Here is a 461,373-nt window from a genome sequence, read left to right as displayed (position 1 = left end):
CATTCATTCTAAATCTCTCCTTCAACCGCACTGATTAATGCATGACGCAGGCAATCGTCCGTAACCTTATCATCCAAATAACAATTTCCTGGCGCTCTCATCAATACAAAGCGCAAACGCTTGTTTGATATTTTTTATCGTTAAACATTAAACGATGCAATGCTAATAAATCAATCTCTTTTGGAATTCTTCTTGGTAAATTTGCCTTGGCTAACAAAGCATCCAGCAAAACAACATGAGCATGCTGCAGATGGCCTAAGTGATGAGATAATAAGGCGGCGCAATATAAACCAATCGCCACCGCTTCACCGTGCCGCCAACGCTGGTAATGAGTATAGGCTTCCAAAGCATGTGCAAACGTATGGCCAAGATTTAATAAAGCTCGTTGTCCAGTTTCGTGTTCATCTTCCTCTACAATACGGGCTTTTATTTGACAACAGCCAGCAATGAGTTGCGACCATTGTTCTGTAGTCAGGGATTCAATTCCCGCTTCCAACAGCCGACATAACATTTGCAGAAATTCACCCCCTGCAATAAACCCGTATTTTATCACCTCGGCAAACCCTGAATACAGCTCGCGTTCAGGCAGAGTAAATAATGTATTTACATCCATAATAACCGCGTGAGGTTGATAAAAACTGCCAATTATATTTTTAGCAAGAGGATGATTGATTGCCGTTTTGCCTCCAACCGAAGCATCGACCTGCGCAAGCAACGTGGTGGGAAGTTGGATAAATCTGACACCACGCTGATAAGTGGCCGCGGCAAAACCGGTTATGTCTCCAATCACTCCTCCCCCCAACGCTATTAGCGTCGTATCACGATGATGACCGTAATGAATTAAAGCATCGTAAATACGGTTAAGACTTTGCTGATTTTTATAGACTTCACCGTCTTTAAGAAGAACAGTGTCACATTGCATGGTCGCAAAAGCTTGCTGTATTGGCTTGAGATAAAGTGGCGCAACCGTTTCATTACTGACAATCAACACTTGGCTGCCTTTCACATGCCGACGCAATAACTCCACATCGGACAAATAATGACAACCAATATAAATGGGGTATTCATGGCCTACAAGTTGAATCATCAACTGCCGATGAACATCAGATTTCGCCATAAATGTATTTAATAATATTATTTGCGACAGCCTTGACCGTTAATTTATCCGTTTCAAAGCTGATATCAGCCAATTCTTCATAGAAAGGCTCTCGTTCATCACGTAGCATTTCCAGACGGCTTTCCAGATCATCCGTCTGCAACAATGGTCTTTTCGTATCACGCTTGGTGCGCTCAAATTGCTGCTGCAACGATGTTTTAAGATAAATCACAGTTCCACGTGCAGCCAATGCGTTGCGATTTTCTGGGGTCATCACAACCCCTCCGCCCGTAGCCAAGACAATGTTTTTTTTTGTGTCAATTCTTCGACCACCTTTTGTTCGCGGCGGCGAAACCCTTCTTCTCCTTCCACATCGAATATCCAGGAAATATCCGCACCTGAACGCTCTTCAATGACTTCATCCGTATCATAGAACTCAAGCTTGAGCTCTTTTGCCAAAGTACGGCCTATTGTACTTTTTCCAGCCCCCATAGGCCCTATTAGAAATATATTACGTACTTTAACTATGCTCATTTTTAATTACATACCTCTTTTTATCTATCTACCCGTTGCCAATAAAATAATGGTTCTTATTTTATTGCTTTTCCCACCCGTGTGTCGACAAAAAACTCACATTTACACTTAACACTCGAAAGAAAAATCAAATTACTTAAAATACCTATTTATTGTTATTGATGATGAGTAGGGTCTGTTTACATTATAAATTATCACTGTTTAACTCAACGCTTCCATGGCCTTATTGGAACAATCGCTTTTGCTGGAAGCGGTGGCTCTACGACCTGCATGGGAGCAACCGGCTTGCCGAATTTGTCCAGCTCTACGCCACGGGCAAAACGCTGTTGTGGCCCTTCTATGGTTGTAATCGACAAATTGTTGGTTATTATCCTAGGAGTAATGAAAATGAGCAACTCCTCATTATTCGTTCTTGCCTGGCTGCGACTAAATAAATTTCCCACCACAGGCAATTCCCCTAAAAATGGAACGCGCGTAATGGAATTATTTGTGTCTTGTTTATAAATTCCTCCTAAAACAATGGTTTGACCATTATTAACCAGCACATTGGTTTCAATGGATTTGGTTAAAATAATAGGAACACCCTGAACTCGCCTGCCAGAATCTGAATCCTGATTAATTTGCAAATCCATTAACAGTTTGCCATCCGGTGTAATTTGCGGTGTTACTTTCAAACTCAGCACCGCCTTTTTAAAGGCTACTGCCGTTGCTCCGCTAGAAGTTGCTTCCTGATAGGGAATATCTTCACCGGACTCAATCACGGCAGCCTGTTGATTGGTTGTCATCAAACGTGGGCTAGCAATAATCTCGGCACGCCCCTCACTTTCCAAGGCGGATAATTCCAAATCCAGTAATACACCATTTCCCAATTTTGCCAACGCAATCCCAACTGAGGCTGGCGAAGCATCAATAGGCAACGCTCCAAGATCGACGTTTAAACGATCGGGAATAGGCACTTCCGCCGCTGGAGTTCCTCCAGCCAAGGCGTTGGCACCCTCCAGTGTACCACTTAAATGCGTTGGCCTTGAGACACCAAAGCGGACTCCAATGTCTTCAGCACAGTCTTTAGTGACATTCACAATACGTGCCTCAATCAAAACTTGTTTAACTGGCACGTCTAATTGTTTAACAAGCTCCCTTATTTCATCAATTTGTGCACCTGTATCCTGCAACCAAATGGTATTGGTCCTGGTATCCACACTTAAAGTACCACGATCGGATAATAAAGAATTATCTTTATCCTTAAGCATGGTTGCGATATCCGCTGCCTTAGCATAATTAATTTGCAGCAATTCCGAACGAATAGGTGCTAATTTTTTTGCAGCCTGCTGCGCCTGCAATTCTTCATTCTCCCGAGCAGCAAACACGTCTGCTTTATCAATTAAAATCACATTTCCTACTTGCCGCTTATCAAGACCTTGAGTGGTCAAAATAATATCCAGCGCCTGATCCCAAGGCACATCATTCAGCCGTAAGGTAATGTTGCCTTCCACCCGATTACTAACCACAATATTTATCCCGGTAAATTCAGCCAATAGCTGTAAAACCGCACGTATTTGAATATCTTGGAAATTTAAAGAAATTCGTTTACCGGTAAATACTTTTTTCTTTAATTTTGCTTCCTGTATTTCTTCAGCAGTAAGAGGAAATACATCCACAATAAATTGTTTATTAACCTGATAAGCAAAATGACCATAATCCCCTTTATTTAACAAGGTAATTATAGCATTTTTACCATCCTGTTCGGCAGTAATCATCTGGGCAGGACTGTGAAAATCAATCACATCAAAGCGCTTTTGCAGACGTTGTGGCAGCCGGGTACTGTTAAAGTCAACCATCACTTTTTTTCCAGATTGACTGACTTCAATGGGAATACCAGCATCGGACAAATTGACAATAAGCCGTCCTCCCTGATTTTCACTGCCGCGAAAATCAATATTAGTAATGCTGTAGCGTGCATTAACCGGCCGATTGGTTACAAATACTTCTTTAGGCTTTGAAATAAGTCCCTGGCTTTTTCCTCGCAGCATCAGTGTATAGACATTGCCGGCAACATGACCTGAATAAGAAATGGAATCCAATAAGTCCAAGATGACTCTAAGGCGATCGCCAACAGCAACAATCTTATATTGCTTCAAAGAACCTATTTCGATTGTTTGGGAGACTTGTGACGCATTGAGTTGATTTTTGCTGTTAATAAAATCAACAATCAACCGTGGTGGCTTCTGAGTAATGAAACTGGCAGGCATCTGGGCGAGTGGTTGCGCAAATTGAAAATCAAGACGGACCCGGTTATCCGGCATGGGAGTTACTTTCACCGCCGTCAGCGCATTATCTTGGGCATAGAGAGCGGTACAGCTTGTTAAAAGTAATAAAAATACAATAATAATTCTGCGCAAAACCGCCTCCTATTTGAACCGCGAAAAATCCAACGTTTCACTAATCTTGAATCATTCTCCTTTTATTAAGGAGAAACCCAAGCAAATCTATGCTATGCTTTTTTCAGTAAGAAGAGCAACCGAAATTAAAATAAGGACCTGTCTTTACAGTCGCTAGGCTAAGATGAAATTGCTGGTTTTAGAGGACCGTAGCGCAGCATACATAGAAGTATGTGAGCAACAGACCGCAGAAAATCGACGCATTTCAACCACCATAGTAGACTGTAAAGACAGGTTCTAACATTAAGGTGTATTCAGTTTTAATGTAATCATTTTTTTCTCCCATTTTTCCCCTACTTTAATCGTTTCTTCTATTTGAATAGCATCTTCAGAAATACGAATCACTTGTCCATAATTCTTACCCATATAATCACCTGGCTTTATCCGCGAAACCAAGCCTCCTGGTTGACTGATCAATCCCCAAACAATTGGCCCTTCTTTTAAAATTCCGACAAATTTTAGCGCATCCAAGGGAAACGCTTCTAACGGTTGTTTAGGGCGATGAATATTGGGCGCTAAGGTATCATTTTCTTGCTGTTCAGCCACAATTGGTTTAAATGGACTACGCCGCTTTTCTGCTTCAGGGTATGTGAATTTGGGCGGTACTTCAAACTCAGGAATGGGTTCAACAGGTTTTGCAGGCCTGGTTTTCACTGCATAGATATAACGTTGAAGTTCGTCTTCATCCGACCCACAAGCGCAAAGAGTCATCGATAGTAATCCTATCATTAAATTTTTGCTTAAAGATTTTCCCAAGGGTATGGCGAGTTTGCGCGAATATTCTAACCAATGAGCAAACATACCTAATATCCTTGTATTTTCATGAAACCTTTGCAGCCTAACTCGTATCATAATGTACGATACCGGTAAATTTTGGCAGTCATTTTCATGATTAATTGATCCCCTGTGCCACTTTTTTGCTTATCAGTAGCGGCACCTTCAATCATAAAATCGTGTAAAGTTACAATTCGGCTCATAGCGGCGACCCGACTTAAAAAAACAGCCAATTGATGATAATTCCCTACGACTGTGATTTTAATAGGCAACTCAATGTAAAAATCATGCTGCACTTCTGGCTGGGGAGCAAATAATTCAAACGTCAAACCACTTGCAATTCCAGTTTTAGAAATGTCTTCCAATAAACCAGGCATCTCGTTTTGGGTCGGTAACTGCTTGAGCATATTACCAAAACGTTCCTGCATGATTTGCATTTGATTACGATAAGCCTGCAGGTTAGAAGCTTGATGCTGTTTTAGTTCAAATTCCTGTTTCAAGGAGACTTCTTTCTCTTTTAATTGCTCATATTGTTCAAAATTACTCTTAATAATAAGCCAATACCCCATCCCAACGACTAGAATGGATAAAAAAGCAATGACTCCTATTTTGACGCTCTTTGGCCATTGCCCTACATTCTCCAACGTCAGTTCATTCAAACTGAAATTATTCATAATTTTGGGCCATCAAATTTTGGACTAAGAATAAAACTGAGTTTAAATTCATTTTCCACACGTGAGGAAGATTCCTTTGTTTTTTAATTTCCGTCAGGTCTGGCTCTTTAATCCATTTATTATGCTCAATCTGGCGCATCAGCTGAGAAATATTACTGTTCGACTCAGCATAACCTAATAGAATTATTTTATCTCCTTGTCGCTCAACAGACGTTAAAAAGACGCCATCAGGCATTATTTTTACTAATTCATCAAAGAGACGTACAGTAAGACTGCGCGTTGCTTGTAAATTCTGGATAATAACCATTCTGGCAATCAATGCCTGCCGCACGTTTTTAATTTCTTCAATTTCTTTAATCTGTTTCTCTAACGTCGTAATTTCATTTTGCAACTGTTGATTGCGAGAAGATTGGTTCTCAATCAACTGCTTTGCATACATATTAATTAAAAATACCACCACCACAGCACTGCCTAGTCCGAAAAAAAGATAAGTCGTAAATTGTTTTTTTCGCGTTCCCGTTTTAACTCACGCCATGGCAGTAAATTAATTTCTGTCATTCAGTCTGTCCTCAGCCTCGTTTCTGCTTTAGAGGTAATTTCGAATTCTACTAAAATGGCCAACAAAAATTGTGTTCTGCAATCTGTTCACATTTCTTACGCTTGTAACTCAATCTTTTACCGTGCATGAAAGGATTGCCTAGGCTCGTAATGCCAACCCACAAGCGACCAATAATCTTGAAGAATCTGACATCACCCGCTCCCGACTCACTCCGTTAGCAAAATCCATGTGTTTTAATGGGTTGGCAACACTCGCTGGAATATTGATATGCTCCTGTAATAATTGCGCAATATTTAATTGTTTTGCCACTCCACCAGCCAGTAAAATATGATCCACATAAGTATGGTCGCTGGCAGAAAAAAAGAATTGTAATCCGCGCTTTACTCGTAGTAGAACGAGCTCCCTAAATGGCTGTAAAACATCCTTTTCATAATCTTCTGGCAATGTTCCTTGCTGCAGAGCAACCGCTGCCTCTTCCGCTTTCATCCCATAGCGTTGCATGATGGATTCTAGTAACTGCCGACCACCAAACTCTTCTTCACGGGTAAAGATAATTTTTAATCCATGCAAGGCAAAAAAATGAGTATATACAGCCCCAATATCAATGATCGCAATGATTTTGTTTACGCCTTCTGCCGGCAAATCTGACATGAGCAGCTGGGCAGCGCGCTCAACAGCATAGGATTCTACATCCACCACTTTGGCTTCAAGCCCTGCTCGAGTGATTGCTTCTACACGATTACTTACATTTTCCGCCCTGGATGCTACAAGAAGGACATCCAACATAGCTGTATTTTTACTAGAAGACCCTAAAACATTAAAGTCAAGATTGATTTCGTCAATTGGATAGGGAATCAGCTTGTCTGCTTCCATGACTACAATTTCTTCCATTTCCTCATCTTTCAAACCATCGTTTATTTGAATGATTTTGCTAATAGTCGCCGAATCTGGAACAGCAAGTGCGGCTTGTTTACAAGTTAAGTGTTCGCTGGACAATATTTTCCTAATGCAGTCAGCCACCGCATCAACATCTTTAATTATATTGCCTTCCATTGCAGTTTCCGGCAACACGGCCCGACCATACCCTTCAACGCAATGTCGCTCGCCAGAGATAGAAATTTCGAGAATTTTTACAGAAGTTGCGCTAATGTCTACGCCAAGCATCTTACGCGGCCTGGATTTAAACCATTTAAGCACGTGCTTTTCTCCCTGTACTGCGATTCACTGAGCATAAAAGCCCTAGAAAATCCTACCGTTTTCCCAAACGACCAAACGTGAATGCCTATGTTATGGCTTTCTACAACTGAAGCCGGCTATTTTTTCCATACAGCTTATCTTATCTTAACTTGAAAAAAATTGAAATTTTTTAATAAGTTCACATCACGAAACAATATTGACTGGATACTGTTCAAACTATCCTTGCTATTACCATATTAATTAAAATATAGTGAGTAAATACGAAAATATTTTTTCTCGTATATCAGAATAAAAAGGAGTCCATATGTCCGCATTACCAAATCTATTAAAATCCCTGGTTACTGCCATCGTTCGTTATCATGCCAGAAAGACCGCCATCGCTCGCGAGATTCCAGAAGAAAGCCTGGTCGCTGATTTATTACAAGCATCTTGTGAAGATATTAATTCCAGGCTAGAAGCACTGATTGCCGAATCGACTGCATCAGATGCTACCCGCCGCCCATTACTCAATTATCTATTGCACGTCATTCAACTCATTAAACCGGTTGTGGACGGCAAGATTCCTTTTAAAGAAGAGCAAGCAGAGGCCTTTAAAAAACAATTAACGCAATTTTACATCGATGTGTTGCTTTTATTGAATACACGGCAAGGTTCTCAAGTGACGTTAAATTATAATTCAACGCCATCGCAACATTATGGATTGATCAAAGGTGTCTGGCCTATCACCAGCTGGAGCGTTGCAGGAAATGTGATCAATGAGCTGCTGCTGCCCACAGTCGATGTGTTGTATACCGACGATCAAGCGCTTGTGACTCTTAAAATAACTGCCTTTGTTCAGGCGGCCGAGATTGCCGCATTAAAACAAATCATTCACTCTCAAGAAACTGAACTGCAGCAGCGTCAAGAAGAAAACGCCAAACTGCTCGAAGAAAACGCGAGACTGCATAGTGAATTAGAAACTAAATCGGCACCGGAAACACCCACAACGGCTGCCTCCCCTGATCGAAGATCACCTTCCGAAGAGTTATCGTCTGACGAAGATGTGGAAAGAACCCAAGCAGCCGCCAGATTACCAAGAGTTGCCCACCTCCATCCACTTTTAAGTCGAAGAGGATATGGTGGGACTCTATTTGCACCATTAGGATTAGCCTCCCTGGCTTTTCCAGTACCAGGGATTATTAGAGCGTCTCAACGTCAAGGCGCAGATGAAAGAGAAGTCGATCGACGTTCCCAGCACACTTTATAATTAAGAACCTGAAGTGTTGCCAGGCTGAGGCTAAACGCCTTGATTTTGGAACACTGTAGCACAGCATGCATCGTAGTCTGTGAGCAGTGAAGCGCAGAAAATCGAGGCTTTAGCTCTCCATCGTTAGACTATGAACACAGGTTATAAAGATAATTGCGGACAAAATAGACAATACAGTTGACGCAAGTGGACATTTTTTGAATAATTCTTTATACGCCAGGAAATCAAGCGATGGCTGCGGGATAGCCATGGCGCACTTTTTCCTGGATAATGAACATTTTTAAAGTGATCACAATCTAAATGAAAAAACCGCGTATTTTTGGCGTAAAGGCCTTTGGGCGCTATTAAGCTTATCTTTTTTATTTCTAGTGTGCATAAGCTTGCTTTACCTTTACCTGGAAAGCCAGCTACCTAATGTAGACTCCTTAAAATCAGTGCAATTGCAAGTTCCTTTGCGAATTTATACTCAAGATGGTTTATTAATTCAGGAGTATGGAGAGAAAAAACGGATTCCTCTCAGTTATGACGAAATCCCCCAAACACTGGTTCATGCGGTACTTGCTACGGAAGATCAGCGCTTTTTTGACCATCCGGGTGTTGATATTTTTGGACTGGGACGTGCAGCCATACGCATGATTAAAACCGGAACCAAATCCCAGGGCGGAAGTACTATTACCATGCAGGTCGCCCGCAATTTTTTCTTAAATCGCAAAAAAACTTTCCTGCGAAAATTTAATGAAATTCTTCTTGCCATCAAAATTGACAAGGAATTAAGCAAGGAAAAAATTCTTGAACTGTACCTGAATAAAATTTACTTAGGCAATCGGGCTTATGGGGTTGGCGCTGCAGCCCAAGTGTACTATGGCAAGCCTTTAAAAGAGCTTAATCTTGCCCAATTAGCGATGATTGCCGGCTTGCCACAAGCTCCTTCTACCCAAAACCCCATCATTAATCCTCTGGCGGCAAAAAAACGTCGTGATCATGTCTTAGAACGATTGCTTGAAGAAAAATACATTACCGAAGAACAATACCACGATGCCATTAACCAGCCTATTACGGCCAGATACCATGGTTCTAAAGTGGAAGTCAATGCGCCTTATGTCGCCGAAATGATTCGCCAATCATTGTATGATCATTTTGGACCAGATGCTTATACAAAGGGTTATAAAGTCTATACGACGATTACAGGATCATTGCAAATCGTTGCAAATCAGGTTGTTGAAGAAAATTTGCTAGCCTATGATCGGCGACACGGTTACCGAGGACCTGTTGCCAATATTGGCGAGGTTGATCCATCCTCCATTGATCAACTGCATGCATTGCTTACTCAATATCCGGTCATCAATGATTTGGAACCCGCTGTTATTCTAACGGTTAGCGAACAAGAGGCAACGGCCACCTCCCGGCGCGGGCAATCTTTTACCATCCCTTGGCAAGGCCTTTCATGGGCAAGACCCGCTCTTAAAAAAGGATGGGTAGGAAAATCGCCGACTCAAGCAAAACAAGTGGTATCTGCAGGAGATATTGTTTACGTCCGTTATCATAACGACATGTGGCAATTAAGCCAGATTCCACAAGTTGAAAGTGCATTGGTTGCTTTAAACCCGCAAAACGGTGCTATCCAGGCTCTGGTGGGTGGATTTAATTTTGAAAGAAGTAAGTTTAATCGTGCCACTCAATCAGGCAGACAGCCAGGCTCCAGTTTCAAACCTTTTATTTACGCTGCAGCCCTGAATAAAGGGTATACGTTGGCAACATTAGTCAATGATGCACCTATTGTTATTGATGATCCCAGCCAAGCCAACTTATGGCGTCCTCATAATGATAACCGCAAATTTAATGGTCCAACACGTCTAAAAGAAGGGTTGGTTCGTTCTCGCAATATGGTATCCATTCGTATTTTAGATGACATTGGCATTGATTATGCAATTGATTTTATTACTCACTTTGGCTTTCATAGAGAAAATTTGCCGCATGCTTTATCTCTGGCTTTGGGCAGTTTGTCTGTAAGCCCAATGGATCTTACCGCTGCATACGCCATATTTGCCAATGGTGGCTTCAAGGTAGAGCCATTTCTCATTGACCATATCACAGATAATGAAGGTAAAATTCTGTTGCAGGCCAAGCCATTAATTGCCTGCACTGAGCCATGCGCCGATAAAAACATCGATCCGGATATAATGGCACCACGTGTTATACCAGAAGACATTGCCTTTTTAATGAATAGCGCCTTAAAAGGTGTCATTCAGCAAGGTACAGCGCGTGCTGCAACCATATTGAATCGCCAGGATTTGGCTGGTAAAACTGGAACAACGAACGATCAAGTCGATGCCTGGTTTGCGGGTTATTATCCCGAACTTGTGGTTACTACCTGGGTAGGATATGACACCCCACATTCCTTGCATGAATACGCCGCTGCCCTGGCTTTGCCTGTATGGATTGATTTTATGAAAGCAGCCCTAAAAATAAACCTGAACTCGAGCTAAAACAACCTGATAATGTGGTTGCCGTACGCATTAATCCCTCTACAGGATTGCTTGCCCAAGCCAATCAGGACAATGCCATTATTGAATATTTTCGCAAAGAAGACGTCCCCAGTGCAGAAGAGGATTCAACCAGTACTCTAAATGCACAAGGCGAAGAAAGCCAAGAAGAACATTTGTTTTAGCTGCCCTTCCTACCTGGTTACCGCCATGCGTTAACCAGGAACCAGGGTACGGATGATATATTCATGAATACTGCAACCCATTGTAAGCAGATTACAATGGGCGATATTATTGCGACGCTCTAACTGGCCAAGGCATCCGTTGCAGCCATATAGTCATATCCCAGTTCACGAGCAACCGCTTCATGGGTAACCATGCCTTTATGAACATTCAAACCATTAAGCAAATGGCCGTCACTCAGTAAAGCCAATTTTACCCCTTTAGTCACCAAACTTAAAACGAAAGGCAACGTGGCATTATTCAAGGCAAACGTTGAAGTTCTGGGTACAGCACCTGGCATATTGGCTACACAGTAGTGAACCACACCTTCTTCAACATAAGTGGGCTCGTGATGAGTGGTTGGACGGCTGGTTTCAAAACATCCACCTTGGTCGATGGCCACGTCCACCACCACAGAGCCAGGCCGCATGGATTGCAACATCTTACGGGTGACCAGTTTGGGAGCAGCAGCACCTGGTACCAGGACAGCACCAATCACCAAATCGGCTGAAGTAATGTATTGTTCTAGCGCTTCAGCAGTAGCATAAATTGTGTTTAATTTAGAACCAAACTGAAAATCAAGCTCACGCAAACGCTGTAATGATTTATCAATTACCGTGACATGTGCTTCCATTCCCATAGCCATCCGAACGGCATTTGTTCCAACTACCCCACCACCAATCACCACAACATTGGCCGGTGAAACACCCGGAACACCCCCTAATAATATACCGCTGCCGCCCTGAGCCATTTCCAGACAATGTGCTCCTGCCTGAATAGACATGCGCCCAGCCACTTGTGACATTGGTGTCAACAGCGGTAGGCCACCATCGTTTTGAGTCACGGTTTCATAAGCAATAGCAGTTACCCCTGATTCTTTTAATAAACGAGTTTGCTGGGGATCCGGAGCTAAATGCAAATAAGTAAATAATGTCTGACCTTCACGTAAACGTCGACATTCAACGGGTTGCGGTTCTTTTACTTTGACAATTAAATCTGCTTTGGCAAATAATTCATCCGCTGTATCAATAATTTCCGCACCAGCCATTCGGTATTGTTCATCGGTAATTCCAATGCCTACGCCGGCATTTTTTTCAACCAATACCTGGCCGCCAACCCGGATAACTTCGCGAACACTAGCAGGAACAAGTCCAACCCGGTTTTCTTGTGGTTTAATTTCTTTTGGCACGCCAACTAACATTGCATACTCCTATAAGTTACATAGATGATTAGGACCTAAATACATTTAGAATTGAACTCTTCCTTGGATGCTCTTTTTTAAAAAGGCATTCATATACATTATTTACTTAATGACACACCTCTTTCCTCAAAGGACAAGAAGGAATCCTTTATGAATATTCTATTTAGGGCCTTATATGGACTTTGACAATACGGTCGAGTTCATATAAGGCTCTAATCTTAAAAAATCCCTCTGTTTTAAAAAAAGAAAGTTAAAGACAATTTATCATTTCAATTGCTCAATCAACTGAGGCACCACTTCAAACAAATCTCCTACTAATCCATAATCCGCAATTTGGAAAATAGGAGCATCTTCATCTTTATTAATAGCAACGATGACTTTGGAGTCTTTCATTCCTGCCATGTGCTGAACCGCACCAGAAATACCAACAGCAATATAAAGCATGGGAGCCACCACTTTACCAGTTTGGCCAACTTGATAATCGTTGGAAACAAAACCTGCATCCACTGCCGCTCTGGAAGCACCTACTGCCGCGCCTAATACATCCGCTAATTCTTCAATTAATTTGAATTTTTCCGCACTTTGCAAACCTCGCCCGCCGGAAACAATTATTTTTGCACCGCTCAAATCTGGTCTAAAAGATTGACTTAACTCATGACGAACAAACATTGAGTTCATTGGTTGATACACTTTTTCAATACGTTCAATTCCGCAAGCTGCTTGTTCTTCCATCACCGCATCAAACGCCGTTGTCCGAATGGTTAGCACCTTTTTTTCATCCAGTACTTTGACCGTTTCTATAGCATTTCCCGCATAAATAGGGTGTTCAAACGTGTCAGGATGGACAATACGAGTCACATCTGAAATCTGAACAACATCCAATAACGCGGCAACACGCGGCAATATATTTTTCCCAAACGTTGTAGAGGCGGACAGCAAATAGGTGAACGATGAAGATAATTCAGCCATTAATGTTGCTATATTTTCTGCCAATGGATGCTCATAACACGCATTATCAACATGCCAAACTTCACTGACCCCTTTAAGTATTGCTGCTTGTTCCGCGACGGCTTGGCAATGATGGCCAATCACCAACAAAACAGGTTTTTCGGTGAATTGCAATGCTGCTGCTAACACATGTCGAATAGAGGAATGAATCGTTTTATTGTCATGTTCAACAAGAATTAAAGCACTCACAATTTCTCCTTAAAGCACTTTGGCTTCATGTTTTAACTTATCCACCAATTCCTTGACAGAATTCACTTTAATACCACTGCTTCTTGCTACTGGCGGCGTCACATTCAATACCTGAACATGCGTTTTTAACGCCACATTTAATGCATCAAGCTCAATGATTTCCAACGGTTTTCGTTTGGCTTTCATGATATTAGGCAAGCTTGCATAGCGCGGTTCATTCAATCTCAGATCCGTGCTAACCACCGCGGGAAGTTGCAATTGCAGAGTTTCCAAACCACCGTCAATTTCTCTGACCACTTCCACGTGACCTGCCTTGCAGGATAATTTTGAGGCATAAGTTGCTTGCGGCCATCCAAGTAATGCAGCAAGCATTTGCGGCGTCTGATTATTATCGCCATCAATGGATTGCTTGCCCATCAACACTAATTCGGGTTGCACATCCAGAACAATTTTTTGTAAGATTTTGGCAATATTCAAACTAATGAATGATTCATTAGTCCGCACCAGAAGAGCGCGATCGGCGCCCAAAGCCAAACCATGACGTAATGTTTCTTGACTGGCATCACTTCCAATCGTCACCAAAATCACTTCTGATGCCAGCTTTTGTTCTTGTAGCCGCAGCGCTTCTTCCACAGCAATCTCATCAAAAGGGTTCATGGCCATTTTGATGTTTTGGGTTTCAACACCACTATGATCAGGCTTAACCCGTATTTTAACGTATGGATCGATAACACGCTTCACTGCAACCAGAATTTTCATAGCTCCTCGCTGGAATAATCAAGTCAGACTGGATTTTGCCAGAGATACCCATAAAATGGAATTGTTCACTGGCTAAACATATTAAACCACTAAATAGCGCTCCTAACCGCTTTTTCACACTGAGTTTGCTGCAAATAATCACTAAATGCCTCGCCAACTTCAGTATGACGCATGCCAAATGCGACCGTGGCTTGCAAATAACCTAGCTTTGAACCACAATCATAGCGTTTGCCATGAAATTGATAAGCGTGCACTTTTTCCTGAATCAATAACCGTTGAATACCATCCGTCAGCTGAATTTCACCACGATGGTCAACGTTCGTCTGTTTAAGGCATGAGAATATGGTTGAAGTGAAAACATAACGGCCCACGGAAGCAAGATTTGAAGGAGCATGCTCTCGCGCAGGCTTTTCGACCATGGCCTGAATAACTGAGTAATTTTGAGATGAGTCAGCAACGCGAACCACACCATATTGATGAATGTCCTGCCAGGGAACTGGCTGTACAGCCAGAACAGAATCCCCATCTTGTCTGAAATTTTCAGTCATTGCAGTAAGACAAGGGGCTTGGGAATCATCAATCAAATCATCGGCCAATAAAACAGCAAAGGGCTCGTCCCCGATCACATGTTCGGCGCAAAGCACGGCATGGCCAAGCCCTAGCGGCTGGTGCTGTCTAACGTAGGTAAACTGTATGCCTGGAGGAGAAATGCTTTTTACCAGGGCCAGCAATTCATCTTTTCCCTGCTCTTGTAAACGCATCTCAAGCTCAAAATGATTATCAAAATGATCTTCAATGGCACGCTTGCTGGAGCTTGTGATAAAGATCATATGAGTGATGCCCGCTCTGACCGCTTCTTCAACAGCATATTGGATAAGCGGCTTATCAACAATAGGTAACATTTCCTTTGGATTTGCCTTGGTTGCAGGTAAAAATCGTGACCCTAACCCTGCAACAGGAAAAACAGCTTTTTTAACCTGCATCGTGAATACCCTTCCCCTCTTTGCCTGACATCATTAACGGTCTGCCAACTGAATAATAATAAGCCATCTTTGCTGCTTCTACTTGCGACAATTCAAAACAATTACGACCATCGATAATCGGTGCATCCTTTAATATTGCCGCAAGCTTTATTAATGGATATTCCCGGAATATTTGCCACTCAGTTGCAATGACTAATGCGTCCACCGTTTTTATTAGTGTTTCCTCTATTGAATCACACCATGTGATGGCTTGGTTATCCAGAAAAAATGGCCGTACCGACGGAATAGCCACTGGATCATACACTCTTAACCGGGCGCCAGCTTGTAATAACGCGTTCATAATAACCAAACTACTGGCTTCACGTATATCATCTGTTCCAGGTTTAAACGCTAATCCCCAAATGCTGATGGTACGACCTTGCAGCTCATGCTGGAAATGATGATTTAACTGCTCGATAACCCAGTGTTTTTGTTGTTGATTAATAGTATCAATCGCTGTAAATAAAGAATCATCTACGTTTAGAGACTTTGCGGTCTGCATCAAAGCACGAACATCTTTAGGAAAGCATGAGCCCCCATAGCCAATACCAGCTTGTAAAAAATAGGGCCCTATCCGATGATCCAGCCCTATGCCTTCTCGAATTTCATCAATATCAGCCCCTACTTTTTCGGCAATACGACTTACCTGATTAATAAAACTGATTCTGCATGCCAACATTGTATTGGCAGCATATTTGGTTAATTCTGCAGACTGACGAGACATGCAAACCAGTGGAATGCCTTGCTCAACCAATGGCTGATAAAGCTGTTTTAACAATAGTAAGGCCGACGCATTCCCTCCAATGACAATACGCTCGGCTTGTAAAAAGTCATGAACGGCAGTTCCCTCACGCAAAAACTCCGGATTAGATGCCACCGCAATAGAATAAGATTTTTGTGCCTTTGATAATTCGTCTCGCAGCCGAGCTTCAATCTTATCTCCCGTGCCGACCGGTACCGTTGATTTCGTGACTAACAGGGTGTCTTTATTCGTTTCACGCGCCAGCAAAGTAACCACCTCAAACACTTGTGACAAATCGGCACTACCATCCGGCAGACTAGGTGTACCGGTTGCAACAATATGAACATGGCCTTGCTGAACCGCATCCTTCAAATTTGAGGTAAATCGCAAACGACCTGCTTGCTGTTGCTCGCTCAACAATTCCGGCAATTGTATTTCATAAATAGGACAGTTACCTGCTTTCAGTTCTGCTATTCGGTACTCACTGATATCGGCACATATCACCTCATGTCCCAATTTGGCAAAACAAGCCGCTGAAACCAAGCCTACATAACCGGCACCATACACAGATATAATCATATTTTTCTCAATCTACAAATGCATGCATTATCGATAAAATTAGAATAAATGACAAATTTACCCTTAAAACCTATCTGCCTTCTTATTTATTGGGAGAAGTAGGACTGCCAATACGGCAAAATACCTCCAAATAGACCTACTGTGAACCATGGGAGGTATGCTAAGATCGATAATATACAACGATAAAATTTGAGTCCCAGATTTATGAACATCAGCCTCTTTGATTTATTTTCCATCGGGATTGGACCATCCAGCTCTCACACCGTAGGTCCGATGTTGGCCGCTAATGAATTTCTAAAACTGATAGCAGCAAACCATTTATTTAATAACACTGAACGCGTCAAAATAGAACTCTATGGTTCGCTTGCTTTGACAGGCAAAGGCCATGGCACCGATAAAGCCATTTTAAATGGACTGGAAGGCAAATCTCCGGACTCGGTTATCCCAGAGACGATGGTCCCGCGCATGCAGGAAATTCTCAAATCCAATCGTCTTTGCCTGAGGGGTGAAAAATTTCTCCCTTTTCATGAAACGGAAGATTTTATTTTTTATCAAAAAGAGCTTTTACCCAGACACAGCAATGGCATGAGATTTAGTGCTTACGATAAAGAAAATTCCTTACTTTTAAAGCAAGTGTATTACTCAATTGGCGGGGGCTTTATTGCCACAGAGGAAGCCTTCGAACAGCCCACACAGGAAGAGCATTCACTTCCTTACCCCTTTGACACTGCCAAACAATTACTGGAACACTGCAAAAAAAATCAGCTTACTATTGCTGAATTAATGATGGCTAATGAGCGTACCTGGCGAAAAGAGGAATCCATTTATAGCGGTATTCTTGATATTGCCAAAGTGATGGACGAATGCATTGAACATGGTTGCCATCATCAGGGTGTGTTACCGGGAGGATTACATTTAAAACGCAGAGCACCGGACTTATACAAAAAACTGAATGCCGAAAAAGGCGTACGCAGTGTGTACGAACAATCTGATATCATGAATCGCCTAAACCTTTACGCCATGGCCGTTAATGAAGAAAATGCAGCTGGCGGGCGAATTGTTACCGCACCAACCAATGGCGCTGCCGGCATTATCCCAGCCGTATTAAAGTATTGCCAGGAAGCCCATAGCAAGTTATCCAAGGAAGATACTTTTACTTATTTTCTTACCGCGGCGGCAATTGGTATCTTGTATAAAAAAGGAGCTTCTATTTCTGGTGCTGAAGTTGGCTGTCAGGGAGAGGTCGGTGTTGCTTCGTCCATGGCCGCGGCAGGACTTACTGCTGTGTTGGGAGGCAGTATTGAGCAAATTGAAAATGCAGCCGAAATTGCCATGGAGCACCATTTAGGTATGACTTGCGACCCGGTATTAGGACTGGTTCAAATCCCCTGTATTGAACGCAATGCCATGGGTGCTGTAAAAGCCGTGAATGCTTCTCGCATGGCATTAATTGGCGATGGTCAACATCAAATCTCGTTGGACAAAGTCATCAAAACCATGAAACAGACTGGCATGGACATGCAAAGTATTTATAAAGAAACATCGATGGGCGGATTAGCCGTTAATTTACCCGAGTGCTGATTTGGAAACGTATTTATCCACCTTGGCCGCTTTGTTATTTTTGTCCACAATAGGTTTTGCTGCTGACGATCCCTACCCTTATTTGGTGATGGATGGGAACCCGTCAGCGTCCCTGCCGAAACGGTTTCGCATGATAAAAGACATGCATGTCATTGGCAGCGGCCAATTTAGCCGCTCGCAATTGATGAATATTAAAAAACTGATCAATGCCCCCATCATCATCGTCGACTTGCGTCAAGAATCACATGGCTTCATGGATGACATACCCATCAGCTGGTATGGAATAAAAAACTGGGAAAATAAAGACAAATCAGCTTTTATGATTCAAGCACAACAATCCCGCCTTCTGGCTAATCTTACCCAATATTCCAACATCACACTCTATAAAATCTTGAGCAAAGATTCAGCGGGCTTCATTGAAAAAGCCCAACCTATCTCCTATAAGCCGGAAACAATTTATGACGAACAACAACTAGCCAAAGAATTGGGCCTGGGTTATAAGCGTTTTTATATCTCAGATCATTCCTCGCCAAGCGCCACTCAGATAAAAGCATTTAAACAATTTATTAAAACGGTTCCCGCAAATACCTGGATTTATTTTCACTGTCGTGGAGGCTCAGGACGCACAAGCACTTTCATGGTGTTGTATGATATTTTTAAGCATGGAAAAAATAGTCCACTTGCAGATATTTTACACAAGCACACACAATTAGGCGGCAAAGATTTGGCAAAGCTACCTGAAAAAAACAATTACAAATACTTTCTTGCCCTGCAACGGCTCAACCTGCTTAAAAAGCAATATCAACTTGTTCAAACAGCAAACTAAGACATGCAACCAGGATCATGCTCTTTTTTAAAAGAAAGGTCTGTACCCATCAATCAATGATTTATTCTATCGACTGGGATGTGATTCTTTTATGAAAAATAAAACAAGAATGAGACTGGCAAGATAACAACAAGGCATAACCATTAAAGATTTTTGATAACTGCTGACGGTATAAACTGGAATATCATGCACCAAGCGCCAGCCTTCACTGCGATGCAAAATCACACCCACTAAGGGTTGAAAAATAGCACCACCCACAAGCACTGACAAATTATTAAAACCACAAGCAGTCCCCACCAAATGCGCCGGATTATTATCTTTCACCACTGCAAAACTTACCGTTTGCCCCCCGGCACCTAAACCCAGCAAAAACAAACAACATACCCCCAACTCATCGACACATCAGCATATAAAATAAGCAATGTAGCCGACAATCCAAACACAGAGCTGATGCCTAATGCCAAACGTCGGCTGTTGAAACGATCGCTAATCCAACCCAGCAATGGGCTGCCTATTCCTATGCCTAGCCAAATCATACTGCACATGCCTGAAGCAGTCACCACACTGACCTGGTACTTTTCCTGCAGGAAAGGAACACCCCAAAGCGCTGCAAATACAGCAATTGGTGTCCAAATGGCGAAAGCGTAAGCACCCGTTAGCCAGGTATAAGAGCGTCGACAGACTTCCTTTAAACGCTTCCATTCATCGCGAAACCGTTGAGTGGGAAGAGATTGGGTAGATTGGTGAGGATAATCGCGAATAAAAGCCCAAAGCAACAACGCGAGAAAAAAACCAATGGCGGCCAGGATAAAACTTGCATTTCGCCAACCAACCTGTCCTATCAAGGCGGCCAGTGGCATTTCACCAAACATAGCACCAATAGAGCTCATCAACTGAGCAATGCCTGCCAATATGGCAAAATGTTGCGGAGGAAACCAACGTGACAATAAGACTAAGACTCCGATAAAAGAAAACGCTGAGCCAATGCCAATCAAAAAACGACCTATGGAAGCCGTAAAAACGCTATCCGTGGACGCGAAAAAAACGAGCCGAATGCACATAACATCAAGGCAACCGTCATTAATTTTCTTGGCCCATAACGATCAAATAACAATCCGGCAGGCAACTGCATCGGTGCGTAAGCATAAAAATAAAATGCAGATATAACCCCAAATCCCGCGGCACTGACACGAAATGTTTGCATCATGGAATCCGCCATGACACTGGGTGCTACTTGTAAGATAAACTCATACAGATAAAACGATGCTGCCAGAAAAAAATAACATAAGCCTTTAATACGCTATGTTGTGAAGATGGAAGATGGTATGTGCTCAAGTTAATATCATAATTTATGAAAATGAATCATTAAACCCAAGAGAAATTCATTTGTCAATGGCTTGCATGCAGGATCCTCTGTACATGACAAAAAAATCTGTCATGCCCGCACAGGCGGGCAACCATCTATCAAAATAATCCAACACCCAAATCAAGCCACTGGGGATTGTTTTGCTCGATAAGGTTTATTTTCCATTGTCGGTTCCATTTCTTGATGCGTTTTTCTCTAGTTATCGCTTCGTAGACATCAGAATGAATTTCATAATAAACCAAGTGATGAACATTGTACTTTTTGGTGAATCCTTCAGCCAAGCCTTCTTTATGTTGCCAAATTCGTTGCACAAGGTTACTTGTTATGCCGGTATATAGGGTTCCATATTTTTTACTGGCTAATATGTAAACATAATATTGTTTTTCTTCCATGTTTCATCCTAGTTGGTTGCTAAAAACCGATTTCCTGTCGTATCGTTGTTATTTTTCCATAAGCTAATCCGCTGCGATCAGCAAAAACATGATAAGCGATCAGGAGCAAACGGGCGATAGTATGGAGTTCAGAATTTTGAGAGCTTGTTGAAAGTGATTGGTTTTGAATGCCAACCGAACAATAGAATCGCACAAAAAATCCAGACCATATCGAAACAAACTAACAGCAGGTCTGCCGTGTTTTTTGATTTTTATTGGTTTTTTCTCATTCTGCCATTCGCCAGTACGATGAGCCCATGTAAATGCAATGGCCAGCAATGCAACCAATTTTTTAATTCGAGCTTTATCCGTGATATGCGTGTCCTCAAAGTTAAATCCACGCCCTTTAAAACAGCCGAAAAGGCATTCGATTTCCCAGCGAAGTCCGTATGTTGCAATGGCTGTTTCAGGTAATTCAGTTGTTGCAACAATCAGCAGCTCACCATCAACCAATCTTAAACCAGCCAGATAAACAAGATGTCCCCACACAAACCTTCTGCCTTTCAGACAGCGCTGTTCATTCGATTTTAATCCATAAAATAGCGCATCAATATCAACCTTGAGTCCCTTGGCATTGGTAGTAATTGTGTTATTTTTAATTCTGATGTGGAACGAAATTTTTTCCTTCAATAACCATCCAAACCAGTCTTTTCCGACAAACTCTCGATCAGCCAATACGCCTTTAATACAATCCTTCCCAAAATGGTCAATAAACATCTGTATTAACGCCATTCTTTCCTGAGTATCGGAATTACCTCGCTTAACCAGCAACATCCAGTAAATTGGGATGGCCGTTCCTTTGAAAACAATGCCAAGCATTAAAATATTGATGTCTGATTTCCCCCAACGCCCATTGGTTCGATCCATGCTTAAATACCATTGCCCACCAGCCACAAAAAACAATTTAAAAATAAATCCGGCTATTTGTTGGTAATCCAGAGGAAATTTGGAAAAAAATCGTTAAATCCTGCGATACCGTGAAGATTGAATCGCATCACCGAATACAACGCAAGCCAATTTGTTTAAATTAACTGCGCGCGTAGCAAGCAATGCAAGTAGCATATTTACAAAACATGTCATTCTCGCCTTGTTCCAGCCAAAATACACGTTTAAACTATCCTTCAACTCGTTGATACACTCCATATAACCTCCTTTTGGCGATCGAGATTATATGATTTTCATTGTATGTCAGCGAGTTATCTTAATTTACTTCCGTGCCAAACCAGAAATGGTGGCCCGCCTGCGCGGGCATGACAGATTTTTTTGTCATGTACAGAGTGCAGGATCACAGGGCAAAATCATACTTTGATTGTACTATATCTTATTTGTGTCTTTTCCGCGCAGGCGGAAATCTATTTTTTATGATGGGCCATGACTTTGTTTGAAAGATGGATTTCCGCCTGCGCGGAAATGACAAAATTTTAGTCACTTTATGAAGGCGTTTGTTGATCAAAATGGCATGATCTTACCCTGTGCGGGATTATGGCAAGACCACTATCATCCGTATGCTTTGGCTCGAGTGGAATAATACACTGCCCCTAATATGACGGGTTTCTTCGCACCCGTGATGCGGCTTAAGTCCAAAGGTGTCTGACTTAATGTTTTCTCTGCCAGCCAGGCAAACATCATGGCTTCAATGAAATCAGGATCAATGCCAAGCGATTGCGTGCTATTCACGGTCAAATCAGGCAATAATCGAGCCAATTCGGAACATAAGGCGGTATTATGAGCCCCGCCTCCACAAATCATCAACCGTTTAAGTGGTTGATGACTGTCCTTTATGGCCTGACTTATCGTCGTTGCAGTCAATGCCAGCAAGGTTGCTTGCACATCATGACTGGCACAATCGACATTAAGATAATTGCCTAACCATGAATATGAAAAATATTCCTTGCCAATGCTTTTGGGCGGCAAGCGTTTGAAATAAGGATCCGCCAACAAAGCAGACAGCAATGGCTCCAGAACTTGACCTGTTGCTCCCCAACGACCACCTTCATCGTAAGAACACCCAAGATGCTTCTGTGCCCACATGTCCAGCAGGCAATTTCCAGGCCCTGTATCATAACCGCTGCTGCTCATGGCATCCGTAAGCAATGTTACATTAGCAATACCGCCAATATTGACGACCGCAAAAGGATAATCCACCTGTTCAAATAAAACTTGATGATAAATTGGAGCAAATGGCGCGCCTAATCCTCCTACCACCAGATCACGCGTTCTGAAATCAGCCACCACCGTTATTCCGGTTAATTCAGCAATAGTATGTGCACAACCCAGCTGGAGAGTATAAGGAATGCTTGCCGTCGCATCATGCACCACCGTTTGACCGTGGCTGCCTATGGCGATGATCTCCTGGGATGACGTATTTGCAGTTTCCAACAACTGATGAACAGCAAAAGCAAATTCCCTGCCAATCAAATGGTTTAACTGGCACAGTGTTGCCATACCAGTCTTTTCTCCTGATAAAACAACCTGTAATAAGGTTCGAGCTTCATTCCCATAAGAACGGGTTATTCCGGCAAGAAGGGTGTTAGTCGTTACATCAACCAAGGCAGCATCAATACCATCCATGCTTGTTCCTGACATTAACCCAATGTATAACTTCATCGTGTGTTCCCGTTAAATCTGCAATATCATAAGCCCAAAACCAACCTGCCATTTATATCATGAGACAAGCAACCTTCAGCCTCTCCTTATTTTATAGTGTTTGGCAGCATACCAACGAGAAGAAAATAGATAAAGCTCGATCTTGAATTATACTGTAAGAAAGTCTACCAGATAAATCAAAACAACAAGCAAGATCATAGAAATGAGCGGCTATTCTAATCTTCCGTTCTAATCACTCGGAAACAGTGATAAAAATTTTCTGTGGTTTGTCGGGCTATGGTTTCATAGTCTGTGCCCCGCAATTCACTCAATGCTTGCGCCACATACTTGACTAACGCCGGATGATTTTGCTTGCCACGGAAAGGCACGGGAGCAAGGTATGGGGAATCCGTTTCAATTAACATACGGTTGGAAGGGACCTTTCTGGCAACATCCTGCAATTGGGTTGCATTTTTAAACGTCACTATGCCAGAAAATGAGATATAAAAGCCAAGATCGAGAGCACGACGAGCCACCTCCCAGGTTTCAGTAAAGCAATGCATAACTCCGCCAACCTCATCCGCATGCTCCTCGGCCAATAGCGACAAGGTATCATCAGACGCGTCGCGAGTATGAATAATCAAAGGCTTTTTAGATATCTTCGCGGCCCGTATATGTTCACGAAATCGCGCCTGCTGCTTCTGTTTGGTTTCTTTTTCAGTCGTCCGATAATAATCAAGACCGGTTTCACCAATGGCAATGCAGGATGGGTGGTTTGCCATGGTAAGCAATTGCTGTACTTCCGGTTCATTGTCGACGTCAGAATTAGGATGAATGCCTGCTGAAATCTTAATATGAGGGTACTGATCAGCCAGTTTATACAATAACGGTAAATCATTCGTTTCAACGCATACACAAAGTAAATTCTGTACGCCATTGTCTGTCGCTTGTCTAAGAACCTCATCCATTCCATGTTCAAAATCACTTAAATCAATACTATGAAGATGGCAATGGGAGTCGATTAATGGAGCGGGTTTTAAAGAATTCATATTTTCAATCAATGATAGGTCTATAGTGTATCCGTCATTTGCGTCGATTTTAACATACCCGCCAAACAGGTTTCTATTTTATTACTGAGAAGCCGACCATTTTCACTTGTGAATTGCACACCAATACCAATCGGTTTATTCCCTCCGGCACCTTTAGGAGTCAACCAAACAACCTTCCCTTCAATTAGACATTGTTCTTCTGCATTAGGCAATTGCACCGTTAAATTAACTCTGTCCCCCAGCTGAAAATCCTGAGTCGTACGGATAAATAAACCACCTCCTTGCACAAATGGCATGTATGCTTGATACAGTTCTTTTTCATCGGCATAAACACAACCCATTAATGGCAATTCATCATTCATCCAGTTTCCTCAAGTACCCTATTAATAAATCTTCTATGGCCAACGTTTGATTAATAGTTATATTATGGTTTATTTTTTCCATTAGCGCTTTTATTTTATCCATTTGTGCAAATAATTGCAGCGGATGAGTCAGCGTTGCAAGATAAGCCATTTTTTCCGGATATGAGCGAATTTGATTACCCGTAAGCTGTACTTGGATAAGCTCTGCATGAAGAAGATATAGAAACCATAATAAATCATCAAATGCATGCACCGACCAAAGAGCAGCAACAGCACATGGAGACGTTTTATTTTCAATTAAATCACAAAGCCCCGTGATGATGGCTTCAAGTTGTTTATACAATTGTGCACGTGTTGTTTCCTCAGAATACAGTTGACCTAATGCCAAATAGCCAGGGTCTTCTTTGGAAGCAAACAAATCATATTCAGAAATTAAGTATTTCTGGCAACGACTGAGTATGGTGGGCAGTATGTGGCCTGTTTGTTCAGCGATTAAAATAAAAATTGCATGCTGAGGCGGCTCTTCAAGCATTTTTAATAAAGCATTCGCGGCAGACACATTCATCTTTTCTGCCGGTTCTATCACAATAAAACTATAACTGCCACGTTGAGGCGTTTGGTAAACGATGGGCTGCAGTGCACGTATCTGCTCGATTTTTATCGATTTGTCTTGCGCTTCCAGATGGATACGATGCACGTCCGGATGATGCCCCTGAATGAGCAAAGAACAAACGCCACAATGGCCACAAGCATTGCCTTGTTGACACATAAGAATGGCTATCAGTCGATTAACAAATTGCGGAATTGCTGCATGTTGCGGACCGACAAAGAGCAGTGCTTGCGGAAACCGTTGCTTATTCAGTACCGGCTGAAACCGTTGCCATAATGGCGCATGTGCTGCTATTAAATTAATCGAGTATTGAGATTGCATGATGCACGATGTATTTTTCAAGAGCAGCGCGGATCGAAGCTTGCACAACCTTCAGTGGTTGACAAGCATCAATGATAACCACATTCTTCATTGTTTTCATTTGATTGTGATAACTAGTGTACACATCATTAAAGAATGAAAGCGCTTCCTGTTCAATTCTATCCGTTTTACCACGTTTATAAGCGCGTTGTAAGCCTTTTTGTGGCGTAACATCCAGAAAGATAATTAAATCCGGCTGAAAACCGCCAAGACAAAAAGAGGATAAATTGGTAATCATTTGGTGATCTAATTTGCGTCCACCACCTTGATAGGCAAAGGTCGATAATTCAAAACGATCGGCCAAAACCCAACACCCTCTGCCTAAAGCAGGTTTAATAACCTGCTCCAGCAGTTGTACTCTGGCGGCATAAAACAACAGTAACTCAGCACGCGAATCTAATGGTTCTTCTGGAACAATATCCTTAATCAAATGCCGTACTGCTTCCCCGACGCGTGTCCCTCCTGGTTCGCGGGTAAAAATCACTTCATCAATTTTATCAGTCAAAAAACGCTTAATCGTACTGATTGCCGTAGATTTTCCTGCCCCTTCCAGCCCTTCGACGACAATAAAATGTCCTCTCTGAGATTTCATGACCTTTTCCTTAAATATTGTCTAATCGCCTGTTTTTGTTGTTCATAGGTAGCAGAAAACTGATGGCTACCGTCCCCTTTGGCCACAAAATATAAATAAGCCGTCATAGTGGGATGAGCCGCTGCATCTAGTGCATCTTTACCAACCATAGCGATTGGCGTTGGCGGCAGTCCTCGATAACGGTAAGTATTATAAGGGGAATCAATCTGTAACGCTTCGCGCGTTAATTTTCCTTTGTATTGTGACCCTAAAGCATAAATCACGGTCGGGTCAACCTGTAATGGCATGTTTTTTCGTAAGCGATTAATAATAATACCTGCAATTAATCGTTTCTCACTAGGAATAGCGGCTTCTTTTTCAAGAATTGAAGCGGTAATTAATAACTCGTAAGAGGATTTATAAGGCAACCCAGGGCTACGCTGCTGCCAACTCTGCTCAAGTTGTTGTTGCAAATTAGCACGCGCCTGCATCAATACTTCACGACCGCTGCTTCCAGCATCATAATGATAAGTATCCGCAAGCAGCAATCCTTCTGCACTTGCAAAAGGACTTGCAATTCCCAACCAATCCTTGCTGGAATAGTTTAAATAAGAGGCGTGTTCAAGATTCATGGCCACCTGATTTTGAGTCGTGCCTTCAATAATACGAAAAGTCTCTTGCAATACATCACCAGCCACAACCCGGAATAAAAATTGCTGTGCGGATTCACCGCTCTGAATTTGATACACTCCCGCTTTAAGTTGCTTTGTCAACCCCTGCACTCGGATTAATAAGAGAAAAAGACGTTCAGATTTAATCAAATGCTGCTCTTTAAGTTTATGAGCAAAAGAGGCGGCAGATGTAGACTTATCCAAATACAGAATGATTGGCTCGTGCTGTTGTGAAAACATGGGACGATGGATTAAACCATATAAATTAATACCTAACAGGGCAAAACCAATTACAAATAAAGCAAGGCAACAAGCCAGAACATACTTTAACCCATAGCCTTTCATTCAATACCTCATCATTTACTTATCGTTTTACGAAACATGCCCAATCTCTGCATTAAAAATAAATGTTGATTTGGTCATTTAGTTCGTCTAAATTCCCATCAACATTTATTTTTACCTTGACTTTGGGATTTTTAGTAAGTCCCGTCCCGGCTTAATGTTGCTCGCTGATTTTGAACCGTTTTTGTTTGAATACGTTTCTCTTCATCGTTTGCCTGCGAATTTGAGGAAGACATTTTCTGCATAAAAATACGTTGAAACAATGGCAAGTTAAAATCCTTGCAATAATGCACTTTGATTCCTTCGGAACTAAGCTTGGAAACACCACTGTATTGAAATGGTTTGAATAACACGTTCATTCGAACGTCCTGATAACGACACACTTCCGGCATAACCAGCATCATAGCCGTCAGGGCATCACCCCAATAATTATTTTTGCTGCTTTGTAAAGCATATACGATTTTTCCAAATCGATTTAATTGATGCTGTTGATTTAAGGCGTCTATGTTCTCATACATACTGTTGTTATTATGTAATAAGCGAGCCGTCTTATGGGTATTTAAAACCACTGATAATGATTGTTTAAAAACCCGATACCCAGCCTCAGGAGCAATGAATAAATTCCAGGTTTGTGTTTCTGTTTTAGGATAATATTTTGCAATGGAAGTAGCTTCTTTAGTAAAATTGCCGCCAGAAAAATAAAAGCCTTTCACTTTGGTCAACCACAGCGACGTGTCTAAACGGATTGCTGCAGCAATATTAATCAAGGGTCCAATGGCCATCACGACCACAGGTTCCTCACTTTGTTGTAATACCTCATTAATTAATTTAGCTGCATCTGTTTTTATTAATACCGGTTTTGAATGATGAGCTCGTAATTTTTTAAAATAATTTGTTCCAGGATTACGCCAAGTCGATGGGAAATGGGTCTTATACATACCTAACTGATTATTGCATGCAATCGGTATGTCAGTACGATGCCAATACTGCAATGATTTCACTAAATTAGATATCCCATGAACACAATCGGATGCACCTGCCCCTTCAACTGTAATAGCGCGTATATCTAACTGAGGTTGGTTTATCAAATAAGCAATTGCTGCCCAATCATCCTTGTCCAAATCAGTATCAATGATAATGGGCTGTTTGGCCAACACGGGGGCAACCAGAAAACACAACAATCCTAAAATCAGGTTGTTCTGTCGATTCAAAATCTTCTTCATGGAGAACAGCAAGAACATACGGGAAAATCCGCATGAATTTGGCCAAGTGTTTTTACTGAACAAAAATAACAGCCCGGAAAATGCAAGGTAGCACCTTTTCCAGGTAATTTTGACAGATTGAGTTATATCTATTGTTCTTTTTTTGTCATCCTCACTCTGTTTTCTGTCATCTCCGCGAAGGCGGGGATCCATTCTGAACAAAGCAGAGAGCCAAATTAAACTTGGTTTCCCGCCTTCGCAGGAATGACAAATATCTGTCAACATTAAATGGAAACGGTAGTAGATAAAGGACGTCATCAATTTATTCAACCTTTATCATAACTTGTGCCCAGACCGTTATTGTTATTTTAAACGTTTGTCCGATGCAAAAAGCCAAATAATGGATCACAACTCCACTTTTTTAAATAACAAACTACCATTAGTACCACCAAATCCTAACGAATTACTCAAAGAGAAATTAATCGTTCTCTTTTGGGGTTGATGCGCGACATAATTTAAATCAAATCCTTCATCTGGATTGTCAAGATTAATCGTTGGAGGCGCAATCTGATCACGAATGGCCAACACACTAAATATTGCTTCGACTGCCCCAGCAGCTCCTAATAAATGCCCTGTCATCGATTTTGTCGAGCTGACCGCCAACTTATAAGCGTGGTCACCAAACACCCGTTTAATTGCTCGAGTTTCGTTAAGATCATTCAAAGACGTGGAAGTACCATGAGCATTGATATAATCCACGTGATTTGGAGAAATGCCTGCATCTTGAATGGTAATTTCCATAGAACGCGCTGCGCCGTCAGCGTCTTCATCTGGTGCAGTAATGTGATAAGCATCCGCAGACATGCCAAAACCAACCAATTCAGCATAAATTCTTGCACCACGAGCTTTAGCACGCTCATACTCTTCAAGCACTAAAATGCCTGCTCCTTCGCCCATAACAAAACCGTCTCGATCTTTATCCCAGGGACGTGATGCTTTTTCCGGCTCATCATTTCGCTTTGACAAGGAGCGTACGGCAGAAAACCCTGCAAGGCACAGCGGTGTCGTTGTCATTTCTGCGCCTCCACAAACCATCACATCAGCATCGCCATAAACGATCATTCTTGCAGCAAGGCCAATATTGTGCGTGCCTGTGGTGCAGGCGGTCACCACTGAAATATTCGGGCCCTTTAAGGCATGTTTAATTGAAATTTGACCTGCGACCATATTGATAATGCCGGCAGGAATAAAAAACGGGGATACTTTACGCGGCCCCCCATTAAGAAGTTTTTCCTGATTATTTGTAATCGTCTGGATACCGCCTATACCAGCGCCTACCGCAACACCAGCGCGATAAGAAAGTTTTGCATCAATGTGTAGTCCAGCATCAGCCAGTGCTTCGTCCGCTGCCACCATTCCATACTGAGTAAACAAATCCATTTTACGCGCTTCTTTAAGCGGTATATATTTTTCAACATCAAAACCTTTGACTTTAGCCCAGATTTTAGTTGGATAGTCACTGGTGTCAAAATCTTCTACCGGTCCCACACCGCTTTTACCTGCTAGAATATTCCGCCAAGACTCCTCTACATTTAGGCCAACGGGGGTTAGCATGCCCATACCAGTTACAACAACACGCCGCTTGTTCAATGGATAACTCCTCAATATCACAGGCTTCTACATTAAAAAATTATTTTGTATTCGACAAAAGCAGTAGCCTGGATAGTATAGACCCTATCCAGGATTTTAAGCCTATTAAGCCCTGGCTCCCGCGAAAGTTCGCCAGGATTTACACTAAGTATAAAAGAGCTGAATCTATGAAGTTGCCCTTTAATATTATGCTTCTTCTTTATTAAGATTAGCTTCTATATAATCAATTGCTTCCTGAATGGTGGTAATTTTTTCTGCTTTTTCATCAGGGATTTCAGTTTCAAACTCTTCTTCCAATGCCATCACCAATTCAACGGTATCAAGAGAATCTGCACCTAAATCGTCAACAAAGGAAGCATCATTTTTTAATTCATCTTCTTTAACGCCCAATTGCTCTACTACAATTTTGCGAACTCGTTCTTCTACTGTGCTCATAACTTGTTTTTCCTCTTTCCGTTATAAAAATGTATTCCTTCAAATTTCGCAAACAATGAAATTTGAAACGATAAAATTAATGTTGGGTAGTTTATTCTATTCTTCAGATAACGCAAGTTTCTTGACCAGCTTCTCTCTCAAATAAAAAATGTTCCTCCTTAGCTCATATACATGCCACCATTAACATGAATGGTCTCACCAGTAATATAATTACCATAATCGGACGCAAGAAATGCCACCACTTCGGCAATGTCTTCTACTTTACCTAATCGCCTTAAAGGAATACGTTTCAGCATTTCTTCTTTGACCATATCAGGCAACGCCGCGGTCATGTCTGTATCAATAAACCCTGGTGCAACCACATTGACGGTGATGCCACGACTACCGATTTCTTGAGCTAATGACTTGGAAAAACCAATAAGGCCAGCTTTTGCAGCCGTATAATTGGTTTGACCAGAATTGCCGCTCACGCCCACCACTGAACCAATGCTGATAATTCTTCCCCAACGAGCACGGAACATAGGCTTCAAGCAAGCTTTACTCAAGCGAAATACAGCATTCAGATTGGTTTCAATCACACGATACCATTCCTCATCTTCCATACGTAACAATAAATTATCGCAAGTAATTCCTGCATTATTAACCAGTATGTTAGGCAACTGATTTTGATCAGATAATTGCGTCATCATCTGTTCAATGTTGTCTTTGCTTGTGACGTCCAACACAACACCATGACCTGCCCGATGTTCTTGTTGCAACAAATCATTAATAGCAACCGCGCCTTGTTCTGTTGTTGCAGTTCCGATGACATAAGCACCTTTTTGTGCCAATGTTAACGCAACGGCTTTGCCTATGCCGCGACTCGCACCAGTGACCAGCGCAATTTTCCCCTGTAAGTTAGTCATGATAAAAAATCCTCTAATTGATAACATTAACTGCCTGATGCAGGCTGGATAAATCATTTACACTAACAATTTGCAAGGATTTATCAATACGCTTGACCAATCCGGTCAATACTTTGCCAGGACCACATTCAATAACCATCTCAATCCCATGTTGTTTTATCATTTGAATGGTTTCTACCCAACGAACAGGACGGTATAACTGTTCTTTTAACAAAGTTTTTATTTGTTCCGCCGATTGATAAATGCTGAGATCAACGTTGCTAATCACCGGGACGATTGGTGTATTAAATGGTGTTTGTGCCAGATGCTCAGAAAATAATTCAGCCGCCTTAGTTAATAATGGACAATGACAGGGAACGCTGACGGGAATTACCATCGCCAGACGAGCCCCCATGGCATTCGCAAGAGAAATAGCACGCTCAACCGCCGGTGCATGCCCTGCAATAACAACTTGTCCTATGGCATTATAATTGGCTGGAGTTACTTGCTGCTCTTCATGACTGGCTTCCTGACAAAGAGCGTCTACCTGCTCATCGCTCAGTCCAACAATGGCTGCCATCGCACCTTCGCCTAATGGCACACTTTCCTGCATCAACTGCCCACGTCTGGCTACCAGCCGTGCTGCATCTGTCAAAGAGAGCGCTTCGGCGCAGACCAGAGCAGCGTACTCACCCAAACTGTGCCCCGCCATCATAGCCGCTTTTATTTTTTTTCTTGTTGCAATACTCGATAAACAGCGACATCAGCAGTCAGCATCGCTACCTGCGTATGTTCTGTTTGATTGAGGCGAGCTTCTGGCCCATGCTGCACCAAGTGCCAAACATCATAGCCAAGGGACTCAGACACTTCAGTAAATAGTTCAAGAACAACAGGATAATGATTTGCCAAATCCTGCAACATACCAACGGATTGTGAACCTTGGCCAGGAAATACAAACGCACTTTTTACCATACAATAAGATCCTCTAATCAATAGATTTAGTAACGGATGACCATGGCACCCCAAGTCATACCGCCGCCAAATGATTCCAGTAACAATAAATCGCCACGTTTAATACGATGTTCTTTTACTGAAATATCTAATGCAAGAGGAATCGAGGCAGCTGACGTATTGCCCTGATGTTCAATCGTCACAATAACATGCGACATCGGAAGTGATAATTTTTTAGCAATTGCTTGAATAATACGGATGTTTGCCTGATGAGGAACCAACCAGTGAATGTCTGATTTTTGTAATCCACTAGCAGCCAATACTTCATCCACAATATCGCCCATAATATTAACTGCTATTTTAAACACTTCATTGCCACGCATACCAATTAATGGTCTTTTGCTACTTTCTGTATAGGCAGCATAAGTTAACAACTGACCTTCATCATAGGATGCATGGAGCACGCTGCCAAGGATTCCTGGCTGCTCGCCTGCACTTAATACGACAGCCCCAGCCCCATCACCAAATAAAACACAAGTCGCACGATCTTGCCAATCTACCGCACGCGACATACTTTCGCTGCCAACCAGCAAAATATGCTTGGCCGTGCCCGCCGTAATATATTGTCTGGCAATATCAAGGGCATAAACAAAACCACTGCATGCCGCACTAATATCAAAAGCAGGAATAGGGCGTTTAATCTGCAATGCTTGTTGAACATGGCAAGCTACACTTGGAAAAAAATGATCCGGTGTGCACGTTGCGACAATAATTAAATCAATATCATCTGCTCGGAGGCCTGAAGAATTTAAGGCATTTTTTGCGGCCTCACTCGCCATAAATGAAGTCGTTTCATGCGCAGAAGCAATGCGTCGACTACGAATGCCAGTGCGCGTTGTAATCCACTCATCCGTGGTATCCAACATTGTTTCCAACTCTTTGTTGGTAAGCTCTCGCTCAGGCAAATAACTTCCGGTTCCATTAATAACCGCATTCTTCATAACAACAAACCTTGATTAATGAAATTAGTGATTTGATCACGAACCAAATCAACTACATTATTTTTAACTTGCAGAACTGCTTCTTCAATAGCAAATTGAAAAGCCAACTCACTGGCACCACCATGACTTTTTACTACAATACCGTTCAATCCTATCAGACTTGCTCCATTATATCGGGATGGATCGATGCGTTTTTTCATGTGAGACAAGGCAGGATAAGCAATCAACCCAGCCATTTTTGCCAGCCAGTTACGAGTAAAAGACTCTTTTAATATAGATAGAATGAGCTTGGCTAATCCCTCGCTTGCTTTTAAGGTGGCATTGCCAACAAAGCCATCACAAACCACCAAATCCACTTCACCGGAATAAAATTGATCCCCCTCGACGTACCCCACGTAATTCATAACACTGCATTCAGAGAGCATATGCGCTGTGCGCTTCACCTGATCATTCCCCTTGATTTCCTCAACGCCAATATTGAGTAATCCAATTTTTGGCATGGGTTTATTATCCAATGCCTGAATAAGAGCAGAACCCATAATGGCAAATTGAAACAAGTGTTCAGCACAGGAATCAACATTCGCGCCTAAATCAATAACTCGTGTTTTGCCTTTCATTGTCGGCAACTCGGCAATGATGGCGGGCCTGTCAATGCCTGGTAAGGTTTTTAGGACAAAACGTGCCGTCGCCATCAAAGCACCGGTATTACCAGCACTGACACAAGCCTGCGCACGTTTTTCCTTGACTTGATTAATAGCCACCCTCATCGAAGAATCTTTTTTATTACGCAAGGCATGAGAAGGCAATTCGTCCATTGCAACGACTTCAGAAGCGTGAACGACGGTAAATTGGGGATTTGATAAAGCTCCATGCTGGTTTAGATGGCTGGTCACTTGTTGCTGGTCACCAACCAATAAGAGCTTTAAATCAGGATTATTACGCACAGCACGCACACAAGCCGGGATCACAATATTCAAACCATGATCCCCGCCCATCGCATCAATGGCAATGGTAATGGTATTCAAGGGCATTATTCTTCTTCGTAGACGTTATCTGTGTTATCTAAAACTTTGCGCCCACGGTAGTAACCATCTTCAGTCATGTGATGACGGCGATGAGTTTCACCTGTGGTTGGATCAACTGAAAGGGTTGGTTTGCTTAAAGCATCGTGTGAACGACGCATATCACGTCTTGAACGTGATTTTCTATTTTGTTGCACAGCCATTGTATTACTCCTAAACAATTTGTTTCATAGGGCCGGAATATTACCGATTTTTTATTTGCAATCCAAGTCTTGTTGCGAGAAATTAGATTATATCATGGATATATTGCTTGATGTCGCCATCACACTCCGCAGGATCGAAATGTTTCTCCGGCGCATGCAAGTGCAACTCATCTGTTAATAACTCAGTCAAATCAACCTGATAATTGTCCGAAACAACACATTCGTATTGGTCCATTAATCGTTCTGCAACCATCTCTTTTGAACAGACGGCCAATTGCGTCTCATGACGATAATCATAGAAAAATACTTGCAAACAGCGCTGGCAAACGATTTCAATTTTACCTTCAGTTTTCATCATCAATAAAATATAATCCTTGGCCGCCGCTTCCGCCCAATAATCACAAGACAACTGACAAGCCGCATGAATATGCTCGGGAAGCCGTTTCTGTATCGTCAAGATAACGTGCCGCCTTTCATTTTCCTTTGCCAATTTCGTTAAAGAAATTTTCATGATTAATAAAGATACAAAATTGTGTCGGCGGAAAGTATAGCGTAAAATATTCAATTTTTATACATATTGAACTTCATGATGAATGCTAAAGTCATTGTCGGCATGTCCGGAGGGGTAGATTCCTCAGTGGCTGCCTGGTTATTACTTGAACAAGGCTATCAAGTTGAAGGCCTGTTTATGAAAAACTGGGAGCAGGATGATAAAGACGGCTATTGTGCTGCGGCCAAAGACTTGGCGGATGCTCAAGCCGTCTGCAATCAATTGGGTATTCCACTGCATAGTGTCAATTTTTCTGAACAATACTTGCAACGAGTATTTGATCATTTTCTCACCGAATATGAACATGGCAGAACACCTAATCCTGATGTTTTATGTAATAAGGAAATTAAATTTAATGCCTTTTTAAATCATGCCCTCTCTTTGGGAGCTGATTTTATAGCCACAGGACATTACGCAAGAATACATCTTGAAGACGGCACAGCAAAACTATACAAAGCCAAAGATCGAGAGAAAGACCAAACGTATTTTCTCCATGCCATAGAACCTTCTGCCTTGAACAAAACACTGTTTCCTGTAGGAGAGTATCTTAAATCGCAAATTCGAGACTTTGCTCGCAAGCTTAACCTGGCGACCCATGCCAAAAAAGACTCCACCGGAATTTGCTTCATTGGCGAGAAGCGATTTAAATCATTTCTTAATGAATTCATATTGGCCAAACCGGGTGATATTAAAACTTCGTTGGGTGAAACCATAGGACGGCATGATGGTCTGATGTTTTATACGTTGGGTCAACGTCAAGGATTGGGAATCGGCGGAATGCGCCATGGCAGCGAAGATCCCTGGTATGTGGTCGATAAAGACTTGCCAACCAATACGTTGATTGTGGCCCAAGGCAGCCATCATCCCATGCTTTACGCACAAGGCCTTATCTCTGGGCCAATCCATTGGCTTGCCGAGCAACCGCTACCATGGACGTGCTATGCCAAAATACGTTATCGGCAAAACGAACAAGCCTGTGTTGTATCACCAGCCAATAACAATCAGCATTGTGTGATGTTTTCCAGTCCGCAACGCGCCGTCACTCCAGGACAATACATCGTTTTCTATGATAAAAATCAGTGCCTGGGTGGAGCCACCATTGAACAAATCATTCGTTAATCATATATAATTAGTAAGAAATCAGTTTTTGGAGCAATCATGGCAGCTATTAATGCGTCACCGTCAACCACCGGCATTCATTTTTCTATCAGCGCTGCTGATAAAGTGGCTTCATTAATTGCTGAAGAAGAAAATCCCAACCTAAATTTGCGGGTTTACATTACTGGTGGCGGATGCTCTGGTTTTCAATATGGTTTTACCTTTGATGAAGAAATCCAGGAAGATGATACCGTGATAGAACAAGCATGCTCAAACGGCCTAGGTTCTGTAAAATTATTAATTGATTCCATGAGTTATCAATATTTACAAAACGCAGAAATTGATTATACCCAAGGAATTCAGGGTGAGCAGTTTATTATTCGAAATCCCAATGCCAAAACCACTTGCGGTTGTGGTTCATCCTTTAGTATTGATGACGAAGATGAAGATTAAAAAGAGGTTATTTACACAACCTCTACCCTTTTCCATTTAATTTTGAGTCTGTCATTCCCGCGAAAGCGGGAAACCATGTTTAATGTGGCTCTGTGCTTTGTTTAGCATGGATCCCCGCCTGCGCGAGGAAGACAAAAAACAGATCAGGAATGACAGACAACCTGTCAAAATTAAATGGAAAAGATACTAGTAAGATTTTACGATGACTTTTGAACCAATATTCATGAAATTTTGATTCAACCAGCGAGCATCGTTTGGTTTGACCCGGATGCAACCATGACTTGCGTTATGATTCGGCACATCCGGAGAGCCATGGATGGCATAATATTTACTAAAAAACATACAATAGGGCATGGGAGCACCACCTTTACCCACTGGATAGCGAGTAGAACGACAACCAGCGCCTCGTTTGCTGATAATACGATAAGTGCCAGAAGGTGTTCGACAAGAACGTTTAATATCACGGCAATAATGACTACCGCCAGATCCTTTCCCTGTTCGGATCACTTTGCCATTTTTAACCGCACTCCAACGTAATGTTTTGGGATTATAGATAAACGTATTTGCTGCATACTGTTGAGTTGCCAGAGGTGAGTCTGATGCATTAGCCATTTCGGAAAAGGCTTTAGCAGAAAAAAGAAGAAGGCTTAAACCACCAATTGCCAAGAATGAATTGACGTATTTTACAAAGATACACGGAATAACATACTCACGCCGCTCATCCATGATGTGTCCTTTTTTTTATCATTATGGTTTAAATATAGTTTAATAATTAAACAGATCAAGTTATTATGAACGTTGGATTTCATCCAAATTTAAAAGGATCATTAATCTTCTCTTAACTCTGGTTTGCTATAGTTAGTTTAAGAAAGCAAAACAATGGAACGAATCATGGGGAAAGAAATACTGTTTCGTGAAGCTAATTTAGATACTTTTCCCGAGGTCATTGCACATTCAGCCGAACATACCCATGTCAGTGTTGGAGATTTACATGGGAATGCCCTGAAACTGATATATACCTTGATTGAAGAAGGTATTTTAGAAGTTACTCGCGAAGAATATGAGACATTACGGGATATCTATTATAAACCAACCGATTCTCTTACTGCCATCGACCTGGATGCGTTTCGAACAATCATCAACAGCGCCACAGTTAACAGTACCCGTTCCCTTACGCTCATTGGTGATGAATTAGCGGATCGAGGAAATAATGACTATTTTACCTTATTTGTCTTAAAAAAATTACATGACGTAAACCTTGATGTGGACATCATGGTGTCCAACCACAGCGCCGAATTTATCAGAGATTATGAAAATCCCCACTTTACCGGAGCACATCAATTATTCGGAAATCAAGGACAATCATTAACCAACATGCAACGCTTGATTGCTCGTGGTTTAGTCGATGAAGAAGACGTGCGTCGTATCGTTGATGACTGCTATAAACCCATGGTTAAAGCCATTGGATATACGGTATCCCCCGAAGGAGAACTGACCTTATTTTCTCATGCACCCATTGGACTTGAAACCATTGAAGCCTTGGCCGCAAAATTTAATATTCCTTATCATGAAGATAGTCCAAAAGCGTTAATCAAAACCATCGATGCCATCAATGACCACCTTCGTACCCTATTAGGTGAGAAATCATTGGCGCAGCTGATCGATGCAGAAGGGCACTCGGATCCTCGACATCCCATTCCACTAACCAGTCCCCTGATGCGGCTTGTATGGAACCGGGCACTTGGCGATGAATTACGAACCGAATCTCACGGTGGATTTAAAGTCCACTTCGTTCATGGCCATATTGGAGATGGAGCAATCCTGCAACATGGGGCCATCCCACTGCCTAGTCACCGAAATCTGGATGGCTGGTTTGGCAAAGGTCGGGAATTATCACAAACTGGATACTTGCGTGATGCCTACGGGTCTTTGGACGTTCGTCATTTTACCCAACAGTCTTCTGAGCTTACCGCCAAACAGCTTGCTGCAGGCCTGGCTGATACTCGCACAAAAGCATTACTTGAAGAAACAGGCGCGACACGTCTTCTATATCCAAAAATCCGTGAGACTCTACTAGACATTCAAGCTCAAATTGACAAACAAGAACAACCTGCCAATTACGAAGAATTTTATAAAAAAACAGAAGCATTACTTAATGAACTGGATGAAAAATCTGAAGCATATCATCGTGGAGAGATAACCGCCGAAATCTATGAAAAGGGCCTCCATGATCTTGATTCCCGCGTTTATAAACATCAGGAAAAGATAATGCAACATCTTGCTTTTGAGCATGCACTGGCTTTATTGGCAATAAAAAATGAGGAATTACAGGAAAAAGCAAACAATGATCCAAATTATAAGAACGCAGCTATTGCATCCAATGACTTATTGACTGTTTTAAGCCGAGAACATCAATCTTTTTTAAAAAACGCAATTACGCCTGAAACATTTAAAAAACGATGCGGTACAGCTATAGAGTCCGCCACAACAGAATTAGAAAAACACCGTGGTTTATGGTATAAAATGTCGCCAATTATTCGAGGACTGCTGGGCATTGTTGCACTTCTGGCCGCTGCAATTCCCGCTGTAGCTGTGGCTGTTTTTGCAAAGCATGGCTATTCAGGCACGTTCTTTTCTACCCCGGAAACGGATTCTAAGGAAAAAATAGACATACTTAAGCAAGCCTATGAAGAACTCATCAAACCCGAAGAAAGCACAGGAGAAGAAGAGCGTCGTCCCGAGTTGCCTTAAGGTAACCTAAAGAACCATAAAGTGTAGTACAAACCTATGATTGCAAAAGCACCTTCATGCTTTATTGCGGTGCTATCCCCCTTATGAATATCCAATGTTTTTTACGCATAATCTATCTTTGCGAGCGTTAGCGAAGCAACCCAGATCGATGCTTTTAGGCTACATCGATCTCGATTGCTTCACTTTGTTCGCAATGACGACTATTTAAGGGGACAGCCTATACTCCATTATCCCAATGATTAATTCCTGATTTTTTTATAATAAATTCAATGAATTCATTGTGTTTTATGATTTCTTCAGGCGTTGCCAATTGAACAGGAGAATGACTGGATAATAGTTCACGAGAAATACTGCTTTTTGTTTTTGTTTCTTCTTTTAAGTGTAGATCACCATCAAATAAACTGGCTTGCCCACCAGTCATCGCCAAATAAACCCAAGCCAATATTTCCGCATCCAGCAAAGCACCATGCAATTGACGATTTGAATTGTCTATTTCATAGCGTTTGCATAATGCATCAAGGCTATTGCGTTGCCCGGGATGCTTCTCCCGAGCCAACACCAAGGTATCCAGAATACGGCAATGATCTTCTATACTCTTTGGCCATTTAATCTGAAACAATTCAGCGTTTAAAAAACCAACATCAAATGGCGCATTATGAATGATAAGTTCACTTCCCTCAATGAACTGTATAAATTCAGAAACGATATCCTGAAATAATGGTTTATCTTGCAAAAACTCTGTACTGATGCCATGAACACGAAAAGCTCCTTCCTCAACCTCTCGCTGAGGATTTAAATACCTATGAAAATGATTACCGGTCAGTTTTCTATCCAATAATTCAACGCATCCAATTTCAATAATTCGATGACCCAGTTCGGGACCAATGCCCGTTGTTTCAGTATCCAATACGATTTGACGCATATTCTTACCTATATTACTTCTCTTTTTTTAAAGGGGCTCGACAGGATTGACAATATCTTTTCCATTTAATTTTGACAGGTTGTACAAGTGGTTCTGCTTTTTATTATCCTTGCTCTATTTTTTGTCATCCCGCTCTGTTTGCTGTCATCCCCGTAAAAGTGGGGATCCATTCTAAACTAAGCACAGAACCACATTAAACAAGGATTCCCGCCTTCGCGGGGATGACAAAAAACCGGTCAAAATTATTGAAAAAAGACTAGGTTAATTCATCCCTATGATAAAAAAATTAATACCCGAAGATTCATCGAGCTAGCCATCATCTACTTGCAGCAATTGTTTGATGGCTTGATTTGCCAAACTGTCTACTCGCTCATTCTCAGGATGACCTGCATGGCCTTTCACCCAATGCCAGTTGACTTGATGTACTTTAGCCAAGTCATCCAATTGCTGCCAAAGATCAGCATTTTTAACAGGTTCTCTTTTGGTATTGCGCCAGCCATTTTTTTTCCATTGCATCATCCAGGTTGTCATCCCTTGACGCAAATATTGCGAATCCGTATAAAGGTCCACTTGGCAAGGACGTTTCAGTGCTTCCAGTGCTTTTACAGCTGCAGTTAATTCCATACGATTGTTCGTCGTATGTGACTCTGCACCAGAGAGTGTTTTTTCCCGTCCCTGATGGCGTAGTAACACCCCCCAGCCACCAGGACCAGGATTACCTTTGCAAGCACCATCGGTAAAAATTTCAATGGACATATAAACCTGCTCTTATAAATTAATGCTAAACTCCCCAGCTAATAGGCGTTGTTTAATGATTGCAATATCCGGTGCAAAATAACGGTCAACTTCATAGGAAGCAACGGATTCACGCACTTTATGATAAATGGTCTGCAGCTTAGGCGATGTTTTTAATGGCGCATGAAATTCGAGCCCCTGACAAGCAGCCAATAACTCAATCGCTAGAATCGTTGCCGTATTATCAATCATAGGTTCTAATCGCCGGGCAGCACTGGTTGCCATGGAAACAATATCTTCTTGATTGGCTGAGGTAGGTAAACTATCCACAGAATGAGGATGAGCTAATGCTTTATTGTCGCTGGCACATGCTGCAGCCGTTACATGGGCTATCATAAATCCTGAATTTAATCCGCTTTCTTTGACCAGAAACGCCGGCAATCCACTGAAATTCTTATCAATTAACAAAGCAATCCGTCGCTCAGCATTTGCTCCCATTTCAGCAATCGCCAAAGCAAGATTATCCGCAGCCATCGCAAGAATCTCACCATGAAAATTACCGCCGGATAAGACATCGCCTTGTCCTGCAAATACCAACGGATTATCAGACACCGCATTGACTTCAACTTGCAGAGTTTCTCCGACAAATTGCATTTGGTGAAGAACCGCTCCCATAATTTGCGGTTGACAACGCAGTGAATAAGGATCTTGCACCCTTGTACACTGACGATGCGATTCACGAATACCACTGTCAGCCAGCAATGCACGGTACATGGCGGCCACATTCCGTTGTGCCTGATGACCACGAACAACATGAATGCGATCATCAAAAGGCACATCGCTACCGCTCGCTGCATCTACCGATAGACTTCCAGCCAAAACAGCCGCTTCAAACAACCATTCACTGCGCAAAAAGGCGTGTATGCAAAGCGCTGCAGACACTTGCAAACCATTTAATAATGCTAAACCTTCCTTAGGAGCCAAATCAAGCGGCGCAATTCCTGCAATAGCCAATCCTTCCTGAGCATTGATAATTTGGCCTTGATAACGCACCTCTCCTTCCCCCAGCAAAGGCAAGGCCAGATGCGCTAACGGCGCTAGATCGCCTGAAGCACCGACCGAACCTTTGCTAGGAATACAAGGATATACCTGAGCATTATAAAGCGCACACAAGGCATCAATAAGTTCCTTACGAACCCCGGAAAAACCTTGAGATAATCCATTGATTTTTAATAATAAAACTAGAGAAACCACATCGTCTGATAATAATTCGCCACTGCCGCAGGCATGTGACAAGACAATATTTCTTTGCAACGCTTGTAATTTATCAGTGGAAATAATTTCCTTGGCCAAGGAGCCAAACCCAGTATTGATGCCATACACCGTTTTCTTTTCAGAAATAATTTGTTGAATCATACGTTCGGAAGCCTGAATAGTTTCATAACATGATTCATCAAGAAAACACGGTTTTTTTTCCAACAGAGCTTGTTTTAATAATTGCAAATTCAATTGGCCTGGCAGGAGCGTAAATTTATCACTCATCGTACATCTCCTATTCCTTCCATAGGCAACCATAAGTGATTTTCTTCTGCACATGTTCTAGCAAGCTCATAACCCGCATCCGCATGACGCATGACTCCTGTTGCTGGATCATTATGCAACACACGAGCAAGACGAAGAGCAGCTTTCTCCGTACCATCAGCGACAATCACCACTCCAGCATGTTGGGAAAAACCCATGCCAACGCCACCGCCATGATGAATACTGACCCAGGTTGCACCACTGGCACAATTGAGCAAGGCATTTAAAAATGGCCAGTCTGACACCGTATCACTACCGTCAAGCATCCCTTCGGTTTCCCGATTTGGGCTCGCCACTGAACCAGAATCCAGATGATCGCGACCAATCACTATGGGTGCTTTTACTTCGCCTCTTTTGACCATGTCATTAAAGGCTAGGGCCAGGCGAGCACGATCTTTAAGTCCTACCCAGCAAATTCTTGCCGGCAATCCCTGAAAAGTAATTTTTTCTCTTGCCATATCCAGCCAGCGGTGCAAATGTTTATCTTCAGGAATAAGTTGTTTGACTCTTTCATCGGTTGCATAAATGTCCTCCGCTTCCCCCGATAGCGCCACCCAGCGAAACGGACCAATTCCTTCGCAAAAAAGTGGTCGAATGTAAGCTGGGACAAATCCGGGAAAAGCAAAGGCGTCGTCCACCCCTGCTTCAAAAGCCATTTGGCGAAGATTATTGCCATAATCAAACACAGGAATTCCTTGCTTGCGAAAAGCCAACATGGCTTCGACCTGTTTCGCCATAGACGCTTTAGCCGCATCAACAACCTCTTCCGGTGCTTCTTTTCTTAACTGCTCTGCTTTGGTTAAAGACCAACCACTTGGCAAATAACCATTCAAGGGATCATGAGCACTGGTTTGATCCGTCACCATATCTGGAAACACCTGGCGTCGAATCAATTCAGGATAAATATCTGCTGCATTTCCCAACAATCCTACGGATACAGGCTCTTTTTTCTGGCAAGATTCGTGCATCCACTGTAACGCCTCTTCCAGATTTTTGGTAGAACGATCGAGGTAACGTGTTTTGAGGCGTTTTTCAATACGACTGGGGTCACATTCAACGGCCAGTATGCTGGCACCCGCCATAACCGCAGCAAGCGGTTGTGCTCCACCCATCCCTCCTAAACCAGCCGTTAGAATCCAGCGTCCGGATAAATCGCCAGCGTAATGCTTTTTGCCTGCCGCAACAAAGGTTTCATAAGTTCCCTGAACAATGCCTTGCGAACCAATATAAATCCAGCTGCCTGCCGTCATTTGCCCATACATCATCAAGCCTTTTTTATCAAGCTCATTAAAATGCTTCCAATTGGCCCAGTGAGGAACAATATTTGAATTGGCAATTAAAACCCGTGGAGCATCTTCATGCGTGGTAAACACGCCAACGGGCTTGCCCGATTGAATTAAAAGCGTCTGATCATCATCTAATACCTTGAGAACATCACAAATTTTATTAAAGCAATCCCAGTTTCTTGCCGCACGACCTAATCCGCCATACACAATCAAAGAGTCCGGATCTTCAGCCACCTCCGAGTCGAGGTTATTGCAAATCATGCGCAAAGGGGCTTCCGTTAACCAACTTTTAGCTTCTTTGCTGGTTCCACGACGAGCTTGGATAGGATGATTTTTATGATGTTCCATAGTCTTTTCTCCAGAAAAACTTCTCTATAACCTGGCAGCTCTGTCACTTTTGAGCATGCCACGATAATCAGGGGCTTACCATGCCCTGAAAGCCATGCAGCTAACTGAACTGTCCCTGCTTGTCCAGCATAAGAGCTTGTTAACAAGCTCTAAAAAACGAATGACCATATAGTAGATAAAAAGCTTCTTGAAAGCGAGCCTGGCAGATGATGTGAAATTATTTTTCAGTATGGTAGAATTCCTGCATTTTCATCTTTTTTAAGAAGTAGCGTGCAAGCAAATCAACCAACACATCCCCCCTCACTAAAAATATTTTTTGCTACCGAAATGTGGGAGCGCTACGGTTTTTATGTGGTGCAAACATTGCTTGCGCTGTATTTGGTCATGCATTTTCAATGGAATGACCACCGAGTTTACCCTTTGGTTGGTGCCTTCACTGCCTTAACCTATCTTTCCCCAGTGATTGGTGGATGGATTGCTGACCAATTATTAGGGCAAAAACGCAGCATCCTTGCTGGCGCCGTCGTCTTGTTTTTTAGCTATCTTTCCTTAGGATTGATGCAAGCTGATACAGGACTTACCATATCACTGGCCGGAATCGCCGTAGGTACTGGCTTGCTTAAGCCGAATATTTCATCCTTATTAGGCAATGAATATCCCATTGGATCACCTAATCGGGAGCGCGGCTTCACCATCTTTTATATGGGCATCACCACTGGCATTATTCTAGGCACAACACTCCCCAGCTACCTTCAGTCCCTGTATGGCTGGTCTTTTTCTTTTTTGAGTGCCACCATCGGGATGATCATCGCCATTGCTGTTTTTTCATTTGGCATCCATCGTTATCGCATTGCCGATTATTTTCCCTACCAACATAACTTAAAAGATATATTTTTTGCGGTTCTGCTTATTTTTTTCATGTGGTTTGGCGCTTTTTACATTTTACAACAATCCACGCTCGCCGATGCATTATTTACCATTATTGGTTTATTTTCACTCATCTATTTACTGAATTCATTAATGCAAGAAAGTGGCATACAAGCACGTCAGACGCTGGTAATAGGCCTGTTGTGCTTGATTTCTATCATTTTTTGGTCTTTTTATTTTCAAATGTTCCTATCTTTGACGTTATTATTGAAGCGTGTGGTCCAGCCAACGCTGTGGGGTATTCCATTTCCCCCTCCCTATTACGTTGCCGTACAAAGTTTAGGCATGATTGTGTTTGGTCTTTTTCTTGGCCGCCATAAAAAGCAATTGAGTTTGACCCAACACGCCATTCGCACCGGCAACAAATTTTTGCTTTCAATCTTTTTTATGGTTTTTGCCTACCTGTTAATTGCTTTGGTTTGTCATTTTGAGGTAGGTATAGCACTGATTTCCCCCTGGTTTTTCATCCCGGCCTATCTGCTAATTTCATTGGCTGAATTATTATTATCACCCGTTGGTTTATCCGCCATCACGCTTTTATCCAGTCATAAAAAAGTGAGCACCATGATGGGAATTTTCTTTGTTTCTCTTGGCCTTGGAGGCTTTTTATCTGGAAAACTGGCAGGCATAACTGCTATTTCAAAAGAAAAACTGGACCATCTATCCATTATTGGATTAAAAGCCCATTATGCTGCAACGTTCGCTCGTTTGCTCTACATCTTACTGGCAGCGGCCGTGGTATGCATTATTCTAAACCGTATCATCAAATATCTCATGACCTCACAAAAATAGGTAGTCGCTCAATGGAATTGCTGTTATACTTCGCCCGGCCATGATTTAATGAATTGATACGATAGGCTATGCCAGATAAACACCCCTTATTAGAAACGCTCATTGCTTCTTTAGAAGATATTCAAGCCAGTGATATCGTCACGCTGGATGTGCGTAATCAAACCAGCGTCACAGATTATATGATCATCTGCAGCGGGCGTTCATCACGCCATGTAAAATCAATTGCCGAGCAGGTCATGGAAAAGATGAAAGCAGCAGGGCTCCCTGCTTTAAGTCATCATGGTCTGGAGCAAGGTGATTGGGCTTTGATTGATTTTGGCGATTTTGTTGTTCATGTCATGCAGCCGGAAAATCGCGCGTTTTACAATCTTGAAGGATTATGGCAACAAACGCCTTAACAGAATTCTTTCCACCCTGGTTGTACTAAACTGATGTGATGGCCAAAATTCAACAATCACTATTGTTTATGCTATGTGTTAATACCATTTATGTTAAAAATTACTTTAATTACACTTGGTAATAAAATGCCTTCCTGGGTTAATGAAGCGGTTGGTGACTATAAAAAACGATTGCAGGATGGCATTGCTCTAACATTGGTTGAAATTCCGCTGTTACGCCGAGGAAAATCAGCGGATTTAGCTCGTATTTTAGAAAAAGAAGCCACCCTGATGACAACCGCCATTCCGCAAGGAGCACGACTTATTGCTCTGGACATGACAGGGGAGTCATTCAGCAGCGAGCAATTAGCACATAAGATTGAACAATTACAGCACATCAACAGCCATTTATGCTTCCTGATTGGTGGGCCAGAAGGTCTTTGTCGTAAACTATTAGCCCGCTGTGATGAGCGCTGGTCGTTATCAACACTGACGTTGCCGCACCCCTTGGTACGCATCGTTTTTATTGAAGCGATTTACAGAGCTTGGTCTATTCTCCAAAATCATCCTTATCATAAATAATCAGTACTTATCTTCTAAGTCCTGACGCAGGCTGCGACGGCGGCGCTGTTTCTTCAGACTTATCTGGAGCTGGCAAAAATCCATGCTTGGTGGCAATCTTGGCTAATGAAGCCTCATCATCACGAGCACGAACCAAATCCCCTAATCGCCCCTCTTTGGTCGCTGCCAACTCTTGCTCAGACAATGCTTCACCACGGCTCAATCGCCCTGCGGCTGCTATTTTTACATCTTTACTTTTAGCTTTAATAGGAATCTGTTCCATACCGCATAAGGCTCGGAGACCATTAGCGATCCAATTCCAAAATGTCGTCCATCCTCCATAAAAATAATCGGTATTTACTTTTTGGCGCTCCGCAATATACCCTTGCAATGCCTGGTGGAATAACGCTTCTCCCCTAACCTGAGTGGCACTGTCCGGTGCCGGCGCCACCCGAGCTGTTCCATGCTTATACCTTGGCTCTGGCGTATGATGTAACTGTGCTAAAGCTGGATGGACGGCTGGTGGTGTTGAAGGTCGGCTACCCACCATGCGTTGATGGTAAGGTCGCATAGGCTCATCCAATGCATGCAATTCTCTGGTAACAACATCAATAACGGTTTGAAAATTTGAACTTCCAAATATCGTGTTTTTACCCAAAACCCCACGAACTTCATTAAGTTTGGCAATGATGTCTTCCACGGAAGCTTCAGGCATGTCTTTTAAACCAACAAATTGAGCATTGGGGCCACGCTCACGTTTTACGCTTTCCCCACATACTAAAATCTGCCCATCCTTTCTTTCCCAGCCATGGATAACTGCCAATAGTTTGGGAACTAATCTTGCTTTTTCTTCTTCGGAAAGTGCATTTCTTGCTGCAGGAGCAGCAATAATCGCTTGCAGTGTTTCTATGGCTTTTAATACGGCTCGATTAGGCCTTGGCCCAGGGCCATCGGTAGTAAACGTATGATGCGCTCGATTCAGCTCCTCTTTGTAATCATGAGAATTAAAAATGTCTGTTTTTACATAGAGAGCATCATTCTTTCTTGCTCTAAATAAACGAGTCGCCTCGCGCGTCTGATGACTTTCTACCGCAGCTTCAATACGGCTATCCACTTCATAACTATGTTCATTTCCATAAAAAAAGGCACGCACATCACCACGAGCCTCGGTGGACCAGGCGCCTGGTTTGGTCACTACTTCAACCCGCATGCCATGAAGTTCATCCGCATTCACCGGATTGGCCGCATGAATGCGAATACCTGCGGCAAACCCTGCGTCTCTTAATTCCCTTGCCAATTGCTGGGCAAGCGATGGCTGTCCAATGCCGGCTTCACAAGAAATGAGGTAAATATCTTGCAGGCTTGATTTATGATCGCCGTATTTGCGTGCCAACTCTTGCGCCAATTCACGGGGAGTCTTACCACCAATGGTGGCACGATCATCATCGGTATGAGCACATAATGTAATATCACGATCACGCAGTGTTCTGCCTCTAACCTCATCAAAGGATAAAGCCCGATCACCATATACTTCAGCCAATGCGTCTGCTGAATCTTTATCATTATCATCAAGATATAGAATAGTCATTACTGTCTCTTAAATAAAAATAAAATTTTATAGATTAATTATAGACAATACGCCTAAAACATTAAGATAATGCTAAATTTCTTGACCTTTAAACTTTCTTTACATACCTTTACACACCACTGCCATACTATGCTGTATCAAGATGCGTTTAAATGACTCTGTTAAAAATGATCGTCAGGAATTGCAGGTACACCACTTCCGCTTAAGCTTGCTGGTAGCACTGTTGGTCATATTATCTTTTATTTTGATTTTACGCTTAGCTTATTTGCAATTTTCTCAATTTAAACGCTACGCTACGTTATCCTTGAAAAATCAAATGAGCATCATTCCTATCGCTCCACCGAGAGGGATTATTCTTGATAAAAATGGAGTCATTCTTGCCGATAATATTCCTGTGTATGTGCTTGAAATTATCCCAGAGCGGGTAACTAATTTAACAGCAACCCTGGCGAAATTAAAACAATTAATTCCCTCTATTACCGATGAAGACATTGACAATTTTAATCATGCTCGCAGCCAAAACCGTTCCTACGTTCCAATTCCTTTAAAACTCAAATTAACGGAAGAAGAAGTCGCGATTTTTGCCAGTAATCAGTATTTGTTTCCAGGAATCAGCATTAAAGCAAGGCTGATGCGTTATTATCCTCTGGGAGCACCGGTCGCGCACTTGCTTGGCTATGTTGGGCGGATTAATGTCCAGGAATTGCAGCAAGTCGATAATACCAACTATCGTGCCACTAATTTTATCGGCAAATCAGGCATTGAACGTTATTATGAAAACACCCTACATGGTCGGGTAGGTTATCAACAGGTAGAAACGGACGTCAGTGGCAGAACATTGCGCGTTTTAAGTAAACAAGCCCCAGTATCCGGTGCAAAAATTTATCTTACCATTGATGCCCGTCTGCAAGAGGCTGTTTATAACGCGCTGGAAGGCAAACGCGGTGCAGCCGTGGTTATGAGTGTCAAAGATGGTGACATTTTAGCCATGGTAAGTACCCCTAGTTTTGATCCCAATTTATTTGTGAATGGCATCAGTAATAAAGATTATCAGCAATTGGCTAATACTCAAGATAAGCCCTTGTATAACCGCGCTGTCCGTGGCCTTTATCCGCCCGCATCAACCGTTAAGCCATTCGTTGCTTTGGCCGGACTTGAAAAAGGCACCATTACCCCCAGTACCAAAATCTACGATCCGGGCTGGTATGGCCTTCCCGGAGTCAGTCATAAATACCGTGACTGGAAGCGCCACGGGCATGGCATCATTAATCTTAAACGAGCCATTACTGTCTCTTGCGATACCTATTTTTATCAGCTGGGCAATAAGCTTGGCATTTCGGCCATTGAAGACTTTTTAATGCAATTTGGCTTCGGACAATTATCTCATGTGGATTTGTTTGAAGAAGCACCGGGCATTGTTCCTGGCCCAAGCTGGAAACGAAGAAGCCGCGGCGCATCCTGGTATCCTGGCGATACATTAATCACTTCCATAGGACAAGGCTTTATGTTAGCTTCCCCCTTGCAATTAGCTAATGCAACTGCCGCATTAAGCATGCATGGCCGGCGATTTCGTCCCCATCTGTTTGGCCGTTCGGTTGAAGACGATGGTAAAGTTCATCCATATAAACCCTTGGAAGAATATCCAATCCAATTAAAAGATAATGTTCACTGGACTATTATTACAGAAGCCATGCAGAATGTTATTAACAGCCCGGAAGGAACTGGGCATCGTTTTGGCCGTAATTCAGCTTATACGGTGGCAGGAAAAACCGGAACAGCTCAAGTATTCAGTGGCAATCAATATGAGAAAAAAAGCTATCAAGAGATTCCTGAAGCACTGCGTGATCATTCACTATTCATTGCTTTTGCTCCCGTGGAAAATCCCGAAATCGCTGTCTCTGTGCTGGTAGAAAATGATTTTATCGCGTCCATCGTTGCTCGCAAAATCATGGATGCTTACTTTGATTTAAACCAAAAGAATCCTGAAACATGAATATAAATCAAGCGCGCCCCGTTTACCGGTTTACACCAAAATCATTACATATTGATTATCCTCTAATCGGCTTATTGCTTGTGCTGATTGCCTTAGGACTTCTGATTTTATACAGCGCTTCCAACCAAAACACAGGGATGGTCTTGCGACAGCTCTTGCGTTTAAGCCTAGCATTTATGGTGATGATGGTATTTGCCTTTATTCCTCCTCATAAATATAAATTATGGACTCCCTGGATTTATAGCGTTGGTCTAACCTTGCTCATTGCCGTCATGGTGATAGGAAAAATTGGCAAAGGCGCCCAGCGCTGGCTTGATTTGGGGCTATTCCGCTTCCAACCTTCTGAAATCATGAAACTTGCTGTGCCCATGATGGCAGCCTGGTATTTTGACCGCAAATCCATCCCGATTGATTTAAAATCATTATTTGTTTCCGCCATCATCATTTTTTTACCCGCCGTCTTAATTGCCAAACAACCGGATTTGGGTACAGGTCTGATGGTCATAGCCGCCGGTCTTTCCGTAATGTTTATTGCCGGCATGCAAATGCGTGTCATTTTATTTCTGGCGTTGGCTTCTGGATTAACAGCCCCTTTACTGTGGCATGTTTTGCACGACTATCAGAAACAGCGAATCATTACATTTTTAAATCCAGAAAATGATCCATTGGATGCAGGTTATCATATTATTCAATCGAAAATTGCCATTGGTTCAGGTGGAGCTTTCGGCAAGGGCTGGTTAGCCGGCAGTCAGTCCCATCTCAATTTTTTACCAGAGCATGCAACGGATTTTATTTTTGCAGTCAGTGGAGAAGAATTTGGTTTTATTGGCAGTATTATTTTAATAATCCTGGTTGCGCTCATATCACTACGAGGTTTGCATATTGCAAGACATGCCCAGACCAGCTACACACGCTTGTTGGCCGCAAGCCTTGCCATGACTTTTTTTATTTCAGCGTTTGTGAATATGGGTATGGTGATGGGCATTTTACCCGTCGTAGGAATCCCTTTGCCTTTAATCAGCTATGGCGGTACCGCCATGGTTACTTTTCTTGCTGCTTTTGGCATCTTGATGTCCATCAGTTCACATCGAATCTTATTTGATAACCTCAAGGGATGATCACAAATGACTTCAGAAGAACAATGATTGGATGATAAGAGTCCAGGCAATCTTATTATTGATGACCCAAACCTCCTTCCTGCCCCTAACTATCCGATAAAACTGCAACTCGGCTAAAATTTTTCCTATGAATAGCGCAAGGCCCTAATCGCTCCAAGGCCTGTTGGTGGGCCGCAGTAGAGTAACCTTTATGAGCAGCAAAACCATATCCCGGATATTGACTATCCATTTGTTCCATTTCTTCATCACGATATACTTTAGCGATGATGGACGCGGCACTGATCTCCGCAACAAGCAAATCACCTTTCACAATGGCGTAACAAGGAATAGAAATCCGAGGTACATGCAAACCGTCTACTAATATCTTTTCAGGACGGATGGTCAATGCGTCAATCGCTCTTTCCATGGCCAATAAGGTAGCATGATGAATGTTTAATTGATTGATTTCATTAACTTCAGCTCGTCCATAGGCATAACAGGTTGCTTTTTCCTTAATTTCAATGGCTAATTTCTTTCTTCTAGAAGCCGTCAATAGTTTGGAATCTGTAACTCCGAAAATGGGAACATCTAAAATAACAGCAGCCGCAATAACAGGTCCTGCCAGCGGCCCCCGTCCAACTTCATCCACACCAGCAATATACATTTCATGCCCCAATCATCGAACGGAAAACAAGGGTACGATCATACGGATTATTGAGAAATTTGCCAGTCCTTATGTTGTTTGCAGATGATTCTCAATAGCAAATGCACCGTATCATTAAAAAATAGAATCACTCATGAAAGTCTATAATAAATAGTGTAGTGGCAGATAAGGAGATTGTAATGACAAACTGCAGATGGAGTCCGTTAGCATTAGGACTTTCCTTAGGGATAGTCTGGGGCATATCATTGTTTATTATGGGGTTAAGTGCTTATTTTTTTGCTTATGGTGAAATTTTTGTTACTTCTGTGGGAACGTTATACGTCGGTTATGATGCCACCATCTTAGGAAGCATTATCGGTGGAATTATAGGATTTATAGATGCTTTCATTGGCGGCGTTATTGTGGCTTGGTTATATAATTTCTTTTCCAACTGTTGTTGCAAACATAAGAAAAAATGATTAAGTCTTTTTTATACCGGCCCCAAAGAAGGCTCCGCCAAGAAAAAGCAGATAAACCACCCCGGTCAACGCACAATAAAAACCAAAAAGAATATTATTGTGCGTTGCGTATAAACTATTGCCAATTTCAATACCTACCGCCTGAATGCACATGGAAATCATCGTCATCACGGCCGAAGACGTACCTTTTGCAATCGGCGTAGAAAACAAAATCAGACGATCCAAAGGGGCATTCGTTATCCCTAATCCAAAAAAATACATAATCATTCCTGGCATCAACCAGAGGAAAGAATGACCGATTAACAAAGGAAGAATAACGACAGCCAACAAACTAAAAATAACTAGAATGGAGCCCATCCATAAGATTTTTTGAGAAGAATAATAGCGCGTTAATCGTTGTAAAACCCAATTACCCAATATTGCAGCTCCAAAGACAGGCAACTGCCACAAACCATATTGGATGACAGACAGTTTCGCATCTGCAATCAAAATAACCGGTGCTAGAGCAATCCAGATAATGCACGGTAATCCCAATAAACCTAATGCAATTGAACCCAATAAGGTCGTTCTATTTAAAATCAAATTTTTGTAATTGCCAGCAATAACCCGTGGAGATAATGAAATACGCTTGATTTCTTCACCATCTCGTTTGATTTGTCCAACAGGTTCAGGCATGAATCGCCAAAGCCCCCATAAAGCGAATAAAGAAAAGATACTAATGAGAACAAAAATCAAGCGCCAACTGAAATAATGAATAAAAAGCGCCCCCAACAAAGGACCCAATAAGGGCGCTAATATGGAAACATTAGCCATAATTGCAATTAATTTTATGGCATCCATCTCGGCAAACATTTCCTGTAACGTCGCATACCCAATGACGCCGATAAAACATAATCCCATCCCCTGGAAAAAGCGGGCAACTAAAAATTGATCCATGGATTGGGAGTTTGCAATAAAGGTGGTACAAAGAAAAAAAGCGAGGCACCAAAAATCATCACTGGCCGCCGGCCATACCGGTCGGAAATTGGGCCAAGAAATAATTGCAAGCTGGCACCACCAATCATATACGCCGTTAATGAAGTAGCAACGGCGGACTCTGGTCCATGAAACGTTGCTACCACATAAATCATGCCAGGCATGATCATGTCATTGGCGATGTAGGTTAAAAACTCATACAGCACCAAAAAACCTGCAAATACAAACGCATGGCGACGGGTGATATTAATTAGAGGTTGTATCATAAGCAACTCTTATGAATTGGACAAAAAGATAATTTTGAAAACAATTATCATATCCTGTTCATACAAAAGTCCCAATCATTATCATTGCAAAAGGTAATTAAAAAATACAAGATTCAATAGAATCCGTTCTTAATTGAATTTGATAAGCTGTGTCGGATCCTAAAAAATAATCACTAATTGCATAGTCTGCTACCGCTGCTAAACAGCCATTGATATAAATCAATGGAATAGAATCACGTTGCCAGGGAGGTATTCGCCATTGTTGCATCAGTTTTTTGAGTTGTTTTGTTTGTCCATGCCAAAACAATGTTTCACCCCCCTGACGAAAACCAACTTCGATAGCGCTTCCAGCCGGTACTTTCAATCCTTTAGCAACCGGCTCAGCATACAAATATCCCATGCCATCCAAAGATAATGGTTGAGGAAAGAAGGCCCAACGTTGTTTTCCACGAGATTGGGTTGCTTTTTGATGTTTGAGTAAATAAAGCGCTCGTTGATAACGCCTCACCTCCACATCGTCCCATTGCACATGGGGATTTGCATCTTGACTGGCGAAAATCAACTCATCGATCAACCGTCTTAAAATCGTTGTAGGTGGCAGGCGCACTTGATTTTTCTTCAACCAAACGCGCAACACATTCCCTACTCGGGCACGGTCTAATGACGCAAGAAAAGAAAGTGGTAAGGTATCATTTTGCTCTGTTAAACATTGGCAATCCATGACCGCCAATGTTTCCAAATTCATTTTGGCTTGTTGGCAATGACTGGCACTGCGCATTAACGTGGTCGCAACACTTGGCCATTTGGCACGCAATAAAGGCATCACGGTATGACGCAGGTAATTACGCGCAAAATGTGGGTTCTGATTGCTTTCATCTTCAATCCAGTCAAGCTCATAAGCACGGGCATAGTCTTCCAAAGTTTGGCGCGTAAAAGCCAAAAATGGTCTTGCCAACCATCCTTTGGCCAACCTATCTTCCTCAGCCATGGCCGCTAATCCATCGATGCCCGCTCCTCGCAATAACTGCAACAACATGGTTTCTGCCTGATCATCCGCATGATGTCCCAATAAAAGGCAATCGTTTTCAGACAGCAAGGAGGAAAACTGCTGATAACGGGCAATTCTTGCCTTTTCCTCAATATTTGAGAAATTGCCAAGTTTGACTTGACGGGTAGTAAGAGGAATTGAACGAGCATCACACCAACGCTGGCAATGAGCCTGCCAAGCATCGGCATGAATACTAAGGCCATGATGAATATGGATGGCATGTAATTTTTCCCGCAAACCAGCCTGCAGGGTAAGATGATGCAATAACACCGTCGAATCAAGTCCGCCACTGAAGCCTACAAACAATTGGCGGCAGGCCGATAAACGCTCAAGCCAATAACGACTTAATAAAGATTCAGTCACAAGCCCCCATTGCCATGAGTTTCTTATAACGTTGCGTCAATAATTCATCCACGGACAGTGCTTTGAGTGAGCTTAATTCGTCCACTAAAATGGAATTTAAACTCGTCATCATGCCTGCAACATCCCGATGCGCACCGCCCAGCGGCTCCTCGACAACACGATCAATTAATTTATTCTCAAAAATCTTAGTGGCGGTAATGCCCATGGCTTTTGCTGCCTCGCTGGCTTTGGACGGATCTTTCCACAGGATAGACGCGCATCCTTCCGGTGAAATAACTGAATAAATGGCATATTGTAACATGATGACGCGATCGCCAACGCCAATGGCCAAAGCACCACCTGACCCAGCTTCTCCAGTCACCACACAAATAATCTGAGTCTTAAGCTTGGACATTTCAAAAAGATTCCGGGCGATTGCTTCGGACTGATTGCGCTCTTCAGCCCCAATGCCCGGATAGGCTCCGGCCGTATCAATAAAGGTAAAAAGCGGTAACTCAAATTTTTCGGCCATTTTCATCAGGCGCAATGCTTTACGATACTCTTCCGGACGTGCCATACCAAAATTACGATACACTTTTTCTTTGGTGCGTTTTCCTTTTTGATGCCCCAGCACCACCACCGGCTCACCATGAAAACGCGCCAAACCACCAATGATAGCCGGTGCTGACGAATAATGGCGATCACCATGTAACTCTTGGAAGTCAGTAAACAAATATTCAATATAATCCGTCGTTTGTGGACGCAAGGGATGTCTTGCCATTTGCGCCACTTGCCAAGGCTCAAGATGAGCAAAAACATGGGCAGTTAATTCTTGGCATTTCGCTTCAAGACGAGAAATTTCTTCGCCCAGATTAACTTCGCTATCGCTTCCTACCATGCGCAGCGCTTCAATTTTCTGATTCAACTCTTCAATCGGTTGCTCAAAGTCCAAAAATTGTCGACTCATTCGTTACTCATTGGTGAATTTTTTGTTATGCGTTATTATCGCCACATCCATCAAAATTTAATGTAATTAGATTATAGGCGTATTTTATTGCATTGCCTTTGGAATAAATATGCGAAGTATAACCTCATCTGCAATCGGATGCCATATGCCTTCATTTAAAGCCCTTCCTCTGCAAGATTGCAGCTTACATGAGGAGCGCGTTGATATCTGGCAATTTTCCTTGCATATGGAATTTAATAACAGCAAATCCCTACTTAGTTCGGACGAGCAAAAACGGGCTGAACGTTATTATTTTGCCCGCCATCGCCGGCGGTTTACAATAGCTCGAACAATGCTTCGTTTGATTCTTGCCCGATATCTTAATCTTGCTCCTGAACAGCTTGAATTTACCTACAGTTCTCATGGTAAGCCCGCCTTACCTAACCATCACTTGCAATTTAATATGAGTCACTCCCAAGAAACTGCATTACTTGCGGTGGGTAAAAACCATTCCCTGGGAATTGATCTTGAATTTTTTTCCGCACGTCCTTACGAAGGCATCGCCGATCATCTTTTTTCAGTTCAGGAGAATCAAGCCTTGCATGCCCTGCCTCCTATGCTTAAACCGCTTGGATTCTTCCATATTTGGGCACAAAAAGAAGCCTTGATTAAAGCTTGTGGATTAGGATTAAGCTATCCAACGAAACAAATTTCCCTTCCCATTCTACCGACTGAGGCACAAGCTATTTATGACCCTCTCCATCGGCAACACTGGCGAGTTCTCTCTTTTATACCCAAAATCGCCAGCTGTGCTGCGCTTTGTTATAATCCCTGCATTCAGGAAATTCGCTATCTGACTCTCAATGAAGTCAGTGCCTTACAACCATGAAAAAATTTAGCCCCACTCAAATCAACCTTCTTAAGGAACTTGCGGATGGCTTGTGCCATAGCGGCAATCATTTGGGCCTCACTTTGGGAATATCACGCACGGCCGTATGGAAACAGATACGACAAATGACCGACTTGGGTGTACCTATTGCTACCGTCCCCCAACAAGGGTACCGTCTAATAACCCCAATAATACTTCTGGATGAAGCCTGTATTCGTCAAGCCTTAAGCAACCATGATTTCCATCTGCCCTTGAATTTCCATCTGTTTGCTTCCATCGACTCGACAAATCGATTTTTAAAAGAATTGCCGGAACACTCCACTCTGGGTATTTGCTGCGCAGAACAACAAACACAAGGACGCGGACGTTTTGGTAGGCATTGGCATTCGCCTTTTGGCGAAAATATTTATTTTTCTTCTCGCTGGCAATTTGATTGCGATCTATCGCAATTGTCCGGTATGAGTCTGGTTGTTAGCCTGGCTATATTGGCCTCTTTAAACGAACTGGGTATTGATGATAAGATCGGCGTTAAATGGCCAAACGACCTGTTATGGCAAGGAAAAAAACTGTGTGGCAGCCTTATTGAAATTAGTGCAGAAAGCAATGGCAAAACGGACGTGGTTATTGGCATTGGATTAAACGTTAATTCAATCACCGAGCATCAGCCTCCTTTAGAAAAACCCTGGTGCTCTTTGTACGACATCACCGGAAAACCCTGGGACCGCAACAGGCTAATCGCTCAACTTATCATTCAACTTCATGCATTTCTTCAACGCTTCCTTACTCATGGTTTTTCTTTTTTCAAGAGCAATGGCAACAGGCAGACTGCTTGAAAAATCAAATGATCCGTGTCAATTATCCGTTAGGTTTTTTATACGGCAAAGCAATCGGAGTCAACGACGTTGGTCAGCTTATTTTAGAAGATGAAACAGGAGAAATGCACTATTTATCATCGGGAGATACATCATTGCACGCGGGGGAGTAACGTCCCGAACATCTATATTGCCCGGGACGGGAAGACTGTGGATAGAATTCAGTATTAAACAACCTCTTCAGCATCACTGCCTTGTTTTTCCTGCTGGATTCGCAGATAAATCTCTTCACGATGTACAGAAACATCTTTAGGTGCATTAATACCCAGGCGTACCTGATTTCCTTTCACTCCCAAGACGGTAATATTTACATCATCTCCAATAATTAATGTTTCACCAATACGGCGAGTTAAAATCAACATAACTAAATCTCCCTAACAGTCATCACCTTTATCTTCCATAGAACGCTTCCATGGTACGCCAGGTGATATCAGTTTGAATAAAATAACAATTAATTTAACTGTACGATTGTTATTCTACCGAATGATTCTTAACACAATATTAAGAATTATGAAATTTGATCATTTTTTGGATAATAGTCGGATAAATCCCTTTTACCTGCTCCCAGGCGGGCAGCTAGTATAATTAGCGGAAAATAGGCAATGGATAATCCAAGAAAGCCACTAATGTATCCTTTTGCAACAACGATAGCCATTGGCAGAAGCCATAATGCGTTAAGCATCAATACCCCAAGCGTTACTGCTGTATGAGTATGATAACGACGAGCGGCTTGCTGATAGGCATGACTGCGATGTGCTTGATAAAGCTTATCACCTTGAATCATACGACGCAACAAAGTCAACGTGGCATCAACAATAAAAACCCCACACAAGATGAGCCAACACCAAAAAACAAGGCATCAACCGTTGCCGCTTCTATCGATAAAATCCCAAGCATCAATCCTAAAAATCCGCTGCCGGCATCGCCCATAAAAATTCGAGCCGATGGAAAATTCCAGGGCAAAAATCCAGCCACCGCAGCAGCAAGAACCATGGGCAATATAGCTTGACCAGGATAGCCGGCTAACAAATACAATAACGCACCACCAAGACATACAAACACCGCCTCCATACTGGCTAATCCATTGATGCCATCCATGAAATTATAAAGATTAACAAGCCATACAAGATAAATAACGGCTACAAAACTTAGGCAAAAGCCCGAAGACAATTTCCATGTTCCCAATACAATAGCAGGCATCCCGCCTAGCCAATACAATATAAAACAAGCGGCTACAAAATGGCCAACCAATCGCCAGCGTGCAGGAATATGACCATGATCATCGAGAAAACCTAATAAGGCAATCCACAGGCCTGACCCTAAAAAAGCAATCGTCTCCCGATAGGAAATCAATTCGATATAAGCCAGAATACAGACAACAATTAAAAATCCAATGATAAAAGCCATTCCTCCACCTCGAGGGACAGGAAGTGTATGAGAACTGCGTTGGTTTGGAATATCCAGAATATTCCTGGACAAGGCATACTGTCTTACTAATCCGGTCAACATGAAGGACAGCAAAAAACGGGAAAAATTAAATAAAACATCCAATTATCTTCTTTTCAGGGGGTTGCGTTAATAAAAAACCTGTCTGATGAACTCATTGTTCTTTAATTAAACTTTATCATTTTACCAGTTAATGGTATTTTAACACTAAAAATGGTGAATTATCATGCAGCAATTAACAAAACAAAACCTATGGAAATCATTGGAAGACCATGCCCAAACCTTACATGCTCAAACGCTAAATCGCAGCCATCAAAGAGCACCCTGCCCAACACGTCAATACACCGCCTGTAATATCCGCCTTGATTATTCCCATCAGCATGTGACCGATCATACCCTTGAATTACTGTTTTCTCTGGCCAAACGTTGTTCTTTGCAAGAAAAAATCCAGGGATTGCTAACAGGCGATAAAGTAAACTTAAGCGAGAACCGGCCAGCACTCCATACCGCATTACGCGCACCAGAACATACCGAGATTTGGGTGGATGGCCATAATATCATGGAAGACGTTATCGTAGCACGCCATAAAATGAAGGCTCTGGTTGAACAGATTCGAAACAAGCAATGGCTTGGTTTTTCCGGACAACCTATTCGGGATATTGTTAATATCGGTATGGGGGGCTCTGACCTGGGACCAAGATTTTGCATTAAGGCATTCGCGGACTATCGTTCGCCTGATTTTGGTTACCATTTTATCTCAGACGCGGATCCAAACAGCTTTAATAATGCTGTAGCAATGCTTAACCCAGAGACAACTCTATTTATTGTCTCATCAAAATCATTTACAACACAAGAAACATTATACAATGCCCGCAAAGCAATGGCCTGGATAGGACACCCAAAACATTATGATCGGCATTTTATCGCCGTAACAGCTCAGGTCGAAAAAGCATATCAGTTCGGTATCCCCACCGTATTGCCCATTTGGAATTGGGTTGGTGGTCGTTATTCTTTTTGTTCGGCAATTAACCTGATTGGCGCCATTGCCTTAGGCTATGAGTCATTTAACCAAATTCTTGCTGGCGCACACAGCATGGATCAGCATTTTCAGCACAGTCAATTTAGTGATAATCTGCCTATACTCTTAGGGCTATTAGGAGTTTGGAATAACAATTTTCTATCCTTTCATAATCTGCTGATTCTTACTTATGCCCAACAACTTGAGCAGCTTATGCCCTACATCCAGCAATTGGATATGGAAAGCAATGGTAAATCCATTGATAATCAAGGCAACCCAGTTCGTTGCGCAACGGGGCCATTGGTTTGGGGCGGACCCGGTAATCAGGCTCAACACAGTTATTATCAATTGTTATGTCAGGGAACCCATAAAGTGGCTGCTGATATAATCACTTTAAAAAGCTTTGAAGGCCAAATCATCAATGACATGGCTGCCGCTAAAATCGAAGTACTTGCCTACGGCGTGCATGATAAGGATCCCAATGCTTTTATTTCTGGCAATTTACCCCTAAATCATCTTTGTCTTGAAGATTGTTCACCGTTCACGATAGGAGCACTCATCGCGCTTTACGAGCATAAAATTTTTACTCAAAGCATTATTTGGGATATAAATGCCTTTGATCAGCCTGGTGTAGAAAGTGCAAAAAGAACCCGTTTGCTGCAGAAAACTGAACAATCCATGGTTTAAACCTGCATAATCTAGTAGATAGGAATTGTTAATTTGTCTCGCGCTGAACGTCTTTTTGATTTAATTCAATTATTACGCAGACACCGTTATCCTGTGAATGGCGCAACATTAGCTCATGAATTAGGGATTAGTCTGCGCACGCTCTATCGTGATATAGCCAGCTTACAAGCTCAAGGAGCACAAATAGAAGGTGAGCCAGGCATTGGCTATATTCTGCGCCCCGGTTTTATGCTGCCGCCTCTCATGTTTCTGGACGAGGAAATTGAAGCGCTTGTACTTGGTTCACGCTGGGTAGCTAAGAAAGCAGACCGTCAATTAAAAATTGCAGCGTCAAATGCGTTAGCCAAAATTGCAGCTGTTCTTCCACTGCATCTGCGCAATCAACTTGAAGCTTCCGGCCTTTTAATTGGTCCTGGACAAGTCATTGCCGCTGGTGATGATGAGCTTGCTCTGATTCGACAAGCCATTCGCAAAGAACATAAACTTGATATGACGTATACGGATCTGAATCATAACTCTTCACGGCGACTCATTTGGCCTTTGGCTCTGGGTTTTTTTGATCAAGTGCGTATTCTTATCGCCTGGTGTGAATTGCGACAAGATTTTCGCCATTTTCGCACCGATAGAATCACTCAACTCACATTAATAGAAACCCGTTATCCACATCATCGTCAAGAATTACTCAAAAAATGGCGTGCCATTCATTCCATCCCGGAGCAACTATAGCAGCCTAATGACCACTGACAGAAACTGTCAGTCTCATCTTTTAAGCTTTCTTTTATTCGCAGAAACCAAACCATTGAAACGACAGGCGGCAAGCAGCGTAGAAAGGAATAGCCTATCATTCAAATGATCTGATTTTTGCGAAACAACGGGTAGCATGCGTTTACCCTTGCTCTTAAAATGATTGGAGAAATACAATGATTTACCCTAATACCATTATTCTGTACGTGGATTCCCCTGCCATCAGCGCGGCATTCTATGCCGACTTATTAGGCCAGCAACCAAGCGAGTCATCGCCAACATTTGCTTTATTTGTCTTGGACAATCCTATGAAATTAGGGCTATGGGCTAAACACACCGTTGAGCCGATGGCTGATGTGACCGGTGGTGGTGGAGAGTTGGCCTTTTCCGTTGATAATGCCCGCGTAGTTGACGAACTTTATGCCCGCTGGAAGCATAAGAAATTAACCATAGCCCAATTACCAACTAAAATGGATTTTGGCTACACCTTTGTGGCGCTTGACCCAGATGGGCATCGACTTCGAGTGTACTCTCTACACCAATCATGATGCAAGATTGACTGACTATGGCATCTATGAAGCACAGCATTCATAACACGTATACTTGATGACTTAGGTGCCATATAACGAATTAAAGCGAAAGGAATGTGTCCCATGCCCAAAACACCAACAGTAACCTATATTAACCGCTTTACCGTCATGGGTTTAAGCGTAAGAACCATAAACCGTGACGAATTTAATCAAAAAACAGCCAAATTACCAACGCTTTGGGAAAATTTTTCCTCAAAAGGTATTGCTGATCAGGTGATTAACCGCGTGCCTCATTCACCGATTTTTGGGGTGTATTCTGACTACGAATCCGATGCAACTGGATATTATACCGTGACCGCCGGAGTCACCGTAGAGAAAGAAGAAGAAGAACGTATTGAATGGAATACCATTCATATTCCGTCAGGTCATTACCTTGTCTTTGAAAATAACAGCATGCTTCCTCAAGCTGTGGTTGAAACCTGGAAAAACGTTTGGCATTATTTTGAATCACAAAATACATATCAGCGAAATTTTAACGCTGATTTTGAAGTATACCGTGGTGCAGAGGATTTTGCGCTTTATATTGGGATTAAGACAGGGCAAAATGGTGTCATCCTCAGCGAAGGATCTAAGGATCTTCTGTAGATAATTCCTGAGGTAAGGAATTGCAGGGTTTGCTGATCATCAAATAAGTAAACTGATTTATTTTGATCAAAAGTTTGACTGTGAGCTTCAAAAGAGCACTCAAAAAGGCAATGAAATCATCCTTAATACAATAGGCGTTTGGTATGTCAGAACTTGGAGTCCGCCGGAAGCCTATAGTCAGCAATTGATTGCTGATCCAAGTTATACGTGGCGCCTGGTAAAGAAAACTGAACAAGCCCCTTTAATTATTGTTGCTCATATTTGTGAAACGTTTGCTTATCGTAAGGGATATTCTCCCCTGGAACAGGAAAAAGAGTTCCATTTAAAATTATCGTGTTTGTAAGTGGATTACCTTTTATTTCCTGTTCATTAAAGATGCAAAAACGCAACATTTTGCCATCATTATGGAATGCCCTAAAGAGCCGGTATTCTTTTTAATAAATTTGGGGGAGCTTTTTAGCATCGTAGGCAATACTCATCTTATTTCCTTCCTACCTAGCTTGGGTTTTATGCAACCTTAAACTTTAAAATTATAATTTTTTATTGAAAAACGATAATTTTTTATTATAATACGATTTTTTAATCGCTATTAGGAAATGATCATGCAAAAAATAAAATCCACCAGTCATCTGCTTTTCCTCTTTTTTCGCACCCTTTGCTGGGGCATTCCGCTCTTGATGACCTATTTTATTTTATTTAACCTGCAAGGCATGGTGAATTTGGGGATATGGATGCATCTTGCTTTACCTGACCCTATTCAAAACCTAGAACATTTTTCTTTGATGCATCGTTTGCTTATTTTGGCTATTGAAGCCATGCCAGTATCCATCACGGTTTTAATTTGTCATCAATTAGCAAACTTGTTTCATCTGTATGAGCAAGGGTATTTATTTGAAGAAAAAAATATTCGTCTGATTAAAAACATTAGTATTTACATGATCATAGGTGAATTAATTCAATTAATCTATCAACCGTTGATAACGCTAAGTTTGACTTTTAATAATCCAGTCGGTGAACGTCTGGTAAGTATTTCATTAGGATCAACGAATCTATCGACGCTTATTACCGCCTTTATTATTTTAGTCGCTTCATGGATTATCAAAGAAGCACAACAACTGCAATCCGATTCCCAATTAACAATCTAAGGAGATGAGTGATGCCCATTATTGTTAACTTGGATGTCATGATGGCAAAACGCAAATGCCGGCTAAAAGATTTGGCCGAAGCAATCGGCATTACCGAGGCTAATCTATCCATTTTAAAAAATGGTAAAGCAAAAGCGGTGCGTTTTGCGACCTTGGATGCGATATGCACCTATTTACAGTGTCAACCCGGCGATCTGCTCGAATATGAAAAATAACAGTTAATAAATGCAGCAAAATATAAGATCCTGTTTACGACGTGGATCTTATGGCTAATCCTAAGTATTTATTTTACTCAAAAAATCACATCCATATTCATCATCATGATTACAATTCCCTTCATTATTAGTATTTATAGTTTAATTACCCTAGGAAAAGCTTATTGATAAGTACTCTGGAATCAGGCAGCTCTTTCTTTTCACCACAATTCCAGAGCCCATGATCGTTAATGTAAAGTAACTGCAACCTCTTCCCTAAGAATACTATCCGTCATATGCAGCGTTACACCAACGCAATTTGGTTCATCCGGAAATTGATAATTCGCTGGTAAATTTGCCCCTCTTTGGAAGACCAATACTTGTTTTCGATGCCCTCCAGCTTCACTGATGGGGCTTTGTCCTCGTTTAAAGAAACGAATGACTGGTAATTCCGCTCCATGATCCAATTGCTGTAATTGATAACGAACGTCTTGATTCATCCGAGCCAATCGTTGCAATAAACCTTCAGCCAGCACATTCATCTGCTGCGATTCAGGTAAATCAAGCTCATCATTAAGCTCCAGCCAAATTTCTAATTTTTCTGCGCCATCACGATCGTGATACGTATAAAACGCCTTTTTCAGCACCATTTGTTCCAGCGTAACATCATCCGTAACAGCACGCTCCAGTTCGGTAAACGCAAGATTTGCACTATTAAAAACAACGGTAGAATCTCTTCCCCACACAAACATAAGCGGTAAATTGGTTTTAGGCTTATGAAAAATACCGTATTTAGCCAACAGTCCTTGCACATCACTGGACGCATACACGCGGCCCTTATCTCCTAAATTATATCGAATCCTTGGTGACAACCGATCATCGCGCGTGCACGTGAACAGCAAGTTATCTTCATCATCACATTCGATGTGATAATTCATAGGGTCATAATGAAACACCATCGGTAAGCCTTTATTCTCCCCATAAAGTTCTCTTGCCAAACCAGGGTTTTGTTCAATAGCCTTACGTACTGCAATTTCATACTCGGTTTCAACACCAAGGTTAATATCCAGATCGGAAGCACCATAAGAAGAATAAATCTGCGTAAAACCATGATGAATTAACTGATCACGCATCGCCTCAGAAATCGCTTGCCCTCCCACAACACCAACCACTGAAAAATCAATGAAAATCATAGCCTTGGCTCTGAATATACGTTGTAAGATCTTTCAGAAAAGGTGGGTAACCGGCGATAATGACTTGTTGTTTTTCTTGATTTAATTGGGTAACTATTGCACCGATTAAGCACCACACCCCAGAAGAAGCGCCTATACAATGATAAACATTTCAACTCATGAGCTACAGCGTTTTTCCAAAGCTTACCACTGGTGTCTCTACCGGTGTTTCCACATGTCCAACCGAGCGTTGATAAAATATTGAGCTGTGCATCAAAGTACCCTTTGCTGGTGCACTCTCCCGCCAGGCACCCAACCATGCGCCAGGGACCTCTCTCCTTAGCTCTCGGTCTCCAACTGATTCACTTTGAGCAAAACTGACCACAGGCGTAATATTTGCACGCAAATTAATATCGTTTTGTCGAGCATAATGAACCTGCATAGCGCCATACAGCAATATAAAAGGAATTGCAATTAACGTTAGCGACCATAATACCACCTTCCACGGATTATCCATGATCCAGTTAGATAACGTTGGTTTTACTAAAAATTGCGCATGACTATCGGTTTCACCTTGCTGTCTTAAATGAGCATAGACAGAAGCTTGTGCCCTTTCATAAGCCAACTCAAGAACCGCTTTTGCATAATATTCTGCGGCAGAAGATGAAACCTCCTTGTGACTATTGTGATAATGGTTTTTAACCATCTCGCGTAAGCTATGCATTGTAATAAGTTCATCATCCAGCCTAAATTCAATGGTATTGCTGAATTTATCGGTATCCATTTTGGGTCTTTTCTTAAACTCAAGCCTACTTAAAAGGTTTTGTTTTTCAGCGTCAATCATTTCATTCACGGCTTTAAAGGACTGCACCTGTCCTTGCTCCTGAAGTTCCAGATAAGCTTGAATTTTCAAAACTTGTATCCGAACATCCTCTTCATCTTTCAGATACTCATCGTACAGCTCGTCAATAAGTGAATAATAAAACCCAAAATGACCGGTTAATCGATCTGGAGCAATATTTAATTCAAGCCATTCAGAACGATTTTTAATCATATCAAGAAAGATTAAAATACCAAGTGGTGTCGGTTTGTTAAGTCTGAGCAATGAGCCGCCTGCACTTACAACTTTTGTTGTTGTCCCGTTTCCGTAAGCAAGCATAGCGCATAAAAGCGCCGTTGATTGACCAATATCATCGGTGTTTGGTGTACGACCATAACGATGGAAAAAATAAACATAATCATTATCCACCCAATCCCAGATTTCTTTCGACCATTGACAGCTCGTGTGAGTTCGGGATATGTCCACAAACCGTTTTAATACCTTCAGGAAATTTTCAGGGATGGTTGACATAACATTCCCATGATAAACATCATGACTGGTCGCTTCCAAATCATTTACCCCTTGATAATCATGAATATTTTCATAAGGGGTTGTGCCTGGATAATTCAAAGCAGCGTATCTTGCTCGGTGAGCCACACCATGTTCAATATCAGCGAGCATTTGCTGACCTAACCGTGGCATGGGTCTTACGTACTCTTTTAAACCAAACGTTGCCAACCCCAAAGCATCACGGGCACCTGCAGATAAATGGAAAAGCAGCCCTCCAGCATTTAAAATCCCATCCAGCTGGATCAGAGTATTACCTAACTGGCGATAGTCTCTATACTCTTTAAGTTTCCCTTTTTCAGTGACGTAAAAGTGTTGTTCAGACTTAGGCAATGCAGCAATCATTAAACGAAATTCTTCAAGTTGCTCAGATGACAAACCATTTAAATAAGAGCGTTGCCTAAGTCGAGGTAAAAGTAATTTTTTCGCGGCATCACTAAACGAACCGTCTGAATTTAAAATGTCAAAATCTGATAGTAAAGGATAATCTTTCAGCGTTTGATGACGTTCTAAAATAGTATAAATCTGCTGTTGACTGATTTTTCCAGAACCAAACAATGACAAAGCAAGCTGAGGCAATGTTGCGTCCTTGAATATAGCATATTCCCAGTTTCCTGTGTCGATGGCTGCCAAAAGCGCGTCCAGCTTACGCTTGTTGATTGATTTTTTAACCCCCTTATTTTTCTTGGGATGATAATTTAATAAATGGTGAACATCCCCACTGTGATTACCTTTAGGGTTCACTTGAATTAATGTGTCTTTGCTTCTCAACCTTTTCCAAAAAGCCTGTAATCGTTGTGCAGCTTCGGTGTACTCAGTTTCTCTTGCTGCAACATCATGTAAAAAATCGACGGATACGTCTTTCCTAGTATAGTGTGCTTGCCGTTCAGAGTTAATGCCAGGAGATAAGTCTTTATATTTTAGATTAAATTTACGCCATATAAGATGGGCATCATCTACTCTTTTTATATTCAACATAATCAAAAAACAACCTAAAAAGCCAATCTTTGTATTGTAACAAGGGATCATTAACAAAAAGTTAAGATGCTAGATTGCAATCACTGATGTTGAATTTGTTTTTTTGCATCGATGACAACCTATTTGATGTATGTAGGCTGTAACGTTTGCTTGTTAAATCAATTTTTTGAATGTTACGGATAGGTTAGTGTAAAAAATGGTTGTGGTGCTTTCATAGCCCGAGTCTGTTCCCAGAATTAGCCAAATCTCACCTTTATTATTTGTAGTAACCGTATAATTGGCAAGCTTGGCTTGCATTTCTTCATTAGGTAAATAAGGTAAAGTTTTTAATCTGTAAATGGAATCTTGGGTATCAACGCCAACGGTTCCAATCAAGATCATATCCTTGCCATCAATCTCTTGATTTACCTTGTCTAAATCGATTTGATAATAATTAAGGTTATCTACATATATATTATAATCAAAAAAGGCATTGAATGCTCAATAATTTATAATAAGACAGCCCTGACAGCACTTATCCTCATTCCTTTTGTCTGAAAGCTCCCTACAAGAATCAAGAACCTTCTTCAATATACTTTGGATAGCTCATTAAGTATCAAGGTAACGCTGGGTTATTCTGTGTTTTATTCTCCTCAATTATCTTTTTAAGAATTGCTTTTTTATTGGACCATTGTTGGATGAATGACTTATTGAATTGTGAACAATGTTCCGCAAGCCAGGGGCCAAATTGTACCAAGAGCAAAGGAATTCGAGGTTTGATGCACGTTTCAAACTCTTTTCGTGCTTCCTTTTTACATAGGTCATGATTTTCGAGGCAGTTTTTTATAATATCATCCGTTAACTGCTGCCAATGTTCTGGCGGAGCTACTCCTAGAAAGGATTCATCCATAATTTTTGGCAAGATATTTTGACTAATAGAAGCGATTTTTTTGGGATCAACTTTTTCTTCGCAAAATTCATGTTGTAAGAGTTCACTGATTTGCTTTCCAATCTGTTCTACTTCATTCATGTTAAAACATGGGGTCAAATTAGAATCAAATTGCAACACCGGATCCGCAATGAGTACATTGCTGCCTAAAAAAAGACTTAAACAAAGTAATATCCTTATCATTTTTTTCATCCTTCATATTTCATACCGTAAAAAAAATATAGTAAATGCTTGGATCAACAACGAACGCTAGGGCAAACCACGAGTATCGCCAAAATATTTTAAAATTAAATAGCCACTTGCAATCGCTTTCTGAGCGCTCAACAAAGATAAAACACATTAAAAAACCCGAATACATCTAACCAGATTGTTGGCGAACTTTTCGAAATCGTTCGACAAATAACCCTGAATACCACTATTAAAGTCCTGACCCCACGCGTAATCCTCATCAAACTCAGTAGAACTCCAATAGATGCTAACGTCAAAACCGCCATTATTAGAATTAGGATCTAATGCATAGCGATTAGTCCACAGCAAAGTCAACTGGGACTTTTTGGGTAAAAACCAACCTCCTCCACTATCTTTATTTTGACATTGGCTAATAGCGCCATACCAAGTATAGGTACCTGGCTCATCTGTTGTTGCTGCAACTAACCCAGACTGGCCGGTGCCATCAACAAAGAAAATTATTCCGCCATCTTGTTGTTCACCAACGCGACGAGCAATGTTGGTCACAACGTAAGGATCATTTACCGTACCTGCTCCAGTTACAGAAATATTATCGCCTGCCGTCGTAACGCCTCCGACACCATCAGCACCAGCTGGACCTTGAGGACCCGGTTCACCTTGAGGACCCTGTTCACCTTGAGGACCCTGTTCACCTTGAGGACCCTGTTCACCTTGAGGACCCTCTTCACCTTGAGGGCCCTGTTCACCTTGAGGGCCCTGTTCACCTTGAGGGCCCTGTTCACCTTGAGGGCCCTGTTCACCTTGAGGACCCTGTTCACCTTGAGGGCCCTGTTCACCTTGAGGGCCCTGTTCACCTTGAGGGCCCGGTTCACCTTGAGGGCCCTGTTCACCTTGAGGGCCCTGTTCACCTTGAGGGCCCTGTTCACCTTGAGGGCCCTGTTCACCTTGAGGGCCTTGTTCACCTTGAGGGCCCTGTTCACCTTGAGAACCCTGTTCACCTTGAGGACCTACGGGACCTTGTTTCCCAGCAGGAATAGCCATAATTTGTGATCGCAATATAGTAACTTGAGCGTCTACATATTCTCTTGTAGCCGGATTAGCAGCATAGGCTGTGCTTGTGCCTATTAAAACACAGACTAAAAATAGAGCATGAATGCATTGTTTAATCATAAGAAATTCATTTAGTTCATGTAATACAAAACCACTAAGTCATGTAGCAGCATATCATTTTGTATTAAATAGTAACATCGGCATTAAAATGAAAATCGGGATTATTATCTTAATATTTTTGGTGTGCTTAGACCATGATCTTTAAATTTGATATTTAATTAAAAATGAGCAGCGCTATAGAAATTAATACAATAATCACTATCACTGCAAATTTATGCGTTATAGTAGATGATCGTTTTTTCTGATGTTTATGGGAATTCATAAATTAGTCCGTCATTTAATTAAAGTGTATGCCATAGGATTATTGGAATCCACTTATGATTATATTGCACAAACAATATGAACAACTATAAATCACCTCTTTGCATATTTAAAAATAGTTAATCGTCAAGACTGTTTTTTTTAAATTTCTCTGGTAGGATTTAATGCCAAGCGATGTAAATACCTCTGCAGCAACTTGTGGATATCTTTTTTTCCGAATTTGCCAATCCTTCTCCAATAAAACATTTTAAAATTACCTATCCTCAATAGCTATACGGCTTATCATAAGATTTAATCTATTACTGATGTTTTTATTTATCCACAAATTCTGTGGATAAACCTGTGAGCAGACCATTAAAACCCTTGAAAAATAACTGTCTGCATCCCATGACTAGAGATTATTCATTTTGAGCACATCAGATAAACTGAAATACCACTAGATATTCCATGCTTAATCGAGGTGTTGATTTACCCATCGAACGATATCTTGTGTTCCCATCACTCCAGAGCTTCGGGCAATTTCTTTTCCATGTACGGTAAGCATCAGAGTAGGGATGCTTTGAATTCTATAACGGCTGGCTAAAACTTGCTGGATTTCCGTATTGATTTTGACTAATCGAATTTTAGGCTCAAGGAGACGGGCTGCGGATTCGAAATAAGGCGCCATTACTTTACAAGGACCACACCATTCAGCCCAAAAATCAACTAACAGGGGTATATCATTATTCTGGAGATGATGCTCAAAAAGAGCATGATCTAATGCCACCGGTTTCCCATCAAATAGCCATTTTTGGCATTTCCCACACTTTGGATGTTCAATCAAACGCATGGAGGGTAATCGGTTAGTGGTGTGGCAATGAGGACAAACAATATGGATTGGGTCATTCATAGTAGTAACCTCATTCATTATATCTACATAATCTTAAAGCAATACTATATTAATTTGCAGATATGAAAACATTCATGATATTTTTATTATTGCTACTTAATATAAACTACCCTTGGACGCTGCGATGTAACGGGCAGCCAATCATGATGGACCTCCTAAAATTGACTGCTAACCGTTGTCAATTCGTTTGTGATCTCTTCAACAGTGAGCAGCGCATTATCCACCTTTTTCTCGGTATCTGTCGCAAAAAAAGTATGCATTGATTTCCTGCTTTTTTGCACAAGGTAAGTGATTGGATAAAATACTACCAAACTTGCAAGAATAGTTAATAGTCTATCAATCGTTCCTAATATCCCTCGGTGGGTTGCGTATAATGTGTAATTTTCTTGCTTATTACGCTGGAGAGCCTCTTGTATTCCTCTGAAATTAATTCTACTTTTGTCAGGCGTTAAAATACTTTGCTGCAAATCAGTAAACAGCTCATTTAATTTCTCATAAATTTCTGTATTCGTTGATTTAAAGCGATAACGTTTTTCATTAAGTTCAGAAAGAGCACGATAAAGTTTGGAGAACTGAGTTACACAATGTTGTTTTTTAGCCAACTCAAATGCTTTAATCAAATCATCATGCGCAAATGCATCAAAATAATTAGCATCTGGTGTAGAACGAAGCGTATACAAATCATCAAAAAGAAGTACCTCTACAGGCCCTACATTATTTGTTTGTAAATAATCACGCAATCTTTTCTGATTTTCTTTATTATCAGTGGTTACTAATACAATTTCTTTGCCTAACTTAAGAGGCAGGCGACTTCTATACTCAGCATGAAATGCTTCTATGGTGTTTGCCTCTGTGACATATATTATTGGAAACGGCTTGGTGATTAATGCATCATTACCATCATAAGGTACAAATGCATCATCAGGAGCATCTAATAATGCCTTACACAATTGAATTCTATCTTTAAGCGCATTTATATAGGGCAATACTTCTCCATGAAACGCTTCAAAATCAGGTAGTACAGCCAATGTATCCTCATGATCCTGTGCACTACAAGATCGATAATATTCTTCAAGATAATGTGCAAACGAATAGCTTGAGTTATTAGTAAACAGATATCCGCCAATTTTTTCATAGCGAACTTTGTTAGTTGGTTCATGTTTTTCATGAATAAAAAAATGATAATCGCACTTAGCTATAAAATTATCTTCCCCCGAAGGATATCTTTTAACGGTTTCCTGAGTACCTTTCTGAATTTTAAGAAACACTAAAAGTTTACTTATATTTTCTGGAGATGGAGAATGATAAATTTCCTCCATATTAAACTGCGTATTTCTGAGCTTTTCCAAAAAATTCTGAAAAGAAAAAAAATGTTCTATATAATCACCAACCGCAAAATAACCATCAAGGTCATTTTCCTTTTTAAAACGTTCTATTTCTGAGACATCAATGAAAATATATTTTTGAATACATAAAATAAAATAATAAAATTGCACCGTAGCATCTAAACGTTCTTTTAAGACACTTATTTCCTCTAAAGACACAACATCCGATATTTTTACACCAAACTGTCGCAAACGAGCCACATATATCATCAGTAAATTCAAGTTGGTAAATGCTGATTTGTGAGCAAACTTCAAGAGGTCTTTGAAATTTTCTTTGCATGCATTGAGGGTCGTATTATTAGAATATTTGGTATAATTTTTGATGACTCTATTTAGATCATAGTGATCATGTTGCATACGACCAAAAGCAGGAGCCCCAGTGAGAGTATTATCATTGGAATCTTTTCCTATAATACCAAATCCGCCTTGGGCCAACTCTCCCACCATAGGAGCTATTTTAAAATTCTGAAGCATTGCCAGAATAGGCATAAGCTGAAAATCCGTATGTTTCATCATACTTAAGGTTTGCGAGGAAGTACCATGAATGAACGGATTAAAACGCAATGCATCGTAATAGCTTGGCATACCGAAGCCCATGTAAATTATTTATACAGCAAACACGTTGATTAAAATTAAATTATAAGCATACAATTAATTCAACATGTAAAACAATGAAACTATTTGATGAAGAGATTTACGCGGCCGCTACGACCTCAAAAAAGAGATAAAAAAACTAAGTGAAAGCCCGGACACACCTAACCTGGAAATTATTGAACTTATCACCTAGGCCCTGACTGCCATTCTCGAAGTTCTGAACCCACGCGCCAATTGCGTCGCTCTGGGTAGAACTCCAATAGTTGTTAATAGTAAAACCCCCATTAGCATCATTAGAGTCTATTAAATAACGGTTATTCCATAAAAAGGTCAATTGGGTTCTGGTAGGCAAGAACCAGCCACCACCCGCTTTATTCGTGCAGGCATCCATAGCGTCTTGCCACATCGCTGCAGCAGGCTCATCTGCAGTGGCCGTAATCAGTCCAGCCTGGCCTGTCGCATCAACAAGAAAGATTATCCCTCCATCTTGCTGTTCGCCGACTCGACGGGCGCTATTTGCCACGACATAAGGGTCATTCGCTATACCTGCTCCAGTCACAGAAATGTTATCACCTGCCGTCGTGACCCCTCCGACCACTGCGCCTTGTTTCCCAATAGCAGCAATTTGAGACTGTAATATAGCAAATTGCGCATCCACATATTCTTTTGTGGCCGGATTGACAGCATACCCTATGGTAGCGTGTGTGAACGCTAAACCTAGAGCAACAATGTATTGTTTCTTATTCATGAATCAATTCTCCATCGTGGATATTATACAGGTCAAACCAAGCAGCACACTATTTTGCACAAGAATATTGGATACTTATGCGGTAGCATGGTCGGCATTGTAACAAAAATCCTAATTACCGCCAGAAATTCCCTGGTATGATAAACTCAAGCTTACCCACCTCTTGATGGAGTAGCCAAAACCCGCCTGCACTTCGCTGGCAATTTGCGATTTATCATTAATGCTGTTGCAGTCATTGTGCATTCCTTTGATGGCTGAATATGAAATATTTGGATTGTTATTGACGGATAACAAAACAGAAGCGTTACCTAACGAAAAAACACATTCGCTCATTTCAATAGTAACCGAAATCGTTGCGCTGGCTATTGCTAACATCCGTTTGAAAGAATTGCTCTATTCCCAAGCAATTCGTGATCCTCTGACAGGGTTACTCAACCGTCGTTTTCTTGATGAATACGTAATCAAACAAATTGGTCAAGCTAAACGCAATAAAACCACCGTTTCCTTTATTATGATAGACGTAGACAACTTTAAACAAATTAACGATCGATTTGGGCATGAAAGTGGCGATTATGTATTATCATTATTAGGCAAGCTCCTGAATTCTTTAATCAGAGAAGAGGATTTGGTTTGTCGTTACGGTGGAGAAGAATTCTTATTAGTTTTACCTAATTGTGAATTAGATAATGCACAAAGGGTTGCTGAGACTGTTCGGCAAAAAATCAGCGAAATGCCTATTACCCTCAGGGGCAATGACCTCAATATTACCGTTTCTCTTGGCATTGCCCGATTTCCGCAAAATGGTAGCTCCATAAAAAGATTAATTGCCGCCTCCGACCAAGCGCTCTATGCCGCTAAAAAACAGGGGAAAAATCGCACTATGCTTTCTTACTTGCCATCATTCCCAAGGGTTTATGGTTGTGATATGAGAGGTGCCGTTCCTTTAATTAATGTTAATCATTGGAATGCAACCAACGCCAGAAAGACAGCCGCTCTCCTTTGGATAACAAGCTTCATTTACGTTAAATCCTTATTACAAACTCATTTTTGGTTGGAAATCTTCATAAGCATTCATCGCTTGCATAGCATCATGGCTTTTTTTATTATCGGCTGCCTGCTGTTTTTGAGTAAAAAACCGCCCTACCATACACGCACCGCCAATTGCGGTAACTCCAAACCCTACCCCAATCAAACACGCATTACTAACCCCAATGGCGGCAACCACAGCTGTGCCGATGACCGGAACAGCCAATCCCATCGTGCCAATGGATAAAGCGACGAGTCCTGCAAAGAGCAATATCATGGCTATGGCTTTCGTGGCAGGGTTTGTTATTATTTCCACCAAAAAACCAGGCTCAATGTACTCCCCCAACAAATCGGCACTTAACCTGTTTGTGATTGTTTGTTTAAATACTTGCTCGCGTTGCTCATCTGGATAACGGGAAGCCACAGCGGATGCAAATATGAAAGCCGTTCTTGCACAAGCATACACATGAAGCCAGGTGGAAGATGCTGCCAGGAGTGCTTGTTGGTGTTTTTTAGAGGTTTTGTCATCAAAAAACCGATGGTATAGTGAATGCGCGTTTTCACCAAAAGGAATCTCTTTCAAGGAATCAGAAATCTCCTGAAATGCAGCGGCTATCTCAACCTCTTCTTCCGTTTTAGATGCACTTTTAGAAGCAGGATAATAGGTCTTTCCCGCTTCCTGTTGTTTGATGGATAGTAGAGAAAGCTCCGCCGCATACTGTGCTAAGGTCAGCACATGCTCGACCGCTACAAATGCGCTGGCACTAGACGCTTCCGTACTAAACGTTGCTGCCGCCTCTGTTGCAGCCATCGCTGCAGCTTTGGCTGCAAATGGTTCGGGTTTACTGCGTTCATGATAACTTTTTTCTGCCAAGAGAATGATGGCACGCATAACATCATTATCAATCATAATAAAATTCCTTTTAAATGGACTGAACTATTCATCCTAAGTTCCCTCATCAGAGGTGAAGTTTACAAAGAAAATACCAAAATACCAATAGTATTCACTCATAAACATGATCAGTCCGATCGCAGCGTGCATTGCTTAAAAGACCTCTTGCTTAATGCGTATGCATTCGATATAATGCGCTAATGTTATATTACATTAATACACTATTATGAAATCACATCACACAACCAAACAAGAGTCATTGCAACATCTCCTGCATGCCATAAGCTTATTGAAATCAACCGAAGAAGCAGCTGCTTTCTTTACAGATTTATGCACACCTGCGGAATTGGAAGCGATGGCCGATCGCTGGCAAGTGGTTCCTTTGCTGCGCAAAGGTATGCCCTATCGCACCATTCATGATGAAACTGGTGTTAGTGTCACCACCATTACCCGCGTCGCACGTTGTTTATCACTAGGCAGCGGCGGCTATAACCTAATTTATGAACGCCAGGAAAACACGTGAACAAAAGACTTCGTTTGGTTCTTCAGAAAAAAGGCCGATTATCCCAAGAATCCATCAATTTATTACAACGCTGCGGTTTAACATTTCGTATCAAGGAAAATGCTCTAGTTACTCATGTCGAAAATTTCCCAATTGACTTATTGTTTGTTCGTGATGATGACATCCCCATCTTGATCTTTGACGGGCTATGCGATGGCGGCATTGTCGGTGAAAATGTACTGTTTGAAGCTGCCTTGCATTCCCCACATAAGCAATATCGCACGGTTTTACCCTTGGGTAATTGTTATTGCCGTTTATCCATTGCGGTTCCTGAATCCTTTGATTATCGTGGACCTGGAAGTCTCGAAGGAAAACGCATTGCCACCAGCTACCCTTATTTGCTGACCCAGTATTTAAATGAAAGAAAAATTCGTGTCGAAAGGCTAGTGCTATCAGGCTCTGTTGAAGTCGCACCACGAATGGGCATGGCAGATGCCATCTGCGATTTGGTATCGAGTGGTCAAACCCTGGAAGATAATAAACTCATCGAAGTGGAAACGGTTCTCAAAAGTCAGGCCACCTTTATTCAATCCATTCATACTATAACCACAGAGCAACAAGCCTTGTTTGATATGCTGGCACGCCGTATTAAGGCAGTTCAGCAAGCCTCTGAACGTAAATACATTGTTTTTCATGCACCTACCATGGCTCTTGAGAAAATTTGTAACCACTTGCCAGGAGCAGAATCACCAACGATCGTGCCACTGCCAGCCAATCCTAACAAAGTGGCTGTTCATGTTGTCTCCAGTGAAAGGATTTTCTGGAATACCTTGGAAACCATTCAATCATTGGGTGCCAGTTCCATTTTGGTTTTACCGATTGAAAAAATGCTGGAGTAATGATGTTAACCATTGAACATTGGCAAGACTTGTCTTTGGAAAGCAAACGCCAACGATTGACAAGACCACAACAACGTAATAGTCCTAAAAACAGTGTATGCGCCATTCTTACCGCCGTTAAAGAAGAAGGCGATCAAGCATTGCTGCGCTTTACCCGTGAATTTGACGGGGTAAGTTTATCGTCCTTAGCCGTTGCAAAAGAGCGCTTTACTGAGGCCAATATATCCTCCCGTGCGCTTACCGCCATAAAAACTGCCATACAAACCATTACTGCTTTTCATCAAGCAGCAATGCCGAAACCTGTGCAAGTGAACACAGCAAAAGGCGTTCATATCAAGCGTTTGTATCGTCCATTAAATAAAGTCGGCTTATACGTACCAGGAGGCAATCATACGCCATTGATTTCATCGCTGCTGATGCAAGCCATCCCAGCCTTAATTGCCGGATGTCCAGTACGAATATTATGCACGCCACCAAATAGCATGGGAGAACTCGATCCAAACTTACTCGTGGCAGCACGTTTATGTCAAATTGAGACTATTTATACCATAGGTGGCGCACAAGCCATTGCCGCCATGGCGTTTGGAACCAAGACGATTCCCAAAGTGGATAAGATTTTTGGCCCAGGCAATCGTTATGTAACAGAAGCAAAAACTCAAGTATCGATTGATCCCGCAGGCACTGCCATTGACATGCCGGCAGGCCCATCCGAAGTGATGATTATTGCCGATGATAACGCCAATCCAGCCTATGTAGCAGCGGATTTACTGGCACAGGCAGAGCATGGAACAGATTCACAAGTGTTATTAATCTGTGAAAGTCTATCCTTTGCTAAAGCAGTCAATATTGCTCTTAAACAACAATTGCAAACGCTATCAAGGCAAGCCATTATTCTGCAATCGTTAGCACAAAGCAGGATATTTACCTGTCGTGAACGTACTGAAACATGGGCGATCATTAATCAATACGCACCGGAACATTTAATCATTAATCGTACGGACGCTCCCGATTGGGTATCGGGAATAGAAAATGCAGGCACCATTTTTTTAGGTCCATGGGCTGCGGAAACCTTAGGCGACTATGCAACCGGGAGCAACCATGTCTTGCCAACCAATGGCTTTGCCCGCAGTCACAGTGGATTATCCACCACGGATTTTTTAAAAGCCATCAGTGTCCAGTCTATTACTGAGGAGGGTCTCGAACAAATCGGCGAAACGGCTTATACCTTGGCGATGCTTGAAGGTCTTGATGCCCACGCTCAAGCTGTGAAACGACGTTTAACTCCATTGGGAGAATTGCTGTGAGCGTCCTTAAATTAATGCGCCCCGATCTGGCCTTTATCCAAACGTATTCTATGAATCATGAATCTTTCAAGCATAAATTGGATGCAAATGAATTGCCCTGGTCGCCCATCATATCCACCGATATGGCATTAAACCATTATCCAACCCGTGCAGCACAACAGGAGTTACAAAAGCAATTGGCTCATTGTTATCAAGTGGATCCTGAAGAGCTCTTGTTAACCAGAGGCAGCGATGAAGGCATTGACTTATTGATGCGGCTTTTTTTACGAGCCGGTTTAGACAGCATTCTCCAATGCCCGCCAACCTTTTCCATGTATGCCTTTTATGCTGGCTTACAGCAAGCCGGTATCATTGATTGTCCCTTACAGGAAAATGACACGGGCTTTCAATTGTCGTGTGAGGCAATCCAGGAGTCATGGCGACCCGATTGTAAACTGATTATGCTTTGTCGCCCCAATAATCCTACAGGGAACCTCATTGAATTAGCCACCATAGCCAACTTATGTCGGCAATTTAATAATAAAGCCATGATTGTTGTCGATGAAGCTTATGTTGAATTTAGCGATGCACCAAGTGCAGCAACACTCATCTCTAGCATTGATAATCTCATCGTCCTCCGCACGCTTTCCAAAGCTTACGGTTTAGCTGGATTACGGCTTGGTGCCATTCTTGCACAACCTCAAGTTATTCAAGCCCTGCAAACAATTACGGCTCCTTTTACCTTATCCACCGCAGTCATTCATTTAAGCTTACAAGGGTTAAAAACAAAAGTTGGCTTATCCAGACCAAACAGCGCATGCTGTCTTTGCGCACCGAACTTATCGCGGGCTTACAATCATCGCCCTGGATAGACAAAATTTATCCAACTGCCGCTAATTTCGTCCTAATTAAAACCTCCCATGCCAAAACACTGGCCCAATGGTTTAAACAACAAAGCATTGCCATTCGCTTTTTTGGAGAGCATAGCCTCCTGCCGCATCACTTGCGGATTACAGTAGGAAATCAGCATCAAAACGCGCAATTATTGTCCGCCTTAAACTTATTTTCTGGAGAATAGTGATGCAAAACATTCTATTCATTGACCGCGATGGCACATTAATCGAAGAACCGCATGACCATCAAGTTGATCATTTGGCTAAAATCCGTCTTTGTTCTCATGTCATCCCGGCATTGCTTCGTTTGCTAGAGGCTGGATTTCAATTAGTCATGGTCAGCAATCAAGACGGTTTAGGAACCCCTCGCTTTCCACAAGCGGATTTTCAACGCTGTCATGATTATATCATGCACCTGTTTACCTCTCAGGGTATTATCTTTCGCGATGTATTTATTTGCCCGCACACCCTTTTGGATGGTTGCGCCTGCCGTAAGCCTAAAACCGGTTTACTGGATGATTTTTTGCAAAACAACACAATAAATCCAAATCGTTGCTGGGTCATTGGTGATCGCGAGACGGATAAACAATTAGCCGACAACTTGGGAGTTGCTTATCTCCCTATTACCAATCAACACAACTGGTTAAACGTGGTCGATACGATTTTAAACCAAAAACGCTGTGCTACCATCACCCGTAACACCAAGGAAACAAGCATTGCCTTAACCGTCGTCCTTGATTCTGATGAGCCATGCGCCATTAACACTCCCATTGGTTTTTTTAATCACATGCTGGAGCAAATCGCCAAGCATGGCGGTTTGCACTTACAAATAACAGCCAAAGGGGATATCCACGTGGACGAGCATCATTTAATTGAAGACACAGCACTTGCACTGGGCAATGCATTAAAGACTGCCCTGAACGATAAGTGGGGTATTCATCGTTATGGGTTTACTCTACCGATGGATGAAGCATTAGCGAGCGTCTCCATTGATCTTTGTGGCCGCAGTTTTTGTTCCTTTGAGGCACCATTTACTCGTGAATTTGTTGGCGGCATGGCAACAGAAATGGTTCCTCATTTTTTCAATTCTCTGGCAAGCAGCCTTGGGGCAACCATGCACGTCAGGGTGCATGGGCAAAATCATCATCACATGATTGAGGCTTGCTTCAAAGCTTTAGGCCGTGCCTTACAACAAGCCATGCAACAGGTAAGCAATAACTTGCCATCCACTAAGGGGATTTTATGATTGCTGTCATTGACATCGTTGGAAACAATTTAACCTCACTGCTGAATGCCATCAAGCGCTTGGGATTTAGCCCTGTATTGACGCATTGCGAAAACGAGATAAAACAGGCAAGTCACGTCATTCTCCCTGGTGTAGGAGCAGCTGCTCCTGCCATGCAATCGCTGCATGCCCATCATTTAGTACCGGTATTAACACAATTGACACAACCCTTGCTGGGAATATGTCTTGGCATGCAATTGTTATATGAACAAAGCGATGAAGGCCATGTAGATTGTTTGGGACTCATTCCAGGCCATATTCAACGTCTGTCTTACAAAGAGCATTATCCAGTTCCACATATGGGTTGGAATCATTTGCACTGGCATAACGACTCTTTCTTAAAGCAAGGAATCAGTGACCATGAACAAGTTTATTTTGTCCATAGTTATGCGGCATTGAGCAACAATCATGCCCTGGCTCGCTGCCAATATAGCCATGAATTTACAGCCATCGTGCAAAAAATAATGTCTTTGGCATGCAATTTCATCCGGAAAAATCAGCCAATACTGGCCTTAAATTATTAAATAATTTTTTAACACAATCATGGGAGAAAGCATGCTGATTATTCCAGCCATTGATTTGCAGCAAGGTCGATGTGTTCGTTTGCAACAAGGTCAATTTGATTGTGTTTCTTTTTACGAATCAACGCCTCAAACGCTTGCCATGAACTATGCAAACCAGGGTGCGACCCATTTGCATATTGTCGATCTGGATGGTGCTCGCTTGGGAGACATACAACAATTGACTCTGATAAAAACTATAAAAATGGATAACATTACCCTTCAAGTCGGTGGCGGCATTCGCAGTCTTGCCAGTGCAACTACTTGTCTTGCTGCAGGTATTACTAAACTCGTCATTGGCAGCATTGCCATTAGTGATCCGGAACTGACCATGCAAATGATCAAGTTGGCCGGCGCCGACAACATCGTGTTGGCATTCGACGTGCACATGAGCCACGGCACACCCACACCTGCAATTCATGGTTGGCAAACTGCAACCACCTATAATCTTTGGCACATCATGACCTTCTATGAAGCGTTAGGTATTAAACACGTACTATGCACCGACATTGCTTGTGACGGTATGATGAGAGGTCCTAATGTGCGTCTTTATGAGGAAGCCATTAGTCGTTTTCCCAATATTGCCTGGCAAGCCTCCGGTGGAATTCGCCATTTTGAAGACATACGCAAACTTGCAGCTGCCGGTATTGCAGCTGTCATTGTTGGGCGTGCCTTATACGAAAGTGATCTTAATTTATTCGCCTGCATTCAAGAGGTTGCATCATGTTAAGCAAACGCATCATCCCCTGTCTGGACGTTTACAACAACCAAGTCGTTAAAGGCATCCAATTCCGCCAGCATCGCCCTGTGGGTGAAGTCCTTCCTCTTGCTTCTTTTTATGCTGCCGAAGGAGCCGATGAATTGGTTTTTTATGACATTAGTGCAAGTCCTGAAAATCGTTCAGTATGTCCGCAATGGATTCATGAAGTTGCCAGTGTCCTTCCTATTCCATTTACAGTGGCAGGAGGTATTCGTACGCTTGAAAAAGCGCAGGCCATTTTAAATGCCGGCGCTGATAAAATCTCGCTCAATAGTCCTGCCCTGGAAAGACCAGAACTCATTAATCAATTCAGCGAAGCTTTTGGCAGTCAGTGCGTGGTTATTGGCATTGACAGTCAATGGATAGATGATGATTTTTATGTTTATCAATATACGGGCGATCCACTCAAATGCAAGCCTGCAAAACGTAAAACCACCGATTGGATCCTTGAAGTTCAAGCTCGCGGGGCCGGAGAGATCGTCCTGAATTGCATGCAATCCGATGGAGTTCGTCAAGGATATGATATTGCTCAATTACAAAAAATGCGTGCGCTGACCCATGCTCCCCTGATTGCCTCTGGAGGCGCAGGCATTGCCCACGATTTTGTCCATGTGTTTCAGGAGGCTTGCGTCGATGGTGCCTTGGCTGCCAGCGTTTTTCATCAGCGAATATTAAGTATTCAGGAGGTTAAACAAACACTCGCCGCCAACCAAATCGAGGTAAGATTATGAATTCGCTGAATGCAGAACAATTAGATTGGCAAAAAATGCATGGATTATTACCAGCCATCATTCAAGACGCACGCTCCGGCGAAGTATTGATGCTGGCTTATATGAACCAGGATGCGCTTGCGCAAACGTTAATAACCAAAGAATTAATTCTATACAGTCGTAGTAAACAACGTTTATGGCGCAAAGGAGAAACTTCGGGCAATACCATGACGGTCCAACAGATAGTGACCGACTGTGATGGCGACAGTCTTCTGATTCAAGTCTTAACTTCCGGTCCTGCCTGTCACTTAGGCTTTAAGACTTGCTTTCAACCGGCGGCTTCATCCACATTCAGTTTTTTAAATACCTTAAGCGATGTCATTGCTGAGCGGGCACAAACTCAACTACCAGGCAGCTATGTTTCTGCCTTATTAACCAGTGGGGTCAACCGCTGCGCTCAAAAAGTAGGTGAAGAAGCCGTAGAAACTGTGATTGCAGCGCTTGGTGATCATTCTGACGAATTAATCAATGAAGCGGCTGATCTGATATTCCACCTCCTTGTCCTGTTACACATTCGTCAAATTGATTTATACGAGGTTTTGGATTGTTTGCAAAAACGCCACGCCCTCTAAACTAAGTGAGATAAACCATGACCACTTCTTTTTTTAATCCACGCCGGGCTCTGATAAGTGTCTCTGACAAACGCGATCTTGTATTGCTTGCCACCAAACTGCATCAACAAAACATTGAACTTGTTGCTACCGGCAAGACTGCTAACTTACTCCAAGATCACGGATTTCCTATTACTAAAGTAGAACACTATACTGGTTTTCCCGAATTACTCGATGGGCGGGTAAAAACACTTCACCCAGCCATTCATGCCGGTTTACTAGCTAATGGTACAGACGATGAAAAAAGTTTACGACCTTTTGCCATTCGCCCTTTTGATTTGCTGATAGTCAACTTATACCCTTTTGAAGACATTATCAGCCGGGCGGAATGTACATTGCAAGACGCTCTGGATCATATCGATATTGGCGGACCCGCCATGATCCGTGCTGCGGCTAAAAATCATGCCAACATAGCCGTTGTTGTTACACCAGACGACTATCCAAAACTTATCCAATATGTAGAAGCAAAACAAATCCCTGAACATTGGACATTTACGTTGGCAAAAAAAGCATTTGCTCACACTGCAAGATATGATGCCATTATTACCAATTACCTAAACTGTTTTAATCGTGAAGAGCAAAAGTCTGCCATATTTCCGGACAATTTAATCTCTCAACATATCAAGCAAAACGATTTACGTTACGGTGAAAACCCACACCAACAAGCTGCCTTGTATGTTAATATCCCTCCCATAATAAATTCGCTCGCGCAAGCCTTGTGTCTGCAAGGCAAACCACTCTCTTACAATAACCTTCTTGATGCAGATGCCGCTTGGAATTGCCTGAAATCATTTTCTGATTATGAACAGGTGTGCGTTATTATGAAACATGGAAACCCCTGTGGCATTGCGGCACGCAAAACACAAGTGGAAGCTTATGAACGTGCCTATGAGAGCGATTCTGTTTCCAGTTATGGTGGCATTTTAGCGTTTAATCGATGTTTACAAGCAGACACGGTCAAAACCATGCTTGCCAGACAATTTATTGAAGTCATCATTGCACCTGACATCAGCAAAGAAGCACAAGTTATTTTAACTCAAAAGGAAAATATTCGCGTATTAATAACTGGAAATCCTAAACCATGGGTATCGCCCCAACTTGATGTAAGAAGTATTGATGGCGGTTTATTGATTCAAGAACGGGATGAATGGCCGATGCATGCCAAACGACTTAAAACCGTCACAACCGGAAAACCTAATCCACAACAACTGCAGGATTTATTATTTGCCTGGCGTGCAGTCAAGCACGTTAAGTCCAATGCCATTGTGTTTGCCAAAGAAGAAGCCACCATTGGTATTGGTGCCGGACAAACAAGCCGAATCATGAGTACCCGCATTGGTTTATGGCAGGCAGAATCCGCTGGTTTTTCAACTCATCAGGCCGTGATGGCATCTGATGCATTTATTCCCTTTGCCGACAGCATCAACATGGCCGCACAATATGGTATTACCGCGGTGATTCAACCTGGTGGCTCTATACGAGATGAAGAAATTATCGAAGCGGCCAACACACTGGGAATCGTCATGATATTCACTGGCTACCGCCATTTTAGGCATTAAACAACGATAATCTACAGGGTAAGATACCATTTTGATCAACAAACGCCTTTATAATTAGCTAAAATTTTGTCATTCCAGTGCAGGCGCTAATCTATTTTTTATGATGGTCATGACTTTATTTGCAAGATAGATTTCCGCCTGCGCGGAAACGACACAAATAAGATATAGTACAATCAAAGTATGATTTTGCCCTGAATCTAAATAATCTATTGCTGCCCATACATGGTTCATACTAGAATTCTTCGCTTTATTTTAAAAACGGATAAGCACTAAGAATCATGCCAACACCTGCAGAAATATATTGGCCAACCATAACATTCCTTTTGGTTAGAGCTTTAAAGCAACCCTATGCAAAAAATACAGATTTATCCTGGCCAGTCAAATCATCTTATTTTGAACTTGCCAAAGCTGCCGTGACCATCAACGCTGAAGAAGGTTCTGTATTTGCGATTGCATTTCATAGTTTTTTAACTGAACTTGAAAAGCAAAAGCTTAGTCGTTCGCAGTTGGATGCTGCCGTTCGGCGTTTTAATGAAATTCCAGATATTCAAAACATCCTCGACCAATTATCTGAGCGACTCAAAGTACTTGGACCTTCACCAGAATCGAACCAAATGCTCCTGCGTTTATCTCCCAGGACGTCTGAAGAAATCATTGCGATGCAGGAAAATATTAGTAATTGGGTAGCCCATGAATATTCCCCCGTTGATGAACGGGTAGCAGCATGCGATGCAAGACGCATCCGCCGCATGGACAGTCTTGCCCGTCTATTCGCACTGAATTCTTCTTTGTCGGCATGCACAGCAGTCACTCTGGATACTTCAGAAGTTCCTCGACTGGTGATTGGTGCTAATGTCGGCAAACAGGGTGACCAAGAAATCATCATGGCAGTTATTGCAAAAAAATTGCGAATAATTCAGCGTTTCATGCAAAAAAATGCGGAAAAATTAACCTTATCTTGTCCGTTGAGTGAACTTGAAGTCCATGCTAAAACACTCATCAAAGCATTATTCCCGGAACGAACGATCGGCGATGATCCTGACACACAGACTCAAGTACTGTTACAGGCTGCCATGAAAATCATTCACGCCGTCTGCATTGATGACACGACGTTTACGGCCGAAGAAAAACAGGCATTTGGCGTGGATGCACCAGCCGTTATTTTATTACCCACCATGCAGGGAGCCTTACTCAAAATGCAGGGACGACACATTACGGCAAAAGGATGGCTGGACAGTGAGTTTGATTTACCTCCTGTGCCTGTAACGACAAGCGTCAAGGATATTCATGCCGAGCAATTAATTGCACGATACCTGTTTGTTGAATGCGAACATCCTCATGATGAATCATTTATATTTGGCATTTCCAAGTTATGCTGCCGAACCTGCTTTGACCATTTAATCACTTATCCAGGCGTCTTGGTGCGCGGCCATCATGGCCAAAGTTATCAAGGTGTCATCAACTTGAGAAACGGTGAAATACCTACTGAGTCAAGTGCCAGACGAGCCACCACCCATGCCTGGCCGAGCCCAAAAGATACACCAGCCCGCGAACAACGGGAAGAAACTTCAGACCACCTATTTTCCATGCTGGCTGCCAGAAACAGTCTTTTTCCCAGCCCAAAACATTTAAGTCCTCCATCAGAAAGAAGGGTAGCAAGAACATTATTTAAAACACCACCACGTCCTCCAGCCCTCATGGTAAACCGTCCAATTCCTGGCTTATTTCCTCATGTTAACACGGATGGTTGTCAAACCATCGAGGAAGAAACAAGAGACAAAGAAAGTGCTCCCTCATCCGCACCAGTGATGTAATGAGGTAAGCAAGAGTTAGGGAAGGTCTTATTGATGACGCAGATATCTCCAGCTGATAACTCCTTCCGCAATCATTTGTTGTTGTGAGAGTTCACAGGATTGATGGCCTGAAGGCTCGGCAATACGCAACTGTAATGCATCATGGCGGCTGTTCATAACACTTAAAAGCCAATGATGGCTGCCAATCGTTTTACCATCAGCCAATATGCAAAGCTCAGAGTATTCACCTAAATCTTCTATTAGGTAATGATACTGTTTTTCCGCCAACATGACGGTGCAATGGGGCTTTGCCAATGCCTGTTCTATCTGACTCCAATCAGCATGTCTAGCTACACAATGGGGCTTGGCATGCCATTCTTTCCTGAATACCAGCTTATAAGCCGTTGCTTCCAACTGATAAAACTCCTGATGCTCAACCACGCGGTAAGCGCTTGCTTTAGAATATAAAAATACGCCTTGCATCAAAGATAAAACCAAGAATGCAAGCATACTAATCAAGATGATAGTCGTTAACAGCACCATACCACGATCACGACCGTACCAGCGTTGTAAATCCCATGTCTTTGCCATGCGTTGTCCTCAATACAACAGAAAGCATCTGATGTTTTCCTGCTTGCTTTAAATGAGCCTGCATGGCTTGCACATAAGAGGTCAGTTCATCGGCACGCTCAAATTGATAAAATAAAGCGTTTTGTTCCTGCTTATTATTGTGAATATAAAAGCGTTCATGCAACCATTCACCAATGAAGACTGGCTTCTGATAATTAAAAGCCAACGGCTGGGATAAGATAACGACTTGCCCGCTACCAGCGGGTTGAATAGCATGAACCTGTTGTACTTCCGCATGCACACAATCGGCAATTAACACCGTTTGATTGGGCTTAAACATTGGCTTGTGGGTCAAAAGCTCTATAGGGTTATTAATTTTTACGATCAAGTCAAAATATTCGCTCATGCGCTGAATATGGATATGAGCTTGCTTCTTCTGTTGAATTTCAATTCCCTGCAGATTTTTATGCTCACTACGCCTATCCATACTGATTAGCTGATTAATACTACGGCAAGGTGTAAATCCCGCACGCCTGATGCTATCACGCATTAAATCAACCACAGCCTGTAATTCAAGTCCTTGCCCTGCAGCATAATAAGCGTAACGATGCTGATTTTTTGCATGCAAATATTGATTGACGAGTGCAAGAATAATAAAGCTTGCAAGCAGTAAGCTGATTAATAACTCCGGTAACCCGAATCCTTGCTGCCTGTTTGTCATCCTGTTATCCATTCGCGCTGCAATCGACATCCATGTTTATGCTGTTGGTGTACTGCCAGACAATCCCAGGTAATGGACAGCCGAATGCTGTGAGCGCATGCTCTCTGTATGAATTTAAACCGTTTGTCGGTGGGCAAAATCTTTTCGCCAGCCATCATCTGTTCGGATGCGCTGTCGAGTTGCATCAAGGCTTGTGTCTGTAAATGGATTTGGTTAAACCGCTGATTGCTTATCCATTGCTGCTTTAATAACGCCAAAGAGGTAGTCGTCATTAATAAAAGCGAAACCAATACTTCGGTCATTGAAAACCCGCATTCCGTATTCATTATCCATATCCTGAGGTTGGCTAAAATAATGGTACGCTTTCTGCGCGGATAAAAGCAATCCTTGTAACTATAAAATATTTTCTTTTGTAAATACGTTCGGTAAGATGAATAACCCTTTTTATAAGAGAAGCGCCATCCTATGCCCTGCGACTATAACTTATTACCTCATCCGGGAATTCAAACCTTGGCTCCTTATGTACCGGGCAAATCAGCAGAAGAGTTGGCGCAAGAACAAGGCATCAAAGACATCATCAAATTAGCAAGCAATGAAAACCCGTTAGGATGTAGTCCCCGCATCATTGAGGCGCTGACGAATATGTCTGGAACAAAAATTGCGACTTATCCTGCAGCCACTAATCATCCATTACGACCTATGCTTGCAGAGAAATTGTCTATAGATTCTGAAATGATTACCTTAGGCAATGGCTCTGATGTCCTGTTCTCACTGATGATGACTTGTTTTGCTTTGCATCGCAATAAAGAAATACTGGTTCATGATCAATCCTTCATTGCTTACCGTGTTTTTGCAAAGACATTGGGTATCCCGATCATCAGCACTCCACTTAAGGCAAATTGGGAGGTGGATATCGATGCCATGATCCATGCATGCCATGAAAAAACAGCCTTAATTTTTATTCCAAATCCCAATAATCCAACCGGTTTATTGCTGGAACTGGCAGAAATCAGAAGGCTTTTAAATCATATTCCTGATTCGACCATACTCGTGCTGGATGAAGCATATCATGAATACGTCCATCATCCGGAGTATCAACATTCCATAAGATTGCTCTCTGAACATCCGAATCTCATCATTACCCGCACTTTTTCCAAAGCGTATGGGATGGCCGGTTTACGCTTAGGCTATGCCATAGCCAATAAAGAAATAACCGCTATTTTGCAGCGTGCAAATCCACCATTTACCGTCAACCAGGCCGCACTTGTGGCGGCAACCGCCGCTCTGGGCGATGATGAATTTATTAAAACAAGTGTGCGTATGAATCAAGACGGCTTAAAATACTTAAAACATGGATTAGACAACCTCGGCATTCGTTATTTACCTACAGCAGGAAACTTTATTACCATGGATTGCAAAACCGACGCAGACCCTCTGTATAAGGCATTGCAGCGTCACGGCATCATTGTCCGCCCTCTTCATCCATACGGCCTCAATCATTATTTACGGATAACGGTGGGCACCGAACAACAAAACCGTCGTTTTCTTAACACACTTGCAATATGCTTGGCAGAATAACAACCATGTAAAAAGGATAATAAAATGAGCAGTGATTTAACAAGTAAACATTGTGAAGCCTGTGAAGGCATTGGTGCAGCACTTACGCCTGAACAAATTCAGCAGTTGATGCCACAACTTGCCGATGCATGGCAAGTTTCTGACGATTATAAGGAAATTAGCCGTTCCTTCGCATTTAAGAATTTTTATGAAACCATGGCTTTTGTCAATGCTCTGGCATGGATAGCTAATCTTGAAAACCATCATCCGGATCTTAAGGTGGGATATAATTATTGCCATGTTCATTTCACAACGCATGCCTTAAAAGGTCTGTCTCTAAACGATTTCATTTGCGCCGCAAAAACTGACAAGTTACTGGAATCTTAAAGGCATACCACCGATTCCTCCTTTTTGCAAAAGGAGGAATCATTGCTTATGATAACGTTGTAAAAAAGAAATTTTACAGCCGTTTAAGGTCTTTCATCAATTTCCTTGCGTTGCATCGGCAGAAAATCTTTCCTGTCAAGCCCCATCACCACCGCCAGTGCTCCGGCTACGTAAATGGATGAATAAGTTCCCACAAGAATCCCAATGATTAAAGCCAGGGCAAACCCATGAATGGTTTCTCCACCGTACACAAATAATGCCACGACCACAAATAGCGTCAACACAGACGTCATGATGGTTCGGGATAACGTTTGATTAATAGAAATATTCATGATTTCTACAGGACTGGAGCGACGAATCTTGATGAAATTTTCTCGCACCCGGTCAAAGACCACGATGGTGTCATTCAATGAATAACCAATGACAGCCAATAATCCAGCCAATGCCTTCAAATCAAATTCAATACCAAACATGGCAAACACGCCAAGAATTAATATGGGATCATGAATAAGAGCCACGGCAGAACTAAAACCTAACCGATATTCAAAGCGCATGGCAATGTAAATCATAGTGGCTAACAGTGAAATAATAATGGCAAGTGCCCCTTTTGTGGCCAGTTCCTGCCCAACTTGCGGACCGACAAAATCAACGCGCTGTTTCACCGCACCGGGTAATTGTTCCATAATTCGTTCAACCAGCAGCGTTTGATCTAGATCAGAGCGCGGGGCAATGCTGATTAACACGTCTTTTGACGTACCATAACTGACCACTTGCGCTTCTTTAAACCCGATTTTATACAAGCTGTCACGAATGGCGGGCAAATCAGCGGGTTGAGAATACGAGACTTCAATTTGCGTACCACCAGTAAAATCCAGTCCCCATTTCAAACCATTTACCAATAACGCCACAATGGAAATAATGAAAATCAAAATGGATAGCAACGCTGTCCATTTGCGTGCTCCCATAAAATCAATGTTTGAATTTGGATTGAAAAATTCCATCTGGACCTCTCAACATAGCTCAGTTTAAATACCGATTGATAATTTCTTCACATTACGCCCACCATAAAACCAATTAACAATGGCTCTGGTAAACGTCACACCGGTTAACATGGAAGTCAGCAATCCCAACGATAAGGTAATAGCAAATCCACGTACAGGCCCTGTACCAATAGAAAACAATACAATACCAACAATAAGCGTCGTGACATTCGCATCGAGAATCGTGGCAAAAGCCCGATCATAACCAGCAAAAATGGCTGCTTGCGGTGATAACCCATTACGTAATTCCTCACGGATGCGCTCATATATAAGAACATTTGCATCCACCGCCATACCCACAGTCAATACAATTCCTGCAATACCTGGCAGGGTCAACGTGGCACCGATGATGGACAAAAGCGCGCATAACAAAACCAAGTTAAGCAATAGCGCAACATTAGCAACAAAGCCAAAAAAGCGGTAGTACACTACCATCGTCACCAAAATCAATGCCATGCCAACTTCAAGAGAGATCATGCCACGACGAATATTTTCTTTACCCAACGTTGGTCCAACCGTACGTTCTTCAATTGGGTAAATCGCTGCAGGCAATGCACCAGCACGCAGCAATAACGCTAAGTTACTGGCTTCTTTACTGTCTTGCAGACCCGTGATCTGGAAATTATTTCCTAAAGCATTTTGAATAACCGGAGCACTAATGACTCGTTCTTCACGATAAGTAACTCGTTTGGTGTCATCACCTGATTTTTCCAACCGGGTTTTACTTTCCACAAACACAATGGCCATGCGCTTACCAATGTTTTCACGGGTAATCTTGGTAAAAAATGATTCTCCCCCACCACCCAATTGCACTTGCACTGCGGGCGTTGCCGTCTGTTGGTCAAAGCTTGATACCGCACTGGTAATGGAATCCCCACTTAAAACCACTTGTCTTTTTAATAAAATAGGCTGGCCATCCATCATATACAACTTACTATTAATGGGAACGGCTCCTGTTTGTTTCGCAATTTGTGGATCATTTTCCTGATCAACCAGATGAAACTGTAATGTTGCCGTTCCACCCAGAATTTGCTTAGCACGCGCAGCGTCTTGAATTCCTGGCAAATCCACAGCCACCCGGGTTCCCCCCTGCTGCTGAACAACCGCCTCACCAACACCTAACTCATTTACACGATTGCGTAGGATGCTCATGGTTTGATCAATAGTATTCTGGCGAATAGAGTTCAGTTCAGCCGCTGACAATGCCGCAGTCAAATCAAAAGTAACCTTGGATTTCGTAAACGTCAGACCCGGGATTTTTTGTTTCAATTCTACCAAAGCATCTTCCATCGTTTGCGCAGAACGAAATCGAATGTTGACCCCTTTATCCATCACATAGCGAATGCCTGTGTAACGAATCCCTGCTTCACGCAAATCCTGGCTAATGCTTTTCATGATGCCTTCATAGCGACGGTTAACGACACTATCAATATCCACTTCCAACAGAAAATGCACCCCACCCCGTAAATCCAAACCTTGCTTCATGGGTTCTGCCCCAATAGCCATTAACCAGGCGGGTGTTGATGGTGCAAGGTTTAAAGCAACCGTATAATTTTTATCCAAACCATTCCGAATCACATCCCGTGCCAATAACTGTGTGTCGGTAGAAGCGAACCGCACATCCAAGCTATCGTTATCAATCATAACTGAAAGATAATCAAGCTTTGCTGCGTCTAATAAATCCTTTATGGTTTGCTCCAGCTGCTGCATATCAACAGGAGATTGTGAAGAAACCTGAACCACCGGATCTTCGCTGTATAAATTAGGAATAGCATAGATTAACCCAATGATTGTAATCACAATCAACATTAGGTTTTTCCAAAGTGGATATTTATTTTGCATTTACATTGTCTCTATGACGATCTTAAATGGATTTAAGAGTACCTTTGGGTAAAACGGCGCTGACAGCGTTTCGTTGTAAACTGATTTCAACCCCTTCAGCAATATTAACCTTGATGTATTGCTCATCGATGGCTGTGACTTTTGCAAGCAATCCACCGGAAGTAATAATTTCATCGCCTTTTTTTAGTTTATTAATCAGCTCTCGATGCTCTTTAGCGCGTTTGTTTTGAGGACGAATTAACATAAAATAAAATAATACGAAAATGGCAACAATCATAATCAAAGAAAAGGTGCCATCTGCTTGCGCTGGTTGTGCTGCGGGAGCGGCAGCCATTGCATTACTAATAAAAAAGCCCATCTTTTTCTCCTTAATTCAGTGTCATTCTTGATTCTTAAAAAGCATTTGCCAAAGACTTACCCAGAATTTGCGTGACATGATATCGGGATTTCAAGCCGACGTAAATCAAGTATGTTAATTTCGAGTGGGAGCATAATGCATTAACGCTGGCCTGCCAAGATCTCCTGACAATAGAAGATGTTATGTTGAATTAAAAAACGTTGGCAAAGCAGAGGCGTTTGCGCTAACAAATGATGAAGATAAGCACGGGTCAACTGTTGCTGACAAACTGGGCACTGGCATTTGTTGTCAATGACCTCAAAGCGAGTAGCCTCTGAGAGTTCTGTCAATGAAAAATCACCTTCATGAGAATAAACGCGTCCTTGTATGCCATCCATAGCAGGTTTATCTGATTCCAGATAGCAAGCTCCATCAGCGACGTATGCCTGCATCTGTGGCAAAGATAACTCCCCTGCTACATAATAAGGTCTTGACTTGCATTGTTTTCTTTGTTGTTGTCTTACGTCTACCTTATCGTCATCCAAATAAAAACCATAAGGTTTTACTACCTCCCGGTGAGAAAGGGTATTCATAGGTAGAAAGGGAAATATCGCGTCAGGTAATGATTGCCATGCGAATGGCTTTTTTTGCATAACGTCTTGCGACAGAATGACAAAATGTGGCTGCAGCTGAGCAATCAATGTCAAAACATCATCCATAGAATGGCGAATATAACTGCCGTCATAAGGCGAACGCAGTGTATACACGCCATGTTCATCTGCATTAAGAGATGAAGCATTCAGTACAATCTGACCTGACCAACCGATGTAACACCCCAAATTAGGCAATTGCTTTAAAACCTCATATCCTGGTTTCACCAATAATGAGGCCAGAGAACAAGACATGGTTGTCACACCAACGTCCTGCCAATTTTCTGCCGTTAACGTGCTTCCAGCCGTCGTGGTCAGAATCGGTACGAGTCCGGCAAAATGATTCTCTTGACTGATTTTACCCACAAACGCCTCCCGGCTCCTTTTTTCTATAAAAGTAAACTGGCATCGCCATAGCTGAAAAAACGATAACGATGCGCAATAGCAATCTGATACAGTTTCATTGCTTGCTCATAACCAATAAAAGCAGCAACTAACATTAATAATGTTGATTCAGGCAAATGAAAATTGGTAATCAACCCATCGCAAATCTGAAATTGGTATCCGGGATAAATAAAAATGTTCGTATCTCGACTACAAGGTTCAAGTTTACCTTGTTGTGCTGCACTTTCCAGACTACGAAGAGCCGTTGTTCCTACGGCAATCACCCGGTTTCCAGCAGCATGCGTCGCGTTTACTGCAGCACACAATGGTTCGCTGACTGTAAAAAATTCGCTATGCATTTTATGGTCTTTAATATCCTCACAGCGCAAAGGACGAAAGGTACCAGCCCCTACATGCAACGTCGAATAAGCAATGTTTATCCCTTTTTGTTGTATAGCGGCCAGCAATGATTCATCGAAATGCAAGCCCGCCGTGGGAGCAGCAACGGATCCTTTATATCGAGCATAAACCGTCTGATATCGGCTTGCATCCAATGACTCATCAGAACGCTGAATGTATGGCGGCAAAGGAATATGTCCGATTTCCTCAAGCATAACCGCCACATTGCCGCTGGCCTTGCACTGAAACAAATCATCATCGCGGCCTATAATTTCAATCGACCATCCTTGATCTAAAAAAATCCTGCTGCCAGGTTTGGGCGCCTTGCTGGCTTTGATATGGGCCCAAAAACAATCATCGTTAGTGAGACGCTCTATCAGGCATTCGACTTTTCCGCCACTGGATTTATGGCCGTATAATCTTGCCGGAATCACTTTGCTGTCATTCATCACTAACAAATCTCCCGGTTCAAGAAAATCAGCCAGCGATTTAAATTGATGATGTTCATGACATTCTGATTGACGTGAATAAGTCAACAGTCGTGAGTCGCTACGATTGCTCAGGGGATATTGAGCAATCAATTCCGGAGGCAATTCAAAATTAAAATCTTGTCTTTTCATTTTACAAAATACTTATTACTTATTACCCTAAGGTGGTCATTTTGTTACTCATGGTTCTAATTTTAACAAGAATGGAGAAAATATTCATGAATTGCTTACTAAAAACCTTCGCTGCTGCCGCTTTAAGTCTTACGACAATGGCTGTTTTTGCCGTTCCAAGCCAATTGAAAACCCATAATGATACCGATTTTCAATCCAATGCTTATGTGGGACCAAGCCTTGACATCGCCTCACCTCATCCCACCAAAGCACATAGTACCAATAGTGTTTTCTGGGGTGTTGTACAAGTGATATGCGGGAAAAGAACCGGAACATGCAACGCCTTAATCAAAATGAAAACAGATACGGCGAGCCCTGTCACCATAGGACAAGTCACGTTAAATCTTGATACAGGCGATATTACGCCAAAATCACTGACAGCCAATGGCTTTACCATCACGGTTATTGGACCTGGTGAAACCAGAATCACTCAAGATTGATGTTGCCGTACTCATAGCAATCCAATTAGACCTTATTATCGCTGCTTCTGTTTTCAGAAGCAGCGGGTTGCAATTATTTTGTAGGGATAGGGGCCTGCTCTTTATCAATGGTCCATACGGCTTGTATGCCTACTAAATCAGCATGCGGTTTGCCGCTTGCAGTCACGTTATAAGCAGACGTCGTACCAAGCGGCTCCGTCTTGTTAACGGTAGTATCACCACTAGCAAATAAATGCGTGTACCCAACATCAAACCCTAAAGCAGGACGCATCTGATAATGTGCACCAATGGATAAGGCCCAACGATCGGCATCCGGCAGACGCATATCACGCTCCGCATCCACCGTTGGTGTCTGATCATAACCACCACCCACCCGCAACATCCATTGTTCATTAACACGATAATTAGCGCCCACGGCAAAACGCCAGGCATCGCGATAATTTTGCGCGGATGTTGACGTAACAACAACCGGACCAACAAGCGGGGTAGCAGCGGCAACATTATTTAATTGAATGGTTTTAAAAACATTCCAGCCAGTGTAAACGATGGAACCTAATACTGCCAGGCGTTCATTGACATCTTGGTAAGCGCTTAGCGTTACAATCTCAGGAAATTGAATGTCATTACTGTATAAATTATCAGTGCGGAAAGTTGCTGCGGCATCCTGGAACAATGGAACATCAGCCAGAGGTCCTGTTAAGACACTATAACCATCAAAAGTATGATTCATGCGCGACTGATAATTAAGCCCAACCCGGGTATGCTGGTCATTAAACATGGCAAGGACACCAGCATGGAAACCCACCCCGAATGAATGGCCTTTATTATAACTTGATGAGTCCCACATCGTCGGTGGAGCACCAAAGACCTGTAATAAAGTCGGTGCGCCCAGCATGCGATTGAATTTTACTTGCGCCCATTGCAAATCAAGCCCCGCACCAATTGCGAGATTGTCCGTCAACTTGCCGGCCAGCTCTGGGGAAACCGTCACTGAAAGAAGTTCGGTAAACGTGGCTGCATAACGCACTTGGGAAGAATTTGAATACTCGGTAGACAATCCAAACGGTGAAACAATGCTTAATCCAAACGCTGCGCGGTCCGCTAACGGTAAGGCATAGTGAAATGCAGGAACAAACGCGTCTTTAGAAGCTTGTAAATTGCTAAATGGCTGCGTATAGCTAGGAAGACCTATGGTGGTAAATGTGCTGCTGCCAGACAATTTTGTGCTGGGAAAAACACCTACGCCACTCAACAGTGCCTGTTGCTTACCCAGAAAGACAAGACCAGCTGGATTATACCAACCCGTTGACGCGTCTGCGACTTCCGCGGCAATACCTGCCGCATAATTTCCAACCGCGGTGGTACTTCCTTCAGTATACAGGGAAAATGCCCCTGCATTGACGATGTTGTTTGCCAGCATGGCTCCAATTGCCACACTTATGGCCGTTCGTACTGGTGTTTGCATTCTTTTCACTCCATACTCCTTAGCTAATTCCAATCATTGCAGAAATTGATGATAAATGAATGCATTCCATTTTCAAACCATTAACAAGAAAATAAGTAACTTCCCGATATGGGGGTAAGAAAAGAGAGGGTACTTATATAACCGCTGGTCAAACCTTAGAATTCAAAACTTCGAAGATTACATGGGAGCATTATACTTGAACGTAGATGAAGGGATTTTAGATGTTTTCTAGTCAGTCCAGGTCGCTTCTAGCTTTTCAGGAGCGACCTAAATGAATGAATCACGCATCAAAATGTCTATTGTACGGTCACATATCGCCCATTTTGAATACGATAAGCTACACCGTTACGATATACGACCCCTTTTTGACGATAGATCATCACATCTTCATCAGAAGCCACCGTACCAGCTAAGCCACCAACACCAGCGCCTACTCCAGCTCCAATCGCGGCCCCAGCTGGGTTAAAACCGCTAGCAATAAAACCAATACCAGCTCCGGCCGCTGTTCCTGAAGCTGTACCAACTGCTTGGGTTCGTGTACCACATCCTGTAATTGTGACTGATAGAGAACCAACGACTAAAAGGGCTAAAATAATCTTATTCATAGTTTTTCCTCCTTGAAAAAATATTCAGGTTAATTGTAGCACATTATGAATAATAATAACTCAAAACTCTGGACTAAACCGAGAGCTTTTAGGAAATAGGCGGTTTAAATACCTATGCCTTATGTTCGTTTGGTTTTGCTTCCGGGATTGCCGTCGGATATCAAACGGCAATGCGTAATCAAAAATTAATTTTTTCTCTAACGCTCCCCACCTGCAGCACCTTGCGTCGTGCCTTCTTGTGTTTCAGCACCTTCTTTTGTTTCAGTGCTTTTTGTTGGCGCTGGAGTTGTAACTTGTGGAGTTTCCACTTGAATTTTTGTTTCAGAAGTTGTCGTAGATGGTATTACCGAAGCCGGTGGAAGGCGTGTTCCGCCAAATGTATAAAATAATACGAGCGCCGCTACCAACACAATAATGACGATCGCAACAATGGCAACGATGTTACTTGAGCTATTGTTTGCCATAATGAACTCCTTGTATTTGCAATAATCCTTTGTTTAAGTATAGCAATAACAATAATCTTGATTTTTTATTTGTTATTTTATCTTCCAGTATGACCAGGATATGATATTTAAGAGCTTGTAACTGTCCCTTCTCCATGCTAATGTGCCTTATTTTTGCACGGATTTATCATGCAACAAGTCGTCACTAAGTTTGGAGGCACCAGCGTCTCTTCTCGAGAAACTTGGGAACATATTGCGGCAATTACCCAAAAACATCTCGACAGCGGGGTCCAACCGGTTATTGTGTGTTCAGCATTATCGCAAGCATCCAATAAACTGGAAAAAATGATCGAAACCGCCTTGTTGAATGAACATCATCATATTGAAGCAAATGTTCGTGAGGAATATATTCAGCTTGCCAAGGCCCTGGAAGTTTCGCCTGAACTGCTCGGTAATGAACTGCAACAACTCAATCAATGGTTGACCGGGATTGCTTTGCTAAAAGAAGCGCCCGCAAAAACTCGAGCCCAGATATTAAGTTTGGGAGAATTAATGATGACTCGATTAGGCCATGCCTTTCTACAACAAAAAGGAATCCACTGCCTTTGGTTTGATGTTCGTGAAGCCTTAATAACCACCCCTGTACCAGGGGGCGATGCCATAAACTATCTTGCTGCCCGCTGCACCAGTGAATCCAATCACCAATTGCAAGAAAAGCTGGTTAAAAGTGGAGCGCAAGCCATCATTACTCAAGGATTCATTGCGGCTAATCCACGCGGTGAAACAGTTCTGCTGGGAAGAGGCGGCTCTGACACCTCTGGGGCTTTGCTTGCCGCCATTCTTCAGGCCAAGGTTTGTGAAATTTGGACGGATGTCCCTGGTATTTACACGGCAAATCCTCATCAATTACCGCATGCGCGTTTGTTAAAACAACTTAACTACGATGAAGCCCAGGAAATTGCTTCCATGGGAGCCAAAGTGTTGCATCCCAACTGCCTACCACCGGTACGACGCGCAGGTATTCCCATGGTGGTAAAATACACCCGTATGCCTGAGCATTCAGGCACCTGGATTTCTCAAGATAGCGACGAACACGCACCGCCTATTAAATCCATTCAAGTCAAACACAGCATTACCCTTATTTCTATTGATACATTAAACATGTGGCAGCAAGTTGGCTTTCTTGCTGACGTATTCACCACATTTAAACAACATGGTTTTTCTGTGGATTTACTGTCCTCCTCTGAGTTTAATGTCACTTTATCCTTGGATATCAGCGCAAAATTACGAGACCGCAGCGCTCTGGAAGCCTTAATTGCAGATTTAAATCGTTTTGGCCGTGCCAAAATCATTGAATCCTGTAGCGCAGTGAGTCTTGTTGGTCACCACATTCGCACGGTACTTCCTCAGTTAGGACCAACCTTGGAAGTGTTTGAAGCCCAGCAAATTTATCTCATGTCGCTTGCATCCAATGATCTTAATCTGACCTTTGTCGTTGACGAATCCCAAGCTGATAAACTGTGCCAAAAGCTCCATGCATTGCTCATTGAAAATAATCCGCAAAGTTTTTATTATTCCAAGAGCTGGCAAGAAGAATTCGGCACGCCAGAAAAACATCAAACACCCTGGTGGGAAAGTGCGCGTGACAAATTGCTTGACCTTGGCAGTCAACACTCTCCATGTTATGTCTACCATCTTGAAACGGTGGCAAAAAAAGCGGATGAATTATTACAACTGCAATCCATTGATACCCTGTTTTATGCCATTAAAGCCAACCCTCACCCCGCCCTGCTGACAACGCTTTTGCAAAAAGATATTGGTTTTGAATGCGTTTCTATCCATGAGTTACAGCATGTCTTATCGCTTTTTCCCAATATTGATAAAAATCGCTTATTGTTTACCCCCAATTTTTCGCCCAAAGAAGAATACGAATACGCCATAGCATGCGGCTGCTATGTGACAGTAGACAATTTGTATCCCTTACAACACTGGCCTGAACTCTTCCAAAATAAGTCTATTTTATTACGCATCGACCCCGGCTGTGGTGCAGGCCATCATAAATACGTCTGCACGGGCGGAAATGAATCAAAATTCGGCATTCCAAGAGATAATCTTAAGGAACTCGCTGAACTGGTTAATCAGCATCATATTCATGTTATTGGCCTGCACGCACACTCAGGCAGCGGCATTTTATCCTGCGAGGTATGGCAGCAAACGGCATTAATGCTGGCTGCTTCGGCCTCCCACTTCCCTACCGTGAAATTCATTAACTTAGGTGGGGGATTAGGGATTGTTGAAAAACCAGGGCAACAACCGCTTGATTTGAGCAGTCTGGATGCCACCCTGTCTGCCGTGAAATCTCGCTACCCCCATTTGTCATTCTGGCTCGAGCCTGGACGATTTTTTGTCGCCGAAAGTGGCGTCATTCTTGCAAAAGTAACGCAATGCAAAGACAAAGGCAAAGTTCGATTTATTGGCATAGAAACGGGGATGAATTCCTTGTTAAGACCAGCGCTATACGGTTCTTATCATGAGATTGTGAATTTAAGCCGCATGATGGACAATAAAACAAGTTTTGCCCATGTAGTAGGCCCCATCTGTGAATCAGGAGACACGCTTGGGCACGATCGGTTGCTGCCAGATACTAGAGAAAATGACTTAATGTTAATTGCCAATGCAGGAGCCTACGGTCATTGCATGAGTTCCTCTTATAATCTCAGGCCACCTGCAAATGAAATCGTTCTGGACGGACATGATGCAATCGAGCGACCATGAGCAACGGAGACAGGCCACTGATCCAACACGCTCTTTCATCGTTCAGGCACCAGCAGGGTCAGGAAAAACAGAACTTCTGACCCAACGGTATTTAAGATTACTAGCTACCATTGAAGCCCCTGAACAAATCATCGCACTCACGTTCACTCGTAAAGCCGCGAACGAAATGCGTGAGCGTATCCTGAAAGCGCTGCACAGAGCGGCTCAAAGTGAACCTTCATTATCCCCTCATCAACGCCAAACGTCTGTCTACGCGACAGAAGCCTTGGCTAGAGATCAACGATACAACTGGCAATTGCTGTCTCACCCTACTCGCTTACAGATTTTTACGATAGATTCACTATGTCAAAGAATCAGCCATGCTATTCCATTGCAAGAACAGCAAATTCCTTATGCCAAAATCAGTGATAACCCATCCAGACATTATAAGGCTGCGGCGCACGCCTGCCTCGAATACGCCATCCAGCATGAGCATTATCATCACCCCTTGCAAGTCTTGTTGCGTCACATGGACAATCGTCAAGATAACTTATTGCTTTTATTCAGCAAATTACTATCAACCAGAGATCAATGGTTAGAACCAATACATCAAGCCAAAACTCAAAATAAACAAGTTTTCGAGCAAGCATTATCCTGGATTGAACATCATGAAATCAGTCGATTTTGTCAGAGTATCCCACAAGACTGCTTGGAAGAATTAATCATGCTAGCTCGACAAATAGCATGTCTTGAGGCAAATCCGGAATCAGTCCGTTATCCTTTAAAAAATTGGAATCATATTAAAGAATTGGATCGTGTACTTATTAAGAGTTTGGCCGCCTTATTACTAACGAAAGACCATTCATTACGTAAATCGTTTGATCATCATGTTGGTTTAAAGCGAGGAGTTTGCAATGAGAAAGACTATAAACAGTTAAAAGAAGCCAGTAAACAACTTCTGTATAAACTGGACGCCTCTCCTGATTTCCTTGACCACTTGGTAAGAGTGAAAGATTTACCGTCCCCTCATTATGATCCACAGCAATGGGAAGTGCTGCAAGCTTTATTTACGCTGCTGCCTCTATTAGCAGCACACTTGCAGTTAACATTCAGTGAATGCAATGAGGTTGATTTTACCGCAATTTCCCAGCAAGCCATACAAGCCTTAGGCCATGATGAAGCCCCAACAGATTTGGCGCTTTATCTTGATCAGCAGATCCATCATTTACTGATTGATGAATTTCAAGATACGTCCATTCAACAATTTCAATTGTTGGAACGGCTCGTGCAAGGATGGCAAGAGGATGATGGCAAAACGTTGTTTGTTGTCGGTGATCCAATGCAATCAATATACCGCTTCCGTTCAGCGGAAGTTGGGCTATTTTTACGTGCTCGACAACAAGGCATTGGTCCAGTCCGCCTCATACCCCTGGAATTGACCTGCAATTTTCGCTCCACAGAGCTGATTGTCAACTGGATTAATCAGCAATTCAGTACCATCTTTCCTAACATCGATGACATTGAATCGGGGGCAATATCTTTTCACTGGTCGAAAAACATGCATAGTACCGGCAACGCCAGCATTATCAAACCATTCCAAGCCAATAGCACGCAGGAAGAAGCCCAAGCCATCGTTGAACTTGTCGCCCATGAACTACAAGCTCATCCCCAAGAGGATATTGCCATCCTGGTACGTTCACGTACCCAGTTGCGTGAAATCATCCGCTTATTGCGAAAACATCAGATTTCTTTCCAGGGAATGGACATTGATCTGTTAGCCAATTTACCGCATTTGCGAGATGTGTGGTCGTTAACGCAAGCCTTACTCATGCCCGCCAATCGACTCGCGTGGCTCTCCATGCTTCGCAGCCCATGGTGTGGCTTATCATTAGCCGATGTGCATTGCATTGCCAATTTTGCGCAAAAAAAATCCATTTATTTTGCCCTGTCTCAATTAGAACACATTCATGGACTCAGTGAAGAAGGACTCATTCGTGGCCAGTTTTTCTATGAAGTCATGCATGAAACTCTGAAAACTCGCCATCAACAATCACTTGCAGATTGGATAATGAATACATTAAGGGCACTACATCTTGAGCAAGTGCTAAGTACCCATGAACAAGATGATTTAGAACCATTTTGGCTTTTACTGGAACAGTTCGAAGAAGATGGCCAAATTACTGATATGGAACAGTTTGAAACGGAGTTAAACAAACTCTATTCTCAACGAGTTACCCCATCCCGGTTACATATTATGACCATTCATAAATCCAAAGGATTAGAATTTGATTGTGTCATTCTTCCTGGCTTAAGTGCTCGTTCGGCTATATCAGACAAACCATTGCTGCGTTGGCTTAAATTACCGACTCAGCAAGGTAGCCTATTACTCATTTCGCCAATGAAAGCAGCGCACGAGGAACATTGTTTACTGTATGATTATCTAACGAGACTGGAAGAAGATAAAAATCATTATGAGATGCAACGGCTTTTATACGTGGCCGTGACCCGAGCTAAAAAACGTCTTTACCTGTTTGATAAAAATGACAAAGGCAGTCAAGGTACATTGCGAAGTTTATTACAAAACCTGACGTTTCATCCCATCGAATCAACGTCCTATGAAATGAATCAAGGAAAGGACCAATCAATCGCTAAAACACCAGAACTTTATCATCTTCCTCTAACATTCTATCAACATTCTTCTTCATACCTTGCTCAATCCGCTAATCAGTTATCTTTTCCCCTCCACCACCACTCACGTCTGGTTGGAATTGTGACTCATGAATTACTCCAGTGGATTTGTGATCATCACCCCGCCACCATCGCTGACATTCCCTGGCACATGGTGAGTCATCAATTTAAAGTCTTAGGCTTAACGGGCCAGCCTCTTATGACAGCACAATCTCAAATACAAACGCAAATAAAGCAATTATTTTCAGATCCGGTCGGCCACTGGTTAATCAGCAAACATAAAGCAGAACATAATGAATTGGAATTATTACACCAACAATATTCAGACGTCACAACCAAAATTATAGACAGGACTTTCATCGAACACGGGATACGTTGGGTTATTGATTTTAAAACCGGGCAAGAAGAAGAATACACAGAACACCAACATCGCCAACAAGTTCAACATTACGCTCATCTCCTGGCTCATCTCTACCCCGAACCCATTCATTGCGGATTATATTATTTGGCAAATTCTCATTGGATTACATGGAACTATGAAGACGGTTTACTCTAAATCCTCGAAAAATCTGGCAGTACAAGGTATGATGCGCGCATGGCAATCACTGAAAAAAACCTATGACTCTGGAAAATACTGTTGTTAACCTGTTAAACCATACCACAGAATCTTTCTTAGAAATGAGACTGCAGGATCTCCCTATACAACCACGTATTTCCTTGGAAGACATGCAACTCAACCTGCAGTTGTGCACCGGTTTCCCCAGTGCTTTCTTACAAGAAACCCTTATTCCTTCTTTAATATCAACCCTTAAACAGGCATTCCCCGCCTATCAAATTCATATCATCCTCAAAGACGTTATCAAAGGCCATCGTACTCAACTGCCAGGCAAAGCACTGCGTGGCGTGAAAAATACCATTGCAATTGCCTCTGGAAAAGGTGGGGTGGGAAAATCTACCGTTGCTGTTAACTTGGCGGTCGCTCTTGCACGCGCTGGGGCTCGTGTTGGGCTTCTTGATGCCGATATTTATGGACCCAGCATCCCGCTCATGTTAGGTAAAGTCGCTCCGGTGGAAATCCGTGATGATCATTATCTGCCAGTTCGTGCTCATGGGGTACAAGCCATGTCCATCGGTTACCTCACTGAAGACGAACCAGCATTAATCTGGCGTGGTCCAATGCTTGCCAAATCACTGATCCAAATGCTGGACATCACCAGCTGGGATGAGCTGGATTATTTGTTTATTGACTTACCCCCAGGCACAGGTGATATCCAATTAAGCCTGGTGCAAAAAATCCCATTAACTGGCGCCGTGATTGTCACGACGCCACAAAGCGTCGCTACCCTTGATGCGCAAAAAGCATTAAAAATGTTTGCCAGAACCAACATTGATGTCTTGGGAATTATCGAAAATATGTCTTTACATCGTTGCAGTCACTGCGGTCATCAGGAAAGCATTTTTGGTCATGGCGGTGCTCAGCAACTCTGCGAAAACTACCATTGTAAATTGCTTGGTCAACTTCCTTTACACAGCCGAATTCGACAAGAGTGTGATCAAGGGATTCCTACTACGGCTAATACTCAAGATGAATTGGCAAGGCCATTTATTAAAGCAGCCTTACAAACAGCGATTGAAGTTGCCCGTAAACCATTAAATTACGCCGATAAATTCCCGCCGATTATTATTGAATAAGCCATATACTCAATATTTGTCATTGCGTTAACGAAGCAATCCAGATCGATGCTCTTAGGCCACATCGATCTGGATTTGCTTCACATTGTTCGCAAGGACGACCGTTTAATGAGACAGCCTCATTGATCTTTTAACCTGCCTGTAACGTTCCCTCTTTTTCATGTTAAACTTAAGCCATATTTTTTGATTGAGTGTTGCCAACATGACTGAACATTATACTGCCGAAGCCATTGAAGTATTAAGCGGTCTTGAGCCAGTACAACGCCGTCCCGGAATGTATACCGACACCACTCGTCCAAACCATCTGGCACAGGAAGTCATTGATAATAGCGTCGACGAAGTGCTTGCAGGATTTGCCAGCCATATCCTTGTTACCCTCCATGAAGATGGTTCCGTAGAAGTTGAAGACGATGGCCGCGGCATGCCAGTGGATATTCATCCCCAATTAGGGTTAAGCGGGGTTGAAGTTATCATGACCCGTCTGCATGCCGGAGGTAAATTTTCCAATAAAACATACCGTTTTTCTGGCGGCTTGCACGGTGTTGGCGTTTCCGTCGTCAATGCCTTGTCAGAGCGACTTGAAGTCAAAATTAAACGTAACGGCATTGTCTACAGCATGTCATTTATCAATGGAGAAAAAGAAACGGAATTGAATGAAATCGGCATTACCAAAAAGCGAGATACTGGAACCATCATTCGCTTTTGGCCAAATGCCAGTTATTTTGATACCACTCGCCTCTCCATCAAGCAATTGACCCATGCTCTGCGGGCTAAAGCAGTGCTTTGCCCTGGTTTATCCATGACTTTTATTAATAAAGCCACCGCCGAAAAAATGCATTGGTGTTATGAACAAGGACTAAGTGACTACCTTTGCCAATCACTGACTTCCGAATTCCTCCCACAAGAACCTTTCAGCGGGGATTACCATAGTGAAGAAGCCATCATAGATTGGGCGCTGGTTTGGTCGTCCTCCTCAGAAAACCGTGTTACTGAAAGTTATGTGAATCTAATTCCTACCATTCAAGGCGGCACGCATGTTAATGGATTGCGCTCAGGGCTTTTTGACGCTCTGGCTTCTTTTTGTGAATTACGTAATCTTTTGCCACGTGGTGTTAAATTGACTGCAGAAGATCTTTGGGAACCATGCCAATATGTACTATCGGTTAAAATGAATGATCCCCAATTTGCTGGCCAAACCAAGGAACGACTTAGTTCTCGTCAAACGGCAGGCTTGGTTAGCAACGTCATTAAAGACGCTTTCGCGCTCTGGTTGAATCAACATCGAACCGCCGGTGAAATGATTGCCACTCTTGCCATCGAACGCGCTCAAAAAAGACTGCGTCAGGCAAAACAGGTCGCCCGTAAACGCGTCCACCAGGGACCTGCCTTACCAGGAAAACTGGCGGATTGCCTACAGCAAGATTTAAATCAGGCCGAACTATTTTTAGTGGAAGGAGATTCAGCCGGAGGTTCAGCCAAACAGGCACGCAATAAAGAATTTCAAGCCATTTTACCCTTGCGAGGTAAAATTCTTAATGCGTGGGAAGTAGATTCCTCACAGATACTGGCGTCTCAGGAAATACATGATATTTCGGTCGCCATTGGCATTGATCCAGGCAGTGATGATCTTGAAGGGTTACGGTATGGCAAATTATGCATCCTTGCGGATGCTGATTCAGACGGCGCTCATATTGCCACCTTATTGTGCGCCCTTTTTCTTCGACATTTCAAACCGCTGGTTAAAGCCGGCCATGTGTTCGTTGCCATGCCGCCGCTTTACCGGATAGATGCCGGCAAAGCGGTGTACTATGCCTTGGATGATGAAGAAAAGGAAAATATCCTCACCGAGCTTTCCAAAAATCAAAAAGTCAAAATCAATGTACAGCGTTTCAAGGGATTAGGTGAAATGAATCCTATGCAATTACGTGAAACCACAATGGATCCGAATACCCGAAGATTAGTACAGCTGACTCTTGACGATGAGCCGACAACCATGGCGATGATGGATATGATGCTTGCCAAAAAACGAGCAAGCGATCGCAAGATATGGCTTGAAAGCAAAGGAAATCTGGCTGAAGTATCGTAATATTGAGGCTTTTAGCCCTACATGGCTAGATTCTGAAGACAGGTTCTAAGAAGACATAAAGCCTCGCACAGGCAAACTATCCAGTCTTACCTCATGGCCATCGCTTTCCGCAGCTTGCACAGCAGCGCTCCCCAGTATAGGCTGTAATTCTTGCCCATCCGTGAGACTTATTCGCCTGCTGGGGGAAGAAAATAAACCATCGCGACTGGCAAAACCAGACTTCATGATTCTTGTTTGAGAAAAAGTTGAGCTGAATACCTCCGAATGTATACTGGCTGTTTCAGTTGGAGACACTTCCATTTCAGGGAGTATTTCAGCCCGCAGCCTAGCTTTTTCTTCCTCCGCATATTCTAGAGCTTCAAACTCCTGAACTAAGTGTGCTTTCATTCTCTTATCATTATAAAAAGAACATAATTTTTTCAGGCCGTACACAACCGCAATGGCTGCTAGAATGCCGATGCTTACAAAAATACCACCCGGCACAAAACTCCACACGGTTATAATCCCGGCAAGAACGATAGAAGCCCCCAATGCAATGACTACATTATTTCTGCATCTTGCATATTCATTGGCAATCCGGGTTTTTTCCTGGCGAACCTCAAGGGAATCCTGCTCGGTAATAGGACCACTCTTGCGATTTTCATTCCAGATTAGCACCAAGTGAAATACTTCATTGAATACAGAAACCAGTGACGCGGCTACAAATAATGCAGCCGCTATCGGATTCATGGTGGTGGCTGCAGCAATTAACACGCCATAAGCAGCTAGATTTAATGCTGAAGAAGCAAGTAGAGAAAAATTTTCACGAAATCGATGTGACAATGAAACATTCGGTTCAGAAAAACTCTGATAAAAGCTGTATATTCCAATACCAACGGTATAAATTAAGCCAATCACCGGAAAAAACAAACTGGCTGCTAAAAGGCTTTGCAAGGCCGTTAATCCACCAGTAACCAGAAACGGCGGTAAAAATGAAAGGGCAAAAAGCAAAAGGGAACCGCCGATGAGAATTTTTCTCTTTTTATTTCTACCTTTTTCTGTAATTAATTTTATAAATTCATTAATCTCTTCATGTTCATGACGAGTTAATTCTTGCAACTCTTGCAAAAAATCATAAACAGTCAACGGTGCATTAAGGTATCGTCCCCATTTGGACGATGGAATGTCCAAAGCCATTAATAATTGTTGAACACACACTTGGATGTCTTTATTTTTATTAATAGCCGTCTTATGAAAGTCATCATTAAACACAACCATGTTCCTGTCATAAAAATTCATGCGATTATGAAGGAGAGACGTATCCTTTTTTGCAGACTTTCAATAAAACATTGCAAGGTATCGATAATGGATGACATAGTCGATTGCATACCCTAGCTTAAATAAGCCACATTATAAATGAAAAACATTAATGCAATATTAACATTTTATAAATTATTTGGTCAATTTGTTTATTATATAGACTTATGAGGGAGCAGCAATGGGGATTTACCATCTGAATTTTAATAATGGCACAATATTGGTGTAATCGTCAGTCCATAGCACGCTCTTAGTGTCTGCTACAAAACGCCAATTATCATGCAGCATGACTTGTTTGGCTAAAGCTTCATTTTGAGTAAGCAACACCCAGTCAGAAGACAATTGCCCTAATCGCCCCACTCCCGACTGATGTTTGTGAAGCACCACCATATCTATTTGGCGTCCGGCTGCCGTTAAAACAGGCAATACATCCAAATGACGATTGCTGATGTTAACCAGAATCACACCATTTTTCTTGATTTTCTTCTGATACAGGTTAAACGCTTCACTTGTCAATAAATGCGCTGGTATAGAATCTGAATTAAAGGCATCCATGACCAGCAAGTCATATGTTTCATCTTTTGCTTGCGCCACTGCTAAACGGCCGTCTGTCTGCATCAATGATATCTGAGGCAAACAATCGCGCAAATAAGTAAAAAAATGAGGGTTTTGGGCAATATTAATGACTTGTTCATCAATTTCAACCATGGTCACTTTATCTTGCTTACGAAATTGGCAAGCCATGATGCCCGTCCCTAAACCAATAATCATCGTATTCAATGACGAAGACGCAGCCTGCATCTGTTGGACTACAGGGAATATTGCACCATAGTATGCTCTTGTACCGGCATTTGACTGCTCATCGCGAAACTGAAAACCATGAATAGTGCTTTGGCTCATTAATACTGTAGCGCCAGCCTGCGAAAATACTTGTTTTATTCCATAAAAATTACGTTGTTGGCTAAGAATGGTAGAAGACTTAAACTGTGGAATAAAAATAAATGCAAATAAAATCAGCATGCTAATGAAAAGATCAAGTTTACTTTTATGCCAAAGCAAAAGAATAATTAATGCTAAAATTTCAAGGATATGATGTATTTTTATCCATCGAAATAACCCTGTTTCAGGCAGCCAATACTGAATCAGTAACATCAGAAAAACCATCGTGGCAATTGGCCAGCCACGTTTTTGCACGCTTATTGGAATGCACAGCAACGCCAATAGCATTACTAAGGGATATTCATACGCATCCGCAAATAATTTCGGCGCCAATAACCCATTGAACAAGCCAGCCAATACACCACCTAAAGCCAAACAAAAATAAAAGGTAGTCAATTGCAAGACAGGCGGCCGTACATGCGCCAACTGCCCATGACAAAACAACGCCAACATGAAAAAACCGAGCAAATGGGCAAGGATAAGCTGTTCTACAGAGATTTCTTGCACGCCTATAATAAAACCAAGAACAGGAAATACTAAAAAATATAAAATGTGCTTAGCGGTCCAATCGTAGGAAATCCATGGTTTTCTCGCGAATGTTACTACAAATGAGAGTAAATAAAGCGCCAGCGGCAATACCCAAAATAAAGGAGTAGCCGCCACGTCTTTGGTAATATAAAAAGTCACCCCTAACATTAAGCTGCATGGCACAAAACTTAAAAAACCCAGTGCGCCATTTGTTTCCAAACCAGTTTAGGCGGTGCTTCCGTAACCTGCGTCATAGACTGATAATTAGGGACTAATAATAGCCCTGCTACCAAACAAAGATAAACCAAATAAAAAATATTCCAGCCGTGGAATTGCTCGCTGACTTTTGAAAAACGTTCAATGAGCCATGGATAACTTAGCAATGCCAGTAAGCTTCCTGCATTACTGGCTGCATATAAATAATAAGGGTCCTTTCTCGTTTTATTGTTCGTCTGGCTAAATGCGTATTGCAATAACGGCGCTGATGCCCCTATCACCAAAAGAGGTAAACTAAGCTGTAACAGCAATGTTTTTAAAATAGTGATTTCCGGACTGCCTTCTGCAGAAGGGGATGAAAGATGTAATGGTAGAAAATAAAAACTTAATAAACAAACGGTTAAATGGATAAACCGCCATATTGTAGTGTTTTTTAACTGGCTTAAAAACCAAGCATAGGCATAGGCAAATAATAAGAGAGCCTGAAAAAAGAGCATGCATACGGTCCAGACAGCCGGCGTCCCACCATAATACGGTAGCAATACCTTGGCCACCATGGGTTGAATGACAAAGAGTAAACTGGCACTTAAAAACAAACTAAGAGGAAAAAGCAACTGTTGTACCCATGCGTAATTTTTACTCATTTATTGCCAATTTAATCTATTATTTATTAAACCAGAGGGGATTTCTTTCATAGGGAGAAAAGAAAAACAAATGACATACTATAAGAAATTTATTGCCGACATCAAGTCATTTGATACTTTATCTCCATATGCTGCTACCATCCACAATGCCTTGCTTATTCATGCTTATCATGAATTAGAACAGCGATATAAACATCTTACAACAAAACTTTCAAATTCGTCAGACGCGCACGATGGCGGTATACCGACAGATAAACAAATACTTTTAAACAAAACAAAACAAAATAAAATACTTGTGTCTCTATTAATGCATATGATTGACATTGAAGCCGAAGCCCATGCAAACAGCCTGGATTTAACTCAAAAATCCATACCTGACTACTCATTCATCTCTGAATTTGCCAGGCATTTTCAGAATGTCTCACAGCTTGTTGACGTACTGGCCGATGCCCCTGATTATCTTAAAGTATTAACAACAAATGTGTGTATCGCCATTCTGACTAAAGTCGATAAGCCCACACAAGAACAGCAATTAGCCGCACTGTCTGTTGACCACCTTGAAGACATGCTGGAACAAGCCATTATTACTTACGAATGCACCGAACATGAAGCAACGCAAAGCCAATGCCAACATTTGGTTCATATGGGTATGTTTGAACTGATTCGCAGAGAGCAGCAACGCATTTTTGCACAAGAAAATCTACAAGCTGAATGCCATTGTTATCAACATTTTCTGGATTTTATAAGGGAAAAGTTGCCAGAACTCCGTCAATCGAACATTTTAGAGCATTTAAACTTATACCAAAATACCGCAGGACAAACCATTCATGACTTGATCACAGATGTTGAGCGCAAATTATGCATTAATCTGCATGAAGTATTGACTGACTTGCAAATCCACATGTTTAAAACACCATTAACCCCGCTTGCTGAAATTAACCTAAATCAGGAAGCCGCCCAAATGATTTTAGCCCAATTTAAAGAACCGCTTGCAAAGGGAGCGAAACTGCTGGAACGGTCAAACGCACTGTCTCAACATGAGCTGGCACATAAGATTAGAAAATACGATCATCAAATAAACCTATTAAAACGACAATGGGCTATGATGGAGGCGATTTCTTCTGCAAATCAGCGGGAATTTGCTGACTTAGTTATGCGGTGGGAAACCTATTTCCACCGCTTGCAATCCATTTACATTAAAATAAAAAAAGCTGAACGACTGGACAAGTTAGCATCAGACTCCTGTCTTGCAGACACATCGAGAAATAAGTTATTGCATACTGCAAACCACGTGCTTGAGGAAACATTTGCCAATCCTCCCTCTGCAATGACAATCTATGCCTTACTCAATAATGACCAAGCTCGTCACTACCTCGAGCAGAAAAAAACAGTTCAGAATGCCAATAAAAAAGTCTTAGTCACCATTAATTTTCCTCAAAAAAATTAACTGAAAAAGAAATTGAAACGTTTATTACCGAAGCAGAGTTACATGTTAACTCACCTTCCGGTCAAAAATATTTCTTTAGTTATAAAGACAATATTCCCAAAGCCATGTTGATGGTAAGAGGCACCTTGCCTGAGGAGCTTGAAACGCCAAAACATTATCAACAACGCTTGGCTATTACGACGATGAATATGATTGATAATGTCTTAAGCAAAAGCACGATAGTCAACGTCAATACAACAAATCCATTCATTGCCAAAATTGCCGAACAATATATTAATCACTTAAAGCATATTGTAAAACTTGAAATGACTTACTTCGAAATCACGGGCTGTTCTTACAATATACAAAATGAAGCCATTGAACAGGCAGAAAAAATGTTTACCATGCTGGCTCCTCAACTTTCCAAGAAAAACATAAAATCAGCCTCATGGTATAAGGAAGCACAAAAACTACACCAATGATAAGCCAGCTCTGGTTGGCTATTATAAGGAGATAACATGACGTTTGGTTTTATTCGGGGATTATTCTTATTCTTCAGTCTCATGCCTTTAGTTTTCGCAAAAAACATTTCCGGCATTACCATCCCGCTGCATTATTATCCGCAATATGGCATTTATACCGCGACCGTTGAGGTTGGCAAAAAAACCAGCAAACAGTCGAAGCCATTGTGGACACAGGCAGCTCAAACGTGGTGTTTACGGCAGATGAATCCTATTGTCCCAGTTGCAAAAAAGCACTGACGAAGGGTGCAATTAATCCTGAAAAAATGGATATTTATAATACCAATAAAACCTTATTTTTAAATTACGGCTCAGCAAAAGATACCGCCACCATCTACATTGCGCCAATACAATACAGCGAGGATAAACAACTCGCTATGGAAATTTTTGTCCTTAAAGACAGCAATCAGCCATCCAGCATCATTGGGATGATTCACCATGATTTGCGGGAATCAATGATTAAATTTACTCCATTCCTTGTAAAACTAACGGATAATTTCAATAAATATTCGGAATTGACTTTTGTCTTGTGCGCTAATCAGGGTAAAAGTTATTATCATCTGGGGCCCATGAAATTGCCAACATCCTCTTTTCAAAGCCAACTTCTTCCCAGTAAATTTTATGAAATCAATACCGCTGGCTTTTTTACGCATGATAAGAAACCCATTGCAACACCTGATAACAAGCTTAGTGGAGCCATTCTGGATACCGGGACTGGTGGATTTATTTTGCTGACGCAAAATTTATATAAACCATTGTTTGACTATATTTATGCACACGCCGGAAATAAAAATAAAAAATTGAATGCAAAATTCTGGTCTAATAACTATTGCATTTTACAAAAAGATATTGATTTTAAATCATTTCCAACCGTAAAAATTGGTTTTCAATCAATTGACAAAAAAAGCATTTATTATTTGACGCTGCCACCGACAACCTACATTAATCAAGCCGGTTGTGATGAAGGTTACGTTCGCCTGGTTTTTATGGCAGGACTTGTGCCAAACCATCCTACCGCCAAACGGAATCATCATCGCTACAGCAGTGCCAACACCATCCCGCAAATGATCATTGGCACTTCCTTGCTAGATGACTATGCACTACGCATTGATTACAAAAACCCGCCAAACGTCACCTTTTATGATAATCATACGTTATGCATCAAATAAAATGCCGTTCATCGCTGGCGACCACCTTGCGTTTGCCCAGCGCCAGTATTGGTGGTATTGGCAGGTTGGGTGCCCTCTGTGACCGACGGTAATTGAACGTGCGTCTCCGGTTCAGGTTCCAGCGGCTGAACGGGAACAATGACTGGTCGTCGTCCACCAAACATGTGATGCAATATAATTGCAGCCAACAGAACAATCACAATGATTGCGACCACTTTAACAACGTTAGGCTTATTCGCCATACAATACCCCTTGTACGTTTATATCTCCGGTTCTACCTCGTTTTTTCCAAACATTTTTTCATACGAGGATCTTAAGCATTTATTCGCGAAGCACCCAACATCCAGCGGGCTTTTTCATGCTGTTCAATTCGATTTGCCAACAAATTAGCAGTCCCTTCGTCATTCATTTTTTGTGCCATAGCCATGGCAACGTTCAAATCTTTCACCAGCGTTCCATGATCATTGGCCAATTCAGTCACCATGTCATTCGAATTTACATCAGAATCACCATCTTTAATGGTTTTTAAATGTTCAAATTCCTTAAAAGTCGCTGGCGCTTTATGTCCTTTAATTAAAATTCGTTCTGCTACTTGATCCACGGCTTCCGCAAGTTCACGGTATTGTGCCTCAAATAACTCATGCAATGACTTAAATTGTGGCCCTTTCACATGCCAGTGGTAATTCTGGGTTTTTAAGTACAAAGCATACGTATCTGCCAAAAGAATAGATAATTTATTGACTAACTCACTCATTGTAAACTCCTTCTTATTCATGATGCGAGCCTAAGAATAGTTCAAAATGGAAATAATTGAAATGGTTGCATGCCAGTTAAAGCACACTTAAATTGTTATTTTTAAATCATCTCATTTTTTTGTTAAAATGACCTGGTTTTTGCAATAAGAGACCACAATGGATGAACGATTGTATACTTTGGAAATAGAGCATTTCCATGACCTGCAGGAAAAACATAAACAACAAGCCTTGGCTGCATTAGAGTCTGGCCAAGTGATTTTTTTCCTCTTTATTCTTTTATCCCAAATAAAACGAGCAATTCATCCTGTCTGAATCCATGCTTGATCACAAGCATAAAAACATCAGTTATGATTATATGCAACAACGTCTTGGTGGTCTTGCTAGCACCAATCCATCATCAGCATTGCTTATGCAGCAGTTTATGCATCGCTTTGCGGACTACGCCAGGCAACTCGTTGATGAACTATTACCGCAATACCATAAAGATCTTCGCTGGGGCAGGACAAGTTATCGACCGGCTGAAATAAATGGTCGTCACAGTTCAAAACGTAAAGATGATACTCGCCTTCATGTTGATTCTTTTCCATCAACACCAGTGAATGGTTTGCGAATCTTACGAGTATTTTGCAATATAAATCCTTACGGCGAACCTCGTGTTTGGCATTTGGGCGAAGCTTTTTCCCAAGTTCTTGCAAGGTTTTCACCTAAAATTCCTGCTTTTAATACCGCTCGTGCTAAATTGTTGAAACTCATTAAAGCAACCAAAACCTTACGTTCTCCTTATGACCATTACATGCTTCATCTTCATGACCGCATGAAACTGGATGATGCCTACCAGCAAACGGTTCATAAACATCGTGTGGATTTTCCTCCATACAGCACATGGCTTGTCTTTACTGACCAGGTTTCTCATGCCGCATTAAGTGGGCAATATCTTCTTGAACAAACATTTTATTTACCGGTGCAAGCCATGGCAAACCCCGCTTTATCCCCTCTACAGCAGTGGGAAAGAGAAAAGAATTTTATTGCCACTCTTGCCTAATAAAAACTTCCCGACAGCAAGTGCGCATGATTTATATTTCTGTCAAAAACAAAAAACCCGCCATAAAGCGGGTTTTTTGAAGGGTACGACGAATAGCAAGATTACATCATGCCGCCCATTCCACCCATACCGCCCATGCCGCCCATATCACCGGCACCAGCTTCTTCTTTCTTTGGCAGATCAGCAACCATGCACTCTGTGGTCAGCATTAGACTTGCTACAGAAGCTGCATTTTGCAACGCAGTACGAGTTACTTTGGTTGGGTCAAGAATACCAAGCTCAACCATATCACCGTATTCACCTGTTGCTGCATTAAAACCAAAGTTGCCTTTATTTTCAGCAATTTTGTTGACAATGACGGATGCTTCATAACCAGCATTGGTTACGATTTGACGTAATGGAGACTCGATAGCACGGCGAAGAATGTCAATACCCATGGTTTGATCATGGTTATCACCTTTCAGGCTATGCAACGCTTTTTGAGCACGAATCAGAGCTACACCACCACCAGCAACGATGCCTTCTTCAACAGCGGCACGTGTTGCATGCAGAGCATCTTCTACGCGAGCTTTTTTCTCTTTCATTTCAACTTCGGTCGCTGCACCGACTTTGATAACTGCAACACCACCAGCCAATTTAGCAACACGCTCTTGCAGTTTTTCGCGATCGTAATCAGAAGATGTTTCTTCCATTTGAGCACGGATTTGGCTAATGCGATCGTTAATGTCTTTCGCTTTGCCTTCACCATCAATAATGGTGGTGTTTTCTTTGGTCACTACAACACGTTTTGCTGAACCAAGATCTTCTAATGAAGCGCTTTCCAGACTCTTGCCAATTTCTTCAGAAATAACTTGACCATTGGTTAAAATAGCAATGTCTTGCAACATGGCTTTACGGCGATCGCCAAATCCTGGCGCTTTAACTGCGCAAACTTTAACAATACCACGCATGTTGTTAACAACCAACGTTGCCAATGCTTCACCCTCAACGTCTTCAGCAACGATCAACAATGGACGGCCAGATTTTGCAACGCCTTCCAATACAGACAGCATGTCACGAATATTGGTTATTTTCTTGTCAACTAACAGAATGAATGGGCTTTCAAGTTCTGTAGACATGTTTTGTTGATTGTTGACAAAGTACGGAGAAATGTAGCCACGATCAAATTGCATACCTTCAACAACAGCCAATTCATTTTCCAGACTATTGCCATCTTCAACGGTAATAACGCCTTCTTTACCTACTTTTTCCATAGCTTCAGCAATAATTGAACCAATCGCTTCATCAGAGTTGGCAGAAATAGTTCCTACTTGAGCGATTGCTTTGCTGTCTTTGCAAGGTTTAGACATAGAATGCAATTCTTTGGTAATTGCCAGAACAGCTTTATCAATACCGCGCTTCAGATCCATTGGGTTCATGCCAGCAGCAACGGCTTTATGGCCTTCAACCAGAATCGCGCGAGCTAATACGGTAGCAGTGGTTGTACCATCACCAGCAGCATCTGATGTCTTAGAAGCCACTTCACGTACCATTTGAGCGCCCATATTTTTAAAGCGATCTTCAAATTCAATTTCTTTTGCAACAGATACGCCATCTTTGGTTACTGTGGGAGCACCATAGGATTTTTCAAGAACCACATTACGACCACGTGGGCCCATGGTTACTTGTACTGCATTTGCCAATGCATTCACACCAGCGAGCATTTGTTGACGCGCTTCGTCACCAAAACGTAAATCTTTAGCCATTGTTATCTCCTTAGTCGATAAAATTACTTCTCAACAACACCCATGATGTCATCTTCACGCATCACAACGAGTTCTTGCCCATTAATCTTAACTTCCGTACCAGAATACTTGCCAAACAGTACAACATCACCTGTTTTGACAGCCAAGGCACGGACATCACCGTTTTCCAATACTTTGCCTGCACCAATTGCAATGACTTCGCCTTGCATTGGTTTTTCTTTAGCACTGTCAGGTATTACAATACCACCTGCTGTTTTATGTTCTTCTTCCAGACGGCGAACAACAACACGATCGTGTAAAGGACGAATCTTCATATTTGTTTTCTCCTGGTTTTGATTATTACCTTTTGATTTATTTTTCAGAGTAACGCTCTGATTTGTTAGCGCCAGGGGCATCCCAACGCTGATGATTGCCATATGGGGTCTATTTATTGACTTTCAAGGGGCGAATTAAAAAAAATTGATTTTTTTTATTTAAGATCCTAAACAGCAGTCTCTTTAAAAAATTTTGCTATAAATGCCCAACAGTTAAATCATATTGCCCATCATTTTAAATTGGCTCAAAGAGATAAGCATTTCGTCGAAATAAAACATTTGGTCAATTTTTGACTCAGACTCAAGATGCTTTACAATACTTAGTAGGACATCCCCTTAAATATGATAACAATGAAACAATATGCTTTATTTTTAATATTATTTTTCACAGCTGCCCTAGGCTTTGCCAGCCCGCCACCAGCTGAGGAAGTCTTTCAAATCAGCGCCAAACCATTGGATCCTAACACTTTGCTTCTTACATGGGATATTAGTCCAGGATTTTTTTTATATAAAGATCGCATCAAATTAATACCGCAATCCAATGCAAATTTTCATTTAGGTCCTATTCGTTTTCCTCAAACGTTAAAGAAAACCGACCGGCAAGGGCGTACCTATGAAGTATATCGCAATAAATTGATTTTGCCGGTTGCCATACTTAATGAACAAGCAGGTGAAGCATTACTTGATGTACAATATCAAGGCTGTGCTAATGATGGTTTCTGCTATCCGCCTCAATTAAAACAAATCAAATTAACGATTGATACAAATCTGGCATTAGTTCAGGTCACTGTAGAAGAAGTTGCCCCAACGGTTACAATCGATGATAAACCAGGCGATGATATTGAAAAAGTATTGTCTACAGACAATCTGGCATTGATTATTCTTGGCTTCTTGGGATTTGGCTTATTGCTTTCTTTTACTCCCTGTGTTCTTCCGATGGTTCCCGTGCTTTCCGGCATTATTGTTGGCCATGGCAAGAATCTGTCGACTCGTAAAGCCTTTTTCTTATCATTAAGTTATGTATTAAGCATGTCAATAACGTACGCAGTGGTTGGCGCCGTTATTGCCTTAATGGGAAGCAATCTGCAAATCATCATGCAATCTCCCTGGGCAATTGGCTTATTTAGTCTTATTTTTGTTCTATTAGCATTATCCATGTTTAATTTTTACGAGTTGCGATTGCCGCTCTCCTGGCAAAATAAATTAGCAAGCGTCACACGTAGTCATGAGGGCGGACATTACTTGGGCGCCGCTCTCATGGGAAGTTTATCCACATTAATTCTTTCACCCTGCGTCACCGCGCCCTTGATTGGTGCTTTAGGCTATATTGCCCAGGCAGGCAATATTATTTTTGGCAGTATTGCTTTATTTTCATTGGGATTTGGTATGGGAATCCCATTATTACTGCTTGGGGCATCCGCCGGTAAATTATTACCTAAAGCCGGCCATTGGATGAATACCGTTAAATCTTTTTTTGGAATATTACTTATTGCTATGGCCATTTACCTGCTGGATCGGATATTGCCAGCATCCTTGATTATGGCCTTGTGGGGAAGTTTATTGGTATTTTTAGGTATTTTTCTAGGGGCATTAACCCGCTCAGCCACTCCTATGGAAAAACTTTGTCAAAGCTTGGGAATCATTCTTCTTGTGTATGGTGTTTTGATTTTAATTGGCGCAAGTCAAGGCAATACCAACCCTTTGCAACCATTGGCATCCCGTACGGATCATCCAAATGATTTCCTCAATCAACCTTACAGTAAAACCATTAAAACCGTGAAACAAGTAAAAGCCGCCCTAGCTAACGCAAAAGGTAAGCCCGTGATTCTTGATTTTTATGCAGAGTGGTGTACTGCTTGTAAAATAATCGAGGCAACCACGTTACAAGACCCGCAAGTACAGGCAGCATTGAAAAATTTTGTTGTATTAAGAATAGATCTTACCGCCAACAATGCTGACAGCAAAGAATTACAACGTCTGTTCGATGTTGTTGCACCACCGACTTTTCTATTTTTCAATGCAAAAGGCAATGAATTAAATAAACTTCGCACAATTGGAGAAATATCTTCGGATCATTTTTATGAGACATTAACGAAGGCCATGTCTTTAGCAAGTTAAGGCTAAATATTGGACATTACTTTGTATAACCCGTTATAATTCGCACACTTTTTTTACATAAGCGTATGCAAATGAATCATAAAGTCGGTTTTGTTAGTCTGGGCTGTCCTAAAGCATTGGTGGATTCAGAGCGCATCATCACTCAATTGCGAGCACAGGGCTATGACCTGGTTTCCAGCTACCAAGACGCAGGGGTCGTTGTTATTAACACCTGTGGATTTATTGATGCAGCCATTCAAGAATCACTAGACACCATTCAAGAAGCAATGGCTGAAAATGGTCGGGTTATCGTCACCGGCTGCCTCGGGGCAAAAGCAGAAAAAATCCGTGAAGTCTGCCCAGATGTACTCCATATCAGTGGTGCTCATGCTTATGAAGAAGTGGTACGTGCTGTGCACCGTCATCTTCCACCACCGACTGATCCATTCACCCAGCTGATTCCACCACAAGGCATTAAACTAACTCCTCGTCATTATGCTTATTTAAAAATATCAGAAGGCTGCAATCAAAAATGCACGTTTTGCATTATCCCAACCATGCGCGGTAAACTGCAAAGCTACCCTTTAGCCAATGTGCTTTCAGAAGCAACGCGGTTAAAAGAAGCAGGCGTCAAAGAATTATTGGTCATTTCCCAAGACACCAGCGCCTACGGGGTTGATACTCATTATAAACCCATTGAATGGCAGGGAAAAACCATTAAAACCCGCTTCTATGATTTATGCGAGCAATTGGGAGAATTAGGCCTATGGGTAAGATTGCATTACGTTTACCCTTATCCTCATGTGGATGAAATTATTCCACTGATGAAACATGGTTTACTCTTGCCTTATCTGGATATTCCTTTACAACACGCCAGTGCACGAGTATTAAAAGCAATGAAACGACCGGCAAGCAGCGAAAATACCTTAATGCGCATTGCTCAGTGGCGTGATATTTGTCCTGACATTACCATTCGTTCAACCTTTATTGTTGGCTTTCCTGGCGAAACGGAAGATGAATTTGAAGAACTGCTTGAATTTTTACAGGCAGCTAAATTGGACCGCGTAGGCTGCTTTCAATATTCCCCTGTCGCTGGCGCGAAAGCAAATGATCTCGCTAATCCAGTAGCGGATGAAATTAAAGAAGAGCGTTATCATCGTTTTATGCAAGTCCAAGCCGCGATTAGCCGCAAAAAATTACAAGCCAAGGTTGGCTCAAAGCAAACCGTGCTCATTGACAGCTTGAATGAAAAACAAATCATAGCTCGCAGTGCGAGTGATGCCCCGGAAATCGATGGTGCAGTTTTCTTACCCTACCGAACAGAGGTTAAAGCAGGGACTTTCGCCAATGTAAAAATCACCGGTAGTGACGACTACGATTTGTACGCGGATTTTGTTGAATAAAGTTCCTGGCTGATAGCCAATACGTGAGCCTGATGCTCATCCATCATGATGGATTTTGACTGCAGTAAGTATTGATGCATGACTTGATGGTAATGTCGATAGGCTTGGCTTAATTGCTGAAATTGAATTTTGGTCAATACTTGTTGACTAAATAACCCATGCAATTGAGCGAGTGTATTAGTACTTCTTGCCAAACTTTTTGCCGGATTAGCAAGCACTAGAAACTGCGCTAAAAACTCCAAATCCATTAAACCGCCTGCCACATGTTTGACTGCATCACTCTCGGTATATTTATTAATCTTTGCACGCATGTTTTTTACTTCCTTTGCCAAAGAAACCCGATCTCTTGGCAAAAACAAAACGTCCGTTTTTAAATGATTAAACATCGTTGCTATTTTTTTGCTTGCAAATAAAGGACGGGCACGCAATAAAGCCTGATGCTCCCACACCCAAGCATGAGCACGCTGGTATTCAATAAATGCATCTATATGACTGACTAATAAACCAGCCGATCCTGAAGGCCGCAAGCGCGTGTCAACAGAATACAGTACACCTGCTTGAGAACGCATGGTCAACATGTGCAGGATTTTCTGTGTCAGGCGTGTAACCAGTCCTTCTTCCTCAGGCCGAGTTTCATGTAAAAAAACCAGATCAACATCGGAATCATAATTCATTTCACGCGCCCCTAATTTGCCATAAGCAATAATGGCGAAACGAGATTTAATGCGCATTATCTCAGGACTGCGTGCACTTAATTGCTGACAAGCTTTAATGACGACTTCTGTAATGATAACCTCGGCTACATCTGCCAGAAATCGACCGATACGTAATGCATCGCATTGGCCATACAATTCCGCCCGTGCTGCCAATAGCCAACAGGTAAGTTTAAATTGCCGAAACACATCATTTTGTGATTCTTCATCACTGCAATGAATTAAACGCCCCTGTAATAATTGATACAACTGAGGCCTAGACAGAGGCCGCCAAGTTTGCTCCTGATCAACCAACACTTCCAGCAAAAAAGGTTGATTGACTAAAAGAGACGTAATAAAAGGGCTATGAGCAAACCAATGCAGTAATTCTTCAAGTACGGTTGGATTTTCTGTCAATAAGGCCAAATATGCACTGCGTCCAACAATTTTTTCCAATAAATGCAAAACTTGGAGCAACACAGCATCCGTATTTTTTACTTGTCTTAACTTGTGCAGTAAAAGCACCATAAAGCGGTCAAGACGTAATCGGGCTGCTTGTGATAAGCGACGACAACGGGGGGCATGACGAAATGCATGCAACATCTGATAGCAGCGGTCAGCTTCCTGAAATCCAAGACTTGCCAATAAATTAACAGCCATGGTCGTTTCCACATGCCCTTGCCAAATACTGGCCAATTGGTTAGCCAACAACTTTTTTCATCTTCGTAAATATCTGCCTTACCGAGAACAGCATGAAACGCATGACTAATGATTCTGCGATATTTCTCTAAACGCTCTATTAATCCAGCCCAATCATCAAAACCCATTGCCAGCACAACTTGCGCACGGATTGGCTCATTGGCAGGCAACGTATGCGTTTGACGATCGTTATGGGCTTGCAAGACATTTTCCAGTTTACGTAAAAACAGGTAAGCTTGCTGCAAGGCAGATGTATGCGATAAAAGCCCTTGCTGTTTTAATGCAATCAATGCGGCTATTGCATTTTGCTGCCGTAACTGGGGCAATCGCCCCCCACGAATTAACTGAAAGCACTGAATAATAAATTCAATTTCACGAATGCCGCCTCGACCTCTTTTAATATCATCGAGCATGGGATCTAATTGGATTTCACGTTCAATCATTGCTTTCATGCTGCGTAACGATTCAATGACGCTAAAATCTACATATCGGCGATAAACAAAGGGGATAATTAACCGATTAAACCAATCTTGTTTTGTCTCTAGTGACGATTCGATGAGTCTGGCCTTAACCATAGCATAACGCTCCCAATCACGACCCTGCTCTTGATAATAAGTTTCCATGGCCGCCAAATTACTCACCAGTGGCCCACTATCACCATTAGGACGTAAACGTAAATCAACACGGAAAACAAAACCATCGACCGTCACTTGTTGCAATAATTGCATAAATTGCTGAATGACTTTGTTATAATATTCCTGATTACTGATTACCTTTTCACCATCTGTAAAACCTGCTTCTGAAAATGCAAAAATTAAATCAACATCAGAAGAATAATTAAGTTCTTTCCCGCCCAGTTTTCCCATGGCAATAACATAAAGTTGTGCAGCCTCACCCGAAGCATGACGAGGTATACCATGCTGTCTGGACAGTTGTTCTTTACAATAGGTCAATGCATGAAGGATGATGGCATCTGCGCAATCAGACCATGCTGTCATGGTTTCTTGAGTATCTGCAAGTTGCGCAAGTTCACGTAATAACAATCTTAACAGGTGGCGATGCCGAAAATGGCGCAATGATTGTGCAAAAGATGGAACGGGGACATCGATTGCAATTAAAGCGATTAATTTCTGATAATCTTCTCTGGTTAATAAGTCTTGACAATCATCTTCGGATAATAAAGCCTTTAAATGAAGCAACTGCCGGCAAGCATAATCGCTGGTACCTAACAATCGATGTACGTCTACCGATAGAGGATGAATCAATGATTCAAAATGTTTGGCAAATAAAGCATCTGCTTGATGTAAATCGTTGAGAGTCATTGGCATAATTGTTTAAAAATCAATAAAATTCATTTTTGCACCAGGGCAAAATCATACATAATTATACAATGGAATGCTTGTGTCATTCCCCTCTGTTTTCTTATCACCCCCACTCCCTTTTCTGTCAAAATTAAATAGAAAAAGGACTAGATAAAAATAATCTTTGCACTTATATATTACATGGTGCTATACAAATTATATGGGCAAAAAATTTTTACTGGATGTTCCTAGTAAATCAAGTTAAGTTAATAGCAATATTTAATTCATCTGTCATCTGGAAGAGTCATGAAAAGAATTTATTACGGCCTGATTATTCTTCTTATTATTTTATGCTCATCGGCGTTTGCCCAAAATCCGCCTTTACGTGTGGCCGTTACTAATTTTGCTCCTCCTTATGTCATGCAAGGAGGTCATAAGCAAATCTTTGGCTTTGATATTACTATGATGGAGGAAATATGTTCACGACTGCAACGAACTTGTCAATTTAACAGCATGATGTTTGAACAATTATTGCCAACCTTAGTTGCTGACAAGGCTGATGTAGCGATAGGAGCCATTACCATCACCCCAGAACGGGCCAAAATAGTCAACTTTTCTCTTCCCTATCTGCCAAGTCAAGCTAAGTTTCTGACCAACGAGGATTACTTTAATAAACCCTTTGATTTATCCGTCGTGGAAGGCAAACGCATTGCAGTGGAAACTGGGACAGTATTTCCTGCCGTCATTAAGCGCATGGGCATAAAAAACCCAAAAATCGTTGAATTTTCCCGTGAAGAAGATTTGATTGAAGCACTATCTTTGAAAAAAATTGATTTCGCACTGTTGGATACTCCTACAGCGACTTACTGGGAAATCCGTAGTGCAGGTCTGTTAAAAACCGTCGGAGAATCCAAAGAATACGGCTTTGGCTTAGGAATTGCTGTCAATCCTAATAATATGGCATTGGTCCAAGCCATCAATCAAGCGTTATTACAATATCAAAAGAGCCCCACATTTCATGCAAATTATACGACTTATTTTGGAAATCTATAAAACCAAAACATTCCTGTTCATTATTCCGGGATTGCTTTAATGAATGGTTTGTCCTTGGGTAATGCAACGACTGATGACTTGTCTTGTAATATAGTCACCACGATTTGCACCATACATTGAATTAAATTGTTGAGCGATTGCAAGAACCCAATTAGCGAGGCGAAAATTCATTCGCTTCTCATCCTGATTGACTACCAGTTCGAATAAACCCAAAGAATTACTGTCTTGTTCCTTCGCATATTCTTCCATAATCAGTTGCGCAATGTGCATATCTTTATCTTTTGTAGGCCAGTCTTTATCCACCTGTTTCCCCTTGATACAATGCTATATACACCATTAAATTGGTCTGAATTTATTAAATTCAAGTCTTTTTATTTACTTTTCATTATGCCATGGTATCACATTTTTTTCAATGTGATTTATATTTAATCAATTTGTTTAACAAATGCATTTGCGGCGTTGGCTTGTGTGACCCCTTGTGATTCGTACCATAATGTAATAAAAAGCACCATAATAATGGGCCCTACAAATAGTCCAAGAAGCCCTAATGTTTCCACTCCTCCCAAGATACCAAACAATACTGCTAGAAATGGAAGTTGAATTGCTCCACCAATTAACACCGGTTTGACAAAGTGATCGGCGACAAACATCACCAGAGTTCCCCAAACAATGACAATAATGGCCGCTATCATACTACCATTAGCAAACAAAATAAGCGCAACAACAGTAAATACAATAGGAACCACGAACGGAATCATAGCCGCAAAAGCTGTAATAAAACCGGTTAAAGTAGGCCCTGGAAAACCAACCAGTCCATAACAAATACCCATTAGAATTCCTACCCCAATCCCTACAACAATGGTTCCATTTACGGTGGCGCGCAACGCCAAAGGAAGTCTATCCATGTACCTAAACCACCGTTTCCCCAGACACAATTCACCAATATGATTAATTTGTTGAAATAACTTATGCCCGTCACGGTAAAAGAAAAACAGGCAAAGCAGCGTAAAACCTAATTGAAAACCACGATGCGCAATATTTACACCAACCTGTTTGATATAATAGCTGGCAGGCGTTAATGAGACATGCAAATTAGAAAGAAAATATTTAACATTTCCTGGACTACCAACATTTTCATTCCAATAAGTTACTAATTCATTGCCAACGATCGGGAAATCTTTAAGAAAAGCTGGCGCCTGGCCACCTTCACGATTGATTTTTTGAAGATAATTAAAAAACAGTTGTATTTCTTTCACAGCCAAAGTAATTAGCCAACTGACAGGAATAATTAATAATAAAGCAAGAATGCACGTAAACAAGAATGCAGCTATATTATGGCGCTCACCTAAAAGGCGACACCAACGTTGATAAACAGGATAAGTCGCAATAACAATGATGCCAGCCCATAATAAGGAAGGGATGAAACGATGAATAATCATTAAAGCCAAGGCTACGATGCTTATCGTTAACCCCATACTGATTAATTCTTTATGACTGTCGTTCACGCAAATCCCCAAGCAAGTAATTGCAAAATAACCCAAGCCGGAATGGCGGCCAATACATCATCAAGCATAATTCCCAAGCCGCCTTGAACGTGTTTATCAATCAATCGAATGGGTTGGGGTTTCCAGATATCAAATATACGAAACAGTAAGAAACCTATCACCATCCAGATGACTCCGGGAGGCGCAAGAAACATGGTGATCAAATAACCCACAACCTCATCCCATACAATTCCTGAATAATCATGCACTCCCAGATCATTAGACACTTTTTCAGAAACGTACACACCCAGCAGAAATGCGGTTATGACACATCCCAAATAAATGCTCCATGAACTGCCAGTCAACAATAAGTACACAGGAATTGCAGCCAAGGTTCCCCAGGTTCCCGGAGCAACCGGCGCAAGACCACTGCCAAACCCAAAAGCAATAAAATACACCGGATCCTGCCATACCCGATTTGAAAGTTTAATTGCATTCATTATCGCTCCCGAACGGCTGCTTAAAATACTAATATTGTAACATGACCAAGCATTTTTGTTTCTACAACCGCCGACAATAAATCAAACAGCCCTTAACTCTGCTAATCCGTAAATCAATTTAATTTTACTTGTATATCATTCGCTTTAAGGGCATCAATGATAACCATGGTAAGCTCGCTGGTAATCATATGTTTCTTATTGACGTCTTTAATCACACACCATATATCTAGAAAAGAATAAGCTACCCCATAAGAAAAGACCAATTCGTACAATACCGTCGGTTGGTTATTGGCATCTTGAACCACCTGTTTGCTTTTAGCTAAAACATCCAGAATGATTTGTCTCGCTTTTTGTATGTCATCACCATGTTCAATCATGATTTGAATGTTTGTTTTGACGTAGCGGTTGTTATGAAATGTATAATTGGTGACAGATTTGCCAATCAAATGCGAGTTTGGAATCATGGCGTCGGAATGCGCCAAGGTAACGATTTGCGTTGATAGCAATCGTATTTTTTTTACGTGCCCCTCCACATCACCAATAGCAATATGATCCCCTGGCTTTACCGGCTTATTAATAAGCAAAATAAGACCGCTCACGAAATCATTGGCAATATTTTGCAAGCCAAAACCAATACCAACAGAGAAAGCTCCTGCCACCAGCGCAAAGCTGGTGAAATTGACGCCGGCAATCATGAGACCTGTGAACAATGCAATTAAAAAAGCGATATACGTAATCAAGGTAGAGACGGTTATTTGCCTATCTTTTTCATCCTTAAATGCCTCAAAACCTGCGATACGGGTTGCTATTACCCGCCCTATCACCATGATGATGCAAAAAATAAAACACCCTCTTAATATTCTCACAGGGGTTATGGGAATCTCATAAAGCTTAAACCCTTTATATATTATGGAAAAATAAGCGTCTATGTAGTACTGAGGAGCACGCCAAATTAACAAGAGTCCGATCGTCGTTAAAAACAATACTCCTAAATTGAGGATTAAACGGATCACAAACAATTCAATGAGTGTTTCATGCTGAGAAATCCCCACCATGGCACGTAATTTGCTTGCTGTCTGATGATTTAGATCACTCAAGACAGCATAAAGATAGCCAAGCCAAACACTCACTCGCCAGAACAAAGCCAATAAACAAATGGTAGCAATGAGATTAGGAATAAAAAATAATGCAAAATCTTGATAGCCAAACCAGGCCATTAAAATAGGCACAAAAAAGACAATCACCAAAATCAATTTAATAAGGCGTGGCAGCAAAAAGGAAGCATGATGTTTAAAATAATCCAGCTGAAAAATAAGCCAACTGAGCCATAAGAAAGAACAACTAAGAATAGTGATATATAAAGTGGCGCACAGTTCCATCAGTTGTGTTGGGATAGACTGCCCATGCGATATAAAAATACCTAAGCTGCCTAATAAAATTAAATGAATGAGTATCTTAGAGCGCCGTAATAATATCGGCATCACATTTTTATTAAACCACAATTTATTTTTTAATAAAAAGTCAACGTATAACTTTATGAGGCAATGAACCAAAAGTAAAAAAATAGCACATCGCTTAAAAAGATATTTTTAAGAAAAGGTGATACAAAGGGCAACATTAAATGTAGATAGATGCTGCATAAACCCAGAGGAAAAAGAGCAGGCAAATAATTTTTTATACCCTTCAAAATGGGATAATCATGAGATTTTTTTTGTGCTCTGACACCAATGTGGTAGAAAATTATCCCGACCACAAAAGCTACAGACATTAAAATAAGTAATAATATCCGCTGGCTTTCATTTAATTGTCCAATCGCACTATAGGAATATAGCACTTTCAGATTAATAGAAAAATTCGAAAATGATTCAAGATGAACTTGCTGCCAAATCGGGGAGCTTCTTTGTAATAATAGATAATTATCGATTTTTTTCATTCTTGCCTCTGCCATCGTCTGCATTTCTTGCAAACGAAAACTGAGGAAGCTGCAGAAGGCCACACGTTTGGCGTTCATTTGTCTTTCATGAAGCAAGTATTGATAATGAGCATGTTCCTCTTGAAGCAAGGTTGGGGCTATCGTCGTATCTTTTAATAAGGCATCCAGCTTTTCCAATTGCCCTTTGCTGGTGAGGAGGCACGCGTTTGCTTGCTCCTGCAATTCATGAATGGTTGCAAGAGCAGTATATAGATCATTATATTCAATTCGAGTAGCTGACAATTGCTGATTGAGTGTATGCAACGTTTCCTTGGCGTGCTCTATATTGAAAGACCCACCTTGAGACTCGGCAATCGCTCCACTCGCAAAACACCATGTAAGTAACAACACAATGCTTACGCGCAAGACGTTCATTCACTCACCGTGGCAAAAAATTTCGTTTAATATCATTCCATGAAGCATTTTTAAGACCCAAATATGGATAAAATATAAATTTTCCCTTTTCTAAACAACCACGCTTACTTACCTTGCCAAACCAATGTCAAGCGCATTAGAAATGACTATAACCTTTAGGAGTTAATGAAATTATTTCACCATGTTTTAGCGTCGCTCGCAAACCAGGTTGGTTTTCCATCTCCCCAATAAAATAACAGTTTAAGCCAAGCTGCTTAAGATGTTCGAGCAGGGCTTTCTCATGGACAGGCGAAACTGTAAAACACAATTCATAGTCATCCCCTCCACTTAAGGCAAAATCAATAGCATGGTCTGCTTGATAGTTCTTCACAAGCGGATGAATCGGAATATTATCCAATATTAAACACGCCCCAGTGTTGCTGGCCTCACAAATATGATTTAAATCTGCGCTTAAACCGTCGGAAATATCAATAGCGGCTGTTGCATACGTTTGCAGACAAGCTTGCAAATCAATACGAGGTTTTGGATATAACAATTTTTTCATTAATTCCATCTTATCATGGTCAGCGATGTCAGTACGGTTCAGAAAAGAAACGGCTTGGGCTGCAGCCCCCAATTGCCCACTGACAAAAATTTTATCTCCTGGACTTGCCCCACCACGACGTACTTCCTTTCCCTTAGGCGCCACTCCATGAATCGTTATGGTCATGCTCAGTGGACCATGCGTTGTATCGCCGCCAACCAATGCGATATTAAAACATCGCAGAGCATCATGCAGTCCTAGGGAAAAACGCTGCAACCACAGTTCATTGCATTCTGGCAAAGTCAGCGCTAATGTCATCCAGGCAGGAGTTGCCGCCATGGCAGCCAAATCACTGACATTCACCATGACTGCCTTATAAGCAATGTCATAAGGATCCCATGAGGAAAGAAAATGAACGTCGGCCACCAAGGTATCGCAACTGACTAACAAATGATGCTCGGGCGGTACAACCAGACAGGCTGCATCGTCACCAATGCCTATAATGACATCATCGCGATCATGCGTGAGTGACTTGAAAAACTGCTGTATGAGTGAAAATTCATTCATTAGCGTTATGAATTTCAACGGCCCTTACCTGTCTGGCCAAATTATTCAATACACCATTTACATAACGGTACCCATCCTGCGATCCAAATGCTTTGGTCAAGGAAACCGCTTCGTCCAACACCACACGATAAGGAATTTCAGGACAATGCAGTAATTCAAAACCACTTAACCGCAACACCGTCAATTCAATGGGATTTAAACTTTGAATAGGTCTATCCAAAAATGGAATAAATGCATTTTCCAACTCGTGCCGATGAGTGATGACTCCTTGCAATAAACGATGAAAATAGTCTTGGTCTACTTTCGTCATATCATTGACAGCATGAAATTGGGCTTCAATTTCATAGGATTCATCATTTGTCATTAACCATTGATATAATGCTTGCAAAGCAAGTTTTCGTGCTCGTCTTTTGCCTTTAATCGCTTGATTATCCACGTTTACCTCATGAGGATGCATCATCTTTAATTTGATCAATCGTTTGCCTGAATTCACTGACATCCTTAAAGCGCTTATATACAGACGCAAATCGAACATAAGCAACATGATCCAGACGATATAACTGTTCCATTACCCATTCTCCGACTTGGCGAGACTCGATCTCACGCTCACCTCTGCGACGTATCTTTTGCAAAATAGCCGCAATTGCGTTTTCCAAATCATCAACACTAACTGGTCTTTTTTCTAAAGCACGCAACATTCCAGCGCGTAAATTTTCAACATTAAATGCTTCACGCCGGCCATCACGTTTAATCATAACCGGCATGATTAATTCCGCAGTTTCAAACGTAGTAAAACGTTCGTGACAAATCAGGCATTGCCGCCTTCTGCGCACTTGCGCACCTTCGGCGACAAGGCGAGAATCGACAACTTTAGTGTCTTCCGCATGACAAAATGGACAATACATATCTCAACCACGATAAACTGGAAATTCACTGCACAAATGCAATACTTGTTTTTTAACACTTACAATCACAGATTCATCATTCACATTCTGCAAAATATCCGCAATCCAGTCAGTTAACAGGCGAATTTCACGTTCTTTAAATCCTCGCGTCGTTACCGCTGGCGTACCTAAACGAAGACCACTGGTTACAAACGGTGAACGCGGGTCATTGGGCACAGAATTTTTATTCACAGTAATGTTTGCCCGCCCCAACGCAGCATCCGCTTCTTTTCCTGTTATATTTTTATCAATCAAATCCAATAGGATAAGATGATTTTCGGTGCCACCAGAAACGATCTTATGCCCACGCTCCATAAGGACAGAAGCCATAGTTTTCGCATTAGCCAGCACTTGTTGCTGATAAATTTTAAATTCTGGTTGTAAAGCTTCGGCCAAAGCAATGGCCTTGGCGGCAATGATATGCATCAATGGGCCACCCTGGACACCAGGAAAAACGGCTGAATTTAATTTTTTTTCAATGAGTTCGTTAGCTTTTGCCAGGATAAGTCCTCCACGAGGACCTCTTAAAGTCTTATGCGTCGTTGTAGTCACCACATCAGCATAAGGAATGGGCGATGGGTAAACACCAGCCGCAACCAACCCCGCAACATGAGCCATATCCACTAAAAGATAAGCACCAATCCTATCTGCAATAGCTCGAAAGCGCGCCCAATCTAAAATCTGGGAATAGGCAGAGAACCCGGCAATAATCATTTTAGGTTGATGTTCTATTGCCAATGCTTCCATAGCATCATAATCAATCTGCCCTGTGTGTACATCCAAACCATATTGCAAAGAACGGTAAATCTTGCCAGAAAAGTTAACTTGAGAACCATGAGTCAAATGCCCACCATGAGGCAAAGCCATTCCAAGAATCAAATCACCAGGCTCCAGCAGAGCCATCATCGCCGCAGCATTCGCTTGGGAACCAGAATGAGGCTGAACATTGGCAAAATCGGCAGAAAATAATTGTTTTGCACGCGCAATTGCCAATGCTTCCACGACATCCACATGCTCACAACCACCATAATAACGTTTCCCTGGATAACCTTCAGCATATTTGTTGGTAAGCACAGAGCCTTGAGCTTCCATTACCCTGGGACTTGCATAATTTTCTGACGCAATTAATTCAATATGCTCTTCCTGACGACGGCTCTCTGCTTCCATCGCTTGCCATAACTCATTATCAAATGTTGCAATGTTGCAATTTGCATTAAACATAGTCGAGCCTTTTACTTTATAATAAGATCGTTACGAACTCGCTTGACATCTTCTACACTCGTAGCAATGATGCCCGCTCGCTGTTTAATCTCTGTATTGTCAACAAAACCACTTAATTGAACCTCATCCTTATAAGTTTTTACCTTAACTGCAAATCCCTCTGAACCAAGATTATCAAGTAATTTTGCTTTAACTTTGCCGGTAATTACCGAACTGTCGAGATATTCTCCCGTACTTTCCTGTTGGGGAGTCGCCACGCAGGCGATGATAACTAAAGCAAGCGCTGTGATTGTTATCAATTTTAATACTCTCAAAATGATTGGCTCCCTTTTTATTAAACTTATCAAGACTAGCATATTGCAATGCATGCGTCATGTTAAAATGCTGTCAATGACGTGCGCTGGAAAAAATAGATAATCTGGATGAAAAACAAACTATTTTCAGAGGCATAAATCCATCAAACCCGTTTCTGTAAAAGCGGTAACGGGCTTGATGGATGAGAAAATGGCGTAGCATGGACTTATTTGGCTTTAACTTCCGCCTTTAATTGCTTACCCAAGTATGGGAATACTTCAATGATTGTTCTAATAGACGGGTAACCTGAATAGACTCGATAACCACTAAATGTATCAATCGTCAGGAACATGTCATAGTGACAATAACCGTAGTAAAAAAGGGAAATACGATGAGGAGCATCGTAAGGAGGTATATTGAATCGTAACCATTCCCCATCATCAAATTCACCATAGACCTGCACGGTATCATAGCTACGGTTTATAATTTCAATTTCACACGGACCTGGCCATGCAACGCTTTTTTGCGTACGTTTTACTTCGGTGCTGTGCGCTTTTGGATGCTCATGCTGATTATTTGCAAACGCAGAAGCAAATACCCCCATGAAGCAAAGAAACACGAACGACTTAAGTTTCATAAAATGATCCTTGGCATGAATTGGAAGCTGAATGGTAACAAAGTCATTAATTTAGTCAACAAGATTTTTATCTATCCTACGGGACCAGCCTCCAGACTATACCCGACCGTTATTTATGTTATACTGCTTGCCGTCTGTTTTAATATCTTTTGACCATTTTTAATTAAGAAATCAACCACTTTGAGTGGTTCTCGCTTGCGATGAATGCAGCTTTGTGTTGATAGGATAATCTTGAGAAATGAATAAGATGAAAAAACGCATGATCGTCATGATCATTGCCTTAAGCGTTGTCTTTGGCGGAATCATGAGCTTTAACCTGTTTAAAGCCTATATGATGAAGCGATTTTTTGCCCACTATGAACCTCCAGCTGTCACTGTTTCCTCGGTTACCGCAGTAGAACGCTCCTGGGAACCAGCTATTGCAGCCGTAGGAAATTTCGTTGCCATGAATGGGGTTGATGTGAATTCTGAAGCCTCGGGCAATGTTGTCGCCATTCATTTTGATTCAGGCCAGTTCGTCGCAAAAGACAAGCCCTTAATTGATATTGATGATACGGTCGATCAAGCGACCTTGAAGTTTAATCAATCTGAATTAACTCTTCAGCAAATTAACTTTAAACGGCAAGAAGATTTATTCAAGCGCGGTGCCACCCCAATTTCCAGCCTTGATGCGGCCAAAGCGAAATTGGTGCAAGCACAGGCCGACGTAGAAAAAACCGAAGCCATCATTCGTCAAAAACATATCGCCGCCCCTTTTTCCGGGCAATTAGGTATTCGACAAGTGAATCTTGGACAATACATAACACCTGGACAAACATCCATTGTAACGTTGCAATCCATGGATCCTCTCTTCCTGGAATTTTATCTCCCCGAAAATTTGTTAAAACGTCTCCATCTCAATCAAAAAATTACCTTATCTGTAGAACAAAGCCCAGGCTTATTATTTGAAGGCAAAATAACGGCCATTAACTCAAAGGTTGACATTAATACTCATAATATTCTGGTGCAAGCGACCGTCCCTAATTGTCCTGTTAAGGCACTGACCAATCCTCTGCATTCCTCGTTGATCACAGCAAAGAAACAAAAATACGATAATAAATTGCTCATTACTTGCGACAGCAACCTGAATATTAGTAATAAGGTGGTGGAATTTAATTTCATTCCAGGCATGTTTGCTGCCATTGAAGTCGAACAACCCAAAATACCCAACGTGGTTGTATTACCAACGACTGCCATTTCATACAGTCTTTATGGCAATTCCGTTTATGTCATCAAAAAAGATGAAGAAAGTACAAAAGACCAGGATGGCAAAGACATTTTGCGAGTAAAACGTGTTTTTGTAACCACAGGCGACCAACAAGGTAACTACACCGTTATTAAGAGCGGTGTCAAAGCCGGTGACATGGTGGTCAGTTCAGGCGAGCTAAAGCTACAAAATGACACCCGGGTTGTCATCAATAATGATGTGGTATTAAAAGACACCATGGATCTTAGTACCTTGAGTGAATAACGGCAATTACATAACGACCCGATTTATCAGGACGGCAAATGAAATTTACTGATTTATTTATCGAACGCCCTGTGCTTGCTACGGTGGTAAGCCTATTGATCCTCCTGTTTGGTATCAGTTCTATAACCCGGATGCAGGTACGACAATACCCTCGTATGGATAACACGGTGATCACCGTCACAACCGCCTATCCGGGGGCTGACGCCAATTTAATTGCCGGTTTTATTACCACCCCACTCGAATCCGCTGTTGCCAGCGCAGAAGGCATTGATTACATGACGTCTTCAAGTACTCAGGGCGTCAGTACGATTACTTTAAACATCAAACTAAATTTTGATCCACAAGTTGCATTTACCGATGTGATGAGTAAAGTGCAACAAACTTTAAATCAGTTGCCTCCTGAGTCACAACAACCCGTCATCATCAAAAGTTCTGATACCTCCACAGCACTGCTATACATCAGTCTTGACAGCATTGAAATGACCCCTCAACAAATCACAGACTATGCCATTCGTGTTGTCCAGCCACAATTGGAAACCATTGATGGCGTGGCAACGGCAGAAATTTTGGGAGGACAAACCTACTCGATGAGGGTATTCCTGGATCCTATCAAAATGGCTGCCTTAAACGTCGCCCCAGCGGATGTTTTTCGGATATTAGCCAATAATAATTTTTTAACTGCCGCCGGCAACACGAAAGGAGAATACGTAGCAATTAATATCAGAGCCAAAACAAACCTAAGCAATACAGAAGAGTTTAAGCAATTGATTGTTCGCAGCGACAAAAATTCAATCATTCGTCTGAAAGACATTGCTAAAGTTGAATTGGGTTCACAAAATTATGATTCCTCCGTTACCTTCGATGGCAAAAAAGCCGTGTTTATTGGCATTACTCCAACCCCTTCGGCAAACCCATTATCGGTTATTAAAGAGGTGCGCAAGCAATTTCCTGCCATTCAAAAACAATTTCCGCCTTCACTGACAGGAACCATTGTTTATGATGCCACTGAATTCATTAGAGAGTCCATTGATGAAGTTGTCACCACAATTGTTGAAGCAGCGCTCATTGTCATTGTTGTTATTTTCCTCTTCTTGGGTTCCTTGCGCTCCGTATTAATTCCCATCGTTACCATTCCACTATCATTAATTGGGGTGTGTACGTTAATGATGTTTTTAGGATATTCCATCAACCTGCTCACGCTGCTTGCGTTTGTTCTCGCAATTGGTCTTGTTGTTGATGATGCAATCGTCGTGGTAGAAAATATTCATCGTCATATTGAGGAGGGTAAAACGCCTTTTGAAGCCGCCCTCATCGGTGCTCGTGAAATTGCTACCCCGGTTATTGCCATGACCATAACTCTGGCTGCCGTGTATGCACCCATTGGTTTTATGCAAGGGCTTACCGGTGCATTATTTAAAGAGTTTGCATTTTCACTGGCCTGTGCCGTTATTATCTCGGGAATCATTGCGCTGACTTTATCACCAATGATGTGCTCCAAAATTCTTTCAGCCGAAATGAACAGTGGGCGGTTTGTTAAATTTCTTGATGATTTTTTTGGTCGCTTAAAAATTCGCTATCAAAAAGCCTTGCACGGTCTGCTTGACACTCGAGCCATTATTTTGTTGTTTGCCGCCGTTGTTTTGCTCATGCTGCCTTATTTGTACACAAAAACCGCACAAGAAACTGCCCCTGAAGAAGATCAAGGATTTTTCTTTGTTGTTGCTACCGCACCACAATACGCCACATTAAATTATGTGGAAGCTTTTACAAAGTCCTTTGAAAAAATTTATCAAAGCTTCCCGGAAACGGCGCATTATTTCAATATTAACTCAAACTCTCCCATGTCAGGCATGGTATTAAAACCATGGGGTCAACGTCAAAGCCAGTTTGTTATGAAAGCACCGTTACAAAATAAACTGGATGAGATAGCCGGTTTAAAAACATTTGCCGTGATTCCTCCTCCGTTGCCCGGTGGAGGTGGTGGTACTCCCATTCAGTTTGTCATTAAAACAACCAATGATTTTCAAAGTTTGTACGAAGTGTCAAACAAGCTTCTGGACAAAGCAAAAAACAGTGGCTTATTCATTTATCTTGATAATAGTCTAAGGTTTAATCAACCGGAAATTGAATTGGAAATCAATCGATCTAAAGCGGCCGATTTGGGCTTGGACATGCAAACTATTGGCAGTAGCCTGGCCAGCGCCTTATCCGGAGGATATGTTAACTTTTTTGATTTGCAAGGCCGTAGTTATCAAGTTATTCCACAACTGGATCGACGGTTTCGTTTAACCACCAAACAGTTGGGTAATATTTATGTTCGTACGGCAAGTGGGACTATGGTTCCACTGTCAACCGTCGCCAGCCCTGTCGCAAAAACGCAACCGAATGCCTTAACGCACTTCCAGCAGATGAACTCTGCAACCATACAAGGGGTGATGATGCCTGGCATTACCATGGGACAAGGTTTAAATTTCTTACAAGAAGAAGCTGCCAATCTGTTACCCAAAGGATTTGATTATGATTATGGTGGTCAATCTCGACAATTTATTCAGGAAGGTAATACATTGATTATCGCCTTTTTCATGGCAATTCTTGTTATTTTTCTTGTCCTTTCTGCCCAATATGAAAGTTTCCGTGATCCCTTGATTATTTTAATCAGTGTGCCCATGTCCATTTGTGGGGCTTTAATCCCCTTGAATTTAGGCGCCGCCAGCATCAATATCTATACTCAAGTTGGTTTGATTACCTTAATCGGTTTAATCAGTAAACATGGCATTTTAATTGTAGATTTTGCCAATCACCTACAACGGGAAAAAATCTAGACAAAAGAGCTGCCGTTGAAGAAGCTGCCGGGATTCGTCTGCGTCCTATCTTAATGACTACGGCCGCCATGGTATTTGGTGTCGTACCACTCCTCATCGCTTCTGGCGCAGGAGCAGTCAGTCGCTTCGATATTGGTTTGGTGATCTCAGCCGGATTATTAATGGGTACCTGTTTTACCCTCTTTGTTGTTCCCACCATGTACACTTACCTCGCTGCAGATCATCGCCATGATTTTGAACATCCAGAGGATAACCATACCTTGCACAAATCTCTTCCGACGTCCCCTTAAACAAATAATTTAGAACCTGAAACCAGGTTCTTATTCCACGCCTCCTTAAAAAGGAAGCGTGAATGACCGCATGCGGGTACGAAACATGAAGCGAATATGTTAAAATCCGCGCTTTTCAACCATACAGATTGAGCCCATGGATAAGACTTATTCTCCACACGCCATAGAGCAAGCATGTTACAAACGTTGGGAAAGCCACCATTATTTTGAACCCCGTGGTGAAGGCAAACATTTTTGCATCATGTTACCGCCCCCCAATGTGACTGGAAGTTTGCATATGGGGCATGGTTTTCAACATACGCTTATTGATACGCTGATACGCTATCAACGTATGCTGGGATCAAAAACTTTATGGCAACCGGGAACGGATCATGCTGGAATATCAACTCAGCTCATCGTTGAAGGTCAACTGGATAAAGAAGGCTTGTCACGCAAAGACATGTCACGAGAACAATTCCTTAAACGCGTTTGGCAATGGAAAGAAGAATCAGGCGACACCATTACTCGCCAGATGCGGCGAATTGGCTCTTCCGTAGACTGGACAAGAGAACGATTCACCATGGACGAGGGATTATCGGCCGCTGTCCAAAAAGTATTTGTGCAACTCTATGATGAAGGACTTATTTATCGCGGTACCCGTCTGGTTAACTGGGATCCCAAACTAGGTACTGCCATCTCGGATTTGGAAGTCATTTCAGAAGAAGAAGACGGTTTACTCTGGCATATACGTTATCCTTTAGCAGATTCAAGCGACTCTTTGGTCATTGCAACAACTCGTCCAGAAACACTCTTGGGAGATACGGCGGTTGCTGTTCATCCTAACGATCCGAGATACCAGCATCTCATTGGTAAATACGTTCAGCTGCCTTTATGCGATCGTGTCATACCGGTGATTGCCGATGAATACGTAGACCCGGAATTTGGTAGCGGCTGCGTTAAAATTACACCAGCGCATGATTTCAATGATCACGAAATAGGAAAACGCCACCAACTTCCAGTACTCAATATACTGACTAAAAAGGCAACCATTAACAAAAATGCTCCAATCAAATACCAGGGCATAGATCGCTTTGTTGCCCGCGAACAAATCATTCATGATCTTGAGCAATTGGGTTTGTTAGTCAAAACTGAACCTCATAAATTAAAAGTACCTCGCGGTGAAAAATCCAATGTCGTCATTGAGCCCTTATTAACTGATCAATGGTATGTCAAAACCAAGCCATTGGCACAACCAGCCATTGACGCGGTTAAAAAAGGCGATATCCGTTTCATTCCTGAAAATTGGACAAAAACCTACTTTCAATGGATGGAAAACATTGAGGATTGGTGCATTAGCCGACAATTATGGTGGGGGCACCGCATTCCAGCCTGGTATGACAATCAAGGACATGTCTATGTTGGATACAGTGAAAATGATGTGCGCTTCAAATACAACCTTGACCCAACGGTCTCTTTAAAACAAGATGAAGATGTATTAGACACTTGGTTTTCATCTTCTCTTTGGCCATTTTCAAGTTTAGGATGGCCAGAACGCACACCTGAATTTGAACAATTTTATCCAACGTCCGTTTTATTCACAGGGTTTGACATTATTTTCTTCTGGGTTGCCCGCATGATTATGATGGGACTTAAATTCACTGGAAAAATTCCTTTTAAAGATGTGATCATTACTGGCTTGGTATGCGACAGCGATGGCAAAAAAATGTCGAAATCCAAAGGAAATGTTCTTGATCCCATTGATATTATTGATGGGATTAATTTAAATGATTTAATTGCTAAAAGAACCGCTAATCTAATGCTCGGCTCCGTTCGAGATAAAATTGCAAAAGCCACAAGAAAGCAATTTCCTGATGGGATTGCCGCTTTTGGCACCGACGCCTTACGCTTTACCTTTTGCTCCTTGGCATCCACTGCACGCACTGTACGATTTGATATGAATCGTGTAGAAGGTTATCGCAATTTCTGTAACAAATTATGGAATGCTTCCCGTTATGTGCTATTAAATACCAGTGAGGAACAAGCCGATTTTGGTGATGGTGCGTTTCAATACAGCCCTGCTGATCAATGGATACTCTCGCGTTTACAACACGTAAAATCCCTCTGCCACCATCATTTTGAAACCTACCGTTTCGACTTACTTGCCAACACACTTTACGAATTTGTATGGCATGAATATTGTGACTGGTATCTGGAATTATCAAAACCAGTTCTCTATGATGATGAAGTACTTACTCCAATGAAACGCGGCACGCGCCGGACTTTAATTCATGTTCTAGATCAAATACTTAAGTTATTGCATCCAATGATGCCGTTCATCACTGAAGAAATCTGGCTACGCATTACCAAACTCACCAGCGAAAATGGTGAAACCATCATGTTAAGCCACTACCCGCAAGTGGAAGAAGAGTTAATCAACGAATCCATTGAAGAAGAAATTGAGTGGGTGAAAAAGATTATTCAATCCATTCGTACCATACGCAGCGAAATGGGTGTTAGTCCGGCTAAACTCATTCCTTTAAATCTTCGTCATGTTTCACTGGAAATACAAAAAAGAATCAAAAAATATTCAACTATTTTAATGTCACTGGCTAAATTGACAAAAATAAGCATCCTCAAACAGGATGAAAAAATTTCTGCTTCTGCATCAGCCGTTGTTGGCGATATGGAATTACTCATTCCAATGGTTGGGTTAATTGATAAGGAGGCAGAATTAAACCGGCTTGAAAAAGAAATCACTAAACTTGACAAGGATATTGCCCTCGCCGAAAGTAAACTCAACAATCCAAAATTTACCGACAAAGCACCGCCGGAAGTGATTACCAAGGAAAGGGAAAAACTAACTCAAGCTCAACTGACACGCGAAAAATTATTGCACCATCAGACAACCATAGAATCATTATAATAACCTCTGGTTACCGTATAAACGGTAACCAGACGACTCTTATATAACCCTTTTTTAACGACATACACGTCGCTCTATCCACGCTGCAAGTAGGATGGTGGAGGCCACTCCTAGCAAGACTCCATAAGTATCCCAAGCAGATCCAACCAGTCTTAAAGCATCTGGACTATGCAAAAGAGAAAACGGAATAGCCAGGAAAACATCCATCAAAGCCGAACCAGCCACCAATCCACAGGCAATCAAAGTGCCTATTTGCCGATGTTTATTTTCTTTTGTTTTTTCTATCTTTTTTTACGTAATCGCCAGTTGACATACATGGCAATCAATCCACCTATAAACAGAGGAAAAGAAGAAGAAATAGGAAGATACATACCAATAGCAACGCCTAAGACTGACAAGCGAATCCATCGATATAATTTAAAGAGCCGTTCAAGGACAATGAGCAACATGATGATTGCCGCACCAAGTAACATCATCATCCAAGGCAAGGTATTACGAAAAACGGCTTCAGTCACTGCCGAAAGCATGGCCGCGGTCGGTGCGGGCAGTGTTTGACTGATATCCATGCCTGGATGAGGCATAACGCCAGCAATACCGTACACATTAAACAACAATTGCATCACCGGCGGAATGATCAAAGAAGAAATAAAGACTCCCAAAAGCAACATTAATTGCTGCTTCCAAGGCGTTGCTCCAACCAATTGGCCAACTTTTAAATCCTGAGTATTATCATTAGCGATGGCGGCAATCCCAGTGACCACCGAACCAATAATAATAGTAATTGCCTCCGCCGCCATTAATTGTTTACTGCTCAGTGGAAAGGAAGCAACAAGTTTCAGTACACTTAAAAGCAACCACGCCGCAAACAAAATCCCGGCAATCACAATGGAACTACCTGGACTGGCCGTAACCCCAACCATACCGGAAAAATAAGCAGTAATCACTGAAAAAAGAAAGCCTATAATCAGTACATAAAGCACTATCGCAAACACTAGAGATGGAGAAAAATCTCCATCCAAACCAGCTTGTGCCATGGGGAAAACCATTTGAAAAAAAGAAATAATATGGCCGCAATAATCAGCACACCAATGAAAATGAATGGTAAGGGAATATCCCTATCCGTACGTGGTAATTGCAGGGTGAGATTATTCTTATCAAGAAAATATCGTAATGACTTTCTCATGCTATGAAATAGCGGTTTGATTAATTTGATAAATGTCCATATCCCAGCAAACAGCATGGCACCGATGCCTAGATAGCGCATTTCACTGTTCCATAAGGCTTGAGCCGCTTTCTCCACAGGATAATGCAGCAAAAATTCTGGATAAAATTGACTGACGATAGGCAGAGCAATGATCCAGGATATGATGGCGCCTAAAAATATACTCAAGGCCATATCATAGCCAACCAAATATCCAGCCCCTATCATCGTCGCCGAAAACCCGGCTCCCATACCAAAAATAGAACGCTTGACAACAAACCAGTAACTCCAGCTGTTTGCAAGAATCTTAAAACCAACTTGCAATAACTCAAGTCCACCGCCAATCAGTCCGCCCCAAACCAGATCTCGCAAACCAATTTTGTCAGCCGAGGTTTTTAATACTTCGGCGATGGCTTGTCCTTCTGGAAATCGTAATGCTTTTTCATTCACAAGAATTCGGCGCAACGGAATGGAAAACAACACACCAAGAACTCCGCCACTAGCGGCTATAAAAAAATTGGTCAGATAATCAAAATGCTGCCAATAACCAATAATAATTAAAGCGGGAATAGTATAGACAATCCCGCCCGCCACAGCCTCCCCGGCAGAGGCAGCCGTTTGCACCGCATTGTTTTCCAAGATGGTGGCATTTTTAAATAGACGTAAAATACCCATGGAAATAATGGCTGCGGGAATAGAAGCAGACGTTAAAATACCTAATTTTAATGCAAGATAAGCATTAGACATGGCAAGCAATAACGTTAATAATACAGCCAACACAATGCTTCGCAAGCTTAATTCTGCAATGTTTTCCTCAGCAGCAATGAACGGAAGAGAACGACTCATTAAGATCCCCAAACAGCTTGTGCAATTTCGCCGTTTAATACATCAATCAATGCACTACGAGGCAATTCAACGTATTGTGGGCCAACAAAATAAGGTGCAACTTGATAAACATTAAAAACGATAACCAAACCATTTTTAGAGAAATGCCAAGTATTAAAATTTTGTTTTTTAGGTTTTGTTCCTTCTTTTACCAGATCATACGTTGGCAATTTTTTCTTCATGAGAGCTTCTTGGCAAAGCTTCGCCAGGCGATTCAAATAATTGCTGTCGGGCATAAACAATTCCTCCAGCTTCACTTGTTTACCATGAATAAAATTAAAGGAAATCAACGCAGGCGAAGGATGAGCCGCGCCTCGATAGTATATAGAAGTATCAAACAGGACACTTAAGGCCTCGTGCTCCTGATAAGGTATTTTATAATCAATGTATAAACTGTTTTTACTGGTAACGCTGGCAGGAATATTATCTCCCTTGCTCACCATCTTAAGAAAATTATTTTTTTATGTTGAATAAATGACGTTATTACTTCATTGACTCGTTGTGCAGAAAATTCAGCAGGATAACTGATTTCAATAATGGATTCAGACGTCTCTTGCTGGATCTTTTCTGTCTGCGGGGATACAGCAAACGCCATTTGTGCAAATAAGCCTACTACCAGTCCAACCAGAAATTTCTGTTGCATGTTTAATACCTCATACTGACTTACAAAATTACTTTCATCCGTTTTAAGACTCTAAATAAAACCATTCCTTCACGAAGGATGCTGCCATTTACCCGCGATCATCCGTTCATGCGGACATGGATAACCAAACTGATAACACAATTGCTCGGATTCTTTAACTGACCAACGTACTAAATCGGCCTGTTTTCCAGCTTCTAACGCCCCCCTTTCCTCAGCAACTCCTAAGGCCCTCGCTGCCTGATAGGTCACAGCACTCCATACCTCCGGGATGGTTAATGAAAAAAATTGACAAGCCATATTCATCATCAGCAACAGAGACGTCGTCGGTGAAGAACCTGGATTACAATCCGTCGCAATGGCCATGCCTACCCCAGCCTGCCGTAATGATTCAATTGGAGGCTTGCGGGTTTCACGCAAAAAATAGTAAGCGCCTGGCAGCAAGACAGCTACCATATTGGCTTTTGCCATGGCTGCAATGCCCGCCTCCTCCAGATGCTCCAAATGGTCAGAAGACAGTGCGCCATAGCGCGCGGCAAGTGCTGTAGCACCCATGCTTGATAACTGTTCGGCATGACACTTGACACGTAATTCCAATTCTTGCGCTCGACGGAACAATTGTTCCGTTTGTGCTAATGAAAAAGCAATGGATTCGCAAAATACATCCACCGCATCAGCAAGTCCTGCTTCAACCACTGCCGGCAATACCTCTTGACACAAATAATCCACGTAATCCTGGCTTCTGCCATGATATTCTGGCGGTATGGCATGAGCCCCTAGAAACGTTGTTAAGACTCGCATCCCGGTTATTTTTTCCAGTTGTTTTGCAACCCGCAGCATTTTTAATTCACTCTCCAGATCAAGTCCATATCCAGATTTTATTTCTACGGTTGTTACTCCCTCAGCACCCAATGCCTGAATTCGTGGCAATGATTGCTGTAATAATACGTCCTCGGAAACTGCTCGTGTCTTTTTTACTGTGGATAAAATACCTCCACCACTTCGGGCAATTTCTGCATATGTTGCTCCCTCCAGCCGCTTTTTAAATTCATCAGCCCTGTGACCTGCATAAACGAGATGAGTATGACAATCAATGAGTCCTGGCGTAATGAGTTTTCCCTGGCAATGTTCTGTTTTGATCGCTTGTTTAAGATAGTGTGGTGGCAATTGACTTAATGAGCCAGTCCAAAGGATGCGGCCATTCGCTATGGCTATGGCTTGCTCTGTATGCTGCATGCCATGTCTATCCACAAGGGTTGCATCCTGTAATAATAAGTCACATCCAGCCATCACTCATTCCTCCCAAGTCGGTACTGTATGTGGAGGAATAAGCCAATCTGTATGATGCGCCGTATCATAAATATCCCACTCTTGGGAAACATAACGATTGTCATCCATATCCAATAATAACCAACATAAAAAGAGAGCCACTGTTTCTGGCACAAGCAATTGTCCCTGTCGCTTCAAGCGTTTAAAAAATTCCAGTTTTTCTTGTTCCATATGATTTGCATCGCGGATAACACCTTGCATGTCGGTATCAATAATTCCGGGCATAACACTGGCAAACGCTATATCGTCATATTCTAGCTGACTGCACCGAGTCAACATGGACAAAGCAGCTTTCGACACACAATAGGCACTCCAGCCAGCCACAGGAAAATAGGCAGCACCTGACCCAATATGTAATACACGACCGTTTATCAAGTTTTTCCATAACGATTGCGTTAAAAACAAAGGTGCCTCCACATTGGTAGCCATGACTTGTCGCCATACGGATTCTTCCATATTGGCAATTGGCACAATAGGTTCGATGACGCCAGCATTATGGATAAGGCCTTGGACTTTTGTTTTTATTTGTTCTGTGATGTATTGACGACCATGAGCGGTCGATACATCAGCACAAAAATAATGAATGTTTTCATCGAATGAAGCGGTTTCAATTAAAGGCTGTTCGCGACGGCCAATAACAAGCACAGACTTACCGCGCTTTACCAACGCTTGTGCGAGCGCCCGGCCAATCCCGCTTCCGCCTCCGGTGATGATGTACACTGCTGCCCCAGTATAAAAATTTAAAACAGCGCAGATAATAGCAGACATCGCTCTAATTGGCACGAATTCACTGACCACATTGCAATCCATTTTTGCGTCTTGCTTTACCATTGTCCTATTCTTAAAACCTATCTTCAGAGTTGTGGGGCTGAGGCTACAAGACATGGCTCTAAAGCATCGGTGTGCAGGAAATTGAGGCTTCTAGTTCTGCCTGGTGAGACTAGGAAGACTGGGTCTTAAACCACTTTATAATGCCTTACCTTTCATTCTATTTATGGCATAACGAAACGTGCCATAAATATTTATAAGGACATGATATTGTCTGAAGCCAAACGTTTCTAAAGTTGCGAATGCAAGCATCATTAAGATATCGCTTCTACGCCGATAGCGATTAAACGTAATAATACCAATAAACGTGTTGGCAACTGTAATGAAAGAAGAAAATCCCCAAGCAAGCACAATAAATAATAAAGCTGAAATCGTATTTAACACCCCATACCAATAAGATAAACCTACCGTGAAATAGGCCGTAAATTCCACATAGGGCCCTAAAATTTCTAAAAAAGAAACACTGGAAATCCAATTAACCCTTGTATTTTATAGTTGGAATTAAATAACATTATCATATGGCTGAACACAGAGCGCAGTAACCCGCGACGCCAATAATCCCGTTGTTTAGCAAAAGCACGAAATGTCGATGGCACATCGGTCCATACAGCCGCAACAGGATTAAAACTAATGGTATAGGGTTTCTTTTTTCTCTAAAGCGGCGATGAAGATTTAAAATGATTTCACAGTCTTGAGAATAATTATCTTTGTCAAATCCTCCTACACTGATCACTGCCTCACGATTATATAAAGTAGCGGTGCCTGAGTAGCACATCGTTCCTCCCAAAATATTCCATCCTGTTCGACTAAACAAATGAGAACGCAAATATTCAGCCGATTGAATGCCCGCCATGTAAGAACGAGGCAAGTTTGACTGCTCTATTTTACCGTCGTGAACCTTGCATCCATTTAAAATATAAACACTCCCCCCGACAGCAATTCCATTGCGTCTAATTAAAATTTCATACATCAAATTTGCAAGTGCGGTCGGAGCTATGACTGAATCGGCGTCCATTGAAAAAAAATAAGGAGTAAAACAAATATTCACACCAACATTTAGAGCATCCCCCCTGCCACCTCTTTCTTTATCAATCACCATTAAATTTAGGTAATCGTTTGATACAAAAGCCCGCTTGACCTTCTTCGTTTTTATTTTTTTATCAATAATTACCGGGACCTCTTGAAGCTTAAATTCCTCAATTAAAAATTCAAGGCTATTATCAGTAGAACCATCGTTAATCAATAAAACATAAAATTTTTTATAGTTTGAATTTAAAGCACTTAATAAAGCATCTTTAATAAGCCCTATTTCATTAAACATGGGGATAATAACAGTAACAGGAGGAAGATCTTCGTTTTCTACAATGTCTTCATAATTCGTGTAAGCCTTTAAATTAAAATAGCCGACAATCATTGGGAATGCGCCGAATAACAGCACGGTATAAATTAAAGCGGTGATAATAAAATAAATTAAAATAATAATATTAATCAGTGAGATAAAATTAAGCATTTTCCGCTCTTCTAATCTCTGCGATGTCAAGAAAATAACTTGCATAATCTGCAATTTGTTTCGGCGCATTCTTTTTTTTCGCCTTGAGCACCTGCAGACCTTCGTTTCCTGTTAACGTTAGCATCTTAGCAGCTGATGTTTTAACCCAAACATTTTTATCATTTAACTGATCAGCTAATAGTGGGATGATTTCCGGATCGTTTAAAACGGCCAATGATTGAACAGCAATATTCCTCACTCGCCATGAGTCGTTGTTAAGTAAAATTTTCAAAACATCCAGTACATCCTTATCATCACCCGTATAAGGTAAAACACGTATGGCCGCTAATTGCGTATTTTTCTCACCTTGTAAGCTGTCTTCTTTAGCAATCGAAAAAAACCTGGAATCACAGCCAGTATGATGCAGGATATCGTAAATAATTTTTTTTAAGAGTGTATTTTTAGTCTGTTCAAGTTGGTTTAAAAAAAAGGGCCACATCGCTTGATTGGCTTTAAAATTGCGAATATATAAAGTTCGGCTGGCATAATCTTCTACCAAAAGCCTTGTTAAAATGGCTTGATGTATTTTTTCATTATTAGTTTGATAACCAATATGAGCAGCATTGATACTGATAATCGAAACGCTATCCTGGATCAGTTGAGTTAGTATAGGATAATACGTTTCATCAAGATAGATACGAAAACAACTGAGTAATCGATAACGTTTGCTCCAATCGTTTGCCTTAATATGACGAATAAGTTTAGGCAAGATAATGGCCGCAATCAGTTTTTTTTCTTTTTTTCAGTTAAATTGCTACTTTTTAATTGAAGTAATAACTGTTCATAATTATCCAATTGAGAAAAACGTTCCACTCTGCCATCTTGTGCATACGCTTGGAGCATGATGGCATACTGTTGACTCTTTTTCTCAATAATTCTTTTCTTAAGAATATTATAGAATTTAATAAAATATACCAAGACGATAAATAATAATACCAAGCAAAACTCCACGCTGATAAAATAAATAACAATCAACTGATCGGTGCTATACATGGCCAAACCTATATTTTAGTCCGACATTAAGATAAAACAACCCGCGCTCACGATTATCGGGAAATTGCTGGTTTTCATAGCCACCACCCAGTTGAAATAGTAAAGACTTATTAATCACAAATTGGCTTTCTGCCATAATAATTTTTTCGCGCACCCGTAAAAAATTAACGGTAAAAAGATTAAACAAGTCTGGTGAAGATCCAATGTACCCGATTAGACCAACGTATTGATCAGGATTATCTGCATAAAAACGTACGTGCAAACGATACAATATTGAATCAGGGCCAGACTTGGTTTGATAGTATAATGGTCTGAAACTAAACAAAAAACGACTCGCATAGACATCTATACTTCCTGTGTATGTATTAAAATAAGTATTAGAAAGTTTTTGGTAATACCCGCCTCCAGATACTGTGACGTTATCCAACACATTCTGATAGAGCTCCCCATAAACAGTGTGATCGGGAAACAACTCGGGTTGATTTGCAGAGAAATAAGCCAATCTAAGCTGGGTGTTGCGACTTAGCTTAGGCATAAATACCAGACCTCCTTGGATGCCGTTGTGATTAAATCGATTGGCATAATTAAGCTCAATACCATAGTGGACATTTTCCGAATGACGGTAAAGTGATACGGATGAATAATTCCAATATTGGGCTGGCATGGTGACATCCATATTATTCGTGAACATACTAAAAACGTATTGAGATTGAGTCTCTTTAGTCAGAATTTGATCGTTAGCAATGGTCCGTTTAATCGATTTCTTTTTATGTCGTGCTTTTAAAGTAAGCTTTTTTTTCAAATCGATGGCCGGTTGATAATTTTGATGAGTATTCAAAATGTCATTCAATTCTTTTACCGCCTCTAACTCTTTCCCCTGCAGGGTCATGAGTTTTACTTTAGCCATTTGCAAAGAAACATCATCTGCGTGCCTCTCAAGACCTTCTTGAATGATTTCAAAGGCTTTAGAATACCGTTTTTGCGCCAACAAGGTGTTAATCAGCGCAAGCCTCACGTCCAAATAATCAGGATAAGAAGCCAGGGTTGCATTTAATATTTCATACGCTTTGTTATATTGCCTTGTTTGATAATAAGCCAAGCCCAAGAAAAGACGAACGTCAGAATTATCAGGGGATTGAAGTAATAAAACGCTTCCCTTAGAAATAACCACATGATAATCCATTTCTTTATATAACTTTTTAAGATGATCTAATTGAACGTTATGAATCAGTTTTTTTCTCAAGTCGATGGCCGGTTGATAATTTTGATGAGTATTCAAAATGTCATTCAATTCTTTTACCGCCTGCAACTCTTTCCCCTGCAGGGTCATGAGTTTTACTTTAGCCATTTGCAAAGAAACATCATCTGCGTGCCTCTCAAGACCTTCTTGAATGATTTCAAAGGCTTTAGAATACCGTTTTTGCGCCAACAAGGTGTTAATCAGCGCAAGCCTCACGTCCAAATAATCAGGATAAGAAGCCAGGGTTGTATTTAATATTTCATACGCTTTGTTATATTGCCTTGTTTGATAATAAGCCAAACCCAAGAAAAGACGAGCGTCAGGATTATCAGGAGTTTCAAGTAATAAAACATTTCCCACACGAATAACCGTTTGATAATTTTTCGCCTGATATAATTTTTTTAATTCGTTTGATTGATTATTCGTAGCAGAAAGTACAGAAGAGTAACCCAGAAGTGGAAATAAACAACAAATAACTATTAATCCATTTCTAGCATTCAGCATAACATCTATATCCGTATCCCTTTAAACGATAATCAAAAAAGCCAAAAACATTGTAACGACGAGAAGTTTGTTTTTCTTTCACGACAAAAAACTAAGCATTTTTATTTAAATAGTGATACAAATCTTGTATGGCATTGGAAATATCCCATTCACAAGAATAACCTATCAACTGTTCAATTTGCTTAAGATCGGGTTGACGATGAAGAATCTTCAAATAATTTTCACCATAAACCTCGTTAAAATCTTTAAAAACAAAAACAGAGTCCGATTGGGTGATACTTTTTACTAATTTCGCTAATTCTAAAATAGAGATCTCTTTTCTGTTCCCAACATTTACAATCCTTCCAATGCTATCAGGGTTTTCAATTAAGGCATACAATTGCCGGCATAAGTCTTTTACATCACAGAAACTTCTAGTTTGTAATCCATCCCCAAAAATTGTCAAAGGCTCGTTGTTCATAGCTTGCTTAACAAAAGTGGGGACAACCATACCATACCGTGCTCTTTGCCGAGGACCAATGGTATTAAAAATACGTAAAATAATAACGGGCACACCCTTTTGCTTATAATAAGCCATCGCATTAATTTCATTATACATTTTACTTATAGAATAACTGGCATGATTTTTTTTTGTTGATGCCACTCCCACAGGATCCGTTTCTTTCATTAAGTGTGAACTTGAACCATAAACCTCCGAAGATGAGGCAATAATTAATACGGGTTTTTCTTTAACGCAGCAATCACTGTTAATAATTTTTTTAATATTCCAACATTCACATCCAGCGTTTTTATTGGATTCTTAACGACATTAAATACCCCAACGACAGCAGCCATATCAAAAACCAAGTCCATTTCACTGATGAGTTCTTTTAAATGTTTAAACGTTAAAATATCAGCATAAATAAAGGTGAATCTTGGATTGTCTTTGTGGGCAATAACATTTTCAAGCTTACCAGCGGATAAATTATCAATGGCAGTGACATGCGCACCGGCAGCAAGGTAATGGTCCACCAAATGAGATCCAAGGAACCCTGCCCCGCCAGTGATTAAAATTTTTTTTATCATTTTATTTTATAAATTCCAGAAAATAATATTTTTAAAATCCGATTTATCCACTTCTTTAAATAGTGAAGGGATATCCATAAATAATCCTGGCTGTTTTAATTTAGATACGATGCTACTCAAACCATGGTTGAGATAAAAAGTATGCCCAACGCCTAAAAGAAGAACATCTAATTCTTGCAAATCTGCAAAATCAACAAGCTTCAAATGATATTTACTTAAAAGAAGACTCTTGTCCGCATGAGGGTCATGAATCACATAATTTATTTGATACTCATCCAGTTCGCTAATTAACTTTAGCATCAAACTGTTTCTTATATCAGGAATATCTTCTTTATAGGTAACTCCCAAAATACCTATTGTTATTAAGTTCAAATTACTCCTATTTTTTATTAACAATTTAATCATTTGCTCGATAATAAAATGAGTAATATCATCATTAATTCTTCTGGCGGTGAGGATCATGCTGGGCTCAACGCCATGCTGTTTCGCCTTAAAAGCAAGATATAAAGGATCAACAGCAATACAATGTCCACCAACAAGACCGGGTTTATAATCAGAAAAATTCCATTTGGTTTTTGCCGCATCAAGAACCTCTTGAACATTGATATCTAAAGCATGCATGATCCTTGCAAATTCGTTCATGAAAGCAATATTGACATCTCGTTGGGTGTTTTCTAGTACTTTCGCGGCCTCAGCGACTTTTATATTCATGACTGGATAAACAGAAGATACTTTTTGATAAACTTTGACTATTTCTCTTAAAGTATTTTGATTCTGAGCACTAACTATTTTTACTATGGTTGATAACGTATGGGCCGTATCATTTGGATTGATGCGTTCTGGTGAATAACCAACATTGAAATCCTCACCACAAGTCATCTGACTGATATCTTCCAGTAGTTTTATACAGATTTCCTCTGTGGTTCCTGGATAAACCGTTGACTCATAAACAATAATATCACCTTTTTTGATAATCCCCGCCAAAACTCTTGTCGCCTTTATCAAACACTCTAAATCAGGTAAGGAATGACAGACAGGAGTCGGTACAACTACAATATAAAAGTTAGCTTGTTTAAGGTCTTCCAGTTTATTTTTATATTCAATAACACTTCGTTGTAATTGCTCTTTTGTGAAGATTTTATTTTTATCATAATGATGAATAAGTTGTTCGATTCTTTCTGGAGAGTTATCGTAGCCAATCACCTTTACTGTTTTTGACAGGCCCATAGCCAGCTCTAATCCTACGTAGCCTAGACCTATAACTGCATAGATTCTTTCCATATGCCTATGATTTAATAGGTGCTTATTTTGTTAGTATACATCACCCCTTTTCCTTTTGCCTGCAAGGAAATTAAACTAAAAAATATACTAGGCAGGTCTTTACAAAACACCCTAGACGCAGCAATCATAGTGAATATAAATGACAGGATATTGCCGACGCACACCAACGCAGTGAGTCTCATCGCGCCGTGGGTAAAATCGTGGTGATCGTTGAGCCTTGAATATCCTACCCAAGATGTCTTTTAACATTGACCCCAATTTCTCCCTGTTTTTATAATTTCTGTCAGGGAATGCGTTTGTCCAAATTCATTGAAGGAGAATACGATGTTGCCTCATCTTCCTGATTATGTCCCCCCTAAACCGTCTCTTTGGCAAGGAAGAAAAGATAGTCTGGCTGGTGAACGTTATTTTCAGCAAGTGCAATGCATGAACCTGTTATCCGATTCCATAGAAGATGGCAAGCAATCGGTTATCTTGGGTTTTTGCAGTGATGAAGGCATTAAACGCAATTCAGGCCGCCCCGGTGCGGTAGAAGGACCAAATGCTATCCGAGTCCAATTGGGCAAACTCGCTTGTCATCAGCCGATGGGATTTCTCGATGTCGGTAATATCCTAGCTACGCCTGGCAATCTTGAATCAGCACAACATCAATTTTCAACCCTGATTGCTCATTGCCATCAGCATGGACATAAAACACTTGCCTTTGGTGGTGGCCATGAGATCGCCTGGCCGCATTTTCTTGGTCTAGCTTCTCATTATCCTAAGATCGGTATTATTAATTTCGATGCCCATTTCGATTTGCGGCCACCCCAAGAAGGACTGGGAACCTCAGGAACCCCTTTTTGGCAAATTCAAGAATATTGTCAGCAAAACAATCTTTCTTTTGAGTATTGTTGTCTTGGTATTCAGGCTGCAGCAAATACCAAAAGTCTTTTCGAGCGTGCTAAAGAATGGAAGGTCTCTTATTTAACAGCTGAGCAAATTCATAATGAGGGTTTTGCTTGGCAAATAGCATTTCTTGATGATTTTATGCTACGTCATGACTATCTTTATTTATCGATTTGTCTTGACGTATTTGCGGAGTGTTTTGCGCCAGGTGTCAGCGCACCGCAAGCAATCGGCTTAACCCCCTGGCAAGCGCTGCCCCTGTTGAAATATATCAAACAAAGTGGCAAAGTGATAAGCCTTGATATTGCTGAACTTTCACCACCATTGGATCAAGAACAAAGAACCGCACGTCTGGCGGCGATCCTGCTGGCTGAATTATTAAATTTAACTAATGAAGGAATTTACGCATGAAAAAACGATTCTCTATTCAGCTTTGGCGGTTATCATTGGTTTTCCTGTGTATGCGGACACCAATAATGCAACAACCAATGCAACAAACGCCAGCACGCAAGCTCCACAAACATCGCCAACGACTCAAAATCCTAATACAACCGCCGCGCCTCAAGCAGCTGCCGTCATAAATTGCGAGTATCATATTCCTCCAGAAAAAACAGACATTGATCCTACTCTAATTAAATCCTGGACAGAAAAAGCAACGATACAATCCTTTGATTTCAATTCCACCAGCATTGATCAGGATTTAGAAAAACTAAAATCTTGCTTTACTGAACAAGGCTGGCAAGGTTTTCATGCCGCACTCGAGCAATCAGGAAATATTAACTCCATTAAGACACAAAAGTTAACCGTGAGCAGTCAAGTGGATGGAGAAATCAAAATTGCCCCAGCCAAAGAAAATCAATGGAAAGTAACCGTGCCTTTGCAAGTGGTTTATCAGAACGACAAACAAAAATTAACTCAACTGCTTACCGTTGACGTGTTGATTGGTCGAAAAGTGTCTGGAGACCTTGGCATTATGCAAATGATTGCCACCCCCAGATTGCCAGAAAATCAATCCGCTAAGCCTGCAGCCACTGACAGCACAAAGACAGGAAGCACGGAGACCAAAGAACAAGCTCAACCTGCATCATCAAACGCAGCACCGGCTGGACAACCCTAGTGTTCTTCTGTCAAGCGTCGCCTTCATCCTTCCTTTTTAAAGGGAAGGATGGATTGCATACTTCCTCATATTAATTGTTAAGCTTTATTGGTAGTCTGGGCTGATTGTTTAGGAATGACCTCATCTTTGTCACCGTCCTCGTCTTCATAAGATAAGACGGTAACTTGCGTACCCATATCAATAAATTCTTCATTTAACCATTTTGCAGCACTCGGCAATACACGGATGCAACCATGACTGGAGTTATAAGGGGGAACTTCATACGCCGCATGAATGGTAAAACCACGATAAAAATACATGCAATAAGGCATCTTGGCGCCCCCCTCCGTCTGCACGGGGTATTCTCCAGATTTACAATCAGCTCCACGCTTATTGTAAATTCGGAAATTACCTGTCACCGTACGGCAAGGTTTTTGAATGTCTTCACAAAATTCCTTTCCGCCAGAACCACTGCCTGTCATGACACGATGCCCCTCAGCGTCGTAAGCTGCCCAGGCGGCTACTTTTGGGTCAAAGACAAATTGCTTTTTACCTGTTGCTCTTACTTGCTCCGGGAAATAATTTTTTCCGCGATAATCCCTTAAATAATGCTTTGTATGATGAACAATCCCATTATCATCAGTAATATAAGTAGATTCGTCAAATTCAACACAAGCGGTCAAAGTCAAGGAAATTGACAAACCAAACAATAAAGACTTGTTCATGAAAGAAAATCCTCTAAGCTGGAGTTTGTTTTTTAGAACCTGTCTTCAGAGTTGCCAGGCTGAGGCTAAAAACCTTGATTTTAGAGCACTGTAGCGCAGCATACATCGTAGTATGTGAGTAACAGAGCGCAGAAAATCGAGGCTTTTAGTCCTGCATAGCTAGACTATGAAGACAGGCTCTTAACCTGCGCCAGAAAACATAAACATCTGGCGCTAAATATGGGTTTAAGCTGTTATTCTGCGGTATTTAATTCTGGATGGCCTATCTGCCTTATCACCTAAGCGCCGTTTCCTGTCTTCTTCATAATCGCGATAACCACCTTCAATAAAGATCACCTGCGAATCACCTTCAAATGCAATCAGGTGGGTGCATATTCTATCCAAAAACCAACGGTCGTGGGAAACTACCACAGCACAGCCTGGGAAACTTAAAATAGCATCTTCCAATGCTCTTAGTGTTTCTACATCCAAATCGTTACTAGGTTCATCAAGAAGTAATACGTTGCCGCCACGCTTGAGCAATTTGGCCAAATGCACCCGATTGCGCTCCCCTCCTGATAATTGTGACATTTTTTTCTGTTGATCCGAACCTTTAAAATTAAAACGCCCAACGTAGGCGCGAGAAGGCATTTGAAAAGCACCAACCTGAATGATGTCATGCCCATCCGTAATTTCTTCCCAGACCGTTTTATGGTCATCCAGATGATCTCGCATCTGATCGACGTAAGCAAGATGCACTGTTTCACCAATACGTATTTCACCAGCATCCGGTTGCAGTTGCCCCGTAATCATTTTCAAGAAGGTCGACTTACCAGCACCATTCGGACCAATGATGCCTAATACCCCCCCTTTTGGCAAATGGAAATTAAAGTCATCAAATAACAACCGATCGCCAAAGCCTTTACAAATATGTTTCCCTTCCAAAACCAAATCCCCCAAGCGCTCGCCCGGTGGAATATACAATTCATTGGTTTCATTTCGTTTCTGAAATTCCTTGGAATTCAATTCTTCAAAGCGAGCAAGTCGTGCCTTGTTCTTAGCATGACGTCCTTTAGGCGAAGTTCGAACCCATTCAAGCTCAGCCTTAAGTGCCCGCTGATGTGACGCTTGCTGCTTTTGCTCAACTTCAAGCCGTGCATTTTTTTGTTCAAGCCAAGCGGTGTAGTTGCCTTTATAGGGAATGCCTTCACCACGGTCCAATTCCAAGATCCACTCAGCGGCATTATCTAGAAAATAACGATCATGCGTCACAGCCACCACCGTGCCAGGAAATTCTTCAAGATAGCGTTCAAGCCAGGCAACACTCTCAGCATCCAAATGGTTCGTGGGCTCATCAAGCAATAACATGTCTGGATTGGATAACAATAAACGACATAAAGCAACGCGGCGCCGCTCCCCTCCGGACAAGACATGAATTGGCGTTTCCCAGTCTGGCAAGCGCAGTGCATCAGAAGCAATTTCCAACCGGCGATCAAGATCCCATCCGCCGCCAACTTCAATAGCATGCTGCAAATCACCCTGTTCAGTAAGCAAAGCCGTCATTTCATCATCGCTCATTGGTTCGGCAAAACGCATACTGATGGCATCAAATTTTGCCAACAAATGTTTCATATCGATAACGGCTTCTTCCACAACCTGCCGTACGGTTTTCTCCAAATCAATGTCAGGTTCTTGAGCAAGATATCCGATTTTAATTCCTGGTTGTGCTCTTGCTTCCCCTTCATATTGCTTATCAACGCCAGCCATAATGCGCAGCAACGTGGACTTTCCGGAACCGTTTAAACCCAATACTCCGATTTTTGCCCCAGGCAAAAAACTCAATGAAATATCCTTAAGAATGAACCGTTGATTTTCAACAATTTTACTAACCCGGTTCATCGTGAAAATATATTGCGACATAACAACCTCATTGACTTACATAGGATCTGACAATGTCTAAGACCAATCCAAAATGACTTTACCCGACTGCCCTGATGCCATAATTTGAAATGCATGTTGAAATTCTGCCACCGGGAAATGATGCGTAATCACAGGCGAAATATCCAACCCGCTTTGCAGCATCGCTATCATCTTGTACCAGGTTTCAAACATTTCACGTCCATAAATTCCTTTAACAATCAACCCTTTGAAAATGACTTGATTCCAATCTATGGGCGTTTCCTGTGGCGGAATACCCAACATGGCAATGCGCCCGCCATGATTCATTGCTTTTACCATGTCATTCAATGCCATAGGATTGCCCGACATTTCCAAGCCAATATCAAACCCTTCCGTCATCCCCAATTCCTCCATGACCTCACGAATGGATTGGTATTTTACGTTAATGGCTCGGCTTACCCCCATTTTTTGCGCCAATTCCAAACGATGATCATTAACATCAGTAATAACGACGTGTCTGGCACCAATATGACGGACAATGGCGGCGGCCATAATGCCAATAGGGCCTGCGCCAGTGATTAATACATCTTCCCCGACGACATTAAAGGCCAAGGCACAATGAGTCGCATTTCCCAAAGGATCAAGAATTGCAGCCTGCTCCGCTGAAATATTATCCGGCAATACCAGCACATTACTGGCAGGCAAGACTAAAAATTCCGCAAAGCTGCCTGGACGATTCACCCCAACGCCTAAGGTATTACGGCATAAATGTCGTTTTCCTGCACGGCAATTCCGACATAGTCCACAAGTAATATGACCTTCCCCTGAAACACGTTGACCTGGTTTAAGCCCCTTAACTTCCCGACCAACCTCAACAATTTCACCATAAAACTCATGGCCTACCGTCATCGGGACAGGAATGGTAGCCTGTGCCCAGTCATCCCAGGAGTAAATGTGAATGTCGGTACCACAGATGGCGGTTTTTTTATTTTTATTAATACATCATTCACGCCGTATTCAGGCACCGGTACATCTTCCATCCAAATGCCAGGTTCACGTTTTGCTTTGACTAAGGATTTCATTTTTTCCTCTAAAAAATTAGATAATTTTAAGTTCCCGCCCTACTTTTTCAAATGCGGATAAAGCTCTGTCCAAATGATGAAGCTCAAGAGCAGCCGACATTTGAGTTCTGATGCGAGCCATTCCCTTGGGAACGACCGGGAATGAAAATCCCACCACATAAACTCCTTCCGACAGTAATTTTTCTGCCATCTGATTGGCAAGAACTGCATCACCAAGCATGACAGGAATAATAGCATGCTCACCAGGAATCAAGGTAAAACCCGCTTTGGTTAATCCCTCACGAAAATATTGACTGTTACGCTTCAGTTTTTTTATTAAATCATTATTACGTTGCAACAGATCAAGAACAGCAATGGAGGTGTGAGCAATCACCGGCGCCAGTGTATTGGAAAAAAGATATGGTCTGGAACGCTGCCGCAACCACTCCACAATGACCGCATTGGCTGAAGTATAGCCGCCAGAAGCACCGCCAAGTGCTTTCCCCAAGGTACCTGTTAAAATATCAATGTCATTAACCACACCAAAATGCTCAGGCGTACCACGGCCGGTTTCACCAATAAATCCCACGGCGTGAGAATCATCGACCATCACCATCGCTTGGTATTTTTTTGCTAATTCACAAATGGCTGGTAAATTAGCCAAAATGCCATCCATTGAAAACACGCCATCGGTAGCAATCAGGCGAAAACGTGCGTCCTTGGCAGCAATCAATTGCATCTCCAGATCTTTCATATCATTATTGGCATAACGCAATCGCTTTGCTTTACATAACCTTATGCCGTCGATGATGCTGGCATGATTCAATGCATCACTGATGATTGCATCTTCAGGACCTAGTAACGTTTCAAATAAACCAGTGTTAGCATCAAAACAGGACGAATATAAAATAGTATCTTCTTTCCCAAGAAAAGAACTAATTTTTTCTCCAGTTGTTTATGAGGCATTTGTGTACCACATATAAAACGTACAGAAGCCATCCCATAACCATACTGGGCTAATGCTTTTTGGCCTTCTGCGATTAAATCAGGGTGATTTGCAAGTCCTAAATAATTATTAGCACATAAATTAATGACTTCTTCCTGATTTACTTTAACCTCAGCTTGTTGCTGGCTGGTAATGACTCGTTCTGACTTGAATAAGCCTTCTTGTTTAATCTTATCCAACTCGGTATGCAAAAATTCAATAAAACGATCATCCACAACAGCCTCCTTCGGATTGAATAAATTCGGCGATAATAACAAATTTTAGACAAGTTCACTATGAAAAAGAACCATGGAAAAGAAACTAGAGCCTGTATTGAATGCTTTTCCATGAATAGCACCTTACTTCAATTCTTGCTAAAATCACGGCAACGTTTTAACCTAAGTCATTAATTTAGCGGTGGGCCTTCATGAGTACTCAAATCGAATGCAGAAATATGATCAAGCAACAATTACGTACCGGTGACGTGCTTGATGAATCCATTCTTGAACTTTATAAAACAATTCCTCGGGATGAGTTTGTACCGAACGATTATAAGCACTTTGCTTATTCAGACATGCAAATCAGCCTTCCACATGGCCAGCGTATGATGACTCCCTTGGAAGAAGCGCAAATGCTGCAAGCTTTGGCATTGAATGGCAATGAAACGGTACTGGAAGTTGGCACCGGTACAGGTTTTTTAACCGCCTTATTAAGCCGGCTAGCCAAACAAGTGATTAGTCTTGAGTATTTTGCCGATTTTACAGCAAATGCTCGCCGAAAATTAACGGAACATCACTGTACGAATGTTGAATTGATCACAGGAGATGCTTGCCGTGGCTGGCTTGATAAAGCACCTTATGATGTCATGATATTTACTGGTGCTCTGGATGCTCTTACAGAAACCCATCGTCTTCAGCTGTTGCCGGGGGGAAAATTGTTTGCCATCATTGGGAAAGAACCAATCATGCAAGGGCAATTGCATACGTTGGGATACAACAATCAGTGGCAAGAAAAATTAATTTTTGAAACCAACATACCTCCATTAATAAACAAATTAAAACCCAAAGAATTTGTTTTCTAGGACAAGAGTACATGAAAAAAACGCTTTCGTGTTTGTTGCTGGCTTTAAATTGCCTATCCGCAGCACAAGCAGCAGATTTAATGGATGTTTATCGTCAGGCATTGGAAAACGACCCAACGTTTAAGGCAGCGTACAGCACTTTTATGTCAAACACAGAAACCATTCCACAAGCTCGCGCTGCGCTTTTACCACAATTAACCGCCACAGCCCAGGTCAGCCGTAATGTTATTAATGTCACTGCCGGTTCCATATCTTCAGAACAAACCTATAACAGCCAACAATGGCAGTTGTCCGCAACGCAAGCGATCTTCAATTATCAAGCATGGGCAAAAGTCCAGCAGGCAAAAGCCTCGGTTAAAGCTTCTCTTGCAACCTTTAATGATTCTGCTCAGGATTTAATTTTACGCACTGCCAAGGCTTATTTTGATGTATTATTTGCCAAAGACACTTTAAATTTCGCCGAGGCCAAATTACGAGCCAACAAACGCCAGTTAGAACAAGCCCAACAACGTTTTAACGTAGGACTGGATGCAATTACCTCAGTGTATGAAGCAAAGGCAGCCTATGACCAATCTATTGCAGAAGTCATTTCAGCCAAAAATAATCAAATCAATCAAAATGAAAACTTGCGGAAATTGACCAACCATGTGTATGAACAATTATCGCCATTGCGAGACAGCCGCGTCCCTCTCATCAAGCCAGAACCTAATGATGTCAATGAATGGGTAGCGACTGGTTTAAAACAAAATTACAAATTATTATCATCCAAATACAGCCTGCAAGCTGCCCGTGAAAATATCAAAGTACAGACTTCCGGCAATTGGCCCGTCTTTTCAATTCAGGGAAATACCAATCGTACTTCTAATAGTGGCGGCGCAAGCAACTTTTTCGTTCCTTCGAATCAACAAACGTCCAACGTTGCCTTGGCTATGAATTTCCCCTTTTACCAAGGGGGATTAGTCGAAGCGCAAACCAGGCAAGCTCAATATGACTTTCAAACCACCAGTGAGAAGTTAGAACAAACCTATCGTGAGATAGCAGTCAATAGTCAAATTGCTTTCAACACCATTGTGGATGGCATCAGTAAAGTTAAGGCTGATCGACAAACCATCATCTCACAACAAAATTCTTTAGAAAGTACTGAGGCCCAATTTCAAGTCGGTACCCGAACCATGGTTGATGTGGTGACAGCCCAACAACGTCTGTTTGAAGCACAGGAACAATTGGCACGTGATCAATATAACTTGATTAATGCTATTTTAAATTTAAAATACCTAGCCGGTTCGTTAAATGTGGACGATCTGGCAGAGGTAAATTCCTGGTTGACAACCACTCGAGTCAATCATTTTCCACCTCAAGAGCAAGCCATAGTGGCTAAGTAAGTTTGGTAAATTGCTTGCTTTACGCAAAAATAAGCATGCGTAAAGTGAGTTCATCAGGTTTTAGTTATGACATCTTCTTGTTCTACCATTGAAAAAAAATTATTGCATTACACCGGCAAAGCCATTTCTGATTTTAATATGATTCAGCGTGGCGATCGGGTCATGGTTTGCTTATCCGGAGGTAAAGACTCTTTTACCTTACTAACTTTGTTGCATGCGTTGCGCATTCGTTCAAATAAAAAATTTGAATTGTTTTCGTTCACACTGGATCAATCTCAACCAGGATGGAATGATAGTCTTCTACGCCACTGGCTTAAAGAAAAAACATTCCTCACGAAATATTGACTCGAGACACATACAGCATTGTCAAAGAAAAAATACCGGAAGGTAAAACCTATTGCTCATTATGTTCAAGACTGCGCCGTGGAATTATTTACCGCTACGCTGAAGAACATGGATTTAATAAAATAGCCCTTGGCCATCATCGCGATGATCTGATTCGTACCTTGATGATGTCTATTCTTTATAATGGCGACATACGTTCCATGCCACCAAAATTGCTGAGTGATGATAAAAAACACATCGTCATTCGACCCATGTGTTATGTCCAGGAGCGCGATATTATTGCCTATGCAACGGAGCAACATTTTCCCATCATCCCCTGCAATTTATGCGGCTCCCAGGAAAATCTGGCTCGTAAGCGTATAGGACGCCTGATTGATCAATTGGCTGAAGAAAATCCAAAAGTGCCAAGCAATATCCTGCATGCGTTACAAAGCATTAAACCCAGTCAGTTAATGGATCAAGACTTGTGGAATTTTAAAACTCTGGAAAAAGAACTGGCAAATAACTCAGAACAAGATGCGCTGATGTTTACTTTTGATGAGGAAGCTTAAACCTCTCAAAAACGAGGGCCAAAATGAACGGTACGGTTCCTAATAATTGTTTACTATCAATCATGCATACTACAAACGGTTAACAAATCATCTGCATTGATATAGAATTCCCCGTACCTTACTTCAGATGAATCTAATGACAATGACTGAAGCTCTAAGCACGAACTTCCGAAAACTACGTGTTTATAAAAGGCGAGCTTTAAAATTTGATTTCATCGCCGCTATCGTAGTCTTTTTGGTTGCCATTCCCTTATGTTTAGGCATTGCCCTTGCTTCTGGTGCCCCGCTGTTCTCAGGCATTTTAAGCGGCATTATTGGCGGTATTGTGGTCGGCAGTTTGAGTGGCTCTCAAGTGAGCGTCAGCGGCCCAGCCGCTGGCATGGCCGCAGTGGTTCTCGCAGCCATCGCACAGCTTGGAGACTTTAATACATTTCTCTTGGCTTTAACTCTGGCAGGACTATTGCAGATCATGGTGGGCAGCCTGCGGGCTGGTTTTATTGCCGATTATGTTCCCTCTAACGTCATCCAAGGGTTACTGTGTGCCATTGGTCTTCTGCTTATCATTAAACAGTTGCCGCTTGCTTTCACGCTGTCTTCCGATCTGGCGGAACTGAAAATGCACCTGTTGGAAACAACGGAAGGATTAACGCTGAAACCATTGTATGAATTATCTTTTCATATCAATAGTGGAGCAATGCTTCTCTCTCTCATTTCCTTCGCCATTTTAATTTTTTTCAGTAAAACCAACATAGCATGGCTTAAAGTCATTCCTGGCCCTATTGTGGTCGTCATTGCCGGTATTATTCTCAATGAGCTGTTTGTTTTAAGTGACTCCTACCTTGCCCAAAACTCGCCACAGTTAGTCAATATTCCGGAACATGATGGATTTTCCGATTTTCTCTCGCAATTGCAATCACCTACATGGTCAGCTTGGAATAACCCTAAAGTCTATTTGTATGCTTTTATTCTTGCCACGGTTGCATCGTTAGAAAGCTTACTCAATGTCAAGGCAGGCGAAAAGTTGGATCGCAAACGTCGCTATTGCTCGAAAGATCAAGAATTGTTTGCCCAAGGATTTGGTAATTTAATTTCTGGCTTGATTGGAGGCATTCCAATCACCTCAGTCATTGTCCGCACGTCAGTCAATATCCAGGCTGGGTCAAAAACCAAAGTATCCACCATTCTACATGGGCTCTTTATTCTATTTGCAGTGATGCTGATTCCTCAAGCTTTAAACAAAATACCTTTATCATCACTGGCCGCTATCCTTATCTACACCGGTTATAAACTGACAAGCCCATCCATTTATTTAAATATTTTTCGTCAGGGTTTAGATCGGTTTATTCCATTTATTGCCACCGTCATCAGCATTGTGGTATTTAATTTACTTGCGGGTATACTCTTGGGGCTTTTGGTCAGTCTTTTTTATATCTTAAAATCCAACAGCCAGGTACGATTAGACATCATCAAAGAATTTTATCCAAACGGCGTCACCAATCGCCTGATACTGCCGCAACAAACCACTTTTTTAAATAAAGCTTCTCTGGTGGCGGAACTTGATTCAATTCCAAGAAATTCCCAATTAATTATCGATGCTCGATATTCCGATTATATCGATAAAGAAATTGTTGAATTTCTTAAAGAATTTAAAAATGAACAAGCACCCCATAAACAACTGTCTTTAAATCTAATTGGCTTTAAAGATCACTACGCTATCCATAATTACATTGATTTTATTAATGTAACCACCTACGATGTGCAATCCATGCTTAAGCCATCTCAGGTATTAAATATATTAAAAGAAGGCAATCAGCGTTTTCTTCATGACAATCGTATCCATCGCAGTATAAAAACCGACATCAAGTACACAGCAACCACTCAACACCCTATTGCCGTGGTTCTGGGTTGCATTGATTCAAGAGTTCCCGTTGAAACGATTTTTGATATGAGTTTTGGTGACTTGTTTTGTGTGCGGGTCGCAGGAAACGTTGTTAATGACGATGTACTGGCCAGCATAGAATACGCCTGCCATGTAGTCGGCGCTAAGTTGATTGTAGTTTTAGGTCATACGCGTTGCGGCGCCATTCAGGCTGCCTGCGATAATGTGGAGCAAGGCCATATTACGCAATTGCTCGCCAAAATCAAACCTGCCATCACCGCTGAAACCCAAACCGCTCAAAATCGCACCAGCAAAAACAGTGATTTTGTCTATCATGTCACGGAATTAAATATTGCCAATACATTGCAGCATATTTATCAGGAAAGCAAGATTTTAAGCACCATGATGAATCATGAAGACATCAGCATGGTTGGTGCGGTCTATGACGTCCACACCGGCGAGGTAAAATTTAAAGATTTCTCAGCGGAAGTCACTTATTTTGATAAGAAACATAGCAATCAGCTTGCAGAAAAATTACATAAACTAATCCATGAGGCAAACTCTGAACACTAGGAGTCAACATGCGTGCGTCACAATGGTTTTATGCCACCCTTAAAGAAACACCGAATGACGCGGAAATTATTTCGCATCAGTTGATGCTAAGAGCTGGGATGATCAGAAAACTTGGCTCTGGCCTTTATACATGGCTGCCGTTAGGATTAAAGGTCTTGCGCAAAATTGAACACATCGTTCGGGAAGAAATGAACCGCTCCAATGCGCTGGAAGTCTTGATGCCAGCCGTACAACCCGCCGAGCTTTGGCAAGAAACAGGCCGATGGGATTCCTTTGGTGGTCAACTTTTGACCATGAGAGACAGTAATAATCGTGATTATTGTTTTGGACCAACGCATGAAGAAGTTATTACGGATCTCATGCGCAACGAATTGCATTCCTATAAGCAACTTCCTGTCAATTTATATCAGATACAAACCAAGTTTCGTGATGAAATCAGGCCCAGATTTGGTGTCATGCGCGCACGCGAATTCATTATGAAAGACGCTTATTCCTTTCATCTAAACCAAGAATGCTTACAACGCACCTATGACGTCATGTACCACACTTATTGTAGAATATTTGACCGTTTGGGGCTTAAATATCGTGCCGTAGAAGCAGACACAGGGGCCATCGGAGGTTCAGCTTCTCACGAATTTCAAGTGTTGGCTGATTCGGGTGAAGATTTAATTTTTTACAGTGACAACAGTGATTATGCTGCCAATGTTGAGCAGGCCGTTTCTCTTATCCCACCTAAAGCCACAGCTTTGCCGCAAGAAGTGATGACTTTAGTGGGCACTCCTGGACAAAAAACCATTGCTGAGGTCGCACATTTTTTACACATTAAACCCGAGCAAACGGTTAAAACATTAATTGTTGAAGGTCAGGAACATCCTTTGATTGCTCTTGTTTTAAGAGGAGATGATGAATTAAATGAAATCAAAGCAGCCAAACACCCTTTAATTAAATCACCCTTGTCGTTTGCCAATGACAAGAAAATTATCGATACCTTGGGTATACCAATTGGCTCGCTTGGTCCTGTGGGTCTTAACATTCCAGTAATCGCTGATCATCAAGCGCTTGCTCTGACTGCATTTGCCTGCGGTGCCAATGAAGCCGATAAACATTACCTCCATGCTGCCTGGGGAAGAGATGCCCATTACGATGAAGCTTATGATTTACGCAATGTCAAAGAAGGTGATCCAAGCCCTGATGGCAAAGGATATTTACACGCCTGCCGAGGCATAGAAGTTGGTCACGTTTTTCAATTAGGCGATAAATACGCCCATGCCATGAATGCCGCAGTTCTCAATGAAGAAAGTCAGCTGCAAATCATGTCTATGGGTTGCTATGGACTAGGAATCTCTCGCGTTGTCGCAGCAGCCATTGAGCAACACCACGATGATCGTGGTATTATTTGGCCAAAAGCCATGGCTCCGTTTCAGCTTGTTATCATCCCTATCAACAGCCATCGAGCGCCACGAGTAAAAGATAAGGCAGAAGCTCTTTATCAAGACTGCCAATCCCGTGGCATTGATGTCTTGCTTGATGATCGTAATGAACGTCCTGGCGTGTTGTTTGCGGACAATGACTTGATAGGCATTCCTCACCGCTTTGTAATCAGTGAAAGGAATCTTGAGCAAGGATTGATAGAATATAAAGCCCGTCATGAACATGAGTCGTCACTGATTCCGATCATTGAATTTAATACATTCCTAACGGCTTTATTCTCTTTATAAAAATATCCGTGATAATCCTGGATAGAGCATGATGCATTTATTCAGGATTCATGGCCTAAAATCCTATCTTAAATTAATATTAAGTTAATAATTACCTTCTATACTGTGACTTATAAAAATGATTGTAGTATAAAATAACCGATTGCTGAAAGACTGAGGAAGCCATGAGCGTGTTTACTGAGGCACTTAATCGACTTAAAGCAGATATGGAAGCAATAGCTGGGGAAACCTTTTCTTATGAGACTGCAAAACTAGGTCGGGATGATGCAAAACAAGTTTTTGCTGACCTAAGGTTATTACCAGAATCTCTGCATTCAGAAGCCACTGATTTTGTCTCTCCTGCCAAATCTGATTATTCCGATAATGTTTTGCAAGCCATATGGAACATAGCCGACCTTACCACCAAAATTGCAGAAGGTCGTTCCTCTTTACCAAGTCAACTCATGGCTTTTAGAAAATCCTTTGGATATTTGGACAAAAAAACCTGGGTGCCCAAAATCATTGACGATAAAACTTATCAGGCAGGATTAGCCATGCAGCGCTTCCTGGTCGTGGGTGTCAATGATCCAGAAGCCAGAGAGAAAGGATTAACAAATCTCCTGCAGGGACTGCAAAAAGAGTTAGAGAAACGCCTCATGATCTATGAGGCACACACGCCTGAAGCCATTGCCAAAGCCACCACCTATCAAAAAGAGGAAGTACAATTCCGAGAGCAAGCAAGGCAACAAACGGCAGCCTGGCATGTGCAATATGACCAATTTCAGCAACTCATTGGAGAAGAGTCGATTCAAGATTTACTACGCCCCGGCAAAGAACTTTTGGAATCAGGTTCCAACGACGTATCAGCAATCGATGCCATGATTGCTGATAGACGCCGAGTTCTTGCGCAACTTAAAGAGCAAATCACGCTATTTCGCCAATTTAATACGGTGTGGAAAAAAGAGTTGGATCGCCATTTTCCCAATATCATTTCCCATTATCACCGCTTATTAGCAAATCCAGAAACGGCCACCATCCATGAGATTATTACTGCCTGGCAGAATTTATTTAATACTGGCATTGATGTTACACAAAATACCATAAAGTCCGAACTAGATACGCTGCATGACGAAGGCATTGCTGCTTGCACTAATGAAACGCGCATCACTGAATTATTTGAAACGCAAATTGCCAAGCTCACAGAAGCTCGAGAACTTGCTGTTTATAAACAACAATTAAGAGCCGCAATAACGATGGAAGATATTGCCGTACCCGATTTTATAACGGGTGAAGGGGAGACGCTGGCTTATACCGTACGGCCCGCCAGTGCAACGGATGATCTTACGCGCTTAACAGAAAATAGCGAAGCTTATGTCGCATTAATTGCCGCGTTGCGGCAATACAGTGCACGACTCACCGACCAGCAACGGGCCTTAGAACACCGAGACGATCAACTAAATTTAGACTTACCTCCTCCGCCACCACATGCAGAAAAAGAAGCCTTCAAACTCGCTCTGGAAAAAACCCACGTCGACTTGCTTGCGAAAATCACGACCATAAGGACCCAACGAGATCATGTTCAGCGATTGATTACCACGGCATTAAGAGAACACCAAACCATTGAAGAAGCTCGTTCGAAACACACCCGTGAAGGTCGTGAGCAATTATTGCATGCCACAAAAGAAAAAGAAGAGGAAACGTTTAAAATTGCAAAAGCCTCCGCCATAAAATTAGCCGAAAAAAAAGCAGCATTAGCCAGCATGACGGAACCTGAAGGCATTGAAGAAGCCCTTGACCAATTACGCCATCATGAAGCAGCCCGCCGAGAAGCGCTTAGAATCGCCGATGAAACGCTGGCAAGGTTTGCACAAGCCATTGAAAATCGTTCTAGTCTCTATATTCCTGCAAAAGACGTCCCGCAGGAAGAGTTAAAGCGATACCTTGAATGCAGTGAAACAATTGGACAGTTCATCGACGAATTGTATGAACATGAACGCCAGGCTGGCGCCTGGTATGGCTTAAATACAACCTATGCGCTTGATTTAATCAATCATCATACCTCCATTTTTGAAAGTGATTTTGATAGCGACATGGAATTCCTGATGGAATACATTCAAGCCAAACGCACACAAATTGCCGCCGAACTGACCGTCGATATTACCCAAGCCTCTTCTGTCGCACCCGTTTCACAAAGTCCATCCGAAGTAACTCTTTATAAGTTACAGCAACGCTATCAGGAAATTATTGAACCGCGAAAAGCCAGAGAAAGACAAGCACAAGAACTGCATCATTTAGAAATACAAACTCATCTGCACGATTTTGCGCACGCTCATGCCAAATTTGAACATCGGATGTTGAAACTGGAGTTAAAACTAAGAGACGCGCAAGCGCGAGAAGGGGAAGTGCGCCTGCTGTTAGATGGGCTGGAGGGCCTGTCGGCCAATGAAGCCTTGGCGGCTATTCGCCGTCATGAAACGGCGATTTCGCGAATGCAAAACCTTCTTACTACTTCAACGTTTGCAGACCGATCTTGTGAAGAACAAGTGCGTCAAATTACCAGAAAATTAGCGGCCCATGACAGCGCATGGACATCTCTTAACGAAAGGATTTTGAATGTAGAAACGCTCACTCCAGAACAAACAGAGCAAAAAGAAACTTTAGATGCACAATTACAGCAATTAAAGGAACGAAACGGCCAATTGTCACAGCAATATAATGCATTAAATAGACTTCTTACAGAAGTAATCCGTAAAAAAGAAGCTCTGCAATTACAGCGATTGGCTGAAATGGCAGCCTCCATGCAGGATTTGGCAACCCAGGCGGATAACCTCGCGTTGCTGGCAACACCGGAAAAACAAAGATTACAAGAAGCTATCCACAAACAATTGCAAACATTGGCGGTTGTCGACGCCTCTTTGTTGACCGATGTCTCCGGCAGCAAAAAGCCAGCTATTGCAGAGCAACTTGAAGCCATTGAACGCTTGAAACCTCGTTTGTCATCTGCCGAAAAAACATTACAACAAGCGACTGGTGTTTCAGGCGTCTATGATGACGAAGACCTAGAAACGGTAAGAAGAGTGCGGCATGATCGTTTAACCGCGTTGAAAACCAAATTCTTCGGCTCCCGTGATGACCAATTGAGTGGAATATTTGGCGATTATCTTAAAGAACGAGCACACACCTTTTCATGGCGCGATTTCTTCAGCAGCGCTGCCGCATTATTTCTGAGGTGCTTCAGTTATCAAACGGAAGCAGAAAAGCGCCAAAACTACCTGGAGCAATTAAACAGTGCAGTCGCTGAGTATCAACAAAACCCAGCCCGCTACAATGCCTTACAAACCGTCATCGGGGAAGGTTTACAGCGTTTCAAACCTCGCGCCAACGAAGATCATCCTGACTATCAAAAATCATTGCACGCCAAACTTAGTGCTTTTAAACAAGAACTGGCAGAAACGCTTACCGTAAGACCAACGCAACTAGAAGCACCTCGCTCAACCTTATTTTAACCTTCCGCCAAGGCTTTCACTTATAATCTGGCTAAACGCCATAGCAAACCAAGTTTGAACGTAATACTGTCTTAAGTTTTTTCCTTTATTATAAAGGAAAGTAACAAGTAATGCATTGGAGTATATCCCCATGGTCGCTTTTAAAAAATACACAGGCAATTATTCTCAAGTCCTAAGCCAATTGCACTTGCCCAAGGGCTTCGATGCTCCTAATGGCAGTAAAACTGCCTATGATGAGGCCGTAGAAAAAGATCTCCCAAGAATCTGTTATGCCTCTTATCAACACAGCGTTCGTGAAATGCAAGACCGCTTGCGTGACACCTCTCACCAAGCAGATGAGTCATTATCTTACACGCAAGGCAATTTTTATGGCGGTGTATTTACTGAATCCAGCATTAAAACCCTGCCAAAATTCTTTGACTTAATACCACAAGCTGCTAGCGAAGGAACATTACGCACCTTTCAAAACTCCATTGGCTTCGCTTTTGTTGACGATGCAGGAAGAAATTGCGGCATATCCATTACTTATTTAAGAGATGATTCAAATCCTGATATCCCCGCAGACGCAAGAAATTGCCCTTTTGCTGTTGCTATTATAAGAAATACCACGGCAGAACCCAGTCAGCGGGAAGTGACCTATCTAAGCCACCCTGACGTTTTAGCGGAAGAAGCCGCTGCAGCAGGCGAAGATTTGGATTCTGCGGCCTTGCCGGCTGAGCTGGCTCGTTTAATTAACTCTGAAAAAATCTCTCGTTTATTACAACCTCTTTTTGCCGGAGAATCTATTTCCTTGCAAGCTTTTTCGGAATTAGACGAACGAATTAAAGCCAATCATAATATCGACGATCGTGATTATCGCACCACCCTGTTGCAAAAATACGTTACCTTTGCTCAAACCATGCCTCATGATGATGATTTGGATGAACATTTGGCGGCAGTTGCCGAAGCGGCACAAAACGATGTGAATTTCTTTAAACTCGACGACTTTGAACATTCTTTAAAAACTCTGTTTACCAAGATCAATGAACAAATTGATGCCCACTCGGATGACGAAGAAACCCAAAAACCACTCAAACTGCAAAATCAGTTGGCTCTCTACGCCATTGAGTTAGAACTCAAAGCTTCTATTTTGTTTGATGAAAAACAAAGAAATATAAAAGAAGCTTTATTGAAGCAAGCTGCCGCAATTCAACAGCTCAGCGAACATCCACCAAAGGATAAGAATTTTCCGACCCTGGTCACTGAAACATTGCAACAGGCACTTACAGCCCAAAAAGCAAAGATGAGGCAAGAACATCAACAAGACAAAGGAAGAATCATTACCGAGAATGGACAAGAACTCATTAAGCTAGACAAAGAAAAACCATCACAGCCAAACTTCTGGCAACGAAACCGCACCGCGCTTGTGATAGGCACCTTGGCTTTGCTGCTTGCGGTCAGTTTGGCCTTGGTTTTAACCGGTGTGCTTGCTCCCGTCGGTATTGCTTTAGCCGCTGGCAGCCTTGCCAGTGCGATAGCCATAGGCCTTACCGCCACCTCAGGGGCATTTACCATAGCCGCCGGCGCCAAAATAGCCTATGATGAAACACAATTTGCAAACGGTACCAGCCAATACCACAAACAACTTAAGCTGCATGAAGATAAAGTACAACAATGCAGAGATTCTTTAAATCCCCGTTTAGAACGCGCTGACGACGCCTATCGACAAAAACTGCAAGGCTTTGAAGTGCCGTTTCAAACACTATCCCAAGAGCTGGCCACTCCATTGTATTCTCTTGCTGACCAAGCACCTCCAGTTGCGTCTATGAGAAGAGCTCGCTCGTTATCCGATGTATCTCTAGGGACATCCAGAGAAGCTTTATTTAGTCCGTCTCTTCCCAGGAGCCGTTCTCTTTCAGACGTTCGGGATGATGAAGAACATGGCCTAGACGTGGGGCACGCTCTCTAACAGTTGACGGGTATAACTGTGAGATGGATGATTAAAAATCGTCTCACAGTCTCCTTGTTCAACAGCCTTTCCTGCCCGCATAACCAAGACTTCATCAGCAAGATAAGCCACCACACCCATATTATGAGTAATAACAAATACGATAATCCAAACGATTGCTGCATTCTTTCAAAAGATTTGAGAATTTTGCGCTTGTACAGAGATATCCAGTGCACTGGTAGGTTCGTCACAAATCAAAAGCTCTGGTTCCGTTGCCAATGCTCTTGCGATGCAAATACGCTGACGTTGACCGCCAGAAAATTGATGAGGATAACGGTGCAAGCTTTTAACTGATAAATTCACTTGTTCCAAGAGCTGTACTTGTTTTTATGAATTTGTGCGTGACGCATGCCTTGAGCTAACATGCCCTCAGCCAAAATTTCTCCAACCGTCATACGTGGATTCATGGAAGAAAAGGGATCTTGAAAGATAATTTGTACTTTTTTTCTAAAAGCACGTAGGGTTCGGCCTCGCAGGTCAGAAACATTCTGGCCATGATACATGATTTGACCGGAGGTAATGGGTTGCAATCGCAATAATGCTCGAGCGGTGGTTGTTTTTCCACAACCGGATTCACCAACCAATGCCAGAGTCTGGCCCTTGCGCAAATTAAACGATAATCCATCAACCGCCTTATGAATGTCACGATTACGTTTCAACCAACCACCTGTCGCGAAATAGACCGCCAAATGCTCTACCGAGAGAATGATTTCATTCGATGTATGACTTGTTGTCCATGACTGCTCCTGCTGAACCAAAGCCGGTGGACAATCATGCTCGGGATATAAATGACAACGGACAAGTCTTGTCGGCTTTGGCTCTTGTAATTGTGGCTCCACCGTTGCACAAGGCGCGAATACATGGGCACAGCGGGGGTGAAAACGACATCCTGCCGGCATGGCATCCAGAACAGGAACGACTCCACCAATGGCTTGTAATTGTTGTCCGCGCTTGGCAAAAGATGGTAAAGAAACCAGCAACTGTTGTGAGTAAGGATGTAAGGGCTGTTTAAAAAAATCATCAACATTGGCTGTTTCAACGACTTGCCCAGCATACATAACACACACTTGATCTGCCATGGTCTTGACCACGCCCAGATCATGGGTGATCATGAGCAAGCTCATCTGGCGCTGTTGCTGTAATTTTTTCAATAATTTAAGAATTTGTGCCTGTATGGTTACATCCAGTGCCGTGGTTGGCTCATCGGCAATGAGTACCTCTGGACGACTCGCCAACGCCATGGCAATGACCACACGCTGTTTTTGCCCCCCCGATAATTGATGGGGGTATTGTCGTAAGCGCCTTGCTGGCTGCGGCATTTCAACTTCATTCAGTAAAGCCAGCATATGCTCTTTTATTTGTGCACGTGACATCGTTTGATGACGACGTAACGCTTCTGACAACTGTTCCCCAATACTTAACACTGGATTTAATGCAGTCATTGGTTCTTGAAATATCATCGCCAATCGCCGCCCCCGAATACCTCGCATCAGGCATTCAGGCAAATTCAGCAATTCCTGCTCTCCCAGCACCACCTCACTCTTTTGACCATACACTCCATTAGGCGGCAATAACCGCATCATAGCCAGGGAGGTCAGGGATTTACCACATCCAGATTCGCCAAGCAATGCCAATGTTTCACCAGCATTTAAGTAAAAGAGACATCATCAACGGCAGTAATCACCTGCTTTTCTGTTTGAAAAGCAATGCTTAAATGTTTGACTTCGGCAGTATGCATAGAAAAACTCAAGCTCTCAAGTTTTTACGAACGTATGATGCCTATCAGTATGCTTGTTCCTGCGAAAGAGTACTACTTTATTTTTAATTTTGCCCATAACTTCTTCTTTTCTTAAGAAGCCATTGCTAGAGATTTGATAGCATTAAACATTAAAACGAAAATGCATTACATCTCCATCACACACCACATACTCTTTACCTTCCAGGCGCAATTTACCTGCCTCTTTTGCCCCCTGCTCTCCCAAACAAGCAACAAAATCATCATATGCAATGACTTCGGCACGAATAAACCCTTTTTCGAAATCTGTATGAATAACGCTGGCTGCTTGCGGTGCGGTGGCTCCTCGATGAATTGTCCAGGCACGCACTTCTTTAACCCCTACCGTAAAATAAGTTTGCAAGCCCAGTAAGTCATAACCGGCACGGATGACTCGATGTAACCCTGGTTCACTCAACCCTAAATCAGCCATAAATTCCTGCCGATCTGCTTCATCTAATTCAATTAATTCCGCCTCGGTTGCCGCACACAATGCAACCACGCTTGCTTTTTCGTTGGCAGCCAGTTTACATACTTTATCAAGTAAGGGATTGTTTTCATAACCTTCATCATCTACATTCGCAATGTAAAGAACTGGTTTAGCCGTTAATAAAAACAATCGCCGACTAATTTGCTCTTCTTCGGCAGACAACGGCAAAGTACGCACCGGATAACCAGCATCCAAATGCATTTTTATTTTTTCAAACGTTTGTTTTTCAAACAGTGCTTCTTTATTACCACTTTTACTGGTTTTGCCAGCTTTATTCAGCGCTTTTTCTACGGTATCCATATCAGCCAGAGCCAATTCGGTATTAATCACTTCGATATCATTCAGTGGATCAACGCGACCTTCCACATGCACAACATCCGTATTTTCAAAGCAGCGCACCACATGCGCAATGGCATCGGTTTCACGTATATTCGCCAAAAATTGATTGCCTAACCCTTCGCCGCTGGCAGCTCCTTTGACTAAACCAGCAATATCAACAAACTGCATGACCGCCGGAACAGTTTGCTGCGGATGCGCAATATCGCTTAGTACCTGTAAACGAGGATCAGGAACCGTAACCATTCCAATATTGGGTTCAATGGTACAAAATGGATAATTCGCCGCCTCAATACCTGCCTTAGTTAGCGCATTGAACAGCGTTGATTTACCAACGTTGGGCAACCCCACAATTCCACACTTAAATCCCATGTATCCCTCACTTAACCATTTAATGCATTCATCGCTTTGGCCAAATCACCCTCTATAATTGCTGGAATGACGTCAAGGCTGCGCTCAATGGCTTCAGCAATCAATTGACGTTCCGCTTGAGGAGGTTTACCCAAAACATAATTTAATACTAATTCTTTATGGCCAGGATGCCCAATACCAACGCGTAAACGATGAAAATCAGAACTTCCTAGCTGCTGTATGATGTCTTTCAGTCCGTTATGACCTCCATGACCACCCCCTGTTTTCAATTTGATGCGCCCGACAGCAAGATCCAGCTCATCATGCGCAACTAATATTTCACTGGCATGAATACGGTAAAATTGACTAACGGCACGAACAGACAACCCACTATGATTCATGTAGGTCAATGGCAGTAATAACTTGCAAGACATTCCATTAAATTCTAGATCACTTAGTTCGCCATGCAGTTTTTTTCAGCTTTAAACGTGACACGATAATGTTGAGCCAGCTGCTCAACAAACCAACCCCCGGCATTATGACGAGTAGACGCATAAGAGGCACCAGGATTTTTTAAGCCAACAATTAACTTGATGGTCATAGCTAAGACTCAATTTACACCTGTATTTGACTTCTTTGAAACTTGCAACGGAAATTGGCTCATTTCCCCCTCTTCGGCGAGTTTTTGCAAGAAATCGACTAAGCTTTGTTCTATAAAAAAATCCCTCCTAAACTTATCTTTAAAATAAAAGAAAGAGAAGAGGGATTTTTTAAATTTGCCCAACATGGCGTTTTTACAGCATCACGAATCCTATAATGAAAAAACGCCTGCATGGGAAAAACAGAATACTATTCGGCACTTTCTTCAGCTGAACCTTCAGAAGAACTTTCTTCAGGCGCTTCAGCCGCCGTTTCAGCAGCACCACCTTTCTGAACATGAATACTCACGACTGGATGGTCATGATCACCTTCGCTAGGATCAATCGCCAAATGCACCCCTTTCGGCAATTTGAGGTCCGATAGATGTAACACATCATTTAATTCCATATCACGAAGATCCACTTCAATATATTCAGGTAAATCTTTGACTTGGCAGCGAACTTCTACTTGCATCATCGTATGATTAACCATCCCACCGGCTTTTACTCCTTTAGCTTCCTGTTCATTGATAAAATGCAATGGCACCATCTTAACTAAAACGTCTTTGGCACTTACCCGTTGCATATCCATGTGTAAAATAACTGGTTTGAAAGGATGGCGCTGTATGTCTTTGAGAATCACTTTTTCTGATTTTCCATCCACTTTCAATTCAAAAACACTGGAGTAAATACTTTCAATTTCTAAAGCTTTAATTACTTTATTGTGAAGTAAATGAATCGATTGTGGCTCTTTTTCACCGCCATATACAATAGCAGGCACTTTATTTTCAAGACGACGCAGGCGGCGGCTCGCACCTTTCCCCTTGTCTGCTCTTGTTTCAGCTTCTAGGACAATTGTTGACATTTATTTAAGTCTCCATAAAAAAATAACCCTCATCTTGCGACCAGATTACCGAGGGAAAAAAGCAAAACATAAGCCCTCCGTCTAAAGAGAGCGCGCAAAGTATACAATAATTTAAAATCAACTTGAAGTCGCAACGGTTATTTTATAGAATGTGGCACTTTATTGAACCAGTGATAGCCGGTAACTCGGCGGCCTTCGTTAGCCAATCACAAGGCGAGTTGGAGAATGATTATGTATGCGGTAATTAAAACAGGCGGTAAACAATATCGCGTCAAAGAAGGTGATGTACTTAAGATTGAGCAATTATCAGCTGAAGTTGGCAGCAACGTCGACTTTTCTGAAGTATTGATGATCGCAGACGGTGATAACGTGACCTGCGGCACGCCTTTCATTGCGAACGCAATGGTTAAGGCAGAAATACTCGAACATGCACGCCACAAAAAAATTAAAATTATTAAATTCCGTCGACGTAAACATCATATGAAGCAAATGGGACATCGACAATATTACACACAAATTAAAATTACCGGTATTAGTCAATAAAAGCCTTTTTGATTTCAACAAATAAAGCAAACTATGGCTTATTAACCGGCTTAAAGAGGATATTGCAATGGCACATAAAAAAGCAGGTGGTAGTACACGAAACGGTCGTGATTCGAATCCAAAATATCTTGGAGTCAAACGATACGGTGGTCAACTCGTAAATGCGGGTGAAATTCTTGTACGTCAACGGGGCACGCGTTTTCACCCAGGTGCAGGCGTAGGACTTGGTCGAGATCATACCTTATATGCACTAGTTTCCGGCCTGGTTAAATTCACCACCAAAGGTGCAAAAAACCGTAAATACGTCACCATTACTCCCTATGCTGTAGAAAGTCAGGAACATTAAGCGCACAACATGCGATTCGTTGATGAGGCAAATATTAAAGTGGAAGCAGGCCATGGAGGGCATGGTTGTCTAAGCTTCAGACGCGAAAAGTATGTTCCTCGTGGTGGCCCGGATGGCGGTGATGGCGGAGACGGTGGTAGTGTTTACCTGCAGGCCACACCGGATTTAAATACACTCGTTGACTTTCGCTACCAGCGTCATTTTAAGGCTGAAAATGGCCAGCCCGGCATGGGCAGCAATTGCACTGGCAAAAAAGGCAATGATTTAATCATTAATGTCCCTGTGGGAACACTGGTATATGACGTAGAAACTGGTGAACTCATAGGCGATATCCGTCATACTGACGAGCGGCTTCTTGTTGCCCAAGGTGGTTTTCATGGTTTGGGAAATGCCCGCTATAAAAGCAGTATAAATCGCGCCCCTCGTCAAACCTCCCCCGGTACTCCTGGCGAAGCCCGTCAACTGCATCTGGAATTACGTGTATTGGCCGATGTTGGATTGCTTGGTCTGCCTAATGCAGGCAAATCAACCTTAATTCGTGCCGTTTCCAGCGCAAAACCCAAAGTGGCCGATTATCCATTTACAACCTTGCATCCAAATCTTGGCGTTGTTAGTGTAGCTCCTCATAAAAGTTTCGTCATGGCCGACATTCCGGGATTAATTGAAGGTGCTGCTGAAGGTGCAGGATTAGGTCATCAATTCCTAAAACATTTATCACGAACCTGTGTGCTTCTGCATCTCATTGATGTCGCTCCTTTGGATGACAGCGACCCTGTGCAATCAGCACAAACCATTATTCAGGAATTAGCAGCCTATGATCCCGCTTTGCTTAATAAACCAAGATGGCTTGTGCTTAACAAAGTAGATCTGTTACCCGATGAAGCGGTGCGCCAACAAACCATCCAGCGCATTATCCACGAGTTAGGCTGGCATAATAAGGTATTTACCATCTCGGCAATCCGCGGCGAAGGAACGCAAGAATTATGTTTTGCATTAATGCAATTGATCGATGAGATGAAGCAAGCGGAAACTTAACCATTCCACCGCATAATCAACAATGAGGGGACTGCGATAAGGAATTTGATGCGTTTCACTGCCATGTTCAACATCATTATGATATTTAATAATTAAATGAGTGGTTGCTGATTGCCTTCCTGTCCAATATTCTTCCAGTCCACGCAGATGAAAATGCAAGCGCCATTTATCGTTCTCATGAAACATTAATTTCTGATAAGTATTGGGACGCTGAAGCAGCGTTTGTAACACCCCCCCTGTTGCATCATCAATGATAACCATTGGCTCTTCCAACATTGCTATCTTTTTACGCAATCCTTCGGATGCTTTTTGCTCGGGAGACGCAATAATATGTGGCGCTACAATTGGATCAATCATTTCCTTTATTCGTGAAACCTGGGCTTCCTGACAGCGGACTTTAAATTCTACATACGGAGTTTCTATACGATAGCCTGTTTCGCAGTGCATATCAGCCAGTGCATTATCAAGAATCTCGGCAATTTCTCCTTCTGCCACTCCAAAAAGCCGCCACCTAAGCCACGATTTACTCTCTTTACCATAGTTTTTTTTATGTCGTAATTCAGGTAAAACATGGTTATTAAACATGACTAGACACTCACGCGGCGGGCCAGGAAGCAGAATAAACTGCTTATTATTCTGAACACAAATGCAACCCATGGCGGTGCCATGGGGATTTGGCAATAAAATAGCGTGGCTGGGAAACAAGGATTGTTGATGATTTCCTGTATTCATGGACAGGTTTGCGCGGTTTAATCGTGTCTGAATATGATTCAGTGCTTCTGGAAATTCAACCAACGGAGCATTTAAAAATCGGGCTAGCGCAAAGCGGGTACGGTCATCAGATGTTGGCCCTAATCCACCTATGACAACAACGGTATCATGGTTATGACCTAAAAATTCAAGGCAGGAATAAATGTCCACCTCTGAATCCCCGCAAGCAAGATGCAGCCCCAAGGAAAAACCTTCTGAACACAAAAGATGGGCAATAGCATGACCGTTGGTATTCAGGGTATCTCCATAAATGATTTCATCACCTGTGGCTAAAATTGCAATATTCATTATTAACCATACTCCTTCCTAGACTCTGAAGACACGTTCTTATTCTTCATGATGAAGGTTATGACCATCATCGAGATGAATGGAGCGCACGATATCCACATGAGTCTTATGCATGTCAAACCGGATTCCCCACAACGCCACTAACGGATTATACCCTGTCAGATAACGTGCATCGACCAGCACAAGAGGCTGCTGGCGTGCTGCTATCAAATAGCCATCCGTGAACCAGTCAAATACGTTATAATCACGGCGCTGTTGCCCTGCCTCATCCACAGAATTCGGTAAATCCTTTGTTCCAAAGTCTGGAAAAAACGCCACTGGGTAAATCTTACTTGAATTAAATAAAGGCGTAACCACATCCGCAATCAATAATTTACCATTGATATAAGTTACAGTTCGCCACTGAGTTGAGCTGGCCAAATCAGGAAAAGCGCGCAACCGTTTAAAGTTCCACTGTTGCTCATAGGCGTAACGCGATACTGCAACAACAGCCCGATGATGTTGCCAAACATTAAACATCAACAATAAGCCTGCAAACATTAGGCCGATTAATACTCCTCGTCTATTATCAAACACCACAGTCCAGACGATTCCCAATATGAGCGGAATCGTGAACAAAGGATCAATAATCGCCATCACATCCCATGCAACGCGCCGCTCGGAAAATGGCCAAAACAACACCGTTCCGTAACTGGTACAAGCATCGAGCAAGGCATGAGTAGCATAACCAATCAATGCCGCCAGTAACGTCCACCGCCATTGCAGACGAAATCGCTTAAAAGGCAATAATACCAGGGCAACCAATAGTCCCCCTATTGGGATAAAAGAAAGCGAATGAGTAAACTGCCGATGGTAAATAAAAAACAACATGGGATCTTGCGAGGAACGAATAAAAAGATCCAGATCAGCCGCCATCCCTCCCAAAGCTCCCACCAACCAGGCATTGCGTTTATCATGACCGTGCAATATCGCCTGTGAACAGGCAGCTCCCAAAGCTCCTTGAGTAACTGGATCCATTACGGCCTCTGCAATGTCATTTGCGAGAAGGGTATTTCTATCTTTTCCTGATCAAAACGCCGTTTTATGGCTTCTTGCAATTGATTTTTTACGGCAGATGTCTGACTGGTTTGTGTCCATACCATGAATTTTAACTCGATGGCTGCATCACCGAATTTATTAATAATCACTTGGGCTGCAGGCTCTTTTTTCACTGCTTCTTGTTCATTCACCAATTGCATTAACACCGCTTTTACATGATCAATATCACTGCTATAAGCCACGCCAATCAGAATATCAATTCTTTGTGTATCAAAAAAGCTCATATTGATAATATCTGATTTCATGATCGTTTCATTGGGTATGCGTATACGCATATTCTCTGACGTTTTAATTTTAGTGGACAGTAAATCAATAGAGTCAACGACTCCCATCAGATCTTTTATCTTAATGAGATCTCCCACCTTAAAAGGTCGCTCAAATAATAAAAAAATCCCACTTACCAAATTGGAAGCAGCCGTTTGTGAAGCAAAACTTAACGCTACAGTAAATACACCGGCAGCACCAAGAAGAACGGTCATTTTAAAACCAAGCTGCTGTAAGGCGGAAAATACAAAAATGAAGAATAGAATATAAAAAATTAACCGTTGTATCAGTAATACCTGGTGGCGAGAAAATCGTTTGACCAGAGCACGATTGACAAGTTTACTGACTTGTTTGGCAATGATAAATCCCAATAAAACCAGCATCAAAGCATAGATTAATTGGAACCAGCTTATCTTTGCTAATGTTTCCATTTAAATGTCTCCATTCTCGTCAATACCATCACCGTTTAACATAGCAAAGTTCTTTTTAACTGCACAATAAAAAACCCCGCCTAGGCGGGGTCATTATCATACATTAAATATTTATTCTTCAGTGCTGGTACCGGTTGTTTCAGGGGTAGCCGATGTATCTGCAGGCTTAGCTTCATCACTTTTATTCATAGGTTGAGTGGCTGCATTTTCAGGTCTAACTTCCGGCTGTTTTGGTTTATCTTCACCACAACCTGAAAGCACAAACGCCATTACACCAGCGGTTAACAACATAGCCAACTGTTTCATATTCATCTCCATTTTTTTATTTTGAATAAGTTTCCCTAATCAAGTCTAGCAAAAATTCACATGATGTGAAGAAGTTAATAACTTATAAATAATTATAAATTAATTATCTATTTATAAGCGTACCTTATTTTAACTGTTTTTGCCACTTTCTATTTTTGACGGCCAAAGCAACCTCATACTTTGACTGTATTATATTTTATTTGTCATTTCCGCGCAGGCGGAAATGACAATTTTAGCCACTGTATGAAAGCGTTTATTCATCAAAATGGCATGCTCTTATCCTGTGTATTACTGACTTCATACCATGCATTTGCTAGAATTCAGACAAATTCAACCATTATCGTGATTTATATGCATGCTCCCCATACCCCGATGATGCAACAATATTTGCGGATCAAAGCAGATTATCCTGATATGTTGCTTTTTTATCGTATGGGTGATTTCTATGAATTATTTTTTGATGATGCCAAACAAGCAGCCCAATTACTTGATTTGACATTAACTCATCGCGGACAATCCGCAGGCAAGCCAATTCCTATGGCTGGCGTTCCTTATCATGCTGTTGAAAATTATCTTGCCCGTTTAATTAAAAAAGGCGAATCCATCGCCATTTGCGAACAAATTGGAGATCCGACTCAGAGTAAAGGTCCAGTTGAACGACAAGTCACTCGTATCATCACACCAGGCACCGTCACCGATGAAGCGCTTCTTGAAGCAAAATCTGATAATGTGTTGCTTGCGGTTTATCAGCATAAAAAACAATATGGTCTGGCCTGGACTGATTTAAGCAGTGGCCGCTTTCACCTGGCTCAAATTGCTGATCCCCTTCAGCTTCAAGCCGAAATCTCCCGCATTCAACCCGCCGAAATTTTAGTGCAAGAACCGCTGCCTTTCTCTCATACCAATCATCATTACGTTATTAAAACTCGCTCTTCCTGGGAATTTGATATAACGCATGCCCGGGAATTATTATATAAACAATTTAGCGTTCAAAATCTGGATGCATTTGGCGAAAAAGAATATCCCCTAGCCATTCCAGCTGCCGGCTGTTTATTTACCTATTTGCAAATGACTCAAAAACAAGCTTTACCGCATATAAAAACCATCACGCTTGAACATAGTCAACATTACTTGCAACTGGATGCTGCCACTCAACGTCATTTGGAATTATTTGAAAGCCATCATGAACATCGCAATAACAGTTTATTTTCATTACTAGACCACACTGCTTGTGCGATGGGAAGCCGCTTGCTGAAACGCTGGTTGGCCAAGCCATTGCGCCAGCATCAACTGATTCACCATCGCCAACAGGCCATTGCAGAATTAATAGGAAACACACAATACATTGGCCTGCATGAATTGCTTAAGCAAATCTGCGACGTCGAACGAATCACTTCCCGTATTGCATTAAAATCAGCCCGCCCTCGTGATTTAGCGCTGTTACGTCAGACACTAGGCTTGCTTCCTGAAATAGGACGTATAGTTTCTACCAATCAAAGTGCCTTACTTATCAAGTTAGCCCAACCATTAACTGCATTGCCAATACTGCATGATTTATTAGCAAGCGCATTGGTAGAAAATCCACCCATGTTAATTCGAGATGGTGGTGTTATTGCATCTGGTTTTGATGAGGAATTGGATGAATTGCGAGAGCTTAGTGAACACGCCAGTGAAACACTATTAAAACTGGAACAACAAGAAAAACATCATTCAGGTTTATCTTCACTAAAATTTGGTTATAACCGCGTTCATGGGTATTACATCGAGCTACCACGTACTCAAGCAGAAAAAGCACCGTCATACTATCAACGTAAACAAACGTTAAAAAATGCTGAACGCTATATTACGCCTGAATTAAAAGCCTTTGAGGAAAAAGTACTATCTGCGCAAAGTAAAGCATTGGCACGCGAAAAATGGTTATACGACAATCTTTTACAAGAAATTCATCAATATCTGCAAACCCTAATTCAAATTGCACAGGGACTGGCTGAAGTAGATGTGCTATGCACCCTTGCAGAACGCGCTCAATCCTTACATTGGCACTGTCCGCAATTAGTCGAAGAAGCTGGCATTACCATTCAGGGTGGTCGTCACCCAGTCGTTGAGCACATACTCCAGGAACAATTTATTGCAAATCATTTAAACCTGGATCCAACCAGTCACATATTATTAGTTACCGGTCCTAATATGGGTGGAAAATCCACTTACATGCGCCAAAATGCACTTATTATTCTGCTAGCGCACATAGGCAGTTATGTCCCTGCTCAGCAGGCGCAACTGGGGCCAATTGACCGAATTTTTACCCGTATCGGGGCCAGCGATGATTTGGCATCAGGCCGTTCAACTTTTATGGTAGAAATGACAGAAACTGCCTATATTCTAAGGCATGCCACGTCACAAAGCTTGGTATTAATCGATGAAATTGGCCGGGGAACAAGCACACACGATGGCATGGCACTGGCTTATGCTTGTTGTGCTTATCTTGCTACTACCATCAAAGCTTACACTTTATTTTCCACTCATTATTTTGAATTAACCAATCTTGCCAATGAATATTCCTGTATAAGGAACGTACAGTTGCGGGCAGCCTTGACGGAAGAACAGATTGCATTTCTTTATCAAGTTGAAGAAGGCCATACCAGTCAAAGTTATGGGCTTGAAGTCGCAGCATTGGCAGGGATACCTGAAGAAGTATTGATGCTTGCCAAGCACCATTTACAGCAGGCACAACATACATCAATAACCTCCCCTGTAGCAATACCCTCTTCTCTAGCTTCGCCAGCCTTGGAAGCCTTGGCAAATATTGAGGTTGATCATTTATCACCCAGAGCTGCGCTGGAATTTATATATCACCTGAAAGCGTTGCAAGCTGCTGGTTCCATGGATGGTACTCGCCTTTATGATAAGTAAACGTCTGGGACGACTACTGCTGCTGCTAATAGGCTGTGTTCTGCAATTGAGTGCATCCTATGCTGTAAATGTTGAAATCACCGGTATTAAAGGAAGCGTATTGGAAAATGTGCAATATCGCCTGAACGAATTATATGAAAATAAACCAATCAGTCAGGAACCAGTAGAAGCATTAAAAGAACAAATCACTAAAGCCATGTATCCTTATGGTTTTTTCCAACCAACCATCACCATTTACCCCGCGGGTAAACGACTGCAAATTTATATTATCCCTGGTCCCCAAATGCGTATAAACAGTTTAAATGTCCGTCTTCAGGGAGAAGGGGCTGACAATGCGGAAATAAAACAAGCCATGCGCGATCTTCCCATCAAAGTCGGCCAACCTCTGCTGAATCATCGCTATGAAGAAGCAAAAGATATGTTATCCAATGCCGCAGAACACCAGGGATACTTACATGCCTTCTTTGAGAAATCTGAAATTTTAATTGACAGACAGCATTACACTGCAGACATCACCCTGATTTTTAACACTGGACCGCAATATTATTTTGGTCAAATCCGCTTTGACCCAACTTATATTTCGCCAGAATTACTTCATCGCTATGTACCATTTAAATATGGCGAGCCTTATTCCACTGATCAGATTTTGGCGCTGGAAACAACCCTGTCTGCCAGCGGTTATTTTAAATCCGTCATTGTAAAACCAAACATCGACTCCATACGTCATGTGCCGGTAGACGTCCATTTGGAAAGAGTACATCGTATCAATTATTCTCTGGGCATTGGCTATGGAACCGATACTGGACCTCGCGGTCGCGCAGGATTAGATATAATGCCGGTTAATCGCTCCGGACATAAATTTAATGCTATTGCGCAAGGATCCTTTAAAGAAAATGCTCTGTTGGCACAGTATATTATCCCTGGTCAAAATCCTGTAACCGACAAGTACAGTGTTACCGGCAGTTTATCCAACTTAAATTACAGCAGCGGTTATGGTAACTCACTCTTGCTGTCAGTCGCTAAACAACACGTTAAAAAAAATCATCAACGCATGATTTCTTTAAACGCGTTAAATGAACGTTTTAATTACACGGGAGAGCCCAAAACCACCAAGTCACTTTTATTTCCAAAGGCAATGTTTACCTGGAGTCAAATCTCTGACCCCTTGTTTTCTCCCTCGGGTTATAATATCACCTTAACCGGTCTTGCTGCCAGTAAAGCCGTGCTCTCAGAAATTAACGTTGCACAAGCATTTATTGATGTCAAAGCTGCTTTTACTGCCGAGATGATTCGTACTCGTTTTTTCTTTCATGCGATTCAAGGCTTCACGTTAATTAATAACGTGGACAATTTACCTTTATCTCTGGCTTTATTACTTGGAGGAGCTGAAGATTTGAAAGCCTATAGCTATAATTCCGTAGGTCCTGGAAAGATTTTAAGTTTTGCCGGCATGGAAATACAAAAGGAAACTTTCAAAAAATGGTATCTCATTGGGTTTGTCGATGGTGGAGATGTTTATAAGCCTAGCCTTAAAGACTTTAAATACGATGCTGGCATTGGCTTGATGTGGGTATCGCCGGTTGGTCCTATCAAAGTAGGGATTGCGCAACCCATTAATAATCACTTTAATTGTATTCAGGGACGCAATCCTAAACTTGTAATCAATATGGGGCCAGATCTCTAACCATGCGCTATTTAAAATCCTTCCTATACGCCCTGTTTATTCTCTTTATCCTCTCGACTTGCATGCTGGCATTTTTCCTGACGACAACACCAGGATTTTACACGGCAGTTAAATTAGTCAATTTAGTTTTGCCAGGAAAAATTACTTTAAAAAAACCACAAGGCCAATTGATTCATAAGATTGCATTTGCCGAATTGGATTATGAGGACGACACCCTCCATCTTCATCTGAATAATGGAAACATAACCTGGAATTTAACTGCTTTAGTGCATAAGCAATTAATCGTAAAGACAGTACACGCCGATACTTTTTTAGTAACTATTAAAGATACTCCTGAAGCCATTGAAAAAACAGCACAGGTTGATATTCATCGTCCCCAATTCCCGTTCCTCCTAAACTTGCACAAGCTCACCGTGAATACCTTGCAGATTAAACAGGCTGGGTCAACCTGGCAGTTAAATCAGCTGCGTTTACAAGCCATACTGAGTGGCCAATTATGGACCATCAACCAACTTGAAGCCAATGATGGCCAGAATCATTTCTCTTTTTGGGCAAAAGGTCAGCCTTACGCCCCTTATGCCTTAACGGCTGAATTGACATTTAGACCAATGGCTGGTGTCAAGGAACGGTTGCAGGGAATAATCAAATTTGGCGGCGATCTAGCCTTGTATCATTGGACAGGACAATTCAGTCAACCTGCTCAAGGTACGCTGCGTGGCACATTAAAAAATGGCCAGGTGCTGTCTATGCAAGCCAAGTGGCACAATGGCAAATGGGCTTTTGATGCGCAAAATACCATCGAAAGCCAGCAAGGTGATTTAACGATTACGGGAACCTTATCTGATTTATTTATAAAAGCTCAAGCTACCTTTGATACACCTGTCAAAGCCGATTGGGACATTCATGCCCATGTACACAATAAAAAAGTCAGTGCTCAAAGTTTGCTACGTCTGTCGCAAGGGAACCTTGTTACCACATTGATCTATGATGAACAAGCAAAGCCAAAATTCAAAGGTGAAATCAAATCAACTTCACTGACTTTACCCCAGGAAACGCTGCCTTTATCCAATCTTAAGTTGGATGCCCAGTTTTGGGGAGATACCCCGAAGACTCTTTCGGCTACGGCAACCATGTCAGCACAGTATATGGATAATGTATTAAAAACCAGCGTTAACTACCAACCTCAAAAAATAAATGCCAATCTCTCACTTGGCCCCAATCATATAGAAATTAAAGGAATTTCAGCTTACCAATGGCAAGCTATGGTGTCTCTACCCCAACCCAAGCTTTTCCATCCAGCGCTTGCAGGTTTACAAACCACTCTGACGTCCAAGATTAATGTCACCGGCCCACAGCAAGGAAAACTCATTTTCACCATCACGCCCGGTATTTTTCAATCCATGCAAGACAATAAAAACCCGCCAATCACCTTTCAAGGTGGTCAGTTGACTGCCAATTTATCGCCAAAAGAATTAAAAGCAGTCGGCCATTTACTGATTGATCGCCATAAGCAATTGGATTTTACTGGACAATTGCCTAAATTTCGCCTTGATGCCATGGACATGGCTAAACAGACATTACGAGGAACATTAAATCTACGTATTGATTCCCTTGATTTTCTTGCAGGAGTGAGTCCCGCCATTGAAAACCCTCATGGCCAATTGTCCCTCACGCTGACCGCTGAAGGTAAATTGAATAAACCCATCATTAAAGGTGACATGACTTTGCGCGAAGCCAGTTTATTTCTGCCTAAATTAAATCTTGCGCTAACCCCCATTCAGATGAAATTACAAACCCACAATAAGCAATGGACGGCAACCGGCTCCATCGGTACCGCAGGTAAAACTCTCACCTTGGATGGCAAAGGAGACTTTGCGCCCGATATGGTTGGTATGATTAAAATAAATGGTGAACAATTTCCCATCATACAAACGTCTGAATACTCCGTCAGTATCTCTCCACAATTAACCCTTGATTTCAAACCCGACATGATTGATCTTAAAGGCACTATCCTGGTTCCTACTGCTAATTTGAAACCCATCCGTTTCAGCAGTAGTGTTGATTTAACGGATGATGCCGTTTTTGTAAGTGATAAACAAGAAAAATCCCCTTTCAATATCAAGACAGATATCGAGCTTAAGATGGGGCAAAATGTTGTCCTGGATGCAAAAGGACTTCACGGTTTTTTAGACGGCGCCTTAAAAATAAGACAAGTACCGCAAGGTGAACCTTATGCGGTTGGAGAATTAACCATCCGGGACGGCAAATATCAAGCCTATGGACAAGATTTGATGATTGAAGATGGCCAGTTAATTTTTACTGGTGGCACGATCAGCAATCCAGGCATACGAATTCGTGCTGTACGCTATTTTAAAAATGCCACATCCAATTTTGCAGGTTCAAATGAACTCTTTGATTTCAGTTCTGGCAATATTCAATCCATCAATTTAGGCAATAAGACAACCGTAGGCATTGAAGTCAGCGGACGAGTGAGTTCGCCCGAAGTTAAGTTATTTTCCATTCCACCCACCCTGTCGCAAGCAGACATATTATCCATGATTATTCTCGGCAAGCCGGCAAGCCAGGCGAACAAATCCGGTGGCCAATTGTTATTGGCCGCCATCTCCGCAATGAACCTTGATTCCGGGACAAAAGGGTTACAATTGCTGGATCAATTAAAACAAACGCTAGGATTTGATTTTAATATACAAAGCACATCGCAATATAATCAAAGCACTAATCAAGTCACAGATAGCACAGCATTTGTAGTAGGTAAAGCAATTACCAATCGCTTATATTTAAGTTATAACATCGGTTTATTTCAGGAAGACAGCAACGTATTAACCTTGAAATATCTATTGAATAAATTTTTCAGTATTCAGGTCACTGCCAGTGATTCTGGTAGCGGCATGGATTTGCTTTATACACACAGTAAGGATTAATGATGAATCAATATGTTATTCCCCTGCGCATGAAACGCCTGCGTCGAACACCTACAGTACGGGCTATGATACAAGAAACTCGCCTACACCCCAAACAATTGATTGCTCCATTGTTTATCAGCGAAACACTTGTCAACAAACGTGAAATTGGTGCGATGCCTGGACAATATCAGTTAACTTTAAACGATTTATCCGAAGAAATCGAAACACTGTCGTCCTTGGGGATTCCTGCTGTTTTATTATTTGGCATTCCTGCGCATAAAGATGCAAAAGGCAGCGCTTCTTTAAGTGCAACCGGGATTATTCAACAAGCCATACGCAAGATTCGCAGCCTTAATTCGGATATGCTCATCATCGCCGATGTTTGCTTTTGTGAATACACCGATCATGGTCATTGCGGTGTATTACAACAGGAAATAATAGATAATGATGCAACCCTAGCCTTACTTGCACAACAAGCCGTCAGCTATGCTGATGCGGGCGCAGATTGGATTGCCCCAAGCAGTATGACGGACGGTATGGTGGCAGCCATTCGACAACAATTGGATGCTAACGGTCATCAGGACATTGCTATCTTAAGTTATGCAGTGAAATACAGTTCCAGTTTTTATGGACCTTTTCGTGAAGCAGCACAAGGCGCGCCGCGATTTGGCGATCGAAAAACCTATCAAATGGATCCAGCAAACGCGCAAGAAGCCATTCGCGAGGCAATGCTAGACTTGGAAGAGGGTGCTGACATGCTGATGGTTAAACCCGCGATGAATTATCTGGACATCATCTGTCGTGTGAAACAACACGCTCCGGAAGTACCATTATGTGCCTATCAAGTCAGTGGTGAATATTCCATGTTAAAAGCAGCGGCCGCACAAGGTTTAATCCATGAAGAACAAGCCATGATGGAAAGTCTCATCGCCATCAAACGCGCGGGCGCAGATTTAATCATCACCTATTTTGCTAAAGAAGCCGCCAAACAACTGGCTACAACTTTTCCATGACTTCATGAAGGTATTTAACAGGCTCCACAGCAATGGTTAAATCTTGCTTCGGTGCATTGGCATAAGGGACGATTGCGCGTTTGAAGCCATGTTTTGCTGCTTCTCGCAAGCGTTCCTGGCCGCTTTGCACCGGCCTAATTTCACCGGCAAGTCCGACTTCACCAAAAATAACCGTTTTACTGTCCAATACCCGATTACGCAAGCTTGAAACCACAGCAGCCAGTAAAGCTAAATCACTAGCAGTTTCGGTAACTTTGACCCCACCCACCACATTAATAAACACGTCCTGATCAAACGTAACGATTCCGGCGTGCCGATGTAACACCGCCAGCAAAATGGCCAAGCGATTTTGCTCAAGGCCTGCGGTGATTCGTTTTGCTTGCTGACTATGAGATTGATCAACCAGTGCTTGTACTTCGACCAGCATAGGCCGCGACCCCTCCCAAGTAACCATCACCGCACTGCCAGGCGTTGGCTCTGGCTGGCGCGACAGAAAGATGGCCGAGGGATTAGCGACTTCTTTAAGGCCTTTATCCGTCATGGCAAAAACGCCCAATTCATTCACAGCACCAAACCGGTTTTTAACGGCGCGAATCGCCCGAAAACGACTATCATTCTGTCCTTCAAAATACAGCACACAATCAACCATATGTTCCAATACTCTAGGGCCTGCAAGCGCGCCTTCTTTCGTCACATGACCAACAAGAAAAACAGCGGTTTGAGTCGTTTTGGCAAAACGAACCAATTGCGCTGCCGACTCACGAACCTGACTCACTCCGCCGGGAGCTGAATTAATTAATTCGGTAAAAATAGTTTGTATTGAATCAATCACCATAATGCGTGGCTTTTCTTTCTGAGCATGAGCAACAATAGACTCCACATGGGTTTCAGCCAAAAGCTTCAAAGAAGCCAATGGCAGCTGTAATCGTTTTGCTCGTAAAGCAACCTGTTGTAAGGATTCTTCTCCAGTGACGTATAATACATTGTGTTGTAAAGACAATTGCGCAAGAGTTTGTATCAACAAAGTCGATTTGCCAATGCCGGGATCTCCGCCAATCAAAACCACAGAGCCATCCACCAAGCCACCACCTAAGACCCGATTAAGTTCAGACAAACCACAATCCATACGTGATTGGCCATCAAGAATCACCTCTTCAACCAGCACCACTTCCGAACGTTGATTCGCATAATTCCCACTACGTCCTGGTCTTACTGTCCCACTCATTGAGTCTTCAATGATCGAGTTCCAAGCGCCACATTGCATGCATTGCCCTGCCCACTGCGAGAAAACCGCAGCACATTGGCTACACACAAATCGTATTTTATGTTTCATAGGCCTATTCATCTCCAGGGTCTATGGAGCTTGTCTAATAACATTCAGCCCTTTAGACTCTATGTTTTGACCTACATCATAAACAAAACCAAATAAAATGAATAATGAAACTTTTGAATGGGCAATTATTGGAGCAGGACCCGCTGGCATTGCTGCGGTAGGTAAACTGCTTGACCATAAAATAAACCCCGAAAAAATTCTGTGGATAGACCCTTATTTTAAGGTTGGAGATTTAGGCCGTTTTTGGAAAAATGTATCCAGCAATACCACCGTAAAACTCTTTATTGATTTTTTAACGGCCGTTCAATCCTTCTCCTATCAAAAAGCCCCGGAAGACTTTCAGCTAAATCACTTGCCTGCCGATAATACCTGCACCCTGCATCACATCGTTGAGCCTTTGCAATGGATCACCGAACGTTTGCAAAGCATGGTCCGAACGGAACAAACATTCATTCATGATTTACAACTTTCCCAAAGAACCTGGATCTTAAATAATGATGTACAAACGTTCAAAGCTAAGCATGTGGTCTTAGCAACCGGGGCCGTGCCAGACAGTTTAAGTTATCCAGGGATTGATGCCATCCCTTTTGATTTGGCCATTGATAAAGAGCGACTACGCCAATACGTCAAGAATCATGAAACGTATGCGGTATTTGGTTCATCGCATTCTGCCATCATCATCATTCAACAGTTAGTTGAATTAGGCGTACAGAAAGTAATTAATTTCTATCGTTCGCCATGCCGTTATGCCATCCCTCTAGGAGATTGGATATTATTTGATAATACCGGTCTAAAAGGACAAACGGCACAATGGGCTCGTGAATATATTGATGGCGTACATCCTCATAACCTAGTACGCTATACTGCCACAGAAGCCAATATCACCCGTTTCTTACCGGAATGCCAAAAAGCCGTGTATGCCGTCGGCTTTAAACGTAGAAAAAACATCGTGATCAACGATTGTGAACAGCTGGATTATAATCCCCATGTTGGTATTCTTGCACCCGGGTTATTTGGCGTAGGAATTGCTTTCCCTGAATTAAAACTTGACCTCCTCGGCAATGAAGAAAGTCAGGTTGGTTTATGGAAATTTATGACATATTTGCATAAAGTCATGCCAATATGGTTGCAATATCCAGCCTGATTTTGTTTGTCAGCACATGTTAAAGACGCCATCATTCCATCAGAAGTTAAACCATCTCCTTTAAAAAGAGATGCGATTTCCTGCCACGGCGGTTGAATCCGAAAAATGAGACAGTATAATTGCATGATTTGCCTTTCCAAAGAATAACTGTAATGACTAAAACCATTCATTTCGAAAAATCCATAGCAGAGTTGGAACAAATCGTTGCACAATTGGAAAAAGGCGAATTACCGTTAGAGGATTCTTTAAAACAATTCGAAAAAGGCATTACACTGGCACGCAAATGCCAAGAACTTTTAACTCAGGCAGAGCAAAAAATTGAAATCCTTTCCACTGCAAACACACCAACGCCTGAGCAACCCCATGAGTAATCAAAGGATGGGCGAATATCTCATACGCCATGAAGCTATTTTAAAAAATATACTGAATCGTTTGGACATTCCCGCGCCTCGTATTCAGGAAGCTATTCTTTATGCATTATTCCCGGGAGGAAAACGGTTACGTCCAATGCTGGTGTATTTGTGCGGCAAGTTAGTCAATGTGCCTCTTGACAGTCTGGACATTATTGCAGTGGCTATTGAACTAACCCATTGTTATTCTTTGGTTCATGACGATCTACCCTCCATGGATAATGATGATTTTCGCCGTGGTAAGCCGAGCTGTCATCGAGCCTTTGATGAAGCCACAGCCATTTTGGTTGGTGACGGCATGCAAGCACTGGCCATTGAAATATTGCTTAATTTTCTTCCAAAAACGCTTTCTTTGCGACAAGTCATTGCCGTAACGCAAGAATTGGTCAAAGCCAGTGGTCCCGCTGGCATGGTCAGTGGTCAAAGTCTTGATCTTTCAGAATTAGCAAAACCACACATTGATGAAGCCCAATTATGTGAAATTCATCAGCTAAAAACGGGTAAACTTATATCCGCCTGCATCAATATGGTTCTAGCCGCAGGGACCCCTTCTCCAGAGATGGCTGAAGCACTGCGCCGATTTGCCACTCACTTGGGGCTGGTCTTTCAAATGCAAGATGATTATCTTGACCGATATGGCAACGGCAAACTAGGCAAAGGCAGAGCTTCTGACGCTGCTAATCAGAAAATCACCTTCGCGACGTTGTACGATAAAAAGAATTATTATCCATAATCCAAAACCTCTATCTGCAAGCACATCAGGAATTATCGTTATTTTCCCCTGATGATCATGATTTGCTATGCCTGCTGCGCTCTTTACAAAAACCTCTGGAAATGTAAACAAATTCGTAACTCCCCACGTCATCCCGAGTGCAGCGAGGGATCTCCAGCAATTGGCACGTATTAAATTAATGTAAAAAACACTTGAAAAATTATGCGGTTATGATCAAATAGCTGCATGAATAGCAGAGCTGGAAAAACGACTGAACAAGAATAGCAGCAACAGCTCAAAGCCCCCTCAAGTGACGGGTTAGGCAAACTACGCGTACGACATCACTACGTGAAAATGGGAAACGTAACAGTGGTGGCCCAAAAGGCCACAAGGGCGAAACGTTAAAACAGATTAAATCACCAGATATTGTCAAAAACCATGTATTGCTAACATGCCCGGATTGTTATGGTTCATTAGTTTCAACGCCGATGATTGGAATTGTGAAGCGCCAGGTTTTTGATATTCCACTACCCAAAATTGAAGTCACGGAACATCAGGCTGAAGTAAAATATTGCGAGTGCTGTAATAAAACGATAACAGCAGCATTTCCTGCAGGTGTTCTTGCCCCTGTCCAATACGGTGAAGTTATTCGTAGTTGGAGCGTGTATTATCAATATCAGCATTTTATTCCAGAAGACAGGCTGCAACAGTTGTTTTATGACCTGTACGGAATTCAACTGGCTACTGCAACACGGACTGGATATAACCGGATTGCCTTTGATACATTGGCATCATTTGAAGAATCGGTATTGTCTGCAGTCAAAACTGCTGCCGTAAAAAACCTGGATGAAACAGGGTTTCGTGTGGCCGGAAAAACACAATGGTTGCATGTGGCATCGACTAAAACGGCAACTTATTATCACATATCTCCAAAACGAAAATCATTACTGGATGGCCTTTCAGGTACCGTCATTCATGATCACTGGAAAAGTTATTACAATTTGGGAGGTGTGGAGCATGCCCTATGCAACCAGCATCACTTGCGTGAATTAAAAGCAATAACCGAGCATGACAAAGAACCATGGGCACAGGCTATGACCCGACTATTACGTGTTGCTCTTCGCTGTCGTCATTTTAATGCACATCATGCAATACCTGTTGCTCGCATCAAGCGGTTGACCAACATCTACAAGAAGATTATTCGAGATGGGCTGGCGTATCATGAAACGCTGCCGCCATTGCCATGCAAAGGCAAACAGGGTCGACAACCTCGACGGACAGGTCAAAACCTCTTGTGGCGTTTATTTCATTACAAACAAGACGTTTTACGGTTTCTTCATGATCTGGCAGTTCCATTTACCAATAATGATGCTGAGCGTGATTTACGAATGATGAAATGCAAACAAAAAATATCCGGTGGTTTTCGGACCGCTCAAGGCGCTGAACAATTTGCTCGTATCCGAGGATTTATCAGTACGATCCGTAAACAAGGATTAAGCATTATCAGTTCCATCCAATCTATATTTTCTGGTACTATCCCTGTGTTATCAGGAATCTGAGATAACAATACAGTCCAACAGAGCAAGGAATAGTATATGCATACGGAGTCTTGCGTTTACCTTCTGACCAATAAACACAATAATGTTTTGTATACTGGTGTTACCAATGATTTGATACGCCGTGTTTATGAACACAAAAATAAACTGGTGGCTGGATTTACCCAAAAATACAATGTGGATCGACTGGTTTATTTTGAAGTTTGTTCAGGCATCGTCATGGCTATTGAGCGAGAAAAACAAATCAAAGGGTGGTCTCGAAAAAAGAAGCATGATTTGATTAATGCATTGAATCCTGAATGGAACGATTTGTATCCATCGCTACTTTAAAAATTGTGCCACTGCAGGCAGATCCCTCGCTGCACTCGGGATGACGTGGGGAGTTACACAAATTCTAAGTTGCTAAAAAAATACGCCGGCGTTTGCCACAAAAACCAAACTCCAGTAGACTTGCCCTTGCCTTTATTACTCTATAAAAATAACACAGGTAGTAACTATGAAATCTGCAAAAACTGAAAGCCCCACCAAAGAAAAAACAAGACTAATTATACGTTTCTTTTAGCCTGCATGGCCGCCTTAACCACTGCAGCAGTGATCACTGCTGGCATTATCGCCGCCACAACAGCCAAATCCACTGCATTAGCAACCACCGTACTTGCATCAAAAGCAGTATTAGCCGCAGGCACAACCGCCGTGGCCGCCTCTTCCCTATTTTTACCTTTTGCTGTCGGTGCAGCAGCTCTGTTGCTAATTGGTGCCATTTGTTTCTTACCTTTTTTATTCAGACCTCGCGTGGTTGCCACAACGTCCCATGCTTGGTCTCCATCCCCCGCCGTAGTCGTCACTCCTGACTTCTCACCACCTGTCCGTCCAGTTGTGGTTCCCAGCATGACTACCCACGGTCATTTTCGTCCGGTACATCATCATCACCCCACCCCCGTCGTTGCCCCTCATCATCACCATCATAGTCCAGCCTTTGGCTCCGGAGCTTTGCCAAGTTTTGCACGCAGCCACGGACATTTTAGTCATGGTTCAGTCCGTGATCATGGCGTGTCAACTGCTGCGGCACACCACCATAGCCACTCGGACGGTCCTGGAGTTACAGTCCGAACTCGTTAAGTTTTGCGGTCAAACAGCTTTTAAATAATTTTCAAACAAGATTCTAACCTAAGTCATTCAAAATAAAATCCAATTTTTTGAATGACTTATCTAAGAAATGACCATTACAAATGTAGAGGTTAAAGCTTCTCAAATGATAAATAATTTGCTAATGTATGTGCCGAATTAACTATTTCATTTAAGGGTGAAAAACAATGCCAATTATTAATGGGACTCGATCTCAAAAGAAAGAAAAAATTAAAGCAGAAATTAATAGTGAAATATATGCAAAAATTAATGAATATTGTGCCTGGGCAAATATTGATGATATTGGTTTCTTCATTGAAGAAGCAGCAAGTTTTATTTTTGCAAAAGACAAAGACTGGAAACACCATCAAAAATCTGCAAAAAAACGCACGGAACAAACGCATTCCTAATTAATTAAAAAATTCCTTGACAGTCAATGAAGGCCTCATTAAACTGCGATTCTCTTTTAAAGAGCATAAGCACAGGGAATTGAGGGGTTATAGCTCAGCTGGGAGAGCGCTTGCATGGCATGCAAGAGGTCGGCGGTTCGATCCCGCCTAGCTCCACCATTACTAGTTACTGACAGCTGCAAATTCCAGGTCCCCATCGTCTAGAGGCCTAGGACATCGCCCTTTCACGGCGGTAACAGGGGTTCGAATCCCCTTGGGGACGCCATCTTTTAGATGGTCGTGAAAGCACTATCGCTTGTGTAAACAAGTGTATTTAGAATGTAATGTGACAAAACGTCATAAAAGCTCCGGGTCCCCATCGTCTAGAGGCCTAGGACATCGCCCTTTCACGGCGGTAACAGGGGTTCGAATCCCCTTGGGGACGCCATTTATAATCGTTCAAATATCGTTCGTGTGTTAAAGCCAAACAGACGCTCATGCATTCTATAAGCGTATTCATCTGTCATATTGGCAATATAATCACACACCACCCTAAACGCTTCCTGTTCATCCTGAGCCTCGTGAAACAATGAGCGATTTTTATTATCCAGTAAACTGCCAGGATTTGAACTGATAGCCTCAAACAAACGCAACACCACAGTTTGACCACCGTATTCAAACGTGCGCGCCTCCTGTGAATCAATCACATGTTGATAAATGAATTGCATGAGATGTTCTAACAGTGCTTTTGCCTCAGGTAATAAAATAAGATTATATTTGAGCAAATGATTTTCAAATCCTTCATGAGTGACATGCATTTCCGTTGCCGTTATAAAATAATTCACCATCTCACCAATAGCTTGCTTGCGTACATACAGGGTTGGATCAAATAAAGCATCTAACAATGCAACTTGATGTTGGCCTAGCGGCGTCGATGCAAGCAACTGCCTTAAGGCAAGCGTATCAAATTGCGAACGCTCAATCAGGCGCAAATGAATAGCATCTTCCAAATCATGAACGCCGTAGGCAATATCATCCGCAATATCCATCACTGAACAATCAAAGGTATGATAGGCAGCTTTTCCATGGACATATTCTTGCGGTGATTTTGCTAGAGACTGGAATAATGTTCGATCAGACTCCACGAAAGGAGACAACAACCAATCGACTTCAGGCTGTTCACAGTCGAAGTACGCTTTTGGCGGTAACCAATCATTGATACGGATGATTTTACTAAATGATTGCGGCACTTCGGGTAAACAAGTTGCAATCACGCTGGAGCGACTCACCGGATATTTAAGAATACCAAGCAAAGCCCGTCGGGTTAAATCAAGTCCATATGCACCATAACTTTTTTCAACTTTGGTTAAAAGCCGCAACGTCTGACCATTGCCTTCAAATCCACCATGATGACGCATCATATAGTTTAATGCCACTTCACCACCATGACCAAATGGCGGATGTCCAATATCATGCAACAAACAAATAACGCTGATGAGGTCATCATTAGGAAGAAGTCCTGATAGAAAAGGAGGATATTGATTGCTGGTCAAATTGCGTATAATGCTTCGTCCAATAGAAGCCACCTCGAGAGAATGCGTTAAGCGAGTACGATGAAAATCACCTTCATCCGTGCCAAGGATCTGAGTTTTCCGCTGCAAGCGTCTGAATGCAGGACAATGAATAACTCGAGTTCTATCACGTTCATAGGGATCTCGATGATCCTGGCTCCCTCGTTGATTGGTTTGTCCTGAGCGGCGATGTGTCCACATAAAGAATTTAACAATAAAATATCACTTATGAGGAGTATACCCGGTTGGTCCTGGAGTTTCATCAATCGTTGGTATTTCATCTCCAGCCTCTCCCTTTTTTACTACCGACTCAGGGCTTACCTGTCGGCGAGGATGAAAAAAAGCAGTCACACAATCCATAAACCGCTTCTTGCAAGTGGGTGGCCTGACTTCGCTTTGCTGTTCGATGACAGGCCTGTTTGTTTCATGGGGTTGTGTTGGTGGGACAGCGAAAGACTCCAACGGGTTGTGTTTTGCTCTAACAACGATGGTAAAATCATCTTCAGCCGCAGCAGACACACTACTGCTCACACTTCTTGTCACGGATAAGGGAGCTGTTGCCGCTGTTAAACCAATCGGTTTCGGTTCAAGGGACACGTCTTCTGAAAGCACGTTTTTACTTAAAATCAAAGCTTGTTCTTTTACCGCATGAATTGCCTTTTTTGTGTTAAAATCAACATCAAATGTCCCAAAACCCTGCTCTTGCAACCAGACACTTGCTTTTTCTTGACAGCTGGCCTCAGCAGTGAACAATCCTACTGCCTGAAAATGACGCGCCAAAGAAATTAGCGCCTCAGTCACGTCACTTCCACCTGGGTCCCCAAGATTCGCATCCGCAACAAGAGCACATTTCATCGCCCCAATGTCTTTTTGATAATTATTTATAAAAGCAAGTAGCGATTTTTCATCAAAAAATATCTGATTAAAATCAACAGCAACAGAAGCAGCTTTCAGATGATAGACATCATGCTCATCCCGATAAAACGATACATAAGGATCATTATTCCTTTGCAACTCTCGGAGAGCCAACGCCATACGCATTGCGCTTTCATGATGGGAAATATAAACAACAAGCATGAGTGGTGACATAGAATTAACTGTTTATTTATTATGCATATTGTTCATTATAACATCAATATTTAATTTAATAAATATCCAATGAATCGCCTTAATAACACCCTATAATTGATAATAGACTAAAAATTTTTATTCTTACAGATTAAAACAAAAATCCTATATTTATTTAGGCAATACAATCAAGAGATCTCTAATGAGCAGGTCACAATGGTACCAGCGTTTATGTGGGTGGATTTTTATCATCAGTATATCGCTGATGGCCGTGACTTATTATTATAAAGACAAGTTGCCTGATCCTGAAGAATATGATTTGAATTTATTAAGTGCTCCTATTCAAGAAACAACAACAAGAGCTCCTTTTTCAATTAACACGAATCAATATCACTACACCATCACCCCTAAATTTGATTACGAGCTTACAGGGATTGTGGTTACCTATAGTGACGCTGATGGATTTACAAATATATGGCACCATAAACGCTGGAAAGATTTCATTAATATTCGTGATCTTTGTGTGATTTGGGAACCCAATGTAAGCTCTGGCGTTTATAAGCACATGAACTTTACTAGTGATAGCTGGACTTGCTGGGCTTCTTGGGAAAGCCCTGAGGCAAGTCATCTGTTCCAATCGACAGCACTCTCTAATAATCATTTACTCACAGACAATGACTCCATTAAAACCATTTTAAAAACCGTTGAAAAAGGCGATGTCATCCATCTTAAGGGGGTTTTATCTGCCTATAAAAATCATGCAACCAATAGAGAACGAGGCACGAGCATCACACGCAACGATCATGGGATGGGGGCTTGTGAAACGGTTTATCTTGATGAATTTGAAATCCTCAAAAAAGCAAATTGGCAGTTACGCACACTATACACGCTCTCTAAATGGACAGCGCTGCTTTCTTTTATTGGTTTCTTTATTATGGTTGGCATGACACCATTTAAACCTCGCTAACTTCATAAACAGGCCTTATTGACCAGCTTTCTTAACCATCAGACAAGCTCCCGACAACAAAATCCAAGAACCTGTCTTCACAGTCGCTAGGCTGAGATGAAATATACTGGTTTTAGAGGACCGTAGCGCAGCATACATAGAAGTATGTGCGCAACGGACTGCAGAAAATTGGCGCATTTCAGCCAGCATAGTAGACTGTGAAGACAGGTTCTAAAGTTTTTTATGTTTCTGCAGATAATCTTATCATAAGGCAAAAACATCATGGGTTGCACTCATCTATAAAAATAATGACAAAGGGGGAGCGATGTCATGTTGAATAAAATTCGAATCATAGTTGTCTTAATATACACCATCAGTCTGGCGGCCTGTGTTGCCTACAATCCCAATGGTTACATGAATTACCAATCGTATACTTACGACGGCAAACCTTTATATCCTGAAAGTTACGAAGGAAATTACCGTTATTACGAGCAAGAAAACTATCATCCGGAAGCCACAAAACAAGTGGTGGTTCCAGATTCCTATCATGTAGGTCCTTATCATTCGCCTGCTTCGCACAAAGATCGTGACCGCCAATGGGTCGAAAGCCAGAATCCACAAGCCTATACCATAGAACTTGCCAATGGTGAAAAAGCATCTCAAGTTGCCGGTCAGTTATATAAAGCTCCTAAAAGCGATCGCATGGCACAAATCAAATATCAGCAAAACGGCAAAACCTATTACGAAGGATTATATGGCAGTTATTCCAGTTATGAAGCGGCTCAGCAAGCACTCAATGCCCTGCCTGATGATATAAAACAAGGCGCCAGCATTCAATCCTGGGGAAACGTTCAAAACAAAGTAAACAATTAGACAACCAACACTATCCTCATAACCTATCATTGCGAGCATTAGCGAAACAATCCAGATCAACGCTTTTAAGCCACATCGATCTGGATTGCTTTACATGGTTCGCAATGACGACTGTTTAATGGGGCAAGCCTTGGATTCATCCGATCTCTTTAAAAAGCGCGCAGTAAAGGAAGCAGACTGTCCCTTAAACTTTCGCAGCAATCACCACTTGCAATTTAACGACGCCCTGGGTATCACTGCGCTCAACATTGAATTGTTTAATTAAAATTGCATATCTTTTGTTAAGAGACCATAGCCAGTTAAGAAAAACGTTAAAGGGAACTCTCTCAAAAGATAACTGAATATCTTCTGCCCCCGTTTGTTGCAATTGATAAGGAAATTGTTGAAAAGAAGGATGATTTAATTGTTTTGCAAGCAGCGTCAGCAACTCTGTATGACTTAAAGTGTTTGGGGCTTTGCTGACTTTATATTGTCTGCGAACTTGCTGCATCCACACCAATGTTTCCTTTTTTTCAGCCACTTGTTGCGTTCTTTCCTTCACTGCATTGACTAATGGCGCATAAAACAACAAATAAAATAAATAGAAAAAACAGCTGACTACTCCAACCCCTAACATCCAACGCTCACGATCGTTTAAGTTATCCCAATATGTTTTCATAAACGCAGCTCCAACGTGGCAAGCACTTGTTGCTCATGAGATGAGGCTTGAGTTTGGCTCACCTTGACTTTGGTTTGTTGCAAACGGCGCTGCAAATGTTCTAAAGCTGCGAAATCCTTGCTAAGTAACGTCACCGACAATACCTGATTTTGAAAGCGCAGTTGCTCAATGACAAACTGCCCTGAAGAAAATGCATGTGCTAATTTATCCATCAAAAGCCATAACGCGCTATCTGTATGATTTATGTCGGATTTTAATAACTGACCAATACGAAATCGCGGACTTATAATTTGTTTTGCTTCAGGAAAAAACTCACGATAAAGGACTGCAATCTGCTGATCAAGTTCGGCTATTTTTTTTATTTAACCAATATAAATGAATGGCATTAACCACAAGAAGGCTTATTAGCCAAATACCAGCCAATGCGGCGCTTAAAAAATACCAAAATCGGATGGATTGCTGGCTCTTGCTTTGCTGAAATTCTCCCTGACATAAATTAATTGGTTTGGTATGCTGCAAACGTTGAGCAACCCATCCATAAAAACTACTGTCGATTCTACTAGGAAAAAATAAATCGGATAAATCAGCCGCACTGTCCTGAAAGACATAAAACGTCAACTCGGTGGACCGCTCAGCAAGATAAATCTTTGCTAGATCCAGCGATAATGCCCCTTGAAAGGTCTCATTATAGGCAAGAAAACTCGTTTGTGACACGCAAGCTTCTTGCGCTTGGAGCGCAAACCATTCAAGGGTTATCATATCGAACGCAAGATTCAAAACCCCAAGCTCGTGGATTAAATTTGCCAAATACTGTTTATCAATGACTGCAACCAAATACCGATGATTTTGATAATGAGCGCGGTCAAATGCAAAATGCAAAGTCGCCACATTTTGTGCCAATTGTTCTTCCAAAGCAAAAGGGATAGCAGCACGTGCTTTCCGCTCATTAAGCCATGGCAATTCAAGCTGATGCAGGCTGCATACTTCGGTAGGCAACACAACCACAGTACGATGATTTGCCTGTAAAAGGTGCAATTCATTTGCAGAACGAAGCAAAAGAGGGGCATCAACCTCATTCTTGTCGTCAAGACGCAAGCTCAGTAACTGTTCATGGCTGATTTGTTTTGCAAATATAAAACAAGTGCCCACCTTAACAATCCTTTATACCAAAGAGCGATCGCTACCATTATGAGCAGAATCCCATTGGTTGCGCAATTGCTGTGATAAAAGATATACCACTAATGCGTATTGCGGACTTGTATTATATCGAGTAATCACATAAAAATTCGGATAAGCTAGCCAATACTCCTGGCCATTCTGGGTATCCAACTCAATTACTCCTACTCTTTTAGGGCTTTTAGCAAATGACGCTGTTGGTTTTATTCCTACGGCAGTTAAGCGTTTGATGTCATAGTCTGCGTGCCGGCTATTTGTATTAATTTTTTTATAACCAGGACCATTTACCCTGGCAGGCTGCGCAACCACTTCATTGATTTTCCAGCCGTGCTTATGAAAATAATTTGCCACACTGGCGATGACATCTCGATCTTCGTTAATCAGATCTCGTTTACCATTACCAGTAAAATCAACTGCATAAAATCGATAGCTACTGGGCATGAATTGCGGTTTTCCTATTGCTCCAGCGTAAGAACCCATATAATGCGTCACAGGCACACTTTGCTCTCGACACAGTAAAAAATATTCTTTTAATTCCTTAGTAAAAAATTCAGATCGTTTAGGATAGTAAAATGCTAAGGTTGTTAATGCATCAAGCACACGATAGTTGCCTTGACGTTCACCATATAATGTTTCCACTCCAAGAATAGCAACAATGATATGAGGAGGAACACCAAACTGTTTCTGTGCTTTCTCCAATGTGTGTTGATTAGCTTGCCAAAATGCAATGCCTTTTTGTAGACGTTCTGGGGTTAAAAAAATCGCTTTATAAACATCCCAGGTTTTCTTTTCAAATGGCTTATTCATCGATTCAATAATTTGCGGCTGATATTCCGCCTCTTTTAATGCAGCCGTCAATTCCTGGCGATTAAACCCATGGTGTTTAACCAGCCCATTCATAAAACTTTGCACGTCTTTGCGCTGTAATAATGCTTCATCAGCATAACTGTTGGTTGATAACAACAGAAAAATCATGAAAAATAATCTGGCAAATTGTCGCATGAGCATACCTTGTTCAGAAAATATATATATCGTAAACCAACATTTATTGCTTCTTTTTATGACAAAAAGAAGCTAAGAAACAATCGTTTTTAATTTGATTGCGATCATCCCTGTATTTTAATGGTTTTGCAATGCCTTGCACATCATGCACCCTACCTATAGCGCCTCATAAAGCGATAGCAACTCAAGCAAGATCATGCCTCCCTTAGGTAAGAGAGACAATCGGCAGAAAAGCACGCAGGAGGGCAATCACTGTGCAACCATTCAAAAAGAACACATAACCATACTCAAACACCATGAGATAATGCCGAACTACAGGTTCGAGGAACCATCATTGCAGCAATATCTGCTTTTTGGCTACTTGAACAAAAACAAAGATAATGATTAGGCTTACGTCTATCTTCTCTTACAATTTGCACACCAGGAAGAGCCGCTATTTCAGCTAATTGTTCTTTTGATGGGTTTTTAAGACGCTGGGTTGTTCTATCTGCGATCGCATTATATTTCTTGCAACTCTCTGACAGACTTGTGGTTGGATCGAGACGAAAAACAGTAGGTAGCCGTGTTAAATGAACACCAAACGTCATCATATCTGGAAATTCAGCCAATGCCGCCTGCAAGGCCCGGACGTAATTAGGGCCTAAAACCTGTTTACCTTTAATATCCTTTGCAATGCAAAACAATTCAAGTGGTGTTTCAGTCAATGTTTTTTCATAACTCGTTACAGGAATAATCATCGTTTTGGGAAAAGCACACCTAACTAATGACAATAAGTGATGAGGAACTAAAATAGCCTCTATTTCCTGGGAATAAACTGGATATTCCTCTCCTGGTAATCTTATCTCATCAAAATAATGTTCATCTTCATCCGCTGTTGGAGCATCACATAAACGACAATTAGGCCATCGATTGACCATGACTCTAGGATCAGTCTCTTCTTCACTTTTTCGCAAAGCACATGAAAAAATAAAAACAACCGAATTAAGCAGTGCTTCGGATACTTTGTAGGCAAGATGCTCATCGGAAACCCCGACAAAATTGCGCTCACAAGCAATTGCCCAAAACCCCTCTTTTTCATCAAACACGAGGCTGTTAACGGTTTCCTCAAGTCGCGCAGGATCCATTAACTCCACTCGGTTATAGCAAAGTTGCGTCGTAGGACTGTCAAATTTTAATGATCCTCTTAATGACATTGATTTAGGCGCCCTTAAACCCCGTGTTGCTATTGAATTTAAAATGTCTCTAGCATGCTCTTCTTCCCGTCTACCAAATAAGGTAAATTCAAAACGACTAAACATCTTTAAGTTCCTATCTAAATAAATCATATGGCATTCACACCAAAGCCATCACTGGTGTAGCGTGAACCAACATTATAAGTATTTACAAACATTTTTTTACAAAATTTTTCAAATCTACAAAGTAACAACGCCATACTCTTTATGGACATCGATATTTAATATAAAATAACTTAATTTACCAGCAGGTTTTCAATTGAGCGACTTAACGCGAATTCGTAATTTTTCTATCATCGCCCACATTGATCATGGCAAATCCACATTAGCTGATCGCTTTATTCAACTCTGTGGAGGATTGTCAGATCGGGAAATGGCTGAGCAAGTGCTTGATTCCATGGACATTGAACGCGAACGCGGGATTACCATTAAAGCACAAAGCGTCAGCCTCAACTATAAGTCACGTGACGGTAAAACGTATTTACTCAATTTCATTGACACGCCCGGCCATGTCGATTTTAGCTATGAAGTATCTCGTTCACTAGCTGCTTGTGAAGGAGCCATACTGGTCGTGGACGCAGCCCAGGGCGTGGAAGCTCAAACCGTAGCCGTATGCTATACAGCCATTGATCAAGCCTTGGAAGTTTTGCCTGTTTTAAACAAAATTGATCTACCACAAGCAGAACCTGAGCGTGTCATTCGTGAAATTGAAGATATTATTGGCCTGGAAGCACAAAATGCCATCAAGGTCAGTGCTAAAAGTGGCTTAGGGGTAGAAGATGTGCTTGAAGCGTTGGTTTCACGTATTCCCCCTCCTAAAGGAGACCTTTCCGCGCCTTTGCAAGCCTTAATTATTGATTCCTGGTTTGATAGCTACCTTGGTGTTGTCTCGCTAGTAAGAATCGTTAATGGCACCTTGCAAAAAGGTGATAAAATGCGCGTCATGTCTACGGGAAGAGCTTATGAAGTAGATGAGCTTGGCATTTTCACCCCTAAAAGAACGGCCACGAACCTATTACAAGCCGGAGAAGTTGGGTATGTCATTGCCGGCATCAAAGACATTCAAGGCGCGCCAGTTGGCGATACACTCACGCATGAAAAGAATCAAGCCGATAAACCCTTGCCAGGCTTTCAACGAGTAAAACCTCAAGTCTATGCGGGACTTTTCCCTATCAGTGCCGATGATTTTGAATCTTTTCGTGATGCATTAGCTAAATTAAGCCTGAATGACGCCTCTTTGTTTTATGAACCGGAATCTTCCGATGCTCTAGGCTTTGGTTTTCGCTGCGGTTTTCTTGGCATGCTGCATATGGAAATCATTCAGGAGCGTCTTGAGCGTGAATACAACCTTGAGCTTATTTCAACGGCACCAACCGTTATTTATCAAGTCGTGACCACAAAGGGAGAAACGTTAATGATAGATAACCCGTCACGACTACCGCCTACACAATATATCAAACAAATGCTTGAACCTATTGCACGCGCTAATATCCTAGTTCCCCAAGATTACTTAGGCCAGGTCATTACCCTTTGCATTGAAAGGCGCGGTGTCCAAGTCAACATGACTTATAGCGGCCGTCAGGTGTCCATCACTTATGATTTGCCCATAAGTGAAGTGGTTTCCGATTTTTTTGACCGTTTAAAATCCGTAAGTCGCGGTTATGCTTCACTGGATTATAATTTTATTCGTTTCCAGGAAGCCGACTTGGTTAAAATGGATATTCTAATTAATAATGAACGTGTTGATGCATTGGCAGTCATTGTTCATCGCAGTTCAGCGCATAGCCGTGGCAAAGCATTGGCCGATAAAATGCGGGAATTAATTCCCCGGCAAATGTTTGACGTAGCCATTCAAGCGGCCTTGGGCAGCCATATTATCGCCAGACAAACCGTCAAAGCATTACGCAAAAATGTTACCGCAAAATGCTATGGTGGTGATGTCACTCGTAAACGCAAATTGTTAGAAAAACAAAAAGCAGGTAAAAAACGCATGAAACAGGTGGGCCATGTAGAAATCCCACAGGAAGCCTTTATGGCTGTGTTTCAAACGGACAGAAAGAAATAAAATGTCTCCTTTTGCATCATCGTATTTTTAGATAAAAACGAAGATTCGGAATGTGGATAAATCATTTAAACTTATTTGTATTATAGGTGGTCGTGCATGAATTTTGCCTTAGTTTTAGTGCTTCTTTCTTTGGGTAGTGGGTTTATATATTTGCTTGATGTCCTTTTTTGGGCAAAAAAACGCAAACCCAAACAAAAACCGGGACGATTAATTGAGTATTCTCGTTCATTCTTTCCCATTTTCCTTATCGTATTACTTTTACGCTCGTTTCTGGTTGAACCTTTCCGTATTCCTTCAGGTTCTTTAGAGCCAACATTGCAGGTTGGAGATTTCGTAGCAGTTAATAAATTTGCCTATGGATTGCGTCTGCCTGTCATAGAAAAAAAATCATTCCTCTTGCCACGCCAAAACGCGGTGAAATTGCCGTCTTTCGCTGGCCACCTGATCCAAGTTTTGATTACATCAAACGTGTCATTGGTGTCCCTGGCGATAAAATCACCTATCATAATAAGGTGCTGACTATCAATGGTAAAGAAATGAAGCAAACCTTTGTGGAATACACCACAGATGAAAGTTCGGGCAAAGCCGTGGCAAAATATCGGGAAAATTTAAATGGAATTGAACATGATGTTTATGTTCGTCCTGATGTAGCGCCAGTGGATTTTGAAATTGAAGTGCCACAAGGGCAATATTTCATGATGGGCGATAATCGTGATGACAGCGCCGACAGCCGATTTTGGGGGTTTGTTTCCGACGAATATTTACGTGGTAAAGCCTTTCTTGTATGGTTAAGCTGGAATAGTAAGGTAGCCATGGTTCGTTGGTCTAAAATAGGCCAAATAATACATTAAAAGGTATTATACAGACATCCGAACATAAGAAAGGAGATAAAATGCATCGACAACAAGGCATGACCCTGATTGGCATGGTATTGACTATGGCCATTGTTATCATTGTCGGCGTTGTTTTAATGCGTGTCGTTTCTGTCTATATACAGCATTATTCGGTCACTAATTCCATTAGTGCCCTAAATAGAATTCCAAGAAGCGAACTTTCCGTTGACCCATCTACCACGGCTCAAATCTTAAAAGACCGATTGCTGAATCAACTCTATGTGAATGGCATTGATATACCACAAGAAAAATAAAAATTACCATGGACAAACCAGGGACATTTCATATAACCATTGCCTATCAAGTCACGAAGCCACTGGTTAGTAATATCAGTTTATTATTTGATTTTAATGTATCAGAAGAGGTAAATCCTGGTGGAGAATAACTTACAGCGTCTATGCAGGCGGCTGGATTACCAATTTAAAAATTCCGCCTATCTTAAACAAGCACTCACTCATTGCAGTGTAGGCAATGTTAATAATGAACGACTTGAGTTTCTTGGAGATTCTGTCTTAAGTTTCATCATTGCTAATGCTTTGTACGAACAATTTCCAGAGGAGAGTGAAGGCCAGTTAAGCCGTTTACGTGCATACCTTGTCAAAGGAGAAATGCTTGCACTCATTGCCAAAGAGCTGCAGCTTGGGGATTATTTGTATCTTGGTCAAGGAGAAATGAAAAGCGGCGGCTTTCGTCGGACCTCAATCCTGGCAGATGCTTTAGAAGCCGTGTTTGCTGCTGTATTTTTGGATGGGGGCTATTTGGCATGTCAACACGTCATTCTTAATTTGTATCGCTCGCGTCTTGAAGATAAACATTTAAATGATAATTTAAAGGATGCAAAAACCCAATTACAGGAATACTTGCAAGCTCAAAAACACGCTTTACCAGAATATACGCTTCTTCGTGTAGAAGGAGAAGAGCATGAGCAGCTCTTCTACGTCACCTGTGAATTAGCGGAACTTGGCATGAAAGCTCATGGTCAAGGAAGCAATCGACGCAAAGCAGAACAACATGCCGCAAAACAGATACTCATGCAATTAAAACACATCAATTGATTTGACGTTCTTACCTTATTTTTTAGCGGATGACTCATCTATCCTGAGTTCCAACCATATTGCATTTAATACAGCAAAAAAGCAGGCCAGACCTGTACCCAAAATCCAGGAAAAATACCACATACATGCCCCCTAAAAACGTGTCAATTAATACGCTGTATCACGACTGTTGACAATCGTCGCTTCCGTCACTTTCCCTCTTAATACTCGATATACCCATGCCGTGTAGACCAGGATCACCGGTAAAAATACCATAGTAGCACTTAACATGATGAATAAAGTAAGATGACTGGACGAACTGTCCCAAACCAGCAGACTCTGCTCAGGATTTGAAGAAGATGGCAGAATAAAAGGAAACATACTGACGCCTACGGTCGCAATAATACCAATAACAGACATTGAACTAAATACAAAAGCAACGCCTGCATATCGGCTGAAACCTGTGGCCAAAATGGCTGCAACAATACCCATCATTGGTGCAGCGATGGTTGCTGGAATATGCTGATAATTTGCAAACCATGCACCGCTTTGTCGTATGACGGTTTTATATAAAGGATTTGAAGGGCCATCATGAGGCATTAAACTTGTTAGATAATATCCTTCGAATCCATAGTATAACCATAGCCCAGCTCCTATAAACAGGCTGACGGTCAATAATGCGGATGCTTTAGCGGCTTTTATAGCACGCTGCTGCAAATATCCTTCTGTTTTAAGACTAAGATAAAACGCGCCATGCATGGCAAGCATTAAGACTGACAAAACGCCGCAAAGTAAGGCAAAGGGATTTAACAGCGCTAAAAAAGTACCGGTATAAAAAGGCCTCAAACTTTCATCAAAATGAAAAGGAACACCTTGCAGCACATTGCCTACAGCCACACCAAAAATCAAAGTAGGAACAAAACCGCCAACAAATAAAGAATAGTCCCACGTGCTACGCCACTTACGATGAGTCAGTTTTGAACGGTATTTAAAACCAACAGGTCGCAGGATCAAGGCGAGAAGGACAAGCAACATCGCCAGATAAAAGCCGGAAAAGGATAAGGCATACAACGCTGGCCAGGCAGCAAAAATAGCGCCGCCCCCCAAAATAAACCAGACTTGATTGCCTTCCCAGGTAGCTCCAATGCTGTTAATCATCACCCGTCTTTCCATATCGGTTTTGGCAAGCCAAGGCAACCACATGGCAACTCCTAAATCAAATCCATCCATGACTGCAAATCCTATGAGCAAAACCCCAAGCAATGCCCACCAAATAATACGTAATATTTCATAATCTAATGGCATAATCGTTACCCCCAAAGATTGGTGAACAAACTTGTTCGTGAGAAAGTTTGCCTTGGTTTTTCCCATGGGAAAATAAGAGCCTGTTTTCATAATCTAACGATGCAGAGCTAAAAGCCTAGGAGCTCTGAAGACAGGTTCTAAACCCTAGTGAGCTCCTTCATGAATTAAATTATCAGGCCCCAAACGGATGTATTTAATCATTAAATACACTTCCACAATGGCAAGAATGGTGTAAAAAATGATAAAACCGGATAATGAAGTCCATACTTGCGCACCACTAACGGATGAAACACCCATAAACGTCGGCAATATTCCCTGCACCACCCAAGGCTGTCTTCCATACTCTGCAACAACCCAGCCCAATTCAGCTGCAATCCACGGCAGCGGCAAAGACCAGAAAGCCAGGTGCAAATACCAGCGGTTGGTATGCAGTTTTCGTTTAACGGAAAGATAAAATCCTACAGCAAACAGGAAAATGAAGAATAAACCACATGCCACCATGATACGGAAAGAAAAGAATAAAGGCATCACATGCGGTTTAAGATCATTGGCAGCTTGATCAATTTGTTTTTCATCGGCTTCAGCAACATTATCCGTGTATTTTTTCAGCAATAAGCCATATCCCAAATACTGACCATGAGCCTCAAAATCAGCTTTTGCCCGTTCATCATCACGATTTTTCTGCAACCGATTTAAGGCATCGTATGCCAGCATACCTTCTTTAATTCTTTGTTTTCCTTCTATAATCAGTTCATTAATCCCTTGCAGTGGCTCACTAAAGGAACGGGTTGCAATCAAACCCAACACATACGGAATTTCTATAGCATAATCGGTTTTCATTGTTTTTTCATTGGGAATGCCGAAAAGCGTCAATCCTGCTGGTGCTTTTTCAGTATGCCACATGGCTTCCATAGCCGCGATTTTCATTTTTTGATTGTTATTGGCAACATACCCACTTTCATCTCCTAATACCACCACCGATAAAGCAGACGCCAATCCAAAAGAAACTGCAACCGTCATGGAACGTTTTGCAAAAGCCAAATTTCGGCCGCGCAAGAGAAAGTAGGCGCTGACTGCCAGCACAAACACAGCACCCGTTACATAACCGGCACTAATAGTGTGCACAAACTTAGCCTGGGCAACCGGATTAAACATGACGTCTGCAAAATTCGTCACTTCCATACGCATGGTTTGGTAATCAAAGGCAGCACCGACTGGGTTTTGCATCCAACCATTGGCAATGAGTATCCATAATGCCGATAAATTTGTACCCAGGGCCAATAACCAGGTACAACACATATGCTGAAATTTACTTAATTTATCCCAACCAAAGAAAAACAAACCAACAAAAGTCGCCTCCAAAAAGAAAGCCATCAAGCCTTCTATTGCCAAGGGCGCCCCAAAGACATCTCCTACATAATGCGAGTAATAGGCCCAATTGGTGCCGAATTGGAATTCCATGGTTAAGCCAGTGGCCACACCCAAAACAAAGTTAATACCAAACAAAATTCCCCAATATTTCACCATCTGACGCCAAATGTCTCGACCGGTCATGACATACACCGTTTCCATGATGGCAAGCAACAACGACAGTCCCAACGTTAAAGGCACAAAAAGAAAATGATACAGTGCAGTCAGCGCAAACTGCAGACGGGAAAGCTCAACAACCTCTATACCAGGAATCATAAATCACCTCTTATCATCAATCGCAGGTTGCTCTCTTTGCCTAGTCAAGCTCCTTTTAACATATTGCTCAGAGTATCTTTATCGGTGCATGCTTATGTCTTTATGAAACACAACAGGCTACACGATGTTTTAATCTTCCAATTTGAATGCGTTATGTGCCGTCATGCTGGATAACCCCTTCCCCAACATCCATTGCTGTGCATTGTGTGCAGGCCTTTCAACGTCTTTGAAACAAATGAACCATAATGCAACCAGTAAAGAGAACTTGACGGCCAAAGTGATGAGAATATCACGACGGAGAGGAGTCATAGTTTATTTCCCGCTAAACACGCGCTGGAAAAAGCACAAAAATCATGGACATTATCATAAGTTTTTCAGCCAATTTTGTCTATAAATTTTGGTGAATGACTGGTCCATAATCAGAATAAACATCCGCTTTATAACTTGTTCATATTAGAGACAACTCATAGCCATTAGGCACTCCAAAAATGACAAGGGAACCAGCAAAAATTGTCCCCACGATTGATTAAAATAAATACTTTATAATCAAAAAGTCATCTTGTAGTCTATAATTTCATCATAAGATAAGCAATTGGAGACATTCATGCCTTTGCACCCGAATATCGATTCTGATGAGTTATCAAGCAGTGGCATGCTTTTAAGCGATAAAGAACAAGCGTTAGTGTCTGAAATTGAATCGTTCTTAACCAGTATGCAAGAAGAAATAAACGATATTGTCACAAAAAGAAATCACTATAATGCATTAAAAGAAGAATGTTTCAATGAATTGGACAAATTTCGTGATCCAATTAGCCATATTGACAGAATGCTCTTTCCTCAGCATGAAGAATCAGTCGAAGATTATAAATCCAGAGTTTTTTCAGCTCTGTCCCAATTTGAAGAACAATTAAGATCCGACGACGCCAAAGCATTTATTCAAGCCTTAAAAGAACAATTAGCAGCCGTTACTGACCAGGCAGAAAGCACTGATTTATATCAAAACTATCTGGAACATTTATACAGCTTACAAGATGAATATGGAGAAAAAGCACAAGATCCAATCGTTATTGCAGAATTGGAGGACAAATTAGAAACCATAAGACAAGAGGAAGACGTTAATTACCAGCAAGAAGAATCCTTAAAACAAGCCATCCATTCCTTTAAAGATGAAAGAAAAGTTGATTTTGAATTAGACAGCAATTATCAATTAATCAAAATTTCAAAACGCAGTCATGATTTAAATCATTCTATTATTTACGTCAGCCTCTCACCGGAAGAACAGCCCCGTGCATTTGCTCTCTATCAAGGCAAGGCAACCGCTCTGGGAGAAGGAGGCTTCGGTAAAGTAAAACTTTGTCAAGACATCCATACCGGGGAATGGATGGCGATAAAAATTCAAAAAAGCATCATGAAGGAACCATCAAAAGCAGAAAACGAAACATTAAAACACTTCGGCCGATTTTTTGGTGAAACCCTTCGTGATGATAAATATTACAGTGTCCAATCACTGTTACTTGGTGTTGATTTGCAAAAACACATAGCCAGTGGAGACAAGGCTGATTTTTTATCAAGGCTGGATATAGCCCAAAAAGCCGCCGCTTTGGTGCAAGAATTTCATCGAAACTATTTGCATCGGGATATCAAACCTGAAAACTTTATATGGGATGAAGAAAATAAAACGTTGCATTTATGTGATTTTGGGATGGCCTGCAAACTGGACGCCGGGCAAGAGGGAATTATGGATTTAAGCGGTTCAGGTACATTTCTAGCGCCTGAAATTGATGATAGCCTTCATCGCGGCAGTGTTTTATACACGAAGAAATCAGATATGTATGCACTCGGCAAAGTATTTAATGAATTGTTTACAGACATTGCAGACGTTCCTCCAGAAATTGGGGTATTAATACAAAACATGACAGAAGCTGATCCAGCTTTAAGAATAGAGAATGCGGGCGTTGTCACAGAAAACTTAGCAGCCATTGAAGCAATTCATGCGGCAAAAACCACCCCATTACCTGCCAAACAAGAGCAAGCCGTCTCGTCAAATTCATCCATGTCCTTTCTTGACTTTAAAGCACGGGCAAGAGAACAGCGTCAATCTCAAGAGGAGCCCAGGGCACCCTCGCCACACATCCCTTAAGAGAATGGGAACAACCCACTCCTTAAAGAAATTAAGACTTATTTTCCAATAAATCGGCGGCCTCTATCCATTCATGTTCAACAGAATCTAATTGCTGTTTTACCTGGTCACGCTGCTTTAATAAATCTTGTAAATCATTGTATTGCGCTTGTTGATACAGTGAAGGTTCAGCCAGTGCAATTTCCAACTCGGTTAATCGTTGCTGATAAGTGGTAGCTAATTGTTCGAGTTTTTTCAAACGATTTTGTAAACTGCGTTTTTCACGATAGACCTCAGGAACCGTTGTTTTGGTTTCTTTTGAAGTTTCTTTCCCTAGCAACCATTGATAATAATCATCCAAATCGCCTTTAAAAGGCTGCACTTGCTGCTGAGAAACCAAATAAAAATCGTCTACGGTGGTACGCAAAAAGTGGCGATCATGGGAGATTAAAATGAGTGCACCTTCATAACTTTGCAAAGCCATCTCAATGGCCGCGCGCATGGCCAAATCCAAATGGTTGGTCGGTTCATCCAATAACAATAAATTTGGTTTTAACCAGACCAGTTTGGCCAAAGCAAGTCGTGCTTTTTCCCCACCAGAAAAATGATGGATGGAATGAGTTGCCATATCCCCCATAAAGTTAAAACCACCAAGAAAATCTCGAATGGTCTGCTCTTTGGCATCAGGCGATAAACCCTGAATCGTTTGCACAGGACTTAACGTACAATCCAGTTGCTCCAGTTGATGTTGCGCATAATAACCAATGTTTAAATGGGCTGAACGTTCAATTTGACCAGACAGCGGCGGCAATTCACCCGTCAATGTCTTAATTAAGGTTGACTTGCCTTCACCGTTTGGCCCTAATAAAGCGAAGCGATCGCCAGGGTTTAAGACAAGATTCAACTGTTTTAACACCGGGGTATGAGGATAACCGGCAACCACCCGCTCACATTTAACTAATGGCTTACCCACTCGGGGACATGGATAAAAATGAAATGAAAAAGGCGAGTCCGCTTGCGCTTGCGCAATCACTTCCATTTTAGCCACTGCTTTCAGGCGACTTTGTGCCTGTTTCGCCTTGGAGGCTTTAGCGCGAAACCGTTGCACGTAAGCCATCATATGGCTAATTTTCTGCTGCTGTTTCTCATATTGTGCTTGTTGCAATTCCAATTGCTGAGCACGCGTTTGCTCAAAACAACTGTAATCACCTCGATACAAAGTCAACGTTTGTTGCTCAATATGAAGAATATGGGTCACAAATCCATCAAGAAACTCGCGATCGTGCGAAATAAGAATGACTGTGCCCGGGTATTGTTTTAACCATTTTTCCAACCAAAAAATAGCCTCCATGTCCAAATGGTTGGTTGGTTCATCGAGCAACAATAAATCGGCAGGTTTCATGAGGCAACGTGCAAGATTCAAGCGCATTCGCCACCCGCCAGAAAATTCATTAATACTGGCCTGTTGATCTTTAGTGCTGAAACCAAGTCCTGCCATAATTGCCGCTGCCTGTGCCGGTTTGCTATAACCTTCCATTTGTCGCATCAAGTCATGGCAAACCAAAACTTCGGCATCATCGCCGGTTTTCTCAGCCTTTAACAATCGCTGCTGCAAACTCTGATAAGCCTCATCTCCTGCCAGCACAAACTCAAGAGCACGCTCATGGCCATCAGGCAACTGTTGTGACAAGTGACTGATACGCAGATGCTGATTCAGCTGACATTCCCCGGAATCAGGAATCAACCGCCCTAATATCAAATCAAAAACGCTGGATTTTCCACATCCATTATGGCCCACCAAACCCACCTTTTGCTTTTCGTACAGACTGACACTAGCCTCTGTAAGCAATTGTTTGTTACCACGGGACAGTGTAATTTGGCGCAGAGTAAGCATGGTTTATTTCCACATAACATTGCATTTTGCTTTTGCCGCATCTTTTAATAATTCAATTAAAGGCCAGGCTCGACGTTCCAGACTCACTTGAGCTTCTTGATCTTCATCGTCTTGTACTGTTTCATTGGATGCCGCTTTTTTCTTTTCCACAGCAATGGCATGTTGCAAGCGAGCCAAGGCTTCGGGAACCTCATCTGCAAGAATGGCACTTGGTACCGTGCCACTATGTCCCATCATTTTTATTAACCGCTTTGCCACATCACCAAACATGGTGATATTTTCATGAGCATCACAACTAAACGTTACCAACATCTTAGTCTCCTAATTCATTGAATAAAGAATCATATCGTGCTATTAGAGTAGAAAAAAGCGAAAAGATAAATCATGGATGCTTACTTAAAATCAATTAAAAAAATCCTAACGATTATGATCCTCTTTTCTGGCTCAACGTATGCGCTTCCATTAACGCCTCCTGAGGAGCCTAAAGCAGACAGTTTTTATATTTGTTATGAAAAACGCTGCCCGAATAATGTCATTGAGGGACCAATAAAACGCTATACAAAATATAAATACATTGGCTGCATTATAAGCCGTCTTCCCTGCCATCTTCATTGCGGAGATAAATTTAACGCAAGAGCAACGCCTCTGAAACAATTCCAATGGGTTAATAATTATCCCGATGCTCTGAATTCATTTTATCGCTGTGCCTACAGTTAAGACCCTGTTTTCAGAGTCGCTAGGCGTTTAGCCCTGCATCGTTAGACTCTGAAAACAAGGTCTAAGATAAGTTCACATTGAACTTATCTTAGCCTATACAACCATTACATGGCACAGCAAGTTCTTTCGCGCTCCATACCAAGTTCTTCTTCGTCATGACGCAGAGTAGCTTCTTTTTTGGAGGAATTAGCATGGAAAAATCCAGCAATGCAGGTTGCTGCAGAACTCACAGCATTCCCCGTTGCAACCGCAGCCACACCAATGCCGTAACCCACAGTTATGGCGCATCTGCTGGCAAACGATATGGCTTCCAACAAAAAGGTTCCCAGAACCATCAAATCATAAGCAAATGATTTAATAAATGATTCACCACATTGCAAGAAATGATCCAGTGCAACGCAAGGGGATAAGGTCACCAAATGAACGGCGGCAAGACCTAAATGATAAAGAGATCTAATTGCATGATATTTATATAAAAACAGACACGTTAACGGCTTTATAATGATGGATTTGACATCATTTTGAAAATCAGAAAAGCTTTGAAAACGATCAAGAAACGTGACTTCGCCATTGGGTCCCAGAAAATGTTTTAACTCATAAAAATAATCCCCTTCTCGCGGCGGGGCTTTTTTAATGGTTTTAATCCCGGCTTTACGGTACCACGCTTCACTCTCTATTACCATCTCATCAAACAGACTCATACTCATCATCCTCTCATTATCAGAAGGGATGGAGTATAAAAATATTACTCATAAAGATCAAAAATTTTAGGATGGTCGATGGGAAAAATGACTAAACATTCCTCCCTTTTGCAAAGGGAGGTTAAATGAGCGTTTGATTAGGGTTGTTTTGCAGAAGTGGCTGCATCCGATGGTTTTACCTCTGAATGCAAATAATTTACAGCAAAATCGGCACCAATACATTCACCAATGGTTCGCCCCCATTTGGCTGCGCTTTCCTGATTTATCATAGCTGGCAAATCATTATAATATTTTTTTTGACACTTTTCGGTAATGGCTGGAATCTTATCGACACAGTCTTGATAACTTATATTAAGTTCTTTCAAACGAGCAGCGATGGACGCATCTTCCGTGAATCCCTTGCATATAGGGGCAGGAATAATTTCTTTAACTTTTTTTAACCATTCATCCTTGGGCATTTCTTGTTTATTGTCAGACGCTTCGGCCCAACAGACCATAGGAAGCACAAGAATACCCAATCCAATGAGTTTGTTTAATTTTAATCGATTTGCCATGAGCTTTCTTCCTTTTGCTGTTGAATCCAAATAATAGACCAGAGTCTGTTAGCTTTACAAATTAAGTGACTTGCTTAATTTTGTAATCGTGTCTTGCAAATCTTCCACCTCACCGGAGTAATGGTAATAAATGCGATTATGTTCACAATCAATGATGCTAAGTGCCTCTTGTGGCTTGCCGTCTAATTGCTTAAAAATCCAGTAAATCCCTTTTGCCTTTGCATTCTGAATTTCTTTTAATAAATCAAGCATCTTATCTTCTTCAAATTCATAATGAGTACAAACCAAACCCGTTGTTTCCCGATGAATTCGATATGCAAAATGTTTTTCTTTCATGACATTCACCTCAACTGCCCCTCATATTTAGGGTTATCGGCTAAGGTACGTAAAAAGTTAAGAAGAATTTTTAAAAGAAGGAGCGCTCACTGCGCTGCGCTCCTCTCTCGAATCCGTTGTAAAGCTTGCTGTAAGCGATTAAGCACTCGTGACTTGCCGAGCAACGTTAGCGTCCTATCAATGGAAGGAGACATGCTGCTGCCTGTAACAGCAACTCGTAAAGGTTGAGCTATTTTCCCCATATTTATATTAAATGCCGCGCTGACATCGTTAATGCATTGCTGCAGCACATCATGTTGCCATTGTTCAACGTGTTGCAAACGTTCATAAAGCGCAGTTAAAGGTTCAAGAATCACCGGGCGTAAATGTTTTTTGACTGCTTCATCATCGTATTCGATGTGATCGGAATAAAAATATTGGCTTTTTTCACATATTTCAGCCAGCGTTTTACAGCGCTCAGCCTGTATTTGCACCAAATCAGCAAGTGCAGGCCCTCCATTGACATCAATGCCATGCCTATCAAAATGCCATTGCAAGGCATTTGCGACCTTAACTGGGGGGTCGTATTTTTGATAATGTTGGTTTAACCAATACAATTTCTCATAATTAAAACTTGAGGCACCACGACTGACGTTTTTCAAATCAAAGCAGTCTATCATTTCATCCACACTGAAAATCTCCTGATCGCCGCAAGACCAGCCCAAACGCACCAAATAATTTAACAGGGCATGTGCAAGAATCCCCAACTCCTTAAATTGCATAACACTGACTGCACCGTGACGTTTCGATAACCGTTTACCATCTTCACCAAGAATCATCGGTAAATGAGCAAAAACCGGCACCGGAGCACCTAATGCTTTAAATAAATTAATTTGACGTGGGGTGTTATTGATATGATCGTCTCCACGAATAACATGAGTAATATTCATGTCCCAATCATCGATAACCACTGCAAAGTTATACGTTGGATGACCATCGGAGCGCAGCAAAATCAAATCATCCAGCTCACTATTATGAACATGGATATCACCATAGACCTGATCAGAAAACGACACCATACCTTGCTTGGGATTTTTAAATCGTATGACATGCGGCTCATTCGTATCAGGCTTATGTTTATCGCGGCAATGACCATCGTAGCGTGGTTTTTCTTTAGCTGCCAGCTGCGATTCTCGCAATGTTTCCAAGCGCTCTTTACTGCAATAGCATCGATAAGCTTTGTCCTCATCTAACAATTGCTGAATGATCTGCAAATAACGGGGATAACGTTGCGTTTGATAAAAAGGTCCCTGATCATAAGTCAAACCCAGCCATTCCATACCATCTAAAATGGCCTGCACAGATTCCTGGGTGGAACGCTCTTGATCAGTATCTTCAATACGAAGAATAAATTCGCCTTGGTGATGTTTTGCATACAACCAAGAAAACAAGGCGGTACGTACACCACCTACATGTAGAAAACCAGTAGGACTTGGGGCAAAACGGGTTCGGACAATCATGAAAAGCTCCATTATCAGCTGTAACCTGCACGCCGCCGGTCGATTTATTTTGTAAACAATCATCATTATGGTACATGATCTTGTGGGCCATAATGCGTGGTCTCAATGAGTGTAAAAATATACTCTATGGACGGTCGGCTGTATAATTCTTGCAGTATGATTTATGATTGCCCGAAGTATAGCGAACTTTATCATCAAGGCAAAGCCAAGAAACGGGCACCAGGACTGATTTTAAGGGGTTGGCGTGAAAAGCATTGGGATTAAATATCAACTTAGAATAACGACTTTAATCCCAGTATTAGTGGTCGCTCTTTTATTTGCACTGTTTTATAATGGCAAATTCAGCCGCGATTTAAAACAGCACACTTCTCATTTAGGCGAAGCCTATATTCGCCAGCTTTTGCCCGCTGCTCAATTAGCTTTATTAAGAGATGACAAGCGTATTCTTCAGGGCTTGATCGATGCATCCACCATTAATCAGGAAGTGCAATCACTGGCTTTTTATAATGCTAAAGGGCAGTTGTTGGCTTATCGCGGAGGCAAACACTCCTTGAAACACCCGTTTACTCCCCCTGACTACACCGGTGATTACATTGAAAGCCGACAAATTAATCCATACAGCATCAATTTTTTAGCTCCCATTACCGTTCCAAAGTTCAATCTATATTCCTTTACGCCATTTAAGTCCCCAACCTCCATGCCTGATTTTCAAGCTGATGATATCCTGGGTTGGTTATCCATTGATATTGATACGCAGGCTACATTAATCAAACGCTATCAAATGTACATTGTCACCATCTTCATTACTTTATTTGGCTTACTGACTGGCTTGAGTATTCATTATTTCTTTTCCAAAAAGATTTACATTCCCATCGCACGACTGCGGCGCAGCATGAAGCAAATTCTTAGTAATGAATTTGAAACAGAAATCAAATTATCGAGTCAAGCAGAACTTGGTACCATCGAACAAGGCTGCGCTCATTTACAAAAGCAGTATTTAAGCATGGTCAAAGACTTAAACCAGTATATCGAAACGGCCACCACTGATTTACAAAAAAATCTTGAATTGCTGGAAGAAAAAAACATCGAACTCTCTTTGGATAAAAAGAAAAGCGAGGAGAAAAGCCGGCAGAAATCTGAATTCATCGCCAACATGAGTCATGAAATACGCACCCCGATGAATGGTATCCTTGGATTTACCAATGTCTTGTTAGAAAGCAAGCTGGATTCCTTGCAACAAGAATATGTGAAAACCATTAAATCATCCGCACAAGATCTTCTGGCAATCATCAATGATATTCTTGACTATTCGAAGATGGACGCCGGTAAATTGCATCTGGATTATATTCCCTTAGACATTCGGGCTTGCATTGATGACGTCGTTGCCCTGCTTGCTCCGCATGCCCATAAAAAAGGACTTGACCTCATTCCTGCAACCGATATTGCGGTTCCTAAAACCGTGCTTGGTGACCCATTACGTCTTAAACAAATCATCAGTAATTTGGTCAGCAACGCCATCAAATTCACCGATCATGGTTATGTGCTTATCCGTACCCATATTGAACAGGAATCAGAAAAAGATTATACCATTTGCCTCGCCATCAGCGACACAGGCATAGGTATTTGCTCGGAAGATCAAACGACCCTATTTAATGCCTTTAATCAAGCAGATACCACCATCACTCGTCGCTTCGGCGGCTCAGGTTTAGGATTGGTCATTAGTAAAAAACTTGCCGAACATATGCAGGGACGGATTTCATTAAGCAGTGAACCGCATAAAGGCTCAACATTTTCAGTGCACATCAAATTAGCAAAGCTTATGGCCTATGAAATAGAAAAGCACCAAATTCACCGCTTCGGTAATCTTAAAGTTCTCTGCTTTGATGACAATCCTCTGCACCTTGAAGCCCTCTGTAACGGGCTTGGATATTGGGGCATTCAATGCATTCGTATTGACGCATTCAATCAGTTGGAACAAGCGTTTTATCAACATCAAGACTGCCACTTAGCGTTTGTCAGTGTCAATCAAGGCTGTGAACAGCAAGTTGCTGAAGTGTTACGTAAACAATCCATGCCTTGTGTATTGGTTTCAAAATGGCCCATTCAGAATTATCAGGCCTTAGGAGCACAGGGCTTTTTATTTAAACCACCTAACATTCAAAAACTGCACGAAACCATCGAGCATCTGTTCCATCAATCTTCCATACCAACGTCTGCGGAATCGATGCATATCCAAGAGCTCGATACTCTACGTGCCAGATTACGTTTAGCCAAGCCCAATTTACTGGTTGCCGAAGATAATCCAATCAATCGCATGTTGCTCAATGCCTTATTGAGTGAAAAAACCTGCATCGATACCGTAGAAGATGGACAACAAGCCGTCACTAAATGCAACAGCAAACGCTTTCATGCCATTCTTCTCGATTTGCAAATGCCTAAACTTGATGGTTTCGAAGCAGCACGCCTAATTCGGCAACAATCACTGCTTAATAAAACCACACCCATTATTTTACTGAGTGCCAACAGCATGAATGAAAATAATGAATCCATGCAAAAATTAGGCATAGACCTTTGCTTGCAAAAACCTCTGGATGAAGCATCGCTGTTGCGCCATTTGCTGAAAATTATTAATCAAACCACTGCTTCAGCCATAAATTGGACATTATGCGTGCAAAAAGTCTCGGGTAATCAGGCGTTAGCCACCGAATTTCTTGACCGTTTTGTTGAGGAATTGCATAAAAATCGCGAAGAACTCTTGCAATTAATGGCCAGTGGACAAATTAAAAACCTGGAAAGAGCCGCTCATAAATTGCACGGCGCCTGTTGTTTCTGTGGCGTACCACAATTGCAAAGTCAAGTGGCTCAATTGGAAGCCTTAGCCAAACAGGCAAGTCACATCGATGAATTGCAAATGCCATTCAGCCAGTTTATTCAAAGTCTTGATGCTGTGATTGAAGAATATGAACATTCTTATCGCGCCCGGGACATTGTGGAGTTGCTTTAATCCATCACTTCCTTTTGTTATAAAAAGAAGATGTTAAAGTACCGCGTTTGCAATAAAATAGCTTTCATTGAGAGGTCAACTATACTTGGTATGCTTTCAAAAATCCTTTCCCATCTCTCTTTTTCAAAGAGAGATAATAAAACAGCCACCTTTCAAATAGGGTTGTTTTACTGTTTAAAATATAATACATGGAGAAATGATGTCAGTAAAAAATGCCTTATATGCCCAATCCGGTGGTGTTACCGCCGTTATTAATGCTTCAGCTTGTGGTGTCATCCAGACTGCACGATTGCATCCACAACAAATAGGCAAGGTATTTGCGGCCAAAGACGGCATCATTGGCGCATTGCATGAACGCTTAATTGATACCTCATTAGAAAGTGATGATGCCATTGCCAAACTCTTGCATACACCGTCTGGCGCTTTTGGTTCCTGTCGCTACAAACTTAAAGATAATGGGGAAGAGTTCGATCGCTTGCTGGATGTCTTTAAAGCACACAATATTGGCTACTTCTTTTACAATGGTGGTGGCGATTCTCAAGACACGGCAAATAAAGTGGCGGCTATGAGTGCGCAAAGAGGATTTCCCATCACTTGCATCGGCATTCCTAAAACGGTGGACAATGACCTTCCTTTCACTGACTCTTGTCCGGGATTTGGCTCTGTTGCCAAATACGTTGCCATTTCAACGCTAGAAGCTGGTCTGGACGTCGCTTCCATGGCTGCTTCCTCTACCAAGGTGTTTATCCTGGAAGTCATGGGTCGGCATGCCGGCTGGATTGCCGCTGCAAGCGGACTTGCCAGCCCTCATGATCATGAACCGCCACATATTATCTTATTCCCGGAAGTGGCTTTTGATGAAACCCGCTTTCTTAAACAAGTGGATGACTGTGTAAAGCAATATGGGTATTGCGTCATTGTTGCATCAGAAGGTATCCGCAATGAAGAAGGCCAGTTTTTAAGTGATTCAGGCTTACGTGATGCTTTTGGTCATGCGCAATTAGGTGGCGTGGCACCTGTAATCGCCCAATTGATTAAACGTGAATTAAATCTTAAGTACCATTGGGCTGTGGCTGATTACCTGCAGCGTGCCGCTCGCCATATTGCCTCTGCCGTCGACGTAGAACAAGCGTATGCATTGGGAAAAGCAGCTGTAAAACTGGCGCTTGCAGGTCATAATGCCATCATGCCCATCATCGTACGCGAACAAGACGCTCCTTATCGTTGGTCCATCAATCATGTGCCATTGGCCAAGGTAGCTAACGTCGAAAGGAAAATGCCCAAAGACTTTATCCGCGAGGATGGTTTTGGGATCACAGACGCTTGTCGCCGCTATTTGACGCCATTGATTCAAGGCGAAGCTTATCCTCCCTACATCAGCGGTTTGCCCGATTACATACGCCTTAAAAATCAGCTTGTCCCTCAGGTATTATAAAAAAAGCCGCTGTAAAAAGCGGCTTTCATTGATGATGCATATATTATCGACAATTCGCCGGTCGAAATCTGTCTGCTAAGGTGCCTCCTGTACAAGTCCAAGTAACATCACCATTGGCCGTTAGAGTAGGCGTTAATATGATTGTCCCACCACCGCCAATCGCAGCAACATAAGTAACTGTAATGGCAGCCGTACCATCGTTAGCGATAGCAATTGAAGCCACATTATTGGTTGCGGCTGGACTGGTATATCCTGTTGCTGCCTGGTTTGCCGGCAAAGCATTATTGGATATTGCTGTTTCAGAAACCGCAAGTTTTGCCGCAGCAGCTAAATTCAGCCCTTCGGTAACCCTTGCCCGAATTGTATAATCCTGATAAGCCGGAATGGCCACTGCAGCAAGAATGCCAATAATGGCCACTACAATCATAAGCTCAATCAGGGTAAAACCTTGCTGTCTTTTCATGACTTGTCCCTCTAAAATAAATGAATCCATTAATTCTCATGCAACTTGCATGCCAATATGTTGCACAAGTAGCAATTTTTCCTGCTAACTTAACTAAAAATAAATAATATATTTTTCAGTAACCTAGCAATCATCCCAGTCCCACACGCTAGAGTCAATACCACAAGATTCTTTGACGATGAATCTCAATATGAAAGCATTCAATAAAGTGACAAAAAATGTCATATATTTACAAAATAAGAACAACAAACCGCAACCCACATCCATTATATTTTGGTCTTTTTTGAAACAAGAACTCCAAATGCCGTCTTTGCGAACGAAGTGGAGCAATCCGGACCGATTTTCAATTGAAATTTTTAACTTACAATTGCTTCGCTAATGCTCGTAAAGACGACTTATTAGTCAATTTTTTCAAAAAAAGACAAAATTTTCATCAATACTTATCGCTTTTTATAGCCATGGTTATGCACAGCGCTTAATGCTTCAATTTATAAGTCCTAAACCCTGTTCTTGTCTTAATAATCATGTCAAATCATGACAAACCGTTATTTCCTGCGTATACTTTACATAAATTGAACAGCCATTAATCCATCATGTCACGAAAACAACGCCTGCATGAGGTATTATTTGCCGAATTAGCACCCAATACCTTGATTATTGAAGATGAATCCCGACGTCATCACGTTCCTGCGGATGGCGAATCTCATTTTAAAATCATCGCCGTTTCTGCACGATTTGAATCCTTAAGCCGTATTAACCGCCATCGCCTGGTGAATGCATGGTTTGCCAATGAATTTTCATCTGGCCTGCATGCTTTAAGCCTGCACTTGTACACGCCCGTTGAATGGCAGCAAAAATCCGGCATGCCCCCCTCATCCCCTGCCTGCCGCAATGGAAAACATCATGACTAAGGAAAATATTGTTTATTGGCAAAATCAATGCGTACTTCCAGCCAAACCGCGAGGATTTCACTTGATCACAGACCAAATCATGCAAGCCTTGTCCGCCAGCCCTTACATTAATGTTGGCCTTGCCCATTTGTTTTTGCAGCATACTTCCGCCTCTTTGGCCATCAGCGAAAACACCTGTCATGATGTTCGTCTTGATTTGGAAATGCATTTCAATCAAACCGTGCCAGAAGATAATTCACGTTATCGCCATACGCTGGAAGGAGAAGACGACATGCCAGCCCACATTAAAAATATCATTCTTGGATCAAGTCTCACTATCCCATTAAAAGATAATCAATTATGGCTAGGGCAATGGCAAGGCATTTACCTATGTGAGCATCGCAATCATGCCACTGACCGTAAAATCATCCTCACCGTGCAAGGAGCATCTAGCGTCCGCTCCTAATAATATCCATACTTGCTCATCCTTATTTGCTGAAAAATTTACCGCATTGATAACACCTCATGATGCTCTCGGTCTATTCTTAAAGAAGGGCAATAAGTTTTCGAGATATCAATGAACTATCAAACCCTAATCGCCGAAGAAGATAAACATGCACCAGATTCCGCTACTCAACCACCACCCCATATTCAATAAAAAATTTGTATTTACCAATGCCTTCATGATGTCTTAAAACTTCTTATTTAATGACTACCCAATTATCATGATGTATAATTAAAAAACATAAAGTCAATGAGGTAGTTATGTTTGTTGTGAGAAATGTTGTCCGCACGGCACGAAATTTGGCACCGGCATTGGGTGTCGGAATGTGGAATTTACTGTCAAGAGGAGTCTCTTCCGAACCGTTATTCGCTGAAGTTGAATCCACACCGCTTGCGGATGAACGCCGACGTTTCCCCTCAACTGCTGTTAATTTATTCCAGCCTCCTGTCATTGCAGGCATTTATCCCTGGGCCTCTCTGCCATTTTCTTATAGTCAAACACAGCCACTGCCTTTGCCTGAAGAATCACAATCAACGGCAGTCAGTACTTCTCGCGGTATCTCTTTTACCCCCACAGAAGTCGAAGCAATACGCCGGGAAACTTTGCCATTACCGCTTATGCGCTTTAACCGTCTGCCAATTATGCCTCAAGGGCTGCATGCGGCCATGCTTTTTTATCCTTATTTACCGGCCATGGCTTATTCACCCGCAACATGGCTTCTGATGCCACTGTTAAGATTGCCAAGAACACCAATGCCTATGCCTTTATATCGTCCACTCTCCTCTTCTGATGCTCCAGAGTCTGACGACTTACTGGTGACGGAAGAAGAACCAGCCATGCATGAATCTGAATTAACTGAATTAAGTTCCAGCATGCAACCGCTGCAACAACGCACCATATCAATGAATCAGGAGACCATCGACCGCCTGTTGGCCAATCCGGCGTTGTTGCAAAAACTCATGCGTTCGGGTCAATTATCCATAAGCCCGGTACTTGGAACGACCGCTTTGGAGACTACTCCCCCTGCATTTAGAGTCAAATTATTCGGCTATTCCACGGTGGGCGAATTGGTTGGCACCCCCCCGGTTTTGCGTTTTGCCGGCGGCGCCAGTGTTTCTTTACCAAAATTGTCTGCCGCATTGACTGGCTTGCCTGAAGCGCAGGCTTATTTCGGAAATGAATTAGCATTGCTTTCCAGCAGTGATGCTCCAACCTTTGTATGGCCTTTGACCACTTCAGGGCAATCAGGTATTTGGTCATCAACTTTGTTTATTGACCCGACAATCCTAGACGACATGCTACAACGCCAAGACATCTGGCAAGGTTTTTTAAATTCTGGTCAATTATTGATAAGTCCCGTCCCTGGAACAACCGTGTTGGATGCTCCTTCTGCTCTGAGCCTCACCATATTTGGATATCCAACCATGGCCAGAGCAACCGACTTATCCTTGCAACCTCCAGCGTTGCAATTGACTGGAGGTGCTGTTATTCCATTGTCTGGTAAAACCCTGGCTTTACCAGGCATACCGAATGCATCACCCTACCCTTCTGTGAAAGCCTCCCCACACCTAGTCGTGGCTTCGCAAGGACCATTGCGGGAAGCAATGCCACTGGCATTGGAACCTGCTGTACCCCAAGTTACTCCAAAACATGCAACTCCTTTTATGAGACGGTCGGTTGCCTCACCAGGGCAATCTTTTACACCACCAGGACATGCACCGATAAAACCTTTCACGGCTCCTCCTTACAAGCCCACCGTTGTCACACCAGACGAGCGGGTTGCTCCTCCTCCGGTCATACCTGCGCCAAACCATCCCTTGCCTGCAAGCGATGATCACTTCCGTCATCAATTTACGACCCTGGATAAGACAACAAGACGGGTCAGTCATGCGAGAGTAAAAAAAGCCGTTGAGGAGGTTAAACGTACGGTGACTGCATTGCATGAAGCGGGTGAAGACCCTCAGCGATTGGCAGACGAAGTGGATAAAACAACGCAATTACTCACGGCAGCTCCCGGAAAACAGCGAGATGAGTTACGTCAGGATTATGAACGCCATGGAGCTGAACTGCAAAAACATCCTTCACGTTTATGGCAAGCACTAGGCGTTGCCATGATGGTTTTAGGAGCAGCCATCGCGGCGATTGGTATTGTAGCCATCGTTGGCACAATGGGTATAGGCACTGCCCCAGGCATTGGTATGACGGTGGGAGGAACCGCCTTACTTGCAGCAGGAATTGGCTTGTTTGCCGCCAATACTCGTAAATCATCACCAACTGCCAATCCAGAAGACACTCCTGATAATACTCCTGAGATGGGTAAACGCTAACCCTGATAAGGTCTGAATCCTCCTCGAAAAATACAGGGGAGGAATCCGCCAATGTTGAATTGTCGGGTGTGTGCATGTTTTTAAAAAAGCATCATGAGAAGAATATGTTGATTTTATAGGCATCGTTACTCATACTTAACTTGCCTTCGCCTGCATAAGTTTTTTACTGCAAAAAGCTCAGTTAAGATAAAATACGCATTTCATACAAATGGGGTGTTCCTTTATAATGTATATATTTTTACCACTTAAGGTTTGCTATTGATGAAAGCCTGGTCCTCCGAAAAAATTTCTGTATTTGCATTGGTTTTATTAATTACCGGTGCCATTGATAGCATCCGCAATTTGCCTGCTACCGCTCTTTTTGGCTCGTCACTCATTTTTTCTTTGTGTTTTCCGCCATCATTTTCCTGATTCCAGTGGCGCTGGTTTCAGCGGAACTGTCTTCTACCTGGTCGGAAGAAGAAGGCGGCGTATACAGCTGGGTCCGTCATGCCTTTGGTGAAAACTGGGCATTTTTTACCATTTGGCTGCAATGGATCAATACCATGGTCTGGTATCCGACCATTTTGTCGTTTATCGCAGGAACCCTGGCGTATTTGATTAATCCCGACCTTGGACAAAACAAATATTATCTGATTAGCGTGATTCTCATTACATTCTGGTCGTTAACATTGCTTGGTCTTGCCGGCTTGCGTGCATCGGCCAGATTTGCGAGCTTTTGCGCCATTGTGGGCATGATCATTCCCATGGGGTTCATCATTTTGCTGGCTTTAATCTGGCTTATCAAAGGCAATCCGCTTGCCATTGATTTAAGTTGGCATAATCTCATACCCCACTGGTCCGATACCCAATCATGGATCTCGTTAACCGCCATCATGACCTCATTTCTTGGTATGGAACTGGCAGCCGTGCATGTACGCAACGTGCATAATCCACAGCGCAATTTCCCGCGGGCCATGTATTTCTCTGTCTTGCTTATTTTAACGACGATGATATTTGGTTCTCTGGCCATCGCTTTTGTCTTGCCGCAGGAAAAAATCAGCCTGGTGCATGGCGTCATGCAAGCATTCACCAATTTTTTTGCTGTGTATCATTTATCGGTTTTAATGCCACTCATGGTGGTGCTACTGCTGCTTGGCAGCCTCGGCAGTATGGTCAATTGGATCATTTCACCGGCTAAAGGATTATTACTGGCAGCCGATCATGGTTTTCTGCCCCATTGGCTTTATCGTTTGAATAAACACGGCGTTGCTTCGCGAGTCTTGCTCCTGCAAGCCGTGCTGGTGACCATTTTATGCAGTGGTTTTTTACTCTTTCCTACAGTAAATGCCATCTATTGGCTATTTACTGCTTTAAGCACCGAGCTTTACATCCTCATGTATGTGATGATGTTTCTGGCAGCCATTCACCTTAAAGGCAAGTTTGCCGCTAAACCACGCCCTTTCTCCATTCCGGGCGGCCGCTTCGGTTATTATTTTATCTGTCTTTTAGGTATTTTCGGCTGCATTATTACCTTGATCGTGGGTTTCTTCCCACCCGAAAACAGCATGGATGTAGGTGGTGCCCATCACTTCCGTTTTGTTTTTACCAGCGGCATCGTGCTCATGCTTTTCCCATCTTTCTTGCTCTACTTACGTAAATTGCGCGTCAGTAAATAAAAAAAAGATAACTAATGCCAATTTGGCTTGAGCTCACACTCGTAGCCCGGATAGCGCAAAGCGATATCCGGGAAAAACATGGCCCTTAAACCCGGTTACCGCTTGCGCGTTAACCAGGCTACAATGACTTTTTATTCTTCTATTCCAGGTGTGTTTGGAGCGGGAATTGAAGCACCCGGCGAGAGGAGAGACTCGCTATTAAAGTTTAATTTCACCTGATCTCCCGGCTGCACCTCTTTTAGCTTATCGGCTTCTTCTTTAGGGACTATCGCTTTAACTTGCATACCATCTCCGGTTTCCAATAGAATCGTAATCGTACTCGCACCAGAAATATCACGACCTGCCATAAAAGGTTTTTGAGCGAGGCTCATCCCCGTCAATAACATCATCACAACACCAGCCAAGATCCGCTTCATCACCGTTCTCCTGGTTAAATATTATCCATTTCAGTATAGACTTGAAGTGAATTAACGGCAACGTTGGCAAATCTTAACCTTGCAACAGCATGCAAAAACCCCGGTTACCGCTTGCGCGTTAACCAGGCTACAACCCTATCTGGGAAAATCATGTAAGAAAGCGAGAACTTATTCTGTGGCGAGCTGACGGCAAGCTTCGGCCAAGTCTTCCGTGGTATTGATGTCTTGTAAAGGAGGAACGCAGGCTTCTTCTACTTTGATCTTATGCCCAGACCACAAAACACGCAGTTGCTCAAGCGCTTCCAGAGCTTCCAGTTCACACAACGGCCAACGAACAACATCAAGCAAAAAAGAAGCACGATAAGCATATAAACCAATATGACGAAACACGAGTCGGCAATCGTCGAAAGCCTCTCGATGCGCTGGAATGGCGCTTCTGGAGAAATACAAAGCATGATGGTTGCAATCACGCACCACTTTTACCACATTTGGATTATCGCGTGTGGCAATGTCTTTTATCGGCCAGCATAACGTTGCCATGGGTGTATCGACAGCGGCAAGGCATTCAGCCACTTGGGTAATCAGTGCCGGTGCAATTAAGGGTTCATCCCCTTGTACATTGACAATGATATCATCTGCAGCAAACGCTTCTTTTGCTACAACTTCGGCAATGCGGTCTGTTCCTGACTGATGTGATGCAGCGGTCATGCGAACATCGGCTCCAAAGCCACGCGCATGCTCAAACAACCCTTGATGATCCGTTGCAATAATGACTTTTTTGGGATTTGCTTTTAGGGCTTGGCGATATACCCGTTCGATCACCGTCATGCCCTGCAATTCCATCAATAATTTTCCCGGAAACCGTGAAGATTGATAACGTGCCGGAATAATGACATAAAAATCTTTGTTCATAATTTATCTTTTTCTTCCAAAGAAATGAGCCGTGCTTCATTTTCAAGCATGACCGGAATACCATCGCGAATAGGATAAGCCAGGCGATCAAAGCGACAAATTAACTCTTCTTGTTTAAGTAATAATTTTCCCTTGCACAAGGGGCAAACTAAAATGTCCAACAGCTTTCTATCCACGGAATTCTCCTTGTGTAACTTGATTACGTACATAAACAGGCAACGCTTCACCAGCACTGACGGCTTTAAACTGTCCAGATTGTACCAGATGAATCATCGTTTGCGCACGTGGGAAGACTTCAAGTTGCCTAATGATGCTTGTGCAAACCGCCTGGGGCAACTGCAACATGTAAGGTTCAAGACCCACACCAGCAACCACAATCGGTCTTTCAGGCACCGACACAACATCCGACGCATCGCTGACTTGCTCCAATACCTCAAAATGATTATCCGTAAAATTTCCCCAATACACTTGATGCATACGTGCGTCAATCATGGCCAGTATTTGTGCGGCAGGTGGCAAATCATGCTCGCTTTGCAATACGGCAAATGCAATAGCAGCCAGCCCACTGATTGGGTACACTGGCAAATCATGAGCATAAGCCAGCGCTTTTGCCACACTGCAAGCAATACGAAGGCCAGTAAAACTGCCAGGCCCTCGTCCAAACACAATGCCATCTAATTGCTGGAAATCCAATTGGCAAGCCCGCAGCAACCGTTCGATCATTGGCAATAAACATTGGGCATGTTGGCGCATGGCGTGTTGTTCTTCCTCATAAATTCTTCCATGCGCAGCCACAGCTACGGTTGCCAGTTCTGTAGAAGTATCAATAGCCAGTAAATTCATTCTTTTCATCAACTAATAAAAGCATGATGTCATTAACCATCAAGTTCTTGTAAATAGTGTATTAATAAATTCCAAGACACCGTGCTCGTCTCGTGTTTTTCGCATATTGGGGAGACTTGCAAAAATCCGCCGGCCATAGTCTCTTGCTGTCAACCGTGGATCAGCAATCATTAATACCCCACAGTCATCGACATCACGAATCAACCGTCCTACCCCTTGTTTTAATGTTAAAATGGCATGAGGCAGAGATAATTCATCAAAAGCCGATAAGCCTTGCGATTTTAAATAAGCCATTTTACCACGAATGACAGGATCTACAGGACTTGTAAATGGTAATTTATCAATAATAACACAAGACAAAGCCTCTCCCTTGACATCCACCCCCTCCCAGAACGTTGCAGTCCCTAAAAGCACGGCATTTCCTAGCTCACGGAAACGTTGCAACAGAATAGGTTTTGCTTCTTCACCTTGAATCAGTAGAGGGAAATTCAAACGATCCATCAATTTATCAGCAACCAGTTTTAAGGCTCGATGACTGGTAAACAGGAAAAAACAACGTCCTCCACAAGCATTTATCACTGGCAGCGCTTTGGCCAGTAAGGCATCGTAATAACCTCCATCCTTAGGATCAGGGAGTGTGCGGGGTAAATAAAGCAAAGCTTGGCGAGTGAAGTCAAAAGGGCTTGGAAGATTTAACGTTTGTACGTTCTCAAGACCCAATGCCCGAGTAAAACAATCAAAGGAAGATGCTGTCGTTAATGTAGCTGATGTGAAAATAAAGCTGCTTTTTTGTCGAGTCAGCAAGGCACGGAATGGTTGGGCAATATCAAAAGGCGTCGCATGAAAAACCAAGGTATGTTTAAAGCGCTCCAGCCAGTGTATTTGCTTCGATTTATTCGCGGCAAAAGCATGCAACAATCGAAGTAACGCTTCCAGACGGTTTTTACAGCGCTCAAGACCCGAGTGTTTTTCAACCTCCAACGTGTCAAAGCAGGCTAGTACCTCTTCTGCAAACGCCGAAAAAGCTTCCCAGGACTGTATAAATTCTGCGCAACCAGCCACTTTTTCCCAAGCAAGCCGTTCTTCTTCTCCTGGCACAGACTGTAGCAATTGTTCAACTAATTGATCCAGCTTGAAGCTTAATGCTTTTAATGGTTGATTGACCAAATCTAAGATGGGCCACTCTCGCAAGATATCATCCATCAAATCGCGAAATTGGCGTGTACTGATTCGCTCTCCATAAAAATTGGAAGCAATTTCCGCCAATTGATGCGCTTCATCAAATATGACCACATCAACACCAGGCAACAGTTCACCAAAACCTTCTTCTTTTAAACGTGAATCGGCAAAATATAAATGATGGTTAATCACAACGACGTCTGCTTCCAATGCACGCTTACGTGCTTTCACCAAAAAACAGTTTTGATGATTCGGACATTCGCTGCCCAAACAATTATCGCCCGTTGATGTTACATAAGGCCATACGGGCGAATCTTCTTTAATTTCAGGCAATTCGCTGCGTTCACCCGCTGTCAATTGTGGTAGTTTTTCTCGTATGTGCAAGATTTCATGCGCGCATTGAGGGCTCACAAATCGCCCTTCTTGTGCGTGTAAATCAACGCGATAACGACAAAGATAATTGGCACGTCCTTTAAGATTTTGAACGCGGGCCGCAAGACCCAAAGCACGCACCAGCATGGGTAAATCTTTATGAAATAACTGATCCTGCAGTGTTTTGGTTGCGGTGGTAATCAATATTTTCTTACCGCACAAAAGGCTAGGGATCAAATAGGCAAATGTTTTACCAGTTCCCGTTCCTGCCTCAGCAACCAGAATGGTTTCATCAGCTATGGTCCGTGCAATCGCCTCAGTAAGCTGGATTTGGGAAGGACGAGCAATATAACCGGGAATCGCTGTAAATAACCGACCCCTTGCAGCCAATAAACGTTCGCATTGACTAACAAGCTCAGGAGTCGCAATCGTTTCTATTTCGTCCACTCTTTTTGTAAATATTGCAATTTATTTTCGACCCCTTCCCAGTCTTTAGCATCGTCCGGTGCTTCTTTTTTGGCAGTAATATTTGGCCAAGTCTTAGCAAGCTCGGCATTAATTTCCAAAAATTGTCGTTGCTTATCGTTTAAGTCATCCTCTGAAACAATGGCTTCAACTGGACATTCCGGCTCGCATAGTGCGCAATCAATGCACTCATCTGGATGAATCACCAAAAAATTGGGACCTTCATAAAAGCAATCGACCGGACAAACTTCCACACAATCCGTGTATTTGCATTTAATGCAATTCTCAGTCACCACAAACGTCATAGCAACCCCTTACTTGCCAAAAGTATTGTTATTAAAGCATAAACTTTATTGATTGGGAAAAAATGTGGTGCCCAGGGCCGGAGTCGAACCGGCACGGGATTTAACTCCCGAGGGATTTTAAGTCCCTTGCGTCTACCTGTTTCGCCACCTGGGCTTGCAATTAGAATAACCTATCCTGGGGCATAATAAAATTTGTTTCGCACCAGAATGTTGGAGGCTGAGGCCGGAATCGAACCGGCGTACACGGCTTTGCAGGCCGCTGCATAACCACTCTGCCACACAGCCAGTTATCTTCAGAACTTACGCAAAACCCCGCACTTTTGGTAAGCGCTCAATGAACGTTTACCTCAACGTTAGGATTTTCCGTAAATCCTGACTTATCTCGTAAAAAAAAAGCGACCTGTTGTCGCTTAAATTGGAGCGGGAAACGAGACTCGAACTCGCGACCCCAACCTTGGCAAGGTTGTGCTCTACCACTGAGCTATTCCCGCATCTACGGGTTGGAATTCTACCCGAAATAAACACTCTGTCAACAATGAAAGCTAATTATTTTTTGCCGTTAATAACGGCCAGGCAATCATAAGATAAACGACCATAGACCAAATGGTCAAAATAGCTGACAAATAAAGCAAAATAAAACCAAGCACCCCCCACCAGGAAACAGCGGGATGAAACGCAAGCAATAAAACAAGGGCCACCATTTGCATAACGGTTTTTACTTTGCCAACGTAACTGACTGCAACACTCGCTCTGCTTCCTATTTCCGCCATCCATTCTCTCAATGCCGAAATAACAATTTCACGGCCGACAATAACAATGGCTGGCAAGGTTATATAATCCAAATCCTTGGCACCAACGAGTAATAACAAGCTAGTCGCCACCAACAACTTGTCAGCAACAGGATCAAGAAAAGCGCCAAAGGGAGACATTTGCTTTAATTTTCGTGCCAAATACCCATCCAGCCAATCAGTAAAACTTGCCATGGCAAAAATAAAAGCAGCTGCCGCATGCGCCCAGGTGAACGGCAAATAAAACACGATAATAAAAAATGGAATGAGCACAATGCGCATCAAGGTTAACAAATTGGGTAAACTGTTTATCGTACTCACCGCACTCTCCCCATCCGCCTTTATCCTGTCTATAAATTTAAATAACTGGCCAATTGCTGGTAATCATCAAACACTTTCAATGCGCCTGCCGCAAGAAGCTCCTCTGCCAGTTCCGGTTGATGATAAAACTGGACACCTATCACATCAGCATGCACGGCTACGGCCATTTCAACATCACTGACCGAATCGCCAATCATCAACGTTTGTGATGCCGTTACACCACACACGTCCATGATTTCTTCAAGCATTTGCGGACAAGGTTTCGCAGGAACCTGACCAGCTGAACGCGTAACAGTAAAATAAATATCCAGACCTGAAGCCTGCAACTCTCGCTGCAAGGAATGCTGTCCTTTGTTCGTAGCAATGGCCATCTCTATTCCCGCTTCTTGTATTTTCTTTACAATATTTTTTGCACCAGGAATCAAATAAACTTCCATGGAGCGTAATGCCAATGATTCTTGCACCGCCTGCAACAATTCTTGTTGTTGAGCAGCGGATAAACGCGGGAATATTTTTTGTATGGTTACAATCAACCCTAACATCAAATATTCTCGTGCACGTGATTCACTAAACTCACCTAACTGCATGCGCCGGGTTTCAATCGTCAAAATATTTATAATTTTACCGAATGTATCTCCAAGCGTTCCTTCCCAATCGAATACTATCAAACGATAAGGCTTATCCATTCGGCTTTTTACTCCTTAAACGTAATTGCGCCAGTGTTTGCGTAAATCTCTCATCCAAATCGGCTTGAAAAAAATAACATTTATCGTTCAGAGTAAATTGTATTGCCCTGGCATGTAAATGCAATCGTAATTTTTCTCTTTCAAACCCAACGATAGAAACATCTTCCCCGTATTTTTGATCACCGACAATAGGATGCCCAAGATAGGCGCTATGCACACGAATTTGATGGGTTCGGCCTGTTTTGGGATAAGCTTCCACCCAACAAGCGGACAGGAAATTTTCAAGTAACTTAAATTCAGTCTGCGATAATTTACCTTCATGACTGACCATCACCATACGCTCGCCTGATTTAAGAACATTCTTTGCAAGCGCTGCATCAACCTGTATCTTCTTTTTCCCCTTCCATGGATGCATAAGCAACGCCCAATAAGTTTTTTGGATTGCTCTGGCGGCAAGTAATGCCTGAATAGCACGCAATACACTGCGTTTTTTCGCAAGCAACAAGCATCCTGAAGTTTCTTTATCCAAACGATGCACCAATTCAAGGTAAGGCAAATCAGGACGAGTTTTGCGCAACACTTCAATCACCCCAAGACTCAAGCCACTACCCCCATGAACCGCCATACCAGCCGGTTTATTGATGACAAGTAATTGGTTATCTTCATAGATAATGTTTTTTTCCAGGCATTGACGAACTCCCGCACTTACAAAAGGGTCTTTCTCCTGGGAAATGCGCACTGGAGGGATTCGCATCATATCGCCGCTCACAAGACGTGAAGAAGCTTTTACTCTTTTTTATTGACGCGTACTTCACCACCCCGGATAAGCCTGTATATATGGCTTTTGGGCACTCCTTTAAGCAACCGAAACAAATAATTATCCACTCGTTGCCCTTCTTCTTCCGTCGTTATTTCGGTATAGCGAACTTCATTCATTCATCTTCTCATTTAATGCGTCTTTGTTAAAACAGGACAAATCCGCTACAAGGTCCTGTCAAAAAAAGCCATCTCTCTTGTTTTAGAATTGTTGATTTGTTTACAACAAGGACAAAATTTTACAAACATAATAATCAGAGTATTGGCAATATTCTTTTGCTTCAATTTACCATCAATAAACCATAAACAGCGCTCGATTTAAAATTTGCGGCGGGTGAAATAGCTTACTCGCCTATTTTCTAGTGCCAATTTTTTTGATACTATTGTTTATTGAACAGATATAAATATATTCTGTGACAGAATTATAACGCAAAACGACTACAAAGTTTACCGGCTGATAAAATTATCAGCTATTTAAGAAAATGAAATGCGCTCCCTTAAGTGAAAGATACAAGGAAGCAACCCAGTACCAGAGCCAAATTGAACACAAACTCACCAGATACCCACGCATGGCAAACATGCAGCAACACAAAGTATGCACCTTACCGTAAGAAGGTAACATGCGTGTGGTCTGTCATTAAGAGTGTATCTGCAAATCATTTCATGATGCGGAAAAATGGGGCATTACCACTAAAACAGCATCCATTTCTGGCGAATCACTCGTTCTACTTAACAAGCCTTAACGCGCTTTTAGAACAATTTGCCATTTTCGTTACATGCAAATGCCTTGCAGAAAAAAACTTAAGGCTTATCTGCAAATTCATCAGACCGATTATCCAAAACCGGGTAACTTTTATGAGACGCATGACCGCTTACAAGAAAGCAACAGAGCAGCGAATCATAAAAAACAAACCGGTCATATCGTCTATGATAGAATTTGCATCCCTGTTTAAGGTGTTGGGCCATGCTTAAAATGATAACCTTCCACTGTCTTTACTTGAGTGTCTAGCGCCCTATTAATGGGGTTAAAGATGGAAAAAATGTTAATAAATGCAACGCAATCTGAAGAAGTGCGTGTTGCCTTAGTAAGAGATAATCTGCTATTTGACTTGGACATTGAATGTCCGACAGAAACAAAGAAAAAGGGAAATATATACAAAGCAACGGTAACCCGGCGCGAACCCAGCCTGGATGCCGTATTTGTTGAATATGGCGCCAAACGCCAAGGTTTTCTTCCACTTAAAGAAATCGCTCCAGAATATCTAAGCAAACATCCTGATGAATTTGGTGCTGAAAAACCTTCGATTACCACCCTGATTCGCGAAGGACAGGAATTGCTTGTGCAGGTGGACAAGGAAGAGCGTGGCAATAAAGGAGCCGCTCTTACTACCTTTATAACCCTGGCTGGCTGCTACCTTGTTTTAATGCCAAACAGTCCTCGTTCTGGCGGTATTTCTCGCCGAATTGAAGGCGATGATCGTAACGAACTAAAAGAAACGCTTGGCTCCTTGCAGATGGACGAAGATATGGGACTTATCATTCGTACAGCAGGCGTAGGTAAAAGTCAGGAAGAATTGCAAGCGGATCTGGACATGCTGCGCAATCAATGGCAAGCCATTAAAAATGCTTATAACACCCAACTATCCCCTTGCCTTATTCATCAAGAAGGCGATGTCATTATTCGTTCAATTCGTGATAATTTACGTAAATCAATCAGTGAAATCATCATCGATGATCAAGTATCCTTTGTAAAAGCCAAGCAATATATTGAACAAGTCAAACCTGACTTTTTACCGAATCTCAAGCTTTATAAAAGCACCATTCCTCTATTTAATTTTTATCAAGTTGAAAGCCAGATAGAAACCGCTTATCAGCGAGAGGTATTATTGCCTTCAGGCGGTGCTTTGGTGATTGATCGCACCGAAGCACTCGTTTCTATTGACATTAATTCTGCAAAAGCAACCAGCGGTTCAGATATTGAAGCCACTGCGCTCAATACCAATCTTGAGGCCGCCGATGAAATAGCTCGACAATTGCGCCTCCGTGATTTAGGTGGATTGGTCGTTATTGATTTTATTGATATGAACTCCAGCAAAAACCAGCGGGATGTTGAAAATCGGCTTAAAGAAGCTCTAAAAGCAGATAGAGCCCGAATTCAAGTTGGCCGCATATCAAGATTTGGTTTACTGGAAATGTCACGACAACGTTTGCGGCTTTCACTGGGTGAGTCCGCTCAAGAAGTTTGTCCTCGCTGTGAAGGACGAGGGACAGTACGCAATATTCAATCCCACAGCTTATCCATTGTTCGTCTGATAGAAGAAGAAGCATTAAAAGAGAAAACAGCGGAAGTACAAGTGCAACTTCCTCCTGATATGGCCACCTTTATTATGAATGAAAAACGGGATTTCATCATAAATATTGAAAAACGTCATGATGTCCAGGTTCTTATCATTGCGAACCCTTATCTACAATCACCACATTACAGCATCACTCGGCGTAAGGAAGATAACGTCGGCAAAAACCGAAAACCAAGTTATTCTTTAATACAACAACCGGAAGTAGAAATAGCCAAGACTGAAAAACAAGCCACAGAGCTGGATCAGCCAGTCGTTAAACCTTATGAAGGCAAACATCAGGCTCTAGTGAAAGAATCTGGATTACTGCAACGCCTATGGAATTATTTATTTGCCAATACTGCAGAACTGGATAAAAGCAAGCCTGAAAAAAAAGAGCCGACTAAAACACAGAAAGCCCATTCATCTCAACAATCCACTTCAAAAAGAACTCAACAAAGTGGGCAATCAGGTTATAAACGACGTTCAGGCAGCCACTATCAAAATCGAAGCTCTGGAGGAAATCGTAAACGCTCTAGTTCTGGACAACAGCAATCTCATGCAAACCAACCAGGCGGACGAGTGATTCCACTGAATACCGAACTATCAAAAAAAAAGCACCCAACAATAATAAAGAACCAAACGAAACCTGAAAGATGTCCTTAAGACGCAGAACCTGGTTAATGTAACCATAACATTAACCAGGTTCTTGAAATCCTTCTTCTAGCGCCATAACGTTGACTTATAGGCGGCATTCATGCTTGATTAACAATATGATGACTCTTTCTCCACGACAATTAACACTTTCCCTTGCTCCTTTTGTTTTGGCTTTAGCGTTAGCAATGGATGTCTATGTCCCAGCCATTCCAAAACTTACACAACTGTTTCATGTATCAGACCGTGTCATGCTGTTGACCTTAAATATTTTTATGTTCACTGCCGGAATCATGCAGCTTGTTATTGGACCGTTATCAGACCAGTTCGGACGCAAAAAAATTGCTTATTTTGTCACCGTTTCATTTGCACTTGGCTGTGTTGTATGTTCGGTTTCGTCAGGTCCAAAATTTCTTATTTTCGGACGTATCATCCAGGCTATTGGCAGTTGCGGTATGATGGCACTAGGTTTAGCAATCGTTAGAGATTGTTTTAAAGGGAATAAAAGCGCCAGAATCTACAGTTACCTAAATGGGATCATTTCTTTTTCACCGATGTTTGCCCCTTTTATTGGCAGCTACCTGGATATTTATTTTGGCTGGCCAATGATGTTTTTAAGCTTGCTGTCTATTGCTTTTTTATCATTGATTTCATTGTATTTTTTCTTGCCAGAAACATTGCCGAAGGATAATAGAGTTGACTTTTCCTTGCGTAAAGTTTTAATAGAATACAAAATAATTTTTCTAAATCCCATCTTTGCAATCTACAATCTTGCCACCTGTTTTGGTTTATCTTACCTTTATTTATTTTGTGCCCTGTCTCCTTATTTAATCATTCGTAATTTGCACATACCTGAATCTCAATATGGTTTTTACTTTTTTATATGGGATTATCTTTTTTATTGGCAGCATACTCTGCAGCCAAATCGTTGAACGTCTTGGCATATATTACACCTGCCTTCTTGGTTTTTTTATCACGTTAACTGGCGGTTTCTGGATGACAGGGTGGTATTTTTCTTCTGGCCTGACGTTGCATGCTTTTGTCTATCCAATGCTCTTGGTTGGCATTGGCGGGACATTTTGCATGGGGGCGGGTAATGGCGGACTGATGTGGCCTTTTACTAAACACACTGGAACGGCTGCAGCGCTTGGCGGCACCCTGCGTTTTTTATTTTCTTCGTGCATCGGAATGGCTATCATTCATCAAAATGTAGCCAGCACGCTGCCACTCGGGCTGTCTGCTATTGTATTTAGTCTGGGAGGTATTGCTTTATTTATTATCTATAAAAACAAATTAGCTTTTGTCTCAGACAAAGAGATAGAACATGATGGTGGCCTGGTGAATATGCCTCACTAACATGTTGGGCATAGTCCTGGAGATCACCTATTTAACGTTCTTCCCGCGAACGTAATCCCGTCGCAATGGGAGTCACTCCGATATTAGGATTAACACCGCAATCATCCAACAACTTTAATAAGTTGTTGCCTTTTCTGGTTAAACGTTTGATACAATAGACGTCAAGATAACTTTGCAATATATAGTAATAATCTGGCAGCATCAGGATGGCCAATATTTTTTCCGCACGCTCCACATCATGCGAATTATTGTAATCACACGCTTGAAAAAGCACAGCCGCCAACATTGAAGCAAAACTTGCCTTACGGATTGGATTGGCCAGATAAAATCGCTGAATGCACTCATCCAATGCCCTGTCTTTATCCCACTCTACCCAGGTTTGATAAATTCCAAGCGCTGCTTCATAAGAAAACTGCGCAACCGAGGTCAAATGCTGAAGCGCATAAGCAACCGGCACAACTGCTTGCACATTGGCCCATGAACAATTACCCGTAATTTGAGAACTCATCGGAATTTTTGCAATCGGCGTCAAACCTAATTGCTGATTAATGATCTGGTGAAAATAGCGACGAGGTTGTTTCTTATAAAGAAACTCTTGTAAAAAATTGACGGTCAACGCCTCTGGACGAGTTAGGTGATAAATATTAACACTACCTTCTTTAAGACTATTTTCACCGCGGTCAATTTTAGCCCACCATTGCTGATAGCGAACAAAACACATGGCATGCCCTCGGCTTGCTGCCGGTAAAATAAGCATTGGTGATTTGAGTAATTCTCCCAAACGCCGCCTGTCTTCGTCCGCTAAGGCGACGCGATGCTGGTATTGTAATAACTCGTCCGCTACGGCAAATGCGTCGATGATAGTATGTAAAAAAGGAAAATGATGGCGTAAATGTCGAGTAGAATAACTGCTGGTAAAACGTCGCAATGAATCTTTCACCACCGCTACGGTAAATTCAAGAATAAACCCTTCGTAATCCAGTTCAATAAATTCTTCCTGAGCATTGACAATATCCACATCACCCTGAAGTTCAAAACGATGCCCAAGTAATTTACCGTAAATAAAATCCAGTGAAAAATCAAGCTTCGCCCCAAATTGATAGAGCAAATGCTTTAATTGACTTTGTCCACGTAAAACAGGATACACTAAAATCGATAAACCTGAATGGGTATAAGCATTTGGATTGGCACCATTCTCCAGCAGGAGACGAGATAATTTTAAGTCATTATTATCCACAGCCCAATGCAAAGCAGTACGCCCAGTCACATCTGGCTTATTGACATCCACACCGCGTGCGATTAATTGCTCAGCAATAGGAGGTTGGCGGGTGATGGCCGTTTCAATCAGGGGCGTAAAACCATACTCATCAATGTCATCCAGTGACTCACCGTCATGCAGATAATGATCAAAATCTGGCATACGGCAACTGATGATGTCATTCGCAATAGTCATTTAGGGGCCTTGAGGCTTAGGTGTGTTGGTAAATCTAGGCATGTTACCCAAACGCAATTGTTTTTCCATTTCCTGTTCACGCCGCTGATTATCATATTCACGACGTGCTTCTGTATTCAGGGGCGGCTCTGGGTTTAAATTTGGATCGACACCATCAAACCGCTGGTTATCCAACCATGGGTTTTGCATGATGGAGTTTTGCAATTCTCCTTCTGGCGCAACTTGTTGCTCCTCATCATGATGCTCGCGGGCATGCACCCGGGCAAGATGGCGATGGCCTTGTTGTTCTTGCAAACGGCGCTCGCGCTCCATAACCCGAGTTTCATCAACCAGATAAGACGTAGAACCCGCATCAGGCCGCTCTTTACCACGGCGCCGGTACCCACCACCAGAACCGCTTGAACCTCCAGTATCTTCTGATTGGCCTGAATCGCCGGATTGATCAGAATCATCTGGCCAGGTTTCATTAAACCGCGGCTTTTTCAAGGAGGAAGATTCTTCTAATTGCTTCGATCGTTTTCGCCTATTCATAACTCCAATTATAAATCATAAATATTCTTGTTGCAGAATTTCTGCTATTTGCACTGCATTCGTCGCAGCACCTTTACGAATATTGTCCGCCACAACCCATAAATTTAAACCATTGGGATGGGATATATCTTGACGAATACGACCAACAAACACCTCATCATGGCCAGCAGCATGCTTCATTGGCGTTGGATATTGCAATTTGGCTGGATTATCCACCACTTTGACACCAGGAGCATTTGCAAGCAGTTGGCGAGCGTCTTCAGCACTCAAAGGTGACTTTAACTCAAGATGGATAGCTTCCGAATGACCATATAAAACCGGCACACGAACCGTCGTTGGATTGACGAGTATGCTATCATCCTCCAGAATTTTCCGTGTTTCCCAAACCATTTTCATTTCTTCACGGGTATAACCATTATCCTGGAATTCATCAATATGAGGTAAAACATTAAACGCAATTTGTTGTGGATAAACCGATGGTTTGATGGGTCGACCATTTAATAATTCGCCAAGCTGCGTTGTCAACTCATGAATGGCCTTTTTACCCGTACCAGAAACAGCTTGATAAGTAGCCACATTAATACGGGCTATACCAACTGCATCATGCAACGGTTTTAACGCCACCACCATTTGAATGGTTGAACAATTTGGATTGGCAATAATGCCACGGTGAGTATATTCTGCAATACGGTGAGCATTGACTTCAGGCACAACCAGTGGGATATCGTCATCATAACGAAAGCATGAGGTATTATCCACGACCACACAGCCGGCAGCAGCGGCAATCGGTGCATATTCTTTCGATACAGAGCTGCCTGCTGAAAATAAAGCAATGTCCGCGTCTGTAAAATCAAAATTGGCCAAATCTTCTACATCCAGCACTTGCCCCTCATACTCCACCGTTTTGCCAACAGAACGTGCACTGGCCAAAGGATAAAGATTAGCCACAGGGAAACGACGCTCTTGCAAAACCGCAAGCAGTGTTTCGCCCACTGCACCGGTTGCACCAACCACCGCTATGTTTAATTTTCTACTCATCATGGCCCTCATTCAAATTCTTTTTCATATAAACGTTCCAGCCTTATGCAACAACTCTATACTGGAAAAAATTACATACTCGGTTAATTTACGTGCTTTTTTTATTCCATATTCTGAGCTTTATGTCTTAAAAAATGATCCATCAGTACTAATGCCATCATTGCTTCAGCAATCGGCACTGCACGGATACCAACACACGGATCATGTCGCCCCTTGGTAATTACTTCCGTTTCTTCACCGTCCACAGTGATTGTCTTTCCTGGTTTGACAATACTGGACGTTGGTTTTAGTGCAATGCTGACTTTTAATAGTTGTCCTGTAGAAATACCGCCGAGAATCCCACCTGCATGATTGCTTAAAAAACCCTGGCGAGACATCTCGTCACGATGCTCACTTCCTAATTGAGTCACCGCATTAAAACCCGCACCGATTTCAACCCCCTTAACTGCATTAATAGACATCATGGCATAAGCCAAAGTGGCATCCAATTTGTCAAACACGGGATCACCAAGACCAACCGGTACTCCAGACGCCAAGATCGTAATACGTGCACCCACCGAATCACCCAAACGTCGCAAATGATCGATATAAGCCGCCAATTCGGCTACCTGATGTTGATTAGGACAAAAAAAGGATTGTTATTAATGGCGGTTTGTTCCTCAAATTTAAGAGAAATGGCTCCCATTTGCTGCAGATATCCTACAATGTCCAAATTTAAATGATGCTTTAAATAAAGACGGGCGATAGCCCCGGCCGCCACGCGTGCAGCTGTTTCACGTGCCGAAGCCCGACCTCCGCCGCGATAATCACGGTGACCGTATTTTTTATGATAGGTAAAATCAGCGTGTCCAGGACGGAACACGTGTTTGATGTTTTCATAATCGCGACTGCGCTGATCCTGATTATGAATTAATAAAGCAATTGGAGTACCCGTGGTTCGCCCTTTAAATACTCCCGAAAGAATTTCAACCCGATCGTCTTCACGTCGTTGCGTGGTGTACTTGGATTGTCCTGGTTTGCGTTTATCTAAAAACGGCTGAATATCGGTTTCTTCAAGGGGAAAGTTAGGTGGACAACCGTCTACAATACAACCAATAGCTGGGCCGTGGCTTTCACCAAATGTGGTTACAGTAAACAATTTTCCAAATGTATTTCCACTCATACGGTTGCAAAATGCTCTGTTAATTGCTCTTTCGTCAGTAAAAAAACCCCTTGCCCGCCCCGTTCGAATTCAAGCCAAGTGAAAGGAACATCAGGATAGGCAGCAATTAATGCTTCCTCGCTATTACCTACTTCCACCACCAAAATACCCTGATCACTTAAATAAGCATGCGCGTGACGAAGAATTTTTTCAACAATTGCCAAACCATTATTTTCTGTTTCCAATGCCAGTGTTGGTTCATGTCGATATTCAGCAGGTAACGTCTCCATTTCTTCATGGCCTACGTAGGGAGGATTGCTTACAATTAAATCATACGTTTCATAGGGCACATTTTCAAAGCAATCCGATTGAATCAACGTCAAAATATCCTGAACGCCATGGCGTTCACAATTAATCTTCGCTACATCCAAAGCGTCGGAAGAAATATCCACCGCATCGACTAAAGCATCTGGAAATGCATAGCAACAGGCAATGGCAATGCATCCGCTTCCAGTACATAAATCAAGAATTCGCACTACTTTTTCCTCTGTAACCCACGGAGAAAACTGATAACGAATCAATTCAGCAATTGGAGAGCGAGGAATAAGAACCCGTTCATCCACATAAAATTCCAAATCGCAAAAATAGGCTTTATGTGTTAAATAAGGCACTGGTACACGCTCGGTAATCCGCCGTTCCAGCTGCCGGCATAACATTGCTTTTTCCTCATTGGTCAATCTCGCTTGCAACAGCATGCGATCCACATCAAAAGGCAATGACAAACTGCCAAGCACTAAAGCATGCATATCATCCCAAGCATTATCGGTCCCATGCCCATAATATAACGCTTCCGCATGAGCCCTAGACAAACCAAACCGTAAAAAATCAAGGATGGTTTGAAAATCATGCGTTGCAGAGGAAAAAGAAACAACCATGGAATCTCCAGAATAGATTGAGTCATAAATTGTACATCAGTTCGGTCTATTTGTCGTTATGGCGGCTTACTAATGATTGAGAAGTCATTGTTTTTATTTATCAGGTCTGTTATAAAAAATTAACAATCATTCCAAATAGTTACTTGCATTACAGGGCCGTCGAAATGGACCGTTCGAAACTCCTTGCCTTTAGATATTGGCCTCAAATTATTTCTCTTGTGATCATTGCTATGGCATTTCTTGCTTATCGTTATTTCGCATATTACGATACTCACACCGACGACGCCTATGTGTCTGCCCATATCGTTAATATGGCCGCATTGGTTTCAGGCCCAATCAGCAATATTTACATCAAAGACAATCAAACCGTTAAAAAAGGTCAAAAATTACTGGAAATCGATCCTCGCCCTTACTTGTATGCTATGCAAAAAGCCAAAGCCGATTTGAACATCGCCAAAACCAAATATGAAAATGACAAATTTGCCATTAAAGTGGCAGAAGAACGATTCAAGCAAAGTCAAGTAATGCTGCGCTTAAGTGAAGATCACGTCAAACGTTACCAAAAATTACAGAGTAAAGGAGATCTTGCTGAAATAAAACTTCTGGACATCCAAGCCAAAATGCAGGAACAAACGGCCATCGTCATGGCTGCAGCCCAAGAATTAAAAATTGCTCAGGAAAATTTGGACATCAACGAAGTATTAGCAGCCAAAGCAACCTACGCCAAAGCCCAATATCTATACCATCACACCATCTTGTATGCCCCGGAAGACGGTTACATTACAAACTTCAATTTGCGTCATGGTCAATACATCAAGAAAGGGCAAGGATTATTTGCCCTGGTAGAAACCAAATATTGGTGGGTCGTCAGTCGCTATCGCGAAACAGCCATTCGTCTTATTAAACCTGGTGATAAGGCTAAAATTACGCTGGATATGTATCCTGGAAAAACATTCCATGGCCATGTAGAAAGTATTGGATGGGGAATTAACCGCGTCCAAGCTGGAGAAGTCGCACCGTCTACCCTGACTTATATGGAAGCGACGGAAGACTGGATTAAAATAGCACAGCGTTTCCCCGTAAGAATTTTCTTCGATGACCTCGATGAACAATATCCTTTGCGCATTGGAGCCAATGCTGCCACCACCACCTATCGATAATCATGAAATACTTTAAATTCATCCTGCCAAAAACGGTCGAAAACAGGGCAGCTCTACGCACCTCATTAGGCGCACTGGCAGCCGTATTAATTGCTTTCAAACTACATCTGGATACGCCTTATTGGGCAGGAATGACCGTTGTCATCGTTTCCAATTTGTATGTGGGCAGCATTATTGATAAAGCGCTAATGCGCGTTGCAGGAACAATAGCCGGGGCTTTATTTGGATTTTACTTTGCTGCGTTTATTGCAAACAGCTTTTTATTATATTTGTTAACCTGTTTTTACTGGTATTTTTTCAGTTTATTATTTTAACCTTAGTCGCTATGCCTATGCGTTCTTGTTGTTTGGCCTCACCGCTTTTATTATCCTGTCTCAATTAGCAACTAATCCTGGTAACGCCTTTTATATTGCCATTTGGCGTTCATCAGAGATCATATTAGGCGTCGTCGTTGCAGCGCTCAGCGCTTATTTATTCTTTCCTAATTATATTCACGAATATTTCACGCAGCAAATTGCCGTGATTTTCAATCGCTTTGAGCAAGAACTAGAGCAGCTAAAACAACTTCTATACGATAACTCCTTGGCGCTGACTTCTATTTCCGCAACCAATTTGGCACTCAAAAAAGACTTAAATAAAACCGATGGCATGATTAATTTTATGCGTCATGAAGCCGGAATGACTAGAACACTGCTCGATAAACGACGCGCTTTAATTGATTTATTGCGCGATCTTGCACGCCATCTGAACTACTTCATCTATTCACATCGCAATGAGCCAAGACATTACGCTGCCCTATGTCATCAACTACCAATTGAAGCCGTATTGAATGCTCTGCACCAGGATTTAAACACGTTAAAAACCGCATTTTTTAGCAAGCAACGCTCAAACTCTTTGCTACTAACCCCCCAAAGTATTGAAACACTGGATGCTGCTTTTCTAAACCACCGTTCAGCACTGCAAAATGATATTAAATATTACTATCAGATTCGCCATTTTTTTCAACAAATCTCTACGGTTTTAAGCTATTTGCACACCTTACTGATAGACCAACAGACCATCCGCGTTTCCAAAATCAAAATACACGATCGAATTAAACGATTGCAAATGGATCCTGATGTTATAAAACACAGCATCAAAGCAGGCCTGTCTGTCACATTAGCGCTATTAATATGGTTAATGAGTCAATGGCCTGGTGGGCTAAATGGAATCATCAGCAGTATTGTCATTTCGATCCGAAAAAATATTTTTGAAATGAAAAACGTCAGCCTTCACCGGCTGCTTGGCTGCTTGTTAGGTGGGGGAACCGCTCTGACTATCTTGGCCATGACAGCAATGAATCTCTACGACTTTATTATTCTGTTGTTTTTTCTGATATGGGGGTTCAGTTATTTTTCATTCAAATATATAAAACACGCTTACATTGGTTTACAAGCCAATATTGCCTTGGTCATTACCATTGCGCAGGGTGGCGGTCCCCCAATCTACCTCGATCCCCCATTAGAACGCCTCGGTGGCATCGTCATAGGAATCATTGCCAGTTTTATCGTGGCCAACAGCGTATGGCGTACGGATGCCTTGACCATGTTGCAAGGGCGTTTAAAAAAATTAACCCGTTTGCTGCTTTACAATTCACAACAAATTCTTATGCCTCCCACTGAGAACAAGATACTTCACGACCCGACCACTTTATTTTGGGTTTGCCGCAGCTTATTTGAATTACTTAGTCATGAACGTTTAAGCAAAAAAAACAAGCACTTCTTGAACCTCTTAAAGAACAGTTTACGATGCTGGTTTTTATCCAGGCCATCATCATGCATATAGACACCGCCATCAATCAAATGGAAGCGCATTCGACTGGGAAAATCTTAAACATCGATCTTAGAGATTATGAATCGTTGGTTAAACAGCTCTATGAAGAAACCAACCGCAGCAATAAAGAGCATATTCTCCAGCAATTAGAAAACCAGCTTAAAGAAATAGAAAATATCTTACTTCACAACGAGCAAACCGACGGTCGAAGCCTGAATTTACTCGCCTATACCAATGCACTAAATCAACTGGCACGCAGTTCCTTTATATTTCCATAAAGGCAATCGTGGTCAAGGCTGCAACATTTCTTTTCTGCTGCGTTGAAAATCCCCCCTCTTGAACAAAAAGAGAAGCGTGGCACTTCCACCCAGGCCCAAAGCAGCTAGAAGCATGGGCAATACTGCCCCTACGTGGGCAATGATGCCTGTAAAGATCGATGTTAAGCCAAAACAAAGCGCCATGATTGAACCCGTCACTCCCATCACCCACCCTTGTTGATCGTCATTCACCTGATTAGAAAAAATGGTCAATAACACCGAATAGGCAACAGAAAGACTCATGCCTATCAATAAAGTAGCCACCCACGCAACCCATTGCTGTTTACCAAGGAGTGTCATCATGACAAGTGATGCAGTCACCAGCAGTCCACTGATGACAGTACCATCCAAAGAAAAATGTCGCGTGCAAACATTGACAAGATAACCGCAACCGATACTAAAACCTATTCCCATAACAGCGAGAAAGAAAGAATTTTCCAAAGCCGAATATTGATACGTTTGTAATAAGTAAAGTGAAATAAATGAAAAATAATTGGACCATCCAAATATCATAATTAACAAAACCACCGAATATTTTTTAATAGAAGCTTGTTTAAACGCTGAAATAAAAATATTTACCGCATGATGCCAGCGTACCTGGATTTTATCGTGGGCTTTAACAAACGTTTCCCGGAAGGTGAGATGCAAGAATATCGCATTAAATAAAGACAGCCCTGCAGCAAAGTACATTGGCGTTTCAAAGGAAAACCAGGAAACCAGCCGTTCATTAGATAATAAACCACCAAAAATTGGTCCGAATACAAAACCCAATGACACGGACAACAAAATTAACCCGATATTGCGTGCTTTTTGCTCTTCACTGCTTACATCAACAATAGCCGCCTGGGCAATTGGCTGACTGCCTGCGGTAAAACCGGCGATGATGCGCCCTATCAGTAGCAACGTAAAACTATGAGTCAAAATGGCAATGGCTGAAATAAAATAGCCCAAAAAAGAACCTACCAAGCAAATCATTAATGATTTTTTACGTCCCACACTATCCGACAAATCACCTAAAATAGCCGCCCCGAAAAACCAGCAAATCATGAATACACCGATGGTCAGACCATATAAAAAATCACGTAATCCCATGCTCAGGTTGGGAGACAAAAAACCAGCTTGTGGATCAATGAGAATTGTATTCAGAATAGGGAATAATAAACCCAATCCCATACCATCAATAAACAACACTAAAAATAAGGACAGCATGGAAGATAATGACTTTTGTTGATGCATGAATAAACTCACATGAGAAGTTAAATCAGAATCTTTGTGGATAATTGCATTCTCTGTTAAGTTATAAATAACAGGTATTTTTATACAAAAGGGCTCTACACCAATTAAGGGGGCACTTTAATCAAATTAGTCTAGACTAAGTCCTTGATTTAGCGATCAAAAGGAGATTAAAGTGCCTAAGAACAATCTTATCCTAAATTTACCTGGATTTTCCATATTAAAAGTGAGTGGGTATCAACCCTTATTATTAGATGTAACTTATAACCGATTAGCTCGGTGTAGTCATTGCCAAAGTAAGCAGGTTCGCAAGAAATCATCGTATGTAAGAACAGTACACCATGAGTTAATAGGGCATCGTCGAAGTGTATTGAGGTTTAAAGCGTATAAGCTTTATTGTCATACTTGTTGTCGCTATGGTAATCAACAGTTTCCCGGTATCAATAAACATCAACGTGCTACTTGGCGAGCTCAAGCTGCAGTGTTTCATGAGCATAGCCGCGGGGTATCGCAAAAAGATTTATCAGAGCGTTATAAGAAAGGAAAAGCGACCATAGAGCGCTGGTATCAGCGGCATTATGAAGAGCAACATCGAGAATTAATCAATAAACCATGTCCTGTGGTACTGGGTATTGATGAACATTTTTTCAGTAAGAAAGAAGGGTTTGCAACTACTTTTTGTGACCTAAGAAAACATAAGATATTTGATGTGGTTCGTGGCCGTCGTGAGCAAGAATTAAAAGAATATCTCCAGCAATTACCTGGAAAAGAACGTGTCAAAGTGATTTGTATGGACTTGAGCAGTACATACCGTTCCTTAGTAAAGAAGTACTTTCCTAATGCTATGATAGTGGCTGATAGGTTTCATGTAATCCGTTTAATTCAACATCAGTGTATGATGACCTGTCGAGAACTCTCCACTGAAATTAAAAACAATAGAGGTATCTTAGCCTTATTAAGAACAAGACCTGATAACTTAAGTGATGAGAAGAAAGTCAAAAGAGATGCGTTTTTCACTGAAAATCCTGCAATAGAGGCTATATATCAATTTCAGCAACAACTGCACTCACTATTAATGAAAAGGGCGCTAACACAGCATGAGTGCCGTAAAGTAATACCTACTTTCTTAGAAATGTTGGCTGAGTTAAAGCAAAGTGGTTTTAAAGCATTAGCATCATTAGGTAAAACACTTTGGGCTTGGAAAGATGAAGTGGCCAGAATGTGGCGATTTAGTAAGTCAAATGGAATAACAGAAGGCTTTCATCGCAAAATGAAACTCATTCAGCGAAGAGCTTATGGTTTTAGAAATTTTGAAAATTATAGAGTACGTGTTAAGGTCCTCTGCGGGTGATTAAAGCTGCCCCCTTAAATGGGAAAGAGCCTACAAAAGGCCAACGGATCCTAAAAGGATAGAATGACAACATGATCAAATATTGCATTATATCATCATTTTAATACCAGAAGAAATTGGATCAAACATTACTTGTTTATTGCAATGGATAAGCCGCAAGCAAATTTATTTCTTCTTACTTTCCAGAGAAGCAATGATACCTCCTGCGAGCACCAACACAATGCCTCCATTTTCCCATACATTTGGAGCATGCCCCCATATAAACCAATCGAGTAATGCAGAGAAAATGATCACAGAATAAATATATGGACTTAACCGAACCGCAGAAGCATGCTTATAAGCCATGGTAATAAAAAGCTGCGACAATGCCATCATAACGCCAATAGCGATTAAATAACACCACGGCAATAAGGTGGTTGGCATTCTCCAATACAACAATGCCATAGGTAAAAATATAAGCGTAGATAAAGAAAAATAATAAAATAGAATCCTGATAACAGGCTCAGTTGTTCGCAACCAGCGAACTGAAAATAAAGCAAATGACATTAAAATAGCACCAGCTAATGCAATAAAATCTCCTGGATGAAAAAAATCCTTTCCCGGCTGCAATACTAAAATAATGCCGACAAAACCCACCAAAACACCCAGCCATACTTTTGGACTAACTTTTTCTTCAAAAAATAAAAATCCTAATAATGGCATCCACAGTGGCGCACTATAAAGTAATAAGGTTGCATTGGTTAATGAGATGATTGGTATTGCTAAAAACAAACAATACCAAGCAGCTGAACCAGTCAATGCTCTAAAAAAATGCATGCCAATTCGTTGAGTCTTAAGTTGATGGATACCGACATACACCACAAAAGGAACAATTAAAATTACACTTACAAGATTCTGAATAAAAACAACAACAGCCGTTGAAGCATAGGAAGAAACTGCTTTGGCAAGCGCGCCCATACATGACAAGCATAAAAACTTAATAGCGAAAATAAAATACCCAATCCAACACGTTCCGTCTTCTCATGCTTGACTGTTCCGGAAACCTCATGAACTTTATCATCCATACTTGATTTCATTGGCATAAAAGGAAACTCCCTAGCCGAAGCTGTTAAATCCCTTAAGGAAAAATTATTAGCACAAGAGATTATGGTGTGAAAAGCAAGATATAATCAACTCATGTCGATTTGTGAAAATAGCACAGCAATTTTGCCCACACTATAATAATTATATTAACCCTTATCATACATACATCCATGTCTAAAGATTTTTTGTCTGATGAAGACAAGGCATTGTTTCAACAAGCCGTACTTAATGTTAAACCTCTGGAAAAAAAGAACCGTATAATAAAAGAGCGTCCTGTAATCCACAAACCACAAAAAAAACCAACGTTTGAAAATAGCCCTTCTGATTTTATTTATTTGTCAAGCCAATACATTGAACCGGTCAGCACTCATGAAATTCTGTCCTATTGCGAGCCTGGGTTTCCTCGCAAACGTTTTGCTCAGTTAAAGAAAGGACAAATTCGCTGGCAAGCGCATTTAGACCTGCATGGATTACAGACGGAATCTGCCAGAGATTCGTTAAGCAATTTTATCATGAAACAATACCAGCAAGAGAACCGCTGTCTTCTGATTATTCATGGTAAAGGTGGTCATCATGGGGAACCACCGGTATTAAAAAGTTATGTTAATCATTGGCTAAAGCAGATCCCTCAGGTGATGGCATTTCATAGCGCCATTCCACGTGACGGAGGCACAGGGGCCGTTTATCTTTTGCTTAAACGATTTAATCGGATGGAATCGATTTAAAATAACCATGGCTGCCCCGTTAAACAATCGTCATTGCGAACAACGTGAAACAATCCAGATCGATGTAACCTAACAGCATCAACTTAGATTCGCCAACGCTCCAAAGACAGATAAAGACAGATTATGAGCATATTATAATCAAAAAAGATATTGGATGCTTAATAATTTAATGGGACAGCCATGTTAAAATAACATTTGTGGATTGAATTTATCGTCATAAACCCTTACTATCTGCACTAAATTTTGAATCATACAACCATGAGTAAACAAGCAATTATTATAGGAATTGCCGGTCCTTCAGCTTCCGGCAAAAGTTTGCTGGCCAACACGATTGTAAATGAATTGGGTTCCGACCAAGTGGTGGTCATTTCCGAAGATTCCTACTATAAAGACAACAGTCATCTTCCTTTTTCCGAACGTGAGAAAATAAATTACGATCACCCTGACTCATTTGATCATGCTTTACTGTGCGAACATTTGCGTCGCTTGCAGAAAGGAGATTCAGTAGAAATCCCAATTTATTCCCATTCCAAACACATCCGCATAGCAGAAACCCGCTTTATTGGCCGCCATGCCATCATTGTTCTGGAAGGAATACTCTTATTCAGCGATAAGGCATTACGCGAGATCATGGACATTCGTATTTTCATGTCAGCGCCTCTGGATGTCTGTTTAAGCCGGCGGTTGAAGCGAGATGTGGTTGAGCGGCAGCGCTCATTTGAGTCCGTACTGCACCAGTATGAAACAACCGTACGGCCTATGTATTTGCAATTTATTGAGCCATCAAGCCGTTACGCAGATTTAATTGTTCCCCGAGGGGGAGAAAATCGCATTGCCATTGATATGATCCAGGCGAAAATGCGCGAGTTATTGGCAACGCATACTAAATGATTTAAGAGGAGGTCAAGGTGGGATTTTTAAGCGGAAAAAAGCATTAATTGTTGGTTTGGCCAGTAATCGCTCCATTGCCTATGGCATCGCTAAAGCATTTCATGAACAGGGTGCGGAACTTGCCTTTACTTATCAAAATGAAAAATTAAAAGAGCGGGTGGAAAAGATGGCGGCTGAATTTAATTCCAGCCTCACATTTCCCTGTGACGTAGCCAGTGATCTTGAGATTCAAGCCGTATTTGAACAACTTGGAAGCCATTGGAACAAATTGGATATTTTAATCCATTCCGTGGCGTATGCACCAGCTGATCAAATCAGCGGTGATTTTATCGAGCATGCCAACCGCGAAGGGTTCCGTATAGCTCATGACATCAGTGCTTACAGTTTAGTAGGCTTGGCAAAAGCTGCATTACCAATGATGCAAGACACAGAAGGAGCTTTATTGACATTAAGTTATTTCGGCGCTGAAAAAGCGGTACCCAATTACAACGTCATGGGTATCGCCAAAGCAAGTCTAGAAGCTTCTGTTCGTTACCTTGCTGCAAGCCTTGGTCCTAGAGGTCTTCGGGTAAATGCCATTTCGGCAGGCCCCATTAAAACACTTGCGGCAGCCGGCATTAAAGATTTCCGTAAAATACAGAATGCCTATGCCAGCATCACACCACTTAGACGAAACATCACCACGGAAGAAGTTGGCAACACCGCCGCTTTTTTATGTTCATCTATGGCTTCAGGCATTACCGGTGAAGTCGTGCATGTGGATGCTGGTTACCATGCGGTATCCATGGCTGATTTGGGCGAATAAATAAACATTTTAAAGCCAGGTGCTCTAGCCTGGCCAATCTAAAATCCTCCAAACCCGGGAAACACACCTGGTGTGCTGTCCAACGATGGAGCCAATGGTGCAGAAGGAACTGGCGATACAAACGTGGCATATTGAGGAGGGAGTGGAGCAGGCTGATACAGTCGCGGTTCATGAACCACAGGAACCGCAGAAGCAACCGGTTGAGTAAATCCATCACTTCTGCAATTAAAGTGCATTTCACCAACTTGTATTTCTTTCAATTTACCACTTCTTAATTCCCGGACTTGATTCAAAATATCCTGAATCATTTGACCACGATCACTAAATAATCGATTTAGCAGAGATGGGACTGGTTTATCTTCCATTTTGGCTCGTAATGCAACGATGGCACATTTTACCTTAATAGGATCAATGCCTTTTTCCATCAATGCTCGCTCTTCTGCTTCGGTCAAGGCAAAGCGGTGTGGATCTTGTGGGTCTAAAGCATCCTCATTGGATTTTTTGATAAAGTACTGTTGAATTTTATCGGTAAGAAAACCACCAGCCGCCGCACCAACCAGCGTTAAGGTAATCATGCCAAAAATAACCACTCCAACTGGATTAGCAATACCTGCAGCTAAAGCCAATGCAGCAAGCGGTGCCGTCAATAAGGCGGTTGTCAATAAGCTTGCTGCAACACCGCCAGCAACCATCCCCATTAGATTCAAACCAGCTTGCAGCCAGCCTTCACTGTAACAAAAACGCTCGACGTTATCCATGGTTTGGCTAAGCAAATAATATAAAGCAACAAAGGCCAATGCAGCAGCCAGTAATACTAAAGCAATCAGGAGTAACAGTGCCAACACGTTACCTTCATCCTTTTTTCTTTCGCTCGCATGTGCATGATAGTGAGGACCAAAATGCCCATGATGAGGATAAGGACGATAATAATAAGGCCGAGGAGTTAATGAATTTAACAGCAACCAAGTAAAGAGCACATCGTTGCTCGAACTATAATAGCGAGGATAATGATGATGGTGATGATGAATAATAACCCTTGGTTGACTGCCAGCCTGAAAGAATGTAGGTATTTGCTGTTCTGCCGGCAACACTCTATATTGAGGGCATGCGTAAAAAAAAGTATTTAATACGGTATAAATTTTTTGCTGTTCTACTATTTCCAACTGGCGTAATGGACTATCAGAATAATTTAATGTGTAGTACACACCATTATAAAGCTCATTATAGATATCCTGAGGCGACATTGGCGGCTGGCGCTTTATACAATCATCATAATGGCGCGCAAGCCCAAAATACAATTCAGCCAATTGCCGGTCAGTTAACTTTTTTGCAGGCATCATCACTCCTGAATAATGAATACCTGCGCATTATATGTTCTAAACGGTTTTCTGACAATCAGTTATTTTTTAGCCCAACGTCCAAAAACCACTAATGATTCACTATTTTAGCGTTACTCACCAAACCATTAATATACAAATCATAATCCATCATACCATAGTTAGCTTCTAACTGTTGTGTGATACTTGCTATTTGTTCCTTATCAAGGCGTTGTAATTCACCATCATTAATTTTCTTCAATCGGACAATAACATAACTGCCATTATTAAGATTACGCCCCGTTTCAGCACCAAGACGCTGCAAATTAAAAGCCATTTCATTGATAGAACTGGAGACTTTATCCGTCTCGCGAGTAGCTTGTATAACTTCCTGCCATTTCAGCTGATTTTCTTCAATCAACTTCTCTTGCAGTTTGGGTTCTTTTTTTGCCGTCATCAACATTTGCCCTAAATTTTTTGCCTGCAACTCTGCTTTTTCGTTTATTAATTGTTCTACGATGTAGGGCTTTACTTCAGCCAATGACTGTTCTTTGGCTGGAATACGTTTATCAACACGCAAAACAACAACACTGTCATTATTGATTTGAATAGGTTCACTATTGTTTCCCTGCTCCAAAACATCATGACTAAATGCCGCCTGAATAATTGACTTATTTTGTGTCAGTAAATCATTTCCGCCACGACGCGAAAAAGGTCCGGCCGTTTTAATATCAAGATGGAGATTTTCAGCAACAGGCATCAAATTATCTGGTGTCTGATAACTCAAATCCGTTAACTGCTCCAATGCCTTGGCATATTCTGATTGCACAAGTTCAGTGGACAATTGCTCTTCAATGTCCGTTTTAACTTCCTCATAGGGTTTGACCTTAGCTGGCTTATAAGCCAGTACCTTAAAAAGCTCATACCCGTGACGCGTTTGAATGGGTGGTAATATTTCTCCAGGTTCAGTGAAATTCACTAATGATTTATCCAACTCAGATTGGCCAGCCACAATCCACGGCAATATTCCTTGTTTCATGGCAGAAATTCTATCTTCCGATAACGCTTCAACTTTTTGTTCAAAGAGCTCAGGTTTCAGTTTCAAGATATTATAAGTTTTTTCTGCTTTTTCTTTTATTTGCTGCTGCTCAACTGCACTGGCATCTGCCGGCACGGTAAACAAAATATGAGCAACTTGCCATTCTGCTGGCGTTAAATAATTATGTTGATTTTCTTCGTAGTAGCGCTTGACCTGTTCATCTGACAATTTGATATTTGCCTTGATGTCTGGCATCGATAACTGCACATAAGAAATTATTATCTTTTCTGGCGTCAAAAATTGCTTTCGATGTTTTTGATAATAAGCCGAAATTTCCTCATCCGATACATTAACTTCTTTCTTGAAGGGTAATGCTGGAATCATGAGATAATCATAATCTCTTGTTTGCATATACAATTTTACAAATTTCTTAACTTCGCTGGGTAATGCAAACGCTGTACCAATCAAGGCGAAACGCTGCTGGTTAAGCAACATACCTTGCCGAACTTCATTTTGAAATGATTCCGGAGTAAATAATGCGCCGCTTAAGGCTTGCTGATAACGATCTGCTGAAAAATGCCCATCTTCATAAAATTGCGGAATACTTAAAATAGCCGCATTCGCTTGCTCTGGACTGACGTTAAAACCCTGTCGGCGAGCCGCTTGAGTGCTGACTTGATTAACAATCATTTCATCCAGTATCTGCTTTTTAAGCTGATTTTCACTTGCTGCAGTCATATGCGCAGAATCACGCATTTGACGAGTACGCCGGTAATTTAATTCAAATGCCTGCTTGGTAATCGGCTGGCCATTTACCTCAACTTGAACATTGGTATCCTGGCGAGATTGCATGTAATAGTCTACCCCAAATAAAGTAAACGTCACTGCAATAAGGATAATGATTACCCAAGCCACAATGCCCTGAATGCGTTCATTTAACTTCTGCAACATGTAAGGCGTTCCCTAATGGTTGTATTCGCAAGAAGATATAATAACTGAGTGCCACTTAACGTCGAAGTAATAAGCTCGATTATATTGCTCATACTGTTTTACTTTCATCTCTACTAAAAATCCAAGCAGTCTTACCAGTATCTTCTAATCCCCCCATCTCCACTCAGGTTTTCCTCGCAAAGGTGGGTGACAAAATCTTCCTTATTGATTTAATTACTTAAAAACATAACCTTAAGACATTATCTTTAGTTATGCAGGTCTGTGAGCAATTACTTTCACAGCAGCAAATCACATTAAATCATCCTGCCATCACTTAGTGAAAAAAATGTCCATTAACCCTAAAAAAACGCGCCGTTAGGCGCGTTATGCTGGCGGAGTGGACGGGACTCGAACCCGCGACCCCCGGCGTGACAGGCCGGTATTCTAACCAGCTGAACTACCACTCCAATTCTTGGTGGGTGCTGCAGGGATCGAACCTGCGACCCTCGCCTTGTAAGGGCGATGCTCTCCCAGCTGAGCTAAGCACCCGGGTAATCTCACTTTTGTACAGCTTCTTTCAATGACTTGCCAGCTTTAAATTTAGCAACTCTTGAAGCTTTAATTTGGATGGTCTCACCAGTCTGCGGATTACGACCCGTTCTTGCAGAGCGGTTACCAGTTGAAAAAGATCCGAACCCTGGTAAAACTACTTGATCGCCTTTTTTCAGAACATCGGTAACAGTTGCCATAAACACATCAAGTACTCGACTAGCAGCTGCCTTTGTTACACCTGAACCATTAGCGATGGCTTCAACCAATTCACTTTTATTCATCTTTTCCCCTTTGCTGTTATTCATCCTTTACGGAGCTGATTAAATCAGATTCACCTACTCTAGTCAAGCTATTACATCCTTGAAAGCCCGCCAGTAACGGGCATCGGGTGAAATATACCCGTTATTCTCAAGCGTGTAAATCCTTATTTTCAATTTTTTTAACACTTTGTTCAGCCGGAACTAAAACGGAAGAAAACGTACTGATCAAAGGGCTGCGTTGCAAAGCAATTTGCAACACTTGCTCAACGGTTTTTACAGGATGAATCTCTAATTTTTTCAATACATTATCAGGGATTTCCGACAAATCTTTTTTATTTTCTTCCGGAATGATAACGTGCTTTATTCCACCACGATGGGCAGCCAACAATTTTTCCTTTAATCCGCCAATTGGCAAAACTTGCCCTCGCAAAGTAATTTCGCCGGTCATTGCCACATTGGCGCGCACCGGAATTTGCGTGATAATGGACACCAAAGCCGTACACATACCAATCCCCGCACTAGGACCGTCCTTGGGCGTTGCTCCTTCCGGAACATGAATATGAAAATCATGTTTCTCATAAAAATCATCTGGCAACCCAAAGAGCGAGGCACGACTTCTTACCACGGTCATTGCAGCATGGATGGATTCCTGCATCACTTCACCCAACTGCCCTGTGTGGATGGTCTTGCCTTTTCCTGGCATCATGGAAGCTTCAATGGTTAATAATTCTCCACCCACACTTGTCCAAGCAAGTCCCGTGACTTGTCCAACCTGATCATACTCTTCTGCCAAACCATATCGAAATTTCTTCACGCCGAGAAATTTTTCAACGTTATTACGGCCAACATTGATTTTTTTCACCCGCTTCTGCGTTAAAATGTCTTTAACGACCTTACGACAGATGGTAGCAATATCTCGTTCAAGATTACGAACCCCTGCCTCACGCGTATAATGACGTATAATCTCGTGGATTGCGCTCTCACTAATCACAATTTCATCTTTACCCAAACCATTAAGTTTCATTTGTTTTGGCACCAGATAATTGTGTGCGATATTCACTTTTTCGTCTTCGGTATAACCAGCCAACCGAATAACCTCCATGCGGTCAAGCAAAGGGGCTGGAATTTCCAACGAATTTGCTGTGGCAATAAACATAACGTCACTTAAATCATAATTCACTTCCAAATAATGATCGTTGAACGTATGATTTTGTTCTGGATCAAGCACTTCAAGTAATGCTGAAGCCGGATCACCTCTAAAATCCATTGCCATCTTATCTACTTCATCCAGCATGATGAGGGGGTTTTTTACACCCGCTTTGCATAATTTTTGAATAATTTTACCCGGCATAGAACCTATGTAAGTTCTACGGTGCCCACGAATTTCTGCTTCGTCACGCACACCACCCAACGCGATGCGGATAAACGTCCGACCCGTTGCATTAGCAATAGACTGCCCAAGCGACGTCTTTCCAACCCCGGGCGGGCCAACCAAACAAAGAATGGGACCCTTAAGACGTTTGACTCGCTGTTGCACAGCCAGATATTCAATGATGCGCTCTTTTACTTTTTCCAAGCCATAATGATCTTTATCCAATAATTGCTCGGCTTTTTTCAAATCGTACTGTATTTTATTTTTTTCTTCCAGGGAACAGACAGCATCCAATCCAAGTAATTGCGAATCACGGTTGCTTCGGCAGACATAGGGGACATTAATTTTAATTTTTGCAGTTCAGACAACGCTTTTTCCTTTGCTTCCTTGGGCATGCCAGCCTTATTGATGGATTTTTCAAGCTGTTCAATCTCACTGCCTTCTTCGCCAATTTCTCCAAGTTCTTTTTGAATGGCCTTGATTTGTTCATTTAGATAATATTCACGCTGACTTTTTTCCATTTGCCGTTTGACGCGGCCGCGAATACGTTTTTCCACGTGCAGTAAATCAATTTCTGTTTCAATCGCTGCCATCAATCGCTCAAGGCGAGTGCCAACGTCTACAGTTTCCAGTAAATCCTGTTTGTCTTCTACCTTAAGCGTTAAATGAGCAGCAATAGTATCGGCAAGACGGCCTGGCTCTTCAATGCCTGAAATTGAACCCAGTACTTCGGGAGGAATTTTTTATTCAGCTTTATATATTGCTCAAATTGAGACATGAGCGAGCGCATCAAAATTTCAATTTCCTGCGACTTAAGTGACTCGCTAATTTCTTCAACAATGTCAAGGGAGGCGGTCATATGACCTTCATCCAATGAATAAGCGTTGACCTTTGCGCGTTGCTCCCCTTCCACTAAAACTTTTACCGTACCATCTGGAAGTTTCAGCAATTGCAATACGCTGGAAACAGTACCTACCTCAAACAAATCCTTAGGATGCGGATCATCATTAGCCGATTTCCGCTGAGCAACCAGAAAAATCTGCTTATTATTCAACATGGCTGCTTCAAGTGCTTTAATAGATTTCTCTCTTCCTACGAACAGAGGAATAACCATGTGTGGATAAACTACGACATCTCGAAGTGGCAACACCGGTAAATTTAATATTGCGTCATTGTTTTCACTGTCAGCAGGTACCAATTCTTTTTCATTCGACATTATGTTCCCTTACATACATGACTGTTATACATGAGACTTACCTTGCCTGAATAGCATAGGCCTAATCTAAAAGTTCTGAAAATTATGAAAACCACACAACTTATTGACACTCTGTTTCCATGATTATTCTGTCACTCTCCTTTTACAAAGAAAGGGAAGAGAGATTTTGCAAACTCTTATTAATCAAGTCTTTTTAAATCTCCCCTCAGTCTCGTCAAAACTCGCTGTCCCCTTGTTCAGGGGCATGTTAAAGAGGAATGAAGCGTAGTATTGTTATCATCGCCAAACGATGGAAACAACACCCATTGTAAGACGCTGGATTAAATTTCTTATTCCGTACCTCCAACCGCAGATTGTTTGGCATCCTCGCCTTCATAAATCAGGATAGGCTTACCAGTATTATTTACTACGGCTTCATCAACAACCACTTTCGTTACTCCTTCAAGCGAGGGTAAATCATACATGGTGTCTAAAAGAATATTTTCAAGTATTGATCTTAATCCACGCGCACCAATTTTTCTTTCCAATGCTTTTTTAGCAATCAATCGCAGTGCGTCTTCACGGAACTCCAACTCCACGTTCTCCATTTTAAATAAGGCATGAAACTGCTTGGTTAAGGCATTCTTAGGACGATTGAGAATATCAATTAATGCCTCTTCATCAAGTTCATGCAACGTGGCCACCACAGGTAAACGCCCCACAAACTCAGGGATTAATCCGTACTTAACCAAATCTTCCGATTCTAACGTATCAAGCACTGCCTTGAGGTTTCCCCCATCCTTTTCTTTTTAATTGCGCAGAAAAACCAATGCTCGATTTATCACTGCGTTCTTGTATTATCTTGTCCAATCCAGCAAATGCACCGCCACAGATAAACAAAATATTTGAAGTATCCACTTGCAAAAATTCCTGCTGTGGATGCTTACGACCGCCTTGTGGGGGAACGGAAGCAATGGTTCCTTCAATTAATTTTAATAATGCCTGCTGTACCCCTTCTCCTGACACATCACGAGTGATAGAGGGATTATCAGATTTACGTGAAATTTTATCTATTTCATCAATGTATACAATTCCTTTTTGAGCCTTTTCAATATCATAATCACATTTCTGTAATAATTTTTGAATGATATTTTCTACATCTTCTCCCACGTAACCTGCTTCTGTTAATGTGGTTGCATCGGCCAAGGTAAATGGCACATTTAATAACCGTGCCAAAGTCTGTGCCAATAAAGTCTTGCCGCTTCCTGTCGGGCCAATAAGCAAAATATTACTCTTACCAAGCTCAACACCATCTTCAGCCTTATGCTGCATGCGTTTGTAATGATTATACACAGCCACAGACAACACTTTTTTAGCATGAGATTGCCCAATCACATACTCATCAAGAAACGCTGAGATTTCTTTGGGAGTAGGCAAATGGGTTGCAGATTCTTCATGAGCCTCTTGAGTTTCCTCGCGAATAATGTCATTGCATAATTCAACGCATTCATCACACACAAAAACGGACGGCCCAGCGATCAGTTTTTTTACTTCATGCTGGCTTTTACCACAAAAAGAACAGTATAGAATCTTATCTCCAGTGCTGCTTTTACTCATCTACAAAACCCCTTTTTACTAATGAACTCTTTATTCTCTAGTAAAATTTTAGTCAATTTGAACCATATCGCCAGTCAGGAAACAGACGTTTAATGAAATTATTTACCCACATGACCATCGGTTGTACGTACAGAATCGCGTTCATAAAGCACGCTATCGATTAAGCCGTATTCTGCAGCCTGCTGTGCATTCATGAAATTATCACGTTCCGTATCACGCATGATCTGATCAGGTGTTTTTTAGTATGCTTTGCCATGATGCTGTTTAAGCGCTCTCGTACAGCCAGTGTTTCACGGGCATGAATTTCAATATCCGTAGCCTGGCCGCGGTATCCTCCTAATGGTTGGTGAATCATCACTCGGGCATTGGGTAAACAATAACGCTTATTTTCTGCGCCAGCACACAAAAGCAAGGCAGCAGCACTTGCTGCCTGGCCAATACACAATGTACTCACATCCGGCTTGATAAATTGCATGGTGTCATAAATGGCAAGGCCTGCTGTTACCACACCGCCTGGTGAATTAATATAAAGCGAAATGTCTTTATCTGGATTTTCAGATTCCAGGAATAACAGCTGCGCCACCACCAGATTCGCCATATGATCTTCTACTTCCCCCAGAAGAAAAATGATGCGTTCTTTTAAGAGTCTGGAATAAATATCATACGAACGTTCACCTCTGGAGGTCTGTTCGATAACCATAGGAACAAGACCGCTGGCGTTTTTTATTCTATTTTTCGCATCTTCCCACATGCTTATGCTCCTTTCGCTTCAGTATCCTTTTTAGGATTCATCACTTCATCATATTCCATTTCTTTTTCAATTACTTTTGCATCTTCAGCAATTTTTTCAGAAACCATCTCCTCCATAACCAATGCTTCAACCTCAGCAAGTCGCTCCTTATTACCTTGATACCACTGACGCAACTCATCAGGATTATCATAAGCACCGGCAAACTTATCGATCATGGCATCAACTCGCTCTTTGTTTACCATCATTTCATGCTTTTTCACGTATTCGGAAAACAATAGTCCTAAATGCACTCGCCGCTTGGCTTGTGCTTCAAACATAGATCTTGGGAAATCCGGAATTCTTTCATTTTCTTTATGTTCTGGTCCAAAAATCCGATGAAACATTTCATGTTTTAAATGTTCAATTTCCTGATTAATCAATGCCATGGGTAATTCAATTGAATTTTTTTCCAAAAGCTTATCAAAAATCTTTTCTCTGTTCATGGCGCTCAGACGACGCTCCAATTCACGCTCCATGTTTTCTTTAATATCCTTCTTCAAAGCGTCAATCCCCCCGTCTTTGATGTTGAATTTTTCAGCAAATTCCGCATTCAATTCAGGTAGTTTTCCTTCCATGACCTTTTTAATCTTAATTTTGAACCTTGCTTCCTTCCCGGCTAAATCTTTATGACCATAATCTTCAGGAAAAGTTACATTAATATCAAATTCTTTCCCTTCTTCTGCACCAATCAGTTGGTCTTCAAAGCCAGGGATCATAGCGCCTGAGCCAAGAACAACTTCATAATCATTTGCACGGCCACCCTCAAATGGTTTCTCATCAAGAAATCCTTCGAAATCAATGATTGCCTTGTCTCCCTTTGCAAGGGCTCGAGATGCTGAATGCCATTCTTTATTTTGTTCGCGTAGTTTTTCCAACATATGATCAACATCACTGTCTTTTACCGTGCAACGAACGACTTCCACTTCCGCTTGATTCAATTCTTGGATATTAATTTCAGGATATACTTCAAATACTGCGGTATAACGAAAATCCTTACCTGATTCCAATTGCTCAGGCTCCACCGATGGATAACCGGCAGGAGTCAAATCATTCTGCTTAAGTGCTTCATATAATGTTGATTGCACCATATCTCTTGCCACTTCCTGACGTACTGATTCAGCATATCGTTTATTAACAACATGCATGGGTACTTTCCCTGGACGAAAACCATCCATCTTCACTTTACGAGCAAGATTTCTGAGACGCAAGCTCACTTCTTCCTCTACTTTTTCAGTGGGCACCGAAACAGTTACTTTACGTTCCAAACCTTTTAGGGTTTCAACAGAAACTTGCATGTAATCACCTCTTGGAAATTATTTTATACAATATGGTACGAAAGGAGAGACTCGAACTCTCACGGGTTACCCCACTGGAACCTAAATCCAGCGCGTCTACCAGTTCCGCCACTTTCGCAAACAGGGTGGAATTATTAAACAGTAGCACTATCTTGTAAAGACTCAAGATAAAATGAGAAAAAGACAATTTAATTTCGAAGTTCTGGGGTGAGCGATGGGACTCGAACCCACGACAACCGGGATCACAACCCGGGGCTCTACCAACTGAGCTACGCCCACCATAAATTTAAAAATACTGTTTGACGTATGGCACGCCCGGCAGGATTCGAACCTGCTACCCTCGGCTTAGAAGGCCGATGCTCTATCCAGATGAGCTACGGGCGCAAATATAATGGTCAAACCCATCGCCTCCGTAAGAAGGGCATCTTGGTCGGGGTGGAGAGATTCGAACTCCCGACATCCTGCTCCCAAAGCAGGCGCGCTACCAGACTGCGCTACACCCCGTGAACCCATCCTAAGGACAGAGCGCAAATGATACTCTCAGCCGCTTTAGAGGTCAATAAGTGAATGACATAAAAATGCAGTTTCAAAAAAATATCTGCTCGTTACACCAAAACCATTCCAGCCGGCTTGTGAATAAATTAAAATTTACGTTAGGATAATGCTCTGGTTTTCCAATGATTTAGTCATGAAAATACAACTTCTGCCGTTATTCGATACACTTGAACATCTGCATAAAAATCCCGAATCCACCATTCTTCCTCATCCACGATTCCAACAAGACTTTAATCATGCGCTTAATTTTCTTAAAAGTTATAATGGCAGTTTGGGTACATTTAACAGTTATCGACGCGAAACAGAGCGACTATTGCAATGGTGCTGGCATGTGAAAGGTGCAACCTTGCCAGAATTAAAACGTGATGACATTGAACAATTTATACGCTTTTGCCAAAATCCACCACCACACTGGATTGGCTTGAAAAAAGTGCCTCGATTTACAAACCAGAACGGCAAGCGAATACCTAATCTTCAGTGGAAACCGTTTGTCGTCACCGTCACTAAGTCAGCAAGAAAACGAGGGGATTCCCCTGCCGAATCACGCTTTAAATTATCTCAAGGCGCCATCCAGGAAATGTTTGCCATTTTAAGCACACTGTTTAATTTTTTAATTGCTGAAGAATATTTAGTTTCTAATCCAGTTGCCCTGATGCGTCAAAAGAGTAAATTCATCCGCAAACACCAACAAACCGCACCCATACGACGATTAAGCTTGTTGCAATGGGAAGCTGTATTGCAAGCCGCGGAAAATCTAGCGACAGAAACCCCAGAAAAGCATGAGCGCACTCGTTTTATTCTTAGCATGTTGTATGGCATGTACTTGCGGATTTCAGAATTAGCCGCAAGCGATCGCTGGATTCCGACCATGAATAACTTTGCCAAGGACAGCAATGGGTTTTGGTGGTTCACCACCGTCGGGAAAGGCAATAAAGAACGACAAATTGCTGTCAGCGAAGCCATGCTGAACAGCCTTATTCGCTGGCGTACCTTTTTAGGTTTGTCACCACTACCTTCACCAGCGGACAATTCACCATTAATTCCCCGATTGCGTGGCCATGGTCCTATGAGTGACACCGCACCTCTGCGTCGACTTGTCCAGCAATGTTTTGATTTGGCTGCCGAACAGTTACGTTTAAAGAATCAACTGGAAGAAGCAGATAATCTCGCCGATGCTACCGTGCATTGGCTAAGGCATACGGGCATTTCAGAGGATGTTAAAATTCGGCCTCGTGAACACGTACGTGACGATGCCGGACACAGTTCTAGTGCAACAACCGATCGCTACATTGACGTTGAACTGCAAGAACGCTACCGTTCAGCCCAGAAAAAACCATCACCCCTAAATTTTAAATCCTACTCTTGAGAGGATTTAAAAAGGAATAATAGCCACTCAATAGAATCGTTAAGGTCGATAGACCGTTAATAAAATAAAACTAATAATCCAAAGCACCACACCTATATCATAGGTATAAGGCCAAGGCTCGTGCATTTTTTTAAATTTTGCCCATAGAAATAAGATTCCCATCGCAATCATAGGTAATAGAAATAAAATCAAGATTTGCGCGAGTGCAACAGCATTTTTTTTCCAAGGCATCCATTCAGCAAATTGATAAATAAGATAGAGTAGTCCCTCTTTACACTTTAATAGCAACCAGAACACCCACGGTTCAAATGAGTCAATCAGCCAGGAGACAAACGCAAGTGGCATAAATAGTTTAACGCCAGGAATAGCAAAAATTTTTTTAAATACGCCGGCAAATTCTTGCGAAAAAAATACCACAACCGTTGCCCCTAGAATAATTAATGCCAGGGTAAATAACATGATCAACCTCTTTTATTTTCCAATACTTCCCAACGTTCATACAATTCCGACAGTGCTTTTTCACAGTCGGCCAATTGCCTGTGGACATCAGTAATAAGCTGACTGTCTTGCTGATAAAATTCAGGCTTGGCCATCTCGCTTTGCAATGTTTCTATCCTTTGCTCCAACGATTCAATACGTACAGGCAATTGCGTTAATTCCCGCTGCTCATTAAAACCAAGTTTATTCGCGTTATTTTTTCGAATAGCCTGAGGCTTTTTGGAAATATCCTGTGTTCTTTTGGTGTTTGTATAATCGTCATAACCACCAACAGTTTCACTAAAATATCCATCACCTTCATGCACAAGCACACTTGTTACCACTTGATTAATAAACGCTCGATCATGACTAATTAATAACAAAGTTCCCGGATAATCAACCAGCATAGCTTCCAATAATTCCAGAGTTTCTATATCCAAATCATTCGTAGGCTCATCCATAACCAAAAGATTGGTCGGCTTTGCAAATAATTTTGCCAATAACAAACGATTGCGTTCTCCTCCCGACAAAGAAGACACTGGCCGATGGAAACTTTCAGAAGGGAATAAAAATTCGCTTAAATAAGAAGCAACGTGTTTTTGTTTACCATGGATAGTGACATAATCCGCACCATCACCAACATTTTCCATGACGGTTTTTTGCTCATCCAAATGACGACGTAATTGATCAAAATAGGAAATTGCAAGCGACGTCCCATGACGTATTGATCCGGAATCCGGGCTCAACTCGCTCAACAATAGTCGCACCAACGTGGTTTTACCACACCCATTTGCACCGATAATTCCAACTTTATCTCCTCGAGTTAATAAAAAGGAGAAATCTCGCAGTATGGTTTTATCTTCAATGGTGTAATGGAGATTTTTTGCTTCGATAACCAAGTTTCCTGAGCGAGAAACTTCAAGGTCCAATGTCTTTATTTTACCAACTTCCAGGCGTCTTTGGCGGTGTGCTTCCCGCATGGCTTTTAAGGCTCGCACTCGCCCTTCATTACGAGTACGTCTAGCCTTTATGCCTTGTCTTATCCATGTTTCTTCTTCATCCAAACGTTTATCAAACAATTCATGCTGTCTTTGCTCATGTAAACGCATCGCTTCACGACGGTCCAAGTAAGTTTCATAACCGCAATTAAAACAATGCAATTGGCCACGATCAATTTCTACAATGCAATTGGCTACCTGGCTGAGGAAGGTTCGATCATGAGTAACCACAAGTAACGTGCCTGAATAAGTTTTTAGGAAAGACTCCAACCATTCAATCGCGCCAATATCCAAATGGTTGGTTGGTTCATCAAGAATTAACAGATCAGGGGCTGCAATTAAGGCGGCAGCTAATAGTACTCGGCGCTTCATTCCACCGGAAAGAGCACTCATCTGAGCGTCTTTATCAATTCCTAACCGGCTTGCCATTGCTTCCACTTGTGGTAATAAATCCCAAGCCTGTAAATGATCAAGTTGATGCTGATATTCAGCAAGCTCTTCTGTGTTACCTGCCTTCGAAGAGATGTAAAATCTTGCTAATGCTTTCCCGGTGTCACCAAGTTCTTTCACTAGAACTTCATACACAGACTGTTCATGATTTAAGGGAACTTCTTGAGTTAGCCCTGCAATACGCAATCCTTTCTGCTGTTGAGTTTGACCGCTGTCTTGTATAATTTCTCCTAACAGCAGTTTCAATAAGGTTGATTTTCCAGCACCATTGCGTCCTACCAATGCAATACGATCCTGCGGTTGAATCTGCCAGTTCACCTGTTCAAGTATTTGTTTTCCTGCAACATTTAAACTTACATTATGAAAGGAGAAAATACTCATATAAAAACCCTTGCTCTGCCAAATCCTCCTGATGATTTAAGTCACTTCATGTGGTTATTTTTCATTGCCGAGGAAGCGTACCATCTTTAAGATGGTTAACGACCGGATAAATTCATAATGGCATCTACTTCAACATTCGCGCCTCGCGGCAAAGCAGACACCCCAATGACGGCTCTCGCCGGATATGGTTCTGAAAAATAGCGTGTCATCGTCTCATTAATCAAAGGAAAATGATTCAAATCAATAAGATAAACCGTTAATTTAACGACATCAGCAAGACTGCCGCCTGCCGCTTCACAGACAGCCAACAAATTGTCAAATACTTGCACGATTTGCAATTGTACGTCTTCGCTGCATAATTGCATGGTGTTGGGATCGAGTGGAATTTGTCCGGAAAGATAAACCATATCTCCACATTTGATTGCCTGACTGTATGTGCCTATTGCCGCCGGTGCTCGTTCGCTTTGAATAGATTGCATGATTTATTCCCCTTGTTTGTTCCGATAGAGTCGCATCACCACATTATTTGCTCGTAAACGTCTCATAACTCTGGCTAAATGAGTCCTGTTCTGTACGCTCAGTGAAAAAGTGACCGCATTGTGGCGACCATCACGAGGATCAACGTTAATATTACCAATATTGGATTCTGCCTCAGAAATTGCTGTAGCAAGCGCTGCAAGCACCCCACGCTGATTTTCCACCTCAACCGTAATATCTACCCAAAATTCACCTTGGACTTCTTCATCCCAACGTAATGAAATAAATTGTTCAGGGTTGGTTCTTATTTGATTAATAGTAGGACAATCGCTAGTATGCACCAATATACCTCGGCCTTGTTGGAAACGTCCTACGATATTGTCACCGGGAATTGGTTGGCAACATTCGGCAAAATGCACCACCATGCCTTCTGTGCCTTTGATGGCCAAAGGCCGGCTTTTGCTGGACTTTATCAAATCACCATTTTCCTGGGCAACCACAAGACGTCTGGCAATTACCGTAGGCATCTGATTACCAATCCCAATGGCATATAATAAATCATCCAATGTTTTATAATTCAGATCACTGAGTAACGCCTGTAGGGACTCTTGCGGAATTTTTAAAAAATCACTACCAAGTTCAGTAAATGATTGTTCCAAAAGCCTTTGACCCAATACCACCGATTCCACATGCTGCTGACTTTTTAAGAAACTGCGGATATTACTACGAGCTTTACCCGTTACGACAAAATTCAACCAAGAAGGATTAGGACGAGCTCCTGGTGCGGTGATCACTTCTACGGTTTGCCCATTCGTTAAAGGAATACTAAGCGGTACTAAACGGCGATTGACTTTGGCTGCCACACAACTATTGCCCACATCAGAATGAACGGTATAAGCAAAATCCACAGGTGTTGCTCCCTTGGGAAGTTCCATAATATCGCCTTTTGGCGTAAAAACATACACTTCGTCCGGAAACAAATCAATTTTGACGTTTTCAATAAATTCCAGCGAATTCCCCGTACTGCGTTGCATTTCCAACAAACGCTGCACCCAATCACGGGCACGCAATTGAGCTTCATTCACTTCCAGACCAGACGATTTATAGATCCAGTGCGCCGCCACCCCGTTTTCAGCAACATTATTCATATCCTGCGTACGAATTTGAACCTCAAGTGGAATGCCGTATGGACCAAAAAGCGTGGTATGTAAAGATTGATAACCATTCACCTTGGGAATACCAATATAATCTTTAAATCGCTGAGGGACCGGTTTATAAGTCTGATGCAAAGCACCCAACACGCGGTAACACGAATCAATATCTTCAGTAATAACACGAAATGCAAAGACATCAGTAATTTCAGCAAAAGAAGCTTTTTTAAGGCGCATTTTGCGATAAATGCTATATAAATGTTTCTCTCGACCAAACACATGTTCATAGGGAATCTTCAACTTATCAAGCGCCTGTTGTAAATCACGCTCAATTTTTTGCGTCAATTCTCGCCGATTGCCGCGAGCTTTTTCCACCGCCGATTTAATGGCGCGATAACGCATAGGATACAAGGCATTAAATCCAAGATCCTCCAATTCAGTATAAATAGCATGCATCCCCAAACGATTGGCAATCGGAGCATATATTTCCAGCGTCTCAATTGCGATACGTTTTTTCTTTGGTCTGGGCATAACACCCAACGTTCTCATATTGTGAAGACGATCAGCCAGCTTCACGATAATCACTCGTATGTCTTTAACCATCGCCAATACCATTTTGCGAAAGTTCTCAGCTTGTGCCTCAGCTCGTGATTCAAATTTAATTTTGGTTAACTTGGTTACTCCATCGACCAAGGCAGTTACCTCTTGCCCAAATTGTTCGATTAAATCGGTTTTACTCAATGCAGTATCTTCAACCACATCATGTAATAAAGTGGCCATAATCGTCTGATAATCAAGTCGCATTTTTGCAAGAATCAGGGCTGCAGCAACAGGATGAGTAATATAAGGTTCACCAGAACGGCGCATTTGGCCTTGATGCGCTTTATTGGCAATTTGATAAGCTTGACGGCATTTTTCTATCTGCTCTGGCTCAAGATAGCATTTCAGCTCTTCATGCAAATCCTTGAAATAATTCACACGACACTCCTGCGTTTCCGCCATATATTATACCTTGCTTTAAAATGCTTAGGATGTATGCAAAAACTCCCCATTTCTGAGGTAAAATTTGTGTTCAATTCAAACAAGTGTATCCAAATTTCTCCGTTGAAAACAATTCCTATCTTGCTCCAGAGTTTGCAAAAACCCTGCTGCAACTGACAGCCAGGCATTCATCAACTTTAAAAATTATGGAATTTTATTATATGGAGAATCAGCAGGCGAGCATGCCCTGCAAAACAGGCCATGATGGATACTTAAGTGATGAATGGGTTTTTACTTTGAATCAAAAGCCCCGCAAGCAATGTAGCATGCATTGGACGATTAATTCAAAATCTTATGCACATTTAATCTATTCTTTGTCCAACATCTCTCGAGTAACTAAACCTTCAGCAATCTCGCGCAATGCAACAACGGTTGGCTTGTCATTTTCCCATTCAACCATTGGTTGTGCGCCACGCACAGCAATTTCACGAGCTCGTTTGGAAGCTAACATCACTAATTCAAATCGATTATTTACATGCTCTAAACAATCTTCAACAGTAACCCGTGCCATAATTGAATCCCCTTATCTAAATAAAGTATATACCCATACCTATGGATATTTAGCAATGGCTGCATATTTTACTGCGGTGATAACAAGAAAGAAAGTAATTTTCTTTCTTGCCGTAACTGGCGCTCCATACGCAACCGATGCGCAATAACAATCGCCTGCAACTCGTTAGCCGCTTTATTAAAATCATCATTCACAATAAGATAATCAAATTCGGAATAATGACTAAGCTCATCTTGCGCACGCTGCATGCGGTTTCTGATTACTTGTGCATCATCTTGCTGCCTTGCCATTAAACGCTGTTTTAAAATCGCTAACGAGGGAGGGACAACAAAAACACTCACTGCATCGACAAATAATTTTTTGATTTGTTGCGCGCCTTGCCAATCAATATCAAGGACAACATCTAGGCCGGCATGCAGCCGATTATAAATTTGCACTTTAGATGTCCCATAGTGATGATTAAACACTTGGGCATGTTCAATAAAATTGCCTTCTGCAACCATCGCCTCAAATTCTTGCTCTTCAACAAAATAATAATCAACGCCCTCTTTTTCGCCAGGCCTCTTTTTTCGTGTTGTATGTGAGATAGAAACTTCTATATCCGATACAGTGCTGATCAGTTTTTTTACCAAGCTGGTTTTCCCTCCTCCAGAGGGAGCTGCTACAATAAACAGACTTCCAGGGCATTCTTTGATCATTATTTTTTACTCTATATTTTGAATTTGCTCTCGCATTTGTTCTATTAAAACTTTCATTTCCACTGCGTGCTGCGTTAAAGCTGCAGAATCCGATTTAGAGCCAAGTGTATTTGCTTCTCGATTTAATTCCTGCATTAGAAAATCAAGCCGTCTTCCTACTGCTTCACCACTTTGCAACACCCGTGCAACTTCATCAACATGAATTTGCAGCCTGTCTAATTCCTCGCTAACATCGAGGCGAGTTAACATCAAAGCAATCTCCTGCTCAAATCTCGATTCGGATACATCCAGTTGTAATCCTTGCAGCCGACTCAACAATTTCTCCCGTGTTTGAGAAGGAAGAGATTCCACCAACTCACGTGTTTGTTTAATTTCGTCATTAAGCATGCTTAATCGTGTTTTTATAAAATTCCGTAAACCTTCCCCTTCCGTTGCTCGCGCTTCTAAAAATTGTTGTAAAGCCTCTTGGAATAAATATTCTATGTGCTGATGCAAAGTTTCTGTCTCTGGCTGACTTAATTGAACTACCCCTGGCCAGGAAAGAATCCAACCCACCGTCAAATCATTTGCCAATTGTTGCTCCATGGACAGCTTCTCCCCAACGCCCAATAAAGCCTTCATTAAGCCTTCGTTAATCACCACATTTTGTTGTTCGGTAGCTGCATCACTTAATTTAAGCAGGCATTCCAATTTACCACGACTTATCTGACCTCGTAACTGTTGTCTTAAATCAGCTTCCAGAAACCGAAATGATTCAGGTAAGCGAAAAGAGGCTTCAAGGTAACGATGATTAACAGATTTTAATTCCCAACAAATCATCGTAGAACCAACTTGATTTTGCGCTCTGGAAAACGCAGTCATACTATGAGTCATATGAATTCCGGCCCAACAAATGTTGCGCGACTATACCCGAAATTTGTACAAATGCAAACCCAATTGCAAGCAATTAACGCTCATACATCCTAAAATTGGCTTCACAAAAACTCGAAAATAGCAGTAAAAATGATATATACTCGCCTATTTTTGCAAGGATTTCATCATGCGTCCCAGTCATCGTGAACCAAATCAATTAAGAACGGTAAAAATAACCCGCAATTTCACAAATCACGCGGAAGGTTCTGTACTTGTCGAATTTGGGCAAACCCGTGTGTTGTGTACCGCATCGGTTATAGATGGCGTACCAAGATTCCTTAAAGGAAAAAATCAGGGATGGGTTACTGCCGAATACGGCATGCTGCCGCGTGCAACTCACAGTCGCACTGAACGAGAAGCCAGCAAAGGAAAACAAGGCGGCAGAACGTTGGAAATTCAACGTCTTATAGGCCGTTCTTTACGTACTTGCCTTGATTTAAAAACATTGGGTGAAAACACCATTACCCTGGATTGCGATGTTATCCAGGCCGATGGCGGCACTCGCACAGCAGCAATTACTGGTGCATGCGTTGCCTTAAAGGACGCCCTGGCCTGGATGGTTACTCGAGAAAAATTACGCAAGCTTCCTGTATTTACGCAGGTTGCTGCTGTTTCTGTTGGCATTTACCGTGGACAACCAGTGCTTGACCTGGATTATGCGGAAGACGTCTTGGCAGAAACGGATATGAATGTCGTGATGAATGAACATGGCCATTTTATTGAAGTTCAGGGAACAGCAGAAGATGGCAGCTTCAATCGCGCACAACTTAATGACATGCTGGCCTTGGCCGAAACCGGAATCATTGATCTGATTAAAATCCAAAAAAGCGCTTAAATTCAAATTCAGGATTGCTGCAAAAGCCAAGAAAACTAAAAACGCTAGGTTGTGTTCCTAAACTTATAGTCCTTTGCTTCAGTGAAGGACTAATCACAGCTTTAGCGCTCCACTATCTTTCCAATAATCAATGACACATCTTCGCATCCTTAACTTTTAAAATAGGGTTTTATTAAGAGCCACCTCACGAGCCGTATGGCGATTAATGATGTTGTCACTTACCAATTTTGTTAAATGCTGATCAAGAGTAAGCATACCCTGTGCTTGGCCAGTTTGAATTGCAGAATACATTTGGGCTACTTTGTCCTCACGAATTAAATTACGGATAGCTGCATTACAAATCATAATTTCCAGCGCAGCTACCCGTCCCCCACCTGATTTTTTTAATAACGTTTGCGCCACCACTGCTTGTAAAGATTCGGACAACATGGAGCGTATCATTGCTTTTTCATCACCCGGAAATACATCAATGATGCGGTTTATTGTTTTAGTAGCCGAATTAGTATGCAACGTGCCAAACACCAAATGCCCGGTTTCAGCGGCCGTCATTGCAAGACGAATGGTTTCCAAATCACGTAATTCCCCCACAAGAATCACATCAGGATCTTCACGTAATGCGGAACGCAAAGCCGCATTGAAACTGTAAGTATCACGATGAACTTCCCGTTGGTTTACCAGACATTTATTACTTTGATGAATAAATTCTATGGGATCTTCTACCGTTAATATATGGTCGTAGCGGTTTCTATTAATATAATCAATCATGGCTGCCAGCGTCGTGCTCTTTCCGGAACCCGTGGGGCCGGTAACCAAAACCAATCCCTTGGGATAGGAAGCCATATCGGTGAATACGGAAGGCAAATTCAAATCATTCATGGTAAGAATTTTAGAAGGAATCGTTCGAAACACCGCAGCAGCACCGCGTGATTGATTAAATGCATTCACCCTGAAGCGAGCAAGATTGGCAATTTCAAAGGAAAAGTCCGTCTCCAGATGCTCTTCATACTCCTTACGCTGCTTGTCATTCATGATATCATAAATAATTTTAATGACATCCTGATGCTGCAATGCTGGAACATTGATTTTGCGTAAATCACCATCCACCCGAATCATGGGAGGCATGCCAGCAGATAAGTGCAAATCGGAAGAATTATTTTTGACTGAAAACCCTAATAATTCCGTAATATCCATGCCTGTTCACCATAATGATTTATCTCTCCTGAAGATTAGCCCAGGAAAGACCAATCGGCAACTGTAACGGATTAGGAGGCATTGCCTTTAATCGGTTAAAAATATATACTTAATGATTCAATTTTAAACTTATATGGCGTTTTACATAATCTCCAAGTTGGATTGCATTCAAGCAATGCTGGTTATTAACCGATTTGTAACGAAAATTAAGTTCAAACTACTCGCAATAAAGTTAAAAATATGCTTTATTCTAATTTGGCGCTTAGATAGGGATAGCATGCAAGATTAAAGGGAAGCGTAAAACATTTATATCAATTTATTGAGGAAACCAGAATGCTCCCCAATGCCGTTATGACAGAAACTGCTCCCCAGCTCCAACTTTCTGATGAACGCAAGCAAAATATTGTATGGATGCTAAGCCTTTACGGGACTGCAATCGGTGCAGGTACACTTTTTCTTCCCATCGATGCGGGGTTGAGTGGTCTTTTACCTCTAATCATCATGGCGGTATTAGCTTTTCCAATGACTTATTACTCTCATCAAGCCTTATGCCGATTTGTGTTATCAGGTTCTTCTGCAAAAAATGACATCACCGATGTGGTAGACCAACATTTTGGCACCCGCGCCGGTAGATTAATTACTTTATTTTATTTTTTCTCAATTTACCCTATTTTACTGATGTATAGCGTGGCCATTACTAACACCACACAAAGCTTTATTATCAATCAAATGCATATGAATGCTCCTCCTCGATCGTTACTTGCTTTTATTCTCATTATAAGCCTCATGGCTATCATTCGCTTTGGACAACAAATGATTATAAAAGCAATGAGTGTCTTGGTTTATCCATTCATCAGCATCTTAATACTGCTTTCCATTTATTTAATTCCTCACTGGAATGACGCCATTCTTAGACATGCAAATAACTTGCCCGCCACTGGTTCGCATAGCATGCTGATGACTCTCTGGCTGCTTATACCGGTCATGGTATTCTCATTTAATCACTCTCCCATTATTTCCTCATTTGCAGTCAGTCAAAAGCAACGGTTTGGCGAAAAAGCCGATGAGAAAAGTACATGGATTTTAAAGTACACCCATATCATGATGGTAGGTACGGTCATGTTCTTTGTATTCAGCTGTGTACTCAGCCTGTCTCCAGCAGACTTGGCCCAGGCAAAACAACAAAATATCTCTATTTTGTCTTATCTTGCAAATCATTTTCAAACGCCTTTAATCGCTTATATAGCCCCATTCATTGCCTTTATTGCCATTGCCAAATCCTTTCTTGGTCACTATTTAGGTGCAAGCGAAGGATTGCAAGGATTGATTGTTAAAGGAGCAGCTCGCCGCAATAAAATCATTGACCATAAAAAAATCAAACATCTCATTGAACTATTTATCATCCTAAGCTGCTGGGTGATTGCAACTGTAAATCCAAATATTTTGACCATGATTGAAACCCTTGGTGGGCCAATCATTGCTATTATCCTGTTTTTGATGCCTATGTATGCCATAGCAACCGTGCCAACCATGAAAAAATATCGTGATCCAATACGCAATAGTTTCGTCATTTTGCTGGGTGTAATTGCTATCTCGGCCATCCTCTTTGGTATGTGGGAAACGATGGTAGGTTAACGACATGACGATTGCTGAACGCATACTTCATGTGATTCACCAAATCCACCAGGCGGAGGCAGAATATGGCCGCCCGCCTGGTACGGTAGCATTAATTGCAGTGAGCAAAGGACAATCCAAGGAAGCCATCGAACAAGCCTTTGCAGCCGGTGTCCACCAGTTTGGTGAAAATTATTTGCAAGAAGCAGAACCTAAAATAAATATTCTTGCAAAACTGCCAATAACATGGCATTTCATTGGCCCAATCCAAAGTAATAAGTGCCGACCTATTGCCCACTATTTCAGCTGGGTTCATAGTGTTTGTCGTGCATCCATTGCTCAACGGTTAAATGATGCTCGACCGCAATCTTTGCCCGCACTGAATGTTTGCATTCAAATTAATGATGATGATGAAAAAAAAGCCGGCATTCATCCTGAACAAGCAGCAGAATTGGCATCCGCTATTTTATTATTGCCTCGCTTGCATTTACGTGGTCTGATGTTAATCCCCAAACAAGGTCATGATGAACTGCAGTTGTATTTATCTTTTCAGAAATTAACTGCCTTGCTGCATTCGTTAAACAAGCAGCTGCATATCCATATGGATACTTTATCCATGGGTATGAGTGGGGATTTTCAAGTCGCCATACGCGCCGGAAGTACCATGGTACGCATTGGGCAAACTATTTTTGGTGAACGTCGGTGAAGATAGGATTTATTGGTTTTGGAAACATGGCAAAAGCCATTGCGCAGGGTTTATTAAAAACAACCATCATCAACTGTGGGCTACAGCTCCATCATTGTCCATTGGAATCAATGAGTATGGTATCCACACGCATCATGATAATGCAGCGATTATTCCAAGAGTCGACATTCTTATATTGGCAGTCAAACCGGCACAAATGCCTGTTGTATTTGCTCAAATCAAACACGCCATTCCAGCTCATTGTTTAATTATTTCAGTCGCTGCCGGCATCAGTCTGTCTTGGTTTGCAAGACAAATCAATAAACCTCTTGCGATTGTGCGAGCCATGCCCAATATGGCTGCTGCCGTTGGTAAAGCAGCCACTCCCATGATTGCTAATGAATTTGTTAGCGCCGAACAAGCAGCCTGGACAGAAACTATTTTTTCCAGCATTGGCTTATCAACATGGATTTTGAATGAACAACAAATCGATTCATTTACCGCTCTTTCCGGCAGTGGGCCAGCGTATGTTTTTTTGTTCATGGAAGCCATGATTAAAGCAGCTACAGCGTTAGGTCTCGAAGAAGACATCGCAAAAATTTTTACGTTACAAACATTCGAAGGTGCGTTAAGCTTGGCATCTGAAAATCAAATGCATCTTGCTGCATTAAGACAACAGGTTACTTCTCCGGCAGGCACAACCGCTGCAGCGATTGAGGTATTTAGCAAGCAAGGATTGGATAAACTGGTTCTTTCAGCCATGAATGCCGCTTTTGAAAGAGCTCGTGAGTTACAAACTATAAATCATACTTAAAGAGAATATAATATGACCGGATTAGCCAATGTTGGACATTTCCTGTTCTCCCTGTTTTTCAGCCTGTTAACTTTCTTTTTATGGGCCCGCATTGCATTACGATACCTTCGTGTCAGTGCCTTACACCCGGTAAGCCAAGCCATTTTCACACTTACTAATCCAATTATTGCCCCACTGGAGCGTCTTTTTCCGCAAAAACGCCCACCGCGCTATGACTGGGCCGCCTTTACCATTTTGGTTATTTTAGAACTTATAAAGTTTGTTTTGATGGGACTAATTTTTTTAGGAATTATCATGCCAATAACTTATTTATTGGCATACACCCTTGCTGATCTCATTATACAACCCTGCAACCTGCTTTTTTATGCCATCGTTATTCGAGTCGTTATGAGTTGGGTTAACCCAGGATGGCGTCATCCTGCTGCTGATTTTTTATACCTCATCACCGAACCCTTATTTCGTATAGGTCGTCGCATCATTCCAGATATTTCTGGCTTCGATTTTTCTCCTTTTATCATGATGGTTATTCTAAAAGTCATTACTTTATTCATTAGTGGCCTATTGCCACTTCGTTTGATTTAATAGATACGTATCAAAACAAACAAAGGCAAAATCAGACAAGCCGAGCTATAATTTAGAAAACGATACTAATGGTAGAGACAAAAATGAAATCAACATTCCTTTTATTGCTTGGTATTTCATTTCCATTGGTTTCACTGGCGGATCAATCCGTGTATTGTCCGCAAAATCATGGCTATATTAATGTAGGCATGACAGCCAATCAAGTTATTGCTGCTTGCGGCCAGCCTCTTAGCAAGCGCACAGGCGGTCAGAGTGTCACCCAACGAATACCTGTGAAACAATTAATTTACACTAATCTTAATACAGGCAGTGTCTATCCAACGTTAAATCCCATTTTTAATCAATGGTCGTTGCCTAGTGGTTCAACAGGTATCAGTCTTGAAGTAGACATTGTTAATCAAAAAGTCAGTAGTGTCAGAATTAATGGCTCGAGCACGAACGCCATGAGCCTGTGTGGCGGGACAAACATCCAAATTGGAGACGACGAAAACAGTGTTTATTCAGCCTGCGGTAATCCAGCCATGGTTAACAACACATACATTAACCAACCCATTCCGGCTAGCGCAAACCCAGAGGTCTGGGTATATCAGGTTGATCAATATCAGCAACCGATGAGCTTGACTTTTGTTAATGGCACACTACAATCCATCCAATAAATTTGCTTTGCACCGGTCAATACCTGCCAAATTTCAATATTTTCTTGATATTCATCAGGCTATAATCCGGTGTTCATCAGTTTGATTGTCGTTGAAACTGATTCATACTGGAAATAATGATGAGTGAACATATTGAAGAGTTAACCATTGCTTATAGCGAAAATGGTGTTGAAACTATTAAAGAACTGGATAAGCATGTCCTTTCTAAAGGAGCCTGGACGACCATACTGTTCCGCTATCAGGATTGGGATAATAAAAAACAAATGTACGGTCCGGTAAAATATTCGATACGACGTTATCAAAAGCGTAATAATCAATATTGGCAAAAGTCGAAATTTAACATTTCCAGCGAAGAACAAGCGCGTAAAATCATCAGCGTCTTATCCAACTGGTTAGAAGAAGACACTAAAGAAGCTTAGACTCGCCTCTTAGCCATGCCCATGTTCTGCCTAAGATCTCATGCCACGCAATAGTTAGATAAACCAGGTTATTTGGATTAGGCACATACATTTTATGCCAGCGCTCATCATACCAATAATAAGTAAAATCGGTAGGGGCAGCTATAGGTTGCAATCCTTGAGCGCGACATAACGCAATGGCCCGAGGCATATGGATGGCGGAAGTCACCAGATAAAAAGGAGCATGATTTAGCCATTTTTTAATGGCTCTAGCTTGTTCCTCCGTATTGATTGAACCAGACTCTAAAATCACATCATTCATTGGAATAGCAAACCAGCTTGTTAAAGTTGCTAACCGTAGCGCTTCTGCCGTTTTTCCGCCATATTCTCCGCCGGATAATAGGAGTTTTGCGTCAGGCAATTGTCGATACAGGCGCACACCTTCCAGCAACCGTCGAATGCTTGCAGAATAAAGTAGATTGTTAACGGGGGAATGGATATACTGTGCCTGCCCGCCTCCAAGAACAACAATCCAATGCACGGCAGAATCGACCTTAGTCACGACAGGATATTGATTTTCCAATTGCTGAGTAAGAAATCGAGGTAACCATCCAGTGCTGCACAAGAATAAGCCCATTAATACCAGTACCATCCCCACACGAACAACAGGATACTCCTTTTTTCTAAAAAGCAGCCAGGTACAAACAATCAAGACAAGAACAATGATAAAAAAAGGATTGAATATGGCTTCAACGAAATGACGTACGACGAACATTATTTTACTCGACGCATCAAATAAAGACCCAACATCATAAACAGCAATGTTGGACCAAATGCTGCAATTTCAACCGGCCATTGAAATACCTGACTTACAGGACCAAAAATCCGATTAATCATATGAAAACCAAATCCTACGGTGGCTCCCGCCAATAATTTTGAACCCATCGTGGACGAACGCAGTGGGCCGAAAATAAAGGGAATAGCCAATACCATCATTACCATGGTTGTTAATGGCTGTAAGAGGCGCTGCCAATAGGCTAACTGGTAATTCAGTACTGTCTGATGATTCATTTTTTGTATACGGATGTATTGCCGTAATTCCCATAATGTCATTTCATCCGGCTCATTACTACCGACTCGCAAAATATTTGGCTTAAGCAGCACATCCCATTGCATTTCATCATAATGTTTTGCTTGGATGTGCCCATCTTCAATGAGGGATTCTGAAACGCCAGTCGCATACCAAACCCCATGGCGTAAGTCTAGCTGCTCCATTTTGCGCGCGATGCGTAAATGATGGGTTGTATCAAAATGAAACTGATACACTTGCCGCAGCACATCATTGGGCAATATCTCCCCAACGGTAATGAAGTCATCCTGATTACGCAGCCACATTCCCTTTTCTGTACGCAAAGCTTGCCCTTCACTCATCGCTTGCAGTTTCTTATCATTGGCAAGGGAAGCTAAACGTGGAATGATTGTTTCACCCGTGACGGTCATGATGACAATCACTATTAAGGAGGCTTTCAACACAGCGACTGTCACTTGTCCGATGGACATTCCTGCTGCTCGTATCACCACAAGCTCTCGGTGATTTGCCATAATACCAAGGCCAATCAAACTACCAAGCAAACTTGCCATTGGGAAGAATAAATAAACTTGATATGGCATTTGCAGAAATACAAAAAATGCCGCTTGAATAATGCCATAATGAGCTTTACCAAGATCATCCAATTGATTCACAAATAAATAAAAACCTGTAAACCAGCCAACATGAGAGTAACGAGTGCAATGGCAGACAATACGGTTTTGGCAATGTAACGATCGATTAGTTTTGGCTTCATGAGAATTTAACCTGATTTCGCCAGATAAGCAGCCCCCCCACGACAGCAACCAGAAGATGCAGCCACCACATGCCTAACCAGACAGGAATTTTACCAGCTGTTAACCAATCACGAGCAACAAACATAAAATTGGCATAAATGATATAAAGCACAATGGCCGGCAATAATTTAGCATACTTGCCAGCACGGGGATTCACTCGACTAAGAGGAACTGCAACCAGAGTCAGGGTTAATACCATAATGGGGACTGACAGACGCCACTGCAACTCTGCTGCCTTACGCAAGTCAGAGTTATTGAACGGCCACAGGCTTGCTGTCTTAGCCGTCCGAGCATCATCTTTTAAAGCTATAATGGGATGCGGCAAGCGTGTCTGATAATGCTCAAATTCGGCAACCTGGTAATCTGCTTGTCCAGGAACCCCTTGATAAGCTTTTCCGTCCTGAAAAATGACATAATCTTCCGCTGTTTTTTCATCCATTTTTGCAAATGCTTTATCAGCCCATAAAATATCCCATTGCTGCTTTCCTTCTTTCTCCGTCAGCCGAGCCATAAATACATTCTGTGCCACAGTATGCGAGGGATTCATTTTCTCGACATAAAAAACCTGTTCTCCATTGCGGATTTCACGAAATCGGCCAGGCACAATGGTTTGAATTAAAGTTTGCACGCCCGATGTACGAAGTAGTTTTGCTCGCTCAATGGCAATGACCGGACTAACCCATATCATAATCACTGTGACGATGATGGTAACTATACTTGCCATAATCATACTGTGTTTCAATAATTGCCTTGGTCCATATCCACAAGCTTGTAATACTGTCATTTCACTCTCAGCGTATAAGCGGCCATAGGCAATCAATATGGCCACATAAAAGCCAAGAGGAAGCAATAATCCCATAAGATTGGGCAATTCAAGCATCATTAATTTCATAATAAACATGGCTGGAATTTGGCCGCTAGCAGCACGGCTTAAATAACGCATGAATTGATTACTCATGAAAATCAATAATAGAATGGCGGTGAGTGACACCAGGGTGACAAACACTTCTTTGGCCAAATAACGAAAGATGAGCACGCGTTTTTTGCCTCTTACAAAAACAATAGTCAATAAGCTGGACAAGTCTTTGCCATTATATACTCATCGCCGATAAAAATGCGATTTTTATGCGGCAACCCTTTTTACTAAAAGAGGAAAGATATAGTAAACTCATTCCATCATAAGAAACGCTTGCCTTTTCCTAAGGAATAAAATGAAGTATCAATTGCTTGAAAATCCTGCATTTACAGCCAGCGAGTGCTTGGTCATTGGTGTATTTGATAATAGCAACTTGCCTGATTTTATCCGTGATTTCGATAAAACTCACCAGGCTCTCTTGCAACGACTTGCAAGCAAACTAACGGAAAAGGGAGACACAGCATGGCAAGCAGAGATGGATGGCCACAGTGTGCTGCTTATTCATTGTGGGAATAAAGATCAGTTCTCAGCCGATGTGCTGGAGAAATGCATTCGCGATGTTATTGGCATTTTACTCAGCCAACCACTCTCACAGGCAACCATTTGCATGCCACCAATAACTCAATACTCCCCAGACTGGCAAATGCAGCAAATGATTTTGCAAATTGATGCCCAATGCTATCAATTACTTGATTTTAAAAGTAAAAAAAAGAAACATCGTCTTAGCATCCTGAATTTTTTTCTTCCAGAGACAACCCAGGATACCATTCATCAGGCTCAGGCCATTGCCGAAGGCATACGTTTTTCCCGTACTCTGGCCAACTATCCTGCCAATATCTGTACTCCAACGTATCTGAGTCAACAAGCCATAGAACTGGCCCAACAACATACTCAGCTTCATGTAAAAATCATGGAAGCAGAGGAAATGCGTCAATTAGGAATGGGGGCACTATTAGCAGTAGCTCAAGGCAGTAAAGAACCACCTAAATTAATTGAAATGCATTATGTGGGGGGTGGCGAGATGCCCCCAATTATTCTTGTAGGTAAAGGAATAACATTTGATTCTGGTGGTTTATCTTTAAAGCCGGGTGAGGCCATGACCGAAATGAAATATGATATGACTGGCGCTGCCAGCGTATTAGGTACCCTCAAAGCTTGTGCGCTATTAAAGTTACCAATCAATGTCATAGGGTTAGTTGCCAGCGCAGAAAATATGCCCAGCGGAACAGCAGTAAAACCTGGCGATATCATAACCAGCCTTTCAAAACAAACCATTGAAATCATTAACACAGACGCTGAAGGTCGCCTCGTGCTGGCTGACGCTTTGACGTATGCCGAGCGTTTCAAACCCGGTTTTGTAATTGATATAGCCACGTTAACGGGTGCTATGGTGGTTGCCTTAGGACATGTATATACGGGCTTTATGACCAAAGATGATGAGCTTGCCCAACTGCTTCTGAATGCAGCAGAACAAAGTCGCGACAAAGCTTGGCGACTGCCCTTGGATAATGACTATCAAGAAGCCATTGACAGCCCTATCGCCGATATGGTGAATGCTGCTTTTGATCGCACCGCCAGCAGCATTACAGCCGCTTGTTTTCTTTCCCGATTCACTGAAAAATATCGCTGGGCGCATATAGACATTGCAGGCACGGCCTGGGTTTCAGGTAAAAAACGCAATGCCACAGGTCGTCCCGTTCCATTACTGATACAGTTATTACGTCATGTCGCCAATTCGCATTGATTTTTATTTATCGAATAATAAACAACCCATGGCACATTGGATGCTTGCCTGCCGTTTGTTAGAAAAGGCTTATCTTCGTGAGCATCGAGTATTTGTTTTTTGTGAACATCAACAAGATGCCGAACGGCTCGATGAACTATTATGGACTTATAAAGACGATAGTTTTATCCCTCATAATCTGCAAGGGGAAGGGCCAGAGCCTCCGCCCCCTATACAAATCGGTTATAAAACAGAATCAGAACCACGTGGATACAATGATATTTTGCTCAATTTGGCCACCACCATCCCCTCTTTTTTTTCACGGTTTCGACGCATCATGGAAATCGTAGCCTCTGATGACGCGGCCAAAGAAATCAGCCGCGATCATTATCGCACTTATCGCAACCAGCAATGCGATATACATACTCATTCCATTGATTGATTAGAGAGAAGCTTTTTTTGTATTACTTAACTCTCCAAGAAATATTTGTTCTCTATTGTTTATGTTTTAAATACACGTTATCCATGATTAACTTAGGCACTAATAATCCTAAGCTCATGACCAAAATAATGACGGTGGCTGTAATAGCATCAGAAATAGTGCCACTAATTAAAGGCAGGGTTGTCTCCTGACCATTTGCTAATCGCATGAGACCGCTAGCCATCCTAAATAAGAAAACACCAGGAATCATGGAGACCACCGCCGAAAAGCCAAAAGCAGCAAAAGGTACTTGTTCCCTATGAGCCGCCCAGGTGAGCACACACCCAGCTAGTAAACAGGCTAAAAACGTGCCTTGCATAAGCGTTAAACCAAAAACGGACATCGCTATCCATCGTAACCAATGCGCGCACATACCAATGACGATAGGCCAAGCCAATACCTTGAGGGGAGTAGAAAAGAAAACATTATAAGCGGCTACAGCTACTCCTGCTGCAAGCACATCTTTCCAAAAAGGAACTTTAAGCGCTGCCTGAGATACAATAGGCAAATTGACATTCAGTAATGACAAACCTGCAAGCAGACCCACACTAATAGCAACCACGATTAACAATGCATAGCTCAGACGAGCCAGACCAAGATGCATGCGCCCACGCATAAAATCAAGCGCACTATTTAATAAATGAGGGCCTGGGACCAGGATCATGCATGGGCATAGCGCTTCCAGATGCGGTGCAACGCTCCGTTGAGAATGAACCGCCAATGCGCCAATGAGACCAGCTATAAACGCTGCAGAAAAAGGTTGTATAAAAACATTCGTGCTGATCGTTGCTAAGTAGCGACGTACAAGAGCGCCTAGTGCAGCACTGAAAAAAATAAAGCATGCCGATGACCAATCGTTGAGACCAAAAATAATTGCTAACGCAACTGCCCCTAGTGCACTCGCCCATGTAAACATCCAAGTCGGTGCAGGAGGAAGATTGGAAATCGTTGTGACCTTTTTATCAAGATTTTCTAACGTTATATTTCCCGTTTTAAAATCTTCCAATAAAATCATAATCGCTTGCACCCGGCCCATATGTACAGCCGTAGGATTTGCAGAAATCACAGGGTAACATTTACTTTGGGTGTTCTCATCAATAACGATTAATTGCAACTCACCCCAATGCACTAAAAGCTCAACTTGCAGATTCAGTTGTTGACCTAATTGTTGTGCAACACTCACCACTTGTTGCGTAGTTTGACCATTGATATAAAGAACTTTGGCAATATGCAAAATTATTTGAGCATTTTTTTCTATGTCCATAAAGAAGTATAAAAAGAGGATTTAAATTCATTCTATTGATTCTACAATACTTTCTCAATGGATCGGTCATAATGACAAAACAATGATAAACCACAACGTAACCTATACCATGAATTCATCATCAAAGATGATTTCAAATGGACCTATTTAAAACTTATTCATTGCCTGAATCTTTAAATATTGTTACATTACGCTCCTACATGACATAAATTAAATCAACGAGAATCAAAAGGAACCACCTATGTTCAATCCACGACAAGTTAATGCCAGCCATCCGACTTCTATTTGGTTGAATATACTGATTTATACTCCAGCCGTGTTTGACGCACAAGTCACCATAAATTTTATCGAAGAGTGGATCAAATTGGGCAACTCTTGGGAAATGCTTAATATTCCCATTGTTGATGGACAACAAAGAATCATAGATAACGTTCAGCATCGTTTCATGCAAGCCATCATCCGCAATATTTCTTCATTTGACCATAAGCACCTCATTTCTTTTATGACAGCATGGACCGCCATGGGAAAAAGTTGGAATGACTTAAATATTCCATTAACGGATGCCCACCAGAATATTGTTGGCAATCTGCAGCACCTTCTCATGCAAGCAATTGCTCGAAATGTCTCTCGTTTTAGCGGACAAGATGCCATTCAATTTGTGAGTGCTTGGGTAAAACTAAGAAAAACCTGGAATGACCTAGATGTGGTAATCTTCGATGAATATCGAAGAATCCTAGGAAATGTCCAACGAATCTTGTTCCAATCCATGATAATCAATCTGCCATCTTTTAATGCATCTGAAACCGCCTCCTTATTTTGGGGATTGGCAAAACTGGAACGTTCATGGGGTGATCTTGCAATTCCAATATTAGATGCTCAGCGCGGAACGGGAAATCTGCAAACACAGCTTATCAATGCCCTCATTCGCAATCTGTCCTCTTTCAATCCTAATGATTTAACCATTTTTCTCTGGGCCTGGGGAAAACTTGGACAAACTTGGGAACATTTGAATATTCCTATGGTGGATGAACATCAAAGAGTCACGAACAACTTACAGCAATATCTCCTCAATGTGGTCTTGAAAAACTTACCACGTTTGAATGCTCATGAGACTATTAATTTCTTGCGGTCTTGGAGTAACATGGGCAACACTTGGGACGATCTTAATATTCCAGTGGTTGATGCTCAGCAACGTAGCATAGATACTTTTCAAGACCGTTTAATGCAGGCTCTAATCCGCAATTTAGACCAATTTGATCTGGAAAATACCATTGATTTTCTCATGGCGTGGACCACAATAGGCAAAACTTGGAATGATCTTAATATCTCCTTATTGGATATTCATCAGAGAATCATCGGTAATGTCCAAAGTACTCTGACAGCCATTTTGCAAAAAGATGAACGTTCAAAACAATTTGAACGATATTTTTCTGTTTTATTTAATAAAATGGCCATTAAAGCAGTGATGGATACAGAAGGAAAATATCGTGCAGAAAACCAGAAGTTGATACATACTCTGGAGCAAGCCAAATCTTCCAGTGAAGCAATCCTTTGTTTGTATTCTTTTTGTGGCAACGGCTTTACTTTAAATCAATACTCCATCTCCAAGATCATCCATGTCTTAGGAGAGCGTTTTGGATTACATCAGTTGTGTCAACACTTTTATCAAACTGCCTTGAATCATCATTGTGCGAATGATTACGTTCGCGCCGCCTTTATGGAACTCTGTTTAAACCGTGGTGATCATCAAATGGCCGCAATGACGTATCGGCAAGCCCAACAAGACCATGTTCAATCTGCCTATATGGATAAATTATACTCACTGTGCCAATTTAGAATGATGGCGTATGCAACCCATAGGCAGCAGACTCTATTTGGACAGCAAATGGCTCCTGTTGTTTCTGATGCGGAAAAGCTGACACTTCAACGTCCACAAATGCGTACCTTGTAAAGGGACTCTAACTTCAATACCCGCATGTACACAGTCAGGTTAGATCAACCATAACGGTGAAGCAAATAATGGGCAACTGCACGCATACCCATGGCTTCACCGCCTTCAGGTTTACCAGGTTTGTTGGCGACATTCCAAGCCATGATATCAAAATGCGCCCAAGGAATTTCAGCATCAATAAAATGTTGTAAAAATAATGCGGCAGTAATTGCACCGGCATAAGGAGATGCACTGCCATTGGCTAAATCAGCGATGGCAGAATCAAGCATGCTGGCATAAGCGGCGAATAACGGCATACGCCAGACTGGATCTTCCACTTCCTCAGCGGCTGTTATTATCGCCTGTGCTAACGCATCGCTATTGGTAAACATGGCAGCCATTTCAGTCCCTACCGCAACACGGGCAGCCCCGGTTAAGGTGGCAAAATTAAATAAGACTTCCGGCTTATCTTCACAGGCTTTTACCAATGCATCGGCCAATACCAATCTTCCTTCCGCATCGGTATTATCGACTTCGACTTTCAGTCCATTCCGCATCGTCAATACATCACCAGGGCGATAAGAGTGGGCGCTGACAGAGTTTTCAATAGCCGGAATTAAAACTTGCAGACGAATTGGCAATTTAAGGGACATGAGCCATCTTGCCAATCCAATCACTTGTGCCGCACCCCCCATATCTTTTTTCATTAAACGCATGGCGGTTGAAGGCTTAATGTCCAATCCCCCTGTATCAAAACAAACTCCTTTACCAACCAGCGTTACTCGAGGATGATTAACATTCCCCCAAAGCAATGACAGTAATCTTGGTTCTTGAGCCGCAGCGCGCCCCACTTCATAGATGGCTGGAAAATTATTTGTCAGCAGTTTATCACCAACCCATTGTTGAAATTCTGCCCCATACTCGTTGGCTAAATCAGAAAGTACTTCTGCCAATTGTACAGGCCCTAAATCATTGGCCGGCCGATTAATTAAGTCACGTACTAAAAATACAGCAGATGCTTCGGCCAAGAGAGACGAAAAAATTTCTTTTCCTATCAACAATACTCTCGGTAATGCCTTTGGTGTCTTATATTGGTCAAATTGATACTGTGCCAACGACCAAGCCAGTTGCGCTGTTTTTGACAAAGGCTGTTGAACGTGGTAATTCCCGGGCGGAAGGCGGGTAACCGCGCAAGCAATGGCTTTGGCTTGAGAATCATCCCCCATGCCAACATAGGCTTTTACTAGCATGCCATCACTCTCACAAATCATGGCAACCTCGCCAAGGCCGCCTTTGAATTGCTGCATGGTCAAGCAATTTTTCTCAAACGCCGACAAACCATCCACATGTTCAAGATAATGTGTCTTGGACACTAAAGCGATTGGTAAACTTTTTTCAGCATCGGTACAATAAAATAAATCTGCTTGCATGCTTACTCCCTTATCTGACCACGAAACTGCGCAGGGCGCATCCCACAAAGACCCAAACATAGCACATACATGAATACAGCCGCCAATACATGGCCTAGCAATAAACCGATGCGAACAAGCAGTGATTTAGTCATCCAGAAGGACACATCACCAGCTGCCCATAAAAGATAAGCACTAACTACGGTATTAGCGACCAATAGCTGCAGGAGAAAACGCCACCAACCTGGAGATGGCTGATAAATTTTTTTACGCAATAGTAAAATCAACAACATTCCGCAATTCACATAACCCGCGATGGTGGAGGCTAATGTTAATCCCGCATGCGCCAACGGCCCAATCAACAATGCACAAAATAATGTGTTGATGATCATGGCAAATACCCCTACCTTAACCGGCGTTTTAATGTTCTGACGTGCATAAAATCCGGATGCCAGAACTTTAACCATCATAAAAGCCGGCACCCCAAGCGCCAGCGTAAATAAACTTTTTTGAGTTTGCAAAACATCAACCGCTGAGAATTCCCCATAGGCAAAACAACAAGCAATTAAAGGCATGGCAAATAAAGCCAGTCCCAGCCCAGAAGGAATACCAATCAACAGCAATAAACGCAGCCCCCAGTCCAAGGCACGTGAAAATTTGACCAAACTTTGCTCGGCGTGGCGGCGTGATAAATGCGGTAAAATGACAGTGGCTATAGCGACTCCAAATACGCCCAAAGGAAAATCCGTCAGACGATCGGTAAAAAATAACCAGGACACGCTGCCTACTTTTAAAAATGAAGCAAAAACGGTATCAATTAATAAATTAATTTGCGCAATAGACACACCAAATAAAGCAGGAACCATCAACGCCAAAACCTTTCTTACACCAGAATCATTCATGATGAAGCTGGGTTTAACCAACAAACGACGATGATATAAAAACGGCAGCTGGAATAGCAATTGCACAATACCGGCCAATAATACCCCCCAGGCTAATGCAATAACGGGTTGAGAAAAATGCGGACTTAGCCAAACGGCTGCGAAAATCATACAAATATTAAGCAAGACTGGCGTAAAAGCTGGGACACCAAAATAACCATAGGTGTTTAAGATAGCACCAGCCATTGCGGTTAATGACACCAGCATAAGATAAGGAAAGGTTAAGCGCAGCATTTCAGTCGCTAATATAGACCGCGTAGAGTCTGCCCCAAAACCAGGAGCAAACAAAAACACAATATAGGGAGAAGCTATCACCCCAATCACGGTGACTAAAGAAAGAACAGCACTCAAGCTGCCTGCAATCCGTGCAAGAAAAATACGAACATCCGTAACACTCCTTGTCTGTTGATACTCGGCAAGCACGGGCACAAACGCTTGTGAAAAAGCGCCTTCTGCAAACAGGCGACGCATAAAATTTGGAATTTTAAAAGCGACAAAAAAAGCATCCATGCCCGCCTGGGTGCCAAATAAATTCGCAAGAATCATATCCCGCGCAAATCCCATAATGCGTGAGAAGAAAGTCAATACCGACACAAGAGTAGTTGAACGTAATAAGCTTTGTCGCTTTGGCAACATGGTTTCTGTCACAGACATGATTATCAATTACTGCAATAAGGTGGCCTATGATATACCTAAACTTAAAAACTTACACGAAATACATCTATAGATAGATTTCCGAACAAAAATAACAGAGCTTGGCATAATCCAGGTGGTGCACGACTTCGTTACCCATAATACTATTCATCGTTGAATTTCACTCTATAAATGTTTGCACAAATGAGCAATAGATGACGAAGCAAACAACATATAAATTGCTCCCTAAAAGGATGAGAGTAATAGCTACGTCTTTGTGTTGACAGAAAAAGAAACTATTAAAATATTTATCTTTATTTTCCAAATTATCCAAAAATTACACAGATTAAAACAAAGCAACATAACTGGGTAATTTGCTTGCCAAAATCTCTTATTACACTTAACAAAAACTATATTTTAATCCCAATAAAAAAGAATTAATGGATGGATTTCGAGTATTGATTTGGCCTGTTACAGAAGAAGTTCTAGACCCAGAGGTTATAAATGTTCCATTAAGTGCAGGATTGCCACCAAACGCGTGCATATAAGCAAAAGACATACCCCATGCATCAGTATAACGGTACAATACTCCAATTTTTAGCTCCGGAAGAATATTGGTTTGAGCACCGCTCATAGACCCACTCACATTCAAAGAAGTTCCATTGATAGTACCTCGGGCATTTGGAGAGCTTGCGCTATAAATGACCTGCTCTAACAAGGTTCCAGCTCTGCCGAACAATGCAATATGTTCATTATATAGGTAATCTAAACCAAGCAATAAATCTGCTCCTACCAAAATACCACTTACGTTATAGTTTCGATCCCCATGACTTGTTCGAGAAGCATCACCAAAATAATTCCAACCAGTTTCTGCTACCAGCATTACTTGATCGCGGTAATAATAACCTATACCACCAGCAATTCGACCACCAAAAGGATTTACACGACTCTTGCCTGAGGAAACAATCACTATTGAACCAGTGCCAGAGCTTCCCTCTCCACCCCCTCCTGCTTCAGAGATTTTCTCAATACGACTATTACCGTACGCCACCCAGCTTCCAGAACCTTCTAGACTGATGAAGGGGCTAAATTTTGCTGTATTAGGTGATTTTACTATTTCTATATTTCCTGCATATCCAATCTGCCATATGCCAAAAAATAAGATTCCTAGAATTATTTTTATCAATTTTAACTCCTGTTATGTCTTTAAACTCAATTCCATAATTTTTGAGCCAGGTCGGGCTATAAGAAAACGTCCTTTCCTCAGCAATAATGAATGCCGTAATACCGTAGCTTTTCTTGTATTTTATTACAAGTATGTTTTTCAAAACTTCCCATTAATCTTATTTAGTACTCTGCGAAGTTTGGATTGCTTTAAATTTATCAAGATAAAATTAACCTCACAGTAAATCCTCATTTTAAAGATGAGTGCAGGTGATTTTATACTTAACTACTGAAGCCTAAAATGATAAATAATCACCAATATTGGTTAAATATTATTCTTATGGTCTAAAATAATAGTAAATGTCATTATTTAGACAATATGAAACAATTTAGGCTAATCGATGGTGTTTTAATCATAACAAATGCTGAGCCTGTCAGCGGTTCACTGGCCTCTCATTTACGAGAAACATTTATTTATGATGAAGATTGTATTCATGTCAATGAAACGTACTATGACACTAACACCCAAGCTTTTTTTGCAGAACATCATGAAGCAAACATTACCAAAGTTAAATTTGAGCATTGGGAAAGAGGCGATCAAGCTTTATTTTTAGGATTTATATTACAAGATCATCCAAACATAGAGGAAATCGATCTCAGTCATTGTCGCTTAAGAGATACTGATATTCCCTTTCTTTTAGTTCTTTTTAACTCTTGTCATCATTTAAAAAAATAAAATTGGACGATAATTTCATATCCAATGAAGGCGCATTATTACTGCTTCATACTCTCCTAGAGCATTCAACAATAACAGAAATTAATTTAAGCAAGAATGACATCGGGTACCAAACCAGTTTATTCATGCAACAACAAATTAGGGAATTTACTTCCATCACAATGGATATAACAGAAAACCAACAACCCGATGATATTACCGCGGCAAAACAAATCACAAGAGCAGAAGCAGAAATCAGTCATCAAAAAGCATTCCTTGGCGCACTTGCTGACGAATTTCAACCTGGTGATTTACTCTATGGATTAAGTCATGGCTTGCCGAGTGATAAAGGACGAAACCCGGTGGAAGAAGCACTTAAAATAGTCTTGGCGCAACAAGCCCATCATCAATTACTGCTTATCAATCCTTTTTCAGATTGGGTAATTAACAAAAATAATCTGCATGGAGCCAGTAAAAAGAACTTATCTTTTTTGAAGATTTTTTTCGTTCTATTTCTCCATCACTTTATCCTACGGATGGTCAACCCTTTTTTGAAGGATGGTCCGAACATAAGATCATTTGCAAATTAGGTTTATTGTGGGCAAAAAAAAATGACAGACAAGTACATTATGTTCTTGATGATTTAAGGATGGAACATTTTTCAAGCGGTCATCGCAATCGTGCTGATACTTCTGTGACTGAATCAGAATTAAAATTTATTGCACGTTTTTATGAAGATTTAAAAGATAATGTACAGTTTTGGCGTACGGATAAAGAATCCGGACGATTGGTAAAAGCACTTCCCCCATGGTTAGACCCAGAAACCAAACACCATTGGGAAGCATACATGCAGGCGCAAGCAAGCAAAATGCGGCATTTTCCTAAGACACACTCTTCCAAAGAGGCTTTTTTTAAAGCCATATCCGAGCGTAAGCAATACTCTATTCTAACGTATCGAGCTGCTCTCGAAGCATTACTGGAAGATATCATAGCAAAAACGGCTAATCCTGCATTAATTGCCTTTATTGGAATCTATCTTGCAAAGCTGTTAGAGGCTGATACAAAATACAAATTAGAAAAACTGGTATTTGAACTTAAAGAGGAGTATCAGGCCCACGAAAGTGAACTTAAAGACAACAATCTTGACTCCCTATTAAACCATCTTGTTAAAAAATCTGGCAGTTATAGCACAGCAGCAGAACATGAGCGATTTTTTTCCGTCGACCAATCATAGAAGTGAAGTACGGTAATAAAGTTCTTGATATGATTGCTTTATTTACACTGGCAGACGCCTTGGTTAAAAGCCCTGATCATGGTGCCGTTTCACCACCAAAAGTATGATTATCCAGATACTGACAACTCTAAATAAGCCATACATCTTGACAATTTCCCTTAAATTGAGCATGATTAAAATCTTTTTTGTTATATGTGATTCAGTGGAGATTTGTAAGTGGCAAATATTAAGTCAGCTATTAAGCGCGCGCGTCAGAATATCAAACGGCGTCAACACAACGCTAGCGCCCGTTCCATGTACCGGACCTTTGTTAAAAATGTTCTCAAAGCAGTAGAATCCGGAGACAAAGAAGCGGCAAAGGCTGCTTATACCAAAGCTCAACCCATTATTGATAAAGCGGCTGGCACAGGCTTGATCCATAAAAATAAAGCGGCTCGTATTAAAAGCCGTCTAAGTGCCCGTGTAAAAGCGATGGCTGCATAAATCATCCGGCGTTTCCGTTGCTCTAAGTCCGAAAAGCCGAACCGATTTTTTATTCGGTTCGGCTTGTTTAGCAATGTTTATTCTTCAACACGCACTTCTACCTTTTTTGACTTAGCATTTTCTTTCTTAGGAATAATCACTTCCAGTACGCCTTTTTTGTACTTCGCTTGAATTTTTGACTCATCCGTTGTTTCAGGCAAAACAAATCGACGATAAAATTGGCCATGAACTCGTTCGATACGCGAATACCCTTCTTTTTCTTCTTTTTTCTCGCTGCGCCGCTCACCTTTGATCGTTAACGTATTATTTTCAAGCGATACATGAATGTCATCTTTTTCAACTCCTGGAATATCGGCTACCACGATGTATTTGTCTTTCTTTTCCTTAATATCGACCGCAGGGCTCCACAGAGTAGTCTCTACATCAGCCCCTTCCTCAAAATTAAAAGGACGTAAAAATTGATTCAACATCGTATTGAAATAATCTCTTGGCCATGACTGTGGATCACGTTTGATAAGACTCATTTTTTCCTCCTTGTTGTATGATCTATTACCAAAAAACTCTTGCTACTATATTAAGTATTCTAAAATGATGACTAAATATACTTAATAGCAACATGAAGTTCAGGGGTATCTATAGATATAGGTTTTTTAACAGAAAATCAAGGTGGCATTTATTATTTTTTTAATTTGGACAGCACCCTGCAATCCTAAGAAAAACATTCCAGTTTATTTTTTGTAACTCCCCACGTCATCCCGAGTGCAGCGAGGGATATCCAGCAACTGGCAGGTATTAAATTAATGTAAAAAACACTTGAAAAATTATGCGGTTATGATCAAATAGCTGCATGAAAGACCATGAACAAATCATCACAACGCTTTTGGCAAAGATTGCTGAACTGGAAAAAATCGTAGAACAGCAAGCTGCACGAATAGCAGAGCTGGAAAAACGACTGAACAAGAATAGCAGCAACAGCTCAAAGCCCCCCGTCAAGTGACGGGTTAGGCAAACTATGCCGTACGACATCACTACGTGAAAATGGGAAACGTAACAGTGGTGGCCCAAAAGGCCACAAGGGCGAAACGTTAAAACAGATTAAATCACCAGATGTTGTCAAAAACCATGTATTGCTAACATGCCCGGATTGTTATGGTTCATTAGTTTCAACGCCGGTGATTGGAATTGTGAAGCGCCAGGTTTTTGATATTCCACTACCCAAAATTGAAGTCACGGAACATCAGGCTGAAGTAAAATATTGCGAGTGCTGTAATAAAACGATAACAGCAGCATTTCCTGCAGGTGTTCTTGCCCCTGTCCAATACGGTGAAGTTATTCGTAGTTGGAGCGTGTATTATCAATATCAGCATTTTATTCCAGAAGACAGGCTGCAACAGTTGTTTTATGACCTGTACGGAATTCAACTGGCTACTGCAACACGGACTGGATATAACCGGATTGCCTTTGATACATTGGCATCATTTGAAGAATCGGTATTGTCTGCAGTCAAAACTGCTGCCGTAAAAAACCTGGATGAAACAGGGTTTCGTGTGGCCGGAAAAACACAATGGTTGCATGTGGCATCGACTAAAACGGCAACTTATTATCACATATCTCCAAAACGAAAATCATTACTGGATGGCCTTTCAGGTACCGTCATTCATGATCACTGGAAAAGTTATTACAATTTGGGAGGTGTGGAGCATGCCCTATGCAACCAGCATCACTTGCATGAATTAAAAGCAATAACCGAGCATGACAAAGAACCATGGGCACAGGCTATGACCCGACTATTACGTGTGGCTCTTCGCTGTCGTCATTTTAATGCACATCATGCAATACCTGTTGCTCGCATCAAGCGGTTGACCAACATCTACAAGAAGATTATTCGAGATGGGCTGGCGTATCATGAAACGCTGCCGCCATTGCCATGCAAAGGCAAACAGGGTCGACAACCTCGACGGACAGGTCACAACCTCTTGTGGCGTTTATTTCATTACAAATAAGACGTTTTACGGTTTCTTCATGATCTGGCAGTTCCATTTACCAATAATGATGCTGAGCGTGATTTACGAATGATGAAATGCAAACAAAAAATATCCGGTGGTTTTCGGACCGCTCAAGGCGCTGAACAATTTGCTCGTATCCGAGGATTTATCAGTACGATCCGTAAACAAGGATTAAGCATTATCAGTTCCATCCAATCTATATTTTCTGGTACTATCCCTGTGTTATCAGGAATCTGAGATAACAATACAGTCCAACAGAGCAAGGAATAGTATATGCATACGGAGTCTTGCGTTTACCTTCTGACCAATAAACACAATAATTTTTTGTATACCGGTGTTACCCATGATTTGATACGCCGTGTTTATGAACACAAAAATAAACTGGTGGCTGGATTTACCCAAAAATACAATGTGGATCGACTGGTTTATTTTGAAGTTTGTTCAGGCATCGTCATGGCTATTGAGCGAGAAAAACAAATCAAAGGGTGGTCTCGAAAAAAGAAGCATGATTTGATTAATGCATTGAATCCTGAATGGAACGATTTGTATCCATCGCTACTTTAAAAATTGTGCCACTGCAGGCAGATCCCTCGCTGCACTCGGGATGACGTGGGGAGTTACAATTTTTTATTATTGTTTAATGCTTTAACCAATGAGTGTAGATTTTCTGGACAATCCTTCCTATTCATCATGACTTCAATAAAACTCATTTTGTCACGATGAGATTTCAGTTGTATAATTGCATTGGCAAGTTCATTTTCTGTGCTTACTTTGGCAGTAAAAACATGATTGCTAAAAATCTTTGGTAGCTCAGCGTATTTCCATGATTGAATATCGTTATATATCATGTCCGGCCCATGAATCACTCGCTCAATGGTATAACCCTCATTATTAATTAAAAAACAATTGGAGTTAATCCGTTTCTAATGACTGTAGATATTTCTTGAGCCGTTAATTGAAATGAACCATCACCAACAAACAACACAGCTCGCCGTGCTGGAGCAGCAACTGCCGCACCTAACAATGCTCCCACCGTATAACCAATAGCTCCCCACAAAGATTGTGAAATAAACGTTGTTCGATCAGGAAGAGGGATTTCTAGTAAGCCAAATAAACTGGTACCAATTTCCGCAAGGATGATGTCATTTTCCTTTAAAAAATCAGCCATGGCCATCCAGAAACGTTTTTGTGTAATGATTTCATCACTTGGATGATAGGTAGACATTCTTCGAGGAGCAATAATGTCTTTTTTATATTGATATCCTGTTAGTGCTCGGGTTAATGCTGGGATCACAGCATTAAAATAAACATCAGGATAAACCGAGTGGTGAATTTTCACGTAATTACTGTGAATGGCAATAGTAGTATCCACATTAAGGTTACACGTAAAGCCTCCGCTATTAAAATCAGATAAAACAGGGCCAAACGATATAAGGCAATCAGCCTGTTCTACTCTTTCTTGCACACCTGACGTGCTATGATTGCCCCCATACAACCCAATAAAATGTTCCTGCGATTCATTGATAATTCCTTTCCCCATATTCATAGCTGCAAATGGAATGCCGGTTTGTGCAAGCAACTCATCAATCATCCCCTGCATATGATGGCGGGCAACACAAAAATCGATCAATATAACGGGCGATTTTGCATGACGTATCAACGTTTCGGCTCTTGAAATCAACTCAGCAAGCGCATGTGGATGGGAAACAGGATAAGCTAAATGTAATGGTGTTTTAGGAGCCTCAATTTCAACATTGACCATATTAGTTGGTAAACTAACATAAACAGGTTGCTTTTTAAGCCAACAAATTTCTAAAGCCTCATCAATTTGTTTTCCTGCTTGTTCGGGTGAATCTAAAATAACAACGGCTGCCGATATTTTTTGAAACATGTCAATGAATATACCAAATTCACCCGTCCCGAACGTGTGATGCATGATAGCACCTTGTTTTTGAACGGTTGTTGCTGGTGCGCCAACGATATTGACTACAGGCAAATATTCAGCATAACTGCCGGCAATGCCGTTAATAGCACTCAATTCCCCCACTCCAAAGGTGGTTACAATTGCCGCTGCCCCGTTGATGCGAGCATACCCATCCGCTGCATAAGCCGCATTTAATTCATTACAATTACCTACCCAGCGTATCGACTTGAAATTTATAATTTGATCTAAAAAGGCAAGGTTATAATCACCTGGAACTCCAAAAATATCCTTAATACCAAGCTCAGTGAGGCGGGTTAATAAATAATTTCCAATGGTTACCCTAGTCATAAGAATCTCCTTACTCAAAAGGACGTTGGAAAATTTTTTTTAAATCCCCTCATAGAACGATATAACGATCAAGGTTGATAAATTCTCCATGCATGACACTCCTGACTTTTAAAGAAAAGGGATGTCATGCTTTAAAGATACTGGATGTTTTCTGCTGAGATAATTGCTCATAGGCACGCTTTGCCGGAATATAATGGGGAAATTGTGTCATAATTCTATTCAAAATCATTCTCGATAATTCCTCATCACCACGGTTCCATTCATTTAAAGCGTCCAAATACATTAAATCAGCTGGTTGAGCAGGGATACTTATCGTCTGATCGAAAGCAATAGGTTCAATGTAACTCGAACGCTCTTGTGACTGAGCATCCAGCCATTGCAACACCTTTCTTGCTTGCTGACTGCCATTTTTTTCCGCCCGCAGCAGTAATTGCTTTCCTTGTTCAGGTAAACGCTCACCGGCTGTACCTTCATAATAAAAGGTTGCCAACTGATATTGAGCATAAGGATTATTCAAGGATGCCAATTTTTTATAAAGCTCTATCGCTTGCTGATTATTTTTTTCAATACCTAAACCATACTGATACATGCGGGCAAGGGCCAGTGTCGCTTTTGTATTGTCTTTTGCTGAAGACTGTTGATAATAATTAACCGCATCAGCAAAATCCAGTTTCGTTGCCACACCGGTTTCAGACAACAATCCCAGTTGATATAAGGCTTCATGATCTCCCGCTTCAGCCGCTTTCTTATACCAATGCAACGCTTGCTGCTCATCTCTCGGCCCAATAGCGCCGTTAAAGTAAAGTCCGGCTAACTGCACCATGGCCTGAGTATGTCCGTGATTTGCTGCCTGAAGATATAATTCTTTAGCTTTCTCAAAATCAACTGGCCGCCCTTTACCTTTCTCATAAATCAATCCTAAGTCAAACTGCGCGACAGGGTCATCCTGTAATGATGCAAGTTCATATTTTTGTGAGGCTTGCTGATAATCATCCTCCACCGTGTCATAAATAAATCCTAAGGCAACTGCAGCAGGCGGGTAGCTTGTTTGAGCACCTTCATACCATTTTTTCGCTTCTGCGTAATCTGGATATTGATTTAATTTACCAAGCTGATGAAGTCGACCAAGCAAATATTGAGCAACCGGCTGTCCTTGCTCCGCAGCTTTGCTGTACCAATCTTTAGCACTGATAATATCAACCGCGCCACCTAATCCTTGCTCATACATAAAAGCCAGTTTTAACTGCGCCAATTTATCACCATTATTGGCAAAATGCTGATAAATATCACGCGCCTGCTTCATTTTTGTCTCATCATCAGCCAGAGATAAGTAATAATCAGCTAACAAAAGTCCTGCTTTACTGTTTCCTAACGCACGAGCTGTATCCAGTTCTGATAAAAATTCTTCACCATGTTGCTGCTTTAATACAGCCAAATTAAGATTGGCATAAGGGAAACCAGCATCAGCCGATTGCTGTAACAAGGCTTTCCCTTTTTCCATATCCTGATTAATATTTTTCCCTTGGCTGTAATAAGTTCCAAGGATAAAAGCACTGACTGGATCGTTAGAAGCCTGCTGATACCAATATATTGCATCGGCAGGATTCGCAGTCGTACCAATGCCTCGATCATACAGAATCCCCAAGAGCAATGCCGCTTGCCCATTACCTTTAGCAGCTTCAAGTTTTGCCACCTCAAAAGCCTGAGCTTGTTTATTTGCATCAGTATCCATCGCATTGAAAAAGGCCAGCGGCAGCGCTGCTTGTTGTATGCCCTGAAGCACCGCGTCTTGATACAAGCTTTTAATCAGCTGATTTTTCTTTACTTTTGCAGCAACACTCAAATCTTTTTGCTTTTCTCGAACAAGAATTTCTGCCAAACGAAACTGAGCTGGACCATAATCATTGGATGAAGCCAGATAATACATAGCCGTGGCTTCATCCCAATCAGGCTTAATCACTTCATTACCATTACTATCTTTAAATCCTTGTTCATTCAAACGAGCCAGAACGTATTGCGCCGGAGCATTGCCTTTAAATGCAGCATCTCGCATTAAGGACAAACCCTGTTGATAATCTGCTGTGGTCTTTTTGCCTTCGAGATACAAAAGACCAAGATTATATTCAGCACGTAAATCTTTTTGGTCTGTCGCTAAACGATAGTATTTGATAGCTTCCTGAACATCTTGTTTGACTTCGACACCATTCTCATACATTTGGCCTAATATAAATTGGGCATCGGGATTTCCCAGAATAGCCTCTCCATAAAGTCGCTCAAAAAGGCTCTTATTGCTGTCATTTTTATCTTTATCGCTTGTTGGCAGCAGAAAATTCATTACGTCAAATGCCTCATCCATCTCATTCACAGCATAAGAGGCCGGCTCATCGGTTAGAATAATGGCTGGACTATTGGGTACATAAGCTCCAATTAATTCTGATTGTTTAGGCAGATTGACTGGATAACGAGGAAATACAATGTCTGAATAGTCTAGGCGACCTAATGAATTCGCCAATGCATCATAATATTCGCTGATAAAAATTTCATTTGGTTCCGTCATCGTGAAATCAGGTTTATAAAGCACATTCCGATCAACGGAAATCATTTGTGGCGATTGATTATAATTATTTTCTTTTAAAGCATCGGGATTATGCCAAGCACTGAAAATACCTCCCAAACGATAACCACTTGCAGTAAATGTTGAAGCCTTGCCATTGCTTAACCACTCCGCAGCCAGTTTCTTAGCATTCATCGAAGTTTCTTTTTCAGATTCTTTTGCTTCTTCTTTCCATTCTTGCGCCAGATTATCATCTTTGGGTACGACGTTGCCTTCTTCGTATAATTTAGCTAAGGCAAGTTGAGCTGCGCTGGAATGATTTTGCGCCGCTTTTAACATCCATAAAAAGCCTTGACGAGGATCATGAACAGGACTATCCGCTTGCAAATACAAATTTGCCAAGGCAATCTGTGCTGGGATATAGTTTTTATCAGCCGCTTTGCCATACCATTCTTTTGCCAACGTTAAATTTTTTTGTTGACGAGCCAATTCTCCCATTTCCAATAATGCTGGCAGATAATCCTGGGCAATGGCTAATTCAATTAACTCCTTGGCTTTATCCAAATTACGGGGCACCTGATTACCTGCAGCATACAATTGACCAAGTTTCAATTGTGCTTTGGGATTTCCTTGTTCAACGGCTTTATTCAACCAGATCAAACCAAGACTTTTATTCTTGGCATTACGGCTTGTAAGAAAATGTTCCGCTAACTCATACTGCGCTATGCTGTTACCATTTTTCGCTGCCGCAATATAATATTTAGTGGCCATTCCCGGATTTTTTTTCACCCCAAAGCCATACAAATAAGCAGCAGCACAATACATTTGAGCCTGAGTATCGCCCGCATCTGCGGCTTTTTTAAACCAATAAAGCGCCTGCTCAGGGTTTTTTTCCTCGAGCAAAGCATAGTTGGCCATGATTTTTTGTGCCGGCAAAAATCCTTTTTCAGCGGACTGATTGAAATGCCTTAACGCTAACGTATTATTTTTTAATTGACCATATCCGTATAAACGCATGCGACCCATGTAGTAATCCACCACAGGATCCTTCCCGGAAGCATCACCAAGCTTCGTTGCAGCTTGCATATAATGACCCTGACGATAAGCCTCCAGATCATCATTTGCAAATGCTGCGCCAGTGGCAGCAACCAAGCAAAACCATGGCATAAGCGATTTCATTTGATTCCCCTTATTCATTGCGCCACGATAACATACTGTTTTATCAACCTTATTTTGAGTACCTATTGTGGGATAATGCCATAATGCACTACTTCTCGGACAGCACCACCTTTGGTATTGCTATTCACTATCCAATGATTTCCCCGATTATTAAGACCAAATCTAACCCGGGCAAATTCACATACTTGCACGCTTTGTTCACAATCCACCACTTTACCATAGTGTGATTTACTGTCATCAACCGTGCAAATGTATTTAAGTTGTTTTTCACACGTTGATAATACCGCCCATTGCTTGGGCTGGATAAGGTGGTTTAAATAAATACTGCGTGAACTCTCCCCATGGCGCATTTGATAAAGATTAATCGGCTTATCCAATTTATTAAAGACAAAATACAATGAATTCCGCTCACCCGCCTCTTCAGGAAGAAGTTCAAGTATTTTTAATTGGAATTGATAACCTACGTCACGGCATCCTAGAGGATTGCTGGCATCTTCTTTTTCCTTAGAAACAGCGGTGGCAGCAGTGGCTGTAGTCATTCCTATCAAGAGCAACACAAAAGCAGCCATTGGTAATAAATTTTGCTTCATCACAGGAGTTATATTCATTGTTTTTTCTCAGTGTCAGTTATTGGACGAATCACCACTTTGGTTCCCAAAAAATTATTACGCTCATTTGATAATTCTACAAACTCCTCATTCAACCATTTAGCATCTCTCGTAAACATTCGAACACATCCGTGGCTGGCACGATAACCTGGAATATCATCGGAGCCATGCAAAGCAAGCCCTTTATGAAAATACATGCAATAAGGCATTTTAGCCCCACCTTTTCCTATAGGAAAAACATTGGATTTGCAACGTTCACTTTCCTTGCTAAAGATTCGGTAGATGCCTGTCTTAGTCCGACATGTCGGGCTGCTGTTATCTGAACATTTATCACTTCCAGAAGAAATGGGACCCCACTTGACTAACCGACCTTGTTCATCATAAGCACCCCACGCCAACTTATCTTGATCCACAATAATTTGTTTCACTTTTTCTTGCGACTGAATTTTTAATGGAAAAGGAGAAAGATCAAATATAGTAACTTCATTAAGATTTGTTGGAACAACAATTTCCTTTCCTGGCCATAAATAGTTATAACTGCGATTAAGCCGCTGAACCAAGTCACGTTGCGTCTCATCAGGAAATAATTTTTCCCAGCTTTCTCCACGACCTACTTTAATGCATTGATATTGTGGATATTGACAGAGAGCCGTTCCATAATAAAGCGGCTTGTCTGCAGACTTTGCAACGGCTGCTACCAGAGACAACATCGCTGCGACCACCAGTTTCTTCTTGCTCATGATTTAATTCCCTTAAGGAAATTCATTTACTTATATCTTTAACTTTATTTTCGTCTATTTCCAGAAAAAGTTTAGCTAAAAATCAATGATTATTGCGAAAATATTAGGGTCTGTTTACATTTCATTTTACGAAGCGAAAATTTGGGTGATTGAGTGCCACTTTGTGTTTTAAAGTGTCACTTTGCATTTGAATAAGACGAACAGCAAGCTCTAACGAATTTAAAAGTAATATGGTACCAATCAGACCAATTTGCAACCATAACATGAAATATAATGTACATAGATCCTAAGAATGAAAATGCTCATAAATACGTGCCGCAAGACTCTCGCTGATTCCTTGCACCTTAGCGATTTCATTCACAGGAGCTTTTGCCAATTCCCGCAATCCTCCAAATCGCCGCAATAAGGCCTGGCGGCGTTTTCCACCGACTCCCGCAATGGATTCAAGCGATGAGGTAAAGCTTGCCTTTTGTCTTTTCTTGCGGTGCAACGTAATGGCGAACCGATGAGCTTCATCACGAATGTATTGAATTAGATGTAATGCCGGAGAATCTGGCGGTAAAATAATCTCCTGTGCTTCGTCTGCAAGAATAATTTGTTCTTGACCCGCTTTGCGGGTCGGGCCCTTGGCAATTCCTAACAGTTTAACGCTTTTTACATTTAATTCATCGAAAACACGAGCTGCCGCCGCCACTTGTCCTTTACCCCCATCAACAATCAAGATGGTTGGCAATCGTTGTTCTGCTGCCAGTTTTTTAAATCGTCTTCGAATAGCTTGCTCCAACGCTTTATAGTCATCACCAGGAGTGATGCCGGTGATATTGAAACGGCGATACTCTTTTTTGGATGGGCCATGAGCATCAAAAACAACGCAAGATGCCACCGTGGAATCCCCTTGTGTATGACTAACATCAAAACATTCCATGCGCATGATTTTTTCATGCAACTTCAATAAAGTCTGCAATGCTTCATAGCGTTTTGCTATTATTGTGGTGGAAGTTAAATACTCCGCAACAACCTTTTCTAAATTATTAGAGGCAAAATCCAGCCAACGGGCTTTTATCCCTCGCGGTTTCGTTTGAATTCGGCATGTTTTACCACGCAATGAGCTCAATGTAGCCTGAAGCGCTTGCTGATCTTCTATTGGATGATTTGTCAAAATAAGCGGTGGAATTCTTTCTGGAGAATCTACATAAAAATAGCCAATAAAGGCAGCAAAAACTTGTTGCCACACACTCGCTTCCCCATCATCCTCCTCTAACGCCTCCGCTGGTACAGAAGGAAAGAAACTCTGATTTCCCATCACTTGACCATCTCGTACAGTTACCCATTGAATGCAGGCAAATCCGGGGCGCGCCTCAATCACTATAACATCTGCATCTCCCTGCAATTGCACCATGCCTTGCTGTTCTTGTGTCAAGCGTAAACTCTTGATTTGGTCCCGCAATCGGGCAGCTTCTTCAAATTCAAGACGCTTGACAGCCTCCTCCATACGAATTTCTAATTCGGTAAGAATATCCTGACTTTTACCTTGTAAAAACCGTGTCGCATCAACAACCGATTGCTGATATTCACGTTCCGATATATATGCGGTACAAGGTGCACTGCATCGTTTAATTTGATACTGCAAACAAGGTCGCGTACGACTGCTAAAGTCACTGTCGCTGCAATTACGGATCTTAAATACTTTTTGAATAGTGCTTAACATTTCTCTTACTGCGGTAACACTAGGATATGGGCCAAAAAAATCCCCTTTTTTAGGCTTATGTTTATAACGCATCACTTCCATGCGGGGATAAGCGTGTTGATTGGTGACATGAATAAACGGGTACGATTTATCGTCGCGTAACAAAACATTGTATTTAGGGCGCAGTGATTTAATTAAACTGCTTTCAAGGAGCAAGGCCTCTGTCTCACTGCGAGTAATACTAACTTCTATTGCTGCTATCTGATTGACCAGCGAACGTGTTTTTGCGCCTGCATCCGTTTTGGTAAAATAACTGCTTACTCGTTTTTTTATATTAGCCGCTTTACCGATGTATAGCACATTTCCCTTGGCATCCAGCATGCGATAAACGCCAGGCTCGGTCGTTAAGTTGGCAAGAAAAGTACTTAGATTATCTAACATTGCAATAACTATTCCTAAACAACATCATCAATGAATCTCTTTTTAGTGCTTTTTCCATTTAATTTAACAGGCTATCTGTCATTCCCACGAAGGCGGGAAACCATATTTAATGTGGCTCTGTGCTCTGTTCAGACTGGATCCTCGCCTTCGCGGGGATGACAGAAAACAGAACCATTTGTACAACTCAACCTGTCAAATTAATTAAATGGGAAAGGTAATAGATTCTTCTTAAGAAAGTATACGTCTAAAATAAAGCTTTGTACCACGTGCCTTTAAAAGGATTAACAAGACACACAAAAATATAGGCGATAAGAATGAGCAATATGAAAAAATTAATCACTCATCCTTTAATGGGTTATGCGGTTGCTCTATGACTCGATGCTTCATAGCGAGATAAGTAAGCTCAACATCATTTTTAATCACCAGCTTCTCGAAGATACGATAACGATAACCATTAATTGTCTTGCTACTGAGAAATAATCGATCAGCAATATCCTGAACGGTCATACCACTGGTTATCATCAACATCACTTGCATTTCCCGTTCAGACAGCAGATCAAAGGGGGACTCCTGAGGGGCTTGTAGACTATTGATTGCCATTTTCTGGGCAATTTCAGCACTTAAATACTTTTCACCTTTATGTACCTTACGAATAGCTGCCGCCATTTCTTCTATCCCGGACTCTTTAGTCAGATACCCCATGGCACCTAATTGCAAAACCCGAGTCGGCAATGGCTCAGCGCACACTGCGGTTACAGCGATAACCTTTACCTGAGGATTAGACTTCTTAAGACGTCTGGTCACTTCCCAACCATCGATGCCGGGCATTTTCATGTCCAGCAACACCACATCGGGCTTGCATGCTTTCACTAATGTTAAGGCAACCTCACCACTTTCCGCTTCTCCAACAACATCTACGTCGGGCAAATCTTCCAATAATCGTCGAATACCCATTCGCACCAAAGCATGGTCATCAACAATTAATACTTTTATCAAGCGATGCTCCTGATAGAACAGTCAATGAACATAAAAAGATGCAAGGATATTAACAAGAGTAACAACTCATTACAATGGTAGTAAATACAATGCTCATAGTGAACTATAAGGACATTGATATGGCCTATACGTTTTACAAAAGCAAATGCCAATATTAACAAGCATGAATGTGAATATTCGGATTATTGTCACTGACCGGGAAAAAAGGAGGATATTCACCCAGTTCACGCGCCCGACGAATTAGCTTGCCGATATCCGATTTAACAAAATAATACAATTGTTGGTACTCATCAATCACAAAATAAACAGGCTGAAGCATATCAATTCGATAAGGCATCCGAAATGCTGCAACCGGTTCAAACAAAACTCGCATGGCTATCTCACTTTCCACACTATAAACCGTTTCGCTGATAGAAGATAAGATACCGCCACCATAAGCCCTGATTCCTGGGGCCGTTTTAATCAAACCAAATTCGACAGTAAACCAAAATAACCGTTGCAAAAGCGCCCAATCCTGTTCTGGAAATTCCAGGACTTTCTTTGCATAGTCTTGTACAAAATCCGCATAGACAGGATCCGTCAGCATAGGACAATGACCAAAAAGTTCATGGAAAATATCAGGTTCTTTTACATAATCCAACTCTTCTTCAACCCGGATAAACGTCGCTGCTGGAAATTGACGTTTGGCCAATAACTCGAAAAATTCACGAGCTGAAATTAACGCGGCTACGGGAACAACTTGCCATCCAGTTAACGAATCCAAACGCCGACTTACATGAGGCAATTGAGGGATTGAATCCGCCGTGAGCGCAAGGCTTTCTAATCCTTTTAAAAACTCATTGCATGCTCGCCCTGCAAGTAATTTACATTGACGTTCGAATAATATACGCCAAACGCGATGCTCCTCAGTCGAATATTGAATCATGCCCTGTTCATCAGGTTGATGCGCGATGTAACGACTAACAAACTCCATGTTTTCTCCTTAACTTGGAATCTAAATTATATGGTGTTATGAAGACTGAGGTTTTACCGCACCTCGCAATTGCTCAACTGAAATCCTGGTTTCTGTTCCGTTACCTAGACGTCGTTGCATACCTTTCCACGCATGGCCATAGATAACTTCATACGTTAGCGGAAACTTGCCTGTTTCCGTCCGTAAAGCGGTAAAAGCTTCTTCAAATTTATGCCAGGCACTTTTGCCAGTCAAACCTTGATTACGTGCCCGATTAATATTACGTACTCCTTGCGCTTTTAACGCCTTAAGAAGATGAGACAAAGAAGTGTAATGAGCCGTCAACATTTCCATATCAACGACAGGATCAATAAAATGTTCAGCCAATAAGCAATCACCAAGATCGTGCATATCCACAAAATCATTAGTATGAGCATAACGATTGACTTGGGCCCAAGCCTGCCTTAACTCTTGAAAGGTATCGGGGCCTAACGTAGAAAACATTAAGCATCCTTGTGAATTCATCACTCGATTTAACTCACCCATGACGGAAGAAATGGGATAAGCCCAGTGCAATACTTGATTGGCAAACACTAAATCAAAAAGACCAGAAACGAACGGCATGGCCATCATATCGCCATTAACTAATGACCATTTCTTTCGCCATGTCTGTTTTTTTTTCGCTTGCATAAGCATCGCATGAGCTAAATCAAAGCCAATCACTTGCGCTTGAGGATACTGTTTTTTTAAACGCCGGGTAAAAACACCAGTACCGCAACCTAAATCAAGAATATAGCGCGGTGTAATTTTTAAATAGTGCAACCGCTCAAAAAGACGCTCACCAATTTCCATCTGTACTTTAGCAGCTTGCTCATACTCCTGCGCATGGATATTAAAGGCATTGCAAATTTCAAATTTCAAACTCATGATAGACCAATGGAATATTTGGTGCGCCTAATCCGCTCTATTCAGTGGATTTCACTGATGTTTTGGAATGTCAGGCCATCTTTATAAAAAAGCAAAGCTAGCCATGGATTTAACACGCCTGCGTCAAAAAACAAAAAGTATAGCACAAATACTGAGACTGCCTTCTATATGTGCATTATGTAATCAGTATCATCAAGGACTTGAAACAATCTGCAAGACATGCACAGAACTTTTTATCCCTTTAGGCTTTACCTGCCGCATATGTGCTATACCATTGCCAGATGATAAGTTTTTAGTTTGTGGGCAATGCATACGAAAAAAACCCCTATTCGATCGGGTGTTTGCCAGCTATCGTTTTGAGGAACCATTACGTACGCTGCTGCATGAATTTAAATATCGTGAAGGGCTTTATTTAAATTCTTTTATTGCCAATTTAATGTTAAGGACCCCCCCTGATCTGAATAATACTCAATGCTTGGTGCCTGTCCCCATGCATCCAGGACGATTGCGTGACAGAGGATATAATCAGGCAAACGAACTCGCCAAATATTTAGCGGTCCGTTTAAAGATGCCTTATGAACCATTACTCTGTAAAAAAATACGAAATACAGCACCTCAAGCCGGTCTAAATGGCAAACAAAGACAACAAAATTTACGTGGCTCTTTTACAACGAATACCAGTCCCTACCATCACATCACCCTAGTAGATGATTTACTAACAACAGGCAGCACAGCCAATGAACTAGCGGGGACTTTAAAAAAACAAGGAATAGTTCAGGTGGATGTCTGGTGTTGCGCCAGAGCAATATCGGAATAAAATCACTCCAGGCAATCCAATCCAAAAATATTCTGATGAACAAACAGCCATTGCGCACGTATGGAAAAACGAGGAACCACTCAGGCGGGATTCAGCGATGCTTCTCTGGACTCTCGCTCCTGTCTTAGTCGCTCAGGATATTCCCGACATTTTTTATTTAATCCATAGAAAAAACCAGCACAAGCTCCTACACCGCTTGTATAGACAGGCAAAATATCTGAAATAGGTGGGGTCACTTTATTAAATTGTGGCTGACGCGACATTCTAAGAAATTGCTCACCCTCAGCTACATGATTTCCAGTTAAGTCCACTGCATCATGATGTTCCGCAGCAAATGCCTGCAAACCAGACCAACAAACATAACTGGTTCCCCAACCTAGCAATGCCCCAATAGCCGCGTGTTTAACTGCACCTGCCAAAGCTTCAGGAACATAACGCACAAAGAATAATACATCACTGAGATAATCATCCGCATGATTTGGATTTTTATGGTCTGAAACAAGCATCATTTAACTTAAGTAATTAAAAAACAATGGTATCAAAAAAAATCAAATAGCAACGAATATATTCAATTATCTCTCTGTGCAGGACAAAATTTCATGAAGCAGCGCCTGTTATGAAATTAAGAGGAATAAGATGTTGGATAATTTTTCTAAATTCGGCAATTTTGCAACCAAAAGAGCTGAGTTTATCGCGAATAAAATCGAGACCATATTTGAAAAAGCTGGTTCTTGGCCTTAGTTGTTTTTTAATGGCTGTCCACTTAATTGGCCGTTTAATTGCCTGCCACTCCCCGGTTTTATGAGCCCAGGCAAAGGCAATAGCCATAAAAGCGAGCATTTTTTCTAATCGTGCAGAATGAGTAACCTGCGTTGACTCAAACTGAAATCCCCTCTGTTTAAAGGCTTGAAAAAGACATTCGATTTCCCACCGTCTTAAGTAGGTAGCTAGAGCAACTTTAGGGTTGGCATTAGTCACGATAATCATCAATTCATTGCGTTCGTTTTTACTGGCGGCAAGATAGAGTTGATGCTGAAACAAAGTCAGGCGCATATGAAAGACATGATGTACTCTTGGACTTAATCCTGCAAAGATTTCACCGGCGGATTTATATTTTTTGGCCCGGATTTTGACAGCCGTGTCATGCTTGATTCTCATATAAAAGGGTATATTGTGCTCTTGAAGCCAGGATATAAACGTTTTGTTGGGAAACTCCCTATCGGCAAGAACCGCTTCAATCGGATGAGTACCAAATTGCTGGATAAACCGCTTTAATAATGCAATTTGTTCCCTACCCGTCGAATGGCCCGCTTTAGGAAGCAAACGCCAATAGATAGGGATTGCAATACCTTCATAACAAATGGATAGCATGAATATATTGATTTTGCTTCGACCCCAAAACCAATTGGTTCGGTCAATGGATAAATAGAGTTTATCTGAGGAATGAAAGAACAATAAAAATAACCAGCGGGCTATAAAATCAAAATCAATCTCAAAGTCGCGAAAAAACCGCTGAATCCTTTTATAGCGTGATTCAATCAACGCCAATGAAGGCATAAAAACCGAAATCTCTTTAAAATTAATGCTCCGGGCCAGCAAAAAACCAATTAAAGCTCGCGCAAAAAAATTAATTCGAGCCTTGTGCCAACCTAAATGTTGACCTAATATGCCCTTTAACTCGCTGATGTTCTTCATTTATACCTCCTTTTTCGCGAAATGAAGTATAAATTATTTGAATTTAATCAGCGAGTTACCTTTGCTTCACCTCTAAATCCTCAAAAACCATCTAAATTTTGTCCCGCACAGAGCAATTATCTTAATAAAAAAAACACTTAATATTGGCTTAAGAAAAACACCGTACACTCAATTTCATCACTTCTAACTAACTATGAGCGACTTATCATGGGAAAAGAAATCTATAAAATTTTACATCCTAAAACCGCAGGATTAACGGGAAAAAGAAAACCAATCGCGCTCGTTATCCATTCCCCCAATGACGATGAAGCAGGAACCTCCGTTGATTTTACTAGCGCCATCGATTTCGTCACCGACATTGGTTATGGAAAAATGAATACTGCGAGAAAATTTTCTTTCCCAATAACCGAGGATGGCTTAGCGGATGACGAACAATTACAGGCATCCATCAGAACCGGGGGAAAGCCACCAGAATCACTGACACTATGGCTTGAGTCCCACGGCGCCCCTGGTTGGCTCTTTGCTGGTCCAAGAGAAGCTAGAGCAGAGTTTTTGGCCACTCTAAACTTTGCAAGATTTGTCCGCCAATTAGAACGATTCAGTGGAACTTCTATCGATAATATCGTCTTAAGCGGTTGTTTTACGGCAAACGAATATTACAATGCGGAAAGCTCCGTTTATTTTAACTCACCGGCCAGAATGTTAAGTTTTTTACTTCCTGAAAAAAAGATAGTAGGTTTTGTCGGCCAGCATGCGTGCGCAAAAGTATCCAATGTTTATAGAAAAACAGGCGATGATACTTATACATCAGTGTATGTCAATCCTGAAGATGCCGCTGTCTTATATCAAAATGGAGCCGTTCTTGAAGCTTATGAAGAGGAATTATATTGTAACCATGCCTATACCCCTCCTTTTATTAATAAACATTGTGCGCTAGGGCTAACAGCCGAGACGAAAGCCACGACATTTTATAGGCCTTGCCAAGCCAGAGAACTGGTCGCCAGTGATCCTTATAAGTATTACGTTGAGGAGGATAGTTATGGAGAAAAACAGACTCGTTCTGCTGCAAAAGCCCTGGCCCGTTTGCAAGAAGAAACGCTCTTGGTAGCTGCTGAAGAAACCGCCGAAGCCACCAGCCTCACCGTATAATGCATGAACTTTATATTTGAACATTGGTAGGCAGGAGAAGGAAGCCCGCCTACCATCACGCAAATATGATTCGCTATCCTTGCACATAGCGCTGCAAATCATTCATCACCAAATGAACCATTAATACACAAAAAATAATGAATGCCAGACGATGCAACAACACTTCAAGAGCGACCGAAACTGGTTTTCCTCGCACAGCTTCTACAAGAGCATAAACAATAGAACCACCGTCAAGACCGGGAATGGGAAATAAATTAATCAATCCTACGGCCAAGCTCATTGTTGCCATAAAATACAAAAACACAGCCAACCCTTGGAAAAATGAAGCAACGATTTCCGTAAAAATACTAATTGGCCCAAGCAATACAGCAAAAGGAAGAACCCCTGTCATTAATTGTTTTAATATCATCAGAAAAAAAATCAGCCATTGGATGATTTGCACCCATGCTTGATAGCCGGCCTGTAAAAAAGACTTACCAGGAACTTGTTCCTGGTGCTGGCTTGATAAATCGGGAACGATGCCCATTCCAGCCAGCAGCGCATTTTTTTGCTGCGTATATCGCCACCGAGTCAAATCAAGCTCTATTAGGCGTTTTTCCCCTGAAACGTCTTGCACAACAACAGGAACTTTTTGTTCCCCTAATTCCATAATGAATTGCATGCCCGCCTGCTGCCAAGAAGCCGTTTCCTTACCGGCAATGCTAATCAAACGATCATTTGCCTGTAATCCGGCTGCTGCTGCAAGACTCGTTGAGGAAATGGAGGCAATCACAGGCGCGGTTTGCTGGTATCCAATCATAAAGAAGATTAATAAAGCAAGCCATGCCGTCACAAAGTTTGCCAAACCGCCTGATAATAAAATAATAACGCGCATCCATATCGGTTTTTTATCAAAACAATAGGGATAATCTTGAACTGGCAGGGGTTCAATACGGGAATTAAGCAATTGCACATAACCGCCTAAAGGCCACAAAGCCCATACCCATTCATAACCTGTTTTATTCTGCCATTTTAATAAAGGCCTGCCAAAGCCAATTGAAATACGTCTGATTTTGACCCCGCACAGACGCGCGGCCAAAGCATGTCCCGCTTCATGCAAACCAACCACCAACAGCAATCCCAGGATAATCGCCAGTAAAGACCAAACAATATGCACAATTACTCCATTACCGAGTATTATCAACCACTAATTTCAACACAGGCAGACCAGGCCGTCTAGTCAACTCGCCACCTTCGCGATAAACCTCAAACGTTCGGTATACTTCTTCAGTATCGCTGTCAATCAACTCCACATCCTCTCCACACTCGTCAACCAGCGTCACGGTCAAATGCATTTCTCTGAATTGACTGATGTGGTAGCGCTCCTTGAACATACGTATAACATTCAGCAAGCTTGCAACCGCTTCATCTCCGCTGTGTTTACCCTGAAAAATTATTTCCATATCTCCCCCTTATCAGGATCTGAATATGTTCAAAAAATAGCTAATTAGTTTAACGGCTGAAATTAAAAGGACTTTAGAATAAATGAAATTTTTTAGGCGGGCATTACAAAACAAACCAGTTTAATAACACATTAAGTCTACAAAACCGGCAGGCAATAGTATACAATTCATGCATTGCATACTGATATAACAGACATAAACTCCAGTGTTTGTAGCTTGCGGACTTAACCATAAAACAGCACCTATTGATGTGCGCGAAAAAGTCGCACTGTCGGTGTCTGCTCAAAACACCGTGCTCAATAGCCTAATGGAATTGCCTGCAATCAATGAAGCAGCTATTTTATCCACGTGCAATCGCACAGAAATCTATTGCGATACCAATGATCCTCAAGGCCTTCTACCGTGGCTAGCTCAAGAACAGCAAGTACCATTGGGTGTTCTCTCCCCTCACTTTTACATGCATCATGAACACCATGGCATTCGCCATACGTTACGGGTTGCCAGCGGTTTGGATTCTATGATGTTGGGTGAACCTCAAATTCTTGGTCAAATGAAGCAAGCCTACCAGCATGCATGCCACGCTGGAACCATAAAAAATAATCTACGACAAGTGTTTCAATACGTATTTAATGCCAGCAAACGTATAAGAAATCTTAGTGGTATCGGCAATAATCCAGTATCTATTGCCTTCGCTGCCGTACAGTTAATTGGTCAGCAATTCGCTGAATTTAATTCATTAAATGTATTTATCATTGGTTCCGGTGAAATGGCCTCCCTCGTTGCAAAATATTTGCACAAACAGGGAGTATCGCATTTTATGGTAGCCAGCCGCAGTCATGAGAAGGCCAAATTACTTGCCCAAACATTTGCTGGTGAGGCATTGACCATCAGTGATATCCCGCAATATCTATCGCAAGCCGACGTTGTCATATCAGCGACAGCGTGTCCACTGCCCTTTATCACTAAAATGCTGGTGGAACAAGCAATGAGTAAACGCCAGCAAGCACCTATGTTTTTCTTGGATTTAGCCGTTCCTCGTGATATAGAAGCAAATATAAAAGAACTCTCTGGCGTGCATCTTTATAATATTGACGATTTGAAGGTCATGACGGAAAAAGGCATGGATGAACGTCGGACTGCTGCCATAGAAGCAGAACGATTAATCGATTTTGAGTTGGAAAATTATATTCGCTGGCATCGTTCGCTTAGAGCAAAAGACGTCATTTGTGACTATCGCCAACAAATGCAAGAACTTGCACAACAAGAATTGCAAAGGGCCATGCAAAAACTGGCAGCCGGGCATTGCCAATATAATGTGCTCTCAGAATTCAGTGAACGTTTGCTTAATAAATTAACGCATGCGCCAACGGTCGGTTTACGACAAGCAGCCTGGGATAATCGCAAAGACATACTTGATCTTGCCCAGTACCTATTTAATGCATCAACCCATCTTTCTTCTTATGAAAAAGTCACTTGAATTAAAACTGGAACAGATCTACGAACGCTTTCAGGAAGTTGGACGCCTGCTCTCTGAAGCAAGCATTATTGCTGATCAGAATCAATTTAAAATGCTTTCAAAAGAGTATGCACAACTTGAACCAATAGCAATCTGCTACCAAAGTTATCAGCAAGCTTGTGAGGAACTTCGCTCCCTAGAAGCTTTACAAGAAGGGGAAGATGAAGAATTGGCCATGATGGCTGCTGAAGAAATGGATGAGGCAAAAACAAAAAAGAAGCCCTGGAAGAAGAACTGCAGTGGCATTTAATTCCTAAAGATCCAGAAGACGAACGCAATATTTATTTGGAAGTGCGAGCTGGTACTGGCGGCGATGAAGCTGCTATTTTTGCCGGCGACTTGTTCCGCATGTACAGCCGTTATGCTGAAAGCCAAGGATGGCATGTAGAAATCATTAGTGCCAACCCTGGGGAGCATGGTGGTTTTAAGGAAGTCATTGCTCGCATAAGCGGGCATAATGTCTATGCCCAGTTAAAGTTTGAATCGGGTACCCACCGGGTACAACGTGTACCAGAAACCGAATCACAAGGGCGAGTGCATACCTCAGCCTGTACGGTTGCTATATTGCCAGAAGTAGAAGAAATTGATGATGTTGAAATCAATCACGATGACTTGCGCATTGATACTTACCGTTCCTCCGGCGCAGGTGGCCAGCACGTCAATAAGACCGATTCTGCTATTCGTATTACTCATTTGCCTACAGGACTGGTGGTGGAATGTCAGGATGAACGTTCTCAACATAAAAACCGAGCCAAGGCAATGGCACTATTGAAAACCAGACTTCTGGACGCTGAACAAAGCAAACAACGCAAACAGCAAGCAGAAACACGCAAACTGATGGTAGGCAGCGGCGATCGTTCCGAGCGCATTCGTACTTATAATTTTCCACAGGGCCGCTTAACGGATCACCGCATCAATCTCACCCTTTATCAACTGCAGGAAATCATGGCCGGTCACTTATCCATGGTCATTGATAACTTAAAACGGGAATATCATGCCGAATTGCTTGCCGAATTAGGTAATCAAGATCATTAATCTACTTTAAGAAGGCATTGTGTGGGAAAGCAGACAAATACAACCTTGGTGAATATTCGTACTGCGCTGCAGCAAGCGATAAACTGTCTCTCCAAAAACAGTCCTTCTGCGCGTTTGGATGCCGAAGTTTTATTGTCTTATAGCCTGGAAAAACCGCGCACTTTTCTTTATGCATACCCTGAGCATTTACTCAGTTCACCCCAGTGGCAAACGTATCAACAATTAATTTTCCAACGCGATAAAGGCATACCCGTTGCTTATCTGACAAATACTCGCGAATTTTGGTCATTGCCCCTGCACGTCAATCAAGATACCCTAATTCCCAGACCTGATACTGAATTGATCGTTGAACTAACATTAAGCTTACTTGCCAATAAGCCATACGCCACCATCCTTGATTTAGGCACAGGCAGCGGCGCAATCGCCCTGGCACTAGCCTCTGAACGACGAAATTGGCAAATCTTTGCTACTGATATTAATCCCAATGCCGCTCATACCGCCTTTACCAATGCCTCTATGCTGGGTCTATTAAACGTCAGTGTTTTTTGTTCAAACTGGTTTGAAGCAGTTTCTCCTTGTTTGTTTGATGCTATTGTCTCAAACCCACCCTATCTTGCCGAACAGGATCCTCATCTCTTGCAAGGGGATGTTCGCTTTGAGCCGCGCCAGGCACTCGTCAGTGGCACGAAAGGGCTGGATGCATTGAATCATCTAATTCAACAAAGCATGATGCGTTTACAGCCTGGCGGCTTATTACTGCTAGAGCATGGATACGATCAAAAAATTGCTGTTACAACGAGGTTAAAACAAACAGGGTATGATAAAGTTCGATGCTGGCAGGATACTCAAGGAAACGATCGTGTCAGTGGTGGATGGCGTACCAAATCTGTCTTGGAAAATATTTAAGCATTTGTATTTTAAATGGACTATAGTTGATGAATAAGAGGTTTTTTGGTATACCTAGCGCTTTTCAGTTGGATAATAAGGGCTGTGGAAGTTAGTTTACAGACCAGATATAAATTGTTTGCCTGGATTAAAAGCCAACTTTAAAGTAAAGGCAGAGGGCTCGTTGACAGGATGAACGGCAGCAGGAGGCTGATATGCCAGAGCAATTAATTGATATAAACAATGAGAGTGAGCTTAACGTGAAAAGTGATGCAGTAAGTAGCATGGGTATAGCCCCCTATCAAGAAGTAGAGGGTGAGGAATATATGAATAAGCACCAGCTGGCACATATTGAAAAAATATTGCTGGCATGGCGCCAGTCTTTAATGGAAGAAGTCGACCGTACCGTAACCCATATGAAAGATGAAGCTGCAAATTTTCCTGACCCATCTGATCGCGCTAGCCAAGAAGAAGAATTCAGTCTCGAATTACGTACTCGCGATCGCGAAAGAAAATTAATTAAAAAGATTGAAGACGCCTTAGAAAGGCTGAATGACGATGATTTTGGCTATTGCGAAGCCTGTGGTATTGAAATTGGCTTACGTCGTCTAGAAGCCCGGCCCACAGCTACTTTGTGCATCGATTGCAAAACGTTGTCTGAAATCAAAGAACGGCAAAATCAAGGAAATTGATTGCCTTTCTCTTCCAAACTGCGACACGCAGGCATGCTAAAGCATGCCTGCGTAGACATGCGGTCAATCATACAATCATGGATTAATTAAACGAACGGGTTTTCCCGCGGACTTAAAATATCTTCAATTTTTTTCACGAAACGCGCAACCGTTCCTTGATTAGCACGAAGCACCGCATTTGCATTACTAATCTGGCGAGCCTTAATGGCCGGGTGGGCATGCAGGTTGCAAATGGATTGTATCAATTCATCGGCATTTTTAACCAGCTGGATTGCTTCTGCGGTGCATAAATCTCGACTTACAGCCTTGGCATTTGATATATATGGACCAGAAAAAACAGGAACTTGTACAGCAATTGGCTCCAGGAGATTATGACCACCAATGGGAACAAGACTTCCACCTACAAAAGCATAATCACTCAACTGATAAAACCCAAGCAATTCTCCTAAAGAATCCAATACAATGACTTCTGAATGAGCATCAATGGCTGGAAATTGACTGCGCAATGCCGTGTTAAAGCCTAATTTATTACTTAATTTATAAACCATTTGAAACCGCTCTGGATGGCGAGGTGCTATCAACAGCAATACAGAAGGAATAGCCTGTTGCAACGCAGCTAGACGAGTTAATAACTGCTCTTCCTCATTATCATGAGTACTGGCCGCAATCAGCACCACCCGCTCTTTTCCCCACATTTCTTTAAATTGCGAAAAACTCTTACCGCTGGGAATGGTTGTTTGCAAATCAAATTTTAGATTTCCAAGAATAGACACCTGTTGAACAGGGGCTCCTAAGGTGATGTATCGTTTTGCATCTTCTTCACTTTGCGCCATAATTTCAGTAAATTGCTGCAAGATTGGCTTAAAGAAAAACCTGGCTTTTTGGTAGCTTTTGAACGCACCATCAGACAATCGTGCATTAGCAAGCAATACAGGCAACCTCCTTCTTTTGGCTTCAAAAATGACGTTGGGCCATAATTCAGTTTCCATAATAATACCGATACGTGCATTTATTCTTTTAAAGAAACGACGCAATGCCCACGGCAAATCGTAAGGAAGATATTGATGAGCAACACGCTGTCCAAATCGCTTGCGCACCTGTTCTGAACCAGTGGGAGTCATGGTGGTCACCATGATCCGATACTTTCTCTCCAATAAAGCATCGATCACCGGCGTGACGGCCACTATTTCTCCTAGAGAAACTGCATGAATCCATACGTCAACCTCAGACGGCTCAATAACACCCAGCTGAAACCGTTCAGCAATACGTTGACGATACTGGGGCAAGCGTCGCCCTTTCCAATAAAGCCGGATGATTAAACATGGAATCAGCAAGTAAAGAAAAAACGTATAAAAACGGCGCATAAAAAAATGATCATTCATTAATTGAAAACAAGACTTCTACAAACAATCGGATTATTCAAACTTCCGATTAAATGTCAGTAATTCGATTGTTTATGAGAGAACATTGAGGATTGTACCCCGATCTCGTCGTTAAATGTAAAAAAATTCCAAAATTATTATCTTTCATATCAATATCCAAGAAGTACAGCTAAAATTATTACTGAGATTTGGAATTATTATTTTATAATATGGTGTTTTGTGAAATAATAAATCTAAAAGTTTTTTTTTAATGCAATTAAATACGTATTTGAAATGTCACCTATTAACAATCGCGAGCTTAAAATGAATCTACGCCAATTATTTACTTCCCATGCCTGGTGGGGAAAATTGATTGGCGCATTTTTGGGTTTTTTAATGGCTGGCCCTGCCGGCGCTTTATTTGGAATTCTTATTGGCAATTTTTTTGATCGAGGACTCGCTCAACATTTTTCACGGCCTTACTGGCAATACTATGCAGAAACACGCAAAAGAGTTCAAAAGATTTTTTTTGAAGCAACCTTTTCCATCATGGGACATATCGCAAAAACCGATGGCCGCGTTTCAGAAGAAGAAATAAAAATGGCCATCACCTTAATGAAACAAATGGGGCTTAATCACGAGCAAAAAAGGGCAGCACAACATTTTTTAATGAAGGGAAAAAAGTACTTTTAATTTAAAGTACATGCTTACTTTATTAAAAAATGCCTCTCAGGATAATCCGGAATTATTAAAACTGTTTATTGACATTCAATATCAAGCCGCTCAAATTGATGGATTAACGGCGACCAAGATTCAATTAATGAACCTTATCCTTAATTATCTAGGCTTTGCTCCGCTGCAGCAACAATACCGCTTCTACGAAGATTTTAACCACCGGACTAATTATCAACGTTCTAATCAATCTTCCTACCGACAACAACAATACACTCACACCGCTAAAAACACCCTTGAGCATGCCTACGCCATACTTGAAATAAATTCCACTGCCAACAAGCAAGAAGTCAAACGTGCTTATCGTCGCTTAATGAGTCGTAATCATCCAGATAAATTAATCGCCAAAGGATTACCGGAAGAGATGATAAAAATGGCTAACGATAAAACCCAGAAAATTCGCAAAGCCTATGAACAAATTTGCGCAAGCAAAGGATGGAATTAATAGATAGCGCTGAATAGTAAATGAGTGTTTTTGCTCGTCTTAGAACCTGTCTTCAAAGTCTAACTTATACAGAGGGCTAAAAAGCCTAGCGATTTTGAAGACAGGTTTTTAAGTTTTACCGGCGAGAGATTCTTCTTAATGAGAACCTCTGCCGGACATCTTGAAGCCGCTATGAATAAAAAAAGAAGTTAACCGAACTCAACCCCTTTTTCGTCAAGCAGTGTTTTTGATATATTTGCCATAATTTGGTGGGCCAAGGCGGTGGGATGCACTGGGTCAAAAAATAAATATCCTTCGCAAGGATCTGTTCCCTGGCCAGGAAGAGCCTCTACCCTAGATGCCAATTTTAACATGGTTTGAGAAGAGGGTTCATCCGTCACTTCTGCATCATAACAAGTACCTTTAATTTTGCTGGCAGAAAATCCATATTTTTCAGGTGAGGTAATAGCGTCATGAAAAATTTCACCTACATCCAAATATATCCAGCGCACATCTGGATGCTCTTTTTCCAGTTCTGATACATTTTTGCGTAATCGGCTGTTATGTTCCTCCGAGAGATAAGACAAGCGTTCCGTCTCATTAAAGTCATACGCAGCAGGGGTTTGACCCAAATCCGGTAAATTAACGATAAGAATATTTTTCGCGCCCTTCTCAATCAGCCGCTTGATATCCCTTTGAATTCCTCCAAGCACCGTATTCAATGCTTTTTCCGAATCTTCTGGAATAGCAAGATAATTGTTAGAACCAATCCACACCACATATAGACTATTTTCATCCGCTCTATCATGATGAGCAAGTAAATAACTGTCAACCTCACGGCGTAATGTAAACAGAGCAGAATCTGGATCGTCATCTTCCTCATCCAACACGCCTGCCCCTCCAAACGCATAATCTTGGAGATGGCTGGCAGAATCTTCAGGGAAATAAGTAGAAGTCAATAACTCAATCCAAACCGGCCCATTACTGAAGCGTCCCTGAAAATAAGGGGGATCTTGAGGAAATTGATGCTTCATGTATTCATATAAATTGCCATTGTCAGACAAGCTATCACCAAACACTACTATTTTGTTTAATGGCATCGCTGAAACCAACGAAGAAAACAATAAAGCACATGCAGTAATCAAAATTTTCATGCATACCCTTAGTCTATCTATGGAATTAATGATTATAGTCTTGAAGATAAAACACAATCAATGAGTCGAATCATCAAGACAGATTAATTGCTCGTCGAATTAATCCATTCCAAGTGAAGTCAATTTCAATTGTCTGCCACAAACCCACGCCTTATTTAACCCATGCATGACTTCTTTGGGCATTCCACTAGGCAATCGCACCGTTGAATAATGATCATGAATTTTTAATCCAGTAATAAACCGGCTTTGCAAGCCAGCTTCATTTGCAATAGCGCCAACAATATTGCCTGGTTTTACACCATGAACCTTCCCTACATCAAGCCGGAATAATTCCTGCGAATATTCGTCATTAAACCGTTTTCGGCCTTTTTCTAATTTGCCTGTTTTACGTTCAGTCCGAGCTTCAAAAGGCTTTCTTTTTGTGCCACGCTCTTCTTGCTGTTCCAATTTAGGAATAGATAATTCAGATTGCCATGGCTTATCCTGATTCAATAATAAGGCCAGGGCAGCTGCCACATCAACCGCTGCAATATTATGTTTTTTTATAAAATCCTCTATCACCCGATGATAATCAGTCAGATGCTCATGCTGCAAACGCGCACTAATTCTGGATAAGAAACGCTGCTGCCTGACTGCCTGAATCATGTCATCCGTAGGAACTTTTACTTTTTCAATGCGTTGACGAATATGGCGTTCTAAAATATTAAGCATCCTGCTTTCTTTTGGAGTAACAAATAAAATCGTGACGCCACTGCGACCTGCTCGCCCGGTACGACCAATGCGATGAACGTACGTTTCACAATCATGAGCAATATCATAGTTAATAACATGAGTCACTCGATCGACATCCAAGCCGCGCGCAGCAACATCCGTCGCCACCAATATATCGATTGCCCCTTGCTTGAATTGAGCAATAATTCGCTCACGTAAAGCTTGTGTCAAATCACCATGAATCGCCATGGCATGATGACCATGTTGCTGCAGAAATTCTGCTGTTTCATCTGCGCTATTTTTGGTGCGAACAAACACAATAACCCCTTGGTGTTCTTCAACAGCAAGCACTCGTAATAAGACTCCTGGCTTCTGATGTTGAGAGGCAAAGAGGAACCGTTGCTCAATGCTTTTTACGGTGGCCGTTTCCGTGCGAATTTCTACAGAAACAGGATCGTTTAAATATCGAGTGGCAATATGACGAATGCGCGCCGGCATAGTCGCGGAAAATAAAGCCATTTGCCTCTCAGCAGGCAATTTCGCTAAAATGGCTTCCACGTCCTCGATGAATCCCATACGCAGCATTTCATCGGCTTCGTCCAATACAAAAGTCTTTAAATGTGCTAATTGCAGAGTACCGCGCTCAAGATGATCAAGCACTCGACCTGGTGTTCCTACCACAATTTGCGCACCTTCTCGTAATTTTTTTAATTGAGGTCGATAATCCTGCCCTCCACAAAGTACCGACACACGAATCCCTCGTTGATGGGCGCTTAAAGATTCAAAATGCTCTGCAACTTGAATTGCCAGTTCCCGAGTGGGGGTTATAATCAGGGCTTGGGTGTCCAGTTGCTGGGCTGCGAGGCGTTGCAATATTGGCAATGCGAAAGCAGCCGTCTTGCCAGTACCAGTTTGCGCCAACCCAACTAGATCGCGGCCTTGCAGCAACCAAGGAATTGTTTGTTGTTGAATGGGTGAAGGGGTTACAAATTGCAAATCATCCAACGCTTGCAATAAAACATCGGCTAACCCGAGTGCAGCGAAGGTTGTTAATTCTTGGGTCATAAATTTCCTGGAATCAAAAGAATGTAAAAATAGATTAAACAATGCAAAAATTGCTCACTATAATAGCAAATTTTTCATCATTATGCACTTTATTTTTATGCTTAAATGGGCAACGCTTCGTTTGATACGCCATAACATGGCGCTTTTTAGACGGGTTTTAAGAAAATCTGAAAAAACTCTATACCAACAAATGCAACCCCTTATTCACTTTTTGCAACGGATAAAAAATATTGATATCTCATGTCATAACCTGTCGATTCTTTAAAAATCATCAGGTTATGAAAAAATAGCAAGTCTTAAATCAAAGCAGCCAGTCGACAAGCCTGGTCAATGGCATGACGAGCATCCAGCTCTAAGGCTTTAAAAGCACCACCAATTAAGTGCACCGATTGACCTGCCTGTTTCAGTGGTTCAAAGAGCGACCGCAGTTCAATTTGACCGGTACAGATAACAATGGAGTCTACAGCAAGCACATGTGGTTTATCTTCTATCATCAAATGTAATCCTTCATCATCAATCCGCACATAAGTAACACCCGTCAGCATCTGGACTTGTTTGTGTTTCAGACTTAAACGATGTATCCAGCCTGTTGTTTTTCCTAATCGTTTACCCATTTTTTCTTTTTACGCTGAAGTAGGTACACCTGACGCAAACTGGGATGAATAGTAGGTTGCTTTAACCCACCTCGATGCTCGACGGTCAGATCAATCCCCCATTCATCAAGAAAGGGCTGAAGATCCTGGCCGTGTCGCTCATGAGTAAGCCATTCAGAAACATCAAATCCTATGCCACCTGCCCCCATAACGGCCACTCGTTGTCCTGGTATTTTTCGGCCCTGGATAACATCAATATAAGTCATGACTTTTTCATGATGAATACCAGGTATCTCGGGTATCCTGGGTTCTACACCTGTAGCCAAAATGATGTCATCAAACCCAATTAAATGCTTAAGTTCAGCCTCGGTATTAAGATGAACATTCACCTGAAATGTTTGCAACTGATGACTAAAGTAATTGATTGTATGCTGAAAATCTTCTTTGCCAGGGATTTTTGTGGCTAAATTAAACTGCCCTCCAAGCTTATCTGTTTTCTCATACAAAGTAACCTGATGACCTCTTTCTGCAGCGACTGCAGCAAAGGCAAGGCCGGCAGGACCACCGCCTACCACAGCGACCTTTTTGGGATGAGCAGCCGTCTGATAAACAAGTTCCGTTTCATTTCCCGCCCTTGGATTTACCAGACAAGAAGCTTCTTTATTGACAAAGACCCGATCAAGACAAGCCTGATTACAAGCAATGCATACATTAATGGCCTTGCTGTCTCCTAATCTCGCTTTTTCGGCAAAATGTGGATCAGCGAGAAACGGTCTTGCCATAGATATCATATCTGCCACGCCATCTTCCAACAGCGCGTTCGCCAGTTCTGGCGTATTAATTCTATTAGACGTAATGAGAGGAATGGAAACCTCTGATTTTAAACGCTTGGTAACTTGCGTAAATGCCGCGGGAGGAACCAACGTTGCAATGGTTGGAATACGCGCTTCGTGCCAACCAATGCCGGTGTTGATTAAGCTTGCCCCAGCTTGCTCGATGGCTTTGGCCAATTCGACCACTTCCTGCCAGTTACTGCCATTACTGATTAAATCCAACATGGACAACCGATAAATGATAATAAAATCATCACCAACTTCCTCACGTACCTGGCGAACCACCTCCACAGGAAATCGTATTCGATTGTTAAAATCCCCTCCCCAATCATCGCTACGATGATTGGTGTGCTTGCTGATAAATTGATTAATTAAGTATCCCTCACTGCCCATGATTTCTACTCCATCATAGCCAGCACCTTTTGCCAAACGCGCACAACGAGCATAATGTTTTATGGTTTTTAAGATGCGACCTTTACTCATTGCCCACGGTTTAAAAGGACTAATAGGGGATTTAATACTGCTGGGTGCTACAACGAGAGGATGATACCCATATCGCCCGGCATGTAAAATTTGCAAAGCAATTTTACTACCTGACTCATGAACCGTATGCGTCACTATTTCATGACGCGTCTGTTCTTTTGCTGACGCCAGTTTCGCTGCAAAGGGAGCCAGACGACCAGAACGATTTGGAGCAAACCCTCCCGTGACAATTAAACCAACGCCTCCTTGAGCCCTTTCTCGATAAAAAGCAGCCAATCGTTGTAGATTTTCTTTATCTTCCTCAAGCCCAGTATGCATTGATCCCATTAAAAGGCGATTTTTTACTTGCGTAAAACCAAGATCCAAGGGCTGAAAAAGCATCTTATAGGGGGTATTATCAATACATAATTCCATAATGGTTCATTTCAACAAAATAAAAAAATGAGTATATACCCATCACAGTGAATTATGCGAGATTTGATCATTAGGGATGAGGTTGCTAACATGTTTTATTCATGCAAATGAATACAGCATCAAGATGCCAATCAAAAAATACCCAACTCTGATAGGCTACAGTGCACTTCTTTTCTAGGACTTCGGTATCAAGCGAGGCGATTTTAAATTGTTGACTATTTTGTCTTACGGAAATCCAATATTATCCATATTTTTTTAAATTATATTCAGAATGACAAAGCCATCCATCGAACTGTTCATTGCCTGCCTCCTGGTAACTTTAGGCGGCATAATGAGTATTATTCCATGGCAATCTCTTTCTCAGGCTTCTCTTGCAAAACGGCAGGTAAATCCTGACGTTGATAAGAAGCTAGAAACGCCCCAGTAAGTACCAACAAACCACCTGTAAATGAAACAAAAGCAGGTTGTTCATGAAGCAAAATAAAGCCCAGAAGTGTAGAAACCACTGGCAATGTATATAAATAAATGGCGGCTTTTGAAGCAGGCATGAAATTTAAAATATAACTCCAGGCAATATAGGCTAAAGCAGCTGGAAAAATACCCATATAGATGCCTGCGAGCGTCGCATTCCATGGTGCAATTTGAATTTCCTGCCATAACATAGGGGTAAACATCATCAAAAATAACGTGCCTCCCCATATTGTCCAAGCAGCTACTTTTATTGGATGATAATAGTTAAGATAATGTTTTAGCCTTACCGTAAATACAGCGCCTGTTAACGCGGATAGCAATATGGCCAGCATGCCATGACCAGCCGAGGCATGGGCGTTTTCAGCAAACGCCATACATGAAAGACCTAAAAAACTTATAGCAATTCCCAACCACATCTTAAACGTTGGGCGCTCTTTGAGAAAGAAAATCGATAAAAGCAAGGTCATGACTGGCATTAACCCAATAATGAAACTCGCCACACCGGCAGATACACTAAGTTCACCATAATTAAGGCAAATATTATAAATACCAATGCCAATCATTCCCAATAAGAGGAGTCGCAGTCGGTGGCGCCAATGCATTTTTCCACAAGAAGGTAAATTCAGATAAATTAACAACATGCATACAGATGCAACGAGAAAGCGCAATAAGGCCAGTGATCCTGGAGTAAAAGCAACCAAACCAATGCGTATGCCAACAAATGCCGAAGACCACAATAAAATAGTGGTAGCAAGCATGCAATTTATTTTAAACGACGTCATAAATAGACACCGAAGAAACAAAGAGTATAATATTTTAACAAATATAGAATGCCCTGACCAGATGTATTGCCCATCTGAACTTATGCACCTCAAATTAATTGTATGCTATAATTCTTCGCTACGGAAAAGAATTATAGGGAATTAACATGAAAAAACTGCCGGTTATTTTTACCTCCTTTATATTAAGTATCTCCACCAGCTATGCCGCAGAAGTCATTGCCAAGATTTATACTACAGATGGTAGCCATCAATTGCTTGGACAAGTCGTGTTTAAAGACACTGAATACGGTTTACTAATTTCCCCAGACTTAAAAGATTTACCTCCGGGCCCACACGGATTACATCTGCATCAACATCCTGATTGCGGCGATAAAGGCATGGAAGCAGGTGGACATTTTGATCCACAAAAAACAGGCACGCATCGGGGACCTTATGGACAAGGGCATTTAGGCGATTTACCAGTGCTGTATGTCAATAAAAATGGAACAGCCAATACAATCACTCTGGCGCCACGTTTAAAAACCAGTAATCTTCAAAACATGTCCGTGATGATTCATGCCGGCGGAGATAATTACAGTGACAACCCCGAACTTGGCGGTGGTGGTGCGCGAATAGCTTGTGGTGTTATCAATAAGGACTAAGACATGGCACGTCCCTCATAAAGAGGGACATGCATGCCTCAAAAAACTCATTTGAAATTAGCGAAGTTCGACGGTGCTTGCTTGCATGGAAAACGGATCACGCAACATGATCGTAGAATCGCGTTCTGGTCCAGTCGACAGCATATCTACAGGAATATCCAACAATTCTTCAATACGTTTTAAATAAGCCAATGCATTTGCAGGTAGTTGGGATAATTCCGTTACATCCGCTGTTGATTCCTTCCATCCAGGGAGCTCTTCATAGACAGGCTCCAAGCCTTCAAACTGTTCTGCTGATGGTAAAGGACGTGTAAGCAATTTGCCCTGAGCATCCCGATAAGCTACAGCAATACGAACGCTTTCCAGACCGTCCAATACATCAAGCTTCGTGATGCAAAGGCCCGAAAGGCTATTAAGCTCAATGGATCGTCTTAATAAAACTGCATCAAACCAACCACAACGACGCGGACGCCCAGTTACTGCCCCAAATTCATTACCACGCTCAGCCAATCGTCGTCCAATATCGTCGCGTAACTCCGTGGGGAAAGGTCCACCACCAACCCGAGTCGTATAAGCTTTTGTAATTCCCAATATGTAATCCAAATACCGTGGTCCAAATCCAGCGCCATTAACAACACTACCAACGCACGTATTAGAGGACGTCACAAAAGGATAAGTACCATGGTCAATATCTAGATAAACGCCTTGCGCCCCTTCAAACAAAATAGCATCGCCTTTTTTACGATGTTCATGCAAACAGGTAGTAACGTCCGTTACCAGGGATTTAAGTTCTTTCGTCCAAACTGCTGATTCTTGCAATAATGATTGCTCATCAATGGCTGGCTGTTGATAATAATTGGTCAATAAGAAATTATGGTATTCCAATAGTTCGGAAAGTTTGGCTGCAAAACGTTCTTGATTAAGCAAATCACTCACTTTCAAAGCCCGGCGCGCTATTTTATCTTCATAAGCTGGTCCAATACCACGACCAGTCGTGCCAATGGCTGATTTTCCCTTATGCAACTCCCGAGCTTTATCCAACGCAATGTGGGAAGATAAAATCAATGGGCATGCCTCACTGATGTGCAAGCGCTGGCGTACGTCAATGCCTTTATCTTCCAGCTCTTTAATTTCATCCAGTAATGCTTGTGGAGACAATACAACACCATTGCCAATATAACATTGCACATGCGGACGAAGCATGCCTGACGGAATAAGGCGTAAAACTGTTTTTTCCCCATTAATTTTTAAAGTATGGCCGGCATTATGTCCGCCTTGATAACGAACCACCACTTGTGCATTTTGGGTTAAAAGGTCAACAATTTTTCCCTTTCCTTCATCACCCCATTGTGTACCGACAACAACAACATTCTTACCCATGATTAAAAACTCTTACTCTACAAATTGATGAACAATGGCAAGCAACATAACGCCCACCATCATGCTGAAAAACCCAGAAATGCGTAAAACTTTTTCATCTTGAACAGCAATTCTTAGCAGCAATTTTTTCCATTTTTCAGGAAAAGCAAACGGCATCAAACCCTCGAACACAAATACCAAGGCGAGCGCCGAAAGAAAATTGGCCAACACTAATATCATCTCCAATAAAAAAGGGTTAAGTATGGCTTAACCCTTTTACAAACAGCCATTATAGTTAATTCTTAGCATCAATGCTATTACCTTTTACCAGGCCGTTCTTAAAGTAATCAAAAAATGCATTGCTTTGATCCAGAACCAAAATATCTTGTTTATTATTAAAGCTGTTTTCATAGGCCTTCAAACTGCGATAAAGTGCAAAGAAATTTTTATCTTTATTAAAAGCTTGTGCATAAATTGCAGCCGCTTTTGCTTGCCCTTGAGCACGGATGCTTTGTCCTTCGCTACGTGCTTTTGCAAGTACAATAGTGACCTGAGCGTCCGCAGCTGCCTGGATTGCTTCAGCAGCCGCTTGTCCATCCGCGCGATGCCGATTGGCAATTTTTCTCATATCGGCCCGCATTCTCTGGTAAATGGCATTACTGGTATTGGCCGGCAATTCGATGCCTTTAATACGCACATCAACCACATAAATTCCTAATTGATTAGCTTGTTGTTCTGCCTTTTCTCGCAACACCATCATGACGTCATCCCGCCCTCCAGAAACAACGTCTGAAATAGTCCGTCTACCAAATTGCGCGCGAAGAGAGGTATTTAGCTGCTGCTCCAGAAGCGTTTCAGCTTTAAACTGATTACCTCCCGTCGCCTTAAAATAATGGGCAAGATCACTAATTTTCCATTTCACGTAATAATCAACCAACACGTCCTTTTTTTCCTTGGTTACAATACGTGAAGATTTAATATCTAATGTCTGAATACGTGTGTCAAACACACGTACAGATTCTATGAATGGCACCTTAAAATGCAACCCTGGAGCCAAAATTTTTACCTGATTGGTCTTAGGATCATCCACTAATCGCCCCAGACGCAATAAGATTCCATGCTGCCCTTGGGTAATGGTAAACACACTGGTAAAAACAACCACTAAAATGATGAAAATCAGGATGACAAAAACCGCTTTTGTTGCATTCATCAATCATTCCTCCCCGGACGCACAGTTGGTCGAATAATTTCACGGCCATCAAAGGTAGTCGCGCTTTCCTGCTCCATCAAATTATCATTTTTAGCCAGTTCCTGCTCCTGTTTTTTATTAGGAAGAGGTTGCCCAATCAATTTTTCCAACGGCAAATAAAGCAAGTTTCCTGATTTGCCATCAACAATAATTTTACTGGTACTGGATAGTACTTGCTGCATTGCATCCAAATACATGCGCTCACCCGTTACAAAAGGTGAGTTTAAATATTCAGGCAACAATTCCAGAAACTCCGCTGTTTCACCTTTTGCACGCAACACGGCCTGCTCTGAAAATGCTTTGGCTTCGGCAAGAATACGTTTGGCATTTCCCTCAGCAATAGGCACCACCTGCGCCTCATAGGCACGAGCTTGTTCCTTAAATCGTTTTTCATCTTCCTGAGCCTTAATAGCATCATCAAAAGCATCTTGCACATTCTCAGGAGCACGGGCAGGTTGGGGTGAAACATTCACAACGACAATGCCTGTTTTATAGCCCGAAAGAATATGAATCAATGATTCTTGAACACTACTGCCCCAGGCTTCACGACCCTCAGTAATAATTTCATCAAGCGTGGTCTGACCTATCACTTGACGGAGAGCACTGGAGGTAGCTTGTTGCAAACTTTCAATGGGGTCGGCAACATTAAACAAATATTCCTCAAGATCACCAATACGATATTGCACCACCAAGGCAACCGAAACCAGATTCTCGTCTTTTGTAAGCATTTGTGCCGCATAAGAATAATCCGACACACGATCAACATTCACCACAACTTTTGAGGAAATGAGCCGGGGAATCCAATGAGGTCCAGGCCCAACCGTTTTTACGTATTTGCCAAAACGAAGAATGGCTGCTTTTTCTGCTGGGTCTACGATAAAAATTCCGGAAAGAGCCCAAAGTATGAATGCAACTAACAGGATGATAACAGCTAAAATGCCACCGCCTGAATTGCTACCAGAACGCTCTTCATCTGATTTGCCAGAACCGCCGAGGAATGTTTTTTTCAGCTTATCTTGCAAGCGTTTTAAGGCTTCATCCAAATCCGGAGGTTGATTTTTCCCACTCCAAGGATCTTTATTTTTATCCTTATCCGGTTCATTCCACCCCATGTGTTGTTACTCCCCGCCTTGCAAAGAAAAATAGAATTTTATGGGGTATGGTGCGATTAGGCAAGTAATAAGGTTAGGACTTATGAAAAACTCTTGTAATCAAGGCAAATATTTTTCAATCCACTCGCTGCAAGTGAATTTATGGAGAATCTTGGCAGGTACGTGAATTAAACTGGTGCGGCTGTGGGTAAAGCCACAGGATCTATTGCTACGACTTCGCTGGGCAAATCATAATTTCGACGTGGAGCAGAAAACAAACCAAAACGTGCACTTAAATAGCCCGTTTCCGGAACTTCTTCAGCCGCTTTTACCAGTTTGTTATATTGTTTTTTATAAGTCGGTGTGTACAAATGGATTAACTCTAAAAATGACAAAACGCATTGTTTCAACCAGGCAAAGCATATCTGATCATACTGATGGTATTTAAGCATCTGGGTTTTAAACGTGGGTTTACTTGTCTCTTTTTTAAGTTGCTCTACCCTATCATCTATCGGTAACTGCTCATTTCTGGCTATATTTTCCAACTTTTCAATCAACTGCGATTTTATAATTAATGTCTCTCTATTTTCGAAAATAGAATTATTATTTTGCAATTCAATGTTTGCATTATGAAGATAAAGTTTAAACGCTTCTATGGCCAACATAATGGTCTCTAAATGGTAATACTTCTGGTAATTCTCCTCTTCAAAGTGCTTAATTTTTTCTCCTAACAAATCACTAATTTGCTTGTTAATATCTTCAGCTTCTAAAGAAGCCTCGACGATTTCTTTTTCCATTGCCTGAAGATAATTAAAAAGGTTTCGCTTATATTCCCTGCTGCTATGAACCAATCCAAAGGGTCTGGAACTAAACGCTTTTGCGTGTTTTCGAAAAGCGCTGGTTGTATAATCAAGAACAAATTTTGCGTTGAAATCCTGCTGCATTATTTTTTGTTCATGTAAATACGCTGATTTTTCTCTAGCCGTTTCAATAGTAAGCTGGTGCGAAGCATGCAATCCTCTGAGATGACTAATACTGGCTTTGGCCAATGATTCAATATTCTTTAAATCCGAACCATGCACTTGATTTAATGCCCTATCCACAGACATACTACCTGTCTCTTCTGGTAAAGAATTAATATCAAGATAGGCTGTCTCTTGCCGCAACAAAGGCAATGCAGCAACAAACTGTTCACGCATGCTACGCTCAAGATGTTGCACCGTTGCCAGCGTTGTTGTGGGCTTTGCTTTATGAGCCTTATAAAGAGAAATGCTTCCCGCCAATTTTTCCAACTTCTCAAGCTTTTCTCTAAGTCTGACTTGTTCGATTTCTGCCTGATTTATTCGCTGGCGTGTGGCCTCCAATCGCTTATCCAAAGGCACTGCACTGGTCACTAAAGCCAAATGGCGGCGAGAATGAAGATCTAACGGTTCAAGCAAACCACAATAAAACTCATCTAATATGGCTTTCATCGCACTTGATAAAGTGCCAGGATTCAACCCAAGTTTATCTTCCCATTCATCCGCTTCTAATAAAATTCGGGGAAATAATACATTTCTCATGTCTTCCAGATGATCAAGCACCGCATCATGGGATGAGGACGCCATCAACGAAAGCTTACTTTTCAGTTCACGAAACAAACCATACATGGTTGGTATTTCAAACAATAACCGAACGTAAGAATTAGAATGTGCAATGATGCGTTGAATATTAGTAGCAACTTTTTCAGCATGTTTATGAATAGCCTGCATTCTCTCCGGCGGAAACTCCTTTTCTCCTCGCAAAGCGGCAATATGCTCAGGCAAGATCATCATCGCATTCAATGAATAAAGCATAACTGCATTAACTTGTGGCTTCTCATCCGGCTGTTCTTCGGTTGCCTCCATAAGATAAGGCCTGGCAAGCTGCATAAATTTAGCATAACCTTTCTGCACATTCTGTAGAATATCCTGTGCTATAAACGCTAAATATGGTTCTGAACGCAATGCATTTCCAAGATTTATTATTTCATAGACATAAGAACTCGCCTTAAGAATATGTCGTACGTAATTAATTTCTGTACTTTTATCATTTAATTCATTAAGACTGGCACCAATCTGCTCCAAATAATACAAGGCATTAAATAGCCGTTTCAGCATCAAGACCTGACTGCTCTGGGATAATGCCTTATGAACATCTTCCAATTCTGGGAAAGGTATGCCTTCACTGGCCGGTTCCAATTTCTCTCTAATTGAATGATTAAATACCTGCGTTAATTGCATCAAAGAACTTCTGAAATCCGCTAAAATCCGCAAATACTCGGTTTGCCGGATGACATAATGAGCCCTTTCCGCGCCTTTCGCATGGACCAATGGCTTAGCACGATTTTCTTCTTGATATAACGCACTGGCCTTATGTCCAAAAGCCTGTTTCTTAGCTTCCAAACGCTCATTTGTTTCAACAAGGCACGTATGAATAGCCGTATTAAGTCGATGAACGTCACTCACTCGAATACCAGTGCGTGATGATAAATTACCGGTTAGTGCCTGTACTATTTTTCGATCGTACTCTGCTGTGGCTTTATCACCTGCAGTCACATGAACCAGGTATGGCTGAAATACACGGTATAAACTAATCAGTTGTTTCTTTAGCGGTTCATCAAAGCGCACAAACAACGTTGCATTATTTTGAGTGTTTAAAAGCTCAACAAAGTCCTGATACGCTTTAAGTGCATGGACAGATTGTATGCTTTTTATCTCATAAAATTTATATAGTTTTATGGCTTGCGCAAACGTTAATTCTTGCGGATTGGCTAACAGATTATGGCTGCCTGTTTTTGCAAATGCTAAAACACTGGACTCATCTACACCAAGAGCAACCGCTTCGTCTATAGCCAATGGTGGTTCTTTGGATGAATAAGGAAATAAGCTCGAAGCATCAGAACTCTGGTGAACTGAATCGATAATATCCAGATTTAATTGACGCTGAAATCGACGAGAACGTTGCTCTTTCACAAACACGTCTTTCAAATTATCTTCCAGAGCCACAATCTCAGGAATACCATCAGAGTATTGTCCAAGCCAGCTTGAAAACGTAGTGAAAAAATCCCTTGTTTGGGTTAATCCGGCTATGATCACATTATCTTTGACCACATCAACCCGTGCCATATACGGCTGCATCATTCTGTAATAAAAGATCAATTGGTTTTTGATCTCATCCGGCAAATCCACAAGACGTTTTCGTTGATAACCAGGATTTTTCAAAATTTTGAAAAATTCATTGGCCGCATGTTGTGCTTCCGCCAACAAAAACAATTTTTCCTCATCTTCAGCAAGACGTTGATACGTTTGTTCTGTTCTTGCCGCAATGAATTTAGGATCTTCAATAATTAATAACTCTTCACCTTTCTGTGAAAAATCAACAAGCTTTTGAACATAATACATTAACCATTGATACATTGGCTTGACTCGCGCCATTAACGGCTTAGACAGCACACCGGGTTCAAGCATGGCTTGAGCTTCAAGCTTGTCTACGAAGCCAAACAGTTCAGGTAAAAGCTCATATTTTAATTTTGCTAAATTATCTCGAATGGTATCCTGTGACGTTTCAGTCATATGACCTGCTTGGTCAATAATGCTCATCGTCAGCGTAATCGTATGGCGAATAATATGGATATAATGCAGTGCTCTCAGTGATAAAAAGAAACTGTTACTTCCTTGCAGGCTTTCAAGAGAATTTAATAAAAGCAAACCATGATTTTGTAATTCTTCAATTTTTTTCTTATCAAAAACCGGTTCATGAGTTACTTGTTCTGAAAAACGCCGAATATAGGCAGTAAACTGATCCAGATACCCGGGGAGTGTTGCCGTAAATTGCGTCAGGAACTCATAATCAACCTCACCATCCTGCCGTTGCAACTGATCAACAACAATGCCACTTATGACCCCTGTTTTATGAGATATGTCCCGATAATTAAGAGCGCCTAAAAATGTTCGGGTTTCTTCGGTATAATTGTGAGCATACGCATGAAAGTTCTCAAGTAAGGGGGCTAATGCAGCAAGCTCCTTGGTGAATATCTCACTTAGGTCAACATCCAGGTGTGTTATTAGATAAGAAGCCTGATAAATATGATGGATAGTGTGGTTATATAATTTGGCTAAATCGGCAACTTTACGATCACCATCCCTGAGATTAACCGATTCCAGATCTTGCAAGGCAATTTCTGCATGATACAACGCATTGATTATTTTTTTAATTTGCGTAATATGGCCTGGTTCAAGAGAAAAATCAGTAAATGGCTCACCTTCCTCATGCATCCCTTCCAGATATTGGCGCATTCTGGCACTGAATTTGTCGCTACGTAATGTTTTTATAATTTCCTTGCGGATATTATTGACAAGCAGCGAAAACCTTTTTTGCCTAATAGTATCAAGCAATGCCAGATATGCTTCAAACATAGGTCATGACCAGATTAAAACACAAGCCCATATTTTACACGAATCGTGATGGAATATCAAAATTTTACACAAAATGTACGCGAAATATATGAAAATGCACTTAAGTATTTTATTAAAAACCTCTGATACTTATTGACAACGTATAAACATTAAATCCCAAACCTTATGTCCCAGTTTATGTCCTCTTTGCTCAAATTTGGTCAATGGCCTGGTATCAGGTCTGGGAACAAAACCACCTTGGGCTTGTTGATTTCTTAAACTTGGCTCAGCCATAAAAACCGTAAGCATGTGTTCCGCATAATCTTGCCAATCCGTTGCACAATGTATAAATCCACCTGGTTTAATTTTTTTCACAAGGCGATGAATAAAATCTGTCTGAATCAAGCGTCTTTTATGATGTCGTTTTTTAGGCCAGGGATCTGGAAAGAAAATCTGGACACCAGCCAAAACATCATCCATCAAACAAGTTTCAATCACTTCGGTGGCATCAAATGGCGCAATACGCACATTATTTAATGCATGATCATGCAAATCAGCCACTAAGCTTCCTATACCAGCCTTATGAACTTCAATACCAATAAAATTGACCTCGGGACGCTCTTTTGCCATGGCCAATAACGAAGAACCCATGCCGAAACCAATTTCAACAATAGTTTCTGCTTCCCGCCCAAACTCTTCAGTTAAATTCCATACCAATTCGCTCGGGAATAAAGCATAGTCTTTTAACCATTGCTCCAGCGCCAGCTGTTGACGATTGCTTACTCGCCCTGCTCGCAGTACATAACTTTTGATAGTTCGATGCATCAATAAGTCCTGATAAAATTTATTACTTTTAAAACCTGCCTCTAAAAGAGGCCGCGGCAAAGTATATCAGCAAAAAATGCATCAATACATTGCATCTTCGACCAATTTTTGCTATAAAACGCCACCGGTAATCCTATTCAGCCGATTCGCTGATTTTAAACAAAGCCGGCTTTTAAAAGCCAGGGCACTTTGGAGCAACAACATGTCAAGAGTATGCCAAGTTACTGGCAAGCGACCAATTACTGGAAATAATGTGTCGCATGCCAACAATAAAACAAGAAGACGCTTTCTACCTAATATAAAAAACCATCGCTTCTGGGTTGAAGAAGAGAATCGATTTGTTACTCTTAAACTCAGTACCAAAGGCATGCGTATTATTGATAAGTTAGGAATTAAAGCCGTCCTTGATCTACTTAGAGCCAAAGGCGAAAAAATTTAATTAAAGGGGGAATACTGTGGCCGCTGTGACCATCAAAGTTAAAATGGAATCAACCGCAGGTACTGGTTATTATAAAACCACTACAAAGAATCCGCGTAATCATCCGGAAAAAATGGAATTGATGATGTTTGATCCTGTTGTAAGAAAACACGTCTTATTCAAAGAGAAAAAAGTAAAATAAACCTTGGCTCCATTAATCAATGGAGCCTTTTCCTTCTTCGCCCACAACGTTGAACTGACTTATCTTTTACAATTTAATTCTTTATTTTTACTCATTATGTTCGAAAATATGTCATCTATCCACTGGATAATCATTCCGGATGGATTAAACTGATAATAATAGCGGTAAAATTAAAGAGGATTTACATGAAGCCGTCACTGCAGCTGGGTTTAGCGAGCCAGCTCTCTATTACTCCCCAGCTTCAACAAGCTATTCGATTACTTAAATTATCCACCCTTGATCTTAGACAAGAAATACAACAACAAGTCGAATCTAATCCAATGCTGGAATCCACTTCAAATGAGCTGGAGCATGAATCCCTTGAAATGGTCCTGGAATATGAAGATGATTTTGTTGATTTCCAATGGTCTCCACTGTATTCAAGGCAAGGATCCGGCCGTGATTTTAAGGAAAATAGCCCTACCTACGAACCTATCCACCGCTCGGAAACCGGATTACAAGATCATTTACGATGGCAATTAAATATGAGTCCCATCAGTGATATAGACAGGATGATTGCCGAAGTAATTATCGATGCTATTGATGATAATGGGTTTTTAACACTGTCCTTGACAGATATTCATAGCAGCTTAAACCACCATCCCTACCCTCTAGCCTTAAAGGAAATTGAAGTTGTATTGCACCGCATTCAACGCCTGGACCCCCTTGGCTGCGGTGCTAGAAATCTCGCTGAAACATTACTAATCCAATTAGAACAATTACCCCAGACGACGTTACATTTAAAAACAGCCAGACAAATAATGGAAAATAATCTTGAATTACTTGGCCGCCACAAATATAGGCAACTTATGAAAATCTATCATATTGATAAACAGGCCATGGAAAACATATTGGATATCATTCAACATCTGAATCCAAAACCTGGAAGCGCCATCTCAAGAGAACATACAAAATATATTATTCCTGATTTAATCGTTGAAAAAAAAAGAAACCATTGGCAAGTCAGTTTGAGTCAGAATGTACTGCCTCATCTAAGCATTAACACACAATATGCGTCACTCATTCAGCGCGGCAATAATCACGTCGATAATAAATTCTTAAAAAATAATTTGCAGGAAGCACGCTGGTTTTTAAAAAGCATTCAAAGCTGGCAAAAAACCTTATTAAAAGTAGCCCGTTATATAGTAGACTACCAGCAAGATTTTCTAGAATTTGGCGAAGAAGCAATGAAACCGCTGATTCTTAATGAAGCAGCCTTGGCTCTTAATATGCATGAATCCACAATCTCAAGGATAACGACTCAAAAATTTATCCATACTCCTCGCGGAGTATTTGAGCTTAAATATTTTTTCTCTAATCATATTCCTACCATGCAAGGAGGCGAGTGTTCACCGACGGCAATCCGTGCTCTCATAAAAAAATTCGTGGCGCATGAAAATCCAGAAGCGCCTTTGAGCGACGGTGCACTTGCAAAACAAATAGCTGCTCAAGGCATTCAAATAGCACGTCGTACTATTAGCAAATATCGTGAAGAAATGAGAATTCCGCCTGTTCATGCACGAAAATCAATTCGTAGTAATTCGTATTAACAATTTGAAGGAGAATGTTATGCAAATCAACTTCACAGGTCATCGAATGGATGTTACTCCTGCTTTAAAAGCATTTACTCAGGAAAAATTCGATAAGCTGGAGAAACACTTTGATAAAATAACAGCAATTAACGTGGTATTTGACGTAGAAAAATTAAGACAAATTGCGGAAGCCACGGTATTGGTTGCCAAGGGCGAGCTGCATGCAAGTTCAGAGTCTGATGATATGTATACCGCTATTGACAACCTGGTTGACAAATTGGATAAGCAATTGATTAAACATAAGGAAAAAATGCGCAATCATCGTGAATAAAGCATTTTGTCATGGATTAAGTCAAAGTCTGTCTGCGATAGACAGACTTTGTGCACCGCAGCCCCTTCATTAATCATTATCGTATTCGCAGCAACCATGCCTTACATCGGCAGGAATAAAAAATCATGGTGTTTCTTTTTATAACGAGAATAAAGTAAAATATTAAAACTTTTCATGATATTTCTTGTCTTCTTCATCATGCAATTTTGCGAATTTTTGACTCCAAGCAGCGTGTTTATTGATTCAGCAGCTCAAAGTAAAACGGCTGTTTTATTAAAATTAAGCCAGATATTAAGTCAGAATCATCCGGAATTAAACGCTGAGGCTTTATTTGATGCTTACTGGAAAAGAGAAAGTCTGGGAAGTACAACCATCGGACATGGCATCATTATTCCTCATATACGCGCAGAAACCATAAATAAGACTTGTGGCTGCTTTCTTAAATTACTCAATCCCGTTGATTTTGGTGCTGCCGACAAACAGCCTGTTGATCTGGTTCTTGGTTTCGTCGTTCCGCAGGGTCAGAATGACCAACATTTACAAATATTAGGAAAGAGCATCAAACAATTTAGCATGCCTGAATATAGAAACGCTTATCGTAAAGCAGAAAACAGTGAGTCTTTATATGCTTTACTCATAGAACATTCCTACAAAGTTTGTGCAACCCCAGAGTAAGATCAATGTGATTAACATTTTACCATTTCAGCGCAGGCTGAAATCTATTCCTTGAATAAGTCATGACTTTGATTGCAAGATGGATTTCCGCCTGCGTGGAAATGACACAAATAAGGTATAATGCAATCAAAGTATGATTTTCCCTGGCTTCAACGTGCTAGGATTGCAGCATTAACAATCACGTGATACATTGTAGCGGCCATGATTAAAACTAAAATAAACATTATTAATAAACTGGGCTTGCACGCACGTGCCTCGGCAAAATTTGTATCCACAGCAGCGAGGTTTCAAAGCTGTATTGATGTCACCAAGGATACTCAGACAATAAATGGGAAAAGCATCATGGGCGTTATGATGTTGGCTGCCCATCAAGGAACTGAACTTATTTTGCAGATTGACGGCCCGGACGAGCAAGAAATGACAGAAGCATTGGTAGCTCTTATCAATAATCGTTTTGATGAAGCTGAATAACTCCGTCATCTTGCCGGCAAACGATCCACTTAATCCAATCAAGTATTATCGTCATGTCTCTCGTTATCCCGCCTTGCGTCTGCAACTTGACGGCGCTGTTTTCGTACGCGATGTAATGCCGCTAACGTTTGCAAAGGACCGGAAAACGCATACAACAAGAATCCAAGAAATAAAATTAAGGCTGGGTAGGCAGCAATAGCAACAAATAAAATAACGACAACAAGCCCATATAAAAAAGGAACCTTACCTTTAAAATCAATTTCCTTGAAACTATGGTAGCGAACATTGCTGACCATTAAAATAGCAGTTGTAACTGCCATCACGGCCATCAGGATGGTCACTCCAAAATATTCCCAATGATTTTGATAACATAACCAAACGAACGAAGACATAATGGCTGCCGCTGGGGGACAAGCCAGCCCCTGAAAATAACGTTTATCTGCTGTTTCAACTTGAGTATTGAAGCGCGCAAGACGCAAAGCAACCGCTGCTGTATAAATAAATGCTATCAACCATCCTAATTTACCTAATTGATGCAGGCTCCAGCTATACACAAGCAAAGCAGGCGCTACTCCAAAAGTTACCATATCGGACAAACTATCATATTCAGCACCAAATGCGGTCTGAGTATTTGTCAAACGGGCAATTCTGCCATCCAAACCATCGGCTATCATACCAATAAAAATTGCGATGACAGCGGTCTCATAACGAAATTTTAGAGAGGCAACAATAGAATAAAATGCCGCAAACAAGCTTGCTGTAGTCAAAAGATTGGGCAAAAGATAAATGCCCGAACGACTTTCTTTCTGTTTCACGATAAGCCTCATTATCAATTAGTAATCATTCTTTAATATTTGGTTATGTCTTGCATTTTTGCAGCAACGTGGATGGTGCTATACTAAACATACTGTTTTTATTATGTAGCAAAAATGTCAGAATCCAAAGATAAAAAAATCATAATCGAAGGTGTTACCGAGCATGGCAAGCCTTTTCGTCCCAGTGATTGGGCAGAGCGCATGAGTGGAACAATGGCCACGTTTAAAAACAGCCGAATACATTATTCACCACTCCTGCAGCCTAGCGTAAACCACGAAGGATACAAATGCGTGCTGTTAGACCCTAAACTGAAGGATTCCAGTCCCCAGATATATCAAGCCATTTTAGATTTTGCTAAAGCCAATAATCTTAAAATTTGTGGCGAAGAAGAACAATAAAATGCTTCTTGTCCCTTATTTACTTTGCAATGATAAATAAATTTCATAGTCTCCGTAAGGCCCGGACAGTTCAAATTTTTGAATCTCGCCTTTTTGACCCATAATCGTCTCAGGCCCAATAGAACGGTTAGGTATGCTCCATATGGCATGCAAAACACCATTCTCATTTTTTAATTTCACCCGAACAATACCAATTAAATCATCTGGATCCATTGGTAATACATCAATATCCATGAGCGAGATAAGAAGAATCACTACCTGTCCTGGCTTAAGCGGCTCAGACCACAAAGGCACAGAATTAATTTTATCACTATCAGCCGATGCCCAATATCTTGGTGGTTTGGGTACTTGATAATATTTTCTCGGCTTATCCGCCCAAAAAGCCGTGATATCAAAATAAAGTTCGTCTCCCTTTTGTTCATGCGGTGCAATCACTTTAATATGATTCAAGATCAAAATGGGTTTGAGTATTTGCTCATCGGCTGCAAATGCAACTGGCAAATATAACAAACTCAACAACAACCAACAAAACATCCGTTTCATATAACGCACCCCTGATTAATCGTGCAATCATCCCTTAATATTCGTAGAATATTGCGATAATAAAATTAATTTCTCTATAATAACATTAACAACAGCCACCGTACCTTCAAAATTTATTGCCAAAACGCCAGCACAAAGAAATGCCAAGCCCTTAGGTCCATGCTGCACTCCTGGTTCACTGGCATGAACCAATAAAACACATCCTCGTACAAACCATATCAAGCCTGCTGTTCGAATGACAACCCGCATCGCACTATAGATATTGTAAGGATTATAATTAGAATAGCCCCAATCTGTATTAGCCACACCAAATGCCGTCGTGGAAAAAGCAGTAATTGCTGAAGGTAAAAAATAAGCATTGTGCCTCCCATAAAATACGCTATGGGAATAAACATCTTTTCATGAGAACCACCACTAGACCTGGCATCTCCTATTTTTTTGAGTTTGCCAACTGCAGTCATCATGAATATTAGGCCAAGAAGATAACCTAAGCCCTTAATCAATGCCTGAACTGGTATAAGTGATTGGCTCAAATTACCAATCATTGCAACGATATCAACACTCATAGGTTAATTATATATCCATCCGGCCAAGGAAACTGTGAAATATCAATTTATAGCATTTCTTATATCAGCATAGACAAAAAAACACATGACTGAAATGTCATCGTCATTTGAGAAAATCCAGCGCTAACATTAAAGATAACAGCCTTACTCTATTATTCTTTACCCGGCTTTGCAATGAACCTACATGGTCAGTCATGAACTCGTTTTAGTTTCGAGGCGCGGATTGTAACGCCCATAAAAGATTGAGTGCATCTTCATATTCCAGTGGTTTAATGATGTGTCCCCTTACATTCAAATCCTTCATAGCCATTTTGTCTTGAGTATTAAAAGCACCCGTCAAAATAAAGACCTCAATATCAATAAAAGTTGGATCGGCTCGTAATAACTTTAAAAATTCGATGCCATTCATTTTAGGCAAATTGATATCCAGAAGAATAATTTTCGGGTGAAGTTTTTCTTCACCATTGCGGCCATAGAGTTTATTTAAAGCTTGATGGCCATCTTTGGCTACTGCAATTTCAAGAAGCTCATTTATCTTTTTAAATTCACGCTCCATCCCTAGAATATCCACCTCATCATCTTCTATATAGAAGATATCAATGTTGCGTTCCGTAGATTCCATAATACTTTTCCTTTAAAACATCGCATTCATCTATGAGGAGCATCATTTACGGAAATTGCTTGTATTCCCTTGTTTTTAGAAACATCTCCCTTTTTAAAGTATAACATATGGCAATGTTGTTAATTTTTTAGATAACCGTGTGCTCCACGCGCCATGCAGCGACCAAATTCAAAGATTGGCAGTAACTAACGGCAACGGTTAACTGCGCTTCACGAAATCGGCCCTTCTGAAATCGTCCAATACACATCAATGCTCTTAAAGATGTCTACAATTTTTTTATAACTTGGGGGTTTAACAATATAACCAACAACCCCTTTATCATAAGCTTTGATTTTTTCCCCTTCTTCACTGGAAGTGGTAAACACAATGACCGGGATATTTTTATAAAATTTATCTTTTTAATAACATCCAGGAATTCCATACCATTCATTCTTGGCATATTCAAATCCAGAATAATAAGACAAGGCCTTTCAGCTTCCTTAAGATAATTCAACCCTTCTTTGCCATTTTCACGTATGATTAAATCATTTTTAATATTTAATTGAACAAAAGCCTTTTGAACAGAAGCTTGATCAATTTGATCATCTTCTATAAGAAGAACAGGTTTAAGCGAATACATTATTGTTCCTCCCTTATTTTTTCTTTATTTAAAGTAAAATAAAAGGTGGTCCCCCTTCCAACCATAGATTTAAACCAGATTTTTCCGTTATAAAGCTCTACTATTTTTTAGCCAGCGTCAACCCAATTCCTGTTGATTCATATTGTTCTTTATCGGCTAATGTTTGAAAAAGCTCAAAAATTTTATCCTTATATTGCTCATCAATACCTATGCCATTATCTTTTACAAAAAACTCCCATTCTTTGGGACGCTCAAAAGCACCAATTTCGATTCTTCCTTGTTTTTTATCATTATATTTAATGGCATTGCTGATTAAATTTTGAAAAAGCTGATGAATATTGGTTTTTGCTCCATAAATGACTGGCAAATTCTTTTGAATTTCAATGCGTATGTGTTTGGGAGGTGCCAAAACTTCCTTGACATCCTCAATAATGCGATTCAAGTTAATCTCTTGCGGTTCTTCTTCAATACGTCCAATGCGTGAATATTCCAAAATACCATCAATTAAGGATTGCAGCCTTTTAACCCGACTATCCAATAATTCCAGGTAATGCTGTCCTTTTTCATCCAATTTCTCTTGATATTCTTCAATGATCCATTCCGACAGTGTAGCAATTCCTCTTAATGGGGCTTTCAAATCGTGAGAAACCACATAAGCAAAATGCTCCAATTCTGTATTACTTCTTCTAATTTTATCTTCAGTAGCTTTTCTTTCTGTAATGTCAATAATGGAAGCCAACACAAACATACCAGATTCTGTTTTTAACGGGTTTAAGCCAATTTCGACCGGAAACTCGGTACCATCCATTCTTAAGCCATAGAGATCGCGCCCCATTCCCATGGCCCGTGTTTCTGGTTGCTGGTAATAAACATTTCGATATTGCGGATGCGTCGCACGAAAACGCTCTGGCACTAAAATTTCTACTCTTTGCCCAATAAGCCCTTCTTTTGTATACTTAAACATTTCTAGCACTTGCTCGTTAGCAAGTTCAATTTCTCCCAGTTTATTTACCATTAAAATACCTGCTGGCGTAGACTCAATCGCAAGACGAAACTTTTCCTGTTCTCTTTTTCTTGCAGTAATATCCACCACGGACGCTAAAACAAAACTTCCTTCCTCTGTAATTAAGGGATTTAAGCCAATTTCAACAGGGAATTCTGTTCCATCCTTTTTTAAACCATATAACTCACGCCTGGCATCCAGAAAACGAGCCTTCGGGTTCTTAAAAAAATCTTGCCTGTGCCGAGGATGCATGGCTCGAAAACGTTCTGGAACAAGCATTTCAATCGGGTTTCCTAAAAGCTCTTCTCTTGCATATTCAAACATACGCTCAAGTTGCGCATTCACAAGCTTAATATTGCCTTGATCATCGATCATGAGCATGCCATTCGGCGCAGCTTCTATAGCCAGCTCAAATTTCCTTTGCTCCCTTGTTACAAACGGGATTTTTCGTGCGATGGAAGCGGCACCTGTAATCTTGCCGGTATGATCTTTGATGGGAGAAAGAGAAATAGAGAGTTTGACTTCCGTTCCATCCTTCTTGCGACATACGGTTTCATAATGCTCAACTTTTTTATCTTCTTTAATTTTTTTTAAGAGTTGATAAATATCTTGTTTTCTATCGGAAGAGATAATGCATGTAATTGATGCGCCAACCATTTCAGCTGCTGTATAACCAAAAAGGTGTTCAGCAGCCATATTCCAGCTGGTTATGATGCCATTTAAATCTTTTCCAATAATAGCATCGTTACTTGATTGGATAATGGCAGCATAAAAAGCCTCATTATCCGCGGCTTTCCTTTCCATATTTTATTAAACCATTTTGATTTATACTTTCAACATCCTCTTTTTATAAGCATTAATTAAAATTTGCTGTAAATCAACTATTGTTTCTTTCTTAGTGACGTGCGGAGGTTACTAAATACATTTTCATCAAATTGAAATATAATTATACAAACAGGAGTTCTTCCTGCAAGAGTTTTAACAGAGATGGCTATAATCCTTGCAAAGTGTAATTTTTCGCCTATATTAATGTTTTTTCGAATCCAATAGATTGATTATGTCAGTAAACACCTTTCCTATCATCTTGGAAGAAGCATTTATGCTTTCACCTAAGGTGAAACATTTTATTTTTCGACGCATCGAAGAACCCGCTTTTCATTATCTTCCCGGGCAATTCATCACCATCCATTTTGAACGTGATGGAACATTATTGCGACGCAGTTACAGTATTGCCAATGTTCCAACCCAAGACAATCGCATTGAATTTGCCGCAGGATATGTTGAGGGAGGCCCCGGAACAGAATTACTGTTTAATTTACAACCTGGCGATACCATTCATATTAATGGCCCTTTTGGTCGTTTGATCCTGAAAGATGACATGCCGAAACGTTATATTTTCGTTGCTACCAGCACAGGAATAACACCTTATCGCGCCATGATTCCCGAATTAAAGCGCCGATTACAAATAAATCCGGAACTTAATATAGTGATTCTGCAAGGAGTGCAAAAGCGCGAGGACATTTTATATGGCAATGAATTTCTTGCCTTGGCAGCCACCTCCCCTCGGATTAACTTTCGAGCACACTTAAGTCGGGAAACGCAAGACAATAGGCAATCCCACGAATACATTGGCTATGTACAACATTCATTTGATGAATTAGCCCTTAATCCTGCAGAAGATGTTGTCTATTTATGTGGAAACCCTGGAATGATCGACGAATCCTTTGCCTATTTAAAAGAAAAAGGATTTGCCATGCAAAGCATTATTCGGGAAAAATATATTTCTGGCAAATAACAAGAACTCACCACCGTTTAATCAGGAGATTATCAAATCATGCATTATGAAGACTTATCAGCAACCATGGAACAATTACTACAACCAGGAAAAGGCATTTTAGCCGCTGACGAAAGCAATGGCACCATTGGTAAACGCTTTGCCGTCATTAATACTGAAAATAATGAAGAAAATCGCCGTAACTATCGGCTGCTGCTGGCCACAACACCTGATTTAGAAAAATACATCAATGCGGTTATTTTGTTTGAAGACACCTTTCAAAATAAAGACAAACATGGAACCCCAATTGCTGAATTATTCAACAAAAAAGGCATCGTCCCTGGCATTAAAGTGGATAAAGGACTGGTTGATTTAGCCAATACTGAAGGCGAAAAAGTCACGCAAGGACTTGATGGTTTAAAAGAACGGCTACTGCATTTCAAAGAACAAGGTGCCCGATTTGCTAAATGGCGAAACGTCTATTCGATTTCCGAATTTACTCCTAGCCTGACCGCCATTAAAGCGGGGGCTGAAATTCTTGCTCGCTATGCAGCCTGTTGCCAATCTGTAGGCATTGTTCCCATTGTTGAACCCGAAGTCTTAATGGATGGTGATCATAGCATTGAACATTGTGCTGAAGCTTCGGAAATCGTGTTGCACGAATTGTTTCATGCGTTATTCATTCACCAAGTAGAATTAGAAAGCATAATCCTAAAACCCAGTATGATTACTTGCGGAAAAGACGTTAAGCCATTTAGCTCCCCAGAAGAGGTAGCTGAGTACACTCTTGGCATATTTCGTAATCATGTACCTGCTGCCGTACCTTCTATTAATTTTCTTTCAGGTGGTCAAACACCACAACAAGCAACCGAAAATTTAAATGCCATCAATAGCTTCAGTCCACAACCGTGGCTGTTAAGCTTTTCCTATGGGCGCGCTCTTCAGGAAGATTGTTTGCATGCATGGGGAGGCAAGCAGGACAATATCGAACAAGCTCAAAAAGCATTGCTTAAACGTGCTCGCCTAAACAGTAAGGCTTGCTTAGGAGAATACCAGCAGAGTATGGAATAAAAATCCATATTAATCCGATGGTTGGGTTTTCCCAACCATCCATATTATTCCTATATTTAAATCGGAGCCTGTCTTCGAGTCATCAGGTTTTTAGCTCCAGCATCGTTAGACGATGAAAGACAGATTCTCAATCAGATTCAGTGCCCGTCAATAAAGCAAAGCGTGCGAAAAGCGGCACATGATCCGACAGCATGCGCCAGGGCTTTCCTTGTAAACACTCAACCTCACAAACTTCCATTCCACGAAAATATACCCGGTCAATGCAAAAGGAAGGCCTTATTGCTGGAAAGGAACGCGCATGCTGTCCTTCCACAGAGAAAAAAGCTTCTTCAATGCCTAACTCATTGGCTAATGGCTTCGATAAATGCATACGCCAATCATTAAAATCACCTGCCATCAATAACGGCTCATTTTCCGGAACCGCTTCACTGATGCGCAACATCAATGTCTTGCATTGTTCTTTTCGTTCCGCTTTAAATAATCCTAAATGAACACACAACAGATGAATTTTGGTTTTTTGTTTGTCATCTAAAATCAATTGACTGTGCAAAATTCCTCTGGAAGCCCGATTGATGGTTGATAAATTGATATTTTCGAAACGTTCAAAAGGATATTTGCTTAAAATGGCATTTCCATGATGCCCTGATTGATAAACAGCATTTTTAGCATAAATATAGTGTGGCCAGATTTCTTCGGCTATGTATTCAAACTGCGGGGACTCCGGCCAGGCATCAATGCGTTTTTTGCGACGAAGATGCTCTCCTTGAACCTCCTGGAGAAAAACAAAATCAGGATTTAAAGCGGCAATGGCCTCTCTCATTTCAGGCAGCAAAAAACGCACTTTTCCAACACCAAAGCCTTTATGAATATTATATGTAATTAGCGATACTGTCCGCTTGCAATGCTGCATTGCACTCACCTGAATTAACTATATTGATAAACCACCGCAAAAAATAACAGTACTCAATATTGTTTTAGCATAGGCCATTATTTTACTTTAAGTAAATAAATTTTAATTAGCATTAAAAATTCCAACAGGATGTTTTTATAAGAATATTCTAATAATGATGCTAATACCTAATAAAATAACGATGATTCCTGCGAATAACATAATGATTTTCGGTTGGATATATCGAACAATGATGGCTGAAAAAGGCGCCGCAATAGCGCCACCGGCAACCAATCCAAAGATAATAGACCAATTAGAAATCCCTATCGTAAAAAAGAAAGTCACTGAAGTACTGATGGTTATTAAAAATTCCGTCAAATTAACGGAACCAATGGTATAGTGAGGCGTTGTACCTTGCGCCAGTAACGTGGAAGTCACAATGGAACCCCAACCACCCCCACCGGATGCATCAAAAAAGCCGCCTGCAAAACCCAAAGGAATAAAACCACGTGCTTGTTTTGATGGTAATGCCCGTCTTTTGACTTTTTTAACAATAACGTTTTTAATCGTTTGCAACAACTTACCATCCTGAAATACTTTATATAAAACAAACCCTCCCATCACCATTAAATAAACAGCAATCAGCGGTCTTGCGACATTAACAGGAATAATGGTCAATACAAAAGCCCCAATAATGCTGCCAATAATGCCAGGAATTACCAAACGCTTGAATAAATCATAATCAATATTTTTAAACATGGCGTGTGACAATCCTGAAATACCAGTCGTAGCGATTTCTGCCGTATGTACGGATGCACTAGCAACCATTGGCGGGATACCTAAACTCACTAAAACCCCTGTACTCATCACTCCATAAGCCATACCTAAAGCGCCATCAACAATCTGCGCAGCAAAGCCCACCAGCACAAAGATAAGAAATTGGCTCATCAAATAAATCCTTTAATTATAGGTTCTATACATACCATAAATAAACCTTGGTTGTCATAATGAACTCTTTTTATCTTCAAAAATAATACTAATATATTGATTTTAAATAATAAAATTATAAGCATATAGCATGCTTGCCAGGATGAAAATAGTAAGAAGCAGAGAATATAAAAAACTAACGTATTAGTGTCGCACCTTCTCATGAAAACCCAGATAGCCAGCACTTATTATGTTCTGATTTACGGTTCCGCTGGCTACTACAAAACAAGTTGCAGCACCCAGCGGCTTTAAGGTTTGCAAACAAAAGACTGTTCATCCTGACTAAATTTCTTGTTTTGTGGCATGCACTGAAAATTTAGCCGTATTTTCTGATGATTTGAACGAAATTTCCTCGCATTGCTGATAATTAATAGCCACCATATCCAGGGATTGTTTTACCTGCTCTGTCGATATACCAAGATCTTGAGCAGCGCTAATCACCCCACACCCACCTTCATCAAAAGAAGAATAAGGAGTCCAATAATCCATGTTGGCCTTAACCATCACCTCAAATGCCTTACGCGTATTCCAATCAGGCAAATGAGCCAATAAATAAAATAAACGGTTATATACGCCACTCGAATAGTGCACATCCAAACCACTATAATATTCATCTGCCTTGTCAATTGAAGAACCATCCAGACTGGGTTTCTCCATAAAGCGTAGCGCTTTATAACCACTACCTTTCTTTAAAATCTCAGCACCGATTTTCCAACTGCTCTTGCGTTTGGAAAAATATTCTGCAGCCTGAGCTGCCATATCAGAAAAAGCTTCATTCATACCACCAGCCTGGCCAAAATAGACAAGATTTGAATGCTGCTCTGTAAAACCATGACTAATTTCATGAGCACTAACGCCTAAGGAAACCAAAGGATGCATGACCGCATCACCATCGCCAAAGGTCATCTGTTTTCCATCCCAAAAAGCATTCTCATAACCATTGCCGTAATGAACACGCATAATCAATTGCATTGGTTTGCCTGCCGAAGTTAAGGGGTCAATCCCAAACCATCTCTTATACATTCGGTTAATAATCATGCCAGCGTATAAAGCATCATTCGTGGGTGAGTAAGCACCATTTTCCCAATCATAACCGTCCGCTTGATAACCAGTCCAATACGTATTAGGGCGAGATGGATCAGGCTGGCGACAAGTAAATTGCATTGCTTTATTTGTACTTTTATAAGAATGCTGCATATCCACCACCTTCACACCTGCATTTTCCATATAACAAATCCCAGCCACTTTATCGCGCTTGACAGCAAGATAAGGAAACCCTTTGCCATACTCAAATTTTCGGGTGCGAGCATTGCCGCCAAAACCAACACCCTTGGCATTAATCAGCATAGCCGTTTTGATATCATTCCATTGAACAAACGGAGTATAGGTTACTGCATCGATAATAGCCGTTGGCCGCGTTGGTATTTTATCTGGATGTTGTACGAGCAAGCTGACTTTATACGCCCAAAATGCCTGATGATTATCATCAATGTAAACCATGGGTGCCACTTCTTCTTCGCTCGTTGGGAGATGGCGATACTGTTCTTTAAACTGTTGCAAAGCAATAGATGCATGCTGCATAAAGGAAGGGGAAGGATGCCCCAACTCAACCTCCAAGCCTTTATAGATAACTCCATTCATCGTTACTTTATTACCCGAAGTGTTATTGCCTGCCCTTAAAAATTGTTCAGCCGGTTGGGCGCTATGAAGTATTCCATAGCCGCCAAATACTGGAACACCCGCATAATATTGTTGCATGCGCACATGGGTAATTTGATTTTCGTCCGTTCGCTGTTTAACCACTTCCAACGTATTCATGGCCGTACTTAGAGAATGACTATCTTTCGTAAGCATGAAGGCAAAATTCTGCTGTATTCCCTCCAAAGAAGCACGATACAGAGCCACGGGCTGGGCAGCTGTTAAAGGTAAACTCATCGTAAAGCAAAGAGCCACAGAAACTAAGCGAGATTTTCGGTGCATTTCTTTCTCCTTAAGATGCCTGGATATCCTTATTTCATCAAATATAATGATTTTGTTTCTTTACAGATTTTTTAAGTCAATAACCGACAGAAAGAACGACAGCAAAGAAAAGCATAGCACTACTTATTAAATAAATGAGATTTACTCAACAAAATTTAATTTAGCAAAAATCCATTGCACAGTTTTTGATAACTAAGCGTCTAAAGAGAGACGAATCAAAACTTGCTCTGGCGTCACCCGCTCGCCTTTCTGGCACAGTACTTCCTCCACCACACCTGATTTTGGCGCCTGAATTTCTGTTTCCATCTTCATCGCTTCTACCACAAGCAACACTTGCCCTGCAGCAACTCTATCTCCTGCCTTTATCTGAATATTGACGATGGTGCCAGGCATAGCCACTCTTATATCTCCTGGTCCAAACTCTCTCAAAGAAGGAAGCGTATTTATCGCCTTATCAGGATCAGGTTCAACATAATGAACAATCACTTCCTCCGGAACCCCATCTACCCATAAATAAAAAGCCTGCCGCGCTTGTTCCCGTATGCCAAAACCGGCCACTTTAACGTGATAACTCTCCCCATGCAGGCCAATATCAAATTCTGACATTCCACGTTGTTCTGATTTATCTTTGCCAGATATCAATGGTTCAGGTTTTAACGCATTATGCTTACGTTCTTCTAAAAAAAGACGACCAATTTCAGGAAACATGGCGTAGGATAATACATCTTCATCGTTCTCAACCAAATCGCCTAACTCTTTACGTAAACGCTTAAGCTCTAGCGGCAATAAATCAGCTGGCCTGACATCAATTGCTTCTGTTCTACCAATGGCTTTCTTACGCAAACTTGCACTGATCTTTCCCGGAGCTGCACCATATTTCCCCTGACAGTATAATTTGACTTCATTGGTGATGGTTTTATAACGCTCACCAGTTAACACATTCAATACAGCTTGCGTCCCTACTACTTGTGATGTGGGGGTTACCAACGGTGGATATCCCAGATCGCGGCGGACTTTGGGAATTTCGGCATGAACGGCATTTATTTTATCCAAAGCCTGCTGTTCTTTTAGCTGGCTGTATAAATTGGAAATCATTCCCCCAGGAACTTGATACAACTGCACACGTGGGTCAATGCGTTGTGCCTCACTTTCAAATTGCTGATATTTCTTCCTCACGTCCTTAAAATAATCTCCTATTTCCAGCAACAGATTTAAGTCTAAATCAGTGTCGTACGGGGTGCCTGCCAATGCAGCAACTAATGACTCCGTCGCCGGATGAGAAGCACCACCGGATAATGAAGAAATAGCCGTATCAATATGGTTACAACCCGAAAGAACTCCTTGATAAAGACAAATGCTGGCAAGACCAGAAGTCGAATGACTATGTAGATGAATAGGTAATTGTGTTGCTTGCGATAACGCTTGATACAGTTCCACGGTGGCTGTAGGGGTTAATAATCCCGCCATGTCTTTAATTGCAATGCTGTCACAACCCATATCAGCCATTGCCTTACCCAACTCAATAAAATTTTCCAAAGTATGTACTGGACTGATTGTATAGGAAATTGCCCCCTGTGCATGACGTTTATATTGCTTGATGACGTCAATCGCAACTTGCAAATTGCGAACATCATTGAGCGCATCAAAAACTCGAAATACATCAATGCCATTGTCTACCGACAATCGTACAAACTCCCGAACAACATCATCGGCATAATGACGATATCCAAGCAAGTTTTGCCCCCGCAACAGCATGGATAAGGGCGTATTAGGAATCGCTTTTCGCAACCGCCGCAACCGCTGCCATGGGTCTTCCTTAAGAAAGCGCAAACAAGCATCAAACGTTGCCCCTCCCCAAACTTCCATCGCCCAAAATCCCACGCTGTCCATTCTCTTACAAACCGGCAGCATATCTTCTGTGCGCAAACGGGTTGCAATCAAACATTGATGCGCATCACGCAAAGTTACATCGGTAATATGGGTTGTCATGAAATCATTCCGCTATTATCATTCCACACCTTTTATGTAAAAGGCATTTAAAAAACATACCACAGAAAACCTGTTCAGCACTTAAGCCAACGGCAATAAATAATAATATAAGTGAATCATGCTCATTATGCGAGTTGAGTAATCCATTGTTTTCCATGAAACAGTTGCAATATACTAGGCGCCCAGTGTCTTTTTACACAAGACAAGGATTTTGGATAAATCCGGAGAATTAGGGGCTAACGTGCCGATATTATGTCGAGATCATCGTACATATGGACATACTCCCGAATTTCAGGCAAAATTTCGACATCTTGTAATCGATTGCGATTTAATGAAAAAAATACTCGTTCTTCATGGCCCCAACCTGAATTTATTAGGCTTGCGTGAACCGTCGGTCTATGGCCAGACTTCATTAAGTCAACTTAATGAGCAACTTCAGCAACACGCCAATCAATTTGGCCTCCTACTAAACGCCAAACAAAGTAACAGCGAATCAGAGCTCATTGATACCATTCAGCACGCCAAAAAAGAACAAATGGATTATCTCATCATTAACCCAGCCGCTTACACCCATACCAGTATTGCCATGCGTGATGCGCTTTTAGCGGTAAACATTCCTTTCATTGAAGTACATATCAGCAATATACATGCACGCGAATCGTTTCGTCATCATTCCTATTTTTCTGATATTGCTCAAGGAGTCATCAGTGGTTTTGGTCCTTATGGTTATCTGCTGGCATTACAAGCCATTATTCATGAATTTAAGTAAAGAGAGTCCCTAGCAATGGATATACGTAAAATAAAGAAACTCATTGAGTTATTAGAAGAAACTGGCATTTCTGAAATTGAAATCAAAGAAGGCGAAGAATCCGTTCGTCTTAGTCGCCATAGCTATATACCAGACGCGGCGCAAGTCAGACATTTCAATCTGCCTCCTGTGATGCCACAACCAGCAGCACCAGCAACGGTTACCCCCTCAGCAGAATCCAAAACTCATGAACCAGCCACCTCCGGTCATAAGGTGCGTTCACCGATGGTAGGTACCATGTATACTGCTCCGTCACCCGATGCAGCACCATTTGTTACCATCGGCCAGTCCGTAAAAGCAGGTGACACGCTCTGCATCATAGAAGCAATGAAAATGTTCAATGAAATCGAAGCCGATCGTGCCGGTGTTGTTACTGCGATTCATGTTGCCAATGGTGACCCTGTTGAATATGACCAACCTTTATTTACCATTGAATAAGGGGTCAGATTTATGTTGAGTAAAATTGTTATCGCCAATCGCGGCGAAATAGCTCTTCGTATTTTGCGCGCTTGTAAAGAGCTTGGCATACAAACAGTAGCCGTACATTCGGAAGTGGATAAGGATTTACTGCATGTGCGCCTGGCCGATGAAACCGTCTGCATTGGACCTGCTAATTCTCAAAAAAGCTATTTAAATATACCAGCCATTATTTCTGCTGCGGAAATTACGGACGCTGTCGCTATTCATCCGGGTTATGGGTTTCTTGCTGAAAACGCCGATTTTGCCGAAATTGTTGAACAAAGCGGTTTTTGTTTCATTGGCCCGCGCGCCGAAACCATTCGTTTAATGGGTGACAAGGTTTCTGCCATCAATGCCATGAAGCAAGCCGGTGTTCCTTGTGTTCCCGGTTCAGATGGTCCATTATCCGATGATGATCAGCGGAATTTATCATTGGCTAAAAAATAGGCTATCCCGTCATTATCAAAGCCGCTGGCGGCGGTGGCGGCCGCGGCATGCGAGTGGTGCATACGGAAGCCAATCTTCTGAACGCCATTGCTTTAACTCGGAGTGAAGCCAAAGCCGCTTTTAACAATCCTGTTGTTTATATGGAAAAATTTCTGGAAAACCCCCGCCATATTGAATTCCAGGTATTGGGTGATGGTAAAGGCAATGCCGTTCATTTAGGTGAGCGCGATTGTTCAATGCAGCGGCGTCACCAAAAAGTCATTGAAGAAGCACCTGCTCCAGGCATTACACCAGCCTTACGTCAAGAAATAGGCGAACGTGTGGTCAACGCCTGCCGTGAATTAAATTACCGGGGTGCTGGTACATTTGAATTTCTGTATCAAGATGGTTGTTTCTATTTTATTGAAATGAATACCCGTATTCAGGTTGAACATCCTGTCACTGAATTAATTACCGGCATTGATTTGATAAAAGAACAAATTAAGATCGCCAGCGACATACCATTTACCCTGACGCAGGAAAATATCAAATGGCATGGCCATGCCGTTGAATGTCGAATTAATGCGGAAGATCCCAAAACGTTTATGCCTTCCCCCGGCACCATACGCTTGCTGCACCAACCCGGAGGACCTGGCATTCGTTTTGACTCTCATATTTATAGCAGTTACACGGTACCGCCTAACTACGATTCTATGATAGGTAAGTTGATTAGTTATGGTGAAACTCGTCAAGAGGCATTTGCACGCATGAGGAATGCCCTGGATGAAATTATCATTGAAGGGATCAAAACAAACGTTGAACTTCATCAGCGCATTTTACACGACAAAGGATTTATACAAGGCGGGACAAATATTCATTATTTAGAAAAGCTGCTGAAGGAATAACTGTGTTGCAATTGCAAATTGAATGTCATCGCGATGATGTGGAGTACCTCAGCGAACTGCTGGAAGACACTGGGGCATTATCCATTACCCTCACAGACAAGCAAGATGATCCCATTCTGGAGCCTGAATTGGGCACGACACCGTTATGGCCTAACGTCATCATTCAGGCGCTATACGCTAAATCTCATGACGCCAATGCAGCGTTGGAACTGCTGACTGCCAAAAATACGCATTTGTCTCCCATCATCCAATCCGTACCAGAGCAAGATTGGGAACGAGCCTGGATGGATGATTTTAAGCCATTGCGTTTTGGTAAACGTTTGTGGATTTGCCCATCTTGGTCAACATCCCCTGAGCCAAACGCCGTTAATTTAATTCTTGACCCAGGATTGGCTTTCGGTACGGGCACCCATCCTACCACCGCCCTTTGCCTTACCTGGCTGGAACAAACGCCGCTTGATAAGCTCTCGGTAATTGATTACGGCTGTGGTTCCGGAATTTTAGCGCTAGCAGCTCTGAAGCTCGGTGCCCAACACGTAAATGCCGTGGATATTGATGAACAAGCCCTGGTTGCAACACGAAATAATGCGCAAAAAAATCTCATTGCCGAGGACACATTAACCATCGGCTTTCCTGAATCGCTTACTTCTCCAGCAGACTTACTCATCGCTAATATACTACTTTCACCTTTGCTTGCATTAAAAACACGGTTCCATGAATTGCTAAAAAACATGGAATTCTTGTGGTTTCAGGGATTTTAAAAGAACAACAGGCTGAAGTCATTGATGCCTATCAAGCTCTATATACCCACCAGGATACCTTAATTCAGGATGACTGGGCCTTGCTGGTTTTTAAGGCTCGTTAAGGGCAGCAAATTTTATCCTGATTTTGCTGATTTACTAATATTAGCGTGGCGCGACGTATGGCATTGCATACGTCGCGCATGAGCAGCCATTACTTGATTTAATCAAGCAACCCTAAAGACTTCACTGCATCACGTTCGCTGCGCAGCTCATTTAAGGTTTCATTGAATTTGGCTTGACTATAATCATTAAAAGTCAATCCTTCAACCACATTGACAACCCCGTGCTCAAGTCCAACCCGACGCACTACGCCATGTTCACGCCGACAAGGGAAAGAAAACATCAATCCTTCATCGACACCGTACTCACCTTGAGAACTACGTGCGACTGAAAAAGATTCACCAGCAGGCGTATCTTGCACTAAATGATTAACACCTACCACAATAGCGTTGGCTGCAGACGCTGCAGAAGACGCGCCACGTGCTTTTATAACCGCAGCACCGCGTTGCTGTATGGTTGGCACAAATGTTTCTTGCAACCATTGTTCATCGTTAATCACTTTAGCAGCTGATATTCCATTAATTTTGGCATTATAAAAGTCAGGGAATTGAGTTGAAGAGTGGTTTCCCCAAATCGTCATCTGACTTACCGCAGTAATATCAACACCCGCTTTTTTTGCCAGCTGGGCGCGAGCACGCAATTCATCCAATGAAGTCATGGCATAAAATCGATCATCCGGAACATCTTTGGCATGATGTTTGGCAATCAGGCAATTGGTGTTGCAAGGATTACCAACGACAAATACATGAACATCATCACTGGCGTAATCATTGATGGCTCGCCCTTGATTAATAAAAATACCACCATTGATTTGCAATAAATCTGAACGCTCCATGCCTTGTTTACGTGGAACAGAACCGACCAGCAATGCCCAATTGACCCCATCCATCCCTGTTTTCAGATCAGCCGTGCATACCACGCGCTTCAATAAAGGGAAGGCACAATCCTCTAATTCCATGGCAACACCTTCCAGTGTAGGCAGTGTTTGTTCCAGTTCCAGTAAATTCAATTCAATATCTGTATTAGGGCCAAACATTTGGCCGGATGCAATCCGAAATAATAAGGCATAACCAATATGGCCGGCAGCTCCGGTGATCGCGACTCTTACTCTATTATTCATAATATTTCCTCTCAAAATTCTTATTTTATTTCTTTATTGCGCCTTGAGATGGCGTACGGTTTCTAAAGTTTTCTTGCCTGTTTAACATTAAAAACCCACACAGTAGAGAATGTATTTTATTCAAGATTTACTCAAAATGTATTATTATTAACTAACCAGATCGTTGTTAATGGCAGCTTATGATACTATCGCCAGTCTAAACAAGCCAGTTTATTTTATAAATCCCATGATGCCTTTGTCTTTATATATTCATATTCCCTGGTGCATACGCAAGTGCCCTTATTGCGATTTCAATTCCCATAAAAGCCCCCAACACTTGCCTGAACACCAATACATTACGGCGTTAATTAACGATCTGAAAAATGACTTAGCTCAATTTCCTGCCAGAAGAATCATTCATTCAATCTTCATCGGCGGCGGCACGCCAAGCTTATTTTCAGCCAATGCCTATGAAACATTATTTAATGAACTGCAAAAATTGCTTGTCTTTGCAAGCAATATTGAAATTACTTTAGAAGCCAATCCTGGAACAATCGATGAACACCGCTTCCAGGATTACCGTAAGTTAGGAATTAATCGTTTATCGTTGGGGATACAAAGCTTTAACGCCGGGCATTTACAACGGTTAGGACGCATCCATAACGATGCACAAGCCCATTCCGCTATTGAATGTGCACGTAGAGCAGGTTTTGATAATCTTAATATTGATTTAATGCATGGTTTGCCAAACCAAACTCTTGCAGAAGGACTAAAGGATTTACAAACCGCTCTGTCTTACCAGCCTGAACATCTCTCCTGGTATCAATTAACCATTGAACCCAATACCGTCTTTTATAATTCCCCACCGGTATTACCTTCGGAAGATCTGGTGGCCTCCATCGAAGAAAAAGGATTGAATTTACTAGAATCCTATGGTTACCAACGATATGAAGTTTCGGCATTTTGCCAATCAGGACAATCTTGTCATCACAATCTTAATTATTGGCTGTACGGGGATTATTTTGGCATTGGCGCTGGTGCACATGGTAAGATTTCTTCAGAAGATGGAACCATTTATCGCACTCGCAAACATCGTCAACCTAAAGATTTCTTATCTGAGAACAAACCTTTTCTTGCAGCCGTAGAAAAGGTTTCCACGGACGATCTTATTTTTGAATTCATGCTAAACACCACGCGCTTACAACAACCCATTCCTCTTTCCTTATTTAAAGAGCGTACTGGTCTGGAATTGGAATTGCTGCTTCCCAAACTCCTCAAAGCCCAGTCACAAAACTTAATTTATTTGGATGAAACTCATTGGCAAGTCACGCCTTTTGGCCGCCGTTATACCAACAATCTACAAGCCTTGTTTTTACCTGACTAGAGAATAATAAATTGCTTAACGGGCGCTGCGAAATTATGGCTATACTTTAATAAGAATAAAGAGTGGCTTCACAAATTTTTTTTTTCCCGGATAATAATCCGCAGGCAGCAGGATTGGCCTGTTGCGGTAATTTACAAACCGTTTAAAAACGGCATGGAGAGAGTATGGTCACAGCGTTGCTATTCATTTTTTGTATGGTTGTTGCGTATCTTGTTGGTTCCATATGTTCTGCAGTGATCGTATGCCGAATATTCGCTCTTCCTGACCCACGCATGGAAGGATCACAAAATCCCGGAGCAACGAATGTTTTGCGCATTGCTGGAAAACAATATGCCGTCATTGTTTTAATTGCTGACATGCTCAAAGGGTTATTACCAGTGCTGCTTGCCAAATTGCTGGGAGCTGGTGCGATTACAGTCAGTTTTACCTGCCTTGCGGCCGTACTTGGACACATGTATCCGATTTTTTTCGATTTTAAAGGCGGAAAAGGCGTTGCTACGGCACTGGGAGCGTTACTGGGATTGCATTTGATGCTAGGAACCATGGTGATTGCCACATGGCTTATCATTGCTAATTTTAGTCGTTATTCATCACTGGCATCGATCACAGCCATTTTGTTTGCACCTTTTTATTCCCTATTTGTCATTCGTAGTTTGGATGCCTTTCTTCCATTAATGAGTATAGCGATTTTTATCCTTTATAAACACCGCCGCAACATCACGCGACTTATCGATGGCAATGAACCCAAAATCATTTTTCGCCGCCAGCCAATGGAACAAAACGTCAATCTATCGGAATCTGATTCATTAGAAAATAGTGACGAACCCAAACCGATTACAACCGCTGAAGTCATACTAGAACAAACCATTGAAGTAGATAAACCCGCTAAACTTCCGCCAGCGGCCAACGAGCCCGAACAGTAATGGCAAGATTGTCATCTTTTTTCCCTTGCAACAGATGCTGACAACCAGCATAGGCCACCATGGCACCATTATCGGTGCAATATTCCATGCGGGGGAAATAAACCTCGCCATTTACTTCAGCGATCAATTGTTTAAGAGCTGCTCGTAAATGGCGATTCGCACCGACACCACCGGCAACAACAAGCCGGCGTAACGCCGTTTGTTCCAGTGCTCTTTGACATTTTATAACCAAGGTTTCTACCACCGCTTCCTGAAACGCTTTCGCAATATCTGCACGCGCAGCATTATCTTTTTGACTGTTGTTCCAGGTGATTAAAGCGTGCGTCTTAAGACCACTAAAACTAAAATCCAGTCCCGGCCGGTCTGTCATAGGACGAGGAAATGAATACAATACAGACGATGGATTACCCTGATTCTGATCAGCAAGCGCTGCAAGCTGAGCCCCTCCAGGATAAGGTATTCCCATCAATTTGGCCGTTTTATCAAACGCTTCTCCCACTGCATCATCGAGAGTATCGCCTAATAGTCGGTACTCCCCCAACGCGCACGCTTCAAGTAGCTGCGTATGACCGCCTGAAACCAAAAGAACCAGAAAAGGAAAATTTAGTGCAGGCATGTCCATTTTTGCTGCCAGTAAATGCGCTTCCAGATGGTGGACTGCTAAAGCGGGGATTTGCAGAGCAAACGCAAAGCTTTTTGCAAAACAAGCGCCAGTAAGCAAGGCGCCAATTAAGCCAGGTCCGGCCGTATAAGCGACAGCATCCAATTGACTTTTATTCAAATTGGCCTGACAAAGTGCTTCATCCACTAATGTCACCAGATGTTTTACATGATCGCGGGATGCCAATTCCGGTACCACACCACCAAAATTTTGATGCAACTTGATTTGCGAATACAGAACATGTGCCAATAATCCTTGCTTTGAATCAAAAATTGCAACACCAGTCTCATCGCAGGACGACTCAATCCCCAATACCCGCATGCATCACCTATACAGTCAATTATAAAAAAACATAAAAACCCATAGCATTATACTAGCTAGCAGTCTATTTACGGAATATCCGAACATTGACCACAGATTGATTAACAAATAAACTTGACGACAGCGCTGCATGCAACTAGAATTGCCAGCCTATTGTATAAACAAAATTGAGGACTATTGAATGCCTACCGTTCGCGTGAAAGAAGGCGAAAATCCAGAATACGCATTGCGTCGTTTTAAGCGCGCCTGTGAAAAAGCGGGTATTTTAACTGAATTACGCCGCCGTGAATTTTATGAAAAACCAACCGCTGAGCGCAAGCGCAAGCAAGCCGCTGCTGTCAAGCGACATTTGAAAAAAATGTCACGGGAAGGAACATCAAGGCTAATTGGCAAGCGTAAACGTAAATAACCATGTCCATTAAAGACCAAATCAATAATGACCTCAAAGAGGCTATGCGCGCCAGGGATAAGAAACAAATTGAAGCCTTGCGCCTGATCACGGCCGCGGTAAAACAAATAGAGGTGGATGAGCGAATTCAGGTTGATGATGATCGAATGCTCATTATCTTGGACAAATTGGCAAAACAGCGAAAAGAATCAATCAGTCAATTTGAAGCCGCAGGCCGTCATGATTTGGTAGAACAAGAACAATTTGAACTTAAAATTGTGGAACACTACTTGCCTGAACCGCTTACCGCAGCCGAGATCGATCAATTTATCGACGATGCTTTATGCGAAGTTGGCGCTCAAAAGATGAGTGATATGGGTAAGGTTATGGCTCAATTGAAACCCAAACTGCAAGGTCGTGCAGACATGAGCCAGGTGAGTGCGAAGATCAAGGCCAAACTAAGTTAATTAAAAGCCATCCACTCTGCCTCTTTTATAAGCCAGACAATTGCTCTGTGGTGCTGTTTCTATTAATCTAACCAACTTCTATTGATTTTCTTTTCTTTGCAGGAGAAAGTCACGTTATGACTGGCTTAATTCCCCGTCCGTTCATTGAAGAATTGCTTAATCGCACGGATATTGTTGAATTAATTGATGGTTATGTCTCTCTCAAAAAGCGGGGCAATAGCCACATCGCTTGCTGCCCTTTTCACCATGAAAAAACACCTTCTTTTAACGTAATCTCCAAAAAGCAGTTTTATCATTGCTTTGGTTGTGGAGCCAGCGGCAATGCCATCAGTTTTGTTATGAATTATCTGCAACTGGGATTTGTTGAAGCCGTAGAAACTTTAGCCACTCGGCTTGGCATGCAAGTACCACGTGAAGGACATAGCGAACCCAGAAAGCAATCACCCAATCTCTATCAATTGCTGCAAGAAGTGGCAAAATTTTATCAACAAACATTAAAAACAGCAGGACATATCGCCATAGAGTACCTAAAGCAGAGAAAGGTCAGCGGTGAAACAGCTCGCTTATATCAACTTGGTTATGCCCCTTCTGGATGGCACACACTTGAAAAACAATTCAAATTCAATACAAAAGACTTGATAACCACAGGCATGCTTATCGTAAAAGAAGACGGTTCAACTTATGATCGCTATCGCCACCGTATTACTTTTCCCATCCATGATCGCCATGGCCGTATCATTGGCTTTGGAGGCAGGGCCATTGAGGCGGATCAGAAACCTAAATATCTTAACTCCCCTGAAACTATCCTTTTTCAGAAAAATCGTGAATTATATGGCTTGCATCAGGTTATTCGTCAACAATCTACCCTTGACAGCATTCTCATTGTTGAAGGATATATGGATGTGATAGCCCTCGCCCAGCATGGAATCTCCAATGCAGTCGCTACACTCGGTACAGCCACCAGCCTCCACCATATTCAGCTGCTAAGCAAACATACCAAACACATTATTTTTTGTTTTGATGGCGATGAAGCAGGCCGACAAGCCGCATGGCGTGCACTTGAAAGCAGTTTGCCTTATCTGAATACCGGACTTGAAGCCTCTTTTATTTTTTTGCCAGAAAAACATGATCCAGACAGTCTGGTGCGTGAAGAAGGTAAAGAAAGCTTCCTGCAACGAATACAACAAGCGACCCCCTTGAATCAATTTTTTATTGCAACCATTACCAAAACATTGGATACAACGACACTTGCAGGTAAAAGCCAGCTTGTGCATGCCGCCAAGCCCTATTTGCTCAAAATGGGAGAAGGCCCATATTGGCAATTAATGATTGATGAATTAGCAAGACTTACCCGCATAGAACCCCATCGCATTCAGCAATTAATTGAAATTAAAAACAATGACATCCCCACCACCAGTGTCAATATTGCCCGCTCACCAATACGAATTGCCATTGCCCTCTTAGTACAGCATCCGGAAATATATTCTTCTTGTGCCGAACAATTGTGTTCAATCACGCTTGACGGACCAAAGCAAACTATGTTGCAAAGCATGATTGAGCAAGTGGCACATCATCCCGGCATAAGCACTGCTGCCTTAGTGGAATTATGGCGTGAATCGCCTATGTTTGATGCCATCAATAAATTAGCCGCCTGGGATCATCAGGTTCCTGAAGAAGCGCGCACAAAAGAATTCATGGATATTGTACTTTTTTTAGCAAAACAAAATCAGGAAAAAAAATTCAGAAATTACTGGAAAAAGCGCGCAATCAGAGCTTAACTGAAACAGATCGGCTACAATTACAAGAAATGTTAAAACAACGACATAAAGAGGGACCTTGATGAAACATAAATCTGGAATAACTGGTATGTTTATGCAAGGCAGTTTATAATTAAACCAATTTTTTGCTTTTTAAATTCTGTAAAAATATGTCCAATATTATGAATGATCAAGAACAACAACGCTCTCAGATTACAAAAGTCATTAGCCTGGGAAAAGATCAAAATTATCTCACCTACGCTCAAATTAATGACTTATTACCCAACATCGTCGATACAGAGCATTTCGATGTCATCATCAGCATGCTTGAAGGCATGAATATCAAGGTATTCGAACTGCCTCCCAGTGACGATGAACTGGCACTTCTGGGTACAACAGAAGAAGCTCCGGAAGACGTTGAAGAAGCCGCTGCCGTCTTGGCTTCAGTCGACAAGGAAACCGGCCGTACCACAGATCCTGTCCGCATGTACATGCGTGAAATGGGCACTGTCGAATTGCTGACCCGCGAAGGTGAAATTCGCATTGCCAAGCGCATAGAAGAAGGTATTTATCAAGTCTTAAAATCACTTGCACACTATCCTGAAACCGTGGCTCTGGTTTTGGAAGATTATCAGCGCGTTCTTGTAGAAGAAATTCGTTTAAGCGAAATCATCAGTGGCTTTTCTGATGCCGATGATGAAGCTCCTCCATCCAGCATTGGTTCCATGCTGGATGAAAATCAAGGTGATGCTATTGTTGATGCCGATCTCATCGGAGACGACAGCGATGATGGTGATGATGGCAGTATTTCGGATGACGATGAAGGGCCAAGCATCGAACAGGCAAAATCTTATTTTGATGAATTGCAAGTCAACTTCGATAATGCCATGGTCGCTTTGAAAGAACATGGCCGCACTTCGAAAAAAACGGTGGAATTACTCGAAGTCATGTCAGACTCATTCTTGAAACTAAAATTAACGTCAAGAGAAGTTGACAAGTTAACGCGGCATTTCCGCATCCTTCGCAATGATATTCGTGAATTTGAACGCAACGTCATGCGTATTTGCATTGAAAAAGCACGTATTCCAAGAAAATTATTCATTGACACATTCCCAGGCCAAGAAACCGATGTTCAATGGTTGGACCGCATAATCGCCAAAAACGAGAAAAAACTTGATTTGTCACGCATTGAAGAATACGCCGAAGATATCAAGAAAATACAATTAAGATTGGCTGATTTTGAAAAAGAATTTGGTTTAACCATCAGTGAAATCAAAGACATTAACCGTAAAATGTCCATTGGTGAAGCCAAAGCTCGGCGTGCCAAGAAGGAAATGGTTGAGGCAAACTTACGTTTAGTGATTTCCATCGCCAAAAAATACACCAACCGTGGCCTGCAATTCCTTGACTTAATTCAGGAAGGCAATATTGGCTTGATGAAAGCCGTAGACAAATTTGAGTACCGCCGCGGTTATAAATTCTCAACGTATGCAACATGGTGGATTCGTCAGGCAATTACCCGCTCAATTGCAGATCAGGCACGCACCATCCGTATTCCAGTGCATATGATTGAAACAATCAATAAATTAAACCGAATTTCCCGGCAAATTCTGCAGGAAACAGGCCGTGAAGCCACTCCTGAAGAGCTGGCAGAAAAAATGGATCTCAGTGAAGATAAAATCCGCAAAGTGCTGAAAATTGCCAAAGAACCCATTTCCATGGAAACTCCCGTTGGCGATGATGAAGATTCTCACCTTGGTGATTTTATTGAAGACAATAACATTGAATCCCCAATTGACTGTGCAACGTCAGAAGGGCTGCGTGAAGCCACGCTTGAAATCCTGGAGACACTCACACCTCGTGAAGCCAAAGTATTGCGCATGCGTTTCGGCATTGAAATGAATACCGACCACACATTGGAAGAAGTTGGTAAACAATTCGACGTCACCCGTGAGCGAATTCGTCAAATCGAAGCCAAGGCACTGCGTAAACTACGCCACCCTTCTCGTTCAGAAAAATTACGCAGCTTCCTTGAAGGTGATGAATCCTGATAAATCACCTATTTTCTACAACGAATAGCGGCCCTGAATAAGGGCCCTATCCCACAAAAAAGTAATAAAAATGTGGAGTTCTCTTGTAATAGCGATTACAATACTTCCTTCACAAAGGGCCCATAGCTCAGTTGGTTAGAGCAGCGGACTCATAATCCGTTGGTCCTAGGTTCAAGTCCTAGTGGGCCCACCAATAAAATCAAGTAGTTACGATAGTGGCTCTTCCCCAAATCCGGGGGCACTTTACTCATCCACAAAGCACTCTAACTCTTAATCTATAATTTTCAAAATTTCTAAATCCATATGCTCTTCTCTGAATCAGTTTCATCTTTCGATGAAATCCGGCTCTTTCCCATTTAAGGGGGCAGCTTTAATCACCCGCAGAGGACCTTAACACGTACTCTATAATTTTCAAAATTTCTAAAACCATAAGCTCTTCGCTGAATGAGTTTCATTTTGCGATGAAAGCCTTCTGTTATTCCATTTGACTTACTAAATCGCCACATTCTGGCCACTTCATCTTTCCAAGCCCAAAGTGTTTTACCTAATGATGCTAATGCTTTAAAACCACTTTGCTTTAACTCAGCCAACATTTCTAAGAAAGTAGGTATTACTTTACGGCACTCATGCTGTGTTAGCGCCCTTTTCATTAATAGTGAGTGCAGTTGTTGCTGAAATTGATATATAGCCTCTATTGCAGGATTTTCAGTGAAAAACGCATCTCTTTTGACTTTCTTCTCATCACTTAAGTTATCAGGTCTTGTTCTTAATAAGGCTAAGATACCTCTATTGTTTTTAATTTCAGTGGAGAGTTCTCGACAGGTCATCATACACTGATGTTGAATTAAACGGATTACATGAAACCTATCAGCCACTATCATAGCATTAGGAAAGTACTTCTTTACTAAGGAACGGTATGTACTGCTCAAGTCCATACAAATCACTTTGACACGTTCTTTTCCAGGTAATTGCTGGAGATATTCTTTTAATTCTTGCTCACGACGGCCACGAACCACATCAAATATCTTATGTTTTCTTAGGTCACAAAAAGTAGTTGCAAACCCTTCTTTCTTACTGAAAAAATGTTCATCAATACCCAGTACCACAGGACATGGTTTATTGATTAATTCTCGATGTTGCTCTTCATAATGCCGCTGATACCAGCGCTCTATGGTCGCTTTTCCTTTCTTATAACGCTCTGATAAATCTTTTTGCGATACCCCGCGGCTATGCTCATGAAACACTGCAGCTTGAGCTCGCCAAGTAGCACGTTGATGTTTATTGATACCGGGAAACTGTTGATTACCATAGCGACAACAAGTATGACAATAAAGCTTATACGCTTTAAACCTCAATACACTTCGACGATGCCCTATTAACTCATGATGTACTGTTCTTATATACGATGATTTCTTGCGAACCTGCTTACTTTGGCAATGACTACACCGAGCTAATCGGTTATAAGTTACATCTAATAATAAGGGTTGATACCCACTCACTTTTAATATGGAAAATCCAGGTAAATTTAGGATAAGATTGTTCTTAGGCACTTTAATCTCCTTTTGATCGCTAAATCAAGGACTTAGTCTAGACTAATTTGATTACAGTGCCCCCTTAATTGGTGTAGAGCCCAATTTTGGCATTTGGAAAGTAACGTTTGACCAACGACTTGTAACTGCTGCTTAAATCAATACAGACAACTCGAACACGCTCTTTACCTTGCAAAGCTTTAAAATAGCTTTCCAAGTCACGTCCTGAACGGCCTTTAACAATATCAAATACCTTATGCTTACCTAAATCGCACAATGTGGTGATATAGCCTTGCTTCTTTGTAAATGAATGTTCATCGATACCTAACACCCTAGGGCATAAAGGGGAGGTAATGCGCTTCTCCTGTCGCTCATAACCATAATGATACCAGCGTTCTATCGTTGATTTGCCGGTATGAAAATGACGGCTTAAATCCTTTTGACTAACGCCTTGAGTATGATGATGAAACACCTCTTTACGTAAGCTCTCTGTGGCTCGCTGGTATTTACCTATACCTGGAAAACGCTGGTTAAAATAGCGCTTACACCCATAACATTGAAACTTATGCGACTTGATAATTAAATAGCTATAACGCAATCCTATCGATTCATGACGTATCTTTCGCTCAAAACTATCCTTCTTCCTTAACCGCTTTTCATTACAGTAAATGCATCGTACTACTCGGTTATAATTTACTTCAATATAAACGGGATTGTTTCCCGTCACCTTAGTTATTGAATAGCCAGGTAAATTTAGGATAATATCTTTTTTCGGCACTTTAATCCTCTTTTGATTGCGGAATCAAAGAGTTAGATTACTTTAATCCGATTAAAGTGCCCCCTTAATTGGTGTAGAGCCGCAGATTTTCAACATTGATATCTGTATTTAATTGCCTTAAAACTTGCACATCTTCATGATTTCCCCACACAGCATATACAGGAACAGAGAACCTCTTTTCACCTGAGACATATTTTGGAAAATCACCTAGCAATTGATTTTCTTTGACGATTTCTATTAATCTTTCTCGATTAGTTTGTTTATCAACTTCATATTGTCGCCAAACTGGCGAGTGGGATACTAACAAGCGTAGTTCCCTAGGGCTGAGTCGATAAATGCTCTGTTCATCATAAAACCCAAAGTCACCAGCATGAATGACCATATCAGCATTAGTTTGAGCTACAGTTGATTGATGATATCCAAATTTCCGTGAGTATCACTGATTAATAGGATTTTACGCACTTTAGGACCAGTAGTTTGAATTTTAGTCATGTTAAAAAAATCCAATTTCTTTAACATGAAAGGTATCTCATGTTAACATTTTTGCGTTTTCTTAACATGAGACCATTTATCTGAAGCTACATAACTCTAAATTAATCAATAAAAGTAGCTGGTGCAACATGGAATCGCTCGGCTAATTTCTTGATGTGAGAGAGATTCAGTTGTCGCTTCCCGTTTAATATTTCAGAAACGACACCCTGACTTCCAATTTCATTTTTAAGATCACTTTGATCTAAACCATGCTGTTCCATGAGAAATTTTAATGCATCAATGCCGCTTCCTGTTTGAAGCTGTTCATCATGATTTTCATCATACATGGTGATCATGTGGCTGATTACATCAACTAACCCCATTAACTCATGAGATTCATTGTCACCAACAATATCCAACAATTGATCAAGCATATTAGCAAGTTTCTCATATTCAGCATCATTTTGAGGGTCATGAATAATGGGTGAGATATGTTTCCAGTGTTGGATTGTCTCTTCTAAATAATTATTGTGTGCTAAAGCAGTCATACTCACTCCTTCCACTTATCTTTGTCATATTCTTGATGGGTCAAGATATGACGTATATACAATTTTTTCCGATTAAAATGGATGCTGGCTATCAAACGGAGTTTATTACCCCCAATATCAAAGACAAATAAATCACCCACTTTATCAATACTATTAAATACTGCCCTCAACTCAGCAAAACTCTTAAACTCATTCTTCTCCACAACTTTCAACCATCCAGCTAGAGCTGATGCGCATTGTGGATAAAGTGCTTTTGCTTCGGTAATTCTTCTTCTAGTTATAATATGCATTGCAAATAAACACCCTTCTTAAATCAAATTATATCTCATTTTGAGATATGTGTAAAATAGTCATTATACCTGTTCACATATCATCATGTGTTTTTTAATAAAATTGGCGACCTGCTGCATGGGTTTTCGTAACCGCTCAACATCTTTCATGATATACCCGGCTGTTACATCATTATTCATTTTATGATTAAGCAAGCGTTTTAAAGCATAAGCAGGTAAATCAAGGCTATCGGCAACAGTAGCAAACGTTCTTCTCAAGTCGTGCAAGGTAAATGGAACACCTGATAATTCCACTACCCTATTCACCGCCTTTTTAGGTTCATAGATATAACCCGTTTTACTTTCCGCTGGAAATACAAACTCACTGGTTTTATTCCTGCTCCTGCGTTCCATTAACTCATAAACAAAGTCAGACAGAGGCAATGTGTGTATTTCGTGATTTTTGGTGGTAATAGCTCAGTACCCCTCAAAAATTAGTTGAAAATTTATGAGGTTAGATTAAATTAGTGGGACTTCATAAATACGCCTAGTTTTTTCATGGATGAGAAAAAATCACCGATAAAACTACCTTCGACAATAGAAGACTGTCATCAACGCATAAAACAGCTTGTTGAGATAACAGAAGTATTAATTGTTCGAGTAGAAAAGCTGGAGCTCGAAAATCGCGAGCTTAAAGAGCGCTTAAATAATAACTCATCTAATTCCTCACTCCCTTCTTCCCAAGATTTCAAAAAGAAAAAACAGAAAAAACAAAACCGAATACGAATAAAGGTGGTGGTCAGCGAGGGCATAAAGGACACTTTCGAAAATTATTAGAGCTCAATGATATTGATGATCTTGTTGTTTGCCGTCTGCCCCCGCGTTGTATATGTGGAGGAAATATCCAGTTGAAAGAGGATTTAGTCCGGCATCAGGTTCACGAGCTTCCGAAGGTAAACCTACATGTCACGGAATATCAATTAGAAAAAGGGGTATGCAGATGCTGTGGAACAAACCAAGTAGCTGCACTTCCAGCAGGTGTAACGTGGGGAATAACAGGGCCATATTTAACGAGTTTCATGTCGCATTTGACCTCAAAATATAAGTTATCACGTCGTGAATTGCAGGAATTTTTGAAGGAACATTACGATTTCAAGATTAGCTTGGGAAGTGTATTCAATAAGCAAAAGTTGATTAATAATGCCTTGGAAAAACTTGTTGCTGAACTATTAAAAGAAATTAAACAAAGTAGCTGTGTTCATATGGATGAAACAGGGCATCGTCGAGATGGTACATCTCAATGGCTTTGGGGCATTATGTCAGCGACAACAGCTTTTTTCTCAATCGAGAAATCTCGTGGCAAGAAAGTCATTTGCGCTTTAATGGGCGATTTCAACAATATTGTTACCTCTGATCGTTATGCTGCTTATAACTATTTTGAAAGCGATAAACGTCAAACTTGTTGGGCCCATTTAAAGCGAGATTTTACAAAGCTTTCTGAAAAAAAGAGGTAGTGGTAGCCCGGATAGGTAAGGAATTACTCATCTATCAGTCGAAATTATTTGAACGATGGCATAACTTCAAGCAAGGGCATATCTCGCGTGAGGAGCTTATACGAGAAACTGGACATATTAGAACTCATGTGGGAGAGCTTTTAGAACAAGGTTCGTATGCAGATCCAAAATTAAAAATTGCCCGATTTTGCAAAAATTTATTGGAAAATTTTACAGCTTTATGGACATTTATTTTTTACGAAGGTGTTGAGCCGACTAATAATCATGCTGAGCGTTGCTTAAGGCCGGCTGTAATTTGGCGTAAAAAATATTTTGGTACCCGATCAAATTATGGGTCTGAATTCGTCGCAAGAACGATATCTTTAATCACAACTTGGAAACTGCAATCTAAGAATGCTTTTGAGACTTTATCCAAGATTGTAGAAGAGCATTTTAATGCTTCATCTTTGCAAGTAATAACTCAGGGGACCTGAGCTATTACAAAAATTGTTCTCATAAAGCCTGATTGCAAGCAACCAGGATACGCTGGCTAAGCAAACTCAGATTTGCCTGAAAGTTCTGATTTACGATACCTTGGATGGACTTTCACATGCCAAAGTGGCAGTATCATAAATAATGGAATCAAGCAGCAAATAAACAATGTGAGAAAGAAATTATCCCAGCCGTAATTTTTGATAATTGCACCCAAAGGAGCACCAGCCAAAACAGCGCCTAAACAATATGCAAAAAATCCGGCAAAGCCAGTTGCAGTCGCCGCTGCTTTTTTATGTGTTAACTCCGCACACGCCATACCAATCATCATTTGTGGTCCAAAGATAAAAAAACCAAAGAAGAAAAGAAACAACGAATCGAGAAATGGTGTATATCCCTTAGTCAATATAAATAACAACAAAGTAGCAAATACACCTGCAGTAAAGAGAACATTGATTGGATTGCGTTTACCTTGAAATATTTTATCAGAAGACCAGCCGGCAACCAGATTTCCAAAAAAACCACCAACTTCAAACCATATGACACAACTACCTGCGGTGATTAAGGAATAATCCTTCACTTCTGTTAAGTACAACATGCTCCAATCATTGATGGCTGTTCGGACAATGTAAATAAACAAATAAGAAATGGATAGTATCCAAATATATTGGTTGCTTAACACATAATTCCAAAGAATTTCTTTGACTGAGAGTTCTGTTTTTTCTTGGTGGTGATTTGATAAACCAGAAAAATCTCCCTGATATTGCTCTATCGCAGGTAAACCAAGCGACTGCGGAGTATCTCTTAAACGATTGATTAAAAAAACACCTCCTAAAATGCAGATGACCCCTGGCACAAACATGGCTGAACGCCAGCCGAAATACTGCGCGCATATAGCAACAATCAATGGAATTAATGCACCACCAACGTTATGGGATGTATTCCAAATACTCCACCAACGACCACGTTCGGATTGAGAATACCAATGTGTTAATAATTTAGTACATCCTGGCCATCCCCACCCCTGAAACCAACCATTCAATCCCCAAAAAATAGCAAATAACCACCAGGTGGATGACAGTCCAAACAAAATATTAAAAACACCTGTCAAAATTAGCCCAATCGCCATTAAATAACGAGGATTAGACTTATCGCCAAGAATTCCGCTCAAAAATTTGCTGATGCCATAACTTAAGCTCAGAATGCTCGCAATCATTCCCAGTTCAGTTTTAGTCATCCCCAAGGTACTTTGTAATGCAGGCATCGCAAAGGTAAAACTTTTTCGCGTAAAATAAAACAAAGCATAACCAATATACATTGCATAAAAGGTGCGAATACGCCAATAACGATATTGCCGTTTAACAATGGTTTTATCCTGAATTTCATTAAGATAAGGAGCAGGTTTTAGAAAACTCAAAAATGCCATCATTGTCCATATCATGATAAAAAATAAAATTAGAATGTAACTCGCACAGTATGTCAAATCTTTCTAATGAAAATAATGGCGGTATCCTACCTATTGATAATTAATTTTTTAAAAATTTAAATGGAATTCTTGTGAAATTATAAATAAGCTTCATGATTTGCATTAAAAAGGATTTGTCGAAATGAAAGAAATTGTTAGTTTACTAGAACAAAATGAAATCGATTTTGCTAATCACAAACGTCCTGAAGTCATCATGGTGTTAAGGAGAAAATTTCGTACTCAAAAAGATTGGATCATTGCTTCTTTTAACCAATATCAATTTACTGAAGCAGAATCGGAAAAAGTACAACAAGCCATTCTAAATGGGGATCTTCGAATAACCGATCTTCTAAAACGTCCGTTTTCCCACTATTTTTGGAGTTTCCTTACCTTTAAGTGGGGAGAGATACTGTCGGGTGGAAAAAGATTATCTAAGCAAGAAGTCTTACAAATTGCTACCTGCTCTAGCAATGGTCAAGAATTTACAAGGACTCCCATTCAAAATAGGAATAGATTGATAAAAGGAGTGCCATTAGTCCTAGGCAAAGTCGTCACCTCCATGGCGCTTTGTATGGTATTTTGCCTGGGATTATTAAGTACTTTAGGAGCTCCCTTTGGCATTTGTCTCGCCTTAGCGATAATACTCTCCTTATGTAACGGACTAGTTTGTTTATTAAGTCGAGGGAAAGCCATGCTTGATAGTGCTGGCTTTCAGCCTCAAAAACAAAAACGTTTAAGAACCTCGAAGAAAATATCAAAGAAAAACGATATTCGATAGAGGTCAGAAAGTATTTTTTGGTATCGTAACCTTGTTGGCTTGTATTTCTGCGGGCATTTCTGGATATTCTGGTCTCGTAGGACTTCTCACGTTTTTGGGGGTAGGTATGCTTGCCTCTAACCCTCTAGTTTTGATAGTTACGATTGGGTTATCTATAGTTGCAGCTATCTCTTTTTATTCGTTTCAAGCTATTGGTATACGTGAAAATTATACCAGATTTAAAAATCTTTTTATTGAAGATTATAAAAAACCCTATGGCCTTTTGCGATGTATCTTACTAGGAATCGTAAGTACAGTCTTTTTAGCGGTTTATGCGACGCTAACTTGGTTTACTGCTGTATCAGGGGTTAATAAGCTTTTCAATGCCTTAGGTGCGAATCCTGATACCTTCTTAGCACATGTTATCTCTATGATATGTACTTCGACAACCATGGTGGTTAACACTTTTTCACAAGTATATAAAGTCTTTAACCCGAAAACGTATGTCGATCTAAAAGAAAAATTTGAATCAATATCTCAACCACCGGAAGAATATCAAACAAAAGCACAAAAGATAAAGTATGGAGCCATCAATATACTTAAATTATGTGCTTTGATAGGTGATTCTCTTGCTTATTCTGTTGCCGGAGGAATCCGAAGCGGAATCCATGTTGGTGAAACGCTGGGAGAAACAATAGGGGCAAAACTTGCATTAACCATTACCATGGCAATATTGTCTCCGGTCATTTTAGTATTCGTATCGATAGCTTTTACTTGGCCTACCGTTTTTCATAGAAAAAAATCAGCTCAATATCCTTCACAGATGGAGAAGCCATTGATAGAAAAAATGAGTCAAAGTCATACTTCAGAGGCACTTCAAAGTAATACTCTATTACCAACATCAGAAAAATCTTCCAAACCTAATCATTCTAAAATTAGGCAAGCTGGGCTAAGATTTTTTGATGCGCGGTTGAGTGACGAGTGTATTCTTGAGCCCAATTGTGGCCCTACTTTAGAGACACCTATGGGTCTCCCTTATGAAACTTGCAGGAATTGACATAACATTTTTATAGCAATACAAAAGAATTGTTCTCGTAAATCCTGGTTGCAAGCAACCAGGCTACGCTGACTAAGGGTTAAATGAATATTGCGGTGATTCAGTTAGTTCGATGGCACTTCTGATATTATCAGTAATATGTTCACCGTGCATGAATGGTGATGGAAAGTGTGCGCTGCCAATAGTTACTTGCGTCCCAGAAATGTTCCGTTTGTCAATATTGAGAGTCTCGCCTTCTTCGGTGCCGCAAATCTTAACCTCTGCTTGACTACGAATGGGTGCATTAATTGTGACTGATCTGCCAAGAATATAAATTCTACCCTCCTCCGTTGACATTTCTGCATCAATTATAATATCTGCCTCTGTGTTACATAGAAAAATAGGACCTGTTGTTTTGACTGGCCGACTTAGCGTAATTTGCATTATTATTCTCCATTATTAAATTTTCGGGAATCGTCTTGATCCTGCAAACCCTGGTAGAATATCCTACACTCCGTAAAGCCTTCACAACCTAAACATCTAGCATCTCATCTACCCTACCAATAACCATCAAACCAAGCAAGTGAAATCCGAGAAGACGTAGCGAGCAAATCTTTTAGTACTCATATAGAAAGCGTAGCCTGGCTGCTGGCAGCCAGGATCTATTGTGGTAAACCCAAGTAAAAAACTGTATTTGGTTAACCCGATTGCAAGCAACCAGGCTGCCATGTGAATTGGCGAATAAAGCAAAAAATCTCTCGTGACCCAAATCAGAAAATTTGCTTAAAACCCAAGGTTATTCCAATAACTTGCAAGGAAATTGCCGAATAATGTCCATGATATGATGATACGATATCTTTTCGTAAGCCGATTGGAATCCCATATGGCACTTAGTATCTTCTTCAATGCTTTTTAAAGATTGATGGTTAATGCATTTGTTTAAAACACCAAAAATAACACCAGTATCATGCTCCCCTGCATAACAATGTATGAGAACATTTCCTTTAGCCATAGCAATTTTTTTAATTATTTCGGTAATTTTTCGATTGAATTTATCGAGTGATTGGTGTGAGGAATCGACCATATAATGATCAATTCGTATGTAATCCGGAACACCATTTGCTTTGAAAATGGTTGATTCTAATGGATACAGATGCTCCGCATATCCTCTCCTGCCAGAATATAAATTAATAACCGTTTTGATACCAGCTTTTGATAAGGATTGTATGCACATAGGAGAACCTGCCAAATAAGCCGAGCGGTATACTGATTTAGTATTTCCTGGAAAAAGGACTTTTATTCCTCCCAGATTATTAGTTTTCATAACAATAAAAAATAATTTGTTATCAAAACCTACCTTATCTGTTTTTTTAATTTAGAGAGATTGCCATGTACTTCATTCTCATAGGATGAAGTACATGAGTTTACTTGTTCTAATTGCAGAGTTGGATCAAAAACTTTTTCACACTGGAATTTTTCTGCAAAAACATTTTCACCCCAAAAGATGCTTATTATGAATAAAAAATACTAATCCGTATTATAGTTTTCATCTATCAATCCTTGCAGAATAAACAAGCTTAGCCTAAATGCAGTGAAACAAAATCCGGGATATGCAAAGCTCAGAACCTCGGATTGCGGCTGCGCCTACATCCGGGTACGCACTCATTTACTTTTACTTTATTAAAGCATGAGCTATTTTTCTAATTAAACATAATCTTAGAAATATACAATGTTCATGAGTTACAAACTTAATTTCAAACTAACTCATGTTCTTCAATCACCTGTTTTAATGTTGTGATTGCACCAACGCAAGAAGGAAAGCCAGCATAACCAATTAAGAAAATGATAAGTTCAATGATTTCTTCTTTTTTCCAACCCACGTTAAACATACCCTTTAAATGCGCTTTAAGCGGAAGACTGGTATTATTCTGTCCAATCAAACAGGCAACAGCAGCTAACTCACGATATTTATCATTGAAGCCCAGTCGGGTATACAGCTCGCCGATCCAAATTCAACGATGTACTTGGCAAAATCAGGGGAAATTTCAGAGAACATGTTCAATAATGACGTTGAGCTTTCCCCAATAATTTCATGGATTCTTTGTTTTCCCAGGTCCTGTTTGTTCATTAAATCGCCATCCATATTTAGTCATCACATCTAAAATATCCAATATTATAAAACGATCATGGCGTACGCAATGTGCCAATCAGGTCGCATCTTTCTAGGATAAGGTCTGTTGACATCGCTAGACTGAGCCAAAATCACATCATTTTGGCCAGGATGTTAGAATTGTCAACAGACTTTAGTTTTCATCATAGCTACGCAAAACAAGATGTGTGTTACTTCCGCCCGCGCCATAACTAGAAACACCAGCTAAATAGTGTTTTTTATTTGGGGAAAATCCTGAAATTGAGTGGCAATATATAGGGGCGAATCTTCCAACATAAAATCCGGGTTCGGAGTTTCAAAGTTAATTGAAGGAACAATTGCTTTATTTTTGAGCATAAGCACTGTTTTAATGATTGAAGCCATACCAGATACTATACCCGTATGGCCGAGATTACTGATTACCGAGCTTAGTGGAAAACGCTTTGTTCCTGTAATGTCCTTAAACGCTTTCTTAAGTGCGTATATTTCTGTTGCATCGCCTAGTTTGGTCGAGGCGCCATGCGCTGCAATATAATCAAGATCACTTGGTTCAATCCCTGCATTTTTCCAAGCGGACTGTAAGCAAGTGTATTGGCCATGAATCCCTGGTGCCATAAATCCTTCTTTTGAAGAATTGCCATCATTGTTCATAGCGGCTCCAATAATAACGGCATGGATTAGATCATTATCTGCAATGGCATCTTCAAGTCGCTTTAAAACAACCAGCCCAGCACCATTTGAGTATAAAGTGCCAGAGGCTGAAGCATCAAAAGAATGGCAATGACCGTCGGAGGAAAATAATCCGTTCTCTTCGTAAATATACCCAACTTCTTGAGGCAAATCGATTAAGCATGCCCCTGCGATTGCCATATCACATTGATAACTATTTAACTCTCGACAACTTTGTATCACAGCTGTCAATGAAGACGAGCACGCTGTATATAAATCAATGGAACTTCCTTGAAATCCAAATTGATAAGAAATATAAGGGGCGATTACTTTTGAATAATACCTTTCTATTGCTTTTTGAGTATCGATAGCTTCGTAATACGCAGATCCTAAGAAATGAGAGGCTGGTTGATTATTGGTGCCAATATAGACTGCTGTATTTTTGATTGAGCGATTTGAATTATTTCTCATGGTACTCAAAGCACGATGAGTTAAATGTGACATCACTTTGCCTTGAATGCCTAACACTTCAAAATTTTTGGCAGTACTTTCAAACGGAGGAGTATCAAATGATTCCAAGTCATCTAATATTCCTCTATATGGTTTGTAATAGGGAGCCGCGATTAATTGCTCAGAAATACCCGACCGCTGTAATTGCTCTGCAGAAAATTTACTAACAGCTTCTTTGCCAAACTTTAACAGATCCCAATATCCTTCAAGATCATTGGCTCCGGGTAATTTTACAGCCATACCTACAATAGCAACTTTATTTAAGTGGGTATTTACATTCATTATTTAAAGGCTCCATTTCTTTGGCCGCACCAACCGTGTCATAGACACTAACCAGATGGTATAAAAATAGGTAACAGCCTGAATTTACCCAGTTGTAAACAAGCTGTCATAAGATGCGTTTTGTTGCAAGCCCATCCCCGGTTGTTTTCATACAGAGAACATGTTCTATTGCTGCAACTATCTTTTAATTAAACAATAATTTTAAGTATAAGCCATTTTCTTTCATTTAATTAAATACCCGCCCAATCCAAGCCATTCTCAGGTGTTGCTTGGGTCAAATGAGACTCAAGAGTTTTTCTTTATCTATTTTGCCGTTTTCTTTTATCGGCAATGCGCTTAACCATATGTAATGCTCCGGAACCATATAATCTGGAATCCTGGTTTTTAAAAATGATTTAAGTTCAGCACGACTAAGCTCTATTTGTTTATTATTAGCAATTAAGAACGCGACTATTCTATGATCCAGAAAATCCATTTTCTGACAGACAATGACTGCATCCTGAATGTTGGGATGCTCTAATAAATGATATTGGATTTCTCCTAATTCAATACGTATACCGTGTAATTTCACCTGTTCATCTTTGCGGCCTAAAAATAATAATTCATGCTCTTTATTCCAACAGACTATATCTCCCGTACGATACATTTTTTCACCAGGCAAGTAAGGATTGTCTATAAAAGAGGCTTGAGTAAGTCCTGGATTATTTAAATAGCCTTGAGCCAACCCAATTCCGGAAATGAATAGTTCCCCGGGTTCGAAACCGGTTGAATTTAGCTGCTCATCTAACACAAAAAATTGAGTATTCTGGATAGGCTTTCCAATTGGAATAGTCCGATAACGCTTGTGCTTTTCACAAATAAAATAAGAAACATCTATTGTGGTCTCTGTGGGACCGTATAAATTGACTAATAGTGTTTCTTGATCTTGAAAAAGCTTATTAAACAGATTAACACTTCTCGCATCCAACGCCTCTCCACTTGAAAATACGTACTTTAAAGAGCTTAAGCGATTTATCGAGAAATCTTGTTTAATATAACTTAAAAATATACGTAATACAGAAGGTACAAAATGAATAACACTGAGCTGATATTGCTCAATCATATGAATAAATAACTTAATGTCATGTTCTTTTTTGGGTGGCAAAAGAACGACTCCGGCGCCCACAACAGACCACCAACAGATCTCCCACACAGAGATATCAAAACAAATGTGAGTTTTATGAAACAACACGTCATGACTTTGTAAGGGAAATGTGTTTTGCATCCATAGAATTCGATTAACTAGGGCCTGATGTGAAATCATGACTCCTTTGGGTTTGCCTGTAGTGCCTGAAGTGTACATCACATAAGCTAAATCTTGTTTTCCCCGGTGTAGGTTTAAATTATGGCATTTTTCATGACTTACATTTTCGTGAATGCTTAATACTTGCAGATTATCTTTAGCATATAGCCCAGATTTTGCTGTCAATAACGAATTATCATCAACGATTAGAAATTTGATTTGACTGTCTTCAAGGATGGTTTGGTTTCTAATGACAGGAGCCAGGGGATCTATCGGTAAATAGGCTCCTCCGGCTTTTAACACTGCAAAGATTGCCACGAGCATTTCAAAAGAGCGCATGAGTTGAATGCCAACAATTTCATTTAACGGCAACCCTTTTCTTTGCAAATATCTTGCATATTGATTGACCTGTTTATTAAAGGCATCGTACGAAATTTGACGCTCTTCCAGATAAACAGCCGTATTTTCTGGATTTTTCTTTACTTGTTCTTCGAATAAGGAGCAAATGGTTGGGTACTGATCAAAAGATTTCATTTATCAAAATACCCTCTACTCATTAATACAAAGCTTTGAAATGAGTATCTCATGCATTTGGGAAGTGCCTTCGATGATCTCCATTACTTTAGCATCTCTATAATAGCGTTCGACAGGATAAGTTTCATCAAAACCAGCTGCACCCAATATTTGCAATGCATGATTAGAGACAAAAACAACCATTTTTGAAGCAACGTATTTTGCTACTAATGTTTCAGCAATGTATGTCGGATTTTTTTGTTGTCTAAGTACCCCTGCATAAAAACACAATTCTCGGGCAGCTTTAACTTGTACAATCATTTCAGCCATCATTTTTTGAATTAACTGATGTCCATCCAATGTACGATCGAATTGTTTTCTTTCTTGAGCGTAGCTACGGGCCGCATCCAGACATGCTTGCCCCAACCCAACACATCCATAGGCCGTTGTATAGCGTCCTTCATCTAAAGCAGTTTGAGCAACATAGGCGAAGCCCATACCAATACTACCTAATAGATTTGTTTTAGGGATGCGACAATTATCAAAAAAAATTTCTGCCAACATATTAGAACGTAAACCTAAAAAATTAGGCATTGGTGAAATAGTGACGCCAGGCGTGTCCTTTTCGACTAAAACCACCGTGAGTTGTCCTTGGCAGTTTGCTAACACTAAAAACAAATCAGCCAGTTGCCCTAACGTGATGTATTTTTTACTCCCCTTTAGAATAAACTCATCATCGTTATCCAACAACTGCGTTTCAACATGTTCCAAATCGCTTCCAACATTAGATTCAGTTAATGCTAATGCAGCTAAAATTGTCCCTGATGCCATTTTGGGTAACCAGGTTTGCTTCTGAACTTCTGAACCAAACTGTATGAATGCCTTACTCACCATGCCCAATACTGTTAAAATATTTGCCAAAGAACAAAGCTCTTTCGCAAACGACTCATGCATGATACCAATGGTCAATTCATCCCATTGTTGCCCACCAAGCCGTTTAGGAATGCAAGCGCCTAAAAAACCATGTTGGGCTAATGTATAAAAAAATCTCGCGGAATAGCTTGTTCTTTATCAAAAATTTTCGCATAGGGGTGAAGGTAATTTTCTATAAATTGGTTAAAAATTTGCTGTTGCTTTAGGTATCGAGGTTGATAATTGGGCAAAATTCCTCTCCTTAGGATCTGTTACAATTCTACCATCTTGGCCAAAATAGTAAGTTGTAACAACCCCTATTCATATTGATAAAATCCTTTTTTGTTTTTTGTCCAAGAAGCCCTGCATCGACCATGTTTTTTAATAACCAACAGGGCCGATATTTAGGATCGCTTAGCTCTGAATATATTGATTCTAAAGAATAAAGAACAGTATCCAAACCAATTAAATCTGCAGTATGCAGTGGCCCCATTTTATGCCCAAAACATTGTTTAAATAAAACATCAATGTCTTCGATTGATGCAATGTTTTCCTGTACCATAAAAATGGCTTCATTAATAAAAATCATCATTGCCCGATTACTTACAAAACCAACGGAGTCCTTTACAACGATCATTTTTTTATGGACTTGCTCAAGTAATGTCCTGGTTTTTTCTATTGTCAATTCGTCAGTGTGATATCCCTTAATCACCTCCACCATAGGCATTTGTGGTGCTGGATTCATAAAGTGTACCCCTATAACGCGTTGAGGATACTCAACAAGCGATGCTATTTTAGTAATAGATATCGAAGAAGTATTTACCCCCAAAATACAGGTTGCGCTACATTGTTCATTTAATACCTGATATAACGCTTTTTTCTGTTCCCAATTTTCAGGAATATTTTCAATAATGTATTTAGAGCGCTTAAGTTCATCTAGTTTTGTTGTAAAAGAAATTGATGCCAATATTGTTTCAATAGAATGTTTGGATGATAAATGCTGGGTTAATAGCAGATAGTGTAAATTTTTAGCTATAGAAGTTTTTGCTTTATCTAGTTGCGATTGGAGGTTATCAATTAAAGTGACATAAAATCCACATTGCGCGAAAAGTTGTGCAATGCCTGAACCCATTGTCCCTGCACCAAGAATAGTAAGTTTTTTTGTCTCATGCCGTGTGTCCATTCTGTATGCATTATTCAACCAAACTTTACCATACAGTTACCTGAATTAGATTATAATTTACTAGAAATAAAGCCGGCGATAGCATCGATACTCGTTAACCGCTTTGGATCAAATTCACCGACCTCAAGATCAATTTTGTATTTCTTCTCGATAAAAACTAATAATTGAATGAAAAATAAAGAGTGCATTGCGCCCGTATCAAAAATATTATCCGAATAACCAATATCCTTAATTCTAAAAGAATTGAGTAAAAATAGTTTTACTTCTTTTTTAATGTGCTTAATTTCCATCAGATCTTCCCGTTTGATAAGGGTCATCTTATTATCTTAAAAAAAGCAGTTGGCTTCTACTACGAATGTCGACTGGGTTTCAATATTAAAACAATGGCGTAAAAATCTAGCGTATGCTTGCTAATGGAGTACCTGCACAATTGATTGCCTCTCCACCTTTATAAATGATAGCTAGTATGTCTTTTTAAGCTATGGTATTGTGAGGAAATTTTTTAAGTGAGGCATTTTAATAGATGCTCACGGCTGTCTCTTGTTATTAAAAAATAGGTTAACTTAGAAAATAGAAAACCATCACGGTTCGTTTTACTTACGAATGAGATACATAAAACATATTTCAGGCAAGCAAGACGTAGCCCAGCTGCTCGCAGCCGTGGATCCGTTGAGAATGCAGTTTAACGGCTACGCTTGCTAGACTTCGGTGCAACAGGCACCACATAGACATTGACCTTGGTATCTATTCATTTCGATTATCCTGTGAGTGGAAACCCTGGTTGCAGGCAACCAGGCTATAATGTTAGCTCTTTTATGGCCGCATGCCTATTCCTGAACGTAATGTTGGAATTATTGGCAGTACAGGATCCACATCGTCAGGCATTTGAGCTCGTTTAATATCAGTAATGATTTCTTTTACTTGACCACACATGCCGTCAATTTCTTCTGCAAACTCTGCAGTAAGCAGATTTGGATTATATTTAGGCATTTTCCCTCTTGTAATAAATTGCCTATACATTCCAGCAAGTTCATCCAGAAAAGCACGACAACCTGGAGATTTGTTGTTTTTTGCCAAACGAAGCATTCTTATCATTTTCTGTTCATCAGCTTCCTCATATGGAATTTCTTGCTCACTGGCAACGTGTTTCATGAGAGCAAGCAATCTTACCTCCATGTCATCTTTTGAGACCCTGGGATCTTTCACCATCTCAATTAAGCCAAATGAACTGGCGAGTGCTTTCATCGTGGAATTTTTCATCACTGCGTTCATATTCCACATGTCTGCATAAACAACAGTCTGCTGAATCAATGCTAAACCAGAAAGGAGAAAAGCCATCTTATGGATATACGCGTGAGTTCCACGGATTGATTCTCGTTTCGGTGAGAGCAACGATGAGAACTCATTGGGTTCCCGAGGTTCTCTCAACACCGTAAATAAGGGATTCCATAAGCGCTCATTCACACTATGTCTATAAAATTCCTCATGCACCTTCGTATGAAGGCGAAGTAAAGGAAGCATTTCTTGACCCAGCTGACTAAGCTCTTTTTGTAACCCGTACAATCCTGCTTGCCTCTGGGAAGCTTCTGGTAAAAACCCCTTGGAGAAATAAATCCATAGTTGATCTCCAAGACGTTTATTCATGATTTCTGCAATTCTATGATTACCAGCAAAGGTATTTTCCATGATCTCTGTCAATGCCCTCTCGTTAGATTCACTTAACGGTTTTCCCTTGCTTGCCAGTAATGTGTTAAACAGACTTACAATATAAGATACTGCCTCTTTTGGGTCGGTGATATTTGCTGTTTCTAAAGTGGTCATAATTTTTTGTTTCTGTTCCTGCAACTCTTGTGGAGACAGGCCAGCACCATATTGCTGACAAAATATCCCCATTGCTGCAGCAGTATAAAAAATCCGTTGGTATTTTCCATGCCAGTCTACCAAACGGCCTCTATCAAGGTAAAAGGTTTCAGGGACAGCGTGTAAATCAAAATTTCCTGGTTTTTGTAATAAGCCAAGACAAATGGCATGCGTTGTATAAGTCGCTATGTATTGGGAGCATAAAATAGATGTGTCAAGACGGTGATTTGTCGGTGTTTTTACTATTGAGTCGACCCAAGCCAAAACAGATGCTAGATTAAACTGATTTTTTGCCAGACGTTCCTGGAACTTACGTCGTTCAAATTCTACGATATTATGAGCGACTAGCCCACGAGCCCGATTAATATGGAAATTAGTGATCTCGAGGCTGATTTGTGAAAACTTATGATAGTAAAAATCAAGAGTCTGCTTCAAGAGTCGATCAACACTCTCCCCTGAACTAATTCTTCTGTCAAGTTGGTTTTGAAAGGCAACCGTTTCTGGCACATGTTCAGGAGACTCTAACTCTTTAATTCTTTCCATGAGAGCATACATAATTTGGTAAAGCCCTCGTTCTAACCCCGCTGCCTCAATTTGGTCAGTAAGTGCCTTTCGACCAAATTCTTCTCGTAACTGCATGATGCGAATTCTATTACGAGGTGTGAAAAGAGCAATCTGCTCACGGATCTCGGCTAACACCTCTAACATAGGTTCCAAATTAAGTGGTTCTGCGGTTACTGCTGTTATCGCTGCATCAATATCATTCCTTGGATGAATCATGCACGCCCCAGGTGGGAGCGTAAACTCTGGATTCAATGCTAACTCATGCAGTAAAACCTCCGCAGGAGCGGTCACCCATTTGTTTGCTTCAAGCGCAGCCCGTAGTCCTTGCAAATCATGCTCGAGCATGAGAATCCCTTCTTCTCCAAGAAGTTCCTCAACCTTCCCACGTAATGTTTCTTGCTGACTGCCAAACCCTTCGTACATTTCAAGCTGCCTTGGATCAGGGCTTGAGAAAATTGCAAAACGCTTTGCCTCTATTCGTAAATATTGGGCAATGCAAATTTTGGCAAGTTTGAAACGATTATCAGCTTCCCATTTAGAAAATGTCTCGTAATAGGCGACCTGCGCATAATGAAACGCTTCTAAATAGGCTCGTCCCTCAGTCATAAAAGTATGATCATTTTCTATAGTTTCTCGAGACTGGTGCAGTTGATAATGCTCCATGGCCGCAAATACTTGATCAGAAGAAGGAGTTTCCCTGGCTATTGGAGAATCAACTTTATGAGGCCTCTTGTCCATATAGGTCTCGCCCATAAATTTGCATAGTCTTTCAAATGACTTGAGCATTTCATCAGCGTGAGTTAACAAAAGCGCGTCAATTTCGGTAGGCGATTCAAATATATGATCGGATTTTGTGGCGATGAGATAAGCTGAAAGAAAAACGCGCTCAGGTCGGGGCAAATCAGGGCAGCGACCGCGCTCAGGTATAATCAGATCTTTAGCTTGCTCCAAGTGCGCCAGAAGCTTGTGTGTGATAGCCAGAGTATTTCTATCGAGAATAAATGCTTCTAAATCAGAAAAAGATTTGCTATCGGCTTTTTGACGTGAAACGACATGCTGGAAGTATTGAGAGGATTCTTTTGCAGTTTGCCTTAAATAGGCTTGCTTCCACCATTCCTGAAGTACTCGCGCAGCTTGCACAAGTTCCTCGTGTATTTCCATCCCACTCAACTCGGGACACGATAAGGACCTCTTGAAAAACGATGCGTTACCCAAAGCATGTAAGCCCATTGCACACCTCGCTTTATTCTTTCCATGTAACTAAATGGTATAAAACAAAATCTTATATTTCGTCAATAAATTTTTTTTTCTCTCGACTTCTGGTATAGATAAATAGCATGTGCTAATGTTATCTAGCCATAGCCTAAGTTTCACTTTTTGTTCGAGCCATCACGCTCATTACGACAATCCGTGGAGATTTTCACATGAAAAAAACAGCTTCTTTGCTCGCTGGCTTATTATCAGCAGCTATTATAATGCCAGCACATGCAGAAACTGCGATTATTAAAACCTCCGAAGGCAGCATTACCTGTGAATTATTTACGAAAGAAGCCCCCAATACCGTTGCAAATTTCGTGGGCTTGGCAACTGGAACAAAAGAATTTAAAGATCCAAAGACAGGTGACTTGGTTAAACGCCCTTTTTATAACGGATTGACATTTCATCGTGTGATTCCCGGGTTTATGATTCAAGGTGGCGACCCACTTGGAAACGGAACCGGCGGACCAGGATACACATTCGATAATGAAAATACAAATGCAAGTTTTAGCAAACCCGGTGTGCTTGCAATGGCCAATGCTGGGCCAAACACAAATGGCAGTCAATTTTTTATTACCGTGGCGCCAACCCCTAGCTTAAAAGGCAGCTACAATGTTTTTGGCCAAGTCATTTCCGGCCAAGATGTTGCGGATAAAATTAGTAATGTACCTACAGATCCGCAAGATAAACCAATTACACCCGTGGTTATTGAAAGTATTACTATTCAAGAATAATGCTCAATATGTATGCTATAGATCTTGGTGGGCAAGCAGCCGAGCGGCTTGTTGCCTTCTAATGATCAGATTTTCTACTTGAAATCTTGGTTAAATAGGGCGAAGATTTAAAAAATATTCTTACGCGAACCATATGAATTTATACGCTGCTGCGATTGAGGTCATTTCAGTCAAAGAACAGGTTGCCCAGACAACTTCTCCCTATTTTATGTCCGTATTTTTAGCCGTCCAAATTCTATGCCTAATGATTGGCATTGTTTTTCTTTTTATTGCATTTTATATACTTCGTTCAAGGAAAAAAGAGCAAAGACGTATTCAAGATCAATTTTTATTTTATTTAATTCTGGGACTTTTTTTCATTTTTTCCCTTTTTACTCGAATATTTTGGCTAATCCCCCAGAAAATGTTGTGGGGGATTAACGCATTTCCCAATATTGACTTAGAGCTTGCTGCCGAGAAATCAATCTATACACAAAGCTCTATTGACTATACTGCTAATGTAAGAGACTCCTCTCTGGGCGTAACATGCACTATTGAATCATTGTCTCTTTTTTCAACGAATCGAAGTTCATACCCTGAAACAAATTTAGCAATGGCCGCTTTAAATAAAACTTCCGTCACTGCAAATGCCGGGCAATTGCGTAAACCTACTGAAAAAGGAACAAATGGAAATTGACCCGTGGTGCGGCTAGCTTCTGACCCTGAAGGCAAAAAGCGTTTAGGGTCAAACTCCTCAGGATTAGTCCAGTATTGTTCACCTTTAGCTAAAGCATGCAAATCAAATATAATCATGGTGTTGGGCGGAATGGTCATTGCATCAGATGAATATCCACTTTGAGCATATCTGGGTACCGCAACAGGCGCATCAAACCGCACGGCTTCCTTGTAAAATGCATTCAATATGGGTAACGATTTAAGAAGTCCAATATCCATCCCATCTCCAATCACCAAGCCAGAGCCATCAATCTCATCTCGGAGCATCTGAAACTTGCTGGGGTCTAGGACAATTTGTTCCAGACATAATACAATTGCATCCGTTAGATTGTCTGCAGCTTTTAATATCATCGGAAGAGATTGAACCACAGGATTTTCAAAATATCTTCTAATCTCATCAACAGATAATGATTTTATTGCGGATGACAGTTCTTCTACTGAAAGGCTTGGATGTTCATCTCTAAATAAACTGACCACAGCAGCAGCAATTAAATTAGCATTTTCCGGATGGTCATCCGTATGCAGGACTTCGACCAGTTTTTCAAATTCTTGCTCTAAAATACCCCGTGAAAACGCTCTGTAAACATCTCGTTTCTTTCTTAAGCTCGGCATCAAATTCAGCAATTCAGGAAAAGGAAATGCACCCCAACGCTTCACATCATTTCGATAAGCCTCCATCAAGTCGTAAGTATTGGTTGGTAATTGCTTAACACCTAATATGTTTCCTACCATAACCGCTCGAACGATGCCACAGACTGCATGTCTGATTTGGATGTCTGTAGCAGCATCCATATTACTTTCGATTTCTGTGATGATAGGATTAACCAATCTAGACGGAACGAGAAAACGGGATAAATTTTTTCGCAATGTTATGGCATCATGTCCCGTGTCTGAAATAATAAAAAAATCATTGCCAGAAAAAATTTAAAAGAGGCATGCCCTTTGCGCCCAGATTTCTCTGTGTCAAATCGATTTAGTAATTCAACAAATTGCGATTGCGACTTTGGTGTAACCACCGCATAATTTCCACCCAAATATCCCAAACTGACAACGCTATAACCAAATTCACTACGTCGTGCTTCAGCGGTTAATGTTTGGATCATCAATTTAGGATCATGCATAAATTCTCTGGTATAACCTATGCTAAGTCTTTCTATTCGGCTAAGAAGACCTACCACAGATTCATAAGCTTGATTAGAATAATACCGAATATTTAACGCAACTGAACTTTCAAATAGCCCACCAAACATACACAACTCCAAGCACATATAAAATCAATTTGCGCGATCATACACCTTTATGATCAATTTGAAAACAAACTTATAATCTCTGAGAGATGATTTGAACGATATGCAAGAAAGGCTTATTACATAGCAGAGCAAACGCATCTATATTTTGAACATGTATTTGTTTAAAAATTTGTCTTTGCGAGCGATAGCGAAGCAACCCAGATCGACACCCTATTGAAAATTGGGTCTAGATTGCTGAATTATTTTTAGTCATAAGATGCGTTTGCCCTGTATCACATAGGCTAAATAACCCCGGCCGGCCATTCACCAGGCTATTAGTTTTTTGGGCCCCTCTGACTTTTAATCTGGCCACGCTCTTGCCTGATTATTTTTTCAAGCCAGTTTCAGGAGAATTTGATGATGCCTCTCGAAGATGTTCTCGAGTCCAATCAAATAAATTTTGACCAACCGCCATTCCAACGGCAACCCTTGCAGTGCCCCATCCAATTCTGAATTGTCGTTGAAAAAAACTCAATCGACTCAAAAGAGAGGGTTGGTGATTCTTTGACTCATTCCACACATGGGTTAATGCCTCATACATAGATGGGGGTTTTAGGTTTGGGGGCATTGCGTATTGCATATTACGAACGTAATTAAACGGACTTGATGCAACAGTAGCTACTCCGGCTGCACTTGCATTATGGATAAATTCAAGATAAGACGGCGTCGAGCCAGTTGTTTTATCTTCTTTGTCCGTCGTGTTCATAAAACTACGCAACATTTCATAAGTACTTCCAAAGACCATATCACGTGTCATCGTAGCAGTCGTTCCTTTTAGAAAAGGTTTAAAACCTCCAAGCGCCCACATTTCACGAATACTTGAGCGAAACGACGCATTTTCTTGCCCCCACGTATGATATTTGACGGCAGAAATACCATTGGTCAACGCACCTCCGATGCTTCCTGCGATCATACCTACGTATAATTGAGAAACTGTTTGACTAACTCCTAAGTTATGGCGTAAATAAGGAAACAGGTAAGTGTTTAACTCCCCTTGAGCTATGTAATAAATACCCCCAAGAAATGCGCGTTGCACGACTGCTTGAGAAAACCCCTGATAAGGCGATTTGAAGTTTTGAATTGAAAGGAAAGGACGATTATGTTTCACGGATAAATATAAAGCACGATCCCATGGATTAAATAACCCTGAATTTGACGCTCCTGCAATCAATCCGCTGACAACATCTATATTAAACGTTTGTTTATAGGTTAACTTCGAGTCCCGTTCACCTAAGCTTTCCTTCTCATCATGTTCATTACTCATACTTACACCCACTGGGCAACTATTTTTCCAACATATTATTATATTTGTAAAAAATTAATACAATATTAACCGGTTGAACATCTCCAAAATTACAACGTATCTCAGGCATGAAATATATATCCCCCGCCGGGATGCTGCTGATAAGTACAGGGGTGTTCTTGAACATAATCTCTATCTATTGGTTAATCCTGGTTACAAGCAACCAGGCTACCTTACCGATAAAATGATGAAATTTGAGGATTATAAATTTGGACAGTCGGCCTGATGATATAAGACGAGAGCATGATAGATAGCCGCATAATCTGCAAACGCCTCCTTATTGGATTTTACATCATCAAATACTGCATTTGTTCGATTACAACTTCCTACTTGCGTAAGATTCAAATGATCCCCATTTGCTTTTTTGTAGGACATAAAATCCACACCGCAATGCAGATGCGGTCTCTTTGCTCCAGAATTTCCTAAAAACTCCTGGTTATTACAAAAGGTTTTTTAAAATTAATTTTAAAAAAATCAATATCCTTCGCAAATGAAGTCACAGGAAGAAAAATAAAAAAGCACATCGCTGTCATTAAGATTTTTTTTATCATCATAAAACTCATAAATAATGGTTACAGCCAAATAGAATAAGTTACCAACTGCCTATTTAAGGCTCTATAATAACAGCAAGCGTAGCCTTGATGAAGTAAGTCATATAAGCATTCTATTGATTATTTAATTGATCAAATAACTTGCAACATGCTCAATATAAGGCATAATAATGCCATTTATCTCAACATGGAGCGCATGAAAGAATGAAACCAATCTTTGCTAAAGAAAATGGCCGCTGGAGCACGGTATACCATAGTGAAAAATATCAGGACGTACATTACGTAGGCTTTAAAGTAAAGTTTGCTGAATCAGAAGAATTACAAACTTTAACCATTAAAACAACCGCTCACTATTCGTCAGCCCTGAGCTACTCCATTGATGGGAATCCTGATGTAATCTGTGATGAGCATTCATGGGTCAATGCATTATTACAAGCAGCAAATCAAGACGGGTATTTCGCAGAGCGCCCGAAAGAGTTTGAATTACATACTGAAGAAAGCGAATATTGGTATGCTTTGACAGAAAAATGCAAGCAAGCCATTTGGCAAGAACATAGAGAAGTGATGGAACTCTTTAGACACAGTTTCACTGCTGGAAGCGCAATTGCTTTACCAAATACCCAACCGGGACCGAAATATCGTCATGAGGATGTAGCCAAATTAACATCATCATTATAAAAAATTGACGGAACTAATGACTTGTTTAGTTCCGTCCTAAAAATTCTTTATATTGATATTAAACGTTGCTTTCCCGGCGCCAAATCCTCTAAAGTCCAGCGATCAATACGATATCGAATCAGGCGAAGAGTTGGAAAACCAATGGCCGCTGTCATTTTGCGAATTTGATGATTTTTACCTCTTCCAAAATAATCTCTAACCAGCTCGTAGGAATAGACTGACGAAACCGAATTGGCGGATCTCGTGACCAAATCTTAGGTTCGTCAATCAATGTTACTTTAGCAGGTAAAAATTGCTGATCCTTAATCTTCAGCCCCTGACGTAATGGGGTCAATTGACTTTCATCAGGAATGCCTTCCACTTGAACCCAATAGTATTTCTTTTTATTGTGACGGGGATGACTTAAACGATGCTGTAAAGCACCATCATTCGTTAAGAGGAGTAATCCTTCGCTGTTTTTATCTAATCGTCCAGCGGCATAAAAACCTGGTAACTGAATAAAATCGGCAAGCGTTTTTTCTCCCGGACTACCCGTAAATTGGCAAACTACGCCATAGGGTTTATTAAACAACAAAAGTTGACGCATCCAAACTCACCGCTTTTTTAAAGTTTGTACTGATATAATGCTTGCCAAATTTTATCAAGCAAAGCCATAACCACGCTTTAAGTTTCATGGTTATGGCAGCAATTCACTGAAGCATTAACTACCAGAACTTTCACTACTGACGTTTGCTTTTACCTCTACTGGCACGAATTTTCCAGAAGTAATGATGTTTTCTTCACCATCTGCACCTGATATTGAAGCATGCTCATGGAACTGACATTGTTGGAGATCTTCTGCCGTCATATTGGGTACAAAAGCGCTTGCATTATGAGTTAATTTAAGAACAATTTTTGGACAATGAACATCCAATCGATCATCATCTGTTGCCACTGCTTTAAATAAAACCCCAGACAAGGATTTCCCTTCTGCATCTGTAAACGTTGTGACACTCCCTGAGATGTAGCAATTATCACCGGCTTTAGTACTTTTGGCGACAAACTCTTGGGTATCGGCAAACACTCCACTCGCTAAGATAAGCCCAGAAAAACCCAACACTATTGGATACCTTTTCATCATTATCTCCTTAATTTAATGAATAATAGATTCTACTATACGTTTTATGATTACATCAGGCTACTCATTTAGTCTCATCACTTTGGTTAACCGCAACCAGGCTCCCCTTCCCTACTAGGTGATTGGTGATTTTCCGGTATAATGAATTTTTGCCTTAGAGCAAAAGCTCTAAAATTTCAGACTTTCACCCATCATATAATCAAATAAGGACAAGTAATATGGTAATTATTTATTACCAAACCGATTCAGGGATGCAATCAACAAGCCTTACTGATGTTAATAAGCACCTGCTTCAAAAGGCAGTATGGATAGATTTGCTCTGCCCGACAAAAGAAGAAGAAAAAATGCTCGAAGAGCAATTGAATATCGAAATTCCTACGAAAAAAGAAGTTGAAGAAATTGAACCATCCAGTCGATTATATATTGAAAATAGTGCGTTATACATGACAGCAACCATGGTTGCCCTGTCCGATTTACCCCAAATGAAAACCGACGTCGTTACATTCATTCTTACTGAAACAAGTTTAATTACCTTACGCTATATTGAACTGCACGCGTTTAACTTGTTTATTGCAAAATTATTACGCTCACGAACAAAAATTTACAACGCTAAATCTTTATTAATAGATTTATTAGATGCTGCGGTAGATAGACTCGCCGATATTTTAGAAAAAATAAGCCATAAATTTGATGAAATTTCCCAGCTTATTTTTCATCAAAAAGAAAATAATCCCACAACCGCGGAAACCAACTATAAACATATCTTACAAAGCATTGGGGCAAATGGCGATCTGGGTACCAAAGCCAGTGAAAGTTTGGTGTCATTTACTCGCTTAATATCTTACTTAGAACAAGTCCATGGCTCGGATATTCCTAAAGAGGCCATGACCTATCTTGTCATCATCCATAAAGACATCGATGCGCTTCGAGAACATGCAAACTTTCTTTCTACTAAATTCAGCTTTTTGCTGGATGCAACCTTGGGAATGATTAATATAGAGCAAAATAATACCATTAAAATTTTCTCAGTTGCCGCCGTTATTTTTCTGCCACCAACCCTCATTGCCAGTATCTATGGAATGAATTTCAACTATATACCAGAACTGCATTGGCATATCGGCTATCCTCTTGCAATATTGATGATGTTTATTTCCGCGTGGCTGCCATATAGGTATTTTAAAAAGAAAAAATGGCTCTAAAGACGACACAGCGCATTTATTTGACTCTTGCCATCTAGCTCCATACAAAAAGCATGATATGGGGTATTGAGTGATGAAAATGTACTTAGGGCGAACAACTTAGCTTCCGAGTATTGTCGGTGCAACATTCATGTAAGACCATTCCTCTGCTGTTTATTAGCAATAATGGTCAAATAACCCTTTTATAATCAGAGTAATCTCGTAAATGTAAATACAGCAATCATTTGAACCTGAGAAAAGCATGAATTACGAGCGTCAATTAAAAAAGGTAATTGAGTTTATCGGCAAACATCTCGACGATAAACTTACTTTAACGCAATTGAGTCATATTGCCTGCTTTTCAAAATATCATTTTCATCGCTTATTTACTGCTTATACCGGTTTGTCTTTACAACAGTATATACGCTGGCTGCGTCTAAAAAGAGCAGCCCATCAATTGATTGTTGAGAAAGATAAATCCATTCTTAAAATCGCAATCGATGCGGGATTTGAATCTCATGAGTCATTTACACGGGCTTTTAAACAAGCTTGCGGCGTCAGCCCAAGGGAGTTTAGGTCGCAAGCAAGCTGGCAAGCATGGGAACCGTATTGTTTGCCTAAACGAGGTGAAATGATGGACGTCATTATCAGAACAATAGAAGCAAAGCGTTTAGCCATAATAGAGCATCGTGGCAACCCTAAAACGATGGGTGAAAGCGTAAACAAATTAATCCATTGGGCAAAATCTCAATCCATAAACTTGAAACCCAAAGCAGGAGAAGCGTTTGGATTTGCCTACGATGATCCAAAAACAACCCCCGCAGCAGAGTTTCGTTTTGATCTCGGCATTACTGTACCCGAACAATTGCAACTTAAGGGCGCAGTGGTTGAAAAACGATTGCCTACGGGACGTTATGCCGTCGCCTTACACAAAGGCTCGCGTGATACCATTGGTAATACTGTGTATGGATTATATCGTGACTGGCTACCCCGCTCAAACGAAGAACTGGGGAATTTGCCTTGTATTTTTTGTTACTACAATTTTGATCATGAAGTGGCTGAAACCGAGTTACTAACCGAATGCTGGTTGTTGTTAAAGTAGTCTTTTCTTGTTTCACAATTACAAGCACGGCTTTGCTATAATGTTAAAAATAAACAGTAAAGCCTGCCTCCCTTCTTTTTAACACAAAGATTGGGTGTTTGTCGTAAGTCCTATATGATTAAATCATTCAACTGAAATTGGATGACAATATGCAAGATTTCATCCTGGTTATATCCATTGCTATAGCAGCCGCAATTGCGTCTCCTGTTGGTGGTCTAATTGCAATCTGGAAGAAACCAACGACCTTTTTTATGTCACTGGCGCTCGGCTTTGCCAGCGGGGTTCTTCTGGCAACGGCCAGTTTTGAAATGCTCCCGCAAGCACAAGAACTGAGCTCACTATCCATTACTGTCATTGGGTTTGCGGTCGGTTTTATCCTGGTGTATGCATTTGACTTATTTATTCACCGAGGAAAACTCGCTGGAGAAGAGTCAGAACAATATCTTAAAGTACGGCAATTCTATCAACGGCATCACATCAAACAGGGTGAAGTAACCGTTCTGGCCGGGGGAACCAGTATTGAAGAATTGATTGAAGGCATCAGCATCGGAGTTGGAGCAGCCATCAAACCAGGGTTGGGATTATTAATTGGCTTGGCCATCATCGTGGATAATCTGAGTGAAGGTTTAAGTGTAGGTGAACTCATTCGAGCAGAACAGCATTCTAAAAACTATAATTACAAGCAACGAATTCTTGCCTGGACAAGCTTAATTGGCGGAGCCTTGCTGGTGTCTTCATTGCTGGGGTGGTATTTTCTTCGGGGACTACCTTCCTCCATCCTCGGATTCTTAATTGCTATAGCCGGAGGAGGATTATTCTATCTGACAATCACCAAGTTAGTCCCGGAAGCAGAAGAACGTCATTATCAACAATCAGCAGCGCTAGCCATGGCCATCGGATTTTTGTTTATCTTTACTCTCTCAAAGTTTTTCTAGCAGTTAACATAACTTCAAATTTAACTGATTTTTCATACAGCGGTAGAACATTGGCATATCTCCACTAACAGATTCACCTACCGATGGCTCGATTAATCCTGCCCGAGACAAGGTTGCTGAAATTTCGATGAATAACCATTGAATTATTGGTTAAATTTCAAAACATTCTTTTAACAAAAATATGATTAGGCTTCTCATAAATTATTTACTGAGGCATAATCTTTCTCAATTCGAAGCCAATACTCTCCATAAAGCATCCGTCTTGGCATTGGGTATGGATGCCCATAAAAGCTTCGGCATGACAAAAGATAAAAATTGGTAATTTAGAATCATTAGGAATGATTACTATGAAATACAAACTGTTGTTTATCTTGATGTGGTGTTGGCCATTGATAGGCCTTGGATATGATTTATCAGGACTTTATTTAGGTCCTAGTATAGGATATGAGTTTAATCCGATTGAATATCAGGTGATTAGTCCACCTGCTTCTGATTCTATCAGCCGCAGAACATATAATGCCCAAGGCCTGGTGGGCGGTGGTGTCATGGGTCTTGGAAAACAATTCAATCGAATTTATCTAGGAATTGAGGTACGTGGTCTGGTCAGCGGTGCTGAAGCCAGTGAAACGTTTAATAGCTTGGGGGGGCAACAGTCTTTATCCATCTCCCAAGAGAATACAAAAAGCGCAGGCGCGCGCTTGGGATTTCAATTAAATCCAAACTGGATGCCCTATTTGTATGTTGGGAATGTTTGGTCTGCCCTCAAAGTCACTGAAACGAATACAATTGGTTCTTTAAATTTTAATAGTAGCGATAGCATAAAAAAAACATTAAGCAATCCCGCCGTAGGAGGAGGAATTATTCTCCCCTTAACAGAAGCATTGAAAATAAATATGAATTTTTTTCATGTATTTTATAATGATAAAACATCCCATTTAGTGACTCTTTTCCCTAATTTTCAGAAAGAGGCGCATTATTCACCAAAACAAAATATATTCTTATTTGATGTTGTTTATTTATTCCATATATAAAATGGTTCATTGGGCCATTTATAAATGATTTTTTATATCGCTAAATGGCTTATAAAACCTGAGGAATAGCTTTCAAAGCTCGAGGCGATAATTGTCATGACGCAAGCTATCCAATAAATCAGCCGTTCGCGTACTAATACTGCCTTTTCGTATATCAGGAAACTCCTGTTCTACTTCTTCAACAGCTGCGCTGGCATCCATCATTTCTGCCTTAACCAATAAGGCTTTTAATCCTTTTACTTTTTCTGCCTTTCTATGCTTGTGGGGATATGGCCAACAGCTGTTTATTTCCTTTTCCAGCTTTCTAATCAGACTATTTACCTCCACAATATGCTCAGGAGTGAGTTTTGAAGCATGGGAAGCAGCAACTTCTTCCGTACTTTGCCTCAGTGACCTTGTGGTAGTTTGGGGAAATCTTGCAACGCTTAATATTGGAGAATCCAATTGGATTTGCGCGAAAGGATCAGCAACACGATGGCCAGGATTATGTTTTTATCCGGTAATCCTAGATAATAACTTTGCTTTACCCAAATCTGTTGGCCCTGAACAGCAGTATCGCCCCTTCCTCCAACTTCATAATAAAGCTCATCCTCCATCACAATACACCACTCATTCCTGTAATTAAAACGGGTTGGTTTCCCTTCTGTGTTAAGAAGAACAGCGTCATATTTTGTTTGAATGTCTTCCTCATCTGAATTGATTGGTCTAGGATCTACGCCAATATTGTGACTTCTTAATAAGAACTCAATGCGATTAAGAAAAGCTGCTATTTTTAATTTATTTTTCAATTCTTCTTCATAAAAATAAAAGCCACTTGCTTACTGGGCTGGCCGGTATGAGCCAATTGCTTCCCAGCAAGCTTTATGCTGACTCGTGGTGCACGTTCACTATTCAGTTCTTGTACTATCAAGTGAGCCGCTTCGGCTATTTTTTCTGGATCAATGCTAATATGAATTTTCCATCCATTACCCGGATTACCCCCACTACTTCCCGTGACGCCTGCAATCAGTTCATCACCTTTTGAATCAGGGATTGCAATCCAAGACTTACTTTCATGACTATCAAAATCTGAATGGTAGATTTTATCTAATGTTTCCAGGCTAATGGGCATGTTGTAAAACCAATAATTAATTTTGATTAAAATTATATCACTATAAATTAAGATGATTCAATTTTTACTGTCGCTTCCTAGCGCCAACTATGGCAATCGGTCTTTTCTGCTTTCATATACCTATACTTATGGTTTGTTCTTCTCTCTCGCTACCTGTTATTTGAACAAAGGCTTTTAAAATAGCTTCTGGATAATGGTAACAAGGGGATGGTGGTGAGCGTGTTGCACCTTCCCAGTGAGCTAATTTCATTTTTTCAAGAACCACATCGTAAAAATCAATCTCTTCTTTATCCGTCGTCGCCACAACACCGTCAAGATAAAAACAGTCCTCACAGAAAGCAATATGATTTCTATCATTATCGAGCAACACAAAATGCTTACTCCGAAGCTCTGGCACGGAACGAAACAGACCGTGCAGACGATACCCTTTTAAAAGCAAAGAAACGGAACTTTGCGATAGATGCAATTTTTCACTGTCATGTTGCGGATTAAGAAATAAAGATTGGTTAAAGTGCTCACTGGCTTCGTCTGATAAGTGACACAGTTGGGAAACAATAGAAAGTACAGGTTTAAGCCATAATCCGGAAGTAAATATAACAATATCATCACCTCTCGCATATATGGTTTCAATCATTGTTTTGAGCTCATAGAATACAATGAAACGTTTGCAGTTAGAATTTTTGCTTTACAACAGTAAAAAATATCTATCTATATTGGTAGGAAGCCCATAGAATTAGTTTTATAATTTAATATAAAAACATCAAAGATAAAAAATGAAACAGATTTTCTGTATTCTCTTAATTTTTTTTACCAATTGCCTTCCCGTGATGGCTGCCATTAAAATTGGCACTCCTATTTATGATCCGCCTTACGCAGTCAATGATAAAACCACGGGTGTTTCAGGCGCCGATATTGATTTAATGAACATCATTTGCAGCCGTCTTAAGTGGGACTGCGATTACGTGCCGATGCGATATTACGAATTATTTCCAGCCCTGGAAGCAGGTAAAATTGATTTTGCAATAGGTGCACTGATTATTACTGCAGACAAACAAGAAAAATATCTTTTTACCTTGCCATACATGATTTCTGAGGGAGGTTTTTTACTGACAGCCAATAATCCAATTAACAGTGTAAACGAGTTACAAGGCAAACGCATAGGGGCATTACAAGGAAGAGAATACATTAATTACCTATCGCAAAATTTCTTAGGCAAATTTACCATTGTGGGTTATGAACGCCCGGCTGAATTAGTCACTGACCTCTATAATGGCAAAGTAGATGCTATGTTTGCAAATTATTTGACCATTTTATATCTACAACATCAATATCCGGAGTACACCAAAGTATTAAAAGAACATTTTAAAATAGGTAATGGCCTTGGTATTGCGACACTGCCTGCCAATAAAGCGCAAGTGGAGCAAATCAACAAAATATTATTGCAGTTTGGGTCAGATGGTACGTTCATTAAATTGTATAAATATAATTTTGAATTTATTTCTCTCCATACTATAAAAAATCAGGCGCAAGCCATATTATCTTTACTCATATCCTCAGGAAAAAATGCATAACCTAAAGATAGAGTTTTATTGCGCGCCATCATCCTGGAAACATACCCTTAATGATTAAATTTTTCCGACCTTCAGGAAAAATCACTTCATTTTTTGTTAATAATTAATTCTTATACTTATAGCAACAGGGGCTTTTTGAAACTAGCAATGAAATGTTTACGCGGTGTCACAGTATATTATTGGAGTGCAAATCACATTGCCCTTAACATTACTCAAGCCGATCATATTTACGAAGATGGAAAATTTTCCGCTGAATATGATGAGGACGGTAAATTGGTTCATGCTGACAAATTCCGAGCCCTTACGCACAATAGTGATCCAGAGTTACGATGCACATCCAACCATACCCCAGAAGCGCTTAAAGATCTGATTAACGCCTGGTTTGACAATAAAAAGAAAAAATCCCTTCACTTATTGAAGATTTCTGGGAAGATTGTTCACTTTATATTCGTGAAGATCAGGTAGAATTACTAAAATCCTTGTATCAAATCATGCTTGAACATCATGCATTTGATGATGATGAGGATTTGGAAGATGGTTATGATGACGATCATCTGCCAGATAATATTGAAGTCTTAAGACACGCAGGGATTGATACGACAACCGGTTCAGAAAAACGTGTTGAATCCTTGATAAAAGCTGAAGCCTATGAAGCGTTACGTCCTCTGATAGAAAAACTGCGAGAAGATAAAACTGCTCTTGAAAAAAAATACATTATTTTAGATTTTGTAGAACAACTAAAAACCCAAAAAGGCCTGGGTATCGACGTAGAAGGTACTGATGAAGACATGATGTATGGTAAATTACCCCTTAAAGAATGGGTTTTACCATCGGGAAACTCACTTACGCTAGATGATAAAGATAATGATTACCTCGAACATTTAAACTTATTTGGATTAAATGTAAAAGGGATAGAAAAAGGCATAGAAAAATTTGAAGATCCAGAGAGCATCGTTCATCGAGGCTTCAAAGAAACCTATTATAAATTTTTTAGTAGATATCATAATTGCGCAGGGTATTCGCGTTTCTTACTTGAGCAAGGCGGCATCACTGCCTTTTGCTCCACCAATGAACTGGAAAAATTTGGCGTAACCGACCCATCCTTATACGATGCCTACATGGCTAAAGTTCAAACCAAAATAGCTGAGCTCAATGAAAAAGCTCGAGACTTAATGAGAAATGCAGGTATTGCCCCGAAACCACTCATTGCACTTGACACGAACTACTTGGCTCAGTTCAAAAAAGGTGAGCCAACATTTGATGAACTACCCAGGGCGGTAAGAAATGTCATTGATGAATATAATAAAGAATTGGCTGATGTAAGTTATGAACATAAAATAAAACTGTTAGCCAATCTTGTTAGTACGCTGCATAGTCACGACATCAAACAGCCTGAAGTCATTGACGCTCTTCAAAAAGAAGTTAGAAGAAACTATGAAATTAATTTCGATGCTCAATTTTCTCATAACCATTCATTTCAGTTGAAATGCCTGGGTGCATTAGCCACCATCAGTGTTGGAGCATTAGCAGTCGGCATACTGGCGATTGCATTTCCACCCCTCATTCCAATTACCTTAGCTGCAGCGATCGTTATTACTGCCGTTGCAGGCGCTACCCTTGCTATATCAATAGGATTATTTGCAAAAAAAATGCAGCCCCAGCGACCATCTACTGAACATAATATGACAGAAACGCAAGATGTTGGCGCAGACATGTTATAGGCATGCCTGCGTTAAAATAAAGATATTTTTATTACTTTTTTATTTATACGGATCCGTTCTGGATTACTTTAATGACACTTAACTAAACAAACGCTTAATTGCTGTCATAATAAATAGATAAATAAAACTCACGTAAAAAATGGCAGCAATATATCCCAGGACGATAAAGAGCCCATCTTTTTCTATAAGACCAAGACTAAAAATAATAAGCAACGTGGCAAGGATAAAATTACTCAACGGGATAGGCAGCATCAGAAGCAGCGCTATGCAAAAAATAATGATGCCATTCACAATTTCCATGAAGCGATAAGTCATAAACGCCCATCGCGGTTTTAAAAAATATTCTATTTTTATGAGATAAGGAACAGCCGCATGAATCATTTTAGTCATGGTTTCATAGTGAATGGTGCGCTCGGCTAGCATTTTAGGTAACCAAAGCGTTTTTCGGGCAAAGACCATTTGCGATGCAAGTATCGCTATTGGCAAACTAAAAAATACGGAAATTCCTGGAATCACTGAAAAAGGCAACGCGCTTGGCAAGGCAAAAAATAATAAAATGATACCAAAAGCCCGCTCTCCAAGTATTTGTAAAATACGCTGATAAGTAACTTCTCTGTTTAAATCACTTTGATTTGCAATTGCAAGCAGCATATCAGAAGATCGTCTATAGGTTTTTGTCATCACTCATTCTCTGTTTTATCTGTCAATTGCTTGGGATAAATGTTGACTTTAAGAATCCGGGAACCACTTACTTGTTCAATAACCGCATCAAATTCCGGGAAATTAATGTGTTCTTTTTCCTTTGGTATATAGCCTAATCGATGAAAAATCAAACCCGTCAGTGTTTCAATGTCTTCATTGACATCAATATCTCGATCAATAGCCTGCTCCAACGAGTAAATAGAGCAATTTCCTACAACCGATAAACTACCATCTTCATTTAATACCCAATCCACTTGTGTACGATGAAATTCATCTTTGATGCGACCAATCAGCACTTGCAACAAATTATCCAATGTTATAAATCCAAGAAGCGCATCTTGTCGACTATAAACCAAAGCAAAATGTGGCATCCCCTCACGAAATTTACGTAGCAAGTCCAATGCTGGCAAGCGTCGGGAAACCTTCAACACAGGCCTTAATAAAGACTGTAATTCGTTTATCTCCCCTTGTTGATATAAGACTGGAAGTAAATCTTTTACATGAATAATCCCAATTACATCCTGTTTATCGGGATCGTAGACTGGATAACGACTATAACGATATTCGAGGAGTATGCTCATAATCTCTTGAATAGGTTTTTTAATGTCAATCATGATCATTTCTTCACGAGATCTCATCACTTCAGTGACACGAAGATCTGCCAAATCCAACGTATGTTCAATTATCTCTACTTCTTCTTTAGTGAGTTCGCCATGCAGGTGGCTAGCACTTAAAAGCAATTTAATTTCTTCAGTGGTATAAAAATGCTCTCCCTGTTGCACAGGTGCCAAGCCCAGCGCTTTTAATAAAAAATTTGAACAACTATTCAATAACCAAATAGCTGGATACATTAACCAATAAAACCCATACAATGGGATAGCAGTCCAAACCGATACTTTTTCAGATTGACGAATAGCAAGTGATTTGGGCATTAATTCCCCAACCACAATGTGAAGAATTGAAATAAAAGAAAAGGCTGCAAAGAAAGCCACTACCGTTATTAATTGCGGAGAAACAATCCCGATAAACGCAAGAACCGGCTCGAGAAGATGAGCAAACGCCGGCTCACCAATCCAACCCAATCCAAGAGACGCAAAGGTTATACCAAGCTGGCATGCGGATAAATAAGCATCAAGATGCTTATGCACATGAGACAGAATTTGTCCTCTTAAACCATAGACGTTCTTAATTGCTTCAACGCGTGTTGCACGAATCTTAACCATCCCAAATTCTGCAGCTACAAAAAAGCATTTAATAAAACTAAAATAAACGCCAACAATACCAGTAAAAAATTTATCACGTATCCTGTCCTTTAAAATAATTACATTTAATTTTTTGAATATTAATAAATTTTATTTAAATTTAATGTTAGTCTGAATATAAACATGCTTACCCTGAAATTGCTCATTTCTTCATAAACCCAGGAAAAAAGATACTCAACACCATGCAAGTCACCAAGGTCATTACAACCACACTCAATGCAATTAGCACAGGAATATTAACCCAGTAAGCGATTAGCATTTTGCTGCCTATAAACACTAAAATGAAAGCAAGGCCGTATTTAAGCAAGTAAAAACGCTCAACCATATTGGCTAACAAAAAATAAAGAGCGCGCAACCCCAGAATGGCAAAAATATTAGACGTTAAAATAATAAATGGATCTTCAGTCACCGCAAAAATGGCGGGGATACTGTCTAAAGCGAATATTAAATCACTTGTTTCAATTAAGACCAATACTAATAAAAGAGGCGTCACATGCAGTACTTGTTTTATACGTATAAATAATTTTTCCTGGTGCAATTCTTTCGTAATTCTTAAATAGCGACGCATCCAGCGCAACACTGGATTTTTAGCAAGATCTGGTTCTTTGCTGGCAAATAAAAACATTTTAATGCCTGTAATGACTAAGAATATTCCAAATAAATAAAGAATCCAGTGAAATTGAGACACTAACCACACACCGAGTAATATAAACATCAGCCGCATTACAATGGCGCCGAGAACACCAAACAATAAAACGCGTCGCTGATATTCAAGAGGCACAGCAAAATAATGAAACATCATCAAAAAAACGAAACGTTATCAACCGATAGGGATTTTTCGATAAGATAACCCGTGAAAAATTCAATGGATTTCTTATTAGCGACGTCGTGCCCATAATGAGACACAAGATACCACCAGAATAAGGCATTAAAAACAATGGCTAACAAGAACCAAACGATACTCCAAGCCAACGCCTCCTTGGTAGAAACGCGGTGAACTTCCTTCCCTCCGAATAAAAACGCATCAATTGCTAATGTGGAGAGGATAATCATGAAAAATCCTACCCACATCCACCATTCACTAATTGATTCCATCTGTTTTAATTCCCATTAACCAGTAGGTTAATTATTTTTCTTTGGTGGAACAACAAGCATATCAACACCACTCTTATGGAGAATTCGTGTGGCAACACTGCCCATTATCATATAATGCAGTTTTGAATTTCCCTGAGTACCAAACACAATCAAATCAGCTTGCCACTGTTCAGATTGCTCTACAATTGCATCCGCAAAATAACCACCAATTATTTTTTTCTGAAATTTTTTTTGACCCACATGACAAGTCTTCAGAAAGTCATCGAGTCTTTCTATGATGTCTTTCGTTATAGGCGGTTTCGAAGAAAGAACGTCTTCATTCTTATCGAAGAATTGTCTGTGATGTATATCCAAAACATGAAGGACTTGCAGCGTCGCCTGTGGGAAACAATTAAAAGCAAATTCAACTGCGCCTTTGCTGACTTCAGAAAAATCCGTTGTGATTAATATTCGCTTGTAGTCAGCCATTGGTTCTTTTTTAATAAGCAGCGCCGGGATATGACTTTGTCTTACAATAGACTCAGAAGTGGTTCCTAAAAGATAATCATTGATGTAATACTGACCATGTGCGCCTGCCACAATCAGTTCGCAATGGTTTTCTTCAGCATATCGGACAATTTCATCAATCACCCTGCCGGTCAACACTGAAACATGAGAAGAGGAATCGTGAGTGTATTCTTTTAATAAATTAAATAATTGTTGTTCGGCTTTCTTTTTTCTGCAAACAATGCTTGTTGCATTTCATTGATTGGAAATTGCGTAAAATTAGCCATCCATGAGTTATTTAAAATATGCACAAAATGGAGAGAGGCTTTATTCTGCCTTGCCAACGTTGTTGCTCTCTGCAAAGCATAATGAGCATGTTTTGAAAAATCGCTGGCCATTAATATATTATTCAACACGGCTTCCATTCCTTCTAGATTGCCTTCTTTAAGTCTTCCTGATGCGTCAAGACTTGCTTCATAATACTATCTCTCTTAACAGTATAGTTAATTTCATTAATAAAGCCTGGCCAACATGGTTAGTGATTCACAGATTTATCGAATCGGTCTAATACCTATCAATATTTCCTTATGGTGTTATTTGCTCTAACATTTAATCCTTAAAATATATATTTTTCCCCTATCTATAGTGCAATATACCATGCCTCATCAGAACACTCTGAAAATAGACTCAATCCGCCTCTAAATTAGAGATGACTTGTGTCAGCAATTGCATTAGCAATAAATGGTCATTTTGCGTAAATCCCTTTAAGGCAACTTCATTTAATTGTTCAGCACAGCGTAAAATAGTCGATTGGCATTGCTTGCCTTTATCGGTGAGTCTAATCAATACGACGCGTCTATCCATTGAGCTTTGCTCACGCATGATAAATCCGTCCCTTTCCATTCTATCTAATGTTCTAACAGCAGTTGGCTGTTCGATGCCAATGCGTTTGCTCATTTCTGCCTGAGTTACACCTTCCTGCTTATAAAGTTCCATCAGAAAATAGGTGTAAGCATGCGTGATTCCATAAGGTTTTAATAAATCATTCGCTTTTTTAATTAAAAGACGACTGGTTTTTTTTATGAGGGTCGATGTCTTCATGAATTTAAATAACCAAATATATAGCATGCTATATATTAGCATGCTATTATTTCCTATTCCAATCAGGAGTATTTATGAAAAAACAGGCCATATACCAAGTTGATGCGTTTGCTTCGGAACTATTTAAAGGTAATCCTGCTGCAGTCTGTCCCTTAAATAACTGGTTAAGTGATCAGCAAATGCAATTGATCGCAGCGGAAAATAATCTTTCTGAAACTGCATTTATTCTTCCAGAAGACAATCATTATCAGATTCGCTGGTTTACACCCAATACGGAAGTAGCATTATGCGGACATGCCACACTAGCAAGTGCCTTTGTTATTTTTGAACTATTAGGACATCAGAATAATGAAGTGGTATTTCACAGTAACAGTGGTGAATTACGCGTTAAGAAAAACACCACACTATTGCAAATGAATTTTCCAGCACTGCCATATACGCCAACAACGCCACCATCTTCCCTGTTAAATGCACTCAATATTCAACCCAAAGAAAGTTACGAAAGCACCTTTGATTTACTGTTCATTTGTCATAGTGAACGTGACGTAAAAGCAGCCCAGCCTGATTTGCAAGCAATCAGCAAATTAAATCATCGCGGCATCATTTTGTCGGCGCCAGCAAGCATTGGCGATGTATATTCACGCTGCTTTTATCCCGGTTGTGATGTGCCAGAAGATCCTGTAACCGGTTCAGCACATTGCGTCATAGCGCCTTATTGGAGTAAACAACTGAATAAGAAAATAATACATGCTTTCCAAGGGTTGAAGCGCGAAGGAGAATTATGGTGTGAAGTCGTGGCAGATAGAGTTTTATTATCCGGTTCCTGTCAATTGTATCTGCAAGGCCATATTTTCTTACCATAACCATCATTAAAAGGATGAATGTAATGCAGCCGCTCCACATCAAAACACCATTAATTTCATCACAGCATTTGCATAATACCCTAGGCAAGAACATTTACTTTAAATTGGAACTCCTGCAACCAACTGGCTCATTTAAATTGCGCGGAATTGGCAAACTATGCCAGCGTGAGGTGAGAAGAGGCAGGCGATCCTTTGTTGCCTCATCCGGAGGTAACGCCGGCGTTGCAGTGGCCTATTGTGGAATGAAATTAGGGGTGTCAACCACCATTTTCATTCCAAGCAGCAGCCATCCAATGTATATTGACGCCATTAAATCCTATGGGGCTCAAGTGATCGTTGCAGGGGCGGTATGGGATGAAGCTCATCAGGCAGCGGAGATTTTTGCGAAAAATAATAAGGCAGCTTATATTCCACCTTTTGATCATCCCATGCTATGGGATGGACATGCAACCATGATAGAGGAAGTCATTACCCAAGGTTTGGAACCACCGGATGCTGTGATTGTTTCTGTAGGTGGAGGTGGATTAGCTTGTGGTGTTCTGGAGGGCATGCGTCGATACGGCTGGAATCATGTGCCATTAATTGCTGTTGAAACCACTGGAGCCGATTCATTTTTTCAATCGGTTAACGCTAACCGCCATATAACGCTGCCATCCATCACCAGCAAAGCCACCAGCCTTGGAGCAAAACACGTTAGCGAGCGGCTCTTGCAATGGACAAATGAACATACCATCAAAAACATCGTCGTCAGTGATCAGGAGGCAGAGTTAGGGAGTCGTGCTTTTGCAAAAGAGCAACGCATGTTGGTTGAACTGTCCAGTGGCGCTTCTTTATTCCCAGTCTATGAAAATCATTCCATTATTCATCCATTAAAATCCATACTGGTCATCGTATGCGGCGGCATGAATATTAGCCATTTTAATCTATAAATGACAAGAATTAGTCAGCAAAAACTTGCAGATTGATGTTGAATAGCTAAAAAATTATCTTATCTTGACTTGTAAGCACATCAAGTGCAACAGGAACATCCAGTGGTTTATCAATTTCTTTCTCTGAAAACTCAAAATGCCAGTATTCTTTTTCATAGGAAATAAATCCAAAGCGCTGCATCGCTGACTTTAAAATATAACGATGTCGATGAGCATCCGCCCCTATGGTTTTTATATCCGCATTGGTATGAGAAATAGGGTCAAAACAATCAAATGCACTGCCCATATTCAACGGTTCGCCTGTTACCATATCCGCTAGCACAACATCGACGGTATTAGCGTAACAATGACTGGAAACTTCCGCTGCCAAATAACCCAAATTGAGTAATTGCCTCTTCTCAACGGCTGGAAAATATTTCATTTTAGTGGGTAAATCGATCTCATCGTCGTTGGTTTGCTCACACCATCTGACCATATATTTCACGGCTCTTAATGGTCGATAGGCATCATAGACTAATAAGGTACAACCATAATTTACCAGAAGATGCTCTTGCACTTCACACAACTGTTGCAGAGGTTTGGAAGTTAATAATCCAAGATGGACCGCATTTGTATGATAGCCATCAATCACATGCCCAATAAAATTATCAGAAGTCGCATATTTCAACGTTACCTGTATAGGCAAGGTACATTGCGCGCGGCTATACTTAATGATATCAATGAGTTGGTGTTTAATGGTCATGATGCGTGAGTCAAACTGATGTTAAATTTATCTATCTTAACACAACCTGATTGCATTTCCTGCGGTCCTACTTGTTTACAAGCCATTTATCATTATTTTGAAGATAAAATAAATTTAGAACAAGTCATTAAAGAAGTTCCTTATCTTGAAAGTGGAGGAACCCTTGCCATATTACTTGGTTGCCATGCATTAAGTCGAGGTTATCAAGCGGATTTATATTCTTTTAATCTGCATGTACTTGATCCAACATGGTTTAAAAAAAAATCTGTGCTGATACGTGAAAAATTATACGAACAATTAAACCATGCCTCTCATCAAAAAATGCATTTGACCACACAAGCGTATCTTCAGTTTTTGGATCTTGGTGGTCGAATCCATTTCTCAGAAATGAATTTTGATTTAATCAGACAGCAGGTCGATCAAAATACACCGTTGATAAGTGGCCTTAGTGCAACTTATTTATACCAAACCATGCGTGATTATACGAACAAAGAAGATAGGGTTGTCTACGATGAATGGTTAGGAGCACCCAGTGGGCATTTCGTTGTCATCCGTGGCTATGAAGCAAACCCTAATACATTGCATATTGCCGACCCGTACTCCCCCCACCCACTATCACGCGAGCATTATTATTCCATTTCTTTCAGTCATTGGTTACATGCTTTTTTGCTAGGTATCATGACTTATGACGCGGAATTGCTTGTTATTAAACCAGCTGTTTAACTAACCATTCAGAGCAAAAAATATCATAGTAATCTATACTATATTAACCATGCGATTCCTTTAAATAACTCTTATTGAATCAGAAAACGTATGGTGTATGTAAGCTCATTACATGGGAAGTGGGTGAGGTCACGGAGGATACGTCGATGAAATCATTTATATTAAGCATCATTGCATTATCGGCTATGGCATTTAGCCTATCAGCGTCAGCAGATAAAATAGCCATAACGGGTCAACCGATCGTGGTTCAGGAAGAACAAGGCGTTTATGTACCTGCTGCACCAGTCGCAGTAGATCGCGATTATTACTATTTAACCCTTGGAGGTACAAACCGAGTGTGCTATCAAAACGTAAACCCAGCACTGGTTGATGTAAATGCGGGGGTATTTAGTGTAAGACTTGGCGATGAAGTCGTGTCTTTACATTGTTATGATTACAATCCTGATTACTTTGTCATCCAATAATTCAGATTGTATTCAGTAAACATCGTTACTTAGGTAGTGCACCATCCAGGTTTTCCTTAAGCTGGTTACCTTTTGCGGTAACCAGCTGCATTATGCATGCATCCTTTCTCTAAAATCCCACCTGCTTTGCAGAAGCATTAGCTGCAAGTGCGGTAGTTTTTAGCGCTTTAATAAACTTCATGGTGACCTCAACGTATGTATGGAGCCAATATATGAATCAATAAAATTCATATATTGGAAATAATTTAAATAAAGTGGATTATTTATTTCATTAAATAATAAATAACAATCGCTACAGCCGGCAGGGTTATAAAGTAAGCAAGAAGGCGAACACTCGAAGTAGATACTGACTATACATTGTTATCCGCAAACGAATATTGTAGTCTAATTCTATATTGCCTTAGCAGGAAACTAATTTGAAAGAACTCATCCTGGCCACCAACAATCCCGGCAAAATTGCTGAGTTTCAGGCCTTATTGCCTTCCATACAGTGTATCCCTCAACCATCCCTGAATATTCCTGAAGCTGATGAAACAGGCTTAAGTTTTATAGAAAATGCTATTATTAAAGCACGACACGCAAGCCACCTTGGAAATAAGCCTGCACTTGCTGACGACTCCGGTTTGGTTGTAGATGCTCTGCATGGCGCGCCCGGAATCTATTCCGCCCGCTTTGCAGGATCCAAAGCAACAAGCCACGATAATATTGCCCTTCTTCTCACGCGTATGGCTAATATTCCTGATGAACAGCGATCGGCTTATTTCTATTGCACCATTGCATTAGTACGATACCCTGATGATCCCATCCCTTTAATCGCCACAGGACAGTTGTTCGGTAAAATTACTAAAACACCCCATGGGCAGCATGGGTTTGGCTACGATCCTGTATTTTTTTTAAACAAATATAATTGTACAATAGCGGAACTATCTGTTAAAATTAAAAACGAAATCAGTCATCGAGCCATGGCTTTACAACAATTGCAAACTCAGATGAATAACGCATCTTTACTGCACTGATTATTTGGCTAAGCACAACACGCTGATTTCATTATGAAAACTATTTTATTCATTTTGAAGAGATAATTATGGGTTGTACACATTCTTCTCCAGTCTTACCTATGGATGAAACATCGGATAAACCTGAGAGTTTTATTGCTGAATTTATCACCGCTCTATACGATTCCGGCTATCCTCGCAGCCACAGTGCTATGCTGGATGTATTAACAGGACATCTATTAGATAAACACCGCTCCATTGAAGAGTTAGTAAAAACCATTCGCTATTTTGAAACCTTAGCAAGCCATGATGATCATTACCGCTTACTGAATGTAGCAATCTTAATTACCAATCAATCCGAGCAAATTTGGCATTTAAATAGCCAATCATTGCAATTTCTTGCTGAGTTATATGAAAAAAATAGAGAAGCTTTCACGGAGTTAATGACCAAACTACAAACTATTTGCAAGGAAAACAAACTATTTCTTAAAGCAAATCATCTGGATACTGTCATTGCCTCCTTGCAACAGCAAATGCACCTGCCTGCAGAAGCTTTACGGTCAGTGGATGCTTTTTTAAGTGCATCTGGCACTGATTATGCAGCTGCGCTTCATGCACTACGCCGCACGCATGGGCCTGAATTGGATGTCGCTGCCAAAGCACATCATAAATTGCATCATGCCATACCACATGCCCTAGAAATTAAAGAACGTAGTTTGCACGTTGTTACCAAAGATTTAGAATTACTTCATACTGACAGTCCAGATGATCGGTTTTTAAGAGCCATCGCAGGCTTTATGATTGAATTTCATGATCATGAACAGGTTAATAGCGCCCCTTTTGCCAGCGTTGAAGAAATCACTGCTAACCGAATCCTGGGATGGTTAACCGAATCATTGGATCTCGATACACATCCTGAGTTAAAAACATTGCTTGAATTTATGGCAGACCGCATTATCGTATTAGGAACGACAATGGTCTTCAGTCCCGAGCGCACCACCGATCTGTCAGAATTATACGTACTGATGGAAAACGCAGCAAAACACGCCGGCTTTATCGTTTCTGATGCTTCTAATAAAGAATTAATTAGGATGATAGAAGCCGTCATGTTAGTCACAGGCATTTGCGATAAAAATCCAGCCGCGTTGGCAACGATAGTCCGTATGCAACAAACGGATGCAGCTGCTGCAACCTTGCCGCTCCTTCGCCATTACTTACCTCATCCCTTAGTGTTAGAGCGGTTCTTTGCTTCCCCTTCTTTTACTTCTTACAGAGGGGGTGAACCACCATCAACAATGGATATACAAACCTTCCTAATAACACTGGTTCCTCATCTTTGTATGCGCGCCGAACTGTCCGCAAAAAGCAAACCCAAAATAGTCAGCGATCTTATTGAGTTTGTTGCTGAATGCCGCGACCTGCGCAGCAGTGCCCCATCCGATTTTCAAGCTTGGTATGACCGGGAGTTTGAACGCCGTGGAATGGATGCAATCATTGAGGAGTTATTGTTTGCCTCGATTGATGGCGAAGTCGCATTTAGCCGCAGTCAAGTCGGTGGCCTTAAATTTGCTCATGATCGACTTGAGTCCCTGGGATTTCTCACCGAGGAAAGAGCATTATTGATTGACACCACGACTCCAGAAAAAGATGCGGCCAATCTACTTGGTTTTAGGACCTTTTATCAAAACCTAAGCTTGCCAGAAAAGAAACTTCTGGTCCGTGAAATACTATTAACAGCAATAGTACAAGCCGGAGCAATCTATTCTCAACAGCCAGAGCGTGGGTATGTGCCAAGTCCATTAACAGAGCCAGCAACCCCCGCCTCGGAATCAAGAGTTTCCCCACCAAAAGCTATTGTTGCTGGCGCACAGGGTTTCTTGTTATTCTCATCTCCTATAGAGCGACCCACTGAAACTACCACTGGAGCTCCAGGATTAATAAGAGCAACGCATCGAGGGTAGCCATTAACTTATTTTTTATAGAGGATAATGAGCCAGGATATTGAAGCATTATTCGATAAAGCTTATCAATTACAGCAAGAAGATCAATTGATGCAAGCCATTGATCTCTATGAGCAATTGCTAGAGTTATCGCCCAAGCATGCAGATGCGTTGCATTTTCTTGGCCTGGCATATGCTCAACTTGGAGAGATGGAACGTGCCATTGATTATTTTAGTCAAGCCCTTACTATCCAACCCAAGGATGCCAGCTTACACAACAATTTAGCAAACGCTTACAAACGCTTGCATCTCTTGGATAAAGCCACTCATCATTATCAATGCGCGCTGGAGCTTCAGCCTGACTATGCTCAAGCCTACAATAATTTGGCAACCATATATGCGCTGCAAGGAAATTATCAGCAAGCGCTTAATCATTATCGCTTGGCAGTGCATGCGCAACCGGATTTTGCCGCAGCTCACCATAATTTGGGCTTATTGCTGCTGCAGGCAAATCAACTAGAAGCCGCCAAAAAGCAATTCAACAACGTCTTGACTTTAAACCCTAATCATGTGGACGCCAGATTTTATATGGGTGTACTGAATCTTGAAGCTAATCTGCTGGATGAAGCCGAGGAAGCTTTTCAAGAAGTATTGGCCATCGATAGCGAGCATGTGCAAGCCTTAACAAACTTAGGTGTTATCGCGCTAAAACGTGAACAAGGACAAATCGCCATTGATTATTTTACCAAAGCATTAGGATTTGATAATCAACACATGGATGCTCGTAATAATCTTGCCGCAACATTCATGCACCATGATCGTTTTGAAAATGCATTAATGCATTACGATGTTTTGCTGAAAAAAGATCCTAAAAATATTGAATATCTATACAACAGTGGCGTAGCACAAATGACACTCGGTCATCTACAGGAAGCCATCAATCATTTTGAAACGATCCTAACGTTGCAAGATACGCATTTCGCCACACTGAACAACCTGGCAGCCATTTATATCCGCCTGGAGCAACGCGAACAAGCCATTAGCTTCCTCAAACGCGCACTTACCGTTAAGCCAGATGATTCAGCCGCTCAATTTATGCTGCGGGCGCTGACTGGTGATGATAAAAATCCAGAATCAAGCCTCTCTTATGTGAGTAATTTATTTAATAATTATGCTCTTTATTACGATCAACATATGAAAGGAACCTTGCATTATTCCTTACCACAACATATTGCCCGCCTGCTGCACCAATTACATTGCCTCAAGGTCGAGCGCGCCATTGATTTAGGCTGCGGTACTGGCTTAACAGGAATTATTCTGCGAGAAATAACAAGCCACTTAACTGGTGTTGATATAGCCGCCAAAATGTTAGAACGAGCGAAAGATAAAAACATTTATGATGAACTGGTGGAAGCTGAGGTCGTAGCTTTTCTGCAACAAGATAAACATTCGTATGATCTTATTACTGCAGCGGACATACTGCCTTATATGGGTGAATTACAAACCTTGTTTCAAGCCATTCACTCGCGCCTGACTGAGCAAGGATTATTTATATTTACCAGTGAGATTTGTACAGACGGTGCATGGAAACTGCAAGAAAGCGCTCGTTTTTGTCATAGCCCGGATTATATTCAAAGTTTATGCACTCAACATGGTTTGCATCTTTTGCAACAAGAAAAGATTGCCGCTCGCCAACAGCACTCCGATGTTTTAGACGTCATGTTATATGCTGCACGCAAATCCTGATAAACACATTTAAATGCAAATTCAATAGGTTCAATCATGCTTGCTCTCCTGACCAAATCAAGATAGTCTTTTTAAATTAAAGTGGTATCGTTACCATTCAATGGGAGTGCTTTAATTGGACTTACCTTTCACATAGCCGTGTTATAGCAATTGACATCCTATCCCTATCTCTCTTACCAGGATTAACTATGAACCCAAAATTATGGCTATGCGGTATATGTATTGCTTTCTTTCTATCCAATAAACTCTTTGCAGAAACTCAGGTAATCAACGATCTTGTTATGGCAGTAAGTATGCCAAGCTACCCTTATCCATTCAAGCGCGAAGAAGCTGAGATTCGAGCAAAAATGGCCAATATGAAAAACTACTTCAATCAAGTGACAAGAGGCGCCATAACCTTTAATTTTGATTTGGATCATGATGGCCAAGATGAGCTATTTCATATTGTTTTACCTAAAGACATTGATCCCTGCGCGCGCAGAAATGAAATTTTTGCCGAAGCGGTAAAACTGGCCAAATTACAAAATCCCGGGATTGAATTCAATCACAAAACTTTGCTGATTTTAGCAAAAAGTTGTGCTAAACCTGGAAAATGGGGCGCCATGGCCATTGGCGCTGATCGGATTATGTCAAAAAGCTCTCTTGGAGTATACCCACATGAATATGGCCATAATATGGGTTTTCCGCATACGAAACGCGATACTAACAATGATGGCAAAGGCGAAGGATATGGCCAGCAAGATCCCATGGAAGCAGGGGGAACGGTTTTTTATAATGCCCCTCATATATGGGGTAAAAAATGGTTTGGTCAGTGTCCAGAGTGTTTTCAAGATTGGGAGGTCAAACAAAAAACGTTACCATTCAACCCTTGGCAACCTCAGAAGAAACTCATCCTCTATTAATTGCACGCATTGCAGATGACGATGAGCCTGGTAAATACTATTTTCTCTCTTATCGAGCCCCTGTCCCGGGAACTTATGAAGAAAACTTACGCCCCCAAGCACAAACCGGCCTAAGTATTCATCATGCTTCAGGAAAGTTTTTGATGACTTCGCTCATCCATGTGATGGAAGATAACGAGACCTACACGATTCCCAACACCAAAATTACCATTACCCAACATTCTCATGACATCTCTGGAGTAAATATCTCGGCAACATTGGGATATAAGTGCGCGCTCAAACGCCATCGCAAACCTTCAGGGATGGCATGGGGCAAAGGAAGTTTAAAATATCCTTATGCGATTTGTACTGGTGAGCAGCTAGCCTACCTGTCTCAACACCCAAATCTATGGTCGAAGGTTTTTAAATTAGCAGCTGACGTAAATCTAGCTTCCGTACCTTTTACTACGATCGGCAACGAAGATACACCATTTACAGGGACATTTTTAGGCAATTTTAAAACCGTTACTGTCCCTCCTCAACAACCATTATTTGGAACAGTAGCAGGTGCAACCATTAGAGACTTCAATATCAATGGAGCCATTCTGGAGCCAAATGGCGAAGGCCCTTCAGGTATTGTCGCCCAAGTCGCCCGAGACAGTGCTTTTACCAATATTACAGTGAATGATTTCTCGATGACGGCCAAAAATAATCAGGGCATTATCGCTGGATTCGCGGAGCGAAGCACCATGCATCGCATGTCAGTGAATGGAATCATAAAATATGAGAATGATATTGAAAATATTGGCGGTCTGGTAGGCCATGGTTCAGAGTTAATCATCGAACAAAGTAAAGCACAGTTGATATTGCGAGCGCTTACCCCATCAAAAATTACCAATGTAGGTAGCCTTGTTGGTCAACTCAATAAATCTTCTATTTTGAATAGTTATGCCCTGAGTGATTACTATTTGTGGCCGAGCCATAAGAGCCTTGAAGCCGTTGGCAGCTTGATTGGTCGTGCCGCTAACGTAGAATTAAAGCAGGTTTACTTTTCCGGTGATGTGAACGCCCATCCCTCACAAAATCCAGCCTCCTTAGCAGGAGAAATTGCTGATGCACCGAATGAATCGCCGGATACTATTCTTACCGCTCAAGGAGCCCTTCTTGCCATTCGCGGTAATCGCGAAACGCTGGTCGGAGAAAAAGTAACTTTAGAAACGATGTATTCAGCCGATTTTCTATTAGCCAAAGGATTTAACCCCGACCTTTGGCTTTTTGGAAGTAATTCTTTACCTAAACTTGAATATGAATATGATCCCGATGAAGCCCCAGACATCAATGAAGACGAAGAAATTGAAATCAGCGAGCAGTTATCTAATCTTATAGATTGAAAATAGTGTTTTCTAAACACAAGAGCCTTAAGAACAAAAAGTCTGATTATCCGCAGGTAATCAGACTTGATAAGTAGTTTTATTAAATATTCATGATTAACCTTTGTTTGCCTTTATCATTGAGGTTTATAAGGACAACCTTCTTTTCTTAATCGATCTATGCTTGATTGGGCATATTTCCCCAATACGTCTTCCTCCATTGCCAGTTCATCTCCCAAAATTCGTTTTCCTATTTTTTATTTAACAAATGCTTCCCATAATCAGAGATTAAATCCCTGATTTGAATGGTGGACATTTGTTTTGCAGGAGATTCCACATACATCACATATCCTTTGTGTTCCGCCTCTACTATGCCAGCTTCTTCATACAGTGTTTGAAAACAGGTTATTTCAATCATCTCTTTCCTGGGAGCTTTTGTACCGACTATCATGATACGAGAACTGTCCAGATGAACAGCATGGTTTGCACGCCAGCAGGATACAATATTGCGCAGGCCCCTCATTTGCAAATCGCAAACCAACTGACTTAACGTTCCCATCAGTTCTGAGGTATCCTGCAAATATTGCTCTTGGTACTTTTTAACTTGTCTCGGTGATTGACAAGTTAAGGTATCTTGAATGGCCGAAATAGACCTATTCATTAAAGTGATGGATGGTTTTACTACCGCCCCTAACCTAGAAGAATGTTGTTTAACTTGCCTGGATATGGCAGTAAGATCACCGAGTATGCTGGTTAATCCCTCATGCATTCCAGGCTTGTCAATTTCGGCAGCCATTAAAGCATCCCATAGCAAATTAATTTCTACTTTTTTATGTAGAATTGTTTTTGCAAGAATATAGGGTGCACTTAGGGCGGGAGACGGTACCGTTTGTATTTCTGCGTATTCCTTAGCTTCATTTCTTTGCCACAAAGATACATTGAAATTTAAATAAACCACGATATGTCGAATTCCCGCCAATGCGTTAGTTGCAAGTTTTGCATGGGTATCATGGAAATTAGCATTCGCGCGATTGCAGCTCGCGATTAATGCCGATTCATCAGGGCAAGAGCGGAATAAACGATACGGTGTGGTAAGATGGGATGGATGATTAGTAGGTTGATGAGCTGCTAAAAAGATACCCCCGGCTCCTGGCATGGGCAGTAGCAGCACGTGTTTGTTGAGTCAATTGGGACAACAATAATCTTGCCAAAGAGTTTCTTGATAGCATGTTCGTCTCCTAAACGAGTTGATTAAACTACAGAGACATATTAATCAAAAAAAGAGCAAGCAATCAATAGAGAAAAGCAATTACATATTCATCGGATGAGGAGACACCAGAAATGGATTGTTATTTAAACTTGGTTCTAAATTCACATGGGCGCCTAAAAAGGTATCTCTAAATCTTTATCTAACTCATGCAACTGCGTTTTAAATAACGCCTTAATGCTAGCAAGGCCTGCTTGATCGCACGCTTCAAAACGCGCAACCAAACAAGGGGTGGTATTGGAAGCTCGAATCAAGCCCCAACCATGATTAAACTCAACTCGCAAACCATCAATCGTAATCAGACGCGCACCCATAAAATTTGCATGTTCACTAAATCGTTGCATGAACATGAATTTTTCATCATCGGCAATAGGGATTTTAATTTCAGGCGTATTAATACTATTCGGTATAGCAAAAAATTGTTCACTTACCGTATGAGGGGCTTGGCTTAAAATCTCTAGCAAACGACAAGCACTGTAAAGTGCATCATCAAAACCATACCATCGATCTTTAAAAAAGATATGCCCGCTCATTTCTCCCGCTAATGCCGCATGCTCTTGCTTCATTACGGCTTTAACAATTGAGTGTCCAGTAGGGCACATTTTGGCTTTACCACCGTTTTGTTCAATTACATTTGCTAGATGGCTGGAGCATTTTACATCATACACGATAGAAGCACCTGGATTACGGCTAAGAATATCGTGAGCATATAGCATCAACAATCGATCCGGCCAGATGAGCTCTCCGTCGTTGGTAATCACCCCTAACCGATCCGCATCACCATCAAATGCCAATCCAATATCAGCATGATGGGCAGCCACCGCTTCTTTTAAATCTCTTAAATTGGCTTCAACGGTAGGGTCAGGATGATGATTGGGAAAACGTCCATCAACTTCACAATAAAGCGGAATAACGTCGCATCCCAGCCGTTCAAGAATATGCGGCGCGATAGGACCAGCAATGCCATTACCACAATCCACCACCACTTTAAATGGTCGATGCAACTTAATATCACTGACAATACGGTTAATATATTCGTTTAGAATATCGTAAGCTTGATACACTCCTTGTCCACTTAATGATTGAAGATTTTTATTTAAATCATACAGAATTTCAATGTCATCATTTGCCAACGTTTTGCCGGCAAGCACCATTTTTATGCCATTATAATTGGCTGGATTATGGCTACCTGTAACCATCAAACCACAATCGATTGTACTGGCATGCGTTGCGTAATACATCACAGGCGTAGGTACCGCACCAAGATCAAACACATCGATGCCGCTGTCTAATAACCCTTGTTTTAAAGCATTGGCCAACGTCTCGCTGGTTAAACGACCATCGCGAGCTAAAAATAGTTGTTGTCGATTCAAAGCATGCAAACGGCAACTAATGGCTTTGCCTATGCTGTAAAAAGCATTTGCATCCAGTTGTTCATCAATGATCCCGCGAATATCGTAAGCTCTAAATACATGACGACAAACTTGTTTTTGGCGATATGCGGGCTTTCCCATCATTAATGCCTCCCGGAACTGCCAAAACCATCTTGCCCACGAGAACTTTCTGTAAAAGAATCCACAATGGAAAAGGATGCTTGAACAATGGGTAAAAAACTAATTGGGCAATACGCTCGCCAGGATTAACCGTGAAATGCTCCTGACTTCGATTCCAGCATGATATTTTTAATTCGCCCTGATAATCAGAATCAATCAATCCCACCAAGTTTCCTAGAACAATGCCATGTTTATGGCCAAGGCCTGAACGCGGCAAAATAACCGCTGCAAGCGTTGGATCAGCAATATAAATCGCGATTCCAGTAGGCAACAATACAGTTTCTTGTGAGGCAATTTGTATGGGTTCATCAATGCAAACACGTAAATCAAGTCCAGCCGACCCGGGAGTAGTATATGCAGGCAAAGGAATGCTGTTGCCAATACGGGCATCAAGAATCTTTAATTGTATTGCATGTTCCATAGTATTTCTCAAATCAAAAAATTAAAGCCCAAAACAGGAAATGTTTGTAACAAATCTCTTAGGGGAAACATTAAAAATCAGTTTATACCCCTATTCATTTGGGGCCATTTTGCAAGTTTGCTGCAAGAATTGCAACAATTTGCCCAGCAAGCCTTGTTTTATGGCTGAAAGGCAACTCACACTGGCCGTCTTTTGTAATGATCGTTACTTGATTATAGTCCTTATCAAAAGCAAGCCCATTGCCAACCTGATTTGCTATCACCATATCCAGTTTTTTGGCTTGCAGTTTTTCTTTAGCATGCTGGACGACATCCGTGGTTTCTGCAGCAAACCCAACCACATAAGAAGCTTGGCCACTAGCAACTACCGTTGCAAGAATATCCGGGTTAGGTATTAAATTAAGCGCTAATCCGTTCTGTTTACTTTTTTAATTTTTTCAGGTTCAGGTGCTTGAAGTCGATAATCCGCTACTGCGGCCGTACCAATAAAAATCATGTCGGATTTTAAATGATGCATGACTTTATCCAACATCTCTTCGGCAGAGTGTACGCTATGAAAATCAACTTTCGCAGGTGGAGGTAATGCCGAAGGACCACTTACCAGAGTCACTTCTGCGCCAGCCATCAAAGCAGCCTGTGCTAATGCATAACCCATTTTTCCTGAACTGCGATTACTGATGTAACGTACGGGATCAATTGCTTCTTGTGTAGGGCCAGCAGTAATCATTACTTGTTTTCCCCGCAATAATTGATGGACTTCATATAAGCGCAGCGCATCAATAATATTATCCACTTCGCTCATGCGGCCAAAACCATGTTCCCCACAAGCTTGTGAGCCTTCCTCTGGTCCCACTATAACCACACCACGGCGTTCGAGTAAAACGCGATTGGCCTGAGTTGCCTCATGGGTCCACATACTACGGTTCATGGCAGGACAAACAATAACAGGGACTTCGGCTACCAAATACAACGTGGAAAGCAAATCATCCGCCAGTCCATGCGCCAGTTTAGCCAGACAATTTGCTGAAGCTGGTGCAATCAATAAATAATCCGCCCAACGCGCAAGCTCAATATGTCCCATTGCTTTTTCTGCCTGCGCATCGAACAATTGACAACGCACCTCATGACCACTTAATGCCTGCAACGTCATGGGAGTGATGAATTGTTGTGCTGAGGCTGTCATAACCACACGAACCGAGGCACCTAAACGAGTCAACTCTCGAATGAGATAAGCAGATTTATAAGCAGCTATGCCGCCACAAACTCCCAAGACTATCTTTTTATTGGCAAAATCTTGCATATTGATTGAATTTTATTAAAAATAATTTCAAACATCGCTTAAATGATGTTGATCCAAGCAAGTATACATCAAAATATAAACCTCGCTATAAAGGAATAATCATGACATGCCAGGACTTAAGACGACATTTGCGTCTACGCGAAAAACTATTAATCAGTGGGGCTGAAGCTCTTTCTGACGTAGAATTACTCGCCGCTTTTATAAGCTCAGGCCATGGCAAAAAATCCTGTGTGCATTTAGCTTATGATTTATTAAATCATCTTGGTGATGTAAGAACCGTACTCAATGCGGATTTATCCGATTTTCAACAAATTAGTGGCTTAGGTACCGTCCGTTATGTGCAATTACAAGCCGTACGTGAACTATGCCGTCGTAGTGATTTAATTCGATTGCAAAAAGATGGACAGTTGACTGATTCTTATCAAACGTACGCTTTTCTAAAACGCTGCTTAAGAGACAAGAAAAATGAAACATTTTCTGCTATTTTCCTTGACAGTCAACATCACGTACTCGCCTATGAAGAACTATTCACTGGCACCATTGATGCCGCCACTGTACATCCCCGACCCATCATTGAACGTGTATTAAAATTCAATGCTGCCGCATTAATTCTTGCTCATAACCATCCTTCGGGACACGCAGATGCAAGTCCACATGATCGCGCCGTCACCAAGCGATTACAACAAGCTCTGGCCTTAGTTGATGTGAGATTATTGGATCATCTGGTCATTGGCGATAATGAAATTTATTCCATTATGAGTGCCATGAAATGGGCCTGCTAACATGCAAAAATATTCTCCGTAGAATGCCTTTCCGCCTGCAAAGCATCATTGACGGTATAACGGCTATTAGAATAAAATTGTTCTAATTTTATTCAAAACCAGTGGAAATTATGCCTCTCCCAAGAATCACCGGCTTATTAAATAATTGTGCTTTATACAGCGCATTACCAGAATTATTGCGCGGGATTCATCAATTGGCCGAGCGGGAAACTCAAGGAACCCTGGCAGAATTAAGCGAAAACCCCGTTTACTTATCTTATCAAAAGCTCAAAGAAACCTTTGGCCGATATTATGGGGTCGATGCTCATGAAGCCTTTAATTGGCAAACCCTAGATTCCTATTTAAATTCACACTCATTTTATGCAAACGAAATCATTTTTTCTCCCGTTTTAAGGCATTGTATTGCGAATGTTGGTTTATCGGATGGCTACGATGCAGCAAGCATTGGGTTGTTAAGAGATGTACAAGCCGATGGCGCCTACAATCATCTTCATTATCTGGAAGCAGCTAATTTATTGCACGACCAATTCGGTATTTCAGTACAAACTTATGAATACATTACCAACCGCCATACTGACAATCCTAAGGATAACTATAATTTGGTTGGTTCAAGAGCAACGACCCGGCATCCCTATCCATTTGGCGAAACCCCCACCATTGAGTTTTATTATCGGGGGGCTCACTTTGAAATTCAGCCGCATGAAAACCTTGCTGAAGCAAATGCGGCATACGTTCGTGAAATTAGTCTCTTGCCGGAAGAACTTAAACGCGTTCATGATAACATCAACTTTTCTCAGAATGCCTACAAATCCAATCAAGCTCTTGGCCAATTATTTGTGTATGTGAATCGTACGTTGACCGAAGCATTAAACACGGCGCGAGTTGCAGAAAAGTCCTCAATGGCTGACTTATATCTTGCCAATCTCGAAGAGTATGCAGCAAAAGGCCAAGCATTTCATCATGATACCTACGATGGCCGCCAAACTTTTGCCATTATCCTTCTTCATATTGCGGCAAACCATTGCAATGAGTATGCAGAGACTTTATTGCTTCATATGGATAAGCTTACTCATCTAGCACACGACGATGAACCTATGGCCACTTATTTTTTAGACAAGCTGTCTACAGCCATTATTCATTCTCCAACGCAATTGCATGATCAAGCACTCACCTCTATTATCACTGAAATTCAAGGCTATCATGAACAACAGAATGCCTTACAAGCAATGCTGCAAAGTGGGCTTCATGAACATCAACAACGGCTTATAAAAGCCGCTCAAAAAACAATGAAAGAAGCATGGCAGTTTTATAAAGAAACAAAGGAGGAACGATTCCTCGCAGTCATCAAGCAAACACAAGCACTTGCATTAGAACCAACGCCTGAGCGCATACAAAATTACGCGCATTTAAAAGAACAGGTTGAGGGAAAAGGCAGTATGGGTAAATTCATTGCCAGCTTAATGTTTATAGTATTAGGCTGTGCATTGCTTGTGATTTCTGCCTTGTCCTTTACTGGCAGCATTGGACTTGCCACCCCCGCAGCCATTGCCACAACCGCTTCTGGTGCCGCATTATTAAGTGCTGGTGTTGCTTTTTTTAATGCTGGTCGCGATAAAGGTTTGTATAAGGCCATGAAGCAAACCAATCAAGAAGCTGAAATCTATCTGCAAAACAGAAACACTCCAGCCCTTTCATAAAAAGCATATTAATGCTGACATCGACCTTGGACTTTTCTCAAGACTCAACCATAATAAATGTTTCATACCAAATTCACTGACAACAAACACAAAATAGGAGACTTTATGAAACGTTCGGCTACTGCGGTATGGACAGGAGGTTTGAAAGATGGCAAAGGAAATCTAACCACAGACAGTGGCATTCTCTCGGATACCCAATATTCCTTTAAAGATCGTTTTGAAGAAGGAAAAGGAACCAACCCTGAAGAATTGATTGCAGCCGCCCATGCCGGTTGTTTTTCGATGGCACTTTCCGGACAACTGGCAAAAGAAGGATTAACTGCTGACCATATAAAAACAACAGCGACCGTCACCCTGGAAAAATTCGACGATGGGTTTGCAATCCCAGTCATTCATTTAAAAGTTGCTGCACGAATTCCAAATGCTTCACAAGCCACCTTCGATAAGGCAGCACAGCAAGCCAAGGAAAATTGCCCTGTCTCAAAATTAATGCGGGCAAAAATAACCATGGAAGCTACCTTGGAAAACTAGACGTTACACTGCAGACAGGCACTTATACAAAGCTTCACGGAAACTCAATGCCATTGAGAAATTCCGTGAGTTTTGTTTATCTTTCTTTCACATAAACACCAGGTGCCTCTTCGAGAATGTTATATCCTCTTTCTGGAGCACCCATCGACGGAGGAGCACTTTTAGAACCCGATTGCTCTGCCAGCCAGCGATGCCAAGCCGCCCACCATGAGCCAGGCCGGCTTTTATGATGCTGATACCAATCATCGGGTGTCTTATAAGGTGAATCAGGTGGAGTTTTTCCCATACGATAACTCCGCCCCTTGTGGCCAGGTTCAGAAACAATCCCGCCATTATGACCTCTATTGGCCAAAACAAAAGTGACTTCTGCACGCTCTGGATAGAGATGGATTTTATAAACGGATTTCCAAGGGGCAATATGATCTTTTTCGGTAGCTACGACAAACAATGGGGTTTGAATGTCTTCCAAAGTGACTGGCTCGCCATCAATGCGATAGTCTCCTTCTGCCAAATCATTATTCAAATGCAAATGGCGTAAATATTCTGCATGCATTTTATAAGGCAGGCGGGTAACGTCTTCGTTCCATGCCATCAAATCATTCATAGACTGCCGCTCACCAAGCAAGTATTGCTGAACAGCTTTTGACCAAATCAATTGTCGAGGCCTTAGCATATCAAACGTAGAAGACATTTGGTCACCTCGCAAATAACCTTGTGAAAACATGATGTCTTCCAAATAGCAAAGCTGATTTTCATCAATAAATGTCATCAACTCCCCCGCCTCTTCAAAATCAGTCTGGGCTGCGAATAAAGTAATCGTTTTTAAACGATGATCATGATGCCTGACAAGATAAGAAGCCGCCATGGTCAGGATCGTGCCACCAATGCAATACCCCGTGGCATGGATCTTCTTTTGTTGTGTTATTGCTGTTACTGCATCCAGCGCTTCAATCACGCCCTTTTTTAAATAATCCTGCATGCCATAATCGCGATATCGCTCATCTGGATTTTTCCATGACATCATGAATACCGTGTGACCTTTTTTAACCAGATAATTCACCATGGAATTATGAGGAGATAAATCAAGAATGTAATATTTCATGATCCAGGCCGGTATAATCAACACGGGTTCCGAATAAACCTGTTTCGTTTGTGGAGCATATTGGATCAACTCAAAAAGCTCATTCCGATAAACTATCTTTCCCTTGGTAACAGCAACATCTTTGCCAACAACATAATGTTCTGTTCCTATTGCCCGTTCTCCTTTTAAATATCGCCAAACATCATTCTGGAAATTTCGCCATCCATCCACCAAATTTTGCCCTTTGGTTTCGATTGTTTTTTCCAATACTTGAGGATTTAAAAAAGGACTGTTTTCTGGGGAGAGCGCATTAATCCATTGATACCGTACAAAAGACACCAAATCTTTATGATTTTTTTCTAGTCCACGAATATCCGTTGCTTCCTGCCACCAATCTTCCATTTGTAAAAAACTTTGTGCTATCGCGCAATACGGCCATGCTTTCCAGGAATCGTCTTTGAAACGCTGATTAAAGCGTTTATCTTTTGTCTCAAAGCATTGAAGCTCTTTTTTATAGACATAATCCGTAATGTTTTTCCAAAAATCAGTTATTTTTTTGCCAGCACTCTCTAATAATTGCAGCCGTTTATTGGGGGATATGGCTATATGAGCACACCAGTCTGTGTAAGCAATAACAAGCGCGGCTGGCGATAAGCCGGTCGTCATCCGACCCAAATTGGCATGAAAGATACGGTCCAAAAATTCGGCGCGTTTAATGGCATTGGTATTGTTTTTCAGCACGGATTGTTCGAATGAGAGCAGATTGTCAGCGAGTTCTTCCATGGCAGAATTCAGGTTTTTCTGAGTGGTAATGACTTCACTCGTCAATAATTCACTGGTTTTCTTTTGACTTCCCTGCCCCATAATTTTGCCTTCCTCTATTGCAGTGCACAATAAAAGCATAGTCAAAAAAATGAATTTTGCCATATTTATTTAAGCTAATTACATCACCGAATGATTAATTTGTAAAAACAAAATCTTATTGTAAGATAATATTACAATAAAAATGAAGACAAGGATGCTGGTATGAAAAAACTAATCCTCTCAGCTTTTCTTTTAATTTCAATCAGTTCATTAGCTGCATGCGGATTTACTGGCAGTTGCGATTTGTGTGGCGGCAGCAATTTATTATCCTTCAATTATCCAACAACCACCTGCTGCAGTACTACTCCCTGGTAAGACAAATGCTGGCAAGAAAAGAATGTGCCGTTAAAACGGCACATGTTGAGTTGAAAATATTTATAATTTAAGTGATTGACTTATCAATTGATTGTATTCCTCTTCTTGGGCTTCGGTGCCTTGATAAAAATTATTAATCACGCGCCGAATTTTTCCATCTTTTGTTTCGATAATTCCTGTTGCTTTAAGGCCATGGAAATCCGATGCCGTAGTACAGAAAAAGCCAAATTTTGATTTGCCATGTTGCCAGGCGCTCTCAATATCAAGTAACCGTTGTAAACTCAACAGACGGCTAGTTCCGACGTAACTACCTCCAGCCATAATAGCCGACTTATCCTTCGATTGTTCATATGCTTTTTGATGAGCCACTCTGACCAACACGCGCAAATTGGTCGCATGGGTTATATTTTCCCTTGCCTCGCTTAACTCCCGCAGCAAATCATCACAATATTTGATTTTTGCTTCTTTTCTTGACCAATGAAATACATTGAAAAAATAGCTCCAGCTTTTTTTCTCTTCTTTTAATTCAGCCGCATAATCGCCAACCAGTTTAATGATTCTATCTAATTTATGTTTAAGTGCTTTTTTTGCACTTGAACGTTCTCTGGCTGCCGCTGCTTGTTCTTCCGCTGTAACGCCCTGCATGGTTTGCCACAACTTCAAGGCATGGCGTTGTATAGCCTCCACGGAGTCATTAAACGTCGCTAATTCACCAGGAACACTCTGTGCTGTAGCTGAACCAGGATAAGTATCACGATTATGACCAGCTTGCATAACCAAGGTTTGGATTCGCTTTTGTTGCTTTTCTATCTTGAGCAGATGATCCAATATCGATTGCGGATCATAAGAAGCGTCTTCCGCAGATGAGCGTTCTTGCCATGCTTCAAAACGTTCTTTAATAAAAGCTAACGCCTGGGTAGCTGCAACATGTGCTTCATGTGCCTGCTGCACTTGAATGATTCTTAACGCCTGTAATTGTTTTTCCAGTAATCCTTCTACACGCTTCTGAAACTCTGAAATCCTTTGTGAAATATTTCGAGTCAAATTCTGAGTGACAGCTGCTATCCCTTGGGCCACCTGTTTTTTAGTGGCTTCCTTAATAGCCGGTAAATCATATTGTGCTGAAGTCTCTCGTCCATCCCTATCCACAATAAAATCAACGACAACTTCAGTACGCAAGTGCCTTAAATAATGAACAAATTCTGCATGTGCATGGCGCGCCGCATCTGTATTGAACACCGGTTTTGCAGAAAACTTCTGCAGCCCTTCCGTGAGTTGTTGTAATAAATTTAAAAAATCAGCGCCTTGAAACTGACGTTCATCGGCTTGTTTATAACGTTCTATTGCAGCCGCACACTTGCGTGATAATTTCGCAAATTCCGCGTCCAAATCAAGGCTTGCAAACTCTTTTAACTGTTTAAGCAACGGTTCTTTGGTAAAATAATCGGGATGGTTATATAGCAAGAAAATTTGAAGATTTTGCATAATGAATTAAATCCTGTCAGTACTTGGTTGAATTTTATAGTTTTCCATAGTTTTTATAACGACATCCCAGCCATTAGATCTCTTGCATAACCTGCCTCTTTCGTTTTATTGCTGCGTTGCAAACAGTTCTGCGGTGCTCATTTACTCCATAGAAACTCCGCCCCTCAAAATCGTTTGCGTCTTGCCCTAAAATAGAATAATCAGGTTATGCAAGAGGTCTGTTTTTTCCTTTTAAATAAGCCTGATAACTTTCCTCCAAGGCTGCTTTCAAACCAGGAGTATGAAACCCATGGCGAGAAACAAGCTTAAGTGTTTTTTTCATCTCATGTATCTTTGCCTTAGAGGCAGAAAGCGTTAATATTTGCCCCTCCGCCATCGCATCAACCTCTTCTCTTAAGAGTTCATGCTTAGATTTTGCCACCCCTCTGGAAGAAAAAAACATGAGCTTCCCTGGTGTATCAGGAAGAAAAGGCTTACCTTTCAACACACATCGTTTGGCACGATAATAAGCATGAATTTCCTTATAAGTGAACTCAGCCTTAACGGTATTTGCATATATATCCAGCTCAGGGTGACGTTCAAGTTCAGCGCGATGACAAACCAGCTCATTTCTCACCTCTCGTCCTGAAAATAGGTGCAACATCCTATTCAATTGAATGCAAAGACGTGCTGCCAACGGAGCAACAGTAACAGTTGTTGAAAAAGATGGCAATGCGGTTTGCAAAAAACCAGGAACAAAAACACCCAATGCAGGCATTATAGCGAGCGGAAAACACAAAAACAATGCATGTTGTACAAACTTAGGATTATCTCCCAAGTATGCAAGAAATTGTGATAAATCCGAGTTATTGCGCCCTGTCACTTGATCGCCTACGTACGAAAGAAGAAGCGTCAATAAATAACCGACACTTATAATCGACAACAGGGCATAGGGCAGTGCAGACAAGCTAAGGGTTGGTGTACATAATAAAAATAACATCAACAACAATAAAATAATCCCGGTTTGTAATTTATGGCTGGCTGCAAATCGGGCAGCAGGTAGAATACCGTAACGAACCGGAACCAATGTTGTATAATAAACTGCACTGCGCAATAACCCATACAACCAAATATTCCGTTGCTGATTTTTTTTATTATCCGCTTCTGTGTCTATCCCTAAAAATTGGGTATTAGCATACCCTGCATAATTTAATGCATGATCCGTAAACCGATTTAAGCCTTTGCGGTCTGGGGGCGGAATCACATGCAGCAGATGCCAGTCGGTTTTCCAAACCCCAAAACGAGAAATTGGATCATTCCCTTGCCTTTGAATGTAAACTTCCGGTTTTTCTGCCAATTCATCCCAATGATCAAAACGGCTCTTTCTTAGCCATGGATCATGCAAACCCGGCGGATTTAAGGCATCTACTCTTGATAATCTGTCACCTTGATCAATTGCCAATAATAAAGAAAGTGCTCCGCCTAAGCTGGTTCCACAGACATGCACCTTTTGTGTTTGGCTTTCTAACCAGTGACGAATATTATTCCGTCCGCTGCGATACAGTTTTTTTCCTGCCGTTTCAAACGCTTCCAAATCCGTATTGACCGTTGTATAAAATCCTTGCCCTGCGGGATACGTGGTGCCCATAAAAAGCAAATGAGGCTCAGCCTGTGGATGATGTATGGGCTCTAATCCATAAGCAAATACACGGTCGTATTCTGACAGTACCAATGTTTCAAAACCAACCGTCGGTGTTAATTCAATTGGCACAACTTTATAATCAACTAATTGCCAACGACCTCCCAGCCACTGCGGGATAGCAAATGATTCATAAGGATTGATATCGGCATAAGGCAAATACATCAGACAATTATTGATAAATAACTCTGCCTGATTGCGTTGCAGTGCAGTATGAGACGCATCCTGCAATTGGGAAAAAACATGCTTGAATCCTTCCTGAAACGCAAACCGCAATCCTCGCGTGATATGCGGGTCACGCGCAACCAGTACGGCATTAAGCGTCTGCCAGGAAATAAGATCCGTCCAATTATCCCGCCACCCCATCATGATAAGACGCAAGACATTCCTTGCTAAAATAGCCGCTCTATCCTTAGCAGAGGCTGAGTGTCCCGTTTCAAACTCCGAAGATTCAAAAAAATGTATGGCAAGCCCACCGGCATAGTGTTCTCCTGTACGCATCTTTCGTCCATAAAAATCAGCGTATAATCACTATAAATCAGTTATGCTTAACTCTTCAATGAAGATTATCAACGAGGAATTTGATGCCAATGACTACCCTATTCCACTTAGCCTTTCCGGTGCATGATTTTGAAGCGGCTAAAGCGTTTTATCATCAACAATTAGGTTTTAATATAGGAAGAGAATCAGAACATGCATTAATTCTTGAATTTGGCGGCCATCAAATTGTTGCTCATAAAATTGATACCCCACTGCCATTACAAACAAGCATTTACCCCCGTCATTTCGGTTTGATCTTTCTTGAAAAAGAAGCATTTGATGCATTTATTCAACGTATTGAAGCGCAAAATATCCCCTTCGAAATACCGCTTAAAGTCCGCTTTGCGCAATCAACCATAGAACATCAATCTTTTTTCCTGAAAGATCCAAGCAATAATTTGCTTGAATTTAAATATTACACCCATCCATCAGCGATATTTGGTGAACGAGATTTTAAAGAAGTTGGCGAGCGATAATCAGTATTTAAATGGATATATTATCTTTTTTTGTAACTCCCCACGTCATCCCGAGTGCAGCGAGGGATCTCCAGCAACTGGCAGGTATTAAATTAATGTAAAAAACACTTGAAAAATTATGCGGTTATGATCAAATAGCTGCACGAATAGCAGAGCTGGAAAAACGACTGAACAAGAATAGCAGCAACAGCTCAAAGCCCCCCCTCAAGTGACGGGTTAGGCAAACTACGCCGTACGACATCACTACGTGAAAATGGGAAACGTAACAGTGGTGGCCCAAAAGGCCACAAGGGCGAAACGTTAAAACAGATTAAATCACCAGATGTTGTCAAAAACCATGTATTGCTAACATGCCCGGATTGTTATGGTTCATTAGTTTCAACGCCGGTGATTGGAATTGTGAAGCGCCAGGTTTTTGATATTCCACTACCCAAAATTGAAGTCACGGAACATCAGGCTGAAGTAAAATATTGCGAGTGCTGTAATAAAACGATAACAGCAGCATTTCCTGCAGGTGTTCTTGCCCCTGTCCAATACGGTGAAGTTATTCGTAGTTGGAGCGTGTATTATCAATATCAGCATTTTATTCCAGAAGACAGGCTGCAACAGTTGTTTTATGACCTGTACGGAATTCAACTGGCTACTGCAACACGGACTGGATATAACCGGATTGCCTTTGATACATTGGCATCATTTGAAGAATCGGTATTGTCTGCAGTCAAAACTGCTGCCGTAAAAAACCTGGATGAAACAGGGTTTCGTGTGGCCGGAAAAACACAATGGTTGCATGTGGCATCGACTAAAACGGCAACTTATTATCACATATCTCCAAAATGAAAATCATTACTGGATGGCCTTTCAGGTACCGTCATTCATGATCACTGAAAAGTTATTACAATTTGGGAGGTGTGGAGCATGCCCTATGCAACCAGCATCACTTGCGTGAATTAAAAGCAATAACCGAGCATGACAAAGAACCATGGGCACAGGCTATGACCCGACTATTACGTGTTGCTCTTCGCTGTCGTCATTTTAATGAACATCATGCAATACCTGTTGCTCGCATCAAGCGGTTGACCAACATCTACAAGAAGATTATTCGAGATGGGCTGGCGTATCATGAAACGCTGCCGCCATTGCCATGCAAAGGCAAACAGGGTCGACAAACCTCGACGGACAGGTCACAACCTCTTGTGGCGTTTATTTCATTACAAACAAGACGTTTTACGGTTTTTTCATGATCTGGCAGTTCCATTTACCAATAATGATGCTGAGCGTGATTTACGAATGATGAAATGCAAACAAAAAATATCCGGTGGTTTTCGGACCGCTCAAGGCGCTGAACAATTTGCTCGTATCCGAGGATTTATCAGTACGATCCGTAAACAAGGATTAAGCATTATCAGTTCCATCCAATCTATATTTTCTGGTACTATCCCTGTGTTATCAGGAATCTGAGATAACAATACAGTCCAACAGAGCAAGGAATAGTATATGCGTACGGAGTCTTACGTTTACCTTCTGACCAATAAACACAATAATGTTTTGTATACCGGTGTTACCAATGATTTGATACGCCGTGTTTATGAACACAAAAATAAACTGGTGGCTGGATTTACCCAAAAATACAATGTGGATCGACTGGTTTATTTTGAAGTTTGTTCAGGCATCGTCATGGCTATTGAGCGAGAAAAACAAATCAAAGGGTGGTCTCGAAAAAAGAAGCATGATTTGATTAATGCATTGAATCCTGAATGGAACGATTTGTATCCATCGCTACTTTAAAAATTGTGCCACTGCAGGCAGATCCCTCGCTGCACTCGGGATGACGTGGGGAGTTGCCTTTTTTTTGTAAAAAATAAACATATCCTACACTTTTAAATAATGATTTCTCCCGGAGTTTAGGCAATGCCGCTGCCCTTTATGCGAAGACGTACTGAAAACTCATTCGAAGGCTGCAGATGGCACCTTTAGTACCAGAACCTCTTCCTTGCTGACCGAGATTGCAAACTCTGCCCCAGCAATAAAACAAGATAAGGATACTGATCATACGCAAGCACGGATATGAACGCCTAGTGCTCACTATGAATTAACGCGTCATGTGCTTTAGTCATTAATTGATGATAACGGTGAAGATGTTCTCTAGTAGCCATAGGAGAAGGCAAAATCACTTCTGAAAAACACAATGCAAAAACCAATCGCCTGATTTTCCAAATGGTTTCCTGAAAGATTTCCACTTGTTGTTTCATTTCAGCGCTGGCTTTTAAATCCAGTTTTAAATTTTCAGAGCTAATGGCAATAGGCGCGAAATGTTCATTAAATTCATTTCGCAATTGTTCTATAAATTGAAAACTATTGATTTCTTGCAAGCGAGCCTGCTCAATCTTTACAATAATGTCTCTCAGAAAATCATACACCATTAGTTGATGATATAAATAAAGCTTTTGCGAATAACGATAAGCACGAAATAGAAAATAATCGCCCGCAATGATGATCATAATACCAATGATGGTGCATATGCCCCGATTAAGAACCATTTCAACGGGACCTTCCGGTGTCACGACTTCAACCGTTTGAGCCACCAATAAAAACACCACCACCGTAATAAAAAACACACAAATATCGTAACGACCAGGGTTTAGTGAAGTCACTGCCATACCAATGACTGCAACAATAAAAAAGACCGGAATCAGTCGATAATTCAGCTGTAAAAAATAAAGCAAAGGAATTAAAAACAACAGAGCAAGCAAGGTGCCGCCGATACGATGAATCGAGCGCCGGATAATAAGCCCAGGCTCCACACCAGAACTAATAACTAAAATGGTAAGAAAAATCCACCACTTATGAGGCAAGGTGGAAAATGCATAAATCATGACCGCTATAATAAACATGATGAGCAAATGACTGAATCGTGCGTATTCCAATCTTTTTTTTAAGGCAAGCGCATGCTGCATAACTGATTCCAAGAACGTATTACTTTATTCAGACAATAGACAACATAGCACTGCAATTCAGTCTCAGGTTTGATTTCCTCACCCGTTAAATCACCTAATGACCAATTTTTCATATGTATTCTTAAAAGATACAAATGATTTTTAATGCCTGTCCAAAATTCATCATTCTTCTTTTCATAAAAAGGTTATCCAGCGCAAATTGAATATTGCGAATATTCACCGACATTCGATACGTATGGATTAAATATCTTTTAGGGATCAGCTTTCGGCAGGCACGCATCATTCCAAGATGATTGACTTCTTCTACAATGGCATATTTATCCCGTGTTGAGATGGCTGCCTGAATATCACTTTCCAGACATTGAATGAATTTTTGCAAGGCTCGACACCAAATATAAAGATATTTATTGGGAAAAATTTTCAAGCAAATGAGGATGCCCCCCATGGACAAAATACTGGACGAAAACATTTCAATGGCAATTTGAAAATGAGCTGGTGGTTTTATGGTTAAAGTCATAGCACCAGCCGCCAGAATAAGCATGGTTAAATTTTTTAATTGCGGAAAAAATTTAAGGACGAGGTAATAAAGCGTTGCAAGAACACCAAGTGCATAAAACAAGAACATAAAATGCATGGGAGCAAGAAGATAAAATGAAATGCTGACCACCAGCATAGCCACAAAAATAAACAGCAAAAGAAATTCTTTTTCTTTAAAACTGGATATCAGTGGCATTTCATAAAATGACGCAACAATAAAAGGCGCAAAAAAAGCCATAAAATTGGCCGGCTTAAAAACCCAGTAAATGTAAACCAGAATCGTGGCGACGAAACAAGCCTTATACATTGCAAGCCGCTGAAGCGCATACGGGTCTACTTCATCCCACCACTCACTCAGCTTTGATATAAACATACGCGCTGGTCCCAACTCTCAGGGGATAATTTGGATCGGGATCAGTCACTTTAATGATCACCGGTAAGCGTTGCGGCAACAATATCCATTGATTTTCATTAAGAACGTTTTGCAGCTGGGTTCTATGGTCCACCTCTTGTCGATTGGCAGACCAGTAATCTGAATCGACAACGCCATGAAACATCTTTCTTCCCAGATACATACGTGGAAAAATTAAAGCTTTGGCACCTTTTCTAACGTCGCGTAAATCGGTTTCATTAAAATTAGCTTGAATATAAATATCATCGATATCAACCAGAGAAAACAAAGGTTGATTGATAATGATCGGGGCACCAACCGTATAAAATAAATTTTGAATCACCCCATTACTTTGTGCACGTACGTCCGTTAAATCCAGGTTAACTTCAGCAATTTTTAGTCTGGCAAGGATGGATTTAATTTCTTTTTCCTGTGCTTTAATGTAATGCTTGTCGATTTCTAACTGTTTCAAAGAGGCTTGCCATTGATCTTTGGCGGCTTGTGTCTCTTGTTGGGAGTTTTGCAGCGTTATGAGTGAAATAGATTTCATCTCATACCCTTTTCGGTATTTTTTATCATCTTGATCCAGCTTTATATATATTTTTTCATGATTTTCACTGATTTTCTGATCACGTTCATACGTCGTTTGCAAAGCAAACCATTTTGCCCGAGCAGACTCCACATCTGCTCTCAACTGTTCAACCGCCAATTGATAAGGCTCTTTAAACACGGTAAACAATCGCTGGCCTTTATGGACATATTCGCCATTCTTTACATCAATATGAGTAATAAAACCGGATACCTGAGCCGCGACGGGTCGAACGTTATTGACGACAAACGAATTATCAGTAAACGGAAAAAGAAATGAAAAAGCATAGACGAGCGCCGTAATCAATCCGATAAAAATAATGATATTGGGCAGTGTCATCCAACGCCTTGTATAAAAAAGCCCTTGTCTTACTCTTTGCAATGATCTAGAAAAATTGAGCATACAAGCCACAGTTTAAAAATTAACATTTATAACCACCTGCCAAATCCTGATACAGCATGACCATAGACATCGCCAATTGCAGCTTGGCCTGATTCGTTGACAGCGCCAGATTGTCAAGATATATCTTGCTTTCCAATAATACTTTATAAGATATTAAACCAGCTTTTAATAGCCCTTTTTGTAATTCATATTTATGGCGATAGTCTTTTTCAGCAGCCAGATTTTCAGCGTATAACTCGTTGAAGCGCTTATTGGCAGAAAAATCATTATCCACCTCTTTTAAAATACGACGCACTGTTTTGATATAATTTGCTATGTCGGCATGATAAGTCCCTTTACGGGTAGCAATTCTACCAAACGTAGCCGGATCAAGGACTCCTTGGAAATACGCATCCGTTGCCTGCTCAAACGTGCTATTAGGCAAATGAGCTTCCCCCAGAAAATCATCCAGCTGCAGGGCTGGAAAAAAATCGCTATAAGCCGACCAAATACCCGCTTGAGAGCGTTTAACCGCATAGCGCGCCATTTTCAAATCAGGTCGATTATTTAAAACCGTGGCCGGTAAGCTGCCCGGCTTTATACGGCTAAAATCCAGATGGGTAAAATTATTTTTGCTTTTTATTTTTCCAGGATTGTCATTGATTAAATAACGTAAGGCATTTTCACTAACCACAAGATTATGTTCAATAGGTTTCATTTGAGCGGCTATCAGTCTCTCATCCACCAACACACTGGCTAAATCAATCTCATTTTGCAGACCAATTTGAATGTCTTTACGGCTAAGGACAATAAGTTCTTTTACATCAGCATCCAATTGTTTTAATAAACGCAATTGTTCTTTTTGTGCCATTAACGTGAAATAAGCAGAAGCAATTTGTCCAATAAGCGTTAGGCGGGTACCGTCCATTGCGGCTCGATAATAATCGACATTCCATTTAGCCTGATTCTGCAAGCTTATCTGTTTTGCAATATTTAACGTATAATAAGGCCACATTCCATAAAACCCTCCCGGCACACCTAACGCCGGATTTGTAGAATACCCCCCAAACAACTTCAACATTGGGATCCAACTGAGTTTAACCTGCTGCAATTCCCCTCGAGCCTGTTGCAAATTACCCAAAGCGATGTGAATATCCATATTATTTCTTAAACCACACTCCATTAAACGGTTCAATTGAGGATCATCAAACTGCTGCCACCAGCGAACGTAGGGTAAATTATCGATGTGTTTATAAGTCTCGGTGCTAGAAGGAAAGTGCTCAGGTATCCTAACAGGGGGAACAGCATGGTGCACATTGCAGCCTTGAAGGCTGATAATCACCATGAAGATAAGAAATGCTTGTTTGATCATGCCTTGTTTATACTTTTATTTTATGGGTTTAATTCATAATCACCAAGAATGAAAAATCAGTCAGGCTCTTATTCATGATTAATCATCGCTTGCTAGGTTATATTTTAATCTTTTTAACTTTCCCTACGTGGGCAGTGCAAAATCGCTACAGCTTCTGGTCCCTTATGTCCGTTTCTGGCACGATTGGTTCCTATTCCTATGATATTCAATCACAATTACGATTCAATGAACATGGTACCCCGATAGATCAATTTTTGACAAATGTAAGTGCGGGTCATTCTCTCGCTGCTCAATGGGCTGCCTGGATTGGCACAACGTATGTATTAAATGATCTGGATGCGCTGAAAAATCTCAAAGAAATCCGACTATGGGAACAATTAAATTGGATATACTCCCAAAATCCCGAGACATTAAGAATTAATTCCCGACTGGAACAACGAACAGCCAGTCATTATTCAGGAATCGCAAACCGTTTACGTGAACGACTGATAATCAGTTTCCCACTTGAATCTAAGTGGCGCGCGGTAAGCTACGATGAAATTTTTATTAATTTTAACCGAGTTTCCTGGATTACCACTAAAACGCTTGACCAAAACCGCCTATACATTGGCCTGGAACATAAAACATCGAACGTTTGGCAGTTTGGATTAGGTTACATATACCAATACGTCTTTTCTTCGCCCGCACAATCAAATAATATTTTACAAGCTTCTCTCTTTTTGAACTTGGACCATTTTGGTTAATAAACGAAAACTTCGTCTAAAATAGTGTGATATCAAGAAGGTACAAAAAAATATTTTTATAAAAAAGCCTGGATTCTTACTAACAAAATATTTTTCATGCGCTATACTCTATACAGCGATTTCTCCCGCTATAAAAAGGAAGAATAAAAACACTAACCATTAGAATAAAGAAGGATAATTATTATGAAAAAACTAATTGCCGTATTATTAACCGCTGGTGCAATGAGTGTTGCCTTTGCTGATGACACAACCAATGGCACAGACAATACAAATACAAAGCCACAAACCACCGTTAATGGCACGCAAACCAACGACACTAACGCCACCACGGATACCAGCACAACCAACGGAACCACCGGTACCAGCACTGGAACAGACACAACCACAGGAACTGGCACCAGCACCGGAACGGGCACAACAGGAACCAATAGCGATACAAGCAGTGATTCAGAAGAATAATATTATTTATCAGCCTTTGGTGCAGATGCCAAAGGCTGAATCCTCTAATTCCATTGTCTCCTGCGTTTCAAAGAACCTCCAAAACACATCACTCTTCAAAAAAATAGCATTCCTTCAAAGAGCATCATGTCTTGCGTGACATCAGAAAAAAACAATAAGTACATCGTTTTAAACTTCTTGTATCTAGTTTTGATTTTCTATACACAGAATTATCCACAGATTTTGTGGATAACAAAAATGAAAAAGAAATCGGATAAAACCTTACCAGCCCTGAAATTAATACAATAATTTAATAAACATCAAGAATTGGCAAACAAATGGACTGGAAAATTATCCACAGAGACTTGGAAAAGGAAAATAAAGCATTAAGGTAACCATCCTAGCAAATAAAATAAAAAAACAGACTTGACTTAAAATTTTTTATACTTTTAAGATCACTCAAACAAGATTAGCGCACAGGCATGCATTTAAAAAAGAATGCCTATTAAATACATGATGGGGTAGAAATCATTTATGATGATTGCAATGGATGGGTATTTTGTCGAATTGACACGAAAACCAATTAAAAATATTAATCTTCGTATTGACACGAAAGGACAGGTAAAAATTAGTGTACCAATACGATATACGGATGCAGAGGTTTATCACTTTCTGCAAAGCAAGCATGAATGGATTAATCATCACCGCAAACGATTGCAGGCTTTTAAAGCACCCGCCATCCCTCAATGGATAACGGGCGAACGTCATTTTTTTCTAGGAAAAGCGTACGAATTGCAAATGTATTCTGATTCAGAACAGACAACCATTCTTCAGGATGAGCACTTCATTCATTGCTATGTTCAATCAGGGGCAACCATCGCCGAAAAACGCCTTTTATTAAAAACCTGGTATAGGCAGCAAATGAAATCCAAACTTCCTACACTCCTCAAAAAATGGGAACCTATCATCGATGTGCAAGTTAGTGCCTGGAGAATAAAATCGATGAAAACACGTTGGGGTTCTTGTAATACACGAGAAAAAAGAATCTGGCTGAATGCCTGCCTGATTCAAAAACCACTGGAATGTCTGGAGTACGTACTTGTGCATGAAATGGTTCATTTATTAGAGGCAAGTCACAACAAGCGATTCCATAAGTTAATGAGTACCTTCATGCCAGAATGGCCCATTTATAAAAAGCGTTTATCAGAAAGTCCAGCCATTTTCTATTGAGCACCATGAACAAATATATCTTTTCATTGTATAAGTTTCCCATTAAAAATCTGATAAAATCTGGAATATCACTGTTTTTTATATAGACATCATGATAATATTCTGCGCAAATTAAGTCGTCCCAATTAATTTATTTCATTTTATGAAACATAACAGTAATTACTTTGTCTTGAAAAAACCACCATTGTCTTTATGGCAATCGCTGCTTTTTATCATTAAAATTCCTATCTCTCTTCCAAGCTGGATTATCTCTTTTTGTTAGCTCGTATGATGGCAAACATCGTATTAAGCCCAACCTATGCTAAAACACAAAAACCCATCCATCTTGTGCGTTTTTCAGACGATCCAACAGAAAAAGGTACTGTGGTTATTAATTTGCTTCCCAAAGATCCCCACAAAACGTTTCATGATTACTTATTGAAATTTAGTAGCGTGTTTCATCTTCCCTTTCTCGCCAAGCTTAAAAAAAGACAACTTAGTTTTAAAAACCCCAAAGATAAAGCACATATTGACCAAATCATTACCGAAATTGATTTACTAATCACAGGACAATCAACCACTGACAAATGCCAACATAAAACCTTTAAATGGACAGATATTCACTTAAAAGGCCTGGAATACCTGGATGACGAACTAAGGAACTATTTATTTGCGAAACTTCGGGCCAAATATGGCTCCGAGGCGGATACCCCGCCTACAACAACGATGGACTTTTTTACGCTGGAAACACCAGATGACGCCGTCCTTGACTCCGTTGCCCTATCTGCAGAATCCGAACAAGACAAACCCATGGCAGAACGAAAATTTGTCATTGTTTGCCTTGCCAATGGCCAAAGCTATATTGATTGGCTTAAAGATTTTAACGTCTCGGCAAAAGAAATCGGTTGCACCATCATCGGTTTTAATTATCGCGGGATTGATTACAGCCAAGGCATGATATGGACGCAAAATAATATGGTCGATGATACCATAGCGCAGGTCAAACGTTTATTAGCGCTTGGTGCAAAAGCAGAAAATATTGGCTTGGAAGGCATGTGTGTCGGAGGGGTTGTAGCCACCATCGCTGCCGCAAAGCTGCACGATGAAGGGCTTAAAGTAAAACTCTATAATGAGCGTTCATTCCGCTCTGCTCCACACCTTCTTGCTGGAACTGTGTTACCTGACGCTCAAAGCAGCTTATGGAGTCCTGTTACTTTAGGACGCTATTTAATAGCAGGTCTTGTATTCGCCATATTCACTCCAATTGTTTGGCTTGCCGGATGGCATTTGGATGCAGCAAGCGCCTGGGATAAGATTCCTTTGGCAGATAAAAACTACTCGGTCATTCGCAATCCAAGGGATATTGACCCGAAAGCCCCTAAAACCGATGGCATCATTGAAGACAGCTGGGCATCGATGGCCTCTCTAATGGATGAAAAACGTGCGGAGATTATTGAGAAAAAACAGCGGAAGCAAGCGCTCACGGAAGAAGAAGAGGCACTACTGTCTGATCAACCTGAAACGCATCAATTTAAGGTAAACCCTCAGTTTGAACTTAAAAATAAAACCCCTCATGTCATTGCCCGCCGGCACCTCATTCAAACGGATGGACCATTACACATGCACCAGCATATGATTGCAAGTTTTAAAAGCAAATTTTTCCGGACATCTACGATAAGTCCAAATTCTGAAACAACGACGGAAACGAATCATGCCCTATCATTATAAACCCCATTCACATGTAAAAATTTGGTTGAGTAACAACCCAAGCGTATTCATGAATTTCGAGAATCAAACTCGACTCATTGAAATGCGCGAAAAAACCCACGTGATGTCATTCACTTAGTATACGATTCAACCCTATTAAATGCTCAAGCACTGGCTGAATTGGATGAGTTTTGTAGAGAAAATAATATCACGCCTGTAGATGCCAGCGCTGAATCATTCAAAAAGCAACTTCGAACAGCTGATGAACGCAGCTTATATCAGTTTTATCAAGACGAAATTTACCATTTAAAAGAAGGCGGCAATTTAGGCGTTGCCAGCGACATTCTACGATGGTTACCGCCTTGTTATCGTCTAGGCACATACACAGACTTAGATGTTCCTCTGGATACAGCCACACTTCCAGACTCCATTTCTGTTAATGCGCCTTTATTATTAAATATTGGGACTTTAAGACTTGGAAAAAAAGAAACGCTGATTACCCTTAACGAATACATTGCCGTCGTTGATGAAGAAGCGGCCAGACCCTATATAGAACAAGTACATGCTGGACTTGTACAAAAATTAACAAGATATCATTCTGATTATATTGAGAAAACAGAAGAATCTTTTAATAAAGACGGCTTTCTCAGTAAAGTGTTGCTTGGCTATATGAAAAATCGCGCGGAATCAGCCTACATTCAAAAATCAACCGAAGTATTTCCGCACGAACCTGGAATTTCTTCAAGAAAACTTCGAGCTTATATTAATGAAGTAATGACCGATAAAGAGAAATATTTAGATTTTCATAAAACCTCCGCTGAAGAATCTCATGAATCAGTCATTAAACGCTTAAGACAGGATCTTAGAAGTCAACTTGGTATCATCAAATGGTTATTCTTTACGAAAGAATATAACGAAATAAAGAAAGTATTATCACAAAATGACGACCAATTTACCGCTTCTTTAATGAAAAAAGAACGCTCGCTTTATTTAAAATCCATCGTCATTTGTACGACCGGCCCCATTGAAGTGGCAAATAGCTTATATGACGGCTATATCCTAAGCTCAGATGAAGTCAATAGCATGGTTCGCCCATTCACATTTAGCCATTATGGCCTTCATCATGCGTTTTTATCCAGAAATGTTATTCCTTTGCATGAAAACATTTTTGGAATGCTGAGATATCTTGGAGCTGATGTTGGTGAATTAAATGACTCTTCCTGGTTGGAAGAAGGCATGACTTTACAAAAAAGTCGGCAAGAAAAGCTTCTAGATCACCGGAAGGATCTAGCTGAACAACTACCTTCTTCTTTAGCAGTGATAAAGCAAGACATCGAAGCGCACATCAAACAACTTCAGCAAGATTCGCAAGGCTTTTTAGTTTTTTCGGACGCGCTAGAAGAGAAGCAAAAATAAAAGCTCTTCAACAAGTATTGACCTGTTTTCTTCCAGAGGAAAAGACCTTTGATATTGCGCAATTCAAACGAGTTTTAGCAGACCTTCAACCCGTAAAAGAACAAGTATTTGCTGGCTTTTTCTTTCATCGTACCCAAAAGCTCATCGAACGCCTAGAGCAACTTTGCTACGATGCCGTGGTATATCGTCTGGCAAAAGATAAAAAAATAACAACAGCGGTTGTTGAGACATCAACATCGCTTAACTCTAAAGTACAAGATGAAATAAGTCGCAGACGCCTTGCATCCAGTAAACATACTGACCATCATCCTTCGCATACCGGCTCACGACCCCTAGGCTTTTTTGCCCCGGCACCACATCCAGTTACTGACGAAGCATTTGAGCCTCATCAAAAACTGAGGCTATAGCTATTCTTTATCGATTATGAAGTAGGGACACTTCTTTTCGATTCACGATTAAACTCATGACACTCGCAAAAATAAATTTTTCTTTATCTATAAGCCACTAGATGTCTTGGCAGCGAATCGCTATTATAATTTCAAAGTTAGCTCTTATGCGGACGTCATTAAAAACGGTAGTAAATAGCGCGAGATGATATATTAATCGTGGAAAGAACTTTTTTATTCAATCAGGCAACAAGAATACGCTCTTTTTGCAAAAATATGCGCCCTCGCGCATTAAATTTTTTCAAAAGCCATCTTAACCTGCCAGTCATTATTGTGTTGACTGTTCTCATTCTGGGTTTGTTTCATTTATTTTCTTATTTAATTCCTTTTACAGACAATGCGTTCGTAGTAACCAATGTCACACCCGTTGCAGCTGACGTCTCAGGCTTTATTACCAAGATTTATGTAAAAAATGGACAAGCAGTCAAAAAAAATGACCCTATTTTTACAGTTTATCGAGTTCCTTATCAATTGGCATACCAAGAAGCACAGGCCAATTATCAAGAAGGCTTGAAAAAATCATTGTCTTTGAAAAACAGATCGATAAAACCAGAGCATTAATTAAATCCACGGCCGCAGAATTGGAAAAAGCACAATACGAATTAATGCTTAAAAAAATAAGCTGGTCGTCGAGGCTGTATCCACATTAGAAATCAAAAAATTGTCGTATGATGTGAATACATTGAGTAATCGTTTGGCCTCCTTGCAACAAGAGATTGAAGTATTAAAAGCCAAAATTGAACAGCAACATCATACCGTCGCCAGCCTGCAAGCAAAAATGCATAATGCCAAGGTAAACCTGGATTTAACCATTGTGCGAGCTCCCGGGGATGGAGTCATCGATAATATGTATTTATCCCCTAATACGCCCATTAAAATCCATCAACCGGTATTTTCATTCATTGATACTTCAAATTTCTACATTCAAGCCAATTTTAATGAGACTGACTTACGTAGAGTGAGGGCAGGTGATAAAGCTTATATTATTTTGCGAATGTATTATTTTGACAAAATATTCCATGGCGTTGTGGTTAATACTTTATGGGCCGCAGAACGGCAAGTAACGGCAGAAAAATCCCAGATGCAACGCGTTTCCAATGAAAACGAGTGGTTATTGCTACCTCAACGGTTCCCTGTACAAATCAAGATATTAGACCCAGATCCCAATTACCCGCTTAATCCCGGGGCGAGTGCCTATGTTTATATCTCAACTCAAAAGTAAGATAAAAGCCTATGATCCATACGGCGAACATCATACGAATGCATTAAAAGCACTCTTAGTCTTGGAAATTCTTTTTCTTTTTAATTTTATTTATACCATTCCCGATGCTTATTTTTATTATTTCTACGTGCCATTAACAGCATTTGCTGCTGAAATTTCAGGCAACACCCTACAAGAAAAATATTTGTTTTTATTTTTTACTCTGATGGGAAGTACGATTGCAATATTTTTATTCGGCCTACTCTCTGAATATAAATTATTTTTTATTTTCTTTGTTTTTTTCTTTTCTATAATCATTTATTACATTGCCATTCGCAAAGTAAAAAGCATGTTTGTAGCTGCCCCCCTAATTTTAAGTTTGGCAGCTTATTCATTAATTTATGGCGATACCAACAGTAATTTTTATATCGCTCTAAATCATGCTTTCTATACAATCATCGCAACGATTTTAATCTTTATCGGATTATATTTTTTTCCAAAGCGTTATTACTTTGCCATTTGGCGGCGGGCGTTCTGTGAAGTTTTAGAAACATTGGCCTCCATCTCAGAAAAAATTTACAAACAAGAGATTAACACCATACCCATTTTTTCAGGAATCATCGTGATGGAGCGTTATTCCCATATGCTTTCCCGACGAATGAAATATTACAGTATTTTAAAAATTACCCTTTTAACGTTTGACCTAATCATGGCAATGTCTTACGCCTGCTCTTTCCGCAAACAAATTCATCTACACTATTTTATACTCGTTCAGAAACAATTGACCAAACTGGCAGAAGCCTGCAGAAACAAACATCCAATTCCCATGACTTCTCGTGATTTGGAGATGCTGCAACACACAAATATGCTGCGGACGGTACGTGCTTTAATATTAAGTTGGAATCATCTATGCCACAACGCTTCCTAAAAGAACCGCTAGATTACCGTGCAGTTCGGGGCATACAAATTAGTGTGGTATTCACTTTTACCATATTTGTGCAAGAATTCTTGCGTTATCCTCGTGCCGGATGGACAGGTTTTGCTGTCATGATGATTTATGCGGGATTTGATAATGGTACAACGTTATCCCGTGCTTACCAGCGTTTTTTAGGCGTCCTTCTTGGTTTGCTAAGCGGTTACTTTCTTTGGTTTCTGGGACACATTGACTATCGAACCTTAATCATCCTTATTCCAATGACTGTTTACCTGGCCTATTTCCTGGTAGGCCGAGCCTACAGCATTCCCACCGTATTTACCGTGAACACTTCCATCATTGGAACCGGATATTTTAACCCCTCCTCCTCTTCTTTCTCCATCACCTCTTTTTTGATTGATTATCTTATCTGTACGCTGATTGCATTTACCATTATTCTAGTATTCGAATATTTCGAGTTTCGCCGATATCATATGATGCACCGCTTCATTCAAGATACACAAACCGAGGTAGTCGCCCGTCTCAATAAATTAACTAATTTATTGAATAAGAAAAAATTAGGCGCAGCGAATGGTTTGAAGACTGTGTTAAGTTAACAAGAAGTTTATTCATGGTTAATAATCTGGTCCATAATGCGCAATTTCTAATTAGTGCAAAACGCGCCGTTGGTGAGGAATTTGAAGACTTTAGAGAGCTCATCAATCGCATTTTTGTTGGACAAAAAGCCCTCTATTTTGCTCATTATACCAAGCGCCACCAGAAATACGATTACCAACAACTGTTGCAGCAAATACAAGCAGATTTGGAGCAGTTAAAAACCATCGTTGCTGCTGGAGTCATTCCCAATTCTATCCTTGGAGCGATGCATGAGGCACCTCATTAATATACTCTGCATTCTGCTTACGACAGGATGTGCTTATTACAGCCCTTATCAAAAACCCAATGTGCCAGTAACCAATCAATGGACGGTGCTGGATCGAAATCTTAATCAAATCAATGAAAACAATTTGCCTTATCTGGCCTGGTGGCAAGGATATCATGATTCAACCTTAAACCAATTAATTGCTGCAGCCATTCAAAACAACAATACGCTGAATATGTCGAAAGGTCACATCGAAGCAGCGGAGGGAGAATTGAAAAAAGTCCGCTTGCAATGGATCCCGGATGTTGATTCCATGGTTGGTTATTCTAAAAACCCTGCAACAGGGTTTCCAGGTAGCGTCGCCGCCTTTATTCCAAATTACACCTTGAATTTATTCGGACAAATTAAAGAGCAGAAAAAAGCCAAATATGCCTTGGCTGCGGTCAAAGCGGAAGATGATGCAATTAAGCTTACGATTATATCGCAAATGGCGGTAAGTTATTTCACCTATCAGGCTGAAATAGAGCGCAAACAGCTCTTGCAAATTTTAGCCCAAGATTTGACCCATCTAGCAACCATTGCCACCAACGTCTATCACGGAGGACTGACGTCAGATATTGATCCGCAAGCCCTATACAGTCAAGTCAATCAAATTCATGGGGAGCAAGAAGTTATTGAGCGTAACATTGTGGTAAGTCGCAACGCCATTCGCTATTTAATGAATCAAAATCCAGGAGAAATTCACGCCAGGAAAAAATTTACGGAATTAAATAACAAACAATTGATTCCAGGCGCCTTGCCATTAACCGTCCTGGAAAATAGACCCGATATGCAAATGGCTACCAACCGTTTGCATGCCTCCAATGAAGGCATTGGATTAGCCGCAAGCAAACTATTACCCTCCATTGATCTCGACATTGTTTCAGGCGTAAAAGCCGGCGATAACCGTTATAATTTCCCAACAGAGAATGTATTTTTTAATGATCAGTTATTAAAAACACCTCTGTTGAAATTATCCGTTCTTGGTGACATTGCCAAAGCTCGTGGTTTGGATAAAGTCTCTTTTTTCAACTACATAGACACGCTGCAAAAAGCGTTGCGTGATGCCACCAATGCTCTGGCAGCAAATGAACGATTAACTAATAAATTTAACCAAACCCAATTAGCGCAAAAGCACCTAGCCAAAGCCTACCATTTGAATCATTGTTTATATCAACGAGGAATTCAGAGCTACGTGGATACTTTAAAAAGTAAAATCGCTTTGGATAAGATCAACATTGATTTGAATCAAGATAAACTCCAACAGCTAATCACCGTGGTTAATTTATACCAAGAGCTTGCCGGAGGATACAAAGCGGAGCAACCATCATCCGCCGCTTGATGGTTCTTCGAAAGTCTTTCGAATAGGCTAGAATCATAATTTGCATTAAGAAATCCCTTAGCAATAATCATCTATAATAAAAAGAATGTTGATTTTTTAAAGGAATATCCATGCCAAAACGGGATAAGTTTACATATGGAAATATAATCATTGACCCTCATGGAGACTCTACCTCGGCGGATTATTACCAGGACCCAAAATTAGATGGGATAGCCTTGGTTATTGCTGATAATCCAGAGGCTGCGACCAAATTTAATGGCGGGCAGAATAAACCAATGACGGCAAAAGGTGGTAGTGCCTTAGCAAATCGTCGGAATGCTCTTTATGCTGTAGATGGGGCAGGCATTAAGATAGCCCCTGTAGTTAATTATGGTGAGCTTTCTGGATATAGCACTCATGGTAAAACTGCGATTTATGGAATGACTGTCCCTAAGTTAACAGAAAAGGAAAACCAACGAATGAAGATATTCTTGCTTACTATAAAGCGATTATCAATGTACTTTTAGTGGCAGTCAGTGAGCAGAAAAAAGTATTATCTTTGCCTATATTGGGTGCTGGGATTTATGGGTGGGACCCTAAATTAGCGGCCAGGATTATCGAAGAGGCTGTTAAGACCGTTAAGACTTCCTTGACAGAGCAGAGTCAAATGCCAGAAGTTACGGTGCATGACCTTAATAATATGTCGGAATTAACGAGCGATAATATTCCAAGTATAACGCTGGATGAGTTAGGCGTTGTTGATAAACATGCTCTTTTAGCAGAGGTCTGTCATAGTATTAAACAGCAATATCAAGCCAATCCCTATTGGCAAGGCATGCAAGTTTTATTACCAACCGTTCATGATACAGAACAAGAACCTGCTATCAGCTTCTCACCTACCGTTATAGAAACCAGTCAATATCGTCCTAAAGCTTGGGACAAACTTTTAACAAGCGAACAATCTGAGCTTAATGCTCTCAAGGAACAGTGTGCAAAATTATTAGCTGATTATGCAAGTGGCGTTGGTAATTTTTTTAAATTGCATTGGAATCGGCATCATACTGGTCCTGCAAAAGAGCTTTTGCACGCCATTAGAGAGCAAAAGGATATTGCTGGCATTGCTAACTTATTAGCACGTGAGTACCGCCATCAAGCTGAAAAGCCAGATTTTAATCCAGTAGGGTCTTATGCCAGACGTCTAAAAACTTTACTTTGTGAAGCCAATAAAAGTCTGGATGAGAAAATCTGTCTTAATCCTCAAAGGGGAACCAGCGTTACATCAGATCCTTCTGAAACTGATCGTAAAGATGATAGTGCTGTTTTACGTCTGTAAATGCCTCTTTCCTTTAAAGTGAAGAGAAAAGGGCTCTTTTGTTTTGAGCCCTCTAAGGAGGGCCACTGCCCCCTATAGAACTTGTTGCACCATAAGTAGCCGTCTCATCCATACTTGCTGCAGCCAATATACCGCTGCCACCATGAGCGAGAAAACCAAAGCGACTGGCGGAGGCTGAAGCATAGCTCAAATCAGGTGCAGGCATAGGGGGAATAGGTTGCAAGCCATAACTTGCCAAAACAACCATTTGCTCAGGCGGCAACTCAAGACGGCCTGCTTTAAATTCTTTTAACCTTTGCTTTACTTTATCAGGATAGAAAGGATCTTCTGTTAATTGACTCGCCACAAAATCGCGAATACTTTCAGGCAAAGCAAAAGAAACACCAGCTTCTTCAGGCATTTCCATCGCCCATAAACAGGCACCGATAAGAATATCCCGGAAATAGCTGCCATCCGTACTGGCACTTACATCAATATAAAGTTGACGGACCAAAGGATCACGAACCTCATTGGCAGCAAGCCAACGGAGCTCTCCATCAGCCATAGCTTGGGTGCGTAAATTTCCCTCAGCATTGGAGCGTTTTTCATTTTGCAATTCTCTGCGAGCCGCCAAGTGCTGGCTCAGTATACCAGGTTCTTCCTCTGTAAGCCGGGTATACCCTCGAGCAATAAAAGCATCCGTAGCATGATGGACAAGAGCAGTTAATTGTTCCTCGGTTAGCACCTGATTAAGCTCATCAGAATTATAATTTAACAAGGCACTCCATCGCGCATGATGCTCTGTTGCAGCAATAACAATACCGACCTGGGCTTGCTCAAGAGCTTTAGCCTTAAGCTCCTCGACATCAAGTTCATCGCGTAACGTCCGGGCCGCATCAAGTTGAGCTTGCAATTCTTCTATTTCGGCACGAAGAGTGGCATAAGATTCTGCCGTTTCAGTCAAAGAATCTCGTTCCTGCTCAAGAGTCGTCAATTGTTCGCCCAAGTCTTCCAGCTGCGCATCAATTTCCTCAAGACGCTCTTCATCCTCACCTTCTTCAGCCTCCACCCGCTCTGTATTCAGTTGCTCGCGCTGAACGATTAATGCATTGCGCTGTTCATCCAAAGCGCTAATTTGCTGGGGTAACTCGGCCACATCATCAGGATACTCACCAAGATGTTCCTCTTTTTCTTCGAGTTGCCCCTCCCATTTAGGAATTTTACGTACTTCTTCAGGAAGCGCCTGCCAGATGCATTTTTCCAGAAATCGGTCGATATTATCCAGCCACCGCTCATGAAGATACAAAACGACTTGCTTATCATAATCCTCCTCTTCTGCCGTAAATTTCGCCATTGGAAATCTGGCACGCCACGCCCCCAAAATAATATCCAGTGTCTGGGTAACCTCTGATTCCTCAGCCGGCAGCGCAGTCATAATATAGCCAATACCCGTTGGTCCGCTACCATCGATGGTGGCAATTAAGGTGCGGTAATCTTCATCCGTAGCCTGCATGCCTTCCAGCGTTTCCGCATCTAATAAACGCCATTGTCCTCCATTGTTTCTACAAAAACGCGGATTAGTTGCAATCGATAAAAGAATAGGGTCAAACAAACTGTTACCTATGGCAAACAAACGTTCTTTTTCTGCAACAGAAAAAGATAACGAATTGATAATCCTTGCTTCTTCATACATCCACTGGTAAATAGAAGACTCTTGTGGTGCATCATAGGGCCGCCACTTCTGCAAGCTCATTTCGTAATACACATGGCTTATCAAGGCCGCAATATCATTCGCCGGCATTTCGAATAAAAATATTGCCCAAGCTGGAGGAGGGACTGTGGCTTTATTTAATAATAATTCCAACCGGTCAAAAATTAACCGAGTTAATTCCGCTTCAAACCAAGATTTACGTCCCGAGACGCCCTGTTCTAAAATAATTTCCATTCTTAAACGTATAAGCGCCATTTGTGCTTCGTCAGGAGAATCGGCGCTGGACAAGGTTTGTAATTCCCGTTGCAGTTTTCTATACCTGCTTATTCTTGCTTTTTTATGCTTGTCTGGCTTATCTGCAATACCAGCCATGGTATTTTGGAGAAAAGTGGCAAATTGTATATGGGAATCTTGTTTTGGAGCCTCACGCTGCCAACGATTGGCCAACTGACAGACAATGCGCTTGGCCGTGTCTGCAGTTGCTTGAGCTTCATCAACACCATCAGCAGCGGATGCAAGCCAAGTTCGCTCTTTAAGACATTCTTGAACAGCAGCTTTTATTGCACTAAGAGTAGGCATATCGAATCCTCCCCAGTCACTTTTGCCGTACTATTTATTCCTATTTTTCATGGGCGTACTTACGTCTTTTTCTATCCATTTCACCAAACAACTTTTTTACACACAAGCAAATGATTTATATATATTCCATCATGTTTATTAATTGTCAATATTAAATAAAATTTATCGACTTAGAATTGTTCTATGTAAGAAAATAGCAACCTGCTTATGAAATAAGTATCGTCTTTGCGATTCAGAAACCCTCAGGCAAAAATGGCATTATTTTTCATGTTGTTTTGCAACAGACTCACTCAAGCAAAGCCCGCTAAATACGATAAATAGGTAGCCAACGACCGAATAAAGCAACAGTGAATCAGATAAATTACCCACCATGAATGCAGATAATAAACCTAGCATGACCGGTTTCATCTCCTGCAAACGAAAAGCGGCAAACAACAGATTTGCAAAAAAGTAAAATAACGCTGCAATACCCAATAGACCAAATTCGACCGCTATTAACCAATATTGACTGTGAGGGTCGAGTAAATTTTTATTGGACCAGGACGGAACCGGATCATCCTTCTTAAAACCATGGGAGAAACCGCCAGTACCTTGACCAATTAAAGGACTGGATAAAAATAATGATTTCGCATATTGATGAAATCGCAAACGATAACCCACAGAAGAATCTTTATTCCCTTGCTGATATTGGTGCAGTTCATCCAGGATGCTATAAGTCCCTTGGTGTATGACCTTGCTTTGATTGACAAAAACTCCAAACAAAACGCAAAATCCTACCACACCGCCAATCAGGTATTTGACAGGTAAATAGTGCATCAATAAACCAAGCATCAAAATAAAATAAATCACATAGCTCATACGCCCAGTATTAATAAACAATACATCATAACTAAAGAGCAAAGTCAGCAGCAAAAATAAAACGCGTCTGCCTCCTTGTTCACGCCCTGCCAACCATCCAGCTAAATAAGCAGCAAATGCCATCATGAAACCGGTCACAATATGATTATGAAACACATGACCAGGGTCCTCGGAATGAAAATTCAAATAACCTTTACTTTTAAGAACCGATATAACACAGGTAAGTACCATAGCCGATAAGTACGCATATATCCCCATCATACGAATTTTTCGATTACAAAACCCAACGGCAAAAATAGGTAAATAAAGCAATTTACTGTATTTCTCAATTAACACAAAACGAGTGTGAGAATCAGCCTCCCCCCATAAACAGGCAGCGATAGTCACCAAAAATAATAGGATCGCCGCTTTACACCATGCTTGAGAAAAAACAAATGCAAAATCTTGCTTATGAGTAAAGGTCACCAAAACACCCAGCACGGATAACACTAAAAAAATACTTTTCAATGAGGGACTAAGTGGAATGGCAAAAAGCATGGCCACTAAGAAAAATGACGCCCAGCCTTTCTCCTGCCACCTACTTATAGAAAGTGCTACCATGACCGACTCCATTTATTTGTGCACACACGTTAACGTGCTTGGCGTACTCGCATTCGCTATTTTGTTGAAAATTTTATCACTTGATGATACCCAGCTTTTTTGAAAAAATAAAGCCGAACACCATCTACGCCACACGATTGTTATAAAAACATGATAAACTGGGCTGTGCTATTAAAATCAGAAATTTCGGATAATTAATTTGGTTCATTCTAATTTAAAGCTCATGATACGATTACCAAATTGGGTGGGTGATGTGATCATGGCTTTTCCTGCCCTGCAGGTGATAAAACAAAACGGCATCGCATTGCAATTACTCGGCAAACCGTGGGTAAATGATTTATTCGCCGCTACCGACATGCCTCTCATTACATTGGAAAAAAAATTTTGGCAAACCACAAAAAAAATAGCGAAGCTAGCCGATGTGGACAAACTTTTGCTGCTGACAAACAGTTTTTCCAGTGCGTTAATGGGACGTTTGGCCGGTAAAACACAGATAGGCTATAAAACAGATGGTCGCCAATGGTTACTCACAACCGGGATTGCCAAATCCCCTATACAACACGAAGTAGAATATTTCTGGAATCTTGCACGCTTTGCAAGTGAATGCTGGTTTCCGCAAATTTCCTGGCCAAAACAAATTCCAGATAAAATCATTTTGCCTCTCAGCCAAACTTCCAAAACCACAGCTAAACAAGCATTACAACGCGCCAACATCACCAAACCATTTTGGGTGTTATGTCCTTTTGCTCATGGCACAGGTAAAGATGGCAAACCAAAAATATGGCCGCACTGGAGGGAATTGGCACAACAATTGGGACAACGCCCACTGGTGGTCTGTCCGGGAAAGAATGAAGAACATTTATGTGCTGCTTTGCCTTCAGAAGTTACCGTTTTATCGGGACTAAATTTAAGCGAGTACGCAGCCATTCTTGCTCTTGCCGAGCAAGTACTTGCCAATGATAGCGGCCCCATGCATCTCGCTGCAGCGGTAGGCGCTAATACATTGGGCATTTTTGGTGTCAGTGACCCTCAACGTGTGCGTCCATGGGGCGCTGATTTTATTGGCAGTGGCGAAGGTTGGCCAAGTCTGGCTCAAGTCTTAACGCATTTATCAATCTAATCCCAAACTAATTCATTGTTTCCAAACTTTTCTGTGGAATGTTCTTCTTTTCCTTGAACGATTCTTCTATTCTTTAAGCAATAAACGATTGTTTTTCTTATTCCATTACATTGATTGGCTATAAAAGGAAAAAACATGTCAAACAAGTTATTACAAAGATTAACATCATCTGTTTTTAGAATAATAGGAAATTTTGCTTCTGAAAATAAGACCGGGCGCGGTGATATTCAGGCTTTTTATCATGGGCAAACTGTGGACGATTTAGTGATTAATTTCATGGAGGAAAATAATATTCCTGGTCTTTCTGTTGCTATTGTGCAAGCTCCTTATATTACTCGAGTGGTCGGTTATGGTTTTGCCGACATCAGCACTAAAAGATTGGTAGCCAGTAACACCATGTTCAATCTTGGAGAAATGACCACCGCATACACTGCCGTAGCCATCATGCAATTAGAGGAAGATAATAAACTTAAATTGGATGACCCAATTAAAAATTATTTGGCAAATATTCCAAAAGACTGGGCTAACATTACAATTCGTGAATTAATCACTCATAGTTCAGGCATTCCAAGCTACATAGAAGCTCCAGGATTTGACTACAGTTCCGAGTACAGTCAAGAACAAATTATTAAATTAGTAGCCAATAAACCGCTGCTTTTTCATGCAGGCGAACAGGTCAACAAAAGTGCAACTGACTTTTATTTACTTGGTATGATTATCGAGAAAACCAGTGGTGTAAGCTATGAAGAATTCGTGACTAAACATCAATTTGAACGCATGGGACTACAAAATACTTGCTTTATTTCTACTTTGAAACATATTAAAAACGAAGTAAACAATAACACCCACCCTTTTACACATAACCAGTTTAAAACTGATCCAATTTATATCAATCCCACCGAACCGGCTACAGGCTACACAGTCCAGGATGATAAGCTGGTTAAAGTAAAAATGAATAGCCAATCAGCCAGCTTTGCCAATGCTGCAATCATTTCTTCCGCTCAAGATGTCAGCATTTGGGACATTGGCCTTGCTGGCGGCATTTTAGTTAAAAATCCAAAGAATCGAGAATTTTTATATAACAGCATTACCTTAAAAAATGGGATGAAGATCCCTGCCAATGCAGGTTGGCAATTCCCTGGCCATCGTGGACTTATGTTCATTACGGGGAACGTCCCAGGTTATTCCACTTTTTTAAGCCGTTTTACTGATCCAGCTGAATTGCTTTGCGTCACCATCCTTGCCAATAAGAGTAATATTGAACACTTGGAAGTATTGGCACATCAAATTGCTGGCGCCTATAACTCTAAATTAGCCACGCCAGCCAGTGCTGAATGGGCAACGAGCATGCAAAGCCCCTATTCCGTAGAAGAAACCATTAAGCGTTTATCCGAAATCATACTATCAAATGGAGGAAAAGTATTTGCTCACATTGACCATAGCAGTGAAGCCAGCAAGGTTGACCAAGAGTTGAATGCAACGCAAGTAATCTTAATTGGCAACCCTAGCAAAGGCACGGGTTTGATGAAGGAAAATGGCAGCATTGCTCTTGATTTACCACTGCGTGCCATGGCACGGCAAGATGATAATGGCGAAATATGGCTGAGCATTACTGACCCATATAAGCTTGCAAAAGAATATGGCATCCATGGTAAAGACAAACAATTAAAGGCGATGTCTGATGCTTTGTTAAAAGCTGCCAAAAAAGCTGTACAGGCTTATTAGCCCATTTCTAATTACTTTTTACCTAAACATAAGCTTATTCAACCTGGGCAGGGTGGGATATCGCTCCAATCAAGTATTATTCATTGATTGAATATATTTTTTTAAGGATAGGTTTACCGTATGATGGCTAGAAAAATAAAATAGACTAAACATGAACTTATTAAACCCACGCTATAAACCATTATATTTTTCCACCAGCATGCGATTTTTAACGCAAGCATCTCAGTATTTTTATTATGTATTAATGCCAATCCTTGTTGTTGGCTTAAGCTCACAACCACAATTAATTAAATTAACCGTATCCGTTTTCTTTTTTGGTTTATCAGTTTCTTTATTTTTCTCAGGCCCTCTCATCGATACGCTAGGAGTTCCAAAAAGTTTCTGGTTAGGACTGTTTATTTTTTAATTGGTACTGTTATTTGTGCATTTTCAGAAGATGTCTATACGATGATGGTTGGTCGGCTTGTGCAAGCTATCGCAGTAGGAATTCTACAGATTTTATCGAAAAGCATGATTTCTTCCAGCTCTGAACGTACGACTTTCTTTGTTATTTATTGTATTTTTGTGAGCTTCTCTCCCACCATTGCCATGTTAGCTACCAGTTTAATTCTGTATTTTTTTTCATGGCAAGCCAGTTTTGTTTTTTTACTTATTTTATCCGTGTTTGTCCTTGGGATTGGTGTGTATGGCATGGACAAGAATACGGCACAACCACTATCAGAAAAACATGGAAAAATACGTTTAAAAACGTACTTGATATTACTCAAAGAAACAGGATTCATTCCTCTTATTTTAAGCTATAGTACTGTGAATGCTGTTTCTGCACCGTTTTATGTCACTATTACCTATACATTAGTGCATGTTTTACATTATCAGCCACACGTCATTGGTTTAATCAGCGCCGTCTTCACAGTGGTTGGTGTTATTGGAACCTCCCTCAGTTTATTGGTAGAAAAAACCTCCTACAAACGTCATGTCATGAATATCGGTTTCGGATTATCGTTCCTGGGTTGCTTTTTACTATTTCTTTGTGCCGTTTTTTTCCCACCATCCATCCTGGCTTTTGTGCTCCCTCTTGCGTGGTATATTTTAGGGTCTAACTTTTTTTACGCTAAATTCAACACTTACATCATAGAACAGTTTGAACACGTCAGTAAAAATATTGCATTATCTTCCATGGCGATTGGCACTGCGGCTGTAAGTTCGTTGGCAACGTTCATCTGTTCTTTTCATGGACATGAAACCATCATGAAAACAGCTTTTCTAATGTTCGGTATGGTGGTTTTGTCCATAGGATTTTATTGGCATGCAGTGACCAGAATGAAGAAAAATAAACAATAAGCTTTAGAGAATAGTTAGTGGTATTTTTAAGTTATAGGAAAAGCAAGTCATGCTGTGGCATACATGCCACAGCATTTGAAACATCGGCGATAATTAGCAAACAGGGCCTGGACCACGATCATTATTATCGAAACCAAATCCATGTTGCAAAGCTTCTAGTCGGCAGCTGGTGTTTGACCTTGACCACATGCCAACGCGAGTCAATAAAGAAGCAGCTTTTACTGGTTTGCTTCCTTCTGGTTTAGATGATGGATTTGATTCTTGGCCTGACTGAGCATTAGCATCATTAGGTGTGAAATCCTTAGGTGGAGTTATTTTTTCTATCTGCTTCATGTAATCTCTCTGTGTTTATTTATTTAACATAGCGGGCGCGGATGCTAACAGATAAAAAAACAGATTACAATTTATTTTTGCATTATCCAAAATCCGTTTGTTCGAAGATATGATTTTAGGAATTTAAGCGTAGAGTAAAAAATAAGTATAATTTTCCCGATAGTTAACCGTTATGACTTGAATTTTTTAAATTCTCGAAAACTTCCACGTTCATGCCATCAACACTTATAGATAATATACAACCCATAAGTTATGACAGCATTTCTGCTAAAATTTATATAGAGACATTATAAAATTTATTCCAAAGGTAATTATGAAATTATTACGTTATGGTACATTCGGTCAGGAGAAAGCTGGGTTGATTGATGATCAAGGAAATATTCGTGATCTCTCTGAGTTATTGGATGATATTGATGCATCATCATTAGCCTTTATTAAAGAAAGGCTCACTTTAATTAACATCCCTACACTGCCATTAGTAGCTAAGGATGTTCCAATTGCCGCACCAATTAAACAACCCGGTAAAATCATGTGTATTGGCTATAATTCGTTATTGCATACACAGCAGATGGGAGCCTCCCCACTTCCTGAATCAGAAATGATGGTATTTTTAAAACCTTCTTGTGCTATTTCAGGACCCTATGATCCCATTTTATATACTCGGCACACCAGAAAACTGGACTGGGAAGCCGAATTAGGCGTAGTTATTGGTAAAAAAGGTAAATACCTTGAAAAACATCAGGCAGAAGAACACATCTTTGGTTTTCTTTGTGTGAATGATATTTCTGACCGTTATTGGCAATTTGAAACCGCTGATAAACAGTACACCAAAGGCAAGGGAATGGATGGATTTGCATCCATCGGGCCTTATCTGGTTTCCCTGGACGAAGTCCCTGACTCAACGAATTTAAATGTAAAACTTTGGGTTAACGGAGAAATCCGCCAAGATTTTAATACCAGAGATTACATCAATAATGCCGCATCAGTGGTCAGCTATTTAAGTCAATTTTTTACTTTATTCCCCGGAGATATTATCGCC

The 461,373-nt window shown here is 41.3% G+C and carries 407 protein-coding genes, 13 tRNA genes and 44 pseudogenes (2 of these 464 cut by a window edge); 204 read left to right on the top strand and 260 right to left on the bottom strand.

The annotated features are described in order from the left end of the window. The 8 genes and pseudogenes from LOA_RS05195 to pilM all read right to left on the bottom strand — a co-directional run. On the bottom strand, positions 1 to 7 hold the beginning of the coding sequence (locus LOA_RS05195; RefSeq protein ID WP_025385436.1) for an ATP-binding protein. It extends 677 nt beyond the left edge of the window; 7 of the gene's 684 nt are visible here — the first part of the coding sequence; the start codon lies at positions 5 to 7; the stop codon falls past the left edge of the window. Position 8: 1 nt separating this feature from the next. Next, a pseudogene (gene aroB, locus LOA_RS05190) lies at positions 9 to 1,117 on the bottom strand (3-dehydroquinate synthase). Beyond that, positions 1,104 to 1,630, bottom strand: a pseudogene (gene aroK, locus LOA_RS05185) (shikimate kinase AroK). The pseudogenes aroB and aroK overlap by 14 nt, the downstream one beginning before the upstream one ends. 206 nt (positions 1,631 to 1,836) lie before the next feature. Beyond that, positions 1,837 to 4,029, bottom strand: a complete 2,193-nt coding sequence (locus LOA_RS05180) for a type IV pilus secretin PilQ (protein WP_025385435.1) — start codon at positions 4,027 to 4,029, stop codon at positions 1,837 to 1,839. Positions 4,030 to 4,311: 282 nt separating this feature from the next. Continuing rightward, positions 4,312 to 4,869: a pilus assembly protein PilP gene (locus LOA_RS05175; protein ID WP_025385434.1), complete on the bottom strand. Its 558-nt coding sequence runs from the start codon at positions 4,867 to 4,869 to the stop codon at positions 4,312 to 4,314. 47 nt (positions 4,870 to 4,916) lie between these two features. Then, on the bottom strand, positions 4,917 to 5,516 hold the full coding sequence (locus tag LOA_RS05170; protein ID WP_025385433.1) for a type IV pilus inner membrane component PilO: 600 nt from the start codon (positions 5,514 to 5,516) through the stop codon (positions 4,917 to 4,919). Then, a complete protein-coding gene (locus LOA_RS05165) occupies positions 5,509 to 5,976 on the bottom strand; it encodes a PilN domain-containing protein (protein ID WP_238551333.1) in 468 nt (155 codons plus the stop codon). Before LOA_RS05165 ends, LOA_RS05170 begins: the two co-directional genes overlap by 8 nt. Positions 5,977 to 6,213: 237 nt before the next feature. Then, complete coding sequence (gene pilM, locus LOA_RS05160; protein ID WP_025385432.1) at positions 6,214 to 7,272, bottom strand: type IV pilus assembly protein PilM; 1,059 nt, start codon at positions 7,270 to 7,272, stop codon at positions 6,214 to 6,216. A 304-nt stretch (positions 7,273 to 7,576) separates the two neighbouring features. Here pilM and LOA_RS05155 point away from each other — a divergent pair, with 304 nt between their 5' ends. Continuing rightward, positions 7,577 to 8,518 carry a hypothetical protein gene (locus LOA_RS05155; RefSeq protein ID WP_025385431.1) on the top strand — a complete coding sequence of 314 codons (942 nt, stop codon included), beginning with the start codon at positions 7,577 to 7,579 and terminating at the stop codon, positions 8,516 to 8,518. 302 nt (positions 8,519 to 8,820) lie between these two features. Beyond that, positions 8,821 to 11,186: pseudogene (locus LOA_RS05150) on the top strand (penicillin-binding protein 1A); the annotation flags it as partial. A 119-nt stretch (positions 11,187 to 11,305) separates the two neighbouring features. Here LOA_RS05150 and ald read toward each other — a convergent pair. The 5 genes from ald to LOA_RS05125 form a co-directional block, all read right to left on the bottom strand. Continuing rightward, positions 11,306 to 12,424: an alanine dehydrogenase gene (gene ald / locus LOA_RS05145; protein WP_025385430.1), complete on the bottom strand. Its 1,119-nt coding sequence runs from the start codon at positions 12,422 to 12,424 to the stop codon at positions 11,306 to 11,308. 264 nt (positions 12,425 to 12,688) lie between these two features. After that, the gene (locus LOA_RS05140; protein ID WP_025385429.1) at positions 12,689 to 13,621 is read right to left on the bottom strand and encodes an electron transfer flavoprotein subunit alpha/FixB family protein; all 933 of its coding nucleotides are present in this window, start codon (positions 13,619 to 13,621) and stop codon (positions 12,689 to 12,691) included. Between the two features lie 9 nt (positions 13,622 to 13,630). Continuing rightward, on the bottom strand, positions 13,631 to 14,380 hold the full coding sequence (locus LOA_RS05135) for an electron transfer flavoprotein subunit beta/FixA family protein (RefSeq protein WP_025385428.1): 750 nt from the start codon (positions 14,378 to 14,380) through the stop codon (positions 13,631 to 13,633). Between the two features lie 89 nt (positions 14,381 to 14,469). Further along, a complete protein-coding gene (gene galU / locus LOA_RS05130) occupies positions 14,470 to 15,363 on the bottom strand; it encodes a UTP--glucose-1-phosphate uridylyltransferase GalU (protein ID WP_025385427.1) in 894 nt (297 codons plus the stop codon). Further along, complete coding sequence (locus LOA_RS05125) at positions 15,353 to 16,723, bottom strand: UDP-glucose dehydrogenase family protein (protein WP_025385426.1); 1,371 nt, start codon at positions 16,721 to 16,723, stop codon at positions 15,353 to 15,355. Before LOA_RS05125 ends, galU begins: the two co-directional genes overlap by 11 nt. A gap of 204 nt (positions 16,724 to 16,927) precedes the next feature. Between LOA_RS05125 and LOA_RS05120 the strand changes: the two genes are divergently transcribed. Further along, on the top strand, positions 16,928 to 18,304 hold the full coding sequence (locus tag LOA_RS05120) for an L-serine ammonia-lyase (protein WP_025385425.1): 1,377 nt from the start codon (positions 16,928 to 16,930) through the stop codon (positions 18,302 to 18,304). Position 18,305: 1 nt separating this feature from the next. Next, positions 18,306 to 19,130 carry a phosphatase domain-containing putative toxin gene (locus LOA_RS05115; protein WP_025385424.1) on the top strand — a complete coding sequence of 275 codons (825 nt, stop codon included), beginning with the start codon at positions 18,306 to 18,308 and terminating at the stop codon, positions 19,128 to 19,130. A 66-nt stretch (positions 19,131 to 19,196) separates the two neighbouring features. Here LOA_RS05115 and LOA_RS05110 read toward each other — a convergent pair. The 18 genes and pseudogenes from LOA_RS05110 to LOA_RS05015 all read right to left on the bottom strand — a co-directional run bounded on the left by LOA_RS05110 (position 19,197) and on the right by LOA_RS05015 (position 35,283). Continuing rightward, positions 19,197 to 20,427, bottom strand: a pseudogene (locus LOA_RS05110) (MFS transporter). Positions 20,428 to 20,594: 167 nt separating this feature from the next. Beyond that, entirely contained in the window at positions 20,595 to 20,888 is a 294-nt protein-coding gene (locus LOA_RS05105) for a GIY-YIG nuclease family protein (RefSeq protein ID WP_025385423.1), read from the bottom strand. 99 nt (positions 20,889 to 20,987) lie between these two features. After that, positions 20,988 to 22,070: pseudogene (locus LOA_RS13675) on the bottom strand (IS4 family transposase). Between the two features lie 354 nt (positions 22,071 to 22,424). Continuing rightward, positions 22,425 to 23,534 (bottom strand): anhydro-N-acetylmuramic acid kinase, encoded by a 1,110-nt coding sequence (locus LOA_RS05090; RefSeq protein ID WP_025385421.1) that lies wholly within the window; start codon positions 23,532 to 23,534, stop codon positions 22,425 to 22,427. Between the two features lie 215 nt (positions 23,535 to 23,749). Continuing rightward, complete coding sequence (locus LOA_RS05085; protein ID WP_025385420.1) at positions 23,750 to 24,562, bottom strand: TatD family hydrolase; 813 nt, start codon at positions 24,560 to 24,562, stop codon at positions 23,750 to 23,752. Positions 24,563 to 24,582: 20 nt separating this feature from the next. Next, complete coding sequence (locus LOA_RS05080; RefSeq protein WP_025385419.1) at positions 24,583 to 24,924, bottom strand: PilZ domain-containing protein; 342 nt, start codon at positions 24,922 to 24,924, stop codon at positions 24,583 to 24,585. After that, entirely contained in the window at positions 24,917 to 25,855 is a 939-nt protein-coding gene (locus LOA_RS05075) for a DNA polymerase III subunit delta' (protein ID WP_025385418.1), read from the bottom strand. Before LOA_RS05075 ends, LOA_RS05080 begins: the two co-directional genes overlap by 8 nt. Next, positions 25,833 to 26,486, bottom strand: a complete 654-nt coding sequence (gene tmk, locus LOA_RS05070; protein WP_025385417.1) for a dTMP kinase — start codon at positions 26,484 to 26,486, stop codon at positions 25,833 to 25,835. Before tmk ends, LOA_RS05075 begins: the two co-directional genes overlap by 23 nt. Next, complete coding sequence (mltG, locus tag LOA_RS05065; protein ID WP_025385416.1) at positions 26,483 to 27,481, bottom strand: endolytic transglycosylase MltG; 999 nt, start codon at positions 27,479 to 27,481, stop codon at positions 26,483 to 26,485. Before mltG ends, tmk begins: the two co-directional genes overlap by 4 nt. A 131-nt stretch (positions 27,482 to 27,612) precedes the next feature. Further along, positions 27,613 to 28,701, bottom strand: coding sequence for a nucleoside hydrolase (locus LOA_RS05060; protein WP_158423021.1), 1,089 nt, complete (start codon positions 28,699 to 28,701; stop codon positions 27,613 to 27,615). 384 nt (positions 28,702 to 29,085) lie between these two features. After that, positions 29,086 to 30,330, bottom strand: coding sequence for a beta-ketoacyl-ACP synthase II (gene fabF, locus LOA_RS05055; protein WP_025385414.1), 1,245 nt, complete (start codon positions 30,328 to 30,330; stop codon positions 29,086 to 29,088). A 186-nt stretch (positions 30,331 to 30,516) separates the two neighbouring features. Then, positions 30,517 to 30,768, bottom strand: a pseudogene (gene acpP / locus LOA_RS05045) (acyl carrier protein); the annotation flags it as partial. A gap of 155 nt (positions 30,769 to 30,923) precedes the next feature. Further along, complete coding sequence (gene fabG, locus LOA_RS05040; protein ID WP_025385411.1) at positions 30,924 to 31,670, bottom strand: 3-oxoacyl-ACP reductase FabG; 747 nt, start codon at positions 31,668 to 31,670, stop codon at positions 30,924 to 30,926. Positions 31,671 to 31,683: 13 nt separating this feature from the next. After that, positions 31,684 to 32,621: pseudogene (fabD, locus tag LOA_RS05035) on the bottom strand (ACP S-malonyltransferase). Positions 32,622 to 32,647: 26 nt separating this feature from the next. Next, complete coding sequence (locus tag LOA_RS05030) at positions 32,648 to 33,601, bottom strand: beta-ketoacyl-ACP synthase III (RefSeq protein WP_025385410.1); 954 nt, start codon at positions 33,599 to 33,601, stop codon at positions 32,648 to 32,650. Continuing rightward, complete coding sequence (plsX, locus tag LOA_RS05025) at positions 33,598 to 34,626, bottom strand: phosphate acyltransferase PlsX (RefSeq protein WP_025385409.1); 1,029 nt, start codon at positions 34,624 to 34,626, stop codon at positions 33,598 to 33,600. Before plsX ends, LOA_RS05030 begins: the two co-directional genes overlap by 4 nt. 5 nt (positions 34,627 to 34,631) lie before the next feature. Then, a complete protein-coding gene (rpmF, locus tag LOA_RS05020; protein WP_025385408.1) occupies positions 34,632 to 34,826 on the bottom strand; it encodes a 50S ribosomal protein L32 in 195 nt (64 codons plus the stop codon). A gap of 82 nt (positions 34,827 to 34,908) precedes the next feature. Continuing rightward, positions 34,909 to 35,283: a YceD family protein gene (locus LOA_RS05015; RefSeq protein WP_158423020.1), complete on the bottom strand. Its 375-nt coding sequence runs from the start codon at positions 35,281 to 35,283 to the stop codon at positions 34,909 to 34,911. A 132-nt stretch (positions 35,284 to 35,415) separates the two neighbouring features. Between LOA_RS05015 and mnmA the strand changes: the two genes are divergently transcribed. Further along, on the top strand, positions 35,416 to 36,495 hold the full coding sequence (mnmA, locus tag LOA_RS05010; RefSeq protein ID WP_025385406.1) for a tRNA 2-thiouridine(34) synthase MnmA: 1,080 nt from the start codon (positions 35,416 to 35,418) through the stop codon (positions 36,493 to 36,495). Between the two features lie 39 nt (positions 36,496 to 36,534). Further along, positions 36,535 to 36,927 carry an iron-sulfur cluster insertion protein ErpA gene (gene erpA, locus LOA_RS05005; RefSeq protein ID WP_025385405.1) on the top strand — a complete coding sequence of 131 codons (393 nt, stop codon included), beginning with the start codon at positions 36,535 to 36,537 and terminating at the stop codon, positions 36,925 to 36,927. Positions 36,928 to 37,113: 186 nt separating this feature from the next. Here erpA and LOA_RS05000 read toward each other — a convergent pair whose 3' ends face one another. Further along, the gene (locus tag LOA_RS05000) at positions 37,114 to 37,539 is read right to left on the bottom strand and encodes a L,D-transpeptidase (protein ID WP_042239187.1); all 426 of its coding nucleotides are present in this window, start codon (positions 37,537 to 37,539) and stop codon (positions 37,114 to 37,116) included. Positions 37,540 to 37,818: 279 nt separating this feature from the next. Here LOA_RS05000 and wip point away from each other — a divergent pair, with 279 nt between their 5' ends. Further along, positions 37,819 to 39,678, top strand: coding sequence for a Dot/Icm T4SS effector Wip (wip, locus tag LOA_RS04995; protein WP_147370107.1), 1,860 nt, complete (start codon positions 37,819 to 37,821; stop codon positions 39,676 to 39,678). A 217-nt stretch (positions 39,679 to 39,895) separates the two neighbouring features. Here wip and dnaQ read toward each other — a convergent pair whose 3' ends face one another. The 4 genes from dnaQ to hutU form a co-directional block, all read right to left on the bottom strand. Further along, on the bottom strand, positions 39,896 to 40,600 hold the full coding sequence (gene dnaQ / locus LOA_RS04990) for a DNA polymerase III subunit epsilon (RefSeq protein ID WP_025385402.1): 705 nt from the start codon (positions 40,598 to 40,600) through the stop codon (positions 39,896 to 39,898). A 309-nt stretch (positions 40,601 to 40,909) separates the two neighbouring features. Continuing rightward, the gene (gene rnhA, locus LOA_RS04985; RefSeq protein ID WP_035893624.1) at positions 40,910 to 41,356 is read right to left on the bottom strand and encodes a ribonuclease HI; all 447 of its coding nucleotides are present in this window, start codon (positions 41,354 to 41,356) and stop codon (positions 40,910 to 40,912) included. A 12-nt stretch (positions 41,357 to 41,368) separates the two neighbouring features. After that, positions 41,369 to 42,877, bottom strand: coding sequence for a histidine ammonia-lyase (gene hutH / locus LOA_RS04980; protein ID WP_042238732.1), 1,509 nt, complete (start codon positions 42,875 to 42,877; stop codon positions 41,369 to 41,371). Further along, complete coding sequence (gene hutU / locus LOA_RS04975) at positions 42,874 to 44,550, bottom strand: urocanate hydratase (protein WP_025385401.1); 1,677 nt, start codon at positions 44,548 to 44,550, stop codon at positions 42,874 to 42,876. Before hutU ends, hutH begins: the two co-directional genes overlap by 4 nt. A gap of 270 nt (positions 44,551 to 44,820) precedes the next feature. On the opposite strand from hutU, the gene LOA_RS04970 reads away from it, so the two are divergent. From LOA_RS04970 to rlmH, 3 genes are all read left to right on the top strand, one after another. Further along, positions 44,821 to 46,269: a peptide MFS transporter gene (locus LOA_RS04970; RefSeq protein ID WP_035893619.1), complete on the top strand. Its 1,449-nt coding sequence runs from the start codon at positions 44,821 to 44,823 to the stop codon at positions 46,267 to 46,269. A 68-nt stretch (positions 46,270 to 46,337) separates the two neighbouring features. After that, entirely contained in the window at positions 46,338 to 46,667 is a 330-nt protein-coding gene (gene rsfS / locus LOA_RS04965; protein ID WP_025385399.1) for a ribosome silencing factor, read from the top strand. A 90-nt stretch (positions 46,668 to 46,757) separates the two neighbouring features. After that, entirely contained in the window at positions 46,758 to 47,228 is a 471-nt protein-coding gene (gene rlmH / locus LOA_RS04960) for a 23S rRNA (pseudouridine(1915)-N(3))-methyltransferase RlmH (RefSeq protein ID WP_025385398.1), read from the top strand. A gap of 7 nt (positions 47,229 to 47,235) precedes the next feature. On the opposite strand, the gene LOA_RS04955 is transcribed toward rlmH, so the two are convergent. Next, positions 47,236 to 48,795, bottom strand: a complete 1,560-nt coding sequence (locus LOA_RS04955; protein ID WP_025385397.1) for a hypothetical protein — start codon at positions 48,793 to 48,795, stop codon at positions 47,236 to 47,238. Between the two features lie 142 nt (positions 48,796 to 48,937). On the opposite strand from LOA_RS04955, the gene mrdA reads away from it, so the two are divergent. Both mrdA and rodA read left to right on the top strand, forming a co-directional pair. Beyond that, positions 48,938 to 50,788: a penicillin-binding protein 2 gene (gene mrdA, locus LOA_RS04950; protein ID WP_025385396.1), complete on the top strand. Its 1,851-nt coding sequence runs from the start codon at positions 48,938 to 48,940 to the stop codon at positions 50,786 to 50,788. Further along, a complete protein-coding gene (rodA, locus tag LOA_RS04945) occupies positions 50,785 to 51,906 on the top strand; it encodes a rod shape-determining protein RodA (protein WP_025385395.1) in 1,122 nt (373 codons plus the stop codon). The genes mrdA and rodA overlap by 4 nt, the downstream gene beginning before the upstream one ends. 85 nt (positions 51,907 to 51,991) lie before the next feature. Here rodA and rnhB read toward each other — a convergent pair whose 3' ends face one another. Then, positions 51,992 to 52,549 (bottom strand): ribonuclease HII, encoded by a 558-nt coding sequence (rnhB, locus tag LOA_RS04940; protein WP_025385394.1) that lies wholly within the window; start codon positions 52,547 to 52,549, stop codon positions 51,992 to 51,994. 179 nt (positions 52,550 to 52,728) lie between these two features. Between rnhB and LOA_RS04935 the strand changes: the two genes are divergently transcribed. Next, positions 52,729 to 53,007, top strand: a complete 279-nt coding sequence (locus LOA_RS04935) for a bacteriophage holin (protein ID WP_025385393.1) — start codon at positions 52,729 to 52,731, stop codon at positions 53,005 to 53,007. Here LOA_RS04935 and LOA_RS04930 read toward each other — a convergent pair. The 3 genes and pseudogenes from LOA_RS04930 to LOA_RS04920 form a co-directional block, all read right to left on the bottom strand. Beyond that, positions 53,008 to 54,137, bottom strand: a pseudogene (locus LOA_RS04930) (MFS transporter). A gap of 208 nt (positions 54,138 to 54,345) precedes the next feature. Beyond that, positions 54,346 to 55,659, bottom strand: a complete 1,314-nt coding sequence (tilS, locus tag LOA_RS04925) for a tRNA lysidine(34) synthetase TilS (protein WP_025385392.1) — start codon at positions 55,657 to 55,659, stop codon at positions 54,346 to 54,348. Continuing rightward, on the bottom strand, positions 55,652 to 56,605 hold the full coding sequence (locus LOA_RS04920; protein ID WP_025385391.1) for an acetyl-CoA carboxylase carboxyltransferase subunit alpha: 954 nt from the start codon (positions 56,603 to 56,605) through the stop codon (positions 55,652 to 55,654). Before LOA_RS04920 ends, tilS begins: the two co-directional genes overlap by 8 nt. Before the next feature lie 145 nt (positions 56,606 to 56,750). Between LOA_RS04920 and LOA_RS04915 the strand changes: the two genes are divergently transcribed. From LOA_RS04915 to LOA_RS15985, 3 genes are read left to right on the top strand one after another with little or no spacing between them, the layout of a single operon-like run. Then, positions 56,751 to 57,473: a 4'-phosphopantetheinyl transferase family protein gene (locus LOA_RS04915; protein WP_042238729.1), complete on the top strand. Its 723-nt coding sequence runs from the start codon at positions 56,751 to 56,753 to the stop codon at positions 57,471 to 57,473. Further along, positions 57,470 to 58,306: a biotin--[acetyl-CoA-carboxylase] ligase gene (locus tag LOA_RS04910; RefSeq protein WP_338010470.1), complete on the top strand. Its 837-nt coding sequence runs from the start codon at positions 57,470 to 57,472 to the stop codon at positions 58,304 to 58,306. Before LOA_RS04915 ends, LOA_RS04910 begins: the two co-directional genes overlap by 4 nt. A gap of 8 nt (positions 58,307 to 58,314) precedes the next feature. Further along, entirely contained in the window at positions 58,315 to 58,458 is a 144-nt protein-coding gene (locus LOA_RS15985) for a hypothetical protein (protein ID WP_338010469.1), read from the top strand. Between the two features lie 54 nt (positions 58,459 to 58,512). Here the strand turns inward: LOA_RS15985 and csrA are convergent, their stop codons facing one another. From csrA to LOA_RS04900, 3 genes are all read right to left on the bottom strand, one after another. Further along, on the bottom strand, positions 58,513 to 58,707 hold the full coding sequence (gene csrA, locus LOA_RS04905) for a carbon storage regulator CsrA (RefSeq protein WP_025385389.1): 195 nt from the start codon (positions 58,705 to 58,707) through the stop codon (positions 58,513 to 58,515). A 146-nt stretch (positions 58,708 to 58,853) separates the two neighbouring features. Continuing rightward, the gene (locus LOA_RS14895; RefSeq protein WP_238551330.1) at positions 58,854 to 59,177 is read right to left on the bottom strand and encodes a hypothetical protein; all 324 of its coding nucleotides are present in this window, start codon (positions 59,175 to 59,177) and stop codon (positions 58,854 to 58,856) included. Then, positions 59,144 to 59,896, bottom strand: coding sequence for an MraY family glycosyltransferase (locus LOA_RS04900; RefSeq protein ID WP_202961896.1), 753 nt, complete (start codon positions 59,894 to 59,896; stop codon positions 59,144 to 59,146). The genes LOA_RS14895 and LOA_RS04900 overlap by 34 nt, the downstream gene beginning before the upstream one ends. Before the next feature lie 121 nt (positions 59,897 to 60,017). Between LOA_RS04900 and pgi the strand changes: the two genes are divergently transcribed. From pgi to LOA_RS04865, 6 genes are all read left to right on the top strand, one after another. Further along, complete coding sequence (pgi, locus tag LOA_RS04895) at positions 60,018 to 61,496, top strand: glucose-6-phosphate isomerase (RefSeq protein ID WP_025385388.1); 1,479 nt, start codon at positions 60,018 to 60,020, stop codon at positions 61,494 to 61,496. Between the two features lie 33 nt (positions 61,497 to 61,529). Then, the gene (locus LOA_RS04890) at positions 61,530 to 62,222 is read left to right on the top strand and encodes a helix-turn-helix transcriptional regulator (RefSeq protein WP_025385387.1); all 693 of its coding nucleotides are present in this window, start codon (positions 61,530 to 61,532) and stop codon (positions 62,220 to 62,222) included. Positions 62,223 to 62,416: 194 nt separating this feature from the next. Further along, positions 62,417 to 62,788, top strand: a complete 372-nt coding sequence (locus LOA_RS04885; RefSeq protein WP_025385386.1) for a VOC family protein — start codon at positions 62,417 to 62,419, stop codon at positions 62,786 to 62,788. A 105-nt stretch (positions 62,789 to 62,893) separates the two neighbouring features. Further along, the gene (locus LOA_RS04880; RefSeq protein ID WP_025385385.1) at positions 62,894 to 63,415 is read left to right on the top strand and encodes a GyrI-like domain-containing protein; all 522 of its coding nucleotides are present in this window, start codon (positions 62,894 to 62,896) and stop codon (positions 63,413 to 63,415) included. Between the two features lie 602 nt (positions 63,416 to 64,017). After that, positions 64,018 to 64,560 carry a DUF2975 domain-containing protein gene (locus LOA_RS04870; protein ID WP_025385384.1) on the top strand — a complete coding sequence of 181 codons (543 nt, stop codon included), beginning with the start codon at positions 64,018 to 64,020 and terminating at the stop codon, positions 64,558 to 64,560. Positions 64,561 to 64,571: 11 nt separating this feature from the next. Then, a complete protein-coding gene (locus tag LOA_RS04865) occupies positions 64,572 to 64,775 on the top strand; it encodes a helix-turn-helix domain-containing protein (RefSeq protein ID WP_035893599.1) in 204 nt (67 codons plus the stop codon). A 227-nt stretch (positions 64,776 to 65,002) separates the two neighbouring features. On the opposite strand, the gene LOA_RS04860 is transcribed toward LOA_RS04865, so the two are convergent. The 9 genes from LOA_RS04860 to LOA_RS15200 all read right to left on the bottom strand — a co-directional run bounded on the left by LOA_RS04860 (position 65,003) and on the right by LOA_RS15200 (position 74,830). Further along, entirely contained in the window at positions 65,003 to 65,947 is a 945-nt protein-coding gene (locus LOA_RS04860) for a phenylacetate--CoA ligase family protein (RefSeq protein ID WP_025385383.1), read from the bottom strand. 163 nt (positions 65,948 to 66,110) lie between these two features. Next, entirely contained in the window at positions 66,111 to 68,291 is a 2,181-nt protein-coding gene (locus LOA_RS04855) for a hypothetical protein (protein WP_147370106.1), read from the bottom strand. A gap of 153 nt (positions 68,292 to 68,444) precedes the next feature. Continuing rightward, positions 68,445 to 68,666, bottom strand: a complete 222-nt coding sequence (locus LOA_RS04850) for a hypothetical protein (protein WP_237758047.1) — start codon at positions 68,664 to 68,666, stop codon at positions 68,445 to 68,447. Between the two features lie 220 nt (positions 68,667 to 68,886). Continuing rightward, positions 68,887 to 69,402 carry a hypothetical protein gene (locus tag LOA_RS04845; protein WP_025385380.1) on the bottom strand — a complete coding sequence of 172 codons (516 nt, stop codon included), beginning with the start codon at positions 69,400 to 69,402 and terminating at the stop codon, positions 68,887 to 68,889. 156 nt (positions 69,403 to 69,558) lie between these two features. Further along, a complete protein-coding gene (locus LOA_RS14845; RefSeq protein ID WP_025385379.1) occupies positions 69,559 to 70,578 on the bottom strand; it encodes a collagen-like domain-containing protein in 1,020 nt (339 codons plus the stop codon). 712 nt (positions 70,579 to 71,290) lie between these two features. After that, the gene (trxC, locus tag LOA_RS04835) at positions 71,291 to 71,728 is read right to left on the bottom strand and encodes a thioredoxin TrxC (RefSeq protein ID WP_025385378.1); all 438 of its coding nucleotides are present in this window, start codon (positions 71,726 to 71,728) and stop codon (positions 71,291 to 71,293) included. A gap of 155 nt (positions 71,729 to 71,883) precedes the next feature. Next, entirely contained in the window at positions 71,884 to 73,698 is a 1,815-nt protein-coding gene (locus LOA_RS04830; protein WP_025385377.1) for a hypothetical protein, read from the bottom strand. A 148-nt stretch (positions 73,699 to 73,846) separates the two neighbouring features. Continuing rightward, a complete protein-coding gene (locus LOA_RS04825; RefSeq protein WP_025385376.1) occupies positions 73,847 to 74,455 on the bottom strand; it encodes an Lcl C-terminal domain-containing protein in 609 nt (202 codons plus the stop codon). A gap of 111 nt (positions 74,456 to 74,566) precedes the next feature. Continuing rightward, a complete protein-coding gene (locus LOA_RS15200) occupies positions 74,567 to 74,830 on the bottom strand; it encodes a hypothetical protein (protein WP_025385375.1) in 264 nt (87 codons plus the stop codon). On the opposite strand from LOA_RS15200, the pseudogene LOA_RS16170 reads away from it, so the two are divergent. Next, positions 74,730 to 75,329 (top strand): annotated as a pseudogene (locus LOA_RS16170) (GGDEF domain-containing protein); the annotation flags it as partial. The gene LOA_RS15200 and the pseudogene LOA_RS16170 overlap by 101 nt on opposite strands. Positions 75,330 to 75,488: 159 nt before the next feature. Here the strand turns inward: LOA_RS16170 and LOA_RS15195 are convergent. After that, positions 75,489 to 76,391 (bottom strand): hypothetical protein, encoded by a 903-nt coding sequence (locus tag LOA_RS15195; protein ID WP_025385374.1) that lies wholly within the window; start codon positions 76,389 to 76,391, stop codon positions 75,489 to 75,491. 208 nt (positions 76,392 to 76,599) lie between these two features. Between LOA_RS15195 and LOA_RS04810 the strand changes: the two genes are divergently transcribed. The 10 genes and pseudogenes from LOA_RS04810 to purH all read left to right on the top strand — a co-directional run bounded on the left by LOA_RS04810 (position 76,600) and on the right by purH (position 85,495). After that, on the top strand, positions 76,600 to 76,896 hold the full coding sequence (locus LOA_RS04810; protein WP_025385373.1) for a YerC/YecD family TrpR-related protein: 297 nt from the start codon (positions 76,600 to 76,602) through the stop codon (positions 76,894 to 76,896). After that, a complete protein-coding gene (hisG, locus tag LOA_RS04805; RefSeq protein ID WP_025385372.1) occupies positions 76,893 to 77,774 on the top strand; it encodes an ATP phosphoribosyltransferase in 882 nt (293 codons plus the stop codon). Before LOA_RS04810 ends, hisG begins: the two co-directional genes overlap by 4 nt. 2 nt (positions 77,775 to 77,776) lie before the next feature. Next, positions 77,777 to 79,078 (top strand): histidinol dehydrogenase, encoded by a 1,302-nt coding sequence (gene hisD, locus LOA_RS04800; RefSeq protein WP_025385371.1) that lies wholly within the window; start codon positions 77,777 to 77,779, stop codon positions 79,076 to 79,078. Continuing rightward, positions 79,075 to 79,929 (top strand): pyridoxal phosphate-dependent aminotransferase, encoded by an 855-nt coding sequence (locus LOA_RS04795; RefSeq protein WP_238551329.1) that lies wholly within the window; start codon positions 79,075 to 79,077, stop codon positions 79,927 to 79,929. The genes hisD and LOA_RS04795 overlap by 4 nt, the downstream gene beginning before the upstream one ends. A gap of 208 nt (positions 79,930 to 80,137) precedes the next feature. Continuing rightward, entirely contained in the window at positions 80,138 to 81,196 is a 1,059-nt protein-coding gene (hisB, locus tag LOA_RS04790) for a bifunctional histidinol-phosphatase/imidazoleglycerol-phosphate dehydratase HisB (protein ID WP_025385370.1), read from the top strand. Further along, positions 81,193 to 81,797: pseudogene (gene hisH, locus LOA_RS04785) on the top strand (imidazole glycerol phosphate synthase subunit HisH). Before hisB ends, hisH begins: the two are co-directional and overlap by 4 nt. Then, on the top strand, positions 81,791 to 82,525 hold the full coding sequence (locus LOA_RS04780) for a 1-(5-phosphoribosyl)-5-[(5-phosphoribosylamino)methylideneamino] imidazole-4-carboxamide isomerase (RefSeq protein WP_025385369.1): 735 nt from the start codon (positions 81,791 to 81,793) through the stop codon (positions 82,523 to 82,525). Before hisH ends, LOA_RS04780 begins: the two are co-directional and overlap by 7 nt. Next, positions 82,519 to 83,286 carry an imidazole glycerol phosphate synthase subunit HisF gene (gene hisF / locus LOA_RS04775; RefSeq protein WP_025385368.1) on the top strand — a complete coding sequence of 256 codons (768 nt, stop codon included), beginning with the start codon at positions 82,519 to 82,521 and terminating at the stop codon, positions 83,284 to 83,286. The genes LOA_RS04780 and hisF overlap by 7 nt, the downstream gene beginning before the upstream one ends. Beyond that, complete coding sequence (gene hisIE / locus LOA_RS04770; protein WP_025385367.1) at positions 83,283 to 83,897, top strand: bifunctional phosphoribosyl-AMP cyclohydrolase/phosphoribosyl-ATP diphosphatase HisIE; 615 nt, start codon at positions 83,283 to 83,285, stop codon at positions 83,895 to 83,897. The genes hisF and hisIE overlap by 4 nt, the downstream gene beginning before the upstream one ends. Before the next feature lie 17 nt (positions 83,898 to 83,914). Then, positions 83,915 to 85,495 (top strand): bifunctional phosphoribosylaminoimidazolecarboxamide formyltransferase/IMP cyclohydrolase, encoded by a 1,581-nt coding sequence (purH, locus tag LOA_RS04765; RefSeq protein ID WP_025385366.1) that lies wholly within the window; start codon positions 83,915 to 83,917, stop codon positions 85,493 to 85,495. A gap of 69 nt (positions 85,496 to 85,564) precedes the next feature. Here purH and LOA_RS14645 read toward each other — a convergent pair whose 3' ends face one another. Continuing rightward, the gene (locus LOA_RS14645) at positions 85,565 to 85,726 is read right to left on the bottom strand and encodes a hypothetical protein (RefSeq protein WP_156411355.1); all 162 of its coding nucleotides are present in this window, start codon (positions 85,724 to 85,726) and stop codon (positions 85,565 to 85,567) included. A gap of 47 nt (positions 85,727 to 85,773) precedes the next feature. Between LOA_RS14645 and LOA_RS04760 the strand changes: the two genes are divergently transcribed. Further along, a complete protein-coding gene (locus LOA_RS04760; RefSeq protein WP_025385365.1) occupies positions 85,774 to 87,309 on the top strand; it encodes a hypothetical protein in 1,536 nt (511 codons plus the stop codon). A gap of 27 nt (positions 87,310 to 87,336) precedes the next feature. On the opposite strand, the gene LOA_RS04755 is transcribed toward LOA_RS04760, so the two are convergent. From LOA_RS04755 to LOA_RS04745, 3 genes are read right to left on the bottom strand one after another with little or no spacing between them, the layout of a single operon-like run. Then, on the bottom strand, positions 87,337 to 87,879 hold the full coding sequence (locus LOA_RS04755) for a hypothetical protein (RefSeq protein ID WP_025385364.1): 543 nt from the start codon (positions 87,877 to 87,879) through the stop codon (positions 87,337 to 87,339). Further along, the gene (locus LOA_RS04750; RefSeq protein ID WP_025385363.1) at positions 87,839 to 88,579 is read right to left on the bottom strand and encodes a prepilin-type N-terminal cleavage/methylation domain-containing protein; all 741 of its coding nucleotides are present in this window, start codon (positions 88,577 to 88,579) and stop codon (positions 87,839 to 87,841) included. Before LOA_RS04750 ends, LOA_RS04755 begins: the two co-directional genes overlap by 41 nt. Then, the gene (locus LOA_RS04745) at positions 88,576 to 88,905 is read right to left on the bottom strand and encodes a type IV pilus modification PilV family protein (RefSeq protein WP_025385362.1); all 330 of its coding nucleotides are present in this window, start codon (positions 88,903 to 88,905) and stop codon (positions 88,576 to 88,578) included. The genes LOA_RS04750 and LOA_RS04745 overlap by 4 nt, the downstream gene beginning before the upstream one ends. A gap of 139 nt (positions 88,906 to 89,044) precedes the next feature. On the opposite strand from LOA_RS04745, the gene hisC reads away from it, so the two are divergent. Both hisC and LOA_RS04735 read left to right on the top strand, forming a co-directional pair. Further along, positions 89,045 to 90,157: a histidinol-phosphate transaminase gene (gene hisC / locus LOA_RS04740; protein WP_025385361.1), complete on the top strand. Its 1,113-nt coding sequence runs from the start codon at positions 89,045 to 89,047 to the stop codon at positions 90,155 to 90,157. 24 nt (positions 90,158 to 90,181) lie between these two features. After that, complete coding sequence (locus LOA_RS04735) at positions 90,182 to 90,523, top strand: 4a-hydroxytetrahydrobiopterin dehydratase (protein ID WP_025385360.1); 342 nt, start codon at positions 90,182 to 90,184, stop codon at positions 90,521 to 90,523. An 83-nt stretch (positions 90,524 to 90,606) separates the two neighbouring features. Here LOA_RS04735 and secF read toward each other — a convergent pair whose 3' ends face one another. The 5 genes from secF to queA all read right to left on the bottom strand — a co-directional run bounded on the left by secF (position 90,607) and on the right by queA (position 95,795). Further along, positions 90,607 to 91,524: a protein translocase subunit SecF gene (gene secF, locus LOA_RS04730; protein ID WP_025385359.1), complete on the bottom strand. Its 918-nt coding sequence runs from the start codon at positions 91,522 to 91,524 to the stop codon at positions 90,607 to 90,609. Between the two features lie 24 nt (positions 91,525 to 91,548). Next, positions 91,549 to 93,405 carry a protein translocase subunit SecD gene (gene secD / locus LOA_RS04725; RefSeq protein WP_025385358.1) on the bottom strand — a complete coding sequence of 619 codons (1,857 nt, stop codon included), beginning with the start codon at positions 93,403 to 93,405 and terminating at the stop codon, positions 91,549 to 91,551. A gap of 22 nt (positions 93,406 to 93,427) precedes the next feature. Continuing rightward, positions 93,428 to 93,763: a preprotein translocase subunit YajC gene (gene yajC / locus LOA_RS04720; RefSeq protein WP_025385357.1), complete on the bottom strand. Its 336-nt coding sequence runs from the start codon at positions 93,761 to 93,763 to the stop codon at positions 93,428 to 93,430. 140 nt (positions 93,764 to 93,903) lie between these two features. Beyond that, the gene (locus tag LOA_RS04715) at positions 93,904 to 94,758 is read right to left on the bottom strand and encodes a tRNA guanosine transglycosylase family protein (RefSeq protein WP_052335891.1); all 855 of its coding nucleotides are present in this window, start codon (positions 94,756 to 94,758) and stop codon (positions 93,904 to 93,906) included. A gap of 23 nt (positions 94,759 to 94,781) precedes the next feature. After that, the gene (gene queA, locus LOA_RS04710) at positions 94,782 to 95,795 is read right to left on the bottom strand and encodes a tRNA preQ1(34) S-adenosylmethionine ribosyltransferase-isomerase QueA (RefSeq protein WP_025385355.1); all 1,014 of its coding nucleotides are present in this window, start codon (positions 95,793 to 95,795) and stop codon (positions 94,782 to 94,784) included. 86 nt (positions 95,796 to 95,881) lie between these two features. Between queA and LOA_RS04705 the strand changes: the two genes are divergently transcribed. Further along, positions 95,882 to 96,274, top strand: coding sequence for a hypothetical protein (locus LOA_RS04705; RefSeq protein ID WP_025385354.1), 393 nt, complete (start codon positions 95,882 to 95,884; stop codon positions 96,272 to 96,274). 73 nt (positions 96,275 to 96,347) lie between these two features. Here the strand turns inward: LOA_RS04705 and LOA_RS04700 are convergent, their stop codons facing one another. The 3 genes from LOA_RS04700 to LOA_RS04690 all read right to left on the bottom strand — a co-directional run bounded on the left by LOA_RS04700 (position 96,348) and on the right by LOA_RS04690 (position 98,808). Further along, entirely contained in the window at positions 96,348 to 97,748 is a 1,401-nt protein-coding gene (locus LOA_RS04700; RefSeq protein WP_025385353.1) for an OmpP1/FadL family transporter, read from the bottom strand. A gap of 287 nt (positions 97,749 to 98,035) precedes the next feature. Further along, positions 98,036 to 98,344 (bottom strand): glycine zipper domain-containing protein, encoded by a 309-nt coding sequence (locus tag LOA_RS04695; RefSeq protein ID WP_025385352.1) that lies wholly within the window; start codon positions 98,342 to 98,344, stop codon positions 98,036 to 98,038. Positions 98,345 to 98,541: 197 nt separating this feature from the next. Next, a complete protein-coding gene (locus LOA_RS04690; RefSeq protein ID WP_025385351.1) occupies positions 98,542 to 98,808 on the bottom strand; it encodes a hypothetical protein in 267 nt (88 codons plus the stop codon). A gap of 168 nt (positions 98,809 to 98,976) precedes the next feature. On the opposite strand from LOA_RS04690, the gene LOA_RS04685 reads away from it, so the two are divergent. The 4 genes from LOA_RS04685 (at position 98,977) to parE (ending at position 108,007) form a co-directional block, all read left to right on the top strand. Continuing rightward, on the top strand, positions 98,977 to 101,562 hold the full coding sequence (locus tag LOA_RS04685; RefSeq protein ID WP_025385350.1) for a bifunctional aspartate kinase/diaminopimelate decarboxylase: 2,586 nt from the start codon (positions 98,977 to 98,979) through the stop codon (positions 101,560 to 101,562). Next, complete coding sequence (locus LOA_RS04680; RefSeq protein ID WP_025385349.1) at positions 101,543 to 104,785, top strand: UvrD-helicase domain-containing protein; 3,243 nt, start codon at positions 101,543 to 101,545, stop codon at positions 104,783 to 104,785. Before LOA_RS04685 ends, LOA_RS04680 begins: the two co-directional genes overlap by 20 nt. A gap of 62 nt (positions 104,786 to 104,847) precedes the next feature. Beyond that, entirely contained in the window at positions 104,848 to 105,921 is a 1,074-nt protein-coding gene (apbC, locus tag LOA_RS04675) for an iron-sulfur cluster carrier protein ApbC (protein ID WP_025385348.1), read from the top strand. 202 nt (positions 105,922 to 106,123) lie between these two features. Then, entirely contained in the window at positions 106,124 to 108,007 is a 1,884-nt protein-coding gene (parE, locus tag LOA_RS04670; protein ID WP_025385347.1) for a DNA topoisomerase IV subunit B, read from the top strand. Between the two features lie 45 nt (positions 108,008 to 108,052). On the opposite strand, the gene LOA_RS04665 is transcribed toward parE, so the two are convergent. The 3 genes from LOA_RS04665 to LOA_RS15190 form a co-directional block, all read right to left on the bottom strand. Further along, positions 108,053 to 109,258 carry a hypothetical protein gene (locus LOA_RS04665; protein WP_148294867.1) on the bottom strand — a complete coding sequence of 402 codons (1,206 nt, stop codon included), beginning with the start codon at positions 109,256 to 109,258 and terminating at the stop codon, positions 108,053 to 108,055. Positions 109,259 to 109,492: 234 nt separating this feature from the next. Continuing rightward, positions 109,493 to 110,938 (bottom strand): spermidine synthase, encoded by a 1,446-nt coding sequence (locus LOA_RS04660; protein ID WP_238551328.1) that lies wholly within the window; start codon positions 110,936 to 110,938, stop codon positions 109,493 to 109,495. A 20-nt stretch (positions 110,939 to 110,958) separates the two neighbouring features. Beyond that, on the bottom strand, positions 110,959 to 111,630 hold the full coding sequence (locus LOA_RS15190; RefSeq protein ID WP_238551327.1) for a hypothetical protein: 672 nt from the start codon (positions 111,628 to 111,630) through the stop codon (positions 110,959 to 110,961). Between the two features lie 70 nt (positions 111,631 to 111,700). Here LOA_RS15190 and LOA_RS04655 point away from each other — a divergent pair, with 70 nt between their 5' ends. The 4 genes from LOA_RS04655 (at position 111,701) to LOA_RS04640 (ending at position 114,746) form a co-directional block, all read left to right on the top strand. Beyond that, on the top strand, positions 111,701 to 113,077 hold the full coding sequence (locus LOA_RS04655; RefSeq protein WP_025385345.1) for a hypothetical protein: 1,377 nt from the start codon (positions 111,701 to 111,703) through the stop codon (positions 113,075 to 113,077). Between the two features lie 125 nt (positions 113,078 to 113,202). Next, positions 113,203 to 113,538, top strand: a complete 336-nt coding sequence (locus LOA_RS04650) for a hypothetical protein (RefSeq protein ID WP_238551326.1) — start codon at positions 113,203 to 113,205, stop codon at positions 113,536 to 113,538. Between the two features lie 36 nt (positions 113,539 to 113,574). Continuing rightward, positions 113,575 to 113,817 carry a hypothetical protein gene (locus tag LOA_RS04645; RefSeq protein ID WP_025385343.1) on the top strand — a complete coding sequence of 81 codons (243 nt, stop codon included), beginning with the start codon at positions 113,575 to 113,577 and terminating at the stop codon, positions 113,815 to 113,817. Next, complete coding sequence (locus LOA_RS04640) at positions 113,766 to 114,746, top strand: pepsin/retropepsin-like aspartic protease family protein (RefSeq protein ID WP_158423018.1); 981 nt, start codon at positions 113,766 to 113,768, stop codon at positions 114,744 to 114,746. The genes LOA_RS04645 and LOA_RS04640 overlap by 52 nt, the downstream gene beginning before the upstream one ends. A gap of 8 nt (positions 114,747 to 114,754) precedes the next feature. Here LOA_RS04640 and LOA_RS04635 read toward each other — a convergent pair whose 3' ends face one another. Both LOA_RS04635 and LOA_RS04630 read right to left on the bottom strand, forming a co-directional pair. Next, positions 114,755 to 114,988: a hypothetical protein gene (locus tag LOA_RS04635; protein ID WP_025385341.1), complete on the bottom strand. Its 234-nt coding sequence runs from the start codon at positions 114,986 to 114,988 to the stop codon at positions 114,755 to 114,757. A gap of 71 nt (positions 114,989 to 115,059) precedes the next feature. Then, positions 115,060 to 115,500 carry a Dps family protein gene (locus LOA_RS04630; protein ID WP_025385340.1) on the bottom strand — a complete coding sequence of 147 codons (441 nt, stop codon included), beginning with the start codon at positions 115,498 to 115,500 and terminating at the stop codon, positions 115,060 to 115,062. A 157-nt stretch (positions 115,501 to 115,657) separates the two neighbouring features. Between LOA_RS04630 and LOA_RS15185 the strand changes: the two genes are divergently transcribed. Together LOA_RS15185 and LOA_RS04625 are read left to right on the top strand one after the other, a co-directional pair. Beyond that, positions 115,658 to 115,813 (top strand): hypothetical protein, encoded by a 156-nt coding sequence (locus tag LOA_RS15185; RefSeq protein ID WP_238551325.1) that lies wholly within the window; start codon positions 115,658 to 115,660, stop codon positions 115,811 to 115,813. Positions 115,814 to 115,817: 4 nt separating this feature from the next. After that, positions 115,818 to 116,543 (top strand): Kdo hydroxylase KdoO, encoded by a 726-nt coding sequence (locus tag LOA_RS04625; protein WP_238551324.1) that lies wholly within the window; start codon positions 115,818 to 115,820, stop codon positions 116,541 to 116,543. Between the two features lie 101 nt (positions 116,544 to 116,644). Here LOA_RS04625 and groL read toward each other — a convergent pair whose 3' ends face one another. Together groL and groES are read right to left on the bottom strand one after the other, a co-directional pair. Next, a complete protein-coding gene (gene groL, locus LOA_RS04620) occupies positions 116,645 to 118,288 on the bottom strand; it encodes a chaperonin GroEL (protein WP_025385339.1) in 1,644 nt (547 codons plus the stop codon). Positions 118,289 to 118,311: 23 nt separating this feature from the next. Further along, positions 118,312 to 118,602, bottom strand: a complete 291-nt coding sequence (groES, locus tag LOA_RS04615; RefSeq protein WP_025385338.1) for a co-chaperone GroES — start codon at positions 118,600 to 118,602, stop codon at positions 118,312 to 118,314. Between the two features lie 351 nt (positions 118,603 to 118,953). On the opposite strand from groES, the gene dsbD reads away from it, so the two are divergent. Then, the gene (dsbD, locus tag LOA_RS04610) at positions 118,954 to 120,720 is read left to right on the top strand and encodes a protein-disulfide reductase DsbD (protein ID WP_025385337.1); all 1,767 of its coding nucleotides are present in this window, start codon (positions 118,954 to 118,956) and stop codon (positions 120,718 to 120,720) included. A gap of 71 nt (positions 120,721 to 120,791) precedes the next feature. Further along, positions 120,792 to 122,102 carry a 30S ribosomal protein S12 methylthiotransferase RimO gene (gene rimO, locus LOA_RS04605; RefSeq protein WP_025385336.1) on the top strand — a complete coding sequence of 437 codons (1,311 nt, stop codon included), beginning with the start codon at positions 120,792 to 120,794 and terminating at the stop codon, positions 122,100 to 122,102. Here rimO and glnE read toward each other — a convergent pair. Then, positions 122,072 to 124,821: pseudogene (gene glnE / locus LOA_RS04600) on the bottom strand (bifunctional [glutamate--ammonia ligase]-adenylyl-L-tyrosine phosphorylase/[glutamate--ammonia-ligase] adenylyltransferase). The gene rimO and the pseudogene glnE sit on opposite strands and share 31 nt — an antisense overlap. A gap of 279 nt (positions 124,822 to 125,100) precedes the next feature. Here glnE and LOA_RS04595 point away from each other — a divergent pair. After that, the gene (locus LOA_RS04595; RefSeq protein ID WP_025385335.1) at positions 125,101 to 125,847 is read left to right on the top strand and encodes a transporter substrate-binding domain-containing protein; all 747 of its coding nucleotides are present in this window, start codon (positions 125,101 to 125,103) and stop codon (positions 125,845 to 125,847) included. 36 nt (positions 125,848 to 125,883) lie between these two features. On the opposite strand, the gene LOA_RS04590 is transcribed toward LOA_RS04595, so the two are convergent. From LOA_RS04590 to LOA_RS04540, 11 genes are all read right to left on the bottom strand, one after another. Further along, positions 125,884 to 126,150: a hypothetical protein gene (locus tag LOA_RS04590; RefSeq protein WP_025385334.1), complete on the bottom strand. Its 267-nt coding sequence runs from the start codon at positions 126,148 to 126,150 to the stop codon at positions 125,884 to 125,886. A gap of 122 nt (positions 126,151 to 126,272) precedes the next feature. Beyond that, entirely contained in the window at positions 126,273 to 127,352 is a 1,080-nt protein-coding gene (locus tag LOA_RS04585) for an AI-2E family transporter (protein WP_025385333.1), read from the bottom strand. Beyond that, complete coding sequence (locus tag LOA_RS04580) at positions 127,349 to 127,831, bottom strand: phosphatidylglycerophosphatase A family protein (RefSeq protein ID WP_025385332.1); 483 nt, start codon at positions 127,829 to 127,831, stop codon at positions 127,349 to 127,351. Before LOA_RS04580 ends, LOA_RS04585 begins: the two co-directional genes overlap by 4 nt. A gap of 113 nt (positions 127,832 to 127,944) precedes the next feature. Further along, positions 127,945 to 129,312, bottom strand: coding sequence for a mechanosensitive ion channel family protein (locus LOA_RS04575; protein ID WP_148294865.1), 1,368 nt, complete (start codon positions 129,310 to 129,312; stop codon positions 127,945 to 127,947). Between the two features lie 53 nt (positions 129,313 to 129,365). After that, complete coding sequence (locus tag LOA_RS04570; RefSeq protein WP_025385330.1) at positions 129,366 to 130,178, bottom strand: hypothetical protein; 813 nt, start codon at positions 130,176 to 130,178, stop codon at positions 129,366 to 129,368. Between the two features lie 136 nt (positions 130,179 to 130,314). Continuing rightward, a complete protein-coding gene (gene thiL, locus LOA_RS04565) occupies positions 130,315 to 131,268 on the bottom strand; it encodes a thiamine-phosphate kinase (protein WP_025385329.1) in 954 nt (317 codons plus the stop codon). Next, complete coding sequence (nusB, locus tag LOA_RS04560) at positions 131,261 to 131,704, bottom strand: transcription antitermination factor NusB (protein ID WP_025385328.1); 444 nt, start codon at positions 131,702 to 131,704, stop codon at positions 131,261 to 131,263. Before nusB ends, thiL begins: the two co-directional genes overlap by 8 nt. 7 nt (positions 131,705 to 131,711) lie before the next feature. After that, positions 131,712 to 132,173 carry a transcriptional regulator NrdR gene (gene nrdR, locus LOA_RS04555; protein ID WP_025385327.1) on the bottom strand — a complete coding sequence of 154 codons (462 nt, stop codon included), beginning with the start codon at positions 132,171 to 132,173 and terminating at the stop codon, positions 131,712 to 131,714. 3 nt (positions 132,174 to 132,176) lie between these two features. Then, the gene (glyA, locus tag LOA_RS04550; RefSeq protein WP_025385326.1) at positions 132,177 to 133,433 is read right to left on the bottom strand and encodes a serine hydroxymethyltransferase; all 1,257 of its coding nucleotides are present in this window, start codon (positions 133,431 to 133,433) and stop codon (positions 132,177 to 132,179) included. An 11-nt stretch (positions 133,434 to 133,444) separates the two neighbouring features. Further along, positions 133,445 to 133,750, bottom strand: a complete 306-nt coding sequence (locus tag LOA_RS04545) for a BON domain-containing protein (protein WP_025385325.1) — start codon at positions 133,748 to 133,750, stop codon at positions 133,445 to 133,447. Between the two features lie 203 nt (positions 133,751 to 133,953). Next, entirely contained in the window at positions 133,954 to 134,364 is a 411-nt protein-coding gene (locus LOA_RS04540; RefSeq protein WP_025385324.1) for a hypothetical protein, read from the bottom strand. Between the two features lie 247 nt (positions 134,365 to 134,611). Between LOA_RS04540 and LOA_RS04535 the strand changes: the two genes are divergently transcribed. The 3 genes and pseudogenes from LOA_RS04535 to LOA_RS04525 all read left to right on the top strand — a co-directional run bounded on the left by LOA_RS04535 (position 134,612) and on the right by LOA_RS04525 (position 141,888). Continuing rightward, a complete protein-coding gene (locus LOA_RS04535; RefSeq protein WP_025385323.1) occupies positions 134,612 to 135,874 on the top strand; it encodes an efflux RND transporter periplasmic adaptor subunit in 1,263 nt (420 codons plus the stop codon). 38 nt (positions 135,875 to 135,912) lie between these two features. Beyond that, a pseudogene (locus LOA_RS04530) lies at positions 135,913 to 138,986 on the top strand (efflux RND transporter permease subunit). Between the two features lie 136 nt (positions 138,987 to 139,122). Beyond that, positions 139,123 to 141,888 carry a valine--tRNA ligase gene (locus LOA_RS04525; protein WP_025385322.1) on the top strand — a complete coding sequence of 922 codons (2,766 nt, stop codon included), beginning with the start codon at positions 139,123 to 139,125 and terminating at the stop codon, positions 141,886 to 141,888. A gap of 54 nt (positions 141,889 to 141,942) precedes the next feature. On the opposite strand, the pseudogene LOA_RS16165 reads toward LOA_RS04525, so the two are convergent. The 12 genes and pseudogenes from LOA_RS16165 to LOA_RS04470 all read right to left on the bottom strand — a co-directional run bounded on the left by LOA_RS16165 (position 141,943) and on the right by LOA_RS04470 (position 153,403). Beyond that, a pseudogene (locus LOA_RS16165) lies at positions 141,943 to 143,935 on the bottom strand (OPT family oligopeptide transporter). Further along, entirely contained in the window at positions 143,935 to 144,417 is a 483-nt protein-coding gene (locus tag LOA_RS04515; protein WP_052335890.1) for an RsiV family protein, read from the bottom strand. The pseudogene LOA_RS16165 and the gene LOA_RS04515 overlap by 1 nt, the downstream one beginning before the upstream one ends. Continuing rightward, complete coding sequence (locus LOA_RS13670) at positions 144,411 to 144,617, bottom strand: hypothetical protein (protein WP_052335889.1); 207 nt, start codon at positions 144,615 to 144,617, stop codon at positions 144,411 to 144,413. The genes LOA_RS04515 and LOA_RS13670 overlap by 7 nt, the downstream gene beginning before the upstream one ends. Positions 144,618 to 144,686: 69 nt before the next feature. Further along, a complete protein-coding gene (gene hutI / locus LOA_RS04510) occupies positions 144,687 to 145,904 on the bottom strand; it encodes an imidazolonepropionase (RefSeq protein WP_025385321.1) in 1,218 nt (405 codons plus the stop codon). A gap of 3 nt (positions 145,905 to 145,907) precedes the next feature. Further along, positions 145,908 to 146,711, bottom strand: a complete 804-nt coding sequence (locus LOA_RS04505; RefSeq protein WP_172581596.1) for an SDR family NAD(P)-dependent oxidoreductase — start codon at positions 146,709 to 146,711, stop codon at positions 145,908 to 145,910. 198 nt (positions 146,712 to 146,909) lie between these two features. Then, the gene (locus LOA_RS04500) at positions 146,910 to 147,203 is read right to left on the bottom strand and encodes a hypothetical protein (RefSeq protein ID WP_025385319.1); all 294 of its coding nucleotides are present in this window, start codon (positions 147,201 to 147,203) and stop codon (positions 146,910 to 146,912) included. 82 nt (positions 147,204 to 147,285) lie between these two features. After that, positions 147,286 to 148,326 (bottom strand): glycosyltransferase family 2 protein, encoded by a 1,041-nt coding sequence (locus LOA_RS04495; protein ID WP_158423017.1) that lies wholly within the window; start codon positions 148,324 to 148,326, stop codon positions 147,286 to 147,288. Continuing rightward, on the bottom strand, positions 148,274 to 149,029 hold the full coding sequence (locus LOA_RS04490; protein WP_025385317.1) for a HEAT repeat domain-containing protein: 756 nt from the start codon (positions 149,027 to 149,029) through the stop codon (positions 148,274 to 148,276). Before LOA_RS04490 ends, LOA_RS04495 begins: the two co-directional genes overlap by 53 nt. A gap of 14 nt (positions 149,030 to 149,043) precedes the next feature. Then, positions 149,044 to 149,313 carry a hypothetical protein gene (locus LOA_RS04485; protein WP_025385316.1) on the bottom strand — a complete coding sequence of 90 codons (270 nt, stop codon included), beginning with the start codon at positions 149,311 to 149,313 and terminating at the stop codon, positions 149,044 to 149,046. After that, the gene (locus LOA_RS04480) at positions 149,306 to 151,057 is read right to left on the bottom strand and encodes a tetratricopeptide repeat protein (RefSeq protein WP_025385315.1); all 1,752 of its coding nucleotides are present in this window, start codon (positions 151,055 to 151,057) and stop codon (positions 149,306 to 149,308) included. The genes LOA_RS04485 and LOA_RS04480 overlap by 8 nt, the downstream gene beginning before the upstream one ends. A gap of 91 nt (positions 151,058 to 151,148) precedes the next feature. Further along, positions 151,149 to 152,122: pseudogene (locus LOA_RS13665) on the bottom strand (NAD-dependent epimerase/dehydratase family protein). A 6-nt stretch (positions 152,123 to 152,128) separates the two neighbouring features. Then, positions 152,129 to 153,403 carry a nucleotide sugar dehydrogenase gene (locus tag LOA_RS04470; protein WP_025385314.1) on the bottom strand — a complete coding sequence of 425 codons (1,275 nt, stop codon included), beginning with the start codon at positions 153,401 to 153,403 and terminating at the stop codon, positions 152,129 to 152,131. A 324-nt stretch (positions 153,404 to 153,727) separates the two neighbouring features. Between LOA_RS04470 and hutG the strand changes: the two genes are divergently transcribed. Both hutG and LOA_RS04460 read left to right on the top strand, forming a co-directional pair. Then, complete coding sequence (gene hutG, locus LOA_RS04465; protein WP_025385313.1) at positions 153,728 to 154,702, top strand: formimidoylglutamase; 975 nt, start codon at positions 153,728 to 153,730, stop codon at positions 154,700 to 154,702. Then, positions 154,683 to 155,408: a DotI/IcmL family type IV secretion protein gene (locus tag LOA_RS04460; protein ID WP_025385312.1), complete on the top strand. Its 726-nt coding sequence runs from the start codon at positions 154,683 to 154,685 to the stop codon at positions 155,406 to 155,408. The genes hutG and LOA_RS04460 overlap by 20 nt, the downstream gene beginning before the upstream one ends. 77 nt (positions 155,409 to 155,485) lie before the next feature. Here the strand turns inward: LOA_RS04460 and LOA_RS04455 are convergent, their stop codons facing one another. The 4 genes and pseudogenes from LOA_RS04455 to LOA_RS04440 all read right to left on the bottom strand — a co-directional run bounded on the left by LOA_RS04455 (position 155,486) and on the right by LOA_RS04440 (position 160,272). Then, positions 155,486 to 156,112 carry a L,D-transpeptidase gene (locus LOA_RS04455; protein ID WP_025385311.1) on the bottom strand — a complete coding sequence of 209 codons (627 nt, stop codon included), beginning with the start codon at positions 156,110 to 156,112 and terminating at the stop codon, positions 155,486 to 155,488. 225 nt (positions 156,113 to 156,337) lie between these two features. Continuing rightward, a complete protein-coding gene (ettA, locus tag LOA_RS04450) occupies positions 156,338 to 158,011 on the bottom strand; it encodes an energy-dependent translational throttle protein EttA (RefSeq protein WP_025385310.1) in 1,674 nt (557 codons plus the stop codon). Positions 158,012 to 158,047: 36 nt separating this feature from the next. Beyond that, positions 158,048 to 159,072, bottom strand: a pseudogene (tdh, locus tag LOA_RS04445) (L-threonine 3-dehydrogenase). 16 nt (positions 159,073 to 159,088) lie between these two features. Beyond that, positions 159,089 to 160,272: pseudogene (locus LOA_RS04440) on the bottom strand (glycine C-acetyltransferase). 191 nt (positions 160,273 to 160,463) lie between these two features. On the opposite strand from LOA_RS04440, the gene LOA_RS04435 reads away from it, so the two are divergent. From LOA_RS04435 to LOA_RS04405, 7 genes and pseudogenes are all read left to right on the top strand, one after another. Beyond that, positions 160,464 to 161,117 carry a protein-L-isoaspartate O-methyltransferase family protein gene (locus LOA_RS04435; RefSeq protein ID WP_025385309.1) on the top strand — a complete coding sequence of 218 codons (654 nt, stop codon included), beginning with the start codon at positions 160,464 to 160,466 and terminating at the stop codon, positions 161,115 to 161,117. Between the two features lie 11 nt (positions 161,118 to 161,128). Then, positions 161,129 to 162,499, top strand: a complete 1,371-nt coding sequence (locus tag LOA_RS04430; RefSeq protein WP_025385308.1) for a TolC family outer membrane protein — start codon at positions 161,129 to 161,131, stop codon at positions 162,497 to 162,499. 66 nt (positions 162,500 to 162,565) lie between these two features. Continuing rightward, a pseudogene (gene ttcA / locus LOA_RS04425) lies at positions 162,566 to 163,395 on the top strand (tRNA 2-thiocytidine(32) synthetase TtcA). Between the two features lie 142 nt (positions 163,396 to 163,537). Continuing rightward, entirely contained in the window at positions 163,538 to 165,847 is a 2,310-nt protein-coding gene (locus LOA_RS04420; RefSeq protein ID WP_025385307.1) for a bifunctional SulP family inorganic anion transporter/carbonic anhydrase, read from the top strand. 8 nt (positions 165,848 to 165,855) lie between these two features. Next, complete coding sequence (locus LOA_RS04415; protein WP_025385306.1) at positions 165,856 to 167,565, top strand: proline--tRNA ligase; 1,710 nt, start codon at positions 165,856 to 165,858, stop codon at positions 167,563 to 167,565. Positions 167,566 to 167,729: 164 nt separating this feature from the next. Beyond that, on the top strand, positions 167,730 to 171,050 hold the full coding sequence (locus LOA_RS04410; protein WP_025385305.1) for a coiled-coil domain-containing protein: 3,321 nt from the start codon (positions 167,730 to 167,732) through the stop codon (positions 171,048 to 171,050). 130 nt (positions 171,051 to 171,180) lie between these two features. Then, complete coding sequence (locus LOA_RS04405; protein WP_025385304.1) at positions 171,181 to 172,998, top strand: hypothetical protein; 1,818 nt, start codon at positions 171,181 to 171,183, stop codon at positions 172,996 to 172,998. On the opposite strand, the pseudogene LOA_RS04400 reads toward LOA_RS04405, so the two are convergent. From LOA_RS04400 to LOA_RS04385, 4 genes and pseudogenes are all read right to left on the bottom strand, one after another. Next, a pseudogene (locus tag LOA_RS04400) lies at positions 172,975 to 174,775 on the bottom strand (ABC transporter ATP-binding protein). The gene LOA_RS04405 and the pseudogene LOA_RS04400 overlap by 24 nt on opposite strands. A gap of 142 nt (positions 174,776 to 174,917) precedes the next feature. Beyond that, positions 174,918 to 176,009: a redox-regulated ATPase YchF gene (ychF, locus tag LOA_RS04395; RefSeq protein WP_025385303.1), complete on the bottom strand. Its 1,092-nt coding sequence runs from the start codon at positions 176,007 to 176,009 to the stop codon at positions 174,918 to 174,920. A gap of 11 nt (positions 176,010 to 176,020) precedes the next feature. Next, a pseudogene (gene pth, locus LOA_RS04390) lies at positions 176,021 to 176,589 on the bottom strand (aminoacyl-tRNA hydrolase). A gap of 248 nt (positions 176,590 to 176,837) precedes the next feature. After that, entirely contained in the window at positions 176,838 to 177,491 is a 654-nt protein-coding gene (locus tag LOA_RS04385) for a 50S ribosomal protein L25/general stress protein Ctc (RefSeq protein WP_025385302.1), read from the bottom strand. A gap of 231 nt (positions 177,492 to 177,722) precedes the next feature. On the opposite strand from LOA_RS04385, the gene rplU reads away from it, so the two are divergent. The 3 genes from rplU (at position 177,723) to cgtA (ending at position 179,415) form a co-directional block, all read left to right on the top strand. Further along, positions 177,723 to 178,034, top strand: a complete 312-nt coding sequence (rplU, locus tag LOA_RS04380; protein ID WP_025385301.1) for a 50S ribosomal protein L21 — start codon at positions 177,723 to 177,725, stop codon at positions 178,032 to 178,034. A gap of 67 nt (positions 178,035 to 178,101) precedes the next feature. Beyond that, complete coding sequence (gene rpmA / locus LOA_RS04375) at positions 178,102 to 178,380, top strand: 50S ribosomal protein L27 (protein ID WP_025385300.1); 279 nt, start codon at positions 178,102 to 178,104, stop codon at positions 178,378 to 178,380. Positions 178,381 to 178,389: 9 nt separating this feature from the next. Beyond that, the gene (gene cgtA, locus LOA_RS04370) at positions 178,390 to 179,415 is read left to right on the top strand and encodes an Obg family GTPase CgtA (protein WP_025385299.1); all 1,026 of its coding nucleotides are present in this window, start codon (positions 178,390 to 178,392) and stop codon (positions 179,413 to 179,415) included. Here the strand turns inward: cgtA and LOA_RS04365 are convergent. From LOA_RS04365 to LOA_RS04350, 4 genes are all read right to left on the bottom strand, one after another. Then, positions 179,374 to 180,474, bottom strand: a complete 1,101-nt coding sequence (locus LOA_RS04365; RefSeq protein WP_025385298.1) for a competence/damage-inducible protein A — start codon at positions 180,472 to 180,474, stop codon at positions 179,374 to 179,376. The genes cgtA and LOA_RS04365 overlap by 42 nt on opposite strands. A gap of 39 nt (positions 180,475 to 180,513) precedes the next feature. Then, positions 180,514 to 181,491, bottom strand: coding sequence for a metal-dependent hydrolase (locus tag LOA_RS04360; RefSeq protein ID WP_025385297.1), 978 nt, complete (start codon positions 181,489 to 181,491; stop codon positions 180,514 to 180,516). After that, positions 181,491 to 182,267 carry a mechanosensitive ion channel family protein gene (locus tag LOA_RS04355; protein ID WP_025385296.1) on the bottom strand — a complete coding sequence of 259 codons (777 nt, stop codon included), beginning with the start codon at positions 182,265 to 182,267 and terminating at the stop codon, positions 181,491 to 181,493. The genes LOA_RS04360 and LOA_RS04355 overlap by 1 nt, the downstream gene beginning before the upstream one ends. A gap of 111 nt (positions 182,268 to 182,378) precedes the next feature. Continuing rightward, complete coding sequence (locus LOA_RS04350; RefSeq protein ID WP_025385295.1) at positions 182,379 to 182,573, bottom strand: hypothetical protein; 195 nt, start codon at positions 182,571 to 182,573, stop codon at positions 182,379 to 182,381. Between the two features lie 351 nt (positions 182,574 to 182,924). Between LOA_RS04350 and mutS the strand changes: the two genes are divergently transcribed. Genes mutS through hemB form a run of 4 tightly spaced genes read left to right on the top strand, consistent with a single transcriptional unit; the run spans position 182,925 to position 191,104 of the window. Continuing rightward, positions 182,925 to 185,483: a DNA mismatch repair protein MutS gene (mutS, locus tag LOA_RS04345; RefSeq protein ID WP_025385294.1), complete on the top strand. Its 2,559-nt coding sequence runs from the start codon at positions 182,925 to 182,927 to the stop codon at positions 185,481 to 185,483. Continuing rightward, positions 185,473 to 187,167: an autotransporter assembly complex protein TamA gene (locus LOA_RS04340; protein WP_042238710.1), complete on the top strand. Its 1,695-nt coding sequence runs from the start codon at positions 185,473 to 185,475 to the stop codon at positions 187,165 to 187,167. Before mutS ends, LOA_RS04340 begins: the two co-directional genes overlap by 11 nt. Before the next feature lie 2 nt (positions 187,168 to 187,169). Then, positions 187,170 to 190,109, top strand: a complete 2,940-nt coding sequence (locus LOA_RS13655; protein ID WP_081726619.1) for a translocation/assembly module TamB domain-containing protein — start codon at positions 187,170 to 187,172, stop codon at positions 190,107 to 190,109. 2 nt (positions 190,110 to 190,111) lie between these two features. Continuing rightward, positions 190,112 to 191,104 (top strand): porphobilinogen synthase, encoded by a 993-nt coding sequence (gene hemB, locus LOA_RS04330; protein WP_025385291.1) that lies wholly within the window; start codon positions 190,112 to 190,114, stop codon positions 191,102 to 191,104. Here the strand turns inward: hemB and radA are convergent. After that, on the bottom strand, positions 191,088 to 192,437 hold the full coding sequence (gene radA / locus LOA_RS04325) for a DNA repair protein RadA (protein ID WP_025385290.1): 1,350 nt from the start codon (positions 192,435 to 192,437) through the stop codon (positions 191,088 to 191,090). The two genes, hemB and radA, sit on opposite strands and share 17 nt — an antisense overlap. A gap of 97 nt (positions 192,438 to 192,534) precedes the next feature. Here radA and LOA_RS04320 point away from each other — a divergent pair, with 97 nt between their 5' ends. The 10 genes and pseudogenes from LOA_RS04320 to LOA_RS04275 all read left to right on the top strand — a co-directional run bounded on the left by LOA_RS04320 (position 192,535) and on the right by LOA_RS04275 (position 198,221). Further along, positions 192,535 to 193,581 (top strand): FAD-dependent oxidoreductase, encoded by a 1,047-nt coding sequence (locus LOA_RS04320; protein WP_025385289.1) that lies wholly within the window; start codon positions 192,535 to 192,537, stop codon positions 193,579 to 193,581. A 152-nt stretch (positions 193,582 to 193,733) separates the two neighbouring features. Further along, positions 193,734 to 193,952: an exodeoxyribonuclease VII small subunit gene (locus LOA_RS04315; protein WP_025385288.1), complete on the top strand. Its 219-nt coding sequence runs from the start codon at positions 193,734 to 193,736 to the stop codon at positions 193,950 to 193,952. Continuing rightward, complete coding sequence (locus tag LOA_RS04310) at positions 193,945 to 194,724, top strand: polyprenyl synthetase family protein (RefSeq protein ID WP_081726618.1); 780 nt, start codon at positions 193,945 to 193,947, stop codon at positions 194,722 to 194,724. The genes LOA_RS04315 and LOA_RS04310 overlap by 8 nt, the downstream gene beginning before the upstream one ends. Before the next feature lie 371 nt (positions 194,725 to 195,095). Then, positions 195,096 to 196,262: pseudogene (gene tnpC, locus LOA_RS04305) on the top strand (IS66 family transposase); the annotation flags it as partial. 36 nt (positions 196,263 to 196,298) lie between these two features. Next, a complete protein-coding gene (locus tag LOA_RS04300) occupies positions 196,299 to 196,589 on the top strand; it encodes a GIY-YIG nuclease family protein (protein ID WP_025385286.1) in 291 nt (96 codons plus the stop codon). Positions 196,590 to 196,826: 237 nt separating this feature from the next. Next, complete coding sequence (locus LOA_RS14370; protein ID WP_148294864.1) at positions 196,827 to 197,378, top strand: hypothetical protein; 552 nt, start codon at positions 196,827 to 196,829, stop codon at positions 197,376 to 197,378. Positions 197,379 to 197,572: 194 nt separating this feature from the next. After that, positions 197,573 to 197,794, top strand: coding sequence for a hypothetical protein (locus LOA_RS04290; RefSeq protein WP_025385284.1), 222 nt, complete (start codon positions 197,573 to 197,575; stop codon positions 197,792 to 197,794). Between the two features lie 83 nt (positions 197,795 to 197,877). Next, positions 197,878 to 197,953 (top strand) — tRNA-Ala (locus LOA_RS04285). 30 nt (positions 197,954 to 197,983) lie between these two features. Beyond that, a tRNA-Glu gene (locus LOA_RS04280) sits at positions 197,984 to 198,059 on the top strand. An 86-nt stretch (positions 198,060 to 198,145) separates the two neighbouring features. Continuing rightward, positions 198,146 to 198,221: transfer RNA gene (locus LOA_RS04275), tRNA-Glu, on the top strand. A 1-nt stretch (position 198,222) separates the two neighbouring features. On the opposite strand, the gene LOA_RS04270 is transcribed toward LOA_RS04275, so the two are convergent. Next, positions 198,223 to 199,545: an anti-phage deoxyguanosine triphosphatase gene (locus tag LOA_RS04270; protein WP_025385283.1), complete on the bottom strand. Its 1,323-nt coding sequence runs from the start codon at positions 199,543 to 199,545 to the stop codon at positions 198,223 to 198,225. A 21-nt stretch (positions 199,546 to 199,566) separates the two neighbouring features. Beyond that, positions 199,567 to 200,433, bottom strand: a complete 867-nt coding sequence (locus tag LOA_RS04265; protein WP_035893435.1) for a hypothetical protein — start codon at positions 200,431 to 200,433, stop codon at positions 199,567 to 199,569. A 181-nt stretch (positions 200,434 to 200,614) separates the two neighbouring features. Here LOA_RS04265 and LOA_RS04260 point away from each other — a divergent pair, with 181 nt between their 5' ends. Together LOA_RS04260 and LOA_RS04255 are read left to right on the top strand one after the other, a co-directional pair. Beyond that, complete coding sequence (locus tag LOA_RS04260) at positions 200,615 to 201,379, top strand: hypothetical protein (protein WP_025385281.1); 765 nt, start codon at positions 200,615 to 200,617, stop codon at positions 201,377 to 201,379. 309 nt (positions 201,380 to 201,688) lie between these two features. Then, positions 201,689 to 202,231: an SPOR domain-containing protein gene (locus LOA_RS04255; RefSeq protein ID WP_025385280.1), complete on the top strand. Its 543-nt coding sequence runs from the start codon at positions 201,689 to 201,691 to the stop codon at positions 202,229 to 202,231. Positions 202,232 to 202,415: 184 nt separating this feature from the next. Here the strand turns inward: LOA_RS04255 and gspM are convergent, their stop codons facing one another. The 5 genes from gspM to LOA_RS04235 all read right to left on the bottom strand — a co-directional run bounded on the left by gspM (position 202,416) and on the right by LOA_RS04235 (position 206,365). After that, positions 202,416 to 202,889 carry a type II secretion system protein GspM gene (gene gspM / locus LOA_RS04250; RefSeq protein WP_025385279.1) on the bottom strand — a complete coding sequence of 158 codons (474 nt, stop codon included), beginning with the start codon at positions 202,887 to 202,889 and terminating at the stop codon, positions 202,416 to 202,418. Next, positions 202,886 to 203,221, bottom strand: coding sequence for a GspL/Epsl periplasmic domain-containing protein (locus tag LOA_RS14125; protein ID WP_238551366.1), 336 nt, complete (start codon positions 203,219 to 203,221; stop codon positions 202,886 to 202,888). The genes gspM and LOA_RS14125 overlap by 4 nt, the downstream gene beginning before the upstream one ends. Before the next feature lie 7 nt (positions 203,222 to 203,228). Next, entirely contained in the window at positions 203,229 to 204,038 is an 810-nt protein-coding gene (gspL, locus tag LOA_RS04245) for a type II secretion system protein GspL (protein ID WP_052335884.1), read from the bottom strand. A gap of 12 nt (positions 204,039 to 204,050) precedes the next feature. Further along, a complete protein-coding gene (gene mltB, locus LOA_RS04240) occupies positions 204,051 to 205,067 on the bottom strand; it encodes a lytic murein transglycosylase B (protein ID WP_025385278.1) in 1,017 nt (338 codons plus the stop codon). A 287-nt stretch (positions 205,068 to 205,354) separates the two neighbouring features. Then, positions 205,355 to 206,365, bottom strand: coding sequence for a hypothetical protein (locus LOA_RS04235; protein ID WP_025385277.1), 1,011 nt, complete (start codon positions 206,363 to 206,365; stop codon positions 205,355 to 205,357). Between the two features lie 193 nt (positions 206,366 to 206,558). Here LOA_RS04235 and lepA point away from each other — a divergent pair, with 193 nt between their 5' ends. From lepA to rnc, 5 genes and pseudogenes are all read left to right on the top strand, one after another. After that, on the top strand, positions 206,559 to 208,364 hold the full coding sequence (gene lepA, locus LOA_RS04230; RefSeq protein WP_025385276.1) for a translation elongation factor 4: 1,806 nt from the start codon (positions 206,559 to 206,561) through the stop codon (positions 208,362 to 208,364). Positions 208,365 to 208,460: 96 nt separating this feature from the next. Continuing rightward, positions 208,461 to 209,215, top strand: a pseudogene (gene lepB, locus LOA_RS04225) (signal peptidase I). Between the two features lie 41 nt (positions 209,216 to 209,256). Further along, on the top strand, positions 209,257 to 209,511 hold the full coding sequence (locus LOA_RS04220; RefSeq protein WP_052335883.1) for a type II secretion system protein: 255 nt from the start codon (positions 209,257 to 209,259) through the stop codon (positions 209,509 to 209,511). A gap of 8 nt (positions 209,512 to 209,519) precedes the next feature. Continuing rightward, positions 209,520 to 209,642, top strand: a complete 123-nt coding sequence (locus tag LOA_RS14120; protein ID WP_081726615.1) for a DUF4845 domain-containing protein — start codon at positions 209,520 to 209,522, stop codon at positions 209,640 to 209,642. Then, positions 209,632 to 210,312: a ribonuclease III gene (gene rnc, locus LOA_RS04215; RefSeq protein ID WP_025385275.1), complete on the top strand. Its 681-nt coding sequence runs from the start codon at positions 209,632 to 209,634 to the stop codon at positions 210,310 to 210,312. Before LOA_RS14120 ends, rnc begins: the two co-directional genes overlap by 11 nt. A gap of 15 nt (positions 210,313 to 210,327) precedes the next feature. Here rnc and cydX read toward each other — a convergent pair whose 3' ends face one another. The 4 genes from cydX to cydP form a co-directional block, all read right to left on the bottom strand. Continuing rightward, a complete protein-coding gene (gene cydX / locus LOA_RS14115) occupies positions 210,328 to 210,435 on the bottom strand; it encodes a cytochrome bd-I oxidase subunit CydX (RefSeq protein WP_035893420.1) in 108 nt (35 codons plus the stop codon). Positions 210,436 to 210,459: 24 nt separating this feature from the next. Beyond that, on the bottom strand, positions 210,460 to 211,596 hold the full coding sequence (gene cydB, locus LOA_RS04210; RefSeq protein WP_035893445.1) for a cytochrome d ubiquinol oxidase subunit II: 1,137 nt from the start codon (positions 211,594 to 211,596) through the stop codon (positions 210,460 to 210,462). A gap of 144 nt (positions 211,597 to 211,740) precedes the next feature. Continuing rightward, the gene (locus tag LOA_RS04205; protein ID WP_025385273.1) at positions 211,741 to 213,282 is read right to left on the bottom strand and encodes a cytochrome ubiquinol oxidase subunit I; all 1,542 of its coding nucleotides are present in this window, start codon (positions 213,280 to 213,282) and stop codon (positions 211,741 to 211,743) included. 129 nt (positions 213,283 to 213,411) lie between these two features. Then, a complete protein-coding gene (gene cydP / locus LOA_RS04200) occupies positions 213,412 to 213,591 on the bottom strand; it encodes a cytochrome oxidase putative small subunit CydP (protein WP_025385272.1) in 180 nt (59 codons plus the stop codon). Between the two features lie 295 nt (positions 213,592 to 213,886). Between cydP and LOA_RS04195 the strand changes: the two genes are divergently transcribed. Further along, positions 213,887 to 215,422 (top strand): protein kinase domain-containing protein, encoded by a 1,536-nt coding sequence (locus LOA_RS04195; RefSeq protein WP_025385271.1) that lies wholly within the window; start codon positions 213,887 to 213,889, stop codon positions 215,420 to 215,422. 31 nt (positions 215,423 to 215,453) lie between these two features. Here the strand turns inward: LOA_RS04195 and LOA_RS04190 are convergent, their stop codons facing one another. Both LOA_RS04190 and LOA_RS04185 read right to left on the bottom strand, forming a co-directional pair. Continuing rightward, on the bottom strand, positions 215,454 to 217,295 hold the full coding sequence (locus LOA_RS04190) for an ABC-F family ATP-binding cassette domain-containing protein (protein WP_025385270.1): 1,842 nt from the start codon (positions 217,293 to 217,295) through the stop codon (positions 215,454 to 215,456). A 3-nt stretch (positions 217,296 to 217,298) separates the two neighbouring features. Continuing rightward, entirely contained in the window at positions 217,299 to 217,607 is a 309-nt protein-coding gene (locus LOA_RS04185; protein WP_025385269.1) for a DUF1840 domain-containing protein, read from the bottom strand. A 72-nt stretch (positions 217,608 to 217,679) separates the two neighbouring features. Between LOA_RS04185 and LOA_RS04180 the strand changes: the two genes are divergently transcribed. Continuing rightward, positions 217,680 to 218,012: a hypothetical protein gene (locus LOA_RS04180; RefSeq protein WP_025385268.1), complete on the top strand. Its 333-nt coding sequence runs from the start codon at positions 217,680 to 217,682 to the stop codon at positions 218,010 to 218,012. Positions 218,013 to 218,116: 104 nt separating this feature from the next. On the opposite strand, the gene LOA_RS04175 is transcribed toward LOA_RS04180, so the two are convergent. The 4 genes from LOA_RS04175 to gltX form a co-directional block, all read right to left on the bottom strand. Next, a complete protein-coding gene (locus tag LOA_RS04175; RefSeq protein WP_025385267.1) occupies positions 218,117 to 218,713 on the bottom strand; it encodes a hypothetical protein in 597 nt (198 codons plus the stop codon). A gap of 137 nt (positions 218,714 to 218,850) precedes the next feature. After that, positions 218,851 to 219,267 (bottom strand): hypothetical protein, encoded by a 417-nt coding sequence (locus tag LOA_RS04170; RefSeq protein ID WP_025385266.1) that lies wholly within the window; start codon positions 219,265 to 219,267, stop codon positions 218,851 to 218,853. A gap of 54 nt (positions 219,268 to 219,321) precedes the next feature. Beyond that, positions 219,322 to 219,603, bottom strand: a complete 282-nt coding sequence (locus LOA_RS04165) for a hypothetical protein (RefSeq protein WP_025385265.1) — start codon at positions 219,601 to 219,603, stop codon at positions 219,322 to 219,324. Between the two features lie 86 nt (positions 219,604 to 219,689). Then, the gene (gene gltX / locus LOA_RS04160) at positions 219,690 to 221,102 is read right to left on the bottom strand and encodes a glutamate--tRNA ligase (protein WP_025385264.1); all 1,413 of its coding nucleotides are present in this window, start codon (positions 221,100 to 221,102) and stop codon (positions 219,690 to 219,692) included. Between the two features lie 244 nt (positions 221,103 to 221,346). Here gltX and letS point away from each other — a divergent pair, with 244 nt between their 5' ends. Then, positions 221,347 to 224,106: a two-component system sensor histidine kinase LetS gene (letS, locus tag LOA_RS04155; RefSeq protein ID WP_025385263.1), complete on the top strand. Its 2,760-nt coding sequence runs from the start codon at positions 221,347 to 221,349 to the stop codon at positions 224,104 to 224,106. 199 nt (positions 224,107 to 224,305) lie between these two features. After that, a complete protein-coding gene (locus LOA_RS04150; RefSeq protein ID WP_025385262.1) occupies positions 224,306 to 225,541 on the top strand; it encodes a 6-phosphofructokinase in 1,236 nt (411 codons plus the stop codon). A gap of 43 nt (positions 225,542 to 225,584) precedes the next feature. Here LOA_RS04150 and LOA_RS04145 read toward each other — a convergent pair whose 3' ends face one another. Then, positions 225,585 to 226,034: a pilin gene (locus LOA_RS04145; RefSeq protein ID WP_118996625.1), complete on the bottom strand. Its 450-nt coding sequence runs from the start codon at positions 226,032 to 226,034 to the stop codon at positions 225,585 to 225,587. 563 nt (positions 226,035 to 226,597) lie between these two features. On the opposite strand from LOA_RS04145, the gene LOA_RS04135 reads away from it, so the two are divergent. The 4 genes and pseudogenes from LOA_RS04135 to LOA_RS04120 all read left to right on the top strand — a co-directional run bounded on the left by LOA_RS04135 (position 226,598) and on the right by LOA_RS04120 (position 231,384). Beyond that, complete coding sequence (locus tag LOA_RS04135) at positions 226,598 to 226,915, top strand: BolA family protein (RefSeq protein ID WP_025385259.1); 318 nt, start codon at positions 226,598 to 226,600, stop codon at positions 226,913 to 226,915. Then, positions 226,908 to 227,360 (top strand): secondary thiamine-phosphate synthase enzyme YjbQ, encoded by a 453-nt coding sequence (locus tag LOA_RS04130; protein ID WP_025385258.1) that lies wholly within the window; start codon positions 226,908 to 226,910, stop codon positions 227,358 to 227,360. Before LOA_RS04135 ends, LOA_RS04130 begins: the two co-directional genes overlap by 8 nt. Before the next feature lie 299 nt (positions 227,361 to 227,659). Next, positions 227,660 to 229,726, top strand: coding sequence for a hypothetical protein (locus LOA_RS04125; protein WP_025385257.1), 2,067 nt, complete (start codon positions 227,660 to 227,662; stop codon positions 229,724 to 229,726). Positions 229,727 to 229,987: 261 nt separating this feature from the next. After that, a pseudogene (locus LOA_RS04120) lies at positions 229,988 to 231,384 on the top strand (APC family permease). A 131-nt stretch (positions 231,385 to 231,515) separates the two neighbouring features. On the opposite strand, the gene LOA_RS04115 reads toward LOA_RS04120, so the two are convergent. From LOA_RS04115 to LOA_RS04060, 12 genes and pseudogenes are all read right to left on the bottom strand, one after another. Further along, on the bottom strand, positions 231,516 to 231,800 hold the full coding sequence (locus LOA_RS04115; protein WP_025385256.1) for a hypothetical protein: 285 nt from the start codon (positions 231,798 to 231,800) through the stop codon (positions 231,516 to 231,518). Positions 231,801 to 231,968: 168 nt separating this feature from the next. Next, positions 231,969 to 232,712 (bottom strand): 3-deoxy-manno-octulosonate cytidylyltransferase, encoded by a 744-nt coding sequence (kdsB, locus tag LOA_RS04110; protein WP_025385255.1) that lies wholly within the window; start codon positions 232,710 to 232,712, stop codon positions 231,969 to 231,971. After that, complete coding sequence (locus LOA_RS04105; protein WP_025385254.1) at positions 232,709 to 232,888, bottom strand: Trm112 family protein; 180 nt, start codon at positions 232,886 to 232,888, stop codon at positions 232,709 to 232,711. The genes kdsB and LOA_RS04105 overlap by 4 nt, the downstream gene beginning before the upstream one ends. Next, positions 232,881 to 233,564 carry a tRNA (adenosine(37)-N6)-threonylcarbamoyltransferase complex dimerization subunit type 1 TsaB gene (tsaB, locus tag LOA_RS04100; RefSeq protein WP_237757972.1) on the bottom strand — a complete coding sequence of 228 codons (684 nt, stop codon included), beginning with the start codon at positions 233,562 to 233,564 and terminating at the stop codon, positions 232,881 to 232,883. The genes LOA_RS04105 and tsaB overlap by 8 nt, the downstream gene beginning before the upstream one ends. A 30-nt stretch (positions 233,565 to 233,594) precedes the next feature. Next, positions 233,595 to 235,553: a DNA repair helicase YoaA gene (locus LOA_RS04095; protein ID WP_025385252.1), complete on the bottom strand. Its 1,959-nt coding sequence runs from the start codon at positions 235,551 to 235,553 to the stop codon at positions 233,595 to 233,597. Continuing rightward, the gene (gene fdxA, locus LOA_RS04090) at positions 235,541 to 235,876 is read right to left on the bottom strand and encodes a ferredoxin FdxA (protein WP_025385251.1); all 336 of its coding nucleotides are present in this window, start codon (positions 235,874 to 235,876) and stop codon (positions 235,541 to 235,543) included. Before fdxA ends, LOA_RS04095 begins: the two co-directional genes overlap by 13 nt. A gap of 65 nt (positions 235,877 to 235,941) precedes the next feature. Continuing rightward, positions 235,942 to 236,030 (bottom strand) — tRNA-Leu (locus LOA_RS04085). Positions 236,031 to 236,087: 57 nt separating this feature from the next. Next, a tRNA-Cys gene (locus LOA_RS04080) sits at positions 236,088 to 236,161 on the bottom strand. A 131-nt stretch (positions 236,162 to 236,292) separates the two neighbouring features. Beyond that, positions 236,293 to 236,367, bottom strand: a tRNA-Gly gene (locus LOA_RS04075). A gap of 51 nt (positions 236,368 to 236,418) precedes the next feature. Next, complete coding sequence (pgsA, locus tag LOA_RS04070; RefSeq protein WP_025385250.1) at positions 236,419 to 236,985, bottom strand: CDP-diacylglycerol--glycerol-3-phosphate 3-phosphatidyltransferase; 567 nt, start codon at positions 236,983 to 236,985, stop codon at positions 236,419 to 236,421. A gap of 29 nt (positions 236,986 to 237,014) precedes the next feature. Beyond that, complete coding sequence (locus LOA_RS04065; protein ID WP_025385249.1) at positions 237,015 to 237,671, bottom strand: HAD family hydrolase; 657 nt, start codon at positions 237,669 to 237,671, stop codon at positions 237,015 to 237,017. Continuing rightward, a pseudogene (locus LOA_RS04060) lies at positions 237,664 to 238,607 on the bottom strand (RluA family pseudouridine synthase). The gene LOA_RS04065 and the pseudogene LOA_RS04060 overlap by 8 nt, the downstream one beginning before the upstream one ends. 911 nt (positions 238,608 to 239,518) lie before the next feature. On the opposite strand from LOA_RS04060, the gene LOA_RS04050 reads away from it, so the two are divergent. The 3 genes from LOA_RS04050 to LOA_RS15170 all read left to right on the top strand — a co-directional run bounded on the left by LOA_RS04050 (position 239,519) and on the right by LOA_RS15170 (position 242,830). Further along, on the top strand, positions 239,519 to 241,486 hold the full coding sequence (locus LOA_RS04050) for an Rne/Rng family ribonuclease (RefSeq protein WP_025385247.1): 1,968 nt from the start codon (positions 239,519 to 239,521) through the stop codon (positions 241,484 to 241,486). Positions 241,487 to 241,593: 107 nt separating this feature from the next. Further along, entirely contained in the window at positions 241,594 to 242,406 is an 813-nt protein-coding gene (locus LOA_RS04045; protein ID WP_238551320.1) for an MFS transporter, read from the top strand. After that, complete coding sequence (locus LOA_RS15170; RefSeq protein ID WP_238551389.1) at positions 242,339 to 242,830, top strand: MFS transporter; 492 nt, start codon at positions 242,339 to 242,341, stop codon at positions 242,828 to 242,830. The genes LOA_RS04045 and LOA_RS15170 overlap by 68 nt, the downstream gene beginning before the upstream one ends. Before the next feature lie 31 nt (positions 242,831 to 242,861). Here the strand turns inward: LOA_RS15170 and ankH are convergent, their stop codons facing one another. From ankH to prmB, 5 genes and pseudogenes are all read right to left on the bottom strand, one after another. After that, positions 242,862 to 244,283 (bottom strand): Dot/Icm T4SS effector AnkH/LegA3, encoded by a 1,422-nt coding sequence (gene ankH / locus LOA_RS04040; RefSeq protein ID WP_025385246.1) that lies wholly within the window; start codon positions 244,281 to 244,283, stop codon positions 242,862 to 242,864. Beyond that, a pseudogene (locus LOA_RS15165) lies at positions 244,284 to 244,631 on the bottom strand (Smr/MutS family protein); the annotation flags it as partial. It abuts the gene before it with no gap. 198 nt (positions 244,632 to 244,829) lie between these two features. Continuing rightward, entirely contained in the window at positions 244,830 to 245,852 is a 1,023-nt protein-coding gene (locus LOA_RS04030; RefSeq protein WP_025385244.1) for an aspartate-semialdehyde dehydrogenase, read from the bottom strand. Positions 245,853 to 245,953: 101 nt separating this feature from the next. Then, positions 245,954 to 247,014 (bottom strand): annotated as a pseudogene (gene aroC, locus LOA_RS04025) (chorismate synthase). Next, on the bottom strand, positions 247,011 to 247,928 hold the full coding sequence (gene prmB / locus LOA_RS04020) for a 50S ribosomal protein L3 N(5)-glutamine methyltransferase (protein ID WP_025385243.1): 918 nt from the start codon (positions 247,926 to 247,928) through the stop codon (positions 247,011 to 247,013). Before prmB ends, aroC begins: the two are co-directional and overlap by 4 nt. Positions 247,929 to 248,092: 164 nt before the next feature. Here prmB and LOA_RS04015 point away from each other — a divergent pair, with 164 nt between their 5' ends. Genes LOA_RS04015 through LOA_RS13640 form a run of 4 tightly spaced genes read left to right on the top strand, consistent with a single transcriptional unit; the run spans position 248,093 to position 251,178 of the window. After that, a complete protein-coding gene (locus LOA_RS04015) occupies positions 248,093 to 249,088 on the top strand; it encodes an HlyD family secretion protein (protein ID WP_025385242.1) in 996 nt (331 codons plus the stop codon). Between the two features lie 2 nt (positions 249,089 to 249,090). After that, a complete protein-coding gene (locus LOA_RS15745) occupies positions 249,091 to 249,402 on the top strand; it encodes an FUSC family protein (protein ID WP_025385241.1) in 312 nt (103 codons plus the stop codon). Further along, positions 249,380 to 250,912, top strand: a complete 1,533-nt coding sequence (locus tag LOA_RS04010; RefSeq protein WP_081726614.1) for an FUSC family protein — start codon at positions 249,380 to 249,382, stop codon at positions 250,910 to 250,912. Before LOA_RS15745 ends, LOA_RS04010 begins: the two co-directional genes overlap by 23 nt. Further along, positions 250,903 to 251,178, top strand: coding sequence for a hypothetical protein (locus LOA_RS13640; protein WP_025385239.1), 276 nt, complete (start codon positions 250,903 to 250,905; stop codon positions 251,176 to 251,178). Before LOA_RS04010 ends, LOA_RS13640 begins: the two co-directional genes overlap by 10 nt. Positions 251,179 to 251,190: 12 nt before the next feature. Here the strand turns inward: LOA_RS13640 and LOA_RS04005 are convergent, their stop codons facing one another. Further along, on the bottom strand, positions 251,191 to 252,453 hold the full coding sequence (locus tag LOA_RS04005) for an MFS transporter (RefSeq protein ID WP_025385238.1): 1,263 nt from the start codon (positions 252,451 to 252,453) through the stop codon (positions 251,191 to 251,193). A 172-nt stretch (positions 252,454 to 252,625) separates the two neighbouring features. Between LOA_RS04005 and LOA_RS04000 the strand changes: the two genes are divergently transcribed. Then, positions 252,626 to 253,801, top strand: a complete 1,176-nt coding sequence (locus LOA_RS04000; RefSeq protein ID WP_025384767.1) for an ISL3 family transposase — start codon at positions 252,626 to 252,628, stop codon at positions 253,799 to 253,801. A 165-nt stretch (positions 253,802 to 253,966) separates the two neighbouring features. Here the strand turns inward: LOA_RS04000 and LOA_RS03995 are convergent, their stop codons facing one another. After that, entirely contained in the window at positions 253,967 to 254,791 is an 825-nt protein-coding gene (locus LOA_RS03995) for a DMT family transporter (RefSeq protein ID WP_274544675.1), read from the bottom strand. Between the two features lie 263 nt (positions 254,792 to 255,054). Between LOA_RS03995 and LOA_RS03990 the strand changes: the two genes are divergently transcribed. From LOA_RS03990 to LOA_RS03980, 3 genes are all read left to right on the top strand, one after another. Then, positions 255,055 to 255,609, top strand: a complete 555-nt coding sequence (locus LOA_RS03990) for a Smr/MutS family protein (RefSeq protein WP_025385236.1) — start codon at positions 255,055 to 255,057, stop codon at positions 255,607 to 255,609. Positions 255,610 to 255,867: 258 nt separating this feature from the next. Next, entirely contained in the window at positions 255,868 to 256,500 is a 633-nt protein-coding gene (gene udk, locus LOA_RS03985; RefSeq protein WP_025385235.1) for a uridine kinase, read from the top strand. Next, positions 256,490 to 257,305 (top strand): enoyl-ACP reductase FabI, encoded by an 816-nt coding sequence (locus LOA_RS03980; RefSeq protein ID WP_420795675.1) that lies wholly within the window; start codon positions 256,490 to 256,492, stop codon positions 257,303 to 257,305. Before udk ends, LOA_RS03980 begins: the two co-directional genes overlap by 11 nt. 38 nt (positions 257,306 to 257,343) lie before the next feature. Here the strand turns inward: LOA_RS03980 and LOA_RS03975 are convergent, their stop codons facing one another. From LOA_RS03975 to LOA_RS03915, 13 genes and pseudogenes are all read right to left on the bottom strand, one after another. Next, on the bottom strand, positions 257,344 to 258,645 hold the full coding sequence (locus LOA_RS03975) for a hypothetical protein (protein WP_148294863.1): 1,302 nt from the start codon (positions 258,643 to 258,645) through the stop codon (positions 257,344 to 257,346). Between the two features lie 88 nt (positions 258,646 to 258,733). Beyond that, positions 258,734 to 260,611, bottom strand: coding sequence for a SurA N-terminal domain-containing protein (locus LOA_RS03970; RefSeq protein WP_025385232.1), 1,878 nt, complete (start codon positions 260,609 to 260,611; stop codon positions 258,734 to 258,736). 369 nt (positions 260,612 to 260,980) lie between these two features. Then, positions 260,981 to 261,057: transfer RNA gene (locus LOA_RS03965), tRNA-Asp, on the bottom strand. A gap of 6 nt (positions 261,058 to 261,063) precedes the next feature. Then, positions 261,064 to 261,139 (bottom strand) — tRNA-Val (locus tag LOA_RS03960). A gap of 8 nt (positions 261,140 to 261,147) precedes the next feature. Further along, positions 261,148 to 261,423, bottom strand: coding sequence for an HU family DNA-binding protein (locus tag LOA_RS03955; RefSeq protein WP_025385231.1), 276 nt, complete (start codon positions 261,421 to 261,423; stop codon positions 261,148 to 261,150). A 127-nt stretch (positions 261,424 to 261,550) separates the two neighbouring features. Continuing rightward, positions 261,551 to 263,990, bottom strand: a pseudogene (gene lon / locus LOA_RS03950) (endopeptidase La). A gap of 329 nt (positions 263,991 to 264,319) precedes the next feature. After that, a pseudogene (gene clpX / locus LOA_RS03945) lies at positions 264,320 to 265,586 on the bottom strand (ATP-dependent Clp protease ATP-binding subunit ClpX). Positions 265,587 to 265,684: 98 nt separating this feature from the next. Then, a pseudogene (gene clpP, locus LOA_RS03940) lies at positions 265,685 to 266,337 on the bottom strand (ATP-dependent Clp endopeptidase proteolytic subunit ClpP). 2 nt (positions 266,338 to 266,339) lie between these two features. Next, positions 266,340 to 267,671: a trigger factor gene (gene tig, locus LOA_RS03935; protein WP_025385230.1), complete on the bottom strand. Its 1,332-nt coding sequence runs from the start codon at positions 267,669 to 267,671 to the stop codon at positions 266,340 to 266,342. A 33-nt stretch (positions 267,672 to 267,704) separates the two neighbouring features. After that, a tRNA-Leu gene (locus tag LOA_RS03930) sits at positions 267,705 to 267,789 on the bottom strand. Positions 267,790 to 267,874: 85 nt separating this feature from the next. Further along, positions 267,875 to 267,950: transfer RNA gene (locus tag LOA_RS03925), tRNA-His, on the bottom strand. Positions 267,951 to 267,978: 28 nt separating this feature from the next. Continuing rightward, positions 267,979 to 268,055, bottom strand: a tRNA-Arg gene (locus tag LOA_RS03920). Positions 268,056 to 268,098: 43 nt separating this feature from the next. Then, positions 268,099 to 268,175 (bottom strand) — tRNA-Pro (locus LOA_RS03915). A gap of 184 nt (positions 268,176 to 268,359) precedes the next feature. Between LOA_RS03915 and LOA_RS03910 the strand changes: the two genes are divergently transcribed. Further along, a complete protein-coding gene (locus LOA_RS03910) occupies positions 268,360 to 269,592 on the top strand; it encodes a tyrosine-type recombinase/integrase (protein ID WP_025385229.1) in 1,233 nt (410 codons plus the stop codon). A 39-nt stretch (positions 269,593 to 269,631) separates the two neighbouring features. Here the strand turns inward: LOA_RS03910 and LOA_RS03905 are convergent, their stop codons facing one another. From LOA_RS03905 to LOA_RS03875, 7 genes are all read right to left on the bottom strand, one after another. Further along, positions 269,632 to 270,051, bottom strand: a complete 420-nt coding sequence (locus LOA_RS03905) for a hypothetical protein (protein WP_035893375.1) — start codon at positions 270,049 to 270,051, stop codon at positions 269,632 to 269,634. 2 nt (positions 270,052 to 270,053) lie between these two features. Continuing rightward, entirely contained in the window at positions 270,054 to 271,898 is a 1,845-nt protein-coding gene (locus LOA_RS03900) for an ATP-binding cassette domain-containing protein (RefSeq protein WP_025385227.1), read from the bottom strand. A gap of 95 nt (positions 271,899 to 271,993) precedes the next feature. Further along, positions 271,994 to 272,377 (bottom strand): RidA family protein, encoded by a 384-nt coding sequence (locus LOA_RS03895; protein WP_025385226.1) that lies wholly within the window; start codon positions 272,375 to 272,377, stop codon positions 271,994 to 271,996. A 3-nt stretch (positions 272,378 to 272,380) separates the two neighbouring features. Then, positions 272,381 to 274,504 (bottom strand): bifunctional GTP diphosphokinase/guanosine-3',5'-bis pyrophosphate 3'-pyrophosphohydrolase, encoded by a 2,124-nt coding sequence (spoT, locus tag LOA_RS03890; RefSeq protein ID WP_025385225.1) that lies wholly within the window; start codon positions 274,502 to 274,504, stop codon positions 272,381 to 272,383. A 370-nt stretch (positions 274,505 to 274,874) separates the two neighbouring features. After that, positions 274,875 to 275,078 (bottom strand): DNA-directed RNA polymerase subunit omega, encoded by a 204-nt coding sequence (rpoZ, locus tag LOA_RS03885; protein WP_025385224.1) that lies wholly within the window; start codon positions 275,076 to 275,078, stop codon positions 274,875 to 274,877. A gap of 68 nt (positions 275,079 to 275,146) precedes the next feature. Further along, positions 275,147 to 275,776, bottom strand: a complete 630-nt coding sequence (gmk, locus tag LOA_RS03880; RefSeq protein WP_025385223.1) for a guanylate kinase — start codon at positions 275,774 to 275,776, stop codon at positions 275,147 to 275,149. A 6-nt stretch (positions 275,777 to 275,782) separates the two neighbouring features. Beyond that, on the bottom strand, positions 275,783 to 276,649 hold the full coding sequence (locus tag LOA_RS03875; RefSeq protein WP_025385222.1) for a YicC/YloC family endoribonuclease: 867 nt from the start codon (positions 276,647 to 276,649) through the stop codon (positions 275,783 to 275,785). 166 nt (positions 276,650 to 276,815) lie between these two features. Here LOA_RS03875 and rph point away from each other — a divergent pair, with 166 nt between their 5' ends. Continuing rightward, entirely contained in the window at positions 276,816 to 277,523 is a 708-nt protein-coding gene (gene rph / locus LOA_RS03870) for a ribonuclease PH (protein WP_025385221.1), read from the top strand. A 156-nt stretch (positions 277,524 to 277,679) separates the two neighbouring features. Here rph and LOA_RS03865 read toward each other — a convergent pair whose 3' ends face one another. Further along, positions 277,680 to 278,714 (bottom strand): type IV pilus twitching motility protein PilT, encoded by a 1,035-nt coding sequence (locus tag LOA_RS03865; protein WP_025385220.1) that lies wholly within the window; start codon positions 278,712 to 278,714, stop codon positions 277,680 to 277,682. A 333-nt stretch (positions 278,715 to 279,047) separates the two neighbouring features. Between LOA_RS03865 and LOA_RS03860 the strand changes: the two genes are divergently transcribed. The 7 genes from LOA_RS03860 to LOA_RS03835 all read left to right on the top strand — a co-directional run bounded on the left by LOA_RS03860 (position 279,048) and on the right by LOA_RS03835 (position 283,484). Continuing rightward, on the top strand, positions 279,048 to 280,349 hold the full coding sequence (locus LOA_RS03860; protein WP_025385219.1) for an SLC5/6 family protein: 1,302 nt from the start codon (positions 279,048 to 279,050) through the stop codon (positions 280,347 to 280,349). Between the two features lie 4 nt (positions 280,350 to 280,353). Then, positions 280,354 to 281,034, top strand: a complete 681-nt coding sequence (locus tag LOA_RS03855) for a YggS family pyridoxal phosphate-dependent enzyme (protein WP_025385218.1) — start codon at positions 280,354 to 280,356, stop codon at positions 281,032 to 281,034. Positions 281,035 to 281,060: 26 nt separating this feature from the next. Further along, entirely contained in the window at positions 281,061 to 281,282 is a 222-nt protein-coding gene (locus LOA_RS16160) for a hypothetical protein (protein ID WP_420795674.1), read from the top strand. Continuing rightward, positions 281,183 to 281,827, top strand: a complete 645-nt coding sequence (proC, locus tag LOA_RS03850; RefSeq protein WP_420795673.1) for a pyrroline-5-carboxylate reductase — start codon at positions 281,183 to 281,185, stop codon at positions 281,825 to 281,827. The genes LOA_RS16160 and proC overlap by 100 nt, the downstream gene beginning before the upstream one ends. 12 nt (positions 281,828 to 281,839) lie before the next feature. Further along, entirely contained in the window at positions 281,840 to 282,409 is a 570-nt protein-coding gene (locus tag LOA_RS03845) for a YggT family protein (protein WP_025385217.1), read from the top strand. Positions 282,410 to 282,492: 83 nt separating this feature from the next. Beyond that, positions 282,493 to 283,065, top strand: a complete 573-nt coding sequence (locus LOA_RS03840; RefSeq protein ID WP_025385216.1) for a DUF2845 domain-containing protein — start codon at positions 282,493 to 282,495, stop codon at positions 283,063 to 283,065. 119 nt (positions 283,066 to 283,184) lie between these two features. Continuing rightward, positions 283,185 to 283,484: a hypothetical protein gene (locus LOA_RS03835; protein ID WP_025385215.1), complete on the top strand. Its 300-nt coding sequence runs from the start codon at positions 283,185 to 283,187 to the stop codon at positions 283,482 to 283,484. Here the strand turns inward: LOA_RS03835 and LOA_RS03830 are convergent. From LOA_RS03830 to lptF, 3 genes and pseudogenes are all read right to left on the bottom strand, one after another. Further along, on the bottom strand, positions 283,471 to 284,238 hold the full coding sequence (locus LOA_RS03830; RefSeq protein ID WP_025385214.1) for a YdcF family protein: 768 nt from the start codon (positions 284,236 to 284,238) through the stop codon (positions 283,471 to 283,473). The two genes, LOA_RS03835 and LOA_RS03830, sit on opposite strands and share 14 nt — an antisense overlap. Beyond that, positions 284,238 to 285,307, bottom strand: a pseudogene (gene lptG, locus LOA_RS03825) (LPS export ABC transporter permease LptG). The gene LOA_RS03830 and the pseudogene lptG overlap by 1 nt, the downstream one beginning before the upstream one ends. Next, complete coding sequence (gene lptF / locus LOA_RS03820; RefSeq protein ID WP_025385213.1) at positions 285,304 to 286,383, bottom strand: LPS export ABC transporter permease LptF; 1,080 nt, start codon at positions 286,381 to 286,383, stop codon at positions 285,304 to 285,306. The pseudogene lptG and the gene lptF overlap by 4 nt, the downstream one beginning before the upstream one ends. 175 nt (positions 286,384 to 286,558) lie before the next feature. Between lptF and LOA_RS03815 the strand changes: the two genes are divergently transcribed. Both LOA_RS03815 and LOA_RS03810 read left to right on the top strand, forming a co-directional pair. Further along, positions 286,559 to 288,007 carry a leucyl aminopeptidase gene (locus tag LOA_RS03815; RefSeq protein ID WP_025385212.1) on the top strand — a complete coding sequence of 483 codons (1,449 nt, stop codon included), beginning with the start codon at positions 286,559 to 286,561 and terminating at the stop codon, positions 288,005 to 288,007. Continuing rightward, the gene (locus LOA_RS03810; RefSeq protein ID WP_025385211.1) at positions 287,988 to 288,428 is read left to right on the top strand and encodes a DNA polymerase III subunit chi; all 441 of its coding nucleotides are present in this window, start codon (positions 287,988 to 287,990) and stop codon (positions 288,426 to 288,428) included. The genes LOA_RS03815 and LOA_RS03810 overlap by 20 nt, the downstream gene beginning before the upstream one ends. A gap of 52 nt (positions 288,429 to 288,480) precedes the next feature. On the opposite strand, the gene LOA_RS03805 is transcribed toward LOA_RS03810, so the two are convergent. After that, a complete protein-coding gene (locus LOA_RS03805; RefSeq protein WP_238551317.1) occupies positions 288,481 to 289,701 on the bottom strand; it encodes a threonine/serine exporter family protein in 1,221 nt (406 codons plus the stop codon). A gap of 271 nt (positions 289,702 to 289,972) precedes the next feature. Between LOA_RS03805 and LOA_RS03800 the strand changes: the two genes are divergently transcribed. Further along, positions 289,973 to 291,682: a hypothetical protein gene (locus LOA_RS03800; RefSeq protein ID WP_025385209.1), complete on the top strand. Its 1,710-nt coding sequence runs from the start codon at positions 289,973 to 289,975 to the stop codon at positions 291,680 to 291,682. Positions 291,683 to 291,726: 44 nt separating this feature from the next. On the opposite strand, the gene LOA_RS03795 is transcribed toward LOA_RS03800, so the two are convergent. The 3 genes from LOA_RS03795 to LOA_RS03785 all read right to left on the bottom strand — a co-directional run bounded on the left by LOA_RS03795 (position 291,727) and on the right by LOA_RS03785 (position 295,830). Further along, a complete protein-coding gene (locus LOA_RS03795) occupies positions 291,727 to 293,091 on the bottom strand; it encodes a leucyl aminopeptidase family protein (protein WP_025385208.1) in 1,365 nt (454 codons plus the stop codon). A 2-nt stretch (positions 293,092 to 293,093) separates the two neighbouring features. Further along, positions 293,094 to 294,665: a murein biosynthesis integral membrane protein MurJ gene (gene murJ / locus LOA_RS03790; protein WP_025385207.1), complete on the bottom strand. Its 1,572-nt coding sequence runs from the start codon at positions 294,663 to 294,665 to the stop codon at positions 293,094 to 293,096. Between the two features lie 379 nt (positions 294,666 to 295,044). Further along, positions 295,045 to 295,830 carry a hypothetical protein gene (locus tag LOA_RS03785; RefSeq protein WP_025385206.1) on the bottom strand — a complete coding sequence of 262 codons (786 nt, stop codon included), beginning with the start codon at positions 295,828 to 295,830 and terminating at the stop codon, positions 295,045 to 295,047. Between the two features lie 357 nt (positions 295,831 to 296,187). Here LOA_RS03785 and LOA_RS03780 point away from each other — a divergent pair, with 357 nt between their 5' ends. The 4 genes from LOA_RS03780 to rpsT all read left to right on the top strand — a co-directional run bounded on the left by LOA_RS03780 (position 296,188) and on the right by rpsT (position 298,240). Next, positions 296,188 to 296,544, top strand: a complete 357-nt coding sequence (locus LOA_RS03780) for a hypothetical protein (protein ID WP_025385205.1) — start codon at positions 296,188 to 296,190, stop codon at positions 296,542 to 296,544. Between the two features lie 2 nt (positions 296,545 to 296,546). After that, positions 296,547 to 297,113: a hypothetical protein gene (locus tag LOA_RS03775; protein WP_148294862.1), complete on the top strand. Its 567-nt coding sequence runs from the start codon at positions 296,547 to 296,549 to the stop codon at positions 297,111 to 297,113. A 59-nt stretch (positions 297,114 to 297,172) separates the two neighbouring features. Next, positions 297,173 to 297,757, top strand: coding sequence for a hypothetical protein (locus LOA_RS03770; RefSeq protein ID WP_148294861.1), 585 nt, complete (start codon positions 297,173 to 297,175; stop codon positions 297,755 to 297,757). Between the two features lie 216 nt (positions 297,758 to 297,973). Then, positions 297,974 to 298,240: a 30S ribosomal protein S20 gene (gene rpsT, locus LOA_RS03765; RefSeq protein ID WP_025385202.1), complete on the top strand. Its 267-nt coding sequence runs from the start codon at positions 297,974 to 297,976 to the stop codon at positions 298,238 to 298,240. A 77-nt stretch (positions 298,241 to 298,317) separates the two neighbouring features. Here the strand turns inward: rpsT and LOA_RS03760 are convergent, their stop codons facing one another. Beyond that, positions 298,318 to 298,764: an Hsp20/alpha crystallin family protein gene (locus LOA_RS03760; RefSeq protein ID WP_025385201.1), complete on the bottom strand. Its 447-nt coding sequence runs from the start codon at positions 298,762 to 298,764 to the stop codon at positions 298,318 to 298,320. Positions 298,765 to 299,087: 323 nt separating this feature from the next. Between LOA_RS03760 and LOA_RS14640 the strand changes: the two genes are divergently transcribed. The 4 genes and pseudogenes from LOA_RS14640 (at position 299,088) to LOA_RS03750 (ending at position 300,810) form a co-directional block, all read left to right on the top strand. Next, entirely contained in the window at positions 299,088 to 299,237 is a 150-nt protein-coding gene (locus tag LOA_RS14640; RefSeq protein WP_158423016.1) for a DUF6444 domain-containing protein, read from the top strand. Positions 299,238 to 299,367: 130 nt separating this feature from the next. Then, positions 299,368 to 300,243, top strand: a complete 876-nt coding sequence (locus LOA_RS03755; protein ID WP_118996622.1) for an IS66 family transposase — start codon at positions 299,368 to 299,370, stop codon at positions 300,241 to 300,243. Positions 300,244 to 300,258: 15 nt separating this feature from the next. Beyond that, positions 300,259 to 300,483: pseudogene (locus LOA_RS14365) on the top strand (IS66 family transposase); the annotation flags it as partial. Between the two features lie 36 nt (positions 300,484 to 300,519). After that, entirely contained in the window at positions 300,520 to 300,810 is a 291-nt protein-coding gene (locus tag LOA_RS03750; protein WP_025385200.1) for a GIY-YIG nuclease family protein, read from the top strand. 53 nt (positions 300,811 to 300,863) lie between these two features. Here the strand turns inward: LOA_RS03750 and LOA_RS13635 are convergent, their stop codons facing one another. The 9 genes from LOA_RS13635 to bioC form a co-directional block, all read right to left on the bottom strand. Beyond that, a complete protein-coding gene (locus LOA_RS13635; protein ID WP_148294860.1) occupies positions 300,864 to 301,094 on the bottom strand; it encodes a hypothetical protein in 231 nt (76 codons plus the stop codon). Between the two features lie 47 nt (positions 301,095 to 301,141). After that, on the bottom strand, positions 301,142 to 302,518 hold the full coding sequence (locus tag LOA_RS03745) for an alpha-keto acid decarboxylase family protein (protein ID WP_052335880.1): 1,377 nt from the start codon (positions 302,516 to 302,518) through the stop codon (positions 301,142 to 301,144). Positions 302,519 to 302,642: 124 nt separating this feature from the next. Beyond that, positions 302,643 to 306,251 (bottom strand): tetratricopeptide repeat protein, encoded by a 3,609-nt coding sequence (locus LOA_RS03740; protein ID WP_025385199.1) that lies wholly within the window; start codon positions 306,249 to 306,251, stop codon positions 302,643 to 302,645. A 62-nt stretch (positions 306,252 to 306,313) separates the two neighbouring features. Continuing rightward, entirely contained in the window at positions 306,314 to 306,859 is a 546-nt protein-coding gene (locus LOA_RS03735) for a hypothetical protein (RefSeq protein ID WP_035893339.1), read from the bottom strand. Further along, positions 306,856 to 307,599, bottom strand: a complete 744-nt coding sequence (locus LOA_RS03730) for a L,D-transpeptidase (RefSeq protein WP_025385197.1) — start codon at positions 307,597 to 307,599, stop codon at positions 306,856 to 306,858. The genes LOA_RS03735 and LOA_RS03730 overlap by 4 nt, the downstream gene beginning before the upstream one ends. Positions 307,600 to 307,885: 286 nt before the next feature. After that, positions 307,886 to 309,727, bottom strand: a complete 1,842-nt coding sequence (gene uvrC / locus LOA_RS03725) for an excinuclease ABC subunit UvrC (protein WP_025385196.1) — start codon at positions 309,725 to 309,727, stop codon at positions 307,886 to 307,888. Positions 309,728 to 310,063: 336 nt separating this feature from the next. After that, complete coding sequence (gene letA, locus LOA_RS03720) at positions 310,064 to 310,723, bottom strand: two-component system response regulator LetA (RefSeq protein WP_025385195.1); 660 nt, start codon at positions 310,721 to 310,723, stop codon at positions 310,064 to 310,066. Between the two features lie 154 nt (positions 310,724 to 310,877). Then, on the bottom strand, positions 310,878 to 311,696 hold the full coding sequence (gene phhA / locus LOA_RS03715; RefSeq protein ID WP_025385194.1) for a phenylalanine 4-monooxygenase: 819 nt from the start codon (positions 311,694 to 311,696) through the stop codon (positions 310,878 to 310,880). 36 nt (positions 311,697 to 311,732) lie between these two features. Further along, a complete protein-coding gene (gene bioC / locus LOA_RS03710) occupies positions 311,733 to 312,602 on the bottom strand; it encodes a malonyl-ACP O-methyltransferase BioC (RefSeq protein ID WP_025385193.1) in 870 nt (289 codons plus the stop codon). Between the two features lie 103 nt (positions 312,603 to 312,705). Between bioC and LOA_RS03705 the strand changes: the two genes are divergently transcribed. Further along, positions 312,706 to 313,419 (top strand): ComF family protein, encoded by a 714-nt coding sequence (locus tag LOA_RS03705; protein WP_237757968.1) that lies wholly within the window; start codon positions 312,706 to 312,708, stop codon positions 313,417 to 313,419. Between the two features lie 80 nt (positions 313,420 to 313,499). Here LOA_RS03705 and LOA_RS03700 read toward each other — a convergent pair whose 3' ends face one another. Further along, complete coding sequence (locus LOA_RS03700; RefSeq protein WP_025385191.1) at positions 313,500 to 313,928, bottom strand: hypothetical protein; 429 nt, start codon at positions 313,926 to 313,928, stop codon at positions 313,500 to 313,502. A gap of 88 nt (positions 313,929 to 314,016) precedes the next feature. Continuing rightward, complete coding sequence (locus LOA_RS03695) at positions 314,017 to 315,114, bottom strand: IS4 family transposase (RefSeq protein WP_025385058.1); 1,098 nt, start codon at positions 315,112 to 315,114, stop codon at positions 314,017 to 314,019. Positions 315,115 to 315,321: 207 nt separating this feature from the next. Between LOA_RS03695 and LOA_RS03690 the strand changes: the two genes are divergently transcribed. Beyond that, positions 315,322 to 316,263: a hypothetical protein gene (locus LOA_RS03690; protein WP_025385190.1), complete on the top strand. Its 942-nt coding sequence runs from the start codon at positions 315,322 to 315,324 to the stop codon at positions 316,261 to 316,263. Positions 316,264 to 316,336: 73 nt separating this feature from the next. On the opposite strand, the gene LOA_RS03685 is transcribed toward LOA_RS03690, so the two are convergent. Both LOA_RS03685 and LOA_RS03680 read right to left on the bottom strand, forming a co-directional pair. Further along, positions 316,337 to 317,413, bottom strand: a complete 1,077-nt coding sequence (locus LOA_RS03685) for a M50 family metallopeptidase (RefSeq protein WP_025385189.1) — start codon at positions 317,411 to 317,413, stop codon at positions 316,337 to 316,339. Positions 317,414 to 317,429: 16 nt separating this feature from the next. After that, positions 317,430 to 317,705: a hypothetical protein gene (locus tag LOA_RS03680; protein WP_025385188.1), complete on the bottom strand. Its 276-nt coding sequence runs from the start codon at positions 317,703 to 317,705 to the stop codon at positions 317,430 to 317,432. Between the two features lie 205 nt (positions 317,706 to 317,910). Here LOA_RS03680 and hemA point away from each other — a divergent pair, with 205 nt between their 5' ends. The 4 genes and pseudogenes from hemA (at position 317,911) to dksA (ending at position 321,833) form a co-directional block, all read left to right on the top strand. Beyond that, on the top strand, positions 317,911 to 319,182 hold the full coding sequence (hemA, locus tag LOA_RS03675) for a glutamyl-tRNA reductase (protein ID WP_025385187.1): 1,272 nt from the start codon (positions 317,911 to 317,913) through the stop codon (positions 319,180 to 319,182). Then, a pseudogene (prfA, locus tag LOA_RS13630) lies at positions 319,064 to 320,256 on the top strand (peptide chain release factor 1). Before hemA ends, prfA begins: the two are co-directional and overlap by 119 nt. Positions 320,257 to 320,277: 21 nt before the next feature. Continuing rightward, positions 320,278 to 321,162, top strand: coding sequence for a peptide chain release factor N(5)-glutamine methyltransferase (gene prmC / locus LOA_RS03660; RefSeq protein WP_337589097.1), 885 nt, complete (start codon positions 320,278 to 320,280; stop codon positions 321,160 to 321,162). A gap of 194 nt (positions 321,163 to 321,356) precedes the next feature. Next, positions 321,357 to 321,833, top strand: a complete 477-nt coding sequence (dksA, locus tag LOA_RS03655) for an RNA polymerase-binding protein DksA (protein WP_025385185.1) — start codon at positions 321,357 to 321,359, stop codon at positions 321,831 to 321,833. Between the two features lie 86 nt (positions 321,834 to 321,919). Here dksA and waaA read toward each other — a convergent pair whose 3' ends face one another. Further along, positions 321,920 to 323,197, bottom strand: coding sequence for a lipid IV(A) 3-deoxy-D-manno-octulosonic acid transferase (gene waaA / locus LOA_RS03650; RefSeq protein WP_025385184.1), 1,278 nt, complete (start codon positions 323,195 to 323,197; stop codon positions 321,920 to 321,922). Between the two features lie 321 nt (positions 323,198 to 323,518). Between waaA and djlA the strand changes: the two are divergent. Beyond that, positions 323,519 to 324,371: pseudogene (gene djlA / locus LOA_RS03645) on the top strand (co-chaperone DjlA). Positions 324,372 to 324,559: 188 nt separating this feature from the next. On the opposite strand, the gene plaA reads toward djlA, so the two are convergent. From plaA to LOA_RS03625, 4 genes and pseudogenes are all read right to left on the bottom strand, one after another. Then, positions 324,560 to 325,504, bottom strand: coding sequence for a GDSL family lysophospholipase PlaA (gene plaA / locus LOA_RS03640; RefSeq protein ID WP_025385183.1), 945 nt, complete (start codon positions 325,502 to 325,504; stop codon positions 324,560 to 324,562). A 99-nt stretch (positions 325,505 to 325,603) separates the two neighbouring features. After that, positions 325,604 to 327,280 carry a DEAD/DEAH box helicase gene (locus LOA_RS03635; protein WP_025385182.1) on the bottom strand — a complete coding sequence of 559 codons (1,677 nt, stop codon included), beginning with the start codon at positions 327,278 to 327,280 and terminating at the stop codon, positions 325,604 to 325,606. A gap of 296 nt (positions 327,281 to 327,576) precedes the next feature. Continuing rightward, positions 327,577 to 329,603 (bottom strand): annotated as a pseudogene (locus LOA_RS03630) (oxidoreductase). A gap of 338 nt (positions 329,604 to 329,941) precedes the next feature. Continuing rightward, positions 329,942 to 330,856, bottom strand: coding sequence for a DMT family transporter (locus tag LOA_RS03625; protein WP_025385181.1), 915 nt, complete (start codon positions 330,854 to 330,856; stop codon positions 329,942 to 329,944). Positions 330,857 to 331,002: 146 nt separating this feature from the next. Here LOA_RS03625 and LOA_RS03620 point away from each other — a divergent pair, with 146 nt between their 5' ends. After that, positions 331,003 to 331,497: a superoxide dismutase family protein gene (locus tag LOA_RS03620; RefSeq protein ID WP_025385180.1), complete on the top strand. Its 495-nt coding sequence runs from the start codon at positions 331,003 to 331,005 to the stop codon at positions 331,495 to 331,497. A 57-nt stretch (positions 331,498 to 331,554) separates the two neighbouring features. Here LOA_RS03620 and LOA_RS03615 read toward each other — a convergent pair whose 3' ends face one another. From LOA_RS03615 to trmB, 6 genes are all read right to left on the bottom strand, one after another. After that, positions 331,555 to 332,877 carry an adenylosuccinate synthase gene (locus tag LOA_RS03615; RefSeq protein ID WP_025385179.1) on the bottom strand — a complete coding sequence of 441 codons (1,323 nt, stop codon included), beginning with the start codon at positions 332,875 to 332,877 and terminating at the stop codon, positions 331,555 to 331,557. Positions 332,878 to 332,889: 12 nt separating this feature from the next. Further along, positions 332,890 to 333,096, bottom strand: a complete 207-nt coding sequence (locus tag LOA_RS03610) for a DUF2065 domain-containing protein (protein WP_035893311.1) — start codon at positions 333,094 to 333,096, stop codon at positions 332,890 to 332,892. Between the two features lie 55 nt (positions 333,097 to 333,151). Continuing rightward, positions 333,152 to 334,066, bottom strand: a complete 915-nt coding sequence (hflC, locus tag LOA_RS03605) for a protease modulator HflC (protein WP_025385177.1) — start codon at positions 334,064 to 334,066, stop codon at positions 333,152 to 333,154. Then, complete coding sequence (hflK, locus tag LOA_RS03600) at positions 334,066 to 335,217, bottom strand: FtsH protease activity modulator HflK (RefSeq protein ID WP_025385176.1); 1,152 nt, start codon at positions 335,215 to 335,217, stop codon at positions 334,066 to 334,068. Before hflK ends, hflC begins: the two co-directional genes overlap by 1 nt. Before the next feature lie 167 nt (positions 335,218 to 335,384). Beyond that, positions 335,385 to 339,632 (bottom strand): coiled-coil domain-containing protein, encoded by a 4,248-nt coding sequence (locus tag LOA_RS03595; protein ID WP_025385175.1) that lies wholly within the window; start codon positions 339,630 to 339,632, stop codon positions 335,385 to 335,387. 129 nt (positions 339,633 to 339,761) lie between these two features. Continuing rightward, positions 339,762 to 340,436, bottom strand: coding sequence for a tRNA (guanosine(46)-N7)-methyltransferase TrmB (gene trmB, locus LOA_RS03590; RefSeq protein ID WP_025385174.1), 675 nt, complete (start codon positions 340,434 to 340,436; stop codon positions 339,762 to 339,764). A gap of 202 nt (positions 340,437 to 340,638) precedes the next feature. Here trmB and rpmB point away from each other — a divergent pair, with 202 nt between their 5' ends. The 6 genes from rpmB (at position 340,639) to LOA_RS03560 (ending at position 344,104) form a co-directional block, all read left to right on the top strand. Then, positions 340,639 to 340,875, top strand: coding sequence for a 50S ribosomal protein L28 (gene rpmB / locus LOA_RS03585; protein ID WP_025385173.1), 237 nt, complete (start codon positions 340,639 to 340,641; stop codon positions 340,873 to 340,875). A 16-nt stretch (positions 340,876 to 340,891) separates the two neighbouring features. Beyond that, the gene (gene rpmG, locus LOA_RS03580) at positions 340,892 to 341,056 is read left to right on the top strand and encodes a 50S ribosomal protein L33 (RefSeq protein ID WP_025385172.1); all 165 of its coding nucleotides are present in this window, start codon (positions 340,892 to 340,894) and stop codon (positions 341,054 to 341,056) included. 185 nt (positions 341,057 to 341,241) lie between these two features. Further along, the gene (locus tag LOA_RS03575) at positions 341,242 to 342,645 is read left to right on the top strand and encodes an RNA polymerase factor sigma-54 (RefSeq protein ID WP_025385171.1); all 1,404 of its coding nucleotides are present in this window, start codon (positions 341,242 to 341,244) and stop codon (positions 342,643 to 342,645) included. A 19-nt stretch (positions 342,646 to 342,664) separates the two neighbouring features. Further along, positions 342,665 to 342,958: a ribosome hibernation-promoting factor, HPF/YfiA family gene (gene hpf, locus LOA_RS03570; protein WP_025385170.1), complete on the top strand. Its 294-nt coding sequence runs from the start codon at positions 342,665 to 342,667 to the stop codon at positions 342,956 to 342,958. A 216-nt stretch (positions 342,959 to 343,174) separates the two neighbouring features. Continuing rightward, the gene (locus tag LOA_RS03565; protein ID WP_158423015.1) at positions 343,175 to 343,633 is read left to right on the top strand and encodes a PTS sugar transporter subunit IIA; all 459 of its coding nucleotides are present in this window, start codon (positions 343,175 to 343,177) and stop codon (positions 343,631 to 343,633) included. A 201-nt stretch (positions 343,634 to 343,834) separates the two neighbouring features. Then, positions 343,835 to 344,104: an HPr family phosphocarrier protein gene (locus tag LOA_RS03560; RefSeq protein WP_025385168.1), complete on the top strand. Its 270-nt coding sequence runs from the start codon at positions 343,835 to 343,837 to the stop codon at positions 344,102 to 344,104. Positions 344,105 to 344,142: 38 nt separating this feature from the next. Here the strand turns inward: LOA_RS03560 and pssA are convergent, their stop codons facing one another. Then, positions 344,143 to 344,931 (bottom strand): CDP-diacylglycerol--serine O-phosphatidyltransferase, encoded by a 789-nt coding sequence (gene pssA / locus LOA_RS03555; protein WP_025385167.1) that lies wholly within the window; start codon positions 344,929 to 344,931, stop codon positions 344,143 to 344,145. 102 nt (positions 344,932 to 345,033) lie between these two features. On the opposite strand from pssA, the gene LOA_RS03550 reads away from it, so the two are divergent. Beyond that, a complete protein-coding gene (locus tag LOA_RS03550) occupies positions 345,034 to 345,318 on the top strand; it encodes a DUF3579 domain-containing protein (protein ID WP_025385166.1) in 285 nt (94 codons plus the stop codon). A gap of 15 nt (positions 345,319 to 345,333) precedes the next feature. On the opposite strand, the gene LOA_RS03545 is transcribed toward LOA_RS03550, so the two are convergent. The 5 genes from LOA_RS03545 to LOA_RS03525 form a co-directional block, all read right to left on the bottom strand. Then, entirely contained in the window at positions 345,334 to 345,861 is a 528-nt protein-coding gene (locus LOA_RS03545; RefSeq protein ID WP_025385165.1) for a hypothetical protein, read from the bottom strand. A 27-nt stretch (positions 345,862 to 345,888) separates the two neighbouring features. Then, positions 345,889 to 346,167 (bottom strand): hypothetical protein, encoded by a 279-nt coding sequence (locus LOA_RS15735; RefSeq protein ID WP_274544622.1) that lies wholly within the window; start codon positions 346,165 to 346,167, stop codon positions 345,889 to 345,891. Positions 346,168 to 346,632: 465 nt separating this feature from the next. Next, the gene (locus tag LOA_RS03535) at positions 346,633 to 347,049 is read right to left on the bottom strand and encodes a response regulator (protein WP_025385164.1); all 417 of its coding nucleotides are present in this window, start codon (positions 347,047 to 347,049) and stop codon (positions 346,633 to 346,635) included. 265 nt (positions 347,050 to 347,314) lie between these two features. Then, positions 347,315 to 347,668 carry a response regulator gene (locus tag LOA_RS03530; RefSeq protein WP_202961895.1) on the bottom strand — a complete coding sequence of 118 codons (354 nt, stop codon included), beginning with the start codon at positions 347,666 to 347,668 and terminating at the stop codon, positions 347,315 to 347,317. Positions 347,669 to 347,768: 100 nt separating this feature from the next. Further along, positions 347,769 to 349,475 (bottom strand): PAS domain-containing sensor histidine kinase, encoded by a 1,707-nt coding sequence (locus tag LOA_RS03525; protein ID WP_052335879.1) that lies wholly within the window; start codon positions 349,473 to 349,475, stop codon positions 347,769 to 347,771. Between the two features lie 253 nt (positions 349,476 to 349,728). Here LOA_RS03525 and LOA_RS03520 point away from each other — a divergent pair, with 253 nt between their 5' ends. Together LOA_RS03520 and LOA_RS03515 are read left to right on the top strand one after the other, a co-directional pair. Further along, on the top strand, positions 349,729 to 350,466 hold the full coding sequence (locus tag LOA_RS03520; protein WP_025385163.1) for a ferredoxin--NADP reductase: 738 nt from the start codon (positions 349,729 to 349,731) through the stop codon (positions 350,464 to 350,466). Positions 350,467 to 350,505: 39 nt separating this feature from the next. Beyond that, on the top strand, positions 350,506 to 351,516 hold the full coding sequence (locus LOA_RS03515) for a class I fructose-bisphosphate aldolase (RefSeq protein ID WP_025385162.1): 1,011 nt from the start codon (positions 350,506 to 350,508) through the stop codon (positions 351,514 to 351,516). A gap of 127 nt (positions 351,517 to 351,643) precedes the next feature. Here LOA_RS03515 and LOA_RS03510 read toward each other — a convergent pair whose 3' ends face one another. From LOA_RS03510 to oadA, 4 genes are all read right to left on the bottom strand, one after another. After that, the gene (locus tag LOA_RS03510; RefSeq protein ID WP_025385161.1) at positions 351,644 to 352,426 is read right to left on the bottom strand and encodes an endonuclease/exonuclease/phosphatase family protein; all 783 of its coding nucleotides are present in this window, start codon (positions 352,424 to 352,426) and stop codon (positions 351,644 to 351,646) included. A gap of 135 nt (positions 352,427 to 352,561) precedes the next feature. Next, positions 352,562 to 353,353: a sulfite exporter TauE/SafE family protein gene (locus LOA_RS03505; RefSeq protein WP_025385160.1), complete on the bottom strand. Its 792-nt coding sequence runs from the start codon at positions 353,351 to 353,353 to the stop codon at positions 352,562 to 352,564. A 321-nt stretch (positions 353,354 to 353,674) separates the two neighbouring features. Further along, complete coding sequence (gene proA, locus LOA_RS03500) at positions 353,675 to 355,372, bottom strand: zinc metalloprotease ProA (RefSeq protein WP_025385159.1); 1,698 nt, start codon at positions 355,370 to 355,372, stop codon at positions 353,675 to 353,677. A 192-nt stretch (positions 355,373 to 355,564) separates the two neighbouring features. Beyond that, entirely contained in the window at positions 355,565 to 357,361 is a 1,797-nt protein-coding gene (gene oadA, locus LOA_RS03495; RefSeq protein WP_025385158.1) for a sodium-extruding oxaloacetate decarboxylase subunit alpha, read from the bottom strand. A 331-nt stretch (positions 357,362 to 357,692) separates the two neighbouring features. Here oadA and aroQ point away from each other — a divergent pair, with 331 nt between their 5' ends. The 4 genes and pseudogenes from aroQ (at position 357,693) to prmA (ending at position 360,824) form a co-directional block, all read left to right on the top strand. Then, a complete protein-coding gene (gene aroQ, locus LOA_RS03490) occupies positions 357,693 to 358,130 on the top strand; it encodes a type II 3-dehydroquinate dehydratase (protein WP_025385157.1) in 438 nt (145 codons plus the stop codon). A 15-nt stretch (positions 358,131 to 358,145) separates the two neighbouring features. Further along, positions 358,146 to 358,607, top strand: coding sequence for an acetyl-CoA carboxylase biotin carboxyl carrier protein (gene accB / locus LOA_RS03485; RefSeq protein ID WP_025385156.1), 462 nt, complete (start codon positions 358,146 to 358,148; stop codon positions 358,605 to 358,607). Positions 358,608 to 358,619: 12 nt separating this feature from the next. Next, positions 358,620 to 359,959, top strand: a pseudogene (accC, locus tag LOA_RS03480) (acetyl-CoA carboxylase biotin carboxylase subunit). Continuing rightward, a pseudogene (gene prmA / locus LOA_RS03475) lies at positions 359,956 to 360,824 on the top strand (50S ribosomal protein L11 methyltransferase). Before accC ends, prmA begins: the two co-directional pseudogenes overlap by 4 nt. Before the next feature lie 98 nt (positions 360,825 to 360,922). Here the strand turns inward: prmA and LOA_RS03470 are convergent. Beyond that, complete coding sequence (locus LOA_RS03470; RefSeq protein WP_202814048.1) at positions 360,923 to 361,942, bottom strand: malate dehydrogenase; 1,020 nt, start codon at positions 361,940 to 361,942, stop codon at positions 360,923 to 360,925. Positions 361,943 to 362,168: 226 nt separating this feature from the next. Here LOA_RS03470 and hemW point away from each other — a divergent pair, with 226 nt between their 5' ends. After that, positions 362,169 to 363,305: a radical SAM family heme chaperone HemW gene (gene hemW / locus LOA_RS03465; protein ID WP_025385154.1), complete on the top strand. Its 1,137-nt coding sequence runs from the start codon at positions 362,169 to 362,171 to the stop codon at positions 363,303 to 363,305. A 164-nt stretch (positions 363,306 to 363,469) separates the two neighbouring features. Further along, positions 363,470 to 364,228, top strand: coding sequence for a glycerol-3-phosphate 1-O-acyltransferase PlsY (gene plsY / locus LOA_RS03460; protein ID WP_064101333.1), 759 nt, complete (start codon positions 363,470 to 363,472; stop codon positions 364,226 to 364,228). On the opposite strand, the gene tsaD is transcribed toward plsY, so the two are convergent. Beyond that, positions 364,191 to 365,210: a tRNA (adenosine(37)-N6)-threonylcarbamoyltransferase complex transferase subunit TsaD gene (gene tsaD / locus LOA_RS03455; RefSeq protein ID WP_025385152.1), complete on the bottom strand. Its 1,020-nt coding sequence runs from the start codon at positions 365,208 to 365,210 to the stop codon at positions 364,191 to 364,193. The genes plsY and tsaD overlap by 38 nt on opposite strands. A 181-nt stretch (positions 365,211 to 365,391) precedes the next feature. Here tsaD and rpsU point away from each other — a divergent pair, with 181 nt between their 5' ends. The 5 genes from rpsU to LOA_RS03425 all read left to right on the top strand — a co-directional run bounded on the left by rpsU (position 365,392) and on the right by LOA_RS03425 (position 370,066). Further along, positions 365,392 to 365,619, top strand: coding sequence for a 30S ribosomal protein S21 (gene rpsU / locus LOA_RS03450; RefSeq protein ID WP_025385151.1), 228 nt, complete (start codon positions 365,392 to 365,394; stop codon positions 365,617 to 365,619). A 2-nt stretch (positions 365,620 to 365,621) separates the two neighbouring features. Continuing rightward, entirely contained in the window at positions 365,622 to 366,065 is a 444-nt protein-coding gene (locus LOA_RS03445) for a GatB/YqeY domain-containing protein (protein ID WP_025385150.1), read from the top strand. Positions 366,066 to 366,181: 116 nt separating this feature from the next. After that, the gene (dnaG, locus tag LOA_RS03435; RefSeq protein ID WP_238551316.1) at positions 366,182 to 367,843 is read left to right on the top strand and encodes a DNA primase; all 1,662 of its coding nucleotides are present in this window, start codon (positions 366,182 to 366,184) and stop codon (positions 367,841 to 367,843) included. A gap of 161 nt (positions 367,844 to 368,004) precedes the next feature. Beyond that, positions 368,005 to 369,873: an RNA polymerase sigma factor RpoD gene (gene rpoD / locus LOA_RS03430; protein ID WP_025385149.1), complete on the top strand. Its 1,869-nt coding sequence runs from the start codon at positions 368,005 to 368,007 to the stop codon at positions 369,871 to 369,873. Between the two features lie 116 nt (positions 369,874 to 369,989). Beyond that, a tRNA-Ile gene (locus LOA_RS03425) sits at positions 369,990 to 370,066 on the top strand. Positions 370,067 to 370,120: 54 nt separating this feature from the next. Here LOA_RS03425 and LOA_RS16155 read toward each other — a convergent pair. The 7 genes and pseudogenes from LOA_RS16155 to LOA_RS03395 all read right to left on the bottom strand — a co-directional run. Further along, positions 370,121 to 370,216 (bottom strand): annotated as a pseudogene (locus tag LOA_RS16155) (transposase); the annotation flags it as partial. Between the two features lie 31 nt (positions 370,217 to 370,247). Continuing rightward, positions 370,248 to 371,423: an ISL3 family transposase gene (locus LOA_RS03420; protein ID WP_025385061.1), complete on the bottom strand. Its 1,176-nt coding sequence runs from the start codon at positions 371,421 to 371,423 to the stop codon at positions 370,248 to 370,250. Positions 371,424 to 371,505: 82 nt separating this feature from the next. After that, a pseudogene (locus LOA_RS03415) lies at positions 371,506 to 372,180 on the bottom strand (transposase); the annotation flags it as partial. A 64-nt stretch (positions 372,181 to 372,244) separates the two neighbouring features. Further along, on the bottom strand, positions 372,245 to 372,562 hold the full coding sequence (locus tag LOA_RS03410) for a hypothetical protein (RefSeq protein WP_025385148.1): 318 nt from the start codon (positions 372,560 to 372,562) through the stop codon (positions 372,245 to 372,247). Positions 372,563 to 372,773: 211 nt separating this feature from the next. Continuing rightward, positions 372,774 to 373,199 carry a helix-turn-helix domain-containing protein gene (locus LOA_RS03405; RefSeq protein WP_025385147.1) on the bottom strand — a complete coding sequence of 142 codons (426 nt, stop codon included), beginning with the start codon at positions 373,197 to 373,199 and terminating at the stop codon, positions 372,774 to 372,776. 2 nt (positions 373,200 to 373,201) lie between these two features. Next, a complete protein-coding gene (locus LOA_RS03400) occupies positions 373,202 to 373,489 on the bottom strand; it encodes a type II toxin-antitoxin system HigB family toxin (protein ID WP_025385146.1) in 288 nt (95 codons plus the stop codon). A gap of 63 nt (positions 373,490 to 373,552) precedes the next feature. Then, positions 373,553 to 373,936: pseudogene (locus LOA_RS03395) on the bottom strand (tyrosine-type recombinase/integrase); the annotation flags it as partial. Between the two features lie 90 nt (positions 373,937 to 374,026). On the opposite strand from LOA_RS03395, the gene LOA_RS03390 reads away from it, so the two are divergent. From LOA_RS03390 to LOA_RS15725, 3 genes are read left to right on the top strand one after another with little or no spacing between them, the layout of a single operon-like run. Next, positions 374,027 to 374,305, top strand: a complete 279-nt coding sequence (locus LOA_RS03390; protein ID WP_025385144.1) for a DUF6444 domain-containing protein — start codon at positions 374,027 to 374,029, stop codon at positions 374,303 to 374,305. Positions 374,306 to 374,316: 11 nt separating this feature from the next. After that, positions 374,317 to 374,982: an IS66 family transposase gene (locus tag LOA_RS15730; protein ID WP_274544674.1), complete on the top strand. Its 666-nt coding sequence runs from the start codon at positions 374,317 to 374,319 to the stop codon at positions 374,980 to 374,982. Continuing rightward, positions 374,982 to 375,455 (top strand): IS66 family transposase, encoded by a 474-nt coding sequence (locus LOA_RS15725; protein WP_025385142.1) that lies wholly within the window; start codon positions 374,982 to 374,984, stop codon positions 375,453 to 375,455. The genes LOA_RS15730 and LOA_RS15725 overlap by 1 nt, the downstream gene beginning before the upstream one ends. A 56-nt stretch (positions 375,456 to 375,511) precedes the next feature. Here the strand turns inward: LOA_RS15725 and pgtP are convergent, their stop codons facing one another. Further along, positions 375,512 to 376,879, bottom strand: coding sequence for a phosphoglycerate transporter protein PgtP (pgtP, locus tag LOA_RS03375; protein WP_025385141.1), 1,368 nt, complete (start codon positions 376,877 to 376,879; stop codon positions 375,512 to 375,514). Positions 376,880 to 377,060: 181 nt separating this feature from the next. On the opposite strand from pgtP, the pseudogene LOA_RS03370 reads away from it, so the two are divergent. Next, positions 377,061 to 378,732, top strand: a pseudogene (locus tag LOA_RS03370) (hypothetical protein). Positions 378,733 to 378,804: 72 nt separating this feature from the next. Here LOA_RS03370 and LOA_RS03365 read toward each other — a convergent pair. The 9 genes from LOA_RS03365 to LOA_RS14105 form a co-directional block, all read right to left on the bottom strand. Beyond that, entirely contained in the window at positions 378,805 to 379,068 is a 264-nt protein-coding gene (locus tag LOA_RS03365) for a hypothetical protein (protein WP_158423014.1), read from the bottom strand. Positions 379,069 to 379,507: 439 nt separating this feature from the next. Then, on the bottom strand, positions 379,508 to 380,035 hold the full coding sequence (locus tag LOA_RS03360; RefSeq protein ID WP_025385139.1) for a tyrosine-protein phosphatase: 528 nt from the start codon (positions 380,033 to 380,035) through the stop codon (positions 379,508 to 379,510). 430 nt (positions 380,036 to 380,465) lie between these two features. Further along, positions 380,466 to 380,696, bottom strand: a complete 231-nt coding sequence (locus LOA_RS03355) for a carboxymuconolactone decarboxylase family protein (RefSeq protein ID WP_274518097.1) — start codon at positions 380,694 to 380,696, stop codon at positions 380,466 to 380,468. 389 nt (positions 380,697 to 381,085) lie between these two features. Then, complete coding sequence (locus LOA_RS03345) at positions 381,086 to 382,321, bottom strand: beta-ketoacyl synthase N-terminal-like domain-containing protein (protein ID WP_238551315.1); 1,236 nt, start codon at positions 382,319 to 382,321, stop codon at positions 381,086 to 381,088. A 274-nt stretch (positions 382,322 to 382,595) separates the two neighbouring features. Further along, entirely contained in the window at positions 382,596 to 384,137 is a 1,542-nt protein-coding gene (locus tag LOA_RS03340; protein ID WP_025385136.1) for an amino acid adenylation domain-containing protein, read from the bottom strand. Between the two features lie 15 nt (positions 384,138 to 384,152). Then, the gene (locus LOA_RS03335; protein ID WP_238551365.1) at positions 384,153 to 385,121 is read right to left on the bottom strand and encodes an acyl-CoA dehydrogenase family protein; all 969 of its coding nucleotides are present in this window, start codon (positions 385,119 to 385,121) and stop codon (positions 384,153 to 384,155) included. Positions 385,122 to 385,308: 187 nt separating this feature from the next. Continuing rightward, the gene (locus LOA_RS03330) at positions 385,309 to 386,211 is read right to left on the bottom strand and encodes a 3-hydroxyacyl-CoA dehydrogenase family protein (RefSeq protein WP_025385135.1); all 903 of its coding nucleotides are present in this window, start codon (positions 386,209 to 386,211) and stop codon (positions 385,309 to 385,311) included. 50 nt (positions 386,212 to 386,261) lie between these two features. After that, complete coding sequence (locus LOA_RS03325; protein ID WP_237758096.1) at positions 386,262 to 386,528, bottom strand: acyl carrier protein; 267 nt, start codon at positions 386,526 to 386,528, stop codon at positions 386,262 to 386,264. Between the two features lie 496 nt (positions 386,529 to 387,024). Next, a complete protein-coding gene (locus tag LOA_RS14105) occupies positions 387,025 to 389,796 on the bottom strand; it encodes a TCP11-related protein (RefSeq protein ID WP_118996618.1) in 2,772 nt (923 codons plus the stop codon). A 263-nt stretch (positions 389,797 to 390,059) separates the two neighbouring features. Between LOA_RS14105 and LOA_RS03305 the strand changes: the two genes are divergently transcribed. Then, complete coding sequence (locus LOA_RS03305) at positions 390,060 to 390,626, top strand: peptidylprolyl isomerase (RefSeq protein WP_025385133.1); 567 nt, start codon at positions 390,060 to 390,062, stop codon at positions 390,624 to 390,626. A 486-nt stretch (positions 390,627 to 391,112) separates the two neighbouring features. On the opposite strand, the gene LOA_RS03300 is transcribed toward LOA_RS03305, so the two are convergent. From LOA_RS03300 to LOA_RS03295, 3 genes are all read right to left on the bottom strand, one after another. Then, the gene (locus tag LOA_RS03300; protein ID WP_238551314.1) at positions 391,113 to 392,207 is read right to left on the bottom strand and encodes a cytochrome P450; all 1,095 of its coding nucleotides are present in this window, start codon (positions 392,205 to 392,207) and stop codon (positions 391,113 to 391,115) included. A gap of 2 nt (positions 392,208 to 392,209) precedes the next feature. Then, positions 392,210 to 392,590: a hypothetical protein gene (locus LOA_RS15155; RefSeq protein ID WP_238551313.1), complete on the bottom strand. Its 381-nt coding sequence runs from the start codon at positions 392,588 to 392,590 to the stop codon at positions 392,210 to 392,212. 364 nt (positions 392,591 to 392,954) lie between these two features. Further along, positions 392,955 to 393,893: a hypothetical protein gene (locus LOA_RS03295; protein ID WP_025385132.1), complete on the bottom strand. Its 939-nt coding sequence runs from the start codon at positions 393,891 to 393,893 to the stop codon at positions 392,955 to 392,957. 794 nt (positions 393,894 to 394,687) lie between these two features. On the opposite strand from LOA_RS03295, the gene LOA_RS03285 reads away from it, so the two are divergent. Beyond that, positions 394,688 to 395,161 carry a hypothetical protein gene (locus tag LOA_RS03285; RefSeq protein WP_025385131.1) on the top strand — a complete coding sequence of 158 codons (474 nt, stop codon included), beginning with the start codon at positions 394,688 to 394,690 and terminating at the stop codon, positions 395,159 to 395,161. 47 nt (positions 395,162 to 395,208) lie between these two features. Here the strand turns inward: LOA_RS03285 and LOA_RS03280 are convergent. Then, positions 395,209 to 395,747: pseudogene (locus LOA_RS03280) on the bottom strand (pseudouridine synthase). Between the two features lie 114 nt (positions 395,748 to 395,861). Then, a complete protein-coding gene (locus LOA_RS03275) occupies positions 395,862 to 396,281 on the bottom strand; it encodes a hypothetical protein (RefSeq protein WP_148294859.1) in 420 nt (139 codons plus the stop codon). 215 nt (positions 396,282 to 396,496) lie between these two features. Between LOA_RS03275 and LOA_RS03270 the strand changes: the two genes are divergently transcribed. The 4 genes from LOA_RS03270 (at position 396,497) to LOA_RS03255 (ending at position 400,524) form a co-directional block, all read left to right on the top strand. Continuing rightward, on the top strand, positions 396,497 to 397,477 hold the full coding sequence (locus LOA_RS03270) for a magnesium transporter CorA family protein (RefSeq protein ID WP_025385129.1): 981 nt from the start codon (positions 396,497 to 396,499) through the stop codon (positions 397,475 to 397,477). Positions 397,478 to 397,718: 241 nt separating this feature from the next. After that, positions 397,719 to 398,558, top strand: coding sequence for an AraC family transcriptional regulator (locus tag LOA_RS03265; RefSeq protein ID WP_025385128.1), 840 nt, complete (start codon positions 397,719 to 397,721; stop codon positions 398,556 to 398,558). 149 nt (positions 398,559 to 398,707) lie between these two features. After that, positions 398,708 to 399,493 (top strand): ZIP family metal transporter, encoded by a 786-nt coding sequence (locus LOA_RS03260; protein WP_025385127.1) that lies wholly within the window; start codon positions 398,708 to 398,710, stop codon positions 399,491 to 399,493. A 347-nt stretch (positions 399,494 to 399,840) separates the two neighbouring features. Beyond that, positions 399,841 to 400,524 carry an outer membrane protein gene (locus tag LOA_RS03255; protein ID WP_025385126.1) on the top strand — a complete coding sequence of 228 codons (684 nt, stop codon included), beginning with the start codon at positions 399,841 to 399,843 and terminating at the stop codon, positions 400,522 to 400,524. 72 nt (positions 400,525 to 400,596) lie between these two features. On the opposite strand, the gene LOA_RS03250 is transcribed toward LOA_RS03255, so the two are convergent. From LOA_RS03250 to LOA_RS03235, 4 genes are all read right to left on the bottom strand, one after another. Continuing rightward, the gene (locus tag LOA_RS03250; RefSeq protein ID WP_025385125.1) at positions 400,597 to 400,968 is read right to left on the bottom strand and encodes a hypothetical protein; all 372 of its coding nucleotides are present in this window, start codon (positions 400,966 to 400,968) and stop codon (positions 400,597 to 400,599) included. Then, a complete protein-coding gene (locus tag LOA_RS03245) occupies positions 400,950 to 401,312 on the bottom strand; it encodes a hypothetical protein (protein WP_025385124.1) in 363 nt (120 codons plus the stop codon). Before LOA_RS03245 ends, LOA_RS03250 begins: the two co-directional genes overlap by 19 nt. After that, positions 401,309 to 401,635: a hypothetical protein gene (locus LOA_RS03240; protein WP_025385123.1), complete on the bottom strand. Its 327-nt coding sequence runs from the start codon at positions 401,633 to 401,635 to the stop codon at positions 401,309 to 401,311. The genes LOA_RS03245 and LOA_RS03240 overlap by 4 nt, the downstream gene beginning before the upstream one ends. Positions 401,636 to 401,747: 112 nt before the next feature. Next, positions 401,748 to 402,269, bottom strand: coding sequence for a hypothetical protein (locus LOA_RS03235; protein WP_051398920.1), 522 nt, complete (start codon positions 402,267 to 402,269; stop codon positions 401,748 to 401,750). Positions 402,270 to 402,408: 139 nt separating this feature from the next. Here LOA_RS03235 and LOA_RS03230 point away from each other — a divergent pair, with 139 nt between their 5' ends. The 3 genes from LOA_RS03230 (at position 402,409) to LOA_RS03220 (ending at position 404,927) form a co-directional block, all read left to right on the top strand. Further along, on the top strand, positions 402,409 to 403,206 hold the full coding sequence (locus LOA_RS03230) for a transporter substrate-binding domain-containing protein (RefSeq protein ID WP_025385122.1): 798 nt from the start codon (positions 402,409 to 402,411) through the stop codon (positions 403,204 to 403,206). A 147-nt stretch (positions 403,207 to 403,353) separates the two neighbouring features. After that, on the top strand, positions 403,354 to 403,671 hold the full coding sequence (locus LOA_RS03225) for a hypothetical protein (RefSeq protein ID WP_025385121.1): 318 nt from the start codon (positions 403,354 to 403,356) through the stop codon (positions 403,669 to 403,671). Positions 403,672 to 403,697: 26 nt separating this feature from the next. Beyond that, positions 403,698 to 404,927, top strand: a complete 1,230-nt coding sequence (locus LOA_RS03220) for a hypothetical protein (protein WP_025385120.1) — start codon at positions 403,698 to 403,700, stop codon at positions 404,925 to 404,927. A 78-nt stretch (positions 404,928 to 405,005) separates the two neighbouring features. On the opposite strand, the gene LOA_RS03215 is transcribed toward LOA_RS03220, so the two are convergent. The 7 genes and pseudogenes from LOA_RS03215 to LOA_RS03190 form a co-directional block, all read right to left on the bottom strand. After that, positions 405,006 to 405,608 (bottom strand): exopolysaccharide biosynthesis protein, encoded by a 603-nt coding sequence (locus LOA_RS03215; protein ID WP_025385119.1) that lies wholly within the window; start codon positions 405,606 to 405,608, stop codon positions 405,006 to 405,008. Further along, positions 405,608 to 406,929 (bottom strand): annotated as a pseudogene (locus LOA_RS03210) (hemolysin family protein). Before LOA_RS03210 ends, LOA_RS03215 begins: the two are co-directional and overlap by 1 nt. Positions 406,930 to 407,033: 104 nt before the next feature. Then, complete coding sequence (locus LOA_RS03205; RefSeq protein WP_238551311.1) at positions 407,034 to 407,693, bottom strand: TerC/Alx family metal homeostasis membrane protein; 660 nt, start codon at positions 407,691 to 407,693, stop codon at positions 407,034 to 407,036. Further along, positions 407,693 to 407,986, bottom strand: coding sequence for a TerC family protein (locus LOA_RS15150; protein ID WP_238551310.1), 294 nt, complete (start codon positions 407,984 to 407,986; stop codon positions 407,693 to 407,695). Before LOA_RS15150 ends, LOA_RS03205 begins: the two co-directional genes overlap by 1 nt. Positions 407,987 to 408,013: 27 nt before the next feature. Then, complete coding sequence (locus LOA_RS15145) at positions 408,014 to 408,616, bottom strand: universal stress protein (RefSeq protein ID WP_274544621.1); 603 nt, start codon at positions 408,614 to 408,616, stop codon at positions 408,014 to 408,016. Positions 408,617 to 408,666: 50 nt separating this feature from the next. Next, positions 408,667 to 408,888: a universal stress protein gene (locus LOA_RS15720; protein WP_274544620.1), complete on the bottom strand. Its 222-nt coding sequence runs from the start codon at positions 408,886 to 408,888 to the stop codon at positions 408,667 to 408,669. A 271-nt stretch (positions 408,889 to 409,159) separates the two neighbouring features. Further along, on the bottom strand, positions 409,160 to 409,573 hold the full coding sequence (locus tag LOA_RS03190) for a MarR family winged helix-turn-helix transcriptional regulator (protein ID WP_025385116.1): 414 nt from the start codon (positions 409,571 to 409,573) through the stop codon (positions 409,160 to 409,162). 74 nt (positions 409,574 to 409,647) lie between these two features. Between LOA_RS03190 and LOA_RS03185 the strand changes: the two genes are divergently transcribed. Beyond that, positions 409,648 to 410,436 (top strand): PhzF family phenazine biosynthesis protein, encoded by a 789-nt coding sequence (locus tag LOA_RS03185; protein WP_025385115.1) that lies wholly within the window; start codon positions 409,648 to 409,650, stop codon positions 410,434 to 410,436. 23 nt (positions 410,437 to 410,459) lie between these two features. Further along, positions 410,460 to 411,365 carry a pyridoxal-phosphate dependent enzyme gene (locus LOA_RS03180; protein ID WP_025385114.1) on the top strand — a complete coding sequence of 302 codons (906 nt, stop codon included), beginning with the start codon at positions 410,460 to 410,462 and terminating at the stop codon, positions 411,363 to 411,365. A gap of 46 nt (positions 411,366 to 411,411) precedes the next feature. Here LOA_RS03180 and LOA_RS03175 read toward each other — a convergent pair whose 3' ends face one another. Continuing rightward, positions 411,412 to 412,107 carry a M15 family metallopeptidase gene (locus LOA_RS03175; protein ID WP_025385113.1) on the bottom strand — a complete coding sequence of 232 codons (696 nt, stop codon included), beginning with the start codon at positions 412,105 to 412,107 and terminating at the stop codon, positions 411,412 to 411,414. A gap of 18 nt (positions 412,108 to 412,125) precedes the next feature. On the opposite strand from LOA_RS03175, the gene LOA_RS03170 reads away from it, so the two are divergent. From LOA_RS03170 to LOA_RS03140, 7 genes are all read left to right on the top strand, one after another. Then, positions 412,126 to 412,830 (top strand): C39 family peptidase, encoded by a 705-nt coding sequence (locus LOA_RS03170; RefSeq protein WP_025385112.1) that lies wholly within the window; start codon positions 412,126 to 412,128, stop codon positions 412,828 to 412,830. Between the two features lie 146 nt (positions 412,831 to 412,976). Then, a complete protein-coding gene (locus LOA_RS13625) occupies positions 412,977 to 413,294 on the top strand; it encodes a hypothetical protein (protein ID WP_025385111.1) in 318 nt (105 codons plus the stop codon). A gap of 416 nt (positions 413,295 to 413,710) precedes the next feature. Continuing rightward, positions 413,711 to 414,310 carry an RdgB/HAM1 family non-canonical purine NTP pyrophosphatase gene (gene rdgB, locus LOA_RS03160; protein WP_025385110.1) on the top strand — a complete coding sequence of 200 codons (600 nt, stop codon included), beginning with the start codon at positions 413,711 to 413,713 and terminating at the stop codon, positions 414,308 to 414,310. A gap of 68 nt (positions 414,311 to 414,378) precedes the next feature. Then, entirely contained in the window at positions 414,379 to 416,250 is a 1,872-nt protein-coding gene (locus tag LOA_RS03155) for a hypothetical protein (protein ID WP_025385109.1), read from the top strand. Between the two features lie 27 nt (positions 416,251 to 416,277). After that, a complete protein-coding gene (locus LOA_RS03150) occupies positions 416,278 to 417,975 on the top strand; it encodes a tetratricopeptide repeat protein (RefSeq protein WP_025385108.1) in 1,698 nt (565 codons plus the stop codon). 188 nt (positions 417,976 to 418,163) lie between these two features. Further along, on the top strand, positions 418,164 to 418,877 hold the full coding sequence (locus LOA_RS03145; RefSeq protein ID WP_025385107.1) for a hypothetical protein: 714 nt from the start codon (positions 418,164 to 418,166) through the stop codon (positions 418,875 to 418,877). Beyond that, entirely contained in the window at positions 418,775 to 420,247 is a 1,473-nt protein-coding gene (locus LOA_RS03140) for a M26 family metallopeptidase (protein WP_158423013.1), read from the top strand. The genes LOA_RS03145 and LOA_RS03140 overlap by 103 nt, the downstream gene beginning before the upstream one ends. A gap of 229 nt (positions 420,248 to 420,476) precedes the next feature. Here LOA_RS03140 and LOA_RS03135 read toward each other — a convergent pair whose 3' ends face one another. From LOA_RS03135 to coaBC, 4 genes and pseudogenes are all read right to left on the bottom strand, one after another. Next, complete coding sequence (locus LOA_RS03135) at positions 420,477 to 421,382, bottom strand: hypothetical protein (protein ID WP_148294858.1); 906 nt, start codon at positions 421,380 to 421,382, stop codon at positions 420,477 to 420,479. A gap of 227 nt (positions 421,383 to 421,609) precedes the next feature. Beyond that, a complete protein-coding gene (locus LOA_RS03130) occupies positions 421,610 to 423,010 on the bottom strand; it encodes a phosphomannomutase/phosphoglucomutase (protein ID WP_025385104.1) in 1,401 nt (466 codons plus the stop codon). After that, positions 423,010 to 423,467: pseudogene (gene dut, locus LOA_RS03125) on the bottom strand (dUTP diphosphatase). The gene LOA_RS03130 and the pseudogene dut overlap by 1 nt, the downstream one beginning before the upstream one ends. A gap of 94 nt (positions 423,468 to 423,561) precedes the next feature. Further along, positions 423,562 to 424,766, bottom strand: a pseudogene (coaBC, locus tag LOA_RS03120) (bifunctional phosphopantothenoylcysteine decarboxylase/phosphopantothenate--cysteine ligase CoaBC). A gap of 101 nt (positions 424,767 to 424,867) precedes the next feature. Between coaBC and radC the strand changes: the two are divergent. The 3 genes from radC (at position 424,868) to LOA_RS03105 (ending at position 427,776) form a co-directional block, all read left to right on the top strand. Further along, complete coding sequence (radC, locus tag LOA_RS03115) at positions 424,868 to 425,548, top strand: RadC family protein (protein WP_025385103.1); 681 nt, start codon at positions 424,868 to 424,870, stop codon at positions 425,546 to 425,548. 110 nt (positions 425,549 to 425,658) lie between these two features. After that, on the top strand, positions 425,659 to 427,245 hold the full coding sequence (locus LOA_RS03110; RefSeq protein ID WP_025385102.1) for a hypothetical protein: 1,587 nt from the start codon (positions 425,659 to 425,661) through the stop codon (positions 427,243 to 427,245). A gap of 105 nt (positions 427,246 to 427,350) precedes the next feature. Further along, entirely contained in the window at positions 427,351 to 427,776 is a 426-nt protein-coding gene (locus LOA_RS03105) for an OsmC family protein (protein WP_025385101.1), read from the top strand. A gap of 76 nt (positions 427,777 to 427,852) precedes the next feature. Here LOA_RS03105 and LOA_RS03100 read toward each other — a convergent pair whose 3' ends face one another. Continuing rightward, complete coding sequence (locus LOA_RS03100; protein ID WP_202961894.1) at positions 427,853 to 429,721, bottom strand: PHA/PHB synthase family protein; 1,869 nt, start codon at positions 429,719 to 429,721, stop codon at positions 427,853 to 427,855. 162 nt (positions 429,722 to 429,883) lie between these two features. Here LOA_RS03100 and LOA_RS14635 point away from each other — a divergent pair, with 162 nt between their 5' ends. Continuing rightward, complete coding sequence (locus tag LOA_RS14635; protein ID WP_155831612.1) at positions 429,884 to 430,036, top strand: hypothetical protein; 153 nt, start codon at positions 429,884 to 429,886, stop codon at positions 430,034 to 430,036. Between the two features lie 60 nt (positions 430,037 to 430,096). Here LOA_RS14635 and LOA_RS03095 read toward each other — a convergent pair whose 3' ends face one another. After that, positions 430,097 to 431,521 (bottom strand): hypothetical protein, encoded by a 1,425-nt coding sequence (locus LOA_RS03095; protein WP_025385099.1) that lies wholly within the window; start codon positions 431,519 to 431,521, stop codon positions 430,097 to 430,099. A 205-nt stretch (positions 431,522 to 431,726) separates the two neighbouring features. After that, positions 431,727 to 433,700: a hypothetical protein gene (locus tag LOA_RS13620; protein ID WP_025385098.1), complete on the bottom strand. Its 1,974-nt coding sequence runs from the start codon at positions 433,698 to 433,700 to the stop codon at positions 431,727 to 431,729. 89 nt (positions 433,701 to 433,789) lie between these two features. Between LOA_RS13620 and LOA_RS03085 the strand changes: the two genes are divergently transcribed. From LOA_RS03085 to LOA_RS03070, 6 genes and pseudogenes are all read left to right on the top strand, one after another. Beyond that, on the top strand, positions 433,790 to 434,215 hold the full coding sequence (locus tag LOA_RS03085) for a VOC family protein (protein WP_025385097.1): 426 nt from the start codon (positions 433,790 to 433,792) through the stop codon (positions 434,213 to 434,215). Positions 434,216 to 434,349: 134 nt separating this feature from the next. Beyond that, positions 434,350 to 434,427: a DUF6444 domain-containing protein gene (locus LOA_RS16150; RefSeq protein WP_420795672.1), complete on the top strand. Its 78-nt coding sequence runs from the start codon at positions 434,350 to 434,352 to the stop codon at positions 434,425 to 434,427. A gap of 130 nt (positions 434,428 to 434,557) precedes the next feature. Continuing rightward, positions 434,558 to 435,052, top strand: a complete 495-nt coding sequence (locus tag LOA_RS15715) for an IS66 family transposase (RefSeq protein ID WP_274544619.1) — start codon at positions 434,558 to 434,560, stop codon at positions 435,050 to 435,052. A gap of 62 nt (positions 435,053 to 435,114) precedes the next feature. Beyond that, positions 435,115 to 435,240: pseudogene (locus LOA_RS15710) on the top strand (hypothetical protein); the annotation flags it as partial. A 79-nt stretch (positions 435,241 to 435,319) separates the two neighbouring features. Further along, the gene (locus LOA_RS15705; protein WP_118996613.1) at positions 435,320 to 435,673 is read left to right on the top strand and encodes an IS66 family transposase; all 354 of its coding nucleotides are present in this window, start codon (positions 435,320 to 435,322) and stop codon (positions 435,671 to 435,673) included. Positions 435,674 to 435,709: 36 nt separating this feature from the next. Then, positions 435,710 to 436,000 (top strand): GIY-YIG nuclease family protein, encoded by a 291-nt coding sequence (locus LOA_RS03070; protein ID WP_025385096.1) that lies wholly within the window; start codon positions 435,710 to 435,712, stop codon positions 435,998 to 436,000. Between the two features lie 287 nt (positions 436,001 to 436,287). Here the strand turns inward: LOA_RS03070 and LOA_RS03065 are convergent, their stop codons facing one another. The 4 genes from LOA_RS03065 to LOA_RS03050 all read right to left on the bottom strand — a co-directional run bounded on the left by LOA_RS03065 (position 436,288) and on the right by LOA_RS03050 (position 440,439). Beyond that, positions 436,288 to 437,169, bottom strand: a complete 882-nt coding sequence (locus LOA_RS03065) for an FUSC family protein (RefSeq protein WP_025385095.1) — start codon at positions 437,167 to 437,169, stop codon at positions 436,288 to 436,290. Between the two features lie 121 nt (positions 437,170 to 437,290). After that, a complete protein-coding gene (locus tag LOA_RS03060; protein ID WP_238551309.1) occupies positions 437,291 to 438,079 on the bottom strand; it encodes a hypothetical protein in 789 nt (262 codons plus the stop codon). Then, positions 438,057 to 439,025, bottom strand: a complete 969-nt coding sequence (locus LOA_RS03055; RefSeq protein WP_420324030.1) for an HlyD family secretion protein — start codon at positions 439,023 to 439,025, stop codon at positions 438,057 to 438,059. The genes LOA_RS03060 and LOA_RS03055 overlap by 23 nt, the downstream gene beginning before the upstream one ends. A gap of 82 nt (positions 439,026 to 439,107) precedes the next feature. Beyond that, a complete protein-coding gene (locus LOA_RS03050) occupies positions 439,108 to 440,439 on the bottom strand; it encodes a TolC family protein (RefSeq protein ID WP_025385093.1) in 1,332 nt (443 codons plus the stop codon). Between the two features lie 74 nt (positions 440,440 to 440,513). Here LOA_RS03050 and LOA_RS03045 point away from each other — a divergent pair, with 74 nt between their 5' ends. The 14 genes from LOA_RS03045 to LOA_RS02990 all read left to right on the top strand — a co-directional run bounded on the left by LOA_RS03045 (position 440,514) and on the right by LOA_RS02990 (position 452,088). Beyond that, on the top strand, positions 440,514 to 441,182 hold the full coding sequence (locus tag LOA_RS03045; RefSeq protein WP_025385092.1) for a DUF2490 domain-containing protein: 669 nt from the start codon (positions 440,514 to 440,516) through the stop codon (positions 441,180 to 441,182). A gap of 183 nt (positions 441,183 to 441,365) precedes the next feature. Then, positions 441,366 to 441,641, top strand: a complete 276-nt coding sequence (locus LOA_RS03040; protein ID WP_025385091.1) for a hypothetical protein — start codon at positions 441,366 to 441,368, stop codon at positions 441,639 to 441,641. 513 nt (positions 441,642 to 442,154) lie between these two features. After that, positions 442,155 to 442,850 (top strand): M48 family metallopeptidase, encoded by a 696-nt coding sequence (locus LOA_RS03035; RefSeq protein WP_025385090.1) that lies wholly within the window; start codon positions 442,155 to 442,157, stop codon positions 442,848 to 442,850. 255 nt (positions 442,851 to 443,105) lie between these two features. Further along, entirely contained in the window at positions 443,106 to 444,557 is a 1,452-nt protein-coding gene (locus LOA_RS03030; protein WP_158423011.1) for an alpha/beta hydrolase, read from the top strand. Between the two features lie 108 nt (positions 444,558 to 444,665). Continuing rightward, positions 444,666 to 445,952: a glycosyltransferase family 88 protein gene (locus LOA_RS03025; RefSeq protein ID WP_081726611.1), complete on the top strand. Its 1,287-nt coding sequence runs from the start codon at positions 444,666 to 444,668 to the stop codon at positions 445,950 to 445,952. Positions 445,953 to 445,969: 17 nt separating this feature from the next. Beyond that, positions 445,970 to 446,359 (top strand): hypothetical protein, encoded by a 390-nt coding sequence (locus LOA_RS13615; protein ID WP_052335875.1) that lies wholly within the window; start codon positions 445,970 to 445,972, stop codon positions 446,357 to 446,359. Between the two features lie 198 nt (positions 446,360 to 446,557). Beyond that, positions 446,558 to 446,959 (top strand): HlyD family secretion protein, encoded by a 402-nt coding sequence (locus LOA_RS15130; RefSeq protein WP_042238667.1) that lies wholly within the window; start codon positions 446,558 to 446,560, stop codon positions 446,957 to 446,959. Positions 446,960 to 447,080: 121 nt separating this feature from the next. Further along, positions 447,081 to 447,620: an HlyD family secretion protein gene (locus LOA_RS15125; protein WP_238551308.1), complete on the top strand. Its 540-nt coding sequence runs from the start codon at positions 447,081 to 447,083 to the stop codon at positions 447,618 to 447,620. Continuing rightward, entirely contained in the window at positions 447,595 to 448,527 is a 933-nt protein-coding gene (locus LOA_RS03010) for a hypothetical protein (protein WP_025385089.1), read from the top strand. The genes LOA_RS15125 and LOA_RS03010 overlap by 26 nt, the downstream gene beginning before the upstream one ends. Then, complete coding sequence (locus LOA_RS03005) at positions 448,509 to 449,129, top strand: FUSC family protein (RefSeq protein WP_238551307.1); 621 nt, start codon at positions 448,509 to 448,511, stop codon at positions 449,127 to 449,129. The genes LOA_RS03010 and LOA_RS03005 overlap by 19 nt, the downstream gene beginning before the upstream one ends. A gap of 14 nt (positions 449,130 to 449,143) precedes the next feature. After that, a complete protein-coding gene (locus LOA_RS15120; RefSeq protein ID WP_238551306.1) occupies positions 449,144 to 449,416 on the top strand; it encodes a hypothetical protein in 273 nt (90 codons plus the stop codon). Further along, positions 449,400 to 450,776 (top strand): TolC family protein, encoded by a 1,377-nt coding sequence (locus LOA_RS03000; RefSeq protein ID WP_025385088.1) that lies wholly within the window; start codon positions 449,400 to 449,402, stop codon positions 450,774 to 450,776. Before LOA_RS15120 ends, LOA_RS03000 begins: the two co-directional genes overlap by 17 nt. 110 nt (positions 450,777 to 450,886) lie before the next feature. Next, a complete protein-coding gene (locus LOA_RS02995; protein ID WP_025385087.1) occupies positions 450,887 to 451,282 on the top strand; it encodes a hypothetical protein in 396 nt (131 codons plus the stop codon). Beyond that, positions 451,282 to 452,088 (top strand): DUF5617 domain-containing protein, encoded by an 807-nt coding sequence (locus LOA_RS02990; RefSeq protein WP_025385086.1) that lies wholly within the window; start codon positions 451,282 to 451,284, stop codon positions 452,086 to 452,088. The genes LOA_RS02995 and LOA_RS02990 overlap by 1 nt, the downstream gene beginning before the upstream one ends. A 52-nt stretch (positions 452,089 to 452,140) precedes the next feature. Here the strand turns inward: LOA_RS02990 and LOA_RS02985 are convergent, their stop codons facing one another. Further along, positions 452,141 to 454,357, bottom strand: coding sequence for a coiled-coil domain-containing protein (locus LOA_RS02985; RefSeq protein ID WP_025385085.1), 2,217 nt, complete (start codon positions 454,355 to 454,357; stop codon positions 452,141 to 452,143). A 258-nt stretch (positions 454,358 to 454,615) separates the two neighbouring features. Continuing rightward, complete coding sequence (locus LOA_RS02980) at positions 454,616 to 455,815, bottom strand: O-antigen ligase family protein (RefSeq protein ID WP_025385084.1); 1,200 nt, start codon at positions 455,813 to 455,815, stop codon at positions 454,616 to 454,618. Between the two features lie 223 nt (positions 455,816 to 456,038). Here LOA_RS02980 and LOA_RS02975 point away from each other — a divergent pair, with 223 nt between their 5' ends. From LOA_RS02975 to LOA_RS02960, 4 genes are all read left to right on the top strand, one after another. Further along, positions 456,039 to 456,935 (top strand): glycosyltransferase family 9 protein, encoded by an 897-nt coding sequence (locus LOA_RS02975; protein WP_035893183.1) that lies wholly within the window; start codon positions 456,039 to 456,041, stop codon positions 456,933 to 456,935. Between the two features lie 135 nt (positions 456,936 to 457,070). Beyond that, positions 457,071 to 458,660, top strand: a complete 1,590-nt coding sequence (locus LOA_RS02970) for a serine hydrolase (protein WP_081724929.1) — start codon at positions 457,071 to 457,073, stop codon at positions 458,658 to 458,660. A gap of 151 nt (positions 458,661 to 458,811) precedes the next feature. Further along, on the top strand, positions 458,812 to 459,066 hold the full coding sequence (locus LOA_RS14345) for a hypothetical protein (protein ID WP_025385081.1): 255 nt from the start codon (positions 458,812 to 458,814) through the stop codon (positions 459,064 to 459,066). A gap of 41 nt (positions 459,067 to 459,107) precedes the next feature. Next, the gene (locus LOA_RS02960; protein ID WP_025385080.1) at positions 459,108 to 460,001 is read left to right on the top strand and encodes an MFS transporter; all 894 of its coding nucleotides are present in this window, start codon (positions 459,108 to 459,110) and stop codon (positions 459,999 to 460,001) included. Between the two features lie 93 nt (positions 460,002 to 460,094). Here LOA_RS02960 and LOA_RS02955 read toward each other — a convergent pair whose 3' ends face one another. After that, positions 460,095 to 460,334 carry a hypothetical protein gene (locus LOA_RS02955; protein WP_025385079.1) on the bottom strand — a complete coding sequence of 80 codons (240 nt, stop codon included), beginning with the start codon at positions 460,332 to 460,334 and terminating at the stop codon, positions 460,095 to 460,097. Between the two features lie 313 nt (positions 460,335 to 460,647). Here LOA_RS02955 and LOA_RS02950 point away from each other — a divergent pair, with 313 nt between their 5' ends. Next, on the top strand, positions 460,648 to 461,373 hold the 5' portion of the coding sequence (locus LOA_RS02950) for a fumarylacetoacetate hydrolase family protein (RefSeq protein WP_025385078.1). The gene runs 120 nt beyond the window's last position; 726 of the gene's 846 nt are visible here — the first part of the coding sequence; its start codon is at positions 460,648 to 460,650; the stop codon falls past the right edge of the window.

Source organism: Legionella oakridgensis ATCC 33761 = DSM 21215 (assembly GCF_000512355.1).
GTDB lineage: Bacteria > Pseudomonadota > Gammaproteobacteria > Legionellales > Legionellaceae > Legionella_A > Legionella_A oakridgensis.
Note: the sequence above shows the minus strand (reverse complement) of the source record. Positions and strands in the feature narration are given on the sequence as shown.

Excerpts from the sequence above, each read along its gene's own strand:
- LOA_RS05175 (WP_025385434.1), bottom strand. The coding sequence starts at position 4,869 with ATGTTTGCTCATTGGTTAGAATATTCGCGCAAACTCGCCATACCCTTG.
- LOA_RS05170 (WP_025385433.1), bottom strand. The coding sequence starts at position 5,516 with ATGAATAATTTCAGTTTGAATGAACTGACGTTGGAGAATGTAGGGCAA.
- LOA_RS05155 (WP_025385431.1), top strand. The coding sequence starts at position 7,577 with ATGTCCGCATTACCAAATCTATTAAAATCCCTGGTTACTGCCATCGTT.
- ald (WP_025385430.1), bottom strand. The coding sequence starts at position 12,424 with ATGTTAGTTGGCGTGCCAAAAGAAATTAAACCACAAGAAAACCGGGTT.
- LOA_RS05135 (WP_025385428.1), bottom strand. The coding sequence starts at position 14,380 with ATGAAAATTCTGGTTGCAGTGAAGCGTGTTATCGATCCATACGTTAAA.
- galU (WP_025385427.1), bottom strand. The coding sequence starts at position 15,363 with ATGCAGGTTAAAAAAGCTGTTTTTCCTGTTGCAGGGTTAGGGTCACGA.
- LOA_RS05125 (WP_025385426.1), bottom strand. The coding sequence starts at position 16,723 with ATGATTATATCTGTGTATGGTGCCGGTTATGTAGGCTTGGTTTCAGCG.
- LOA_RS05120 (WP_025385425.1), top strand. The coding sequence starts at position 16,928 with ATGAACATCAGCCTCTTTGATTTATTTTCCATCGGGATTGGACCATCC.
- LOA_RS05105 (WP_025385423.1), bottom strand. The coding sequence starts at position 20,888 with ATGGAAGAAAAACAATATTATGTTTACATATTAGCCAGTAAAAAATAT.
- LOA_RS05090 (WP_025385421.1), bottom strand. The coding sequence starts at position 23,534 with ATGAAGTTATACATTGGGTTAATGTCAGGAACAAGCATGGATGGTATT.
- LOA_RS05085 (WP_025385420.1), bottom strand. The coding sequence starts at position 24,562 with ATGAATTCTTTAAAACCCGCTCCATTAATCGACTCCCATTGCCATCTT.
- LOA_RS05080 (WP_025385419.1), bottom strand. The coding sequence starts at position 24,924 with ATGAATGATGAATTGCCATTAATGGGTTGTGTTTATGCCGATGAAAAA.
- LOA_RS05075 (WP_025385418.1), bottom strand. The coding sequence starts at position 25,855 with ATGCAATCTCAATACTCGATTAATTTAATAGCAGCACATGCGCCATTA.
- tmk (WP_025385417.1), bottom strand. The coding sequence starts at position 26,486 with ATGAAATCTCAGAGAGGACATTTTATTGTCGTCGAAGGGCTGGAAGGG.
- mltG (WP_025385416.1), bottom strand. The coding sequence starts at position 27,481 with ATGAAAGGCTATGGGTTAAAGTATGTTCTGGCTTGTTGCCTTGCTTTA.
- LOA_RS05060 (WP_158423021.1), bottom strand. The coding sequence starts at position 28,701 with ATGAAGAAGATTTTGAATCGACAGAACAACCTGATTTTAGGATTGTTG.
- fabG (WP_025385411.1), bottom strand. The coding sequence starts at position 31,670 with ATGACTAACTTACAGGGGAAAATTGCGCTGGTCACTGGTGCGAGTCGC.
- LOA_RS05030 (WP_025385410.1), bottom strand. The coding sequence starts at position 33,601 with ATGAAGAATGCGGTTATTAATGGAACCGGAAGTTATTTGCCTGAGCGA.
- rpmF (WP_025385408.1), bottom strand. The coding sequence starts at position 34,826 with ATGGCTGTGCAACAAAATAGAAAATCACGTTCAAGACGTGATATGCGT.
- mnmA (WP_025385406.1), top strand. The coding sequence starts at position 35,416 with ATGAATGCTAAAGTCATTGTCGGCATGTCCGGAGGGGTAGATTCCTCA.
- erpA (WP_025385405.1), top strand. The coding sequence starts at position 36,535 with ATGGCAGCTATTAATGCGTCACCGTCAACCACCGGCATTCATTTTTCT.
- LOA_RS05000 (WP_042239187.1), bottom strand. The coding sequence starts at position 37,539 with ATGGCTAATGCATCAGACTCACCTCTGGCAACTCAACAGTATGCAGCA.
- wip (WP_147370107.1), top strand. The coding sequence starts at position 37,819 with ATGGGGAAAGAAATACTGTTTCGTGAAGCTAATTTAGATACTTTTCCC.
- dnaQ (WP_025385402.1), bottom strand. The coding sequence starts at position 40,600 with ATGCGTCAAATCGTATTGGATACTGAAACAACGGGCATTGGTCCCGAA.
- rnhA (WP_035893624.1), bottom strand. The coding sequence starts at position 41,356 with ATGTCCATTGAAATTTTTACCGATGGTGCTTGCAAAGGTAATCCTGGT.
- hutH (WP_042238732.1), bottom strand. The coding sequence starts at position 42,877 with ATGAGTGATAAATTTACGCTCCTGCCAGGCCAATTGAATTTGCAATTA.
- hutU (WP_025385401.1), bottom strand. The coding sequence starts at position 44,550 with ATGGAACATCATAAAAATCATCCTATCCAAGCTCGTCGTGGAACCAGC.
- rsfS (WP_025385399.1), top strand. The coding sequence starts at position 46,338 with ATGCCAGATAAACACCCCTTATTAGAAACGCTCATTGCTTCTTTAGAA.
- rlmH (WP_025385398.1), top strand. The coding sequence starts at position 46,758 with ATGTTAAAAATTACTTTAATTACACTTGGTAATAAAATGCCTTCCTGG.
- LOA_RS04955 (WP_025385397.1), bottom strand. The coding sequence starts at position 48,795 with ATGACTATTCTATATCTTGATGATAATGATAAAGATTCAGCAGACGCA.
- mrdA (WP_025385396.1), top strand. The coding sequence starts at position 48,938 with ATGCGTTTAAATGACTCTGTTAAAAATGATCGTCAGGAATTGCAGGTA.
- rodA (WP_025385395.1), top strand. The coding sequence starts at position 50,785 with ATGAATATAAATCAAGCGCGCCCCGTTTACCGGTTTACACCAAAATCA.
- rnhB (WP_025385394.1), bottom strand. The coding sequence starts at position 52,549 with ATGTATATTGCTGGTGTGGATGAAGTTGGACGGGGGCCGCTGGCAGGA.
- LOA_RS04935 (WP_025385393.1), top strand. The coding sequence starts at position 52,729 with ATGACAAACTGCAGATGGAGTCCGTTAGCATTAGGACTTTCCTTAGGG.
- LOA_RS04920 (WP_025385391.1), bottom strand. The coding sequence starts at position 56,605 with ATGAGTCGACAATTTTTGGACTTTGAGCAACCGATTGAAGAGTTGAAT.
- LOA_RS04915 (WP_042238729.1), top strand. The coding sequence starts at position 56,751 with ATGCCTTCATTTAAAGCCCTTCCTCTGCAAGATTGCAGCTTACATGAG.
- LOA_RS04910 (WP_338010470.1), top strand. The coding sequence starts at position 57,470 with ATGAAAAAATTTAGCCCCACTCAAATCAACCTTCTTAAGGAACTTGCG.
- LOA_RS15985 (WP_338010469.1), top strand. The coding sequence starts at position 58,315 with ATGATCCGTGTCAATTATCCGTTAGGTTTTTTATACGGCAAAGCAATC.
- csrA (WP_025385389.1), bottom strand. The coding sequence starts at position 58,707 with ATGTTGATTTTAACTCGCCGTATTGGTGAAACATTAATTATTGGAGAT.
- pgi (WP_025385388.1), top strand. The coding sequence starts at position 60,018 with ATGCAGCAATTAACAAAACAAAACCTATGGAAATCATTGGAAGACCAT.
- LOA_RS04885 (WP_025385386.1), top strand. The coding sequence starts at position 62,417 with ATGATTTACCCTAATACCATTATTCTGTACGTGGATTCCCCTGCCATC.
- LOA_RS04880 (WP_025385385.1), top strand. The coding sequence starts at position 62,894 with ATGCCCAAAACACCAACAGTAACCTATATTAACCGCTTTACCGTCATG.
- LOA_RS04870 (WP_025385384.1), top strand. The coding sequence starts at position 64,018 with ATGCAAAAAATAAAATCCACCAGTCATCTGCTTTTCCTCTTTTTTCGC.
- LOA_RS04865 (WP_035893599.1), top strand. The coding sequence starts at position 64,572 with ATGCCCATTATTGTTAACTTGGATGTCATGATGGCAAAACGCAAATGC.
- LOA_RS04860 (WP_025385383.1), bottom strand. The coding sequence starts at position 65,947 with ATGATTTTCATTGATTTTTCAGTGGTTGGTGTTGTGGGAGGGCAAGCG.
- LOA_RS04855 (WP_147370106.1), bottom strand. The coding sequence starts at position 68,291 with ATGTTGAATATAAAAAGAGTAGATGATGCCCATCTTATATGGCGTAAA.
- LOA_RS04845 (WP_025385380.1), bottom strand. The coding sequence starts at position 69,402 with ATGATAAGGATATTACTTTGTTTAAGTCTTTTTTTAGGCAGCAATGTA.
- LOA_RS14845 (WP_025385379.1), bottom strand. The coding sequence starts at position 70,578 with ATGATTAAACAATGCATTCATGCTCTATTTTTAGTCTGTGTTTTAATA.
- trxC (WP_025385378.1), bottom strand. The coding sequence starts at position 71,728 with ATGAATGACCCAATCCATATTGTTTGTCCTCATTGCCACACCACTAAC.
- LOA_RS04830 (WP_025385377.1), bottom strand. The coding sequence starts at position 73,698 with ATGCCAAGCTATTACGATGCATTGCGTTTTAATCCGTTCATTCATGGT.
- LOA_RS04825 (WP_025385376.1), bottom strand. The coding sequence starts at position 74,455 with ATGAATAAGAAACAATACATTGTTGCTCTAGGTTTAGCGTTCACACAC.
- LOA_RS15200 (WP_025385375.1), bottom strand. The coding sequence starts at position 74,830 with ATGTTAGCAATAGCCAGCGCAACGATTTCGGTTACTATTGAAATGAGC.
- LOA_RS15195 (WP_025385374.1), bottom strand. The coding sequence starts at position 76,391 with ATGATTGATAATGATGTTATGCGTGCCATCATTCTCTTGGCAGAAAAA.
- LOA_RS04810 (WP_025385373.1), top strand. The coding sequence starts at position 76,600 with ATGAAATCACATCACACAACCAAACAAGAGTCATTGCAACATCTCCTG.
- hisD (WP_025385371.1), top strand. The coding sequence starts at position 77,777 with ATGTTAACCATTGAACATTGGCAAGACTTGTCTTTGGAAAGCAAACGC.
- hisB (WP_025385370.1), top strand. The coding sequence starts at position 80,138 with ATGCAAAACATTCTATTCATTGACCGCGATGGCACATTAATCGAAGAA.
- LOA_RS04780 (WP_025385369.1), top strand. The coding sequence starts at position 81,791 with ATGCTGATTATTCCAGCCATTGATTTGCAGCAAGGTCGATGTGTTCGT.
- hisF (WP_025385368.1), top strand. The coding sequence starts at position 82,519 with ATGTTAAGCAAACGCATCATCCCCTGTCTGGACGTTTACAACAACCAA.
- hisIE (WP_025385367.1), top strand. The coding sequence starts at position 83,283 with ATGAATTCGCTGAATGCAGAACAATTAGATTGGCAAAAAATGCATGGA.
- purH (WP_025385366.1), top strand. The coding sequence starts at position 83,915 with ATGACCACTTCTTTTTTTAATCCACGCCGGGCTCTGATAAGTGTCTCT.
- LOA_RS14645 (WP_156411355.1), bottom strand. The coding sequence starts at position 85,726 with ATGAACCATGTATGGGCAGCAATAGATTATTTAGATTCAGGGCAAAAT.
- LOA_RS04760 (WP_025385365.1), top strand. The coding sequence starts at position 85,774 with ATGCCAACACCTGCAGAAATATATTGGCCAACCATAACATTCCTTTTG.
- LOA_RS04755 (WP_025385364.1), bottom strand. The coding sequence starts at position 87,879 with ATGGCAAAGACATGGGATTTACAACGCTGGTACGGTCGTGATCGTGGT.
- LOA_RS04750 (WP_025385363.1), bottom strand. The coding sequence starts at position 88,579 with ATGACAAACAGGCAGCAAGGATTCGGGTTACCGGAGTTATTAATCAGC.
- LOA_RS04745 (WP_025385362.1), bottom strand. The coding sequence starts at position 88,905 with ATGAATACGGAATGCGGGTTTTCAATGACCGAAGTATTGGTTTCGCTT.
- hisC (WP_025385361.1), top strand. The coding sequence starts at position 89,045 with ATGCCCTGCGACTATAACTTATTACCTCATCCGGGAATTCAAACCTTG.
- LOA_RS04735 (WP_025385360.1), top strand. The coding sequence starts at position 90,182 with ATGAGCAGTGATTTAACAAGTAAACATTGTGAAGCCTGTGAAGGCATT.
- secF (WP_025385359.1), bottom strand. The coding sequence starts at position 91,524 with ATGGAATTTTTCAATCCAAATTCAAACATTGATTTTATGGGAGCACGC.
- secD (WP_025385358.1), bottom strand. The coding sequence starts at position 93,405 with ATGCAAAATAAATATCCACTTTGGAAAAACCTAATGTTGATTGTGATT.
- yajC (WP_025385357.1), bottom strand. The coding sequence starts at position 93,763 with ATGGGCTTTTTTATTAGTAATGCAATGGCTGCCGCTCCCGCAGCACAA.
- queA (WP_025385355.1), bottom strand. The coding sequence starts at position 95,795 with ATGAAAAGACAAGATTTTAATTTTGAATTGCCTCCGGAATTGATTGCT.
- LOA_RS04705 (WP_025385354.1), top strand. The coding sequence starts at position 95,882 with ATGAATTGCTTACTAAAAACCTTCGCTGCTGCCGCTTTAAGTCTTACG.
- LOA_RS04695 (WP_025385352.1), bottom strand. The coding sequence starts at position 98,344 with ATGAATAAGATTATTTTAGCCCTTTTAGTCGTTGGTTCTCTATCAGTC.
- LOA_RS04690 (WP_025385351.1), bottom strand. The coding sequence starts at position 98,808 with ATGGCAAACAATAGCTCAAGTAACATCGTTGCCATTGTTGCGATCGTC.
- LOA_RS04685 (WP_025385350.1), top strand. The coding sequence starts at position 98,977 with ATGCAACAAGTCGTCACTAAGTTTGGAGGCACCAGCGTCTCTTCTCGA.
- LOA_RS04680 (WP_025385349.1), top strand. The coding sequence starts at position 101,543 with ATGCAATCGAGCGACCATGAGCAACGGAGACAGGCCACTGATCCAACA.
- apbC (WP_025385348.1), top strand. The coding sequence starts at position 104,848 with ATGACTCTGGAAAATACTGTTGTTAACCTGTTAAACCATACCACAGAA.
- parE (WP_025385347.1), top strand. The coding sequence starts at position 106,124 with ATGACTGAACATTATACTGCCGAAGCCATTGAAGTATTAAGCGGTCTT.
- LOA_RS04660 (WP_238551328.1), bottom strand. The coding sequence starts at position 110,938 with ATGTTAGGGGTGACTTTTTATATTACCAAAGACGTGGCGGCTACTCCT.
- LOA_RS15190 (WP_238551327.1), bottom strand. The coding sequence starts at position 111,630 with ATGAGTAAAAATTACGCATGGGTACAACAGTTGCTTTTTCCTCTTAGT.
- LOA_RS04655 (WP_025385345.1), top strand. The coding sequence starts at position 111,701 with ATGACATACTATAAGAAATTTATTGCCGACATCAAGTCATTTGATACT.
- LOA_RS04645 (WP_025385343.1), top strand. The coding sequence starts at position 113,575 with ATGACGTTTGGTTTTATTCGGGGATTATTCTTATTCTTCAGTCTCATG.
- LOA_RS04635 (WP_025385341.1), bottom strand. The coding sequence starts at position 114,988 with ATGGCGAATAAGCCTAACGTTGTTAAAGTGGTCGCAATCATTGTGATT.
- LOA_RS04630 (WP_025385340.1), bottom strand. The coding sequence starts at position 115,500 with ATGAGTGAGTTAGTCAATAAATTATCTATTCTTTTGGCAGATACGTAT.
- LOA_RS15185 (WP_238551325.1), top strand. The coding sequence starts at position 115,658 with ATGGATGAACGATTGTATACTTTGGAAATAGAGCATTTCCATGACCTG.
- LOA_RS04625 (WP_238551324.1), top strand. The coding sequence starts at position 115,818 with ATGCTTGATCACAAGCATAAAAACATCAGTTATGATTATATGCAACAA.
- groL (WP_025385339.1), bottom strand. The coding sequence starts at position 118,288 with ATGGCTAAAGATTTACGTTTTGGTGACGAAGCGCGTCAACAAATGCTC.
- groES (WP_025385338.1), bottom strand. The coding sequence starts at position 118,602 with ATGAAGATTCGTCCTTTACACGATCGTGTTGTTGTTCGCCGTCTGGAA.
- dsbD (WP_025385337.1), top strand. The coding sequence starts at position 118,954 with ATGAAACAATATGCTTTATTTTTAATATTATTTTTCACAGCTGCCCTA.
- rimO (WP_025385336.1), top strand. The coding sequence starts at position 120,792 with ATGAATCATAAAGTCGGTTTTGTTAGTCTGGGCTGTCCTAAAGCATTG.
- LOA_RS04595 (WP_025385335.1), top strand. The coding sequence starts at position 125,101 with ATGAAAAGAATTTATTACGGCCTGATTATTCTTCTTATTATTTTATGC.
- LOA_RS04580 (WP_025385332.1), bottom strand. The coding sequence starts at position 127,831 with ATGAATGCAATTAAACTTTCAAATCGGGTATGGCAGGATCCGGTGTAT.
- LOA_RS04575 (WP_148294865.1), bottom strand. The coding sequence starts at position 129,312 with ATGCCGATATTATTACGGCGCTCTAAGATACTCATTCATTTAATTTTA.
- LOA_RS04570 (WP_025385330.1), bottom strand. The coding sequence starts at position 130,178 with ATGAACGTCTTGCGCGTAAGCATTGTGTTGTTACTTACATGGTGTTTT.
- thiL (WP_025385329.1), bottom strand. The coding sequence starts at position 131,268 with ATGAATGAATTTTCACTCATACAGCAGTTTTTCAAGTCACTCACGCAT.
- nrdR (WP_025385327.1), bottom strand. The coding sequence starts at position 132,173 with ATGTATTGTCCATTTTGTCATGCGGAAGACACTAAAGTTGTCGATTCT.
- glyA (WP_025385326.1), bottom strand. The coding sequence starts at position 133,433 with ATGTTTAATGCAAATTGCAACATTGCAACATTTGATAATGAGTTATGG.
- LOA_RS04540 (WP_025385324.1), bottom strand. The coding sequence starts at position 134,364 with ATGAAACTTAAGTCGTTCGTGTTTCTTTGCTTCATGGGGGTATTTGCT.
- LOA_RS04535 (WP_025385323.1), top strand. The coding sequence starts at position 134,612 with ATGAAAAAACGCATGATCGTCATGATCATTGCCTTAAGCGTTGTCTTT.
- LOA_RS04525 (WP_025385322.1), top strand. The coding sequence starts at position 139,123 with ATGGATAAGACTTATTCTCCACACGCCATAGAGCAAGCATGTTACAAA.
- LOA_RS04515 (WP_052335890.1), bottom strand. The coding sequence starts at position 144,417 with ATGGTGAGCAAGGGAGATAATATTCCTGCCAGCGTTACCAGTAAAAAC.
- LOA_RS13670 (WP_052335889.1), bottom strand. The coding sequence starts at position 144,617 with ATGCAACAGAAATTTCTGGTTGGACTGGTAGTAGGCTTATTTGCACAA.
- hutI (WP_025385321.1), bottom strand. The coding sequence starts at position 145,904 with ATGGCTGGATGTGACTTATTATTACAGGATGCAACCCTTGTGGATAGA.
- LOA_RS04505 (WP_172581596.1), bottom strand. The coding sequence starts at position 146,711 with ATGTCTGCTATTATCTGCGCTGTTTTAAATTTTTATACTGGGGCAGCA.
- LOA_RS04495 (WP_158423017.1), bottom strand. The coding sequence starts at position 148,326 with ATGCAAGTTATTTTCTTGACATCGCAGAGATTAGAAGAGCGGAAAATG.
- LOA_RS04485 (WP_025385316.1), bottom strand. The coding sequence starts at position 149,313 with ATGTATAGCACCGATCAGTTGATTGTTATTTATTTTATCAGCGTGGAG.
- LOA_RS04480 (WP_025385315.1), bottom strand. The coding sequence starts at position 151,057 with ATGCTGAATGCTAGAAATGGATTAATAGTTATTTGTTGTTTATTTCCA.
- LOA_RS04470 (WP_025385314.1), bottom strand. The coding sequence starts at position 153,403 with ATGGAAAGAATCTATGCAGTTATAGGTCTAGGCTACGTAGGATTAGAG.
- hutG (WP_025385313.1), top strand. The coding sequence starts at position 153,728 with ATGTTGCCTCATCTTCCTGATTATGTCCCCCCTAAACCGTCTCTTTGG.
- LOA_RS04460 (WP_025385312.1), top strand. The coding sequence starts at position 154,683 with ATGAAGGAATTTACGCATGAAAAAACGATTCTCTATTCAGCTTTGGCG.
- LOA_RS04455 (WP_025385311.1), bottom strand. The coding sequence starts at position 156,112 with ATGAACAAGTCTTTATTGTTTGGTTTGTCAATTTCCTTGACTTTGACC.
- ettA (WP_025385310.1), bottom strand. The coding sequence starts at position 158,011 with ATGTCGCAATATATTTTCACGATGAACCGGGTTAGTAAAATTGTTGAA.
- LOA_RS04435 (WP_025385309.1), top strand. The coding sequence starts at position 160,464 with ATGAGTACTCAAATCGAATGCAGAAATATGATCAAGCAACAATTACGT.
- LOA_RS04430 (WP_025385308.1), top strand. The coding sequence starts at position 161,129 with ATGAAAAAAACGCTTTCGTGTTTGTTGCTGGCTTTAAATTGCCTATCC.
- LOA_RS04420 (WP_025385307.1), top strand. The coding sequence starts at position 163,538 with ATGACTGAAGCTCTAAGCACGAACTTCCGAAAACTACGTGTTTATAAA.
- LOA_RS04415 (WP_025385306.1), top strand. The coding sequence starts at position 165,856 with ATGCGTGCGTCACAATGGTTTTATGCCACCCTTAAAGAAACACCGAAT.
- LOA_RS04410 (WP_025385305.1), top strand. The coding sequence starts at position 167,730 with ATGAGCGTGTTTACTGAGGCACTTAATCGACTTAAAGCAGATATGGAA.
- LOA_RS04405 (WP_025385304.1), top strand. The coding sequence starts at position 171,181 with ATGGTCGCTTTTAAAAAATACACAGGCAATTATTCTCAAGTCCTAAGC.
- ychF (WP_025385303.1), bottom strand. The coding sequence starts at position 176,009 with ATGGGATTTAAGTGTGGAATTGTGGGGTTGCCCAACGTTGGTAAATCA.
- LOA_RS04385 (WP_025385302.1), bottom strand. The coding sequence starts at position 177,491 with ATGTCAACAATTGTCCTAGAAGCTGAAACAAGAGCAGACAAGGGGAAA.
- rplU (WP_025385301.1), top strand. The coding sequence starts at position 177,723 with ATGTATGCGGTAATTAAAACAGGCGGTAAACAATATCGCGTCAAAGAA.
- rpmA (WP_025385300.1), top strand. The coding sequence starts at position 178,102 with ATGGCACATAAAAAAGCAGGTGGTAGTACACGAAACGGTCGTGATTCG.
- cgtA (WP_025385299.1), top strand. The coding sequence starts at position 178,390 with ATGCGATTCGTTGATGAGGCAAATATTAAAGTGGAAGCAGGCCATGGA.
- LOA_RS04365 (WP_025385298.1), bottom strand. The coding sequence starts at position 180,474 with ATGAATATTGCAATTTTAGCCACAGGTGATGAAATCATTTATGGAGAT.
- LOA_RS04360 (WP_025385297.1), bottom strand. The coding sequence starts at position 181,491 with ATGGATCCAGTTACTCAAGGAGCTTTGGGAGCTGCCTGTTCACAGGCG.
- LOA_RS04355 (WP_025385296.1), bottom strand. The coding sequence starts at position 182,267 with ATGGAAACATTAGCAAAGATAAGCTGGTTCCAATTAATCTATGCTTTG.
- LOA_RS04350 (WP_025385295.1), bottom strand. The coding sequence starts at position 182,573 with ATGAAACAGTTGGCTATGTTGTTAACCGCTGGTGTAATGGCGTTTGTG.
- mutS (WP_025385294.1), top strand. The coding sequence starts at position 182,925 with ATGCATGCTCCCCATACCCCGATGATGCAACAATATTTGCGGATCAAA.
- LOA_RS04340 (WP_042238710.1), top strand. The coding sequence starts at position 185,473 with ATGATAAGTAAACGTCTGGGACGACTACTGCTGCTGCTAATAGGCTGT.
- LOA_RS13655 (WP_081726619.1), top strand. The coding sequence starts at position 187,170 with ATGCGCTATTTAAAATCCTTCCTATACGCCCTGTTTATTCTCTTTATC.
- hemB (WP_025385291.1), top strand. The coding sequence starts at position 190,112 with ATGAATCAATATGTTATTCCCCTGCGCATGAAACGCCTGCGTCGAACA.
- radA (WP_025385290.1), bottom strand. The coding sequence starts at position 192,437 with ATGAAACATAAAATACGATTTGTGTGTAGCCAATGTGCTGCGGTTTTC.
- LOA_RS04320 (WP_025385289.1), top strand. The coding sequence starts at position 192,535 with ATGAATAATGAAACTTTTGAATGGGCAATTATTGGAGCAGGACCCGCT.
- LOA_RS04315 (WP_025385288.1), top strand. The coding sequence starts at position 193,734 with ATGACTAAAACCATTCATTTCGAAAAATCCATAGCAGAGTTGGAACAA.
- LOA_RS04310 (WP_081726618.1), top strand. The coding sequence starts at position 193,945 with ATGAGTAATCAAAGGATGGGCGAATATCTCATACGCCATGAAGCTATT.
- LOA_RS04300 (WP_025385286.1), top strand. The coding sequence starts at position 196,299 with ATGCATACGGAGTCTTGCGTTTACCTTCTGACCAATAAACACAATAAT.
- LOA_RS14370 (WP_148294864.1), top strand. The coding sequence starts at position 196,827 with ATGGCCGCCTTAACCACTGCAGCAGTGATCACTGCTGGCATTATCGCC.
- LOA_RS04290 (WP_025385284.1), top strand. The coding sequence starts at position 197,573 with ATGCCAATTATTAATGGGACTCGATCTCAAAAGAAAGAAAAAATTAAA.
- LOA_RS04270 (WP_025385283.1), bottom strand. The coding sequence starts at position 199,545 with ATGTGGACACATCGCCGCTCAGGACAAACCAATCAACGAGGGAGCCAG.
- LOA_RS04265 (WP_035893435.1), bottom strand. The coding sequence starts at position 200,433 with ATGTCACCACTCATGCTTGTTGTTTATATTTCCCATCATGAAAGCGCA.
- LOA_RS04260 (WP_025385281.1), top strand. The coding sequence starts at position 200,615 with ATGAGCAGGTCACAATGGTACCAGCGTTTATGTGGGTGGATTTTTATC.
- LOA_RS04255 (WP_025385280.1), top strand. The coding sequence starts at position 201,689 with ATGTTGAATAAAATTCGAATCATAGTTGTCTTAATATACACCATCAGT.
- gspM (WP_025385279.1), bottom strand. The coding sequence starts at position 202,889 with ATGAAAACATATTGGGATAACTTAAACGATCGTGAGCGTTGGATGTTA.
- mltB (WP_025385278.1), bottom strand. The coding sequence starts at position 205,067 with ATGCGACAATTTGCCAGATTATTTTTCATGATTTTTCTGTTGTTATCA.
- LOA_RS04235 (WP_025385277.1), bottom strand. The coding sequence starts at position 206,365 with ATGTTTAGTCGTTTTGAATTTACCTTATTTGGTAGACGGGAAGAAGAG.
- LOA_RS04220 (WP_052335883.1), top strand. The coding sequence starts at position 209,257 with ATGCATCGACAACAAGGCATGACCCTGATTGGCATGGTATTGACTATG.
- LOA_RS14120 (WP_081726615.1), top strand. The coding sequence starts at position 209,520 with ATGGACAAACCAGGGACATTTCATATAACCATTGCCTATCAAGTCACG.
- cydX (WP_035893420.1), bottom strand. The coding sequence starts at position 210,435 with ATGTGGTATTTTTCCTGGATTTTGGGTACAGGTCTGGCCTGCTTTTTT.
- cydB (WP_035893445.1), bottom strand. The coding sequence starts at position 211,596 with ATGCCATTAGATTATGAAATATTACGTATTATTTGGTGGGCATTGCTT.
- LOA_RS04205 (WP_025385273.1), bottom strand. The coding sequence starts at position 213,282 with ATGATTCCTGGTATAGAGGTTGTTGAGCTTTCCCGTCTGCAGTTTGCG.
- cydP (WP_025385272.1), bottom strand. The coding sequence starts at position 213,591 with ATGACTCCTCTCCGTCGTGATATTCTCATCACTTTGGCCGTCAAGTTC.
- LOA_RS04195 (WP_025385271.1), top strand. The coding sequence starts at position 213,887 with ATGCCTTTGCACCCGAATATCGATTCTGATGAGTTATCAAGCAGTGGC.
- LOA_RS04190 (WP_025385270.1), bottom strand. The coding sequence starts at position 217,295 with ATGCTTACTCTGCGCCAAATTACACTGTCCCGTGGTAACAAACAATTG.
- LOA_RS04185 (WP_025385269.1), bottom strand. The coding sequence starts at position 217,607 with ATGTTGGTAACGTTTAGTTGTGATGCTCATGAAAATATCACCATGTTT.
- LOA_RS04180 (WP_025385268.1), top strand. The coding sequence starts at position 217,680 with ATGGATGCTTACTTAAAATCAATTAAAAAAATCCTAACGATTATGATC.
- LOA_RS04175 (WP_025385267.1), bottom strand. The coding sequence starts at position 218,713 with ATGAGTCTGTTTGATGAGATGGTAATAGAGAGTGAAGCGTGGTACCGT.
- LOA_RS04170 (WP_025385266.1), bottom strand. The coding sequence starts at position 219,267 with ATGGCAAATCGATTAAAATTAAACAAACTCATTGGATTGGGTATTCTT.
- LOA_RS04165 (WP_025385265.1), bottom strand. The coding sequence starts at position 219,603 with ATGAAAGAAAAACATTTTGCATATCGAATTCATCGGGAAACAACGGGT.
- gltX (WP_025385264.1), bottom strand. The coding sequence starts at position 221,102 with ATGATTGTCCGAACCCGTTTTGCCCCAAGTCCTACTGGTTTTCTACAT.
- LOA_RS04150 (WP_025385262.1), top strand. The coding sequence starts at position 224,306 with ATGTCAGTAAAAAATGCCTTATATGCCCAATCCGGTGGTGTTACCGCC.
- LOA_RS04145 (WP_118996625.1), bottom strand. The coding sequence starts at position 226,034 with ATGGATTCATTTATTTTAGAGGGACAAGTCATGAAAAGACAGCAAGGT.
- LOA_RS04135 (WP_025385259.1), top strand. The coding sequence starts at position 226,598 with ATGTCACGAAAACAACGCCTGCATGAGGTATTATTTGCCGAATTAGCA.
- LOA_RS04130 (WP_025385258.1), top strand. The coding sequence starts at position 226,908 with ATGACTAAGGAAAATATTGTTTATTGGCAAAATCAATGCGTACTTCCA.
- LOA_RS04125 (WP_025385257.1), top strand. The coding sequence starts at position 227,660 with ATGTTTGTTGTGAGAAATGTTGTCCGCACGGCACGAAATTTGGCACCG.
- LOA_RS04115 (WP_025385256.1), bottom strand. The coding sequence starts at position 231,800 with ATGAAGCGGATCTTGGCTGGTGTTGTGATGATGTTATTGACGGGGATG.
- kdsB (WP_025385255.1), bottom strand. The coding sequence starts at position 232,712 with ATGAACAAAGATTTTTATGTCATTATTCCGGCACGTTATCAATCTTCA.
- tsaB (WP_237757972.1), bottom strand. The coding sequence starts at position 233,564 with ATGAAAAGAATGAATTTACTGGCTATTGATACTTCTACAGAACTGGCA.
- fdxA (WP_025385251.1), bottom strand. The coding sequence starts at position 235,876 with ATGACGTTTGTGGTGACTGAGAATTGCATTAAATGCAAATACACGGAT.
- LOA_RS04065 (WP_025385249.1), bottom strand. The coding sequence starts at position 237,671 with ATGGATAAGCCTTATCGTTTGATAGTATTCGATTGGGAAGGAACGCTT.
- LOA_RS04050 (WP_025385247.1), top strand. The coding sequence starts at position 239,519 with ATGGAAAAAATGTTAATAAATGCAACGCAATCTGAAGAAGTGCGTGTT.
- LOA_RS04045 (WP_238551320.1), top strand. The coding sequence starts at position 241,594 with ATGATGACTCTTTCTCCACGACAATTAACACTTTCCCTTGCTCCTTTT.
- LOA_RS15170 (WP_238551389.1), top strand. The coding sequence starts at position 242,339 with ATGGTTTTTACTTTTTTATATGGGATTATCTTTTTTATTGGCAGCATA.
- ankH (WP_025385246.1), bottom strand. The coding sequence starts at position 244,283 with ATGACTATTGCGAATGACATCATCAGTTGCCGTATGCCAGATTTTGAT.
- LOA_RS04030 (WP_025385244.1), bottom strand. The coding sequence starts at position 245,852 with ATGAGTAGAAAATTAAACATAGCGGTGGTTGGTGCAACCGGTGCAGTG.
- prmB (WP_025385243.1), bottom strand. The coding sequence starts at position 247,928 with ATGGTTGTTTCTTTTTCCTCTGCAACGCATGATTTTCAAACCATCCTT.
- LOA_RS04015 (WP_025385242.1), top strand. The coding sequence starts at position 248,093 with ATGGACCGTTCGAAACTCCTTGCCTTTAGATATTGGCCTCAAATTATT.
- LOA_RS15745 (WP_025385241.1), top strand. The coding sequence starts at position 249,091 with ATGAAATACTTTAAATTCATCCTGCCAAAAACGGTCGAAAACAGGGCA.
- LOA_RS13640 (WP_025385239.1), top strand. The coding sequence starts at position 250,903 with ATGCATATAGACACCGCCATCAATCAAATGGAAGCGCATTCGACTGGG.
- LOA_RS04005 (WP_025385238.1), bottom strand. The coding sequence starts at position 252,453 with ATGCATCAACAAAAGTCATTATCTTCCATGCTGTCCTTATTTTTAGTG.
- LOA_RS03990 (WP_025385236.1), top strand. The coding sequence starts at position 255,055 with ATGTCTAAAGATTTTTTGTCTGATGAAGACAAGGCATTGTTTCAACAA.
- udk (WP_025385235.1), top strand. The coding sequence starts at position 255,868 with ATGAGTAAACAAGCAATTATTATAGGAATTGCCGGTCCTTCAGCTTCC.
- LOA_RS03975 (WP_148294863.1), bottom strand. The coding sequence starts at position 258,645 with ATGATGCCTGCAAAAAAGTTAACTGACCGGCAATTGGCTGAATTGTAT.
- LOA_RS03970 (WP_025385232.1), bottom strand. The coding sequence starts at position 260,611 with ATGTTGCAGAAGTTAAATGAACGCATTCAGGGCATTGTGGCTTGGGTA.
- LOA_RS03955 (WP_025385231.1), bottom strand. The coding sequence starts at position 261,423 with ATGAATAAAAGTGAATTGGTTGAAGCCATCGCTAATGGTTCAGGTGTA.
- tig (WP_025385230.1), bottom strand. The coding sequence starts at position 267,671 with ATGCAAGTTTCTGTTGAAACCCTAAAAGGTTTGGAACGTAAAGTAACT.
- LOA_RS03910 (WP_025385229.1), top strand. The coding sequence starts at position 268,360 with ATGAAAATACAACTTCTGCCGTTATTCGATACACTTGAACATCTGCAT.
- LOA_RS03905 (WP_035893375.1), bottom strand. The coding sequence starts at position 270,051 with ATGTTATTTACCCTGGCATTAATTATTCTAGGGGCAACGGTTGTGGTA.
- LOA_RS03900 (WP_025385227.1), bottom strand. The coding sequence starts at position 271,898 with ATGAGTATTTTCTCCTTTCATAATGTAAGTTTAAATGTTGCAGGAAAA.
- LOA_RS03895 (WP_025385226.1), bottom strand. The coding sequence starts at position 272,377 with ATGCAATCTATTCAAAGCGAACGAGCACCGGCGGCAATAGGCACATAC.
- rpoZ (WP_025385224.1), bottom strand. The coding sequence starts at position 275,078 with ATGGCACGGGTTACTGTTGAAGATTGTTTAGAGCATGTAAATAATCGA.
- gmk (WP_025385223.1), bottom strand. The coding sequence starts at position 275,776 with ATGATCAAAGAATGCCCTGGAAGTCTGTTTATTGTAGCAGCTCCCTCT.
- LOA_RS03875 (WP_025385222.1), bottom strand. The coding sequence starts at position 276,649 with ATGACTCATAGTATGACTGCGTTTTCCAGAGCGCAAAATCAAGTTGGT.
- rph (WP_025385221.1), top strand. The coding sequence starts at position 276,816 with ATGCGTCCCAGTCATCGTGAACCAAATCAATTAAGAACGGTAAAAATA.
- LOA_RS03865 (WP_025385220.1), bottom strand. The coding sequence starts at position 278,714 with ATGGATATTACGGAATTATTAGGGTTTTCAGTCAAAAATAATTCTTCC.
- LOA_RS03860 (WP_025385219.1), top strand. The coding sequence starts at position 279,048 with ATGCTCCCCAATGCCGTTATGACAGAAACTGCTCCCCAGCTCCAACTT.
- LOA_RS03855 (WP_025385218.1), top strand. The coding sequence starts at position 280,354 with ATGACGATTGCTGAACGCATACTTCATGTGATTCACCAAATCCACCAG.
- LOA_RS16160 (WP_420795674.1), top strand. The coding sequence starts at position 281,061 with ATGGCAAAAGCCATTGCGCAGGGTTTATTAAAAACAACCATCATCAAC.
- LOA_RS03845 (WP_025385217.1), top strand. The coding sequence starts at position 281,840 with ATGACCGGATTAGCCAATGTTGGACATTTCCTGTTCTCCCTGTTTTTC.
- LOA_RS03840 (WP_025385216.1), top strand. The coding sequence starts at position 282,493 with ATGAAATCAACATTCCTTTTATTGCTTGGTATTTCATTTCCATTGGTT.
- LOA_RS03835 (WP_025385215.1), top strand. The coding sequence starts at position 283,185 with ATGAGTGAACATATTGAAGAGTTAACCATTGCTTATAGCGAAAATGGT.
- LOA_RS03830 (WP_025385214.1), bottom strand. The coding sequence starts at position 284,238 with ATGTTCGTCGTACGTCATTTCGTTGAAGCCATATTCAATCCTTTTTTT.
- LOA_RS03815 (WP_025385212.1), top strand. The coding sequence starts at position 286,559 with ATGAAGTATCAATTGCTTGAAAATCCTGCATTTACAGCCAGCGAGTGC.
- LOA_RS03810 (WP_025385211.1), top strand. The coding sequence starts at position 287,988 with ATGTCGCCAATTCGCATTGATTTTTATTTATCGAATAATAAACAACCC.
- LOA_RS03800 (WP_025385209.1), top strand. The coding sequence starts at position 289,973 with ATGTTCAATCCACGACAAGTTAATGCCAGCCATCCGACTTCTATTTGG.
- LOA_RS03795 (WP_025385208.1), bottom strand. The coding sequence starts at position 293,091 with ATGCAAGCAGATTTATTTTATTGTACCGATGCTGAAAAAAGTTTACCA.
- murJ (WP_025385207.1), bottom strand. The coding sequence starts at position 294,665 with ATGTCTGTGACAGAAACCATGTTGCCAAAGCGACAAAGCTTATTACGT.
- LOA_RS03780 (WP_025385205.1), top strand. The coding sequence starts at position 296,188 with ATGAAACAATTTAGGCTAATCGATGGTGTTTTAATCATAACAAATGCT.
- LOA_RS03770 (WP_148294861.1), top strand. The coding sequence starts at position 297,173 with ATGGAACATTTTTCAAGCGGTCATCGCAATCGTGCTGATACTTCTGTG.
- LOA_RS03760 (WP_025385201.1), bottom strand. The coding sequence starts at position 298,764 with ATGAGTCTTATCAAACGTGATCCACAGTCATGGCCAAGAGATTATTTC.
- LOA_RS14640 (WP_158423016.1), top strand. The coding sequence starts at position 299,088 with ATGAAAGACCATGAACAAATCATCACAACGCTTTTGGCAAAGATTGCT.
- LOA_RS03750 (WP_025385200.1), top strand. The coding sequence starts at position 300,520 with ATGCATACGGAGTCTTGCGTTTACCTTCTGACCAATAAACACAATAAT.
- LOA_RS13635 (WP_148294860.1), bottom strand. The coding sequence starts at position 301,094 with ATGATATATAACGATATTCAATCATGGAAATACGCTGAGCTACCAAAG.
- LOA_RS03745 (WP_052335880.1), bottom strand. The coding sequence starts at position 302,518 with ATGACTAGGGTAACCATTGGAAATTATTTATTAACCCGCCTCACTGAG.
- LOA_RS03740 (WP_025385199.1), bottom strand. The coding sequence starts at position 306,251 with ATGAAATCGCTTATGCCATGGTTTTGCTTGGTTGCTGCCACTGGCGCA.
- LOA_RS03735 (WP_035893339.1), bottom strand. The coding sequence starts at position 306,859 with ATGAATATAACTCCTGTGATGAAGCAAAATTTATTACCAATGGCTGCT.
- LOA_RS03730 (WP_025385197.1), bottom strand. The coding sequence starts at position 307,599 with ATGAGCAAGAAGAAACTGGTGGTCGCAGCGATGTTGTCTCTGGTAGCA.
- uvrC (WP_025385196.1), bottom strand. The coding sequence starts at position 309,727 with ATGTTAGATAATCTAAGTACTTTTCTTGCCAACTTAACGACCGAGCCT.
- phhA (WP_025385194.1), bottom strand. The coding sequence starts at position 311,696 with ATGGAGTTTGTTAGTCGTTACATCGCGCATCAACCTGATGAACAGGGC.
- bioC (WP_025385193.1), bottom strand. The coding sequence starts at position 312,602 with ATGAGTTTGAAATTTGAAATTTGCAATGCCTTTAATATCCATGCGCAG.
- LOA_RS03705 (WP_237757968.1), top strand. The coding sequence starts at position 312,706 with ATGGATTTAACACGCCTGCGTCAAAAAACAAAAAGTATAGCACAAATA.
- LOA_RS03700 (WP_025385191.1), bottom strand. The coding sequence starts at position 313,928 with ATGATGCTTGTTTCAGACCATAAAAATCCAAATCATGCGGATGATTAT.
- LOA_RS03695 (WP_025385058.1), bottom strand. The coding sequence starts at position 315,114 with ATGAAGAACATCAGCGAGTTAAAGGGCATATTAGGTCAACATTTAGGT.
- LOA_RS03690 (WP_025385190.1), top strand. The coding sequence starts at position 315,322 with ATGGGAAAAGAAATCTATAAAATTTTACATCCTAAAACCGCAGGATTA.
- LOA_RS03680 (WP_025385188.1), bottom strand. The coding sequence starts at position 317,705 with ATGGAAATAATTTTTCAGGGTAAACACAGCGGAGATGAAGCGGTTGCA.
- dksA (WP_025385185.1), top strand. The coding sequence starts at position 321,357 with ATGCCAGAGCAATTAATTGATATAAACAATGAGAGTGAGCTTAACGTG.
- waaA (WP_025385184.1), bottom strand. The coding sequence starts at position 323,197 with ATGCGCCGTTTTTATACGTTTTTTCTTTACTTGCTGATTCCATGTTTA.
- plaA (WP_025385183.1), bottom strand. The coding sequence starts at position 325,504 with ATGAAAATTTTGATTACTGCATGTGCTTTATTGTTTTCTTCGTTGGTT.
- LOA_RS03635 (WP_025385182.1), bottom strand. The coding sequence starts at position 327,280 with ATGACCCAAGAATTAACAACCTTCGCTGCACTCGGGTTAGCCGATGTT.
- LOA_RS03625 (WP_025385181.1), bottom strand. The coding sequence starts at position 330,856 with ATGACGTCGTTTAAAATAAATTGCATGCTTGCTACCACTATTTTATTG.
- LOA_RS03620 (WP_025385180.1), top strand. The coding sequence starts at position 331,003 with ATGAAAAAACTGCCGGTTATTTTTACCTCCTTTATATTAAGTATCTCC.
- LOA_RS03615 (WP_025385179.1), bottom strand. The coding sequence starts at position 332,877 with ATGGGTAAGAATGTTGTTGTTGTCGGTACACAATGGGGTGATGAAGGA.
- LOA_RS03610 (WP_035893311.1), bottom strand. The coding sequence starts at position 333,096 with ATGATATTAGTGTTGGCCAATTTTCTTTCGGCGCTCGCCTTGGTATTT.
- hflC (WP_025385177.1), bottom strand. The coding sequence starts at position 334,066 with ATGAATGCAACAAAAGCGGTTTTTGTCATCCTGATTTTCATCATTTTA.
- hflK (WP_025385176.1), bottom strand. The coding sequence starts at position 335,217 with ATGGGGTGGAATGAACCGGATAAGGATAAAAATAAAGATCCTTGGAGT.
- LOA_RS03595 (WP_025385175.1), bottom strand. The coding sequence starts at position 339,632 with ATGTTTGAAGCATATCTGGCATTGCTTGATACTATTAGGCAAAAAAGG.
- trmB (WP_025385174.1), bottom strand. The coding sequence starts at position 340,436 with ATGCATCGAACTATCAAAAGTTATGTACTGCGAGCAGGGCGAGTAAGC.
- rpmB (WP_025385173.1), top strand. The coding sequence starts at position 340,639 with ATGTCAAGAGTATGCCAAGTTACTGGCAAGCGACCAATTACTGGAAAT.
- LOA_RS03575 (WP_025385171.1), top strand. The coding sequence starts at position 341,242 with ATGAAGCCGTCACTGCAGCTGGGTTTAGCGAGCCAGCTCTCTATTACT.
- hpf (WP_025385170.1), top strand. The coding sequence starts at position 342,665 with ATGCAAATCAACTTCACAGGTCATCGAATGGATGTTACTCCTGCTTTA.
- LOA_RS03560 (WP_025385168.1), top strand. The coding sequence starts at position 343,835 with ATGATTAAAACTAAAATAAACATTATTAATAAACTGGGCTTGCACGCA.
- pssA (WP_025385167.1), bottom strand. The coding sequence starts at position 344,931 with ATGAGGCTTATCGTGAAACAGAAAGAAAGTCGTTCGGGCATTTATCTT.
- LOA_RS03550 (WP_025385166.1), top strand. The coding sequence starts at position 345,034 with ATGTCAGAATCCAAAGATAAAAAAATCATAATCGAAGGTGTTACCGAG.
- LOA_RS03545 (WP_025385165.1), bottom strand. The coding sequence starts at position 345,861 with ATGAAACGGATGTTTTGTTGGTTGTTGTTGAGTTTGTTATATTTGCCA.
- LOA_RS03535 (WP_025385164.1), bottom strand. The coding sequence starts at position 347,049 with ATGGAATCTACGGAACGCAACATTGATATCTTCTATATAGAAGATGAT.
- LOA_RS03530 (WP_202961895.1), bottom strand. The coding sequence starts at position 347,668 with ATGTATTCGCTTAAACCTGTTCTTCTTATAGAAGATGATCAAATTGAT.
- LOA_RS03525 (WP_052335879.1), bottom strand. The coding sequence starts at position 349,475 with ATGGAAAGGAAAGCCGCGGATAATGAGGCTTTTTATGCTGCCATTATC.
- LOA_RS03520 (WP_025385163.1), top strand. The coding sequence starts at position 349,729 with ATGTCAGTAAACACCTTTCCTATCATCTTGGAAGAAGCATTTATGCTT.
- LOA_RS03515 (WP_025385162.1), top strand. The coding sequence starts at position 350,506 with ATGCATTATGAAGACTTATCAGCAACCATGGAACAATTACTACAACCA.
- LOA_RS03510 (WP_025385161.1), bottom strand. The coding sequence starts at position 352,426 with ATGCAGCATTGCAAGCGGACAGTATCGCTAATTACATATAATATTCAT.
- LOA_RS03505 (WP_025385160.1), bottom strand. The coding sequence starts at position 353,353 with ATGAGCCAATTTCTTATCTTTGTGCTGGTGGGCTTTGCTGCGCAGATT.
- proA (WP_025385159.1), bottom strand. The coding sequence starts at position 355,372 with ATGCACCGAAAATCTCGCTTAGTTTCTGTGGCTCTTTGCTTTACGATG.
- oadA (WP_025385158.1), bottom strand. The coding sequence starts at position 357,361 with ATGACAACCCATATTACCGATGTAACTTTGCGTGATGCGCATCAATGT.
- aroQ (WP_025385157.1), top strand. The coding sequence starts at position 357,693 with ATGAAAAAAATACTCGTTCTTCATGGCCCCAACCTGAATTTATTAGGC.
- accB (WP_025385156.1), top strand. The coding sequence starts at position 358,146 with ATGGATATACGTAAAATAAAGAAACTCATTGAGTTATTAGAAGAAACT.
- LOA_RS03470 (WP_202814048.1), bottom strand. The coding sequence starts at position 361,942 with ATGAATAATAGAGTAAGAGTCGCGATCACCGGAGCTGCCGGCCATATT.
- hemW (WP_025385154.1), top strand. The coding sequence starts at position 362,169 with ATGATGCCTTTGTCTTTATATATTCATATTCCCTGGTGCATACGCAAG.
- plsY (WP_064101333.1), top strand. The coding sequence starts at position 363,470 with ATGGTCACAGCGTTGCTATTCATTTTTTGTATGGTTGTTGCGTATCTT.
- tsaD (WP_025385152.1), bottom strand. The coding sequence starts at position 365,210 with ATGCGGGTATTGGGGATTGAGTCGTCCTGCGATGAGACTGGTGTTGCA.
- rpsU (WP_025385151.1), top strand. The coding sequence starts at position 365,392 with ATGCCTACCGTTCGCGTGAAAGAAGGCGAAAATCCAGAATACGCATTG.
- LOA_RS03445 (WP_025385150.1), top strand. The coding sequence starts at position 365,622 with ATGTCCATTAAAGACCAAATCAATAATGACCTCAAAGAGGCTATGCGC.
- dnaG (WP_238551316.1), top strand. The coding sequence starts at position 366,182 with ATGACTGGCTTAATTCCCCGTCCGTTCATTGAAGAATTGCTTAATCGC.
- rpoD (WP_025385149.1), top strand. The coding sequence starts at position 368,005 with ATGAATGATCAAGAACAACAACGCTCTCAGATTACAAAAGTCATTAGC.
- LOA_RS03410 (WP_025385148.1), bottom strand. The coding sequence starts at position 372,562 with ATGGTCATTCATGCTGGTGACTTTGGGTTTTATGATGAACAGAGCATT.
- LOA_RS03405 (WP_025385147.1), bottom strand. The coding sequence starts at position 373,199 with ATGACTGCTTTAGCACACAATAATTATTTAGAAGAGACAATCCAACAC.
- LOA_RS03400 (WP_025385146.1), bottom strand. The coding sequence starts at position 373,489 with ATGCATATTATAACTAGAAGAAGAATTACCGAAGCAAAAGCACTTTAT.
- LOA_RS03390 (WP_025385144.1), top strand. The coding sequence starts at position 374,027 with ATGGATGAGAAAAAATCACCGATAAAACTACCTTCGACAATAGAAGAC.
- pgtP (WP_025385141.1), bottom strand. The coding sequence starts at position 376,879 with ATGGCATTTTTGAGTTTTCTAAAACCTGCTCCTTATCTTAATGAAATT.
- LOA_RS03365 (WP_158423014.1), bottom strand. The coding sequence starts at position 379,068 with ATGTCAACGGAGGAGGGTAGAATTTATATTCTTGGCAGATCAGTCACA.
- LOA_RS03360 (WP_025385139.1), bottom strand. The coding sequence starts at position 380,035 with ATGAAAACTAATAATCTGGGAGGAATAAAAGTCCTTTTTCCAGGAAAT.
- LOA_RS03345 (WP_238551315.1), bottom strand. The coding sequence starts at position 382,321 with ATGAATGTAAATACCCACTTAAATAAAGTTGCTATTGTAGGTATGGCT.
- LOA_RS03340 (WP_025385136.1), bottom strand. The coding sequence starts at position 384,137 with ATGAAATCTTTTGATCAGTACCCAACCATTTGCTCCTTATTCGAAGAA.
- LOA_RS03330 (WP_025385135.1), bottom strand. The coding sequence starts at position 386,211 with ATGGACACACGGCATGAGACAAAAAAACTTACTATTCTTGGTGCAGGG.
- LOA_RS03325 (WP_237758096.1), bottom strand. The coding sequence starts at position 386,528 with ATGACCCTTATCAAACGGGAAGATCTGATGGAAATTAAGCACATTAAA.
- LOA_RS14105 (WP_118996618.1), bottom strand. The coding sequence starts at position 389,796 with ATGGAAATACACGAGGAACTTGTGCAAGCTGCGCGAGTACTTCAGGAA.
- LOA_RS03305 (WP_025385133.1), top strand. The coding sequence starts at position 390,060 with ATGAAAAAAACAGCTTCTTTGCTCGCTGGCTTATTATCAGCAGCTATT.
- LOA_RS15155 (WP_238551313.1), bottom strand. The coding sequence starts at position 392,590 with ATGTTTGGTGGGCTATTTGAAAGTTCAGTTGCGTTAAATATTCGGTAT.
- LOA_RS03295 (WP_025385132.1), bottom strand. The coding sequence starts at position 393,893 with ATGAGTAATGAACATGATGAGAAGGAAAGCTTAGGTGAACGGGACTCG.
- LOA_RS03285 (WP_025385131.1), top strand. The coding sequence starts at position 394,688 with ATGAAACCAATCTTTGCTAAAGAAAATGGCCGCTGGAGCACGGTATAC.
- LOA_RS03275 (WP_148294859.1), bottom strand. The coding sequence starts at position 396,281 with ATGATGAAAAGGTATCCAATAGTGTTGGGTTTTTCTGGGCTTATCTTA.
- LOA_RS03270 (WP_025385129.1), top strand. The coding sequence starts at position 396,497 with ATGGTAATTATTTATTACCAAACCGATTCAGGGATGCAATCAACAAGC.
- LOA_RS03265 (WP_025385128.1), top strand. The coding sequence starts at position 397,719 with ATGAATTACGAGCGTCAATTAAAAAAGGTAATTGAGTTTATCGGCAAA.
- LOA_RS03260 (WP_025385127.1), top strand. The coding sequence starts at position 398,708 with ATGCAAGATTTCATCCTGGTTATATCCATTGCTATAGCAGCCGCAATT.
- LOA_RS03255 (WP_025385126.1), top strand. The coding sequence starts at position 399,841 with ATGAAATACAAACTGTTGTTTATCTTGATGTGGTGTTGGCCATTGATA.
- LOA_RS03240 (WP_025385123.1), bottom strand. The coding sequence starts at position 401,635 with ATGCCCATTAGCCTGGAAACATTAGATAAAATCTACCATTCAGATTTT.
- LOA_RS03235 (WP_051398920.1), bottom strand. The coding sequence starts at position 402,269 with ATGATTGAAACCATATATGCGAGAGGTGATGATATTGTTATATTTACT.
- LOA_RS03230 (WP_025385122.1), top strand. The coding sequence starts at position 402,409 with ATGAAACAGATTTTCTGTATTCTCTTAATTTTTTTTACCAATTGCCTT.
- LOA_RS03225 (WP_025385121.1), top strand. The coding sequence starts at position 403,354 with ATGAAATGTTTACGCGGTGTCACAGTATATTATTGGAGTGCAAATCAC.
- LOA_RS03220 (WP_025385120.1), top strand. The coding sequence starts at position 403,698 with ATGCTTGAACATCATGCATTTGATGATGATGAGGATTTGGAAGATGGT.
- LOA_RS03215 (WP_025385119.1), bottom strand. The coding sequence starts at position 405,608 with ATGACAAAAACCTATAGACGATCTTCTGATATGCTGCTTGCAATTGCA.
- LOA_RS03205 (WP_238551311.1), bottom strand. The coding sequence starts at position 407,693 with ATGATGTTTCATTATTTTGCTGTGCCTCTTGAATATCAGCGACGCGTT.
- LOA_RS15150 (WP_238551310.1), bottom strand. The coding sequence starts at position 407,986 with ATGGAATCAATTAGTGAATGGTGGATGTGGGTAGGATTTTTCATGATT.
- LOA_RS03190 (WP_025385116.1), bottom strand. The coding sequence starts at position 409,573 with ATGAAGACATCGACCCTCATAAAAAAAACCAGTCGTCTTTTAATTAAA.
- LOA_RS03185 (WP_025385115.1), top strand. The coding sequence starts at position 409,648 with ATGAAAAAACAGGCCATATACCAAGTTGATGCGTTTGCTTCGGAACTA.
- LOA_RS03180 (WP_025385114.1), top strand. The coding sequence starts at position 410,460 with ATGCAGCCGCTCCACATCAAAACACCATTAATTTCATCACAGCATTTG.
- LOA_RS03175 (WP_025385113.1), bottom strand. The coding sequence starts at position 412,107 with ATGACCATTAAACACCAACTCATTGATATCATTAAGTATAGCCGCGCG.
- LOA_RS03170 (WP_025385112.1), top strand. The coding sequence starts at position 412,126 with ATGTTAAATTTATCTATCTTAACACAACCTGATTGCATTTCCTGCGGT.
- LOA_RS13625 (WP_025385111.1), top strand. The coding sequence starts at position 412,977 with ATGAAATCATTTATATTAAGCATCATTGCATTATCGGCTATGGCATTT.
- LOA_RS03155 (WP_025385109.1), top strand. The coding sequence starts at position 414,379 with ATGGGTTGTACACATTCTTCTCCAGTCTTACCTATGGATGAAACATCG.
- LOA_RS03150 (WP_025385108.1), top strand. The coding sequence starts at position 416,278 with ATGAGCCAGGATATTGAAGCATTATTCGATAAAGCTTATCAATTACAG.
- LOA_RS03145 (WP_025385107.1), top strand. The coding sequence starts at position 418,164 with ATGAACCCAAAATTATGGCTATGCGGTATATGTATTGCTTTCTTTCTA.
- LOA_RS03140 (WP_158423013.1), top strand. The coding sequence starts at position 418,775 with ATGGTTTGGTCAGTGTCCAGAGTGTTTTCAAGATTGGGAGGTCAAACA.
- LOA_RS03135 (WP_148294858.1), bottom strand. The coding sequence starts at position 421,382 with ATGCCAGGAGCCGGGGGTATCTTTTTAGCAGCTCATCAACCTACTAAT.
- LOA_RS03130 (WP_025385104.1), bottom strand. The coding sequence starts at position 423,010 with ATGATGGGAAAGCCCGCATATCGCCAAAAACAAGTTTGTCGTCATGTA.
- radC (WP_025385103.1), top strand. The coding sequence starts at position 424,868 with ATGACATGCCAGGACTTAAGACGACATTTGCGTCTACGCGAAAAACTA.
- LOA_RS03110 (WP_025385102.1), top strand. The coding sequence starts at position 425,659 with ATGCCTCTCCCAAGAATCACCGGCTTATTAAATAATTGTGCTTTATAC.
- LOA_RS03105 (WP_025385101.1), top strand. The coding sequence starts at position 427,351 with ATGAAACGTTCGGCTACTGCGGTATGGACAGGAGGTTTGAAAGATGGC.
- LOA_RS03100 (WP_202961894.1), bottom strand. The coding sequence starts at position 429,721 with ATGGGGCAGGGAAGTCAAAAGAAAACCAGTGAATTATTGACGAGTGAA.
- LOA_RS14635 (WP_155831612.1), top strand. The coding sequence starts at position 429,884 with ATGAAAAAACTAATCCTCTCAGCTTTTCTTTTAATTTCAATCAGTTCA.
- LOA_RS03095 (WP_025385099.1), bottom strand. The coding sequence starts at position 431,521 with ATGCAAAATCTTCAAATTTTCTTGCTATATAACCATCCCGATTATTTT.
- LOA_RS13620 (WP_025385098.1), bottom strand. The coding sequence starts at position 433,700 with ATGCGTACAGGAGAACACTATGCCGGTGGGCTTGCCATACATTTTTTT.
- LOA_RS03085 (WP_025385097.1), top strand. The coding sequence starts at position 433,790 with ATGACTACCCTATTCCACTTAGCCTTTCCGGTGCATGATTTTGAAGCG.
- LOA_RS15705 (WP_118996613.1), top strand. The coding sequence starts at position 435,320 with ATGGGCTGGCGTATCATGAAACGCTGCCGCCATTGCCATGCAAAGGCA.
- LOA_RS03070 (WP_025385096.1), top strand. The coding sequence starts at position 435,710 with ATGCGTACGGAGTCTTACGTTTACCTTCTGACCAATAAACACAATAAT.
- LOA_RS03065 (WP_025385095.1), bottom strand. The coding sequence starts at position 437,169 with ATGCAGCATGCGCTTGCCTTAAAAAAAAGATTGGAATACGCACGATTC.
- LOA_RS03060 (WP_238551309.1), bottom strand. The coding sequence starts at position 438,079 with ATGTTTATATCAAAGCTGAGTGAGTGGTGGGATGAAGTAGACCCGTAT.
- LOA_RS03055 (WP_420324030.1), bottom strand. The coding sequence starts at position 439,025 with ATGACACTGCCCAATATCATTATTTTTATCGGATTGATTACGGCGCTC.
- LOA_RS03050 (WP_025385093.1), bottom strand. The coding sequence starts at position 440,439 with ATGATCAAACAAGCATTTCTTATCTTCATGGTGATTATCAGCCTTCAA.
- LOA_RS03045 (WP_025385092.1), top strand. The coding sequence starts at position 440,514 with ATGATTAATCATCGCTTGCTAGGTTATATTTTAATCTTTTTAACTTTC.
- LOA_RS03040 (WP_025385091.1), top strand. The coding sequence starts at position 441,366 with ATGAAAAAACTAATTGCCGTATTATTAACCGCTGGTGCAATGAGTGTT.
- LOA_RS03035 (WP_025385090.1), top strand. The coding sequence starts at position 442,155 with ATGATGATTGCAATGGATGGGTATTTTGTCGAATTGACACGAAAACCA.
- LOA_RS03010 (WP_025385089.1), top strand. The coding sequence starts at position 447,595 with ATGTTTATATCTCAACTCAAAAGTAAGATAAAAGCCTATGATCCATAC.
- LOA_RS03005 (WP_238551307.1), top strand. The coding sequence starts at position 448,509 with ATGCCACAACGCTTCCTAAAAGAACCGCTAGATTACCGTGCAGTTCGG.
- LOA_RS15120 (WP_238551306.1), top strand. The coding sequence starts at position 449,144 with ATGGTTAATAATCTGGTCCATAATGCGCAATTTCTAATTAGTGCAAAA.
- LOA_RS03000 (WP_025385088.1), top strand. The coding sequence starts at position 449,400 with ATGAGGCACCTCATTAATATACTCTGCATTCTGCTTACGACAGGATGT.
- LOA_RS02995 (WP_025385087.1), top strand. The coding sequence starts at position 450,887 with ATGCCAAAACGGGATAAGTTTACATATGGAAATATAATCATTGACCCT.
- LOA_RS02985 (WP_025385085.1), bottom strand. The coding sequence starts at position 454,357 with ATGCCTACTCTTAGTGCAATAAAAGCTGCTGTTCAAGAATGTCTTAAA.
- LOA_RS02980 (WP_025385084.1), bottom strand. The coding sequence starts at position 455,815 with ATGGTAGCACTTTCTATAAGTAGGTGGCAGGAGAAAGGCTGGGCGTCA.
- LOA_RS02975 (WP_035893183.1), top strand. The coding sequence starts at position 456,039 with ATGATACGATTACCAAATTGGGTGGGTGATGTGATCATGGCTTTTCCT.
- LOA_RS02970 (WP_081724929.1), top strand. The coding sequence starts at position 457,071 with ATGTCAAACAAGTTATTACAAAGATTAACATCATCTGTTTTTAGAATA.
- LOA_RS14345 (WP_025385081.1), top strand. The coding sequence starts at position 458,812 with ATGAACTTATTAAACCCACGCTATAAACCATTATATTTTTCCACCAGC.
- LOA_RS02960 (WP_025385080.1), top strand. The coding sequence starts at position 459,108 with ATGATGGTTGGTCGGCTTGTGCAAGCTATCGCAGTAGGAATTCTACAG.
- LOA_RS02955 (WP_025385079.1), bottom strand. The coding sequence starts at position 460,334 with ATGAAGCAGATAGAAAAAATAACTCCACCTAAGGATTTCACACCTAAT.